Genomic DNA, 461,373 nt, shown 5'->3' with positions numbered 1-461,373 from the left:
TTTTCTCTCTATCATCTATCAGGGCCTTGCCGAAACAGTTTTATTTGCTGAAAAAAGTGGAATTAAAATAGAAGACATGTTAGAAATAATCAATGAAAGTGCCTGTGGAAGTGGAGCCACTAAAGTAAAAACTCCACTCCTATTACAGCAAGATTATGCACCCGCCTTTGCTTTGGACTTCATGTTAAAAGATCTAAACCTTGCAAAAAAAGAAGGTGTTAACACCCCAATGAATACAGTGCTACTGGAAACGTATCAAAAAGCACATGATGCAGGATTAGGAAAACAGGATGTTATCAGTATTATTAAGTATTTAAAACAGATTCAGTAATACACGTTATGAAAAACCAAATATCTGTAGAAGCTCAAATGTTAATTAGAAAACCTGTTGAACAGGTGTTTCAATCATTTATAGATCCTGCGATTACTGTCCATTTTTGGTTTACCAAAAGCTCCGGAAAACTAGAAATTGGAAAAACAGTTATTTGGGAATGGGAAATGTATGGTGTAAAAAGTACTGCTAAAGTACAGGATATCATCGTCAATGAAAAAATTACAGTACTATGGGGACCACCCGAAACTTTAGTAGAGTTCAATTTTAAATCACTGTCTCCAGATCGTACGTATGTCACAATCCATCAAAGAGGCTTCCAGCAATCAGGAGATGAATTATTGCAAGTATTAATAGATTCTACCGGAGGATTTACAACGGTACTCGATGGTTGCAAAGCATACCTTGAACACGGTATAAATCTAAATTTAATTGCAGACAAATTCCCCAAAGAAGCGCTGTTATAAACTACTAAAATTACCAATATGAAAATTCTAAAGAAAATAGTTATTGTATTGCTTCTCATAGTGGCAGTACTTTTAATAACAGCTCTATTTCTTAAAAAAGATTATGCTGTTAAAAGAGAAATTACCATTAACAAACCAAAACAAGAAGTATTTGATTATATCAAATACCTACGCAATCAAAATAACTTCAGTAAATGGGCAATGATGGATCCTTTAATGACAAAAACATATCAAGGTACAGATGGAACTGTTGGATTTATTTAAGCTTGGGACAGTAAAGCAGATAGTGTAGGAAAAGGGGAGCAGGAAATTGTTAAAATCGAAGAAGGCAAAAGAATTGATTTTGAAATTCGATTTATTAAACCATTTGAATCCAAAGATAAGGCGTACATGATCACAGATTCAATATCTCCAACTGCAACAAGAGTAATCTGGGGATTTGATGGACACATGAGCTACCCGATGAATCTCATGCTGCTCTGTATGGATTTTGATAAAATTTTAGGCGGCGATTTAGCGACAGGCTTAGAAAGGTTAAAAACAAAACTAGAAACGGAGTAAATAAAAATACCATGACAACAATCAATCCTTATTTAACATTTGAAGGCAACTGCGAGGAGGCATTTAACTTCTATAAAAATGTTTTCAAGAAAGAATTCCAGTACATAGGTAAATTTGGTGAGATGCCTACAGCTGAGGGACAAACACCGCTATCACCAGAACAGAAAGATAAAATCATGCATGTTTCATTACCCATACACGGAGATAGTATTTTAATGGGTAGCGATAGTATTGATGGTAATTGTGGAAATTATATAAAAGGAACGAATATTACACTATCAATTAACAGTACAGATAAAGAAGAAGCAGATAGGCTCTATGATGTACTTTCAGTCAATGGAATACAGTCTATGAAAATGACTCAAACATTCTGGGGAGCATATTTTGGCATGTTAACAGATCAATTTGGCATTAATTGGATGATCAATGTTGATAATAATACCCCGGAATAGAAAATTATTATATTAATTTTAGAAAGCTGAATGATCAATTCAGCTTTCTAAATACGTTAATATGGCAAAAGAACATCAATACAAGCAAAAAGTAATCTGGACGGGAAATACTGGAAAAGATACCGCTTCCTATAAAGACTATAAACGTGATTTTGAAATCAGCATACCGCACAAAGCAGTAATTGCAGGATCTTCAGATCCTGCTTTTTTAGGTGATCCAACAAAACATAACCCAGAAGATTTATTCCTAAGTTCACTATCAACGTGTCATATGCTTTGGTATTTACACTTTTGTGCCGAATCGGGTATACAAGTAGTACGATATGAAGATCAACCGATAGGTATTCTAACAGAAGAGAAATCTGGGGCTGGTCAATTTACAAAAGTTACACTCCAACCAACCGTCTGGATCAGAAATCCAGAATTGATGACACTTGCCACAGAATTACATACTAAGGCCAATGCATATTGTTTTATTGCAAAATCAATTCGGATTCCTGTTCATCATGAACCCATTATACTCATAGTTCTGTAGCATCTTATAAACTGATATAAATAAAGAGGACTATTTATAACATATTCCTAATTTAAAATTTCTATTTTTGGATATGACCGCAGCATATTACGAAGGAGAAAAAATAACTTTCATCGATTATAAAAAAAATAACTTTGAACAAGCTGAATACGATAATTGCCGTTTCGAAAACTGCGACTTTTCAAACAATAAATTAAACAATAGCATTTTTGCAGATTGTACATTTATAGATTGTAATTTCTCATTAGCCGAATTATCCGGAACAACATTCCAACAAGTCCTATTTAAAAACTGTAAACTATTAGGCTTACAATTTCAGCAATGCAACCGCTTCGGTTTATCTTTTACTTTTGAAAACTGCAATATCGATCATGCTTCATTTTATCAATTGAAGCTAAAAAAAACAACCTTTAGAAGTTGCCAATTACGGGAAGTAGATTTTTCTGAAGCAGATCTAACAGGGTCATCTTTCCAAAATTGTGATCTAAATCAAGCAATATTTGATCAGACCAATTTGGAGCAGGTCGATTTTCGAGATGCACAAAATCTGATGCTGTCACCGAATAAAAACAAATTAAAAAAAGCAAAGTTTTCACTCCTAAGTCTGCCTGGCCTACTTAGCGAATATGATATCAAAATCGAGTCGTAATTTTAAACTTTTCTAGTGTTCTTTTGTTTTCTCTATATATAGAAAGGAGAATTTAAAATGTCTAAAAAGAAAATCGCGAATGAAGATGAAGTTCAAAATTCAAACGCCGACCAATTAGCTTACGATCCAGATAAACAATCATTTTCATTAGATGTGGAAGATAGCGACCCTGATTACGATCACCCAAGTGATTATAATACTGTCGCCGAAGGGGCTGCAGATGACGATTCTACTTACGACAATTCAAACCCCTACGTTGGAGATGAATATGCAGATTTAGACGAACTCATCGAAGACGATCTCGAAGAAGGTGGAATGCGGATTGAAGGAGAAGTAAAATTGAAGCCAATAGATAAGAAACTAGCCGAAACACCGGAAGATTTACGCGATGATTTAGATGAGGAAGGCTATCCCATTAATTATGATTAATGGACCTAGCGTAAATTTCTAGAAACATATACAAATGAATATACCACAGATTCATTTTAGAAATGGATATCGTTAAATATTCTCTATAATACGATATCCAAATCTTAAATTCTTAAACCTTTTTAATCAAATATTTCTTTCTCCATAAATTAGTATCATTACCCTTTCAAATTTTATATCTTTAGCTCAGAATAATTTATTTTATGGATGTGAGCAAACCAATTATCCGAATTTCAAATCTTAGAAAATCATACGGATCAAAAGAAATATTAAAGGGCATAAATCTTGATATTTATCCCGGTCAAGTAATCGGTTATATTGGCCCCAATGGTGCCGGTAAATCGACTACAGTTAAAATACTTACGGGTTTGATAAATGATTTTGAAGGAGAGGTTTTTATTAATGATATAGATATTAAAGAAGATCCGCTTACCGTAAAAAGTCAAATCGGTTATGTACCAGAAAATGCAGAACTATATGAGGTATTGACGCCTATGGAATACCTTGATTTTGTAGGTAAACTGTATGTTATGGAAGATACATTAATTCAACAAAGGGCACAACAATTACTTAAAGCATTTGGTCTTGAAGAAAATTTAAATAACAGGATGGATACATTTTCTAAAGGTATGCGCCAAAAAGTATTATTAATTTCAGGTATAATACATAATCCCCAAATTATAATTTTAGATGAACCATTATCCGGATTAGATGCTAATGCTGTTATTATTGTAAAAGAATTGATTTCCCTTTTGGCTAAAGAAGGCAAAACAATATTTTACTGCTCGCACATGATGGACGTTGTCGAAAAAGTATCCGATCGCATTATGTTAATCTCAGAAGGTAATATTATAGCTGATGGAAGTTTCGAGCAATTAAAAACGAACCAATCTGATACGTTGGAACAAATTTTCTCAAAACTCACAGGAAAAGAAGATGGAAACATAGATGCATCACATATTATTTCAGCAATTCGATAAAATAATATGCAGAAATTAACATTAAAATTCATTTTGCTTTTCAGCAAATTATGGACAAGCATAGGTATCGATGTTGCCCAATTAAGGATAATAATTGAAACAAAATTAACAATAGATGATCGTCGTCCTTTAGCCTCGTTCACGAAGAATCAAAATAAGAAACCAGCTAAAAATTCAACCTGGTTTCAATTTTTTATTTTCTCCCTTATGGGGCTCATGTTCTTATCATTTGTTATTATCATCCCCGATAAATTCTTAGCAACATCATTATTCTTAACGTTTATATTATCCATATTATCATTATCGCTGATAACAGACTTCTCAACAATTCTTCTTGATAACAAGGACCAATATATCATTTTACCAAGACCAGTGAATGATAAAACAGTTGCTTTTTCAAGGATATTATACATGTTAATAAAGATTTCTACGCAATTACTGCCCATAACATTACCAGCATTAATCTATGTATTTGTCAGTTGGAATATTTTTGCAGCATCGATATTTCTTGTTCAAATTATAATCGCAGCTTTAATAGCGGTTTTCTTTGTCAATATTTTCTATTCCTTATGTCTACGTTTTCTGTCTATTCAAAAATTTAAAGATACAATCAGTTACATCCAGATATTCTTTTCCATTTTTATTTTTCTAGGTTATCAAATTGGCCCTAGAGTAATGCAAAGTTTTACAGAAGGAGAAAACAGTATTTATCATCTTAAATTACTATGGATTTCTCCAGGAACATGGATCGCATCTTTTCAAGCTATGCTAGTTAAAGATTTCAGTGGTTTGACACTTATTTTTGCTTCTCTCAGCATCATTTTACTTATTGTGGCCATTTTAGGGTCATCACAATTATTTTCGAAAGATTTTAATAATAAAATAGCACAGTTAGCTATCGGAGACAGCCCAGTTAAAAAAGAAGAACTATCACAAGAGGGGAAAATTTCGTTTTATAAAAAAATAGAAAAAATATTCACAAATACACCATTGGAAAAAGCGGGATTTTCAATCATTTGGTTAATAACTTCACGGTCTAGAGAGTTTAAAATGCAACTGTATCCCACAATGGCTTACTTACCGATTTACTTCATTTTTCTATTTCTGCAGGGGAAAAATAATACATTGGCTGAACAAATTGACCGTGTGAATACATCAGGACTTTATATTATGATTTTCTATCTATCGCTTTTTACAGTATTAACTGTTTTCCAGCTAATCACTAAAAGTGAAAAATACAAAGCGGCATGGATCTATTACGCAGCCCCTATTCAACAAACAGGAGAATTAATGTCAGGAGTTTTAAAATCAGCATTCTTAAAATATTTCGTACCCTTCAATTTAATTTTTCTAATCATTTGTGTCCCCCTTTTTGGCGCACATGTGACCAATGACATTCTGCTAGCAACAGCCATAGGAGGTATTGAAAGTGTTCTTGTTATGTTATTCCTAGTCAAATCTTTTCCCTTTTCACAATCTATAGAAAACGGGAAAAGTAGAACAATCATTAACCTGTTTATATTAGGACTTTTAGCATTAGTAGGTTACTTACATATCGTTATTCATGAATACGAAATTATAATTTGGGTGATTACCATTATAGCGTGGATTATATTTTTAATCATGATTAAATATCTGAAAAAAGAAAATTGGAAAAGTCTAGCTTTTGATGATAATTAACAGGAAATTTCAACCTGATAAAAATATTAATTACCTTTATACTAATTCCTTATAAATTACAAATTATGTCAACAATTACAGTCAGTGCCGATATAAATGCCCCCTTAGAATATGTCTGGAAACTATTTAGCAAACCAGAGCATATTATTCACTGGAATGCTGCAAGCGATGATTGGGAAACAACAAGCGCAACCAATGATTTGCGAAATGGAGGTCGATTCAGTTTTCACATGGCCGCAAAGGATAAAAGTTTTGATTTTAATTTTGAAGGACAATATGATGAAGTGAGGCCCCTTAGGCATATAGCATATACGCTTGGAGACAACCGAAAGGTAAGTACTACATTTTTTGAAAACAAAAACGTGGTAACAATCGTTCAGAGTTTTGATAGCGAAACCTCACATTCCGAAGAACAACAACACTCGGGGTGGCAGGCCATCCTCAATAATTTTAAAAAATACGTTGAAACACAATTTCAGCAAAAAGATGCTTAACCCTAATTAAGCATAAAAGAATTACGGGGGCTATGGCCCCCGTAATTCTTTTATTATTCAAAACATCCTATCTTGGATCCTGATTAACTTCAACAAATAACCACGTAGCTCAAATCTATAGATCCTGAATAACATTACTCTATTCTTTCACTCCTTATTAAGGATACTCATGTGTACTAATCTTAATTAACCATCATCTTTTCTATTTTGATAAAGAAAAAATAAAGATGATCATCAATAAAAAACTATTAATACCTTAATTTTATTAAGTTTAAAAAATTAAAACAGGTTATTTTCAACTTTTCAAACTTTTTAATAAAATGTTTGGAAAATTGAATTTGTATTTATAACTTTAGTCTAAGCAATATGAGTAAGAAAGAAGAAGTAAAGAAAAAAATTGGTAAATCAGCAATGGAATGTTTTGCGAAATTCGGTTTGGACAAAACAACCCTTGAAGACATTGCCAAAGCTGTTGGTCTCAATAAAACATCATTATACTATTACTATAAAAGCAAAGAAGATATATTCATTGAGGTAGCACTAGAAGAAGGCGAAAACTATATTCATTCGCTACAAAGTGCTACGGTTGAGAAAGAAGGAATTGAAAATAGAACAGCATTTTATCTCGAATCACGATTCAATTATTATAAAAATGTATTGAACATGAATCGTGTTTCGGTAGAATCAATGGGTAAGTTACTTCCGCGATTCTTCGAGCTATATGATGCCTTGATGATTCGAGAAAAAGCATTCCTCACACAGCTATTGGAAGAAGCAGTTAAAGAGGAAGAATTGGAATTAAAAGATCCAAAAAATACAGCTTCCGTATTGATCAATTTTTCCAATGCACTAAAACACAGTGTGGAACAACAGGCTATACTAAAACAAGAGCCTGAAATTGATTATTCGCAAAGTCTGCAAGATACCAAATTTTTAGTGTCTTTGATTTTTAAAGGAATTAAAAAGTAGCCGCAATGTAGTATTCGATAGAAACTAGAGAAAGGGTAAAAGCTATTTTTGATATTTTTTAATGTTGTTGCTAAAACTAACCAATTATAAATATGAAAAAGGTCCTTTTACTCAATCTGATCCTTTATCTCTGTATGCCCGGCACAGTCCTCGCGCAGAGCTTTATTAAAGGAAGCATTAAAAACAGTACCACCAATGAAGCCGCATACGCAATCTCGATTCGCGTTAAAAATGGCACCGATGGCACCTATAGTGACGATCGGGGTAGGTTTCAATTGAAAACCTCTAAATCACTTCCGATTACATTATTGATTTCCTCAATAGGTTATGAACCTCAAGAATTCATCGTAGAAAGTTTTTCAACTCCATTAGAACTACTTTTAAAACCAGCTCAGATTCTTGGTCAAGAAGTCGTCGTCTCGGCAAGCAGAACAGTACAAAATAAACTGTCGTCTCCAGTTACCATCGAACAGATCAGTGCCAAAGATGTCGTTAACTCCCCGCAAATCAATTACATGGATATGATGCAAGGACTAAAAGGAGTAGATGTAACTGTCTCTAGTCTGGGATTTACCAGTGTAACAACTAGAGGTTTCAATACAAGCGGTAATACTAATTTCACCCAAATCGTAGATGGTATGGACAACCAGGCACCTGGGTTAAATTTCCCGCTCGGCTCCGCAATTGGTCTAACTCAGCTCGATGTGGATAATATTGAACTTCTTTCAGGAGCATCCTCTGCATTATATGGTTCAAGGGGATTAAATGGAACCATGGTTATGACAGGTAAAGATCCATTCAAATACCAAGGAGTTAGCGTATTAATCACACAAGGTGTCAATCACATCAATAACAAGAAAAAAAATGACCCTGTATCACCTTCCCCCTATTACGATTGGACAATTCGCTTCGCCAAAAAAATAAATGATAAAATCGCCTTCAAAATAAATACACAATATACTCAGGCTAAAGATTGGGTCGCCAATGATGCTAGCAATAAAAATGGACCAGGAACCAGCCTAACTGATCCCAACTACAATGGCGTAAATTTTTACGGAGGCTCTACCTCCACCGATATTTCGCCCTTTCTACAGGCAGCACTTGCCGGAAATCCGGATCTAGCCCCTATTATAGAACCACTACTGAGTAAACCCAACTATGTTGCTCGTACCGGATATCCAGAATATGGATACTTAGACAATACCGCCAAACTTTTTAAAATAAATGGAGAATTACGTTATAAGATAAGCCCTAAAATAGAAGCCATAGCATCAGGAACTTTCGGCACTGGAAATATCGTTTACACCAATGATACCCGATATCAACTAAAAGGTTTCAAAGTAGGACAGTACAGACTGGAATTAAAAAGCGACAACTGGTTTGTCCGAACCTATACTACCCAAGAAAATTCTGGCCGTACATTAGTAGCAGGACCTACAGCGCAATACATTAATGAGTCTTGGAAAACAAGCTATGATGGAGAAGCTGGTGGTTGGTATCCTGAGTATACATACCAACTGATCAATTCACTTGCCGGAGGAGCAGCACTCAATGATGCACACTTAGCTGCGCGAGCATTTGCAGATCAGGGACGAGCAGAGTTAGGCACTCCGCTATTCAATCGACTTAGAGATAGTATCACAAGTACACCTATTTCAGAAGGGGGTACACTCTTTCTTGATCGTAGTAAATTATACAATACCGAAGCCCAATACAACTTCAGTAATCAAATCAAATTTATGACTGTTATTGCCGGAGTCAATTGGCGTTTATATAATTTAAACAGTAAAAACACCCTATTTCCTGATAAAGATAAACCCATAAATGTAAATGAATATAGTGCATACGTGCAAATGGCGAAAAAAGTAGCTGAAGAACGATTGAACATAGCAGCTTCATTTAGATATGATAAAAACACGCTGTTCTCCTCACCAAAAGTTACATCGCGGGCGTCCCTGGTTTTCGAAGCAATGAACCAAAATTTCATTCGCTTCTCCTACCAAAATGCCTATAGCTTTCCTTCGAATATACAAGCCTTGCAAAATACTTTAAATGGATACAACAGCTATTCATCTGGAGGTTCATCACGCTTACTAAACGATAATTATCAATTTGACAAGTACCCACCATATGTCTATGAAAGTGTACTCAAGTTTCAAGAAACAGGTGATCCAGGTGTACTTGAAAAATTTCAATATGACGATATCAAACCGCAATCAGTAAATGCTTTTGAATTGGGTTATGCCGCCTTATTGGGCAATAGATTTATGATTGATATCCTAGGATATTTCTCCACTTGGAAGAATTTCATTGGCTATGCCAATGTAGCAAACACACCAGGGACTGATGATGTTAACGCCTTAAAAGATCACAGCACTTACATACAGTATAACATTGCTTTTAATGGAGGTGAGACAGTAAATACCTATGGTTATGCCGCCAGTTTAAGTGTTGACATGGGATATAACTTTTTGGGTAAAATTAATTACTATTCCGACTACCTGAAAAATAAAAATGATAGTCAGATCAATAATTTTAATACACCAAATTATCATATCAATATGGAATTTGGAAACAGTGGCTTTGGTAAAAAACAAGTTTGGTCATTCAATACCAGTTTACGGTACAAACCCGGATATCATTATGTCGTATCGGGAGGATTAGCTTCGGGAGAAGTACCAAGTTCTGCAGTAATAGATGCACAAATTAGTTATAAGTTGATCAAAGCACGCTCAGGAATTCGTCTCGGTGCAACTAACATAACCAATAAATACTATTCAACTGGAATCGCAAATCCCAGAATTGGAGCAGTATATTATGTCACCTATGCTTATAATATATTATAACCAACCCTAACCTTTAAACTTATAAACCATAACCATTATGAAACAATCATTTTATCTAAAGCTTACTTTACTATTTATGATAGTAGGAATGATAAGCTCCTGTAAAGGAACAAAAGAACAGCAGGACAACTATGCTAATATCTTGACTTTTAAACCTGGCGAAGAAGCAAAGATTGAAGAAGCATTCTTATCAATAAAAGACAGTACAAGTATTTTACTTCAGGCAGGTAATTACAAATTTGACAATTTAAGTATCGTACAGGTCAAACATATTTTAATTCATGGAGAAGGCCATGATAAAACGGTCCTCAATTTTTCCAGTCAAACGCAAGGCGGAGAAGGTATCCGAGTTACCGATGTCAAAGGATTTACTATCGAGAACATGACCATTCGTGACTCTAAAGGTGATTTGTTAAAAATCAGCAATAGTAGTGATGTGAAAGTTGCAAATTTACATGCGCTATGGAGTCAGGCAGATTCGACAAGTGGAGGCTATGCGATTTATCCTGTGCTCTGCAAAAATGTCCTTGTTGAAAATTGTTATACAGAAGGTTCTTCAGATGCAGGAATCTATGTAGGCCAAACAGACGGAGCAATTGTTCGCAATTGTAAAGCAGCCAAAAATGTGGCCGGATGTGAAATTGAAAATACGTCAAATGCAGAAGTATATAATAATGAATTTTATAACAATACAGCAGGATTTCTAATTTTTGATTTGCCAGACTTATCGAAAAGGGGTGGTAAAGTAAAAGTTTATAACAACAACATTTATGACAACAATTTTAGAAATTTTGCTAAAAGCGGAAGTTTTGGTACCTCTTGGGGAGTAGGAAATGCTTCGCCCGGAAGTGGTATTATCATCCTGGCAGCTTCAGATATTGAAATCTACGACAATAAAATTACTGGAAACAATACCGCAGCAATTACAATTGCATCAGGCTTTGCAACAGATGACAAAGCTGCAGAAAAAATTAATGCCAACTATTCTCCTATTTCCAAAAACATTAAAATACACAGCAATAAACTTGAAATGGGACCAGAATTTCCAAAACCCGCATTCGAACATCGAATTGGACAAGTATTAGTTGCAACTCAAGAACAACTAAATAAATTGGACCCTAATCGCAAATTTAAAAGAATTCCATTAATCGTATATGACGGTTTCAGTAGTAATGTATTAACAAAAGGAACAGCATTAAATCCAGATTCTATCTGTATCCATCAACCTGAAGAAAATCTATTTGTAAACGCTGACTTCCAAAATGTTGCAAAGCCGGAAAACTGGAAGCCAAATACGGATAGTGCACCATTTCAATGTAAATGATCATGCAAAAGTTTTACCTTTTAACCATAAGCATCTTGCTCAGCACATTCTTAATTTTGCTCATGCATCAAGGATGTAATAACACTAATAAAGCAAAATCCGATAATAGTACTGAAGGATTTACATTTAAGGAAAAACTTTCAGATTACGGATTTTTTAAAGGAAACCTTAAAAATTTAGAACCAGTAAAAGGCGTTATCAGATATGATTTAAGTACACCCTTATTTACAGATTATGCTATAAAAGATCGATTTATTGTGCTTCCGCACGGAAAGCAGATCAACTATAGGGCTAGTGGACCCTTAGAATTTCCAGATTCGAGCATTATCATCAAAAATTTTGCTTATACTAATGAGGCGCACCAAAAGATCATGATTGAAACCCGGTTATTAGTGAAAGATCCCAAAAATAAAAAATGGATAGTCATGAATTACCTTTGGAATAAAGAACAGACCGATGCGATTAGACATATTACAGGAGCTAAAGTACCGATTACTTTACTTGATGAAAATGGAAATAAACATGTCACTAATTATATGGTTCCAAATACAAATGATTGCAAAAGGTGTCGTACTGACAACGATACACTAACACCAATCGGTCCAAAAGCAAGAAATCTGAACTTTATTCTTAAAGATCAAATGAACAACCAGCTAACAAAATGGACTTTAGAGGGGATACTCGTTGGCTTGCCCGAAATTTCAAAAGTAGCACAGTTACCGGTATGGACAGATAGTAAACATTACAGTTTAGAGAAGCGGGCACGTGCATATTTAGATATTAATTGTGCACATTGCCATACAAAAGGTGGCGACGCATTTAATACTGGTCTATTTTTGGATTATGAAGAAAATAATCCAAATCATTTAGGCATAAAAAAAGCACCCGTTTCAGCTGGTGGAGGAGCTGGAGGATTAGATTTTGATATCATTCCGGGAAATCCAACGCAGTCTATTCTACTACATCGCATGAATAGTGTAGAACCTGGAACAGCAATGCCAGAACTCGCGCGTACCATCATTCATAAAGAAGGTGTTGCATTGATCCGAGAATGGATACAGCAATTGCCACAATAAAAATAACTTTTGAAGCATAGCTTATAAACATACTTGACTAATGACAGATCATATCCAAACCATTTTTGAACTTCAGCAAAAAAACAAAGCTGTACTCCAATGGAGTACAGCACAACAACGTATATTAAAATTACGTCGATTAAAAACTGCAATTGAAGAATTTGAAGAACAGATCTACGATGCATTACAGACTGATCTAAGAAAAAGTAAATTTGAGTCCGCCCTTACGGAAGTATTTTTCGCACTCAGTGAAATTGATTTTGCCATCAAGAATTTAAAACAATGGATGAAGCCAAAAAGGGCCCGCAGGACATTGACAAGTATATTGGCAACAAATCGCATATATCAGCAACCAAGGGGCGTATGTCTAATCATTGCACCTTGGAACTATCCATTTCAACTGATTATGAGTCCATTAATATCTGCTATTGCAGCTGGAAACTGCATCATATTAAAACCTTCAGAAATCAGCTCTGCAACGAGTAATGTCATCACGCAATTAATTAAGAATACTTTTCAAGAAGAGGACATAGCTTGCTTCGAAGGAGATCGTTCTATTTCAGAATTCCTACTTCAGCTTCCTTTTGATCACATATTCTTTACAGGAAGTACTACGGTAGGAAAAGCTGTTATGCAGGCAGCTTCCAAAAATCTAAGTACCGTTACACTCGAATTAGGAGGAAAATCACCAGTCATCATTGACGAAACCGCCGATATAAAAGATGCTGCTTCAAAAATTGCTTGGGGCAAGCTCATCAATGCAGGTCAGACCTGCATTGCACCTGATCATGTATTTATACAAAGATCCAAACTTGAAGAGTTTATACAGCAGTACAAAGAAGCTGTTAGCCGTCAGTTTTTTAATGACCAACAGCAACTGGATATGGCACAATATAGTAAGATCATCAATCGACAACATGCCGAAAGATTAGTGGGATTGATCACTGATGCTGTAGACAATGGGGCCTCCATAGCTTGGGGAGGAGAAGTACTGTGGCCCGAATTGACCATTTATCCTACCCTCCTATCTCATGTATCGCTAGACAGCAAAATTATGCAGGAAGAAATCTTTGGCCCAATACTCCCCGTTATTCCCTATGACGATCTAGAGATGCCATTAAATATCATCAATAGCAAGAGTAAACCTTTGGCCCTATACATTTTCAGTAAAAATAAACTTACCGTAAAACGCTTGTTAAAAAGCACGAGTTCAGGTGGCGCGTGTATAAATGATGTTGTCATCCATGTTTCTAACCCAAACCTTCCTTTTGGAGGCGTAAATGGTAGCGGAATGGGAAGTTGTCATGGCATTTTCGGCTTTAAAACATTTTCACATGAAAGGTCAGTAGCTTTTCAATCAGCATTCAACATGTCGCAACTTATCTATCCTCCTTATACAAAAAAAGAATGGGTGATGAAATTACTTCGAAAATTTATGTAAGGATAAGAATATTCACTTATTTTTTTACGAGCTGATTATACACTATCTTTAACAGTCAAAATTAGCTTTGATTCCTGTATGTTAAACTTCTTAAAATCAAAAATTACAAGGGTACCCGCAAAGTACCATAAATCAATTCATGTCCTTTTCCATTTCATTTTACTTATCGGCTGCTTATCATGCACAGCCTCGCTTGCTCAAGAAATAGATAAAAATCAACTTGAACGTCATTATGAATCTGCTACAAAACAGTTCAGTACTTATGAGCAAAAACATCGCAGGACTACAGAAACTATAAATGTAAATTTATCCTATCTCCAATGGGGCGACAATCAAAATAAAACTAAAGTACTAATATGGCTCCATGGCAGTCTAAGTAATGCTTACGAATTTGCTCCTTTTGCATTACACCTTGTCAAAATTGGTTACCGTATCATTTCAATAGATCAATATAATGCAGGAAAAACTCCTCTGCCACCATTTGATGCTTCATTCGATGATCTCTGTATTGACATCAAATCATTAATGGACACTTTAGAAATTCAACATGCTGTTATAGGAGGATTTTCCCGTGGAGGCTACCTAGCGACAAATTTTTATAAACTGTTTCCTACATATGTCGCAGGTTTAATACTGGAGGATGGCGGATCAGTAGCCTTTAATACCAGCTACTTCAAGTTGAATCAAAGAGAATTAGAACAAAAATTACAAGAAGTCAATCTCCCCGCTGAAATAGAAGAAAAGTATTTCGGCTTTTATGATAACCACTTTGATGCTTACAAAAGCCTTTATGATGACAGTAATAAATCAGATCAATTTGAAATCTTAAGTTTTTTGAAACCGCTAGATCAAAAATGGATCACCTACCGCGGACAACAAGAATACTATCATATGCGAGACAGTCTACAGATGTCAGAAGCAATATTTGGCAACCCTAATGTCAGTAACTATGCATCGTCCATAATTAAAGTAGCTCCATTTGAAATATTTAAACACGTAAATATTCCGGTACTTATACTAGATGCCATTTCAGTTCACGATCCTATGCCTGTTTATGCAGAAAACAAAATGCTTGCTGAAAAGCATTCCAACTTCATCAAACATATTGCTTTTGAAAATGTGGATCACAATATTCATTTCGCATATCCTGAGCAATTTCTAAAAGTTATTACTAAATTCTTAAACGAAGTAAAATTAACTAAAGACTGAACTAACGGTGGTAAAGAGCATGAAACTAGAATAGGATCCGGAAATATACTATTACCGCTTGCAAGATCATTGTACAAATGATACTCCTAGCTATAGTGCACCGCCAGTCATTCCCACGTTAAACTGTTTTGATATAATAGTATTTTTTTAAGAACAATAAAGAAGTAGACATCGTATCACCAAATTTAGGCATAAAAAAAGGAGACAACTAATATAGTGTCTCCTTTAAGTAGCGGGGAGCAGGATCGAACTGCCGACCTCAGGGTTATGAATCCTGCGCTCTAACCATCTGAGCTACCCCGCCGTTTTTCGGTATGCAAATATAGCAATAACCCTTCAAATAAAAAGCTTTTTTTTATTTTTTTTCACTGTTTTAGCGCCTTGGCGCACAAAAAAAACGCAATTACTTTATAATGAAACAAATAGTAATCATAAAAAAAACAAATGTGAGAACATAAAATATCAGCAGCTTAAGCATGCAATATTTTTAATTTTTAAAATCGAAAAGTTTTTTGTAAAATAATTGCAAAGACAAAATAAATATGTATTATTACAATAATATATATAAGTATAACCAATGCACAGTTAGAAAGTATGTTAGAGTTTTGTAGCGGGGAGCAGAATCGAACTGCCGACCTCAGGGTTATGAATCCTGCGCTCTAACCATCTGAGCTACCCCGCCGTTTTTGGGAATGCAAATATAGATTTTTTTAAGTAAATAAAAAATAAATATTCATATAATATGGCTGAAAAAATAAAATTGAACTTAGAATATATAGTAAATTCTTCACCTAGAATTTTATTCCCCTATTTACAGGAGCCAAATGCCTTATCACAATGGTTTGCCGATGATGTTAATTACCGCGAATCTATTTATGAATTTATTTGGGATGATGAAGGTCAAAAAGCCAAAATTGTAAATGTTAAAGAAAACAAACTAATCCGCTATAAATGGCTTGAGGACGAGCCTTATTACTTTGAACTAGAAATTGATCAGGACGAATTAACAAATGATGTAGCACTCCGCATTACTGATTTTGCAAAAGAAGAAGATGTAGAAAATCGCAAAATGATCTGGAATAATTCAATTGAGTATCTCCAAAGTGTAATTGGAGGATAAAAAAGTATATCTTTGCATCTTAATAAGGTCTATTAAATAGATCTCTAAAGCTTCAAAAATATCATAGCTTTAGAAAGGAACATATGATCGGATGAAAAAGATTTATTTACTTATTCTTAAATCCTTTATAAAGCCATTTTTCGTCACTTTTTGTATTGTGATGTTTGTGCTTTTAATGCTTTTCTTATTTAAATACATAGATGATTTAATAGGTAAAGGTTTTGAATGGTATGTCATACTGAAACTAATCGGCTATCAATGTGCGGTTCAGATCTCTATGGCTATGCCACTTTCTATGCTATTGTCATCCATTATGACTTTTGGTAATCTTGGAGAGAGTTACGAACTAGTTGCCATCAAAGCAGCAGGAGTTTCACTCAGAAGAGCCATGACTCCTTTATTCATTTTAGTAGGTTTTTTCAGTTTAAGCTCTTTTCTCTTTTCGGATTACATTTTACCTATCGTAAATTTAAAGATGGGGTCATTATTATATGATGTCCGTAATAAAAAAGCTGATTTTTTAATAAAACCTGGTATTTTCAATAATACTATTCCAGGTTATTCAATACGAGCAAAAGGTAAAAATGAAAATGGTACAATCCTGTACGATTTGATGATTTACGATAATCAAGGTGGAAATGCTGGCAATACGGTTTTAATCGCTAAAGAAGGATTTATTTATAATTCTCCTGATAATAGCTATATGATCTTAAAACTTAAAGACGGTATTCGCTATGAAGATGCACGCGTAAAAAGTTCTAAAAGCTACGATCCCCGTCAGCAGTTCACGAGATTTAAATTTAAAGAAACTGAGCAAAAATTTGATATGGAATGGAATAAGATGCAGCGAACAGATGAAAATTTGTTTAAGAGCCATCATGCCATGTTAAACTTAAAACAGTTAAAAGTGTATACCGATTCTAATAAAATGAAATTAGACAGTCTTAAGCACTCTCTCTCGCTTACTGTAGATAATCGTTTTAATCTATATTCTCCATATTTTAATACCCAAGAAGGAGGCAAAAAGATAAAACCTGCTTCGGTAAAACCTTTTAATAATTTATTAGAAGATCTTGTTCTTCCCGAACAGCGTGCACAAATTACAGGAAATGCGTTGAGTCAGTTAAACTACATGAAAGATGATTTGAGTAACAAATTACCTGATTACAAAGATTTAAATGGCAAAGACATCCGGTACCGCATTGAGTTTCATCGGAAATTTACATTAGCTGTCTCATGTCTTTTATTATTTGCTATTGGTGCGCCTTTAGGAGCTATTATTCGTAAAGGTGGGCTTGGTCTACCTGTTATCATGGCTATTATATTCTTTCTTATTTACCACATTATTTCCACCGTAGCAGAGAAATCAGCAAAGGACGGTGCAATTTCACCTATTTTAGGGATGTGGATGGCCATTATCATATTATCGCCATTAGCTGGATTTTTAACGTATAAATCAACCACTGACTCGGCCTTATTTGATATTGATCAGTATAAAATAAAAGCTGAAGCTGGATTGAATTGGATTAAAAGTAAGATTGGTAAAAAGAAGGCAAAATTGCAATAATAAGCTCATTTTGACTTGCTCATTATAATTAAAAGAGAATACTACACTACCTTTGTATAAATACATTTAAGATATCAATGGATTTCAAATTAAACACGATTGAAGAAGCAATCGAAGATATAAAAGCTGGCAAAGTGATCATCGTAGTGGATGATGAAGACCGCGAAAATGAAGGTGATTTTGTTACAGCAGCCAGAAATGCAACACCGGAAGTGATCAACTTCATGGCAACTCACGGAAGAGGATTAGTCTGTGCACCTTTAACAAAAGAGCGTTGTGATGAATTGAATTTAGAATTAATGGTAGGTAAAAATACCGCTGTTTATGAGACTAACTTCACTGTTTCAGTTGACTTACAAGGTTACGGTTGTACAACAGGAATTTCTGCATCAGATCGTTCAAAAACGATCAAAGCACTTATTGATCCTAATATTGACCCTGTTGAGCTTGGCCGTCCAGGACATATTTTTCCACTAATTGCAAAAGATGGTGGTGTTTTACGTCGTACAGGACACACAGAAGCTACTGTAGATCTAGCTCGCCTTGCTGGTTTCGAACCTGCAGGTGTATTGGTCGAAATTTTAAAAGAAGATGGTGAAATGGCTAGACTTCCGGAATTAATGGAAGTAGCAAAGCGCTTTGATTTAAAAATTGTAAGTATTGAAGACCTAATCGAATATCGTCTTAAACATGATTCACTTATCGTCGAAGAAGTTCAAGTGGATATGCCAACAGCATTTGGTGATTTCAAATTGAAAGCTTACACCCAAAAAGATACAGGAGAACATCATCTCGCGCTTTATAAAGGGGAATGGACAGAAGATGAACCAATTCTAGTACGCGTACATAGCTCTTGTCTTACAGGTGACATCTTTGGCTCATGCCGTTGTGACTGTGGTCCACAGTTACACAAAGCAATGGAAATGATCCAAAAAGAAGGTAAAGGGGTTATTGTGTATATGAATCAAGAAGGTCGTGGAATAGGCCTTGTTAATAAATTACAAGCCTATAAACTGCAAGAAAATGGAGTTGATACTGTTGATGCCAATACACAATTAGGTTTCAAAGCCGATTTACGCGATTATGGAATCGGAGCACAAATCTTACGCAATCTAGGAGTAACAAAGATGCGTTTAATGTCTAACAATCCTGCAAAAAGAGCTGGATTAGTCGGTTATGGATTAGAAATCGTGGATAATGTTGCTATAGAAATCAAATCAAATCCTTATAACGAGCAATATTTAAAAACTAAAAGAGATCGAATGGGACATACCATTATGAAGAATCTTTAATCATACTTGTAAAAGGGAGTTCGGAAGTTCTCCCTTTTTATTTATAATTTCAATTGATGAAAGCAGAAATTAAACAGCTTATTTTATTTGACGGGGTCTGCAATTTCTGCAACAATACAGTCAATTTTATCATCAAGAAAGACAAAAAAGATCAGTTTAGATTTGCTTCCCTGCAGTCGAAAATTGCACAGGATTTTATCAGCGGTCTGCCGTCAAATACGGACTCCATTGTATACGTTAGAAATCAAAAGGTTTTAGTAAAAAGTACTGCGGCATTATTTATCGCAATGGATTTAGGATATCCCTTTAAAATTCTTGCTATTTTCAAGTTGATACCAACTTCCTGGCGAGACAGTTGTTATGATTATATCGCGAAAAATAGGTATCGCTGGTTTGGTAAAATAGATCAATGCGAAATACCAACAGAACACAACCGCAAAAAATTCATCTCATAAATATAAAAGCTATGAAAAATCCCTTATTGCTTAATCAAGCATATATAAATGGAAAATTCATTTCCCACACAAAGACATTCGATGTTATCAATCCTGCCACAGGAAATATTATAGACACCGTTCCAGATTTAGAAGTCGCTTCATGTAAAAAAGCAATTACCGCAGCAGAAAAAGCTTGGGTGACCTGGCGTAAAACAGCTGCAGTGGACCGATGCAACCTTGTTAGAAAATGGTACGAATTAATCCTAAAAAATAAAGTCGATCTAGCTGAAATTATAACGCTAGAAAGTGGAAAACCGCTAAAGGAATCCTTAACTGAAGTTGACTATGGTAATTCTTTTGTCGAATGGTTTGCCGAAGAAGGAAAACGTGCTTATGGAGAAACAATACCAATTGCTCAAAATGGAAATCGAATGATGACCATAAAGCAAGGCATAGGTGTTGTAGCTGCCATTACACCCTGGAATTTTCCTTTAGCGATGGTAACACGTAAAGTAGCACCGGCGCTAGCGGCAGGATGTACTATTATTTTAAAGCCCGCTTCACAAACCCCATTCTCAGCAATTGCATTGGCAAAATTAGCCGAAGAAGCAGGTATTCCTAAAGGTGTATTTAATGTGGTAACAAGTAAAGACAGTGCTGGTTTTGGCAAAGAACTAGCGACCAACACGACCATACGGAAACTCTCATTTACAGGTTCAACCGAAGTAGGAAAAACATTAACAATTCAAGCCGCCTCTAATATCAAAAAAGTATCTATGGAGTTAGGGGGCAATGCGCCATTCATTGTTTTTGATGATGCAGATATAGATGCCGCAGTAAAAGGCGCAATTGCAGGTAAGTTTCGTAATTCAGGTCAGACCTGTGTATCCATTAATAGATTCTATATTCAGGAAACAGTATATCATGCTTTTGCTGAAAAACTTACAGCGGCAGTGAAGGAATTGAAAGTAGGTAATGGACTGGAGAACAACGTACAAGTCGGCCCACTAATTAATGAAAAAGGTTTAGAAAAAGTAAAACAGCACATTTCAGATGCCCTAAAACATGGCGCAAAAATAACAACAGGAGGCAACCCCTTAACAGGTCTTTTCTTTGAACCTACTGTACTTACAGATTTACCTCATGATGCACTTATAGCACAGGAAGAAACCTTTGGCCCAATATGCGCCCTGTTTAAATTCACCACAGAAGAGTCCGTTATTCAATTAGCCAATGACACACCATTTGGTCTAGCCTCATACTTCTACAGTCAAAACATCAGCCGCTGTTTTCGTGTTTCCGAACAATTAGAAGCAGGAATGGTCGGTATTAATACTGGATTAATTTCAAATGCCGCGGCGCCATTTGGAGGAGTTAAAGAATCAGGAGTCGGTAGAGAAGGATCCAAACATGGATTGGATGAATACATGGAAATAAAATATCTTTGCATCGCTGAATAATAAGAAATACATTACCAGGCGAATAAATTATAAAAGAAAAGCACGAGTCAAAATGACCCGTGCTTTTCTTTTATAATTCAGTAGACCTGATATACTATTTAGCGTAGCTAGCTTGCACATATGGTGCCGCTAAAAGATAATCGATACTTTCTTTCAAGCCTTTTTCCAGATCAACAGAAACCTCTTCAAGTTCAACAAATATATGCTTCACTCCTGCAGTTTTAGCATTCTTAAAGATTGCATCAAATCCAACCATACCACTTTGACCAATTTCACGGCGATCTTTGATATGAAGAGCAGTAAATCTTCCTGGATATTTATTAAAATAATCTACAGGGCTAGATCTACCAATCACTGTCCAATACACATCCATTTCAAAAAATACATCTTGCGGATTTGTATGTTCAATCATATAGTCCAACATGATAACTTTATCTTCCACTTTCTGAAACTCATGAGCATGATTGTGATAGCCATACTTAAGACCATTTTGACGACACAATTTACCAACCTCATTTAGATATTTACATTGCGTGTCAAGATCTTTAATTGTTTTTGGAACTTCCATCCATGGAGTAACAATATATTGCATACCAGCCGCCTTATGTGCCTCTATCGCTTCACCCCACCATTCCAATGCTTTTGAAAAATCTCCAGAAGCTAATTCTTCATTGGAAAGATTTCTAGTAGCATGGGATGAGACAACTTTCATTCCAGCCTTCTCAACTTTACTCTTAAAATCCTGAGGAGAGTTATTATAAAATTTCCCGTCGCTAAATCCTGCGGCTTCAACTGCCGTATATCCCATCGCCGACAATTTTTTCAATACAGGAAAGTAATCTGCATCATTTTTAATCAAACTTCGAACAGAATACAATTGCAAGCCAATATCTTTCTTTTTCAATGTTTGAGCAACACTGTCGAATCCAGTAAGGCTAGATCCTGCCATCAAAAGGACAGCTACTAAAAATTTTAATTTCTTCATAATTTATTTTTCTAAAAACCTTCCTTAAAAACATTATAGAACTTTATTAAATAATAATAATGTTTATTCATTGTAAATAGTATTAAAGACTATCGGAAGATTAAATGTAATATTATACATTATTTCAAAAAAATACAACAACAACATTTAAAATTTAGATAACAATTCAGGTACAATCATGATAAATAATATCGCACGATTACTAATCACATCTATAGGTAGAAATAAACCTTAATACATCAATTCCTCAGATACAATAAAGTAAGGACTTCATAAAGACCAATTTGAAGAGCTTATTGATCGTATTGAAAACATTGATGGATGAAATTTCATTGAAAAATCATACTTTAGAAAAATGTTATATCCCTAAATCCAGTTGGATACAATAAAACAAGCATAATAAAATCTAATCCATTAATAATTATAAATGAAAATTTACCTTACTGTTGTACTAAGAACAAAAGAAGCATATCGCGACCAAGTAAAAAAGACACTGCAGGAAATGGTTCGTTTAACACGACTTGAACCAGCTGTCGAACTGTATAATTTACATCAAGGCATAGAAGACCCGAATATATTCACATTTTATGAAATTTGGAAAGATCAAGCAGGTCTTGATGCCCATAATGCCCAACCCTATATCAAAGACTTTGGACAAAAATATGGCGCATTTTTACAAGAAGAACCAACACTGATTAAGACAGTTTTGATTTAAATAAGAAAAAAATATTATCAATAGCATGCTCATCTATAATCTATCATCTTTCCATAAAATTCACCTATAATCATGCTAAACATATTATTTATTTGCAGCCGCAACCGCTGGAGGAGCTTAACAGCAGAAACAATTTATAAAAAACATAAAACTGTTCGTGTTAAATCTGCTGGCACAGAAAATAATGCAAGAATTAAAGTGAATGCCAAACATCTAAACTGGGCAGATATCGTATTTGTCATGGAAAATCATCACAAAGAGAAAATAATGCAGCAATTTCCAAATGAATGTAGTAATATAGAAATCGTAATACTAGAAATACCTGATGAATATAAGTACATGGATAAAGAACTCATTGAAGAAATACAAGATCCCGTTTCATGTTATATTTCCGATAAAGCATAAGTAACCTTGATTATCAAAAAAACAGATTTAATCTATGCTAGCCTTTTTTCCGAGCATTTTTCACTCCATAAAAACATATTGTTACCTAATAACAATATTATTCACTTTAAGTTGCCAGCCTAGTGCGGTCAATTTTCCTGCTAAACATTATCGGGCAGTTTCAAAAAGAGATACAGCATACCTTCAGCTTACTAAAAATGAAAACCATTTTTACGGACACTATACGATCCAATATGGTAATAGCGGTAAAGACTCCGGAGAAATTAGAGGAAATATAAAGGGAGACACATTAATTGGAGACTATTTTTATATGCCACATAGTGGAGGAGTAAAAAAAAGAACACCATTTGCACTACTGCAGGATGGAAAAACGCTACGATTAGGAAATGGAGCGATAGTAAGATTCCTGGATATTCCCAGTTACTCTCCAGATGTTGCAATCAACTATGATAGTGTCAAGTTTGTCTTCATAGAAATTGCACATTAAACAAATAGCCCGCTAAAAAAGCGGGCTAATAAATTAAATTAATAACCGTGCAGATTTACTTCATCTGTTGGTTTAATATCGACCTTTTTGCCCATTTTCCTCTGAATAACAGAAAAATGATGCAACTCCTCATCTGTTAATAAGGTAATAGCAGTTCCTAAATTATTTGCACGACCAGTTCTTCCTATACGATGAACATAATCTAACGGAGAACGAGGTAATTCAAAATTAATAACGACTGGTAGAGAATCGATATGAATACCACGGCCGATCAGATCTGTAGCTACCAAAACCTGTGCATCTCCTTTTTTAAAATAATTGAGATGATCCTTTCTATTACTTTGCGATTTCTGACCGTGGATAGAAATTGCTCTAATTTTATTTTTCAATAATTTCTCCACCAATTTATCTGCCGTACGTGTAGAAGATACAAATACAAGTACTTGGTTCATCTTTTGCTCTTTGATAAGATAACGCAAAAATGGACCTTTAGTCTCCGCAGTTACATGGTAAGCGATCTGTTCTATCTGATCAATATTGGCTTCTTCACTTTCAATCTCTACAACAACAGGCTTGATTGAAAGAAGATTATTTATTTCAGTTATTTTATCATTTAATGTTGCAGAAAACAAGGTAATTTGTTTCTTCTTAGGCATTAAAGCCAAAAGTTCTCTGAGCTCATCTTCAAAACCCATTTGAAATAACTTATCAGCCTCATCAATAACCAAATGTTGAATATGACTAATGCGCAGCGCCTTGTTCTTAATTAAGTCCAATAAGCGGCCTGGAGTTGCTGTTAAAACTTCTACCCCAAGCATACCTTTCATTTGTGGATTAATAGATACACCACCATATACCGCCATAGTTTTTATCTCTCGCTTTAGATTACCAGTAAAGGCTCTAAAAACTTCATCAATCTGAATGGCTAATTCTCGGGTAGGAACAAGTACAAGTACTTCAATATTTCGATCTCTTTTAACAACATCAATTTGTAACTTCTCTAATATAGGCATCACAAAACATGCAGTTTTCCCAGAGCCTGTTTGCGCAATACCCATCAGATCTTTGCCCAATAAGATAACTGGAATAGCTTGTTCTTGAATAGGAAAAGGTTTCAGATAACCTAATTGCTTGACAGAACTGATAATATTGTGTGATAAACCTAAAGACTCAAATGACATAAAATGTTTTATTTACTGCAAATGTACACTATTATTTATTCTCAATAGTTATCCAGTAAAGATCAGATCAACATCTGCTAGTCTAAATAACCGAATTTAATAGTAATAATTAGTTTGGAATGATTCCGATTTTTTAGAAATTAAAAAATCATTATTTGCCTTCTCTTGAAGTTCTATATTTTTTATAAGCTTTGATCAATATCATTAATACAATCGCCAGTGATAGCAGACCGACAACGCCATAGATCCAGTTCAATGCAGATTTTAAAACAACGGTAAAAACAATGGAAAACAACAGTACAGTAGATACTTCATTCCACATTCTAAGTTTTGAGGAACTAAGCGTTGATTTTTCATCTCTAAGATTAAACATCATCCGTTGACTGATAAAATGGTAAGCAATCATAGCTGCCACAAATAGCAACTTGACATGCATCCACCCCATTTGTAATAATGATGGATTAACATACAGCATTACTAAAGCCGAGAAAACTGTAATGTACATAGCAGGAGTAGTTATTACCCACCACAATCGATTCTCCATGATTGAAAACTGCTTATGTAAAACGGTATATGCCTCTTTAGATTGATCTTTTGCCTCTGTATGATAGATGAATAGTCGGGGCATATAAAATAATCCCGCCATCCAACAAATGACAAATATGATATGTATCGCTTTAGCGTAAAGATAAATCATAATCCTAAAAGTATGAATACAAAGATAATTGAATATTGAGTTATTGAGTTATTGAGAAGAACTTATTTACTACAAACAAAACAAGGAACAAATATTTGTTCCTTGTTTTGTTTGTTAAACTGATACTTGTTAATATTTAAATTCTTTAACAACTTCAATTGCGTATTTCACATTATCAAAAGGGATATCAGGCATAATACCATGACCTAAGTTGAAAATAAATCCATTTTCACCACGCATACGTTCAAATAATTGAAGGATCTTTTCTTTGATTACTTTTTTATCAGCATACAATACAAATGGATCCAAATTACCTTGAACAGCAATTCCCGCAGGTAACGATTGTTTGATATTTTTTAAATCTGCATTCCAATCGACAGATATCACATCCGGTTTTGCTTCTGCCATTATTGGGGCAAACACAGAAGATCCTTTACAGAAAGAAATTACGGGAACATCTTTTCGATTCAAACGAGAGATGATTTGATTATTATAATAATGAGCAAACTCTTTATAATCATTCCAAGATAAAGCTAAAGCCCAGCTATCAAATAACTGAACAGCATTAACACCAGCAGCAATTTGCATGTTTAAATACTCGACAGTTACATCAGCTATCTTTTGAAGAATAGTGTGAGCCAATTTTGGTTCATTATTCAACATCAATTTGGTCAACTTAAAATCTTTTGAAGAAGCCCCTTCAACTAAATAACTTAAAATTGTAAATGGTGCACCTGCAAAACCAATTAAAGGAATACTACCATTCAAACGCTGTTGAATTACTTTAATAGCATCAGCTACATATTCCAATTTAGGCAAACAATCTGTAGCTAATTTATCAGCATCAGCAAAAGAACGCACTGGATTAGCGAAACGCGGACCTACTCCTTGTTCAAAACTTAAATCTCCACCCATTGCTTCTGCTGTAACCAAAATGTCAGAAAACAAAATTGCGGCATCTATACCTAGTAAATCAACTGGCAACATGGTAACATCTGCAGCAATCTCCGGAGTTTTGCACATTTCCAAAAAGGAATATTTATTTTTTATTGCCCAGTACTCAGGCATAAATCTTCCAGCTTGACGCATCATCCATACAGGCGGGCGTTCAGTTTGCTGCGAAAGTGCAGCTCTAATCAATAAATCGTTTTGTAAAGTAGTAATCACTATATATGTTTTGAAATTTCGTTTTGTATTTTGCCAATTATACTGGCTTGACGTTCTGTTAAATTCAATTTCTTCGCAACATCAATATAAGCTTGAGCACGCTCATACTCTTCTTTTCTTAAACTGATATTCGATAAATTGATTAAGACCATCCCTTTTTCATTATCTTTTTTCCACGGTAATCTTGATGCTAATTGGAAATGGTATTCAGCTTCATCAATGCGATCCTCATGAAGTGAAATAGTACCCATCATATATTCATAAATATTACGACGTCCTTTCCTCAAGCGATCAGGATTTTTCACTTCAGCCAGTAAAACTTTTGCCTTAGCATAGTCCTGCTTATGAAATGAATCACTAGCCATAGCTACTGAGCTCTCGCGCAAATGACTCCACACCAGATAACAAACACCACCTGCAATCAGGATCGAAGTTTGATAATGTCCAGCATAAACGCCATATCCAATTAACAATAATGCAATGATAATAACAGCTACACGAGCCTTAAATGTCATCATAAAACGTTATGCATTATTATCCGTGAATTTATATCCAACACCACGAATAGAATGGAAATAAATGGGGTGTTTTTGATCAGGTTCAAAATATTTACGGAAAGTCAAGATGAAATTATCAATCGTACGAGTTGAAGGATAAACATCATAATTCCATACTGTTTCCAATATTTGTTCGCGAGAAACAGCTTCATTTCGGCGTTCAATCAATAGCTTCAACAACATGGTTTCTTTCTTTGTTAAAGAAGTAATAGTACCATCTGCATGATGCAATTCATATGAATTAAAATAAATTGTTTTATCACCAATTTGATAAGAGTTTAATTCTTTCAGATCATCAGGTTTTAAACTTCTTCGCACCAAATTACCTACCCTAAGGATAAGTTCTTCCAAATTGAAAGGTTTGATTAAATAATCATCTGCACCTTTTTTAAGACCAGTGATACGATCTTCACTACTGTTTTTAGCAGTTAAAAACATAATAGGAACTTCCGTATTTTGTAGTCGAATAGTTTCGGCAACCTGGAATCCATCAATCTCAGGAATCATGACATCCAGAATGATCAAATTAAAACGTTCTTCCTTGAATATTTTCAAAGCCTTTTTACCGTCTGTAGCTGTTGTTACACGGTAACCTTCTAACTCCAAATTTAACTTGATAGCCTCTAACAAGTGTTCTTCATCTTCTACGAGCAGTATGCGTTGTTTACTTTGCATTTTTATCAAATGTTACTTCAAAAATACTCCCCGAAGGAGTGTTATCTTTTACCTTAATAGACGCGTTATGCTTTTGCAAGACCGTCTTCACTATATACAACCCCAAACCGGTACCTTTAGTTTTACGTGTCGCTTCACTTCCTACACGATAAAATTTATTAAAGATAAGTTTTTTCTCCACATCACTGATACCAATTCCATGATCAGCAACAGAAAAAATTATTCCATGCTCTTCATTTGTTAATTTAACCACAACATTTGCACATGGTGGAGAGTATTTTATTGCATTCTCGATCAAATTAGTCACGACATTACTTATTGCAAACTTATCAGCGTAGATCATAACATCCGAATCCAAATTAGGTTTCAACACTTGCGTTCTACAAGCATTCTTTTGAAGGCGGTCCACAATTTGTTCTACTAATTCGGTGAGATTAAACTTTTCCTTGGGAAGATTATAATTGCGGCTTTCAAGCTTAGTAGTGATTAATACATTTTCAACCAAATCATCCAATCGCTCAATATCCTTCAAAGAATTCCTTAAAAAAACTTGTTGCTGTTCCTTATCCAAATCTCTTTTCAAAATTGTTTGAATATATAATTTGACCGAAGCTAGCGGAGATTTTAATTCATGAGTTATGGCCAATAAAAAGTTTTGTTGCTGTTGTTGTAATTTTTGTTCACGAACAAAAAGCTTTTTTAAACGTAAAGCGCCCCAAAGAAAGATCAGTAAAAAAAATATACCTTCACCGATAATCATCGATTTCCTTTGTGGTTGAAACCGAGCAAGCATAACACCCCACCAGATCAATTGGGAGGTGGCATAAAAAACAAGAAAATAAAATAAAACAAGTGCTTTTTTCATACGATATATTGCAACAGAACAAAAATAACGATAAACAGAGGTATAAAAAAATGTGTTAGACTTTATGACACTAAGAGGAAAATCGAACAGCCCCTATTTCTTTCATTAGTCCATATTACGCTATATTTGTACTATGTTTCAACAAGACAAAAAAGATATATTCTTCGATTTAGATCATACCATTTGGGATTTTGATAAAAATGCAGAAGAGACATTGGACGAACTATTTTATCATTACAAATTTGATCAGCTATTTCAGCAAGAAAGCTCTGCCCAATTTATCCAAACCTATACGGTCAATAATCATCGCGTATGGAATCTGTATCATCATGGTAAAATTGATAAAACGGAATTACGCCGTGCCCGCTTTGCAGACACATTTACACAACTTGGTGTAGATCCGTCCCTATTTCCCACTAGTTTTGAAATAGAGTATTTACGCATGTGCCCACAGAAAACCAATTTATTCCCACATGCACATGAAACGCTTCAATATCTGTATAAAAATTACAACTTACATTTAATTTCAAATGGATTCAAAGAAGCTTGCGAAGTAAAGCTTGATAAAAGTGATCTCAATAAATATTTTAAAAATATCTTCATTTCCGAAGTGGTTGGGGTCAACAAACCTGATCCCAGAATATTCAATTTCGCATTAGATAAAGCCGATGCAAAAATTGACAATTCCATCATGATCGGTGATAATATTGATGCAGATGTTCGAGGAGCAATGAATGTAGGTATGGATGCCATATTCTTTAATCCTAATCAAGGTGAAAAACCAGAAGATGTAATACATATGATCAGTAATTTAAAAGAATTACAGTCCATTCTATAAAATAAAGGAAGGAAATAACAGAATCATAAAGCATAAAAAAAGCGAGCTTGAAAATCAAGCTCGCTTTTTTTATGCTTTATGGTAATTACAATTTTTTTACAGTAATATTTTTGAACCATACGTCATCACCATGATCCTGAAATCCGATAACGCCTGATTTAGTTTTGCCACCGACATTCTTCAATAATTCGTAAGCTAAAGGCCATTTTTCTTCACTAAATTTACTTTTTTGTAATAGATCAATCCATGATTGATCCCATAATGTATACTCAACAACTTTGACGTCATTCTGCCACTGTTCAACTTTACCCTTATTAACAACGATTTTCACTTTATTCCATTCACCATAAGGCTTAGCATTTTGAGGCTTCGCAGGGATCATATCATATAACGACGTTGATTTACGATTTCCATCAACCCCCATCTTCGCGTCAGGATGATTTTCATTATCCAACACTTGACATTCTGGACTGGAAATATAAATTGGTTGTCCTTCAATTTCCTTTGCTAAAAAGAAAATACCAGAGTTCGCTCCTTTTGCCACTTTCCATTCCAGTTCCAATTCAAAGTTTTTGAAATCATGAGCAAAAATTAAATCTCCACCTTCATTATTTCCAACATTTGCCTTGCTGTCAAATTTTATAGCACCACCATCAATGATCCATTTTTTAGGCAATACAGCTTTATCATAACCACGCCATCCTGTTAAAGAAGTACCATCAAAAATCACATATGCACCTTGTTTATTTTTTTTAAAATTTTTCAAATCTACCTTAGGTAGATCCAAAACCTTATATGCAGGGACTTCTTTCTTCTGTTGAGCGACAGCAGTACCAACACTTGCAGTACCCGCGAGCATAGTAGCTGCTAAAACGATTGTTCTTAATTTCATATCTAGTATTTATATGGATTAAATTTAAAAAAAAATCATCGGAATCAAGAATATATCTTAATATTCTTCTCCGGATATTTCATTTGTATTAGTCTCCCTTTTCTTAGACTTTGTTAAATCCTGACCTCCGAATCGATACGAAACTGACAAAGTAACCATTCTTTTCATCCAACGTCTTTCAAAATTAGAAATCAACTGCTGTGTTTCCGTATACCCTTCCATTTTTCTAGAATTGAATACGTCACGTACATTCAACATAACAGAAGCTTTCTTATTAAAGACATCTTTTTTCAAAGCTACATCTATACCTTTCATCGCATTCATCTTTCCTTGAGCCATTACTCGAGAAGAATTATATTCACCCCTAACCTGTGCAGAAAATGTTGGTGTCATCCTATAGTTCATGGTTAAATTAGAATTATATGCAAATCCATTTGAGCTTTTAAGTTGATAAGCTTCATTCGCTTTAAAATTGATATTAATCAAGTTCAGATTGAATGTAAAATCAAAATCTTTTGTTGCATTGACTTTGGCAATAAATTCTAAACCAGATAAACTACGGCTTGTTAAATTCTCCCATTTACTATAAGTTACGCTATTTGTTGTATCGACAAAGAAGACATAAGGTTGGATTACTTCACTGGTATGGTTAAAATATGCTGAACTGACCAAATTTACTTTACCATAAGTTTTCGCATAACTCAACTCAAAAGCATGCACATCTTCTGGTTTTAGATTTGGGTTACCCTGACGTCGGTTCATATCATCAGTCACATCTGGAAATGGATTGATTTGCCATCCGCGAGCACGTTGCACTCTTCGGGAATAACTCAACTGTAACTTATCACCACTATCATCTAAATCATACGTTAAGAATACAGTGGGATATAGACGAAAGAAATTTTGATTTGCAGGAGTTTCTAATGGCGCTTCGGGATCTTTTGAAAAGTAAGTTGATTTTAATTCAAATTGCTCGCCACGTAACCCCAATTGATAGCCAATTTTTTTACTTAATTTATTTTGATAATTAACATATAGAGCATGAACCGAACTCGTAAAGTCAAAATCATTACTGATGTTATAATCTGGCAAATAATCCCCGCTGCTTACAACTAATGTATCTGAAAATTGTGTATCAAAAGATTTTCTGATCTGCGTCCGGTATCCAGCTTCAAACTTACTCGTCTCAGAAAATGGCAATACATAATCAGCTTGTAGATTAATCACCTTTCCGTTTTCAGAAGTCACATTTTTACGACCACTTCCGAGATTTGGATCACTAAACTTCTGTACGAAATCATTTGTTCCATCTTCCTTATCATTTCCATAACTTGCATTCGCAGTCAGCTCTTCTCCAGATCGCTTAAATTGATGTCTAAAATCAAAATTTAAATCATAAGCAAAGTCATCTTCAAATTGACGTGAATTACGATTACTAGTCCCCGAAAGTTTAGGATGATTAGAATATTGGTAATTCAAATCTTCAGAACGATCACTATTACGGATACTCATATTACCAGAAAGCCCCAAAGTAGTACGATCCGTTATATTATAGTCAACTCCTGCCTTAATATTATGTCCCTTTCCTTTACGGGAAGACTCAGATTCATTATAGATACGGCTGTTATTATCTAAAAAAGTGTTATCAACCTTCCCGCTTCCCACCATATTACGGCGATTAAAATTATAACTACCAAAATAGTTGAACTTCTTATCTCTGTAATTAAGCGTCAATCCAGCCATATAGTTATCATAAGAACCTGCGGATGTATTAACAGCACCATTCAATCCCGTACGGATATTTTTTTTCAGAACAATGTTCACAATTCCAGTCTGCCCTTCAGCGTCATATTTGGAAGAAGGATTGGTTATAATTTCAACTTTATCAATTGAATTAGCTGGTAAACTCTGTAATAAGGCCGTCACATCATTACCTGCCATTGCAGATTCTTTACCATCAATCAAAATCTTAACATTAGATCCCCTTAAACTAACCGTCCCATCCTGATCGACTTGTAAAGTTGGTACATTTGCTAATAAATCGGTGGCTGTACCACCTGCACTCACCAAACTTTCCCCTACATTAAAAATCTTACGATCGATTCCAATCTGCATCGCCGGTGCTCTTCCTTCAATTACAACTTCACTAAGCAATTCACCAGAAGGTTTTAAAACTAATTTACCGAGATTAAGATTGGAAGAATTTGATACGACAATATTTGTTTTCACGAAGTCGGAATAGCCAACATAAGTAACACGCAATGTAAAAGTACCATTTGGAACATCTTGAAAAATGACTACGCCATTCTCATCAGATTGGGCACCCTTTAAATAAGCTTGAGCACTACCTGTCAATAAAGATGCACTAGCAATATTGACAGGAGATCCGGTTTTTTCATCAATAAGAGTAGCTGATATTTTACCAGATTGAGCGAAAGCAATTATCGGAAAGAATAAAAACGTAATAAGAAAAATAAAGAAATGGGTCTGATTTTTAGAGAACATAATAAAGTTATAAGCTGTAATACTACAAAAATGTATTTTTTTGTTGAACTAAAACGACTCGTAACCACTTTATTACTCAATAAAATGACCTATATCGGAAAAAAAAATCTACTCGACAGATACAGTAAGACCTTCTGCTTTTAGAATTTTTCTATAGACCTCCATCTCCGTCAAAGATCCCTCCAAGACTGCACATTTACCATCATTATGCACTTTAAAAGCAATTCTTTCAGACTCAGGTTCCGAATATTGCAAATGATGCATCATACAAAAAATAACATGGTCAAAAGTATTGATATCGTCATTCCACAAAATCAGTCGGTTGGAATCTTTAACTGAAGCTAAAATTTCGGATAAGGAATAGGTTTCTTGTGCAGTTTCTGTACTCATACTACAAAAGTACTTTAATTTTCAAAAATTACGTAATTTTACTTAATTTGAACTTAACATAAATACGATCATATGTTTCAATCCAAAATTGCAGGTATAGGATACTACGTACCAAAAAATGTTTACACCAATCAAGACTTAACCCGTTTCATGGATACAAGCGATGAATGGATTCAGGAAAGAACAGGTATTAAAGAACGTCGTTATGCGGATAGAATTGGTGAAACAACTACCACTATGGCTGTTGAAGCATCAAAAATAGCGATTGAACGCGCTAATACAACAGCTGAAGAAATTGATTTTATTATTTTTGCAACGCTTTCGCCTGATTACTATTTCCCTGGTTGCGGCGTACTTCTACAGCGGGAAATGGGTATGAAAGAAGTAGGTGCTTTAGATATCAGAAACCAATGTTCAGGTTTTATTTATGCATTATCTGTCGCTGACCAATTTATCAAAACGGGGATGTATAAAAATATTCTTGTCGTTGGCTCTGAAAAACATTCTTTTGCCCTAGATTACTCAACACGCGGAAGAAGTGTCTCCGTTATCTTTGGAGATGGCGCCGGAGCAGTTGTTCTTCAACCTACAACTGAAGCAGATAAAGGTATTCTAAGTACACATTTACATTCTGACGGTGCGGATGCTGAAAAGTTAGCGATGTATTACCCTGGTGCATCTGGTGGCATATGGTTAGATGAAAAACCAAAATGGCCTGAACAAGAGCTTGGCGGAATGTTAATGACAGCAGAAATGCTAGAAGATGGAACAGCATTTCCAGTCATGGACGGTCAGGCTGTATTTAAAAAAGCAGTGGTAAAATTTCCAGAAGTAATAGGAGAAGCATTAGCCAAAAATAATTTAACAACACAAGATATTACCCTCTTAGTACCCCACCAAGCAAATCTTAGAATTTCGCAATTCATCCAGAAGACATTGAAGCTAAATGACGATCAAGTATTTAATAACATTCAAAAATATGGAAATACAACCGCGGCATCAGTTCCAATTGCATTATGTGAAGCATGGGAAGCTGGAAAAATTAAAGAAGGAGACCTTATTTGTTTAGCTGCTTTTGGCGCAGGATTTACATGGGGATCAGCCCTCATCCGTTGGTAGAAAACACACCGTAATTTTTTAAAAAATTAAAATTTACTGCTAGCCCTCCGAATTAAAACTGTGTTTTCCACATGAGTTATTAACATTATGTTAATAACTCATGTGGAAAACATGATATAGAGTATCAGATTCCGAAGCCTCTCCCACCTTCAATCTTTTTCAGATCCATTCTATTACAGAAAATTACCACAATTTTTCGTTAGATTTAGTAATGGAAAAACTAAATCGTGAAGACATATCGATTGCAAGTAAGCATAGTAATCTTTCAAGAGAGCAGATAGAAAATCTTTTAGAAGAAAATGTCTATGTAAATACCAAAGACTGGAAGCGATTCTTAGATTTATTCTTACTTGTATTAGGAATTGGATTTGTTGTATCTGGCATTATATTTTTCTTTGCATTCAATTGGGCAGATTTAAACAAATTCATTAAAATCGGAATTATACTTCTTCTATTGGTTGCAACTGTACTTTGTGCACTTATATTAAAAATAAATGAAGTATATAGAAATACATTGTTGACCGCTGCTTCCATGTTAGTCGGTGTATTATTTGCGGTATTTGGACAAATATACCAAACAGGAGCTAATGCCTATGACTTTTTTCTTGCCTGGACGATATTTATCACGATTTGGGTAATCGCAACACGATTTTATCCACTTTTCCTTCTCCATATAATTCTTATTAACACAACCATTTTCCTATTCAACGATCAAGTTCTAAATAGTTTTGACCCCGTTAGTATGTCCACGCTACTATTCTTTATCAACGGTAGTGCGTTAACGGCCTTATTATCTCTAAATCATTATCGGAAAATACAGATACCATTATGGTTTAGAAATACGTTTACTCTTATTGTAACCTCAATTGCAACAATCGGTTTGTGTTACCTCATATTTGACTCAAGACTCCTAAACGGATTATTATTAATTTTTGGTCCGCTAGCATGCTACTCTTACTACATCTATTATGCCTTACAGACAAAAAGTACATTTTTCATTGGAACCATAGCTTTCAGTATTTTAATTATCACTAATTGTCTGCTTATTAGAATCTTTGAAGATGAATTTGTCTTGATCATCATCAGTCTCTTTGTAATAATAATGGTGACAGCCATTATTAAATTATTGTTAAATCTTCAAAGAAAATGGACCAATGAAAAATAAACAAGAAATACTAAACAAAATAGAACTATTGAGCAAAGGCAACGAGCCCAATTTTCAGATCAATATAAATGATACACTAACGGCGTATCAACATTTGGAGGAAAACAGATCAAATCTGACTATAAAAATACTATCCATACTTGGAGTTATATTAAGTGTTTTAAGTTTTTTAGGAGCCTTATTTTTACTAAACATCTTAAACGACAAGTTGAATTTAATCATTTGTGGATCCATCTTTCTTGTTCTTTCTCTATATTGCATTAAAAAATACAATGCCATTATCATTGATACCGCAAGTATTGCATTTTATATTGCGGGAGGATGGATGCTCATATATGGTTTCGATATCCATGATTTAAATTACATATTTATACTCTGTTTTATCATCAGCTTATGTACATTATTAATTGTACAACGCCACCTGTTATCCCTGTTAAATATACTTGGCATTATTTATTCCATAATAGCTTTAATCAATCACAATTATCAAAATATATTATTCATTACACTGATCAATGCTATTCTCATAATTACATTGATCTATTTTTTATCACATGAAGCAGCTGTACTATCCAAACGAAATTTAATCAGTACAATCTATAATCCATTGCGCTTAGGGCTTATTCTTGCAACAGTAGCCACGACAGCATTCATTATACTATCCCATTATGAGACTTACAATGAGCAAGTAAATAACAACTCATTCGCATTATATATATTATCGGTACTATATGCATTTGCTATTTTATGGGTGGTTTATAAAATCACAAGTAAATTTGAGATCACAACATCCAAAGTACTTTTTCCTACATATGCACTTCTCATACTGATGCTAGGTTCAACAGTTATTAATCCTGGTATCGCATGTTCAATACTACTCATCTTAACTTGTTTTAATTATCAATATAGGATGGGTCTATCAATTGGTCTTATTTCCCTACTCCTTTCCTTATGGCATTTTTACTATAATCTAACCTTTTCATTATTGATAAAGTCATTGATTTTAGTTATTTCCGGACTGTTATTTTTAGCCATTTACTTTGTTATAAATTCAAACAAAATAAACAATGAAAAAATATAAAAACTGGATCATTGCAGTGAACTTATTGGCCATCATTGCTTATTTCGCTTTTACGATCCTGCAGAAGGAAAAAATTCTAAAAGAGGGTAAACTGATTCTTTTAGAGTTAGCACCTGTCGATCCGAGATCACTTATGCAAGGCGATTACATGCGCTTAAGATATAGTATAGCAGACAGTATAACGCCTTCTGAAGTGCCTCCACGTGGATACGTTGTTGTCAAATTAAATACTAAAGGTATAGCAAGTGGGGTTCGCTTGCAAAACAATACGACACCGCTAAAGAAAGACGAACTCTTAATCAAATACACGATGTCTAATAGACATAGTTTAAATATTGGTGCCGAATCCTTCTTTTTTCAAGAAGGGCATGCCACAAAATATGAACAAGCAAAGTTCGGAGGGATCAGAGTGGATAATAAAGGAAATAGTTTATTAGTCGGGCTTTATGACGAGCGGGAAAAAATGATCAGGTAAAGCATAAAAAAGGCGATGAAAATAAATTCATCGCCTTTTTCTATATTGATATTACTCTTAATTATCCGTTTGATAATGCCGCTGCACCAGAAACAATCTCTGTTAATTCTGTTGTAATAGCAGCTTGACGTGCTTGGTTGTATGAAAGCTTCAATGCTTTTAACAAATCTCCAGCATTATCAGTTGCTTTGTCCATTGCAGTCATACGGGCACCATGCTCAGAAGCATGAGAATCCAAAATAGCCTTATACAATTGAATTTTAATAGCTTTAGGAATTAATTCCTCAATGATCTTCTCTTTCGAAGGTTCGATAATATAATCAACCTCAGCAGTTTTTTCCTTAGTCGAAAGGGTATCTTCCGTAGGAAGTAATGGTAAAATTTGTTCCGAAGTCAAGATTTGTACCGCTGCATTTCTGAATTGGTTATACACCACTTCTACACGGTCAAAGTTACCTTCTTTGAATTGTTCCATTACAAATTCAGTGATTTTTGAAGTATTCTCAAAATTTAAAGCACCGAATAAATCACTATGATTGGCAATAATATTATAAGCAGGCTTTTTAGCATAGAAATCATATCCTTTCTTACCTACAGTAATGATACTTACATCACCTTTACGTAATTGATCAGCATACTTTTCAGCAACTAAATTATTTGCAGTTTTGATTGCATTCGCATTAAAAGCACCAGCCAAACCTCTATTAGAAGAAACAACAATAATCAACACTTTATTTGGTTCACGATCTACCGTATAAGGAGAATTACTTCCTTCTACACTTGCAGATACATCTGCCAAAATTTCACGAAGTTTATTCGCATACGGACGCAATTGAACAATTGCATTAGTAGCGCGTTTTAGTTTCGCTGCAGATACCATTTTCATCGCTTTAGTAATCTGCTGTGTTGATGTTACCGATGCGATACGGATTCTTACTTCTTTTAAATTTGCCATATTTAATTTGAGATTTGAGTATTGAGTACTGTGTATTGAGTATAACTCGCTATACTCAATACTCTATACTCATATCTAATTAATATTTTGATGCTAAATCTTTAGCTACTGTTTCTAATACTGAAGTTAACTCATCTGAGAATTTACCTGCTTTAAAAGCATTTAAAACTTCTGGATGACGTTGCTCTAACAACGTTAAGTATTCTTCTTCAAATTCTCTCACTTTATTTACTGGAACTGAACGGAATAAACCTTTAGTACCTGCATAAATAATTGCTACTTGTTTTTCAACAGAAACCGGAGAGTATTGAGCTTGCTTCAAAATCTCAACGTTACGGATACCTTTGTCTAAAACTCCTTTAGTTGCTGCATCTAAATCAGAACCAAATTTCGCGAAAGCTTCTAGCTCACGGTATTGTGCCTGATCTAATTTCAATGTACCAGCTACCTTCTTCATCGGCTTAATCTGAGCATTACCTCCTACACGAGATACAGAAATACCTACGTTGATCGCTGGACGGATACCTGCGTTAAACAAGTTAGACTCCAAGAAAATCTGACCATCAGTAATTGAAATTACGTTTGTAGGAATATAAGCAGAAACGTCACCCGCTTGAGTCTCAATAATTGGAAGAGCAGTCAATGAACCACCACCTTTTACCAAGTGTTTGATAGACTCAGGAAGATCATTCATATTTCTAGCAATCTCATCAGAAGCATTGATTTTCGCAGCTCTTTCTAATAAACGGCTATGTAAGTAGAAAACGTCACCTGGGTATGCTTCACGTCCCGGAGGTCTTTTCAATAATAAAGAAACCTCACGGTAAGCTACCGCTTGTTTTGATAAATCATCATATACGATCAATGCTGGACGACCTGTATCACGGAAGAATTCTCCGATAGCAGCACCCGCCATTGGCGCGTAAAACTGTAATGGAGCTGGATCAGCAGCAGAAGCCGCAACAACAACTGTATAAGCCATAGCACCACGTTCCTCTAAAGTACGAACGATATTCGCAACTGTAGAGTTCTTTTGACCAATAGCAACATAAATACAGAATACTGGTTGACCAGCATCATAAAATTCCTTTTGGTTTAAGATTGTATCGATACATACTGCAGTCTTACCTGTCTGACGGTCACCGATTACTAGCTCACGCTGTCCACGACCTACTGGAATCATTGCATCGATCGCTTTGATACCTGTTTGTAATGGCTCCGTTACTGGCTGACGGAACAATACACCTGGAGCTTTACGCTCGATTGGCATTTCGTATGTCTCACCTGTAATAGGTCCTTTACCATCGATTGGCTGACCTAATGTATTTACAACACGTCCGCACATACCTTCACCTACTTTAATAGATGCAATACGATTAGTACGTTTAATAGTATCACCTTCTTTCACGATGTCTGAAGGACCTAAAAGTACAACACCAACGTTGTCTTCTTCTAAGTTTAATACGATACCTTGTAATCCGTTATCAAATTCAACCAATTCACCGGACTGAACTTTAGTTAAGCCGTAAATACGAGCAATACCGTCACCAATACTAAGTACGGTACCAACTTCCTCTAGTTCGGCTTCTGATTTAAAGCCCGACAATTGTTCTCTTAAAACTGCCGAAACCTCATCTGGTCTTACCTCTATCATTGTTATTATTATAAGGGGTTCTTGATTTTGTTAAATGCTAAAATCAACACTAAACGCGTTGACCTTCAAAATATCTTTCTAATCTATTTAATTTACCTGCAATACTTGCATCATATTGTTTGTCACCAATAGTGATTACAAACCCACCGATCAAAGATTGATCAACTTTATTTGTAATCAAAACCTGCGCATTAACTTGATTTGCAATTGTTGCTTTTAATTCTGATAAATTAGTATCAGAAAGTGGTGCTGCAGATATCACTGTAGCTTTTACAATTCCTTTTACTTCATTGTATTCGCGAACAAATTCATGAGCAGCAGCCTCGATCACTTCAGCACGACCTTTTTCAATCATGATCTTGAAGAATGATAAAATAGCAGGATTGATTTTATCTTTAAATAATGCCTCTAAGATATTTACTTTCTTGTCCAATTTAATAATTGGATTAGACAATACTGCACGTAGCTCAGAATTAGCTTTCAAAACCTCGATGAATTGATCCATATCTGTTTTGATAGCGTCCAAACTACCTTGTTCTTTTGCCAAATCAATTAATGATTTCGCATATCTTGATGCTACTTTAAATACTGACATACTTCTTTAATGATAAAATTTGAATGACCGATTAGTTTACTTTCACGTCTTTAAGCAAATCTGCAATTAACGTTTCTTGCTTATTTTGGTCTTCAAATTCTTTGCTTAATACTTTACGAGCAATATCCAATGCCAAAGTAGAAACTTGATTCTTTACTTCTGCCATTGCTTTGTTTTTTTGCTCATTGATTTCAATTGATGCTTGAGCTATCATCTTAGCACCTTCAGTATGGGCTACATTTTTTGCTTCAGCAACAATCTTATCTTTCATTTCTTTAGCCTCTTTCAAGATTAGATCACGTTCTACACGAGCTTCCTTTAGTAAGGATTCGTTTTCATTGGTTAAGCGCGCCATCTCTAATTTAGCTTTTTCAGCAGATTCCAAAGCATCAGAAATACCTTGTTCACGTTCTGCTAAAGCAGCGATGATAGGTTTCCAAGCAAATTTACCTAATAAAAAGATAATGATTAATAAGATGATGACTTGCCAGAAAAACAAACCAAATGAAAACTGTTCTATTAATTTTTCCATTGATGTATGATAATATTTTTTGTATTTCGTCTAATTGAAAGTATTATTTATGACCAACCGTCATAAATAATACTTTTAAATTCATTGGGTGATTATTTACCTAATAATAACGCACCGAAAGCTAAACCTTCTAATAAGGCTCCGATAATGATCATCGCAGTTTGGATTTTAGATGCTGCTTCTGGTTGACGTGCGATAGCTTCCATTGCTGAACCACCGATTTTACCTAGACCTAATCCTGCTCCGATAACGATTAAACCCGCTCCAATTAAATTGTACATAATAAATGATTTAAATATAATTAAACAAAAAATTTCTTAGTGATGTGCTTCGTTGTGCTCTTCAACAGCCATTCCAATAAATAGCGATGACAACATCGTGAAGATAAACGCTTGTAAAAATGCTACTAATATTTCAATTACCATCAGGAAAGTTGTCAATAGCATAGACACCCCGATACTACCTCCCAATGTTAATTGTTGTTGCAATACATAAACAATTGCAATCAATCCCATAATAACAGTGTGTCCAGCTGTAATATTGGCAAACAAACGAACCATTAGAGAGAATGGTTTTGTAAACATTCCTAATACTTCAATTGGTGCCAAAACAAATTTAAAAGGAACTGGTACTCCTGGCATCCAGAAAATATGCTTCCAGTAGTCCTTATTTGCTTTAATATTCACAAATAAAAATGTAAAGATTGCTAAACATATCGTTACTGAAATATTACCTGTAACATTGAATCCCAGCGGTGTTAAACCTAATAGGTTTAAAACTAGAATTAAGAAGAAAACAGACAATAAGTACGGCATAAATTCTCTATAACGATGTCCAATATTTGGAACCGCCATCTCGTCACGTACATATAAAACTAAAGGTTCTAACACGCGACCTGCACCCTTAGGTAAATTATTCGCTCCCTTTTTGTATGTTTTTGCTAGGCCAATAAATCCCCAGAATAACAAAACAGTTGCTAAAATTAAACCCACAACATTTTTAGTAATTGATAGATCTAATGCCTTAGCATTTGTCGGGTGATGGTGTTCATCATAATTAAGTGTACCGGTAGCATCTGTTTTGTAGATTTTACCATGGTATAATTTATAAAACTGTCCATCTTTTTCAACGGTATTTTTACCAAAATCAAATTCTGAGGACATAAAAATTTTAACACCCCCGTCAATGATAATCACTGGCAAAGGAAATCCATAAGTCTTACCTTCTTTTTTATCTGTATACAAAGAGAAATAATGATCGTCTTGTAAGTGGTGATCAATATACTCATCTATTTCCTCCCGCTGAGTTTTTGGCTCTTCTGCGTGAGTTGAAATCTCAGCTGTATGAGACTCAGATGCCTTTACTAAAAATGGACTAACAGCAAATAAAATTACTGCAAAAAAAAGAAATGCTTTCTTAACGCTCCCCATGTTCTGTTTTTTATTTTTGCGCAAAAATACAATATTATTTGTCATTTTTTGCGATTAATTTGAACTTTTTATTAAAACTACTTATTGACTGATTCCACTTCTTTATTAATGACCTTAAAAGCAACTAATACGTCAAAAAACAAGTATAGAAAAAATACGATTAAAAAATTATATTCGAATATATCATCGGACGAATGATTCAATCCTCCTCTAAAAAAAACATAACTTAATGCTGCTTTTAACGTAATTAGGCCCAAAAAAATGAAACCTATACTTTTAGGCATTACGGAATCGGAGATCAGGATAACAATTAATACAACTAATGAAGCAACAGATTCAAATGCGTATAAACTATACAATTCAAAACCAGTTAAACTTTTAAAATCAGCAATCCCAAAAGAGGGTAGTGCAAAGTAGTGCGCCCCAAAGAGGACTGCAGTAAAAATTAGAAGTATTGCAATAAATTTAATGTAATTATTCATCCCTGTTCAATCGATTAGCTTCTCGTATAAAATGATAAAGTGAGGCGAAAATACCTATAAATGTGCATATTTTCATGGCAAGACCATTAGAAAAATGGTATTTCTCATCTAGCCAGGTGCCTAACATATACATCAAATAAATTGTGACTCCCATTTGCAGAGGCAATGAGATAAAAACCATCCACTTATTTGGGTTTTTATTAGACTTTCCCATGGCTATTTATAGCTAACTTTTACAAACATACACATATTTTGAAACATCTTAATCATGAACTGGATTTTCTAAAACTTTTTGTCCGATTTTAATATGCGGATAGTCTATACTCGCTCCCAGCATCATCTTTAATTCTGACGAAGATTTATCTGGATGTGCTTTTATGGTATTAATGATGAGATCCAGCTTATCCTGTTCAATCAATTCTGTGGCCTCCACTTCTGTCCCAACAAAATGAATAAGATGTCCATAAATTGTTCCCGCTACCATACCTCTTTTCACCGCGATCTCTTCTATACTAGCACCATCCTTGTAGAGTTCAAGAGTTACCTGCTTTGTATCCAACTTTTTAGAGCTCTCCCCCTCTTCACTTTGCACGACTAAATCTTCTTTTTCTTTTGTCTTTGACTGCTCCTGCACCTGTTCCAAAGCTTCCTGAAAATTATCTTTTTTAGATAATGCATCTGCGATAATCAAACACTGCTGAAGTTGCTCACGCTTACGCTTAAAATCCAACAACAGTTCTTTAGCCTCATCAATGTATTTTTTAGTTCGTTTCTTAATCTGCCATTCCTTAATATGCTGTTCCAACGCACCAACGAGATCATGATCCATCTTAGGTAAGAACCAATTGACCGCTGAAGTCGTACGGTCACAGATCAAAGCGTAGTCTACATGTTGATCTGTTTTTTTTAAAAGCTCATATAATTGTGTAATGAATTTATGTGCTACTTTTTCTTGTGTGAGCAGATTTGACTGTATGGTAGACCAAAAAGCCTCCGCCTCCACTTTATTATCGATATTACGATCAGCTAATGCAATAACTTGCTCTTGACATGAAGTAGTTAGATAATCCCAGCGAAAACATTGAATTAGGTTTTGTGCCAAATAAGACCTCTGACACTGTTCCAATATTTCTTTAATATCGGTTTGAAAAGAAGAGCGCAATGCAAAATCAACAACCTGACTATCTGTTCTAATTGCGTAGGTCGGTATAATGGATTTCAGGACCAACCCTTTTAAACTCGTCAATCTACTTAATGCAACATAAACCTGTCCTGCAGCAAATGAAGTACCCGCATCTATAATTGCTTTATCAAATGTCAGTCCCTGGCTCTTGTGAATAGTAATCGCCCAAGCTAACCGCAACGGAAACTGTGAAAATGTCCCCAGTACTTCTTCTTTGATCTGATCCTGCCCTTTATCATAGTTGTATTTGATATTTTCCCAAGTTTCTCGCTTAGCCGTCACATCCTCACTTCCATCGGGGAATTTAACAACCACAGTTCCAGCTTGCAAATTTATATCTTTCACAGTACCGATCTTACCATTATAATATTTCCGATCCTCACCCGTATCATTACGTATAAACATCACCTGGGCACCAATTTTCAAAGAAAGAATCTCTTCTGCGGGATAAGATCCTTGAGAAAAATCATCTTTAACAACAGCTTTTAAATTCAGCATCTTACCAGACAGATTAGCCAATGCTTTTCCATTAATTTCATCAGCATTTCGATTATGTGAAGTAAGCGTAATAAACTGCTCTCCTTCCTTTGGCTCAAAATCTGGCTTATAGTAGGTATTCAATTCTTTCAACATTTCGCTATCACAGTTATTATTTCGAATTGCATTTAATATGGAAATAAAACCTTCATCCTGCTGTCTATAAATCTTATCTAACTCTAATAAAATCGGTGGATTGTCACGAAGAACCTTAGCATTAAAAAAGAATACAGAGCTGTAGTGATTTCGCAAAACCTGCCACTCATGATCACGCACTACGGGTGGTAATTGATAAAGATCGCCGATAAAAAGTAATTGTAAACCTCCAAATGGTCGCATATCACGACGCACAGATTGCAGAATAACATTAATAGCATCTAATGTATCAGCCCGAACCATCGATACCTCATCAATCACCAATAATTCCAATTCTTGAAGAATCGTCCGACGTTGTTTAGTTAGTTTAATAGTACTGAATAAGCGGCTTTTATTATAAATATGTCCATCTTGTTCATCCCATTTCAGCTCGTGATCTTCTATAAAAGTTCCGAAAGGCAACCAAAAAAGTGAATGAAGGGTTGTTCCTCCCGCATTCATAGCAGCAACACCAGTTGGCGCGGTGATCGCCATTTTTTTATAACTATGATCACGTATATATTTCAGAAATGTCGTTTTTCCGGTCCCTGCTTTTCCTGTAAGAAAAACATGTTGATTTGTCTGATTAACAAAAGCAACAGCTTGCATAAAAGACGTATTTTCACGATCTATTTTAATTTCTGACATACTGATAATTTTAATATAGGATTACAAAACTAATCAAATATTTTGAGAGGATATAATCATAGCACACTTCAAATAGGACGTATGCAACTTCTAATAAATATCCGATTCAGATGAAACCAAACGTAACTAGAAATAAAAACAATAGCTAAATTGTAAACAAAAAAAATATCGCTAAAACGTTTATGCACTTTTTATTTAAAAGATTTTATTTATATTTAGCACTAAAATAACCGTACATTCTTACTAAGACACATATTTATGGTAACTGATAAATCAACGCTATTTGAGGAATTAGATAAAGCGTTAAAAGAAAAAGGATTTGAAATTGATAAATCAGATCAGACAAGACCCTGGGGAGGTTTCTTTGTAATCAACGAAGATCAAGCACAAAAATTTGCCGATGAGTATTTCGACGGATTAGATGTAAAAGATCTAAAAATTTCTGGCAAATTAAGTCCAAAAATTCTCGTTGTAGCTCCCGAAAAAAGATTATCATGGCAGTATCACCACCGTCGTGCCGAAATTTGGAAAGTAATTCACGGAACTGTGGGCGTTATGGTATCGGATACAGATGACGAATCAGTTGTACAAACGCTAACAGCAGGTAGTGTCATCAAACTTCGTCAAGGTCAGCGCCACCGATTAATCGGATTAGATGGTTACGGTATATTAGCTGAAATATGGCAACATACCGATATCGAAAATCCTTCAAACGAAGACGATATTGTTCGTGTTCAAGATGATTTTGGTAGATAAAATAATCGTTTCAAATTATTATTTCTTATCATCACGAAAACTCGGAAATTAGCTTTCCGAGTTTTTTTTATCCCAAACTCAATAGATTGATTTATATCCCTCCTAGCCTATCCCTTATCATTAAATAGATTACAATTAAATTTCGGATTACCCGACAGAGCAATCGTGATATAAAATAAATGTTTTAAAAATGTAGTAATATGAATCAAGATTACCATTTTTTATTATTTTTACTAGACTTAACTAACAAAAATTATGACTGATCAAGGAAACAATAAAAGCTATAGTATATTGGATAGTCTTAAAAAGCTAATTTTTACAGATCAGGAAGAGACTCAGCTCAAAACCCCGTCTCCCGATATCCAAAAAAATCCACCCGCTACAGAAATAAAAGATTATTCAACAGCCCCCGAAATAAAAACAGTTTCAAACCAGCAGCCTCCAGCCATACCCATTACAGCCAATGACGGATCCACCGATATTAAACAAATGAAACTGAAGGTGCTCGGAATACTGGAAAGACTCAATGAACAAGGATTAGACTTTTTTGAGGTATGGAATGCTGCGGCTGCAATGGGAAAAGTAGACGAAACAACACTGAAAGCAGCCTATACTTCGCTTAAGTTTGTTGATAATACTTTAACAAAGGACAAGCTGAAAACAACTGGCACTAATTATGCTAACAAACTGAAAGAAACCATAGCCAAAGAAACACAGCAAAAAGAATCGGAAAAGCATAAAGCAGAACAAGACCGTGAATTTGAAAAGACAACCTTAAATAATGAAATAAAAACATTGACCGATAGCATTGCAAAGCTTCAGGATGATTTGAAAAAGAAACAAATTACCCTAGCCCAGATTAATGATAAATATGAGCCAAAACTAAAAGAGATAGAGCAAAAGATATCAATTGGAAACGCCGCTGTCAATGAAGTCGTCAATGATATACAAACAACCTTAGCAATTATAGAAAGGTCAATCTCATAAGATATAAACCAATGGAAAAGAAAGAACAGTACATTAATATTCCAGCTGAAATAAAATCACAGCTACCAATTTTTCAAGTATTAGGAGACCATCTGCCTGCTCAGATGCAAACACCAGAAGCCAAAAAGACAATCTCCAGTATATTCTTCTGGGCATTGGTTATTGGCGGAGCAATTGCTTTTTTCAAGTTTTTACCCGTCATGCTTGAATATGCCGCTAAAAGTATTTTGTTCGTAATATTCAGTATTTTATTAATAACCTTATTACTATTAGCGCCAAAAATTATTCAGCTATTACATCGCTTTGGCACTGTCCTTTTATTTAAAGGCGAAAAAGCCATTATTCGTAATAATCCAATAGAGACCTTACAGCTTTTATCAAAAGACGCAAAAGATACCTTAAAAAGAGTAAAAGAAAAAATAAGTAATGTAGATGGCGTTCGTATCGATATGATTCAAAGCGGTGAAACCGCACAAAAAACAGCAGAAGAAAAATACATTTATGCAAAACGTTTCACTGCAGAAGCGGCAAGTCAAGATGAAAATGCCCAAAATGAATCGAAAAATAACAATACGGAGAAAGCGAATGCTTATATGCGAAATGCAAAAGAAACACGGACAAAAGCATTTCTCTTAGGAAAAGAAGGAGAGTCTGAAGAGCAAAATGCGAGAAGCTATGTACAGTATGCTAATCAATTTGCGAAGGTACTAGAAGTACTAAAAGATAATGAAAGTGCTGCTCGAATTTATGTAAGTACCCTAGACAGCAGTATTTCGATTATCTCAAAAAAACTAGAAGCTACTCAAAAGATGAAAAATGCTACAGAAGGGCTTGCCGATGTCTTTAATATAAAAGACGGTTGGGCTTTCCAAGAAGCCATGAATGCCGCAACAGGAGCCATCAGCCAAAATATTGCTTCGATCAGATCAAACCTTGACTTTTTAGATCAAAACAATAACATAACAGTAGGAGGAGCTCCTACCCAAGTAGAATTAGAAGAATTTATCCGTAAAGTAGATGAACGAAATTTGAAAGTACTGAATGTAAGCCAGATGGCAGACGCAAGTTATGAACTCAAACCGGAAGAAAAAATAGATAAGGGATTTACATTATTAGATTAATCAATTTAAAAAAAATACACTATAATTATGGAAGAAAAATCAACATGGGCTAGATTACGTTGGCCAATTAAAGCAATAATTATTGCAATCCCATTACTGGCTCTGGGCTATTGGGCTTTCGATTCTGGTAAATTTGATGGACAGTCAACGAGCACCTCCGATACCACAGCTATTAATATATCGTCCAATCCATCGAAACAATCAACTGACGATAAAAGAACATTTAACTATCAACCTGAAAAACCTGTAAATGGTGAATATAAAGGAGTAATCGAAGTCGGAGCCTCAGGTTTCAATTCTTTTGTCGTAAATATCGATAAGCAGAATCACTGGGAAATCATTTCCAAAGATTTTGGCAAATCATTTGTCTATGAAGGTCTAGCCAGTACAGAAGATATTCGGAAAGGACTTAAAGACTACATTGGAACTATGTTTGACAAAGGTGTTAAATCAAAAAACATACACTTTGTCATCAGCTCCGGCGCACAAAAAGAACCTAAGACAGCAGTTATTGTTTCCGAACTAAAGAAAATGGGATTTGTTGTTAATTTAGTAACAGCAGAACAAGAAGGTAAATTAGCACTAAAATGCGTACTTCCTCCTTCTTATCAGGACAATTCCTTTGTCGTAGATATTGGCTCAGGTAATACTAAAATTTCATGGGTTGCTGGTGAAACAAAATCACTTGAAGCACCAGGTGCGAAATACTACGAAAAGAACTTAAAAGATGAAGATGTTTATACTGAAGTAAAAACGTTAACAGCAAAAATTCCTGCAGCCAACAGAGAAATCTGTTTTATCATAGGGGGAGTGCCATTTGAATTGGCCCAACAAACACGTACTGGCGAAGAACGTTTCACAGTATTAAATAATCCAGAAACCTATAATACCGATAAAGTAAAAATCAAAAGTGGGGTAAATATCTATAAAGCAATTAAAGATGCTACGAACTGCGATACCTTTGTATTTGACTGGGATGCCAACTTTACAATAGGCTTCTTACTTTCTTTAAACAAATAAAGCTATCGATCATATCATAAAAAATGGTCTTATTGTATTTTCAATAAGACCATTTTTTATTTATAAGAAGATTATCCCATTTGGCTTAACAAAACAACTAGAATTATTACAAACAATATCAAGAGCGCAATCTTCCAAAAGCTATATGGTCGTTGTCCATAAACCTTACCGTTAAATGCGTTAACCATAATCTGATAACTTTTACCCTTATATCGATAAGCCGACAGCCAAACCGGAAGTAAGATATACTTTAACCTGATATCCTTATAAACAGAATCAATATCGTCAATCCTTTGCGTATCTCCGCCGATATCCGATCTGACGGTATCAGCGATCTCATCATCCATAATTTTTTTGGCGGCATGAGCACCAGCCACATGATCAATACTAAAGGTTTCTGCGATAAATCCGCTAAGATATTGATCATTGAAAGGCTTCAGATATTCCATATTCCAAGGACCTATTTTTGAAGCAAAATTATTAGGTAATGACGTTGAAGCACTAACTATAACATCTTTAAATCGATTAAAAACACGTCCAGAAGCATAATACCATCTGGTCTGTTGCTCCTCATAGGTCTCTGTTTTGCCATCAGCAGTTCTTCTAGTTCTAGTGACATAATAATATTCACCTCGTTGCCCCTCATAAGAAGAACTCACTTCGGCATCATAACTCCAAAAAGGAATATAAACACCTTTCAACCTATTATTTTGCGCACTAAAAATTCGCTTAAAATCATTGGGAGCAAACCATAAACCTCCAGCCCATTTTTTAAAAAGCGGAAATGCCTTATTCTCCTCAATAAAAAACGGAATCACCCCATGTGGTTTTACAATACGTTTTTCTTGATGGTCAATCACCAAAGGAGAAGCGCAAAAAGCACATAAATCTGCTGTAACATGCGGATCTAATGTAGAATTGGCTCCACAGTTTTGACAATGCACCACCTCAGCAGCAACCGTAAACCGAGCGTCATGAATATCTTGCATTGCTGCTGTAAATTCTTCATAATCAACCGGACTGATAACTTGGTTCGTTAACTCACTTTCCTTAATCTGATTTTCAGTACCACAGTAAGCACATTTTAGATATGACGTTCCTGGTTGGTAAGCTAAAATCGCCCCACAACCCTGACACTTTAAATCCTGACTAACTTCCGTTGTCTTTTCCTCAAAACTCATAAACAGAATCTATGCCCCCGGAATTGGCGGAGGGCCAGCATTAAACAAGCTTGTCAATTCGTCAATTTCACGCGCTTCAATCCAATTTTCCAGCCCAGCTTTCCAAACGAGTGTAGAAGAAACAAGTTTGCCGCTTCTTACCTCGTCTTTCAACTGATCAATCAAAAAAGGTCCTTCTTGAACACCATTAATCGCTAGAAAATACTGAACCGCTTGCGGTATCGCCGGTGGTGCCACCGATGGAGAGGCACCCGTCGGATTATTGCCTTCAAATTTATTCTGTTGAAATATACCTGACATCTGGCCAGCCATTCCGGCACCTAATCCAACACCCATTCCTGCGCCCATAAGACCACCGCCATTGGGGTTTTCAGCAGCTTTTTCCATGGAATTAGCTGCTTGAAATTGAGCATAAGCACCTAAATTTCCAACAATACCCATACTGCTTCTTTTATCCAGTACCTTTTCAACTTCTTCGGGCAATGAAATATTCTCAATTAGAAATTTATTTAGATTCAAACCGATCTCTTCAAATTCAGGACGTATTTTCTCTTGTATAAAGTTGGATACCTCATCATAATGAGAAGCTAGGTCTAAGACAGCAATTTTTGACTCTGCAATTGCATCCATCCCTCTGGTTACAGCGATATTTCGAAGTTGCTCATTAATACTTTCAACCGTAAAAGTTGGATTAGTCGACGCAATTTGCTTTAAGAAGACAGCAGCATCTTTAACCTGAAAAGCGTAAGATCCAAAAGCCCGAAGCCGTATAGGACCAAACTCAGCATCCCGTAACATAATAGGATTTTTAGTACCCCATTTTTGATTAGTAAACTGACGCAAACTTATGAAAAACACATCTGCTTTAAATGGACTATTGAATCCATATTTCCACCCTTGGAGGGTCGTCATGATAGGCATATTCTGAGTTGTCAACACATGTCTACCCGCAGTAAAGACATCCGCAATCACCCCCTCATTCATAAAAACAGCAACTTGTCCTTCTCGTACTGTTAACTGCGAATTCATTTTTATTTCATTCTGATACCGTGGAAATTTCCAGACTATAGTATCAGGACTATCATCTACCCATTCAATGATATCGATAAACTCATTCCGTATTTTATCAAATAAGCCCATAATTTCTATTTATAATGTTTCCTAAATTTAAGTAAATAATAGGGAATGCAATATAAATATTTATACAATTTATTGGAGAACAATTACACAAACGCTCCTCTAGAGAAATCTTCCATTCTAAATAAATGTTTTCAGATCGTGACTGCACTTATTTAATCTTTATTTTGCTATTTTTGCTACACACCGAAGAATAATTAAAAAACATGAGTACTTATAACGAAGATAGTATACGTTCCCTCGATTGGAAAGAACATATTCGCTTACGTCCCGGTATGTATATTGGGAAATTAGGAGATGGTTCTGCTTACGACGATGGTATTTATGTCTTATTAAAAGAAGTAGTCGACAACTCTATTGATGAGTTTGTGATGGGAGCTGGAAAAACGATCGATATTACGGTCAACGACAATAAAGTCGCTGTTCGGGATTACGGACGTGGAATTCCCATTGGTTCTGTCGTAGATGTAGTATCCAAAATCAATACCGGAGGTAAATACGATAGCAAAGCCTTTCAAAAGTCTGTAGGTCTTAATGGTGTCGGTACTAAAGCTGTCAATGCTTTGTCTGGACAGTTCACGGTACAATCATACCGCGAAAAAGTAACCCGTATCGCACAGTTTAGTAAAGGTGAGTTACTATCAGATGAAGAAAAAGAAACAACACAGCGTAATGGCACCGCAGTTATATTTTACCCGGATGAGACCATCTTTAGAAATTACAAATATCGTTTAGAGTTTGTGGAAAACATGATCTGGAATTATGTTTTTTTAAATTCTGGATTAACTATCAATTTCAATGGACAGAAATTCATCTCTGAAAATGGTCTAAAAGATTTATTAGAGCGGAATATTGACACCGAATCCATGCGTTATCCTATCATTCACCTAAAGGGTGAGGATATTGAAATCGCGATTACCCACGGACAGCAATACGGTGAAGAATACTACTCTTTTGTCAATGGACAACATACAACGCAAGGAGGAACACACCAAGCAGCGTTTCGCGAAGCCTTAGTGAAGACAATCCGTGAGTTCTATAAAAAAGAATTTGAAGCATCAGACGTACGGTCATCTATCATTGGCGCGATCGCAATCAAAGTGCAAGAGCCGGTCTTTGAATCACAGACCAAGACAAAACTTGGTTCCCAAAGCATCGGTCCTGATGGTCCAACTGTAAGAACATTTATCAATGACTTTCTAAAAAAAGCATTGGACGATTACCTGCATAAAAATTCAGATACAGCAGACGCTCTGTTAAAACGTATCTTACAATCGGAAAGAGAACGTAAAGATATTGCCGGTATCAAAAAACTTGCAAATGAACGTGCCAAGAAAGCTTCGTTACACAACCGTAAATTACGCGACTGTAAGGTCCATTTCTCCGATAAAAACGAACGTAATCAGGAAACAACCTTATTTATCACCGAGGGGGATTCAGCTTCAGGTTCAATTACTAAATCTAGAGATGTACAGACACAAGCTGTTTTTAGTTTAAAAGGAAAACCTTTAAACTCTTACGGCATGTCTAAAAAAATTGTCTATGAAAATGAAGAGTTCAATTTACTGCAACATGCTTTAAATATTGAAGACGGTTTAGATGGCTTACGTTATAACAACATTGTATTTGCTACAGATGCCGATGTAGATGGTATGCACATCCGCTTACTTCTCTTGACATTTTTCCTTCAGTTTTTTCCTGATTTAGTAAAGGCTGGTCACGTGTCTATCTTACAGACACCCTTGTTCCGTGTACGGAATAAAAAAGAAACCATATATTGCTATTCCGATGAAGAAAGACAACGCGCAATTGCAAAATTAGGAAATAAGCCCGAAATTACCCGATTTAAAGGACTTGGAGAGATTTCTCCTTCCGAATTTGGTTTATTTATCGGAAAAGATATGCGCTTAGACCCTGTCTTCTTATCTAAAGACAATAAAATACAGCAACTTTTAGAATACTATATGGGTAAAAACACTCCCGATAGACAAAAACATATCGTCAATAATCTTCGTGTAGAACTAGATCTAGAAGAAGAATTAGCCAAACTGGCGAAATTAGAAAAACAAGCGGGTTAAGACCGCTTGTTTTTCTTTCATATTATCCATACAGCCATTTTAGAAATCCCATTCGTTCACCTGCTGTAAAACTGTACTACAACTAAAGGTGTAAAAGAATCATAACTATTACATGAGATCGGGCAGAAGATTCTTTAGGTATATAATAAAAGTGACGCATATCATTTTTTAAACACACAGACATTACTTTTTCATATCCTTTTTATTCGGTATTTCGTATTGAAATAAAACTGATATGACGCATTCATTCCATATTCCCGTTTTGGGTCTAGCATTTTCAATAGATTCCCCTTTAAAAGTCGCTCGATTTGGTATTTCATCTGTGATATCCATTGTAGATGATGAATTAATTGAGCGTATTCGAGCATACTATTGTACCCTAAACAAAAAAGAATACCATCCGATAACAAAAAAAGAACCTGACTACAGAGCTCATCGTATTTCCAGTTATTTAAATCTGGTTTCCAACATTGTTCAAGAACAAATTGAGCATATGCGTATAGAGTTTTTTGAAAAAGGATCAGAGATCGATCGCTACTTCCAGCTCATCCCCGAATCCCACCCCGCAAAAAATATCTATTATGCGATGCTTTCAGAAACAGATATCTTAGAAAAGGCTAAAAAAAAGCAAATCCTTAGATCCTTTATCAAAGCTGGAGATATCGATGTCAATATCATGTCTAAAGTCGACAAAATTAATTATGATAAAGATGGAATTGCATTAGATGATACTTACTCAGACGCGCTAGCTGCCTTACGAGGTTTTGCACAATCAGACCTGCAGTCGTCTGTCATCTTATCAGCAGGTATGAATCCAAGACTATACGCCTATTTAGCAGAGTTGCCTGCTTTCTGCCAGCAAGAAGATGGAACTTTTCAGAAAAAAATAACACTAAAAGTTAGCGACTACAGATCGGCATTGATTCAAGCAAAGTTTTTAGCGAAAAAAGGAATCTGGGTTTCAGAATTTCGTGTAGAGTCTGGGCTAAATTGTGGCGGACATGCCTTTGCAACAGAAGGATTTTTATTAGGTCCTATCCTATCCGAATTTAAAAATAAAAAACACGAATTACAGGAAGAACTATTCAGCATTTATCAGAATTATTGGTTACAAAAAGGTTGCAACTTCCAAGCTGCTCCGCCGATTAAATACACTGTTCAAGGAGGTGTGGGCACATCAAGTGAACATCAATTCCTACTGAAACATTATGAATTTGATGCTGTAGGATGGGGATCACCATTTTTATTGGTCCCTGAAGCAACCACAGTCGATGATGAAACATTATTAGCACTGACCACATCGGAAGAAGAAGACTTTTATATCAGTGGAGCTTCTCCTCTCGGAGTACCTTTTAATAATTTCAGAAAAAGCTCTGCAGAACGCCTTCGCTTAAAAAGAATAAAAGAAGGAAGACCCGGAAGTCCATGTAAAAAGAAATATCTCGTATCAAACTTAGATTTCAGTAATGAACCGCTATGTACAGCTTCACGTGCATATCAAGATAAAAAAATAAAAGAATTACAGGGAAAATCATTAGATCAAAAAACCTATAATATGGAATATGATCTTATTACAGAAAAGACATGTTTATGTGATGGACTAGCTGCCCCGGCATATTTAAAATATAACATCCTGAAACATAAAGAACAAGATGCTGTATCCATTTGTCCAGGTCCAAATACTGTTTGGTTTAAAAATAAGTTCTCCCTTGATCAGATGATTAATCATATTTATGGCAAAGACGATTTGATCAAAAATGATAAAAGGCCATTTTTATTTATTAGTGAACTATACTTATATGTAGCACACATCAAAAAATATGTAGAAATGAATGCCGACACGGTCAATGACAAAAAAATAAAATATGTTGAAAAGTTCAAAAATCAACTTATAGAAGGAATAGCTTATTACAGCAGATTAAAAAATGAGCTAAAGGGGTTTTCAGATCAAATTGTAGAATGTATACCGGAGCAACTCAAAAGTGCAGAAAGAGAACTCGCAGAAATAAAATTTTAATAAGTTCCAACAATACAATATACTGAATTAAAGAGAAACTTATTAATAGTAAAAGGATAGCCAATCGGCTATCCTTTTATTAATTTATATTTTGTTATCGTATCTATTTAGCAACTTTTCTGAACTTACCAAAAACACCCAAAGGTAATTTTGGTCCCGCAGTAGCTTGCAAATATAACTCTCCGACTTCTAGATTTTCTACTTTTGGAAACGCAGTACGAATTAAGTTCTCCACAATAACAGAAGAGAAACCTAACGAATAAGTATTTAAAATCAAGAAATGTTCTTTAGGATCTAATAATTGCACCACATCATGCATCATTTCCATGATATGATCTTCCAGTTTCCACTTCTCCCCTTTAGGACCATGACCATAAGCCGGAGGATCTAAAATAATACCATTATATTTATTTCCTCTTTTTACCTCACGCTTTACAAACTTCAATGCATCTTCTACTACCCAACGAATATTATCAATTTCCGACAACTCTTGGTTTTCATTAGCCCAGCTAACTACTTGTTTAATAGAGTCCACGTGAGTTGTATCTGCTCCAGCGGCACGCGCAATCAATGATGCACCACCTGTATAAGCAAATAAATTTAAGACCTTAGGATTTTCAGTTTCAAAAGCACGCACTGACTGTGAAATATAATCCCAGTTAACCGCTTGCTCAGGAAAAATACCAACATGCTTAAATGAAGTTAATCCCAGACGGAATTTAATCGCAACATCATCATTTTTATATTGAATATGCCAACGATCCTGCGCTTTAGGATTTTTTTTCAACCATTCTCCCGAAGTAGCAGAGCGACCTTTAAATTTAATATCATGGCGTTTATTCCATTCCGCTGCAGATAGCGTTTTTGGCCATACAGCCTGCGGTTCTGGACGAATCAAAACTAAATTGCCAAAGCGTTCTAATTTCTCGAAATCACCACAATCGATTAACTCGTAATCTTTCCAATGTTGTGGTGTTAATAATTGTATATCTGTAGTAGTCAAAATCAATAATTTGGCGCAAAGATACGTAAATCTAAAAACAAATACGCAATGATGAATAGATTACATGGTTTCTTTTGCTCGCTTCATCAGTGGGCTTGCAAATACAAAATTATTTAATTCTTCTACATCAGACCGCATCATATCTTGATTTGAACCTTCCCAAAACTTTTGCCCTTTGTAGAGATATAGAATATATTCTCCAATACCCATTACCGAGTTCATATCATGCGTAACCACAATTGTTGTCGCATTATACTCTTCTGTTAGCTCTAGGATTAGCTCATCAATCAAAATCGAAGTTTCTGGATCCAAACCCGAATTTGGTTCATCACAGAAAAGATACTTTGGACTCATGGCTATTGCACGAGCAATTCCAACTCGTTTTTTCATCCCACCGGATAACTCTGAAGGATAAAGTTTATTCCTTCCTTTTAAATTAACCCGTTCCAAACAAAAATTAGCACGGTCCAATTTTTCAGATTTAGACATCTCCGTAAACATATCCAATGAAAAAATAATATTTTGCTCCACAGTCATGGAATCGAATAATGCGGAATTCTGAAATAACATGCCTATTTCCTTTCGAATTGGGATACGGTCTTCAAAACTAAGTTTTGAAAAATCCTTACCATCAAAGAGAACACGACCTTTGTCCGGCTCATGTAGCCCCACCATACATTTTAGCAAGGTACTTTTTCCAGAGCCCGATCCTCCAATAATTAAACTTACTTTACCTGGTGCAAAAGTGGCATCAATACCTTTCAATACCTCGTTACTTCCGAAGGATTTATAAATCTGCTCTATTTTTATCATAATTATTTTAAAAGAAATTAAAGCATGAGTGCCGTTATTAAATAATCAGCTGCCAATATTGTAATACAGCCAATAACAACTGCTTTAGTACTCGCTTGACCGACTTCTAAAGCCCCACCTCGAACCGTAAAACCTTTGTATGCAGATATGGAAGTGATGATAAACCCAAAAACAAATGCTTTCACAATTGCAACAGTAACAGTAAACCCATTAAAACCTTCTTGAATTCCCATAATATAATCTGATGGTGTTACTGCTCCAGAAAGAGCTCCTCCCATAAGTCCTCCCAAAATAGCACAAAAAATTGCTAAGATAACCAATACAGGAACCATGGTAATTCCAGCCAATATTTTAGGTAATATAAGGTAACCTGGTGCATTAATACCCATAATCTCTAAGGCATCGATTTGCTCAGTCACACGCATGGAGCCGATTTGTGATGAAATAGAAGACCCAACACTTCCCATAAGCACCAAAGCAGAAATCGTAGGTCCCAGTTCCAAAATATTGGAATCTCGGTTAATGGAACCAATTATTGAATTTGGAATCAAATCAGAAACCAACTGAAAGGCAATTTGCATCGTCATAACTGCCCCGATAAACGTAGAAATTATAAGAATGAGACCTAAAGACCCTATACCAATTTCGTTCATGGCATGCATCGTTTCCTTCCAATAAATCTTTCCTTTTTCTGGTTTCTTAAAAACCGACCGCAGCAATAACAAATAAGAACCAATATGGTGAAATATCATATATAAATAGTATTTTTCTTCTTTAACGTCTAATATACTATTATAACACCATATATTACAAATTGGTTTGCCATAACATTACGATAGCGATACAAGATTCATAAGAATACCATAAACTCAAAACAACTAAAAATAGATCGTCCCCAAGAAATACAATCACTCAATTACCGATGAAATCATATATTTTACCGAGATTAGTACATGAATAACCTAATTCATAAAATCAAAAATTTATTTTAGATTACATTTGTATTGTAGTTTTAAAAACAAACGAACAAATAATTTTATTATGGACGCAAAAAGAATCACCACAGGCATTATATTTTTATTCATCGGAGTAATCTTACTCTTAAGTAAAATGGATATTATTGAGTTTAATTGGTTCGAAGTTTTTCGCTATTGGCCATTATTAATCATTTTGGTGGGCGTAAATATTCTTGTTCCAAAGAAAGACATTGGATATATGATATCTATCGGAACCACATGCGTCATTTTAGCAATATTCACCTTTATAGGCATCACAACACCTAACCAAAGTTTCTTATCCCGAATCATGGAAAACAGAGATCTGGATATTGATTCCGAAAATGAAGAAGATTTCATCGGAACCTCAAACGCTGTCTCTGCCAAAAAAAATATAAATACCAGCCATGCGACTGCCAATATTGACTTAGGAGCGACCAAGCTGGTATTAAAAGATACAACCGTAGCAAATCTCTTTGAAGCAGCCAATACATCTGACAAGTATTTTCTGTCCTTAAATACTGATGTTAAAAACGACGGGGCTGCGACACTTAATTTAAGTGGAAAAACAAAAAAAGGAATAGATTCAAAAGGAAATTCCACCATTATCAAACTAAACAAAAATATCATCTGGGATTTAAACTTTGACGTAGGTGCTGCAGATATGCAAGGTGACTTATCAAATTTTAAGATTAAAAATCTTACAGTTGATGCTGGCGCGAGTAATCTAGATCTTAAACTCGGAAATCCACAAATGATTTCTAATATTAATATTGACGCCGGTGCCTCTTCCATAAAAATAGCATTACCAAGAGAAGTCGCATGCCAGATAATTACAGAAATGGCACTGTCAACTGTAGATGCTGATGACAGTTTTATAAAAGGTGGAGACAAAGGAATACTGACAAGTCCTAATTTTGAAAATTCCAAAAATAAATTCAAAATTTCAATTGATGGTGGTATAACCTCAGTAACAGTTAGCCGCTACTAAAAAGACCCTAGAGAAGTGCAGTAGAATGCATAACTTTGCATTAGATATGGACACAAGTAAACTTTTGACATTACCTGGTATTTATTGCAACTCGCAAACCACCTATTCAAGGTGGAAGACAAGAGAAGTACAAATTGGAGATGTACCCATGGGTGGAGACAATCCGATACGTATTCAAAGTATGACAACAATCGACACCATGGATACCATGGGTTCTGTGGAACAAACCATCAGAATGGTCGATGCTGGTTGCGAATATGTACGAATAACAGCTCCTTCGATAAAAGAGGCTAATAATCTGGCTAATATTAAGCAAGAATTACGCGCTCGAGGATATCATGTTCCTCTAGTAGCAGACATTCACTTTACCCCCAATGCGGCAGAAGTTGCAGCAAGAATTGTTGAAAAAGTACGTGTAAATCCGGGTAACTATGCCGATAAGAAGAAGTTCGACCAACTGAGCTATACAGACAGTGAGTATCAAGCTGAATTAGACCGTATTTATAAAAAATTCAAACCCTTAGTCAATATTTGTAAAGAATATGGCACTGCTATGCGCATAGGAACCAATCATGGTTCCCTTTCGGACAGAATCATGAGTCACTATGGTGATACTCCAGAAGGAATGGTTGAATCGGCTATGGAATTCATCAGAATTTGTGAAGACTTAAATTATTACAATTTATGTATCTCCATGAAATCAAGCAATCCGCAAGTGATGGTTCGTGCCTATAGACTGCTGGTCGAGAAGATGATTAGTGAGAACATGAACTATCCATTACATCTAGGTGTAACGGAAGCTGGTGATGGAGAAGATGGACGCGTCAAATCAGCTGTTGGAATAGGAACTTTATTAGAAGATGGTTTAGGTGATACAGTACGTGTTTCGCTGACTGAAGAGCCAGAAAAAGAAGCTCCAGTTGCTATTGCTTTAGTTAATCGATATACAAAAAGGCAGCACGATTTCAATACGTCTGTGATTCCTCCAATCTTAAAATTAACAGACAATAACAGCCCTACTCCTTATATCTCAAAAGAAGTCAATACTTTTATTGGAGGATCATTGGTCCCACGTGTGGTAGTTGACATCTCCAGACAAAATCTAAAAGATGCCGGTTTCTTGTCGCAAGCAGGCTATCGCTACGATATGCTGTTAGACAAATATCACATGGGAGAGCAGTCGGTTGATTTTGTTTATCTAGGCGATCAATTGCCATCTTTTAACATGCCGGCAAATTTAAAACAACTGTATAATTACAACACGTGGAAAAGTATTCAAAATAAAGCCAATATACACCCTTTATTTACGCTGGAAGAATTCAATCAAGCTAATGAGAAGGATGCTTCTTTAAATATAGTAAAAATTAAAAACGAAGATTTAGTAACAAGTTTATTTGAAACGCTACCACTTGATAAAACTATTGTGTTTCTTTTAGAGACAACAGCAGTTCATGGCATGGCAGAACAAAGACAATTCTTCAAAAATCTTCAAGAAATTGGCTTAGATAACCCGGTTATCATTAAAAGAACTTACGAAGCCGTGGCATTTTCTGGACCAATAGGTGATTTCATGAATCCGGAAGAACCAATTTCGAAACTTCAGTTATACGCAGCGACCGATTTAGGAGCACTTTTAATTGATGGCTTTGGATCCGGAGTTTGGATTGATTCGCCAGCAACACCTTTGGACAAAATAGTATCCTTATCATTTGGAATCCTACAAGCAACAAGATCTAGAATTTCTAAGACAGAATATATATCATGCCCAAGCTGTGGACGTACATTATTCGATCTGCAAGAGACCACGCAGATGATTAGAAATAGAACAAATCATTTAAAAGGATTAAAAATAGGCATTATGGGCTGTATTGTTAACGGTCCAGGTGAAATGGCTGATGCCGATTATGGCTATGTAGGAGCCGGGCCTGATAAGATTACACTTTATCGCGGACAAGAAGTTGTTAAGAAAAATGTAAGTTCAGCACATGCTTTAGACGAGCTCATCAACATCATTAAATCGGATGGCTTGTGGATAGAAGAAAGTGAAATTCCTAATTAACGAAAAAGGCTTAAATGATATCATTTAAGCCTTTTATATTTTTTATCGTTCTAATTTCTATTTACGCACAGAAAATCTCTTTACAACAGTTTCTGAGCCAGAAACAACACGGATAAAGTAAAATCCTGAATTAAGTTTACCAGTTGGATCAAAAGAAAGATTTTGATTACCAGCATCTAAACTTCCATTCATTAACTGAACGACTTCATTTCCAAGTGCGTCCATCACTTTAATCGCAACTGAACTTTGTTTCCCTAATTTAAATGATAAACTTATTTGTTCTGAAATCGGGTTATAAAAAACTTTAACATTATTAATCAGCTTATCTACTTCCTTCGTATTATCAGAATTAGCGGTTAATCCCATAGAATAAGCCAGATGATCAGCCTTATCCAAATAAGATAGTCCATCGTTATTGGCCGTTTCAGTAGAATTCGAAGTATGCAATACAGATGCATAGCCTAAACTTCCTGTCAGCGTAATCACACAGAGCAGGCCTAAATAAGCTATTTTTTTAATAATAATTTTCATTTGTATATAGGACTTCTTAGATCGGTTATAGTTTAAATCAAATATAATATTTCCCAATCAATTTATCAACAACAAAAGTAGGTTATTTGTTTAGATATTATTAACTTATATTGAATAAAAATTTGCCATTTAACAATTTTTAACAAGATTTGCCGTTGTCAAACTAATTGCTAAAATTTGGCACGAGTTTTTCTATTGCAACGAACCTTCATATTCGTGTTAAAATGAAGGTTTTTTTACTTAAATCAAATAAAAAAATGACGACTAGTCATCAAAGTACCGCACAAAAAGTAAGTCTTGCTGGTCTACTAATTAGTTTAGGGATCATATTTGGAGATATTGGTACCTCTCCACTTTACGTTTTCAAAGCCATTATGAACAAAGGTGTCATTGACAAAGACCTTGTTCTGGGTGGATTATCATGTGTCTTCTGGACAGTTACCTTACAAACAACTGTTAAGTATGTCCTGATTACCCTTCAGGCAGACAACAAAGGTGAAGGAGGAATTCTCTCTCTTTTTTCATTGGTACGTAAAAGAGCACCTTGGTTGATTTTTCCAGCAATGATCGGTGCAGCTACTCTCCTTGCAGATGGTATGATTACACCTGCCATCACCATCTCTTCGGCGATTGAAGGTTTAGACATTAAGTATCCGGGTCTACCCACAATTCCAATTGTGGTAACAATTATTACCTTATTATTTGCTATCCAACGCTTTGGAACATCGGTAGTTGGTAAAATCTTTGGTCCACTGATGTTCGTTTGGTTTTCCACCATCGGAGTATTAGGAATTAGTAATATTCATCTTGAATATGAAGTATTAAAGGCGCTTAATCCTTATTATGCTATTAAACTACTCATAGCATATCCGAATGCCCTTTTCATCATTGGTGCTGTATTCCTATGTACAACAGGAGCAGAAGCTCTCTATTCAGATATGGGACATTGTGGTAAAGGAAACATCCGCATCAGCTGGATTTTCGTAAAACTAACACTCGTATTGAACTACTTTGGTCAAGGAGCCTGGTTATTGACACAAGAAGGCAAAGTACTAGGAGAAAATAATCCTTTTTATGCCATCATGCCACATTGGTTTCTTGGTTACGGAATTGCGATTGCAACCATGGCTGCAGTAATCGCCAGTCAAGCCATGATCTCAGGGTCATATACCCTAATTTCGGAAGCTGTACGCTTAAATATATGGCCGAAGGTTGCTATTCGCTATCCAAGTGATCATAAAGGCCAATTATATGTTCCTTCCATCAATCTAATTTTGTGGGCTGGATGTATGCTGATCATTAAAATTTTTGGAGAATCAAGTAATATGGAAGCCGCCTATGGTTTGGCCATCAACTTGACATTCTTAACGACAACAATTTTGATGACTTTCTTTCTTGCGGCTAAAAAAGTTAATAAATATTTCATTGCATTATTTACAGGCTTCTATTTAATATTAGAATTGATGTTTCTAGTCGGAAATGGTGTAAAAATTGCGCATGGAGGATGGCTCACATTATTATTAGCATCGCTCCTATTTCTCATTATGTACGCTTGGTGGAGTGCCAGACGTATTAAAAACAGATTTGTTAACTTCATCAATATCGATAAGTATTATCCGATCATTTCAGAATTGAGCGAAGACAAGTCTGTACCTCCATATGCTTCACATTTAGTGTATCTAACAAGTGCAAACTTCAAATCAGAAATTGAATCCAAAATAATTTATTCGATATTAAATAAAAAACCAAAACGTGCCGACGTGTACTGGTTGGTTCACGTTGATGTTATGGATCATCCCCACACACGTGAGTATACAATCGATCAATTAATTCCTGGAAAACTAATTCGTATAGATTTCAAACTAGGCTTTAGGGAGGAGCAACGTATCAGTTTGCTATTCCGCAAAGTAGTGGAAGATATGGTGCAAAAAGGTGAAATTGATATTACCAGCCAGTACGACACTTTAAAGAAACACAAAATCCCTGGCGATTTTAAATTTGTTGTATTAGAAAAAGTACTCTCAAAAGGAAATCAATTAAGTTGGTCCGAACGTATTATCATGGAGATATATGGTTATCTTAAAAAATTAAGTCTATCCGAAGAAAAAGGATTTGGTTTAGATGCTAGTTTTGTAACTATAGAACGCGTACCACTAAGTTTACCGCAAACAACAACCATAGATTTAAAGCGCAAAAACAACTGATAGTATCCTGTTTATACCATAAGCCTCCAAGAAATTAAACACAGCTTGGAGGCTTTTTTATTGAACATTTACCACCAGCTATTTTTTATTTCAGCGATCTCTTAAAATAAAAGCTTATTTTTGCATCAAATACAACATTATGGCAGGAACAGCAACAACTCCCACAAAAAAACTTCACCCTAGAAATAAACATCTTGATGCATACGATTTTGCGAAATTAATCAAAGTCGTTCCTGAACTCAAACCATTCATTTTTCTTAACGATTACCGAACAAAAACAATAGATTTTACAAATCCAGAAGCAGTAAGACATTTAAATAAAGCATTGCTTCAGCAATACTATAACATTCAATATTGGGATATTCCTAAAGAGAACCTTTGTCCTCCTATTCCAGGGCGGGCAGACTACCTTCATTACGTTGCTGACATATTAGCGAAAGGCAACAACAATGAAATTCCAAAAGGAAAACAAGTTAAAATCCTTGATATCGGAGTTGGCGCAAATTGTATCTACCCAATTGTCGGTCATCACGAATACGGTTGGTCATTTGTAGGTTCAGAAATTGTAAAGAAAGCGTACAAAAATGCCATTGAAATCGTTCGGTTAAATCCAGAACTTAAAAACAATGTGCAGATTAGATTACAGAATAACCCCAAAGCTATCTTCAAGGATATCATTCTCGAAGATGAAAAATATGATATGGTGATCTGTAACCCACCATTCTTTTCCTCTCAATTAGAAGCATTGGCACAAGCAGACCGCAAAATAAAAAGTTTAAAGCCCGCTGAGCAAGAAAATATCGTTCAAAGTTTTGCAGGTCAAGGAAGCGAACTGTGGTGCGATGGTGGCGAAAAAGCTTTTATCGGACGAATGATTTTTGAAAGCCAATTTTATAAAGATCAAGTAAAATGGTTTTCGACATTGGTAGCTCACCGCGAAGATATCAGAGGTTTACAACACAAGCTTAAAAAGCTGAATGTAACCGAAATGGAAGTCATCCGAATGGAACAGGGAAATAAAGTTGGCAGAATCCTTCTCTGGAGATTCTAGCAGATATAAAAAAAGCTCTAAACAATGTTTAGAGCTTTTTTTATATCTAGTAGCATGATGCACGTTAAGAAATACTTTCTTTATTTAATTTCGAGTGCTTATATCCATAAAGGAAATAAATAACTAATCCACCAATAAGCCAAATAATAAAGATAATCCAGTTACTCGCTCCCAATTCTGTCATTAAATAAAGATTAATCAAAATACCAGTTACCGGCAATAAAGAGAAATTCATTTTAAAACTATAAATGCTAAGTCCTAACCAGGTTAACCAAAAAATAATGATCAACACCTTATGTTCGATTATCTCCATAAAAGTCAGGTTCTTCCATTCTAATAGGATTGCCTGTCCATAAATCCACATCAAAACAATAGCACCCAGTAAGCCTAGACCAACTAAATATTTACCATTTACATAAGGAACTCTAAATTTTGATTTTTCAGATAATCCAGAATAATCCATATAAAGAACACCCGCACATACCATAATAAAGGCAAAGAAAGTACCTACACTTGTTAAATCGACAAAAAAATCCATCTTAAAAAACAATGATGGAACTCCCACAACGATACCTGTTACTATAGTTGCATAAGAAGGGGTTCTATATTTAGGATGTATACGTGCAAAGCGTTTAGACATTAGCCCATCCCGGCTCATCGTCATCCAGATTCTCGGTTGCGCCAATTGGTACACCAATAATGCACTTGTAATCGCAATTACGGAAGTAACCGATATAACACCAGCCATATAATCAAACCCAACATACTTAAACACAAAAGCTAAAGGATCTTTTACATTCAACTCCGTGTAATTAACCATACCAGTTAATACGAGGGTTATAGCGACATATAAGACCGTACAGATTACCAAACACCAGATCATAGCCTTAGGTAAATCACGTTGCGGGTTCTTACATTCCTCTGCAGTCGTTGAAATCGAATCAAAACCAATAAAAGCAAAAAACACAGCCGCAACACTTCCCATAACACCGTGCATTCCGTTTGGAGCAAAAGGTGTCCAGTTTTCCGGTTTCACATAAAAGATACCCCCAAAAATTACAGCCAATATAATCCCGACTTTGATCATAACCATGATCGCACTAGCACGTTGTGATTCTTTAATCCCAATATAGACTAAAGCAGTAACTAGTACAGTAATAATACCTGCAGGGAGATCAAAGATGATTGGTACTCCTCCGATTCGCGGAGCGCTTAAATAAGCTTCTAATCCCTGCTTATCTGCTGCCGTCAATGCATTTGCACCGTGCTCAGCAAGCTTTTGTGATGCGTCCAATGCATAACCAGGAGCCATCGATAACCAAGCGGGTATATGTATCCCAAACCCTTCCAGCATCGAAGCAAAATACTGAGACCAGGAAATTGCAATTACGGTGTTAGAAACGGCATATTCCAAAACTAAAGCCCATCCGATAATCCAAGCAAATAATTCCCCAAAGGCAACATATGCGTAAGTATAAGCACTTCCCGAAACTGGAACTGTACTGGCAAACTGAGCATAAGACAAAGCCGTAAAAACACAGGCAAAAGCTGTAAAAATAAACAGAAGTGAAACCGCAGGTCCCCCTTCATAGCTTGCTAGGCCGATTGTGCTGAAAATTCCTGCACCGACAATAGCCGCAATACCTAGTGAAACCAAATCTCTTACACCGAGTACCTTTGCAAGTCCTGAACCCTCACCATGTTGCGAGTCGTAGATAATCTGATCAACACTTTTCTTACGAAAAAGTCTTTTAAACATGTAGTTTATGTTAATATGTTAAGTAATTTGCTACGAAAATAAAAAAAAATAATACGGATAATAGTAATGCATCACAAATACTATTCAAAATCTATCATTTCATAATGAATATATTGATAGATGTCATGAAAATCCTTCATATTTTCTTTTACATAAAGGCTTAATTTACTGCTTACCGATAAAACTTGATCTTCATGAACATCAAAAGACCATAAACGTTTACAAATCTGAAATAACGCACGGGTAACCTGTGCCAGATCCGTATATTCATAAATGTACTGAGAGGCAATAAATCTATCAAAAAAAGTATCAAACTTCGCGACATCCTTTAGTTCACTAGTAACTAGAAAAGATCTTAAAGAGTTACGGTCTACCCGCTCAAGGGCGGTATAAAACTTAGCAATAGAAACAGCTTTATGTTCAATTAAAAGATGATCTAATAACAGTTCTAGTGCGATATGCGCAAAAAAAGAAGGCCTAATCGGAAGTCCGATCAATTCATTCTTGACAGATTCTTTGATCTCATGTGTATGGTGGAAAAAGTAATCCGAATTATGGAACAGACGGTCAACTTCAATATGCCCATTCCACCCTTTAAGCAATTCCGATTGTAACGGTTTGGCTCCTATCTGATCTTCAAAATTATTGGGTTTGAGGATAAAGGCCTTATCGGCATTTTTCAATAGATCAGGTAATAAGCTACCAACAACTCTTTCAGGAGTCGTCGCAAAACGTTCAAAATAAAAGTGTGATAAAAAATTCATAACAGCATTTTTATACCTACCGTAGTCATTTAACGAGAAATATTCACTCAATATACAGCTTAATCTCTTATATTTGTGGCTTATATTAAAAATTTTTAACCCATTTTACACAATGAGCTTTGTAGAAGAATTACGCTGGAGAGGCATGCTTCAAGACATTATGCCCGGAACTGAGGACTTACTAAATAAAGAAAAGGTATCTGGTTATATTGGTTTTGATCCAACAGGAGACTCTTTACACGTAGGTCACTTGACACAAATCATGACGTTGATACACTTCCAAAATGCAGGACACAAGCCTGTTGCTTTGGTTGGTGGTGCGACAGGAATGATTGGAGACCCTTCATTCAAATCTGCAGAACGTAACTTATTGGACGAACACACATTAAATCACAATGTGAATTGTTTGAAAACTCAGTTAGGTAAATTCCTTGCATTTGGAGAAGGTGAAAATGATGCCAAAATGGTTAACAATTACGATTGGTTTAAAGATTTCAAATTTTTAGATTTTATTCGTGATGTTGGTAAATTAATTACTGTTAACTATATGATGTCTAAAGATTCTGTAAAAAAACGTTTGGAAGGTGAAAACGGCCTTTCGTTTACAGAATTTTCGTACCAATTGATTCAAGGATATGACTTCTATTATCTATGGAAACATCACAACTGTAAAGTACAAATGGGGGGTTCCGATCAGTGGGGAAATATCGTAACGGGTACAGAATTTATCCGTCGCCAAGATCAAGGGACTGCTTTTGCTATCACAACACAGTTAATTAAAAAAGCTGATGGCCAAAAATTTGGTAAAACTGAATCCGGAGCGGTATGGTTAGATCCTAAGAAAACATCACCATACAAATATTACCAGTTCTGGTTAAATACTTCGGACGATGATGCTAAAAATTGGATTAAGATCTTTACTTTAAAATCTAAAGAAGAACTTGATAACATCATTGCCGAGCACGATGCAGCTCCACATACAAGAGCAGTACAAAAAGCCTTAGCAAAAGACATTACTATCCGTACACACTCCGAAGAAGCATATGAAACAGCAATCAAAACTTCTGATTTCTTATTCGGCAATGGTACGCTTGAATTCTTAAATGGATTAGATCATGAAGCTATTTTAGATGTATTCGAAGGTATTCCGCAATTCAATGTTTCACCAGAAACTTTGAGCAGTGGTATTAACATATTAGATCTACTAGCAGTCAACACACAGGTATTCCCTTCTAAAGGTGAAGCGCGTAAAATGCTACAAGGTGGTGGTGTGTCAATCAACCGCGAAAAAGCGACAGATATTGAACAAGTAATCAATGCTTCTCACTTGATTAATGATAAATATATCATTGCACAAAGAGGAAAGAAAAACTACTATTTAATTATTGCTGAATAAACTTTTTTAATTTCATAAAATAAAAATGACCGACTTGATCGGTCATTTTTATTTTATGAACTTTTACTATCTTTACACTTTAAAAAAATTACATATTCAAACAGACATTAAGTTAGATGAGAAAAATCGCATTAATTAGCCTGCTGCATCTTATAACGTGTACTTTTAGTTATGCACAAGTAAACATTCAAACACTTTATACAAAAAATAACGAAGTAACAAAAGAGTTAGATAAAGCATATTATGTACGTCTTGTCAGCATTCCAGATCAAAATACAAAAGATACCTTAGTTGAAGAATTTTATCTTTCTAATAATGCACTCAAATTGCAAGGAAAAGTAACCAATATCTCCGGAACAAAATTCAAAGCTAAGAAATACGAAATGTTTGAAAATGGGAATCTCAAATCTGAGCAGATGTATTCAAATTATTCAGAACAGATCGATACGGCATTCTACTATCATCAAAATGGTAAAATAAAATCTATTCTATATTATCCCTTTGCGATCGATAAAAAAGGTAAATATAAAATTGAAGAACCACTTTATTTAGTCTACGCAGATTCAATAGGAAAGATCCTGCTAAAAGATGGCAATGGTTTCGCCGTATCAGATAACTCCTATAGTTACGAAGAAGGTAACTATGTCAATCACAAAAAACAAGGTGATTGGAAGGGGCACTTTAATGGAAAGCGATATACCTTTACAGAAACTTTCATAGAAGGGAAACTGATTTCAGGCATTACCACAGATTCAATAGGCAATAAAACACCATATGATTCAATTACAGGCTGGAAAGAACCTACTTATCCAGGAGGTATTAGAGCACTGATGAGCTTCATCGGTCAAAATTATAATTATCCTACGCAAGCACTGCGTGCTGGTGTACACGGTGTAGTAGAGATCGAATTCGTTATCGATAAAAGTGGAGAACCCCGCGATTTTAAACTTAAAAGAGATATAGGCTATGGAGCCGGTGAAGCTGGAATCAGAGTCGCTAAAAAGATGAAAAAATGGGAACCAGGGCGACAAAGAGGTATACCGGTCAATGTCAAATATTTACTTCCCATTCGTTTAAATTCAGCAAGATAAATAAAAAGCCTGTTCTTTTCAGAACAGGCTTAGTTATTATAATCAACCACAATTATAACCAGATCTTCTACTTATTTATGCTTAACGATTTGGAAGCTATATTTTTTATTGGCATCGCTACTTGACTTCAAACCTGCGGCATAAATGGTATAAACTTCCTTATCTTCAGGTTTAAAATCTCCCAACAGTTCAGTCATACCAACACCATTTATTTTCAGTTTATATACATCAGCAATTTTAATATTCTTAAAAGGGGCCAATTCTTTATAAGCTTTATCTTTAACAGCTAAACTATCAACATCATTTAATGTAAGCGTCAACTTAGATGCTTCAGGACTCAAATTCATAAATCTAAATTTTGCATATCCTGTTTTCAAAGTTCCAAAATCATCTTCAGTAGCCAATACATCAACTTTATCTTTACCGATCACATAGAGGCTGTAAAATTTGCCTGGAGTAAAATCTACTTTTTTACTCACTAGTGCTGTATCACCAGGAGTTGATTTCGGATCAAATACCCGCACGAGTCTACTACCAGGATACGCATTTTTATAACTCAAAACGCGATTAAAGGAGAAAACACCCTCCCAGTTATTATTCAATTTATTCTGGTCGAGACCAATATCTAATCCTTCAGATCCAGGTACAGCATTCACAGCAGACACAGCCGAGATTTCCACATAAGCGTAATCATCATCCAGCTTATTACATGAATTTAATGTCAGCATAAAAACCATTATACTGATTCCAAAAAATAATGCTTTTTTCATTTTCATTTTTTATTTACAACAAAATTCAACGATCGTCTCATTAAAAAACGTATGTTAGAAACAAAATGCTACAAGAAAAAATAAAAGGTTTAGTAAGCCAATTAAATTTCCTCCTAAATACTTAAGTTTGTATGAAGGATAACTGTGAAAATTCATGTCAAATAAAGGAAATACATTTAGACCATCTAGCGCTAATACAACATTTAAAAGGAGTCAGAAAAAAGAAGCTCCCAATAATAAGAAAGTAGAAAATAAAGAAGAAGCTCCCGCTAGAGACTTATCAGAACTGCAACAAAAATTAATTAAAATTTTAGGGGCTTTCCTGATACTATGTGCGATATTATTGGGGATAGCTTTTGTTTCATATTTATTCACCTGGTCTGAAGATCAAAGCTATATTGCAACCAATAATGGTGGTTGGGGCGTAGTGATGAATACAGCGGAAGAAATTGACAATCCCGATATCGAACTACCTGTAGTACAAAATAGATTGGGAAAATATGGTGCATTGTTTGCAAATCAATTTATTTACAATTGGTTCGGCATTGCGTCCTTTCTCTTTGTACTGGTCTTCTTTGTAATCGGGTATAAATTATTGTACAAAAAATCAATATTACCAGTTTATCGTACCATTATATACTCTTTTATCGCAATCGTATTTATATCTGTTACACTAGGTTTCTTGCATAGCTTCATTACAAAAGTGCCTCACATTTTAGAAGGTAAGTTTGGTTTCTGGACTAATAAATTATTAGAAGCTCAAATTGGAACAGTTGGTGTTGCCGGAATCTTAATCTTTGCCTATTTGACGACATTGATACTGGTATACAACCTAGATCTAAAATTTAGTATTTTCGACTCGCGTAAAAAACAAGAGGAGGAAGATGAAAATTTTGATACGGAAGAAGAAGAAACAAACTACACAAACTCCATCCGTACAGCAGAACCATCAGTATCTGAACCATTAATCAATAGAAGGGAAACCTATACACCTGCACCTAGTCTGAATGACAAATTTCAATCGAGTAGAAATGCTGATATTCAATTAAATGAAGAATTCACTCCTCCTCATAAAGAAATCATTTTACCTGTTTCGGAAATTAAACCAGAGAACAAAGTGCTCATCCCATTCGAAATCGAAGAACCAACTCCAACTGAAGAAGATACGAATATAATTAATGAAAATACCGTTTCATTTACGGTAGACGAACCTCTTCAAATAGATCCTATTGTAGAAGAAAAGCCGGTACAAAGTCATGAATTAGAAGTAGAATCACCTAAAGAAGAAAAAACGATTACGGCTAATGATCTAGTTGCACAATTCGGTCAGTATGATCCTAAATTAGATTTATCAGGATATCAGCATCCAACCTTAGACCTATTAAAAGATTATGGAACTGGAAAAATCACGATCAACCAGCAAGAGCTGGAGGCCAACAAAAACAGAATTGTTGATACCTTACGTAATTACAATATTGAGATTGAACATATTAAGGCTACAATCGGTCCTACGGTAACATTATATGAAATCATTCCTAAACCTGGAGTACGTATTTCAAAAATAAAAAATCTAGAAGACGATATTGCACTGAGTTTAGCGGCTTTAGGTATCCGTATTATTGCTCCGATGCCGGGAAAAGGAACTATTGGTATCGAGGTCCCTAATAGCAATCCTGAAATGGTTTCCATGAAATCAATTATTGCAACAGAAAAATTCCAAAAGACGGATATGGACTTGCCAATCGCCTTAGGGAAGACAATTTCGAATGAAGTTTATATTGCCGATTTAGCGAAAATGCCCCACTTACTGGTTGCCGGTGCTACAGGACAAGGTAAATCCGTAGGTATCAATGCGATCTTAACATCGCTACTGTACAAGAAACATCCTGCAGAATTAAAGTTTGTATTGGTCGATCCAAAAAAAGTAGAGCTTTCTTTATTCAAAAAAATAGAGCGACACTTTCTCGCGAAATTACCAGGAGAAGAAGATGCTATTATCACAGATACAAAGAAGGTTATCAACACATTAAACTCCCTTTGTATTGAAATGGATCAACGTTATGACTTGCTAAAAAATGGACAAGTACGTAATTTGAAAGAGTATAATGCAAAATTTGTCAATCGCAGATTAAACCCTGAGGAGGGTCATCGATTCTTACCCTTTATAGTTCTTATTGTAGATGAGTTTGCCGATCTGATGATGACAGCTGGTAAAGAAGTTGAAACACCGATTGCACGTTTAGCACAATTAGCACGTGCGGTAGGTATTCACTTGGTAATTGCCACCCAACGTCCTTCGGTCAATATCATTACAGGTACGATTAAAGCCAATTTCCCGGCACGTTTGGCATTCCGCGTATTATCTAAAGTAGATTCACGTACTATTTTAGATTCAGGAGGTGCAGATCAATTAATTGGTCGTGGAGATATGCTTTTATCAACAGGTAGTGACTTGATTCGTATTCAATGTGCATTTGTAGATACTCCAGAAGTCGAAATGATTTCTGACTTTATCGGAGGTCAACGTGGATATCCATCCGCATTTATGCTACCTGAATATGTTGATGAAAGTGGCGATGGTTCAGGTTCTACAGATTTTGATTTCTCAGATAGAGATCAATTATTTGAAGAAGCGGCACGCCTAATTGTTATGCATCAACAGGGGTCAACCTCACTCATCCAGCGTAAATTAAAGCTGGGGTACAATAGAGCTGGGAGAATAATTGATCAGTTAGAGTCTGCAGGAATCGTTGGTCCTTTTGAAGGAAGCAAGGCCCGTGAAGTACTCTATCCCGATGAATATTCTTTAGAACAGTTTTTAGAAACATTAAGGAAGGATTAAAAGATGAAAAAAACAATGGGCATCATGCTAGGTTTCATAACCTTAGCAGTCGCAACTCCAGCACTGGCACAACAAGATGCTGCTGCAAAAAAAATATTGACAGAAGTCAGTAAAAAGTATGATAGTTATCAAACGGTACAAGCAAACTTTTCATTTTCAGCAATTCAGGGTTCAAATAAATCTGCCTACACCGACGCAGGGACACTCTATTTAGATAAGAAAAACAATAGATATCATATTACGATGAATAGTCAAGAAATGATATCAGATGCAAAGAGCTTATATACTATTTTGAAAGAAGAAAAAGAAGTTCAGATTGCAGCAATAGAGAATAGCACAGATGCAATAGATCCCAGTAATATTTTTAGCTTTTATAAAACCGGATTTAAATATAACTTGGTTGCAAATGAAAAATCTGGAAACACACTTTTAAATGTCGTTCATTTAACACCAACTGATAGTAAAAAGAACTATTCTAAGATAAAACTCCGCATCAATAGAGCAACAAAACTGATATATGATGCGACTATCTATGATAAAAACGGTGGTCAATACAGTTACACGATTAAGAGTCAGGTTCCCAATAAGAATTTGGATAACAGCTTATTTAGCTTTAACAAAAGCAAATATAGCGGGTATGAAATTGTAGACCTACGATAGGTAGAACAGACACTAGAAAAAAAGGCTTGAATTATATAATTCAAGCCTTTTTTTTATAACATATTCTCATTTGGATCTTTCTGATCCGTTCGGTTCGCATATCGCGTATAACCATGTTTTTCAGGATTCTCAATAATTTCTTTCATCGAAATCAATTTATAGACATAAGAACCAGTTTCATTATTCAATTTCAAATTGTAATAACTATCCTCTTTCTGACGTCTAATAGAACCCTTTAAACTTCCTCCACCTACATTATAAGCAGCAGCTACAAGAGTCCAGTTTCCAAACTGCTTATAAAGTGATTTAATGTACTTAGCGGCGGCATGAGTAGACTTCGTCAAATCTCGTCTCTCATCAACATTTCCATTCACTTTCAATCCATAAAGTCTAGCAGTTGCAGGCATAAACTGCCAGTAGCCACCAGCCCCTTTAGAAGAAACGACTCCTCGATCCAATCCACTTTCTACCAATGGAACGTACTTAAAGTCTTCAGGAATACCGTAGGATGCTAAAATCTTCTCAATCTGTGGCAGATAGGCCTCTGCTTTTTTATGTAGACTGTAAGAGCCTCTCTTTTTGAAAGAGAAGTTTTTAAAATATCGCAACAACTTGCTTTCAACATGTGGCCGATTTATCGGCAACGTATCATTGGCAAATGTCAACGAACTCAAATAATGATCATTATTATTATCATTATTTTCATTTTTCTCCTTTTCATCTTCCCCATTAGAAAGATTACTTGTCGCTTTCACAGTAATGATCTTATCATCACCTGCAGCAATTGTGTTTGGGTTTGAGTACAATTTTGACAACACTAACGCCGACAAAATCAGACTACAACATAATACTTTTTTTCTAAACATTCACTCCCTTAATGCTACTCTATCCACGATAAAATCGATCAAAAAATAGCTTGGTACAAATTCAAGGCTACAAAGATAAAGACTATTTACTTAAAAAACAAACACTTAACCTTTTCAAGGTTTAAACATGTTTCAAGCTTGATTTTTTTGTAACTTTTCATCCCTCCAAAAAAAAATTAATTTTATTTCTAGAAAAAAAGAAAATTATGGGTAACTTTGCCGTTCACATTATTTTATAGTAATAAGATGCCATTCAGCAATAAAAGGAACAGTCGTGATGACAAGTCCAAAAACTCAAGAAGTACCTCAGAAAACTTCAAACCAAGAGGCGATCGTTCAAAGGATGATAGATCCTCTAATTTCAAAGAAAACAAAAGACCGAGAAGTTCATCATTCGGCAATAAAGATAACACAGACAGACCATATAATAACGACAAAAAATCTTTTGGAGGTGATAGACCTTTCAAAAAATTTGATGGCGAAAACTCCGATAGAAAAAGAAGCTTTGACAAACCCTTCAATAAAGAAGGTAAATCTTTTGGAGGTGACAGACCTTTCAGAAAAGAGGGTGATAGCTCCGACAGAAAAAGAAGCTTTGACAAACCTTTTAACAAAGAAGGTAGATCTTTTGGTGGTGATAGACCTTTTAGAAAAGAGGGTGATAGCTCCGACAGAAAAAGAAGCTTTGACAAACCTTTCAACAAAGAAGGCAGATCTTTTGGTGGTGATAGACCTTTCAGAAAAGAGGGTGATAGCTCCGACAGAAAAAGAAGCTTTGACAAACCTTTCAACAAAGAAGGCAGATCTTTTGGTGGTGATAGACCGTTCAGAAAAGAAGGTGAAAGTTCCGACAGAAAAAGAACTTTTGACAAACCTTTCAACAAAGAAGGTAGATCTTTTGGCGGTGAGAGACCTTTCAGAAAAGAAGGTGATAGCTCCGACAGAAAAAGAACTTTTGACAAACCTTTTAACAAAGAAGGCAAATCTTTTCAAAAATCTGATGGTGATCAAACTGACTTTAAACGTCCAGCTAGAGACAAATCAGATAGACAATATAAATCTTCTTATAAAAAATTCAATAATGACGAAGATCGTAAAGAGGGTTCTACTGAAAGAAGATCAACAGAAAGACCTCAACGTTCAAAATCTTCTCAAAATGACGGCCTAATTCGTTTAAATCGTTATATCGCTAATTCTGGAGTATGTTCTAGAAGAAAAGCAGATGAATTAATCGCAGCTGGCGTTGTTAGTGTTAATGGTGAAGCCGTTACTGAATTAGGTGCTAAAGTAGATCCAGCTAAAGACGACGTTAAATATAATGGTGAGCGTTTGAAACGTGAAAAAATGGTTTATGTCCTATTAAATAAACCTAAAGATTACATTACTACTACCGAAGATCCTCAGGAGCGTCACACAGTAATGGAATTAGTTTCAAAAGCTACTAAAGAACGTATCTATCCAGTAGGTCGTTTAGATAGAAATACAACTGGTTTATTATTAATGACAAACGATGGTAATTTAGCTGAAAAACTTTCGCACCCTCGAAATAACATCAGTAAAATCTACAACGTAGAATTGAATAAAAGCTTAACACAAGGTGATTTTAATAAAATTGTTTTCGGTCTTGAACTGGAAGATGGTTTTGTAAAACCTGATGATTTAAGCTACGTAACTGGCGGAAGTAAAAGAGAAGTTGGTGTTCAGATCCATAGTGGTAAAAATCGCATCGTAAGACGTATTTTTGAATCGTTAGGATATGAAGTAGTAAAACTAGACCGTGTTGTATATGCTAACTTGACTAAAAAGGATTTACCAAGAGGTCGTTGGAGATACATTGAAGAGCGCGAGCTAGTTCAATTGAAACATTTAATTTAATATTTACTCCTTTATATAGAAAGCAGCTTCACAGCTGCTTTTTTTATTTGACTCAATTTTTAAATTAGATTATATTGCATAATTTAGCAAAAATAAAATATAACATGACTGATCCAAAAACATTAACATCCGTAGCCGAATTTCATAAAGTTTTCCAGCATCCGATATTAGAAAAACCAACAATCCCAAGTGAAAAACGCAGTGCATTACGTGTATCTCTAATTGCTGAAGAATTAAAAGAGTTGGAAGAAGCTATCCAAAACAATGATCTTGTAGAAGTAGCAGATGCATTATGTGATATACAGTATGTGTTAGCAGGTGCTGTACTTGAATTTGGTTTAAAAGACAAATTTAATGAGCTATTCGAAGAAGTGCAACGTTCCAACATGAGTAAAGCCTGTCAATCCATTGAAGAAGCTGAAGCAACAATAGCACATTACAAAAATTCCAAAGATGTCGATAGTTACTATAAAGAAGTAGATGGTCTATTCTTAGTATTCAGAACAGAAGATAACAAAACATTAAAATCGATCAATTACTCTCCGGCCGATTTAAAATCAATCATAGAAAAATAAAAAAAAGGTTGCTATAATGATAGCAACCTTTTTTTATCCTATATATTTCGAGCCTTGTATGGCCTCTTTACGTTCCAAAGCCTTATCTATGTACGTTTGAATAGCTGATTTCTTCATTCCCCAATTTGGAGCAATCAGTAAATCTTGATCTGCCAACCCAAATAAACGTTGAATAACAATATCCGGTCGCAATAGCGGAATAAATTCTGCTAGAAAGTCACTATATTCATCAATGGAGAAAACATGAAAAGGTTCACGCTTGTACTGAACGCCCATGATCGATCCTTCAACAATATGCAGATGATGCAACTTCACAAATTTAATCTGCGGGTGCTTATTTATTTCATCAGCATATCTTAACATCATTTCATGCGATTCCCAAGGAAAACCAAAAATAGTATGTACACAAATTTCCAATGGACTATTTTCAACTAATTTTAGTGCTTTTTGCAATTCATCATGAGAACAGCCACGGTTAATTCTATTCAAAGTTTCATCATAAATTGACTCCATCCCCATTTCCAGATCAACATCATAACGATCACAATAACTTTCTAACAAAGCTACCTTTTCAAAATCAATACAATCAGGTCTTGTTCCAACAGAAAGACCAATAGTATCTTCAGGACAAACAGCTAAAGCTTCGTCATACATAGCCTTTAAAAAATGTGCAGGAGCATAAGTATTTGTATTGGGTTGAAAATAGATAATGAATTTATCAGCCCTGTACCCTTCTCGCGCTCTTTTAATGCCTTCTTCCACCTGTTCACGAATTGTTGGTAATTTTCGTGCAGATTCGGGAGTAAATGAATCTACATTACAATATGAACAACCACCATACCCCTTACTTCCATCACGATTAGGACAAGTAAAATTCCCATCCACAATGACTTTATATACGCGTTGACCATTATATTTCTTTTTCAAGTAAGATCCATAATGATTATATGGCTTTTGTCCTATATCTAATAATGTACTCATAAATACAAAGATAGAAAGATTTCATAGGATTTAATTATTGGAAACACATTATGTCCCTTACAATGATCGAATCTTTACACAATTTAGTATCTTTATAAGTTATATTAGGAAATTATGAAAAGATTAACTCTTAAAGATATCGCAAAAGCGCTAAACTTATCAGCTCCCACCATTTCCAAAGCCTTATCCGATAGTTACGAAATAAATAAAGAAACAAAAGAGAAGATCATTGCTTATGCCCATGAACATAATTACCAGTATAATGCATTAGCTAGAAGTTTAAAAACCGGTAAAACCAATATTATAGGAGTTATTGTTTCGACTATCAGTAATTCATTCTTTTCACAAATTTTGGAAGGAATAGAAGAGTCCTCGCTTTTTCAGAAATACAATATCATTATTATGCAAAGTCGAGAAAGCCCTGCAGTAGAAAAAAAATGTATTGACATCCTATATTCAAAAGGCGTTGATGGTATATTAATTTCACCTGTATCAGATAGTGCTAACTTAAGTTATCTACAACAACTCCATAATGGCAATTGTCCTATTGTTATCTTCGATCGTATCAATAATAATCTACAAACCTTCAAAATAGGAATTGATAATAAAAAAGCAGCACAAAAAGCAACGCAAGAACTTATTGATAGAAACTACAGCAAGATACTGCACATTACAGGAGTTGCTAATGGTGTTACAAATGAAAGACTTCTAGGTTTCCAGGAGGCTTTAAAACAAAATAACATCGCATTTGATGACAAAAAACTACTGAGATGCGATCTATCACAAATTCAAATCGTTGAAGAACAAATCCTAAATAAATTAGAAGAATTAAAAAATGACAATAAAAGTCCTGATGCCATTTTTACTGCTACAGACTTATTGACAAATCGTACAATAGGTTTATTAGCACAACAAAAAATTAAAATTCCATCGGAAATTGCCCTTATTGGATTTTCAAATACGAATTATGCCTTTTCTTTTAATCCACCATTGACCTGCATTTCTCAACCAGCTACAAGAATAGGAAAATTAGCTTTTGAAAAAATGATTCATATTCTAGAATTTCGATTAAAAAAGAGAGAAATTGTCTACGAAACGATAGAACTAGATGCCGCGATTACCATTAGAGAATCTATCTAAACAATCAGAAATGATCATTATATCATAACATAATAAGGGGATATATAATCCCCTTATTATGTTAATGTCCTCCTCTATTTCTTCCATTACCTTTATGGTGCTTGTTATGCCCCTTTTTGTAATGTTTATTATGTCCTTTCTTATGGTGACCGTGATGATGCCCCCGTTGAGGTCTATGACCATGATCATGATAATATCCTACACAAGAACTAACAGACAGCAATAACATTAACCCTCCCAAAAAAATTGCAAATTTTGCTTTCATAAATAACCTATTCTTTTCAGAAAATAGCCAAATACTATACCAAAAGAGTCCATCGATAAAAATTACAGCTGTTTCATCTCATAACATCCTGTTTATAAAGTAGTTTATGCAACAAATAAATCTGACATAATAAATTACAACTAAATAGGAGATCAGATTAAGCTTAATAATTGGATGAACTCATCAACCAGCAAAAGCCATATGCTGTCATCGTTATAATCTTGGCAAAATAAATCCGATATAGGAATTCTAAAAGTACCATATATATACCTAAAAAGTCAATACAAGTACAAAAAAAGGTAGATGTTTTATTTACTCATTATCTCTGCAGCAAGATCATCCTTGTATTCTTTAATTGATATTGCCAGATCCTTTTTTAATGCAATTAATAGTTCGCTATTTTCAAACTCACTATAAATATTATTCAATTCTTGAGGATCTTTCTCAAGATCGTAAAGTTCCCAAAAATCTTGTTCTCCATAAAAACGAATCAACTTAAACTTTGCAGTTCTGATACCAAAATGTGGCATCACACGATGAGGTTGTGGATATTCATAATAATGATAATAAATTCGATCGCGCCAAGATACTTCATCATTTTTTAAAAGATCAAAAAAAGATTTTCCTTGAATTTCTTTTGAAGCAGGAGCATCTGCCATCGCTAACAATGTGGGAGCCCAATCAATATTCAAAACAGGCTGTTCAATGACTGTACCCGCTTTGATAACCCTAGGATAGCGGATCATAAAAGGAGTTCTCAAAGATTCTTCATATATGAAGCGCTTATCAAACCATCCATGTTCGCCTAAATAAAACCCTTGGTCCGAACCATAAATAACAATCGTATTTTCAGCCAAACCATTGTCATCCAAGAAATTCAAAATCTTTCCGATATTACGATCCAGCGCCTTAGCTGTAGAGAAGTAATCGCGCATGTAACGTTGAAATTTCCACTCTGCGAGCTTCTTACCGGTTAGTTTTCTATCATTGAATTCTTTACTTATCCGATCACCGTAATAAGCACGGTAAGCATTACGTTGTTTGCTATCCAATCGGCTATAAATCCAGTCGGTTTCATAATCAACATTTACTTTCAGATCAAAGCCCAGTTTCATTGTTCCTGAAATACTCATATCCTGATGAGCTGCAGCTTTCCTATTCTCATAAGTATCGTAGAAAGTTGACGGAACTGGAAAAGTAACATCATCATATGCTCCGAGATCTTCTAATGCAGGCAGCCACTCGCGATGTGTGGCTTTCTCACCGATTACAAGAAAAAATGGTTTATCCTTATCTCTTTTTTCTATCCAGTCCTTTGAAAGGTCTGTAATAATATCTGTGACATAACCTTTATGATTAACCGTATCATTCGCCTGTGTAATAAAATCTGGATTAAAATAATGACCTTGATCAGGAAGAATAGTCCAATAACTGAATGCGTCCTGAGGTAATGTTTCCAGATGCCATTTTCCTATCCATGCAGTTTGATATCCAGATTCAGCTAAAGATCTGGAGAAAATAAACTGATTAATATTAAATTTTTTGTCATTTGAAATAAAACCATTCACATGACTATACTTACCCGTTAATAGCGCTGCTCGACTGGGACCACAAATAGAATTGGTTACAAAAAAATTATTAAATAAAGCACCTTCATTAGCGATCCGGTCAATATTAGGAGTTTTTGCTAATTTATTGCCATATACACCGATTGCTTTATTCGTATGATCATCTGACAAGATAAAAATAATATTCGGCTTCTTATGTTTCACATCCTGAGCTGGACTAGCATATGAAAACCATATGGGTATAAATAATGCGAAGAGTTTATAAAAAGTAGGTTGTGACATATTGATCAAAATTATTCTTAAAGATAAGATAATCTTGATAAAAAAGGTATAAACACAAAAAAGCCTCTGCTGTATAGCAAAGGCGTCTGTATAAAAAAAGGCACCGACCTACTCTCCCACCTGTTACGGCAATACCATCGGCTCTGGCGGGCTTGACTTCTCTGTTCGGAATGGGAAGAGGTAGACACCGCCGATATAGGCACCTAAAATGTTTTTATGAGATATATGCTTTATAAAAAGCATTATCTATAGACAATTGAAAGAAAAACTAAAAGAGGAAGACAACAGTGTCTGCGTTGCTTGAGAAAGCTTCGGGTGATTAGTATTGCTCAGCTATGGTATTTCTACCTTTACACCTGCAACCTATCAACGTAGTAGTCTACTACGGCCCTATAAGGAAGTCTCATCTCGTGGCTAGTTTCGCACTTAGATGCTTTCAGCGCTTATCTATTCCCGACGTAGCTACCCAGCCGTACACCTGGCGGCATAACTGGTTTACCAGCGGTCAGTCCATCCCGGTCCTCTCGTACTAAGGACAGATCCACTCAAACTTCCAACGCCCACAACAGATAGGGACCGAACTGTCTCGCGACGTTCTGAACCCAGCTCGCGTGCCACTTTAATGGGCGAACAGCCCAACCCTTGGGACCTTCTCCAGCCCCAGGATGTGACGAGCCGACATCGAGGTGCCAAACCTCCCCGTCGATATGAGCTCTTGGGGGAGATCAGCCTGTTATCCCCAGCGTACCTTTTATCCTTTGAGCGATGGCCCTTCCATACAGAACCACCGGATCACTATGTCCGTCTTTCGACCCTGTTCGACTTGTTGGTCTCACAGTCAAGCAAGCTTATGCCATTGCACTCCCCGTACGGTTACCAAGCGTACTGAGCTTACCTTTGAAAGCCTCCGTTACCTTTTTGGAGGCGACCACCCCAGTCAAACTACCCACCAAACAATGTCCTCGACATGATCGAGTTAGAAACCGAATACAGAAAGGGCGGTATTTCAAGGTTGATTCCATGACTCCTGGCGAAGCCACTTCAACATCTCCCGCCTATCCTACACATCCTGTACCCAATTTCAATGTTAAGCTATAGTGAAGGTGCATGGGGTCTTTCCGTCCCGTTGCGGGTAATCGGCGTCTTCACCGATACCACAATTTCACCGAGCTCATGGCTGAGACAGCGCCCAGATCGTTACACCATTCGTGCAGGTCGGAACTTACCCGACAAGGAATTTCGCTACCTTAGGACCGTTATAGTTACGGCCGCCGTTTACTGGGGCTTCGATTCAATGCTTCTCTTGCGATGACATCCCCTCTTAACCTTCCAGCACCGGGCAGGTGTCAGGCCTTATACTTCATCTTTCGATTTTGCAAAGCCATATGTTTTTGTTAAACAGTCGCCTGGGCCTTTTCACTGCGGCTTCTCCATCGCTGGAGGAAGCGCCCCTTCTCCCGAAGTTACAGGGCCATTTTGCCGAGTTCCTTAGCCATGATTCACTCGAGCACCTTAGGATTCTCTCCTCGACTACCTGTGTCGGTTTACGGTACGGGTTTTTATAACCTGAAGCTTAGCGGGTTTTCTTGGAAGTCTGTTTACCTGCTCTATCAGCGCCGCCGAAGCTTTGCTGTACTATTGGGTTTCAGCAGGGTCGGCGGATTTGCCTACCGTCCCTATACCTACGCCTTTTAACGAACTATTCCGTCAGTCCGCGGCAGTGTCACTACTCCGTCACCACATCGCAGTTATAAAAAGTACTGGAATATTAACCAGTTGTCCATCGGCTTACTCCCTTCGGATGCGCCTTAGGCCCCGACTAACCCTGATCCGATTAGCGTTGATCAGGAAACCTTAGTCTTTCGGTGGGCGGGTTTCTCACCCGCCTTATCGTTACTTATGCCTACATTTGCTTTTCTATCAACTCCACGGCCCATTACCAGACCGCTTCTCCGTAAATAGAATGCTCCCCTACCAGACATGCACAAAATGCATGAATCCATAGCTTCGGTAATACACTTGATGCCCGTTTATTATCCACGCCCGACCGCTCGACTAGTGAGCTGTTACGCACTCTTTAAATGAATGGCTGCTTCCAAGCCAACATCCTAGCTGTCTGTGCAGTCAGACCTCGTTAGTTCAACTTAGCGTATATTTAGGGACCTTAGCTGATGGTCTGGGTTCTTTCCCTCTCGGCCTTGGACCTTAGCACCCAAAGCCTCACTGCCGGCCATATCTTATAGCATTCGGAGTTCGTCTGGATTTGGTAGGATTTGACTCCCCCGCACCCAATCGGTAGCTCTACCTCTATAAGACTCCATGCCGACGCTGTTCCTAAAAACATTTCGGGGAGTACGAGCTATTTCCCAGTTTGATTAGCCTTTCACCCCTACCCTCAGGTCATCCGGAAACTTTTCAACGTTTATCGGTTCGGTCCTCCATTACATGTTACTGCAACTTCAACCTGCCCAAGGGTAGATCACAAGGTTTCGCGTCTACCTCATCTGACTATGCGCCCTATTAAGACTCGCTTTCGCTTCGGCTGCGTGGCTGAACCACTTAACCTTGCCAGACAAGAGTAACTCGTAGGCTCATTATGCAAAAGGCACGCCGTCACTGCACCTGGCAGCTCCGACCGCTTGTAAGCACACGGTTTCAGGTTCTTTTCACTCCTCTGTTCGAGGTTCTTTTCACCTTTCCCTCACGGTACTAGTTCACTATCGGTCTCTCAGGAGTATTTAGCCTTATCAGATGGTGCTGACAGATTCCCACAGGGCGTCTCCGACCCCGCGGTACTCAGGGTACTGCTAGGCTAGCATTCTATACGTGTACAGGGCTATCACCGTGTATCGCTGGGCTTCCCATCCCATTCCACTTCTGTTTGCTAATGCCACATCGCAGCCCTACAACCCCAAAAATGCCGTAACATTATTGGTTTGGGCTCTTTCCCGTTCGCTCGCCACTACTTGGGAAATCATTATTATTTTCTTCTCCTACGCCTACTTAGATGTTTCAGTTCAGCGCGTTCGCGTATTTTACAACATACCTTCAGTATGCTAGGTTGCCCCATTCGGAAATCTTCGGATCAAACTCACATTTGCTAATCCCCGAAGCTTATCGCAGCTTATCACGTCCTTCATCGCCTCTGAGAGCCTAGGCATCCCCCGTGCGCCCTTATTTACTTTCTTCACCTCATAGCCCTTTTGCTACTATGGGTTGCTTTTTGATATATAACCGTGATGCTACGCATTAATCCGTTCGGCCTTGACCGAGGGTCTTCATAATACATCAAGCACATCACAGTATTGTCTCTACTGTTGTCTTCTCTTGTAATTTTTTTTCTTTCAATATGTCAAAGAACTCTTTGTAGCCTTATCGTGAACACAATATCTTAGTGTCCGGGCATACGTGTGGAGAATATCGGAGTCGAACCGATGACCCCCTGCGTGCAAGGCAGGTGCTCTAGCCAGCTGAGCTAATTCCCCGTCTTATTTATGGTAGTCCCGAGCAGATTTGAACTGCTGACCCCTACATTATCAGTGTAGTGCTCTAACCAACTGAGCTACGGGACTAGCTTATCATTCTATCTCTCTGGACCATCCATTTTCAGGGATGGGCACATTTCTTCAAATGTTTCTTATTTGTTTCTTATATAAATCATGTGTATCCGTAACGAGCTTCAATTCCGAATGCTCTAGAAAGGAGGTATTCCAGCCGCACCTTCCGGTACGGCTACCTTGTTACGACTTAGCCCCAATTATCGGTTTTACCCTAACACGCTCCTTGCGGTTACATGCTTTAGGTACCCCCAACTTTCATGGCTTGACGGGCGGTGTGTACAAGGCCCGGGAACGTATTCACCGCGTCATTGCTGATACGCGATTACTAGCGAATCCAACTTCATGAGGTCGAGTTGCAGACCTCAATCCGAACTGTGAACGGCTTTTAGAGATTAGCATCATATTGCTATGTAGCTGCCCGCTGTACCGTCCATTGTAGCACGTGTGTAGCCCCGGACGTAAGGGCCATGATGACTTGACGTCGTCCCCACCTTCCTCACAGCTTACGCTGGCAGTCTGTTTAGAGTCCCCACCATTATGTGCTGGCAACTAAACATAGGGGTTGCGCTCGTTGCGGGACTTAACCCAACACCTCACGGCACGAGCTGACGACAGCCATGCAGCACCTAGTTTCGTGTCCCGAAGGACTGATCCGTCTCTGGATCATTCACTAACTTTCAAGCCCGGGTAAGGTTCCTCGCGTATCATCGAATTAAACCACATGCTCCTCCGCTTGTGCGGGCCCCCGTCAATTCCTTTGAGTTTCAATCTTGCGACCGTACTCCCCAGGTGGATAACTTAACGCTTTCGCTTGGACGCTTACTGTGTATCGCAAACATCGAGTTATCATCGTTTAGGGCGTGGACTACCAGGGTATCTAATCCTGTTTGATCCCCACGCTTTCGTGCATCAGCGTCAATACTAACTTAGTGAGCTGCCTTCGCAATCGGAGTTCTAAGACATATCTATGCATTTCACCGCTACTTGTCTTATTCCGCCCACTTCAAATAGATTCAAGTCCTACAGTATCAAAGGCACTGCGACAGTTAAGCTGCCGTCTTTCACCACTGACTTATAGGACCGCCTACGCACCCTTTAAACCCAATAAATCCGGATAACGCTTGGATCCTCCGTATTACCGCGGCTGCTGGCACGGAGTTAGCCGATCCTTATTCTTCAGGTACATTCAGCTTTCTACACGTAGAAAGGTTTATTCCCTGACAAAAGCAGTTTACAACCCATAGGGCAGTCATCCTGCACGCGGCATGGCTGGTTCAGAGTTGCCTCCATTGACCAATATTCCTTACTGCTGCCTCCCGTAGGAGTCTGGTCCGTGTCTCAGTACCAGTGTGGGGGATTCTCCTCTCAGAGCCCCTAGACATCGTAGCCTTGGTGAGCCGTTACCTCTCCAACTAGCTAATGTCACGCGAGCCCATCCATATCCTATAAATATTTGATCACAAACCGATGCCGGTTAATGATGTTATGCGGTGTTAATCTCTCTTTCGAGAGGCTATCCCCCTGATATGGGTAGGTTGCTCACGCGTTACGCACCCGTGCGCCACTCTCATCAGTTCGTAGCAAGCTACTCCCTGAATCCCGTCCGACTTGCATGTATTAGGCCTGCCGCTAGCGTTCATCCTGAGCCAGGATCAAACTCTCCATTGTAAAATGAAGTGTAAGATCAAGACTATTTATAATAAATAGAATTGTCTTGTATTTTAATTTCTAATTCTAAAATTGAACAGGTTGATTTTTTTAACTTTCGTTGTTTCTCAACACTACTCGTTACGTTACATGATTATATTTTTAAAGAACTCTCATCGCTTCCGCATCTCGCTTCGGCTTTTATGATGTCGGCATTGCGCCGTTATCGATCTTATTCTGTTTCCCTTCGTTTCCGTTGGGACTGCAAAGGTAGAAATCTTTTTGGTTTCTCCAAAATAAATGTGAAAATTTATTTTTTTGTTTTCCTGCTGTTTCTGCGTTTAACCTGAATTAAACCCTTCTTTTTTCAGTGCCCATCCTTTCGGATCAGCCGTTCCTCCCTTGCGGAGTGGTGCAAAGATAGCACCTTTTTATAATCACTTCCTAATCTTTTCCGGAAATAGTTTGCCGTGAACCGGTAAACAGCTTATAACCTGACCGATAAATTTACCTATGACCTATTACAGAGGCTGAAAAACGGACAATCCTGGCTTTAAACTATAAAAAGGGGTAGCGGGGGAACTGTTCGTCCTGAACCGTCTTTTATGGATGCAGTATGCTTTTACGGAATAGCCAAGTGGAAATGATATCTTTTTCGGTACAGCGGCATCATCGACACTATTACTATTACTATTACTATTACTATTACTCTCCGTACAGATACTCCAGAATAAGGCATATTATAACCTGATCAGGAACTGAAAGGGACCTGATTATTACTTAAGCTAGAATTTATAGAGAGATTACTGGGATTTTGTAGGGGGTTAATAGGGCTTGACCCCTACTAACCCTCTATAAACCCCCTCTTATCCCCCTGTTATACCTCTACTATATTCGAACAAGATCCCTACTTGCTTATAACATGGTATCAACTCGCTAACAATAGTAGGTTTCTTTTTATTTACTTAAGTACAGTGTGATTTATGACGTTACTAATTACTTTAACGTCGTGCTATCATCTTATCAAAACAATGCTGCTCCATGAAGCAATCACACCTTGAAATCTCTTTAAATAAATGAAAGCTATAGCGTCCTTACGATGAGCATCGTAATATTAAGGAAAAATAAAATTGAAGTAAAAATCAAAATATACGCAAAGAAGCTCTGATTCATTTTATTAAGGAAAAGGCCGAAAAATAAAAAAGTCATCTCCGTTGAGATGACCTTAATAATCTTATTCCATAAATATTTCAAAAGCCGATTTCTACTTTTTAAAAACCCAAAATCGCTGAAGTGTATAATTAAATCCCAAGGAAACAATAATCTCCACTATTACTTTGGAGACTAATGGATGTAAGTGCCATATATCATCCAATAAATAAATACCACCCGACTTTAATAAAATACTTCCTGCAACTACAACTACAAATTTACCGAGCTGCTGGCCCAACGGGGCGGCAGTATTATTGAAAGACCAATAACGGTTAATAACGAAATTAACAATGGCTCCTAAAGAGCCACTGATTACATTTGAAAATGCTGGAGAAAAACTCAGCACTTTATAACAAAAAGTATAAATACCAAAATCGGAAAGACCACCTACAAAAGCAGATAACTGCGCCTTAAAGAACTCTTTGATTTTTGGGTTCATATCTTATAAATTTTCTGACTCTTTAGTTTTCTTCTCTTCAGCATCTCTGATATCGCCTAAATCTAATAACTTTTTAGTATCAATAGAATTGATAACAAAAAGAATAGCACAGATACCCATCACTAAGTAATGAATTGCACCTACAAAAAACACTTCTATAAGTAAAACAAGACATATAATGACCCTGATTTCTGTAGGCCCAACAATTCCAGCATCTATTGTATACTTATCTGTTACCTTATAACGCAACAAAGAAAGAATCATGGCCCAGCCATACAAAGCTACCAATACAAAACCTGTTAATTCAAAATTACCTTTTGCATAAAATACATACCCCAGACCAATCAGTACCGTACTGATCCAATCCATTACAATATCCAGTGAAAATCCATACCATTTACGCGATTTATTTCTATAAAAAGCAATACGGCCATCAAGAGAGTCCCCGAACCATTGAATAAAAAAGCCTAGAATACCTAGCAGTAGATAATTAATGTCACAATATTGGGCCAAGATAAAACTTGCCATAATCATGACGGATCCAAATAGACCGATCGCTGTCAAACCATCGGACGAAATCCAATTTGGAATACGTGGAACTAAATATGAAATAAATTTCTGTTCCGGATTACTCAATATATTTGTTCTTTTTCTATCTTGAAAAAGTTTTTTATTTATTTTTTGACCACTCATCTCTCTTTTTATTATAACCAATTATGATCACGGTACCACTGAATTGTAACCTTCAGTCCAGCATCCAAATCATAACGCGGTCTATATTGAATATTTTCTTTTGACGAACTGATGTCACATGCCCAACTGGCTGCTGTCAATTCATTTAATCTTTCCGGATACAATACCGGTATGGTGCTGGAATTTTTATAAGCCCGCTCCATAACCTGAGCAACACCTTTCACAAGACTAAATGGAAGATGAAATCTATATAATGATTTTGAAGTGTATTTCTTGAAAATTGTCGCCATTTCATAACGACCATAAACTTGACCGTCTGTAATATTGTAAGATTTTTTATTTCCATTATCGAGAAAACAAGCATTTAAAATAGCATCTGTCAGATCTTTCACAAAGACAAACGTTAATTTTTGTGGCGATTTCCCGATATAGGCATCAAATCCAGCATTTAATGTTTTAAATAAAACAAAAAGATCTTTCTCTTTGGGACCATACACCGCGGTGGGGCGAATAATCGAAAGCTTATTAGCTACATATTTTTCAAGCATGCGTTCTGCTAACACCTTACTTCGACCATAAGCAGTCACAGGATGATACTCATTTTGTTCATTGATAGCTGGTGCATCATAGGCCACCGGGCCAATAGCTGCCAAACTACTGATAAAAACAAAACGTTCAAGAGGAATATTAGCCTGAAATACCGCATCCGCTAAAACTTCAGTATAACCGACATTAACATCAACAAGATCCTGCTCATTCTTCGCTCTAGTCATAGCTGCTCCATGAACAATATAGGCATATTGCTCTTGCTCCAGCAGTTTCAATAATGAATCCTTATCTTTAAAATCAGGATAAACAAATTGATCAACAAAAGACTTTATTTCACTGACATCACTGGTTTTCCGAACAGCTGCATGCACCTCCAAACCTGCCTCACGGGCAGCTTGAACGAGATGATAACCGACAAAACCACTTGCGCCTGTGATTAGGATTTTTTTTCTCATAGCGCTTGCTCATACAAACGATAGCGTTTGTATAATTCTCCATTGATTTGCTCGATGGCGTGATTCATCATATAATTAGTATCAAGCATCCACGAGCATTCTGCTCCTTTGACGGTAAAGCCATCGCCAGAGTTTTTAATTATCCTACCATAAAGGCAGGCTTCTATTCCTAATTTACGATACTCATCCAATACGCCAAGCATCAAAACTCGAATTAGGTTTACCTTTTTCAATCCAAAGAGCAATTTAAAAATCCCAGTCGGCAATAGTCTACCACGTTTGATTTTAATTAGAATCTGATTGATATCCGGAATTCCTAAAGCGAATCCAATGACCTTCCCATCCTTTTCAGCCAATAAAGCATATCGAGGATCAACGATCATTTTCATTTCCTTTGCAGCGTAGTTAAATTCATCTTCCGTAAAAGGCACAAAACCTAAGTTTTTATCCCAAGCTTTATTATAAATCTCCCTAATTCGCTCGGTTTCATTTTTAAAATCCTTCAAGTTCATTTGACGAATCTTAATTCCCGAACGGTTTAATCGTTCTTCCAGTTTCTCCAACAACAGCACAGATCGTTTACTTGCTTTATTTTCCATCACTAGGTAGGCACGCAAATCAACTTTTTTTTGAAAACCTGCTTGAGTAACTAATTCTGGATAATAAGGAAAATTATAAGGCATCATCGCTACAGGTGGGCTATCAAATCCTTCGATCAATAAACCACAAGTATCATTAGTCGTTAAATTAATTGGACCAACAATATTAGTTCCACCTTTAGCTTTCACCCAATCCTTTGCTGCTTGAAACAAAGCATTTGCAACCTCTTGATCGTTAATACAATCAAAAAATCCCCATTGCCCTTCCTGCACTTGATTGAATGCATTATGATTAACATTCCAAATTGCGGCGATACGACCGACCAGTTTTTGATCTTTGTATGCTAAAAATAATTGTGTGGAGGAATGTTTGTAGAAAGGATGCTTACCAGGAGTAAGCAAATCATACTGAGCAAGATATAGCTCTGGTACATAATAAGGATTTTCCGCATATAAACTATGCGGAAAATCTATATATAACCGTTTGTGTTTCTTTGTTTCAACGGGAATAACCTGTATCATAATAGACACTTAGATTAAAGATTCAACATCTGCTAATTTGAAGACTTTTACCATCTTCTCAATAGCTTCATCAATTTGATCAAAGCTATGTGTTGCCATTAAAGAGAAACGAATCAATGATTCTTCTGCAGGAACAGCAGGTGAAACTACTGGATTAACAAAAACCCCATCGTCTTGAAGCATTTTGGTTACCCAGAATGTTTTCTCGTTATTTCTAATAAAGATCGGTAATATAGGGCTTTCTGTAGCACCTAAATCAAATCCACTTTCTAAAAGTAATTTTTTAGCATAATTTGTATTTGACCATAATTTCTCAATATGCTGAGGTTCGGTTTGTATAATCTCCAAAGCTTTCAATGTCGAAGCGACAGAAGCTGGTGTCATACTTGCACTGAACATAACTGAACGCGCAGAGTGTTTCAAGTAATCGATAACATCAGCATCGCCTGATACAAAGCCACCTAGAGAGGCAAATGATTTACTGAAAGTACCCATAATTAAGTCGGCACTGTCAGTTAATCCAAAGTGAGAGGCAGTACCTGCACCTTTTTCTCCGATTACACCTAAACTATGTGCATCATCAACCATAACAGTTGCATCAAATTCATCTGCAATCTTTATCAATTCAGGCAAATTAACAATATCTCCCTCCATACTGAAGATACCATCCGTTGCAATCAATTTACCACTTTCTTCTGGTAATCTAGCAATTTTTGCACGCAGATCATTCATATCATTGTGTGCATACTTGATTACTTTAGAAAAAGATAATCTACTTCCATCAATGATAGAAGCATGATCACGTTCATCCAATAAGATATAATCATTGCGACCAGTAAGACATGATAATGGGCCCAAGTTTGATTGAAAACCTGTACTGAATAAAATAGTAGACTCTTTCCCCACATAAGCCGACAATTTCTCTTCAAGCTCCACATGAATATCTAAAGTACCATTTAAAAAACGAGATCCAGCACAACCGGTTCCATATTTTGCTAATGCGTCTTGAGAAGCTTTGATAATACGTTCATCCGTCGTTAACCCTAAATAAGAATTAGAACCAAACATCAAAACACGCTTGCCATCAATTTTCACTTCGGTATCCTGTCTCGACTGAATCGGTCTAAAATAAGCGTATAAGCCCTTAGCTTTTAATTCATTAACGATTTTAAATTGCGATATTCTCTCGCCTAATTTTCCTTTACTCATGCGATTAAAAGGTATTTCTTAAATTTTATAATTGTTTTTGATTGTAATGATTACCAAAATAATAGCTTCATCATCAACACTTTCAATTCCTACTTCCAAATAGATTAACACAAAATGACTTCATAATACTGCACGAAAAACAGTATTAAATCAAAAACGATGCAAACATACGAAAACAAAAGCTGACTTTCACTTAATGTTAGTCATATTTTTCACATATAAATATCGTAAAAATAATTTTAATTTAACACTTAAATTAAAATCCAAAAATAACAATGCTAAAAAAACACCATTATAATATTTATATTTGCTTTCCTATGTGATTACATTTAACAAACTTAATCTGGTTTGTATTGGAAATGGAATAGGAATAAATATATTAAGAAATTATGGCAATATCATCAGATATCAATATAAAAAATAAAAGAGCTTCATTTGAATACAACCTTCTGGACAGGTATGTTGCAGGAATACGTTTACTAGGCACTGAAATTAAATCAATTAGGGAAGGGAAAGCAAATATCAACGACAGTTTCTGCAACTTTTTCCATGATGGACTTTATTTGCGGAACATGCATATTGCCGAGTATTCGCATGGATCTTTTTACAATCATGAAGCAAAACGAGATCGCCAGTTGCTTTTAACAAAAAAAGAATTAAAAAAATTACGCGTGAAAGGTGAAGAGAAAGGCTTTACAATCGTTCCTTTACGTATTTTCATCAGTGCCAGAGGATTTGCAAAAGTCGAAATTGCCTTAGCACAAGGTAAAAAAGACTTTGACAAGCGTGATACAATCAAGGAAAGAGAAGGCAAAAGAGAGCTTGATAGGATGATGAAAAAATAAAATTTTATTCTCCTATTATATAAGCACCGGGTGTCACTCCCACCCTGCTTTTAAAGAGACGGACGAAGTAGTTTACATCATTAAATCCCAAACTAAAGCACGTCTCTTTAACACTTCTTGTTTTCCGTAATAAGCTCTTTGCCTGTTGCATACGCGTTCGTATGATATATTCGATAGGCGTTATTCCCAACTCATTCTTAAAAAGGCGAAATAGACTTGATTTACTCATATTTGCCTGCTTTTCCAAAATTTCCACAGTAATGGATTCTGAAAGGTTGGCATGTATATAGTTCCGAATATGCTGTAATACCGTGTTTGTTTTTGTCTTGGCAATATCAAGTGATAATAGTGACTGCGTCTGTAGAAGACGAATAACTAATTCATTAAATGCTAAATCTGCTAATGCATCTTTCAACACATTATCTCCCGTAATGGTCTGAAATAATTTATTAATTAAATCTGTCAATTCGGGTGTATTATAGAGATGGAATAAATTCATATCTAATTTCCAATCTGCTAAATGTTGTTCTTTGGGATAGCACTCATTTAAACGGCTGATCACACCGTCTATCTTACTTTTACTTATGGTCAGCGCCGTACATTGCGTAGGGTCGGTAAAAGTCGCTTCGGGAAAATCGATCTGCATCTTACTATAGGCTGGCAAAACCATGGTCTGACCCGGTAAATAATCAAAGGAATCCACCTGTTGCAAATGCATCACTTTTTTACCCTGAATCATATTGATCATTACCAGATCATCAAACTGTAACGCTACTTTTTCTGACGCCTTATATGTTTCAAAGACATTAAGCTCCAAATTTTCTAACGTAAAAGCTCTCCTATTTTCTACCAAAGTAGAAAGTTCATGACGCGACGAAAATGGTAATGTATTTACAAGCCTGTTATTTATCATATCCCTATCTTTTATTATAATTGGCTGGTAATCAAACTTAGACAAATTGTCTTAAATATCCAATAGTGTTAACTTGATTAATAGAAATATTTGCTGACAGTGTTGCACCTATAGTGCTATCGTTTGAAACTATAATGCTATACGAGAACAATCGTTTTCGTTAAATTTGGTATTCAACAATTTGTATAACATTATAAAAATAAATATTATGGCAGCAATTCAAAGACCATCGTTTAAAGAACGTTATGGAAATTACATTGGTGGAGAATTTGTTCCACCTACATTAGGTAAATATTTTGACAATATTTCTCCCTTAGATGGAAAAGTATTTACACAAGTCGCACATTCTACAAAAGAAGATTTAGAACTAGCTGTTGATACTGCCGCGAAAGCATTTGAAACTTGGGGAAAGACTTCAGCAACCGAAAGAAGCATCATTTTAAATAAAATAGCAGACCGCATCGAACAAAATTTAGAATATATTGCCACAGTGGAAACTGTTGACAACGGAAAAGCTGTTCGCGAAACATTAAATGCCGATATTCCTTTAGCCATTGATCACTTCCGTTATTTTGCAAGTGTTATCCGTGCTGAAGAAGGTTCACTAAGTGAATTGGATCAAAATACGGTGTCTCTTATTGTGCATGAACCTATTGGTGTGATCGCGCAGATTATCCCTTGGAACTTCCCTATTCTGATGGCTGTATGGAAATTAGCTCCTGCATTAGCTGCAGGTAACTGTGTGGTTCTAAAACCTGCGGAAAGTACCCCAACATCAATTCTTGTTTTAATGGAAATAATCGGTGATTTACTTCCTGCTGGTGTTGTTAACATCGTGAATGGTTTTGGTGGTGAATTAGGTCGCGCATTAGTAACAAACCCTAAAGTTTCTAAAGCTGCATTTACAGGTTCTACCGCAACAGGTCGTATGGTAATGCAGTATGCAACTGAAAATATCATTCCTGTAACATTGGAATTGGGCGGTAAATCTCCAAATGTTTTCTTCAGTTCTGTCATGGACCACGACGATGCATTTTTAGACAAAGCAATTGAGGGAGCTGTTCTGTTTGCATTAAATCAAGGTGAAATTTGCACTTGTCCATCGCGTTTATTGATTCAGGAGGATATTTACGAACGCTTTATTGCTAAAGTAATAGACCGTGTGAATCAAATTAAAGTTGGTGATCCTTTGGATCCTGAGACTATGATGGGTGCACAGGCTTCAAAAATCCAAAAGGATAAAATCATGTCCTATATTAAATTGGGTAAAGAAGAGGGGGCAGAAGTATTAACTGGTGGCGATGAGAACCATTTGGGTGATGGCTTAGAAGATGGTTATTATATCAAACCAACTTTATTTAAGGGTCATAACAAAATGCGTATTTTCCAAGAGGAAATATTCGGCCCGGTATTAGCAGTAACTACATTTAAAGATGAAAAAGAGGCTTTAGAAATTGCTAATGATACCATTTATGGGCTGGGAGCTGGTGTATGGACACGAGATGCTCATCAACTATACCAAATCCCGCGCGCTATCCAGGCTGGACGTGTATGGGTCAACCAATATCACTCTTATCCTGCAGGCGCTCCTTTTGGTGGTTATAAGCAATCGGGTATCGGACGTGAGAATCATAAAATGATGCTCGACCATTACCGTCAAACAAAAAATATGCTGATTTCTTATAGCAAAGAGAAACTTGGATTTTTCTAATCAGCAAAACACAATATTAAAAAATGGGGTTATCGATATAATCCCATTTTTTAATTTCTTATGATACTGATATAAAAGCAATATATGATGACAGAGCGTTTAGCAGTTACTGAAAAAGCCAAAGAACTAATTCGTGAATTAGTAGCTCAACACGGAGATCTGATGTTCTATCAGGCCGGAGGATGTTGCGAGGGCACACAGCCTCAATGTTTTGAAAAAGGGGGATACTATCCCAGAATGAATGATGCTATGATCGGGCTTGCTGAAGGTTATGAATTTTGGATCGATCGGGATTTATTTGAATATTGGAAATTTTCACATTTCACACTTGATGTACTTGATGGGTTTGGCCCGGGGGGATTTTCTTTAGAGTCTTCTTTGGGGAAAACTTTCAAAGTACACTATAGGCTATTTACTGAGGAAGAGTTAAACGACCTATCTCCTATAAAACGTATGGAATAACACGACCTGTTATTCCATACGCAATTTAGGATATCCGATATACTAATCTTCGATTTCCAGTCCCTGTAAAACTGGTATCGGCTTTTTATTATCATCTAAGGCAACAAATGAGAAAACACCCTTCACCGCTAATTCTCTTCCATCTTTGTACATATCTTCTAAGAAGATTTCCACTTTTACCTTTAAGCTAGTCCTTCCTACATGTATTACTTCCGCAATAGCTTCAATCATACTTCCAGCAGGGATTGCTTTTTCAAAATCAATCTTATCTGAGGAAACAGTTACGAGTGCTTTTCTACAGAACCGTGTTGCACACATAAAAGTTACCTCGTCCATGATCGCCATGGCTTTACCACCAAATAATGTTGCGTGGTGATTTGTTGTAAACGGAAAAACAGTTATAAAATGATGTGTTCTCGACTGTTCAATTCTTTCTTGTAATGTCATTTTTGTTTAATTTCTTCCTTGTTCTACGTCGACTCCAATACCTTTTAACAACATTGAAGCATTAAATATTTTACACTCTCCTATTTTCAGTTTATAATCGAATAGCATTTCTCCTTGGATCACCTGTATATCAAAGTGGTAATTCTTTACAACCTGTGGATATTCGTCGGCTAACGTTGATAATTGCAGATCATGCGTTGCAACCATTCCCTTTCCTTTTTCTGTAATCAATTTTTTGATAATAGCTCTAGAGCCTAAGTATTTATCAACAGAATTAGTTCCCCTTAACATCTCATCGATTAAAAAGAAACTATCGTTGCGTTCCGCTACAGTTTCTAAAATAAATTTCATCCGGTCCAATTCTGCTTTAAAAGTTGACGTACTTTCATTCAGATTATCCTTAATGCGCATATAAGATATCAAATGAAACATCGGAATTTTGAAAGATCTTGCTGGCACTACTGCTCCCGCATAAGCCAAAACAGCATTTATACCGACAGTACGCAGAAATGTACTCTTTCCAGCCATATTAGATCCTGTCACCAAAGCGATTTCATGATCAGCATTGATATAGGTATTGGCAATAGATTTATCAGATGCAATCAAGGGATGCGCCAAATCGACAGCTTCTATGGGTGTCTCCAGATGGTCAAGAATAATTGGGGTAGTCCATTCAGCATGATTACGCTTCCAAGTACCTAAACTCACCAAAGCCTCTACTTCAGCTAAAGTATCAAAAGCTTCCAAAATATTAGCTTGATACTTAGCTTTCCAGTCTACAATGGCCAATACCTGCTTAAAATCCCATAAAAATATCAGATTTAAAACTGTCCCGACCATCATGTTGTTTCGGGCATCCAGATTACTGATCAGCTTACCCAATTTCTTGAACGCATGGGAAACCGAATCTGATGACCCCTCTATTTTTAATTTTTCCTGTAATTCCTGGTTACGGTTCGCTGTCCAAGCCCTATTTTCGACCAGTTCCATACTTGCGGCATATGAATCCAGCAGATTTCCTACTTTATCGATCCGACTGGAAAAAAAAGAAATTTTGCCACCATTGAACATTGACCAAAGGATATGGATCAATCCTATGATGACTGGGAGGTATGCCACAGATGGAACAAAAACGGCTAAAACGACCGATCCTATAAATATAAAAGAGGCAAGCTTAACATAGATCCGCATAATTGCGCTTCCGAATGTAAAATCTCCGGACTCAAAATAGGTTGCTAAAAAAGACTTTACATCTAGCTTCTGATTCAGATTTGATAAAAGCTTTGCTTGAAAATCCTGACTCCAACGCATATCACTAGCTATTTCAGCTGCAGCTTCCTGACGTTTCACAATCTCGCCACGCTTTGCATCATTAAGTAACCAACTACCTAATACCGCTATACTCAGTTTTGTAGTTGAGCGGTTTAATAACTCAAATAGCGAATGATTTCCTACAATGTCCAGATCGGAGCTGTAAGGATGCTTACCATCTTCCAGATGCATACCGTTATCGTAGATATTGACTCCTGTATTTGCTAGCGTTAGCTCATTGACATTGACCGCTAATAACGCTTTCTGGTAATCACTTATTTTTTCTAATTTACTTTGTCTATTAACCAAAAAAGCAAAAAGAAATATCAGTGCAAAAAATAAAATCAATACAAGAACAAGATTTTCAAGCTGAAATGAATAGAATAGCGCTGCCCCACCAAAAATAATAACACCGAGGCGATAAAAACTATTCTTATTGATCACTCTGTCGAGCTTTTTCACTTCCTGTTCAATCTGTTCCTTATTGCTAAGATATAAATCCATCATTTTATCTTTCATTGAAGTATAATTTGTTGTTTAACGGTAATGAAGCGAGCATATGTACTCCTCCCCAAAAGCAGTACATATGCTCATGCTCGCTTCCATCTATATATAATTATTTATGAGTATCCATTTTCAACGGCATTATAGGCACGTTACACTCATTTTGTTTACTTTTTATTAATTATTTAAGGCATTCACATCTTCTTTACTAGCAGTTTGATGTATCATTAGTTATTAGATGTACGCAGTAAAACTTCCTCACTAATTTGATGCATTTAGATCACAGTGCTATTCTTTATCATCAGCCCTATATTCGTCATTTCTCTGAACATTTAATAGTAAGAAGGGATCATAATCCAAATCGCTAAAAAAAAGCCTGGTTATTACCAAGCTTGATCCCCAACCAAAGGGACAAATCTAAATGTATCTAATTCAATTCTATCAAAATCATTCTCACCAACCCGAATGATTGTGACCATTTTTTGTTCTTTCTCATCACCTACCGGTATTACAAATATACCCCCTATTTTTAACTGCTTCAGCATAATCTCGGGTACAAATGGAGCACCCGCAGTTACGATAATCTTATCATATGGTGCATGCTGTTCAATTCCTTTAGAACCGTCCCCACAGAAAAAATGGGGTTTATATCCCATATATGGCAATACCTGTATTGTTCTATTATATAAATTTTCTTGTCGTTCTATGGTATAAACCTGAGCGCCCAGCTCCAGCAGTATACAAGTTTGATATCCCGAACCTGTTCCTATTTCTAAAACCTTATCTCCTTTTTTAACATGCAGCAGTTCCGATTGATAAGCAACAGTATACGGTTGAGATATCGTTTGTCCATCGCCGATTGGAAATGCGATATCTTTATATGCTTGATTCCAAAAGGTTTCATCAAAGAAAAAATGACGTGGTACTTTAGCAATGGCATTCAGCACATTCTGGTCACTAATACCTCTTGTCTTCAGCAGCTGCACCAATTGCTTACGAGCACCTTTTTCTCTATAATTATCTACAAATTTATACGCCATTATGACTCAAAAATACTATTGTTATTTAACAATTACCACTACAAGAACTTTTTCATAACTAATCAATTAGCCTGCAAGCCATTTCATTTGAAAAGAATAATTTTTGGCTAATTTCATCTACCGATTCCTCTAATAAGGATCTACATCGATCACAATGCGTGAACCCGTGTTTGCTTTATCTGCAATAAAATCATTCTTCACCATCTTAATCAGATCTTTTACTTTAACAATACTGATGTTATTGCGTTCAATTTTCAATGTGATCGTCTGAATAAAATAATTACGTACTCTTCCTACTAAAGGGGTTTCTGGTCCAAGAACCCGTGAACCTAATTGCTGGCGCAGACCTGACGCAAATTTTTTAGCTCCGTCATAACATTTCTGGATATCCATATGCTTAATATCGATTCTGATCACACGGTAGAACGGCGGATATGCAAAATTTTTACGTTCAATGATCTCTGTATCAAACATGGCTTGATAATCATGCGCAACAACCTGTTCTAACACACGGTGTTTTGGTGTGTAAGTCTGAATGATAACCTGTCCTCCTGCCTCTCTTCTTCCTGCACGTCCTGCGACCTGCAAGAAAAGTGAAAAAGCTCTTTCATAGGCTCTAAAATCAGGAAAATTAATCATGGTATCTGCATTGATGATACCGATTAAGCTGACCTTTCCAAAATCCAGTCCTTTTGCAACCATTTGTGTACCGATCAGAATATCAAATTCATGTTCATCAAAAGCACCTATAATTTTATCAAAACCATTTTTCCCTTTTGTAGAATCTAGATCCAAACGTCCTATTCGGACATTAGGCATCAGTAATTCCAGTTCTTCCTCTACACGCTCGGTTCCAAAACCTTTACTTTCGATATGTGGCATACCACATGCGGGGCAGATTTTAATTGGAGGTTCCACGTGGCCACAGTAATGGCAATGCATCATGTTTGAACTCTTATGGTAAGTCATACTGACATCACAGTTCACACATTTAGCTACAAAACCACAGGTGTTACATTGAATTATGGTGGTATGTCCACGTCGATTCTGAAATAGAATCACTTGTTCCTTACGTTCCAATGCTCCTTCTATAGCTTTTAATAAAGTACCCGAGAAGTATGAAAACATATTTTCCTTTCTTCCTTCTTGCGGTATATCGACAATATGGATTTCTGGCAATTGTGCTTGACCAAAACGTTCTAAAAGCTGTACAAAACCATATTTCTTGGATTTTGCATTATAGAAACTTTCAATAGATGGTGTTGCAGAACCTAGTAAGACTTTAGTCTGATGAATATACCCCAAATATATCGCTGTATCACGGGCATGATAGCGCGGTGCGGGATCATATTGTTTGTAAGAACTCTCATGCTCTTCATCGACAATAATAATCCCCAGATCTTGAAAAGGTAAAAACACGGAAGAACGGGCACCTACGATAACCTTAAATTCGTTTTTCATTACCTTATGCCATACCTCAGCACGTTCGTTATCATTAAATTTCGAATGATATACACCAAGTTTATCGCCAAAATGCAATTTGAGACGTGCGGTAATCTGTGATGTTAAAGCTATTTCAGGCAGTAAATATAGGGCTGAATGACCTCTTGCCAATGCTTCCTCAATCAATCTGATATAGAGTTGTGTTTTCCCCGATGCTGTCACACCATGCAATAAGGTGACATCTTTAGTTTCAAAGCACTGATGAATTTCGTCAAAAACACGTTTTTGATTATTATTAAATTCAAAATTGGCCTCCAATTCGAGATCTTCTCCTTGAAAACGGCTGACGACTTTCTCTTTAACCTGAAATACGCCTTTATCAACTAATGCTGTAATGGCGCCCGAACCACATCCCGATGCTTCCATTATCATCTGTCGGGTAACATCCACTCCTTTTTTCAACAATTGCATGAAACCCAATACGGCATCCTGCTGTTTTGGAGCTCGATTTAAGGCATCTAATAAGTTCCGTTTACCATCTTCATCCCGAAATTCCAGAGCAAAAGAGAAAAAAACTTTAGTCTTTGGTTTATATCGTTCAGTAATCTCTTCAGAAATCAATATTATTCCCTTATCAAACATCGCTTTCAATATGGGGAAAACAGACTTTTGACTCAATAGCTTAACGATATCATTTACTTTTAGTTCACCGGCCACCTCAAGTGCTTCAATGATCAGATACTCTTTATCAGTCAAAGTCGAACGGTCGAAATCTTCTGGAATAGCCGAGGCGATCTTAGTTTCACTTGCCAATTTCAAAGCAGAGGGTAAAGCAGCTTGCATAACCTCTCCCAATGAACACATATAATAATCAGATATCCAGTCCCACAACTGTAGTTGTGCACCATCTACGATAGGTTTTTCATCAATGATGTCTAAAATATACTTTGCTTCATAATGCTTTGGCGCCTCTTTCGTTATTTGTTTTACAATAGCAGAATAGATTTTATTCTTTCCAAATTGCACCATAACACGAACACCGACCTGGATCTTATCATTCCATTCAACTGGAATTCGGTAAGTATAGGTATTCGCTAATGCTAAAGGCAAAATAACATCAACAAAAACAGTTGCTCGGTCTGTAAAAAATAAGTTTTGAGGCTCTGGCATATTCATTTCAAGTATCATGTAAAATTACTAAAAAATAAGCCCTCGAAAAAACGTTAATTTCTCCGAGGGCTCATCTTACGGTAATAAAACCGTTAAATTATGACTTATTCTTTAATGCAGCAACGAAAAGTGCTGCCCAACCTACTATAAAGGCGACCCCACCCAGCGGTGTTATTGGGCCAAGAATAGCTGGATTTCCAAAACCTGTAATTTCGCGCACACTTAACAGATATAAAGAACCTGAAAAGAAAAGCAATCCAATTATAAAGGCTATAAATGAGACACGGATAGATGCAGTTTTTGCCCGCGAAAAAGTGGACAGAAACAACAAAGCCAAAGTATGGTAAAAATGGTACTGATTGGCAGTTTTCCAAGTTTCGATATGTTGTTCACTAATCTTACCTTCTAAACCATGCGCACCGAAAGCGCCTAAAATAACAGCTAGTGCACCAAAAAATGCAGCCACTAGGATGATTCTCTTATTCATTAATCGAAAATTACGTCTATATTTTATTAATGCTGGATAAATGTATCAAATCTTCCTCAGAAAAGGAGAATATTTGTTAAATTTATTGTTACAAAGGAGTACTTACATTTGTGACAACTCAGGTTCCAGATATTTTTTAGTACGTTTGTTATTAGATATGAGAAATACGATTATTGTTACTGTCCTACTTTTTATAGCCGTAGTTGCGGCTTCCATCTACTACTTCTCCGACAGCAGCAGCAAGCAAGAAACTGCGACAAAAACACTCCAGTATTTACCTGCTGATACCTACTTTATTGCAGCTTTCAGAAATAACGAAACAACGGATACAATTTTCCAGAATTTCGAACTGTTTGAAGCAATTCAGGGAAAACAAGATTTTGACAATCTCAAAACAATTAAGCAGGATTTCTTAAGTGCGGCATCGATTAAAGGGAAAGTGCAGGATGTGGAAGTCATTCTTTCCTATCACCCTACAAAATCGGGTATTGCATCATTATATACGGTCGGTCTAAATGAAAAAATAAACGATAAGACCTTAGAAGCTTTATTTCAAGGTGTAGATAAAAAATACAAGAAAAATCAAACTGACACGCTAGGTCACCGCATTTACAGTTTTGATAAGGGTATTAAAGATTCTGTGCTGTTCTGTACACTTCATGAAAATATTCTTTTTGCTGGTTATAATCCTTCAATAATCCATCAGGTCATTGATAAATCGGTTAAAAAATTAGATCATAAGCAAATTGAATTCTTCATCAGTCAAAACAGTAAGAATACTCCGTTAAGTCTTTATTTTAGTAATAATCAAATTGCAGCTCTAGCAAAAAAAATCATGCGCAGTAAGTTTGGCATGTATCTTAATCAAATTGATTCATTACAAGGATCTACAGCCTGGAATCTAAACTTCAAAGATGATGCATTAATTTTTAAAGGAGAAACGCAGCTTAACCTGAATCAGCATAACTATCTGCAACTTTTTGCTCATCAATCACCACAAGTGCAAACTTTAGCTAATTTTTTACCAAAAAACACCTCTTCCTACATTAACTATAGCCTTTCTGATATCAATAGCTTTCATCGCTCACTTAGCGATTTATTTACCTATCGAAAGGAAGCTGATAAAATTAAGAGCCATCAAAAGCTCATTGAGAATGAAGGAAAAGTAATCTTTCAAACTGATATTTTACCTTTATGGAATGATGAATTTGCAATTGCGGAATTGGATAATGAGAATATTCTAGGTCTTGTTAGTTTAGCTGATAGCAGTAAATTTATAGAAACTTCAAAAAAAATAAGCAGCAATCAAGGAGATGATATCTACCAATTTGATTATTCCAACATTCTTTATTCAAGTTTCGGAGATCCCTTCAAAAGTTTTCAGCGTCCATACTTTACAAGAATCGGAAAAGTACTTGTTGTGGCAAATCAGACCGGTGTTCTACGAAAGTACCGTCAGGCTTATTTCGATAACCAGATGATGTCTGGAACAGCCATCTTCAAGAATCATAGTGCCATTCAGAGCAACAGAGCGAATGTTACGTTTTATATCGAACCTGAAACAGCGAAGAATACAATCATTAATAACTTAAAGTCGGAGTATGCTAAAAACTTCAGAGATAAGGAACTTTTTGGTTATCAAAATTTTTACTCGACTTCTTTGCAAGTAAGTGGAAATGCTGGTGGATTTATTTCAGGTTTTTATGCCTTATACAAATCTAAAAATCGTTTTGGAGGGACTGCAGCATGGACATTTCAAATGAACTCAAAATTAATCAATAATCCTTGGGTATTTAATCAGACTGAAAACAGCAAATTTATTTTAGTACAAGAGCAGGATCATACGGTCTATGCACTCAGCCCTTCTGGTAAAGAATTATGGAAAACACTCTTTCAGGGAGAAATTTTAGGGCAACCGATTCAATTGCAGGACCGTAGTATACTGTTGAATACCAGAAGTCGTCTGTATCGTTTTTCTCCTGATGGAAAGTTAATACCTGGTTTTTCTGTGGGTTTACCGAGCAATGCCTCTGCAGGTCTTACACTGACAAATTTCAACAATGAAAAAAGAATCTATATTCCGTGCTCAAACCAGATAGCTGTATACGATCTGACGGGAAAAAAGATCGAAGATTGGAAAAATCCAAGCTTGGACAGCAAGATTCTATTTGATTTAAAAGCCGCTACAATTGCTAATCAAAATTTTATCATTGCAGGAACCAGCCAAGGGTCAGTTTACTTTTTTAATGAAGCAGGTACTCTTATCCGTAAAGAAGAGCTTAATGTCAATGGGCAAACGTTAAAGAACCCCATTGGTTTAATAACAACTTCAGACATGAAGAATTCCTTTGTTATTGTACCGAAAGATAAAGGAGAAGTAATTAAAGTTCCTTTCGAGGGTGATCCTATTAAATTGAAAATTGGTGATTGGGGAACAAACTTCACTTTCAATTTTGAAGATATAAGTGGCAGTGCAGATAAAGATTATGTTGTTCTTAGTGACAACAATCTATCTGTGTATAACCAGAAAGATAGCACGAAATATTTTGCATACAAATTTGTGGACGAAGTTAGCAATAGACCTTTATTCTTTAAAGTGACAAACAATAACGATCTTGTTGCTGTAGGTACAGATAACCGTATGATTTATATCTTCAATGAAGATGGTCTTGTCAGAAATGGCTTTCCTGTTGAAGGTATGTCAAAATTCTATTTTGGCTCTATCGATTTTGGAAATAATTCGTCGTATTTAATTAGCTCTAAACGAGATCACAAAATTTATGTTTATAAATTTTAACAAATTGTATTTCAAAAATTTAAAAACAAAAATCAAAAATCAAAAACGTCTCAAATGTTTATAAAAAAATGCTATAAATATTTTTTTTTATAGTAGGTTTGCAGACTTAATACGAATATGCTGACATCAGAACAACTAAAAACACTTTTATCAGAACCTAAAAGAATTGTAATCACAACGCACTTCAAGCCGGATGGCGATGCGCTTGGTTCTTCGTTAGGTCTATTTTATTGGCTAAAGGCCCATAAACATGATGTAAGCCTTATCGTTCCATCCGATTTCCCTTCCTTTTTAGACTGGTTACCGGGTTTAGAACATGTGCGCATTTACACCAAAGAAGTACAAGAAAATCAAAAATTAATTGCCGACGCTGAAATCATTTTCTGCCTTGATTTCAATGGACTGTCCCGTATCCACGATATGGCTGTTCCTGTTGAGAATGCTACAGGTATAAAATGTATGATTGACCATCATCTTGAACCTCAAGGTTTCCATGATTACGAGTATTGGGACCCTAAAGCAGCAGCCACTGCACAGCTAATTTTTAGATTTATAACAGAAGAGATGCAAGATGCTGAGCATATCTCTGCTGATATGGCAACCTGTCTGTATACAGGGATAATGACCGACACAGGTTCATTCCGTTTCCGCTCAACTACTTCCGAAATCCACCGCATAATCGCTAGCTTGATTGATTGTGGTGCGCAGAACTGGGCTATCCACGAGCTGATCTACAACAGCTCTTCGGAAGAGAGATTAAAATTCTTAGGGTACTGTCTACTCAATCGTTTAGAGGTATTCCCGGAATATAATACAGCCATGATTTATGTCACTCAAGAAGATTTGAAAAAGTTCGAAGTGATTACCGGAGATACCGAAGGACTTGTCAATTATGCGTTATCAATTAAAGGAATTCGATTAGCTGCATTAATTATTGACAGAAAAGAACAAATTAAATTATCTTTGCGCTCGATTGGTGATGTTCCATGCAATGAAATATGCAAAACATATTTTAATGGCGGTGGTCATCTCAATGCATCTGGAGGAAATTCACATGATGATCTACAAACGGTTATCAATACATTTAAATCCGCTTTACCGAATTATAAAGAAATATTAACAAAATAAGATAGCAATAAAACTGAAATGAAGAAATCAATTCTATTATTCGCGGCATCAGGACTATTATTAACTGCTTGCCAAAATTTTAAAAAGGCTGAAGGTGGCCTAGAATACAAAATCGCTAAAGATGCTGGTGCTGAAAAAGCTGTATCTGGTGATTTATTGTCGGTAGACATGGTTGTTAAAACAGATAGAGATTCATTATTAAATAGTACTTTTGATGCTGGAATTCCACAAATCGTACAATTATATCCAGATAGTATCATCAAACAAAACCCAGGAGATCCAACAGGTTTATTTAAACTTGTAGGTGAAGGTGATAGTTTGGTATTTAAAATCGATTTAGATTCTGTAGCTGCCAAAACACAACAACCAAAACCAGCATTTGCTGATAAATATATTATCTATACGATTAAAGTTCAAAAACACTTCAAAAAAGGTAAGTTAACTGATCAACAATTAGGTGAGCAAGTTACGAAGTATTTTGAAGCAGAGACTGCAAAATTAAAAGGCGCTGAAGCTGGAAAAGTTGAAGCTTTCTTGAAAAACAACAAATTAGCACCTAAGAAAACTGCTTCTGGTTTACAATATGTTGTTACTAAGGCTGGATCAGGTAAAAATGCGGCTGTTGGTGACACTGTAGTTGTTAACTACATCGGTAGATTGACAAACGATAAAGTATTTGATACTAACCAAGCTGATCTAGCTAAAAAACATAACAAATTTAATCCACAAAGACCTTACGAGCCTTTACGTTTACATTTAGGTGTTGATGGCGTTATTACAGGTTGGACTGAAGCTTTCCAATTATTGAACAAAGGTTCAAAAGCTACTTTGGTTATTCCTTCGGTTTTAGCTTATGGCGAACGTCCTGCTGGAGAAATTCCTCCATATTCACCTTTAATTTTCGATGTGGAAGTTCTTGACATTATCCCTGGAAAAGCACCTGCTGCAGCTCCAACGACAATTCCTGCAACAACGACACCGGCTACGCCTGTAAAGAAATAAGTACAGAAATTATCAAAATGAAAAGCACTTATCGGATCACCGATAAGTGCTTTTTTTTGGGGCGGACCTAAATTTAAAATTTATATTATATTTTCACAAGAATCACCTTTCCTTTATATCCAAATTAGGGTTAATAAAAATTCAAATCGCATGATTTTCTTTAAAAATTTTTAATGTTTTCTTTTGCCTTCCATGATAATTTAAAATCCATGTTTAAGCAGTATCATAGCTATTTTTCATATCCATGTTTACATTTTTTTACGTAAAAATTACTGCCAGAACTGAACAAATTAAATTATCTTTGATCTGAGATGTTTCCTTCCATAGAATAGGAAGACTATTTAAAAGGAACAGAATCTCAATACGACTAAAGTCGTATGACCAGATTATAAGAATTAATAAAAAAAATAAGAAAGCAATTAAACTTAAATGAAAAAATCAATTTTACTATTCGCGGCATCAGGGCTTTTATTAACTGCTTGCCAAAACTTTAAAAAGGCTGAGGGTGGCCTAGAATACAAAATCGTGAAGGATGCTGGTGCAGAAAAGGCAGTTGCAGGTGATTTATTGTCGGTAGATATTATTCAAAAATCTGATAGAGATTCTGTCATGTCGAGTACTTACGATGCAGGAGTTCCACAAATCCTACAATTATATCCGGATAGTATCATCAAACAAAACCCAGGAGATCCAACTGGTTTATTCAAATTTGTAGGTGAAGGTGATAGTTTGGTATTTAAGATTAATTTAGATTCTATAACGGCTAAAACAAAGCAGCCAAAACCTGATTTTGCTGACAAATACATCATCTATACGATTAAAGTTCAAAAACACTTCAAAAAAGGTAAACTTACCGATCAGCAATTAAGCGAGCAGGTTACGAAATATTTTGAAGAACAGAACGCTAAGTTAAAAGGGGCTGAAGCTGGGAAAGTTGAAGCGTTCTTAAAGAATAATAAATTAGCAACTCAGAAAACAGCTTCCGGTTTACAATATGTAATTACAAAACCAGGATCAGGTAAAAATGCCGCTGTTGGTGATACAGTAGTTGTTAATTACGTTGGGAAATTAGCAAACGATAAAGTATTTGATACCAATCAAGCTGATCTTGCTAAAAAATATAAAAAATTCAATGCACAAAGACCTTATGAACCTCTTCGTCTACATTTAGGTGTAGATGGTGTTATAACAGGCTGGACGGAGGCTTTCCAGTTATTAAACAAAGGCTCAAAAGCAACATTGGTTATCCCTTCTAATTTAGCTTATGGCGAACGTCAGGCTGGAGAGATTCCTCCATATTCGCCGTTAATTTTTGACGTAGAAGTTATTGACATTATTCCTGGAAAAGCTCCTGCAGCTGCTCCAACAACAATTCCTGCAACAAAATTGACACCTGCTACACCAGCAAAAAAATAAGGACATAAATATTCAAGAAAAAAGGGCTTATTGGTAATTCAATAAGCCCTTTTTCATTGGTCTTCTATTTCCAAATGTTGATAAACCCTTCAAAGCGATAAGGATCAATAATTAGCTTGGGCATTACGCAAAATTGGCTTGTTTAAGTCCATAATTATCAGAATTTTATTATCTGTAAAACTTTTAGCAATTTGCTTGAAATGGTGACCTGACAAAGTGTACTTAAACAAATAAAGAGGAAATAAGAATAAGTAAGCGTTTGATTTTTATATCAAATAAATGGATGGATGAGTGACTGCATCTTTTTCTAATTGACGGATAGATGAGTGCTATAAATCCCATAGTAAAAGGAAGGAATATGCATTATTTAGGTGATTTAGCTACAATATTCTTAAATACAGGAATTTTATCCTGTTCTAAATAATAAAACAGTTAAAATTTTGATCAAATATTTCTCATTTTTAACAAAAAATCAAAAAAAAAGCTGTGCAGTTTTATATTCGTAATAAAACAGCTATATGAGTTTCTAATTTTCAAAGCATTGGCGCTATATCCATCACCGTGATAATGACTAAGTTTCATCAAATTAGGTCGTTTCATCGTAAACATTTATTTTTACCGTCGCTATAACTATAATCCATGTTACTAACAGATACCCATACCCATATATACTACCACACCGAAAACGATTCATTAGCAGAACAAATGCAACGTTGCTTTGATAAAGATATTCATCGCCTTTTTCTTCCAAATGTCAATAGTGCATCGATAGCTGCAGTCATGAAAACTGTTGATGCATACCCAAACAACTGTTTTCCGATGCTCGGTTTACACCCCTGTGATGTAAAAGAAAACTATCAAGAAGAACTAACAAAAATCTATGCGGCACTGCAGCAACACAAAGTGTATGCTATCGGAGAAATTGGCCTAGACCTGTATTGGGACAAATCTACTTTGGAGATTCAAAAAGATGCTTTTCGTCAGCAGGTACAATGGGCTAAAGATCTTAATTTACCAATAGATATTCATTGTCGTGAGGCTTTTGACGAATTATTTGAATTATTAGAAGAACTAAAAGATGAAAAACTTTTTGGGGTACTACATTGCTTTACAGGAAACATTGAACAAGCGCAACATGCTATCGATCTGGGTTTCGCACTGGGTATTGGCGGAGTTGTCACTTTTAAAAAAGCGGGGCTTGACGAAGTGGTTAAACAGATAGACCTACAACATATTGTACTGGAAACTGATGCGCCTTATCTTGCTCCGATGCCGTTTCGAGGCAAACAAAATGAAAGTAGTTATCTATACTATATAGCACAAAAAATAGCTGACATTAAAGAATTACCAATAGAACAAGTAGCGGCAATAACAACTGAAAACTCAAAAAGAATATTTGGAATCTAACTCACATCATGCATAACATATTTATCATATACACAGGTGGCACCATAGGAATGGTCAAAGACGAAACGGGAACTTTCGTTCCCTTTGACTTTGAATTAATCAAGCGCAATCTTCCAGATCTAAGTCGATTAAATTATAAATTAACCGTACATTCCTTTAATCCCATTATTGATTCTTCCAATATGAAGCCTGAAATATGGATTGAAATGGCACAGATCATTAAGGATAATTACGATGAATATGATGGTTTTGTCATCTTACATGGATCGGATACCATGTCATTTTCGGCTTCGGTTTTAAGCTTTATGCTGGAAGGGTTACAAAAACCCGTCATTTTATCAGGTTCTCAATTACCGATCGGAGAAATTCGCACCGATGCAAGAGAAAATATGATGACTGCCTTAGAAATTGCGTCTACAAAGCATTTTGGGGTCTCCATGATTCAAGAAGTATGTATTCTATTTGACAATAAATTATTTAGAGGTAACCGATCTTTCAAATATAATTCGGCAAAATTTGAAGCTTTCCGTTCCCCCAATTATCCGGTTCTTGTAGAGGCAGGTATTCATCTCCAATACAATCAAGATGCTTTATTAAACAACAGTGGTAAAGAGTTTATTTTGCATACCAAACTTGACGATCGCGTGGGTGTTCTGAAATTGTTTCCAGGTATAAGTCCTAGCACAATCAGAGCAGTATTAAATTCGGATGTCCGTTCTATTGTTATGGAAACATTTGGCTCCGGAAATACCACTACCGATCAATGGTTTTTAGATTTGCTGAAAGAAGCCATTGATAACGGTAAGAATATTTTAAATATATCACAATGTAAGGTTGGTTCTGTTGAACTGGGGCGTTATGAGACGAGCACTGGACTAAAAGCGATTGGAGTACTCAATGGTTACGATATGACTTTTGAAGCTGCTGTAACAAAGCTCATGTACCTACAGGGTGAATGCGAAGATCAAAAAGATGTTGCCTATTGGATCGAAAAGGATATCAGAGGTGAATTGACTATCAACGATTAATTTCTTCATAAACTGAATTGAATTTGGATAAATTTTACATAGAATAAAATTCCCAGCACTTGAAGAAAATTCGAAAATTGGGTAATTACTTAACTACAATCTTGTGGCATAAAAAAGAGCGAGCAGATCTAAAGATCTGCTCGCTCTTTTTTTTTGCTTTACTTTACAATAGCTGTCTTATCAGGCAGCACATTAGTTTATAGCGGCAAGCACTTCTGATACCACAAAGTTACTTCCTCCTATAAAAATTAAATCTCCGTTCTGATACTGTTTTTTTGCTGCTTCAAAAGCTTTTACGACAGGGCCATATGCATTTCCTTTTAGTCCCAATAGATGTGCTTCAGCTGCAAGTTCTTCTGAAGGCATCGCTCTAGGCATATCAGGGTTACTAAAATAATAGATCGCATCTGTAGGTAACAATGGGAGCATATGTCCTAAATCTTTATCCTTCATAGCTCCTATTACAAAATGCAATTGCCGATAGTTTGTATTGGCTAAATTTTTCAGAACTTCCCTAATTCCATCCTCATTATGTCCAGTATCGCAAATGATAAAAGGTTTTTTGGAAAGTGTCTGCCATCGACCTTGAAGGCCAGTAAAAGACTGTACTTTTCGCAAACCATTTTTTACATCGTCCTGTGACAGATCATAACCTCGTGTCCGCATATGATCAACAATCCGCAAGACACCTAATATATTTTTTGATTGATACGTTCCTTTTAGATCTAATTCGTATTGCTCGATATGACCTTCCTTATCCTTGACTTCAATCTGTAAATGATCTTCATTAATGGCTTTAATTTCTGATTGCAATTTGTCGGATGCAAACTCAAGCGCTGCATTTTCAAGCTTAGCTTTTTCTAGAAATACAGGCGCAGTATCTTTATGATATTCCGATACGACAACAGGAGTATCTTTTTTTATAATACCTGCTTTTTCAGATGCTATAGCTGGAAGCGTATCACCCAACATATTCATATGGTCAAAACCGATATTAGTGATTAAGGATGCCAGTGGCATGATGACATTTGTAGAATCAAGACGACCACCTAAACCAACTTCAATGATGGCAATATCAACGTGCTGTTTTGCAAAGTAATCAAATGCCATAGCCACCGTAACCTCAAAAAATGAGGGTTGAATCTCTTCAATCAGTGCATGCAGATTATTCACAAAATCAATAACAAATTGCTCATCGACCATCTGTCCATTGATACGAATACGTTCCCTAAAATCTAATAAATGTGGTGAAGTATACAGGGCTGTTTTATATCCTGCCTCTGCAAAGATAGAAGCCAACATGTGAGAGGATGAACCTTTCCCATTCGTACCGGCAATATGAATAGATTTGAATTTATCTTGTGGATTTCCTAACGCATGAAGTAATGCTAAGGTATTATCTAAATCCTTTTTATAGGCGGATGCCCCGTCACGGGTAAACATAGGTAATCGAGCATATAAATACTCGATTACCTCATTATAATTATGCATTGACAATAAATTTTATCTTAGTTTAAAATTGAATACAATTCTGCCTGTCTGAGAGTCAGGCGCATTTGGCAATTGATTCAATCGAGCTCCACGAACAGCTCTTTCACATTTTTCCAATAAGCTTGGATCCGTGATGGTTGTACCTTTCACTCCGGCACGTGCATAAATGATCACTCCCGATTGGTTTACGCGGAACTCAACAGCTACTTTACCAGCCTGCTGTCCATTATCATCAATCTGAGGTCTCTGCGTAAAACTTCTGTTTTCAATTGAAAGCATCATATTACCGTTTCCAGAACCACCTTCACCATAATTACTGGCTAAAGGATCACCTAATTTACTACCTTGATTGCCAGGTACCGTTCCTGTACCATCACCAGAACCTGTGCCGTTATTCTTTTTGCCTTTATAAAGGGCATTCGAATTTACTGCAGGTTTACTGTCCTTCACTTCTTTTGTTGTTTCAGGCGCAACTGTTTTTACGGGCTTTGAAGCCTTCGTAACAACGGGAGCATCTTCAACATCTTGTGTCACGACTGCTTTGTCAGCGACCTGCTGTGAAGGTGTAGGTGTCGGTATTTCTTCTGGAACGACGCGATCTGGTTTTACATTATTAGCATTGGGATCTACAGAAGGTTCTTCAACACTCATGTAATCATCGCCCATGCCTTCTTCTGCTGTACCATAATTCACAACCATACCGCCCATACCGTATTCATCGGGCATTTTAGTTCCAAAAATGACAAAGAAACTTATCAATACCAAAATTCCCATTATAGCAGTAGAAATCCCTAATGCTTTGGGGAAGTTATTTTCCTCATGTTGAAGATGGTAAGCCATGTATTTATCTCCTATTCTTTAAAATTAGAACTTAAACCTTAAAAAAGGTTTAAAACTCTTTAATCTTTCTTTGGTTCTGTCGCCAAAACAACTTTTATTTTCAAGCGGTTGGCAATATCCATTACTGAAATCACATTCTGAATAGGGACTGAATTATCAACATACATCATGATCGTCAATTCTTCTCCTGTTCTCATTTGCGATTGGATTGCTGCTTCTAATGCATCATAAGGTACAACTGCCTTTTCAACATGGTAAGCTAAATCCGAGGTAATCGAAACCGTCAATGTTTTTTTGGATACAGACTGCTCTCCAGCACTGGATTTTGGAAGTAATAACTTCACAACCTGCGGATTGGAAACAGCAGATGCCAACAAAAAGAATAACATCAGAAAGAACATGATGTCGTTCAATGCTGAAGTATGTACTTCAGCTGCTGGTTTATTTTTTCTACTTCTTAGATTCATTATTCTAAATTTTAATTGATTAATTAGCTATACGACCCTGCGATTATGCGCCAGGTTCATCTAATAAATCAATAAATTCAACTGCATCTGTCTCCATACGTAAGATCAAACGCTCAACCATCATATTTAGGATATGGTAACCAATATATGCTAAGATACCAACTGTTAAGCCAGATGCCGAAGCTACCATCTTCACATAAAGACCTCCGGATACTGAACCAATATCAATACCACCAGCCATCTCTACTTCATGGAAAATTGTAATTACTCCAAAAATTGTTCCTACGAAACCAAGCATCGGCGCAATACCTGCAATAATACCTAGAATATTAATGTTCTTTTCCAATTTAGCAACCTCAAGTTTACCTACATTCTCAATAGCACCTTCAATATCTTTGATTGGACGTCCTACACGTAGTAATCCCTTTTGCAACATACGTCCTAATGCTGAGTGACTCGAACGGCAAACTGCTAAAGCAGCGTCCAATTTACCAGAAAGCACACTTGCTTTTACTTGTGACATTAGTGAAACATCATACTTTGCAGCTTTACGAATAGTCAGAAAACGCTCAAAAAAGATGATCAAACCAATAAACAACAATAATAAAATGGGAACCATAATCCATCCCCCCTTCATCATCATTTGAATTAAGCTCAAATTTTCGTCTCTTACTACAGGTACTGCTTGCTGTGCAGCTTGATTAACGGTGTCCAAAAGATTGCTGTCGCTTTGAATCAATGACATAATAATTTATAATTTTAAAATTGTTTATATTAGACTATTTTGCTATTTTCTCTACCCATGCTCCTGAAAAAGTATTCGCGACAGTTGCCTGGTCCCGATCTGCTTCTTCTTTTGTCATGTAGGTATCCCAAATCACACGTTTTTTATTTCTTTTAAATTTGCTATCAACTGCCCGCACAGTGTGATATCCTTTTTTACGCAACCTATGCACTTCCTCTTCTGCCAATTTCATTGTTGGTGGCGTGGCAATAACCAATTGATAATTGGGCTGTGCTACAGGTACTGATTCTTTTACGACTACCGTTTCCTTTAGTGTTGTTTGAAGTGCAGCTGTATCCACTTTTAAAGAATCAACTATTGCAGTTGAATCTTGCTTCAATTGTGTACTATCGATTTTAGGTAGTGTATCCACTGGTGCGGGAACGACGACCGGTGCTGTTGCTTGTTTCTTTCCAAACAATTGATCCTTCAATGAGGGATTAAGCAGGAAAGCAACAATAACAGATACCACAATAATGATCGCTGCTGAAATATAATACCAAACTGTATTTGATTTAGTACTTCTTTCCTGATAAAATATCGCTGGATCAGTTTCTACTCTTTCGTCAATCGTTTCGGATACAGGTTCATGTATTATCGGCGCTACAGGTGTTTCAACTGGTGAAGGTGCTACCACTACCGTTTCAGGTACGATTTCCTCTTCTACTTGCTCTGTATCTGCCGGTTCATCCTCGATAATATCTTCCACGGGTTCCTCTCGTTCAGTCGGAGAAAATGGAATATTTTCTTCCAATTCACGATCGGGAATAACAGTCTCTATTTCTGGAGCAATAACATGTCTGATCGGTTCAAAATTAAAACCTGAGAGATCTAATGGTTTAAAAACTAAACTTGAACCATAGCTCACAATGTGTCCTAAGTCTTCAAGTTTAGCCTGTCCATTTTGGATCAATTGATCCTTTAAATCAGCAACAGCATCCTGCAACACCTGAGTTGCGGCATCAAGATTCAGGTTTTGCTGTTGTTGTATGTAATGAATAAAATTAAAACCGCTTTCGGCTGTCGAATCAAATTCCAAATAAGAAATAGGTGGTAAAAACAGGTTGCGCTGCTTATCGAACTGAGCTGCGGAATGCTTTCTTTTGAACACCCCCAAGCCCTTAACGTAAACTTCAGCGTAACGCTTTAATAGATTATTGATGTTTTTACCTAAATTCATTCTTGTTCCTTATTTGCTAACGCAAAGTTATAATCTTCTTGTATTAAAAAGAAAAGTTTATACCACCAATTATATTAAAACCTAAACGTGGGTAGTATTGATAGCGCTCGTACTCTTTTCCAAAGATATTATTAGCCTTTACAAAAACACCCAATTGCTTTTTGATACGGTACTCTGCTCCTGCATTAAAATCTGCAAAAGAAGGGATGGTTACTTTACTTGGATTCTCAGATCTTACTGTTGCACTTGTATACGTATAAGCTAAAGCGGAAGTCTGCCCTTGAGTTGATAATTCAGCATCTACAAAGAATTTATCCGAAATATTGAATCTTGCATTGGCTAAGAAACGGAATTTCGGCAATGACCATGCCTCTTCATTATCTTTCACTTTGTAATCATCGATATTAAGTTTACCGCTTAAATTAACCAATTGTGAAACACGCACATTCATCTCACCCTCTATACCAAAATGAGTTGCTTTACTTGAATATCCATCATAAATGACATCAAATTTGTAAGGAACAAAACCGCCTCCTAATTCTTCTCTACTATTCACATACAAAGGAAGTCCTTCGATCTGCTTGTAAAATGCTTTTACTTTATAGCCAAAATTTGCTCCTGCATTCCCCTTTAATCCTGCATATACATTTAGTTTTTCAAGAGTATTGCGTACATCAATATTGCTATTTAAGTAAGGATTTTCTTTTGCAAAACCACGTAATGATCCTTGTTTAACACCTCCATTTGCACCTGCAAATAAGTATACATACTGCGGTACAACTGCAAAATCAGCTTCCACTGTTGGAAAAACATTAAAACGGCTGGTATCTCCAAACTCAGAAACGAGATTGGCACCCAAAGTAACATTATAATTATCACCTTTAAATTTAATGTATGGATTGATCGATGCTACATGATTTTTTGTTGCCACCTTAACATCTTCAACTGAGTTAAAGCTAGCACTTAGATTAGCCCCCACATTAAATGTGTTGACTTTTTTATTCACATAACCGGATATGGCGAATGAATTTTCTTTAGCATCATATTTATCTTTAAAAAGATAAGCATCTGCTTTCGCAGAATAGCTTACCGCCCCAGCCTTATCCACATCTGCATTACTTGTCAGTTCACCGTTGAAATAGATATCATTAAAAGCTTGTGCCTCTGGCGTTGTATTGATTAAATTAGAACTGTTATCAAACACCTGTCCGTAGAAGTTTGTCGAATAACGATTATATCCTAAAGTTCCATTTACTGTAAAAGGTTCGTAAACACGACGGCCAAAAATACCGACATCCTGTGTAGCGAACTTCTGACCTTCAATACTACCTTTTTGGTTTAAGTGCTTGGCAAATAATCCGAATCGTGTATTTTCAAATTTATCGACGGCCAAATATGCTTCTCCTAAGATGGTATTGTAGTTTCCTACACCAAATTTAACATAGTTACTTGTTTGATCAGCAAGTTGTGAGAAAGGCAATTCTTTCACATTTAACTCACGCAATCCAGTATTGATATCGAGTTTCTTATCTGAAATATTATTATAGCTCAACTTAGGCTGATACTCCCTTTTATTGGTCATATCAGGACTACGACGGATTTTTACCGCATCTGCAAGAATAGGTTTATAATCACGTACGACATCAAAAGAATCAATTGTCACTGGTGTAGCAGGATCGACTTTTTTTGGTGTTTCTTGTGCAAAGGAGTGCATTCCAGCTCCCAATAACAAGGTTGCTAATGTATATTTCTTCACTGTTGTATTGTGCAACTTCTTCATTATTTCCTATTTCTTTTTGTTCAATTTTTCTAGACGAGCTTTTGCTGTTGGCAAAATATCATCCTTACCGTCATAATTCTCAATCACACTTTCTAAAGTAGATTTCGCCTGGAAGTTATCTCCTTTTCCTACGTAAGCATCTGCCATTAGGATAAAACTTTTTGCAACCCAGTAATCATAAGATGAAAACGAATCTGAAACATCAAAAGCAGACTTAATAGCGGCTTCGTATTCTTTATTTTCATACTGCATCAAAGCAACATTATAACGTGCTTCGGCACCAATAACTGTACGGCTCTTCAATGCCGCTAAATTAAATTCCTTCAGCGCTTCTGCACGCTTACTTTGTTTCAAATATGCTTTACCAGCATAAAGTGATGCATTTGCGATCTCTTCCTCAGATGATTTTTCGTAATTTCTTACTGCATTGGAATAATTCAGAGTTTCTTTATAGTCACCGATCTCGAAATAGCTGACCATTAAATTGTTGATCGCATAGCTGTAATTAGATTTATACTCAGAAGTCAATTCTAATTTTTTCAACAGTTGTGTTGCTTCATTATATTTCTTCTGTTTCAAATATAAGCGTGATACACTCACCAAAGTACGTTCTGTATAAGCGCTTGTCCAGTCATTCAAGATAATGTTATAGTCATGTAAGGCCTCATCAGTATGACCTAAAGCAGCATTACTTTCAGCGCGGATAAAACGTGCATATTTCTCTTGAATAGGCTTAGGGAATTTATCAAAATAAGCATTCACGGCTTCAACTGCACCTTGGAAGTTTGATCTTGAGAATAGCGTTGTTGCTGTCGAAAATGTACGGCTATCCTGCTCAGATGTTGTTAAATTTCCAATATTGGTACCAGTAGCATATTTGATATAACCAGTAGCATCACTATTGTCTAAATAGATATTTTCAATAGAACGCATTGCTTGCTTAGCTTCATCCGTTGTTGCATATTGATCCACTACGCGTTGGAAAGTCTTTAAAGCAGCTTCGTTATTATCTTGATTATATTGTACTAAACCGATTGTTACCAAAGCACGAGGTACATAACTGCTACGTGGATATTTCTCCACCATCGTTTGCAGACCTGAAATAGCTTGGTCGGACTGTCCCATTAAGAAATAAGTGTATGGGATCTCAAAAGAAACGTCATCGGCATAATTTGATGTCGGATATTTAGCAATTACAGACTTCAGCGTAGCAATTTTACCTTCATTATTTCCCTGTAGCCCCTGAATGATACCACGTTGGAATAATGCGTAATCTTGACTTGCTGCTTTTCCATTAATCAATCGATCATACTGTTCCATTGCTTTACCGTAGTTCTTTGCTGAGAAATAGGAGTCTCCTAAACGAGCAATAGCATCGTTACGGGTATTCAACTCGATTCCTTTTGAACCACCTGTCGCTAAAAAGCGTTCAAAATAATTTGCAGATGTATTGTAGTTTCCATTTCTAAATGCAGCATATGCTAAAGCATAATTGGCATAGTTGTAAACATCAGTTTTAGCTGCTGCCGGTAGACGTAAAAATTTATTAAAATTGGTTACGGCTTCTCCATATTTACGAACTTCATACATCGCCTCTGCTTTCCAGTAGGTAGCTAACGCATAGATTTCTTCATCATAACGATTTGCTTCAGAACGCATGAATAATGAAATTGCATTTTCAAATGCACGTTCGTTATAATATTCTAAACCTCTATAGTAAGTTACTTTTTGATAAGCGACATTTGCTTCTCTACCTCTTTTCTGAATGGTCTCTAAGATATCAACAGCTTCGCGGTAGTTCTTTGTACTCAATAAAACTTCAGCTAATAAAGTTTTCGCTTCTTCCTGACGTTTTGATTTTGGATAAGTTTTCAGATATTCCTGAGTGGAAGCTAATGCTACTTGATGGAATTCCAATTCGTAAGAAAGCTTAGCATAGTTAAATAATCCTTCTTCTTGCAGATCTTTATCAAAATCTAATTTTGAGGCTTTGAAGAATGCGTTACGTGCTGCTTGCTTATTTCCTTTTTTCAAGAATGAATCTCCCAATGTAATCATCGCACTTTGATAATATGCATCAGGTTCTGTCATTTTTTCCAATTCTGTTATTGCCTTATCATAATCTTTCAATTTGTAAGCGATATAACCGATTTGGTAGCTATCTTGATTATTCTGTGTTTTTCCTTGATCTTGTGCCTGGAACTTATCGTAGTAACTTTTGGATGATTTTAAATCTCCTTTGATAAAGTAGGTCGCCGCCACAATACGGAACAATTCGGTTTCATTCTCCTGTTTCGTGCGTTGCATGATAGGCAAAGCATAATCCAAAACGTCATCGTAACGTTTGTCCAAGAAATACAAAGCTGTAATGTAATAAGGATAACTTGTTTCAAATGTTTTTGAACCATTCAAACGTTCAAACTCATTTAATGCAGTTTTATACTCCGCATCTAAATAACATAAATAAGCGTAGTAATATATTGATGCTTCCTGGTATTCAGACTTTTGATCTTTTAATGTTTCAAAAAGTGGTTTGGCAGCAGTATAATTCTTTGTTGTAAAGTAAGAATATCCTAATTTAAAACGATATTCTAAACTTTCATTACCTGCCAGATTTTTACTATCGATTTTGGTAAACCACTCAATAGCTTTTACATAATCTTTCTTAGCATAGTAAGATTTTCCAATTTGAAAATATGCTGCTTTTGCGTTAGCACTACTTGGATAGTCTTTGATATATTTCAAAAACTGTGCTTCGGCATCTGTTTCCCCCAATTCTAAAGCGCATACAGCTTGATAATAGCGTACATTTTCTTTTAACAGCGTGAGTTCTTCTGTTTCATCCAATTGCAGAGAGGATTTTGTCCGTAACGCTTCTACACGATTAAATTGTTCTGAAGCAGAAGTAAATTTGCCTCTTTCAAACAACTCCATCCCGGACTTGTATGCTTTGTTGATTTGTTGCCATTCTGTTTGCTGTGCTAAAGCTGGTGTCGCCATCAAACTTAGCGCAAACCCTACCTGGTAAATCTTTTTATACATAATATGTGAAATATTTTATATGTTTTTATTTTGTATTGCAAGTACTTAGCTCAAAAAAGCGAAGTAAAATTCATAGTAATATTCAAAGTACTAAATTAAGCCTAAAATAAGGAGTTTTCCTCAAAAGTTATTCACAATTGTTAACATTATCCAAAGTATAACGTATTTAATACAAAAAAAATATGCCTGATTTAAAAATAAAAAATCAGGCATATTGATCTATATCGACAATTAATGCTATCCGCGCTGTCCTGCCAATAGGTAAAGTACAGCCATACGTACTGCTACGCCATTTTCTACTTGATCTAAAATAATAGAGTGCGCGCTATCTGCAACGTCCGAAGTAATCTCTACCCCTCTATTAATAGGTCCTGGATGCATAATTGTTATTTCTTTATCCAATGAATCCAATAGTGTTTTATTCAATCCATACAACATGGTATATTCTCTTAGGGATGGAAAGTAAGCGATATCTTGTCTTTCCAGCTGGATGCGTAACATATTGGCTACGTCACACCAGTTCAAAGCTTTCATTAAGTCATGCTCCACTTTTACTCCTAATGAAGTAATGTATTTAGGAATCAATGTTGTTGGTCCGCACACCATCACTTCAGCTCCCTGTTTTTGTAAACATAGAATATTGGATAGTGCTACACGTGAATGGGTGATATCACCTATTATGGCAACTTTACGTCCTGCGACATCTCCAAAGCGCTCACGAATCGAGAAAGAATCTAACAAAGCTTGAGTCGGGTGTTCATGTGCTCCGTCGCCGGCATTAACAATTTGTGCGTTAACATGCTTACTTAAAAACACACCTGCTCCGGCATAAGGATGACGCATAACAATCATATCAACCTTCATCGCTAAGATATTATTGACGGTATCGATCAATGTCTCACCTTTACTTACAGAAGAAGAGGAGGCCGCAAAATTAACGATATCTGCAGAGAGTCTTTTTTCAGCTAGCTCAAATGATAAACGTGTACGTGTAGAATTTTCAAAGAAGACATTTGCGATTGTAATATCACGAAGTGAAGGAACTTTTTTAATCGGTCTGTTTAAAACTTCTTTAAAGTTACTCGCTGTATTTAAAATTAATTGAATATCAGATTCATTTAAATCTTTTATTCCTAACAAATGACGTGTACTTAATTGTTCAGCTGTTGATGACATTTTTAATGTATTCAGATTTTCTTTATTCTATTTCTTTTCTGTTACCAAGATGATACTATCTTGATTATCCAACTCTTTCCAATTCACAATGACTTTCTGAGAATCAATAGAATCCACTTGGATTCCAATGTAATCGGGCTGGATCGGAATCTGTCTCGAAAAACGGCGATCAACCAGAACCAATAGTTCGATACGTTCAGCGCGACCAAATGCTTGGATTGCATCCATTGCAGAACGAATGGTTCGACCAGTCCAAAGGACGTCATCCATTAAAATGACTTTCTTACCTTCTACAATAAAATTAATGTTTGTGCTGTTAGCTAAAATGGGACCATCGTTTCCTTTTCTACGAAAATCATCACGATAAAATGTAATATCCAAATCACCACTTAAAATTGAAGTACCTAACATCTTCTCTAATTCCTTGACAATGCATTTGGCTAAGAAAGTTCCGCGAGGTTGTATACCAATTATAACTGTATTTGAAAAATCTCCATGATTCTCAATCAATTGACGACAAAGTCTTTGAATGGTAATCTGAAATTTTGGTCCATCTAATAAAATCGACTGTTTCATTAAGGGAATGTTTAAGCAAACGTACCACTTTTTTTGAAAAAATCCGAATAAAAGATGAATTTAATATATCCAACGTCCCCTAATCTTTATTCAATCGGAGATGCTTTCTTTTTATTGATCAACCAATATACAGGAAGTCCTAAAATAATAAGAATAAATCCTGGCCAGGTATACTGTGGTTTATACAGGATGAGCAAAATACAGAAAGTGGCGCCAATAACAAGATAAATAACCGGAACAATGGGATAACCCGCAGTTTTATAAGGGCGATCCAATGTTGGTGCTTTAAATCTTAACCAAATAACGGCAAACACCGTGATCATGTAGAAAAGCACAATAACAAAGGATATCATATCGAGCAAATCGCCATACTGACCACTTAAACATAGCAAGGATGCCCATATACCTTGCAACCATAAAGAGCGCTCGGGAACTTCATACTTATTATTGGGGATTGCTTGTTTCAAGAACAGTCCATCTTTAGCCATACGCTGAAATACTCTTGCACCGGATAACACAATACCGTTGACACAACCAAATGTGGATATCATGACTAAAATGGCCATAATTATCGTACCTGTTTCCCCTAAAATTTTATGTGCTGTTGCTACTGCAACCCGATCATTGACTGCAAATGCAATTTCATCTCTACTTAAAGCAGCAAGATAAACATAGTTACATAGCAGATACAACACCATAACTAAAGAAGTTCCAATCACCATTGCACGTACGACGTTGCGTTTTGGATTTTCAATTTCTCCCGCTATAAACGTTACATTTTCCCAGGCTACACTGCTAAAAACCGATCCAACCATTGCCGCCGCTATACCTCCTAAAAGGATACCACCACTGATATCCGTCCAACCAAGGCCTTTTAAATTTTGATAGGAACTTAATCCATAACTTAGATTTTCTGAAAAATGATTCTCCTTAATCATAAATATACCACCTATGATCAACAGAATTAATGCAATTATTTTTGATGATGTAAAAAAAGACTGAATCATTTTACCACTTCGCACTCCCTTCGTATTAATAAAGGTGAGGACTAAAATAATGAACATGGCTAATACCTGAATCCAGGTGATCTTAAATGATCCATTTTCATATAAGGGAGGGGCATTATTAAGTTCAGGAATGAGATAGGCTGTAAATTTACCGAATGCCACAGCAACCGCTGCAATAGTTCCTGTCTGAATAACGGTAAAGAGACTCCAACCATATAGGAAGCCCGTCATTTTTCCAAAAACTTCTGTTAAATAGGTATATTGACCTCCTGCTTTTGGAAATAAAGCAGATAACTCACCGTAACAGATTGCCGCCGATACAGTCATTATTGCAGTAATAATCCAAACAATAATCACCCACCATCCGGACCCCAATTGCCGCATCATGTCCGATGAAACAATAAAAATACCGCTTCCAATCATTGATCCCATTACAATCATAATGGCATCCCAAAGTTTGAGTTGTCGATTCATATATTTTAGGTTGGTTACCTGACAACAAACTTACAAATATTCCTGAAAAACAACAGGTTGTCGAAAAATAAAAATGCCTTCATTTCTAACTAAAATAGAAATGAAGGCAAAACAGTTTTGCGTATATTTGAACGCTTTATTAAACTGAATTTTAGTCCTATCCAAAAAACTTAGATGGATCAAAACCATGTTCTTTCAAAACATCGTCGGGCACACCTGTCCACACTCCTGGTGTGTTTCCTTTAAAACCGATAGCCTTTACACCGATTTCACTAGTATAAAATCCAGAAGACGTTAGGTTACGCATCAGCGAGAAAAAAGCAACTCCTTGTTGCATTTCAGGTCTTGCTAATTCGGGATATGCAATATCATCTACAATCGCCAATTGCTCCTGTTGTTTACAGTTTACAAACGCTTGTCCATATCTCTTTTGACTGTGCACATCCAGCCATTTCAATCCGCCACGCATTGGAATTTTATTATCTGGTAAATCTTTTACGATAAACTCGATAAAATCCGGTACTCCAGCATCTGTAGCACTTCCTGAAGATGCATCCTTCGGTATGATGATATCTGCTAAAACAGTTATTGTTGCAAACTCATGTTCATTAAAGAATTTTTCTTCTTGTAATGCTTTAGTACGTTCATATTCAAAATCCTGAATTCCGGGAATTCTGTCTGCTGCATCTGCAACAGCAGTTTTACTATTATCGGTTTTACAGGAGCCTGCCAATAGACCAGTCCCAGCAGCGATCAGCCCTAATGCTTTTAGTGATTCTCTTCTATTCATGAGTTCTAGCTATTTAAATTCTTCTTTTCCTGTAAAATATATTCTGCTGTACGCATTGACAGGGCCAGGATAGTCCAAGTCAAATTTTTATCACCCTGTTGTACAAATGGCCCGGCATCTACAACAAACAGATTTTTACAATCATGTGCTTGCCCCCATTTGTTCAGAGCTGAAGTTTTAGGATCATTTCCCATACGTGTGGTACCACCTTCGTGGATAATTTTTCCTGGTGCTTCTAAACCATATAAGGTATCCGCTCCCGGAATCTTTGAGGTTATCACAGCTCCCATTTCGTGCATAACTGACTGAAATGTTTCTTGCATATGCTTTGCCTGTGCAATCTCCTCGTTTGCCCATTTATAATGGAAGCGCAATACAGGTATTCCAAATTTATCGACTTTATTGGGGTCTATTTCACAATAATTATCTATTCTGGCTAATGCCGTTCCTCTTCCTGCCATACCTACATTAGCGCCGTAAAAACTGTTATAATCCTGTTTTAAAGATTCTCCATATCCACCCAATGGCTTTTGCTTACCATCAGGACCTTTTGCATTGTTATTTACATTGGGCACCCAGTTTAAAAAACCATAAGAAGGCATGTGTAAACCTCCTCCATACTCAATATGATAGCCACGAGGAAAATTAAGCTTCTTATTATCTTCCCACCATGGTGAGTAGATATGTACGCTTCCAACTCCATCTTCATTATAACGTTTACGGTCTAACAATTGTGGTAAAAAACCGGAGAGACTTGCTCCCGTTGAATCATGAAGATATTTCCCCACAACACCACTGCTGTTCCCTACACCTCCTGGATGTGCTTTAGATTTCGAGTTAAGCATAATGCGCGCACTCTCACATGCACTAGCTCCTAATATGACTGTCTTTCCTTTCACCGCATATTCCTGCAAATCTTTTGTGTCAACATATGAAACCCCGATAGCAATCCCTTCATCATTGGTCAATACTTCACGAACCATTGCATTATCGATTACTTTTAGATTTCCGGTCTTTATTGCTGGTATCACTAAACAGGAAGATGAAGAAAAATCGCCATATACTTTACAGGCACGTCCACACTGCCCGCAATAAAAACATGTACCTCTACCTTTGATTTCTTTGGATACTTCCGTTAATACTGCTCCACGCCCAGGAATAACAGGTACCCCTGCTTTCTTTGCGCCCTTGGCTATATATAGTTCATTCAATCGTGGTTTTGGTGGTTTCATAAAGATACCATCAGGTTCGTTATGTATGCCTTCTACTGTACCATATACACCGATCATACGATCTACACGATCATAAAAAGGTTTAACTTCGTCATAGGTAATTGGCCATGCATCAGTAACACCATCTTTAGGTTTGAAATCATCGGGCCCCATGCGCAATGATATTCTGCCCCAGTGGTTGGTACGTCCGCCTAACATGCGTGCACGAAACCATTCAAATTCAGTACCTGCTACTTTACTATAGGGCTCTCCTTCAAGTTGCCATCCTCCGTATGCGGCATCAAAGTCGCCAAAAGGACGGGTCGTCGAGGCACCGCGTCGGGGAGATTCCCAAGGCCAGCGTAGCTGTTGAGAATCTTTTGCCGGGTCATAAAAAGGACCAGCTTCCAACATCAGCACTTTAAGGCCTGCATTGGCAAGTATATAACCCGCCATACCACCACCGGCTCCCGAACCGACGACAATAGCATCATAGACTTCTGTACTTTCCTTTATTTGATAATTTACCATAATCAATTTTTAATTTTCTTAGAAGCCGTTTATCTTACGATTGAAAAAAATAAAACAACATGCACTTCAAATCTGTTTGGTTATAATTAATTGTATAGATGAAAGGACAAATTAGGTAAAATTACTCAAAATCACAAAACCGTTTTATCGTTTTAGCGCTTTGTAAACAAGCCTTTACAATTACCCTCCCATCATCCCCTTTTTATAACCATAAACCATATCAAGACTAAAATAAAGTTAGTATAAAGGTGCAGTTAAGAAAATGAGTTTTTTAAATGTCAGTATTAATGCTTGTTCATTCAAATATTTTTAATGTTATAAAAAAATACCTCCATGGTTGATCACTTTTTCTAGTAGCTGTCTGCTAACAAAAATAATAGACAAAAAAGAGGGGCTTACAAAACTGCAAGCCCCTCTTTTTTGTCTATTAATCTACTATATTCCAAACTGCTTTTTATAATTTTCTTCAAGCTGTTGTATTTCTTGTAGTAATTTCGTCTCTTTTGTCTGAGATAAAATACTCTTATAAACACCCAGTGTTCTTAAAGCAGTTTCAATATTTGAATATTCCAATTCTGGTTTTGTCTGCGCAATAGCACTATAATAAGACATATTTTGAGTTAAGAACTGCAAATTACGCTTAACAATGTCGTTTGCTTTTTGAGTTTCACCGACACTGTATAAAACATTAATGATCGGTGTATAGTTTAAAACATCGCGCATCAAGAAAACACGTTTCGGCATTTTGTCGTACACTAACAAAGCTATTTCTTTCGCTTCTTTCTCTTTTCCTTGTTCCAAGAGCTGTGTTGCAGTACTTCCCGTTATTGAGTTGACAATTAAACCAATCATACGGTACGATTCTGGATCCAAGTAAGGTGATGTTGCCATATTTCCCCAAGCATACTTCTTGGTAATATCAGTATAAGCGGCTTCAGTATTGACAAGCGCTCCTGCATTTTCTTTTGCAACCTGAATAGGCATTAAACGATATGCAAAACCTTCCTGCACTAGGTACTTGTCTAGACCTAAGTAATTATCATTTGGAACTGTAGCTGCAAAGTAAATAGGTCTTTTCCAATTGTTATCAGCTAAAATAGATAAGATAGACAGTTCGGCTCTGGTCACATAATTCTTATTATAAGTCCATGCTAAAGTATCTGGAATCGTATTTTCCCATTCCTTTGGTACTGTTTTATTTTGGATAACCGCATTTCTATCTACCGCTAAAGCAAGATTTTTAGTTGGCAAGAAGTTCTCAAATTCACCAGAATTCAGCTGTGCTTTATTTTTAGCATCATCCGAAAGCATAAACTGTAAAACTAAATTCAAATCAGCATGTCCTGGAATTTGAACATCTTGGAAGTACATCACATCACGCACTCCTTTTTTAAACTTCTCTTTATCAATATTGATCGGTAACGCATCGGCATCATTTGCCTTTTTCTGCATTTGAGCCATATACCAATCTGCACTTAATAAGCTTAAGTTTACCACACGTACATCTGTGCGGATACCTTCCACTTCCTGTGCATACCACAATGGATACGTATCGTTATCCCCGTAAGTGAATAAAATAGCGTTAGGAGCACAAGATTCTAAATAATCTTTTGCCAGATCACGTGCCGTTAATTTATGTGAACGATCGTGATCATCCCAGTTTTCTTTTGCTAATAAAACAGGTGCTGCAAGTAAGCATACAACTGTTGTAAGCCCTGCTGCTGTTTTAGGATTCATTTTCTTTCCTAAGAAATCTGCTATTGCAAAGACTCCCAATCCAATCCATATGGCAAATGCGTAAAATGACCCTGCATAAGCATAATCACGTTCACGTGGCTGTAAAGGACTTTGATTTAAGTACAATACAATCGCTAAGCCTGTAAAGAAAAATAACAATCCAACAACACCAGCATCTTTTTGTCTTTTACCGAAGTGCCAAAAAGCACCGATCAATCCTATAATTAGCGGTAAAAAGAAATACTTATTATTAGATGGATCTGTATTCAAAGAGTCAGGAAGTGCATCTTGCCCACCTACTAACATCTGATCGATTGGTTTAATTCCAGAGATCCAGTTTCCTTCTGTAAAAGTACCGTGTCCTTGCTGATCATTTTGACGACCTGCAAAATTCCAAAGGAAATAACGTCCATACATATGACCTATCTGATAATTAAAGAAGAATTTTAAGTTATCACCAAATGTTGGAGACTGCCCTTCACCCAATCTTAAATAGTCCTGATAATAGCCCGGATGACCATCTCTATTGCTATATACACGTGGGAATAGAACTTCTTTATCGTATTGGTAAGTAGATCCTGTCTGGATTTTTGTATACTTATCTTTATCTTTTCTGTAAGAATAGGTAGGTTCTACTCCTGTAACTTTAGAATCAAAGTTAGGGCCTTTAAATAAAGGCTCACTTGCATATTGCTCACGTCCTAGATAACTTAAGAAAGTAAAAGCATTTTCTGGATCACTATTATTTAATGTTGGATTTGCTTTTGCACGGATCATAATCATGGCAAATGAGCTGTATCCGAAAATAATAAAAGAAGCACTGATCATTACGATATTTAAGATCGGTTTTACTTTTTTGATCGAATACCAAATACCATAAGCTAATAATGCAACCAATAACACAACAAAAAATGTGAATCCTGATCCAAATCCCAATCCTAATGTATTGACGAAGAATAAATCAAAATAAGCGGCGAATTTAACCGAGTATTGAATGATACCCCATAAGATCACCGCTAAAACCACTACCCCTAAAAGAAATGACTGGATAGCTCCTTTGCTTGTAATTGTCTTTGCTCTCTTAAAGTAAATAACAACTGCAATAGCAGGGATAACAAGTAAGTTTAATAAGTGAACGCCTATGGAAAGTCCCATTACGTAAGCGATAAAAATCAACCAACGGTCAGCACCAGGTTCATCTGCATGGTTTTCCCATTTTAGAATACCCCAAAATACGACAGCTGTACATAAAGAAGACATGGCATATACTTCGGATTCTACTGCTGAGAACCAGAATGTATCTGAGAATGCATATGCTAAAGCTCCTACCAATCCTGATCCGAAGATCTTGATCAAATCTGCACTTGAATATGTTCCATCTACAGATTTTGTGACCACTTTTCGAGCTAATGCTGTAATGGTCCAGAATAAAAACAAAATGGTAATACCACTGCATACTCCAGATCCCACATTCATCCAAAAAGCAATTCTTGTAACATCTCCCCCTGCAAGGTTCGAGAATATATTTTGAATCATCAAAAATAACGGAGCACCTGGTTGGTGAACCACCTGCATTTTATATGCTGAGGCGATAAACTCACCGCAGTCCCACCAACTCGTTGACCTTTCTGCGGTTAACATATAAGTGACGGTAGCAATAATTGCGCAGGCCCACCCTAAAACATTGTTAATTTTAGTATAGTTCATATAATTATACTGTATAAAGATTATAATACGTTCCGAAAATAAGGATATTTAATAAGAAACGAATAAATTATATTTTTTTATACGCTTAAACTCAAATTTGTTACTGCCAGATAGGCTCTATACTAGGCAAAGAACTGGTCTTTCAGAATAAATTAAAAAATTATTAGCCTGAGAATCAATTAAAAGGCATTTACCGTTCATTTTTTATTTGCAGAAATGAAAAAGCGCCGTATATTTGCATCATCAAAAGTGACCAACACGCTTCCATAGTGTTACACTTTTGAGAATGTTTGCCCGATAGTATAAGGGTAGTACGACAGTTTTTGGTACTGTTTGTCTTGGTTCGAATCCAGGTCGGGCAACATTAAAAAAGGCTTACTTCGGTAAGCCTTTTTTGTTTTCAACCATTTTCAAAATTTCATAATACGTTAATCCTATTCATCATCATGGAACACCAAATTAATTTATTCCAAAGTATAGTGAATCCGAAAAAAGATATTGTTTAATACTATACTTTCTTCAAAGTATGATATTAACACGGTAAGTACGAAGCCTTAAATCGACACTTCCGAACTGGCTGTTTCTACTTGTGAGCTTAGAGATATGATCATGACATATAACAATACACGTTTTATAGTAAAAAGTGGCATAAGAAAACCATTCCTATTGTATCTGCAAAATAAGAAGTCATATGATACTTTCCACTTTTTCCAGCTCATAATGAGGCATTATTTAAATTTTTACATTTTTTTTTCGATTGAAATTTTGAAATTAAAAACATTTATCTAACTTTGCACCATCGAAAGGATAAAGGTTGACATGTCAATCGAATCAATGAGATAGATTGCTCGATAGTATAAGGGTAGTACGACAGTTTTTGGTACTGTTTGTCTTGGTTCGAATCCAGGTCGAGCAACTTTAAAAAGAAAAAAATGGATTGTTATAAAAACAATCCTTTTTTTTTAAGTCATTAGAAAGTAATTGGCAACATACAAACAGAAAATTCTATTCTAATCCACTATATCAAAAATAAAAAACCATGCCTTTGCAATTCAACACGGTTAAGTTATTCGCCGGTTCTGGCACTACAGAATTAGCAGAAAAAATCGCTACCTCCTACGGGAAACCTCTTGGAGATAAAACGTTATCTCGTTTTAGCGATGGAGAAATCCAACCTTTTTACAATGAATCAGTTCGTGGAAGCGATGTATTTATTGTTCAATCAACAAATCAACCAACAGACAATTTATTTGAATTATTGTTGATGATTGATGCAGCAAAGCGTGCTTCGGCTCATTACATTACTGCTGTAGTTCCTTATTTCGGTTTTGCACGTCAGGATCGTAAAGATAAGCCACGTGTAGCTATTGGTGCTAAAATGATTGCGAATTTAATTACCGCAGCAGGCGCACACCGCATCATGACAATGGATCTACACGCTGCTCAAATCCAAGGTTTTTTCGACATTCCTGTTGATCACTTAGACGGTTCGATTATCTTCGTTCCTTACATCAAATCATTAAATCTTCCTAACTTGACGATTGCATCTCCTGACATGGGTGGTTCTTACCGCGCACGTACATTTGCAAAATTCTTCAATGCAGAAGTGATCATATGTGATAAACGTCGTAAACGTGCCAACGAAATCGAATCAATGTCTATCATTGGTGATGTTACTGGTCAAGACGTTGTTTTGATTGATGATATCTGTGATACTGCAGGTACATTATCAAAAGCTGCAGCATTGATCATGGAAAGCGGTGCTAAATCTGTAAGAGCAGTATGTACACATGCTGTATTATCAGGTAAAGCTTACGAAACAATTGAGAACTCTGTATTGTCTGAAATGATTGTTACAGATACCATTCAATTGGATCCTGAAAAAATGAAACAGTCTACTAAAATTAGAGTGTTGTCTACTGCAGAATTATTTGGAAAAGCAATTAAGAATGTTAACCAACACGGTTCTATCTCCGATTTATTCGAAGTTGAATAAGTTAACCACTTAGAATTCAAAACATATAAAAACCTTTCTCTTTATGGAGGAAGGTTTTTTTTGTTATAATATTAGCAATTACAGTAACATTATAACAAAAAAAACATATCTTTGCACCTTAAATTTTAATCAAATTAAAGATGAAATCAATTGCTATTAGCGGTTCTGTAAGACAGAGCGTAGGGAAAAGAGATGCGAAAGAATTGCGTTACGAAGGTAATATTCCTGCAGTTCTTTATGGTGGTTCTACACAAACTCACCTTTCTGTATCCGCAGCTGATTTGAAAGCAGTACTTTACACTCCAGAGGTTATCTTCATTGAATTAAACCTTGATGGAAAAACTGTAAAGGCTATCGTTCAAGACGCTCAATTCCACCCATTAACTGACTTAGTTACTCACGTTGACTTTTTAGAGTTGAATGATGAGAAAGAAGTTACTTTAAATATCCCTGTAACATTAACTGGTACTTCTCCAGGTGTTAAATTAGGAGGTAAATTAGTTCAAAAATTACGTAAATTACGTGTTAAAGCTTTACCTGGAAACTTACCTCAAGAAATTGCAGTTCCTATGGAATCTTTAGAAGTTGGTAAATCATTCCGCGTAGCTCAAGTAGTTTTAGAAAACGCTAAAGTTTTAAACAACTCTGACGATACGATCGTATCTGTTATCATGTCACGTGCTTTACGTCAAGCAGAAACAGAAGCTGCGAAAGCAACTAAAGGTGGTAAAAAATAATCTTTCGGGATTTATTAAACAGCTTATTAAAAGGCATCGAATTATCGATGCCTTTTTTTGTTAAGAAAAGTTTAGGGAATTAATTCTTAACACCATCTTAACATTGAATTTATCACGAATTAACAGTGTATCATTACTTTTGAGATCATCTTCAGGTCTCGACTTGTTTTATAAAAGTAATGAAAAAACACATTTTTGGATATCCTCAGATATTCCTGTTCTCCATCCTTATTTTGATTCAAAGTTGTGCTGATTCCGATCATGCGATCAAAATGAAAGGTTCAGACACCGAAGTGAACTTAGCTGTTAATCTTGCAGAAGAGTTCTCTAAGGAAAACGCTGATTTCAGTATAGCTATCTCCGGTGGAGGTTCAGGTCTAGGTATCACTGCTCTCCTCAATGGGCAGGCTGATATTGCAAATTCCTCACGTCCACTTACAGAGGACGAGATTGATCTCTTCAAAGAAAAAAATATTCCTTTAAGAACAGTTGTGTTTGCGGAAGATGCTACGGCATTTGTGGTGAATAAAGACAATCCTATTGACTCCATCAACCTAAAAGATCTAGCAGAAATTTTAGATGGTACACAGGATTCCTGGTCTAAATTGTCAAATAGCAATTTACCGATCACCATCTACGGAAGACAGAGTAGTTCTGGAACTTATTCTTTTGTCAAGAAAAAATTAAAAATCAAATTCAGTCAAGCAGCGAAGGAGATGACTGGTAATTCGCAGATTTTAGAAAGTGTAAAACTGGATAAATCTGGCATTGGGTATGTTGGTGCAGGTTATATATCTCAAAATACCAATGTTCAGCAAGGAATAAAAGTTTTAAAAATCATTGATAAAACGAATACAGCTGTATCGCCATTAGACCAAGAGGCCATCCGTCAAAATCGATACTACTTCCAGCGTCCGTTATTCCAATTTATTCCGGAATCATCATGGGAAAAAGTAGAACCGTTCATTTCATTTGAAAAAAATGCGAAAGGAAAAGCTTTAATCGAATCGTCGGGGTATTACGTTATTCATTAATAAAGGTTATGAAGTATAAAAATAGAATTTTAATTGATCGTGTCGCCCAGCACACTTTCAAATTGACAGGATATCTTGTGTTAGCACTTTTAGGTGGTATCTTCGGAATGTTACTCTACAATGCTATTTCTTTCTTTTTAGAAGTAAAACCATTGGATTTCCTAACGGGACGTGAATGGAACCCTACAGCTGCAATTCCTACCTATGGTATTTTACCATTGATCGTGAGTACAACAATTGTTGCATTTGGCGCTATGGTAATTGCGATCCCTTTGGGAATTGGTACAGCAGCTTACATTTCGGAATATGCAAGTCCTAAAGTTAAAAATATATTGAAACCCTTAATCGAAATGCTTGCTGCTATTCCTTCTGTTGTCATTGGTTTCTTAGGAATTGTATTGGTAGGACCCAAAATAGCATCGCTTACAGATCTTCCAAATGGACTAAATGCTTTAAACGGTTCTCTTTTACTTGCTATTATGGCATTACCAACCATCATCACAATTTCTGAAGATGCCATCCATGCTATTCCAAAAACATATCGCGAAGGTAGCTATGCACTTGGCGCAAGTAAGTGGCAAACGTTGATCAAAATTACTATTCCAGCAGCAGCTCCCGGAATCATTGCAGCCGTTATGCTCGGACTTGGAAGAGCCATCGGTGAAACCATGACGGTATTAATGGCGACTGGCAATGCCGCACTTTTTCCTGAGGATTTCTTTGATTCGGTCAAAACCATTACAGCAACAATTGCTATAGAAATGGGGGAAGTGCCTTTTCAGACAACACATTACTTTGCTTTATTTGCCATCGCAATTGTATTGTTCTTCATGACTTTAATAGCCAATCTGGTTGGTGAATATTTTATTAATCGTTTTAGAAAATATCATGCGGCTTAATTTTAAAAAAATAACTCCCATTATTGAATGGGGTTCATTATTACTTTCTACTGGATTAGTCTGTTTTTTCCTTATTGTCATCCTTTACGAAATTTTTTCAAAAGGATGGTCTGCGATCTCGTGGTCTTTCATCACTGAATTACCAACCGATGGTATGACTAAAGGTGGCGTGCTTTCGCCAATAATCGGAACAGTTATCTTGACATTGATAACGGCGCTATTTGCAATTCCTTTTGGTGTCTGCTGTGCGATCTACTTAAATGAATATGCCAAAAACACATGGCTAACACGTACCATCAGAGCTTCTATACGTAACTTATCAGGTGTACCATCGATCATCTATGGTTTATTCGGATTAGCATTATTTGTGCAGGGCCTACATTTTGGAACTTCACTTTTATCTGCTGGTTTGACATTGGGGCTTTTATCCTTGCCCTATATCATAACGACAACGGAAGAGGCGTTACTACGTATTCCTGCGAGTATGCGTGAAGCGGCACTTGCTGTAGGGGCTACAAAATTTGAATCGATTAAAGATGTTGTGCTTCCGGCTTCATTGCCCGGTATCCTAACGGGTGTTGTTTTGACATTATCGCGGGCGGCAGGTGAAACAGCTCCAATTTTGTTTACTGGTGTTGCATTCTACATCACAGATGTGTCTGTTAACACTAGTCAGGAATTTATGGCTTTGCCTTATCACCTTTACATGCTGTCGACACAGCATCAATCTATAGAAGAAGTGCGTCCATTGGCTTATGGAACTGCACTCGTACTTATTATCGTGGTTTTCTTAATGAATTTAACCGCATTTTACATTCGTTATAAATACAGAAAAAATGACCAATAATTTATATACCAAAGATCTGAATATCTGGTTTGGCTCTAAACATGTTTTAAAGGGAATTGATATTGAGTTTCCTGAGAAAAAAGTAACGGCATTGATCGGTCCTTCCGGATGTGGGAAAAGTACTTTACTTCGCTCCTTTAACCGCATGCATGACCTCGTTCCTGATGCTAGAATTGAAGGAACTGTCAGTATCGACGGTCAAAATATTTATGAAAAAGGTATCTCGGTTACGGATATACGCAAGAGAATCGGCATGGTTTTCCAAAAAGCGAACCCATTTCCAAAAAGTATCCAGGAAAATATCGCTTACGGTCTGAAGCTGAACAATCTAGATGCAAGTCCTGCTGTTATTCAAAAAGCTCTTGAAGAGGTGTATCTGTGGGATGAGGTGAAAGATGATCTTAAAAAACCGGCAACCCGTTTATCTGGTGGACAGCAACAACGTCTGTGTATTGCCCGTGCAGTTGCACTTCGTCCTGATGTTATTTTAATGGACGAACCTTGTTCGGCTTTGGATCCGGTTAGTACCCTAAAAATAGAGGAACTGATCCATCAGTTAAAAGAACAGTATACGATTGTTATTGTGACACATAATATGCAACAGGCACAACGTGTGGCTGATAAAACGATCTTCATGTATCTGGGTGAAGTGAAGGAAGAGGGTGCTACTTATGATATCTTTAACAATCCGCAACATGAAATTACGAAAAACTATATTAGCGGACACTTTGGATAAGAACTGAGTGTGCTATTTTGTTTGTTAAAGCATGGAAGAACTATTGTATATGAAAAGGTTTCCTTACTTTTGCAGGCTAAGTATTAAACAATGAATTATCTTATCGTAGGATTGGGCAATATCGGAAGGGAATATGCCGACACACGTCATAATATCGGTTTTATGGTCGCAGATCAACTTGTTAAGGAAGCTAACGCTTCTTTTTCAACGTTAAAACTTGCGTCATATGCGGAGTATAAGCAACGGGGCCATAATGTATATGTAATTAAACCGACTACTTATATGAACTTAAGCGGTAAGGCTATGAATTATTACATGCAACTGCTGAAAGTTCCTATCGAAAATACGCTGGTTATTGTGGATGATCTTGCTATTCCTTTTGGATCTTTACGTATCAAGCCTAAGGGCTCTGCTGCCGGACATAATGGTTTAAAGTCTATTGAAGCACTATGTGGCGGGCAGGCATACCCGCGTCTGCGTTTTGGAATTGGTGATAATTATACCAAAGGCAGACAGGTGGATTATGTGCTTGGGCCATTTGATCCTGAAGAGCAAAAAGAACTGCCACAGCTTATCGATCATGCTGTAAAGATGATCAATAGCTTTGTCAATATCGGTATTGAACTGACCATGACCAATCTGAACACAAAATAAAACAAAGCCGTTAACCTGTTAACGGCTTTGTTTCTTTTATAAAGCGATGCTCAAAAAAGCGCAAACGTTTGATATTCGAAAGCCTGGTTTTAATTTAAAATGATTTTCTACCTTTAAGCAGACTTAAATCAATATAAAACCGACTAAAGCATGTTTTATTTCCAAAAAACAAAGCAGAAATGTCTTACTGTATTAGCCATTTTATTGCTTTCTCATCAGGTAGAGGCCCAGGATTCGCGTTATTCTATTATACCGAAACCAAGTGAGCTAACTGCTCAAAATGGAGCGTTTTCTTTAACCTCCAATACCAAGATATTCATCAATAAGGAAAATCGATCTGAAATACAGGAACTGGCAGGTTTAATAAAAATCGCTACAGGTTTTGATCTTAAAATAGAACCGGAAAATACCCGTAAAAAAGGGATACACTTTGTTTTGGACAAGGGCTTAAAAAACAGCTCGGCAGAAGGATATACCTTGGATATTAAATCGGATAATATCATTGTGAAAGCAAAAACTGCTACGGGTTTGTATTATGCGTCTCAAACACTCAGACAGTTATTACCAAGTACGATTGAAAGCCAATCGGTAGTTAATAATGTTCAGTGGTCTATTCCCAACGTGTCGATAAGTGATATCCCGAGGTACAACTGGCGCGGCTATATGCAAGATGTAAGCCGGACATTTTATAGCGTGGATGTGATCAAAAAATATCTGGATGTAATGGCACTCTATAAACTGAATACTTTTCACTGGCATCTAACTGACGATCAGGGTTGGCGTATAGAGATCAAAAAATATCCTAAACTAACATCTGAAAAAGCAACAATTTTCCACCATACAACTCACCAACCTGCTGAAAGGAGTGGTTTCTACACTCAGGAGCAGATTAACGATGTTGTGGCTTATGCCAAAGCAAGACATATCACGATTGTTCCTGAGATCGATGTTCCGGGACACTCTTGGCCAACAATTTTGGTATATCCGGAACTCGGCGTTAATAATAACAGTTACCCCAATCATGTATTTCCTTTTGTTTCTTCATGGGGATACTGGGGAAATCAATTTACACCGAATACTTTAGACCCAACAAAAGAAGCTGTTTATCAATTTCTTGATGATGTATTTACTGAAGTTACCGCATTATTTCCAGGCCAATACATACATTTCGGTGGTGATGAGGTACGACACGACCTATGGGAAAAGGAACAACACGTGATCGACTTCATGAAAAAGAATAATATTAAAACGGTTACTGAATTACAGAGTTACTTTGTGACCCGCGTCTCTAAAATTATCACGAGTAAAGGTAGAAAACCATTGGGATGGAATGATATCTTGACAGATGTTAAAAATCTACCTAAAGAAACAGCTATTATGAGCTGGCTCGGAGCTGATGCGATCAAAAAGGCTGTAGAAAATGGATTTGAAAGTGTAGCAACGCCAACTGATCCTTTGTATTTTGATATTACACAAGCAGATCGAAATGACGGTACTATGAGTGATCTAGCCTACGGTAATATCAATACGCTTGAAAAAGTATACGAGTATGATCCGAGTAAAGGATTAACTAAAGATGAGGAAAAACTGGTGTTAGGTGTACAGGCTAATCAATGGACTGCATTAACACAAGAACTAAAGGATATGAATATCCATAACTTCCCGCGCTTACTGGCACTAGCTGAGACGGGATGGACAGTGAAGAATAAAAAAGATTTTGCAGATTTTACAGACCGATTGGAAAAACATTATGATCGATTGGACGAACTGAAAGTCGACTACTATAAAAAGGACGGTTTTACGGTAGCTAAATGGAGTCCTGCAACAGTTACTGAAGAGTTTAAAGAAATGACAATTGACGTGACTAAAAAGGTGTATACTACAGGTCGTGTGCAGGCGGGCTTCCTCTTTACAGCAGGTAAAGACTTTTTGGAAATAGATGGTGTCGAACTTTTGGAAAATGGTCAGGTGATCAGTGCAGACAAACATCACGCATTAGCAGATAAATTTAGAGGGACAAATAAGATCAAACCATTCTTCTTCAATTTTGAAGTGAAACAGTACAATCCCAAAGCGAAATACACCGTCAGAGCGCAAGTTAGAAGTGTAGGCGGTACTGATTCAAATGGCAACTTTACTTTTAATCTAAGTCCTTATCAGCCGTTCACAGTAGCTGAACCGAGATAAAAGTTCTTTCACAAAAAATCCTCAAAATTTATGGATTTTGAGGATTTTAATCATTTTATCTAGCTCTTGATTGCATTCTATCGTGTTTAGCTTTACTTATTGCCATAACTAGCCCGTCAGTACCTACATGTTCAAGTTCTTTACCATCCACTTTTATTTTTGACACTTTTTGATTTGGATTAACAATTGAATAGGAATGTATACTATTTTCAGGAATAGATGTGAAATAATTCAAAGAAACCTCCTGATTATCTACCATGTAGGTATATTTTTTAGAAAAATCAATTTCGGACTTCTTTATTTTTCCAGACCCTAGAACCATAACTTCATTAGTTTTAGACTCTTCAGATACCTGATTATTTTTACTTCCAGCCTTGGTGACAATCAAAATTACGCCATTAGCACCTCTAGCACCATAAAGAGCTTGAGCAGAAGCATCTTTTAATACAGTTATACTTTCTATATTATCGGGCTTTATTGTATTGATATCGCCCTCATAGATTTTACCATCAAGTACATATAATGGTGGAAGCTTATTCGATTTACCAAATATAATGCGTACTGAAGTATCTCTTAAAGCTTTTGTTCTAGATCTATCTCTAAGTTCAACAACGCCATTTTTACCTTTTTCGCCATATTGTTGAATTGCATAATCACCAGTACTAAGTGCCTTTATACTTAATTTATTTTCTGGAACTTTATTCACCTCATCCATCGTCACTTCTTTACCATCCAAAAGGATCAATCCAATTTTATCTCCTTTTGTATTAAAAAATCCGGTTTTTGTTTGTTTATAGTCATTCGAAATGGAAGATGCACTCTTTTTTCCCTTAGTTACGATTTCAATAGCACCCTTCTTCCCCCTTTCTCCATATTTTAATAATACAGCTTTATCCTTAAGAATAGTCATCGCTTCAATATTATTTTTGTCTAAGCTTTTAAATGCGTCTGAATCAACTTCCTTCCCATCCACAAAATACAATAAATCTGTAGGTTTAATGTCGAGGCTTGTACCAATATTAGTCTTTGCTCCATGAGCAGTAAACTTTGAGGTATCTGTCTTAATTCCAATAATTGAAACGGCTTCCTCTTTTACATTTATACCGATTACTTTTCCTTTTAACGTATCTTGAACTAAACCCGCTTCTTCAATGGTATTTTTCGCGGACTGAAAAGTGGATACTGCAGGCTCTAGATCAATCTCTTTCGCGGCATCTGTCGCTTGCGTGATCTTAGCCTCTGCTTTATTTAACGTAAAAGCTCCAGCTGTCAATACAAAAATAGGCAACATAAATGCGTACTTTCCGAGCTGTATTTTTGCGGATCGTTTTTTATTCATCATCATTATCCTTCGCTTTAGTGTCTTAAAACTAAACTGATTTCCTAATGTCGCCGACCCGCCACCAGTATTGACACGGAGCAAGCTATACTGGTAGGTCTGTCTATCTACGCCGTTATTGAGTACCTGCTGATCTGTTAGAAATTCCAAATTTTCACGGATTGCCTTTCGCATGAGCCATACAAAAGGATTGAACCAGCTGCTGATTAAAGTAAACTCACTGATCAGGATATCAATAGAATGCAAACCCTTCACATGAATATCTTCATGTTTAAAAATATCCATGAGCTCCGGTTCTGGGTGATGATCTTTGTTAACGTATATTTTATTTAAAAACGAAAAAGGTACAATGGGTATAAAAACATTTCTAAAAAGATAAGATTGCCACTGTGCAGGTTCAGAATAAATATGAATCCGCAATAGGCTGATCATCTGAATTAAGAACCGAATTGATAAAATCGTTACCCCTATGAAAAGTAAAAGGATCAATACATTATTTAAGGTAAAGACCGATTTGTCCACCTCTTGTCCGAGATCCATTGACCAATCCATCGCGATCTCCCCTACGGATGGAATTGGTTTTCTAAACCAAGATTGAATATCTAAGAACGGATAGGTAAATGAAAATAAAATACCTGTAATAAAATACATGCGGTTAAGCAGGTAAAATGTCAGGTTCTTTAATAACAATACATATCCTAAGTATACCACACTTAGTAATACATTAATCTGGATCGCATAATTTAGGATATTTTCCATGATTACTAGCTTTTATTTTCCTTGATCATTTGCATGATTTCTTCCAATTCGGATGCAGACAGCTTTTCTTCTTTCACAAAAAATGTAACCATCTCCTTATATGAATTCTTAAAATAGTCTCCTACGAAAGAGTGCATAAATGTCTCTTTATAATCTTCTTCAGAAATCAACGGTTCGTATCGATTTGCATTTGCATACTTAACTGACTTTACGAATCCCTTTTTTTCTAGATTTTTAACTGTAGAGGCCAATGTCGTATAAGGCATCTTCTCGCCTTTGATATTGTCCAAAATCTCTTTCACAAAACATGCCTTAAGATTCCAAATGGCCTGCATCGCCTGTTCTTCTTGTGCTGTTAACTTTTCCATACCTGATTATTAAACTACTAATTATACACAAGTCTACGAAATAATCGTAATAATTCAAATTAATAATTCTTTTTTTTTATTCTCTGGATTTTCAAATACTATTTCTCCATTGAAAAAAATGAAACACGAAATGCCAAAGCTGTCCTTGCTTATAGTTCAAGAGCATTATTATCAGAATTCAATATTGTGATCAAGTTCAAGATATCCACCTTGTCTAGTAATTCCCGATAAAAGTAAACTGTCAATAGATCTATGGCTGATAAACATGCTTTGACTGGGCCTGAATTAATATTCTAAATCCAAACCATATTCTATCATGCTATTCAAATCTTCAATAAATTTGAAAACAACTTACATTTATAATTGTGACAATTTTGTTAATAGCTAAAAACGCATTCAATTTTTTTTAGATTTGGTTCTATACATTTCATTACGATAAGGGTATTTCATTTATGGATTTCGATTTTAGGTTAAAAGTTTTTTACGTTGCGGCCAATACGCTCAACTTCACAAAAGCGGCATCAGAGCTTTTTATCTCACAGCCAGCTGTAAGTAAAAATATACAGGAGATTGAAAACTCCATTGGTACACCGTTATTTGAACGATTAGGCAACCGGCTTGCCCTTACTCCTGCTGGAAAGATTCTTTATAAACATGCGCAGGTCATTTTGGAACAATACAATCAGGCGACTTATGAAATCAACGAAATAACAGGAAAGCAAAATGGAAATCTCTTCCTGGGAATCAGCACAACGATTTCTCAATATGTAATTCCTAAAATGTTAGTGGAGTTTAACCTCCATTTTCCACAAAATGAAATAAAAGTCACGCAGGCTAATTCAAAACGGGTTGAGCAACTTCTCATCAAGAACGAAATTCATCTGGGGATTACAGAGGGATTGCCAGATAATAGATCATTAAAATTCACACCCTATATCAAAGATGAAATTGTTTTGGTCACCCGCAATACTAATCCTTTATGTAAAGAAGAGAGATTTGTCTTAAATGACATCTATAAATTAGCACTCGTATTCCGGGAACCTGGATCTGGAACTCGTGATATCATCGATTGCAAATTGAAAGAAGCTGGAATTTCGTTACAGCATCTCCATACAGAAATTATTTTATCATCCTCCGAAAGTATTAAAAGGTATCTTAAATACAGTAATACCGCAGCATTTCTTTCGATCCATGCGATACAAGAAGAGCTTAAAAACGGTGATTTAAAAATTATTGAGTTAGAAGATTTTAGCATAGAGCGTTATTTCTACATCACCCATTTGGTTGGAGGACTTGCTGGCCTTCCACTAAAATTCATGAACTTTATTCAACAGCATAAGGGTAAAATCTACTCATAACATTTCGTTATAACAGATAATAATTATGAATTATAACAGCATTCTGTAATAGGGTACATTTGTTTAAAACCTAGTATGAATGGAAGAGGATATTAAAAAAATTAGGAGGAGCAGCAATACCATTATTATCGTGACGAGCATATTATTATGCTTCATTGTTTTATCTGCTTATATGACAAATGCTTTAGCGCATAAATCTCCTGATAAAGAGTCTGAACAGAGCGAAATAATTAACCATGTTGATCAATTAAAACTGACACCTTATGCTGACAATGCCGAAGATAAAATGGCAAGCTATGGTGAAAAACTGATAAGGGAGACTTACAACTATTTTTATGAAAAAGATGGAAGTAAAATTGGTAATCATCTGGCCTGCACCAATTGCCACCTCAATGGCGGAACAAAATCATTTGCGGCTCCCTATGTTGGGCTTACAGGTGTTTTCCCGATTTACATTGGCAGAGAAGATAAAGTGGAATCACTAGAAGAGCGTATCAACGGTTGTTTTGAACGTAGCATGAACGGAAAAGCTATTGATGTGAACAGTACCGAAATGAGGGCAATTGTTACCTATATTAAACATATCAGTAAAGATACGCCAATTGGAAAGCGAATTACTGGGCAGGGATTTGTCAAAGTGACCATTCCGGAAAGAGCTGCCGATCAAAAGAATGGAGCTACTGTCTTTCAACAGCATTGCCAAAGTTGCCATGGTACAAATGGAAAAGGCCAAAAACTTGCTGGAACTAAAGGATATCAATATCCACCTCTATGGGGAAATGATTCCTACAATGATGGTGCAGGAATGGCACGTATGTTAACTGCAATGAAATTTATCAAAGCAAATATGCCTTTAGGTGCTACTCACGACAGTCCAATTTTAACAGATGAACAGGCATTTGATGTGGCTGCTTATATCAATTCTTTTTCTAGACCAATCAAAGCAAATAAGGAAAATGACTATCCTAACTTAGCAAAAAAACCAAAAGACTCACCTTATCCACCTTATAACGACGAGATAAGTGCAATACAACATAAATTCGGTCCTTTTAATTTTTAAAAAATGAATAAAACAATTATGATTATGATCCTTGCTATCTGTAGCATGGGTAAATTAGCGGCACAAACGCAAGAGGAAGCATTGGTGAAAAATGCGTCATTTCAAGGAGCTGTTGCTGAAAAAAAATCGTATCATGCGATCTACCAATTGGATAGCAATGATCCAAAAACAATTGAGAAAGCAATTCGCAACATCAACAATGTGTTGGACGATCCACGATTAAAAGGAAAATTAACGCTTGAACTGATTGCTTTTTCTGGTGGTACTGAGGCATTTTTAAAAAGTACTTCTAAATATGAAGAACAGTTCAAAAAACTAATCGCAAGAGGGGTCCAAGTAGCACAATGTACCAACTCGTTAAAAGAACGTAATCTGACCAAGGAACAACTGTTTGATTTCATCGGTTATGTTCCCAGCGGTAATGGTGAATTGGTGATCAGAGCTCATCAAGGCTGGACAATTGTTAAACCATAATTTGAAAACAAGACATGCAAAAACTCACTAAAACTATACTTGCTTTGTTACTTGGAACTTCATGTTCCTATGCACAAGATCATCAATTTCATCCTCCTTGGAATACCCCTCCTGAATCTGCTGTTAATTTTACGATCCCTGGAATTGACAACATCCCTGATCTTTATGGTGAAATTGAAAATCCACAATTGGTTATTTTCTTTGCCGGAAACCAGTTTATGGTTATCGATGATCTTATCAAAACTTTCAAGAAAGAACATCCACAGTACGAGCGCATATTTGTCGAAACATTACCTCCGGGAATACTGGCAAAACAAATTCAAGGTGGATCACTAACAATCGGTAATTTGAAGATTACGCACACGCCAGATATTTACACTGCGGGTCAAAGACGGATCACAGAGATGGCTGACTATTTTGATCAGACTATTGCTTATGCAACCAACAAACTTACCTTAATGGTTCCAAAGGGTAATCCGAAAAACATCAAATCCTTGAAGGATTTAAAACGTAAGGATGTTCGTATCAGCATGCCGAATCCAGCTTGGGAAGGTGTTGGCGAGCAGATAAAAACCGCTTATCGCAAAGTTGGTGGAGAAGAACTCGTACATACCATTATGGAAGACAAGGTTGCAGATAAATCTACTTATCTCACTAAAATACATCATCGAGAGAGTCCACTTCGAATATTAGAAGGTCAAGCCGATGTTGCTCCAGTATGGTACTCAGAGGCATTTTTTCAAAAAATGATCAATCATCCGGTAGAAAGTATTACCATTCCGGATAATGAAAACATTACGGCGAAATATATGGCTGGTAAATTGAAAAAATCTAAAAATAAACAAGCTGCTAGTGATTTTATGGCTTACCTCCAATCAGATTCTGCAAAAAACATTTATAAAAAATATGGTTTTCAGGTAGATTAAGCTTTAGCATTGCCTAAATTTTGTTTCAGATTTCTGCGTGGAAGAATCAAAAAAGTCTTTCCTTTTATACTCATCGAAGAGGCAAATTGGAAGGGCTTTTTTCGTATTATGTGCATAAGCAACATTATGCTTAAAAAATTAGATTTTTTCCTTATCAGCCAATTGAAAACTTTTGGATAAACAAATGGCGCGTATCAGTAATAACTCAGATTTTTAATTAAAAATAATGTCAAAAATGCTTAGATTATGGCATTATTATTACGAAAACCTAGTATATTAGCCCTCAATTTTATTACATTTGCATAAACACATGATAACATAAGAAGCTTATGTCTGAAACAGCATCTATTATTTTAAATGGTTCGTCATACGAATTTCCAGTTATTACTGGTACAGAAAACGAAAAAGCAGTTGACATCTCAAAATTGAGAGATCAATCTGGATATATTACATTAGATCCAGGTTTTAAAAACACTGGTGCAGCAAAAAGTGCTGTCACTTTCCTTGATGGTGAGACAGGTATTTTAAGATACCGTGGCTACCCTATCGAACAATTAGCTGAAAAATCAACTTTCTTGGAAGTTGCTTATTTATTGATATACGGAGACCTTCCAACAAAAGCAGTTTTAGAACAATTCAGAACGGACATCAAATCACAGATGATGATTCATGAAGACATGAAAAACTTCTTTGCAGGCTTTCCTTCAAAATCCCATCCAATGGGACAATTATCTTGTCTAGTTGGAGCTTTATCAGCATTTTACCCTGAATCTTTAGATCCAAATCCAACACCTGAAGAAGAAGACAAAACAATTATCAATTTATTGGCTAAAATGCCTACGATTGTTTCTTGGATTCAAAAGAAATCTTTAGGTCATCCAGTTGTATATCCTAAAACTAATTTAGGTTATATCGACAACTTCTTAAATATGATCTTTGGTGAAGTCAATCAGGATAAAACTTTTGATCCTGTTGTGATTGATGCAATGCATAAATTATTGATTTTGCATGCTGACCACGAACAGAACTGTTCGACTTCTACAGTACGTATTGTAGGTTCATCAAACGCAAATTTATATGCTTCTATTTCTGCTGGTATCAATGCCCTTTGGGGACCGTTACATGGTGGAGCAAACCAAGCTGTAATTGAAATGCTTGAAGCGATCAAAAATGATGGCGGAGATGCTGAAAAATATTTAGCGAAAGCAAAAGATAAAAATGATCCTTTCCGTTTGATGGGATTCGGTCACCGTGTCTATAAAAACTTCGATCCTCGTGCTAAAATCATTAAAAAAGCATGTGATGATATCTTAGAAAAATTAGGTGTTAATGATCCTGTTTTAGATATCGCTAAAAAATTAGAAGAAGCGGCATTAAATGATCAATACTTCATCGATAGAAAATTATATCCAAATGTTGATTTCTACTCAGGTATTATTTACCGTGCATTAGGATTCAACTCGGAAATGTTTACCGTATTATTTGCTTTAGGTCGTCTTCCGGGATGGATTGCACAATGGAAAGAAATGCGTGAAAACAAAGAACCTATCGGTCGTCCAAGACAAGTATATACTGGTCCGACGGAACGTGATTATGTTGAAATAACACAACGTTAATTCTTAAAATATTTTAATAAAAAAGCATCTTTCGAGATGCTTTTTTTATTTCCATAAACAAATGTCTATTAAACCAGTATATAATTTGTTTTTCCTTCTCTTAATTCATACCTTTTCATTAAATTTGCCTACTAGAATTTCACTTATTAATAATCATTACAAATAAGAATTGTTAGATTTATTCATCCATATCCTTGTTCCTGTTGCTATATTCATGTTTATAGCAGTTTTTACGTTGTTTGCGGTATATGCGGAACGTAAAATTGCAGGCTTTGTTCAAGATAGACTTGGTCCTATGGAAACGGGAAAATATGGATCTCTCCAGACCATAGCAGATATTTTAAAGCTCCTACAAAAGGAATTGATTACTCCGCTACTAGCGGATAAAATTTTATTCCGCATGGCTCCTATTGTTATTTTCGTAGCTGTTTTCACGGGGTTTTCTGTTATGCCATGGTCTAAGGATTTTATCCCAGTCAATACACATACTGGCTTATTCCTAATTATGGCTATAGTCTCCATAGATGCTATTGGTATCTTAATGGCCGGTTGGGGTTCTAACAATAAATTTTCATTGCTTGGTTCTATGCGTGCAATTGCACAAATGGTTTCTTATGAAATTCCTGTAGGATTATCCTTGATCGCAGCCGTAATGCTTACGCAGACGCTAAATCTGAATGATATTGCGACGAATCAAGGTGTATTATCAACAGAAGAAATCAAGTTTTTAGGTATTTGGTCTGTTAAAAATGTCGGTGGTATATTTGCTTGGAATATTTTTCAAGCCCCCCATATGATCGTCACCTATATTATATTTTTTATAGCGACTTTAGCAGAGTGTAACCGTGCTCCTTTTGATATTCCGGAAGCAGAATCAGAACTTGTTGGTGGCTTTCATACCGAATATGGGGGGATACAGTTTGCATTTTTATTTCTAGCTGAATATGCTATGATGTTTCTGGTATCCATGTTGGGTGTAGTTTTATTCTTAGGCGCTTGGAATACACCTCTTCCGAATATTGGCCCATTAAAACTGGCCGACTGGACAACAGGCTTTGGCTGGGGAATATTTTGGACTTTTTCCAAATCCCTCTTTTTAGTTGGGGTTCAGATGTGGATCAGATGGACTTTACCGCGTTTACGTGCAGATCAACTGATGAATTTATGCTGGAAGGTTTTAACACCTCTCGCGTTTTTATGTATGGCTATATCAGCGATATGGAGAATTTTAGTAATTGTTTAATTTGGTTAATTCGATATGATATTCAAAACGGCTTTTCATGCATTAACAACTGCTTTCAAGGGACTATCTTTAACAGTAAAGCATCTGTTTGGTGCTCGAAAGGCACGTCAAGAACTGGATATTACAAAAGATAATTATTTTGATAAACAGGATGGTATTGCAACAGTACAGTATCCGAAAGTCAAAATGCCCATTCCTGAGGTTGCGCGATACCAGCTTGAAGTTGAGATCGACGACTGCATTGTCTGTGATTTATGTGCTAAGGCTTGTCCTGTCGATTGTATCGCTATTGAAGCGATCAAATCTCCGGAAGCAATCGGAAAAACTTCAGATGGTAGTGTTAAACGTCTTTACCCGGCTCAGTTTGATATTGACATGGCAAAGTGTATGTACTGTGGATTATGTACGGTTGTATGTCCAACAGAATGCATCACTATGACGAATCAATATGACCGCAGTTCAACGAAATTAACGGATCTGATTTATGGATTTTCGGATATGACCGACGATCAAGTTGCGCAAAGAAAATCTGAATGGACCAAATTTCAAGCTGAAAAGGAGGCAGCAAAATCAAAATAATGACTTTAGAGCTTTTTTTATTTTATGCTTTTGCACTTTTAGCTGTAGGTTCTGCCCTATTAGTAGTAAGCTTAAAAAATATAGCACGCGCGCTATTTTTATTTTTCGTTGTTTTATTTGCTATGGCCGGACTTTACTTATTTGCTTTAGCAGACTTTGTGGCTATTACGCAAATCATGGTATATGTCGGCGGTGTATTAATCTTACTGCTTTTTGCATTTATGCTTTCTAACAAAGAGCTGTTGCAAGACTTACAGCAAACAACAGGTTCTTTATTCTCCCTACCGACATGGAAGGTGCTACCTGTTGCTCTCGCCTTTTTTGGAGTCATGATTTTTGGCATTCTGGAATGGCAAGAATCTTTCCCAGCTTGGATGGCAACAGCTATCCAAAATAATACGGTTATCAAAAGTACAGACAATAATATTCATCAGTTAGGTATTAAGTTTATGACCCAGTATGTGCTTCCATTTGAAGTTATTTCCATCTTTTTGATGATGGCTTTGATCGGAGCATCACATCTTTCACGAAAGGATTTACAAAAATGATCACCTTAACACACTTTCTAGTTGTCTCGGCCTGTATTTTTTGTATTGGTCTATATGCCGTTCTCGCAAAGAAGAACGCCATTATGATTTTAGTTGGCATTGAATTGATGATCAATGCGGCTATTCTCAATTTTGTAGCTTTCGGAAAATATGATAAAATTAATTATGGGGGTCAAATATTTGCACTGTTTGCAATCGTACTTGCTGCGGCTGCGGTTGCAGTTGGATTGGCCATCATTTTAAATGTATACCGACAATACAGAAGCATTAATCCGGATCAAATTCGTGAATTAAAAGACTAGCATTGAACTATTTATTTGACATATCACCCATTAATACAGCATTGTTTGCTTTGGCAATGCCTTTGCTGGCTTTTCTATATCAGGCTGTTGTTGGTAAAAAAGATCAATCTGGCCTTGTTGGTACAGCGGCGATTATTTTAAGCTTCATCTTTAGTTTAATTACCTTTCTGGATGTCTGGAACGCGATGCCTTTATCATCTGAGATCAGATGGTTTACAATAGGAAATACCACTTTTACAGTTGGTCTATTGCTGAATAACCTCAGCTCTTTGATGCTACTGTTAGTTTCGACAATAGCGGTTCCGGTGCATATTTATTCTAAATCATATATGCACGATGATACCGGCATACATCGTTATTGGATGTATCTCAGTCTATTTTGCTTCGCAATGCTCGGGCTTGTCATCATGAACAATTTACTGCTTATGTATGTGTTCTGGGAACTTGTCGGGTTTGCATCTTATCTATTAATTGGATTCTGGTATACGAAGGATGCTGCCGTGCAAGCAAATAAGAAGGCTTTTTTAGTCAACCGAATCGGTGATTTGGGCTTCTTGATCGGCATAGCGATTGTCTACGCTCAATTTGGATCCCTCAATCTGGTCAATCTATTTGGAAATGATGAACTTATCGCTAATACTAGTATTGAAAACGGCCTATGGATATCTCCACACAATAGTATGGATGCGATCTGGTTGACGATTACTGGCCTTGCATTTTTCTTAGGGGCGATGGCAAAATCAGCCCAATTTCCATTACATGTCTGGTTGCCTGATGCTATGGAGGGGCCTACATCTGTTTCATCTTTAATACATGCTGCGACCATGGTGGCTGCCGGTGTATTTTTAATGAGTACTTTATTTCCTTTATTTAACGAAACAGTGCTTTTGACTATTGCTATCATCGGTACCATCACAGCTACTACTGCTGCATATTTTGCTTTGGGACAATATGACATCAAAAAAATACTTGCTTTTTCGACAATTTCCCAATTGGGTTATATGATGGTTGGAATAGGTATCGGCACTTGGGATGCAGCTATGTTTCATTTATTGACACATGCTTTTTTCAAGTGTTTATTGTTCTTATGTGCTGGGGCTGTTATCCATGAGATGGCACATCTGAAAGCGCATAGCAAGCATGATTTCGACCCACAGGATCTGCGCAATATGGGTGGACTTCGTCACTATATGCCACAAACATTTGTACTGATGACAATAGCTTCCTTGGCACTTGCGGGTTTTCCGTTGACTTCGGGCTATTTATCAAAAGATAGTATCATTATTTCTGCATTCGAATGGGCATCAACAAAAGGAGCTTTGTTTCAGATCGTGCCAGTGACATTGATTATCGTCAGTATTATGACTTCATTTTATATTGGACGTCTAATTTTTAAGGCCTTCTTTTCGGAACTGCGTATCAAAAATCTATTGGGATCATCTATCCATTTGAGTGAATCGCCTAAGCTCATGCTTTGGCCAATGTATTTCCTGGGTATGTGCTGTTTCTTTCCTCTATTTTCGATCAATCCAATTTCCTATCATGACTCCTGGATAATGGATGGATTACTGGTCGATTATCCTTACGAGGCAAATCATCTTGCCCATCTGGTTATTCCTATATTATTAACAGTCGGTGCATTATCGGTGTGGATATTAGGATGGAAATGGTATGCAAAAGGTCAATATCCACTGAATGAAAATAGTCTTGCAAACCGGTTATCCTTGCATCAGGGATATCTGAATTCATTTAATGAAACAATTATTGTCAACAGTATTTTGAAATTAAGTGCTCTTTCCTATTGGTTAGATCGAAATATTGTTGATGGTTTTATACACAGCTTAACAAAATTGATCCAGCAGCTCGCGCATTTGAGTCATTGGCTTGATAAACATATTGTTGATGGTTTAGTTAATGCTATTGGGAAAATCGCCCTTCTATTAGGAAATTTTGTGCGTTCACCCCAAAATGGGAGACTACAGACTTATTTATATTCTGTATTCTTACTTGTTATAGTTGGTTTAATTTATCTTTTATTACGTTAGAAAATGCCTACACTATCCTTATTAATCTTTTTACCTCTACTAGCGACAGCGATTATATTAGCACTTCCTAGTCGATTCAAGGATGCTTATAAATATATTGCCCTTGCTATAACTGCTATTCAGTTTCTACTGGCAGGAATGGCCTACTTTTCGTTTAATCCAACGGCAACAGGTATCAATACACTTGAAGGATATCAATTGGTAGAGCAACTGCCGTGGATCCGCCTAGATCTTGGAACTATTGGTAAACTGGAGATTGACTACCTGCTCGGGGTAGACGGGATTTCTATGCCTTTACTGGTTTTAAGCGCATTTGTGATGTTGATGGCAATTGGTGCTTCCTGGAATATCCAAAAAAGTATGAAAGGATATTTTGCCTTACTTATGCTTCTGAATATGGCAGTCATTGGCATATTCTGTGCTTTAGACTTCTTCTTATTCTATTTATTTTATGAGGTGATGTTACTTCCATTATACTTCCTCATCGGAATCTGGGGTGGCGAGCGAAGAGAATATGCTGCCATGAAGTTTTTTATTTATACCTTGTTCGGTTCTGTTTTCATGCTCTTGGTCATAGTAGGTCTTTACTTCTCGGTGATCAATCCTGTTACAGGTGCTCATACCTTTAGCATGATCCATATGATGAATCCGGACAATTATGTACAAGGTTCTATTTTTGCACTGGATGGTTATCAGGAGATTTTTGGTATATCAGCCCGTCTGATTGGATTTATCGTACTTTTCTTTGCTTTTGCTATTAAAGTTCCTATTGTCCCGCTACATACCTGGTTGCCTGATGCGCACGTGGAAGCTCCGACACCCGTTTCTATTATCCTAGCGGGTATCTTATTAAAGATTGGTGGATATGGTATCATCCGCGTTTGTTTCAGCATCTTCCCTGATGCTGCAGCTACTAGTAATTGGTGGCTGGGTCTTATCGGGGTGATTTCGATCTTATATGGTGCCTTTAATGCATTAGCACAAAAAGATTTGAAAAGAATGATTGCTTATTCTTCTGTATCCCATATGGGATTTGTCCTCTTGGGCTTAGCTTCTTTTACTGCAGAGGGTATTTCGGGAGCAATGTTTCAGATGATTAGTCATGGTTTTCTATCTGCGGCCTTATTTTTCTTGGTCGGTGTTATCTACGACCGTGTACATGACCGTTACATTCCACATTTTAGAGGATTGGCCAGTATTATGCCTAAATATACTGCTTATATAGCTATTGCATTTTTTGCTTCTTTAGGTTTACCTGGTTTCTCTGCATTTATTGCAGAGGCGTTTGTGATTATCGGAACATTTAATTCAGCAAGTTTAGGTACTGGTCTCCCAAGATGGATGGCTATAGCTGGATCTATTGGAATCCTAATGAGTGCGGCCTATCTACTATGGACATTACAAAGAATGTTTTTTGGAGAAACAAGATTAAAAGGTGGAGATTCTTGGCAACAGGCCCTAGTCGATCTTTCCGTTAGGGAACAACTGATCTTGTTCCCGACTTTAGCACTTGCTCTACTTTTAGGAATATGTCCCTTTATTATATTCGACCAAATGAATGCTTCTGTCATCAATTTGGTTTCCTTTATTCAACAGTATAACTAAAAACATGGCCGCATTTGCTTCATCAATTTCGTCAATTTTAGACCATATCATAGTAAGTATCCCTTTATTCAAGCCGGAACTTGCACTCATGATTGCTTTTGTATGCAGTATATTTTGCAGTTTATTTATAGACCGAATTTGGAAACAGAGTTCATTTGCTATTACCATAATCGGTTTATTACTTAGTTTATATTTACTTTTTGATCAGAATAGCCTACTTACTGGTGAATCTGGATTTTTTGAGATGATCAAAATTGATAAATTATCTATTTTATCCCGAATCATCTTATCGCTATCAACTATACTTATAGCTGTATTCATCCAGCAACGTTTTTCAAATCAGATCCGTCCTATTGGTGATCTTTATGCAGTATTTCTCACAGCTACACTAGGACTGCACTTATTAACGATAAGCAGCAACTGGTTGCTGATTTTTATCGCGATTGAAACTTTATCGATCAGCTCGTACGTCATGGTCGGATATTTCTCTAAAACGAAATTTGAGGCTGAAGCGGCAATGAAATATGTTTTATTTGGTTCCATCTGTGCGGCGGTCATGCTGTATGGTCTATCACTTATTTACGGTTTCACGGGAAACTTAAATTTTGATAGCCAGCAACATATCCAGGGACTTATTGAAGCTCCAAAAGTCATGACCTGTATTGCATTTCTGTTTTTACTAACCGGAATTGGTTTTAAATTAAGCTTTGCCCCTTTTCATGTGTGGAGTCCTGATGTTTATCAAGGTGCTCCGACCCCAATAACTGCCTATTTATCAACAGTACCAAAAATTGGAGCACTGGTTCTGTTATCGCGTTTACTGGCGAGCTGGACTGCTAGCCCTTTCTTCTACTCAGAGTTCTTAATCTCCGTTATCATCATCATTGCAATCGCTACAATGCTTATAGGAAATCTAGCCGCATTAAAGCAAAAAGATATTAAAAGAATGATGGCCTATTCTTCGATTGGTCATACTGGTATACTCTTGATGGTGGCTCTTGTTTATATTGACAACGATCCTGATGTTCTATTATTTTATCTGGCAATCTATGCTTTGATGAATATCGCAGTCTTTTTATTTATTGATCAACTGGAACAAGGTCTTGAAAGTACCACTATTGAATCTTATAAAGGTTTGGGTAAAAAATACCCGGTGATATTTGTGAGCTTCTCTATTCTGTTGATCTCACTAATCGGACTTCCTCCTACTGCGGGATTTATCGGAAAACTTCTGGTATTTTCTAAGGTATTTGAACAGTACCAGACGTTAAATGAAATACCTTTATTATTCCTACTTATTGTAGGAGCCTTAACTTCTGTGATCTCGTTATTCTTTTATTTTAAAATTCCACTACTTGCATTTTTAAGAGATAATGACACGGCTATAGCGTTACCTAAGTTCAACAGATTTTTAGTTCTTATAGCTGTTTCGATCAGTATTTTGGTTGTACTCCTCGGAATATATCCAAGTCTGCTTTTAGATTTATTAAAATAGGCATCCCAATTTTCTTTCATCAATTAAGAAGTTCTTTTCGGGTCTAGCGGCTAATACCCTAAAAGCATTTCCTAAAACAGATTCTGGCAAATAAATTTGTTTTAGATATGACGCAATTAAGATTGTAAATAAAACAAATTTATCTAAGTTTGTACTATGATAAGTGCATTAGCTAACACTATTTTTCAACGTGCAATCGCAGATTATCACGTTGAAAACGAAATTGATCAAGTTATTCAAAACCCTTTTGAGTCGTCATCATTGGAACATTTACTGTATATGAAATGTTGGATTGATACCGTACAATGGCATATGGAAGATGTGGTCAGAAATCCTGAAATCGATCCTAAGGTAGGTTTATACTGGAAAAGAAGAATCGATGAATCCAATCAGCATCGTACAGATACTGTGGAATATATAGACAGCTACTATCTATTGAAATTTCAAGATGTTACTCCAAACGAAGATGCTAAAATCAACACAGAAAGTCCTGCTTGGGCAATTGACAGATTGTCGATACTAGCTTTAAAAATCTATCATATGGAGCAAGAGACTTTACGTAATGATGTAGCACCGAGCCATATCGATGCTTGTCAAATTAAATTGAATATTCTTTTAGAACAACGTGTTGATCTCTCTCAGAGTATTGATGAATTGCTTTCTGATATCCAAGCTGGAAAAAAATACATGAAAGTCTATAAACAGATGAAGATGTATAACGATCCAAGTTTAAATCCTGTATTGTATCAAGCATCAAAATAATGTCTTTACCATCCAAAATAATTGTTACGCGCTTCTCTGCCATGGGAGATGTTGCCATGGTTGCTTCAGTCTTGAAGGAATTTGTGCAACAGTACCCTGCTGTAACGATTATTATGGTAACCCGTCCACCTTTTAAGGCTTTTTTTGAAGGTATTCCGAATGTACAATTCCATCCTTTTAATCCCAAAGAACAACATAAGGGTTTAAAAGGTATTGTCAATCTAAAAAGAGAATTAACTTCTTATGGTGCCGATGCAGTTGCTGATCTACATTTTAATTTAAGATCTCGAATTTTAGCAGTTCTTTTTAAAGTATCGGGACTTGTGGTCAAGCAATTGGACAAAGGCCGAAAAGAAAAAAAAGCACTTACCCGATTTCAAAATAAGGTTTTGAAACCGTTAAAACCGACTGTTGAACGTTATGCCGATGTATTTCGTGATCTTGGTTTTAAATTTATATTGCAGAATAAATTAGAGCCTACTAAGTTGGCATTACCCAACTTAGCACATGCTTTATTTTCGGATGATGAAAGCAGAAAAATTGGGATCGCCCCATTTGCACAACACTCCTATAAAGTCTTTCCTCTTCCAAAAATGCAGGAAATAATTGCTTTCTTATCTCAGAACAACTTTGACACATTCATATTTGGCGGAGGGAAATTGGAACAAGCACAAGCTGAAAAATGGCAAGCACTATATCCCAGTGTCCACAGTACAATTGGTCGTTTCAATCTTAAAGAAGAACTTGTTATTATTTCTAATTTAGACTTAATGATCAGTATGGATTCTTCAGGTATGCATATGGCTTCTTTAATGGGTGTTCGTTGCTTGTCCGTGTGGGGTGCTACCCACCCTTTTGCGGGATTTCTTGGTTATGGACAATCCATAGAAGATTGTGTTCAGGTAGAACATCCTAATAGACCAAATTCAATATATGGGAATAAGCCCTGTGATTGTGATGGTAAGGAAGCAATTGATTTAGTCTCTTCGGAAATGATTATTAACAAAATAAAACAAATTATCTAAATTTGAATTTACAGATAATCGAATAATACTTTTACCCACTTTAAGTAACATCTAAAATAAGACAATATACAAGTAATAAAATGTTAAGAATAGGATTTGATGCAAAGCGATTTTTTAATAATCACACAGGGCTAGGGAACTACAGCCGTGATTTAATTCGCATATTACGTGCTAATAATCCTGAGATAGAATACCTCCTTTACACACCACAAACTGGAAAATATCACTATAATAGTCTAGTTCCAGATCATATTATTAAACGTCCCTCTGGCTTTATAAATCGTACCTTACCAAGTAATTGGCGTTCTAACCGTATTGTTAAGGATTTAGAACATGATCAGATTGATATTTATCACGGTCTTTCCGGAGAGATCCCAATAGGTCTAGATAAAACATCCATTAAATCTGTCGTGACAATTCATGATTTGATTTTTATTCGCTATCCTGAACTATATAAAAAGATTGACCGTGCGCTTTACCATAAGAAATTTAAATATGCATGCGAGCATGCAGATCAAATTGTAGCGATAAGTGAACAAACCAAATTAGATATTGTTGATTTTTTTCACATTTCTAAAGACAAGATCAAAGTCATCTACCAAGGATGTCATGAATCATTTAAATCTGTTAAATCGGAAGAAGAAAAGCAAAACTTAATTAAGAAGTTGGGTCTTCCCAACGAATTCATATTGAATGTAGGTACAATCGAGCCTCGTAAAAATGCTTTTTCAATTGTCCAGGCAATTAAAGATAAAGATATTCCTTTAGTTATAGTTGGTAAACAGACTGCTTATGCTAAGGAAATAAGATCGTACGTTGCGGCTCATAATATGGAAAATCGCATAATCTTTTTACAAGGATTGACAATGAATGAATTATCGGTCCTCTATAGCATTGCTAAAATATTTGTTTATCCTTCCATTTTTGAAGGATTTGGAATACCTATCATTGAAGCATTATATAGTGGAACGCCTGTCATCACAACAAATTCCGGCGTTTTTCCTGAAGCTGGAGGACCATTCTCCCACTATATTGATCCGAATGATATAAATCAACTTTCCTTAAGTATAGATAGTATTTTGAATTCACCGGAACGACAGGAGATCATGAGTCAAAAAGGATTAGCGTATGCACAACAGTTCAATGACGAAATATTGGCTGCTCAATGGATGAATCTTTACAAAAAAATTAGTAAATGAGAATAGGTTTTTTTAATTCGATAGAGACGTGGGGCGGAGGTGAGAAATGGCATTTTGAATCTGCAGTACATTTTGCGAAGCTTGGTCATGATGTTTATTTTTTTGGTTCAAAGAACAGTAAATTAGAAACAAAGCTACTTGAATTCCCTGCAATCACATATATTGAAGTCCATTTAACTAATCTTAGTTTTCTAAATCCGGTAAAGAGGTGCTATTTGACTTCGACATTTGAAAAGTTACAGATTGAAGTCGTATTAATCAATAATCCGAGAGATTTAAAAATTGCCGCTTACGCCGCTCATAGTGCAGGAGTTCCTCGTATTATATACCGAAGAGGATCTGCTATTCCTATCAAAAATACATTTCTAAATCAACGTATTTTTGGCAACTATATCACTGATGTGCTAGCAAATTCCTATGCAACTCGAGAAACGATATTAGCAAATAATCCTCAACTGTTTCCAAAAGAAAAAATTAGAGTAATTTACAACCCTATCGATTTTCAAAAATTTGATCAATTAGTTTATAAAAAAATAGTTCCCGATCGCAAAGATGATTCATTAATTATAGGAAATCTAGCAAGACTTGCTCCACAAAAGAATCAGAAGTTTTTAATCGATCTCTCTGTAGAATTAACCAGACTACAGATTAAACATCAGATTTACATTACAGGTAAAGGTGAGCTGGAAAGCGAATTAAAAACTTATAATATAGAAAAGGGTACAGATAAGAATGTTCATTTTCTAGGATTCACAGATTCCCCGAGGAGCTTTTTAGTTGATATTGATATTTTTATATTAAGTTCACTATGGGAGGGTTTTGGATATGTACTAGCAGAGGCTTCTCTAGCAGAAAAGCCCATTATAGCTTTTAACAATAGTAGCAATCCTGAATTAGTAAAGGATAACATCTCTGGCTTTTTAACGGAAGTAAATAGTATTCCACAAATGGTGGAGAAAATCAAAAAACTTCAAGACATTAAGCTTCGAAAAGAAATGGGTATATCAGGCCGGAAATTTATCCTAGAGTCTTTTGATAAAAATATAATCTACAAGAACCTCGAAGATTATATTTTAAAGGGTACGCGCACCCTAAATTAGAAAATTTCGACCGTAGACAATCATTTTTCGGTTGAAAATAGATTTTACATTAATTAACACTATTTTTGTAACATAAAGAAGACATACCTCGTTATATATATAAAAATGAGGTAATAATGCACATAGTATGGATATACGTATCAGTTTAATAATTTCAACCTATAATTGGCCTCAGGCTTTACACCTTTGTCTATCTAGTGCTTTAAATCTTTTAACGAAACCGTTTGAAATTATAATTGCAGATGATGGATCTAGTGCAGAAACAGAGGAAGTAATTCGTAATTTTATTGCCAAAAATAAGATTCAAATTAAACATGTCTGGCATGAAGACAATGGTTTTAGACTCTCCCAAATTCGCAATAAAGCAATTTCTAAAGCGGAAGGTAATTATATCGTGCAAATAGATGGAGATATTATCATGCACCCGCATTTTATAACAGATCATCTTTATCTCGCTAAGAAAAACCATTTTGTTACAGGTAGTCGCGCTTTAATTACTGAAGTAAACTCAAAAAAAATATTATCTTCATCTATAGTTCCTCCGGTTAAAGAACTAAATAAAATATCTACAGCATCTCTCAACAGAACTAGAAATCACTTTTTAATGCGTTTTCTATCTAGTCGTTATAAAGTAAGAGGTAAATACAGGTCATATACAAAAGGATGTAATATGGCCTTTTGGAAAGATGATTTTATTAAAGTGAACGGATACAATGAGAGAATTAGTGGCTGGGGAAGAGAAGATGAGGAATTAGTAATTCGTTTTTTAAAAATGAATCTTAGAAAACAGTTTATAAAATTCGGAGGAATCACTTACCATATCTGGCATCCTTTTGCTAGTCGAGATAAACTTTTAGAAAATGACATTATAATGCAAGAAACACTTAGCTCAAATTCTTTTTCATGTCAAATGGGTATCAGTCAATATTTACATGATCTAAGGTCAGTTGAGAATGCTTAAAAGCTAGGTATAGTAGGAATAAGTGATTTACAATCATGTTAATTTTCAAGTATATTTTTAATCCAATTATCAAAACTATACTTGGAAATTATTTCTTCGTCAATATCAAAATATGGAGATTTTATAAAGTCACTTATTGTACGGTTCTCTTCCCCCAGAATATAAATATTATCAGGATGATAAAAGTCATAACTTTTAACGTCAGAATTATTGGTTATTAGTTTCCTTCTATAACCAATTGCTTCAAAAATTCTAAACGATAGACCTGCATGTACCTTAGTCAAGAAATCTACTAAAATATGATGTTCTAATGTTAACTTAATAGTATCTTCATAACTTATAGGAGTTGTTATAAAAGATATACCTTCAAAACTATTATTATTTATGATTGTGTTATCATTAGTATATAGAATAAAATTTGGTATTCCTAAATTTTGAAGTATTAAGTTGGAGGTGGCCTGTATTTCGTCCCACCTGCATTTTATAAAACTCCCAACGAAAAAAAAAGTATTGAGTTTAGGACTAACCCTTTTATCATCAAGATGATTAAAATAAAAATTTGTGGTTTCTAAATAATTTCCTTGAATTAAATTAGCATCCTTCTTATCAAAGATATAAAAACGATCGAATAAATCTATTAAGTCTTTAATTGCAGGAAATCTATCTACCCCATCCCATTGATAGGCAATAGTTTTATTTGACTTCAATAAGATCTCTTTTATAACATTTCTTGGATAAATATCAGCCCGAATTAATAAGCAATAGTCAGCTTTACCATCTATATGTTTCAATTTATTTAATATGGAGGAGCCTAAGGATTCGAATCTTAATTTACTTTTATAACCCTTATCATTTAAGATTATCTTCCGAACAAGATTAATAAAACGATCCCATAAATTTTTATACTTAAAAAAATCGTTATCGTAGCTTATATCAATTACATCATAACCTAATTGTTCCAACCTATCAATAATAACCTTGTAAGTACTGAAAGTTCTAGGCATTCCCAGAATAAGCTTTTTTTTACGGATACTCATCACACCAATAATTCACTTTTTTAATCTAACCAAAAATAAACAATTTAATTTTGTTTCTTATTTACATTTTGAAGTATTACACATGATAACAGTATAAATTTCTAATCAAAATTAATATTTACATTAATTAACATTAATATTGTAACATAAAAAAGATACTGCTCGTTATGATATAATATATCATACGAGACTTTATATTTTAATCCAAAAATATTCAAGTAAAATAAACTTCATGGGACTTAAAAAAAGCGTAAAATACTGGATCAACAAACAATATTACATTAAAGAACTTAAAAAAGATCAAAGATTTACAACTGAAATTCCCTCAAAACCTGTTTTTAAAGAGATTGTTTTTCCTATTTATGATAAACCGATCGTCACCATTATTATTCCATACTATAATCAGCAGAACTACACCTGGGAATGTTTGAAATCAATTTTTCAAAACTTACCTGATATAAGTTTTGAAATTATTCTTGTTAATGATAATAGTAGTGAAAAATTCGATTTCTCTTTTATTAAAAATATACATATCGTAAATAATACTGAAAATATTGGTTTCTTAAATAGTGTCAACAAAGCTATCAACCTAGCAAATGGCGAGTATATCTATTTACTTAATAATGATACAATTGTTTCTAAGGGTTTTTTAGATGAATTATATTACGTATTTACAACATACGACAACGTTGGAGCAGTGGGATCAAAATTGTTAAATCAAGACGGTAGTTTACAGGAAGCGGGTTGTGTTTTCACGAAAGATTGCACCATCAGCCAAATTGTTAAGAAAGAACACTATTATCCGGAAGTAAACTATATATACCAAGTAGATTATTGCTCTGGGTGTAGTATTTTGTTTAAAAAGCATAAAGACAATAATGAACTTAATAGGTTTGATATACAGTTTGCTCCAGCTTATTTTGAAGAAACAGATCTTTGCTTCGATCTTAAATATCGTCAAGGAAAAGATATTTATTATACTCCTTTTTCACAAATTGTACATTTTAATGGAGTAAGTTACAATGCAAAAAAAGAAGAGACCCTGACAAAAAAACAAGAACTTTTTGCAAAAAATTTAAAGTTATTTAAACAAAAGTGGGGAATAGAAATAAATAAAATTCAAGCAGAAACTACTGATCAGAGATTAATAGAACTATGTGGAAACAAAAGTATAATTTTCTTTTATAACAAACTTCCCGCGTATGACAATAACTCAGGAGAATTAAGACTTACAGAAATTATAAAGGCATATAAAAACCTTAATTATCATGTTACATTGATCGCTCCAAAAAATCGAATTACTAATTCTTACTTAGAATATTTTCAGAAACTGGGTGTGTGTACTTTTTACGAATACTTGCCGAATAGAGATCTTATAAAATTTCTTAGAAAATTTTCAGAAAACACTGCAATTAGCTGGTTTTATACAGCAGATGTTTTCACTAAATACTATAAAAAGATTTCTAGTATTTTAAAACCAAAAATACTCATCTACGACATGGTAGACATTAGTCATCTACGTTTTCAAAGAGCAATGCAAAACAATGAGAAAAACAGCTCATTAAAAAAAGCATATAAAAATGCATTAAAAAATGAAACTATAGCGTCAAGAACCGCAGATGTAGTCATACCAATTTCTAAAGAGGAAGGTAAGTACATGGAAAAATTCTGTTCGAATGAAAAAATGGTCATTATTTCAAATATTCATTACCCAAAAGTAAATACCGAAAATATTCCCATATTTGACGACAGAAGTGGACTGCTCTTTATTGGTTCACATCACCATCCCAATATAGATTCGGTACAATTTATGATTGATGAGATTATGCCACTAGTTTGGCAAACACATCCAGAAATATTACTCAATATCGTTGGTGATGTAAATTTAAAAATTACCAGATCTCATCCAAAAGTTATTTTTCATGGGTATGTTCCAGATGTTACTTCACAATTCTTAAATAATAGAATTATGATCGCACCACTTCGCTACGGTGCGGGAGTAAAAGGTAAAATAGGACAAGCTTTTGAATACTACCTCCCTGTAGTCACAAGTAAAATTGGAGCTGAAGGGATGGAGCTTATTGACAACAAGAACGTCTTGCTAGCAGAAGATGCAAAAGAATTTGCTGAGAAGATTATTCAACTATATACAAATAAAAATCTATGGAAAAAATTACAAAGTAATTCTGAAGATAGTCTAAAACCATTTTCAAAAGACGAGTTATTTAATAAAATTAAAGAAATAGAAGGAAAATTTTAATGGACACAAGAATAAAAATAGGATATCTCTTATCGTATGACTATAGATATATAATAACTTCTCTTAAGGAGGTATATGAACATGCAGATATAATTGTGATTAGCTACGATAAAGATCTAAAGACATGGACTGGCAATCGTTTTGAACTACCAGAAGAAATATTTGTCGAAATTAAATTATTAGATGTCAACAATAAAATCCAATTTTATAGTGATAACTTCTATGTTCCAAACCATCCTCCATTAGAATCTGAAACGAGACAACGTAACATGTTAGCTAAATATCTTGGCACAGGAGGCTGGCATATACAAGTTGACAGTGATGAGTATCTTTATAATTTCTCAAAATTATCAACTTTTTTACGAAAAAATAATCATCTTTTAAAAAATCCTTCGAGAACGCCAATTACATTTAGAGTCAAATTAATTGTATTATTTAAGAAAACATCAGAAGGATTTTATGTTATTAATCCCTACAATGAGCTCTGTAATTTGATTACTAATAGTCCAAATTATTCAAAGGCACGTGCGACTTTTAATCAAAACGTGTATACCTTAGACTATTATGTCATTCATCAGTCTTGGGCAAGAGATTCCGTAGAAATTCAACAAAAAATAGGAAATTGGGGGCATGTTAATGATTTCGATACGAAGCTTTTTTATGAAAGTTGGAGTAATTTAAATTCAGAAAACTACAAGGAATACTTAGATTTTCATCCCTTACCAGACTGTAGTTGGTTAAAACTTGATTATATCAAAGCAAAAAATATCGATGAATTTATCTTGTCAATGAACCATACCGTTCCACAACCGACATTAAAGTTGCCGATCAGTTTATTTAAGAGAAGTAAACTTTACTTAAAAAGTTTGACATAAGAAATATCTTAATCTTTACAGATGGTTAAACAGATATTTGAGTCTATTTACAAAAATGAGATAACTAAAAATTATAGTTTAACTAAAAATGGAAAATAAAATTGAAGTAACCGTTTTAATGACAGCCTATAATGCTTCAAAGTACATTTCAGAATCAATAAAAAGTGTATTAAACCAAACTTTTAAAAACTTTGAACTCTTAATTATAAATGACGGTTCTACAGACAATACGAGTCTTATCGCACATTCATTTAATGATGAAAGGATCCGTATCATTGAAAATGATAGAAATAGAGGACTTATTTATAGTAGAAACATAGCATTAAAAGAAGCTAATGGTAACTATATTGCAATTTTGGATAGTGACGACCTCGCTCTTCCCAATCGTCTAATGACTCAATTTAAAGCCTTTCAAAATAATTCGGCATTAGCCGTTGTTGGAAGCAGGGCATTAATTATTAATGAGAAAGGCATACGTACTGGAGAAAAATTAGATGTTTTCTCTGAAATAAATAAAATTCGAGTGACCTTGTTTTTTGAAAATACTATAGTACATTCTTCAGCAATGATAAGGACCAAAGTATTTAGAGAGGTAAATGGGTATCAAGGAGACTCTTTAATAGAAGATTATGACCTTTTTTTTAGAATATCTACGCTATATCCAATTGAAAATCTTACAGAGTATCTTGTAGAATACCGGATACATGACACGAATATTTCTATAAAAAAACGTAAAGAACTTGATGAAGCACTTCTGAAATTAAAAAGAAAGCAACTCCTTGAACTCGGAGTTCAGTCAAATGATGAAGATATTCATATGATTTTGAATAATTTTAAAGATGCTACATTGACACTTGACAAGTGTTTTAAATTGCTTTGCACTTTAAAAAATAGTAACAATCAGTTTTTAATTTATGATAAAACTAGCTTCAATATAGCTCTTTTCGAAAGATGGTATAACTTAGTTTTACAAAAAGGTCATGTTAAATCGATACTTTTTTTATTTCGTTTACCTCTTTTTGAATGGCGAATTGTAACAGCTAAACAAATTCGAAAAACATTTAAAAGATCTTTAAAATCAATTTTGGCAACATCAAAGATTAAATCATGAAAATCGTCAAATTTCTAGGAGGGCTAGGAAATCAAATGTTTCAATATGCATTCTATCTGAACTTACAACAGCATTTTAAAACTGTAAAAGCAGATCTAAAAGATTTTGAGACCTACTCTTTACATAATGGTTTTGAATTGGAAGATATTTTTCCAATCAAGTTAGAAATGGCGACTTCTTCCCAACTCAACTTATACCAACCTTATATTAGAAAATGGATTTGGAGAAAATTAAAAAGGCTTAATGGTTCAAAAAATGCTTACCTTGAAGAAACTACCTTTTTTTCTTACCAACCCATTCTTTTCAAAGAAAATAAAAAACGATATTTTTGGGGCTACTGGCAACATATCAACTATATAAAACCCGTTGAAGATCAGTTAAGCAAAGATTTTCAATTTCCCCCAATAATAGAAAATAATAACATTAAGCTAGTGGAAAACCTTAAAAATCAAAATACGGTTTCTATTCATATCCGCAGAGGCGATTACCTTAATGAGCCATCATTTGTTGGAATATGTGATTTAGTCTACTACCAAAAAGCAATCAAATTTATGCAAGAAAATTTACAAGATCCTCTATTTGTATTTTTCTCGAATGATATAAAGTGGTGTAGAGATAATTTTAGTGGATTAAATACAAAATTTGTAGATTGGAATACAGGTAAAGATAGTTTTAGAGATATGCAACTCATGAGCTTATGCCAACACAATATAATCGCCAATAGTAGTTTTAGCTGGTGGGCTTCTTGGCTAAATAAAAATCCAAATAAAATAATAATAAGTCCAGAAAAATGGATTAACGATACTGATTTGAAAACTGATGGTTTAATTCTTCCAACTTTTGTGACATTTTAATATCCATATTATATTTTTAAATAGAATTTGAAATACAATTAAAGTAAAAACACCGATTATTAATAAGATATAATAAGGGACAGAAATTGGACAATTTCTTCCTTAAATGATTTCGCGATACAAATACCAATATTTTACAAAGAATTGTTAAAGCAAAACCACCATTAATTTAATGTTAAACTTTTAGATCTATTGAAATAAATGAATTGATTTTAGTTATATTTATATGGATAACTTCAGAATATGTCTAAAAATCTCTATATCGTCCGTCATGCCAAGGCTGAACAGTCATTTTCTAAGAAAGATTTTGACCGTATATTATTAGACAAAGGCATAGAAAGAGCACAACGTGTTTCTTATCAGCTGGCCCTACAGATGCAAGCGGATTCTGCTACGCTCTGTATCTCATCATCTGCAATCAGAGCATATCAAACCGCAGAAATATTTATTAAAGCAATTAAATACCCTCAAATCGCTTTAATTAAAGAAGATCAGCTGTATGAGGCCACTTATCTGGATATTCTAAAATTAATTAATCAGGTTCCACCTCACATACATACCCTGTTTATATTTGGTCACAACCCTGGTTTATCAGATTTTATTGAATATGTGAGTAATGAATCTGTCCCTTTATCAACATCGCAAGTTGTACAACTTGTTCTTGATGAAGGTTTTGATTTTAATAGTCTAACATCCAATACTGCTACGCTTTTAAATACCTTAGTATAATATTTGGCTTCACTTATAACGATCTTACGACAGACTTCCTCCACACGGGTACCAGTCTCAGACTGTTTCATTACAAAGGCTATTTGAAGTTCGGTGAATATGGATTAACTCATAATTTTTCTTCCTGTTAAAAATTATTATTTCAATCCCCAAGTCTCTATTTTTAAATATTCTAGATTTTTGTAATTAGGCAAAGTAACTTTCCATATTCTTAACCAGTAGCTCTTTAATATAATATTATAAAAAATAGAATCATTAGTGTAAAAAAATTAATTAAAAACTTTAGTAAATACAAAATTATAATAACTTTGTGAAATAAAAAAATTCCTTAAACATATATTAATTAAGCACAACCTAAAATCACGAGTAAAAAACATACAAAACCATAAAAAAACAACCTATTACCTTACTACACAACAATCGATTACAAAAGAAATTACTAACGGTTAACTTTAATAAGTTGACAAAATTATATCATAGAATGACAAAAAAAAGAAGAGGAGCTTGCATAATGTTAGCTTTCATTACTGTTCTAAGCAGCTGTAAAAAAAATGAAAAATTGGATAACTTAACCGACACAAACCTTAAAGCCAATACCCTAGCTTCTGGGGGCGATGGAAAGTGGGATCTATTGGGTTATGGTCTAGATGTTACTGGCGATTTATATGATGCTAACAGTATATCTGATGCTTCAATAATTGATGTGGAAAAATTTGCGAAAGACTATGTTAGTAGAGTAGATGTTAATAGAACAGGTTCCGGAAAAGACAATTATTATGGCGGAGTTTCAGCATTTGATTACTTAAAGGAGGTAAATAAATCGAAATCATTTGATGCAAATGGAAATGCAAAAATTAAAGGATCGAGTGATAAAGATTTAAATTTTACAGGAAGTATTAAAAAAAACAGCTCAGATTCTACTATAAAAACATACTCAAGTAAATACTCATATGCCACCTTTGAAGTTTATCGAATAGTGAAAAGGCTTTATTTTACGCAGGATGCCACACCGGAATTATTAATTAATTACCTAACTCCAGAATTTAAAAATAATATAGCAAATCAAAGCGCAGATGAATTGGTAAAAAGATATGGAACACATGTCATGCTAGATATCGGTATTGGTGGAAGTTTAATGGTGAATTATAGTGGCTTTAATGCTATTAATAGTGATTATGAAAAAAACACAAAAAATGTAAAAGTCGCCTTAGGTTTTAGCGTTCTAAACATGATGGGTTTAAATATATCTAAAGAATACTCCACTGAAGAAATAACCAAAATTACAAATGAAACGCGCGAAAAAGAATACTCTACGAAGTTCTACGGCGGAACTAATTCTGGTAAAAGTATATCTATTGATAAAGACGGCTACACTAGCGAAGCAGTAAATATTGCCAGTTGGGAACAAAGTATTAATGATACAAACGCGGCTTTAATTTCAGTCGAAAAAACAGTTTTTTTATATGATTTAATAACTAATCCATCAAAAAAGGCTTTAGTTAAAAGTGCCGTTGAAAAGTATATTAAGGCTAGTCAATTAACATTAGCACCAACAATAATCCATGAATTCTATAATACTAAAAATGGTAAACATGCTTATGCTTTAGATGCTAATATGCATCTAAGATGGCCTGGAAGCGGCTGGCAGCCAAACGCTCAACCATTCAAAGGTTTCCCTTATTCATATAATAATGCTGTGCCAGTGTATCAATTTATTAATGAAAAATATGATGATAGAATCTTAACAACCAACCGGAATTTCAATCTATCTGGCTATAAATATGATGGAATTACCTTTTATGGTTATTCTTCACAAATTTCAGGAACAGTACCGATCCATCAGTTTTCTTTCATAAATGGAAGCTCAGATCATTTTTATCATCCAAATGCTAATGCAGCAGCGCCACATCCAGGATGGAAAAGAGATGGAATCGCTTTTTGGGCATTTCCAAATTAAGCTTATTTCAAAAATTCTTTATAAAATAAAAATAGATGAGACCAGAAAAATTCTGGTCTCATCTATTTTTAAGTATACAATTTTTAAATTAAGGTCAAATCTTTTTTAACAAAAATTAGCCCGCCAATTATTTCGTTAAGTTAATTCATGTTGTAGAAGTTTGATTTAGAGCTATCGATTAAAGTTCGATTAACATTGCCAATAATACTTTTATATATAAGACTCTTCAGGATACCCGAGATTTATATTTGAAAACAAATATTGAATATGTCAGCAATGAATCTGTACCCCTATCAACATCGCAAGTTGTACACCTTGTTCTTGATGAAGGTTTTGATTTTAATAGCTTGACATCTAATACTGCCTCGCTTTTAAATACCATAGTATAATTCATTTTTGTATCTTCGGGTTATGGCAAATCAATTGCAATTTGAAAATTCTCCATATCTGAAACAACATGCGCACAATCCGGTTCACTGGATGCCATGGGGGGAAGAAGCATTAAAGAAAGCACAGGAAGAAAATAAATTGATCATCATCAGTATCGGCTACTCTGCCTGTCACTGGTGTCATGTGATGGAACGCGAAAGCTTTGAAAATGATGTGATCGCACAGACCATGAACAAGTTTTATGTTCCGATCAAAATAGACAGAGAAGAGCGTCCAGATATTGATCAGGTCTATATGACTGCAGTACAGTTGATGACAAATGCTGGTGGATGGCCATTAAACTGCATCTGTTTACCTGACGGTAGACCCATATACGGTGGTACTTATTTCAAAGCTCATGATTGGCAGAATATTTTAATTCAGATTGCCCGCATGTGGGAAGAACAACCTGCTGTAGCAATGGAATATGCTGACAAATTGACAAAAGGCATTCAACAGAGTGAGCGATTACCTATAAATGCAATACCGGAGCAATATAAGTTTGAAGATTTAGAAGATATTATAAAACCTTGGAAAGAATTATTTGATCCAAGGGACGGTGGTTATCATCGCAGTCCAAAATTTCCGCTTCCTAACAACTGGTTATTCTTATTGCGTTACGCGGTTTTGGCACAGGATACTGAAACACTAAGCCATGTTCATTTTACGCTCCAAAAAATTGCTTCTGGAGGTATCTATGACCACATAGGAGGCGGCTTTGCGCGCTATTCAGTCGATAGTGAATGGCATGTCCCACATTTTGAAAAAATGCTGTACGACAATGGCCAACTCATTTCCCTGTATGCAGAAGCTTATCAACAGCAACCCCATCCTTTATATAAACGTGTCGTTGAAGAGACAATTGCTTGGGCGCAACGCGAAATGTTAGCTCCGAACAATGGCTTTTATGCAGCTTTAGATGCCGATAGTGAAGGCGTCGAAGGAAAATTCTACACATTTGACATCACCGAAATTAAAACGGTGTTAGGTGAAGATGCTGATTTATTTATCGCTTATTACAACATTACTGTTGAAGGTAACTGGGAAGAAGAAAAAACTAATATATTGATTTGTGACATTGATGCTGATGAAATGGCTAAGGAAGCTGGCTACAATACAGAAGAATGGGAAATTTATCTACAGTCAATAAAGAAGAAACTATTTGACTACAGAAAAAATCGTATTCATCCTGGACTTGACCACAAACAATTAGCAACATGGAACGCGTTACTACTAAAGGGGCTGATTGATGCATACCGCATCTTTGATAAAAAGGAATACTTAGAGCTGGCTTTACTGAATGCTGAATTTCTGAAGAGTGAATTGATTGCCGGCGATTTCAGTATGTTACATCAGCCACAAGATTCAAATCGCAGTATCCCCGGTTTTTTAGATGATTACGCTTTTACGATCACTGCATTTACAGCACTTTACGAAGCTACTTTTGAAGAAAAATGGTTACAAATAGCAACCTCTTTAATCGATAAAACAATCGAATTATTTTACGATAGCAACGAAAAAACGTTTTACTACAGTGCATCGAGCGCAGAAAAATTAATTGCACGAAAAAGTGAAGTCATGGATAATGTCATTCCGTCATCTACATCAGCAATTTGTCATCAATTAAAAAAAATAGGACTACTGACTGATAATGAGGAGTATATAGCAATTTCAGATCAGTTATTTGCCAATGTATCCCCACAAATCAAGACATATGGTTCTGCATATTCAAATTGGGCAATATTATTGTTAGAAGAATTGTATGGTTGCAATGAGATTGCGCTAACTGGAGAAGATGCACATGCATTTCGTAAGGAGCTAGATCATTATTACATTCCGAATAAAATTGTATTGGGTGGAACAAAAAGCAGTCTGCCATTGTTATTAAATAGACAGGGTTTAAATTCAAAAGCATACCTTTGTCGAAATAAAACATGCAGTCTGCCACAGAATACAATTGCAGAACTTATAAAAATAATAGAATAATAACGGGGGATATCCCAAAAATCAAAACAAATGGCAATAGTAACTAATGACGTAGTAGCGTTAACTTACAAACTTCACACAATCGAAAACGGCGAAAAAGTATTCGTAGAAGAAACAACAACAGAAAATCCTTTAGACTTCTTGTATGGTGTAGGCATGATGCTTCCTAAATTTGAAGAAAACATCGCTGGCTTAAATGTTGGTGACACTACTGCATTTGAATTATCTGCAGAAGATGCTTATGGCGAAAAAGACGAGCGTGCTGTTGCCCAATTGCCAGCAGATATGTTTAAAGAAACTGGTTTACCTCCAGTAGGTGAAGTTATCCCTTTACAAGATAACCAAGGTAACCAATTCCGTGCAGTAGTTGTAGAAGTAACTCCAGAGGTTGTAGTTGCTGACTTAAACCACCCAATGGCTGGTAAATCCTTACATTTCGAAATCGAAATTTTAAATGTACGTCCTGCAACTGAAGAAGAGTTATCTCATGGTCACTCTCACGGTGTAGATGGTACTCAAGGTCACTAATTCTGACCAAAATATTTATAAGAGACGGATGTTGGTTCAAACCAGCATCCGTTTTTATTTTTAGTAATTATAACGTGTTGTCTAATTTCAGAAAGGAGCTAACAGTTCTGACTGTTGGTTAATAACTTCAGCGAGAAGAGAAAGGGCAATTTTTCATCGATTTCGCACTATGGCGGTCTCATTTCGTCGCCAGTATATGACATTTCCGCACGTGGCGGAATCGTATTGACCACTGTATGTTTCATTTTCCCACGTGGCAGAATCGTTTTGTCCTATGACTGCATCATTTCACAGGTTATAGAATTTTGTAGTAGGTTGCATGCATCATTTCCCCACGTGACAAAATCCTGTCGTCGCCTATCCCTGCCATTTCCTTACGTGGCAAACTCGTTTCGCCACCTGTCTGTTTCATTTACCCCTGTGGCGGAATCGTTTTTTCCTTTGTTGAAAGCCTTCCGCCATAATGCGAAACCACGCTCTTATTTTGCAATAACTCTAAAATGAAGCGTAACTCATAGCCTCCATAGCGTGTTCTCTAGTATAACTACCGCAAATACTACATATCCTTCTTATTCATTTCAAAGTAGTCTGACTCTTAATTGTCTCCAAACCATAAAATGGTCATGACAGTTACTTGGTCCATATTCTTGACTTGAAATGATCGAGACCCCAAGGACAAAATGAAAGAAGAATACGGAAAACATCTTCCTATCTGTGGCGTAACTGCACCGAATCGCCCAACTCACAAACCTATAACTTTTGAGCTTAAAAAACTTTAGCTAAATCCTATTTTTTAAGAATTGTCTTTATAATCATATTGTTGTAACTTTCATATTCACAACCTACTATTATGAATCATTGCCTTAAACCTTTGTCGCCCGTAACATCTCTCTCTTCCCTGGTGCTCCCGGTGCTTTTTCGATCGTAAATCCTAGTGCTTTCATGCTTCTTTTGAGATTGCCGGTAATAGCATAGGTAACAAATACACCTCCTGGTTTTACAAATTTTGCAACATGGGCCAAAGCCTCATCTGACCACATTTCGGGTTGATGAATAGCAGCAAAGGCATCAAAGTATACCAAATCAAAAGTTTTATCTGAACCAAAATCCATCAATAAGGTATGATCGATATATAAATTCGTATTTGAATCAATTTGCGTAGTTTCATTTAGAGCTTGTTTATATCCTGATATATAATTATTCCAGTTTTCTTCAGAAACGAATGCATCATAACCAATTTGCTGAATAACCTCCAGTGACAATGGATAGCCTTCTATACCTACATAATCTACCGAAATTTCTTTACCAGATGTATAAGCGAGCGTTTGCGTAAAGTTTAAGCCTGTTCCAAAACCTACTTCCAAAATAGTGATATCCTTTAAGGAGTGTTTCTGAATGTAATAATCAAGTCCTGTCTGAATAAAAACATGTTTACTTTCTTGAACTGCACCATGTTTGGAGTGGTAGCACTCTCCTATTTGTTCATTAAACAATGTTTTTGAACCATCTCCTGTTGTTACAAATTCCATTTCATGCATATATAACAAAAATAGAATAAAAAGAACTTAATTGCTATGGATATCCATATAATCAGTCTTTATATTTCATTGAGATTATTAAAAGTAAAAAAAATACCTCATAAAATTGTTTGTTCTTATCAAGAAAATTTAAAAACCTTTCATTAAAAATGAATAATTATTTATATATTAACATCTTGTAAACAAAATGATTATGAAAAATTACATCCAACAGTCACTAAGTTATATGAGCATATGCTTATTGTTTGGGTCTACACAATGCAGTGTGGCTCAACAGAAATATTTTAATGATGTGACGTTAACAAATATTCCACAAGATGCAAAAGCGCATGCTTTGGATGTAATCCTGATCGATGTTGATGCTGATGGAGATCTTGATCTTGTACTGGCTCTAGAATCTGAACCCAACAGATTATACCTTAACGATGGAAGTGGTAAGTTTTCTTGGAAGAAAGGTGTTTTTGCTGAAAAACCGCATGATACAGAGCATGTAAGGGCGGCAGATTTTAATAAAGATGGTTTTATAGACTTTATTTTTGTGGCTGAGGATGATCAGAACCATGAGTATTATTTAGGTAAAGGTGATGGCACATTTATCGATGTATCCGATCGAATATTAGGCAAAAGCGAAGCTAACGGCCTAGACATAGCAGATGTCAACGGAGATGGTCTTATGGATATTGTTATCGGTAATTCGGGTAAATCACCACAAAATTTTTTATGGATAAATGATGCTAAACGACCTGGTTATTTTTTAGACCATACTTCAATTTCACTTCCACAGGTTGAAGATCAAACTCAATCCATCAAATTTGCAGATTTGGATGCTGATGGTCACATGGATATGATTATTGGTAACGAAACTCCGCCAAATCGCTTATTATTTAATGATGGGAAAGGAAATTTCATAGAACATACCGCAGGATTACCGCTCATGGTCCCCTTACACACCCGCGAGGTGATTGTATTTGATGCAAATGGCGATGGGAAACCCGATATACTTTTCGCCAATCTAACAAGTAATGGTGGCGCAAAAGATAAAGATCCCAGAGCCCGATTGTTTATAAATCAGGGCGACCGTCGTTTTGTAGATGAAACAGAATCTAGAATGCCAGAACAAACATTTTCTACGTATGCTGCTACTGCAATTGATTTTGATCATGACGGACACTTAGACATTATACTGAGTGCGATCAAGATTCCTCCTTTTGAAGAGATGCAAGTGCAAGCTTTAAGAAACGATGGAAAGGGTCACTTTTCTTTTGTTACTGACAAAACAATCCCTGAGATTACACGTGGTAGAAGCTGGGGTATTGCAGTTGGCGATGTCAACGCTGATGGGATAGCTGATATGGTGATCGGCGGATGGGGCTCTCAGGTTCGTCTGTTATTGGGTCAAAAATAAATTTTAACAAATAGGCTGGGAAAGTCCCAGCCTAAACATTCATTTATAAAACAATAGTACTTTATTGTGCTAATATCTTATTCTTCTTTACATCATCATAAATGACGCTCGTCTTATTTCCTTCAATAAGTAATCCACGACTTTTGCCTCCTAATCTATTTGCTTCATTACTCACATTTACGGCAACAACGCGACCTTTATAAAAAGAGGTAACTTCTGGAAAAATTGTATGTCCAAGATATATTCTTTTTGCACTGTAAATCTGCAGTATTTTTTCTAAATCTGTTTCGTTTAAAGGCTCATACTTTTCTTCTTGACGAACCATGCCGCGATACCACAAAGGTCCTTCACTACCAAATAGAAAAGTACCTGCACGCGACTTATGTCTCTCTTCTTTGGTTTGAAACAAATAGAAACGAACAGAATCATTTACTGCAGGTATTGTCCATTGTGGATCTAACATGGTATGACTAAGTCCTGCATGTACAAAAAGATGATCTCCTATCTTCTCCATCGTATTTTTACTTTGTAGCCATTTTCCTAATTCAGTATCTAATGACCAGAAATCACGATAATCTTTTCCAATAGCGTCAGCAAGTACCTTATACTTATCTTGGGCATATTTATAATTACCCCGTAAGATCATTTCTTCATGATTACCCAAAAGAAAATGCACCTTACCGCCAGCTTTTTCGGCTTCATTTTCCAATTTATAGATTAACCAAAAGATGGGTAATACGTCTTTACCGCGATCAAATACATCTCCGATAATGACAAGGTTATTTTTTCCAAAAGTCCATTGATAATTACTTCCTATTACTTTCTGCGCTTTTAGAATAGCATAAAAAGATTGAAAATCGCCGTGAGGGTCTGACAAAACAAGGATCTTACTACTTTTTGGAGAATTCCAGCTAGGTGTCTTAACCGGGTGTCGCTTTATTTCAAACTGATGTTCACCATCTTCTGTCACTACTTTAAATGATGATTTAACCGGTACTTCACTTCGAATCTCACCATTCTCGACACGCACTAGCTTCGTTCCTCCATTTTCATAAAAGAAATAGGGACCATCGTTATTTCCCAATGTTGTTTGACTATGTGTATCGGCAATCTGAAAAAGAACAAATACAGCTGTCAAAGCACAAGTTATACTGATCCTAGAAGGACCAGTATAATTGACTTTAAGATATTGTTGAATGCAGTTATACATCATAATATAGTTTAATATCCGTCGTTTTGAACGATGTTTTTATTCGCATCAATCTCAATTCGTGGAATAGCCATCAATGTTTTGAAAAAAGTACGATCAAAAGATTTAGTTTCAGGTCTTAAAGATGGCGAAACATGAGCACTACCTTTACGCTCTATACGCATATTGTTGCGTAATGCATCAAATAGTCGATGTCCCTCACCTACAAGTTCACGACGGCGCTCTTCCATAACTCGTTGTAAAGTCACAACACCAGTAACAGATTTTGCAGGATTTGCACGCGAAACTATTGCATTTAGGTATTTCAACGCATTACTATTGTCGTTTAGTTTAACGGCAGCTTCAGCTGCAATTAAATATCCCTCCGAAAGACGAAGGACAGGAACATCTGCAAATTCAGGATTTTCACCATCAGAAGTATTTCCAGGATATTTGTTCAAATAATAATAGTCAACCTGTTTACTGGTATATTTTGTAATGACCTTATGACGGACATCATTGGAGTCATCTTTGATTAACTTCATATAATCGTCCGATAAAATAATGTCATTATATCCATTTCTCCACAATAGGTACCCTATTCCTTCTTTTCCAGGACCGTTTTCAGTCTTTACAATAGATAGCTGAAACAAAACTTCATTTGTAAAATCCTTTGACCAAACAGAAGCGTATTCACTATTTGTCCATAACAGATATTGACCTTTAGTCGAGCTCTGGGTTGTTTCCGCTTCTTTGATCAATTGCATCGCGACAGTTAAAGCATTGGAATTTTCGCCCATATAAAGATAAGCTCTTGCTAATAGTTGCTGTGCACCAAATTTATTAAGTTTGCCATTTTTTTTCGCAGTACTCAATAATATTACAGCATTTTCCAAATCATCTACAATCTGTGTATAGACTTCTTTTACTGAATTACGTGCAGGTTTATTAGTTGAATTATGTTTTTCTATTTCAATCGGTACCCCTAGTGAGGCCCCGTTGTTTTTTGTATAAGGATCTCCAAACACTTTAACCAGATCAAAATGTGCCAACGCGCGAAGTGTTAATGCCTGTCCTTTTATGTCATTGAGTTCATCGGTCAATTGTTCTTTCTCAACTCCATTAACGAAGGCCAAAACACCATTCGCATTTCTTAAAACACGATAAGGCTGATACCACAGTGATGAAGGAGTATTGTCCTTGTTAAAATCAAAAAGATAATATTTTGCAGCACGTTTTGTGTCACCGTTCGACAACATATCTTCTCCAGTTACATCGCCATAATAAGTCATACGAGCTCCATAATATTCATAACCACGTAGAATATCGTAAATGCCATTTAAAGCATATTGAGCTTCTCGGGGAGATTTAATTGCTTCAGAACTTTCTGTAGAAGTACTTGGCTGGGATTTCTCCAGCCATTGGTCCCCACATCCAACTAACAAAGTACAAGATATCAGAACCGTTGATAATATAAGTTTCATAGTCTTTTTTTAGAATTTAATATCCAAACCAAAAGTAACCGTCTTCAGTTTTGGGGATTCAAAATATACTGTACCATTTACAGGTACCTCAGGATCATAATTATTATAAGCTGCAAAAGTCAAAAGATTGACTCCTGAACAATATGCTCTGATATTACTCACTTTAAGACGACGTGCAATGTGTTGCGGAAGAGATACTCCGAAAGTCAAGTTTTTCAATCGGATATGATCTGTTGAATGAACACGACGTGTATTGGCTACACTGCTCATATCGTAAGTATTTCCAACCATAAACATCTCGATATCGGTATCATCACCTGGCTTTTGCCATCTGCGTTCATAATATTGCGGAATATTATCATAACCCGTTTTTCCAGCAAGCTCTGTTTTACTCGCACCGCTATCGTATGAATAACCACCCAGAGAATATGTCCATGTAAAGTTTAGATCAAAAATCTTATAACGAAGGGTATTAGTAAAACCACCGATCAACTTAGGATCAACACTTTTATAAAGAATTCTGTTTGCTTTGGTATAATCTTCTGTGATATCTCTTGAATCTAGATTAGCTGGATCATTGATGTAATATTGCGGAACACCCGTTTCCTTACTTATCCCCGCAAATTCGATCAGATAATAGCTATACCATGGTTGGCCGACACGGTGAATCAATGTACCGTCCCTTAACTCAGAACTTCCATCAGCTAATGATACAGTCTTATTTCTGTTCATTCCAAAATTTAGATTTGAAGTCCATTTAAATTCAGAATCTCTTAAAATATCTGCATTCAAATCAACTTCTATTCCTGAGTTACGAAGTGCTCCAATATTAGTTAGATAAGCAGAAAAACCTGTTGTATAGGACGTAGGCATATCGTTCAATAGATCTGACGACTGGCGTCTGTACCATTCGAAGGTAGCTCCCAAACGATCAAAAAGACGAAGATCTAATCCAATATTTAGATTATTTTGTTTCTCCCATTGTAAAGCCGGGTTTCCAATCTGAGTTTCTCTTATACCAGGATTATTAAGATAAGGAAAACCAAAACCGGTCAAATCCATATAAGTATAATACGTATTGGGTAGAGTACCATTAGTACCATATGACACCCGAATCTTACCGTCAGTTACAACGTCACCTAATGATTCCATAAAGTTTTCTTTTGAAAACTTCCATGCTCCTGATAAGGACCAGAATTTCCCCCAACGGCTATCACGATGAATACGAGAGCTACCATCCATACGAACGCTACCACCAAAGAAATATTTATCATCATAATTATAGTTTGCTCTGGAAAGGTAAGACAACAAACGCCATTCTGAATTGGAACCAGAAAGATCTGTAATTACAGATCCATTTGAAAGAACAACTTTATCTACTGAAGGAAAATTATCTTTTGCACCATCAATTCCATCTTTGCGAAATTTATTAACCTCATATCCGCCCAATATATCCAAATGATGTTTGTTAGCAAAAGTCTTATTATAAGTTAAACTATTCCGCCATACGATCTGATTATAATCTGTAAAACTTGTAGTTAAAGAACCATTTGTTTTCTCACCGTCTGATGTACGTGGATCTGACCAAGAATTATATTTGGTATTGGTATGGTCTAAACTAAAAGTTGTATTAAAGACTAAACCATCAAAGAACTTATAATTGGCAAATACGGTATTAAAAGAACGATCACCCTGTTCTCTTCGGTAATTATACAAGGAAGTTGCTTTAGGATTACGCGGTCCATTAGAAAAGAAATCTGTGAAAAATGAACCATCTTCATTGTACACCGGCTCCGAAGCTGTAATCTTATGACGAGTTGAATAGATCGGTGAAGTATAAGCTCCTCCTTCTGAATTCACATCTTGAGCAATGTTTGAGTATAGAATATTAGCTCCAAGTTCTATTTTATCGCTCATTTTATATTTAACATTCAAACGGCCAGTTATACGCTCAAAACCAGATTGATAAGACAAACCTGTTTGATTGACATACCCCATCGATGTGTAGTAAGAGAGCTTACCATCACCTCCTGAAGCAGAAAGATCTGCATTTCTAAATGGAGAATTTTGGCGAAACAATTCTTTCTTCCAATCTGTCCAACCACTCCAAGGTTTAGGTGCATACTTATCGATGTTCGCTTGTGCATATTCTTCTATTAAGTTATCATCGATCACCTTATCAATATAACGAGCGCGGTTTCGAAGTCCTTCCAAAAGCATCTCGCGTCGTTGGGGACCATCCATGACCTCACGGAAATCTGTTGCTTGACTTGAAAGACCATAAGCACCCTTAAATGAGAATACTGGCTTTCCAGCTTTTCCAGACTTTGTGGTAATCAAAATTACTCCACCAGCAGCACGTGATCCATAAAGTGAAGCTGCTGCGGCATCTTTAATTACTGTAATCTGCTCAATATCGGCATTACTCAAAGTAGACATGACATCCAATCCAGCATTATTTGAACTACTTGATGAAATATCATTAGACATTACGGGAACACCGTCGATGACAAATAAAGGTTTGCTAGAAGCATTAATAGATCCCATTCCTCTAATACGGATATCAGTAGCACCACCTGGCTGACCGGAAAGTGAATTAACTTGCACCCCAGGCGCATTTCCCTGAAGCATTGTCGAAAAATCGACAGCAGGCACGTCGGACATGCGCTCAGTACGGATTGTTGAAGCAGATCCAGTATAATCTGATTTCTTAAACGTACCATACCCCGTTACAACAACCTCTTCTAAATTTGCTTGACTAAACTGCAGGCTCACATTTACGGTCTCAGAAACAACTTCTACTTCTTTTCTTTCATAACCTAAAAAGTTAAACTGTAAGATAGATCCTCGTGATGCTACAATCGAATAATTGCCATTTTGGTCGGTTCCTACAGTATTTTTTGTTCCTTTAATCGAAACACTGACACCAGAAAGCACCTGTCCACTTTGGTCTGTTACTTGTCCATGTACCGATTTTTGTTCACTTAAGATTGTGATTTTGGAATTCTTAATAGTTTGTTGGTTATCAAAATCAGGTTTACCCGATTTAACGACGATAGACTTTCCATCTTTAATATAAGTCAGTCCACGTGGAGTTAGCAACTCGGAAAGGGCACGGTCTAACGTTACATTATCAAAATCTACACTTACAGAAGGCGTATTGTTGATAATTTCCGATTTACAAAGAACTGTATATCCAGTCTGCTTTTTTATTTCACGGAATACGTCAACAATAGCACTATTCTTCTTCTTAATACGTACCGTTTGAGCAAAACTTCCTGCATGAAGCTGTCCCACGGTAAACAAAAGAAGCATAATAATCATTTTCATAATAATGAGGTATTTATACTTTTTCATTACATTTGGTTGGTTTTGTTAGTTTAATAAATAGTTAGCAAGTATTTTTTAATTTTCGAACCAATTGCTGGGGAAGTACCACCTTCCTCAGCTACTTAAGATTACGAAATATTAGATTCTGAGTGTAATCATTATTTCATAAGCTTTACCCTCCTCCCTTCGATTTGAATTTTAATTTTATCGTCAGTCATTTTTATAATTTTTAACACTTTATCAAAAGTATCAAGTCGGGAAACGGATCCCCATAGCGTAATTTTTGAAAGACTAGGGTCTATATCGATATCTATATCATACCATCTTGCGACCTGTGTCAGCACTGTACCTAGAGGTTCATTATTAAACATAAACTCATCATTTGTCCAAGAGATACTTTCATCTATAGAGACTTGTTGCACACGAAGGTTTTCTCCATTGACCACTGCCTGTTCGCCTGGTGCAAGTACTTTCTCTTCTCCAGTGGGAACAGAAACTTTAACTTTACCTTCTTTTAAAGAAACTTTGGATTCTTTCTCATTTGGATAAGAATAGACATTGAAATGAGTTCCTAACACTTCTATTTTTTCCTTTGCAGTAATAACAATAAATGGTCTACCTTGCGATTTCGCTACTTCAAAGAAGGCTTCACCGTCTAATTCCACTAAACGTTGCTGTTCTGTAAATTTATCTGGGTATTTTAGACTTGTAGATGCATTTAGCCATACTTTTGTACCATCCGACAACTGAATCTCATATTGCCCTCCCCGCGGAGTTGATAAGGTCATCATCTGTCTTTTATCCGTCGAGCTACCTAAGGCTACGGAACCATCATTATAGGTGATACTACTGCCTATAACTATTCCATTATGGCTTTGATCTAATCCTAAACTGCTCCCGTCAGAAAAATGAAGTGTTGCTTTGTTTCCACCAGGGTGCAGGTTTTCTGCTAATTTTGTAACATCAATATTGTTATTGTGATCTTTACTTTTGATGGTCCAAATACCAAATATTGCTAATCCAATGAAACAAGCAGCAACTGTATACCATAGTGGTAACTTTTTATAACTTGTCGTTTTCTTTAAAGATGGTTTCTCAATTTTTGTCATGATATTAGAGAGTACTCGAGATTCTCTTTTTTCGATATCTTTGACGTGCACACGATAGTATTCTAGTTCTTGACGCAAATGATCAGCATTTTCCAACTTTTCTACCATGATTCGTAAATCTGGATATTGCTGAAAAAGCATCCGAAGCTCTCTATCTGTAGTTGGATGAATATTGCCTTTCAAATATTCTTGCAATAGGATTAAGGTGTTGTCTATATGATGCTTCGTGTTTGCCATTATTCATTTTGATAATAGAAACACGAGTTACTTAACAATCTTACAGCACATTTGAGGAAAACACCTAAATATCTAATAATGAATTAAATAAAATATATATTTACTTTTGACCAACAAAGGATAAAAAAGCAAAAAGTGCTAATGTATTTTTTGCCTTTAACAGGTGTCTAATTGTGTTAATTGCACGAGAACGGTTAGTGTATACGGCGGCAGGACTCATTGCCAGTTCTTCTGCAATTTCCTCAACGGTCTTATCTTCTAGGAAGGTTAAATTAAAAACTTCTTTTTGTTTTTCAGGTAATTTTTCTACTTCTGTAAAAATAGCATGAACAAGTTCGGCATGTATCAAATTCGAAAAGGCATCCTTGTCATCAACTAAAAGATCTTCATAGTCTGATAAAGATTCATGAATACCTTTGGAACGTTTTGCCCGAATCGTGTTAAGACTTGCATTTTTAGCTGAAATATAAATAAACGCCCGTAGGTTTTCCATAGTGGGAAAATCCATCCGACGATCCCACACCTTAACAAATACGTCAGCTACGATCTCTTCCGCAACATCTGCTTCTTTGATATACTTCAGTATAAAAAAGAATAATTGCTTATAAAATCGATGATAGATGATAACAAATCCCGTTTGATCGTCTCCTTTCAAACTGTCTATCAATTGTGAATCTGTCATAAGGCAGTGTGAAATTAGACTATTTTTTCAAAAAAACGAAAAGGCATCTATTTAAAGTGATACATAGGTTAGAGTCACTATTTTGGACTAAAATAGAAAAGACTTTTTAGAATATCAAGTTGTTAACAATTATTTAAAACACTCATATCATACCGTTAACTGTTCAAATGCATTAAAACACCGATAAGTTGTATAAACCTCTTTACCATTTAGTCAATATTAAAATTGAAAACTGTTGATTTACTACTTACCAAAAGCTAAATCTAATTACTAGATATTCAAAATCAAACTAGTATAAATTGAAAATTTTGAATTTTAAGTTCCGTTCACTATATATTAAATGATATATAAATAAAAAAAACTAAATTAGTATCCACAATGACATACACAACCAATATATTTCTCCAAAATTATGGAAGCATCATCCTACTTATTGTAGGTATCCTTGCAGGGAGTATCTTAGGAATATATTTACCTACTATAGTTCCATATATCAAGCCTATAGGTGATATTTTCCTGAACTTGTTATTTGTTGCTGTCATTCCTCTAGTTTTTTTTGCTATCTCATCATCTGTAGCTAATATTGAAGGAACAAACCAACTCGGCAAGATCATCGGGGCAATGACCGGTGTTTTTTTAATGGGTGTACTCATCTCTGCCTGTGCTACGATTGCCGTCCTTTATTTCTTTCCTCTTGACGCTCCCATGGTACCAACTGGCTCAGAACTTCTGGACAATAATCCTGATGACACATGGAGTGATAAGATGGTTCGCTTTTTAACCGTTTCAGAGTTTGGTAAACTACTATCACGAGAGAATATGCTTGCTCTTGTAATTTTCTCATTTTTAGTGGGTATCGCTACGCGAAAATCAAGTGCTGTTGCACAGCCATTCCTATCTTTCTTAAATGCTGGAAATGAAGTGATGAAAAATCTGTTGATTTTGATCATGAAAATTTCACCGATCGGTTTAGGTGCTTATTTTGCTTATCAAGTCAGTAGTTTAGGACCACAACTTTTTGGTTTCTATGCCAAACCTTTAGGGCTTTATTATTTATTTGGAACCTGTTATTTTTTTGTGGGTTTCACTGTCTTTGCATTTATTGCGAATGGCAAATATGGAATTACCTCTTATTGGAAAAATAATATTGTTCCCACGCTGACTGCATTAGGTTCTTGCAGTAGTTTGGCAACAATGCCTGCTAACTTACTGGCTGCAAAAAAAATTGGAGTTCCAGATACAATCGCTAATGTGGTCATTCCTTTGGGAACAACGCTACATAAACAAGGATCCAGTATATCTTCTATTTTTAAAATATACGTTGCATTTTTGTTAATAGGAAAAGATTTTTTTGATCCGATGACGCTCGTTATGTCACTCGGAATTACTGTTCTAGTTAGTGTGGTAGCAGGAGGAATTCCTAATGGTGGATATATTGGAGAAATGTTAATGATCTCTGTTTTAGATCTTCCAATCGAAGCCGTCCCTGCTGTAATGATTATCGGAACGCTCGTTGATCCATTAGCGACCATATTAAATTCTACCGGAGACACTGTAGCAAGTATGCTCGTGACAAAATTTACCGGAAATAAATATCAGGTTGTTACAGCGGAGGTTTTAAAATCGTAATCCATAAAACAAGGATCCATATTGATGCGTACCATAAAGCATTTCTTTCGCTTCTCGTGATTGAAAGACATAGGATAATCCTAGGGTTGATCGACCACTTGCCAGCATAAATCCAACTTTATGGCTAGGCATGAATTTCTCAATCGTATATTGATCTCTGAATGTTTTATCATGTCCAATCCCGCCTTGAATAGTGGAGTTATATCCGTGATAATATAAGGATGGTATATAATAGAAAAATAATTCTCGATCGGTCTCCGTACTCTGAACATGTCCCTTAGTAAATGCAGAATGATAAAATGACCGTAAGCGCCCCCATCTGATAGGCAAACCAATATTTGCATTTACATGGTTCATTCCTAATGTTCCTGAACTTACACCCGAAATTTCGAAACTTCTGCCAGATGATCTATAGAACAGCCTTTGATACTTTAATCCTAGATCAACACCAAATGCATTTGGGATCTGTCCTTCCCAACCAGATACTTCATAAATATTGAATACCTGATGGATAATTTTTTGCACCTCCTTTCCTTTTGCAAGTGGTCCAACCTGCCCGAATTCAACTTTTAAACTTAATACCTGTTCCTGTCTATAATACTGATTCAATTCACCCGATAGGTATAGATAGGCTGCAAACGGTCTATCCCATTGTGATGATCTATTATTATACAAATTAACCCCATTGTACATCTTTTGTCCAAGCTCAATATCCAACACACGATTTTTAACTTTCGAAGTATCTGATTTTAAACCTAATCTATAGTTTATATTGATTCCATTTGTATAATAACGGTCCTGAGATGTTAATAAATAAACGTCATTATCATTTTGGAGAGCAATTTCACTTTTTAAAATTTTGCTTTGCGATAAAGCAAGTTGTAAAGGCAATATCCCTACGAGCAAACACACAATACGCAACACGATTATTTTCATTCGATCCAAATGATTGTAAAAATTAAGATATAAACTAAATTAAAGATATTTAATAAGATTAAATGTATGTTGTATAGAATGATTTAAACCTATTTTCAACGCATTATAAATTTATTTAGAAAGGTTATAAATAAACGATCCCGGTTGCAAATTTAGTTACTTCGCCAATCTATTCGTAATTTTGTATTCGATAAAGTGTTAATTTTTTTTAAAAATGAAACCATCATGAGCTTAAATCAGCTCATTAATAAAATGAATAACTGCTCATGATAGCTTCATGGCCTTTAAAACCGAGTGTTAGCGAGCTCAATAATACAAATAGAAAGCTGGCGCTCATTTATTAAACAAATTATTCTAATGAAAAAAAGTTCCATTATTCTAATCGCCCTTATTGCTGTTGCAATTGCGATGATTCTTGTAATTTACACAGATTCAAGCACCTATTCAACTTTTACTGAAGCGAAAGAGAAAAAAACAGAACTCTATGTTGTAGGCGTACTTAATAAGGAAAAAGCATTGCATTATGATCCAAAAACTAATGCAAATCACTTTTCATTTTACATGTATGACAATGATAGTACAGAATGTCAAATTGTATTCAATGGTTCAAAACCTCAGGATATCGAACGATCTGAACAAATCGTATTAACAGGTAAAATGGATGGCAATGTATTTCATGCGTCAAAAATATTGATGAAATGTCCTTCGAAATATAACCAAGATAAATTCGAGGTTACAGAAACTAACGCTACAGCATTTAATAACTAAAATTCATAATCACCAAATAAATGGACGTAAACTACGTAGGCGAGAATCTATTGCCTGGAAAAATAGGTCAGTTTTTTATTGTTCTCTCATTCGGAGCAGCATTACTATCTTTCATTAGTTATTATTTTGCTACTACAAATAAAGAAGAGAAATCTTGGTTAAAAATTGCCCGGATTGCTTTTTGGACGAATGCCGCTTCAATCATTGCGATTGCTGCAACGCTTTTTTTCATTATTCATACTCATTTATTTGAATATCATTATGCTTACGCGCATAGTTCTAAATCATTGCCTACACATTACATCATCTCCAGTTTTTGGGAAGGTCAAGAGGGTAGTTTTTTACTCTGGATGTTCTGGCAAAGTGTATTAGGATCAGTTTTACTTTTTAAAGCTAAAGATTGGGAAGGCCCAGTTATGACATTCATTATGCTATGTCAAGTTTTTCTAGCCTCTATGATTATTGGAGTTCAAATCTTCGGGTTTCACCTCGGCAGTTCTCCATTTATTTTATTAAGAGAGGCAATGGATTGGCCAATTCTAAAACAAGGTGATTATTTATCATTAATTCCTGATGGTCGTGGATTAAACCCATTATTACAAAACTATTGGATGGTTATTCACCCCCCAACGCTATTTTTAGGTTTTGCTTCTATGGTTGTTCCCTTTGCTTATGCGGCGGCTGCTTTATGGACTAAACGTTATAAAGAGTGGATAACACCAGGATTACCATGGGCACTTTTTGCTGTCATGATATTGGGTGTAGGTATAATTATGGGATCATTTTGGGCATATGAGGCACTTAACTTTGGTGGTTTTTGGGCTTGGGATCCTGTAGAAAATGCATCTATTATTCCTTGGTTTACTTTAATTGCTGCTGTTCACGTAATGATTGCTTATAAAAACTCTGGGCATTCTTACTTTACAGCTACATTCTTGGCTTTAATCAGTTTCGTTCTTGTCATCTATGCTTCCTATTTAACAAGAAGTGGGATTCTAGGAGAAACATCTGTGCACTCATTTACTGATTTGGGGTTAAATGTTCAACTTATAGCCTTTAATGCGACCTTCTTTATAATTATGGTTGTGGCGTTGGTTGTCCGTAAAAAACAAATGCCGACGACTCAAAAAGAGGAGGATATCTATTCAAGAGAATTTTGGTTGTTCATAGGCGCTTTGGTTCTAACTGTTGCCTGCGTTCAAATGATCTCTTCAACTTCAATTCCAGTCTTCAATGCTATTTTTGGAACCAAGGTTGCTCCACCTTTAGATCCGATCCAACATTATAACAAATGGCAGTCGGGATTTGCGGTCATTATTATGATTTTAACTTCAATCACCCAATTCTTGAAGTATAAAAAAACAGATCCTAGAAAATTTTTCGCGTCAACCATCGCTTCTTTAATCGTAGCTATTGTATTAACTGCTGCAGTTTCTTACATCACGAAAACATACACAAATTTAATTTTCATCTTAATAACCTTCTCTTCCCTATTCTGTATTCTCGCGAATATTCGCGTATTAGCAGATGCCGTAAAAGGTAAGTGGAAATTAGCGGGGTCAGCTATTGCGCACATTGGATTTGGATTATTATTAATTGGAGCCATGATAGCAGCATCTACCAATGAAGTGATTTCAATCAATAATACGGGTTATATTGCTGTATCTGGATTTGACAAGGTTGAAAAACCTGGTGACAACCTGTTCTTAACAGAGGGTGAACCGGTGCAGATGGGTGAATACCGCATCACTTATATTGGTGATAGTGTAGCACAACCCAATGTGTTTTATAAGATAAAATATGAAGCAATCGATGAGGAAAGTGGAAAAGTAAAAAATTCGTTTGTACTTATGCCGTTTGCTCAGAATAATGAGAAAATGGGAGGCTTGATCGGTACTCCTGCGACAAAGCACTACTTCACACATGATATTTACACCCTAATAACTGCGGCAGCTTCGGACTTACAGGCGAAAAATGCAAATATCCCTGCCGATCAGAAAACAGGCTTTGAGGATTATGAAGAACCGGCAACTTATGAGGTCAATGTTGGTGACACCCTTCGTTATAGAAATGGTTTCTTTGTCATTGAAGGTATTAACAGAAATGCTCATTTAGAAAACATCCCTAAGGGAGAGAAAGATGTCATTGTAGGATTAAAAATCAAAGTTATCGCTTCTGATAAAAAAGAATACAACGTTGAACCGGTGTTTTTAATCAAAGATGGTACTTCATATGATTTTAATAAAGATGTAAATGAAGAAGGACTACGTTTCCGTTTTTCAAATATCTTGCCTAAAAAAGATAAATTAGAAGTTATGGTTTACCAAAAACCACTTCCAGAGAAAAAATGGATTGTATTTAAAGCGATTAAATTTCCATATATTAATTTCTTCTGGTGTGGAACTATTGTCATGACAATCGGATTTTTCATGTCTATTTTTAGAAGAAATAGTGAGGCAAAAAGATTAGATAAAAAACAAAGCTAATGAATATTGTCATCTTAGGAAGTGGAAATGTTGCAACACACTTTGCACATAACTTCCATAACAAAGGTCACAAAATCTTGCAAATATTCAGTCAACAGAAGGTCAATGCTCAAGCATTGGCCTTTGCTGTAAATGCAGAGGCTATTTCTAAGGTATCAGAAATAAATAAAGAAGCTGATCTCTATATGATCGCAATTCCGGATCATGCTATTCCATCACTTATTGAAACCATATCTACAGCTATCTCCGGCATTGTTGTGCACTGTTCTGGAGCTACAGATATACAAGTTTTAAGTAAATTTCAGCATTATGGTGTGATATATCCTCCGCAGTCCATTTCTAAAAATGATCAATCCGACTTCAGTCTTATTCCGTTTTGTATTGAAGGAAATGACTCCATAACATTTAATATTCTGATGAAGCTTATGGCTACTATAGCACCAAAATCTATCGCTTGTAGCTCAAGTCAAAGATTAGCTATTCATATAGCCTCAGTATTTGCGAATAACTTCACAAACGCACTCTTTCAAATCAGTTATGACCTCTTACAGCAGCACGATTTACCGTTTGATATAATTAGGCCAATTATTCTTGAAACTGCACAAAAGGTACAATCTAAGCTACCTAGTCAAGTTCAGACCGGACCAGCTGTTAGAAATGACGAAATCACGATAAAAAAGCATTTAAATTTTATCAGCGAACATGATGATTGGAAACAAATCTATCAACTATTATCACAAGAGATTGTAAAAAGAAAAAGCTAAATATCATTTCTTTACCAAGATTTTAAAACTTCTTCATAACGGCCATTAATTTTCTTTTACAACAAGTAACTTAGTACTTTTGCTTTGTATAAAATGAACATTGGTTCAATATTTGAAAGCATAGTAAACATTAAAATTGTAACAGATCAATCGATTACATTTGATTGATATTTGATCAAATTTTTATTAAAGTAAGAGTCTAAATACTATTTAAATTATGACCGTTAGAAAATTAATTCTTGGCACCATGACTGTAATCAATTTGATTATAATCTCTTTTGGGCTTATTTTTACACCACAGTGGTTTTGGTTGTTAGTCATACCGATGCCTCTTTTATTTGTGGCGATATATCACAGTTTCCAACATAAACATGCTATTTTAAGAAACTATCCTTTAGTTGGATATTTCCGTTATTTCTTTGAATCCATTCGTCCAGAATTACGTCAATACTTTTGGGAGTCTGATACTGATGGACGTCCTTTTAATAGAAGACAACGTTCTATCGTTTATCAACGCGCTAAAAACCAACGGGAAACTGTTGCTTTCGGTATGCAGACAGATCCACAAACAGTCGGTAATGAATGGGCAGCTCACTCTGTCTTTCCTTGTCACATTGATAATCATGACTTACGTACTACTGTAGGGAATGCAGCTTGTAAACATCCTTATAGTTTAAGTGTATTTAACATTTCTGCAATGAGTTATGGCGCATTGAGTAAAACAGCTATTACCGCATTAAATAAAGGTGCTCAATTACAAAATTTTGCACACAACACTGGAGAAGGTGGTATCAGTGACTATCATAACAGTGGTGGCGATTTGATCTGGCAGGTAGGTACGGGTTATTTTGGCTGTCGTACGCATGACGGTAAATTTGATGGTGAACTTTTTAGAGAAAAAACTTCACGTCCTAACATCAAGATGATTGAACTGAAAATATCACAAGGTGCTAAACCTGGCCATGGAGGTATACTACCTGCAGCCAAAAACACACCCGAAGTTGCGGCAATTCGCCACGTCATCCCAGGTACAGATGTCATGTCACCTCCTGCACACAGTGCATTCTCAAATCCAATTGAAATGATGGAATTCATTCATAGATTGAAAGAATTAAGTGACTTCAAACCTGTAGGTTTTAAAATGTGTATTGGTGATAAACAAGAGTTTATTGAAATCTGTCGTGCAATGCAAACAACACAGATATTTCCGGATTTTATTGCTATTGATGGTTCCGAGGGTGGAACAGGTGCTGCACCACTCGAATTTACAGATAATCTAGGAATGCCATTATATGATGCTTTAGCTTTTGTTACAAAAACTCTAATTGCTTTTGGTCTTAAAAGACATATCAAGCTCTTAGTTTCGAGTAGAATCGTCACTGGTTTTGATTTGTTAAAAGTAATTGCTCTCGGAGCAGATGCATGCTATAGTGCCAGAGGAATGATGTTTGCATTAGGCTGCATTCAAGCTTTGAAATGTAACGAAGATACTTGTCCTGTAGGAGTTGCAACACAACAGCCCCACTTGTATAAAGGATTAGATGTTAACGATAAATATGTACGTGTCGCACAATTCCATCGTAACACTTTACGTGCTACTGTAGAGATTATGGAAGCTTGTGGATTTAAAACTTTATCCGATGTCAGTGCCGATAAATTTTTCAGAAAAGTTGATGCTGTTAACACATTAAGTTTTCAAGACATCTATTTTGGAAGAGAAGGTCGTCTAATCGAAAGTCATACTGATTTTGAGGCAAAAATATTTTAATAATAAAGAAGGGCTTTTCATAAAACAAAAGCCCTTCTTTATTATTTTCTCAAATTGCAGATAACTTGTTGAAGCGTTACTTGCGCCATATCAATTGTATCTGGAGATACCCCATCCAATGCTTCAGCAATAGTCTTATTAGCTTGTTGCATACCCATCTCTTTTAACTTACGGGCAGACTTAGTTAAATAAATCAAATTTGATCTACGATCATCTTTATCATTTACTCGGATAACTAAATTTAATTTCTCCAAATTATTAATTAAACGCGTAATACTTGGTTTATCTCTAAAGGTTCTAATGGCCAACTCTTGTTGTGTAAGTCCCTCCTCTTGCCATAAATTGTACAAAATACTCCATTGCTCAGCCGTAATATTGATTCCCACATCTTTTAAATTACGCTGCATTCTACGCGATATGGCTGTAGTCGCTTTTCCAGTTAGAAAATCATAGAACTCTATCTTTCCAATTAAATCTTCATTAAGCATAATAATCAAAGTCTTTTTAGGTTATACTATATCGTACTTTTTAGCCAACGGATCTTTATTTTCAAAAAAGATAAAATTAACTATAACTCGTTGGCCAAATAGGTTTATATTATAAATATAATGCTTTACATGGTATAACAAAAATTAAATTGTTTTTTTTTGTTATCTTCATGCTATGGAAAAGTTGGTCCCCCTATTAATTGCATTAGCAATCTTTGGTTTTAAGTCATATCAGAACTATATGAAAGAGCAAGATGCTGCGCTAAAAAGAAGAAAGGCAAATGCCCCTATTCCTAGCAAAAACAAAACAGAACCACCTGCATATCAGCCCTCTCAGAAAGAAAAGAATGTGGTTACCCCACCACCTTTTTACTCAGAAAAAATAAAAGATACAAACGAAATTCAGCGATTTAAAAAAGAAAGAGAAGAGCACCGCTTAGCTTTGAATAAAAAAAATAAATTACCACAATCTTTACAAAAAGAACCAATGGTAACAGAAGACTTTGATTTAAGAAAGGCAGTCATAATGTCTATCATTCTTGATAGACCCTACAAATAATGACATTAATCTATTGTGAAGCTATCTGCATCCTGTAAAAATGGAAAAGATTTTCTTGCTTCATGAAGATCTTTGGGATGAATAGTAAATGTATACAGATCTTCATCTTCAGGTTTATAATAAACCACATCTCCTACAGGAGAAATACACATAGAACCACCTGAATAATAAATATCATTACCATCGTGACCTACACGATTAACACCAATAACAAAAGCTTGATTTTCTATAGCACGTGCTGGAATTAAGGTTCTCCAATGAGCAGAACGTTTATCTGGCCAGTTTGCAGTATATATCAATAAATCATAAGCGCCACCAATATTTCTTGACCATACCGGAAAGCGTATATCATAACAAATCATAGGACATATATTCCAACCTCTGATGTTTACAATAATACGTTCTCGTCCAGCTGTAAAATAGAGGTCTTCTTTTGCCATTGCAAACAAATGTCTTTTGTCATATTTTACGTAGGTTCCATCTGGAGACATCCAGACAAAACGATTAAAGTATTTCCCGTCTTCTGTTATAATCAATGAACCTGCTATCACACAATTTAAACTTTGGGACATGTGGAACAGCCACTGCATGGTTTTACCATCACTTGGTTCTGCACACTTCTCTACATTATTTGTAAATCCGGTATTGAACATTTCAGGCAAAATAATAAGATCCGTTTTTTCTCTTAAATTCGAGAGTTTAAGCGCGAGATTACTCAAGTTCTTATCGACATTTTCCCAAAAGATATATGCTTGAAAGATTGTTACTTTTAACGGTTCCATTGTAGTTGTTTCGTAAATTATGATGACCTAAGTCTACAAATTAAGAATTTTTTAAATAAATAAAGATTAAATAGACAATTAATAGCTATTACTATTGTTCCCTGATGAGGAGTTGAGTCGATAATGTTATTAACGTCTCTTTCTTGTGATTTGGTATATTAATCGCCGATAATCTTTCAAATGCACGTTGTGTATATGCATCTTTTAATTTGTCTGCATATTCTTTAATATTATAGTTTTGGTATAGTGATAACATATCATGCAATTTGTTTGGATTATCCTGTATTGTTGCGTTTAATAAATTCTGAAGTTTTGTAAGATCCTCTTCCTTTATGATTTCCATTAATTTGACCAACAGATAGGTCTTTTTATTAATTAGAATATCTCCTCCAATCTGTTTACCAAAAGTTTCAGGGTTGCCATAAGCATCTAGTACATCATCTTGAAGCTGGAAAGCTATTCCTATATATTCTCCAAATTCATAAATTAATTTTTGATCACTAAGATTTGCTTCGGCCAATATTGCCCCCATCTGTAGTGCACCTCCTAACAGTACTGAAGTTTTAAGCCTAATCATCTCAATATATTGATCCATACTAATTTTATCAGTATGTTCATAATCCATATCCAGTTGTTGGCCTTCACAGACTTGCATAGCAACTCTATTAAAAGTTTTAAGGAGATCTGCTATATAAAGCGGATTGCTATTAGCCAATTCATCATAAGCTTTTACCAATAATCCATCTCCTGAAAGGATAGCGACATTCAAATCCCATTTCTCATGAACGGTTGCTTTTCCTCTTCGTAGAGGTGCTTTATCCATAACGTCATCATGAACTAAAGAAAAGTTATGAAAATATTCGATTGATTTTGCAGCAGGTAAAGCATCATTAATTTCTTTAATATCAAACATTTCAGCGGCAACCAATGTCAAGGCTGGTCTAATACGTTTACCACCTAAACTTAAAAAATAGCGAATTGGGTCGTAAAGATTATTCGGTTGATTCGGAAATTGACTGTTTTGAATCGAGTCAGAGATTAGTTTTTGTAAATGCTGCATAGTATCTAGTCATCTTCTCCTAATGATACGCGAAGATAACAATTATAAAAACAAACTTTTACTAAGTACCGTTGAAAACAGTTTAATTCATTTCAAATAGTTTTTATCTCCTACACCTACTTTCTTAGTGAGAAAAAGATAAAATATTTAAAGTTAATGAATCGTGAGCAGATAGATACCTTACCTAGGATCGATTATATTTGTTGTTACTGCACTGGAATTAAAATTGCACATAAAACAAATTTATCTAAGTTTGTAAAAAAGCAAGCATATATGCGTATTCTAATCATCCATACTTTTTATCAAGGGCCAGGAGGTGAAGACACCGTTTTCAAACAGGAAAGTGAATTACTCGCTATAGATCATGATGTGGAGACGTTTACCTTTCAAAATAAAAAAGGATGGAAAGGCGCTTTGCAAACACTTTTTTCTTTTTGGAATATTGCTGCGGCTTATCGCGTAAGAAAGTGCATTAATAATTTTAAACCTCAGGTTGTCCATATTCATAATACACATTATGCAAGTGGTCCTATCATTTTAAGGACAATTCACAAATTGGGCGTTCCACTCATCATGACCTTGCACAATTTTCGTATTCTTTGTCCCTCTGCTATATTATATCATGAGCATCAGCTATTTCTTTCCAGTTTAAAAGAAAATTTTCCATGGACAGCCATTAAAAAGAAAGTACTAGACGGATCTACTGTCAAGACTTTTGTACTTGCATTGAACTATTGGTTTCATAGACGAATTGGAACATGGAATATGGTAGATCGATATATAGCTTTATCAAGTTTTGCGAAAAAACTTTTTATAGATTCAACCTTACATGTTCCTGCACAAAAATTTACAATCAAACCAAACTTTACCTTTCCTATTAAAGATACAATCGATGCTCAGGAAGACTTTTTTATATATATCGGAAGACTTACAGAAGAAAAAGGTATCGTAAATCTTTTGAAAGCATTTTCAAAAACAGATAGCAAGATCATCATTATAGGTGACGGACCTTTAAAACAAACAGTAGTCGATACTGCAAATCGTCATGCCAATATAAAATATATGGGTTTTAGAACCCGTGATGAAATACTGCCATTAGTTGAAAAAGCCGAAGCATTGCTCATGCCCTCAGTATGGTTTGAGGGGATGCCAATGACGATCTTAGAGGCTTTCTCAGTCGGAACCCCAGTGATCGGCAGTGATATCGGAGCTTTAAGTGAATTAATTATCCCAGATAAGACAGGATTACTATTTAACCCACAAAGTGTGGATAATATGTTAAAAACTGTACAGCAATGGAAAAATTACAGTATTAAAGAAAAATATAACATTAGACAAACAACAAAAGAGTTCTATTTTAGTAATTTTACTCCAGAAGAGAATAAAAAGAAATTGCTTGAAATATATAATGAAGCAATTGAAGATAACATAAAACGATCTTAAAATGAGTATTATAATTTTAGATAAGTTAAATATTGCGCCAGCTATCCAGGAAGCATTAGAAACTGTTTATGATCCAGAATTAAAACCGGCAAATATTGTCGATTTAGGATTGGTATATGAAATCATAACCAAAGAAAATGGAACCGCTAAGATAGTGATGACATTAACTGCGCCAGGATGTCCAGTTGCTGGTCAGATCATGGATGAGGTACAAAGTAAGGTTGCTGCTGTACCTGGTGTTACAGAAGCTCTAGTTGAGCTTACATTCGATCCACCGTGGACAAGGGATATGATGAGCGAAGAAGCAAAATTAGAATTAGGCTTCTTGTAATAGTAAAAAAGGGAATCTATAATAGATTCCCTTTTTTTTATAATGTTTGACCAGACTCCAGATCACTTAGTCTTTTAACTGTTTTTGGTTTAATTTCATCCTTACCGAATAATTTTGTCCATAGATTACGGGATTCTTTTGTTAACAGCGGTGATACAATTGACAGAATCAACACATACACAACGACAAACGACTGGATAACAGGCAATAACCCTCCTGCCTTACCAATATTGGCCATGATAATGGAAAACTCACCTCGAGCAGATAATGTAAATCCGATATCAAAAGCTGTTTTATTCTTCATTCCTGAGAACCTTGCCGCAAAATATCCTGAAGCCAAATTACCGAGGATAGTAACCAGAGCAGCAATTGAGGCCCATAATACCGCACCACCCAAGGATAGTATATCTATTGATAAACCAAAGCTAAAAAAGAACATTGCTCCAAAAAAATCTTTGTAGGGCAATACCATCGCTTCAATCTTCTTGATATATTGCGAATCTGCTAAAACTAATCCTGCCATTAATGCTCCAATGGCTTCCGCAACGTGAATAGTTTCAGAAAATCCAGCTGTTATAAATAGTAGTGCAAAGATAACAAGGACAAATAGCTCAGAAGATTTAACCTGCAATAGCTTATCAATTGCAGGAACTAGCTTTCTTCCCAGAATTAGAAATGTTAAAATAAATCCCAATGCTAGCAATGAAGTTCCGGCAACAGTCCAAAAGGAACTACTTCCCGTTAGAATCAATCCCGAAAGGAAAGAAATATGCATGGCAATAAATAAATCATCAAACATAATCATTCCCATAATCACCTCTGTTTCAGGATTTGCAGTCCGTTTCAAATCTGTCAATACCTTTGCTACAATGGCTGTGGAAGAACTTGTCATAATACCACAAAGTACCATCATCTCCTTAAATGGCAGATCCATCATCCATCCAATGAGTAACCCAGACACAAAATTGAGTAAAACATACACTGTTCCACCTGTCACGATTGATTTTCCGGACTTAATTAATCGGCCAACCGAGAATTCCAGTCCGAGATAAAACAAAAGAAAAAGTACGCCTAAGCGCCCCATAAAATCAATAAACGGTTTACTTTCCGTAAATGTCAGGTCTATATGACCAATTTGGGGAGCATGCTGGCCCAACACCATACCTATCAATATAAAAAATGGAATAACTGAAAACTTTAACTTATTGGCGATTAAACCAACAAATGCGACAAGGCCTACTGCGATTCCAATTTCTAAAATAAGTGTGTGTGATGGCATATATATTTATTTAGTTTACAATGTTTACAATAATATCTCTTTCAATAATTTAATATTATTCTTTTTTCCGGCAATAACTAAGGTAGTCCCTGGACTAATCATATAATCAGGTCCTGGATTAATAACCGTATTATCACCTAGTATTCCTGCTATAATAGATGCTCCTGTACGTTGACGAACTTCCAATTCGCCAATCGTTTTATTGGCTCCTTCAAATTTGCCTTCAACTTTATACCATTCAATTCTTAAATCATCTAAAGCGACTTCAATTGTTTCTAAAGCTTTAGGCTTATAGGACAATCCTCCGATAATACCGGCAACCTGTCTTGATTCCTCATCGCTTAAGGTCATGACACAGCGAGACTCACTCTCTTCCTCATCATAACGATATAATTCTCTTCGACCATCGTCATGAATAACCACGACCATATTGTCTCCAGCTTCAGTTTCAATTTGATACTTTTTTCCAATACCAATAAGATCCGACTCTCTTACAATAGACATATTTTTTTGCTTTATTATAAAACTTAATTTTTCAATAGCTGAAGTAAAAAGGCATACTATACAGCTTTATACAAACTTAACCAAAAATCCAGTCATAATAGAATTTATATGACGTGACCATCGGATTAATTCAAATACAGATACAATGAAGTCCTTGTACACAGGTCTTCCTTAAGTTAAGAAAAGATGCGGTATTTTTTATCTTTTCTTGATTTTTATTTTGCTTCAATCACTGTAAAACTTCCATCAAACTGCATGGTAGGCTTTCCTATTGCTATACTTGTGGCATGATAAAAAAGATAAATCCAATCGTTTGGAGCTCCATTTTCCCAGTACTCCTGACGTAACTTTCTTGACAAATGTCCATCATAGTCATATTTTGCGCTCTGATTTTGAAAGATCATCTCTGGTTCCGGAAGGACGTCTCCTCCAAAAAAATAATGATCTTTTCCATTATTAATGTGGAAGGTCTGATGATGTTGGGTATGCCCGCCACTTAAACAATATTCAACTTCTTCATTAACTTTACCATCTCCTTCAACAAGATTCAGATTTCCGCTTCTTTGCACAACATCAAAAATTTCAGTACGGTAAGAGCTATTAATTCCGGAATAAGCATCTTCCCATTCACCTCGTTGCACTATATACTCTGCTTCGGGAAATGCAATCCTTCCGACCTGATCAGTGAAACTCACCATACCACCAGCATGATCTTTATGCAAATGTGACATCAATACATATTTCACATCTTTGGGGGAATAACCTAATTTTTCAATATTTTCATAGAGAAGTAGTTTCCCATCACTGTTTGTTAATCCAAGTCCAGTATCACATAAAACCAATCCATTTGCGGTCTCGATTAGAAACGGATGCACTTGAATAAACATAGAAGCTGGACGATCATTTTTACTATCAACAGCAGGGTCAAAGGGAATAAATTTTTTAGAAACATCGACCGAAAATGAGCCTTCGAATAAGGAATATACTTGTAACATCTTTAATTTATTGGAAACTTGCGTGTTAGACACAACGCTATGATTACCCTAGTGTATAATTAGGTTAGTCAATAGACAAAACGTATATTTACACATAATTACGATGCAAAGATATGCAAAAAAGGTGGGTACTAAAATCTAAAAGTGAGGTCAAAAAAGTTAATCAATTAGGCAATGAACTTGGTATTAATCCAGTATTAGCAGAATTGTTAGTCAGTAGAAATATTGAGACTTTTGATACTTCAAAACAGTTTTTTAGACCTTCTCTAGACCAACTGCACAATCCATTCTTAATGCAAGATATGGAAAAAGCCATTGCGCGAATTACGACCGCAATCGGCCAGAATGAAAAGATCTTAATTTATGGAGATTATGATGTAGATGGCACTACTGCTGTAGCTGTTGTGTATAGTTTTTTTCGAGAGTTTCACTCGCGCATTGAATTCTATATTCCTGATCGTTATGCTGAAGGATATGGTATCTCTACACAGGGTATAGATTATGCTGCAGAAAACGGTTTCTCATTGATCATTGCTCTTGATTGTGGTATAAAAGCAAACGATAAAGTTGACTATGCCAATTCTAAGAATATCGACTTCATTATTGGTGATCACCATTTACCTGGAGATGAACTTCCAAAAGCATTTGCTGTACTTGATCCAAAAAGAAAAGACTGTGCTTATCCATACAAAGAATTATCGGGTTGCGGTATAGGATTTAAACTTATCCAAGCCTTTATCATGAAAAATGATATGTCTTTGGATATTTGCTATCAATTTTTAGATCTTGTTGCGGTAAGTATTGCATCGGATATTGTACCTATCACTGGAGAAAATAGAATTCTGACACATTTCGGACTCATTAAATTAAATACTAATCCTTGCTGCGGCCTTCAAGCGCTTGTTGATTTATCCACCAATAAAACAAAGACATTCACAGTAAATGATATTGTTTTTCAAATAGGTCCGCGGATCAATGCTTCTGGTCGTATTGATCATGCAAAAGATGCGGTAAAATTATTGATATCAAAATCACTGCAAGAAGCAAAAGATTTTAGTATCAATATTGATGATCAAAATAATGTTCGTAAAGATTTTGACCTTAGAATAACCGAAGAAGCTCTAGCGATTATAGATCAAAATGACTCGCTAAAAACACGAAAATCAACTGTGCTCTATAAATCAGATTGGCATAAAGGTGTTATCGGCATTGTGGCATCAAGGTTGACTGAAAAATATTATAGACCAACGATTATTCTGACCGAAACCAATGGTCATATCGCAGGTTCCTGTAGATCTGTAATCGGGTTTGATTTATATGAAGCCTTAAGTGAATGTAGCGATCTATTAGATCAATTTGGAGGGCATAAATATGCAGCAGGGTTGACGATGCAAATCGGAAATATCAAATTATTTCAGGATCGTTTCGAAGAGGTTGTTTCTAAACTCATTACTCCTCAGATGTTAATACAAGAGATCTTGATTGATACTAAACTAAACCTGCAAGATATTGATGCCAAATTTCACCGCATTCTAAGTCAATTTGAACCATTCGGGCCTCAAAACGAAAGCCCTATTTTCCTTAGTCAAAAAGTTAGTTTAATCGGACCGGCCTATTTAGTAGGATCGAATCACTTAAAAATGACCATCAAACAAGAAAACTCTCCTTCTTTTGATTGCATTGGTTTTGGATTATCTGAACATATACAGGCTATTAATAGTGGTAAGCCATTTGACATCTGTTATAGCATAGAAGAAAATGTATGGCGAGGCAAAAAGAATTTGCAATTAAATATAAAAGGAATCCGATATTAAATATATTTGTAATTATCAGATTGTTTTTTTGAGTTAAAACACGAATCAAATGATACTAAGAGCAGAACATCTAATCAAAAAATATAAGCAACGCACTGTTGTAAACGATGTTTCTTTCCAGGTAGAGCAAGGAGAAATTGTTGGTCTTCTAGGACCTAACGGAGCAGGAAAGACGACTTCTTTTTATATGATTGTTGGATTAATAAAACCTAATGAGGGTCATGTTTATTTGGACGATCAAGAAATCACACAGGATGCCATGTACCAACGCGCTCAAAAAGGAATCGGTTATCTTGCCCAAGAAGCTTCCATCTTTAGAAAACTATCGGTTGAGCACAACATATTATCTGTACTGGAGATCCATTATCCAAATAAAAAGGAACGCTTAGAAAAACTGGAAGAACTTTTAACCGAATTTAGCTTGCACCGTGTTCGTAAAAATAGAGGTGATCTTCTCTCCGGAGGAGAAAGACGTCGTACAGAGATCGCACGGGCATTAGCGGCAAACCCATCTTTTATCTTGTTAGATGAACCTTTTGCGGGTGTCGATCCAATCGCTGTAGAGGAAATTCAAACAATTGTCGCAAAGCTAAAAACACGTAATATCGGAATTTTAATTACCGATCATAACGTACAAGAAACGTTATCCATTACAGATAGGGCTTACTTATTGACAGAAGGTAAAATTATGCTTGCTGGAACTCCAGAAGAAATTGCCAGTAATGAAATGGCCCGTACATTCTATTTAGGCCAACATTTTGAACTCCGTCGCAAAAAGATAATTATTTAACGTTAATTCTACCTTTATATGGCAATATTAGACTCCCTACTTACTTGGTTCATGAAAAAACGGATTCATCAGATTGAATTATTCATGAAATATCCACATGATGTACAAGAAGAATGGTTTCAAAGTTTAATATCATCAGCCGAAGCAACAGAATGGGGGAAAAAATACGATTACAACAGTATTTTAACGCCTGAGGAATTTAAAAACAGAGTTCCAATTCAAGATTACAATTCATTGAAGCCTTATATCGATCGGATGATCAAAGGAGAGCAAAATATACTATGGCCATCTGACATCAAGTGGTTCGCCAAATCTTCGGGAACTACCTCAGACCGTAGCAAATTTATCCCAGTCAGTGAAGAGTCTTTAACAGAATGTCACTTTCAGGGTGGGAAAGATATGTTGACAATTTACTTCAACAATAAACCCGAAAGCCAGATTTTCTGTGGAAAATCGGTCGTATTAGGAGGGAGTTCTCAGATTAACAGTTTTAGTTCAGACTCTTATTATGGTGATTTATCTTCTATTCTATTGCGGAATCTCCCTTTTTGGGCCGAATTTAAGCGTACTCCAAATTTAGAAGTAACTTTACTTCCTGATTTTGAGGAAAAAATAGAAAAGGTGGCCAATATCACCATCCATGAGAATGTCACCAATCTGGCTGGTGTTCCAACATGGAATATTGTTCTAGCAAAAAAGATATTGGAAATCACAGGTAAGAATAATTTGCTTGAAGTCTGGCCTAATCTGGAATTTTATACCCATGGTGGCGTAAGTTTCAAACCTTATCGCGAACAGTTTAAAAAACTGATTCCTTCTGATAATATGTATTATTTAGAAAATTATAATGCATCCGAAGGATACTTTGCTCTTCAAGATCTGCCCGACTCAGAAGAATTATTATTAATGCTTGACTATGGCATTTATTACGAATTCTTACCGATCGAAAATTTATATGATGAGAATCCGCAAACATTAGGATTACATCAAGTAGAATTAAATAAAAATTATGCTTTGATCATTTCGACCAATGCTGGTTTATGGCGGTACATGATCGGTGATACGATTAAATTTGTAACGCTATCTCCATACCGTATTCAAATAACAGGACGGACAAAACAATTCATCAATACCTTTGGCGAAGAACTTATCGTCGATAATGCAGAGGATGCTATAAAGAAGGCTAGTGAAAGTACACGTGCAATTGTAAAAGATTATACTGCTGGACCGATTTACTTTAAAGAGGGTGAAGCTGGAGCTCATGAATGGATTATTGAATTTGAACAACAACCTGATAATTTTGAAACGTTTTGTAAGATATTGGATCAAACATTGAGAGAGATCAATTCGGATTATGATGCTAAACGTTATAAAAATATGGCATTACAATTTCCGGTTATTCACAATGCCCCTGCATACACATTCTTTCAATGGATGAAATCAAAGGGTAAGCTTGGTGGGCAAAATAAAGTACCGCGACTGTCGAATAATCGTGATTACCTTGAGCCTATATTGGACATAATAAAGAAGTAATGTACCTTAAAAGTTTATAGGGAAAGATTTTAATAAAAAATGAGATTGATCAGTTTATGAGCAATCTCATTTCAATTTTTTAGTACCTGCTAAATTTGAAAAATAATAAAATACCCTAGGGTTTGATAGCCGTTTTATAAAGAAAAACAAAAAAGCCTAAAATAAAATTTAGTGAAAATCCTTTTTTCTCCACAGCTGTGTTTTGATCAAATTCTAATTCATCATTTTCCAATGCATTGTTTTTACTGTTTAATCGGTGCATGGTTTTTAATCGTTTAGTTTGTTTTTTATTAGTGAATATCTGTTTAGAAGTGTTAGCCCTTTTTAAAACCTACCATTTTTGATGATAGATTAGTGTTTCCGTTAATCCAAATAACATGCCACTTTACAATTACTGTGTTAATTCATCTAAAATTAACACAGAATAAAGGAAAAGGTAACAAAACAGCTAAAAAAGCCTAAAAAATGATAATCTCTAGTAATTCAAATGATAATCTGTCCATAAAATAAAACGTAAAATCCTAAAAAATAGACAAATTTACTGTGTAATAATAAAATTTTCTCACTCAGAATAATATTTGATAAACAAGAGGTTTATCATTCAAATTCGTGGTTTTTTTCATACTTTAGCATTTGTAATTAAAATACAATGAGCGCGACAGAAAATTATTCAATTCGCGTAGAGCCCACACAACAATCGAGACTCTCGCAAGTAGATTTTAACAATCTAAAATTTGGAAAAATATTATCCGACCATATGTTGGTCGCTACCTATGAAGATGGAGCATGGACTGATGTCAGTATTGTGCCTTATGGTGATATTAATGTAAGCCCTTCTATGTCGGCTTTACATTATGGCCAAGCAATCTTTGAAGGTATTAAAGCATACAAATTTCAAGATGGAACTATTAGTATTTTCCGTCCTGACAAGAACTGGGAAAGATTCAATACTTCTGCAGCTCGTCTGGAGATGCCAGAAGTTCCTGAAGAAATCTTTTTAGGTGGATTAAAAAAACTATTAGCCACCGATAATAAATGGATTCCAAATGCTCCAGGCACATCTTTATATATCCGTCCATTTATGTTCGGTACTGAAGCGGCTTTAGGAGTACACCCTTCTAATTCCTACAAATTTATAATTATCACTAGCCCTGTAGGTGCTTACTATAGCAATCCTTTAAAATTAAAGGTAGAAACACATTATACCCGCGCAGCAGAAGGCGGAGTAGGTTTCTCAAAAAATGCAGGTAACTATGCATTGTCACTATACCCTACTCGTTTGGCAAATGATGAAGGTTTTGATCAATTGATGTGGACTGATGCTTCGGAACATAAATATATTGAAGAGGCTGGAACAGCCAACCTAATATTCCGTATCGGTGACAGTATTATTACTCCTCACGGTGATACGATCCTACATGGTGTAACAAGACGTACAATTATGGAACTGGCGGCAAGCTGGGGATATAAAACGGAGCAACGCAGAGTATCTGTCAAAGAACTTATTGATGGAATCAAAGCAGGAATTGTAACAGATGCATTTGCTGCTGGTACAGCTGCAACATTAACACCAATTGCCACTATTGGTTATGAAGGTGAATTGTTTCAATTACCTCCTGTAGAAGGTCGCGATTTCTCTAAAAAAGTATTAACCTATTTAGATGATCTTCGATATGGCAGAATTGCTGACGAATTTGGATGGAATTTGATCGTGGAATAATTATATTTCATTTCGTAGAAAAAAGGGCTTGATTACCATTGTAATCAAGCCCTTTTTATGTTATCAACAGAGTTATTAACATAATGTGGATAACTCTGTTGATATCGTATAAAATTATGATTGAATATAATCTATAATCTGGTTTTTGTCCTTAGGATCAAACCAAACTGTACTGATATCTTTCTTAAACCAAGTGAGTTGCCTTTTAGCATACCGTCGCGAGTTTTGCTTAATTTTATCTATTGCTTCTTCCCAAGATATTTTCTCATCTAAGAAATCGAACAGCTCAGAATAACCGACAGTCATTAAAGCAGGCTTATGTTTAAAAGATATTAATGACTTTACTTCATCCAATAAACCATCTTTCACCATCAAATCGACACGCATATTAATGCGTTCGTATAAAGTTGTTCGGTCCATTGTAAGTCCAACTGTAATGATCTTAAAGGGTCTCACTGCTTTTGTCTTTTGAAGAAAATTAGAAAATGGTAATCCAGTAGTTTCAAATACTTCCAGGGCTCGAATTACCCGTTGAACATTTGAAATATCTACCTGATCATAATAAACAGGATCGACTTCTTTTAAATAAGCTTGAAGTGGCACAATTCCCTCGTTATCAAACCTGTTATTTAACCGTTCTCTTGTTTCTGGAAGGGCCTTTGGTAAATTATCCAAACCTTCACATACTGCTCTCACAAATAAACCAGATCCGCCTACCATAATGACTATATCCTTTTTTTTGAACAGCGAGCTTATTGTTTCTAATGCCTCTTTTTCAAAATCACCGGCAGAATAATCCTCTTCTATAGAATGTGAATTAATAAAATGATGAGGCGCCTGACCTAATTCAGATGCAGTAGGTTTGGCCGTACCAATACTCATTTCACGGTAAAACTGTCTTGAATCGGCTGAAATAATCTCCGTATCAAAATATTGAGCAAGCTCAATTGCCATAGCAGTCTTACCTACTGCAGTAGGCCCTACTATAGCAATTAAAGTTTTATTATGTTGATCTGTGGTGCCTAACATTAATATTCGTCAAACGAACCACTACTTTCCTCTTCAGACTTTTCTCCACTTTCTTCTTCATCATCCCCGTCAAACAAATCGAATTCTTCGTCATCATCAACGCCATATTGCGTTTCATCTACCAAAACTTCATCTTCTTCATCGTCATCCAAAGGATCTGCAACAGGAAAATTCGCTGCTGCTAAAGATTTTGGTGCTTGACCCACCGTTTTAAAAACAGTAGGATAAGTTTTGCCTTCCTCTTCTTTTAAAATTTTGATCAATTCCACATGAAATTCATAAGGTCTATCAAAATTATAGATGTAATAAAACTTTTGGTGGGGATCGTCAATAAACTTGCTTAAACGAATATTTTCCATTAGTAAAACACCATCTGAAATTTTACGAGCAGTTGGTAAAAGAGCAATTTCAGTTCCTTTTTTCCATTGATCGTTACTAACATAAAAGGAAGATGAACGGTCAGCTTCATAAGCAGTTGTCTTATGAATAGCCTCATGTAATTCTAAGAAAGTTTGTTTCGAAAGCATATCGATTTCTCTATACACATCCTCATAATCTTCAAAAGTGATTCTGAATCTATAAATAGCCATTTCTAATATTCGTTTTGTTTGTTAACAAGATGAGCTTCAATAAGAATTGAAGCGATTAAAGATACTTTTTTTATTTAACTGTTGTATTCAAATCCCATGCCTTTCTAATAGTCAAGCCCAAATCTTGAGCTTTGTTGACCATAAAATGATATGCGTCCATCTTAGCATTAGGAATCTCTCCTTCTAAGATCGCTTCTCGGATTGCATTTTTTATTTTCCCAACTTCACGACCTGGCCCAATACCAAAAACTTCCATAATATCTTCTCCAGAAATTGGAGGTTGCCAATTTCGGATCTGATCACGTTCTTCAACATCTTTTAGTTTTTGCTTGACCAATTCGAAATTCTGACGATATTTCTTCTTTTTATATTCATTTTTTGTTGTTACGTCGGCATGGCATAATTGCATCAAAGCATCAATATCATCACCGGCCTCAAATAACAAACGACGTACAGCAGAATCAGTAACAATATCTTGAGCCAGTACAATTGGTCTTAGATGTAATAAAACTAGTTTCTGAACAAACTTCATTTTTTCATTCAATGGAAGTTTTAACTCAGCAAATAATTTAGGAACCATTCGTGCCCCTTTATCTTCATGACCATGAAAGGTCCATCCTAGCTTTTTATCAAATCTTTTTGTGGGAGGTTTTGCAATATCGTGCATAATAGCAGCCCATCTTAACCACAGATCATCGGTTGTTTCACAGACATTATCCAAAACTTCCAGCGTATGGTAAAAATTATCTTTATGTCCTTTTCCATCGATGATTTCTACACCGTATAAGTTTTGCATTGCAGGAAAAACCAAAGCCAATAACCCTGTATCAAATAAGTATTTAAATCCAATAGAAGGTTTTTCTGACAAGATAATCTTATTAATTTCGTCAGTGATGCGCTCTTTTGATATAATACGAATACGATCTTTAGTATCTGTGATCGCTTGAATCGCCTTTGTATCAATCTTAAAGTTCAATTGTGTAGCGAAACGAATAGCACGCATCATACGCAAAGGATCATCGGAAAATGTCACGATTGGATCTAATGGTGTACGTATAGTACGTAATTCAATATCCCTTACTCCATCAAATGGATCAAGCAACTCACCATAATTATCCTTATTCAGTGAATATGCCATAGCATTGATGGTAAAATCACGTCGATTTTGATCATCAACTAAAGTTCCATCTTCAACAATTGGTTTTCGGGAATTAGCACGGTAAGATTCTTTACGAGCTCCTACAAATTCCACATTTAATCCTTCAAAAACTAACATTGCTGTTCCAAAACTTTTGTAAACAGCAACTTTAGTTTTCAATTTATTTCCTAAAGCTGTAGCAAACTCAATTCCACTTCCAACAACAACAATATCCACATCATTTTTAAAAGGCCGGCCCATAATATGATCGCGTACATAACCGCCAATGACGTAGCACTCCGTATTTGTTGTTTCGGCTAACTCTTTAATGATTGGGAAAATAGGATGTTGTAAATTATCACTCATAGCATGAATCTAGGTCCTTAAAAAAACACTAGGATGCAAAAGTAAGGAATTTATTATAAAATAGATATTAGTCTTGCGATATAAGCGCACAAGACTAATAATATTACGTCTTTATATTTAATCGCGATCGCGAGAAAGCTTGCGGAAAGCTAGTGGATTTTGAGATAGCTCTGCCTGTTCACGACGACGCTTTACAATGTGAACTGCCTGAAATATAGCTTCCATGAAAGACTCATGAGCAGCAACATTTTGTCCAGCAATATCATAACCCGTTCCATGATCTGGAGAAGTACGAACAATCGGCAAACCTGCAGTAAAATTTACACCATTACGATTTGCAATATGTTTAAAAGGAATCAATCCTTGATCATGGTACATAGCTAATACCGCATCAAATTTTTCGTAAGCATGATTAGCAAAAAAACCATCTGCAGGATAGGGTCCAAAACACAATATTCCTTTTTCTTTTGCTTTTTCTATCGTTGGTCGGATAATCATATCATCTTCAACACCAATAACACCATTATCTCCTGCATGTGGATTTAATCCGAGTACAGCAATTTTAGGTTTCTGAATCCAGAAGTCCTTTTTAAGACTCTCATTCATTAGCTCCAATTTATTTAAAATTGCTGCTTCTGTAATATGATCGGAAACATCTTTTACAGGTATATGGCCTGTAACAACACCCACCCGCAACTCATCACAGATCATAAACATCAATACATCATCCGCATTTGTTTTTTCTTGCAAATACTCCGTATGTCCTGGAAAATGAAATCCTTCCTGCTGGATATTATGTTTATTAATAGGGGCAGTGACCAAAGCATCAATCTTTCCTGCATTTAGATCTTCAACCGCTTTTTCTAATGAAATAAAAGCATATTTACCACCGATCTCATTTTCTTCGCCTAAAGTTATCTTGACATCCTCCTGCCAGCAATTAATCATGTTAGCCCGTTTAGGATTTGCCTGCTCAGGATCATTGATGACATTAAAACTAAAATCACTGACACCTAATGCTTTTCTATGAAATGACGCAACTTTTGTATTACCGTAAACAATCGGAGTGAAAAATTCTAAAACACGATTGTCCAATAATGATTTTATAATTACTTCCAATCCGATACCATTGATATCGCCTACTGTAATACCTATTTTTAATTTGTCAGCCATAGTAAAAAATGAAATTATTGACTCAAAAGTAATTAAAATTATATGAAATAGTCAAGCATCACTTTAATTTCCAATTCATATAAACCACCTTCAAGAGAAACAGATGATAAATTGCCACTCATTTACCTTACCTGTTTATTATCCTCCACAAGTTAACTATATTTGTACCAAATTCGAGCATATATGAGTACAGTAAGAGCCAAGAAACATTTAGGACAACATTTTTTGAATGATAAAAATGCGGCAAAAAAAATAGTTGATGCTTTGGATCCAAAATTAGGATTCACGCAGGTGCTTGAGGTCGGTCCTGGAATGGGTGTTCTTTCCGATTTTCTTCTACAAAATGATGCTTACGAAACATGGATGATCGATGTGGATGATGAATCTATTGAATTTTTAGCAGATAAATATCCTCAGTTGGAACACCGTCTGATTCATGGTGACTTTTTAAACTTGGATTTTTCACAACATTTTGGCGAAAAGATGGCCGTAATCGGTAATTTCCCTTATAATATTTCTTCTCAGATTTTATTTAAAATATTGGATGAACGCAACCGTGTTGTGCAGATGACCGGTATGTTTCAAAAGGAAGTTGCAGAGCGCTGTACAGCAAAGGCAGGTAGTAAAGAATATGGTATTTTAAGTGTGTTCTTACAGGCTTACTATCATGTAGAATATTTATTCACCGTAAAGGCTGGTGCATTTAATCCACCACCAAAGGTACTTTCTGGTGTCATTCGAATGACGAGAAATGATCGCACAGCACTTGCGTGTGATGAGAAATTATTCTGGAGAGTTGTAAAATCTGGTTTCAACCAAAGACGTAAGACCTTAAGAAACTCGCTGTCGGCGGTAGTTACAAAAGATAAAATGTCGGACAATCCATTATATGAATTACGCGCTGAGCGATTAACGGTTAATGATTTTATCGTTCTAACAAACGAAATTGCGAATGCCTAAGATCTAGCTCCATGAAACGCTTTACCATTATCGGAGGTGGTGTTGCTGGTTTGACTGCAGCCATTGGCCTTAACAAAATTGGTATACAAGCCACTATCTATGAAAGTGCTAAGGCATTAAAAGGTATTGGAGCTGGTTTTGGTTTAGCGGCCAATGCCATTCAGGCATTAGAATACTTGGAACTTAAAGCAGGTGTCATCCCCCTAGGACATTATTTAGAAAACTATAATATTCTGGATAAGCAGGGAAGGATTCTTGCAGCTCCCGAAACCAAAACCATTAGTGACAAGTATGAACAGGATAATTTTGCTATACACCGTGCAGATTTACATCAGTTTCTACTCGCACAAATTGAATATGAAAACTTACATCTTGGAAAAAGAGCTCTTAAAATAGAATACCGAGAAGGAGAAATTGACATCTTTTTTGAAGATGGGACCATACATCAAACGGACTATCTGATTATTGCTGACGGTGTTAATTCTCGATTAAGACAACAATTGATTCCTGGTTCAGCACCACGCTATGCAGGTTATACCTGTTGGCGTGCAACCATTGATAATGCTAATATAAACCTCAGCACTGGTTCAGAAACATGGGGGAACAAAGGACGCTTTGGCATGACTCCTCTTGTTGGAAACAAGATTTATTGGTATGCTTGTATAAATTCTCCCGCTCATAACAAAGTATTCAGTCGTTACACAATCAAGGATCTGCAACAAAACTTTGCGTCTTATCATGATCCGATTACAAGCGTCCTTGCTGAAACAAATGACCAGCAATTGATCTGGAATGATATCATTGATATTAAACCTCTAAAAAATCTAGCTTTCGGTAATACCTTATTTATTGGCGATGCAGGACATGCAACAACCCCCAATATGGGTCAGGGTGCGTGTCAGGCAATTGAAGATGTAGCCGTATTGATAGACGAATTAAAGAAAACGACAGATGTTGCTCTTGCTTTTCAAATATTTGAAAAAAGAAGGTTAAAAAGAACACGTTATATTACCGAAACATCATGGTCTATCGGAAAGGTCGCACAATGGGAGAATCCGATAAGTATTATCATCCGAGATACATTGATGCGTATACTACCTGAAGAAGTTAAGCAGTATAAGCTTAAAAAACTGCTAAGTGTTGATTTTATGAAATTGTAATTATATTGAATTGAACAAGTCAGCATGCATATCTGACTTATGATCAATTCATTGCTATTTAATTATAATTTGTTTTAATGTAAATAAATAATCATTATGAAAACAAAAGTATTAATCGTTGATGACGCGCATGCAGTGCTTACTCAAAAATTGGATCAAGCTGGAATTGCCTACGATTACAAACCTGAGTTCGATCGCGCAGATGCTGAAAAATACATTTCTGATTATACGGGATTAATCATAAGATCTAAATTTCAAGTCGATCAGCACTTTATAGATTTAGCAAATAATCTCCAATTTATAGCACGTTGCGGAGCTGGTATGGATAATATTGATGAGGCTTATGCACAATCAAAAGGAATTGAACTCATAAGTGCAAATGAAGGAAACTGTGATGCCGTTGGTGAACATATGATCGGTATGTTGCTTTCTCTTATGAATCATCTTAACAGAACCAATCAGGAAATTAAGACCGGTTTATGGCGTCGTGAGGCCAACCGTGGCTATGAATTACAAGGTCGAACTGTTGCCATTATTGGTTATGGTCACAATGGCCAGGCTATGGCAAAGAAACTCTCCGGCTTTGGTGTAAAAGTTATTGCATATGACAAGTACAAAACTGGCTTTTCAGATCAATTCGCAAAGGAAGTCTCCATGGAAGAAGTTGTCAAACATGCAGATGTACTTAGTTTTCACATTCCACTAACCAAAGAGACAAAAGGATTGATCAACGAAGAATATTTATATCATTTTCGCAAACCCATATTTTTCCTTTTAGGAGCTCGTGGTGGTATTGTTCAAATTCCTGCTGTATTAAAGGCAATGGATGAAGGAAAAATCATAGGAGCTGCTTTTGATGTCCTTCCCGTAGAGAATTTTCCTGGTCTTAAAGAGCAATCTTGGTTTTCAGATCTAACAAGTAGAGACAATGTAATTTTAAGTCCTCATGTTGCAGGATGGACATTTGAAAGTTACTATAAATTATCTGATGTAGTTGCGGATAAGATTATCTCTTTTTTGAACAAGTAATCGTTTTAAGATAAAATCAAACAAAATTTTTAATAAACACAATGATTAAAAATTGGAGCACGAGACTTACATCTAGTAAGTAAGCATAATGATAGTGTTCATTTGTTCTGAAAACAAGAAATCTCAAAATGAGGTAAATAATTGTGTTCGTAACAAGAAGACCAACTTTTATAATCAATAAATAAGGAGCACATACAATCAAGAGACTATGTATGCACAGTAAGATGTAACATAGGCTCTTTGCTCTCCCCTCTCCGAGCATATTGGGCAATGTTCGGAGATGATAATAAGAATCCTGCTTGATATCACGAATGTCAAATGGCAACGTACAGATAATCAAGAAAACGAACTTTAAACAAGCGAGGTAATACAATAAATGCAGGTTTACTGACATAGCATTACTGTAAAGCTCTATATAGGGAAGAAAAACACTGCTTAATACCCATACCAATGCAATATGAAAAATTTTCATTGCCGGAATCTGTCTTAATCCCCCCCATCGATCTTTTAAAGGAATAATAGGAAGACTATACAATACGCTGACCAATCCAATAACACCTAAGAAAAAGATAGAGTAAACGTGGATATGAAAAAGACACCATAGGCAAATACCTGTTGCTATAAATGTGTTGATCCATAAAATACGTTCATATTTAAAAACCCACCTTGTACGGGCATAAATTGATTTCTCCGGATGTTGTGGTTTAGATAAAATCAAGCTAAAATTGTAAAGCGCAAGTGTAGCCGCTCCCTCAATTAATGCGATATAACCATTAATCTCCTGATCAAGTATAATGTACGTCAATACACACTGCGAAGCTGCCGCCAATGCAATTAATATATTGCTAAAAATTAAAAAATAGTACATTTTTTTTAATACATCCATATAGATCAATCTATTATATCATGAGCAATATAACAATAGTGTTATAAAAAAGTTAAATTTCAAATTATAAATTTTATAAATTGGCAATTGTCTCAAAAAAAACTAAATTAGCTGATTCCAAATGAACTTGTTTAATCAACCAAATAAGTTTTAAGGGATTGAATTTAATAAAACCAAAATATGAGTCTACAAATCAAATCATTTGAAGAATATCAAGACGTTTATAAAAAAAGTGTAGAAAGTCCGGAAACTTTCTGGGGAGAGATAGCGGAAAACTTTTTTTGGAAAAGAAAATGGACAAATGTTCTGAATTGGAATTTTACAGAGCCTAATGTAAAATGGTTCGAAGGTGGAAAATTAAATATTACAGAAAATTGCCTTGACCGCCATATCTATAATTTAGGGGATAAACCTGCGATTATTTGGGAGCCAAATGATCCAAATGAATCGCATCGCATTTTATCTTACAAACAACTTTTACAGAAAGTTGAGCAATTTGCCAACGTTCTAAAAAATAACAATATCCGCAAAGGAGACCGTGTATGTATTTATTTACCAATGGTTCCCGAATTGGTTATTGCGACTTTAGCCTGTGCACGTATCGGTGCTATTCACAACGTAGTCTTCGGAGGTTTTTCGGCTCAATCTATCGCTGACCGTATCAATGATGCGGCCTGTAAAGTAGTTGTGACTTCTGATGGTAGCTACCGTGGTCCAAAAGTATTAGAATTAAAGAGCATTGTTGATGATGCATTAATGCAATGTGACTCTGTTGAAAAAGTCATTGTATTAACAAGAACACGTACACCAGTCTCCATGATTAAAGGTCGTGATGTATGGTGGGAAGATGAAATTAAGAAAGTAGAAACACAAGGAAATCCAGCTTGTCCCGCAGAAGAAATGGATTCAGAAGACACATTATTTATCTTGTATACTTCAGGTTCTACAGGCAAACCAAAGGGTGTTGTCCATACCACTGGTGGCTATATGGTTTATACTGGTTATACTTTTGCAAACGTATTTCAATATCAGCAAGGTGAAGTATACTTCTGTACTGCAGATATTGGCTGGATTACAGGTCACTCCTACATTGTTTACGGACCTCTTTCACAGGGAGCTACTTCATTAATGTTTGAAGGTACACCAACCTATCCTGACGCTGGCCGTTTATGGGATATCGTTGATAAATATAAAGTCAATATTTTATATACAGCACCAACAGCTATCCGTTCACTGATGGCTTTTGGAGACTCATTTATTGATGGAAAGGATTTGAGCAGTATCCGTAAACTGGGATCAGTTGGTGAGCCTATCAATGAGGAAGCTTGGCATTGGTATAACAATAAAGTCGGTAAAGGAAAAGCTCCTATTGTTGATACCTGGTGGCAAACTGAAAATGGCGGTATCTTAATCGCTCCTATGGCTGGTATTTCACCAACTATACCAGGATATGCGATGTTACCATTACCAGGGGTTCAGCCTGCACTTATGGACGAGAATGGAAAAGAAATTGAAGGAAATGATGTTTCCGGAAATTTATGTATCAAATTCCCGTGGCCAGGTATGTTACGTACCACTTGGGGAGATCATGAGCGTTGCCGTCAGACCTATTTTGCAACTTACGAAAATATGTATTTCACAGGTGATGGCTGTTATAGAAACCCTGAGGGTTATTACAAAATCACAGGTCGTGTGGATGATGTATTAAACGTATCTGGACACCGCATCGGAACTGCTGAAGTAGAAAATGCAATCAATATGCACTCTGATGTTGTAGAATCAGCTATTGTTGGTTACCCGCACCCCGTAAAAGGACAAGGTATCTATGCTTACGTTATTGCCAATCATCATATTGATGAAGAAAGTACACGTAAAGATATCATGCAGACGATTACAAGATTGATTGGTGCTATCGCAAAACCTGATATCATCCAATTTGTATCAGATCTTCCTAAGACACGTTCTGGAAAAATCATGCGTCGCATTCTTAGAAAAATTGCAGAGGGTGAAAGATCCAACTTGGGAGATACTTCCACTCTTCAAGATCCAGCTGTCGTTGAAGCAATCATTGAAGGTGCAGAAAAAATGAATAAGTAATTATATTATATTTCTAACTAAAGAAGCCTGCGCGTGCGCAGGCTTTTTTAGTTAGATCTTTTATCTATATTTTTCAAGAAAAAAAATAATATAGAAATGAGAGCTTGATAAAATCAAGTAAAATAGACCTTTGAATCGAAATCCTCACCTTAATCATAAGAGATATCTGCGCATACAAAAGTGAGAACTATTTAAAACAAATATCCAAATTAGTTAACGCTGTTTTTAGTTTAGCTATATTCTGTATTGAAAAAGTGACTTTCTTCTTATTCTCAAAACAGAAAGTAACAATATAATTTGAACTAAAAATGTAAGACCAACGTACTTCTTGCTATATCTTATTCCCCAGCCACCAAAATATCCTAAAGCAGATATGCTATCAAATTTGCAACTGTCAATTTTTTTTAAATCATACTTTCTATTAAAAAAATAAAAAAATGAATTTGTTAGAATAACATCATCGTTCAAAATTAACTTAGATCTGCAAATAAACAACAAAATACCTATAATTATAGCTGGAATGTGGTAGTACAACGACATCACATCCATTTTTAAATAATATATTGTTAATACCACATATTGAATAATATATATAATCAGAATAAACTTAGGAAGTCTATGTTTTTCCTCAAAAATGATCATAATAAAAATACCAAAAAACAAAGTGTATGGAAAAATATCATGCCTTTCTATTCTGTTTGAGATAAACAAAGCGTCAATTTACTTCTGCAGATTTGTTACAACCAATTTATAGCTTTATTATTCCAAAAACTAATTGGTCATTATATCACTGTCAAATCTTGATTTTTTAATTTTTTATCGATATTAAGGTAATTAATTGCTGTAAACAAAATAATAAACACATAATAGATGAGTGGGATTGTAAAAAGAACATATGCATTCAATATCTTATCCAGAAATGCGGGCATAGTAATATTTAAAAGACCTGTCAGGAAAAGATATGAAATAGAAATACTTAAAAAAAATAAAGCCAACGCGTGTGCTGTTATCATTTTTCTTAATTCCTTTTTATAAAAGTCGCTTTTGTTTTGTTTAGTCGAACCAATTATTGCTGGCACTAAAAGTCCTAAGAGTGGATTCACAAATAATAGCAATGATGATAAGTAAAGTCCTTTAATACTTCCCGTTTGATCCTTGTCTATACTTATTTGGTTTACATTTGGCATGATTAATTGCTCTAAAGGTATTTCTAATACCTGACTAATTTGTTTTAAACTAAATCCACTAATTTCTTCTGTTCCCTTCTCAACTCGTTGTATCGTCCTTAAGGAGACACCAGCCACCTCTGCCAGATCCTGTTGTGTCAGTCCCCTCTGCTTTCGCATGAATTTTATCTGTTCTTGAATATTTTGTCTTTCCATAAGACGAAAGTGTAAAATGTTATTTATATAATGAATTATAACATGTGCCAAAAATATGTCAAAAACATGCAAATGCATTTAAATGCATTTAAAGGGGATTATTGTATTAGAATACCTTTGGAGATAAATATTTTAACATTTGATAATTATTGATATTCAACTTTTCTATTCCATAAAATGTCGTAATCGTCTATCCAAAACTTGTTTTATGTTAGATGGAAAGGAATTATAGACTTTGATATACCTTTCAAAATCCTGCTTACTATTTACTTGAAAATTATATATCTGAATAATAACATCGCTAGATATGTGTTTCTTCATAAATAGAATTTCTTGAGTAATCAATTCATTTTTCACAAGATCTAGCCAAGGTTCATGTAACGTTGCGCTAACTATCTTGGCTTCATCGTACATTTTATGCTCAATATAATAATTCTCTACCTGTTGCAAGCTATCTTTCTGATGTCGGTTTTTATGCTTAAATCCATCTAATAAATCAAGGTATTGACAATACAGCTTATTATTTAATCCATTAGATTTTACCCACATGTGAGTAGGTTCGTCCGCCACTTGATTAAATAATATCTCTTCCAACTCGTCCTGATTATAAACTTTATCGAACGATAAGTTGTATTCATTGGCCTCTTCATTGTCTAACCAAAAAGTCGTTGATAAAAAATATTTTGGGACTCCTAACTCAGGCTGTCGTGAAAATCGTTCAATATCTTGAGGTCTAAGTAAGTCCCTTTTCCATGAAAACACCGCTTGATAAATCCCTTTTGGAAGATTCTTTATAGATATGTTAAAATCATTACTATTGAGACTATCCGAAAATACCTTTCCTCCACTATTTAAGTGATAAAAATCGATATAAAATGGTGGACTAACATTGAGATTGCCTGAAAAATAATTACTATTTGAGACGTTACAACTGACTAAATAAAAAATTCCAAAATAAATAAAAGAATATCTCTTAAAAATAGTCCTTTTAAAACACCAAATGATATCTTTAAACATTATTGCACTGTAATAATTTAAGAAACATTGGATTGAGAATTGAAAAAAGTTATAGCAAGCCAAAGCAGTAACTTTTTTTATAATTTCAAATCTACCCAACAAATTCCTATAACATATTAAATTAAGTATAGTATTGCTATGTAAATACGTCCACAAAATCAATCATTAATTATATTGTGGACGTATTTATAAAATTCACCCTTCAATTAATAAACAAAAGAAAAATAATAATTAGGATCTTCTACACTAGTAAATTGAATACCCGGACCAAAATTTTCATCTTTTATAAATGACAATTTAAAATCGTGATTTATCATCTTTTTGAAGAATGTTTGGTTCATGTATGGCACCATTATTCCTCCATTATTTGTAGTATTTTTGACAGAAAGGAAACGTATTGTACCATTCTCAAGGTCGATTGAATAATTCATTACATATCCACCTATAAACCTTGTATTATCTTGATAAATATACCCATCCATTGTAATCAATTTTTTAGCATCATTGAAGTTATAAAAAGATTCACCAACGGTTAAGTTATACCCTCCTGTTTTTGAAAGCCGTACATATTCATTCCAATCAACAGAATAACTGGTAGACCATGTTTTTAGCGGAAGATAAGAACTATAATTATAGACACCTGGTTGGTACATATCTGTAATTGCAGTTCCTAGTTTATATTGAGGAGGTAGCAAATATTCTTCGGACTTATTAATAGTGAATGACTTGCCAGATACAGAATGTAATTTATAAACACCATTTTCCTCAGTAACATTAGTAAATTTTTCACCATCAAAAGAGACATCACCTAGTAAAATCAGGTTTTTATTAAGGCTGTAAAAATATGGAATTTGAACACTTTCTACCTTACCATCAATCATTGCCATAAGATTTATCTGCTTGGCAGCAATATTTAAAGTAAATTCACAATTTGCCTTATTTAAAGAAACTACATTAATTCCTTCTTCAAAATAAGTATTTACATCTTCAATACTAGTCAATAACTTTTTAGTTAAAAAAGCATTTTCCTCAGCAGCCGTAGCTTTAACCAATATAAGAGGCTGAACAAATTTACGCCCCTGAAAAAATAGTGTATCTCCATGAGTCTTAACATAATCATACTCATTATCGCTACCCAACCCCTTACCTGGTGCACCTCCGTACACGTCAGGATTAGGATCTTGTAGCTTGGTTATATAATTATATGTATCGAAAGACAAAGTTGCATACATGATTTGGCGTATACGATAGGTAGACTCTTTTATTTCAGAAGCACTCGTTTCGTCCAAATCAGCAACCATTTTCAGCCTGTCATTTTCACCAAATTTCATATAAAATCCATATCCTCCATTGCTAATAGAGGTAGTTGTGTAGGCTTTCCATCCATTCGCTGCAGCTACCAAAGTATTTTTCACATAAGCTAATGTATCCGCAATGCGTTGCGTGGGATCCCCAAAAATGGGATCGATCTCTTTTGGTTTACTACAGCTAATAGTTAATAAAACCAAAAACATTAAATAAAATATATTTTTCATAACTTAATATTTTCTCAAATTAACTTTCCCCATAAATTTCACGCTCGGATCCTCGATATTTTTCAATACAAAATATTGTAAATAATCAGTTGGATTAACGGTTAAATCGACGCTCTTCCATTCGGCAGAAAAGCTGGTACTACCCAGATAATCTATCAAGGGTTGTACATCTTGCAGAATCAAACTTCTATTACCGTTATTATAAATTGCGCCCGTTCCTTGTACTGCTGATTTAGAGATCTTAAACGTATTATCATCATTCTTAACAATATCAAAATCATAAGCGGCATTATAAGTACTATTATCATCTCCGTATCCAATATTTAGTGTTGCTTTTGTTTCAGAAACGAATTGAAACACCATTGTTTTAGTTCTATACCCTTCTAATCCGTCAAGAATATTCATAAAAAGATCTCGTTGTTTATTAGAAATTGCATTTTCTAAACCCCAAGTACTCCTGATATCCCAATCCAATGAACCTAGATAATTACTATTAAGTGCCGTTGCAGCAGAGTATCTTGTTGATTTATATGTTTCGCTCATTATACGCTGAAATTCAATTTGCAATTGCGTAACATCAATATTAAAGTTTTGCATCATATAGTCCCGAACAATTGACTCCTTCTGTTTAAATTTAGGATAGGCATCTTTTCCACTATTATACGCAAAATCATCATAATACAATTGCCCAGCTACTATCAAGTGAGATAACACTTCCGCAAAATCTTCACCTATGGACTTACGGGCATAGGGAGTAATGAAGCCAAGAGAACGTGCCAATGCTGTAGTATTCTCTTGTGCAGTCCAATTCGAATAATAATCTCCCACACTTACCCTTCCATATTCGCCAGGAATAAATCTATTTTGATTCAGGATATGGGTAAACTCATGATGGATTACCTGTAAATTCCCAAGAACAGAATTGGCGTTCTCAGTACTAAAGTTATTTATGCCATACAATGTAATCCTTCTTCCTCCATCTGCGGTACCACCTTTTACAGAACCATCTACATCATAATCACCTGATCCAAATAAGGCAAATTGTTTGGGTGTATAAGTTTTAATAAAAGGAATACCCCCGATCTTTTTGTAAACATCCAAAAAACCCTTAATAACAACGTCCATTTGTGGAATGACTTTAGCTTCATCTGCTGGAGCTATATTTTTATTGATATCATGCATATTACGCTGATACCGGTAAACCACCTCAATATTATAGGGATCTGTTAAATTAGTTGTAATCCATTTATCAATTTCCCCGGGTACGAATGTATCGTAATTTTCAATTTTCACATTGAGTTTTTCCTCCTTTGTACAAGAGTATAAGCCAGTTATTAAACTAACTAGTATAAATATTTTTACTGTCGTTTTCATAATTTACCTTGGATTTTGTTCAACACCGGACAGTTTCGCTTCTTCCGGAATTTGGAAAACGCGTCTTGGATCCTCTGGTTTCAATTCTATATAAGACTCACTTTCATCATTTGCTATGACAAGGTGCTTTACCGTAATTCCCTTACGAATAATATCCAACCACCTTAATCCCATAGACATAAAACCGACTTGTTTAAATTGTAACACCGTTTGAATAAGGGCTTCCTTATCATCCTGTACACCAAAAAACAATTTGGATTTTTCTGTAGTTACGGCATGGTTTGCCGGATTGTAATTCTCAATTCGGTTGCTTGCCATTAAATTCATATCGGCTATACCAGCTCCAGTATTTCCGAGCTCTAAATATGCTTCTGCTCTATTCATCAAAGCTTCATCCGTAATTAAAACTGGAACCATTAACATGGGGAAACCCGTATTGGCAGTTGTATTGGTGACATACCAATATTCTTTCCATATATACGTAGTATAATGAGGGGCACCATAAGAAACTCCAAAATTATAAAATTTACCACCGGCTGCTGTATTGCCATTATATATGTCTTGAAATACGTTTATACCCATAGCATAACGATTATTCCACCACCTCTGATAGCCACTATAGGTTTCATTTATTAATAAATTATAGGGCTGCTCGGCTTTTGCGAAAACCGTGTGCACCTCTTCAAATGTCATTTTTTTAAATGTTGAATTATAAGGGATCAGCTTGCCCGCAAAATTGCCACCTGCAAAAATCTTATTTGCATTGTCAATGACTTTCTGCCATTCGCCAGTAAACAAATAAAATCTCGTAGCGAAAGCATGGGCCGCAGCGGGCGTGAAATGGTATTTAGGTACTGTCCACTCAGCAGGGTTAGCATCTAAAAGGGCTAGTCCTTCTTCTAAATCCTTCCGGATATTTTCATAAACAGACTGAACTGTCCCACGATCATACTTTTCTATAACTTTTGTTTCTGGTTTTGTTACATAAGGGATTCCTGGAGACGTATTACTTTCTGGTTTTTTATGATCATATACTTTTGCAAAAAAGTTGACAAGCATAAAATGTGCATATGCACGTGCTACTAATGCTTCTCCTTTATATGCCAAAACCTCGTCTCCAAAGTTATTTGATTCAATTGCATCCAAAGCATGATTTGCTGCAGCAATAGCTTCATAACATTTATTCCAATAACCAGTAGGTGTATCAGAACCGCTATCTTTAACATCTTGCCAACGGTACAATGCTGGAACCGGTTGATATAAATCTCCTACACCTTTGTCTTCCACATTGTCTGAATAAGTCTCAGCCATAGCAAGATAATTATTAAAAGGATAGGCAGAAGTAATGAGTCTCTTAACTTTATCGACTGTATTAATTTCTGCACGCATATCCGGTTGTTGATCCAGATATTTACTACAACTGCCTAATAACAATGTCGATGAGATTATTAAATATTTAAAATTTGAAAGTTTCATAGTTTAGTCTTTTAGAATCCTAATTTTACAGATAATGTCACTTGTTTCGGAACTGGAAGAGCTACGCCTCCATTGCTATAAAACTCAGGGTCGACACCGTTTAACTTTTTGTCCGAATGCAGCAACCAAAGGTTATTACCAACCAAATTGAACTGAGCGGTTCTAAATTTAATCTTAGAAACTAATTCTTTTGGAACATTATAACCTACGGAAATCTGTGATAAACGAATATAATCACCCTTAGCTACACGTTCGCTAGAATAGTTGTAAGCGTTATAAGTATAATTTGATGCGTTACGATCGCCATTGGAATTCTTAATATCAAATTCGGAAGTTAATCCATCTAATGTAGAAGGGATGACTGTTAGGAACTCATCACCTTTAAAAATAAAGCGGTTAACTAAATCTCTTGATACATTATACATATCCAAATAAGTTGCTGAATATGTTGGCTGCAAACGTACTTTACTTCCAAATGCAAATTTTAACAAAAACGACAAATTGAAATTTTTATATTCTAGACGGTTATAATATCCTCCAGCAACGGTTGGATCAACTGGACCTTCATATTTTAAGAAATTTGTTTCATTATCCTGCAACCAAAAGTAAGTCTCACCAGGAGTTCCATCCGTTCCAATATAAGTGGGATATCCTCCATTTGTTGCCAATTTATCAAAATCTATTGAGTATAATCCGCGATGAGGTCGTCCAAGCATAGCGCCACCTTCAGCAGAAACAAGATTCCAGATATTACGTGTTACATCAAGTTTTGTAATTTCAGTTTTATTAAAACCTAAGGTAAATTGTGTCCGCCAAGTGAAACCTTCTGGATTTTTGAAAGGATAACCGCCTAATTGAATATCTATACCTTGGCTTTTCATATCGGCATAATTGGCTAATTTCTCAAATTTCCCTCCGATACCCGATGTGCGTATTGGGCCAATTAGATCAAAGATATTACGCTTATAGTAATCAAAATTTAGATCAATTCGATTGTTCAAAAATGATAAATCCGTACCAATATTCAATTCGTACATCTTTTCCCATGTCAATTCTGAATTTTCTAAATCATCGAGGCTGATTTTTCCTTCTTTTTCTCCCTCAAAAGGTCTATACGTAGTAGCATTATAGAATACTGCTGAAGAATTGGATGCATTCCCCATGTTAGCAACTAAGCCATAGGTTCCACGTAATCGCGCACCAGAAAGAATACCATTGTCCTTATTAAAGAAGTTTTCTTGATCAATATCCCAAGCTCCAGACAGATTCCAAGTAGGTAACCACCTTGCCACATTTGTCCGTCCCATTTTATTGGATCCATCATAACGTGTGGTAAAGTTAAATGAATACTTATTCATATAGTTGTATGCACCTCGAATAGCATAAGCAATCTTACGATCATAAGTATAATTCATCGCGAACGGTTTATCGCCTGATTCTATCAATTTTTTATAATAGCGAGAACTAGGTAATACCAAATTACCATTACCATATTCTATACCTGGCCCGTTAAAATCATGACTTTGCTTATCTCCAAACTGAAGTTCGTATGTACCAAATAGATTTAAAGAATGGTCATTCCAGGTTTGATTATATTCCAAATTATGGCGCATATAATAACTGATCATATTATTATTTGCCAAATTGAAAAATCCACCATTTGGAAGGATAACATATTTATCTGTATTTGGAAAATCAGGATCTGCATATAAAAACCTATTTCCACTGTTTACAGTTTGATCTTGGTTCGCCCGATATGCTTTTGATAAATTAGCATTCTCTGTAATCATATGCTGCCTTTCCGAATTGTAATAACGATACATACCGTTTGCAGAATAAGTTAAGGAAGGTAAAATTTTGTAGGTAATCCCCGCCTGAACTTTGATATCCATTAATTTGAGTTTGATATAGTTATTATCTAACTCATTTAGAATATTGAACGGTGCATAATCCCGAGTAAAAAACTCACGATCACCATTTTCATCAAAAGCCGTAATTATCCGACTGGTATTTAAGGAATAAGAATATGGATTGATATCAAAATCACGCGAATAGCTTCCATACACGGCATCAGAGTTACGGTTCAGCGTACCTGGAGCCCGTTGATCTCTAATATTTCCCTGAAAGATAAACTCTGTACTTAGTTTATCACTGATTTTATAATTATTTCGAATATTAGCAGTAAAACGTCTCGCTTGATTACCAAGCGTGTAACCTGGATCATTCATAAAACTAGTAGAAGCATAGGTTTGTGCTTTACTTGTACCTGAACTCATACTCAAAGAATGGTCATGTGCTATATTACTTTTAAACAGCTCATCAAACCAGTCCGTATTTGTATTAGCGTAACGTTGCAAAAACTCATAGCGGGAAGGGGCGTCATTACGTAACGCATATGAATCCGTTTTCGGATCATAATCATACATTAAATTATACATTTTATTAAATACTCCTCCTGTAGGGGCTCTTGAAACTTGTGAATGATTCAGATACCCTTTATTCTCCATATCAATAATCAATTGCATCTGCTCTGCAGAATTCATGATATCAAATTGATTATAATTAGGTTTAATGTAAGTTGTAAAATTACCTGAATAATTAAAATTAACTGCACCGTCTGTATTGCGCCCTCTCTTTGTATTTACTACTACAACTCCATTCATCGCTGCTGCACCATACATTGCTGTAGCGGCAGCATCTTTTAAAACTGTAATAGATTCAATATCATCTGGATTTAAACCGGCTACGGAAGATCCTAATAATGTGTTGGCATCACCTGTTGAAAGTGCTTCATTCGAAATATTAACAGCTTCGTCCAAGATAACACCATCAATAACCCAAAGGGGTTTATTATCTCCCGTAAGAGAAGTTGCTCCACGGACACGAATCTTAGGTGCAGCCCCAAATGTTCCGGATACATTTTGTACTGAAACACCAGCAACCTGTCCTTCTAACATTCTCGATATATCTGGCACTCCTGCGCGCTCTGCCTCTTTAGCATCAATTTTTGATGATGCCCCTGTAAACAGCTTGCGATCCAAATTTTGATAACCTGTTGCTACTACATTAACAATGTCCAATTGTTGTTCTGTACGATTCAATGTTATTGAAATAACATTTCTTTCATTAATAGCCGTTTCAATTTGAGTAAAACCTACATATCGAATAATTAAGGTAGCATTGGCAGGAGCATTTATTTTAAAATTACCACTATTATCTGTTTGTGTTGAAACGCTTGTTCCTTTAACAGTTATACTCGCTCCTGTCAAAGGTCGCCCTTCCTTATCTTTGACTGTTCCACTAACGGTATTTTGCAATACAACCTCTGAGGTTTTATTACTACTTTTTTCAATATTATTGATAGTAATCGTATTGGCAATGACTTTATAGGTATAGTTATTATCACTTAAAACTTCTTCAAGTGCATCTTCAAGACTTGCGTCTTTTAAATTTAGACTTATTCTCTTCGCACCTCTAGTGACATCGTCACTGTAAAGGAAACGATGCTTTGTCTGTTTGCCAATAGCTGATAACGCATCTTCGACCCTAACATTTTTGAGTTTAAGGTTGACCTTTTGCGCAATCCCTTCAGCCTGGACACCAGTAACGAAAGCAAACATTAAAAAGGTACTAATTTTCATAATACGTAAAGGTTTGCAAAATAACGAGTCTTGAGAATCCCAAGGTCGTTTTTTGCCAAATGGTAAGTTATTCATACATTTACATTTGGTTAATGAGTTAATTTTTCGGTTAGCTTCTTAATTAAGAATAGATACAGGGATGCTGCAACATCTCTGTATTTTTTGTTTAATAATTAGGTTTAGTATTTATTCTCCATATCGTGTTATTTATTTTTAATAATTAATTGATCTCCATCTATCTTAAACCGCAAATCACTTACATATTCTAACATCTCTAATACCTGCGAAAGTGGAACATTGCGATCAACTGATCCGGTGATTGCTTTATTTCTATTGACCCCTTGGTCAAATTTAGCTTCTACATCATACCAATTAGATAACTGATCGACAATGGATTGAACATTATCTTTATTAAAATAAAATTCATTATTATGCCATGCCAGGTCCTTTGCCAAATCTGCATAACCTTTATTGAGTCTTCCATCAACAGATTCTGCAAACTCTCCTGGCTGTAATATGATAGCAAGATCAGCATTGGACACTTCAACTTTTCCTTCTTCCAAAGTTGTTCTTACTTTTTTACTATAAGCGTCAACATTAAAATGTGTACCTAAAACTTTAACGTCAGTACCATTCGCTTGGACTATAAAAGGACGATCAACATCTTTAGATACTTCAAAATAAGCTTCGCCATCCAATTGTACCTTACGCTCTCCTGATCCAAAAGACTCAGGGAACTTCAATCTGGACATCGCATTAATCCAGACCTTAGTACCATCTGATAGTTCGAGCTTATAATAACCGCCTTTCGGAACAACTAAAGTGTTATACCTGAGTTCTGCACCTCCATAATGACCTTTTACATACTCCAGCTGATCATTGCTAAGCTTAATGTTATTGGCTATTTGCCCGTTATTACGATTACTGAGATCAAAAGTTTCACCATTATCCAATATTAACAAGGCATCATTTGAAGCTGGCTTTATATCATTTTTATGTTTGGTAGATTGGATGGCAATTATCTTTGAATTCTTAGGTGATTTATTTTGATATAAAAAGAGGAAACACAAGACTAAACATGAGGCAATAAGTGGAATCCAAATTTTAAGATTAAAATTATTTTCAACTTTTTGCGTGCTATTTTGCTTTTTTTCTAAATTATTCCAAGCTTGCTCAACATCAATTGATCTTAAAAACTTTAAATCTTCTTCAACTTTATGGGATTGCTTAAAACTAGCGTACAATTTTTTGTTTTCATCCGTTAAATTTATCCAATTTTCAAGCACAGTTTTTTCTTCAATAGACAGTTCCCCGACTAAAGATTTTTTGATGATTTCAGCAATAATAAAAGGTTTACTCTTCATAATATATAATAAAGAAACTTTGCTCGCCCGAATGGGTGACAACAATTTTTAAAAAAAGTAAATTTCTTGAAAGAATAAAGTGAAACAGGCTTATAGAGATTATATAACACCATTAACATAAATATATAACAGTGATTCATAAAAGATATGAACCTAAAAAAATAACCTGCTTTTGACTAATAAAATACTGGTAAGAGAAAAATCAATTTGAGTTTGATCTATATAGAATGCGGGAAGCATCTATCGAAACATGTTATAGAAAATCAACGCTAGGGGCAACAATTCAGGATTCATTTTCTTCATAATTGTTTTTAACCCACGTTGCTTTTGAGTTTTCACAGTATTAACACTAATATTTAGCTCTTTAGAGATATCCTGATTACTTAATCCTTCAAAGTATCCCATTTTAAATACGATACGACAGCCTTCAGGCATGCTTTGCATAATTTTATGAACCTCTGCGATAACTTCCGAATGAATAATATCTAATTCTAAAGAATCGTTGCTGCACTCATTAAATGGAGAATTTAACCAATACTTCTCAACAACCCTTTCTTTCCGCTTGCTATTTAAAAATGCATACCTCACAGAAGTATAAAGGTAATTCTTTATAGCACCCTGATGTGTAGAAATATGATCTTCATGGTTATAATAAGAAATGAATGCATCCTGTGCCAGATCTTCAGCTTCTGTAGCGTCCCCACATAGCTTCCATGCAAAATGACATAGGCTTCTATAATGTTCTTCAAATAATTGTTTATGGACGTTACTGTTCATTTAAAACATAAATTTGGTCAAGTACAAATTATTAATTAGGTAGTTTTTAAACGGTTTAGCATGTTAGTTCAAAACGAAGTTAATGTTAAATTTTGTTAAATGCTATAGTCATTCGAAATTAATTTCTCTTAAAATTACACCTCCAATTCAGAAATAACCGTCAATTTTTCTTATATTGTAGCCTTTCACAAATATTAAAAACAAAGACTAAATGCTATTTACCGTTCTAATAGGACTAATAACATCGAGCCTTATTGTTCCATTTGGCAAATTCGTAAAAACTAAATGGGGAATTATTCTCGCATTCATACCGCTACTTTTATTTCTTTATTATCTCCAATATCTACCATTAATAAATTGGGATAAATCATATGTGCAGCATATTGATTGGATACCCTCACTAGGTATAAATTTTGATTTTAGACTAGATGGATTATCACTCCTATTTTCTTTATTAATCACCGGAATCGGAACCTGTATATTTTTTTATGCTAAATCATATTTAAAAGATGATCCGTATGTTGATCGCTTTTTCGGATACTTATGTATGTTCATGTCGGCCATGCTCGGCCTTGTACTGTCTGACAACATCTTTCTATTATTTACCTTCTGGGAACTGACCAGCATCAGCTCGTTTTTCTTGATTGGTTTTAATAATGAAAAAATAGAATCTAGAAAAAGTGCCCTGACAGCATTAAGCGTAACTGGACTAGGAGGCTTCTTTTTATTGGCAGGTCTTGTTCTAATCGGTAATATTGCCAATACCTATTCCATCTCCGAGCTCGTAAGTAAGGCTCAACTAATTCAGGAACATCAGCTATTTCCTTATATATTAGGTCTTATCATCTTAGGTGCTATGACCAAATCTGCACAATTTCCATTTCATTTTTGGTTACCTGGTGCTATGAAAGCGCCTACCCCAGTATCTGCTTACCTGCACTCAGCAACTATGGTAAAAGCTGGTATCTACCTACTTGCACGTTTTTATCCCATTTTAGGCAATAATACAGCGTGGACGTATAGCCTCATGATTATTGGTGGAATCACAATGCTATATGGAGCTTTTCATTCTCTTTTTAGAACTGATATGAAGGGCGTACTCGCTTATTCAACCATATCGGCATTAGGTATTTTAGTTTTTTTGTTAGGTCTTGGCACCCAAGATGCCATCATCGCTGCCTCTGTTTTTATTGTTGTGCATGCACTATATAAAGCAACATTATTTTTAATTACAGGTATTATTGATCACGCCACCCACACTCGGGACCTATCTGTACTGCAAGGATTGAGAAAGGTTTTATTACCTGTTGCAATTGCTGGTTTTTTAGCCGCTATATCCAGTGCCGGAGTACCTTTAACATTTGGATTTATTGGAAAAGATTTAATATATGAAGCGACATTACATAGTGAAAAACATTTAGCTATTTACCTGACTGTTGCAGCAGTAATAACAAATATTCTATTGGTATCTGCGGGTTTCATGGCTGGTATCAAACCATTTTTTGGGAAACTTCCTGAAAATTTTGAGAAAATAAAACTTCCTGCAAAATCGCTTTGGATACCTCCGTTTATACTTGCACTCTTAGGAGTCGTTTTTGGTTGTTTCCCAACTTTTATTGGCGATCTGATCGCACAACCCACCGTAAATAGTATCATGTCCGTTAAAAGTGATTTTCAACTTAAAATATGGCATGGATTTAATACTATTTTGCTATTAAGTGCCATAACTATAGTACTGGGCACAGTTATCTATTTTATCAATAAGCCAAGTGAACATAAATTAAAATGGATTGAACAATTAAATTTCATAGCGCCGATTACCATTTTTCAAAAATGTTATCGGACCATTTACAATTTCTCGACAAGTTATTCGCATTATTTCCATAACGGATATCTTCGCTCTTACCTATTGAAGATCATCATATTTGCAGAGGTTCTTTTAGCTTATCAACTTTACCTTGGTGGCCCACTACATATCAACTGGGAACTACTATCAGCAGTAAGCGTATACGAAGTGGTTACTATTCTGATCGTATTTGGAGCTGTCGCTCTCACCTTGAGCACTTCTTCAAGGCTAACCGCTGTAGTTTCAACTAGTGTCATTGGATACGGTATCTGTTTACTTTTCGTATTCTACAGTGCTCCGGATTTGGCTATGACACAATTTACAATAGACACGCTAACAGTAGTTCTATTTGTTCTTGTTCTCTTTAAATTACCTCCATTTCTAAATCTTGCCAATAAAAGAGTACTGATAAGGGATGCGGTGGTTGCCATCATATTTGGGATAATCTTAGCTTTGGTGGCCATTCGCGTACTACATGTTCCTACGAATATTGCGATAAGTGACTTCTATGGTAAAAATGCATATCTATTAGCGAAAGGTAGAAATGTCGTAAATGTACTGCTTGTTGACTTCAGGGGGTTTGATACCATGTTTGAAGTTGTTGTATTATCGATCGCTGCATTAGGTGTGTACAGCTTATTAAAATTACGTTTAAAATCATCGGAGAAAGAATAATATGAAAAGTACTATTTTACAAACAGCTTCAAAATATTTGTTGCCTATACTTCTTTTATTTTCCTTTTTTCTATTATTAAGAGGACATTACTACCCAGGCGGTGGTTTTGTCGGAGGTTTGGTTGCATCCATTGCTTTTGTCTTACACAGTTTCGCTCATGGTACTGAAGAAACAATGAAGATATTGCGTTATAAACCCCTATCCTTACTTCCTATCGGATTAGGAATATCTGCATTCAGTATGTTTATGCCAGCACTTTTCGGACTGCCTGTAATGACTGGATTATGGCTGGAACATCCGATCCCAGTTATTGGTATGATTGGTACAGCACTACTCTTCGATCTTGGTATTTACCTCGTGGTCATCGGAGTTGTTTTAACCATTTTATTCACCATTTCACTCAGTTCAGATTAACATTGCAATGGAAATACTACTTATTTTACTCATAGGCGTATTATATGCGACAGGCATATATCTTATTTTAAGAAGAAGTATGGTTAAACTACTTCTAGGAATTATGCTACTTGGAAACGGCACCAATATTTTGATATTTCTCTTGGGTAATATCACCAAAGGAAAACCGCCGATCATTAGAGATGGATTGAAAGTCTTTCAAGATATATATGCAGATCCAATACCTCAAGCATTAATTTTAACCGCAATTGTCATTAGCTTCGGCTTAACTTCCTTTGCTATTGTACTATTAAAACGTGTTTATGCACTAATTAACACGGACGATCTAGACAACTTAAACACACCCGAAGACGAAGATATATGATTGATAATCAAATTATAGCAACAGTACTTGTACATTTATTTACTGCAATCATACAGTTAGGTTTTTGGAGAAAAACAGGTCCACAACGTATCCTCAGCATTGGCGGCAGTTTCATAAGTTTAATTTTTGCCATCAAATTATTTGCTAAAGTATTTAATGGAGACATACTCATTATGCATGCGGCCAATTGGGAGGCTCCTTTCGGAATTGTATTTGTAGCAGATTTACTAAGCTCCACCTTAGTTCTGCTCACAGCGATAGCGACTTTAGCAGTATCTATTTTCTCTGCAACAGGTATCGGCCGGCAACGTATACTCTACGGTTACTTCCCTATCTTCCACTTTTTAGTGATGGGATTAAATGGTGCATTTTTAACCGGAGATATTTTCAATCTTTACGTGTTTTTTGAAGTTATTATTATTTCATCCTTTGTATTAATGACCCTGGGAGGTCGGAAAGCACAATTAGAGGGCGCTGTAAAGTATATGGCGATGAATATACTCGCTTCTACTTTCTTCTTAACTGGAATCGGTATTCTTTATGGTATATCGGGGTCTTTAAATATGGCCGATCTAGCACTCATCGTTCCCAAGATTGAAAACCGTGCAATAGTTGATATTACTGCTACTTTCTTTTTAATTGGATTTGGCATCAAGTCTGCGATTTTCCCTCTTTACTTCTGGTTGCCATCATCCTATCACACACCTCCTTCTGCTGTAGCAGCTATATTTGGTGGGCTACTCACTAAGGTAGGTATATATGCCTTATTCCGGGTCTTTACCTTAATTTTCATTCCTAATGAATTTATTCGGAATCTGTTGGTCATATTGGCAATTTTGACCATTTTAACAGGAGCATTCGGTGTATTGATCAAGACCAATATAAGACGGCTATTTTCTTACCTCATCGTATGCCATATCGGATTTATGATAGGGGGATTAGGTATTTATAGCAAGTTGGCAATTCTCGGTGCCGTATTTTATTTAATTCATGATATCATGGTTAAAACGAACATCTTCTTAATCGCCGGATTGATCCGTCAAATGAGAGGATCTATGGATATGAAAAAACTGGGTGGATTGTATGCTGAATATCCAAAAATTTCATTGCTGATTGCCATAGTACTGTTTTCACTGGCTGGTATACCACCATTATCCGGATTTTGGCCAAAAATATATTTATTGCAGGGTGCCTTTCAAACAGGACATTACTTTTATGCAGGAGCACTTATACTAGGTAGCTTCATGACTTTATTTGTACTCGCAAAATTTTGGTCGGAAGTATTTTGGAAAAAACCACAAGACCCCGATGCAATTGAGGACAAATTTAAAGACCTGATAGGTATTCGAAAGGTCGCATTGATTTTACCGATCTGTATACTTGCAGCTAGTTCTTTATATATCGGACTCAATGCAGAAAGTATCATTCAGGTAGCGGACCGCATATCATCAGAAATGTTAAACACCAAACCTTATATTCAAGCAGTATTAGGCAAATAAAGTAAAATATGATCAAACAGTTTTTAATGAACCTGCTGCTTTCTTTTATTTGGGTAGCATTAACAGGTTCAATGTATTATACGAATTTTCTTTTTGGCTTCTTACTTGGTTTCTTCATTCTATGGGTCATGAACCGAAATGAAGTTGATCAGCGTTATTTTTACCGTGTCCCGAAAACGATTAGCTTTCTCTTTTTCTTCTTGTATCAAATGATTATAGCTAATCTACAGGTTGCTTACGACGTGATCACACCTAAGTATTTTTTTAAACCTGGAATTGTGAAATACAAGATGGATGCTAAGTCTGATTTTGAGATCAACTTACTTTCTACCTTTATCTCACTAACACCGGGAACATTAATTCTGGATATCAGCGAAGACAAAAAGATTTTATATATCCATGTCATGTACCTACATGATAAACAAAAATTCATGACAGAGTTGAAAAACAATGTTGAACGCAAACTTTTAGAAATTTTGAGATGAGCTTAACTGAATATTTAGATTATGTGATTCTGCCCATATTAATTTTGTCAACAGTAATTACATTTATACGTCTTTTCAAAGGACCGGATGTGGCCGATAGGGTTATTGCTCTAGATCTAATCATTACCACAGGTATTGGGATTATTACTGTCTATAGTATCACGACATCTCAAGAAATTTTTCTTGACGTGGCCATGATACTTGCCCTAATTGCCTTTTTAGGAACAATTGCCTTTGCCTATTATTTAGAAAAACAAGACTATAATGACTGATATTATTATTGCAGTGCTGAGTACCATCGGCGCCTTAGCGATTCTCTTCGCTTCCATTGGCATCCTTAGAATGCCTGACTTTTATTTACGCCTTTCTGTTACGGTTAAAGCTGCAACTCTAGGTGTTGGTTTGCTTTTGCTTTGTGCCGCAATTGTCTTTCCTGACGTCTCCGTCACAACAAAAACAATCGCAATCGCGTTCTTTCTAGTACTAACAGCTCCGGTTGCGGCGCATATGATTGGAAGGGTTGCCTATATAACGGGCATTAAATTGTGGAAAGGGACAATCACAGATGAATTAGAGGGTATGTATGATGAAGAGACACATGAATTAAAAAGTAATTCTGACGACTCTTCATCAACAGATGATAGCACTAAAAAATAATACAAACTGGAGCAGGAACACGAAGTGGTTTTCCAGTCTCTTTTAGAAGTCCTGTTTTTTCATCCCTGCTAAAAGTGATAATTTCGTTACTCGTTTGATTGGCTACCAATAGGAATTTACCGTCAGGGCTAAAATTAAAATTGCGCGGTCCTTTTCCAGATGTACTCTGATTTGCTACTTTGGTCAATTTTCCGTCTTTAGCAATAGCGAAAATTCCAATGGTATTAGCATCACCTCTGTTTGATGCATACAGAAATTTTCCGTCCGGAGATACTTTGATATCAGCGGCACCATTTTTCCCTGTAAACCCATCAGGATTAATATTAACAGATTGATCAAATAACCAATCTTGTCCATCCCGTTTGTATACAGCAATGTCTGCTGTCATTTCGAGTACGACATACATATGCTTTTCTTTCTTATCAAAGGCAATATGTCGAGGACCACCACCTGCTGAAGAGAATACTTCCGCAGGATCTGTACCCAATTTAACATCCTTTGATTTTGGATCAATTAATTTATAAATCGAAATTTGATCTAGACCTAAATCTTGTACAAAAAGTTCATTTCCTTTTTTTGAGAAAAACGCAGAATGTACATGAGGGCCTTCTTGTCTAGCTTTGTCAACGCCTTTACCTTCATGTTGAACAAAATCTTTTAGATTACCGATAACACCATTGGGTTCTAATCCGTAAAGTACAAAAGAGCCACCACTATAATTAGAAGCTGTGATCAGGTTTTTATAAGGACTTACAGAAACATGACAGGGTGCATCTCCTTTTGTAGGAACTGTATTTAAGATTGTAAATTTACCTTTGTTATAAGAATATGCAGTTAAACTTCCTTTATTATTTCCCTGCTCACTAACAGCATATAAAATATTATCCTTTCGAGCTAGAAAAGAGGGATCCACTAATGGAGTGGTCGATACTAGCGCTATTTCACCCGTTTTTACATTAAAATCAAATGCATAGATTCCTTTACTTTCGGTGTTAGAGGTATAAGTACCTACAAACATGGAAATATTTTGCGACCAACCAAAAAAAGGAAAACAGGTCAAAATAAAAAGTATAATTTTTTTCATGATTTCAAAATTAAAATTTTGTGGGAAAATGTAGTGTTAAATTTGGTTAAAACTACTTTTACTACCTTGTAAATACTTATTTTAGCTGTTCCAGAGCCGTTCAATATGTTATTATTCATAATAAGCATATAAACGGGATAAGACCTCGGAAATAATATTCAAATAAAATTAAGAATAATTAATATATTCTAATAATTTTGTGCAAGCTTTCAGAACTTTAAGTTTGAACAGTTATATTTTTAAAAAGCATTTAAATTACATTCCACGAATGAAACCATCATGGGCTTATAATAGCTTACAAACCGCGAGTAGTAACCAGCTCATGATAGCTTCATCACCATTAAAAGACATATTATTCTAATGAAAAAAAACTTATATACGTTGCTATTATTGGTATTTGTGACAGCACAAACAGTATTTGCTCAAAAACAAGTAATCGATCGAGTAGTTGCGACAGTAGGATCTGGTATTATTTTACAATCAGATGTTGATATGCAGTATGCACAATATCTTTCAGGGGGTAATAAACCAAATGCAGATTTCAAATGTGAAATGCTACAACAGTTGTTAACACAGAAATTACTTTCTCAACAGGCGGTAATTGACTCCATCGAAGTGGGCGAAACTGAAGTTGATGATAACCTAAACAGCCGACTACGCTATATGTCTCAACAAGCAGGTGGTCAAGAAAGATTAGAAAAATTCTTAAACAGATCTCTGTTGCAATACAAAGAAGATATGCGTCCTAGTATATATGAGCAATTGAAAGCAAATAAAATGCGTCAGAATATTGTTCAAAAAGTGGACGTTACACCTATTGAGGTAAAACGCTATTTTGAAGGACTAAATACCGATAGTCTACCTTATTTTAATACAGAAGTAGAAATTGGTGAAATTGTTATGTTCCCTAAACTAACTGTTGAAGAGAAAGCTGAGTTTAAAGCAAAAGCAGAGGGACTTCGAAAACAGGTTACAGATGGTTCTGATTTTGGTACAGTTGCACGTTTATATTCTGAAGATGGATCTGCTCCTTACGGTGGTGATTTAGGTTTTAATACACGTGATAACTGGGTTAAGGAATTTGCTGCAATGGCTTTTAAATTAAAAGCGGGTGATGTTTCTCCTGTTTTTGAAACAAAGTATGGTTTCCACTTTTTACAAGTATTAGAAAGACGTGGAGAAGAAGTGCATGTTAGGCATATTTTGATTAAATTTAAACCAACAGCTGCTAGTATTGAGCGTACCCAAGCAAAGATGGATAGTATCTACAACTTAGTGACAACAGGGAAATTGGATTTTTATCATGCAGCAACAACTAACTCTGACAGTGAAGAATCTAAATTCAATGGAGGAATGGTCCTTAACCAAGAAGGGGAAAGCCGTTCAACATTAATACCTGTAGATAAATTAGAAGCTTCTGTATTTCAAGCTATAGATCCATTAAAACCTGGAGAATATTCTAAACCGGCACAATTTACAGATCGTACAGGTGAAATTGGTCTACGATTCAATTATCTAAAATCACGTATTGCTCCTCATAAAGCAAACTTAGATGAGGATTTTGTAAAAATCAAAGAAGCTGCACGTCAAGATAAAGTAAACCGCAAATTGAATACCTGGTTTGAATCTAAGAGAGAGAACACATATATCAATATTGCCGATGACTTTAAAGACTGTAATGAACTTAAAGTTTGGATCTCCAAAAAGTAAATAGATCTCTTACTAAGATAAAATAGAAAGGGCTTCAAAATTAATTTTGAAGCCCTTTCTATTTTATAAATAATGTACAGAATATTATCTTTCGAACATCATTTCAACAAGTATATTCCAATTTGCTTTAGATACATCGTCCTTCGCGAGTTCACTCAACTTCCAAATACGGATATAATTGTATTTAACAACCTTATCCTTAATATTAACAGTTGCAGTACCGAATGAATATGCATATTCACCGCTATATGCTCTCCCTACTTTTTCAGGAGTAGTTAGAATATTAATCCGGGATTTCTTTAAGTATGCTAATATTTCTTTTTTACCCTCTATCGGTTGGATCCAAGGAAAAAGAAATCTTGCATCTTCATTCAAAAACTCTTTATAGCCCGCTTGATTATCCGCTTTAAGAACTGTCGACAAAAGCTTATCGGTTTCAAAAACAATCTCTTTACGTTGATCTAAACGTACCTGAGAACGATGTTTCAAATACCAAGCTTCACTAGGTTCATAAAACTCCAGTTCAGAATTTTCCTTATTGCCAAAATTTTCGACTTCAGCACGAATATCCACCAGCCATTTACCTTTTTTATTTCTTTTCCAGACCGTTAAGTACTGTCCAAAACGTTTTCTCGCTCCTACTTTCTGAAATTCCATCGGACCAGTAGTAACGCCAAATTCTTGACTTTTTGAAACCATCGCTAGCGCTGGTTCCCAAGTTAGTACATCGGGTATATTCGGCCTATTATTAAGATAATCTAAAGCATTGACCTCGGAAGGAACAAAAAATTTAGACTCTTTATCGACAATCGACAGAAAAGCCTGATGCGGAGTAGTTGTCTTAGAAATCAACGCAGCCTCTTTGTCGGCATTGATTAAACTACCTACTTTATCGGGAACCTGTGCATACACTTGTGCTGAAAAGGCACTCATGAAAACTATTGCCGACATTTTATTCCATATATTCATGTAATGTCTTTATTTTAATTGGACACTAACTATCAAATCTTATTCCAAAGCGTTCCATCTTTGCTATCTTTTAATTGAATACCGATAGCATTAAGTTCCTCACGAATACGATCAGATGTAGCAAAATCTTTATTTTGCTTAGCTCCATCACGTAATTTGATCACAATAGCCATGATTTCATCCACATTATCAGTGCTCGATAATTGATCATCTTGCAAGCCTAGAATATCAAAAATAAAATGTTGTACAAATGCTCTTAACTCTTCTAGATCAGCAGCACTGATAGCTGCTTTTCCATCGTAAATAGAATTAATCGAACGAACGACTTCAAACAATTCTGCAATTAAGATAGGGCTATTGAAATCATCATCCATGGCAGCATAACATTTCGCACGTAAATCAGCTACATCAACAGCAGACTTACCTTTTGAAGGTTTCAGCTTATCCAATAGATTTACCGCTGTCATAAGACGCTTGAACCCTTTATCTGCAGCATCAAGTGCCTCATTTGAGAAATCCAATGTGCTTCTATAATGCGCTTGTAACATAAAGAAACGAACAGCCATAGGTGAATATCCACGTTCCAACAAAGGATGATCACCGGTAAACAACTGATGAGGTAAAAAGCCATTTCCTGAAGATTTAGACATACGTGCTCCATTTACCGTTAACATATTGGTATGCATCCAATATTTGGCAGGTGCAGTATGATTACATGCTTCAGACTGAGCTATTTCGTTTGTATGATGCGTTGCTGCCAGATCCATACCTCCACCATGAATATCAAACTGATCGCCTAAATATTTACGGCTCATCGCCGAACATTCAATATGCCAACCCGGAAATCCAACACTCCAAGGTGAAGGCCAGCGCATAATATGTTCTGGCTTAGCTTTGATCCATAATGCAAAATCCAGACGGCCATGTTTTTCATCTTGGCCACCAAGCTCACGTGTATTATTCAACATATCTTCCAGCTTACGATTAGTCAGAATAGTATAATCGTAATCTTTCACATATTTCTCTACATCAAAATATACAGTCCCATCTACTTCATAAGCATAGCCATTAGCAATGATCTTTTGGACCATTTCAATCTGCTCAGAAATATGTCCTGTAGCGGTCGGTTCTATACTTGGAGGTAAAGTATTAAAAAGACGAAGCACATCGTGGAAACCAAGAGTATATTTTTGAACAATCTCCATCGGTTCCAATTGCTCCAATTTTGCCTTTTTAGCAAACTTATCATCACCTTCATCATTATCCCCTTCCAAATGGCCTGCATCGGTAATATTACGTACATAACGAACTTTAAATCCGAGATGTTTTAAATAACGAAATATCAAATCAAATGACACAAAAGTCCGACAATTTCCTAAGTGAACATCACTGTATACAGTAGGCCCACAAACATACATCCCTACTAAAGAGGGATGTAATGGTTGGAATTTTTCTTTCTTACGTGTTAACGTATTGTATAAATGAAGATTGTTTTCCATGTCTAGAAAATAGCTGTTTCTATTTTTGTCTAAAATATATTTGAATTGGAACACCTTCAAAATCGAAGTGCTCACGTAATTTATTTTCGATATAACGTTTGTACGGATCTTTTACATACTGTGGTAAGTTACAGAAGAATGCAAACATAGGTGTACGTCCTGGTAATTGCGTTACGTATTTTACCTTGATATATTTACCCTTTAAAGCTGGTGGAGGATAATTCTCAATCACCTGCAACATCACTTCGTTCAATTTTGAAGTAGGTATTTTTTTCGTTTTATTCTCATAAACTTTTGCTGCTACTTCTAGCGCTTTGAAAATACGTTGTTTTTCAGTGACCGAAGTAAAGACAATCGGTATATCTGTAAAAGGAGCGATTTTCTCTTTAATTCGAGCTTCAAACTCTTTCATCGTTTTATTGTCTTTTTCAATGGTATCCCATTTATTGACAATAATTACAATACCTTTTCTATTTTTTTCTGCCAAATGAAAAATATTGATATCCTGTGCTTCAATACCATCATTTGCATCTAACATTAAAAGGACAACATCAGAATCCTCTAATGCCTTGATTGTACGCATCACAGAGTAAAACTCAATATCTTCGTTTACCTTAGATTTACGTCTCAAACCTGCTGTATCAATCAATAAGAACTCATGTCCAAATTGCTTATAATGAATACGAATCGAATCGCGTGTCGTACCTGCAACAGGTGTTACAATATTACGATCAACACCTAATAAAGCATTTGTTAAAGAAGATTTACCTACGTTCGGACGACCTACGATTGTATATTTCGCTAATGTGGTATCATCTTCTTCTTCGTCTTCAAAAGTTGAAACTACAGCATCTAATAATTCCCCTGTCCCCGATCCTGTAGCGGAAGAAACATTATAAATTTCACCTAAACCAAAAGCATAAAACTCTGCAGAGTCATGGTGTAATTTAGCGTGGTCAACTTTATTTGCAGCAACATATACCGGTTTAGAACTTCTTCTCAAAAGATCTGCGATCTCATCATCTAAATCCGTAATACCTGTTGTTACATCAACCATAAAAATGATCGCTGATGCTTCTTCTATTGCGATATGAACCTGGTCACGAATTGCTTCTTCAAAAACATCATCCGATCCATGTACAAACCCACCAGTATCAATTACTGTAAACTTTTTCCCAATCCATTCTGCCGTTTCATAGTGACGGTCGCGCGTCACTCCACTAAAGTCATCAACAATAGCTTTTCTACTCTCCGTCAGACGATTAAAAAGCGTGGATTTCCCAACATTTGGACGACCTACAATTGCAACAATATTTGCCATATTTTTACTATATATTATTCTCGTTACCTCACGGCAACTTATTTAAATACAATTTAACTCAGTGGGCAAAGTTACATAATATACCTGGTATTTTTGAAAATCAATCTAATCTTATCGTAAACAATAAGATTTTTATTATCATATTTTACAACTGAGCTAAGACTATCAAACAAACTTGCTATCAGTCCGTAAGTATTCTTTTAATTGAAATTCAATTAAAAGAATATAAGCTTACCAAAAAGTATCCTAAAAGGGATTCAATAAAAAAAGTCCCAAATAGCTGGGGTGTTCTAAAACACTAAATTTCATTTATTCTAATTCATAAAATCGTTTTCGCGAAAATTCTAGCAATCATAATTATTAAACATAAAAAATGGCTTTGCAAAATTGCAAAGCCATTACTTTATTCATCAAAATCTAAACTTAAACTATTGAGTTGGATTTTGTGTTAATACACCAGGGTAAGAATTAATCGCAGACTGTGGTATAAAGTATACTACACGAAAGTCTGTCGGAGCAATAACCTCTGACTGATTGTGCGGTCCCGGATATTGACGCGTCAAGGCTTCACCGTTACGAAATACATCATAGCTACGTTCTGCTTGAAATGCTAATTCCAATTCACGCTCTTTATCAATTAATTTACTTGCATTTGAAGCATTTAAAGATGAATAAGCACCATTCGTAATTGAGCGGGTTCTTATTTTATTTAAATCCGCTAAAGCTGCACTGTAATTACCTAGTTTTGCTTGTGCTTCTGCTCTATTGAGATAAACCTCTCCTAACCTGCTGATGACAGGTGAATGTAATTGCGAATTTTCACCTTCTTTAGAACATTTGGTGATGTAAAACTGAGGATATACACGGTTCAAGGAAATATAGTAATCCAGTACACCTTTGTAGGTTTTACCATCTTTATATATCAAGCTATAAGTTCCCTGACCTGCATCAATTACAGTTAATGCATATGATATTCTTTTCTCCTTCTCCGTTTTCGTTTCTGGGATTACTTCTACAGCATTGATTGCATTTCCAACTCGTTCAATAACAAATTGAGCATAGTTTAACGTACTCACTCCATCTTCTTTTACAAAACGAAACACTTCAGAATACTTACCTGTTTTTTCATCTTTTGCATAAGTAGGTTCTATAAAAGATGCTCGAGCATCAACGATGCGATAATTATCTGGACGCCAATCGTTACGACCGGTTTCATTCAATAAATCAATGTATTTAGCACTTGCATACATCTCACCCCAGCCCATACCTCCAATATTGGAATACATACCACCAATACCATAATAATGATCATCACCCGAAAATTCAGATGCTACTCTTTTAACTGCGAAAATAGTCTCGTTATTATTTTCTGGTGTGAACGTATTATATTTCATAAATCGCTCTCTTTCCAACAATGAATAAGATCCAGAGTTGATTACCTTATCCGCATACTCAACAGACAATCTTGCATATTCTGCATTGGGTGATTGATATGTACCACTCATATATAGATAAACACGGGATAACATCGCTTGAGCTGCTCCCTTAGAAGCATAAATATTACCTTTATTAATTGTCAACAAAGACTCCGCTTTCTTCAGATCGCTTATCGCTTGCGCATAAGTTTCTTTAACAGTTGAACGGTCTGGTAAATGTAAATTATCAAATACATCATCCGGTGTACCATTTACAATAGGCAAACCTAGATTTGTTTCTGGATTTTGATAATAAGGACGTCCATATGCACGAACCAAATAGAAATACATCATCCCGCGGATATAGTAACATTCTCCTAATTGATTGTCTTTTTCAGCACTTTCTCCCTCTTTTATAATTTTCATCACATTGGAAGATTGAGCAATTGCCTTATAACCTGCATTCCAAAATTCAGACAAACGTCCGTTATTCGGAGTACGTGCATAAGAAATAAACTCATAAAATGCATCCGTTGAGGCACCCCTAATCATCATATTATCTCCTGCATATTCCCCTGCGCGATGCATCGGGTCTGACCATGCTTTTAATTGTGCATAAGCACCATTGATCATCGCGTCTGGATTATTCGCAATAACATCCGAATCCATTAAGTTATGGGGTAACCTATCTATATTACATGACGTAAAGCTAGCAGCTGCTAATAATACAAATAATATCTTTTTCATAAAATTTTTTCCTCTTTTAACTAAAATGTCACATTAAGACCAAACATAAATTTACGTGTAGCAGGATAAATAGCAGGTCCTGCAGAACCCAATATAGCACCTGAATCATTCACAGACATTTCAGGATCTACACCTGAGTAATTTGTAATGGTAAACAAGTTCTCCCCCGTAAAGAACAAACGAACATTTTTCAATTTATACTGTTCCAATTTCAAATTATATCCTAAGGTTAAAGAACGCAACCTTAAAAAATCACCATCTTCTAAATAACGAGTTGAAGTAGAATTTCCTTTATCGTTATTATTGTATTTCGCAATAGGATGTGTTGCTATATCTCCCGGTTTTTCCCAACGGTTCCAGCCATCTTGCAATTTCATTTGATTTCTATCTGTATATGTTCCATCCGAATCGTATTCTTGACGAGAATAGTTATAGATTTTTCCACCAATTGAATAGCCAAACGAAGCATTTAAATCAAATTGCTTATAAGTTATTCCAGTATTGAATCCTCCAAATAGATCTGGCGATGCTTTTCCTGCTTTCTGTAATGTTGCTGCAGAATAATTAGAGGTCTTTACTTGAGTTTGATTACCATCTTGATCGGTTTCAACTTTATACCATTCGGGAGCACCTGTCTCTACATTCACTCCAGCCCATATCGGCATATAATAGGTATCAACAGGTAAACCAGGTTCTAAAACACGATTAGCAGAACCAGCGATGCCTAAACCATCACCAATGATAAGTGGTCTAACAACGTCATTTCCACTAGCATCCTTACTCTTAATCAATTGTGTCAGTTTATTTTTATTGTGACCAATATTGATATCCAGACTCCACGTAAAGTCATTTTTTCGAATGATATCTCCACCTAAAGTAAGCTCAATACCTCTATTTTGCATCTTACCGATATTCTTATACACAGAAGTAACTCCAGTTAATCCACTAATTGGCACATTATATAAGATATTATCGGTTTTTTTATCATAGTAGTCAAAACTTACACGAGCACGATTACTGAACATCGATGCATCAAATCCTGCCCCTGTAGTAAACGTACGCTCCCACGTCAGATTCTTGTTTCCAATCCGATAAATCAAAGCGCCCGAAGTCTCATTATATCCGGATGATGATGATACAGAATATAAGCTATATTGTGGATACAACTCACTAGGGCGGTTACCGACAGAACCATAAGAAGCACGAACTTTTAAATTATCAACCCATGAGGCATTGAACCAATTCTCGCGATTGATATTCCATCCTCCACTCACAGAGAAGAAATTTCCGTATTTCGCATTGTCACCAAAGTTAGAAGCGCCATCACGACGGAAAGACAATTGTCCTAAATATTTACCATCGTAAGCATAGTTTGCATTAGACAAGAAAGATTGAACAGCCCATTCATTGATCGCTCCTTTAGTTCTTTCTGGTCGAGAAACAACATCAAGCACTTCAAATCCTGGAATAAATCCAGTTCCATATACATCTAATGTCTTAGACCAATAATCATTGAATTCATATGCTGCTAATGCGTTCACAGCATGCTTGCCCCAAGATTTATTGAATTTTAATATTTGGCTGGTGTAACGTCGTGCATATTCCGAACGATAATCGGTTAAACGTCCTTTTACACTTTCTCCACCATTAGAGCGTGGATCAGTATAACCAGCAGCACTATACGTGTTATAGCGGTAGTTATTAACAGACGAAAATGTTAGCCAATTCGTGAACTTGATATCAAAGTCCATATTACCACTGAATTCATAATTTGTGTTGGCGCTATGATCCCATTGTAAATCGTAAAGGTAGTTTGTACTCGCACTATTTACCCAGCTACTTGAACGGTGACCAACCAAGTTACCATTAGCATCATATGGACTGTCCCAAGGGAAATTTGAATACATAGCAGTTGTAGAATACTGTCTATCTTCAACTCCACGACGTGCCCCCACCAATGTTGGTTTAACAGTCAACCATGTGGTAGGCTTATAAACTGTATTCATACGGAAGTTATAACGATCGTATTCATAACCTTTTACAGCACCTACTTCATTATAATAACCTAATGACAAGTAAGACTGCAACTTCTCCGTACCACTTTGAATCGAAACATTATGATTTTGCGTAAATCCTTGCTGAGTAGCTACTTTCCACCAGTCAAAATTGCTATCTCTTAAATCTGCATTCCAACGTGGAAATTTGATTGCACTTTGGTTAGCAAAAGAAGCATAGTAATCATACAATTCTGCACCGTTCATCATTTTCATATTACCATTGGTAAGCTGATTGAATCCCATTTTTGTAGAAAAACTGATTGAAGTGCCGCTTGCAGATGGGTTCTTAGTCGTTACGACAACTACACCATTTGCGCCTTGAGAACCATAAATAGCAGTGGAAGCTGCGTCTTTCAAAATTGTTAATGTTGCGATATCATCTGGATTTAAATCTCCAGCACTAGATCCAAGAATTACACCATCTACGACCCAGAGCGGACTAGTTGTACCACTTAAAGTAGCTTGACCACGAATCACGACTCCTCCTTTTGCACCTGGCTGACCCGATCCGGGGGCAACATAAACACCAGCAGCTTTTCCATTTAACATATTCTCCACATTCGGAGAAGTTGTACCTCTCAATTGATCACCCTTTACAACTTGTAGCGCTCCTGTTAGACTCTCTTTCTTTTGAGTGCCATAACCTACAACTACAACTTCTTCAAGTGCTTGATTGGACTCTTGTAACTGCACATTTAAAAATGCACCTTCCACTAGTTTTTCAGTTTTGTTAAATCCAATGGCTGAAAAAATCAAAGTTTGACCAACTTCAACTTGAAGAGAATAGCGACCATTAGCATCAGTTGAAGTCGCAAGAGTAGGTTTTTCTTTCACAGAAATAGTCACTCCGCTTAATGGGCCCGTACTTGATGTAACAGTACCAGAAACTTTCTGTTGCATACTATTACTTGTTACGCTAATCAAATTACCATAATCATTTGCCATCACCATATTTGGAGCTACAAGAGCAAACATTAAGGCAGATGTAATCGGGTAAAATTTAGTCGTAAAAAAAGGTTTTGTAAATCTTTTATTCATAAACTTAATTTCAAGATAATCAGTATATTAGTTAATTATCATAATTTATACAGTGCAAAATAGCGTAAAGATTACTTAATATAAATTTAATATGTAACGAAATCGATTGCATAAATTCACGCAAACGATTGTTATGAAAACTAAAATATAGTTATCTCAGAAACTACCCAATCATAGCGCTTATACAAACTTCTTCATAATGAAATAACTGCTCGGCTATTATATCACAATAAACAATAAAAGCAGGTATTTATAGAGATACCTGCTTTTATTAATCGGGTTAAAATAAATTAATAACCTGTGTTCTGTTTCAAAACTCCATAAGATAAATCAATTTGGCTTTGCGGAACAGGCATTAGATATAATCTATCATTCCAAACTCGCTCTTGAGCTAGCCCATTTTTTACATCGTAAATATTTTTCATTACATCAGGAGCGGTTTTCCAACGACGAATATCATAATAGCGCACGCCTTCTAACACCAATTCAACAGCTCTCTCATTACGAATTAATTCCCTTAACTTACCTTGACTTCCATATGCTCCGCGATCGACTTTAGGCAAACCTGCACGAACACGAAGTTGGTCCAAAGCATCAAAAACTGTTGCATCTGGTCCAGATTTTTCATTTTGAGCTTCTGCGTAGTTAAGTAAAACTTCAGCATAACGAATTAGGATAACATTAGCATAAGAATCAATCTGATCTCTATTAGATGTTGGATCTACTAATTTCCTAAAATTATATCCTGTTATTGACATATTAGATTTACCACTGCTCCAAGTAAACTTATATCCTCCTTCTTTTGTTAAAGCATTCCAAGGCGCTGTCTCAAATAATATAGAGGCATAAAAACGTGGATCACGATTTTTAAACTCCTTCACAAAATCAGCCTTATCCGCTTTTGCATAATTAGCAGCTCTTACTTCAGCACTCACAGGCTTGATGGATTCTCCCGTCTTAAAATTAACATAAAGATCAACTAAATTCTGTGTTGGTGTTAAAGAACTCCAGCCGCCCACAGCACCTTCTCCTAGTAAGGTATTATTCAATTGAGATTGAGCGACACGAATATATTGTCTATCCAAAATCACTTCACTGTTACCTTCATTTTCAACCTGAAAGATACCTTCATAACTTCTAAGCCCTAATCGAAACTTTTTCTCATCATCAGCATTTTCAAAATCAACAAATTGCGCATAATTATCTTTTTTATTTAATTCTGATTCAGCACCAGCATGAAACAATCCATATCCTAAGCCCATTACTTCCTTGGCTGTACGTGCAGCCTCCTCCCAATTATTCTCCATCAAATATAATCGCGATTGTAAAGCTAAAGCGGCACCTTTCGTAATCCTTCCCTTTTCAGAAGAGTATGACGCAGGCAATTTTGCTGAAACTTCTTGTAATTCCTTAAACAAGAAATCAAGTACTTCCTTCTTCGCAACGCGAGGAACATTAGATTCTTCCTTAGTCAAGACCTTAGTCACCAAAGGAATATCTCCAAATTTCTCTACCATAGGGATATATAGATAAGCACGAATAAAACGAACTTCAGCTTTATAACGCTCTTTAAGCGTTTCATCCATGACAGCTTTATCTACATTTTCTAAAAAATAATTACATGTTCGGATTGGAATATAACTCCAGCCTGCATCGATGTCTGCACCTAGCGAGCCAGATGATATTGCCGTTGAAGCACTTTCCCATGGGTATTGAGCATGAACCAAATCTGAAGCTCCATCATCATACATACCATCAGATAGTTTTCCATAAATAGCGTTTACCGCTAATTTCACATCATTTTCAGTTCTCCAAAATTCTTCCTCCGGAACCTTGTTAACAGGTGTACGGTCTAAAAAATCTTTTGAACAGGCTCCAAATAACAGTGTTGTTGCTAATAAGGGATATAATATATGTCTTTTCATTGCTTTTCTATTAAAAATTAAAATTTAGCGGTTAAACCAACAGAAATTGTTTTCACACCCGGATAACTTGCTCTTCCCGAACCAGTTTCCGGATCAAAATCGCCAAGACGCTTATCCGCCATAATAGTAAATGGATTATTAGATGAAGCAAAGAAGCGTAATTGAGACATTTTGATATTACTCAACATTTCTTTAGGAAATGTGTATCCGACCGTAATGGCACGAATTCTGAAATAGTTACCACTAAACAACCAAAAATCTGATGTTTTATAATTATGAGGAGCATCACCTGTCAATGTGATTCTCGGAAATGGAGCATCCGATACATTATTTTCTTCGGACCAACCGTTTGACCAGCTCTTCTTAATGTTAGCACCATTGAAGAAAGGAAAGGAAGCCTCATTATCCAAATAAGTTTTAACTCCACCAACTCCATAAGTCAACACATCAATATCAAAATTTTTATAGGCAGCTCTGAAATTAAACCCATAATTGAACCAAGGAACATCATTACCTAAGATTGTACGATCCTCTGCATCAATTTTATGATCACCATTGATATCTACATATCGGATATCTCCTAATTTTGGTGTACCTCCCATTGCTTCATAATTGACATTCTTTAGCTCTTCCGCATTGGTAAACAATCCATCAGATTTATAACCATAATAGTCACCAACAGATCCGCCTACACGATTGATGTAGTAACCGTCGGTGATTTCATTTACATCACCTAAAGAAAGTATGGTATTTTTAATCTTCGAGATATTTCCCGATACCGAATATGTAAATTCATCACCTACTTTACCATTGTAAGTCAATGCAATCTCAATTCCTTTATTTTGCGTAGTCCCTTGATTATAATATGGTGTGTGATCTTTATCAAAGCCCGATGTAGACAAAGTTGCGGGTCTTAATAGTACATCCTCCGATTTTTTAACAAAATAATCAGCTACTAAATTAAACTTACCCCCTAAAAAAGTAGCGTCCAATCCAATATTCGACATCGTAACTTTTTCCCAGAGCGCAAGTCTATTAGCTCCATATTGCTGCTCTAATCCATCAACTGCTAATCCATCAAAGCTGTAAGCAGAATAACGATCCAAAAGATTATAATAATTACCTATCGCAACTGCATCTTGATTGCCCAATGTACCATAAGATCCTCTTAACTTTAATAAATCAATCCACTCCACATCCTGCATAAAAGATTCCTTATTGATATTCCAACCGGCAGAGAAAGATGGGAAAATTGCTCTACGAACTTCCGGAGCAAATCGAGAGGAGTAATCCATTCTCATGTTTGCTTCAAAGAGATACTTATCTTGGTACGAATAATTAAATCGGCCAAAAAAAGAACGCAATGCCCACTCATCTTGAGTAGTGCGGTTAGCAAGACCTTTATCATCTTTACTAATTTCGCCCGAACTACCGTTAATAATCGTAGAAGCATCGTTGTTAACAAAATTTTGTCTACCTAAAAATGCTTCCCTGTATACATTTGACTCCTCAGAAGCACCAACAGTCGCTTTCGCATAGTGATCTCCAAATCGACGCTCATAATTAATTGTTCCTTGCAACATTAACTCCTGACGTTTACCCCAAAATTCCTTTAGCTCATTGATTGCATTTACAGTAGAGGCCATGGGTTGTTTTGTAATGAAATTTATAACAGGATCTGTACGATTTATAAAATCAAAAGAATTTGTATTGGTATATTTCAAAGATATAGCCCCATCAATTGATAAACCTTTAAGCGGAGTTAAAGATGCGTTGGCAGCCATTTGTAAATAATTATCTCTATTATTACCCCTTCCACCTTCAGTAATGGCGCGCAATTGATTGTTTTTTGCAATTGTCGCGTTAGCAGCTCCATTTGAGATTGACCCCCATGAACCATCTGATTGACGTATTGAGGTAAAAGGAAGCGCTCTACCCATCTCAACCCAGCTTATAGCACTACCATTACGATCATAATCTTGCTTTAAAAAAGAAACATTTGTGTTAAATGTTAACAAATCCTTGATAACGGTCGTATTGGTATTCAATTTCATATTAATACGATCCTGTTTTCGTCCTGGTACTAAAGATTCTTGATCAAAATAGTTTAAGCCAAGATAGTAGTTTGTAATTTTTCCAGGAGCATTTACATTCAATCCAAAATCACGCTGAGGAGCGGAACCTCTCAAGACCTCTTTATACCAATCATTATTAGGATAATAATCAGGATCGGTTTGATTTTTAAATTTATCGATCACATCTTGCTTAAATGTAGGAGCTTTTCCCGCATTTACCATCGCCTTATTATGCAGTTCGGCATAACCTACAGCATCAGCATATTCTGGTAAATAAGTTGCACTTTGAAACCCGTAGTTTGCATTAAAACCTACGACAGCTCGGTCACCGCCACCACGCTTAGTCGTTACTAAAATAACACCATTAGCAGCTCGAGAACCATACAATGATGCAGAAGCAGCATCTTTTAGAACGGACATACTATTGATATCATTTGGACTCAATGCCGAAAATTCTGCACTAGTTGCTGGAATTCCATCAATAATAAACATCGGCGAAGGTGAACCTAAATTAGTTCTACCACGTACAGTTATTCCTCCAGAATTACTTGACGCGCCCGTACTAGAAGATTTTCCTACCTCACCTGGTCTACTCAAGACTGTCACGCCTGGTGATATACCTTGTAAAGCATTCTGCAATGAAGTTACAGGTCTATCTGCCAATTGCTTAGGGGTAATTGTTGCTACAGAACCTGTTAAATTTGCTTTCTTTTGGGTACCAAAAGCTACGATAACAACTTCATCTAATGCTGTATTTGAAGATGTTAATGAAATATTCAGATTTCCACCGGTATAAACCACCTCCTTGGGCTCGTATCCCACAATATTAAAAATAAGTATTTTACCTGTTTCTGCATTTAATTCAAATCCTCCTGCAGCATTAGTTGCCGTAGCATTACTTGTACCTTTCTCAGTAATAGTTACACCCGACAACTGATTTCCCTTGTCATCTGTAACATTACCCTTAACTTTAATTTTTTGTGCAAAAGTTGCACTCATAACTAAAGACAAAGCACAAGAAAGTATGGTAGCTCTTCTTTTCATAGGTTAATTTAATAATTGTAAATAATGATTTTGTATTGTATTTAAGTCAGTTGTTTACTATTTGTAAACACAATATTAAATCTATATTATTGAAAAAAAAAGAGCAAAAATCGAACAATCGATTGCATATATTGCCTAGACAACTTTATTAAAAAAATAATAAGTACTACATATAAATTGGTTGATAATCAGTAAAACACTAATTATCAAACTCTTTAGATTGAAAATAATATTCAAATAAAGAAAAATGAATCCCATTCATTAAAAAAGAATCTTTGTAACAATTAGAGGATTAAATCATAGGTATTGGGAAGGAGGTGGAAAAAATAAAAGACAAAAATAAACCCTTTAGCTTTTGACTAAAGGGTTACCAAGTAGCGGGAATCAGACTCGAACTGATGACCTTCGGGTTATGAGCCCGACGAGCTACCAACTGCTCCATCCCGCAATGTATTTTTAATGTCTTGGAGTCTGTGTCTTTCAACAGACTCTTTTAGTAGCGGGAATCAGACTCGAACTGATGACCTTCGGGTTATGAGCCCGACGAGCTACCAACTGCTCCATCCCGCAATGTATTTTCAATGTCTTGGAGTCTGTGTCTTTCAACAGACTCTTTTTAGTAGCGGGAATCAGACTCGAACTGATGACCTTCGGGTTATGAGCCCGACGAGCTACCAACTGCTCCATCCCGCAATGTATTTTTAATGTCTTGGAGTCTGTGTCTTTCAACAGACTCTTTTAGTAGCGGGAATCAGACTCGAACTGATGACCTTCGGGTTATGAGCCCGACGAGCTACCAACTGCTCCATCCCGCAATGTATTTTTAATGTCTTGGAGTCTGTGTCTTTCAACAGACTCTTTTAGTAGCGGGAATCAGACTCGAACTGATGACCTTCGGGTTATGAGCCCGACGAGCTACCAACTGCTCCATCCCGCAATATATTTTTAGTTCAATCGTCCTTTTTGTGTTAAAAAGCAAGATATCTTTACCTCCGAATTGGAGCACAAAGATATATTTTGTTTCTTTGTAATCCTAATTAAATTAAAAAAAATGTCGCATAAAGCAGGATTCGTAAGCATCATCGGTAAACCTAATGCAGGTAAGTCTACGCTAATGAACGCTTTAGTGGGTGAAAAGATGTCTATCATCACTCCTAAAGCTCAAACAACAAGACACCGCATTATTGGAATAGTCAATGATGAGGAGCACCAAATTGTCTTTTCAGACACACCTGGTATCATCAAACCAAACTATTCGTTACAAGAATCAATGATGAATTTTGTCCAAGGATCGCTGATCGATGCGGACATTATTTTACTTGTTACAGATATCAATGAAAAATATGATGAAAATGATGTTATTGAGAAATTAAAAAAAACAAGTTCTCCAGTAGCTGTTCTTATCAATAAAATTGATAAGTCTAACGAAGCTGAAGTGATGGCTAAAGTAGAGTTCTGGAAAGAAACGATCAACCCAGAAGTTATTTTTGCGGTATCAGCACTTCTTAATCATAATATCACTGGAGTAATGGACTATATCAAGGAAAAACTTCCTGTACATGCTCCTTACTATGAAAAAGATGAATTAACAGACAAATCAATGCGTTTCTTTGTTTCGGAAATGATTCGCGAAAAAATATTCAAACTGTATGACAAGGAAATTCCTTACAGTACTGAAGTCGTTGTTACATCTTATAAAGAAGAACCGAAGATCACTCGTATCGCTGCAGAAATCATTGTGGAGCGTGATTCACAAAAGAATATCATCATCGGTACCGGTGGATCAATGATTAAAAAAGTCGGCACGTACGCTCGCCAGGATATTGAGGCATTTATTGACAAAAAAGTCTTTCTTGAGGTTTTCGTAAAAGTAATTCCAGATTGGAGAAGTAAGAAAAATTACTTAAAAAGATTTGGTTATGACGACTAATGCTAGAAAATAGTTTTTAGTACAAATGTTAACCAGCATACAAAAGCCCCATTAGTGATCAACTTATTGGGGCTTTTCTCTTAATAAAAAATGCAAGACAAACGCGCTTAATTTCGCTTAAAATGTGCTAAAAGTGCCTGTAGCTGTTTTAAGTTCAACACTTTTCTCAACTCTTCTTCTGGAGCCTCTTTAATCTTCTTAACAGATTTAAAGGTAGTCAGTAATTTCTCTACCGTAGTCTTACCTATGCCAGGAATATCTTCGAGTTCAGATACAAAAGTTTTTCGGCTACGTTGATTTCTGTGAAAAGTAATTCCGAACCGATGGGCTTCATCCCGCAAGTGTTGAATGATTTTAAGAGTTTCCGATTTTTTATCCAAATAGAGAGGATATTGATCACCCGGATAATACAGCTCCTCCAGCCGCTTAGCAATACCAATTACTGTAACCTGTTTCTCTATCCCTAATAATCGCAAGCTTTTCAAAGCGGCCCCTAACTGCCCCTTACCGCCATCAATAATAATCAACTGAGGCAAATCACCATCTTCTTCCAAAACCCGCTTATATCGCCTATATACAGCCTCCTCCATCGTGGCAAAATCATTTGGACCTACTACTGTTTTAACATTGAAGTGTCGGTAATCCTTTTTTGATGGCTTACCATCTTTAAAGACTACAATAGCAGATACAGGATAACTACCTTGAATATTAGAGTTATCAAAACATTCAATATGCTGAGGCAAGACATTTAACCGCAAATCTTTCTTCATCTGCGTTAAAATACGATCTACACGTACATCTGGATTCAATTTCTCATAATGTAGCAATCGTTCTTTTTTAAAGAACGCTACATTCTTCAACGATAGATCCAATAGTTTTCTCTTTTCCCCTAGTTTTGGAACCGTAAATTTGATCTGATCATTTTCCTGAATATCCAGTTCAAATGGAACGATAATTTCTCGTGATAAGCTTTTAAACCGATCCCGGATCTCAGGAATCGCTAAAGCAAGAAGTTCTTGTTCAGTCTCATCCAGTCGCCGCTTCATTTCAACAGTCTGTGTTTGAATGATTACCCCGTTCATCACTTTTAAATAATTAACAAAAGCATAACTTTCATCCGATGCAATACTGAAAACATCAACATTCGTGATAGATGAATTAACAACCGTAGACTTACTCTGATACAGATCCAGTTTATCTAATTTCATCTTAAAGGAATGCGCCTTTTCGAAATTCATTTCCGATACTGCAGCAGACATCTGCTCTTTAATCCTATTCGTGACAACAGAAATTTTACCATTTAAAATATCTTTAATATCACTCAGATTCTGATCATAATCTTCTTCAGATTGATAACCTTCACATGGACCTTTACAGTTGCCAATCTGATATTCAAGGCAAATTTTGAATTTACCCCTAGCAATATTCTCCTGAGTCAGTGTCAAATTACAGGTCCTTAGCGGAAAAAGATCCCGGATTACGTCCAATACAATGTGCATCATCCCTACAGAGGCATAAGGACCATAATACCGAGAGCCATCTTTAATATATTTACGTGTCCAAAAAACTCGGGGAAAGCGTTCATTTTTAATGACAATCCAAGGATAAGTTTTATCATCTTTTAATAATACATTATACTTGGGCTTATGTTTCTTAATCAATGAATTTTCCAGCAACCATGCATCAATCTCCGTATCTACAATTGTAAAAGAAATACGGTTGATCTGACGAACTAATACACGCGTCTTACCGTTATGTTGCGTTTCATTCACAAAATAAGAACCAACCCGATTCCTGAGATCTTTAGCTTTACCGATATAAATCAGGACATCCTGTTTATCAAAATACTGATAAACCCCAGGCTTATGTGGAATTCTTTTAAGCTCCTCTTTATAATCAAACACGCTCATATATAACAAATAAGCCAGATAACAAATTTCGAAAAACTCAATTATCTGGCTTTATATCTTTATTTAATAAAATTTAAAAACCTAATCGATCATCATTTAAGTTTGATTCCGAACCCGTGCTGTCTGCTCCGGAGCTTCCGCCCCCTCCCCAGTACTTAGAACAGTCGACTACTCGCGTTAGCCCACCTTCAGGAAGTTCAAAATCGCCCTTCGTATAATTGAGGTTTTTATCTGCATACACCTTCTGCATATAAAGTGCAAATACAGGCATTGCTGCTGCAGCTCCCTGCCCGTCTTGCATATTCGCAAAACTAATACTACGATCTTCAGCTCCTGTCCAGACACCCGACACCAGTTCAGGAGTGATCCCGATAAACCAAGCATCAGCATTATCATTGGTTGTACCCGTCTTTCCTCCGATTGGATTCGTCAGATGATATTTCCATTGAATTCGTCTTCCTGTACCTTTCGAGACAACCGATTTTAACATGTCTACAATAATATAAGCAGACTCACTGTTCAAAGCCTTAACAACTTTAGGTGCCTTTTCATAAATAGGAGTTCCATTCTTATCTTCGATCCTCAAGATCGCATTAGGTTCAATCCAGGTACCATGATTTACAAATGCCGAATAAGCACCAACCATATCAAATACAGAAGCTTCATATGCTCCAAGTGAAATGGATGGATAGTTCGGGACATCACTGGTAATACCCATACGTTTCGTCAATGCAGCAACTGCCTCCGGTGTAACTTGATTCACCAAATATGCAGTCGCATAATTCTGAGACAAGGCCAATGCATTAGCTAAAGTAATCGGATTCCCACCTTCAGCTGTACCCCTTGGTGTCCAATTTCCATAAGTCTGTTGATAATTTGGAATACTGTAACATGGAGAGTAGCCATTATCAACTGCGACAGCATAAGTAAATGGCTTGGCAGTTGAACCGACCTGTCTCGTCCCCATTTTTACTTGATCATACTTGAAATGCTCAAAATTTATTCCACCGACCCAAGCCTTGATATGTCCAGTTTTTGGTTCCATCGACATCATTGCATTACGTAACATCAATTTATTGTATTTGATAGAATCAATCGGAGCCATAACAGTATCCACAGAACCCTTCCAAGTGAAAATAGACATCGGAACTTTTACCTGAAATGCTTTCTTGATTTCATCTTCAGAAAGTCCATTTTCCTTCAAAACACGGTAGCGTTCAGAACGTCGCATACCTGTCGTCAGTAACTTGGCTTTATCTCCTTTAAAAGGATCCTTATTTTTCCATTGTACAGCAAACTTACCCTGTAAAGATTTCATCCATTCTTTCTGGGCATCTTCAGCATATTGCTGCATGGACATATTAATTGTTGTATAAATTTTCAACCCATCACGATCCAGATCATAAGGTGTACCATCCGATTTGGTAATCGATAATTTTGAAAATTCTTTCTTGATTTCTTCTTTTAATACCGCACGAAAATAAGGTGCTAAACCTTCCCCATAATTGGCGATTTTCAATTGTAATCCCAATGGTTTAGCTTGTGCACTAGCCTCTTCCTCTGTAGAAATGAAATTTGCTTTATTCATATTGTCCAAGACTGTATTTCTACGCGCTAATGCGTTTTGCGGATACCTGACAGGAGAATAAACGCCCGGACCTTTCAGCATACCCACTAATAAAGCAGCTTGGTCTGCAGTAAGTTTATCAGGAGTTGTATTGAAATAAGTACGTGCGGCTGATTTAATACCATAGGTATTATATGCTCCAAAGTCCACTGTATTGAAATACATGGTGATAATCTCTTCTTTGGTATAATTACGCTCTAAACGAACAGCAGTTATCCATTCCTGAAACTTTTGAATGATACGCTTAGGAGCACTTTTAGCACGACCGTCTGAAAATAAATTAAGAGCTAATTGCTGTGTAATCGTACTCCCTCCTTGTTTATTTCCAGTTAAAGTGTGGAAAATGACCGTAAAAGTACGTGTATAATCAATACCGGAGTGATCGTAAAAACGCTTATCCTCTGTTGAGATCAAGGCATGTATCAAGTAAGGTGACAACTCACTATACTTCACATTTGACCTATTTTGAATATAATAAGTACCTAAAACCTTATTATCTTCCGTTATAACTTCCGAAGCTAAATTACTCTTAGGATTTTCTAAATCACTAAAAGACGGTAACTTTCCAAATAACCCCAGGCGAACACTAAATATAAATAGAAACCCAAAAGCTATTATTCCAATAATAAATTTCCAGAAATTACGTGTGTACCGCTTAATATCTTCTGGTTGCAGTTGGTTTTTTTTTGATTCTCTCTTCATTGAACCTTATTCTTTCTCGATTTGATCATTATAAAATATGATGACATATGCCTCCGCTACAATATCAGATAATGTGCCAAAGATTATGTGCATGACAACAAAGATATTACAAATATTTTGAGGAATCTTCATTCGATACAACATCCGTTAAAAAAACACTGAAAAAGAATCAATTACTACAAAAAAGAAACTTTAAACCAATCGCACATTTCAGTCTTTAAAACCATTTTCTAAATAAAACAGATCGCCTTTGATTGGTTCAAAAACAATCCTTAGGGTATGATCCTAATTTTTCAATATCGCTAAAGCTTGGTATTTCAGAAATTTAGTTTAGATTTAAAAACAAATCAATTGTCTGTCATTCGTGACAGGCAAAAACATATAGATTATTAAAATAAATGATAAAGCTATAGGCCAGTAAATCGTTTAAAAGCCTATCTAAAAAATAAAAAACAGTAAAATATGCAAGTCAACACTTCAAAAAGTCTATTTTTCATTTTTTTAACCGTACTAATTGACGTCATTGGTTTAGGTATTATTATACCTGTAATGCCTAAATTAATTGAAGAATTGATTGGCGGCACATTAAGTGATGCATCGCGATATGGTGGTTTGCTCATGTTTTGTTATGCATTAACTCAATTCTTCTTTGCATCCGTGTTAGGTAATCTCAGTGACCGATTTGGTAGAAGACCCATCCTTTTAATATCACTCTTAGGCTTTTCTATCAACTATTTACTCATGGGGTTAGCTCCAACCATCCTGTGGTTATTCATCGGTAGGTTTATAGCAGGTATTACAGGAGCCAGCTACACAGTAGCTGCTGCATTTATAGCAGATATCAGTTCGCACGAGAAAAAAGCTCAGAATTTCGGATTATTGGGAGCTGCATTTGGCTTAGGTTTTATAGTAGGTCCATTGCTAGGAGGGTTATTGGGGCATTATGGTGCCAGAATACCGTTTTTCGCAGCAGCATTATTAAGTTTTTTGAATTTCTTATATGGTTATTTTTTTATTCCAGAATCATTAAAAAAAGAAAACAGAAGACCTTTCAGATGGAAAAATGCAAATCCGGTAGGTGCCTTCAAGCAACTTGCTAAATACCCGCATCTAAAACAATTATTTTTTTGCATCTTTCTGATAAACATCTCTTCTCATGCCGTACAAAGTACTTGGTCATATTACACCATGGAAAGATATCAATGGGATGAAAGAATGGTTGGTATCTCTTTGGGTTTTATAGGTATGTTGTTGGCTATAGTTCAAGCCGGACTGATTCGAATTATTATTCCAAAATTGGGATTAGAAAAAAGTATTTTAATTGGATCTGGACTCTACGTGATATCGATGCCCTTAATGGGGATGGCATACGCTCCATGGTTAATTTTCCTAGCCGTAATACCCTATGTATTTGCGGGAATCGCAGGCCCAGCTATCCAGAGCCTTGTATCCAACGAAACGCCATCGAATGAGCAGGGACAGATACAAGGTGGATTAACAAGTATTATTAGCTTAACAGCCATTATAGGCCCTCCCGTCATGAGCTGGTTGTTTGCTCACTTTACAGATAAAAAAGAAGCCCTTTATTTACCAGGAGCTCCTTTCTATCTAGGATTCGTACTTACAGCAATCAGTTTTATTGTTGCCTGCTTCTTTTTTAAAAAGAAACAGAAAGTTTAAGCTTTTTCGATCAAACAAACAGCATATGCTACTACCCCCTCTTGTCTTCCGACAAATCCCATAGATTCATTCGTCGTTGCTTTGATCGAAATATCATCAACGTCCAAACCTGAGGCCTCCGATATTTTAGCCTTCATCTGTCCGATATACGGTTTAATTTTAGGAGCCTCCAGGCATAGCATAGCATCAATGTTCCCTATGGTATACCCCTTATCTCCAATTAGCTTAACACAATGTTTCAGTAAAACAAGACTGCTAATACCTCTCCATTGCTCATCTGTATTTGGGAAATGATAACCAATATCCTCTAAATTTGCGGCCCCCAGGAGCGCATCACAAATGGCATGAGCCAAAACATCCGCATCCGAATGGCCGAATGCACCAGCATGATGATCCAATTCTACTCCACCTACTATAAATGGATGCCCCTCTTCTAATTGATGGACATCAAAGCCAAATCCAACTTTAATTTTCATAATAAAGCTAAGGTAACATTTTAAATTATCATCCTTGCCATTAAATCAAACGCAAAACTTATTTGTTAACAATCAGATTTTAATCTAATATATAAGAGATCCTTCACTGATGATATTTCACAAAAAAATAGCGTCTAATTTCTTAGACGCTATTTAAATACGTTTAATTTCTATTTTAAACCGTTGTTTCTTCTTCTACAGGAGCAAATTGATCAAAAAGATCATTGAAAGCTTCATAATCTTCATCACCATTAGGTTCAAAGACCTGAATTCCTTTTTCTTTTGCATATGCTAGAATTTCTGGATTAACACCCTCCTCAGCTACAACCGCTACATCGGTGAAGTCCAAAGCACCTTTATAGATGTTGACATAACTACCGTCACCATAACTAGCAACATCATCTTTTGTCAATGCACCTTCAGGGGCAATTTCTCTGTATTTATCGCCTAAAGTTCCGGAGAACTCTTCGTTATACAACGAATACATAACTTTGGCACCTTTAAAAGTAGGATCATCTTTATATGTCGTCTTTAAATAAGCCGGCACTAATGCTGAAAACCAACCGTGGCAATGTACCACATCTGGTGACCAACCTAACTTCTTAACCGTTTCCAGTGCTCCTTTACAAAAGAACACAGAACGCTCATTGTTATCATTAAAAAATTCTCCATTCTCGTCACGAAAAACTTTTTTCCGCTGAAAATAGTCTTCATTATCCAAAAAGTAAACCTGCATACGTGCCGCAGGCAATGAAGCTACCTTAATGATTAGCGGATTGTCATTGTTATCCACCACAATGTTTAAGCCTGACAGACGAATTACCTCATGCAATCTATTTCTACGCTCATTAATATTACCAAAACGAGGCATAAGAATACGGATTTCAAATCCTTTCTCTTGCATAGCCTGTGGCAATTGACGCGTGATTTCAGAAATTTTAGTTAATTCGAGGAAAGGCGACATCTCGTGGGTTATAAACAATATCTTCGTTTTTGCCATCTCCAGTTTTTATTTATTTTATTTTTATTAGAACAGTAAAATCGGTCTACAAAGATACAAAAAATATCCCGACAATACAATTCCTTACAAATCATCGTTTTATATTCACAAATATATTCCCCACTTTTGCCCTGTATTAAAATTTCTAAAAGTGAGAATTTTCGAGACTAAAAAAGAGCTCCAAGATTACCTGGAAACAGCACGAATCAACAAACAAAAAATAGCTCTTATCCCAACAATGGGTGCACTACATGAAGGACATATCTCTTTACTGAATTATGCAAAACCTTTATCAGATGTCACCGTTTGCAGTATTTTTGTCAACCCAACACAATTTAACGACCCAAAAGATTTAGAAAAGTATCCAAGACCCATTGAGCATGATATCGCATTATTAGAAGCTGCTCATTGTGATGTCTTATTCTTACCGACCGTAGAGGAGATGTACCCTGATCCAAATGAAAAATGGCACATTGATCTAAACGGATTAGATACTATATGGGAAGGGAAAATGAGACCGGGGCACTTTCAAGGTGTAACGCAAGTCGTTTACAAATTATTCGCCTTAGTGCAACCAGATATTGCATGCTTTGGTCAAAAAGACTTCCAACAGGTCATGGTTATTGAACATATGATCAAGGTAAAGCAATTACCGATCACCATTGCATTATGCCCAATCATCCGAGATGAAAATGGTCTTGCTTTAAGTTCAAGAAACATGCGCCTCTCATCAAATGGTAAAATACAAGCGTTAGCTTTGTCCAAAACACTTCTGTATATCAAAAGTAACTTTGGAAAGATACCTTTACTTCAATTAAATAAACAGGCAACAGAACTATTGAACTCCAGCGAAGGTATTACCTTAGAATATCTCGCTATTTGCGAAACAACGACATTGAAAGAAATCAAAACAATTGAACAAGATAAACAATATGTAGCACTTGTCACTGCGCGGGTCGAAGATGTACGGCTTATTGATAACATGATTTTGAATTAAATGTCACATTATACTTATTAACTTTACATTTTTACAAGAAAAATCTAACTTTGCCACATGTTTATAGAGGTAATGAAATCTAAAATCCACCGTGTTCGGGTTACACAGGCCGAGCTTAATTACGTTGGTAGTATCACAATTGATGAGGATTTAATGGATGCAGCAAATATTATTGCAAACGAAAAAGTTCAAATCGTTAACAATAACAATGGCGCTCGTTTAGAAACATATGTTATTCCTGGAAAAAGAGCTTCCGGTACCATCTGCTTAAATGGCGCTGCAGCAAGATTAGTTCAAGTGGGTGATATTGTGATCATCATATCGTATGCACAAATGGAAATGGAGCAAGCTAAAAAGCATATTCCTAGCTTGGTTTTCCCAGATGACAACAATCAACTTATAAAATAATATTTAAATAATACACTTTCAATAGAAAGCTACGTTTATTTTCAATAATTTAGCACTCGTATTAAGCGGGTGCTTTTTTATTACCTACATGTCAAAGAATATATATATCAGAAAGATCTTAGCATCAATGCAATTGACATTGATCAGCTTGATCATTATTTCTGGTGTTATTTTCATGCACAAAGAAGTAAAATCAAACGGAGAGATTGTCATGCACAATCACCCCTACGATTTTACAAACGATCAGCCCAGACCGCAAGAATCCGACGATCAAATTGATTTCCTCAATGTCGTCTACAATCAGAACTTTGTTCAAAGTGAATTTATCGTTTTTGAACAACCCATTCGAACTGTCGTTCATATCTACAGTTATCAAGTCTACACACCGGTTGTCACCAATCGTGTCGTCGATCACGCTTTCTCAAGGGGTCCTCCAGATTTTGCTTAAAATAAAATTAGTTATTGCATTCATCCTTATTATCAAGACGAATGCTATTCGCCGTGCGATAGCACGACGCATTGCGTCGTGCTGTAATTTATTAATTATTTTAAGTAAATAATGTAACCATAGTGGACATAGCTGGTATGAAAATATACATGGAGCAGGCATTCGCATTGCTTCGTACCGATATTTCACACCTCCCATGATAGGTTCATTACTATTAAAAGGACAAATACACTCCAATGAGAAATATCAACCTATTGATCATCATCATGATGATCAGTATGCATACATATGCACAACATACATTAAAAGGTAAAATCAGTAACAATGACGGTAAAGGTATAGTTGGAGCAACTATCAACATCGAAAATGGTCTTCACTCGACCGTTTCTGATACCGCAGGCTATTTTGAATTTCAAAAACTAACTAAACAAAAACAAAATATACAGATAACCGCTGTTGGCTATCAAACCATCAAACAGCTGATATTGCTAACAGATTCCACCGTACACTTTAAATTAAATACAGACAACCTGCATTTGAATGAAGTCGTTGTAAGCGCAACCCGATATGGTGTCAGTAAAAAGGAAGCACCAGTTATTGTGCAGGTATTAGGCCCTAAACTTTTTCAGGCTACACAATCTGTAGCTATGTCCGAAACACTAAACTATCAACCAGGAGTTAGGGTAGAGAACAACTGTCAAAACTGCGGTTTTTCACAAGTCCGTCTAAACGGATTAGAAGGCGCCTATTCACAGATCTTGATCAACAGCAGATCCGTATTCAGCGCATTAAACAGTGTATATGGTTTAGACCAACTTCCAACCAGTATGATCGACCGCATTGAAGTCGTTCGAAGTGGTGGTTCTGCCCTATTTGGAGCAAATGCAATTGCCGGTACCATTAATATCATTACTAAAGATCCTGTCGAAAATGATTGGCAGATTAAATCTACCAACTCATTAATCGGCGGTAGCAGTTGGGATAATACGGTAGACTTCAACACCTCCTACGTAGATGAAGACCTTACAACAGGAGTTACCTTTTATGGTATGCACCGGAATCGTCAACCATTTGATAAAAATAAGGACGGATTTTCGGAGATAACAGAACTTAACAATACCACATTCGGAACAAAAGCATTTTTCAAACCTTCCGATGTCAATAAAATAACAGTAGATTTCAGTACCATACAGGAATTTAGAAGAGGAGGAGACCAATTTAACAAATCACCCCATTTTACAGCCATCACAGAACAACTGGAAACCAATTCACTGATTGGTGGTATCACTTACGATCATTATTTAGCAGACTATAAACAAAAAATCTCCGTGTATGCTTCCGGCCAAAAAACAAAACGTAAAAGTTTTTACGGGGGACTGGGCGAAGCGCCCACTGCAACAGATAGTTTAAGAGCCGCAAATTCTTATGGAGACACAGATGATTTGTCTTTTGTTACAGGAACACAATACACAAACAATTTTGAGGATGATGTCTTTACCGGCGGTATTGAGTTCAACTACAACAAAACAAATGATCAGATTCCCGGATATCAACGTATCATCGATCAAAAAACAAAAGGAATAGGAACTTATGCCCAATACGAATGGAAGCCAATATCCTCTTTCAAAGCATTAATAGGAATGCGATACGACTACATCTTCGTCGATGGAAATTATCAGCTCCAACAAGTGGAACGCAGCAGTCAGAAGAATTTTGGATCTTGGAATCCGCGATTAACCATCTTGTACGATATCAATAGTAATATTCAATTTCGTGGCGGGTATGCGCGCGGGTTCCGTGCCCCACAAGCCTTCAATGAAGATATGCATGTGACCTCAATCGGAGGAAAACAGGTTTTTGTATTAATTGGAGAAGACCTAAAAACAGAATATTCAAATGCTTATACCGGATCGTTCAATTTCAGCAGAAATTATGGTAATACGCAAACAAGTCTTTTAGTGGAGGGCTTCTATACACAGTTGAATAATCCATTTACGACAGTCTTGAAATCAGAATCCAATGACATTATGATTGAAGAAATGCGAAACGGTACAGATGCCTATGTATACGGAACAAACCTAGAACTTAATGTAGCCCCTTCAAGTATATTTAGTCTACAAGCTGGTGGTACGATACAACGCTCGCGATACCAATCGGCACAACTGATAGCTGAAGCTAAAACAGGTCAAGAAGCCATTTTGTCCCAAGATTTCTTACGTACGCCAAATGTCTATGGGTACTTAAATGCCAATTGGAAAGCAACTAAGAAATTCGCAGTTGACCTAACAGGAGTTTACACCGGAAAAATGAAGATCTCGCATATACAAGAAGAAATCATGAGCCTCAAAAATACGAGGGATTTTATGGAGCTGAATGCACGGTTAGGATATACTTTTGCTGTTCACAAAGATTTTAACCTTGAATTATTTGCAGGTGTACAAAATATGTTCAACGCATTCCAAAAAGATTTCGATAAAGGCGCTAATCGAGATTCAAACTACATTTACGGTCCGACAAAACCACGTACAATAACCTTTGGAGTAAAAATTGGCCATTTTCACTAATCCCATTTATTAAAGAAAGATGAAGCATATGCACAAATTTGTTTTATTAATAACGATTATCCTTTATCCGCTCAGCCATTATGGTCAAGAGCGGATAATTTATACCTCTTTTCAACAATTAGACTCTTTATTAAGCATAGCACCAAAAGAAACAATCATCTTCATTCATACCGACTGGTGCAGTTACTGCAGAAAAATGGAAAAAGAAGTCTTTTCAAAAAAAGAAATCTATGACCGATTAAACAAAGATTATTATCTAGTTGAATTAGATGCGGAGACGGTTGAGTACATCACTTTCGATCAGCAATTATGGAAATCAAAAACTCCCAAAAAAAATACCGGACAATATCATCCCTTAGCCTTACTCTTGTTAACCAGCCAAAAGATGGTTTTCCCGAGTCTCCTGCGTTATGATCAAACATTTAAATTAAAAAGTATTAAGCAAAAATATCTAAGCCCAAAAGAGTTAGCGAATTTTTTAAGATAATTTAACATCTCGCTGTAGCGAAACCGAAAAACATAACGTTTTAGTGGTAATATAAGATACAATTTAAAAAATTATGAAAAAATTTACGAAATTTTTAATGGCATTTTTATGCATGGGGATAGTTTTTGCTTCCTGTAACAAAAATGATTTTGATTATGAGAAAGCTGAAAGAGAGCAAATTGAAAAAGCAAGATTAGAAAAAGTACGCAGAGATTCATTAAAAAGAATACAAGCTCCTTTATTAGAGCAATATGCAAAAACCAAATGGGGAGATAATGCTAAATACTCTGATTCAACTGGAATCTGGTATAAAGTAGATTTAGCGGCTGGAAATGAAACTCCTTACGTATATAAAGGAACTGTTAATGGTATTGGACAAGCAGGGTTAAATGTTTGGGCAGCAACTGTAAATTTTAAGGGTGAACTGATGAATGGAACTGTATTTGATAAAAATACAGATGGAGTTCCTAAAAATTACACAGATATTCGTCAAGCAACTACAGTATACGGAGCTGCTTGGGTTCAAGCATTTGTACCAACAATCATTAATATCCAAGGTAAAGATGTAAGATTCGAGGGATTACTACCAAAAGGTCTCCAAAAAAATGATAAAATTAGTTTTATTTCACCATCTTATTATACTTTTGACCAAGTAGAATATACAAAAGGTAGCGAAAAAGTAACTGTTCCTAAAAATACTCCAGTTGTTTACACAATCGAAGTGAAAACTGTTGGAGATGTTACTGGTTCGTAATTAATACAAAATCAATAAAAGCATATAAAAGGTCCTTTACATCGTGATGTAAAGGACCTTTTATATATATATAATTTTCACAAGAAAACTATTGTTAACGAACAAAAAGACAGCACATTGCCCAATAAAAAATTATCCTACACTTTACTTGCTTTAAAATTCTTTCGTACCTTGTAGCACATCTAAACAATTGAACGTTTTAACCGGTATAATAACAGTAATAAGTAAAGAAATTTATGAAAAATTTTACAAAAATCTTTTTTGGAATGTTGGCAATGATTATTGCTTTGGCATCTTGTAGTAAATCAGACGACTTTTCAAAATTAGCTGAAGAACAAAGAATTAAAGATTCTATCGAAAATGCGAGAATCCAAAATTTACTAAAAGAACAGGCTCCTCAGTTGAAATCATTTGCCATCAAAAATTTCACGAATCCTAAATTAGATACAGCAACTGGTATTTGGTATGATCTGATAGCTGAAGGTGACGATGCTTCATACGCTTATCAAATCAGCTCCGGTGGTTACCTGATGTATCCTACCGCTGTAGTAAATTATAAAGTTAATTTACTGAACGGCGCAGATAAAGGAACTCTTGTTGATGAATCTAAAGAGGGTAGCCCAGCAACATTTACGATAAATAGAGACCGTATTATCTTATTCTGGCAGTTCGCTTTTTTTCCAAAAAAATTATCTTTTCAAGGTAAGGAAGTAAATATCGGTGGATTAACTGTAAAAGGACTTAAAAAAGGAAGTAAAATAAAAGCTGTAGCACCATCTCCATTCGGTTATGATCAAGTTGCAAAAGATAAAGTTCCAGCAAACTCTCCACTATATTCTGAAATTGAAGTTGTTTCAATTAGCAATTAAATGGCGTTTGGGAGATTTATTTCTTCTAAAATTTTAAACGAATACACGATGCAGGATCTTTACTTACGTAAAGATCCTGTTTGTTTTTAATTCACTATCAAAAACTAAAATAAAAAAACAATAGTATCAAAAAGTAGTCTAAAAAACTTCTTATCTTGCTCTTCATATCAGTATACCATTCAAAACAAAGACGCAAAAATGAAAATAGCTTTAGCCCAGTTAAATTATCATATCGGCAACTTCAGTTCCAACACAGCAAAAATTATTACTGCTATTGAAAATGCAAGAGCACAACAAACTGAAATTATTGTTTTTTCTGAATTAGCAATTGGCGGCTACCCAGCAAAGGATCTTTTGCAAAATGCAACATTCTTAAAACAGTGTAGTGAATCTATTACCACCATTGCATCACATTGCCAAGATATTTTATGCATTATCGGAGCGCCTGTCCCCAATACAGATCCAGAAGGTAAAGCGCTATACAATGCTGCAGTTTGTTTAGAAAATGGAAAGATTACACACATTAGTAAAAAAGGACTACTTCCTAACTATGATGTTTTTGACGAATATCGTTACTTTGAACCTAGCAGAAAATTCGCATGTCTCACCTATAAAAAAACAAAAATAGCATTGACCATTTGTGAAGATTTATGGGATGACGATCAAGGAAATAATTCTTATGTTGGCGATCCCATGAGCGAATTACTTCAAGAAAACCCAGATTTGCTGATCAATATTGCAGCATCGCCTTTTTCTTATGTCCATTACGAAGATCGTGTTGCTGTTTTGAAAGCACAAGTGGCAAAAGCAAAACGTCCGTTAATCTATGTTAACCAAGTAGGTGCTCATATGGATATAATTTTTGATGGAAGATCATTAGCTATTGATGAAAATGGAGCAATTTGTTGCGAATTAAAAAAATTCGAAGAAGATGTACAGATTATAGAATATAGAGATCAAACCATAAAAGCAACAACAGCATTTACGGTACCCCAAGATCAGGAAATAGCACTGATTCACGATGCCCTGCTTTTAGGTTTACGTGATTATTTTCACAAATCTGGTTTCAAAAAAGCTGTCTTAGGCCTTTCCGGTGGATTAGATTCAGCACTAGTTGCCGCATTAGCCTGTGAAGCATTAGGTTCAGAAAATGTACTTGCAATATTGCTTCCTTCTATTTATTCATCCGACCATTCCATTCAAGATGCATTAGATCTCGTAAAAAACACCAATTGCGCACATCATATCATTCCAGTAAAAGATATTACACAGGCCTACGAAACAACATTAGCTCCCTTTTTTGAAGGGCAACAAGCGGGTGTTGCCGAAGAAAATATCCAGGCACGTACCAGAGGTACGTTATTAATGGCAATTTCCAACAAATTTGGTCATATCGTTTTAAACACTTCAAATAAAAGTGAAGCAGCGGTAGGTTATGGCACCTTATATGGAGATATGGCAGGATCGATTTCAGTAATAGGAGACGTATATAAATCAAAGGCCTATGATCTCGCCCGATACATTAACCGAAATAAGGAAATTATCCCATCTAATACAATTGAAAAAGCACCTTCTGCAGAATTAAGACCCGATCAAAAGGATTCAGATTCCTTACCACCATATGATTTACTGGATGAAATATTATTCCTATATATCGAAAAACAAAAATCAAAAGAGGAAATTTTAGCTCAAGGTTATGATCTTAATATTGTTGAAAAAATTATAAAACTAGTTAATAATGCCGAATTTAAAAGATTTCAGGCTCCTCCAATACTGCGCATTAGTCCAAAAGCTTTTGGTCCAGGCCGTTCGATGCCATTAGTTGCCTTTTATCAATAATTTTTTTTACTGATATAATTAAACTTTTAACATTTACATTTGTCTAACACTAAGAAAATAATATAAATCCTATTGGTCATGAAAAAAATAATTTATTTCCTATTTGCAAGTCTAATTCTTGCATCTTGTGCCTCATATCAATATAATACGATGCGCGACGAAAAAGTAGATTTTTCGCAATATCGTACTTATGGCTGGTTACCACCTGTTGATTCGTTATCAAAATCATACTTTGATAATGATATTGCAAGAACAAATATATTAGACGCGAGCAACAGCGAATTACAAGCAAGAGGCTTATCTTACAGTAAGGATAATCCAGATTTGTTATTCCGTTATATAACAATTGTCAATAACAAAAGCCGTTTAGTATATGGATCCTCATACGCTTATGGAGGTCCATGGGGTTGGTACAGACCGTGGTTTTCTCCTTATTATGGTTATGCAACATATCCTGTAGCCAAAGAACGCTACCGCTACGCTCACTTAATCATAGAAGCTGTAGACCGTAAAACAAATAAAGTTGTTTGGCAAGCACGTGGATCTGGTGAAGTTAATAGTCCAGAGAAAGCTGCAACTAATGTTGCTAAAGTTGTTCAAGGAGTATTTAAACAATACCCTTTAACCATAAAAAAATAATACTGTAATCGTGATCAAAAGTATAAAAGCCATGAGTTTTCTCATGGCTTTTTTTATAGTCTAAGAAATTCCTTTATATAGAAGCTCGAATCTTAATATTAAATGGAACTTCTAGCCTCTCTTTAGAGTTATTTTTAATCAGATTTGCCGCCATCCGTCCCATTGTTTCAAAATCAGTTGATATGGTTGTAATTCCATTCAAAATAAATTTCTTTAAAGGTGTTTCATTATAGGAAATAACACCAATATCTTTACCTATCAAAAGCTTTTTCTGCTGGATCTTGTTCAGTAGCTTTACGAGATCATCTTCAATAATATTAATATAACAAGTACCCACTACCACTTTTTCTTTATTTAATTCAGACACCAGCTCATGATCAAAAGCGTATTGCTGACAAAATTTATAAAAACCTTTGATAATTGCTTTTGGGAAATCACTATGATCTGGAAAAACCAATTTTATCATTTTATATTTACTTAAAACTTCATTAGCTTGTTCCAATGCTAAATAAATATCCTGTTCATAATTCTCATAAACCGCTGGAAAATCACCAGGTACATCATCAATAAATCGTCCTAATAACATTAGCTTATCGATTGGTATTCTACGAATAATATCTGGCGCTTTATCTCGTCCCTCTTTAAAATGTGGAAACAGCACGTAATAGTCATAAGTTTTGGTCAGATTCGCTAATAAATTCTTGAGATAAGAAAGGTCTGAATTATAGACAAATAAATCGAGATCAGCATAATCCCCCAACTCCTTCGCAAATGAATCATAGACTATTTTTTTGTGAACACTCAATTTATTCAGAAACAGTGCAATTTTACATTTGGATTGAATATCTGTTTTATTGACATAGTATCCCTTACCTGGATTTGATGCAATAATTTCATGCTTTTTTAAATAGCGATAAGCCTTTTCAACCGTATCTCTAGATATTTCAAGATAAGTACTGGATTCATTAATTGAAGGAAGCATTTCACTCTTCTTAAGCCTTTCATTTTTTACCGCATCAATGATGGTATTCGCCAATTGGAGATATTTAGGAGTTGCTGAAAAATCACTGATCTCCAGTGTCATTAAAAACTGAGCAGTTGAATTGGTCATTTTAAAATTTAGATTAATCACTAAAATAACAATTAATTAGCATAAAATTTTAAAAAAGTTAAACTCCAAGACCATTCATATTTTTCATATTTCAACTTTTTTAGGTGTTTACTACTAGGTACCATAACAGCACAAGATGGAAACTATTGTCAATAGCCGTAAACTTGTTCTGGTAAAAAATCTATTTACGCCATTCATGATTAGACAAACACCTTAAAGGTTGTTTGTCTAATGATTCCTAAAAAACAATTGGTTTTTTAAAGACTTTCACGCTCTCTATTTAGAAACCTTTTGTATTGAAGAAAAGGATCAAGTGATTACACTCGACCCTTTTCTTATTCATAGTTCTGATCTATAACAATTTAAATTTCATTTATTTCTAAAGTACCGCAATGCAATAAGGTCATTCGGTATTGCCAGCTCATTCCAATGGTCATGAATGACAAGAGCTGCGCCCAATGCTGTTGCCTGAGCCATTGAAGCGCCAAAAACTTCGACTTCAGGAAATTCTTTTGCCAGAAGACTCATATAAATATGGTTCTTACTAAACCCACCGTCTACAAATATTCTAGAGATCTTATTCGCATCTAAAACTAGTTTTGTTGATTCCACCTGTACTTTGATGAGGTGTAAAATTAAACTATGGTAAGCTTCTTCATAATTACGGTATCGATCAAGCTCAACTTTTGAAAATGCTTTTAAATCCACAATTACAGGCTCTTTCATTAATTTTTCTAAAATCCTTAGATTAAGCTGAAGATTACGAAACTTCGCTGTCGTAACATGAAAGAAATCAGCAATTCGTTTAGATTGCAGTTCATGTTCATAACCTGCAAATAACCGCGAAGCCTTAACCGGGTTTCCTAAATAAGATTGATAAAACAAACAGTCCTTTTTTAGTTCGCAAGAAGTTAGAGCACTATTATTAAATGGATTAAATGAGATACACCAAGTGCCCGTGGATATTAGAACAAATGGTTCACTAAAATTGAATAAATAAGGAATTAAAGCCGAAGAACTATCATGAAGCCCCGCTCCTACTCTAAAAGGGCTACCAGGAAATGCACCATCAAAAACTTCATCTCCTTTAACAATTGGAGCTAACACCTTGGTAATACCCTCATCTTGTACCCATTGATGATACTCACCCTTTTCAAAATCCCATAGAGCAGTATGACAACCGATGCTGGTCATATCTGAGTAGAACTTTCCAGAAACCAGAAAACTTAAATATTGGGGCAAATGCAGAGCAAAGTTGACCTGTTTATAAATTTCTGGTTGCTTCTTTTTTAATCGAAGAATCTGGAAACCCGAATTTAAACTACCTAATGTTGGCGATGAAGTTGTTAAAGAAAAATGTTCCTCTCCTCCATACTTATTATGCAGTTCTTGTTGAATAGTAACAGGAAATTCTTTTAGATAATTATATAATGGAGTTAAGGGTCTACCATTTTCATCAAGATATACAAAGCTAGCCCCGTATGATGTAAAATTAATCGCTTTAATTTCAAATTCATTCTTTCTAAAGACCTCATGAAGTGAATCAAAAACCGATAATCTAAGACTTTCAAGATTTTCACAAGGATCCCCGTCCTCATCCTTTGTTTCTAAAAATCTGGCCGAACGTTCAAACACGATCTGATAATTAGAATCAAATAGAAACAGCTTTTTGTTGGTTTTACCAACATCGAAAATAGCAACTACAGGAATTTTATCATTATTCATCCTAAAAACTTTATAATCCAGTTGCAATAGTTTGTAAACCTCTCTCTTCTATTAGCTTATCACGTAATTTTTCCTCCTCAAATAATAATACAGGATTTAAAGCTGCACCACTCCTCAACCTAGATTCAGCAACCAATGGTCTTACATCCGTACGAAATGCATCTTGAAGAATTTCTTGTGCTTTTACAATATTATTCGCTTGTTGAGCGGCCTTGAGTGCAACACGATCGATAAGTAATGCTTGCGCATAAGCAATTTTAATGGCTTCAACAGATTGCAGCAAGTCCACTAAAGGATCTTTAAGATTATGTGAAGCATCAATCATCCAACCTAAACCAGTAGCGTGATCCATTCCCTTCACATCCATCCCATCAATTAATTCATTAAAAATCAGAAAAAGTTGATAGGGTTTAATACTTCCTGCTGTTAAATCGTCATCAGCATATTTACTATCATTAAAATGAAAACCGCCAAGCTTCCCCTCCATTAATAACAATGATACGATCTGTTCAATATTAGCATTTGGTAAATGGTGCCCTAAATCCACTAATGTGTAAGCTTTAGGGCCCAGCTTATTTGCCAAAAGTAGAGACTGCCCCCAATCTCCAATGGTCATCGAATAGAAATAAGGTTCGAAAGCTTTATACTCGATAAACAATTTCCAATCCTCGGGTAAGTGTTTATAGATTTCCTGCAAACTGGATAACGTATTCTGAAAAGCCTCACGGAAATTCAATTGGCCAGGAAAAGATGAACCATCAGCTAACCAAACAGTCAAAGCCTTCGAACCGAGAGCTTTCCCATAATTGATAACCTCAATATTATGGTCGATAGCCTGCTTGCGAACCTCAGGATCAACATGATGCAAAGATCCATACTTATAACTATATTCCTGCTGTGGTTGATCTTGAAAAGTATTGGAATTAACAGCATCGAACGTGATATTTAAAGAACGTGCCAATTCCTTCACTTTTACGGCGTCTTTTGGGATATCCCAAGGTATATGTAAGGAAATAGCTCCACTAGATTTATTAAGAGCATGTAGTAAACCAACATCTTCAAACTTTTGCTCCAAACTCCCTGGCTCGCCAGGGCCAGAAAAGCGTCCGAAACGTGTACCACCTGTCCCTAGTGCCCAACTCGGTATCCCGATCTGAAATTTCTGAAGTTTAGCAATAAGCTCTTCAACTTCATCAATATCCTGGGAAATAAATTCAAATGCTCGATTATGTTTCTTTTCTAATTTATTATTGTGCTTTTTTATTAATTGTTGATCTAAAATCATATTAAAAATGGTTATTGGTTAAAATTTACTTAGATACAGCATGTACTTTCTTTTCATTCCTTAAAAACTAAGATATAAAACCTACCGTAAAAAAGCCATTGCCACTCCCCCGTCAACGTTTAATATATTACCTGTAGATTTATTCAGTAAACCACCAACATGTGCAAAACACGCATTTGCAATGTCTTCTGGCAGAATAATCTCATTTAACAAAGTACGCTTTGCATAATATGCAGGTAACTCCTCGATTTTTACACCATATGCCTTAGCACGACCTGCGGCCCATCCACCTGCCCAAATATTACTATCGGAAATTACGGCATCCGGGTTCACTACATTCACTCGAATCTTTGCTGCCCCTAATTCAGCTGCACTCAAACGGCTCATGTGTAATTGAGCACCCTTTGCACTACCATAACCAATATTATTCGGACCACTCACTAAAGCATTTTTACTTACAATATTGACAATATCACCACCAATATTTTGTGCTTTTAATATAGCTGTTGCAGCCTGAGTTACCAGAAACTGACCTTTAACCAAAACGTCATATAAAAGATCCCAGTCATCTTGTGTATGTTCCTCGATCGTTTTAGAAATTGATAAACCCGCATTATTAACGACAATGTCAATCCCACCAAAAGCTAGTACAGCATCATTGAGTGCATGTTTTATCTGGGCCTCATTTGTTACATCAAGTAGAGTCGTAATAACCGCATCTCTACCAAACTCTGCTACGAATTCTACCTCGCATGATGCAAGCCGATCAGCATTGATATCATTCAACACGACAACAGCACCTTCCTGTGCCATCTTTCTTGCAATCGCCTTTCCAATCCCACCACCACTACCTGTCACGAGTACAATCTTACCTGATAATGCTTTTGATTTTGGCATACGTTGTAATTTTGCCTCTTCCAACAGCCAGTATTCAATATCAAAAGCTTCCTGACGTGGCAATGCAGTATATTCGCTTACCGCTTCAGCACCTTTCATTACATTAATGGCATTAATATAAAATTCAGCAGCTACACGAGCAGTTTGTTTATCCTTTGCAAACGAAAAAAGTCCAACTCCGGGATATAAAACAATAACGGGATTTTTATCACGTATAGCGGGGCTATTTTCATGTTTGCAGCTATCATAATACTGTTCATACATCTCTCGATATCCAGCAAACAAAGGCTCCAGTTTCTTTTTAATCTCCGCTATATTATCTAAACACTCCGATTTATCTAAATTTAGCACCAAAGGCTGGATTTTAGTTCTTAAAAAATGATCCGGACAACTTGTCCCTAATGGTGCTAATCGGTCCAAATCATTGGAATTGATGAATTCTAAAACGCGTTCATCATCTGTAAAATGTCCGATCATATGGCGCTCGCTTGAACAAAATCCCCGCAAAACAGGAGCTAATTTTGCCACCTGTGCATTTCTTTCTTCTTTACTAAGACTTACTATCTTTTGGTTGCCAAATACGTTATTCTTCTTGCTATAACTTTGTTCAAGGTATGTAGCACAAGTCTCAATAACATCTAAGGAATTAATATAACAATCGTAAGCAGTGTCTCCCCAGGTAAACAAACCATGAGATCCCAACATAATACCCTTGATACCAGGATTTGCTTCTAAACATTCTTGTAATTGTAAACCTAAATCAAATCCAGGACGTTGCCAATCAACCCAACCGATCGATCCATTGAACAATTCAGCAGTTATTCTTTTCCCATCTTTGGATGCTGCAATTGCAATTCCGGCATCTGGATGTAAATGGTCAATATGCTTAAATGGTAAAAATCCGTGCAAGGGCGTATCAATAGAAGGTGCCTTAGAGCTTAAATCAAAAATACAATGATTAAATAGTGCGACCATTTCATCCTCATATTCTATTCCTCTATACACATTTTCAAGATTACGTAAGCGCTGAAGATATAATGCTGCAAGCCCTGACTTCTTCAGCGTGCCGATATCTCCTCCAGACCCCTTTATCCACATGACTTCAACACTTTCATCAGTAAGCGGATCTTTCTCCAAAACTTTACAAGAGGTATTTCCTCCTCCATAATTAGTAATTCTTAGATCGGCGCCTAGAATATTTGAACGATATAATAATAAAGCAACTTCATCACCTTGCAATGATTGCGCTATTTTATCGTCCCACAAATAATTTACATGTTTGTATGTTTTCACTGCTATATATATTAAATTAATTTTCTAAAGTTCTTGCAAACCCTACGACACAAATAGAAATTATGATTGTCGCTATTCCTGCAATTATAGATCGATATGCCATTCTATTCACGCCCTTCCACTCATTTAATATAATTCCCCAAGCATTTGAAATTAAAATAATGAACGCCATGTGAAGAATCCAAGAACTGGCACCATTACCCAATCGACTCTCACCCATACCATAAAAAAAGAACTGTAAATACCACATTGTACCTGCCAAAGCACAAAAAAGTAAATTCTTTCCTTTTGGTACATTGGATTTAGTATAGTCTGAAAAAGTTCTATTTTTAATTAGGAGATAGACGCACCATATAAAATTTGTAGTAAAACCTCCCCAAAGGATAATGATATAAGTCACATTATTTTGATAAAGAAATTCTCCACTGTTCGAATTACTATTTTTCCATATGGAATTTGCAACATTAGCAAGCGGCTTACCTGCTTCAATACCAAAATTGAAACAAGCACTAAGTACACCAGAAATGATCGCAACGATAATACCCAGAGTAAAATTGTAATCAGACCTTGCGGCCTTAGAAAGAGTCGAAAGACTTTTCTCCTTTGAAACACCTGCCCGACCGCACAGTACAACACCCATTAGACATATTAATAAACCTATCAATATGCAAGTTCCTGATTGAGTCATAAAAAAATAGTTGACTCCATGTTTACCCACTGTGGGGTAAAAAAAATAATAAAGACTTGGCATCAGCGAACCAAAGACCATACTTAAGCCCAAAATAATACTGCTACCTAAGGAAACACCAAGATAACGTATCCCTAGACCATAGGTAAGTCCACCTATACCCCATAACAATCCAAATAAAAAAGTATAGTATAAAGTAGCTGCCTGGGCATTGCTGATAATCTCCCAAAAATTAGGAATAGTTACCCATGCTGCAAATGGTGGTACAATAATCCAAGAAAATAGACCACCTAGGATCCACATGGATTCCCATGACCATCCTTCAACTTTCTTATAAGGCACATAAAAACTTCCTGACGCAAAACCGCCAATGAAATGAAATAAAACTCCGAAAACAGCATTCATATTTATCTTTTTAGGTATTGTACATAAACTAAATTACAAGATTAAAATAGGTAAACTGTTATGGACTGTTATGCATAAATACAGAGATTATAGCCAACAGATATTTCATGATTTAGAAGCAAAAGGTCAATTTTCAATGTGTGGAAAATTGACCTTTTGCATATTATTATTATTAAAGTAATAAAACTAGATTATTTATATCCTAAATTTTGTTTAAGTCCTTCCCCTTCTTTGTTATTTAATTGAATTTCACTCAAGGGGATTGGAAGTAAAATATTATAATCTTGGAAACCACTGGTTATTTTATTTGCCGGTCCTTGATCACCATTTAAAGCAATACGTTCTTTGAGTTTATTTGTTCTCACCAAAGTCATTCTACGATTTTCTTCTGAAATCAACTCACGGGCACGTTCATCAAGAATAAAATCGATCGTCATATTTGATGCGAGAACCTTTCCTAAAGCGGTGTTTCCAGATTGAATACGCGTATCTTTAAAAGAACGATCTCTCAACTTATTGATATCCTCAGCTGCTCCGCCTAGATTATTTTGTCTAAGACGTGCCTCTGCCCTTAATAGATACGTTTCTCCAAACCGCATGACTGGCCAATCTTTGACCAATGCATAGCCAAAATCATCTATCGGATCATAACCACCCCACTTTGTTGGGAAAGGATACCATACTTCCAAACTGTCTGTACGAAAAGGAATCACTTTATCACCAGTTTTTATCGTCACATTTCTAACCCCTGCACCTTTAGCAACACGATAACCATCGGCATCCACACCGATTTCTGTACTCCATGGTGTTACCACAGCATTGTTGACGGTCATATTAGGTCGGTTATAATTTGTGGTACGACGGATATTATAATTGCTATTCCGAATATCACCTTGAAGTCCTTTCCAGACCGTATACTTCATAAAATTGCTTAATCTCAAACGTCCATTACCCCTTCCTCCAAGAGAATCAGCGTTTACCATTCCATCCCACTTGTGATAGGAAGGTTGCCATACACGACGATGCTGCGGATTATCGATGGTTCCACCATTCACTTCGCGATTAAATTCAACTTCAAAAGTCCATATGGCTTCGGTATTTCCTTGAGCGCGGCGCATATTGCCCTGTCTAAACATATCTCGAAAAGCATCGCCACCCTCATTTAAGTATTTACCGTAACGACTGTCAATTAATTTATAACTGCCGCTTTCAATGATGGCTGTTGCCATGGCTTCTGCTTTAGCAAAATAAGCAGGATCTCTCATGCCCATTCGAAGATAAACTTCAGCAGCCAATTGTCTTGCCATATCTTTATTGATCCGGCTTGGAGCAGCAGCTTGTCCAACATTAGCCAATTCCTTAGCCGCATATTCCAGATCTTCAACAATCACTTTGTCCACTTCTACAGTAGAATTTCGTACATAATTGAACGTTGGAACTTTAATAGAAGTAGTCAACAAAGGCACATCGCCCCATAGCGTGACCAACATATGATAAGCATAAGCTCTAAAGAATCTTGCTTCTGCTGCTGCCTTTGGATTAGTATCCCCTACAGCTTCAATAATGCTATTTGCATTGTTAATAAACTCGTAACAGCGTTGCCATAAGTAGCTTACTCCACCATTTTCTGGATTGAGATCAGCATATTGAAAAAAAGGATTTTCCACACCTTCCGTAGAACCAGCATTTGCGATATCAGTACCGATCTGCCAACACGACAAAAATCCTTGACGCCCACTATAACCCCACAATTGACCAAAAGTCGCATGCAAACCTAAAACTCTATTTTCTATTGTTGATGGATCACTATTTCCAGCTTCGTAATTAGAATAGGGTTTCTCTTCCAGAAAATTCTTACTACAAGATGCAGAACCTAACAAAAAGATCGCAAAGACAGGTAATAACTTATTTTGAATATTCATTGTTTTTTTCATCAGTATATATTATTTTTTATCGATGATGAAGCTATCATGAGCAGTATATCTTTCTTTGTGCACATTTACTCATGATGGTTTCATGATTTCATTAAAAGGTTAAATTAACTCCAAGTACATAGGTGCGAACCATTGGATAATTTAGATGAGCATTATCAGATCCACGAGTGATATCTCGAGCTTCGGGATCCCAGCCAATCCAATTGGTCCATGTATATAGGTTTCGGCCACTGACATAAACCGTAGCCCCATTGATACCCAATTTATTCAAGGTATTTTGTGGCATATTGTAACTTAAGGTCACATCTTTCAACCGTGTAAAACTTGCATTTGATGGAAACCCATAACCATATACATTGGAACGATTACTCAATGAACGCCATTCGTTACTTTTATTTTCAGGAGTCCAATAGCCCAATTCTGCTGGCGTACTTTTACGTCCCATTTCATCTGCAGCCGAACCGATCTGCGGATTATTGCGTAGTGCTCCTTGCACCGTATTGATGAAAATATTTAATGAAAATGCTTTATAGCTAAATGTATTGGTAAGTCCAGCGGTCCATTTCGGGGCAGTTTGTCCCAATACAGATCGGTCGTCCTCATTAATTAGACCATCACCATTTAGATCCGCTAATTTTACACTTCCTGCTTCTGCTTGTTCATCCCATCCTTTATTAGCTCCCGCTTTTATTTCCTCTTCCTGCCAGATCCCCACTTTGGTAAAATCATAGATGATACCCAGCGGATGTCCGATCAACCACCTATTGCCCAGATCTTCTTTTCCATCACCATAAACTTCTACAATCTTATTTTTATTGCGGGAGAATACAACCGTACTGGACCAAGTAAAATCATTCTTCACAATATTTTTGGTATTCAGCGTCAGGTCTATACCTGTATTAGCAACCTTTCCAATATTAAAATACACATCTTCAAAACCCGTAAGTCTTGGAAGGCGCTGTTTTAAAAGTATATCATAAGAATTGGTTTTATACACATCGATGCTTCCACTTATTCTGCTTTTAAATAATCCGAAGTCAATCCCTGTATTGAATCCCTTTGTTTTTTCCCATTCCAAATCATCATTTCCCATTCTTTTACGAATATTCAATGCCGTATTGGATAAGCCTTTCATCGCAATAGTACTGGCATCCATTAACGAAAGCGTTTCATAGATGCCAATAGCCTCATTTCCAGAAATACCGTAAGATATTCTCCATTTTAAATTGTCCACCACATCTTTAGTGCTATTCATGAACCATTCATTATGTATATTCCATGCGACAGCGGCAGATGGAAACATTCCGTATTTATTATTTCTACCAAAGATAGAGGCCCCATCTCGACGTGCAGTTACTGTAAATAAATAACGGCTATCGTAAGAGTAATTTAATCTACCCATTTGGGAAATAGAGCGGTACAAGTCGGCTTGAGAAGACACTTTCTGTGTGGCGGCAGCACCTAGATTACCCCATTCCAAGGCATCATTAGGGAATACCTCTCCTGTAGCAATAGCCTGTTGCCAATATTTACTTTTTGAGGCATATAATCCTGTGAAATCAAGATGATGCTTACCAAAATCCTTGTTATAGGTTAATATATTCTCTACTGTATATGACTGAGATTCACTGTTGGTGATACGACCCATCCCGGCAAAATTATAAACACTCTCCCCTTCATATTCGTTGGTACGACCAGGGACATAAATATATCCTGCATTGAGTTTATATTTTAAACCTTCCAGCGGTTTGTAAAGCTCCCCAAAATTAAGATCTGCATAACCGTTGAGGGAGATATTAAATTGACGACGCTCTGGATTTAATGTCGTTGGCAAAAGTGGATTGGTCCAAAGCTGTTCCGAATACATGGGATGCTGTGTTAAAGTGCCGTCATCGTTATACATTTTGGCATAAGGGCTCATTGCAGCAGCCTGTAGAAGACTCGCGCGTCCACCATCTCTATTATGCGCTATGATATAAGATGATGTACCTACCGATAAATATTTAGTTGGTTTAAAATCTGTATTCGTTCTAAATGAATATCTTTTATAGTTGTATCCTAATAAAACGCCTTTTTGATCCAGATAATCTCCAGAGACATAGTATTTGGCATTCTCACTTCCACCTGATAAACTGACATTGTGATTCTGGATCACACCTGTCTGCATCACCGCATCCAACCAATCGATGGTCACACCATTGGTGTAATTATCAAGCTCATTCCGATTGCGAACCGGACCACCATTATATAGCGGACTATTATTAATGCGGGAATATTCAGCATAACGCTTTAAAAGCTCTTCTCCCGAAACGGGCTTAAGAATATGTGCAACATTTTCTACACCGCCATAACCACTGTAACGAATACGCGGGGTTCCGGATGTACCGCGCTTTGTGGTGATCAAAATAACACCATTAGAACCATTCACACCATAAATCGCAACAGCTGATGGATCTTTTAAGATCTCGACCGACTCAATATCATTGGGATTGATATCATTAATAGAACCATCTGTACGCGATAGCGGAATTCCATCAACGACAATATACGGTTCTGAAGATGCATTGATCGAGTTCTTACCTCGAACTTGAACATTTGGAGCATCTCCAGGTATAGAGGATGCTTGCGAAACCGAAACATTGGATACGGCACCTTGGATAGCTTGCATCACATTCGTAACCGGAATTTTTGACAATCGATCCTTTGGTACTGATGCCACAGACCCCGTAACATCCGATCTCTTTTGTATTCCATATCCGACCACAACTAATTCGTCAAGTACATTTTCAGATGGAACAAGCGTAACATCAACAATTCCCCCCTGAGGTACAATAACCTCCTTTTCCTGATATCCGACCGAGGAAATGATCAAAGTATTTCCGTGATTAGCTTGAATGGTAAAGCTACCGACGGTATTTGTTTGTGTACTGACCGAACTTCCTTTTACTTTAACGGTAATGTTGCTTATGGTTTTTCCTGTAGAAGCGTCTCGAATAGTTCCCTTTATGGAAGTTGCTTGACCATAAGTAGTCATTGCTATTAAAAATAAACTGTTTAATAGCAATGTGCTTTTTGCGTATTTATTGCAATAGTGGGTTAACATAATTTACAATTGGTTTTTAGATTAGAATTACTATTTTATTCCATTTATTATAGGACCATACCTTTATCCTATAATCCCCCTAAAGGTTGATTTCAACTTGATCCCATCATCGTATAGTTTATATTTTTGTTTATAATTGGTACTTAGCAAACTCAAGAAGATCGTTCGCTAAAATTCCATTGGTTAGGAAGAGAAGCACTCTTGTTGCGCTATTTTCCAATTCCCTCTAGGTCAAAATTATAGCGGATTCGCTTATAAACGGTTTGAAATCGATTCAATAAGGTTGAAAATCTATTCAGGAGTCATAATAATTCACTAAAACTCAATAAAAAGCAAAAACCATTTTATTTAAGAGATGCCTTGGGGACATTTTAAATAAAATGGTTTTAAAAATTTTGTTGCGATATATACTAGCTCTTGCGCAGTAGCATTATCTCTTTTCTCTAAATACTTAAAATAGATTCTTAACCATAACGACCTTTGATATAGATCATATTCGCCATTACACTTTTCACTTGCAAAATATTGATCAAAGGTTATTATTGTTGATCCGTGGATATCAAATTCAAGACTTGATAACGACCATTTTTCCTACTAATTCCTACTTGATTCAGCTTTTGGTTCAATTTTTTTATTGGGAATAATTCATCATTAGTCCATTTTTCGCCCGATTTTTTCCATAACATAAGTGTCGCAAACAATTGCTTTTGATTTGCACTTGTGTTTGCTTTTAAATTCAGGACTTTACTCGTTTCAGAAACTGGGTTTAAACCTGCTGCACTTACTATCTCCACCTCTTCCCAGCCCTCAACAGGAATAACAGCTAACTGATACTGCCCATTGTCAATAATACTTGCTGTCCATTTTTTATATTTAATTTGATGCTCAACAATTGCTCTATCTTCATATTGTGGCAATGCGTAGTGTCCCAACCGTAGCGCAATAGATTTTTGGCTATACACCTGATCTATACGCAAGATTCCGTTAGGAAGTATAATATCTGCAAGTTGCAAGCTGATGGTAGAATCCGAAGCTAATACAGCGTCCCTGTAATAAATATCATCCTGATAGCCTTTGAATTTATAACGGCGAAGTGATTCCCATTTCTTCCCACCAATTTGAAACATATAGTTCATTGATACTTCACCATTCTTTCCATCCGCTTGCCAAGGAAATGCGCTATTATAAGCCAGTTTATTATAATTCTCAGTTCCCTGATAATAGCCGATAGTTTTACTATCACACCAAGCCCTGATCTCTGATGCGCCAATTCCAGCATAATCAGTAATCAAAATTTCAGCACCAGGAGCAAGCTTATTCAACACCTTCGCTTTTGGTATCTCGCTCTCCCAAGCACCTAAATTTTCATTTGCTGTCCAAAATATATTATCATCAGGAATGAGCAATCCTAAAAATATTTTACCCAACCAAAAAGCACTTCCCCTACAGCTGTATTCCTGCACGGCAGGTTCAAATGCACCATAAAAACCAAGTGTAGGAATACCTTCAGATAAAAAATCAGGCTGTTTGAGAAATTGTAGCAGTGTTCCTGATGCAATTCTTCGCATCCATCCATAATTGATGCTTTTGTCCTCTAGAAAACCCATCAGAGGAAAGGGAACAGCAGCTCCCATGCGATAGGCAATACTTCTCCCCCACATAATCATTTCCCCGTCCTTACTGAACATATAAGGATAATGACCGACCATTTCTCTTAAATGAGTCCTGAACTTCTTCGCATAATCTGGATACATCTGATCGCCATAATAGGTAGCCCATAAAGTTCCGTACATCTGATACCCCCACATACTATAATAATCATAATAAGGCTGGTCATTATACCAACCATTCCCCTTATAATCAGATAAACATTTCTCCAACAATTCCTTTAAATAATCTTCACGTATCGAGTAACCTTTACTCTTAAAAAAGCTTAAAATCATGACATTAAAAAAACGCCAATTCATATCAATAGTAGGTCCGTTACCATAACTTAAGAGTGTATGCGCTAAAGTATCTTTTTTCTCCTGTGATAGCGGATCCCATAAAATTTCGGGAGCGGCCATCAGCGATACGGCCAAACCACCAAATTCAACAAGCTTTTGACTTGGTCCTCCTTTTTTGGGTAAAGGTGGAATGAAACTCGTCGAATTTGGATTCACTAATTGCGTAATCTGATGCCGGTAATAATCGGCAATCTTTAGACCACCAATTTCATAGTCGGGATTTCCCTTCATCAAAGGCAAAGCAATAAACAGAGTCCTACAAAGTCCTTCCAACCGTTCTGTTTCCGTATGAACGCCGTCTCTAGGATAACTACGTCCTGGTTGTTTAGGAAACTCCATCGGGCTATCCAGATTACTGACGTAACTAAAGGCACCCTTTAAAAGATATTCGGCTGCATCTAACCAATGTTGACGGTTCATACCGGTATAGGGACTGAGATTCAGATCTGGATTTTTGACGTTAAAAACAGCATCTCTTGTCCCTTGTCCGAACATATCCATGGGATAGGATACAATGAATATGAAGCAGGACATAAACCCAAACATGTATTTTTTCATAATTAATGTTTGATTATATTTTGTATTGCCTCGAGACTAGGCGCCCATTCAATAACCCTGACCTTACTTGGACCAGATTCTAAAAGTCCTTCTCCATCCTTTTGATCAGTAGCTTGAACAAATAGTGATAATCGCCCCTTGTTTCGCCACATCTCAGTATCATAACTGGGTTCCCATGCTCCTAATGATTCGTTATTCAAATCAAATAGTTGATAATCATTATCCGTCACCTTATTTAAGTTCAAGACAGAAGCTCGACCTAATCTTTCCTTATCCCGGAACAAGAGCATGACAGCAACCCTATCTCCTTTCCCTTTAACCATTAATTGTGGTCTCGCTATAGGTATTTCTTTTGTCCCATGTCCACTCAAACTGAAAGACATTTTTCTAAAATCAAAAGAACGGACTTCCCAAGCACCTTTCCTATAATAAATAATTTTATATTGAGGAATTGTAGAACCTGCAGCCCGCCAGTAAGTCGCAATAAATGGATTCCCATCATCATCTGCAGCCATCGATGTTTGATTGATCAATTCACTGTTTTGAGGAATACGCACCGCATATTCCGCTGTTGATTCCTGTATAGGTAATGTATATTGAGCTCCAGTAGTAGACTCCCAAGTGAGCCCTCCATCCTTAGAACAAGCATATGCTATATCATGATTACTGGCTACATCGGGACTTTCTCGCCATACCCAAGACAAATGTATCGTTCCTTGGTTGTCGACATATGCCTGCCAATAAGCATTTCGTTTCCCTTCTCCATCGATTAAATTACGATGCAGTCTAGTCCATTTTTTATTCTTGGGATCATAATTATTCATAACAAGATTTCCTGATCCAGAACCGCCATCACGATAAAGAAATAATAATGAACCATCAGGCATTTTAAAAAATTCAGGATAAGTCACATACTGTTCATCTTCCCCGATCATAGACTGCTCAGGTCCTAAGTCCAGTGTATGCGGCTGCTTTGTTCGAGCATATCGCAACTGACCATTATGATGATCCCAACAAACATGTAAATATCCCTCTCCATCAATCATGATACTGATAATATTATGTGCATCCTTAGCTCTGCCCGTATATTCGGTAACCTGTAGCTGCCAGCTCTTCTCGTTCAACTTTCTTTTTCCTAATACAACTTTTCCCTTCTCGTTGTAGTAGGCTATGTATTGAAACTTCGCATCACTAACGAGAGAATTTTTTCGAAAAACAGCTGTATTGACCGTATTCTTAGCCCAACCGTCTCCAACTTCCATGACCTGAAGCTGCTTGCTTTGCGAAAAACAGAAATTTAAGGAAAGGATAAGATAAAAATAAATTACTCCAACTGTACAAAATGTTATTAATCTCATGACTCTTATCTATTATTGAATGACCTTACTTTGATCTTTTTTCCAATCCTGTCCAGACCAAATACGCTTCGAACTCCATTCTTCTTCTTTGGAAGTCCAAAAACTATCCGTTTCAGAAAGTCCAAGAGGTAAAAAAATAGTACTGCATAAATATGGACTCCCCTGATTGTTATAAAAATCCCCTAATCCGGGCTGATCTCCATATAAACCAATCGTTAACCAGTTTTGATGGTAAGTTGATGGGCTTTCAAATGTTTTCTTCATAACGGCAGATAAAGCGGCGCGAACTTGTCCTTCCGTTAACTCTTTGGGTAATCTCTTTTTCAATGCCATGTCTGCCAGGTGATGAAATGCTGCTCCACGATAAATTACTGACCGGCCCGATGGTGGAAAAGTCCCATCTGTATTAATCAACCTTTCCAATATAGTGGCATATCGTTGGTTTCGTAATTTAATTTTTGCAAACATGCTATCATAATTTTTAGTCTTTTGCTCGATGACATCCATAATTCCGGATAAAAAAGGATGAATGACATAACTATTATAATAATCATATGCGTAATGAGGACCATCCATATACATCCCATCTCCAACATACCATTGTTCCAGTTGTTGCAAAGCATAATCCACTCGCATAACATCCCAACCTGTACTGTACTGGGCTAAAAAAGCTTCATTCATAGCAGAAAAAAGTAACCAATTGGAAAACACCGGTCTGAATTGACGTGTCGTTTTGATAGCCTCAATCAAATGACCTTGGGTTACAGGATCCAGATGATCCCATAACCAAGGACAACGCAAAAAAGCAACTGAAATAAATGAGGCATCCACTAATTGCTGCCCACCTAGATCAAAACGCATAAAATCATTTGCATTACTATCTAAGGCATTTTTTAAGGCTTGAATAGTCCAATTGCGATATTGTTTTCTCAATGCTTGCTCTTCTTCCGAACCATCATTCAAAGCCAACCAAGGCGATATTCCGCTTAAAACTCGACCTAATACCTCTACATATTGTACTTGAATGCGATGTTCTTTATTGTCAACTGCAACAGAAGTAATTTGAGGCATATTGATCTTTAAACTGTCATGAGCCAGACTACGCATAACCGGTCTTGCCATACGATCCATCTCCTTTAGCCAAAAGGCTCTTGAAGTTTCTTTCCATGCAATAGGATTTCTCTTCTGCCCATATGTCACAGCGGCGAAGCATATGAATATCCATAATGTCCATACATTTTTCATCATTACTCGCTTAAATATCTATACATTTCAACACCTGCCAATAAAAATGCTCCGACACCGAATGGCGATGTTGAATGGGCATCAACCACTTGACCCGGTATGGCCTTTTCTCCTATAGGCTGAATATAACCTACTTTTCCATCACGCTGTAAAGCAACAGTACTTAAATAATGCCATCCTTTTTTTGCAGCACCCTCAAATTCGTTTTTGTTCAGAATACCATTATTAATGCCCCAAAGAAGTCCATAAGTAAAGAATGCCGTTCCACTGGATTCTTTACCGGGTGCATGTTCTGGATCCAGCATACTTCTCGTCCAGAAACCCTCCTTCTGTTGACACGCTACAATAGCATCGGCCATATCTTGAAAACGTTTTACATAATGTTTATAATGAGCATTGTCTTTGGGTAGATCTTGTAGCACTTTTGCTAATCCCGCGAATACCCAACCATCACCTCTTGCCCAAAAGTCTTTTTTTCCATGGGCAGTCTTATGTTTTGGATAAACGTATTTTGCATCCCTATAATACAATTTTTCATCCTTATCATACATGATACCATCTGCATAATCCAAATATTCATGAAGTTTTTCTAAATAGAGCGGGTTTTTAGTTAAATTGTACATCTTAGTCATTACAGGCATAACCATATATAGTCCATCAGCCCACCACCAGTAATCATAATGTTTGGAATGAATTTGGTAATTCATCACTTCTTGCGCTCGAGCTATCTTGTAAGCTTTAGGGGCGATATGATAAAGATCAATATACGTTTGAAAACAGATCTGCCAATCGCCAAATAACACATAGTCATCGGTCTCCCCATAGCTATATTTCCAATTCGCTTTATCAGTTGATTTTGCACCCTTCCATTCATTAAAATCTGCCCAATCTTCTGTATATTTTAAGAAGTTTTTATTTTTAAACTCTTTATAAAACTCCATATTACCACTGTGATAAGCGGCTTGATCCCAAAATGCCCAAACTTGAGGCTTATGATTGGTCTGCCAATATTGATTAGCAACATTCAATTGGGCCAAAACATCACTCTTTTTAAAGTCTTGTCCAAAGACAGAATAAGTAATCAGAAGAAAATAAACAAGAACGTATTTGTGCATATCTTAAAATTTTAAGGTTTAAAAAATCCAATCAACAGGGTTTAGCAGATGTAAATATGATTGAAGATTGGTTATTCAAATCTAGATAAAATCTATACGGTCGATGTTTAATTTTAGTTTATTCAACATACAAAATGGGATCATTTTATGATTATAGCCATTGATTACATGTTTCTTTTGACTAAAAACGCATTTTTACGGAGCTTTTGATAAAAAAGAGACACAAACAAGAAAGTAATCAATTTTTAAAATAAATGTTTATATTACATTTATTTTAAATAACATTCTATATCTTTAAAGAAGATACCAATTTGAATCTGACTTTTTGAAACATTTAGATGCTCAAGTAAGACGGAAAAAATGAGCTATTTAAAGCTAACCATTATTGATTAAGGAATTAAATTAAGTTTCCCTTTTTTCTTGTGTTATTTAATTCATTGGCTCTTTAGACAAAGTTGATGCAAAGAGATATAAGTGAAGAACAAATTGTCGATCTGATTAGATTAAACCAATTGATTATGAAAAATACATATCAAACCTTCTTCTTCATTATATATTTACTTTTCTATATCCAAGTTAATGGTCAACAAATGGGATTGAATCCCATTACCAAAAATAATGAATTACCCTCATTGACAATCAATCAAACTTGTCAGGATAAGGATGGGTATATCTGGTTTGCTTCTACACAGGGATTAAGCAGATATGACGCCTATAATATTTTAAATTTCAAATTGAAGACCAATGATGGTAAAACGGCTACCAACCAGAACATTAAAACACTAGTAGAATATCATAATTACCTCATTCTAGGTACAGAAAAAGGATTATATACATTAGAAAAAGAAAGCTATGTGATCAAACCCTTCAAAAATAACCTCCAATCTGCAACACGTATTACAACATTACTGATTGATAAAAAAAACAGATTATGGGTAGGATCAGACAATGGTATTGTGGTATATAACAAAGACTTATCCATTATCCAAAACTATCAAGATGATCATAATTCCATTTATAAAATACCACCGGGGACTGTTAATACCATATTTGAAGATAAAAATGGCAATATTTGGGTAGCCATTTGGGAACAAGGGTTATTTAAATTAGATATACAAACAAATCAATTCGTTGCGTACCCAAAACTTGGAACACGTAACAATCCTTTTAAATTATTTGAAGATCATAATAAACAACTCTGGGTATGTACCTGGGGGGATGGAATTTATTTATTTAATCCAGACAATAGAAAGAATTTATATCAAGAAATAGAAATCAAAAACAAGCGTCGAAATATTGGAAAGGAAGATTTATTCTATAACATCGTTCAAGATCGGCATCGCAATTATATTTGGATACTTTCATTTTCTGGTATCTCTACTTTTCAATATATAGATGGTGCACTTCAAGAAGTAAATATGGCTCCCCATTTTGATCATACAACCAATATCTTCAATGATATTTATCAAGATAGATCAGGAACATTATGGTTGTCTATCGGTGGGAAAGGAATATCTACGATTAGTTTTGATAAACCTCTCATTCAAAATTACACCTTTAAAGAAATTAAAAGTCGATATAGCATTGCTCCCAATGTAAATATGTTATATCGAGATAAAAAGGGTATCTTTTGGTTTAATCTAGAGCGTTTTGGTTTTGGAAGTTTAAATCCTAAAGATGGTTTATTAAATACCTATAGTAACGCCAATCTACGCGAATTAATCTCCATTAGAGCTGCTAGCTGCGCCATTGATGTACAGCATGAACTGTGGGTCGGTTCTTCTTATGAAGCAACTATAAACGTTTTCAAAAAAAAGCATAACAATATCAAGTTAGACTATAAGATTGATCTAAAACGTGAAGCCAATCACTCCGGGGTCCCCATCTTCTTTTTTCAAGATAATCAATCGAGAACTTGGATAGCGACAAACCAAGGTGTATTATATAGTGATCCAAAAAGCAAAAAAATAAAGCTCATCACAAAAATAAAAGATCAAGCGGTTAGCATAGCTGAAGATAAAAAATCAAATATCTGGATTGCCACCAAAGGAAGCGGCATTTATTACATCAATAAAAATAATCCTGATCAGGTACTCCAACATATTGGTCAATCAACAGCAGTTCTCAAAACGAATCAAATTGAATCCTTAGATGTTGATAAAAATGATAATCTATGGATTGGAACCAAAGATAATCGCTTACTCTATTATCAAACAGGTTTAAAGAAAATGGAGGAATTGGCAAATTCGGCTTTATTTGGAAAGAACCAACTTTTGGATATCGTTTGCCTAAATAATACCGTATGGCTTTCCAGCACCAGAAATATATTTAAAATAAATGCACTCAATAAAGACATTTTGGAATTTACATCGACTGACAGCCTGCAAGTCAATATGTTTTCCAAAAGAGCATTTACGATTGATAAGAAATCAAACTCGGTCTACTTTGGAGGATATAACGGAATGGTTAGATTGGATGATAATAGCAATATCCCAAATTATAAAGCTAAAGTGCAAGTAACAGATATCAAGATTAATAATAAGTCCATTGTCCTTGAATCCAATCAGAAAAAATTTAATTTCAATCAACAGATATTAACATTAGAACCCGAAGACCAAAATATAGAATTTTCCTTTTCATCCCTTGGCTATACCCAGGATAATAAACTTCGATATGCCTACAAGTTAGAAGGTATTGATCAGGATTGGATCAATGCATCCCGAGATCGAATTTTTGCAGCATATAATAATTTAGGAAAAGGATCTTATCGTTTTTTAATAAAATCGACTGATTTAAATAATAAATGGAATACGACGATTACTGAAATTAATATTTACAAAAAGGCTGCATTTTATGAGAGTAACTTAGCCTATTTCTTATATGCGTGTCTACTGATTGGTATATTTTACTATTTCATAAATTTTACTTTACACCGTTTAAAATTAAGAAATGATCTAAAAATAGCCCAAATAGAAAAAGAAAATGCACATGCACTGGCACAGTCCAAACTCAGCTATTTTACAAGTATTTCTCACGACTTGTTAACACCACTAACCATTATTTCTTGTTTAGTAGATGATGTTCAAATGACCACAAAGCATCATTTAAGTCAGTTTGAAAAAATGAGATTGAATCTAGATCGCCTAAAACGCTTATTGCAACAAATTTTGGATTTCCGCAGAATAGAAAATAATTTGATGGAATTGAAAGTTAGTCAAGAATATCTGCCCACATTTATAAATCAATTGAGCCATGTGTTTTTTAACCCATTAGCCATTCGAAAAAATATTGAATTTGAAATCAATCATGGAGAGTGTACAACAGATATCTACTATGACGCGGATAAAATGGATAAGATTCTTTTCAATTTACTCTCGAATGCCTTTAAATATACACCTAGAGGTGGTAAAATCACCCTGTCATATTATATTAAAGAAGATAAAAAACAAAAACTGCTCTATCTTTTTGTACGTGATAATGGCATTGGAATCGATAAAAATGAGTTAGATAAAATATTTAAACCATTTTATAACAATAAGTCATTTGTAAATCAAGAAAGCAATGGGATTGGTCTCTCAGTAACAAAGGAGTTAGTTGATATTCATTTTGGTAAAATTACTGTTGAAAGTGTTCCTGATCAAGGAACCTGCTTCCAAATCATATTACCAGTTGATCAGGAATTTTATGTCAAAAATGGTATTCAGATATGGAACGAATCTTTTGCTAAAAAAGACGAAATTACTTACGAAGCAGATAAATTCACAACAGCTATCATTGAAGATACGAATGAAAATTCAAAACAACTACATATTCTATTAGTAGAAGACAATGAAGATCTTCAACAAACCATGTTTAGCATTTTATCAAAAAAATATCATGTTCACGTTGCCTCTGACGGTAAGCAAGGACTCGATCTTTTAAATAAAAATGAAATTGATATCATTGTTAGTGATATCATGATGCCTGAAATGGATGGGCTTTCTCTGTGCAGAGCTGTCAAACAAAATATGGAAATCAATCATATTCCAATATTGTTGCTAACTGCCAAAAATAGTATGGAAGATCGTATAGAATGCTATCAAGCTGGAGCTGAAGGTTACATCAGTAAACCTTTTGACATTCAAGTTTTAGAAGCCAAAATACAGAGTTTTATCATCAATAAACGGACGAAGCAAATCAACTTCAACAACAACACACAAATTAATATCGCTACTTTGGATTATACGCCTGTTGATGAACAGTTTTTACAACTGATGATCAAAGTTGTTGAAGAAAATTTAAGTGATGATCAATTTGATATTATCAAGCTCGGTGAGATTCTGGCACTATCCAAATCAACTTTGTATCGTAAAACCAAAGTTTTGCTAGATTTATCTCCAAGTGAATTTATAAAGAATATTCGCCTTAAGCATGCATGTCAAATGATGGAAAAAGATAAATCAATTACAGTTAGTGAAGTGGCATTCGCGACAGGTTTCTCTGACCCAAGATACTTTGCAACTTGCTTCAAGGCATCATTTGGGATAACTCCTACTGAGTTTCAAAAAAATACAACTGCACAACATATTTGATCAAACTGTCTTTTTCATCTTTTAACTATCCATATCATCGATAATTTACTTATTTTTAATAATAAATAGAAAAATACTTTTTGAAAAAATACATATTATTTCTTGATACAGAAACCTCAGGGTTACCCGAAAAATGGGATAAAAAATATAACAATACACAAAATTGGCCCCGTGTACTTCAAGTTGCATGGATAATATATGATTCAGATTTTAATGAAATTACACGCACAAACAAATATATTTATGAACCCTTTATTTTTATCAACCGAGAATCTGAGAAAATTCATGGTATAACACCACAGTTTTTAAGAGAAAATGGTGTCAACAAAAAAGATGTATTACGTAAATTAGCTTATGATTTAAAAAAATACAATCCCTTAATTGTTGGACACTTTTTATCATTCGATTTACAAGTCCTTGCTGCTGAATTTGTCAGAACTAAACTCAACATGCCATTTAACCATTTAATTTATTTCTGCACACTATGGCATAGTAAAAAGTATGTCAGAAATCCCCATAGAGTTCACCTGAATCTTTCACTGCTCCATGAGATGTTATTCTCGACCATACCTCAGTCTTTACATAATGCAGTAACGGACGCCGAAATAACTGCAAAATGTTATTTTGAGATGGCTAACAGAAATGAACTGACGTCCGAAGATATTGAAAATCAACAGGCCCGTTTCTTTAATTTATTTCAAATCTAATTTTGAACCTATGCATAATTCTGAAATTATTTTATCCCTATTAAAAACTACAGCCCCTTTCCATGTACTGCAAGAATCTGTACAAAAAAGTTTAGTGGATCTGATGACAAAATGCACATTTTCAAAGGAAGAACTTATTTACCGACAAGGAATAACAGATATAGATGGAGTAGATCTCATTTACAAGGGACAGTACGAAACATTCTTTCTCGATAACATGGAGAATAAACGATCAATCGAAATCCACGAAAATCCTTATTGTTTTGGCGGAATTTCAGTGCTTTTAAATCGGAAAAAAGCATTAAAATCAGTAATGGTAAAAAAGGGGACAATCATATATCGATTGCCTCGTAAAGATTTTTTTGAACTTTGCAACGCCAATGAGGAGTTCTTTCATTTCTTCACAAATGCTTTTGGCCGTAAAATGCTGGAAGAAGAATTTTCACATTTTGTAAAATCCCCTGCATCATTTGAAGAAAGTTATTACGCAGCAGATCAACTCTACTCCCGTAAGATTGATAATATCATTTATAAAGATATCGTCTCAACAGATTACAATACGCCCATTTATGAAGCTGCAAAAATAATGTCATCCAATAAAGTGAGTTGCATTTTTATTATGCAGAAAGATAAAATTGTTGGGTATGCAACAGATATAACACTCCGAGATAACGTTATTGCAAAACAAATCCAGGCTGATAAAGCTATTGGAACCGTTATGGATAATCCTATCGTTAGTATTTCTAACCAGGCAATTCTATACGAAGCGGTATTGATGATGTTTAGAACAAAAACGAAGTATTTATTAGTTGAAAAAGATGGAGAGTACGTTGGCTTCTTGAGCCGTAACCGCTTATTAAGCGAACAGGGACAATCACCTTTAGTTTTTATACAATCCGTAAAGCTCGCGGAGTCATTAACCGAACTTAAGGATAAGTGGGATAATGTACCGAAAATCATCAACCAATTACTCGGCCGAGGTGTCAATGCCGCTGTTGCAAACCAGGTTATTACAATGATTGCTGATACCATTGCCATAAAAGTGATTGAGAAAACGATTCACAATATGGGACCTCCCCCAGCTAAGTTCGTATTTATGGTAACAGGAAGTGAGGGCAGAAAAGAGCAGACCTTAAAAACCGATCAGGACAACGCCATTATTTATGAAGATAAAGCCAATGAGCAACGTGAGTACGTGAGAGACTACTTCCTCAAATTCGCCAACCAAGTTTCAGATGACTTAAATAAAATTGGATTTGTCTACTGTACAGGAGGATATATGGCCAGTAATCCCGCATGGACACATTCATTATCACACTGGAAAAATAATTACAAAAGTTGGATCGAAGATACCATACCAGAAAATGCTATTAAATTTTCCACCTTCTTTGATTGTAGAAGACTGTATGGTGACAAGGGAATCATTGATGAACTTAAATCTTTTCTCAACCACGAATTACAAAAACCCAACGAACGTTTTTTTTCTTTTATAGCGAAAAATGCTTTGCAATATGAACCACCGCTAACCTTCTTCAATGCCATCAAAACACAGACTATTGGTACTTCAGAATTTCTAAATATCAAAAAAGCAATGAATCCGATTGTAGATCTCGTACGGGTATATGCATTAAAAAACCTAATCTATGAAGAAAATACCGGAGTTAGACTTAAGAAGTTAGTAGAAATAGGAGTTTTCACACAATCCCAATATGAAGAACTTAGTCAATCCTATTATTATTTAATGGCTCTTAGATTAAAAAATCAAGCAAATCAAATTATAACAATAAAATCAAATCCCGATAATTACATCCGAATTGACAGTCTAACGAAAATAGAAAAAGCAACATTAAAAGAAATTTTTAAAACTATTAGTAATTTTCAATTAGGTATAAAATTTAAATTCACAAACAACCTTTTAGGATAATTCCGATCGCATTAGACTAAAAGATCTCTTTAATTTATTATAAACAGACCACATGAATATGCAATTTATAATAAATTTAAAATTTAAAGCCTCAAATCTTAACTTTTTAGTATATATTAGAAGCAATCATTACTTTTGTAAAAATCTGTAACATCAATTTATATATGCATATTTTAAAATCATTAATTATCACTGTATCTCTTCTATGTGCGCAACAGCAATTCGCATCGGCTCAAGCTCCAGTAGCTCAACCAACAACAGCGAGTGCTAATAAGTTTGGCCCAGAAGGTTTGAGTAAAGGTAGTCTTGCAAATCAGTTTGACCATTTGAACTACATATCAAAAAATAATTATGATTTCAAGATGGTGCGCAAAACAAATCTTGAAATTATCAAAAAAAATGTAGTTGATACTGTAAGTAAACTTCAGAAAGAAATTAACACCTTAAAGTCTGCTAGTTCTAATTATGGATCAACAACAAAAGGTTTACAAGATAGTGTTCAAATTTTAAAAGATCAATTAGCGCAAGAGCAAGAAAAAGTAGATAGTTTTTCATTTTTAGGTATTAATACGACAAAGTCAGCTTATAGCAGTATCGTGTGGATAATTATTGCTGTACTTTTAATCAGCACCGTTACATTTTTATTTTCTTACCGCAAGGCTAAGGTGAATACTGATGAATATCAAAAAACAGCAGATCAAGCACAAGAAGAGCTTGCATTATTCCGTAAAAAAGCGCTTGAAAAAGAACAAGCTTTAAAACGTCAACTTCAAGACGAGTTAAATAAGAAATCATAAGATTCTAAGATAGATAATTAGGGGCAATCCACATGATGTGAATTACCCCTATTTTATTGGATGATAGATCAAAACGATTATAGAAATAAAAAATACAAGGAGGTTTTTTCTCCCAATCATCAACTTTCGAAAATTAAAATCACCTGATTAACAATAATTATGATCATATCAGCTATCATGAATTGTTAAAAATAAAGATTTCTTGATCTCCTCAGGCTGTATAGCTAAAAATAAAAGATCCAGAAAAAATGCCATTAAGAAGCATAGGCACGTATTATGGAGCCAAAGATGATTTTTTCAGCGAACCCAGTCAATTAGAATGAATAACAAATTGACATATTTAAATAAAAAAGAATTTAATTGAAATTTCTATTTGTTTTTCAGCGACAATAAGCTTATTTTTGCTGACCAAAAAGAGGCGGTTTTTATTGCCTTTATAAAATTGATTAATAAATATTTAGTCCCTATAATATGCCCAATATTGGTAAAATAGCGCAGATTATCGGCCCAGTGGTTGACGTCAACTTCGCCGACAATGAAAATCTACCTAGAATTTACGATGCCTTGATTATCGAAAGAGAAAATGGTCAGCGTGTCGTTTTAGAGGTTCAACAACACTTAGGTGAGGAACGTGTTCGTACAATTTCTATGGATGCAACCGAAGGTTTGGTTCGTGGAATGAAAGTTGTCGACACAGGTGCTCCAATCAAAATGCCTATTGGTGAAGAAATTAAAGGTCGTGTATTCAACGTTGTGGGTGATGCCATTGACGGGATCAAAAATTTAGATAAAACAAATGGTCGTTCGATCCATAATGTTCCACCTAAATTTGAAGATTTATCGACTGAAACTGAAGTACTTTTTACAGGTATTAAAGTAATCGATTTATTAGAGCCTTATTCTAAAGGTGGTAAAATTGGATTGTTTGGTGGTGCCGGTGTAGGTAAAACTGTATTAATCCAAGAATTAATCAACAATATTGCAAAAGGACACGGTGGTTTATCTGTATTTGCTGGTGTTGGAGAGCGTACACGTGAGGGTAATGACTTATTACGTGAGATGTTGGAATCAGGCATTATCAAATACGGTGAGCATTTCATGGAAGAGATGGAAAAAGGTCAATGGCCTTTAGATGCTATCGATACTGAATTAATGAAAGAATCAAAATGTACTTTCGTATTCGGTCAAATGAATGAGCCTCCAGGTGCGCGTGCACGTGTTGCTTTATCAGGTTTAACAATCGCTGAATATTTCCGTGATGGTGAAGAAGATGGTAAAGGTAAAGACGTATTATTCTTTATTGATAATATCTTCCGTTTTACACAAGCTGGTTCTGAAGTATCTGCTTTATTAGGCCGTATGCCTTCTGCAGTAGGTTACCAACCAACTTTGGCAACAGAGATGGGTTTAATGCAAGAGCGTATCACATCTACTAAAAATGGATCAATTACATCCGTTCAAGCGGTATATGTACCTGCCGATGATTTAACTGACCCTGCACCAGCGACAACATTCGCTCACTTAGATGCAACAACAGTATTGTCTCGTAAGATTGCTGAGTTAGGTATTTACCCTGCGGTGGATCCATTAGATTCAACTTCTCGTATCTTAAGCCCTGCAATTTTAGGTAATGAGCACTACGATACAGCACAACGTGTTAAAGAAATCTTACAACGTTACAAAGAATTACAAGATATCATCGCTATCTTAGGTATGGATGAGCTGTCTGAAGAAGATAAATTAACAGTACAACGCGCACGTCGTGTTCAACGTTTCTTATCTCAACCTTTCCACGTTGCGGAGCAATTTACAGGTTTAAAAGGTGTATTAGTAGATATCAAAGATACAATCAAAGGATTCAATATGATCCTTCAAGGTGAAGTTGATGAATATCCTGAAGCAGCTTTCAACTTAGTAGGTAGCATCGAAGAAGCAATCGAAAAAGGTAAAAAATTATTAGCTGAAGCAGTTTAATTAGATATTAGACATTAGATATGAGGTAATGGAGACGCTATTATCTCATATCTATTTGAAGACCTCAAGTTCTCAAATTTCAAATCTCAAATCTTATATCTAAAAATAATGAAATTATCTATAATCACTCCAGACAAAATAGTATTTGAAGGTGATGCAACTGCAGTAACTGTTCCAGGAACTTCAGGATCTTTTCAAATATTGAAAGATCACGCGGCTATCATTTCGACTTTGGAAGACGGAAAAGTAATTGTTCAGCAAGGTAAAGACGAGCAGATCTTAAACATCAAAGGTGGTGTTGTAGAAGCTAAGAATAATGTCGTTACCATTTTGGCCGAAGGAATTATTGAAGCATAATCATCTTACGATGATCTCAAAAGCCTCTTATTAAAAAATAAGAGGCTTTTATTTTTTCAACACATTATAAACAAATTGTTGAAAAACTATTATAAATCCGAAAATGATTTCCCTCTTAACATGTCAATAGAAAAGTGGCATATCCTCCAACCTAAAATAAACATCATTTGTCCACAATGTGGATAAGTTGACAAAATAGTGCATTATGCATCAAGATTAGTTTTTCTCCTTATACTAAGACAAGAAAATCATCTTAAACAAACACTTTAGAAGACTCTTAAATTCCACCATAATAAAAACGTTCTGACCCATTCTTGACATTTCTCCATACACAGATCCACAAGACACATCCAATCTAACACCCAGCAATCTGAAAGCTATCAACAATTTGTTTAAAGCAATGCAACTTGTCGGTTTCCAAGTCCCCAGTTTTCACAACCTATCCCCCCATCATCCCATTTAAAATTTTTTCCACATATTGTTCATAAACTGTAGTCTCATGAATCAAAAAAAACGGAGTATCGCTTCAAAGAAATAACACTCAAAAAAATAAAAAGAATAAGGAATTATCAATTTTTAAGAAGAATTTGAGGTTAAAATGAAAAAAAATATTTTTGACCCAAGTAGACCGATTTTAAATACGGTCTACTTACTGCATTCTAAAATATCACTAATATTAAAAATATAAAAATTTAATTTTGCAAAAAACAAATAATCAAAATTATATACTTAATCAAAAAAGTTAGATAAGGCTATTGCCAATTATTTTTATTCGGAGTAACTTAAAGAAATAATTTCAGCAGTAAAGTTTACGCTTAAATTACATTTACCCAAGGGAAACAAAAACAGGTCATTTTCTAATTATTACTAATAGGGAGGGTAGATAACAAGGTTATGAAATATTACGACGAGAACACATTAATTTACTTAGACGGATCTTACGTCAAAGCTTTTGCTACGGGTCTTGACCTGTATACTCAAGCTTTGCATTATGGATATGGTGCGTTTGAGGGTCTTAGGGCATATAACACCCACAATGGACCTCGTATTTTTAAGGCACTGGAACACTTTGAGCGTCTAGAGAAGTCATGTGAGGCAATCAACATACCATATACGTGGGATAATAGGGAGTTGATTGACCGTGCTTATGAATTATTATCCATCAACAATCTACGTTCAGCCTACATTCGTCCATTGGTATTCTCTGGATCCAACATGCATCTCACTTCATCAACAGAAGCTCGGATCATGATGGCGGCATGGGAATGGGGACCTTATTTAGGACAAAATTTATTAAAGGTTGAAATATCGGATATTCAGCGACCAAGTTCAAAGGCATTTCCGATTTCATCAAAAATATCAGGCCAATACATCAACTCCATTTTAGCAAGTAGTAAAGCAATAAAAAATGGATATGACGAAGCACTGTTGTTAGATCAGGATGGTTATGTTGCACAAGCGTCAAGTGAAAACTTATTTATTGAAAAAGATTTCAAACTGTATACACCGCCTATTCAGAATATTTTTCCTGGCATAACCCGAAAACAAGTCATGCTGATCTGTAAAAAATTAGGAATTGAACTAATTGAGAAAAGGTTGACAGTGCAAGATATCCACGAAGCAGATTCAGCTTTTCTATCAGGAACGGCAGCAGAAATAATAGGAATCAAACAAGTCGATCACATTATTTATAAAGAAGATTGGGAGCATACAATAGGTGCTTCTATACAAAGAAGATATAAAAATTTAGTATTAGAGAACGAGAACTATGAAGTCATCATCTGATAAAGAACAAATATTGAATAAATACAGCCGTACATTCACACAAGACGAAACACAACCCGCAGCAAAAGCAATGCTTTATGGTATTGGTCTTACGGATGCGGACATGGAAAAAGCACAAGTAGGTATTGCAAGTATGGGTTATGATGGGAACACCTGTAACATGCATTTAAATGATCTAGCACAAGTCGTTAAAAAAGGTGTCTGGGCAAGTGATTTAGTCGGATTAACATTTGGTACAATCGGTGTCAGCGATGGTATGAGTAATGGTACTGCGGGTATGCGTTATTCATTAGTAAGCAGGGATGTCATTGCTGATAGCATTGAGACAATCTGTGGTGGCCAATATTATGATGGATTGATTGCGATCCCAGGATGTGATAAGAACATGCCAGGTGCAGTTATCGCTATGGGCCGTTTAGATCGTCCTGCGATTATGGTATATGGTGGAACAATTGCACCCGGTCATTATAAAGGCGAAGATTTAAATATTGTCTCCGCATTTGAAGCTTTAGGGCAAAAAATATGTGGTAATATTTCCGACGAAGATTACGATGGTGTCATCCGTAATACATGTCCAGGAGCAGGTGCCTGTGGTGGAATGTATACCGCAAATACAATGGCTGCTGCCATCGAAGCATTAGGAATGAGTTTACCTTACTCATCATCCAATCCTGCTGTATCACAAGATAAAAAAGATGAATGTTTAGAAGCAGGTAAATATATCCGTATCTTATTAGAAAAAGATATCAAACCTTCCGATATCATGACACGTAAAGCATTTGAAAATGCCATCCGTGCGATCATCATACTAGGAGGAAGTACAAATGCCGTATTGCACTTTATAGCAATTGGCAAATCCGTTGGAGTAAATATCACACAAGATGATTTCCAACGTATGTCGGATGAAACCCCGGTTTTAGCTGATTTTAAACCATCAGGTAAATACTTAATGCAAGATTTACATCAGTACGGTGGAATCCCTGCAGTTTTAAAATATTTATTAAATGAGGGATTGCTACATGGGGACTGTTTGACTGTAACAGGAAAAACATTGGCTGAGAATTTAGCAGATGTTAAATCCGTAATAGATTATGATCAAAAGATCATTCATAAACTAGCCGATCCTATTAAAGCAAATGGACACTTACAGATCCTATATGGAAACTTAGCCGAGAAAGGTTCGGTAGCAAAAATTTCAGGAAAAGAAGGAGAAAAATTTGTCGGACCCGCACGTGTATTTGATGGAGAACAAGATCTTATCGCAGGTATCTCTTCAGGACGTGTCAAAAAAGGAGATGTAGTGGTTATCAAAAATGAAGGACCGGTTGGAGCACCTGGAATGCCAGAAATGCTAAAACCTACTTCAGCTATTATTGGTGCAGGATTAGGTAAATCCGTAGCATTAATCACAGACGGAAGATTCTCTGGAGGTACGCATGGTTTTGTCGTGGGACACATTACCCCTGAAGCGTATAAAGGAGGTTTGATCGGATTAGTAGAAGATGAAGATATCATTGAAATTGATACCATCAACAATACACTAAATCTAAAAGTAGATGAAGCAACAATTGCTGCTCGACGTGCAAAATGGATACAACCAGCACTAAAAGTAACAAAAGGAGTACTTTACAAATATGCTAAAACTGTTGCTGACGCATCAGAAGGCTGTGTAACAGATCTATAAAGAAGAAGACCGAATAATCAACAAAACAAAGAATTAAAAATCGAATAAATTAAAAATAATGAGTACGCTGGAAAAAACTGAAAGCAAGGAATGTGCGAAGCAACCTCAACCTATTAGTCAACTAAAAGGTTCGCAGGCGGTATTAGAAGCCTTATTGTGTGAAGGTGTTGATACCGTATTTGGATATCCTGGAGGGGCTATTATGCCCATCTATGATGCATTATATGATTACAATGAAAAATTGACTCATATTCTAGTCCGCCACGAACAAGGTGGTATTCATGCAGCACAAGGCTATGCAAGAACCTCAGGTCGTACCGGTGTTGTATTTGCAACTTCTGGTCCCGGAGCAACAAATTTGGTTACTGGTTTAGCCGATGCTATGATTGATAGTAACCCTATAGTCTGTATCACTGGACAAGTATTTGCTAGTCTATTGGGTACCGATGCCTTTCAAGAAACAGACGTCATTAATATTACTGCTCCTGTCACCAAATGGAGTTATCAGGTGACAGAAGCATCAGAAATTCCTACAGCTATAGCAAAAGCTTTTCATATTGCCAGTACTGGCCGTCCAGGTCCCGTATTGATTGATATTACCAAAAATGCACAAATGGAATTATTCGATTATTTAGGTTATGAAAAATGTACGCACATCCGTTCGTACCGTCCATCTCCTATTGTAAGAAAAGAATATGTACAGGAAGCGGCAGCTTTAATCAATAGTGCACAAAAACCATTTATACTATTTGGTCAAGGTATTATCTTAGGTAAAGCTGAGCAGGAGTTTAAAGATTTCTTAGAAAAATCAGGAATACCTGCCGCAGCCACAGTAATGGGGCTTAGCGCACTCGAAACAGATCATCCACAACATGTTGGAATGCTTGGTATGCATGGTAACTATGCACCTAATGTGATGACTAACGAGTGTGATGTTTTAATCGCTATAGGTATGCGTTTTGATGACCGTGTTACGGGACGTCTTGACAAATATGCTAAACAGGCAAAAGTAGTTCATTTGGATATTGACCCTGCCGAAATTGATAAAAATGTTCAAACAACAGTTGCAGTTTGGGGAGATTGTAAAGAAACTTTGCCGCAACTGACCGAGTTAATTGACAAAAAAGAACATACCGATTGGTTAGAACAATTCAGAACCTTAGAAAAAGAAGAAATTAAAGAGGTCATCCAAAATGAGCTTCACCCTACAGGTGATGTGCTAACAATGGGTGAAGTTGTTCATTTATTAAATGAATTGACTGGCGGAGATGCAATTATCACGACCGATGTCGGTCAACATCAAATGGTTGCCTGCCGTTATGCAAAATTCAATCAAACCAAATCCAATGTTACTTCAGGAGGATTAGGAACCATGGGATTTGGTCTACCTGCGGCAATAGGTGCCTGGTATGGCGCTCCACATCGCGATGTTATTGCTATTATTGGCGATGGAGGATTCCAGATGACACTCCAAGAGTTGGGAACTATTATGCAATTTGGTGCTAAAGTAAAAATCTTGATCCTAAACAATCAATTCTTAGGAATGGTTCGCCAATGGCAACAGCTTTTCAATGAAAAACGCTATTCTTTCGTGAATATTACCAGTCCAGATTTTGTTGCCTTAGCAAAATCATACTACATAGAAGGGCAAAAAGTTTCAGAAAGAGATCAGTTGAAAACAGCTTTAAAAACGATGTTGGATCATGATGGAGCTTACCTTCTCGAAGTAATGGTTGGCAAGGAAAACAATGTATTTCCAATGGTTGCCCAAGGGACAAGTGTTTCAGAAATTAGATTGAAATAAAATGGAAAAACAAGAATATACAATCACAATATATACAGAAAATTCTATCGGTATGATCGGTAGAATATCAACCATATTCTCAAGAAGAAAAATAAATATCGAAAGTTTAAACACTTCTCCTTCCGAAGTAGAAGGGATTCATCGCTTTACGATTTTAATTACTGAAATAGAAGAAGTAGTACGCAAATTATGCCGTCAAATCGAAAAACAGGTAGAGGTACTCAAAGCATACTACAATACTAATGATGAAGTAATCTGGCAAGAACAAGCTTTATACAAAGTTCCAACAGAAGTCATTACAGAAAAAGTGTATGTAGAAAGACTATTACGTCAATATGGCGCATCTGCAGTTGTTATCCGCAAAGACTACACCGTCTTCGAAACCGCAGGTCATCGTGAGGAAATTGATAAGTTAACAGAAGAGTTGACCAAGTATAATTTAATAGAATTTGTACGTGGTGCACGTATCGCTATCATTAAAGAAAGTGCTGGATTTCATGCTAAATTAAAAGAATTTGAACGCAGAGAACCTTCTGAAGATGTCGTTGAAAACGAATATCTCGAAAAAGGAGATGATGTTTTCACCATGTAATGGCAACATTTCTTAACTTTCAAAAAATGAGGCAATGTCCTATAAAAATCATTGCCTCATTGAAAATTTCGATTAAAAAAGTAAAAAATGACACAACACATATTTGAATTTATTATCAGTAGCCGTAAAGGATTTATAAGATTGCTAGATGATTTGACATTAGACGAATTAAATCTTATACCAGAAGGATTCAATAATAACATCTTCTGGAATTTTGCGCATATCGTCGTTTCAACACAAACGTTGAGTTATGTTCGCACCGGTATCTTAGCAGATACGTTATCAGTAAAGTACAATGAAGACTATAAAAAAGATACTAAACCGACACGTAACGTGACACAGGAAGAAGTAGATGAATTGAAAGCATTAGCACTAACAACCGTCGATCAGATTCAAAGCGACTATGAGAAAGGTATTTTTACGACTATCACTCCTTACGCTACAGCAACCTATGGTGCTGAGATGAAAACAATCGAAGAAGTACTAATCGCAACCCTATCGCACGACAATTTGCATTGGGGATATGCCTTAGCACAACGCAAAGCAATTAGAAACAGTAAATAAAATAATCAACAAACCATCAATAAAGAAATTAACAACAACAATGGCAAATTATTTCAACACACTACCACTTAGAGATCAATTACATCAATTAGGTCAAGCAGATTTTATGGACAACAGTCAATTCGCTGACGGTGTAGATGCTTTAAAGGGTAAAAAAATCGTAATCGTAGGCTGTGGTGCACAAGGTTTAAACCAAGGTCTAAATTTGAGAGATAGTGGTTTAGACGTATCATATACTTTACGTAAAGAAGCTATTGAGCAAAAAAGAGATTCTTGGAAAAATGCTACAGATAACAATTTTACAGTAGGAACTTATGAAGAATTAATTCCTACTGCAGATCTAGTAATTAACTTAACACCAGATAAGCAACATACTGCTGTGATCAATGCTGTAATGCCTTTAATGAAAGAAGGTGCTACTTTGTCCTATTCACACGGTTTCAACATCGTAGAAGAAGGTATGCAAATCCGTAAAGACATTACTGTTATTATGGTAGCACCTAAATGTCCAGGATCTGAAGTACGTGCTGAATATGTACGTGGTTTTGGTGTTCCTACTTTAATTGCTGTTCACCCAGAAAACGATCCACAAGGAAAAGGATGGGCTGAAGCAAAAGCATATTGTGTAGGTACAGGTGGTCACAGAGCTGGAGTATTGAAATCATCATTTGTTGCTGAAGTAAAATCTGATTTAATGGGCGAGCAAACCATCCTATGTGGTTTATTGCAAACAGGTTCTATTTTATCGTTCGATAAAATGGTTGAACAAGGAATTGACGCTGGATATGCATCCAAACTAGTTCAATATGGTGTGGAAGTTATTACTGAAGCATTAAAGCACGGTGGTGTAAGTGGTATGATGGATCGTTTAAGCAATCCTGCTAAAATCAAAGCTTTTGAATTATCAGAAGAATTGAAAGATATCATGCGTCCGCTATTCCAAAAACACCAAGATGACATTATCTCTGGCGAATTCAGTAAAACAATGATGGAAGACTGGGCTAACGGTGATGCGAATCTATTAAAATGGAGAGCTGAAACTGGTGAGACAGCATTTGAAAAAACTCCTGCAGGTGATGTGAAAATTGCAGAGCAAGAGTACTTTGACAACTATACTTTGATGGTTGCTTTCATCAGAGCTGGTGTTGAATTAGCTTTCGAAACTATGGTTGAAGCAGGAATTAAACCAGAATCAGCTTACTACGAATCATTGCACGAAACTCCTTTAATCGCGAATACAATCGCTCGTAAAAAATTATTTGAAATGAACCGTGTTATTTCAGATACAGCAGAATATGGCTGTTATTTATTTGATCAAGCTTGTAAACCATTATTAGCTGATTTCATGAAAACAGTAAAAACTGATTTAGTCGGTAAAAACTATAATGCTGGTAAAGACGCATCAGTAGATAACGCTCAGTTAGTGGAAATTAATGATATTTTACGTAATCATGAAGTCGAAATTGTAGGTCGTAAATTACGTCAAGCAATGACTGCAATGAAAGCTATAAAAACTGTTTAAATTTTCGTAATTTAGACTGCAAAAATTCGGTTGTTTTTAGGAAGTTCCAAAAAAACAACCGAATTAAATTGAAAAATTAACATTAGAGAAGAAAATGTCAAAAACATTAGTAGAAAAAATTTGGGATGCGCATGTCGTCAAACGTGAAGAAGGATTTCCAGATATTATTTATATAGACACCCACCTTATCCATGAGGTAACTTCCCCACAAGCATTCGATGGTCTGCGCAAAAGAGGTTTACCGGTATTTCGTCCCAACCAAACTGTTGCCACGGCAGATCATAATGTCCCCACTTTAAATCAGCACCTTCCCATCAAAGAAGAATTATCACGCTACCAAGTTGATATGTTGACTAAAAACTGTGCTGAATTCGGTATTAACCTATATGGTTTAGGTCACCCCTACCAAGGTATTGTACACGTGATTGGGCCAGAATTAGGGATTACATTACCAGGTAAAACTATGGTATGTGGAGATAGTCATACCTCAACACACGGTGCATTTGGTGCTATTGCTTTTGGAATAGGCACTTCTCAAGTGGAACAAGTTTTTGCAACACAATGCTTACTGCAACAAAAACCAAAAACGATGAAAATCGAAGTAAATGGTGATTTGCAAAAAGGAGTAGGCGCGAAAGATATTATCTTATACATCATTGCAAAAATCTCTGCAGCAGGTGGTACAGGCTATTTTATTGAATATGCTGGTTCGGCAATCCGTTCATTAAGTATGGAAGCTAGAATGACCATTTGTAATATGAGTATTGAAATGGGAGCTCGTGGAGGCTTAATTGCTCCCGATCAAACTACTTTCGATTATGTAAAAGGACGTGAATTCGCTCCTAAAGGAGACGAATGGGATAAAGCATTAGCATATTGGAAAACATTATATTCTGATGATGACGCACAATTTGATGCTGTATTAGAATTTGATGCAGCAGATATCGCACCGATGATCACCTATGGTACTAATCCAGGAATGGGCATGGGCATTACAGAAAGCATTCCAGCTACACAGTCACAACCTGAATCAGAACAACCATCTTATCAAAAAGCACTCAACTATATGGGCTTTGCTGATGATGCTCCAATTTTAGGAAAACCAGTAGATTATGTCTTTATTGGAAGCTGTACAAACTCCCGTATCGAAGATTTACGTGAAGTTGCTGCATTTGTTCAAGGAAAACAAAAAGCAGAACAAGTAGAAGTTTGGATCGTTCCTGGCTCAAAACAAGTTGAAAAACAGGCAATCGAAGAAGGATTAGATAAAATTTTCGAAGCGGCAGGATTTCAATTACGTGAACCAGGCTGTTCAGCATGTCTAGGCATGAATGAAGATAAAATTCCTGCAGGAAAATACTGTGTTTCGACATCAAATAGAAATTTTGAAGGACGTCAAGGACCTGATGCCCGCACGATGCTGGTATCACCTTTAACTGCTGCAGCGGCAGCTGTAACAGGTAAAATTACCGATGTTAGGGAGTTGATATAATCTAATTGCTAATAGTAGCTGTTCTTAAATAACTTTTACAAATGTGCCAAATTTGTCAGACAGTCGCAGTCACCGAAAATAAAGTGATTCAACGTGAAGAGCAAAGTGCAAACGCAATCTTTAATCAAAGAACGTTGGAAAAAGATTATCATACATTGAAATCTGCTTTAAAACCAGGATTAAGAGTTTTGGATATCGGTTGTGGAACAGGTGCGATCACAAAAGATATCGCAGCCATAGTCGGCCCATCAGGTGCTATTGTTGGAATTGATAATACAGAGTCTTTTATTACGGAAGGAAAAAATCTATTTGGTAGTATCCAGAATCTAGAATTGATTCATTGTGATTTACTAGATTTTGACAGCATCGAAAAATTTGACCTGATCGTTTCAGCACGTACTTTTCAATGGATTTCAACACTTGATAAAGCGATTGATAAATTGAAAACGTTATTAAAACCCAATGGGCAAGTATCGATATTAGATTATAATCATGAAGCCATCGATTGGACTCCAAAAATACCCAGAAGTATGGAACATTATTATCACATGTTTTTGATGTGGCGAAATGACGCTGGTATGAACAATAGAATCGGATACGATCTGGATGACATTTTTGAAGAACATGGTTTTGGTCAAATTGAAGTCTTTAACGCCGATGAACATTATGAGCGCAACAACCCATTACACCTAGACAAATTAAAAATATGGTCGCAGGTAGCCAACTCAAAACAAATGGTAGAAGAAGGGTATGTGAGCGATCAAGAACGTTTAGATGCTATTAAAGATTACAACAATTGGGCTGATAATTTAGCCGTCAGCATGACTATGAAGCTTAGAGAAGTTAGAGCAGTTTTAAAATAAAACATTGCACTGACAGCAACATAACACGGAAAATATCAAGAGCTTAAAACAGCTCACATATAAAGTGAAACGAGTTGTTCATTGATACAGTTAAAGACAGATACTCGTAAATAAATAATGAAGTGGAGGAAACCATCATGAGCAGAAAGTGGCTCAAAAAGGAGATAAATACTCTTCTCATGATAGCTTCATCAACATAAAATAACATACCGAGTGAAACGAGTTCATTGATACAATGAAGAACAGACACTCGTAAATAATTATTTAGATGAAACCATCATGAGGCAAAAGTGGCTCAAAAAGGAGATAATTCTCTTCTCATGATAGCTTCATCACCATTAAATAACAAATTATTTAGATGAAAAAATTTGAAACAATAACAACAACGGTAGTTCCTTTACCGATTGAAAATATAGATACCGATCAGATTATCCCAGCACGCTTTTTAAAAGCGACTACACGGGATGGATTTGGTGACAATTTATTCCGCGACTGGCGTTATGATAGCGAAAATCAACCCAAGTCTGATTTTGTAATGAACAACCCTACTTACACAGGAAAAGTTCTTGTAGCAGGTAAAAACTTTGGTTGTGGTTCTAGTCGTGAGCATGCTGCTTGGGCTATCCAGGATTATGGATTTGATGTTGTGATCAGTAGTTTCTTCGCAGATATCTTCAAAGGCAATGCCTTGAATAATGGCGTATTGCCGATTCAGGTAACAGACGAGTTTTTAGAAACTATTTTTGATACCGTATTTAAAAACCCGAACACAGAAATTATCGTGGATCTAGAAAATCAAACCGTTACATTATCTGAAACAGGTGCACAACAATCTTTTGAAATTAATCCTTACAAAAAATCATGTCTTATTAACGGATATGATGATATTGATTTCATCCTAAACAACAAAAGTGCAATCGAAACTTTCGAACAAACAAGATAATGATAGAACCTGTCGTCCATATTGCCAATTTAACTGTCCAGCACCAATATCACGTGGTACTGCAGGACTTGAATTGGCAAATTGAACCAGGTCAGCACTGGTTAATCGGTGGTAGAAGCGGTACGGGAAAGACTACTTTGGCACAAGCAATTGCAGGCCATATTCCATACAGTGGACTTTTAAATATCAACTTTAACAGCAACTCCCCTCTTCCTGCAGAAGTTTTATATGTTTCCAATTGGTATCAATTCACCAATTTAGAAGGCGATAAAAACTTCTATTACCAGCAACGTTACAACAAACATCAAACCAACGATACGTTAACAGTACAGGCCGAATTTCTACATTTTGCAAAAGAAAAACATTTGCAATTTGAAGAGGTAAAACCATACTTCCAAACTTTTGGGTTTGAAGATGTTCAAAACACACAGCTTATAGAATTATCCAGTGGTGAACATAAAAAACTGCAGTTAATTAAAGCGTTATGGCTAAAGCCACAAGTATTGATTATTGACCAACCCTATACAGGTCTGGATCGTCAATCTCGCCAAGAACTTAATCAAGCGTTCGATGATTTAGCACACGCTGGAGTGACTTTGATATTAATCAGTAATGATCAAACAGTGCCAACCTGTATCAATCATTTTGCAGAAATACAGGAAGGTCAGTTGCATGAGGTTTCTTCACAAGCAGCATTCTCACGAGAAAAAGAGCGCGCAAGAAAACCGCTTCCACATTTTTTACAGAAATCTCCACGTATTACTTCCCGAATCATGGTAAAAATGTCCAATGTGGATGTAAGGTATGGTGAAAAAGAGGTACTAAAAACAATTAATTGGGAAGTAAAAGCAGGTGAAAAATGGTTATTGCAGGGGCATAATGGATCTGGAAAGTCTACGTTATTAAGTTTAATCAATGGAGATCACCCTCAGGCCTATACCAATGATATTGTTCTTTTCGGTAAACAAAGAGGATCTGGAGAAAGTATATGGGACATCAAAGCTCATTTAGGAATTATTTCACCTGAAATGCATTGGTACTTTGATCAGTCAGCGAAAGTTTGGCAAAGTGTTGCTTCAGGTTTTTTTGATTCCGTTGGACTATTCCGTAATCTCAGCTTTGAAAACCAACAATTCCTCGATCAAGTATTGGATTTCTTTGATTTGAAAGAAGATAAAAATAAATTATTAAATACACTACCCTTAGGCAAACAACGTTTAGCTTTGCTAGCAAGAACAGTGATTAAGAATCCTGAATTATTAATTTTGGACGAACCCTGCCAGGGTCTTGATTACGAACAAACACAACATTTCAATGCAGTTGTAGATGAACTATGCACCTATGGAAAAACATTAATTTATGTTGGCCATTTTGAGACACAGCTACCGGCATGCCTTGAAAAGAAAATCATATTAGAAAAAGGAATGGTTAAAACCATTGAAGATATTTTACAGTACGCATAACAGGAAACTATCATGCCCACGCTACTCCCAACATACAGTATATATGCGCATGATAGTTTCATCATAAAAAATAAAAACGAGTGAAATGGAGTCGATTATCCAATTGAAAACATACACTCAAAATAATTAATCTGATGAAAAAAAATATACTCGTTATTCCTGGTGACGGAATAGGACAAGAAGTAACTATTTGGGGTAAAAAAGTTCTAGAAAAAATCGGACAAAAATATGGTCATGAATTCAGTTTTGATGAAGCGATCATGGGTCACGTTGCTATTGAAGCTACCGGAAACCCATTGCCAGATGAAACCTTAGAAAAAGCAAAATCAAGTGATGCAATCCTATTCGGTGCCATTGGACATGCTAAATACGATAATGATCCATCTGCTAAAGTACGTCCGGAACAAGGATTATTAAAAATCCGTAAAGAATTAGGTCTTTATGCAAACTTACGTCCCATCTTGTTATTTGATGAACTATTAGACGCATCTAGCTTGAAACCAGAAGTATTAAAAGGAACAGATATCCTTTTCTTCCGCGAGTTAACAGGAGACGTATACTTCGGTGAGAAAAATCGTTCTGAAGATAATAATTTCGCTTCAGATCTAATGAATTATAACCGCTATGAAGTAGAACGTATAGCACGTAAAGCTTATGAAGCTGCCCGTACACGTTCTAAGAAATTATGTTCGGTAGATAAAGCAAACGTATTAGAAACATCCCGTCTTTGGAGAGAAGTCGTGCAAGAGATTGCAACAGAATATCCAGATGTCGAAACTGAACATATGTTTATTGACAATGCTGCGATGCAATTGGTGAAAAATCCAAAGAAATTTGATGTGGTACTAACCGCCAACTTATTTGGTGACATTTTAACAGACGAAGCTTCACAGATTGCTGGTTCTATGGGCATGCTAGCTTCTGCATCTATTGGTGACGGTACAGGGTTTTTTGAACCTATCCATGGTTCAGCGCACGATATTGCAGGACAGAATAAAGCCAATCCATTGGCATCGATTTTATCTGTTGCATTAATGTTAGATATTAGTTTTGGTTTACAAGCAGAAGCTAAAGAAGTAACAGAAGCAGTTGCAGCAACTTTAAAAGCTGGCTGGAGAACAGGTGATATTGCAAATGTAAATACACCTGCAGACAAAATATTAGGCACACAAGAAATGGGTGCTAAAGTATTAGAATTTATTAAATAGACTGAACAGAGTTTCTAAATTATAAACATAAAGCTATGTTACACGATCCAAATCATCTATACATCTTCGATACCACTCTTCGCGATGGCGAACAGGTACCAGGATGTCAATTAACTACTCCTGAAAAAATCGACATTGCAAAAGATTTGGAGAAACTGGGTGTCGATGTTATTGAGGCTGGTTTCCCAGTTTCTAGTCCCGGAGATTTTCAATCGGTTGTTGAATTATCCAAGGCCGTAAATGATGTTATTATCTGTGCTTTGACACGTGCCAATGAAAATGATATTAAAGTTGCTGCAGAAGCCTTAAAATATGCAAAAAGACCACGTATACATACGGGTATCGGAGCTTCTGATATGCATATCAAGTATAAATTCAACTCCACACGCGAAGAAATATTAGATCGCGCTGTTGCGGCAGTAAAATATGCAAAATCACATGTTGAAGATGTAGAGTTTTACGCAGAAGATGCCGGCCGCGCTGATTTAGTTTACTTAGCGCAAATGGTCGAAGCAGTTATTGCCGCAGGTGCTACTGTTGTCAACATTCCAGATACGAACGGTTACTGTTTACCTGATCAATATGGCGCTAAAATAAAGTTTTTGAAAGAAAATGTTAAAAACATTGATCAAGCGATTATTTCTGCACATTGCCATAATGATTTAGGATTAGCAACAGCCAATTCCATTGCTGCAATCCAAAATGGTGCGCGTCAGGTAGAATGTACCATCAATGGTATCGGCGAACGTGCTGGAAATACCTCTTTGGAAGAAGTGGCTATGATTCTAAAAGTTCATAATCAGTCTTTCGGTAACCTAACTTCAAATATTGACAGCAAGATGTTCACTTACCTTTCACGTAAAGTAAGTGAAATGATGAATATGCCAGTACAACCTAATAAAGCAATTGTTGGGCGTAATGCCTTCGCTCACAGCTCCGGTATTCATCAAGATGGTTTCTTAAAACACCGTGAGACTTATGAAATTATTCGCCCCGAAGATGTGGGATTAGAAGAAGCAGGTATTATCTTAACCGCTCGTTCCGGTCGTCATGCTTTAAAGCATCACTTAGAACGTCTCGGTTACACCTTAGAAAAAGAAGCCCTTGCAGAAACATATGAGCGCTTCCTAATTCTAGCAGATGCCAAAAAAGATATTTGCGACGATGATCTCAGAAGTTTATTCGCAGAAAGCGTTTAATAACACAAAAACTTATTAAAACGTCATTTTGACAAAGAATAAATTTGCAAGTAAAAAGTCAAAAAACTTATTTACTTTTATTCTAAGTCGAAATGACGTTTTTTTATTTGAATAAAAAAAAACAATCACCTAATCATAATAGAACAAAATGAGTTTAGATTTTTCTAATTTACAAATCGACTCAGAAAGCACTTACCATCGTATCAAGGACGTCGTCAATCGCACAGCTTTGCAATACAACACTTATCTTTCTGAGAAATATGGCGCAGATGTCTATCTGAAACGAGAAGACCTGCAAATCGTTAGATCATACAAATTAAGAGGAGCATATAATAAAATAATTTCGCTGAGCCAAGAAGAGCAAAAGCGTGGTGTGGTGTGTGCAAGTGCAGGCAATCATGCACAGGGAGTTGCCTTCTCTTGTAAAAAGCTCGATATTAAAGGTGTTATTTTTATGCCCGGCCCAACACCAAAACAAAAAATAACACAAACAGAAATGTGGGGCAATGGCAATATCGAAATTATATTGACCGGAGATACTTTTGATGACTGTCAGAAAGCGGCTCGCATTTATACTGAAGAAAATAACATGACCTTCATTCCTCCTTTTGATGATCCAAAGGTTATTGAAGGACAGGGAACAGTAGCCGTAGAAATCTTACAAGACTTACCAGATGTTAATGCTGTTTTTATTCCAATCGGTGGCGGTGGACTTTCTGCAGGAACGAGTTACTATTTAAAAAACAAAAATCCCAATATCAAATGCTATGGTGTAGAGCCACAAGGAGCAGCTTCTATGCAGGCGGCATTTACAGCGGGAAAACCTGTCGAACTCGAGAAGATCAATAAATTTGTCGATGGTGCTGCTGTTCAAAAAGTTGGAGACCTTACATTCGAGATCAGCCGCGAATATTTAGATGATATCCGATCGATCCCAGAAGGAAAAATCTGTACCTGCATATTAGAGCTATATAATAAAGATGCAATCGTCGTAGAACCTGCGGGAGCGCTTTCGGTAGCGGCATTAGAGTTTCATAAAGATGAAATAAAAGGAAAAAAAGTTGTCTGTATTATTTCAGGAGGCAATAATGATATTAACCGTATGAGTGAAATCCAAGAATTATCACTCTTATATGAAGGATATAAACATTACTTTATTGTACGTTTCCCAAATCGCCCAGGAGCTTTAAAACTATTCGTATCCGAGGTATTAAGCCCCAAAGATGATATTACCCGTTTCGAATTTATCAAAAAAACCGAACGCGAGCGTGGTCCAGCCTTGATTGGTATCGAACTAAACAACCCGGCAGATTACCAATCGTTGTTACAAAGAATGACGGAAAACAAATTTGAATATATCGAATTAAATAAAGATCAAACCTTATTTGAATACCTTGTTTAAGTGCTTAATGAGAAAAAATAAAAGGGGAATATGCAAAACACATATTCCCCTTTTTGTATTAAAATTTATTTCTAGCCTTCTCCAAGTACAACTATTCCTCATTTACACCAAAACTTTACCATACGATCTACCTATGTATCAACAAAACTAAAATTGTGGCATCGATATCTCTAAATACAAGAAATTACTTTAAAAAGCTTACTATCAATTTTTTACTTTAAATTTTTATGTATATTTAATTAAAAAATATTATGAAAACAACAGCTATCTTATTTATGTTAACGATCATTTGTACCACTGTATTTGGACAAACTGATAAAACCAAGAGACCAAGCCCACCTGATAGTGTTAAAGTCACTACTAGTGATGGTGTAACCATTGATGTAAACTACAGCCGTCCATCTTTAAAAGGTAGACAAATTGGTGTTGATATTGTCAAAGTTGGAGAAATATGGCGTACGGGTGCAAATGAAGCAACAACTGTAGCATTTGATAAAGATGTACTTATTGAAGGTAAAAAATTAACAAAAGGAAAATATAGCTTATATACTATTCCCGGTGAACAAGAGACAATTGTTATTTTCAATAAAACATGGAATCAATGGGGAACAAAATATGATCAAGCACAAGATGCATTACGTGTAAATGTTAGAAATTCAACAAGCACTACACCACAGGAACAATTTAAAATTGATGTGGATAAGTCTGGTAAAATTGCATTAATATGGGGCGATCATTTACTACCAGTCCAAGTCAAAGCTGCGCTATAATTAAGAATTTCAAAAGAGATCAAACTGTAAAATAACATTTGACATGCGTTAAAAACGCATATGTATTAAAAAAGCCAGATAATTTTTATCTGGCTTTTTACTAAGGGTTATTTGTTTTTTAAATATTTTTCTAAAAACTTATCCTGTTCCCACAATAGGTGGAAAATATTTTCCTTTGCAACATAACCATGTGCCTCACGCGGTAAAATAACCATACGAACAGGAGCTCCAAGATTTTTCAATGCTTGGAAATAACGCTCTGTCTGTAATGTAAAGGTACCCGGATTATTATCTGCCCCCCCATGTACAAGTAATAAAGGAGTTTTCATCTTATCAGCACTTACAAATGGAGACATGGTCATATACAGTTGTGGGTCATCCCAAAAGTTACGTTGTTCACTTTGAAATCCAAAAGGAGTTAACGTACGATTATAAGCACCAGATCTTGATATTCCAGCAGCAAATAAATTTGAATTAGATAAAAGATGTGCGGTCATAAAAGCACCGTAAGAATGTCCTCCAACAGCCACTTTCTTTCTATCAATATAGCCTAAACTATCGACCGCATCGATTGCCGCTGCACCATTCGCAACAAGCTGTTCAATAAAAGTATCATTTGGTTCCTGAGTACCCTCGCCAACAATTGGGAATGCGGCATTATCCAATACGGCATACCCCTTAGACACCCAATAAATAAATGATCCATAACTCGGATAGGTAAATTCTTTCGGGTTTGCAGTACTTTGGCCAGCTGTATTTTTATCTTTATATTCTCTTGGATAAGCCCAGATCAACAAAGGAAGTTTTTCCTTATTCTTAAAATCGTAACCTGCAGGCAGGTATAAAGTACCTGAAAGATCAACACCATCTTTACGTTTATAATTCAAGATCTCCTTGTGTACTTTTTCTAAATTCGTAAATGGATTTTTCAACTGTGTCAATGCCTTTTGTTTTCCTGTTTTAATATTCTTTGTAAAATAATTGGGAAATACCGAAGCAGATTGCAGAGAAACCATCATGTCTCCCGTTTTCGGATCAATAAGCTGAATAATACGTTCTTGAAGATCTGATTTTTTAGCTGTGTAAAGTCTTTTTTTCTTTAAACTCCTTAGATCCAGCTCATCCACAAAAGGAAATTCCCCTTCCTTTGTAAATCCCTTCCCTATTAAAAACACTTTATCATTTTGAATTGACATCGGATACGTTCCAAAGTTATTACGTGCCTTAAACACATCCCCAGGATCATTGTAGATATCTTGGCTATTGCGGTCATTAATCAATTTTGACGCTCCAGAACTTGGGTTAATCAAAAATGTTTTCACATTACGGGTATCATACCATTGCGAACTGACCATTGCATATTCATCATTTCCCCAGATGACACCAGCAAAGCGATCTTTGGTTTTGGTGATCAATTTAGGTGATGAGGTAAAAGGAAAGTCCAATGTATATAAAGCATCACGAAATTCAACATTCTTCCCGGGATCACCGCCGTCCAAAGCCTCAACATAGGCTAAAGTTGCTGGTTTATCATCTCTCCAATGCAAATTCCGACGACCTGTACGTGAAGCAGAAAAACCCTTAGGCATAACTTCTATCAAAGGAACATCATTTACCTTGGTAATTAATTTGCCTGTCAGATCGTAAATAGCTGTTTCCTGGGGAAATCTAGAATAAGGTACAATATAAGAATAAGGCTTTTTAATGGTATTCACTAAAATATATTCGCCATTTGGAGAAAAAGAGGTCCCGGCAAAAATTGCTTTATCACTAAACTTTTGAACTGCACCTTCTAGATCTACAATTTGTAATTCAGACTGAACCAACGTTTCAAAATTAGTCTCATCCTGTGGATTTTTCAGCAAATCCTGATATGTTCTCAATTGCGACACCTGTCCATCACTTGTCGAAACAACTGGCCCGGTCGGCAAATCTTTTGTTTGGTCAATTAATTTTATTCTATTTACTGGTAGTGTTGAAATCAACAAACGTTCAGAATTACGGAACCATTTATAAGGTGCATCTAATAACGTATTCAACACATATGATGTCAATTGTTTAACCTGCAATGATTTTAAATCTAATATAAATAAAGCCGTACCGGTAGTATTTGTATTGGTAAAAGCTAATTTCGCATTATCTGGTGAAAACGTTAAATTTGCCAATGAAGGATTAGCAGGCATGCCTCTAAAATCTGTAATCTCCTTATCATCAGCAATTTTCTTTAAAGAAAATTTACTAAAGAAGGTTTCTGCACTTTCAACATTTGTTGCCGGATTGATACGAAGACCGGCCAGCTTCATCTCTTCCTGCCCCAATTCTGCCAAAGACTTATAAGTAGGTCGATATAAAAATAAGATCCAATTATGATCATTAGACATTCGTATCTGTGGAGGGCGTATAAAATCAGCTAAGGCTAAAATTTCAGAAGAAGGTTTTTGGAAAGTGACATTCTCTTGAGCGGAGGCTTCCAGAGATAATAAAAATAGTAAACCGCAAAGTAATTTTTTCATATATATATTTTAATATAATAAGCTGTCAAAATATAGTAAATAATTAGATTAAACCAAGAAAGTGTAGTCACTTTATGACATAAATATTAGACTAAAAAAACATTCTTAAAATACAGATATTTTCTATCTTCTAAAGTTATCAACATTAAATTAATATTGATAACCAAGCGAATACAAATATTCCGCATGCGCAAAGCCCTATATCGATCATTTTTTTCCACCAATGTGGAAAAGTCAAATTACAGCTTCAAATTAAATTTATGATATTTGTTAGAGTTGGGAAATTAGGCTTCTCAAACTTGTTAAAATCATTCAACTCAACTCGCCTTCTTTTAGGAAGCGCGATTTTTAAATTTAAGTATAATCATGGCAAGAATCATCAAATTCGAGAAAAACGATTGTGCACCTTGTGCGCAAGTATCTGCATATCTAGATCAAAAAGGTATCAAATATGAGTCTATCAACCCATTTGACCAACCAGATTTAGCTGCAAAATTTAAAGTTCGCACAGTTCCGACCGTAATCGTTTTGGAAAATGACGAAATTCAACACCGTATCATTGGATTTAAGCCTGAAGAATTAGGAGCGATCGCATTATAATAATAATCTGGTATCAAATTTTTATAATCCATGATACATATTTATTACGATAGCAAAACTGGAAATGTGCAACGTTTTATGGACAAGCTTACCCAAATCACAGGCTGGCATGCTCATAAAATAACCGCAGATCTTATTGCTGAAGAATCGGGGCATCTCGTAACGTTCACAACTAATTTCGGACAAATGCCCGAAACGACACGCATATTTATGACAGCAAACGCGTCTAAAATATATTCGGTCACTTCGAGCGGGAACCGCAACTGGGGACAGAACTTTGGACTTGCCGCTGATAAAATTTCAGCTGACTTTGACATCCCATTGGCTTTCAAATTTGAATTGTCTGGTACAATGGAGGATATTAACCAATTTATTGACATCATAAAGAACAACTGCGATGGTAGCAAACGAGGTAGCAAAAAACTGGATATTGCTTAACAACGAAATCATGATTAAACATGATGACGAGTTTAGCTTACATAAAGATAAAGAGGCCGTACGTGCCTATTTTTTAGAGTATGTGAATAAGAACACGGTGTTCTTTTATACTTTAAAAGAAAAAATCGATTACTTAATTGAGCAAAATTACTATATCAATTTCTACGAATGGTTTACATACGAAGAAATGGAAACGGTCTATAATTTTGTTTTCGCAAAAAAATTCCGCTTTGCCTCTTTCATGGCTGCGTTTAAATTTTTCCAGAGCTATGCGTTAAGAGACGATTCTGGAGAAAAGTTCTTAGAACGTTATGAAGACCGTGTCGTAGCAGTAGCTTTATTTTTAGCGCGTCACGAAGGTGTAGAAAAAGCAATTGCTTATGCCGAATTATTCATCAATCAAGAATATCAACCAGCAACACCAACATTCTTAAATGCAGGTAAAAAACGTTCTGGAGAATTGGTTTCTTGTTTCTTAGATGAAATTGGTGACAATTTAAATGGTATCGGCTATGCGGTTGATTCAGCAATGAAATTATCTTCCATCGGAGGCGGAGTTTCATTCAATATATCGAAAATTCGTGCTCGTGGCGAAGCCATCAAAGGAGTTGAAGGTCGCGCTGGAGGTGTTCTTCCAATCATGAAAATCATGGAAGATACTTTCTCATATGCCAACCAACTGGGTCAGCGTCCTGGTGCTGGAGCTGTATACTTAAACATTTTTCATGCTGACATTGAAGAGTTCTTAGACTGTAAAAAAATCAATGTGGATGAGAAAGTACGTATCAAATCCCTTTCTATAGGTATCATTATTCCTGATAAATTCATGGAATTGGCTGAAAAAGATGAAGCCTGTTACTTAATATATCCACATACTGTGATGCTGGAATACGGCATTCCATTGGATGAAATGGATATGGACAAAATGTACGAAGAGTTAATTACCAATCCGAATATCAAGAAAAAGAAAATCAACGCCCGTCACATGTTAGTAAAGGTTGCACAGACACAAAAAGAGTCCGGCTATCCTTATATCTTCTACAAAGAAAACACCAACCGTGCTCATGCATTGAATGGCATTGGTAAAGTAAAATTCTCAAACTTATGTACGGAGATCATGCAGGTGTCTGAAGTTTCAGAAATAAATATCTACGGAGAAGAAGATCAAATCAAATATGGTATCTCATGTAACTTAGGTTCCTTGAATATTGCTACCGTAATGGATAATAAGCGTGTTAAAGAATCTGTTAAATTAGCAATGCGTGCTTTAACAATGGTATCTGATGTAACAGATATCAAAATGGTTCCTTCTATCGCCAAAGCAAATAAAGAATTACATTCAGTAGGACTTGGAGCTATGAATCTACATGGTTATTTAGCGAAAAGCTTTATTATGTACGAATCGGAGGAAGCATTAGACTTTGCCAATGCATTCTTTATGATGATGAACTTCTACTCTTTGGAAGCATCGATGGAAATCGCACGTGACCGTCAAAGAACATTTGTAGGATTTGAAAAGTCAGCTTATGCAGATGGATCATATTTCAACACATATACAGAACGCGATTATTTGCCAAAAACAGATAAGGTTAAAGAATTATTTGAAGGAGTACATATTCCAACAATTGAAGATTGGGAAAAATTGAAAGCAGAAGTTCAAGAGTACGGTATTTATCATGCATATCGTCTGGCTATTGCACCGAACCAATCTACATCTTATATCATGAACGCAACCGCCTCTGTTATGCCGATTGTGGATATCATCGAAGTTCGCGAATATGGAGATAGTACAACCTATTACCCAATGCCTTATTTGACAAATGATAATTACTTCTACTTCAAATCGGCATACGACATGGATCAATTCAAGGTACTTAAATTAGTATCTGTAATCCAACGTCACATTGATCAAGGAGTAAGTACTATTTTACATACAAATTCTAAAGATAATACACGTGATCTATCTAGATACTACATTTATGCACATAAATTAGGGTTAAAATCATTGTATTATACGCGTACACGTAAGTCATCTATTGAAGATTGTGTTTCTTGTTCAGCATAAACTTCATTTAAAATAAAACCCATAAGCAATTCAAAAGTTATTAAAACTTTTGAATTGCGCTATTAACATATACATTCAATAATTCTCGCTGTAAAATAATGAGTAAACAATATACTGCTGTAAACTGGAATACGCCAGATAATGATTATGCCTTGATGTTTTGGGAGCAAAATATTAGACAATTCTGGATTGATACCGAATATATCCCTTCAAAAGATATTGATAGTTGGAAAGGATTAAGCTGGGAAATGAAAGAATGCTACAAAAAAGCATTGGGCGGATTGACTTTGTTAGATACTTTACAGAGCCATACAGGAATGCCAAAAATCATCGAACATACAGAATCGTTACAAAATAAGGCTGTATTATCGTATATGTGTATGATGGAGGCGATCCACGCAAAATCATATTCGACTATTTTTACAACGGTATCTACTACAAACGAAATCAATGATATTTTTGGTTGGGTTGAACAAAATAAATTTTTGCAATTCAAAGCATCCACCATTGACTCTTATTACCATGTATTAGACAAAAAGAATCCAACAAATGAAGAATTATTTATGACACTGGCAGCTTCAGTGCTTCTTGAGTCATTTCTATTTTATTCAGGTTTCTTCTTACCATTGTGGTTATGTGGTCAAGGACAAATGGTTGCTTCAGCAGATATCATCAAAAAAATTATTGCGGATGAGTCTATCCACGGTGTTTTCGTTGGATTAATGGCACAAGAAGTCTTCAAAAAACTAAAAAATCAAGAAGAAGTGAAACAAAAATTCATCAATTTATTGAACGAATTGTTCGATAACGAGATGAAATATACAGAAGAAATCTATACCGAAGTTGGTTTAACAGCAGAGGTAAAAGAATATGTTCGTTACAACGGTAATAAGGCATTAATGAATCTTGGATTTGATCCGATCTTTGAAGTGAAGCAGGTGAACCCAATTGTTTTAAATGGCCTAAATACAGAAACAACGCAACATGACTTCTTCTCGAAGAAATCAACAAACTACGAAAAATCAATGGAAATCGTACACCTGAAAGATGACGATTTTAAAATGGATGCTACGGTCAACGTATAACTATCTAAATTCCATTATAGCGATTCCCTTTACAGATTATGTAAAGGGAATTTTTATTTTAAACTAATTGAATCCGTCGTAGTCATACAGGTAGATAACCTAAACCTGACGATTATGACCACATTGCAAAAACAGCCTTCAGGCACACTTGTATTTCTAAGCTTTTTAATTATATACTTATGTTGCACCCATCTGTGCCAAGCCCAATTAAAAAAAATTATTCTGCTTGATGCCACAACATCAAACCCCATACCCAAAGCAAGTATATTTTTAGAAGAGGAAAATAATGGAACCGTTTCGGATGAAAATGGAATTGCACGTCTAGGAAATACACAAAGTAAAAATATACGAATATCGCATCTCAATTATAACATGCTCACTATAAAAACCAGCGATCTTACTCACGAGATAACAACTTTAAAATTAATCCCAAGGCCCGCCAATCAACTGGAAGAAGTCATTGTTTCAGCAGGATTTGATAAACTTTTAGTCGGTAAATGGAAACTTCTTGAAATCACTAACATTCGGATTCTATCCGATGGGACAGAACACAGTACCAAGAGAAAAACTTCTTTTGGCAATATAAAAGAATATAACGCAGATCGATCCTTCATAATTACCAGTTCAAATGGATCCAAACAATTATCAGGTAGATTTACAGCATTAAATAATCAGATATATGAAGACATCGATTATTCATATGATAAATCACTGCAAGGGATAACCAATATCTTATTTTATTCCAAAACAGAAGAAGACCACCAGATAAGAGTGAAATATCAACTTTCAAACTCCGTGTGGGTAACCGAAGAAATATGGAAAAAATTATAAATAGTAAAACCTATATTACACAATCGTTTGTCTTAAATGAAGGTTATAAATAAAGCTATCTTTTGGATTATATTTGAAATTACCTTCAAACCAATTCAATAACGATGAATAAACTATTTACTTTTTTATTGATAACTGTAATAACTGTACAGTCTTACGCTCAGCAACAGTATAGCCAAGTATTTGCAAAAGACGATTACAGTCAATTAAAAAAGAATGCCAGAGATCAGGACATTGAAAATATCAATAATTTGATATTAAAGCAGACTGCTAGACAATTAAAAGAGGGATCTTACCCCATTCAAAAACGTTTACGCGCTTATACAAATTATCAATCTCCCAATAGCCTAAGCAAGCGACTTAAAACAAGCCCTTACTCCCAATATGAAAATCCTACTGGTATTTACTTCACAGCAGGAGATGAAGCTATTGTATGGGTTGGAAAGACCAATGGAAGCCCTATTGCGCTACGCGTAACAAACTGGGATGATAAAAACTTCAAACAAAAAGACTACAATCTAAAAGAAGGCTATAATGCTTTGAAAATTGAAAATAAAGGAAATGCTTACATTCAATATTTCACAGAAGACAAAGTATCTTCAAAAAAGATCAACATTCACATACTAGGTGGAAAAGTGAATGATGTATTTGAACGAGGTAAGCATACCAATAAAGATTGGGATCGTATGCTAGCAAATGCTTCTGGACCCATCTTAGATATTGTAGGAAAACAAGTACAACTTGCATATTCGGTCAAATCATTACAAGAAAATGCACCCCATCAAGGCGTAGAACTGATCCAACTTTATGATTCAATTATTGGTATCCAGCACCAAATCATGGGGTTGACACAAACAAAAAGAATTCCGAAGAACAGAATGTTTGGCCGTGTTATCTGGCAAGGATTTATGCATGCAGATGGTATCGGCGCCGCATTTCACGATAATACCATGAAAGATGTCGCAAATGTGGCTAATCTTAGGAAAAATTCTTGGGGAGTAGCGCATGAGTTTGGTCATGTCAACCAAGTAAGGCCTAATATGAAATGGGTAGGTACAACAGAGGTAACCAATAACATCTATTCCGTATGGACACAATATACGTATAACAGCCATAGTCCCAAATTAGAACGAGAACGCTTAAAAGACTATGATGAACCTAAAATTGGAGGCCGTATCACTGCTTATATGGAATCTGCATTTGTACACCGTCAACCCTGGTTAACACAAGCAGGCCCAGACAGGTGGGATCGCCAACGTCCACGTGATTGGGGCGGAGATCACTTCGTAAAACTAGTTCCACTTTGGCAATTACAGCTGTACTTCAATGTCGCAGGAAAAGGAAATTCATGGGAGAACAAAAACTTTTATGGTGATATCTTCACGAAAGCAATTAATGCTCCAGCAACAGCAACTAAACAAGACGCATACTACCAGCTCGAGTTTATCAAAAACGCATGTGATGCATCAAAATTAGATCTCACAGATTTCTTTGAACAGTCTGGAATGCTTATCCCTATTGACCTTTGGGTAGATGATTATACCTGCGCACAGATGACCATCACAGCAGCTGATATTGCAGCCGTAAAACAGTATGCATCTAAGTATAAGAAACCTTCCACACCGGTATTACATTATATTACTGCAAACAGCACTTCAATTTATAAAAATAGACTGCCCTTAAACGGGATCGAAGGTTCTGGTTTCGAGAAAAGAGAAGATAAAATCATTGTTCAAAACAGCGCTTGGAAAAATGCTGTAGCATTTGAAACCTATGCAGGTGATAAACTTGTAAAAATTGCATTTGTAGGAGCTGGGTCTAATGACGTCTCCAGCACAACCGTTCATACTCCAAAAGGTACAACACAGGTCAAGGCTGTGGGATGGGATGGAAAAAGAATCAATGTATTATAATTTAATAAAAAAATAGGCTGATATAATCAGCCTATTTTTTTATTAGTATCCAAGTTTTGCCAGTCGCGCATACATCTCTACAAATGCACACTGATCTAGCAACCCTTTCGTTTCCTTCCTATCTTTAAGTGTCCAGTCCGTATAGAACAAACCTTTTTCATCCCGCATATAGTTCCAGGCATATTGCAGATTATGAGCAAAAACTGCCAAATACTTAGGATTATGATCTTGTTCAAATAGACTGATAAATCCCCGCATCATCACAGCATGAAACCATAGATTGCTGTTTTTTAACAATTTAAATTCTTGTCCTGTGACATCTTGAAAAAAATAAGAATAACAGGCTTCTCCGAGCTTTTGAGCATCCATCAAATATTGCTTCTCCTGAGTCAACCGGTACAATAAAGCCGCTGCTTGCAACATCTGACCCGAATTATAAGAGTATTTTGCTTTATCTATATGTCCATTTAAACTCATATTATCCCAAAAAAGGCCATCATTAGGATCTTCTAATTTTTCTTTGGTCCAATGGTAAAGTCTCCTGCCCTCTTCCAAATAATGGTTATCGTTCGTTGCTTCATACATCTTAAGCGCAAATACACTCGCAGGAGCATTAGAACATGCATTTTTAGATTCTTTTTTTTGTTCACACCAGTAGATACCACCACCAAGTAGGTCGTCTTCACCGCTCATCACAAACGCCCACACTTCCTTCGCTTTAGTAAGATACGCTTGTTTTTTCGTCAACAAATAACTATCCGTAAAATCAATACCTAGCCAGATATTATCATCATAAAAGCGATCGGAAACAGGAGCGTTATTTAAGTATGATGCATATCCCACAGGAAGACGTTTTTGATCACGATACCCCGCAAGGCCGACCAATACTTTTTGATCGAGTATATTCTGATATTCCCTTTTTTTCTTCGGCAACTCCATCAAAGCATTAACAGCTGAAAAACTACCCGAAAAAGGCCATAGATAAGCATATTTCTTTTGCTGCGATGCTTGTTCGGTGTTATTCAAATAATCGGCTTTAAAACCCTCATCAAAAGGAAACCTTTCCAATAGAAGCTGGTTTTCAACATTTCCAAATAAATGATAAATCTGTTTCATAGTCTGCGCGGCTGCAACATCAAAGTGTACTTTTTCCTGTGCCTGTAAACCATTCGCCAAAAGTGTAATACTAAAAAGTAGGTAAAAACTAAATATTCTCATAATTAGATCCTTAAAAAAGGCTGTCCAATTTGATTGGACAGCCTCATTATGCTATTTATAACCTTCGTTTTGCGTTAGTTTATTATTTCTTTGAATTTCATCCGGTGATATAGGCCACAAAAGATCAGACTCTTTAAATACTGCACCTGATGCATTTTTAGCACCAATAAGGGGTACAAAATCTATTTTACCAGCATCAGTAGTTGAGATAACAGGAAACATCTTCGTCCTTACAATATCATCCCACATCTTGAACTCTAATGGAAATTCTCTCAAGCGTTCAATCCAACATTCTTTCACAAAAAGATCAACAGATAAACCTTGTAAATCAGAAGTAAATTGAGCAACAGTTTTACCTTCTGTATTTGCACGAGCTTTAACCTGCGCTAAGTAGCCCGCTGCTTCAGCAGTCACACTACCACTTTTAGCAATTGCTTCAGCGGCAATCAACAAAGCTTCAGGGTAGCGATAAAAGTTCCAATCTTTTGTTGCTTTACCAGTAGTTAATAACGCTTGTTCATCAAAATAATACCAAATACCTGCATCAGTAGATTCCCAAACTTTACCATTAATTGGATTTGTATATTTCCAGTGAAAAAATTGATTGGGTTGAATACGAAGATCTTTTGTATCATACACATTCAAAAATTGTTTTGTTGGTCCAAAAACACGTTCAAAGATCGAATATTTATCAAATACCGATACAGCAGAAGAATTAAAAGCATAAGTTGGCCACCAGCTACCACTACTGATATTAGCATCATATTCTTGTGCGTAAATCACTTCATCCAAATCATCTGTAGTACGTAAGCGATTATAAGCACTACTCATGCCTAGATCAGTATTTACAGTCATGCTATGGCCTGAATTAACAACAATTTTAGCTGCTGTAGCAGCATCTGCAAATTTTCCTTGCTGTAAATATACATTCGCCAAAGTCATTGCTGCAACATACTTAGTGATTCTATGACCATTTTGAGCAAATTTAGCTGCAGGTAATGCCTCAATTGCTTCTTTAAGATCAGCTTCAATTAGTTCGTATACCTTTGCAGCAGGTGTTCGATCTAAATATAGATTATCATTCAAAGTTTCAATAGGAGTCGTAGATAAAGGTATTGCTCCAAATGTTTTCACTAAATAGAAATAATTATAAGCTCTAAAAAACTTAGTTTCTCCAATTAGACGATTTTTAGCGGCTTCGGCCATATTGATATTAGGAATATATTTTAAACCCGCATTAGCAATATTAATAGCTGTATAACTTTCATCCCAAATGGTATTCATAGTACCTGAAATCAAGTTTGTATTATTTTGACGCGTCAATTCCCTCGAAAATAAACAAATTCGTTCTTGTCCTTCATAGCTATTGGTAAAATATCCAGTTAGCATCGTACTCACTGAGGCCGTAGGACCAATGTAAGCACTACTTGCATAAGATGTCCGCAGTTGAGCGCCGCGACGATAAAGAGAATTTACTGTACCTTCAGCTTGTCCAGCATTTTGATAATAATATTCTAACGATAAATTTGATTTTGGATCTTCTTCCAAAAATTTATTACAGGAAGTTGTCAGTGTCACTCCGGCCAATAACAACATTACTAATTTATTTTTCATTTTGATAAGTTCTACGATTTAAAAAGTTACATTCACACCTAAAGAGAAAGTCTTCGCTCTTGGATAAGCAAAAAATGTCATGTTTTGACCAAAATTCCCGGTCCCTTGAGAAGTACTTTCTGGGTCATATCCTTTGAAATCACTGGATGTGAATAAGAATGGATTATTAGCATTTGCATATATCCTTAAATTAGACATCCCTACACGTTTCAATACATCCGGATTAAAGGTATATCCCAGTTGAATTAGATTAACTCTGATATACGATCCATCCGCTACCCACGAATCGTCGACATTCGTATCCTGACCAGCATGTCCCCCATTGGTTAAGTAAATCGCTTGCTGCATGGTATTAGGATTTGTACCATTGTAAGCATCCGTCAAAATTTCTTTTAAGCCATTCGTGATTCCAAAACGATCATAAGTAGAGTGGTAAAATTGTTGCATTACTTCTACACCTTTCACAAACTGAAGATCTAACGTAAAATCAAAGTTTTTATACTTTAAATTATTGATAAAGCTACCTGTCCAATCTGGTATTCCCTTTCCAATAATTTCTTTCTCAGTTGTACGTTTAGCTCTACCAACTTGGCTTAATGTAGCATTACCAGCATCCACATCTTCTTGTGTATAAACACCCAATCTACGGTAACCATAAAAACTATTTAAATTTTCTCCAACACGAATTACACTATTAGCACCACCGACCCAATTATTCATTAAAATATCGGCATTATTTTCACCTAATTTTAACACCTTATTTTTATTATAATTCATATTTACAGATGATTTCCAGCTAAAATTATCATTATCAACTAGAGTTCCGGTGATCATCATATCTAAACCTTGATTTTGTACAGATCCAATATTTTTCATCACTGTACTAAAACCTGTAGCTGTTGGCACGGGAGCAGCCAATAATAAATCAGTTGTTTTCTTATGATAGAAGGATACATCAAAATTTAAACGATTTTGAAATAATCCCAACTCTACTCCAACGTCATACTGCGCTGTTCTTTCCCATTTTAAATCAGGATTGGCAATTGCCCTAACATAAGAAGAAGGAGCTCTATTTCCGTTCAATAAAACTGTTCCAGCCTCAACAATAGCTAAAGATCCGTAAGGATCTATCTCAGAATTACCTGTTAAACCATAACTTGTATGAAATTTCAAGTTACTAATAGACTCGTTGCCTTTCAAGAAATCTTCATTGGATACGTTCCAGGCTAAACCAGCTGATGGGAAAAAAGCATATTTATTATTTTTTCCAAATTTAGATGATCCATCATAACGGCTTGTAATAGTCGCAGAATAACGATTATCGTAAGAATAGGAGGCTCTTAAAAAATAAGAGTTCATCGCCCATTTATTTGAATTTGATCCCGGAGGAGCCGGTAAAATTCCGATCCCCATATTATTTGACTCATAAAAATCATCAAAGAAACCTTCCGTTCTTGAGTTATCAAAATCATAGGTACGTTCTTGCCATGACAATCCAGCCATCGCATTAATACGATGCTTATCAAACTGCTTATTATAAGTCAAATACGTTTCCTCTTGCCAATATAAGGTATTGGTATGATCTCTCTCAGCCCAACCATTTGGTCTGGAAATATTATTTAATGTTATAGATGAGTAACCTTTATATCTCTTTTGATGATTATCAATACCAAATTGTGTTTTCAAATCTAGTCCATCGGCTAGGTGAAATGTCAAAGCAGCATTACCGAAAATCTGTGTATTATAGCGCTCCCGCTTTTGCAATTCTAAAATAGAAACGGGATTAGCCATACCTTCAAAACCCAAAACATCAGAAATTTTAGAAGAAGCAGAATTCGTGTATACACCAAGCTTATCTCGTACAGGATACCATGGCAACATTTCAATCATGGTACGGCGAGCATCTTGACCACCACCATCTTCAGGCGTATATTGTCCCCAAGTATGATTCACACTTAAATTAACGGCAGTGGACAACCAAGAAGTCGGTTTAGAATCATACGCTAACTTTCCGTTCAAACGTTTACTATAGGTACTATTGACGATACCTTGTTGATCAGTATAATTTAGAAAAGCTCCTACTGAAGATTTATCATCCCCCTGTTGCAAATTCAACTGATGATTTTGCGATATAGCTGTACGTGTTGCTTCTTTTTGCCAATCGGTATCATATAATGGTTTACCTGTAGCGTCAAAGTAATCCGGATCATTAAACCATTTTGAACGATCCAAATCCCAGGTTTTTCCTTGATATTTATTTTCATTTTCTAAACCTATCATAAATGCATCTGTCCATTCCTGCGCATTTAAAAGATCCATATAACGCTGTGGAGTACTTATTCCTACCGATCCCTGGTAACTGATCGTACGTCGGCCATCTTTATTACCGCGCTTAGTACTTACTAGGATTACCCCATTGGCACCACGGGCACCATAAATTGCGGCAGAAGACGCATCCTTCAATACTTCAATACTTTCAATATCATTGGGATTCAATAATTGAAAATCTTCCATCACCACACCATCTACTACGTATAGTGGATTTGATGAAGAATTAATCGTAGCCATACCACGTATGATCACTTTATTACCGTAGGCACCAGGTTGACTGGAATTGGAGAAAATATTCACTCCCGATGCTTTCCCTCTTAAATTGTCCAATGGACTAAAGTTTTGATCTTTGATCATATCAGCACCTTTTACCATCGCAATAGATCCCGTAACATCCGATTTACGCATAGTACCATAACCGACTACCACGACTTCATCCAGCACATCTGCGGCAGATTCCAATCGAATGGTTAGACCTGAGGTACTACTTACCCTTGTCTCCGCGGTCTTAAATCCAACTGAAGATATGACCAGCATATCCCCTACTTTCGCATTAATACTAAAGCTACCGGTCTCAGAAGTCTGGGTACCTACAGAAGTTCCTTTAACAGAAACCGTTACACCCGAAACTGGGTTTCCGCTACTGTCCACAATTTTACCACTAACCTGTCCTTGCTTAGCAACAAGTTCTTTTGCTTTTGATACATGCGCATACCCCGACAAAGTAGCGGACGAGGCATTTACCTGTTGCATAGATCCAGCAATAACAGCTAAAGAAAAAAACAATTTAGAATTTTTCTTCAACTGCAAAAATGTTCTTGCGTCAAATTTGTTCATAATTTTTAAAGTGATTTTAGATTTATTTATTTGTTTCAACCGTTTAAAAGAAGAAACATGTTTGCTTATTGGTTTTTAATTATACAACGTATATAGCCAGTACATCTAAAATTTCAAGCATAGGTATCCTTAGCTTGATAATAGTTTAATCGTTTTAGCTATTTAGAGTAAAAATTATTGTACTAGAATTCCCTTTCAAAGACACTCAGACAAAATTATTACTTCAGTTTGTTAATTATAATGGATAAAAGGGTATTCAGTTTTTCATTTTAGTTTCGAACATAAATTGGTCATCATATCATAATTTGTTTAATCGTTTTAGCAAATAAATTGTAAATATCATTCCTTAAGCCGTATCATAAACCGGATGTGAAGATATTTGGTTTGGTTTATCTTAATTTGTGATAATTAAGATTGGTTTAAATTAGTGCTTTAATTTTAAAGATTAAGTTTTTTTTTCAAAAAACTTAATCTTTAAAATTTTTTATATATTTCCTTTTTTCATCTCATTTACAGCATAATCCACTGCACGGGCCGAAAAAGCCATATATGTCAGAGAAGGATTTTGTGTAGAAGTTGAAGTCATCGCTGCACCGTCTGTAACAAATACATTGGGTACAGAATGAACTTGATTCCATTTATTCAGCATTGATGTTTTAGGATCCAATCCCATTCGTGCTCCACCCATCTCATGAATATCAAGACCTGGAGCCTGGTTACCGTCATCACGTCGGATATTTGTAAACCCAGCAGTCTGGAACATATCCTCCATTGTATCGAGATAATCCTTCTTCATCTTTGCATCGTTATCATCGTAATCGACAGCAATATGGAGTAGAGGAATTCCCCAATCATCCATTTTCTTTGTATCCAAGGTTACCTGTCCAGACTCTTTTGGTATAGTTTCGCCCATCATGTGAGAGCCAACCTGCCAATTTCCAAGCTTTGGATTCAGTAAGTTATTTTTTAACGATTCACCTGCTCCGCTTCGGTCACTGTCTTTACCCCGATATGCACCAAAACCTGCGGCATATCCGCGGAGATAATCTGTTTCCTGCTTATGCAAGTTTCTAAACCGTGGAATATAACCACCGCCCGCAGGATTTCGTCCTTCCGTTGTATAGTCCTGCAATCCTTCATACTCCGCATAAATCCGGGCACTATAATTATGGAAAGCAACATATTTGCCCAATACACCGGAGTCATTACCCAATCCATTCGGGAAACGATTTGATTTAGAATTCAATAAAATCAAATTTGTATTAATTGCCGCCGCATTAACAAAAATAACGCGCGCATAAAAATCGATTTCTTCCTTCGTATTGGTGTCTATAACACGAACGCCAACAGCTTTCCCTTTTTGCTCATCATATAAAATCGAATGTACCACTGAAAAAGGACGCAAGGTCATATTACCCGTTTTTGCTGCCCATGGCAATGTCACCGCATTGGAGCTGAAGTAGCCTCCAAAAGGACAGCCACGCTGACATAATGTACGGTTTTGGCACTGCACACGTCCCTGATCAAAATGAATCTGATTAGGCTTCGAAAGATGTGCACAACGTGCCGAAATTACCTTCCGTTCAGGATATTTGGCTGCAATAGATTGTTTGAAATATTTTTCAACCATATTAAGTGGATAGCCCGGTAAAAATTCGCCATCAGGCAATTCCGGCAAACCATCCTTATCCCCTGCAATCCCAGCAAATTTTTCAACGTAATCGTACCATGGCTTTAAATCGGCATATCGAATCGGCCAATCAACAGCAAAACCATCGCGGGCTGGGCCTTCAAAATCAAAGTCCGACCAACGCTGTGTCTGTCTTGCCCATAACAACGATTTGCCACCTACCTGGTAACCACGAATCCAATCAAAAGGTTTGTCTTGCACATAAGGATGCTCTTTATCTTTTACAAAAAAATGAGCAGCATCTTCATGAAAAGCATAACATTTACTAACGATCGGATTCTCCTGTTTGATCGCATAAGGCATCTCATTACGATGTTCAAATTCCCAGGGATTCATATTGGTTGTCGGATAATCTTTGATATGCTTGACATCACGGCCACGCTCCAATACCAAAGTTTTTAATCCCTTTTCACACAATTCTTTCGCAGACCAACCACCGCTAATCCCCGATCCAATCACAATTGCATCGTAGGTTCTATCTTTTTGACTGTCTATATTAATATTTGCCATTTACGCTTTCAATTTTACCGCAGCTTGATAAGGCCCAGGAATCAATTTGTATATCAACTTGTTTTTCATCACGTATTCAGAATTTAAATATCCTTGAATAGCCCGATTTTTGAATATCTTAAAAAAAGCAACTTCATCTCCCTCCTTTTGACCTTCCAAAGTTGTTATCGAGGTTAAAAGATCCTCTGAAGTCTGCGATTCGGAATTGTCCTTTAATGCCTGCATGCCCTTTACAAATACCTGTTGGTTTTCTGGACTTTCACAATCATCAACCATTTTCATTACAAACAGATGTAAGTTCAGCTCTAATCCACCAGGAGAGTCTGTCTTAGGGATCAGTATTTCAGCTAATTTTGCTAAGAAATCTTCATCTGTTGCAGATAACTTAATATTTTGGAGCACAATAGATGCCCCTCCTTGTTCACGAAGGCAAGATGGCAATAGAGCAATTCCTCCCGCAATAATAAACAATTGCTTAACAAGGGTTCTTCGATTCATCATAATAAGGTGTTCTTACTGCTGTAATATTAAAGATAATATTAAAAATAACAAAGCTAAAACGATTAATTTTTTGTAACAAAAATGCAAAAAACTACCTCAGGATAGCATTAACCTCTTTTAAGTCTGAAAAAAGATAGGTTGCAAAATCCAGACGATCACGCTCAGCTTTTTGTTTGGTGACAGCAATGCACTTCAATCCGGCATCGATTGCCGCTCTCGCGCCTGTTGCAGTATCTTCTATAGCAACGACCTCTTCCCTATTAAAGCCCGATAACTGTAATGCTTTTTCATAACAAGATGGATTAGGCTTTGGATTAACAACATCTTCACGTGTTACAAACCAGGAAAAATGCTCATGTAAATCATAATGTGTCAACATGCGATCTACAGTTGGCCTAAAATTAGAAGTCACTAATCCGATCTGAATATCCTGTTCAACCAAAAAATGAATCAATTCTCTTGCATGGGGCATTAGGGGTATACTCAGCATATCTTGTTGTGCATAATTTTCCCTGGTGGTTCTCCACATAAATTCTTCTTTTACCTCTACGTCCCAGAGCTCTTTCATCGTCAATAGATTACGCGCTAAAGTATGTCCTGCAAAATGTTGAATCCAAGTCTCAAAATCTAAATCAATTGAAAAATGATACTTAAGAATTGGCTTCCATGCTTCAAAATAAAAACGTTCAGAATCCACCAATGTCCCATCAAAATCAAAAAATACGGCTTTTAAATCTTTCATGCTTTAAAAATAGACAAACCAAAGAGCAATTCCTACTCAACTATGCCACAATACACCGAATCGGAATTTAAATCAAGGTACGAATCCCATATTACAAAATATACGTGAATGGGAGTTTTCTCGTCAAAAGATCCAATTAATGGTACTGTACAAGAGCCTTAATTAACCTCAGCGACACCGATGTCAAGTTGCATAAATTCTTTTGTGTTAAATAATGCGAAGCTCATTTTGTACATTTTATCCTTATAATCGGCATTAACGATCCATTTCATATGCAACATTTTGCCATGCCTTTCAACAGAACAACCTGTCGGAGGAGAAAGCAGACCTCTAAATACAAAAACTTTTTCAACATTAACATAATATTGGCAATCAGCATCCAGCTCCATCGTGTCCTTTAAGATATGTTGTTGCGCTGTCTGAAATGGTCCAATTATACTTCCCTTTGGAGCTTGATGACGATAGCCATACTGCATTAAAGCTTTTACAGATACAATAAAATTATTCGCAACCTTCATCTTCTGCTGATTCATTAACATAGCTTCGGTTGGAGGCTTTCTATTTTTATTTCGAGCACCTCTAATAATATTTTGACCATTGAGCTTATAGCCATATACTGAACCTACTTTACCTTTAAAAGGTCCATTAGGACCGTTCTCTTGAATTGCCATTGGTTTAAATAGTTATTTGGTTTTCAAATCCTCTTACACTCCTCAATACCAAATATATACAAAATTATACATTAATTTAGGTATAAAATATTGTTTAGTCAGTTTTAATAGGGAGTTAGTAGGGCTATACCCCTATTATCCCCCTATTAACTCCCTATTAAATTATAACACTTTCCCAATTTGATCCGAATCAATTTGAATTACTTTCTACATTTGCTAAGTTTGTATATTCCGCACCATCAACGCATATATCCAGGTGCTTTACTTTAAGAAAGATCAAGATGAAAGTCATTGCTATAGGCCGTAACTATGTCGACCACGCTAAAGAACTGAACAACCCTATCCCACAAGAGCCTGTTGTATTCATGAAACCCGACACCGCTTTATTGAAGGATAACAAAGACTTTTATTATCCAGAGTTTTCTAACGACATTCACTACGAAGCGGAAATCGTATTACGCATCTGTAAAGAAGGAAAACATGTAAGCCAAAAATTCGCAAACACATATTTTGATGCCATCGGACTCGGTATTGACTTCACAGCGCGAGACATACAACAAAAACACAAAGAGAAGGGTCTTCCCTGGGAGTTAGCAAAATCTTTTGATGGCTCAGCTGTCATCAGCCCGTTGATTCCAAAGGAAGAGATTGATGATCTTAAAAATCTTGATTTCTCCTTGCTAAAGAACAAAGAAACCGTGCAGCAGGGAAATACAAAGTATCTGATTTTTTCATATGACGATTTGATAGTTTATATCTCCAAGTTCATTACTTTACGAAAGGGAGATCTTATTTACACAGGTACTCCTGCAGGAGTTGGTCCCGTTGTAATCGGTGATACTTTAGTTGGTTTTATTGGTGAGAAACAAATGTTTAGTTGCACCATAAAGTAAGGTCTATGAAAAAATTAACCGCAATAATCGGGATGTTTGCACTTGTTTCCAACACACTCCATGCACAGGATATCATCAAACATCGTCAATACCCTCAAAATTATTTTAGACCGCCTATGGATATTGCTCCGCAAGCCTCGGGTTCATTCGGAGAATTGAGAGCAACACATTTCCATGGCGGTGATGACTATCGGACGCAACAAAAAATAAATATACCAGTATATGCCGTTGCAGACGGTTTTGTTTCGCGTATCCGTGTACAGATCGGGGGTGGAGGGAATTCCGTTTACCTCGATCATCCCAATGGCTATACTTCTGTATACCTACATTTAGAAAGCTTCAATAATGAGCTCAATGCTTTTATAAAAGCAGAGCAGTATAAACAAAAACGTTTTGACGTCGACCTATTTCTAAAACCTGGTCAGTTCAAATTGAAGAAAGGACAACTTCTGGCAAACTCAGGAAATACAGGAGGATCTGCAGGTCCACATCTTCATTTTGAAATTCGCGATACAAAACAGCAGCTTCCTTTCAACACACAACTTTTTGGACTTACATTTCCAGATGGTATTAAGCCTATCATACGAGGTGTAACACTATATGATCTGGACAATCCAATTTTCGATGAAAATACACCCCGAAGGCATCAGACTGTAAAAGCATTGGCCAATGGAAATTATAGTCTTGCCGGTAGCTCACCGATTCCTGTTAATGGTAAATTTGGTTTAGGGATCAACACCGTAGATAGGCGTAAAGGAATCTCCTTTACTTACGGTGTATATTCAATAGAATTATTTTTAGATAATAAAAATATCAGTACTGTACTTTTCGAAGCTATTCCTTTTGATAAGACCCGTGCTATCCATTCCTATATCGATTATCCTTATTGGAAAAAATCAAATGTACGTGTACAAAAGAGTTTTAAGCAACCGGGAAATCCAATCGATATCTATGCACAATTGGACAACAGCGGTGTTATGGAACTTAAAGATGATAAAGTACATCAGGTTCGTTATGTTGTCAAAGATGTTCAGGGCAATGCCACAGAAATAAATTTCGAAGTGCAACGAAATGCAAACTATGTAGTCAAAAACAATCCGTCAAACGCTGGTAAATACTTCAACTTCCTACTGGACAACATTTACCAAGCAGACAATTTTAAAGTAACCATACCCAAAAATACGCTATATGACAATTTAAACTTTACTTATAGTGAAGGTCAAAAACCAGCCAACGGTTATTCTCAATTACATCGCGTCCATAATAAATTTACGCCTGTATTTGGTTCTTACACATTAAGTATTAGGCCAACTGCCGACCTGACGAAAGAACTGTACAGTAAAGCTCTTCTCGTTTCAACAGATGGTGGTGCACAGGGTGGAAAATATGAAAATGGTTTAGTAACAGCGTTGGTACGCAGTTTTGGCGACTTCTATGTAGCAGTTGATACGATAGCTCCAACCATCATAGTCCGTAATCTCATTAACAATAAAAATGTCAGTGCACAAAAGCAAATTGACTTTACCATTTCTGATAATCTATCCGGGATACAGTCATTCAATGCTTACATTGATGGCGAATGGGTGCTGATGAAATATGACCCAAAAAATCGTCATATCTGGCATAACTTCGAATCCACTTTAGGATCCGGAAAACATAGCTTTAAGCTGGAGGTCAAAGACTGGAAAGATAATGTCAGAGTTTATGAAGCAAGTTTCACCAGATAATCAGTATCTTGTTCATTAGATTAATTAATAACACATATGGCTACATTAGAAATAGGACAGAAAGCGCCTGCAATAACGGCTAAGAACCAAAATGGAGAAAGTATTTCTTTGTCAGATTTTATTGGAACGAAGGTGATTTTATATTTCTACCCAAAAGATAATACACCAGGTTGCACAACAGAGGCTTGCAATTTTAGAGATAATTATCAGTCTTTAAAGAAAGATGGATTTGAAATTATCGGCGTAAGTATCGATGGAGAAGCTTCTCATCAAAAGTTCATCAACAAACATGAACTTCCCTTTCAATTACTGGTTGATGAAGATCAGAAAATTGTCAATGATTATGGTGTTTGGGTAGAAAAAAACATGTACGGTAAAAAGTATATGGGAACTGCACGCACAACATTTGTTATTGATGAACAAGGAAATATTGCTCACATCATTAAAAAGGTGGACAATAAGAATGCATCTCAACAAATTCGCGATCTTATAAAATAATATTTGACAGTACTAGAATCATGATAAAACAGCAACCGACCATGCATTTATATACATGGCCTGCATACGATTATCATTATCTAAGTACGACTATCTAAAATCTAAATACTAATATTTATATTTGCTACTTATGAGCAAACAAACAGACGACTTCTTTAAAAGTATAGTATCCCACTCTAAGGAATATGGTTTTGTATTCCAATCAAGTGAAATATATGATGGCTTAAGTGCTGTCTATGATTATGGTCAATTAGGTTCTGAATTAAAAAATAATTTAAAGACCTATTGGTGGAAATCCATGGTGCAATTGCATGAAAACATTGTCGGTATCGATGCTGCTATCTTTATGCACCCAACGACCTGGAAAGCTTCAGGCCACGTGGACGGGTTTAATGATCCAATGATCGACAACAAAGATTCTAAGAAACGTTACCGTGCAGATCAATTGATCGAAGATAAAATAGCGCGTTACGAAGCTGATGGTAAAACTGAAAAAGCGGCTGCGCTATTAGAAGCATTGAACGTTGCCTTGAATGCTGATGATCTTGCTGGTTTAAAAACTATTATTGAAGATCACAATATCGTTTGTCCTGTTTCTGGAACTAAAAACTGGACTGATGTACGTCAGTTCAACTTGATGTTTGCTACCCAAATGGGTGCTATGGCAGATGGTGCTGAACAAGTATACTTACGTCCCGAAACTGCTCAAGGTATTTTTGTTAACTTCTTAAATGTTCAAAAAACTGGCCGCATGAAAATTCCTTTCGGAATTGCTCAAATTGGTAAAGCATTCCGTAACGAAGTTATTGCTCGTCAATTCATTATGCGTATGCGTGAATTTGAACAAATGGAATTACAATTTTTTGTTCGCCCAGGTACAGAAATGGAATGGTACAATAAATGGAAAGAAACCCGTCTTAAATGGCATTTAGCTTTAGGTTTCAACCCTGATAACTACCGTTACCACAATCACGATAAATTAGCTCATTATGCGAATGCGGCAGTAGATATTGAATTCAATTTCCCATTTGGATTTAAAGAGGTTGAAGGTATCCACTCCAGAACTGATTTTGATTTAAAACAACACCAAGAATTTTCTGGTAAAAAAATGCAATATTTTGATACAGAGATCAATCAGAACTATATCCCTTACGTAGTCGAAACTTCTATCGGTTTAGATCGTCTGTTCTTAACAGTTCTATGTAATTCATTGGTTCAAGAAGATCTTTCAACACCTGAAAAGCAAGATTCACGTGTCGTATTGAAATTCCCTCCTGCAATTGCACCTGTTAAAGCGGCCATCTTACCTTTAACAAAAAAAGATGGTCTTCCAGAAAAAGCACGTGAGATTATGGCTGTATTAAAATTGGATTACAATGTACAGTATGATGAAAAAGATTCAATTGGTAAACGATACCGTCGTCAAGATGCAATCGGTACGCCAATCTGTATCACAGTAGACCATCAGTCATTAGAAGACAATATGGTTACGATCCGTCACCGTGACTCCATGCAACAGGAACGTGTAGCAATTGCAGACTTAGAGAAATTTGTTGCTGATCTAGTTGGTTGGAACACACTTTTGAAAAAAGTATTGTAATCTCTTAAATAAACAAAAAAAGAGCTTGCTGTTCACCAGCAAGCTCTTTTTTTGTTTCAAAATTTAATTAAATAACGTAGGGTGTCGATGTTTAACTTTAAAAATAAACATCGACGTTTCCATCCCATTTTTCATTCTTCCGTATTATAAATCCTTGTCCAGGATTGATTTCTTCTAATAATAAGCCCTTAAAAAGAACCTGCATATTATTCTTAACTTCACTTTTTAATTCAAATGATCGAATAACAGATCCCTTTTCGTAAACGGTGAGTTCATACCTGATCGTTTTATTTGTATCATGAAACCCCATAAATTGATTAAAAAAGAAACTTTTATTATTCTCTGTAAAATTGGGTTCGATCTTCAAGAAAGTCGCATCCAACTGACTGTTGCTGCTGTTACTAAAGGGATAATAATAAAAGCCGGGATGCTTTTGCTGTATTCGGATACTATCAATATGACTTAAATCAACTATATCGGTAAACTCTACTTTCACCTCACTGTATAAACGTTTTAATAGCAATGTCCTTTCTATAGACTGTTTAACCTCAAAGGTATCTCGAACGGCATAAATCTCGGCTTCCTTCTCCATAAATGAATTACTGATATAAAATCCATTGCGATTGGTACTATTAGCAAACACGATAGGACTATTGGAATTTTTTGTCAGTACACTCAAATAATATGTCCCCAATGGCAGATCAACCGCAAAAGTTTCCGCTGCTGAGATACCGCCCTGTTTGACCAGTTCATTACCTGAAGCATTATAAATATGATAATATAATTTGTTTTGTAATGCTGTATCGTTCACAACTCCAGTAATCAAAACATTATCAAGTTTAAATGTACTGCTGGTCGGATTATAAATGCTTCCAGGCGGGCGTTTACCGGAATACAAACGTATACGTATCCAAACGGCATCTTTACCCATAACCGGTATCGCATTCAGAGATTGAGAGATTGGGAGCTTTGATATACCGGTGCTTGTTAAATCCAGTGGATAGTGAATCGTATCCGACAATTTCGAAAAGTTTGAACCCTTATCGGTCGAATAATCGATCAATAAGGCACGTGGACCTGTCCCCGAACTATTCACATCTAGACTCAGATTACTGAGCAATTCGATCTGCTGTGCGGGAAGTTTAAAAAGGATTGACTCCACCCCTCTAAAACTAATTGATTTGCCTGTAGTAGGCCATCCTGCGGTAAAACCGTAATCAACTTTCCCATTATTATAATCAATAACAGGTAACGGATTAAATGCAATAATAGGATCTGCATTTCCTAGATCGAAGTCCCATTTAAATAAAGTTTCTTCCTGAGAATTAACAGAGGCTTTTGAGGAAACTAATTTCCTAGCGCCATTTGCCCTTTGAAGCGGCGATACAATACTTTCAAAATCTTTAATTTTGAACTTTACTGAGAACACATTTTCGTCTAATTCATCTGAAATTTTCTTGTTCTTTTGACATGATGAAGCAACGGCTAATAAAAAGATGAATACCAAAGAAAATATGTTAAAATTAAATTTAACATTCTTTTTCATAAAATATCTATGGTTTATAATATATAAATAACCTTAAAGATACCTACTTAAGTAGAGTATTAAAACTTTGAAATTAAAATCTCCAACTTTTCACTACGGCACGTTGTTGTTTTATTAACTTTTATCACATATATTTTTGAATTTGAATTCGATTTATTTAACAGTAATTCATTGTTATTTCCTTTTGGAGAAACATATTCGCCATTAAACTCATCCCATTCATATAATAATGTACCATTTTCGTTACACCATAAGTAATTGTAACGATCATCAATCTTTTCGCTCAAAGTAACACGTATTTTATTCAACTTCTTATCGAATCGTACTTTCGCACCTTTTGGTTTTTCAACTTTATCAAAAACTTTAACTAATATTCTCTTTTTTTCAGATTTTTTGCCCTGCCACATACTTTCCACGAAATAAACAGTAGATTCATGGATATTATTGACACTCACATTCGATCCAGTAGCGAAAGGAACTGTTAATTGATGTTCGCTATACCAATTGTAAGTCAATCCACGACTTGCATGTTTTATGGATAGTACCTGTCCGCCATTATAACAGGTCTCGAGCGTATCGCCCCAGTTTGAAAGTGGCATTGCGAGTGCGCAGTCCATTTTATTGTTAATAGACCATACTGTTTCATAAACATGCTGTTGATGAGAATGGATACGAACTAATGAAGTTGTATCTTTCACAATCGCTTTTAATTGGTTTACACCCACTTCAAGCATACCCATATTCAAATAAATAGAGTCAATATTTTGATCAATTAACCGATTATTAAGATACCATTTCACTTCAAGTGTATTGGGGGATGGTTTTAACAATTTTAAAGAGAAAACAGACATGCTATCTGCATCTACAGGTTTACTCGCGACTGGCAGGGTAGCTAGAATTGGATTTGTTTTCTGATGTATGGTCTCTACAAAAACTTCTTGACAAACAGCACAAAAAGGAGCCACTAAGTATTGCATTTTACAAAATTCATGCGGTCTAAACCAAGTCGACTTTGATCCTGATCCTCCGTAAGAATATACACCAACACCTTGTGTCCCGACCCAATTCTTCCAAGGAACCTTTGTCGGATCAGACTCCTGACTACGATTAGGACCTTCAATTGCATATTGATTACCTGCCCAATATTCGTCGGCTAAAATAGAAAAAGAATGACCGATCTCATGAACAGCAATATCATTACTCATAAAGTTAACGGTTGCTGTCGCATACTTACCACCAGAACCTCCGTAAAAGGGAGAGTTTACCAAAATCACAACTTGTGTATAATTGGGAATATGCTCCTTTAATACCTGCTCGATAACCTGATACTTTTGTGGTACCACCAGCCGGTGCAGTCCTCCGTTATCGAAACTGCTTCCAAAGATGGTATTAGGTGATGCAATAGGAACTGGATATTTTTTTGTAAACTTATTAAAGCGGGCTGGATATTGACTCAAATCCGTATTGCCGTGTACACAGTCACTGGCAGTACAAGCATGTACAGCTCCAGATTCTAAAGACGGTGTTTTAATCGCGAATACATTAAAGTAATTACTGTACTGACGAAAGGGTTCCGTTTGAAAGAAATAATCTGTGAAACGTTTGGCATCTTCTTCAAAATCCATCAACTGCGCCTGTGTATAACCATCGCCCAAGATCACTAGGTTGACAACCTTTTGATCAGTACCTTGATATTGTAACGTATCGATCGCATAACGCTGTGCAAAACAATTGGGAAACAGGAGAAATAAAAATATAAAACTAAAAAGGAAATGCTGTAATCTGATATTCATTACGATAGGTATTGATTAGGTATTAGTTCATGTCTTTAATTTTGTGCTGCATCAGGTATTCACTGGGAGATACCTTCGTGATTTTTTTAAATACACGATTAAAATTCACCACATTATTAAAGCCGGTTTTAAAAGCGATATCCGATACATTCTCAGAAAGACCATGTATCAGCATTTTACAAGCTTGCTCAATGCGAATTTCATTGAGGAAAGTAATATAAGTTTTTCGGGTGTGTTTTTTAAAGTATTTACAGAAGGCATGCGGTGTCATATGGGCAATTGCCGCGATATCTTCCAAGGCTATCTTTTTCTCAAAATGCTTAAATGTATACTGAAAAATATCATTAATGCGAATCCCTTCTGCGTCAGAATACTTTTTTTGAGGAATTCCTGTATAAAGTGAAGTCCATAGATCTACTTTTTCAGCTAAATAATCGACAAGCCCCATAAATGCCGTTAAACGATCTAACCCATCCGTCTCATTAATCTGTAAAAACTTACGTTTGATCCCTGGATTTGAAGCGGCGTCCAGTTTTTTACTTACATTGATATTTTCTAGAAATGAACGGACTTCTGTCAATTCCGGCAATTGTAAGAAATCTTTAAACCGGGCGTAATCAAAGAATATATGAATCGCATGGATCTGCTCTTTTAAATCAGGATCAGGAACTAGCTCAGATCGTTGAAACATATGCGGTTCATCGGCATCTACAATATAAATTTCATCTTGTTTGAATTGATGTGTAAAATTGCCAATCAAAAAAGTACCTTCCCCCTTTAGAATGTATGTCAGTTGGATTTCTTTATGTCGATGATAGTTGCTGTAAAATTCAACCAACAGATCTTCTTGTACACAAACGGAACCTTGATTGGGGACAGGAACGGTAAACTGAACAATTTTCATTCTTACAAATAGCTACAAAAAAACAGATATTGTTTAATTATTCAAATTTAAACATTATAGCGGACAATAAACGTAAATTGTATTATAATTTATTCTTGACATTTTTAATAAAATCTGGTAACGTTGGATCTGCACCTGCCAGTTCAATAACAGTTCTTGATTTTGGATCCAGCCATAAGTATCGTGGGGTTCCAATAACATTATAGCTATTTTCGATAAAATCACGATCAGTCACGTTTAACAAATAACTGTTCATTCCTAATCCGATTTGTCGATTGCTTGCCCTCCAACGTTCATAATCTTCATCATCGGTCAAATACACAACTTCAACACCCATTTTTTTCAATTCGGCTTCTTTGCGTACTAAAACCGGTAAATCCATTTTTGAATTTTTGCCTTTACTTGACCAAACCGCAACAATTATCATTTTCTTATCTACTAGCTGGTCAAACTTCAAAGAATCACCTTTTAGATTACGAGGAGTAATAGCCGGAAAAACAGGCATATTAGCATAATAATTCTTGACATCATCTACTTTTGCAACAGCTGCTTTAACAAGTGGGTGTTTCTGAATAGCAGGATCTAAATGTGCTAAAATTTGATCATAATCTTTATAATTCTCCTTATTCAGGCTGATGTACTTAAAGGAATAGGGAATCAGAAATGATGCTTTTTGTTTGCTATTCAAAACATATTCTTCGTAAAATCTTTTATCATCTTTTCTAGCCCGAATTTCATTCGACTGTTTTGTTATTTCTTCAAGTCTATCTATAGTTTGATTATAGACAGACTCTTGTCCTCTGCTAAAGTTCATGAGCTTAGCATTCAAAGCAGCAGTTTCGTCGCTGTATTTGGCAAGCTGTTCATCTAATTCGTGCTGTACTTTTTCTTTGTTTTTATTGAATGCTATCAGTTCATTTGTCGTCAATGAATTTGTTTTTACCTCAATACTAAAATGATCGCCTTTTTCCTTGATAGCAACATCATAATCAGCATCAGCTTCCACATAAAGGGGCGTGCTATAATTAAAGGATTTCACAGCTCCCGAATCGGACCTGATGATCAGATCATAAAATGCATCAATGACCAACTCGCCTTCTAAAACGAACTTGCCTTGTTCTACTTTAGCTCGACGAAACTGCTGCATGGAATTATCGTGATCTTGCAAATAAACGGTACCATTTACTTCGGGATTTAAAGACCCCGTAATTTTATAGACAATTGGTGTTCCTTTTTTCTCCTGCTTTTTTTCTGGATTGGACTGACATGAACTTATAAAAAAGACGAAACATATCAGACAATAGTAAAGTGGTTGGTTCATAAAAAAATTGGTTGTAAACTCATCATGAATTTACAACCAATTTACAGAATTTTATTTATAAATTATTTTATTTTATAATTTTCGTATGTCGATCCATTTAATACTTTAACAACAGTTTTATTTGGTCCCGTTATTTTATAATTGGTGATCTGTCCATTCTTCCAAGTCATATCAACCGTATAATTTCCTCTAGCTTTCAATCCTTTTACGGCGCCATCTTTCCATGCTTTTGGCAATGCCGGCAGTAGGTGAATAAATCCGGAATGGCTTTGGAGAAGCATTTCTCCAATTCCGGCAGAACCTCCAAAATTACCATCTATCTGAAACGGCGGATGTGCACAGAACAGATTAGGGTAAGTACCTGCTCCGACTCCTTGATAGGTCGTTTCATTAACAAAAGCTGGTTTGAGCAATTGTCTTAAAATTTCTAAAGAATGGTCACCATCTTGCAACCTTGCCCAGAAAAGAATCTTCCATGCGCGAGACCAGCCTGTCCCCTCATCTCCTCTTACTTCTAATGTTTTACGAGCGGCCTCTGCCCACTCTTTATTTTGTTGTGGTGAAATGAAATGAGCCGGATATAATCCATATAAATGTGAAACGTGTCTATGTTTTGGTTCTATTTCAGTATAATCTTCCAACCATTCTTGCACACGGCCGCTTTTACTTACCACTACTGCTGGTGGAATCTGTGTCAACTTATCTTTTAACTTTTGAATAAAAGGATCGTTTAATTGCAAAAGACTATCCGCCTGAATCAAGTTCCCATAAAGTTCTCTAACAATTTGGTTATCAATCGTAGGTCCCATCACTACTGATGCGACTTCACCATTTGGAAGACGAAATCCATTTTCTGGAGAAACTGAAGGTGAAGTAACCAACCAGCCTGTCTTAGGATCCTTAACTAAAATATAATCATAAAACTCTGCTGCTCCTTTTAATACAGGATAAACTTCTTTTAAATAGGCTTTATCCTGAGTAAATTGATAATGCTCCCACAGGTGATTACATAACCATCCTGAAGCTGTACTCGACCCCCAAGATGCATTTTCTCCGGGTGCTGAGAAACCCCAAACATTTGTCATCATATAAACGACCCATCCTGGCGCATTGTAATAAGCTTTAGCCGTTTTTTCACCTGTCTTTGCAATACGCTTGATCAGGGCAATAAAAGGGGTATGGTATTCAGATAGATTACTTACTTCCACTCCCCAGTGATTCATTTGTGCATTGATGTTTAAGTGATAATCCCCATTCCAAGGTGTTTGAATCCGATGTGCCCATAATCCCTGCAAATTTGGAGGTAATGCATTCTTGTGTTCGGGAGCTGTGCTTGAAATACTCAAGTAGCGGCCAAATTGAAAATATAATGCGGCCAATCCATTATCTAAGGCTGGATTTTCAAAAAATTGCTGTAAACGTTTTCCAGTCGGAATATTCACCTTAGTCTGATCATCTGCGATGGTTAAAGCAACACGATCAAATTTCTTTGCAAATGCTTTTTTATGATTGCTATAGAGCTTTTCTTGTGCTATTTTTTCAGCAGTAGCGATATCCTGGCTGATCACCTGTTGTGGATCAGTTCCATAGTAATTCGTACTCGCTGCAAAAAGAACAGTAGCTTCGTCGGCACCTGTCAAGATCAATTGCTTACCATCATCCGTTAGTTTTCCGCCCTTAAATCTAATCTTCACTTTACTCGCAAACTGTAAGTTTTTGCCGCCTTTACCATCTGGCAAAGAACCCTGCAAAATAATCTCCCCATTTTTAACTTGATAAGAATCAATATTTTCAGCTCTTTCTAAGGCAATAGCAAAACTGATATTTTTTTTCTTTGAAGCAGTTAAGTGTACAACACCTACATTTTGATCAAAAGAAGTATAATAAGTCCTCTTATAATCCACTCCTCCTACAGTAAAGGAAGTCTGCGCGGTTGCATTGCCAATATTTAAGGATCTTTCATAATTTGAAACACCTTCAGCACTTAGTTTAAAATTGAATTTTAGAAATCCAAAATTCTGATAACAACCAAAAGGTGCATTGGCTCCGGTTCCGAAAGCAGATCCTTGGCCATTACAGACAAAATTCTTATTGACCAGTTCTTCTGCTTCTTTGTTCTTTCCAGCTATCAATAACTTCTGAATTTCACTGACACTCTTATATGCGTTATAATTATTAGGGTCTTCGGCAGAACCCGACCACATGGAAATTTCATTTAATACCAATGATTCAGACTGAATACCCCCATCAGGCATCATTCCGATTAACCCATTGCCTAAAGGAAGCGTTTCTTCCCAGCGGTTGGCAGGTTTGTCATACCACATGGTTAAAGCGTCTCTTTTTTGCGCTTGCGCCTGCAAGCAAGTCATGGCTGCCAGCGCAAATAATGTTGATTTTGTTATACCTTTCATTTCTTACTTAGAATATAATTCAAAGGATGCTACTGTGAATACATTTTTGGTTAACGTTTCCGTTGGAACAAATTTGATGTATTTTACTTTTACAACATCGTCAAAAATGATTTGCTGTAAAATCGGATTTGCTTTGATATTTGAAAATTCACCTTCCTTCAAAAGTTCCCATTGCTGTTTATTTTGACTGCTGTAAATTTTGTACTTCGTAGCTGTACCGATTGTTTTACCATCTTGACGAGGTAAGTATCCAAACCCGTTAATCGCTTCTTTCAATTCAAAAACAAATCCTTTCTCATAAGCAGTGACTGTTGCAAAAGTTTCCGCATTATTATCTATTGCTTTTGCCGATTCCGTAAAAGCTGCTGCCGTAAACTGCCTTGCACTTAATTTTTTGAATCCAGTATCCTCAAATTCAAAAGATTCATCAAATTCTTTAAATAAACCAAAATCACTTACTGTAATCGCTACAGGTGCAAATAATTGAATTCGTAGTTCATCCGTTGTAATGGGCTTCGTCAGTTTCATTAATCGATTTGCTCCGATACTGGTAGCTTTAGTGAGCAAGGTCCATTGCCCATTCACTTTCTGCTCAACTAAAACACTATCCAGACGTTGTCCTAATTTAATATTTTCTCTGATCTGGATAATATCAAATGTTTGCGCTGATTTCAATTTAATTTCCAGAGCAGCTTGATGCTCATCATCATTGGTTGCCCAATAGCTATAGCGATCATTATCGATAATATATTTCGTCCCGTATTCTCCAGTTTCATGATCGCGAGTAGTTGTTGCCGTAATCTGCGCATCTTTTGCTAAATTATTTTCAAACGTTTTTTTCACCTTTCTTCCGAAAGCTTCAAGTGATTTCACATCATTTTCATGCAGTTGTCCTGATGGCATCGGTGCCAATCCAAGATTCATATTTGCACCACGGCCTACAGATTTCAGATAGATCTCAAACAGTTCAGTTGGTGTTTTTACTTTCGCATTCTGCTCGGCATGATAAAACCACCCTGGTCGTTGTGGTACATCACATTCCGCAGGAATCCAGTATTTCCCATTTCTTACTCCTGAAGTCAGTGTTTTTTCATTTACCAATCCAGGAACTGCTTTTTTCCCATCAAGGCCTTCCGGCGTAAATGTAGCCCATGAGGTTTCTCCCGCAAATCCACTTTCATTTCCTACCCAACGCATATCTGGACCAACATCACTAAAAATCATGGCCATCGGTTGCAGTTTACGAACGATTGGCCAAGTTTTCTCCTCCCACGCATAATAGGTGTTGCGGTCAATCGTCCTTTTCTCTTTTAAACCTCCATAATAACCATCTCCACCATTGGCGCCATCATGCCAAGAGGTAAACAATTCACCATAATTAGACATTAACTCAGTCAATTGCGCCCGGTATGCATCAGCATAAGCGGCTGTTCCATATCTGGTATCATTTCGATCCCAAGCAGAAAGATAAACACCAAATTTCATGTTGTTTGCATGCGTCGCAGTCATAAAATCTTTAACCATATCCCCTTTTCCTTGTTTCCAGGGAGATGACGCTACACTATAAGTTGTCGTGGCTGTTGGCCATAAACAAAAGCCATCATGATGTTTTGCAACAGAGATGAGCCCTTTAAAGCCCCCAGAAGCCGCTGCCTTAGCAATTTGATTAGCATCAAAATTTGTAGGATTAAAGATAGCAGGATCTGCGTCACCATATCCCCACTCCTTATTTTGGAAGGTAGTTGGTGTATAATGTATTAAACAATACATATCCATTTCATGCCATTTCAACTGCCGTTCGGAAGGAAGTGCTCCATAAGGTTTTGGTGGATTTACCGGTTCAGATAGCAAAAAACTACCATTTACCCAGAGAAGACTAGAGAATAGAAAAGTAAACATATAATTAGATAAAGGTTTTAAGGTTTAAATATAGTTTAATTTTAGGGTATTAAAAATCTAACAAAATCATTTTCCTCAAGCAATCGATTGATTATATTTATATTACATATACAAAATAGTCATCACTAATCTTGATAAGGCATCAAGATTATCAATAAGATAAGCTCATTCATTTCATTTAAATTTGTTGTAGAACAATAGGGGAAAACTCATAAATTTTTTAAAAATGGAAGACAATAGAAACAAAAAAATTACAACAGCATCGGGCGCTCCTGTTGTAAACTACGAAGACACGATGACAATTGGCCCAAGAGGTCCGGTGCTATTACAAGATTATTTCCTCCATGAAAAACTGGCTCATTTCAACCGAGAACGTATTCCGGAACGTATTGTACATGCTAAGGGTTCTGGTGCCTATGGTACCTTCACGGTAACCAATGATATTTCGAAATACACAAGAGCAAAACTCTTTAATGGTATTGGAAAGCAAACAAAATTATTCATTCGCTTTTCAACTGTCGGAGGAGAAAGAGGTTCGGCAGATTCCGAACGTGATCCACGCGGATTTGCTGTTAAATTTTATACCGAAGATGGAAACTACGACTTGGTCGGTAATAACACGCCAGTCTTCTTTATCAAGGATGCTAAAAAATTTCCTGATTTTATTCACACTCAAAAGAGAGATCCTCATACTAACTGTAAATCGGCAACCATGGTCTGGGACTTCTGGTCACTCAATCCCGAATCATTGCACCAAGTAACGACTTTGATGTCCGATCGTGGAACGCCATTTGGATTCAGACATATGCACGGTTATGGAAGTCATACGTACTCTATGATCAACGCGCAAAATGAACGTGTCTATATCAAATACCACTTCAGAACACAACAAGGAATAAAAAATTTGACAGGTGCAGAAGCTGATGAAATGCGCGCTAAAGATATGGATTATGCACAACGTGATTTACATACAGCTATTGCGAAGGGTGATTTTCCGAAATGGAAGCTTTATATCCAAGTCATGACAGAATCGGAGACTAAAACGTTCCGTTGGAATCCATTTGACTTAACAAAAGTATGGTCACAGAAAGAATATCCTCTCATCGAGGTTGGTGAAATGGAATTAAATCAAAACCCAGATAATTACTTCGCTCATGTAGAACAAGTGGCTTTTGCTCCGGCACATATTGTAGATGGAATTGGATTCTCACCAGATAAAATGCTACAGGGACGTATATTATCTTACCCTGATGCTCAACGTTATCGTCTAGGGGGAAATTATGAACAGATTCCTGTGAACAGATGTCCTTTTATGACTAATAATTATCAACGTGATGGTCAGATGACTGTCAATGGGAATCAAGGGGCAGCTCCAAATTATTATCCAAATAGTTTTGATGGTCATTACGAAGACCAATCCTACAAGGAACCTGCATTGCAAGTAGATAGCCTAGTGGCTGATAATTATGACCGCAACGCTCCTGGTGAGGATGATCATTATACCCAGCCAGGTGATTTATACCGTTTATTGGATGCTGGACAGAAAGAACATCTCATTCAAAATATAGTAGGTGCTATGTCCGGAATTGAAGGACCAAAACGAGATGAAATTGTTATGCGACAACTGTGCCATTGGTTTAGAGCCGACATGAATTTAGGACTAGGAGTTGCTAAAGGATTAGGATTCTCTATGGATGAAATGGCGAAACATATGCCTCAAAAATAAAAAATCATTCGGCAATAATAAAAAGAGCGGAAATGTACCCATACACTTCCGCTCTTTTTATACCTTCGCAATACATCATAAACTATGATAATTATCAAAATTTAAAGCTTCACATCTACCTATACCACACTTATCCTAGCTTTTTAATAGTACTTATTCAGAATCGAATCAATATTGACAAAACTAAATGAATCGCATTACAATCGATTTAACTGTATGATAGGCTGTTATTTGAGATTGGAATCTTATAAATTTACAAAACCTAAGTTGTTCTACTGATTATTTTTTACGCAAAATTATTTGATAAAATATAAAAAATAAAATTTACAACTTGTACCTTTACCTCATCATGAACAAAGATCAATCTAAAATCATCCGCGAACAAGCCGATCGTTCTGCAACACGTGAGCATTCGGTGCCCCTATATCTTACTTCTAGTTTTATCTTTGATAGCGCAGAACAGGGAAGAGCTATTTTTGCTGATGAAGAGCAAGGAATGATATACTCCCGCTATGCCAATCCAAATACTTCAGAGCTTATTAACAAAGTTTGTATCCTAGAGGAAGCAGAAGCTGGGCTGTCCTTCTCTTCGGGTATGGCAGCAGTCTTTGCCTCTTTTGCAGGTATTGTTGAAAGTGGTGACCATATTGTTTCGTCACGCGCTATTTTTGGTTCAACTCACCAACTATTTACGCAACTATTCCCTCGTTGGGGAGTAACAACAACGTATGTTGATGCGGTCGATCCCGAAGAATGGGAAAAAGCCATTCAGCCGAATACAAAAATTATTTTCCTGGAATCACCTTCTAACCCTGGTCTGGAATTAGTAGATCTGGAATGGTTAGGTTCTTTAAAGAAAAAATATCCTAATATTATTTTAGCCATTGACAACTGCTTTGCAACACCTTATCTTCAAAAACCATTAAAGTATGGTTTTGATTTGTCAATTCATTCTGCTACAAAATATATGGACGGTCAGGGTCGTGTCCTTGGTGGATTAGTTGTAGGTAAACAGGAATTGATCGACAAATTAATGTTTTTCATTCGCCATACTGGTCCTTCCTTATCTCCTTTTAATGCTTGGGTCATCTCTAAAAGCTTAGATACACTGGGCTTACGTATGGATAGACATTGCAGCAACGCATTAGCATTAGCAACAGTTTTGGAAACAAACGAAGAAATTGAAGATGTTAAATATCCATTTCTTCCTTCCCATCCGCAATATGAGCTTGCAAAAAAACAGATGAAGGCCGGTGGTGGTATTGTCACTTTTGTTGTTAAAGGTGGAAAAGAGCGAGCTTTCCGTTTCTTAGACGAATTAAATATGATTTTATATACTTCTAATTTAGGGGATGCAAGATCAATCGCTACCCATCCTGCTTCTACAACGCATTCGAAATTAACAGAAGATGAACGTCTAAACCTTGGTATTCAACCGGGTAGTGTGCGTCTATCGGTTGGTTTAGAAGATCAGGAAGATATTATCCAGGATATCTTACAGGCATTGGAAAAAACTAAATAAAAAAAATAGAGCCATCTCCAAGAAGATGGCTCTATTCTTTATTTATGATCTGCTTATTTCAAAGATGCCAATGCAGCTTCGTAATTTGGCTCTTCTGTCACTTCCGCAACTTGCTCTTCATATAAAACTTTACCGTTTTCATCCAATGTAATGACTACACGGCTCAATAAACCCGCTAAAGGGCCATCGGAAAAACGCAATTGATATGCATCTGAAAAATTACTGTCTTTATATTCCGACAATGTAACCACATTATTCAAACCTTCCGCTGCACAAAAACGTCCTTGAGCAAATGGTAAATCTTTGGAAATACATAACACCACTGTATTTTCTAATCCTGACGCTGCTTTATTGAAAGCACGAACAGATGCTGCACAGGTACCTGTATCTACACTTGGGAAAATATTTAAAACTACTTTCTTTCCTTTATAATCTGCTAATGATTTATCAGATAAATCACCTGCTGTCAATTTAAAATCTGGAGCTTGATTTCCTACTGCTGGTAAATTTCCAACCGTATTAACTGCTCCACCTTTGAATGCTACTGTTGCCATAATTATTTTTTTTAGCAATTTAATGATTTCCTGTTAATCTTACTACAAAAATCACATTTATTAATACACATTCTTTCAAAATAAATATTTATCAATTTTCGCCAAAATAATATCGAAAAGCCACAAAAATTTACTATGTTAGCATTGTAATTCAAACACAAACGATAAACCAAATTTGATGTATATGAAGAAGTTACTAATTACCTTGCTTTGTGTATCGCCGTCTTTACTTTTAGCACAGGGATCTCAAGTCAATCTTCAGAGTCCAAAATCTGTCGGTATGGGTGGTGCAGGTTCTGCCTACTTTATAGATGAATCTTCCATCTTTTATAGCCCAGGAGCACTTTCAAAAATGAGCCACAATGCGGTTTCTGTAAACGGAAATGGTGTTATGTTTAAATCTGCTTTTCAAGCAACAGGAAGTTCTGTGGTGGATCATACTAAAAATCAGATAACGCCACCTTTTTCTGTTTTTGCCACAGTAGGACCTAAAAATACGTGGTGGAAAGCGGGTATAGGAATATATACACCTTATGGAGGTGCAGTAGACTGGGGCACTGAATGGACAGGTAAATACAGTTTAGTTAGTTTGTCGTTACGCGCCATATACATCCAACCTACCGTCAGTGTCAAATTAACGGACAACTTCAGCATCGGTGGGGGTTTTGTGTATAACATTGGTTCTGTGGATTTACAAAGTGCTGTTCCCGTTTATTTCCAAGATGGGTCATCAGGGTTGGCTGAATTAAAAGGAACCGGTACTGGAACAGGATATAATGTCGGTGTTCACTACAACTTAAATGAAGAATTTGCCATTTCTATGAGCTACCGATCTAAAGTTGTTACGAAATTAAAAGATGGAGATGCTAAATTCACAGTACCTGAAGCGGCGCAAGGAACATTTCCACCAAATAGTAAATTTAGCGCCGAACTTCCACTCCCATCTACTTTTGCTGTTGGTGTAACATTCCCGATCAGTGACAAAGTGAAAATGGCTGTGGATGGAACGGTGATCAATTACGATATTTATAAAGAACTAAACTTTGATTATAGTGGTGCAAATACTCCTGACACGCATTCCCCTAAGAATTATACAAAAGCAGGTTCTATTAAAGCGGGTATCGAATACTTGCCATCAGAGAAATTGCAACTCCGTATCGGTGGCGGTTATATCGCAACACCTGTGAGTAAAGATTATGTCTATCCAGAAACTCCAGATAACAACCGTGTACTGATTGCTGGCGGTTTCACATACAAAATGAATCAGAAGTTTGATCTAACAGGCTCTTTTGCATACCAGAGAATATTACCTCGCGAAGCAAATAATGTAGACAGCCATTTATCAGGAACGTATACGACGAATATTTACGCACCAGGTATTGGATTGACGTACAAATTTTAAGCATTTATATTAAAAATGTTATTATCATGAACAGAAGAAATTTATATATAGGAGTTGCATTGGCGATACTGAGTATCACAGCATGTAAACCATCTCTCGACGAATTCACACCTTCAGCAGGAACAAAAGCTGACTTTAGTAAATATATTGCCATTGGAAATTCTCTTTCTGCAGGATTCGCTGATGGGGGACTATATCTTGATGGCCAAAAAGTAGCTTTTCCATTGCTCATCTCAGAACAACTTCAAAAAGTAGGCGGAGGCGAGTTCAAATCTCCATTTTTTAGCGAGGAGCAGTCCAATGGATCGGGCTATATTCGTCTTAAAGCATTGGTCAATGGCCAACCAGTAACAGAACAGGTTACAGACAAATTAGCTTACCGCTCCGCTAGTCCAAAATTATTAACGAAATTTACTGATCCGATCAATAATTTAGGGGTACCGGGTATGCGTATGGATATGGCTTTTGCACCTGGCATAGGAACAGCAGCTGGAAATATGTACTTCGAACGTCTATTACCAGAAGGCACTCCACCAACAATGAATTATTTCACTTATTCTACGTCACAAAATCATACGTTCTTTACATTTTCATTGGGAAATAATGATGTATTGGGGTATGCAACCAATGGAGCTGTTAATGAAGGTCCAACGACAACATTAACCTCTACAGCACTGTTCAATACCCTATTGAATAATTATGTAACAACATTAACAGCAAAAGGGCAAAAAGGTGTGTTAGCAACGATCCCTGATGTAACATCCGTGCCTTATTTTACAACAGTAACACGTCAAGCGCTTCTAGCGGCAGTAAATGCCGCAAGTACAACCAAAGTGACTGATATTTACATCGCAACTAAGACGGGCCCGCGAGCTGCTACGGATCAGGATTTCTTTGTCCTCCCTTTTTCATCGGCAGGTTTATTGGGTGTTCCAAATGTAAACAAAATACCTTACGGATTACACCCGCTCAATCCTGTTGAGGACAAATATGTTTTAGATACAAAAGAAGCTGCAGAAGTGGTAGTGCGTGTCAATGATTTCAATAAATCAATTAAATCGATCGCCGCGTCTAAAGGCTTAGCTGTCGCAGACGTCAATGCATTTTTAACAGCTGTTAAAAATGGCATCCGCATCGATGGTCTATCGGTAAGTGCGAAATATATCACTGGAAATGGGTTTTCATTGGACGGAATACATTTGACGCCTATTGGAAATGCATTAATGGCAAATGTATTTATTGAAGCCATCAATAAAACGTACGGTGCTCAAGTTCCGAGATTAAATATATCTGATTATAGAGGTGTGAAACTTCCATAAAAATATTAATAAATGGTTTGGTAAAAGGGTGTATCATAATTATGATCACCCTTTTTATATTTATCCTCAATTAGATGTGTTTAGGGTAATAAGTATATCTTATTATGTATATAACCGCTTTGTAAGAAAAAAGTAATAACAAGTCATGTTATTTACGTGTCAGCGCAATTATATTGTTAATGAAAGCAAATTTCATTAAATTTGTATATACAAGGAGATTCAATCATGAAAGTAACACTAAATCGTCAAAATAAAGCAGTTCACTTTGAAGCAGCAAGTGAACTATCCAATGTAAAAGTAAATATTGATGGTTCAGAAGCTATTGGTGGTGAAGGTAAGGGAGTTCGCCCTATGGAATTAGTCTTAATGGCACTAGGCTCATGTAGTGTATTTGATCTTTCTTCTATTTTGACGAAACAGCGTCAGGAAATTGAAGATATACAAGTTGAGGTTGAGGGAAAACGCCGCGAGGAAATTCCAAATATCTTTACAGATATCCACATTAGCTTTTATCTAAAAGGTGCTATTGATGAAATTAAAGCTCAAAAGGCAGCAGAATTGGCGGTCAAAAAATACTGTTCGGTACATGATATGCTTGCCGCAGGTGGTATCAATATCACCTATTCACTCAAAATCAATTAATAATAGTGGAATGCTTAGCTCATAATCTGAACTTAGACATTGTAAAATAAAAACATACAAAAACCAGATAACTATTGATATCTGGTTTTTTTGTACTTGGGGAGATTCCCCTTTTTTTAATAAAGGGCGCTTTATACTTAAATCTTATAATCTTCCCTGCTCTTCCGTCTTTTTAGGCATACTGGAATTATTCTTTATCTTCTGATTGCCAAAATGATAGCGTAATGTTATATTGACTTTGCGTGTATCTCGATAATCGTTATAGTAATTATTTTGGTCCGCATATTTTGAAGATACCCTTTGTCTTTCCGATTTAAAAATATCCATAAAAGAAAGATTGACTTCAAACCGTTTACCAAAAAACTTACGGCTCGTGATCAGATAGGTACTAGAATAACCTGTGATCTTAAAAGGTCCCTGTATGGTAGGCGACTCAAAGGTTTTTCCAAGCTCAAGGTTCCAGTCGCTTTCTTTATTCAGCACGAAAATTGAACTAAAATTTCCATTGGCCATCCACACTCGATTACGATACAATTGCATATCGCTACCTTGATAATTATTGACATTGTACATCCCTTCCAGTTGTGCGTTTAAACTCCAATTTTTCAATAATTGAAAACTTTTACCCAAATCTACACCTGCTCCCTGCCCGTTTCGAATATTCGTGTAATGAAAGATCAATTGATGATTTATATTATCTTGAATAGCAATCTCCATGGACGGCCATTGCTCATATCGATAAAACAAATCTACATTCCATTCTTTTTTCGTTAACGTAATATTGAGATTATGAATAATTGTAGCCTTCAACCGCGGATCTCCCTGAAAATAAGAAAAAAGATTATAATAGGACTTCGCCGGGTTTAACCACGAATAAGCAGGTCTGCTGATACGCTTACCGTAAGAAAACCCCCATTGGTATTCCTGATCTGTTTGGTACTGAGCATAGAAGGTTGGAAAGAGTACCCAATAATTTTGATTATTCCGGTCTTCCGGTTCTGAGACGACTCCTTCCAATGCCGTATTTTCAAGACGCAAACCTCCTTTCCAGCTCCATTTTCGCCATTTATATGCTATTGATCCATATACAGCTGCCTGTTGTTCATCGTAATCAAAAATATTACTCTTATCTGATCGAGGCTCAAAACTTCCTGAAGCATCATCTGAAAACATTAAGGTACTTTTCGTTTTCACAGCACTAAACTTACCTCCAAACTCAATGGCAATATTATTCATATTTACAGAAAGATCGAGCTGTGTTGTGAATAATTGGTTCTGTGTAGCATTGTCACTCAGAAAGCGCGTACTTTTAGGATCTTGATTCTTAAATTGTAGATCTGTCCATACATCCTGTAGATTAGATTTACGATTTGTTGTAAAATAGGAAGACCAATTTGCATTCCAGTTGGAATTTATTTTTTTATTAACCTGCAAGTAATAGTTATTGGTTTTACGCGATTCGATATGATCGTTCTGTGTTAAATAAGAAGACTCCAGTAACCTATCCTTATTATAGATGGAAGTCGGTACTTGATATAATCCTGTTGATTTTGGTCCATAATATCCGTTTAGACCGACGGCAATATTCCAGATACTATCCGGCGTGTAGTCGAGCGAAAACACGTAACTGTTTTGGCTATTATTTTTATCGATACGGGTCATAACACTTTCCCAGGAAGTTTGATCATTCGGATAGTAGACAAAATCGGTTCCATAGCGCGCATATGTCCCTCTTCCAAAATTATAAGTGGCGCGAACATTAACTTTTTCATTTTTATAGTATTGGGTCAGTCCAAATAGTTGCTTACCATAATTACTTTGCTCTGCCAATGCCAGTAGCGTACCTCTGTACCCAAATAGTTGCGATTTATTGAGTTTTATATTAATAATAGTACTTCCCTCCGCTTCATATTTTGCAGGTGGACTTGTAATGACCTCAATAGATTGAACATCCGATCCTGCTGTATTTTCGAGTAACGTTTTTAGTTCTTCCCCGCTCATCATCAGTTTTCTTTCATTAATCATGACAACTACTTTTTTGTCTCCACGTACAGCTATACTACTTCCACTTACCATAACCATAGGTGTCCGTTTCAAAATATCCCAACTGTTCAATCCGGATAGATTACTTCCTTGCACATTAAACTCTAAACGATCAATTTTTCGAGTAACCCTTGGTCTTTTACCGGTTACTTGCGCTTCTTCCAGTTTCGACTCATTAGGACTTAACTTTATTAATAATGGAACTTGTAAGGTATCTGATCGAAAATTCAATTCTCGGCTCTGATAATTTAAATGGGATATTGCCATACGGTATAGCTGGTTGTCTTCTATTACAAAATCAAACCTACCGGCAGTGTCGAGACTTAATGTGTGGATGGGTTTACTTATACTGTCCAATAAAATGACAGTTGCTCCTTTCAAAGGAATTTCGTTTTGATCGCACACACTACCGGATAAACGTTTCCCTTGAGCCTGTCCAAGAAAAGGTAATAATAATAGAATAATTAGATACTTCATACTTGATTAAATTGCTGCTACAAAGTTGCCTCAAGTAGTGGAGAGCGATGGTTAATAAAGAGTTAATGGTAGGTTAAGATTCTATTTATTCAAAATCGCAACCTATATTTGTATATGGAACTTAAGTCTAAAAACTATATTTATTTTTTCACGATCCTCTTTGTTATCCTTATTGGCATTCAATCCTATTTGCTCTTGAATTCTTTTCAATTGAAGAAAAGGGAGATATATTCGCTAACAAAAGAGAAACTAGGAAAAATAGATGAGACTGACGCTCTATTCGACAATGATCTCCTTAATAATCAAGACGCAACTTCTTACTACATACAACTAGCTCAGAAAAAAATTACGCTTGCAACGCTGGAAAGCAGTTATGCTGATAAAGTAAATAAAACTGAGAAAGCGTTGACACATTATGTAGATAGTCTTTTTTCCCCATTAGGTTTTCAGGTAAGATTACAAAAAGAGATTCTGCAAATCACCTTTCAAAACGCTCAAGAAAAACTGATCAAAAAACCAATAATTGTCTATAAAACAAGTGGTGAAATGACGCATCCATTGGAGTTATCTTCTGGAACCTGGTCTACTGAAAAAACTGTTAAACAGTTAACGAAAGAACAGTCAACAATCACTGCTGAGCAGGAAGATAAACAGTACAGTTTTCTTGTTCTTCGAAGATCAACGTTTGAGGTGGTCAATATCAACTGGATTGTTTTTAAGGAGTTAGCATTCCTACTCTTCAATTCAACATTGATTCTATTGGCTTTATTATTCTTATTTTATCGAACATATCAGAATTTAAAACAGCAACAGAGAAAGATTAGTCAGTTGCATGATGCCGTTGACAATATTTCGCATGAACTAAAAACGCCCATTGCAACGCTTAAAGTAGCTTTAAAAACAATTCAAAAACAACCTGATCCTACCATTCTAGCCGTTATGGAACGTCAAGTGGAACGTCTGGAAAACACTTTACAACCTTTGCATGAAAGTGACAAAACAGATGCAGACATCCCCATTACCTTTGATCAAGTGAAGATGATACTTGCTGATTTTAAACTTGCTCATCCTCATATAAAATTTGATATAAATGAGTTTTCAACAATCGAAATACCAATTAACGAATCCGATTTTACGACCATTATTGTCAATCTTATGAATAACAGCATCAAGTATGGTGCTTCTCATCTGAGTGTATCAATTTCCACGAACAAGAATTTATTTGAAATCCAAGTACGTGATAATGGGATAGGAATGGCTTTAAAAGAAATTCCTCATATCTTTGAGAAATTCTACCGCATACAAAAAAATAATATCCATGATAGCAAGGGTTTAGGACTAGGATTATATCTTGTCAATACGATTGTAGGGCGTCATCAAGGCAAAATAGACGTTACTAGCAAAATCAATATAGGAACTACTTTTAATATTATAATTCCCCATGAATAAACTTTTGTTAATTGAAGACGATGCTGATTTCGGATTTATGTTGCAGCATTATTTACAGCTTTCCGGATATGATGTGCACTGGATGCAAAGCCCAGCGGAATTACTGCTTGCTGAAAATATACTTCCTTACGATCTATTAATTTTGGATGTAATGTTACCCGTTAAAAGCGGTTTCACATTAGCGCAGGAGATCAAAGAATACTATCCTGAAGTCCCTTTTATTTTCCTAACCGCCAAAGAACAAAAAATAGATAAAATAACAGGTTTAAAAATTGGCGCTGACGATTACCTAACAAAACCCTGTGATCCAGAGGAATTAGTATTACGAATCCAAAATATCCTAAAGCGTAATAAAAAAACTGATCAGATCACATCAATTACCCTTGGTAGTTATCAATTTTTCCCTCAGCGATTACTCCTCACTCATCCACTGGAACAATTTAAACTAACAGAAAGAGAAGCGAAGCTCTTACAGTTTCTATGTCAACGCAATGGTTCTCTTGTGACAAGGGAAGAAATCTTACAGCAAGTCTGGGGTAACAGTGACTTTTTTAATGGCCGCAGCATGGATGTTTTCATTACGAGATTACGCAAGTACCTCAAACATGATTTAAATCTACACATTACTTCTTCAAGAGGTGTAGGCTTTAACATTTCCTTTTAAGTATGCGCGCTTGGTACTTATATCGTGATATTAGGTATCTAAACTATCTTCTCTTTTTTGCCATAATTTTTCTGCCCAACGACCAACAAACCAGAATGATACTGCCAAAATAAGAAAAAAGATTGCACGATTGATATTATCCCAAAGGTATTCTACATATCTTGTGTAGACATTCAATACAAAAAATACAAAACCAATTTCTCTTGTTGTATTGTCTTTCATCTTCAGTCCATAGATAACGAGACCTGCGGCTACTGCTGTCGACAACAGACCCCAATAAAAGATGTGGTACTGTCTTACTAAAGTCCATTCATAGAAATCTGAATAATTACCAAAAATAGAAAGAGACCACAATGAAATCATTAAGTATAGTAAGCCAATGAGGTAGCTTAGCGGTTGAAATTCTATCAGTTTTTTGAACCGTGGCTGCACATAAACAGCAATTAATGTCAGCATTAGTCCAAAAATAGTAAAACGTAGTGGGTAATTCATTCCCCAGAACTTAAATCCCCAATCACTATGATATGCTGTTTCGGTCGCAAACCAGATTCCTAATGCAACAAGCATAAATACCCATATGAGCTTAGATTTTAAGCGGTTCGCGAGATATCCGTATATGAGGACTGATAATAGAAATAGTAAAGAATAGTGCATACTATTCTTATCCAATACCTTTCCTAAAAATCCGATGCATGCTGCTGTCGAAAAAACACCTATCAACATCATGGTTTCAATAGAAAGATTTTTATTAGGAAATTTTGTTTTGTAACGAAAGCCGAGGGTATAAAACAATACAGCTAAAGCACCAAAAAAGAGACAGAATAAAATATTGGGCGCTTCGTACAGTGTATCTACAAATTTGAGAAATGCAGTATCAGTCATTAAAGAAAAAACTGCAAATACCAAAGATGCTAAGGCAACCCAAAATGCATACCGTGCTAGGCGCTTCCAATCAAAGCTTTTGACATCAATGCTATCGACCATAGCTTTTGCTGTCGATGCATCAATTACATTTTCCTTTTCCCAAAATTGTATTGCTTCTTCTAAGGATTCTTTTTCTTGTTTAGTAACGTCTAATTTCTTCATATAACTTTTGTGGTTGCAAAATACAAATTATACCTTTCACTTAGGGTATAGATTTGCAATAGCGTGACAATAATAAAGAGGTGAGCACTCTTAAAGTTCATTAAAAATAAGTAATTTTGCATGTTTGCAGAAATTCATCTGCGTTTGGAAGAAAACAGCGGTTACATGACAAAGAAAATCACACCTGATTTAGGTGAACAAAGTGAAGTTCAAGTATTTGGAGCACGTGTACATAACCTCAAAAATATTGACATTTCATTTCCTCGAAACGAATTGGTTGTTATTACAGGATTAAGTGGCAGTGGTAAATCGTCATTAGCTTTTGACACCATATACGCGGAAGGCCAAAGACGTTACATGGAAACATTTAGCGCTTATAGCCGTCAGTTTTTAGGTGGTATGGAACGACCGGATGTAGATAAAATTTCTGGTTTGAGTCCTGTGATTTCTATTGAACAAAAAACAACAAGCAAAAATCCGCGTTCTACTGTCGGCACCATCACTGAGGTGTATGATTTTATGCGTTTGCTATTTGCTCGCGCAAGTGAAGCATTTTCTTATGTTACAGGCAATCGCATGCAACGCATGTCTGACGACCAGATTGTTGATCGTATTTTAACCGATTTTGATGGACAGGCTTTGAATATTTTAGCTCCCGTGATCAAAGGGCGTAAAGGTCATTACCGTGAGTTGTTTGAGCAAATCCGTAAACAGGGTTATGTTAAAGTCCGTGTAGATGGAGAAATCGTAGATTTAACGCCTAAAATGCAGGTAGACCGCTATAAAATACACGATATTGAAATTGTGATCGACCGCTTAAAGGTTACTGCCGACGATAAAAAAAGGTTGCAAACATCTGTTATGCAAGCGATGAAGACAGCAAAAGGAATTATTAAGGTAGCCAATCAAGAAAATGTCGAGCAATTTTTCAGCCGCTATCTCATGGATGCCGAATCAGGTATTTCTTACGATGAACCGCAGCCTAATACGTTTTCATTTAACTCCCCATACGGTGCCTGTCCAAAATGTGATGGCCTAGGATATATTTTTGAAATTGACAAAAACACAGTTATCCCTGATGGAAAATTAAGCATTCAAAAAGGAGGCTTAGCTCCCTTAGGACCTGCAAAGGATACCTGGAACTTCCAAGTGTTGAAAGCTGTGGCTAAAAAACTTGATTTTTCTTTGACAACACCGCTAGAGAAGTTGACAGAAGAGCAAATCGACACGTTACTATTTGGTGCTGAGGAGCCTATTTCAGTTGCTGTTTCCTACGGCAGTTACGATGTACGTGATTACCGCATTGAGTTTTCTGGTATTTTCAAAATGCTAGAGGAGCAGTCTGGTAAATCTAGTGATGATATGTCTTCTTTAGATGATTTCAGATCAAAGATTGTATGTCCAACTTGTGAAGGTGCCAGGCTTAAAAAGGAATCACTTCATTTTAAATTTGCCGGTAAAAACATTTATGAACTGGCACATATGGATATTAAATCGCTATATGAATGGTTCTCAAATGTAAACGCTTCTTTAGATGAACGTCAACAGATCATTGCTACCGAAATATTAAAAGAAATACAATCGCGTTTAGGTTTCCTACTGGATGTAGGCTTAAATTACCTGACTATAGATCGTTCTTCTAAATCGCTATCTGGTGGTGAAGCGCAACGTATCCGACTTGCGACACAAATAGGTTCCCAACTTGTCAATGTTCTATACATCTTGGATGAGCCGAGCATCGGTCTCCACCAGAGAGATAATGAGCGTCTGATCAATTCTTTAAAAAATTTACGTGATATCGGCAATTCGGTGCTGGTTGTTGAGCATGATAAAGACATGATCTTAAATGCAGACTATGTTATTGATATGGGACCCGCTGCTGGTGTCAATGGAGGTCAAGTGGTTGCCGAAGGGAAACCGAAAGATATCCTGAAATCAAAATCACTAACTGCAGCTTATTTAAATGGGAAAAAAGAGGTTGCGATTCCTTCAGAACGAAGAGCTGGAAACGGAAAAACATTATCTTTAAAAGGTGCAACAGGAAATAACTTAAAAAATGTTTCTGTCGATTTTCCACTTGGAAAATTAATTCTTGTCTCGGGCGTTTCGGGTTCTGGTAAATCAAGTTTGATTACCGGTACGTTATATCCGATTCTAAATAAACATTTTTTCCGTGCAAAAGGTATTCCACTTCCTTACAAAAGTATCGAAGGTCTGGAGCATGTCGATAAGGTCATTGAAATAGACCAAAGTCCGATCGGTCGTACTCCAAGATCAAACCCTTCTACTTATACGGGTGTATTTTCAGATATCAGAACTTTATTTGTCCAACTTCCTGAAGCGAAAATAAGGGGTTATAAACCGGGACGTTTTTCATTTAATGTGAAAGGCGGACGTTGTGAAACTTGTCAAGGTGGTGGAATGAAGGTTGTGGAAATGAATTTCCTTCCTGATGTCCAGGTTCCTTGTGAAACATGTCATGGAAAACGTTATAACAGAGAAACTTTGGAGGTTCGCTTCAGAAGTAAATCCATCTCAGATATCCTGGATATGAGTGTTGATGAGGCAGTCGTTTTCTTTGAAAATATTCCTTCCATCTATCGTAAGATTAAAACATTACAGGATGTTGGCTTGGGTTATATTACATTGGGACAGTCTTCAACAACATTATCGGGCGGGGAAGCACAACGGATTAAATTGGCGACAGAGCTTTCCAAGAAAGACACCGGAAATACATTTTATATCTTAGATGAGCCGACAACGGGTTTACATTTTGAGGATGTAAATGTATTGATGGGCGTAATCAACCGATTAGTTGACCGTGGTAACACGATCTTAATCATCGAACATAACCTCGATGTTATTAAATGTGCTGATTGGGTGATTGACATTGGTCCTGAAGGTGGTAAAGAAGGCGGTAATGTCTTATTTGCAGGTGTACCTGAAGAGTTAATCAAAAATAAAAAGAGCGAAACGGCTCGATTCCTTAAACTGGAAATGCAATAACGAACAGTTAGATTTGATACGTAAGTATTACGTATCAAATCTAATTCATGAAAGTTAATAAGTAATGTAATTTATACGACAACTTTCTAACGGAATTAAAAGCATTCCTCATTAATTTCGTAACTTCGCGTCATATGTCGGATATTATTCAATTATTACCAGATAATGTTGCCAATCAAATTGCAGCGGGTGAAGTCGTACAAAGACCTGCCGCGGCGATCAAAGAATTGATTGAAAATGCTATTGATGCTGGGGCTGACAAGATACAATTGATCATCAAAGATGCTGGAAAATCATTAATTCAAGTGATTGATAATGGTTGTGGAATGAGCGTGACGGATGCACGTCTTTGTTTTGAACGACATGCTACTTCCAAAATTCGTAAAGCAGAAGATTTGTTTGCCATTCGTACAATGGGATTTCGAGGTGAAGCAATGGCTTCCATCGCTGCCATTGCACATGTGACCTTAAAAACACGTCGTTTTGAGGATGAATTGGGTACTGTCGTAGAGATAGAGGGCTCTAAAATCATCAATCAAGCACCAGAAGCTGTCGCTGCTGGCACCAATATTTCCATTAAAAATCTATTTTACAATATACCTGCACGCCGAAACTTTTTAAAAAGCAATTCGGTCGAGATGCGTCATATTATTGAAGAGTTCCAACGGATAGCATTAGCTAATCCTGAAATCTTTTTGACGTTACATAGTGATGGTAATGAAATGTTTCATTTACCTGCGGAAACATTGAAACAACGTATTGTTCATCTATTTGGCAACACGTATAATCAGCGATTAGTACCTGTAGAAGAGGATACCACGATCATAAAAGTAAATGGTTTTGTAGGAAAGCCTCAGTTTGCTAAAAAAACAAGAGGGGAACAATTCTTCTTTGTTAATAAGCGATTTATCAGAGACCATTACTTGAATCATGCTGTGATGAATGCTTTTGAAGAAATTCTGCCAGCAGAAACATTTCCTTTATATGTGCTTTTCATTGACATCGATCCTTCAAAGATTGATATCAATGTACACCCAACGAAAACGGAAATTAAATACGAAGATGAAAAGGCAATTTACGCAATCATCCGATCTGCTGTTAAAAGGTCTTTGGGACGATATAATATCGCGCCTTCTTTGGATTTTGAGCAAGAAACAGGTTTCTCAAACATGATCACGCCAAAACCTTTGGACGAGATCATTGTACCTACGGTGAATTTTAATCCTGATTTTAATCCGTTTGAACCTGATCAGATTACAAAGACGACATTTTCGCGATCAGATAATTATCTCGCAGGTTTTGAAAAGAAAACGGCCATTCCTCAAAATTGGGATACTTTATATCAAATTACTGAACAGGATGAATCGATGCAACTGCCTTTAGAGCACGAACAACAAGACCGTCCAATTCATCAGATACAAGGTATAAAAAGTCAAGCGACAACGAAACAATTTTTTCAGATCCATAATCGATTCATTGTTTCACAAATTCATTCTGGTGTGATGCTGATCGATCAACAAGCTGCTCATGAACGCATCTTATTTGAACAGTTCAAATCACAGCTTGATCAACATAAAGGTTTGAGCCAACAGAGTCTGTTTCCTCAAAGTATTGATTTAAATCCTTCGGATAATGAATTGATGCAAGATTTATTGGAAGATATTCAAAGTTTAGGGTTTCAAATTCGTTCATTTGGAAAAAACAGCTATATCATTGACGGAATACCTGCAGATTTAGGTACCGGAATTGACGAACGTAAAATTATTGAACAGATCTTAGAAGATTATAAGAACAATCTTAATGATTTCAAAATTGAGAAACGTGAGAATTTAGCAAAAAGCTTAGCGCGCAATGCGGCAATAAAACCAGGTACTTTTCTGGATAATAATGCGATATCAGAACTTATTGATCAGCTTTTCGCTTGTGAGTCTCCAAATATCTCTATTTTTGGGAAACCAATCGTTATTACCATTACCTTACAGGAACTATTAGAAAAGTTTAGTAAAAATTAGAAAATAAAAATTATGTTTCCACAATTAACACCTGTTGTCAAGAACTTATTAATAGTCAATATTGTATTTTTTATTGGTTCTAATCTAAGTCCAATGGCGTACAATTATCTTCCAGTATTTTATCCAGATTCACCATTTTTCAAAATTTGGCAGGTCATCACCCATATGTTTATGCATGCGGATCTATCACATATCTTTTTTAATATGTTTTCACTTGTGATGTTTGGCTCCCTTATTGAACAGGTTTTAGGACCTAAACGTTTTCTAAATTTATATTTACTTTCGGGTTTGGGTGCTTGGTTATTACAATCGGGTGTGCAGGGCATTGAACTGTACAATGCTACGGGTTCATTTTTACCTCTGCATCATAGTTTAGATCTTTCTAATTTAGCTTCTAGCAATCCAAACCTTGTTAAAGAAATATACACGACTAGAATGTTAGGTGCTTCAGGTGCTGTTTACGGAATACTTTTATCATTTGCTTATCTATTTCCGAACTTACCATTGCAATTCTTATTTATACCAGTACCCGTTAAAGCCAAATACATGATAGGGGGATTTATTCTTCTCGAAATTTATATGAGTATATCTAGACCGGGCGATTCTGTTGCACACTTAGCTCATGTCGGTGGAGCTTTATTTGGTTATATACTATTAAAGGTCTGGGGTATAAAAAAAGGATTATATTAATTAACTTTATAAGATGAGGGAAAACTCGTTCAAAAACTTTATCAGGACAACCTTCGGTTCAGGCTCTCCCATCCCATTTATTATTGGTGGACAGGTTTTCCTATTTATTCTGATTTATTTTTTTGATCTCCTTTTTGAGCTGAAGATTATTTCTTTCCCTCTTTTTCAATGGAGCGTAGATAAACTAAGTTTACCAACAAATTTTCAGGCATTCATCCAGCAACCGTGGTCTCTACTTACGTATAACTTTCTATATACGGGCCTTTTCAATGTTGCTTTTGATTGTTTGTGGCTGTATTGGTTAGGTACTATTTTCTTTAATTTTTTAAATAGGAAACAGTTTCTTTTCATTTACATTGTCTCCGCTATCATGTCCGGACTGATCTTTTTAGTCTTCTCACACCTTGCTCTTTTCTCCAATACGATTAATCCTCCATTGAGCACTGGAGCATTTGGATTAGCGTCAATTTTAGCAGCTACAGCTACCTTAGTTCCAAAATATGAACTTAGACTATTGCTGTTTGGGAATGTTAAATTAAAGACTATCGCTATCATTTATTTTGCAATCCAGTTTTTGTTCTTCATACTTACGAATAGACCTGCGGCCATCAGTTATTTTTGTTCCATTCTCTTTGGAATGGGATTTATTTATGCACTGCAATCGGGCATGGACTGGTCTAAAGTATTTAAAAGAAAACAGAAAAGGTCCACAAAAATGAAAGTTGTCGTAGGTAATGGTGCACAACAATCAAAGCATCATCGTTATGATTTACCCAATCAGGATCAGATCGATCAAATTTTGGATAAGATATCCTTAACAGGGTATGATAGTCTAAGTTCACACGAAAAAGAAATTCTTTTCAAAGCAAGCAATAATAATAATAAGATCGATGGTTAAGCGTGTATTGTTAAAAAAAAAATTGGGCTATTTAAGCAGGACCGTTTTCATTTTTAACATTCTTGCTATTGTTGCTTTATTGATTAGCTATTCTGCTTCTTTCATCAATCCTAAGACATTTTGGCCTATTGCATTTTTTGGTTTAGGTTATTTACCGATATTACTTGTCAATATTGGTTTTATTGCTTATTGGTTGTTAAGAAAACCTAAAATGATTGTATTTTCTTTAGCAACGATCTTACTTGGCTGGCCATTGCTAACAAAACACTGGAATTTACGTTCGAGCTCTCCAATAACTCAAAAAGCATCTGATCAGATCCGCGTACTTAGCTTCAATGCCCATCTTTTTAAAGATATCAACGACTCAAAGAAAAATTTCAAAAATGATGCGATAAAGATATTGGACAGTATTAAACCTGACATTGTCTGTTTCCAAGAATATTACAGTAAAATAAAAGGGAAATATGTCATCTCTAATGAGTTTAAGAGCAAACTAGGCTATGACTATCATTATTTTGCAGAAAGTGCCAAAAATGATTATGAGGCTTATGGAATGACCATTTTCTCCAAATATCCGATTATAAATTCTGGTAATATCTTAGATAATGACTATGGTATCAACCGCATTTCGTACGCAGATATTGAAAAAAATGATAGTACTATCCGCGTCTACAATGTTCATCTCAGATCTTTTGCTCTTCAAAATGATGAAAAGGAATTTTTTCAAAATCCATCATCCAAAAAGGAGACTGATAATGCTGCTACACGTCGCATTGGACGAAAGCTTAAAAATGCTTTTGAATTTAGAAGTGAGCAGGCTAGTTCTTTAAAAAAACATATGGACGCTTGTCCTTTCCCTTTTATCGTAATGGGTGACTTTAATGATACTCCTATGAGCTATTCAGTAAATCGGGTGAGTAAGGGTCTCCACAATGCATTTAAAGAAAAAGGATCGGGTTGGGGAGTGACGCATTATGAATTATTGCCGATCTTTCAAATTGATTATATTTTTGCCAGTTCCAATTTTGATATCTTAAATTATCATGTGGTTAAAAGAAAATTATCAGACCACTACCCTATCTGGAGCGATTTGAAATTGAAACACCTTTAGTGCATCTGAATTCCCAATGCACGAAATGCTCCTGCAACAAAATGATCTTTTCTATTTTTTATCTTAAAGTAAGCTTCTCTACCAAAATAATAACGTCCTACTAGTGCCTCAATATCTGACTGAATAATTTGATGCAGACGATCTGCTTCAAGTTTGTTCACAGCTATTCCTTTTTTTAATAAAAAGGAAATGAAATCATTAAACTCGGAGTCAGGCAAATTGTAACCACTCAAGAAATTTTCTATGGAATAAGCTGGCAATTTTTTTGTAAACCTATCATAAACAAATTCTTGTATACTATTGGAATGATATATTTCTCTATATTTAGCACTGATTTCATTGGAATCTATTGGAATGAGAACGTCGGGCTGAATTCCACCTCCCCCAAATAGCATTTTCCCCTTACTGGTGGTATATAAATCATGAGGATTAAATTCGGTATCCAACGTCCATAGGTCAAATGTGGTCATATACTTAGACTGATCGTAATTTGCGCGCGTATATTTGCGCTGAATACATCTGCCCAAAGGCGTGTAATAACGTGCTACTGTCAGGTTAACGGCAGAGCCATCGGCAAAATCAAATTGTTCTTGAACTAATCCTTTGCCATAGGAACGACGACCGACTACTGTACCTCTGTCTAAATCCTGTAGCGCACCTGTCACGATCTCGCTTGCGGAAGCTGAATCTTCATTAATAAGTATTACGATGCGACCTTCACTAAAATCACCGGTTTCTTTTGAGAAATAATCCCTTCTCAATTCATTGGCTCCTTCGGTATACATCAGTAAACGCTTATCTTTAAAAAACATACTGGCTATTTCAATAGCTGTATGTACATAACCGCCGCCATTACCTCTCAAATCTAAAATTAAATCTTGCGCTCCACTTTTTCGAAGATCGCGCAATTTGATTTTAAAATCTTCAGAAGTCTGATGCCCAAAACGTCTTATTTTTACGTAAGCTACTTTAGGAGCTATCATGTAGGATGCATCCAATGTACTCACAGATACTTGATCGCGAACAACTTTGAGCGGAGTTGTCAAGATTTCGTTATTTCGTTTCACAATGATGTCTACTGTAGATCCTTTTTTACCTCGAATCAACTTGTCTACTTCATTTTCTGTCACACGTACGCCAGCTATATTTCGATTCGCAATTTTGACCAATCGATCTCCAATCTTCATTCCAGACTTTTCTGCAGGACCTGCTGAGATCATTCCGACAACAAGCAAGGTATCGTTAAGATTAAAATACTCAACACCAATACCATCAAAAGTTCCTTCCAGAGCCTCTGCTTGTGCTAAACGTTCATTGGGTTTTAAATAGGTTGAAAAAGGATCTAATCGGGTAATGATATGCTGAATGGCTTCATCCTGAATCGTATCCAAACTTACTTTATCAACGTAATTGTCCGATATTAAATTAACTAGATATTGAACTTTTTCAGAATTACCGGTCAGTCCTCCTGCTAGAATAGAAGTTGACTGTTTATTACCTTGTTCATCGGCATATTTTTGCCCAAGCAATAGCCCCACGAGTAAAACTCCTGCGTATGTTGCTGCCACAAAAATATTCCGTTTTATACTTCCTTGCATATGAAAAGATGCTTCAAAAATACTAAGTTTTATCCATTAAAACCACAATATATGCGTTGATTTTTGGATTAAAACAAAAGTCGTTAAAAGTGGTTAATATGTGAAAGTTTTCTCAACTTTGTGTTTGTAACAATCAAATAATCTGCCAAAATGCACGAAATTGAACCTTTTTACAATTGGAGACATGATTATATCGCATCGGAAGATGAACAGTCTCCTTTTTACGGAACGATATATAATGAATTTGAATACGACAAACAGATTTATAATTTCCTTTTACACCCCCAGTGGGACGACTTTGGTTCACATACTTTATATTTGAAAGCCCTATTTGTAGACTATGACAAGCAATTTTGCATCATCGAACTGATCGGCGAATGGAATGATGCCATTGATAATGACATTATGATCCTGAAGCGTGAAGTGATTGATCTGATGATCGCTTCGGGTATTAATCATTTTATATTAATTGGTGAAAATATTCTTAATTTTCATGCTTCAGATGATACGTATTATGAAGAATGGTTTCAGGATATTGATGATGGTTGGATAGCTGCTGTTAATTTTAGGACACATGTCATCACAGAATTTATGCAAAATAATATTGATTATTATATCAATTTTGGAGGAAACCTCAATGATCTTTCTTGGCGTACCTTAAAACCAATTCAAGTTTTCCATCATATCAATGAACAATTAACCAAACGATTGAATGGTTAACAACATTTGAAGATACTATGACATTCAAATTTTACTAAGATGAAGTGTTTGAATGCCTGTTCTCTATATTTTTACTTAACTTTGTTATATTAAAAAAATCAAACGCTATGTCATTTAGAATAGAAAAAGATACCATGGGTGAAGTTCAAGTACCTGCAGATAAATACTGGGGTGCTCAAACAGAACGTTCACGCAATAATTTCAAAATTGGTCCTGCTGCATCTATGCCACATGAAATTATCGAAGGTTTTGCTTACTTGAAAAAAGCTGCTGCTTATGCTAATGCTGAATTAGGTGTATTACCTATTGAGAAACGTGATGCTATTGCTGCAGTTTGTGATGAGATCTTAGCTGGTAAATTGGACGATCAATTTCCATTGGTAATCTGGCAAACAGGTTCGGGAACTCAATCTAACATGAATTTAAATGAAGTAATTGCAAACCGTGCTCAGGTATTAGCTGGTTTCAAAATTGGAGAAGGTGAGCCTGTGTTAAAAGCGAATGATGATGTGAACAAATCACAATCTTCTAATGACACCTACCCTACTGGAATGCACATAGCGGCCTATAAAGCAGTTGTTGAAGTAACAATTCCTGGTGTTGAAAAACTACGTGATACATTAGCAAAAAAATCTGCTGAATTCATGAATGTTGTTAAAATTGGCCGTACTCACTTAATGGATGCAACTCCTTTAACATTGGGTCAAGAATTATCAGGCTATGTAGCACAGTTGAATTATGGTATCAAAGCTGTTAAAAATACTTTAGCGCATTTGGCAGAAGTAGCATTAGGTGGTACTGCAGTTGGTACGGGATTAAATACACCTGCTGGATATGATGTTCTGGTAGCAAAATATATCGCTGAATTTACTGGTCATCCTTTCATTACTGCTGAGAATAAATTCGAAGCTTTAGCTGCGCATGATGCCATTGTTGAATCACACGGATCATTAAAACAATTAGCAGTTTCGTTAAATAAAATTGCTAACGATATCCGCATGTTGGCTTCTGGTCCTCGCTCTGGTATTGGTGAAATTATTATTCCTGAAAATGAACCTGGTTCTTCGATCATGCCTGGAAAAGTTAACCCTACTCAATGTGAGGCTTTAACAATGGTTGCTGCTCAGGTAATGGGTAATGATGTAGCTATTACTATCGGTGGTACTCAAGGTCACTATGAATTGAATGTATTCAAACCTTTAATGGCGTCTAACTTTTTACAATCAGCTCGATTAATCGGAGATGCTTGTGTATCATTTGAAGAGCACTGTGCAAGTGGTATTGAACCAAATTATGCTCGTATTAAAGAATTAGTTGATAACTCTTTGATGTTGGTAACGGCTTTGAATACTAAAATAGGCTACTACAAATCGGCAGAAATTGCACAGACAGCACATAAAAATAACTCGACATTAAAAGAAACGGCTATTGCATTAGGATATGTAACTGCTGCAGAATTTGACGAGTGGGTAAAACCTGAAGAAATGGTAGGTAGCTTAAAATAAGGCTATGATTCCATTTTTAAATAAATTAAAAAATATCAAAGCATACCTATTTTTAGCAATGGGTATGCTTTTGCTATTTGGAAGTTGCAAATTCAATTCGGAAATGCAATCTGAGGGTGCTAGTTATTTGCAAGGGGAATGGAAACAAGACAGTATTGCCGACCAAGATCAAATGTTGCAATATACGCTCACAGATTTCCGTTTTACCTGTGACTCCATTTATGCACGCATGTATGTCCATGCTAAAACAAAGCAGATATCAGATAGCTGTTATAATAATGGGTCTTGGATCGAATATGCTAAAGGTATTTATGTTGTACGTGGTGACAGTGTCATTGTCGATGGTATATACGTCAAAGAAAATGGCAAACAAAAAGTATCTGGCTGCTATCGCCAAGGTCAATATTTACCAAGGTTTAAAGTTGCTTTCCACTCTAAAGATTCTCTAGTATTAGAAAATAAATATGATCAGCGTCCTATCATATTACGTAAAACAAAGGATGTAATTTGTGTCCCGCAGAAACGCTGGCAATAAAAAAGAATAAACGTGTAGCCATTTAATTTTTTAAATGGCTTTTTCTATCATTAACGACACGCTCGTCACTATCTGAGCAAAAAAATATGAATAAAGGAATTATTGCATTGGCATTTGGAGGTCTCGCTATAGGAATGACAGAATTTTCTATGATGGGAATCTTACCAGACATCGCAAAAGACTTAAATATCGATATTCCAACAGCTGCCCATTTAATAGCACTTTATGCTATCGGTGTTGTTGTTGGTGCCCCTACATTAGTACTATTATCTGGAAAATACCCTCCTAAAAACGTTTTACTTTTTTTAATGGTTCTATTTTTCATTTTCAATGGATTATTTGCTATATCTCCTACCCATTTTACCATGCAACTTTCCAGATTTATGTCCGGTTTGCCACATGGAGCTTTCTTTGGTGTAGGTTCTGTTGTTGCAGCTAGATTAGCTCCTAAAGGTAAAGAGGCGCAGGCAATATCGATTATGTTTACAGGTATGACGATTGCTAATTTAGCAGGTGTGCCTTTAGGAACATATATCGGACATCATTACTCTTGGCGCATTACCTATGGTGTCATCAGTGTACTAGGCCTCCTGACATTTTTAATGATTTATCTTTGGTTACCAAAAATTGAATCTTCTAAACAAAACAATATTATAGCACAGGTAAGTTTTTTCAAAAAGCAAGAAGCATGGCTACTGATGGCAATTATTGCAATCGGAACTGGAGGTCTTTTTGCCTGGATCAGCTATATTGCTCCATTGGTTACAAATGTATCTGGACTTGACCCTAATCGTGTGCCTATTATTATGATTTTAATCGGTATAGGTATGTTTTTTGGAAATTTATTGGGTGGAAAAATGGCTGATACCATCTCTCCGACAAAAGCGGCTATTGCTAGTTTTAGTGCTATGGCGATATGTTTAGTCTTTGTTTATTTTGTTTCACCATTTCAATGGTCAGCATACATTATGGCCTTTATTACGGGTTTGGTTTCTTTTACAATAGGTCCACCTACACAGATGATGTTGATCCGGACTGCTAAAGGTGCTGAAACTTTGGCTGCAGCGGGTGGTCAGGCAGCATTCAACTTGGGTAATACTTTAGGAGCCTATTTAGGAGGTATACCCATTACATATGGCTTAATGTATAATACTCCTTCTTTAGTAGGTGTTGGTATGGCCACTATAGGCGCTTTACTTGCTTGTGTATTCTTGGTTCAATTTGTACAAAAGAACAGAATCCCAAGTGCAGATTAACAGATAATATGACCGAAAAACTCAGCTATATCAGTGTCCTTCGAATTATTGCTACCATTGCAGTCATCGCGATACACGCATCTTCTGGTTACTTAAATAGTACTGATATAGCTGGGTTTGACTGGAAATATGCAAATCTGATAAATAGTTTCACTCGATTCTCTGTCCCCATATTTGTGATGCTTTCTGGGGCTCTCCTGCTGACGAAAGAAGAACATACAGGACAGTTTTATAAAAAAAGACTCCTTAAGATTTTTTATCCCTTTCTTTTTTGGACTATTATTTACTTTTTTTATAACACGAATGTGCTGGAATTAAATATAGACCAATTGATCTCTACATTGGTCTATAGACTCAAAAACGGTGCGAACGCACATCTTTGGTATCTCTATATGATCATGGGTCTATACCTTGCTATTCCTTTTCTTCAAAAGATCGTAAAGCATTCATCTATGAGAGAACTGGAGATTTTTTTAGTTTTATGGTTTATAACGCTGTTTATATTCAACAAAAACTTTTCAACCTATCTACCAAAATTCGATCTTACATTTTTTTCGAGTTATACAGGGTACTTGATCTTAGGTTATTATTTGAAGGTAAAAGATTTTAGTGGGATAAAATGGTGGTGTTTGTTTTTATTTATCATGGCTGCATTGGGAACAGCTTATTTTACTTATGAAATGAGTTTAAGCGCACATGAATTTCGTCCACTTTTATACGGTTATTTGTCACCGAATACAGTCCTGATTGCTACCGGTATATTTATATTCATCAAAACAATATCGCGTGATCTAAAACTTCCCCAGTGGGCATTATGGATCGATCAATATAGTTTTGGAATATATCTCTGCCATATCCTGATTTTAAATTATGTACATCCGATATTACCCGTGGGCACATTTTTAAAGATTCCTTTAGTAACTTTTGTTACACTTGCCATCAGTATTATGCTTATATACGGTATTCGCAAAATTCCTTTTGGCAAATACATTTCTGGTTAATAAAAAAGCTTCAATAAGCGCAGGGCTAATTGAAGCTTTTTTATATTTGAGATTCGCGTAAGACTAGAAAGGTAAATCGTCGTCGTCATTTGATCCTGATAAATCAACTGGAGCTGGCATTTCAGCATAACCTGGAGCAGGAGCTGAAGCAGCAGTATTTGCTAATTTAGTAACTCTCCAAGCAACTAATGAATTGAAGTATGTTGTTACACCTTCTTTATTTGTCCAAGGACGACCACGTAAATTGAAAGAAACTTCAATTTCTTCACCTACAGTCAAACCATCAAAAATTGATGTTCTGTCTTGAGTAGCTTCAAAGCGAATATATTCAACAAACTGCGGATTTTCAGCGTAAGCCACGATTATATCACGCTTCTTAAATGACTCTGTTACTTGTTGCGTAGCACCTATTTCGTGTACTTTTCCTCTAATTTCCATAATCAAAAATATTAAACCGTAAAAATAAGCATTTTTTGAGTAAGAGATTAACTAACTTTGTACAAATATTATGGAAGTTTTCAACACCCCCAATAAAATCATCATCACTTGCAATAAGCGACTTTCTCCTTATTTGCAACAAGAAGTCGAAGAACTTGGCTTCGAGATCAAACGTTCTTTCTCTACTGGTGTAGAATTATTTAACACCTTGAATGAAACGATTAAGTTAAATTTGAATTTGCGCACTGCTTCTCAGATTCTTTATTCGATAAAAGAATTTAAAGCGTCCAACCCTCAGGAACTATACGATGAACTGAAAGACATCGCATGGGAAGAGCTTATTGCTTTTGACGGCTATTTTTCTGTGACTTCAAATGTCGATAACGAAACAATCACGACACCTTTATTTGCGAATTTGAAAGTTAAGGATGCCATAGTTGATCGTATCAAAGAAAAAAAGGACATTCGCCCAAATTCGGGTTCTGATGCAAACAAAGCTGTTATACATCTGTATTGGAAAGATGATCGCGCAGAAGTTTTTATCGATTCTTCCGGTGAGACGCTAGCAAAACACGGTTATCGTAAACACCCTGGAAAGGCACCAATGTTAGAAGCGCTTGCTGCTGGTACTATTCTTGCAACGAAATGGGATGGTCTATCATCTTTTGTCAACCCAATGTGCGGTTCTGGTACTTTAGCTATTGAAGCAGCATTGATCGCGACTAACCGTCGTCCTGGCCTTTACCGCATGAACTATTCGTTTATGCATTTCATTGGTTACGATGAAGAAGTCTTTTTTCAAGAAAGAAGAAATCTTAAAGAACAGGTCAATAAGAAAGCAAATCCGAAGATAATTGCTTCAGATCTTTCGCAACAGGCGGTAGATATTGCGATCATGAATGCCAAGACTGCTGGTGTAGATCAGCTTATTGATTTTCAAGTTTGTGATTTTGCTGACACAACTGTACCACAAGAAGAAAAAGGAATTGCTATATTTAACCCGGAATATGGTGAACGCCTTGGTAATCATAGTCAATTGGAATTAACATATAAACGTGTAGGTGACTTTCTAAAACAAAACTGCAAGGGTTATAAAGGTTACATTTTTACTGGAAATCCGGATCTTGCCAAAAAGATAGGCTTACGGGCTTCTAGAAAAGTTGAATTTTATAACGGTAAATTAGATTGTCGTTTATTAGAATACGAATTATACGAGGGAACTCGCGAAAAACCAAAAGTAATTTATGAATAAGATTATTGAAAGTACGGTTGCATTTGTACAGGACAGATTAAAATTTGCTGAATCTGGTCATGATTGGTCTCATATCCAACGTGTATGGAACAACACAAAATTAATTCTTCAAACGGAAGAGGCGGATTACCAAACTTGCGAACTAGCCGCTTTATTACATGATATTGCTGATAGCAAATTTCACGATGGAGATGAAACGATAGGCCCTCGTGTTGCTGGTGAATTTTTAACCTCTATAGGCGTTGATAAAGACGTAATTGAACATGTTGAAAAAATTATTTTAAACATGTCTTTTAAGGCAAGTCTTGGCGAAATCGTTTTTCATTCTAAGGAACTTGAGATTGTTCAGGATGCTGATCGTTTGGATGCAATAGGTGCAATTGGTGTTGCTCGAGCATTCAACTATGGCGGTCATAAAAACAGAGAAATGTATAATCCGAATGTCCCTGTTCAAGAATATCAGGACAAGGAAAGCTACAAACATTCTGAAGCACCGACAATTAATCATTTTCACGAAAAGCTTTTATTGCTTAAAGATAAAATGAATACCAATGCCGCTCAAGCTATCGCTGAAAAAAGACATGAATTTATGCTTTCTTTTTTAGATGAATTTTATGCTGAGTGGGAAGGTAAACGATAACAATAATAAAACTTAATATTTCCTTAACTCGGAAATTACACAAAAATGGTACTTTCGATAATTATCGAGGTACCATTTTTTTTGTTTAAATTTAGTCTGTAAAACTAAGCCCGTAATAAATTGCAATCTATGCGAACAGGTTATGATCGCTTATTTTTTATATTTAAAACAAAAAGAGCTCGTAGACTCCTAAGTAAAACAAAGTATTCGTCTATACCAGAAAACATGAATACTACTTTATATTTATATCCGATGAAAAAAACAGTTTTTGTAATCCTTGCCACTATGGCCGTTATGGGAATCACTGAATTAAATGCTCAAACCAAAATCATTGCTCACCGTGGAGCTTTTAAAAACACGAAAGTTCCGGAAAATTCAATTGCTTCGTTAAAAGCCGCTAAGGATTTAAATCTTTGGGGTTCGGAATATGATGTACATCTTACAAAGGATAATGTACTTGTTGTCAATCATGATAATGATTTTTACGGAATAGATATTGCGACCGCTACTTACCAGGAGTTATTGGCCAAAAGCCATCCAAATGGTGAGAAAATTCCTACTTTAGAGGAATATATCAAAGCAGGGTTAAAGCTTAAAGGTTTAAAATTAATTCTTGAATTGAAGACTAATAAACTAGGACTGGAACGTACCTTGGAGGCTACTGAAAAAGCTGTCGCTTTAGTAAAAGAATTAAAAGCTGGAAAAGTAACTGAATATATTGCTTTCAGTTATGATGCTTGTAAAAAGATCCATGAACTTGATCCTAAAGCTAAGGTCGCCTATTTAAATGGCGATATTGCTCCTGATCAAATTAAAAAAGATGGTTTAACGGGTATTGATTATCATCTTAGTGTTTTCACGAAAAACCCAACCTGGTTACAAGAATCAAAAGCATTAAAGCTGACGACAAATGCTTGGACAGTTAATAAAGAAGATGATATGAAATCTCTGATCAGTCAAAAGATTGATTACATTACAACGAATGAACCTGAGCTTTTAAAGACTTTACTCAAAAAATAATTAACCTTGTATAGCAGTTCATAGATATGAACAACACATTTATAAAAAAATAAGTTAATGAAAAAAATTATTCTTGCTTTCTCTATTTTACTTGTGGGTTTAGGAAGTGCTCTTGCACAGCAAATGCGAGTGGCCACCTACAATATAAGACAGAAAAATGATCATGATATTGGTAATATGTGGAATGAACGCAGAGATGCTGTAGCCAATTTGATTAAATTCCATAATTTCGAAATTTTCGGTATACAGGAAGCATTTATTGACCAAGTGAAAGATCTTCAAGAACGTCTTCCTGATTTTAAATCGATAGGTGTTGGTCGAGACGATGGTGCAGAAAAAGGAGAACATTCTTCAATTTTTTATAACAAGAACCGTTTTGACGCTATTAAAAGCGGAACTTTCTGGTTGTCTGCGACAGATACAAAACAACCCAATAAAGGCTGGGATGCTGCACTGCCACGAATCTGCACATGGGCAGTTTTAAAGGATAAAAAAAGTGGAAAATCATTTATTTTTATGAATACGCACTTTGACCATGTTGGTGTTGAAGCGAGAAAAGAAAGTGCTAAATTGATCTTAACTAAGGCAAAGGAATTAGCCGGTAATCTTCCTTTAATCTTAACAGGTGATTTCAATGTTGATGAACATAATGAAGCATATTTTACTTTAGCAAATAGCAAAACTGTGGTCGATAGTTATACCATTAGTCCTCGAATCTATGAACCAAGCTCTTCTTTTAATGGCTGGGGTAAAAGTATTAAACAAAAAGAAAGGATAGATCATATTTTTGTTGTTCCTAAAACAAAAGTAAGTAACTATGCAATATTGACTGATACGTATCAGGGAAAATTTCCGTCAGATCATTTTCCTGTTATTGTAGATTTATCGCTATAAAACAGAATTCTATTGTGCCGGTCTAAAACCGGCGCAATTAAACTGCCTTTTCCCTTGATTTATCAAGAGTTAGACGATCATTTGGGTATCCGCCCATCCTTCTAAATATGGTAAATATTCGTACTCTTCGTTAAACTTTAGATTCCTTTTGCGTTCTAATTTGTAGTTTTACAAAAAAAAAGACATGAAAAGTATCTTATCATACGCTCTTATTGCATCAGGATTATTCTTTGCAACTCAATCTCAAGCTCAGTCCAAAGGGCTTTCTAAGTTAAAGGATATCTTAAATTCTACATCTGCTCAAAATAAAACAAATAGCGATACTACTACGAGTAAAGTTGTTCCCTCTAATCAGGCTGTCGTAAAAAATATTACAAAGAAAGAAGCTACTTCAGGTATAAAAGAAGCTTTAGCTAAAGGATTGACTAACAGTGTTAATATTCTTTCTGTAAAAGATGGATTTTTAGGAGATGCTGCAGTCAAAATTTTAATGCCTGCTGAAGCTCAAAAAGTAGAAAAAGCACTTCGCGCAGTAGGTATGGGTTCTTTGTGTGATCAGTTTATCAGCAGTATGAATAGAGCTGCGGAAACAGCTGTTAGTGAAGCAGGGACTGTTTTTGTCAACTCTTTATCCAAAATGACGATTACAGATGCTTACAATATTTTATTAAGTGGTAATCAAAATGCCGCAACGACTTTCTTTAAAACAAATACTTCGACCGAACTGACTTCAAAATTTTCTCCTGTTATAGACAAGGCAATGGGGGCTAATAATGTATCGGGTTACTGGAATCAATTAACAACTGCTTATAACAATTTACCATTTTCAAAAAAGGTAGAAACCAATTTAACAGGTTACGTTACGCAAAAAGCTATCGATGGATTATTTGTAAAAGTAGCAGATCAAGAGTTAAAGATCAGAGAAAATATTGGTGGATCACGAAACACGGATTTACTATCAAAAGTATTCGGCTGGGCTGATAATCAAAAATAAGGTATTGGACAGAATTTTTAATTCTGTCTACACCTTTACGTTTCTTTTGTTAATATGGCTAAAATATAGCCTGGACCAATTTTTATACTGGTATATAGTAGCAAGTCCGACCAATAATAAGATAGACTTCACAAATAAATTTACTCCAAAATAAGGTGTGATCTGCACATGTTTCCCCATTAGTATTAAAGCGAAAAACATATAATATAATCCACAAATAATTAGATAAATTTGAAATGCTTTTCTTAAGATTCGTTGATTCTTTGTCTTGATTAAAATCCAAAACGGAATTAGAAGGTATATAAATTGACTAATATAGATCAATTGTCTAATAGAATTATCCATACTAAAAAGTAAAAATAACTGAGCGATAAAAAGAAGGAGAAACATTGCTTTTAATAAACGCAACATACTGGAAATCAAATTTTAAGTTTTTTAAATTTACAAAAAAAATATTGTTTTACAAATAATAAACTATAAAAGTCAAAATTCGCTAATGCTCACATTTTTTGTAATTTTGCAGGGCATAATCACATTAATGATATAAAAAGTATGAGTAAGTTCGAGATCAATAACATCAGTGATTTTTCAGTTTCTGAAAGATTCCAACGTTATGTACAGATAGATACACAGTCGGATGCAAGTTCGCCTACTTGTCCTTCGACAGAAAAGCAAAAAAATTTAGGTAATCTTCTTGTGGAGGAATTACTGGCATTGGGAATTTCTGATGCAGCCATGGATGAAAATGGCTATGTATATGCAACTATCCCTTCCAATAGTACTAAAAAAGTACCTACTATTTGTTTCTGTTCGCATATGGACACGTCACCTGACTCCTCAGGTAAAGATGTTAAACCTTTGGTTCATCATGATTATCAAGGTCAGGATCTGGTATTACCGGATGATAACAGTATTATCATCAAATATTCGGAACATCCTGATCTGGCAAATCAAATCGGTCATAATATTATTACAGCGAGCGGTACAACACTATTGGGCGCCGATGATAAGGCGGGAATTGCAGAAATAATGGATGCAGCTCGTTTATTAATGAAACATCCTGAGATCAAGCATGGGGATATAAAAATCTTATTTACGCCAGATGAAGAAATTGGAAGAGGGGTTGACAAAGCTGATCTTAAACGCCTAGCTGCTGATTATGCATACACGATGGATGGTGAAAAAGCGGGCACGATAGAAGATGAAACTTTTTCTGCAGATGGTGCAACATTAACCATACATGGTGTTTCCGTTCATCCTGGATTTGCTAAAGGAAAAATGCAAAGTGCTATCAAAATTGCTAGTGCAATTATAGAGGCTTTACCCCAGGACCGCCTGTCGCCAGAAAGTACAAATAAAAAAGATGGTTTTGTTCATCCGACAAATATCTCGGGCACAGTGGAAAAAGCAGAAATCCATTTTATTATCCGTGATCACCTTACAGCTAATTTAGTAAAGCATGAATCTGAGCTGGAAGCTATTGCAAAATCTATAGTCGCTCAATACCCTAACTGCAGTTATACGTTCGAAGTAAAGGAACAGTACCGCAACATGAAGGAAATTCTAGATCAATATCCTCAAATCATGGAAATTGGAATTGAAGCAATTACACGGGCTGGCATGAAGGCTGAACGCAGAAGTATTCGCGGTGGTACTGATGGTTCGCGTTTATCTTTTATGGGATTACCTTGTCCTAATATTTTTGCTGGTGGACACGCCTTCCATGGAAAACAGGAATGGATATCTGAACAAGATATGCAAAAAGCTGTTTTAACAATTTTGCATGTAGCCTCTCTTTGGGAAGAAAAATAATCATTAACTTCATACATATTCAACGCGTTTAAGGAAATAACATATATGCAATCTAACGAAGTTTTAAAAGCAATACAGAGCCGAAGATCAGTTTTTCAAGCTAATTTTACGGATCAAGATGTTAATAAAGAAGATATCTTAACGATTTTAGAAGCGGCGAATGCTGCTCCTACTCATAAAAGAACGCAACCTTGGCGTTTTACTATTTTCAAAGGCGAAGGTCTTTTACGTCTAGGCACTGAACTTTCGCGTATTTATAAAGCGGTCACTCCTCCAGAAAAATACTTTGAAAAAACAGAAATCACTATGGGTGAAAAGGCTACGCAATCCAAAGTTGCAATAGCTTTAATTGTCAATTATACTGGTGACGTTCCTGAGTGGGAAGAACTGGCGGCAACATCTTGTGCGATTGAAAATATGTGGTTAGCGGCACATTCTTTAGGATTGGGAGGTTATTGGGCTACTCCAGGATTAATCAATCACTTAAGCAATTTCTTAAATTTAGAAGAGAATCAAAAGTGCATTGGGTTGTTCTATTTAGGACACCATGAAACAGAAGCTAGAGAACCTGTTCGATCTCCTATTGCGGACAAAATCCGTTGGGAGGAATAAAAATATTCTTTAATTAATAAAAAAGGTCGACCCAATAGTCGACCTTTTTTATTGCAGTTTATTATTAAACTTCTTAATCTCAAATTTTTAAAAATTTATTTTCACAGTCTACGATATATTCGTAAATTAAACCAAAATTGGCCTATGAAAATAATCATATCCTTCTTATTATACATAATCTTTACATTCTCTCCAAGTTTCGCCCAAAGCGTGATTAAAGGTGTTGTATTGGATAGGGAGACTAAGCAACCTATTCACGGAGCTACTGTTTATATCAATAATTCATCTTCTGCAACCAGTACTGCAAAGGATGGTAGTTTCCAACTGCACCAAAAAATTATCCAGAATCAAGAACTGGTCATTTCAAATATTGGATATGAGGCCGCATTTGAAACAATTACTACTAATAATTATGAAAAGGTAAAGATTTATTTAACACGTAAGATTACTACTTTAGAAGAAGTTAGTGTTATCCCGTTTGAAAAAGATGGTTGGGCAAAGTGGGGTAAATATTTTACGGAAAGCTTTATCGGAACAAGTAAATTTGCCCAAAAAACGAAAATATTAAATCCAGATATACTGCGATTCCGATATAATAAATCATCAAAAATATTAACTGTAATAGCGAACGAACCAATACAAATAGACAATAAAGAACTGGGTTATATGATCTCATACGATCTCATTAGTTTTCGATCAAACTTTTCTGAAAATACAATTCAATTTGAAGGTTTTAGCTATTTTAAAGATTATAAGCGGATTACAAAGAGTATATTGACGCAAAGAAGAGTGGCCTACCAGCTTTCCATGATGCGCTTTATACGAAGTTTATATGAACATAAATGGCAGGAGGATGGTTATGTAGTCCGCGAGCTTACTAAAAAAGAAAATCTAGAAAGAAAAGATGCCCAGGAAAAACTGAAAACAATAACGTCACTGGTCAATACGAAATATGAAGGTAAATGGAACTCATTTTATATACTGCAATCAGAAATCATCAAAGATAGTGTGACTAAATATCAAAATATCATGCGGCAACCTGCGTTCTATGACGTCTTAGGAAAACAGTTAACTGAATCTGATCTTGAAAAAGGAAGCTTGGGAAATCAATTAAAGGAAATTCACCATCAAAATTACATTCATATCTTAAATAGGACCCAAAAAATAGACCTCGATTATTTCAATTCTAACAATGCTTATGATGAATCATCTCGTTTAAAAATAGATGACGATTCATCCATTGTCATAAATTATCAAGGAAACTATACGCCTGCTATACAATGGTCAATGGAAGGTTTTTTTGCCTGGTATTCTAAAGTTGGCAATATGCTCCCCTTGGATTATACTGTACAGGAAAATAATAAATAGTCTTTCTTAATTACTTTTTTCTACAATTCCAAAACAATGTGTCGGCTTGAAAGCTTGGGTAGGATTTTCTATAGGAAAGCTAATAATTAATTTACCTTTTTTTCCATGCCACTTGGGTCCCTTGTCTATTAATCTTAATATCTCCTTTTTTAGAACTTCATTGGGTGCGTCTTCAAAATTAACATTTTTTAATTTTCCATTTTTATCAACTTCAAAATTCAGGATAATTTTACCTCCTACATCCCGCACCTGTACATTTCTTTGCAGATATTGCTCGAATGCATTCCATCCTTCTATCGGTGAGGCATCTCCACCAGTTAAGATGGGTTCAATCCCAATCTTATTTTCAGGGGAACTCAGCTCGACTTCTGTCGTTCTACTTTTATTTGTATTAAAATTCTTAAAATAAATAAAGGCGATAAGCACGACAAAAATGACTGCTGCTGCTGATCCAACTGCCAATCGTTGCCAAGTATAAAACTGGGCATTACGGGTAGATATCGTTTGCTCCACGCGGCGGTTTAAACGCTGTTGCAACAAACTCAATTGTCGTACATCCACTCCTTTTTGCAAACGATAACCTTCAATTGCATCCTGCAAAAAAGGATCTTCCAATGCTTCTTTCTCTAGTTGAAACATTTCCTCTTTATTCATCAGACCACTGATGTAGTTATGAATTCTGGATAATTGATAATTATTTTCCATTTTACTTACTCTCCATACAAATTTTAAGATTTCGCTTGCCATTTTGAATATAGCTTTTCACTTTATTCATTTCTATTCCGGTAAGGACTACGATATCTTTATAACACTTTTGCTCTAAATAAAATAACCTGATACAACGCTCCTGCTCAGGTTTTAGCGTCAACATGCACATTTCTAATTTTTCAAATTGACTTTCGCTCCATTCTTTGGGATCAGATTCATCTAAATAATCATGACCAACCGCAACTTGTTCATCAATATCAACATACTGCGTTCCCTTTTCTTTCCTCAGCTGCATGAGGCAAAAATTTTTAGAAAATGTGTAAAGCCAGCTTTTAAAATTATCGACCTCGTGGATGCGCAATTTCCGAATCAATTCTTCAAAAATTTGCATGACGGCATCCTGACTCTTTTCGGCATCGTGCAAATATTTAAAACATACACCATAAAGCAATGACATATAGGGAGCATACAATTTACCCAAAAGATCCAGATCTCCTGTACTTCGATATTGTATTAATAATTCCTTTTCTGTCATGCTCGGGATATTACTTTGCTTAATTGATGCTTTAAGATACATAATTCCATAAAACAATCAAGCAAAGATTAATATTATGTTTCACTTTTATATCGAGTTATTGAAATTCTATCGCTTCAAATTGATTGTAGTATCTTCGTACAATCAAAACTTGATAGTCTTTATCAATTATTTGATGACATTTTAAAGAATAATAGATGCTTATGAATGAATATGAATTAATAGCTATTGGCTTATATATGGCCTTAATGATTGGAATTGGAATTTACTCTTGGAGGAAGTCAAACAGTAATTCCGATGATTTTTTGATCGGTGGGCGTAAGATGGGCGCGGCTGTGACTGCTTTATCGGCAGGTGCAGCAGACATGAGCGGCTGGTTACTCATGGGACTTCCCGGTGCGATGTATCTTTCAGGATTATCCAGTGCATGGATTGCAATTGGTCTGACTATTGGCGCATACTTCAATTATGTTATTGTAGCCCCTCGACTTCGGGTATATACAGAAGTTGCCCAAAATGCAATTACACTCCCTGTATTTTTTGAGAATCGTTTTAAAGATAAAACCCAGCTCTTAAAAATTGTCTCTTCAATTTTCATTTTAGTGTTTTTCACTTTATATACTTCTGCAGGTATGGTTTCGGGTGGAAGATTGTTTGAATCGGCTTTTGGTATTGATTACTATACTGGATTGTATGCTACAACTTTTGTTGTTGTACTTTATACTTTCCTAGGTGGATTTTTAGCTGTTAGCTTAACAGATTTTGTGCAGGGAACAATTATGGTCACCGCGCTTGTCATCATTCCAATTGTACTGATTTTCCAACTTGATGGACTGGGTAATACATTGGATATCATACATAATAAAGGTGCTAATTATTTAGATTTACTAAAGGGTACCACCACGGTATCGATCGTATCCTTACTCGCTTGGGGATTAGGTTACTTTGGGCAACCTCATATTTTAGTGCGATTTATGGCTATTGGCGATGTTAAAGATATCCCTAAAGCTAAAAGAATCGGCATTAGCTGGATGATTCTTACTGTTGGTGGAGCATTACTTTTGGGATTATTTGGAATAGCTTATTTATATAAGTTTGATCAAACTACTATGTTGCAATTTGATCAATCAAAGGAATTGTCAGAAACTATTTTTATCCATCTTTCGAGAGCATTATTTCATCCCTTAATTGGCGGTTTTCTTTTATCCGCAATTTTAGCAGCTGTCATGAGTACCATATCTTCTCAATTATTAGTGACCTCTAGCTCAATGACAGAAGATATTTATAAAGCTTTTTTTAATAAAACAGCTTCTCCTAAACGTATGTTACTTGTAAGTCGACTTTCTGTGCTTATTGTAGCGATAATTGCCTTACTGCTCTCCCTAAACCCTAAAGACAGCATATTAAATCTTGTGGGAAATGCCTGGGCCGGTTTTGGCGCTGCCTTTGGTCCCCTTATCATCTTGTCGTTGCTTTGGAAAAAAACAACCGCCACTGCAGGATTATTGGGAATGTTGGTGGGTGGTGCTACTGTACTTTTATGGGTGTATATTCCTCACGATTACAAATCTGTGTATGAAATCATACCTGGTTTCATTTTGAGTTTCTTAACGATTGTTATTGTTTCGTTTTTCAGCAAACCTGTTGCCCCTGTCATTGTGGAGGAATTTGATCAGGTTACGAAAATTCTGAAATAATAAAAAAGGATAACCAGATTTAGGTTATCCTTTTTTATTATTTGAAATGTTGATATTGACGATATATTATCGGTCTTTCTTATCCATCATTGTATTCCTAAGTCTACTGAAATAACAAGAGTGCAATAATTAAGGTCACAATAATATTAAATGTTTGTGCAATTAAAAAGGCATACAATGGCTTTTTATTATCCTGTTGAAACAGGTCTTTAAAATTAGTTTCCAATCCGATTGAGGTAAAGGCCAGGGTAAACCAAAGTCCCTGAATAAATTTCAAACTTCCTTTAACCGCAACATTTGTTTCTGGTGAAATAAAAAATGAGAAAAGTAAAGATGCAAATATAAAACCCAGGACAAACTTTGGAAATCTTTCCCAAATAATTTTCAAAGTTGGTTTCTCTTTCTTTGTTTCATCATCAACTGACTTTGAATAGCTCCAATAAATACTAATTGCAAATGCTGCAATTCCTAATAATACATTTTGTGAAAATTTTACAATTGTACTGATTTTTAAGGCTTCTTCTCCAACTAAACTACCTGAAGCGGCTACAGCACCCGATGTATCTATTGAACCTCCTAGCCATGCTCCTGTTACTTCTTGAGACAGTCCCATTTTATCCGCCAAATAAGGCATAAAAATCATCATCGGAATTGCCGTGATCAATACAAGTGAAATAATGTAAGATAACTTTTTACTATCTCCTTTAATTGCTCCAGATGTTGCAATTGCTGCTGATACCCCACAGATAGATACTGCGCTTGACAGCATCAAAGCCATTTCTTTATCAATCTTTAATTTTTTACAAACCCAAAAAGCAAAATACCATACTGAAATGACCACTACTAATGCTTGGATAAGTCCCAGTGAACCAGCTTTGAGTATATCTCCAAAAATAACTGTTGTTCCTAAAAGAATCAATCCAATTTTGACATACAACTCTGTACTTAATGCACTTTTAAACCAATCAGGAAGATTGAAAAAATTACTGATGACCAAGCCGATCGCCAAACTGAAAATAACAGCTTCTAGATTATAGTCTTTTACGAGTGAATTTCCAGCAAAGATGAGCGCGAGCATGGTTAACACATAGACAGACGGAAAAACTATTAATAAGCTTTTAACCGACTTACCTAATAAGGAGGCTCCGATAATGGCGACAATAAAGACTAGACCAAATTGGGTCGCTATTGCCTGCAGGTTATGAATGGAAAATACTTGGTTTCCTAATTCTGAAAAATTGCTCCAGCTGAAACTTGGTTGAGGAACAATGACCCCAAAAATTGCTAAAAAGACAATTCCTAATCCTAAGATAACAACTACCCAATCCTCAGCTAAGGAGAATGATTTCGAAGATGACATGTAAACAGGTTTTAATTTAGAAACCCCAAATTTAGAAATATTATCCATGCCGGCAACTAGTAAACGAAAAAGTTACCAAATAATAAAGCCGAGATGTTTTCATCTCGGCTTCTAAACCTATAATCACTTTTTAAAACCTAAAAACAATATTTATTGGCATCAATCAACTTCTTAGCAATTCGTTGACGCGCATCTTTCACATTAAATGGTTCTGATTTTGTAAAGCGACGTAAACCCACTAACATCATTTTCAACTCATCACCTTCAGCAAAAGAATTTAGGGCTTCTTTTCCTGCAACATTTACTTTATCAATGGTTGAATATAGATAAATTTTAGCCATATCTGTTGCATCAGCACTTGCTTCTACTCCTTTTGTATGATATAATTTCTCCGCACGAAGTAACGCTGACTCAGCGATGTATACATAACCAATGATATCGGCAATATTCATCAAAATCTCCTGCTCCTTAGATAAAGACATCATCAATTTTTGAACTGCGGCGCCAGCAATTAATAAGCCTGCCTTTTTCAAATTAGCGATAATTTTCTTTTCTGCTGCAAATGGTGTTTCATCTTCTTCTCCAAAATCAGGAATAGCTAATAGTTCTGATGCAACTGCAATAGCAGGTCCCATCAAATCAATCTCTCCCTTCATGGCACGTTTCAAAAGCATATCTACGACCAACAGTCTATTTACTTCATTAGTACCTTCAAAAATACGATTGATACGTGAGTCTCGATAAGCGCGTTCCATTGGTGCTTCTGCTGAATATCCCATGCCTCCATAAATCTGTACGCCTTCATCCACAACATAATCTAACATTTCCGAACACCATACTTTAATGATCGCACACTCGATAGCATATTGTTCTACAGATTTCAGTTTTGCTTTAGCTTCATCCATCCCCCCTGCAACTAATGATTCGTACGTGTCATCAATATTCTGACCGGCACGATATGCTGCTGATTCGGTCGCAAATAATCGCGTTGCCATTTCAGCTAATTTGTAACGGATGGCTCCAAATTTGGAAATCGGTAAATTGAACTGCACGCGCTCATTGGCATATTTAATCGCTTGTGTAATCACCATGCGTGATGAACCGATAGTAGCAGCGCCTAATTTTATACGACCAATGTTTAGGATATTAACCGCTATTTTAAATCCATTTTCACGTTCAGAAAGCATATTTTCAACAGGAACTTCACAATCGTTGAAAAATACCTGTCGGGTTGAAGATCCTTTGATTCCCAGTTTATGCTCTTCTGGGTTCATACTGATTCCTCCAAAATCTTTCTCAACAATAAAAGCGGTAAGATTCTTATCATCATCAATTTTTGCAAAAACAATAAAGATATCAGCAAAACCACCATTTGTAATCCACATCTTCTGTCCATTAATGACATAGTGTGTACCTGCGGCATTTAATTTTGCTGCAGTACGACCAGAGTTGGCATCTGATCCTGAATTAGGTTCTGTTAAACAATAAGAAGCTTTCCATTCCCCAGTAGCTAATTTTGGAATGTATTTTGTTTTTTGAGCTGCGTTTCCATAGTATAAAATAGGCAAAGTACCTATGCCTGTATGTGCCGATAATGCCACAGCAAAGGAGAATCCTCCCCCAACCGCATCTGCAACTAACATGGATGTATTGAAGTTTTTACCAAATCCCCCATATTCTTCTGGTATGGACACACTCAACATTCCTAGTTCTCCAGCTTTATCCATAAGACTTGGCATCAAACCTTCTTCCTGGGAGTCAATACGATCCAATTTGTTTAGAACTTCCGTATCTAGAAAGTCAATACAGGTCTGACGAATCATCTTTGCTTCTTCATCAAATTCTTCAGGAATAAAAATATCTGTATAAGATGTCTCTTTAATTACAAATTCTCCGCCTTTAATTGTGTTGCTCATAATTTTTCTGATTAAAGTGCAAAGGATAAAGACTAAAACCTTATTTCTTTGCTTCTATTGTTAAATATTATTCTATTTTTTAAAACAAATACATCTCGATAAGTCACCTAACTGATCTTTAAGATTAAAAACCAGTTTAGATGGTCCGATTTGAAAAACATGTGGATGAAAAGCTGAAGTCATCCTCAAAATGTGCAATTTGATTTCGATAAAGAACATCTCATATGCCCTGTCGAAGTTTTAAAATTTGCGCTATCTATAGTAATTCAAAAATACCTGCTGCTCCCTGTCCTGTTCCGACACACATTGTTACCATGCCGTATTTTTTATTTCTACGCTTCAGTTCATTTAATATTTGAACAGTCAATTTGGCTCCAGTACAACCCAATGGATGGCCTAAAGCAATAGCACCGCCATTGACATTAACTTTTTCTTCATCAAGACCCAATTCGCGAATAACGGCTAAAGATTGTGATGCAAAAGCTTCATTCAATTCGAATAAATCGATATCTTCTTTTTTTAATCCTGCCATTTTCAAAGCTTTTGGTATTGCTACAATAGGACCAATCCCCATGATACGTGGCGGAACACCTGCCACGGCATAACTGACAAGACGTGCTATCGGTTTTAGGTTCAATTCCTTCATTTTTTCTTCTGAAACAATCAAAACAAAGGCTGCTCCATCTGAAGTTTGTGATGAGTTACCTGCAGTAACTACACCGTCAGCTGCAAAAACTGGACGCAACTTCGCAAGCGCCTCAAGCGATGAATCTGCTCTCGGTCCTTCGTCTGTATCAACGACATATTCTCTTGTTTCTAATTTTTTGCCATCCTTTAAGTAGTTTTCCTTTACTGTAATCGGAACAATGCCATCTTTTAAATGACCATTTTTAATAGCCTCAACAGCTTTTTGATGTGATTTTAAAGAGAATGCATCTTGGTCTTCTCGAGATACGCCGTATTCTTTTGCAACAGCTTCGGCTGTAAGTCCCATTCCCCAATACCAATCTGGGTTTTCTTTTGCTACTTCAGGGTTTGGAACAATTTTCCATCCTCCAAAAGGCATTCCTGACATGACCTCGACTCCGCCAGCAATAATACAATCTGCCATTCCGGCTTTTATTTTTGCTACAGCTGTGGCTATTGTCTCCAACCCAGAGGCACAGTAACGGTTTACAGTGACTCCTGGTACTTTATCCGTTTGCAAGCCCATCAAAGAAATTAAACGTCCTACATTCAATCCTTGCTCTGCTTCTGGCATCGCATTACCGACGATTACATCGTCAATTTCTTCTTTATTTAAGTTGGGTACTGATGCCACCAAATGCTTGATCACATCAGCGGCCAAATCATCCGCACGCATAAAACGAAATCCTCCACGAGGTGCTTTCCCTACTGCTGTACGATATCCTGCTACAATGTATGCTTCCATAATTTTTAGATATGAGATGTGAGATTTAAGATATCAGATCGTTAAAATTCACATATTATTTATTATCATTTTTTAATTTATTCAAAAATCCAAAAATCATTTTTTGAATTTCTATAATTTGAGAACACAGCTGTTCGGCTTGCTCAACCTTTAACAGCTTTAGATTTTGTGCTATAATAATTTGTGTCTGCAATTCGAAAGATGATCCATTTGCAATTCCAAGAAAATGAATAAATTCATTTCCTGAATTTCTACCTGCTCCTTCTGCTATATTTGACGCAATCGATATAACCGATCGTTTAATCTGAGATGATAATCCAAATTTTTCTTCTGAAGGAAAAAGAGATACTACTTCATATACTTTTGTAGCTAATTCAATTGATTTACTCCAAATCTTTAATTCTTTCAGATTATGCATATCTCAAATCTAATGTCTCAAATCTCTAATCTAATTTATACTCTAATTTCTTAACGGTTTTCCTTTTGTTAACATAAATTGGATACGTTCCAAAGTTTTTCGTTCTGCACATAGCTCAAGAAAAGCTTTACGTTCTAGATCCAATAAATACTGTTCAGAGACTTCTGTTGGTGCCGATAACTCACCGCCACATAAAACATTTCCTAATTTTTCAGAAATCTTTTTATCATGGTCAGAGATATAATTTCCAGCACGCATTGAACTTGCTCCTACATAGACAATTCCTAATCCTTGTTTTCCCAATACCTTAATATCAGTCCTTTGAACGGGCTGTATATAACCTGCATTAGCTAATTCTAAAGCCTTTTCTTTTGCATCAGCAATAAGTCGAGCTTTATTCATAGTAATCGCATACTTACCTTGCTGCAGGTATCCAAGCTCATAGGCCTCTATAGCTGAGGTTGACACTTTTGCTGTTCCTATGGTCAAAAAACGATCTTTTAAAGTATTTTGAACAATTTGATCTTCTTTATATTCATCTGAAGCACGTAAAGCAAATTCTTTAGTACCTCCGCCACCTGGAATTACACCAACTCCAAATTCAACTAAGCCCATATATGTCTCAGCATGTGCCTGCACAAAATCGGCATGCATTGAAAATTCACAGCCTCCTCCTAATGTCATTTGAAATGGTGCTACTACTACTGGAATGGACGAATAGCGAATCCGCATAGAAGTATTCTGGAAAGCACGAACCGCCATATTTAATTCATCGTAGTCTTGCTCAGCGGCCATCATGAATATCATACCTATATTAGCTCCTGCGGAGAAATTTTTTCCTTCGTTAGAAATTACTAATCCACGATATTCTTTTTCAGCTAAATCAATTGCTTTATTCACGCCTTGAATTACATCTCCACCGATCGTATTCATTTTGGTATGGAATTCACAATTGATAATTCCATCTCCAAGATCAATAATGGAAACTCCGGAATTTTTCCAAATTGTTTTGCTTTCACGGATGTGATCTAAAACAATAAGATCTTCTGTTCCTGGAATAGGTTTGTATGATTTTGATGCAATATCATAATATTGACGAACGCCATTTTCGATTTTATAGAAAGACTCACAACCTGCGTCTAACATATCATGAACCCATTGTGAAACTTCACCACGTTGACCTGGGAGACGTTTCTCTTCGTTCTTAATTTTTTCTATTGTCTCTCGAACACCTAAAGCATCCCAAACCTCGAAAGGACCTATCTCCCAACCGAAGCCAGCACGCATCGCATCATCGATACGGAAAAAATCGTCAGTAATTTCAGGTACACGATTAGATACGTATTCAAACAAAGGATAATGCATGGCACGGAACAATTCTCCTGCTTTATCTTTCCCTTGTTCATATACTTTCATTCGTTTGCGAATATCTTCCACCAATTTTGTAGCTTCCAGGGTAGCAGATTTCACCTTTCCTTGAGGTCCAAATGTTAAAGTTTTCAGATTTAAAGATTGAATTTCTGAATTTCCAGAAGCATCTTTTACTTTTTCGTAAAATCCTTTTTTGGTTTTTTCACCTAGCCACTTATTTTCAACCATTTTAGTTATAAAGGAAGGCAATTGAAATACCCCTTTAGCTTCATCATTGGGTGCATTCTGGGCGAGGCCATTAGCAACGTTTACCAAAGTATCTAAACCAACAACATCAGCTGTTCGGAAAGTTGCCGATTTCGGATGCCCCATCGCTGGACCGGTATACTTATCAACTTCTTCCACAGTCAAACCTAGCGGTTCTACGAGATGGGTTAAAGCAAGCATTGAATAAACACCGATTCTATTGCCAATAAATGCTGGTGTATCCTTGCATAAAACAACAGTTTTACCTAAAAACTTGTCACCAAATTCTAACAGAAAATCAACAACTTCTTTTATTGTATGGGGGGTAGGAATAATTTCCAACAATTGTAAATAACGTGGCGGATTAAAGAAGTGTGTACCACAAAAATGATCTTTAAAATCTTCGGATCTACCTTCCGTCATAAGATGTATCGGAATACCCGAAGTATTTGAAGTAATCAAAGTGCCTGGTTTTCGGTATTGTTCAACGCGTTCAAACACAGATTTTTTGATATCCAATCGTTCAACGACAACTTCAATGATCCAATCGCATGATGCGATATCAGACATATTATCATCAAAATTTCCTGTTGAAATCCTTTTCACAAAAGATTTACTATAAATAGGAGATGGATTAGATTTTACAGCCGTTTCTAAAGACTGGTTGACAATGCGATTGCGAACGAACTTACTATCCAAAGTAAGTCCTTTTGCTGTTTCAGCTGGCAATAGCTCTTTTGGAACGATGTCCAAAAGTAATACTTCCATACCGATGTTAGCAAAATGGCAAGCGATCCTAGAGCCCATTACTCCAGAACCTAATACTGCTACTTTTCTAATGTTTCTACTCATTTATCTAATTGTTTATTATCAATAATTGCTAAGCTTATTATTGATCGATGGTACTATTTTCTTCTTGATATGAAGTCGCCAATTCATTTAATTTGGCTAAAGATTTCATCAATTGATTACGCTCTTTCTCTGATAAATTTTCCTCGAGATAATGATTAAAATTACGAACGACGTTTTTTGCCATTTCTCTTTTTTCTTTACCCAGCTCTGTTAAATACACTTTAACCGACCGCTTATCAGATGCACTCGCTTCTCTATAAATAAATCCCAACTTCTCTAAATTATTTAACACCCGAGACAAACTAGTTGTTTTCACACCTGTTAAATTGGCGATCTGTGACACGGGGGTCCCCTCTTTATGGATATTAATTAAAATATAACCAGCAGCCTGAGTAAAACCATACTGCGTCGCAATCTGGTTATACTTATTAGCGATAGTCTGCCAACCTGTTTTTAAAAAATAATCAATTGTTTTATTTTGACTCATAATTTGCTTTATTATTTACTATGCAAGCATAACAAATCTAATTTATTTTTTTTGGATTTCAAATAGTTAATATTAAATTTTTAATAAATATTTGACGGAAATGAATAGTCCCTTACTAAGGTATTAAAATACCGATTATAATCAACAATATGCCATATTATCAAAATGTGGAAAACTTTTAACAACTACAAACCAACAACTTAAGCAAAACACCCCTACAGTTATTCACATTTGTGTTTTTATATTCAAAATTAAATCGGTTACCTTTGTAAAAACAAACATAAACGTATGGCTTTAGTTAATATACCGAGACTTGACTTGTTAAACTTTACTGAGGGGAATTCAGAACAGCGCGGTCAATTTATCCAAGACATTGGAAAAGCTTTTAACGAAACTGGTTTCGTTACTATTGCTAATCATGGTCTATCAAAAGAACTAATAGACGAATTGTATCAAATCGTACCCGCATTCTTCTCATTACCGACAGAAACAAAATTGAAATATGAGTTTCCTGAACTTGCCGGACAAAGAGGGTATACAACAAAAGGTCGCGAAAAAGCAAAAGATTCCACAACTCCAGATTTGAAAGAATTTTGGCAAAGAGGACAAACAATCGTTGGTGAAGAATATAGTAAAACTGATTTTCCTGATAATCCTGAAGTTGCCGAATTACCCCGATTCAGTGAAATCACCGCCGAAGTATATAAAAAACTAGAAGATACTGGTCGTGAATTATTAAAAGCAATTGCAACTTATTTGGAGCTAGAAGAAGATTATTTCGAAAAATTCGTTATCAACGGTAACTCTATTTTACGTGCAATCCATTACTTTCCGATCCAAAATCCTGATGAATTAGCACCTGATGCTGTTCGCGCCGGAGCACACGAAGATATCAATTTGATTACTTTATTAATTGGAGCGAGTGCTGACGGTCTTGAGGTTATGACAAAAGACGGTGAATGGTTTCCTATTAAAGCTAAAGGTGAAGATATCGTTATCAATGTTGGTGACATGTTGCAGCGCTTAACAAATAATAAATTAAAATCAACTACACACCGTGTCGTTAATCCACCGCGTGAATTAATGGGTAATTCTCGTTTTTCTATTCCTTTCTTCTTACACCCTAAAGCATCAATGAGCTTAGCTTGTTTAGATTCTTGCATTAGCGAAACCTATCCAAAAGCTTATCCTGATTATACTGCAGGTGAATATTTAGATGAACGTTTGAGAGAGATCGGTTTGAAGATGTAAGTATTTTTTATAAAAAAGAAGACCAACCTTTCAAACAAACTGTTTATTAGAAAACAAAAATGGCCTGTTAAAAATTTAACAGGCCATTTTTAATTTTTAACATCATTAAAATCTTGATTTCCCTTTTGACAATGATCAATCAGGAAATCCATATTAATCTGTTTAAAAAGAATAACCAAAACCTACGTTGAGGTAAATATTATGCATACTGAAATCGATAGAATTGAAATCTTTTTCTAAAATATTATTGAAGCCATATGTAAGGTCTGTCAATAATTTAAAATGTTTATTCATTTTCCATTCTGCTCCAAGTTGAGTACCCCATTGAAATTTCCGAACATTGTCCGAGAAATCATATGCAGCTTGACTTCCGTCTTCAAACGATATTTTTGTTCCTGTTGGTGTATTTTGCCTTAAATAGCCATCCGATACATATCCATCAAATGTATTGTCAATCAATCTTGAAAAATAGAGACCTCCATATAAATTCCATTTATCCGAAAGTTTATAAACAGCCAAAACAGGTATAGTAAAATATGTATTACTCACATTTGTCTGTACTTTTCCTGTATAGTAACCTCTAACTTTTGAATTATCCTTAACCACTTCTGTTAGATAGTTCTTGACGCGGGCATTGGTCTTCATTCCTTTTTCTTCAAAACGAAGCCCTAATCGCACTCCCCATTTTCCATTTTCATGTATCCATTTAGTAGCGTTTGCTTCTAAACCAAAACTAAACCCGGGATTAAAACTTTCAATCTTTCTTATTTCACGAGGCATACCTAATGGACTACTGCCCCCTATACTAAATTGCGCTTGCACTGCGTAATCAATATTTGTATTAAAAAAATTTGTGTTACTGTTAACTGTACTGTCTTGCGCCTGGGCATATTGGGTAACTATTAAACAAATAGCTACAACATATAGTATTCTGTTCATTACAATAGTTTTATTATTTATATTCATCATTATTTTTTTTGACCTGTAACAAGCTCTACCTCATCAATAAATAAAGTACTTCCTACAGCACCATTAAAAATATCTCCTTCTTTACTTGAACTCAATACTATGGTATACATATATTCTTTAGCTGGATCAAAAGATTTACCATTCACAAAAGAAAAAGGAACATTAAATGCTGTCCATTTATCAGTTTCAATTTGTTCTTTTGTTCCAATTCTAGCAACACTAACGATCCGAGAATCTTTAAAGGCATGTGTACCTGTTAAGAAATTTTTATTTAAATCAGCTGATTTTTCAAATAAAATTGCATATCCATCCCACGTATCTTTAGTGAGCTGTGATGGTTTTGTATTATCTACAAATTTTTCACCGGCTTTATATTTAAAGAAACCTTTTAATGCTACCGGAGCAGTATCATTGTTGTACGAGATACCAAATCGAGTAGAATTAACAGTAGGAAAAGTAAGCCTGAACTCCCCAACAAACAGATTACCCGCAGCCAATGGCGAACCGAACATCCCGCCTAATGGACCGGTATCTTTCGTCATTAATTTAGCAGCATTACCAAGATAACCGTCTGTTACTTGCGAAGTTGGATAGAAAGATGGTATTAAATCTTTATCCTCTCCCACTAATGTACCAGCAAGAATATTATATCCCTCATTTGCTGTTTCCCAAATAATATTTTTCTGACCGCCTGCTGTTAATTCAAAAAACTGATGGTAATGACCTACAGGATTATCTGTATCAACAACTTGTGCATTTTCAAATGCACCATAAAAATTAGCGCCTTCGTCAACTACAAATGAGACTGTATAAGTCTTTGACCATGCACCATCTTGAGAAGTTACCGTATATTTTTGAGGTTGTGAAAAATCAAGTTCGGTACCACTTTTTGGCAAGATAGTCGCTCCTGGTGTCAACACAAACTCAGGCGTATGTACGTAACTACCAGAAAAGCGTTTTAGTTTAAAAATAATCGTATTATTACCTATAGAAGGTGCTGTACTAAGTGCTAAATCTCCATTCAGAATACTCGCCTGTTCAATATCAGCTTCTGTATTCAATGCCTCTTCTTTAATACAGCCATTTAATCCAAAAAACAGCATAATACAAATCATAAACGATAGAATTCGTTTTTGTTCCATAATAAATTAATATTTAATGTAAAATATCGTTAATTGTGAGAATTATTAACGTGGCGCAAAGTTAAGATTGTTGGGGTAACAACTTAAATTTCGTGGAGAAAAAAGACCTTTGTCTCTAAAACTTGACAATTAAAGGAAATTCAACTGTTATTAAAGATTTTCTTTTATTTTTTTAGGCAATGATGCAAACACAAGATCATAACTATGATCAATTAATTCCAATAACTTTTGGTCTGTTAATTCACGATTTGCATGAACTGTATTCCAATGTTTCTTATTCATATGATAACCTGGAAAAACTGTCTGCAGAAATTCCTGTCTCAAACTAATAGCATACTCTGGATCACACTTAACATTAAAAGATAGTCCCTCCAATTGATCTAACCCAACTAATAGAAAAACTTTAGAAGCAACTTTAAAAACCAGTGTATCAGGACCAAATGGAAGTTCTTCTGTTACTGCATTTTTTGCTATGCAATAATCGCGTAATTCTTCGATATTCATGTTTGGATTTTTTCTGAAAGTTAAGAAATAATTATTATTTTACCCAATGTACAGCCTGCTGATAAAGATTATAAAAAAACAAAAAATGTTAATTATTGTAAATAATGCTCTGTTTTTATAACATTCTGATTACACAAATATTAAGAACCGGTTAATATTCTATATTTGACACATAACTTCACCTAAATAGCATTATGAACAGGATATTTTTCCTCCTATTATTTTTTTGCACATCATTAAGTTACGCACAAACTTCTATTAAGGGTAAGGTTATAGATCGAGGCGAAAACAAGCCCCTTTTCAATGCTTCAGTAATCTTACTTACGGCACAAGATTCTATTTTGAAAGTATTTACACGCACAAACGAGGAAGGTAGTTTCAATATTCAACCCCCAGAAAAAGGTGCTTATCGCGTACTTGTGACTTATCCAAAATTTGAACTATACAGTGACATTATAAATGTAGAAGATAGCAAGATTGATTTACATGATATTAAGATAAGTTCACGAGCCAATGTTCTTGAAGAGGTTGTTATTACGCAAAAACTACCAATAAAAATTAAAGGTGACACAATAGAATATAATGCCGGTAGTTTTGAAACTGAAAAAAATGCAAAATTGGAAGACCTTCTCCGAAGGTTACCCGGTATGACTGTATCTTCGGACGGAACTATTACTGCTCAGGGGAAAACAGTTTCAAAGGTATTGATAGATGGTGAAGAATTTTTTGGTTATGATCCTAAAATTGCGATTCGCAATGTTAGAGCAGATGCTATTGACAAAGTACAGGTATACGAGAAAAAATCTGATGAAGCTGAATTAACGGGAGTGGATGACGGCGTACGTATCAAAACGGTTAATGTGGTGCTTAAAGAAGAAGCTAGAAAAGGTATTTTCGGAAATGCGAATGCTACAATTGGTACTAAACATTTATTTGACGCGGGTTTATTTGCCGCTAAATTCAATCGTTCTGAACGTATAGGACTAACCGGAAACTGGAACAATATGGGAGGGGGAAATGATTCAAGGATCCGTTCCAATGCCAGCATTCAAGGTAAACCTGAATATAAAAATATTGGCGTAAATTATGATAATGTATTTCTAAAGAAAAGATTATCATTAAATTCCAGTTATAATTTCAACAACAACAGCGCTACTAATGAACGAACTTCTAACGTTAAGGAATTATTTGAAGACAAAACACAAGAAACAATAGGAAGTAACAGCTCCGATAACGATACAAAAAATAACAATGTCAGAACACAGGTACGATTCAAAATCGATTCTATCCAAAATCTAGACGTTCAATTGAATGCAGGCAAATCAGACACCTATACTAAAAGTACGTCGAACCGTAGGATCACCATTAATGACACTACACTAACGAACACTTTTGATGAAAATAACAGCTCAAAGGGAAATAATGATAATGCCGATTTCCGTATTAATTATAGAAGAAGATTAAACAATAATGGACGGTCTATTAATGTTCAGTTTAATACGCAATTATCACAAAGTGAATCTATTGGTCAAACAAAATCGATTACAAACTATTATAAAAACAACGCGCTTAACAGAGCTGATACTATAGATCAAAAACGTGTAAACGAAGCGAAGAACAATCGAATCGGTGCTTCTCTAAATTTAAATGAGAAATTACTTCAAGACTTGTACCTAACTGTAGGATATACGATGAACAGTAGCGTTTCAAAAAGTCTAAATAGATCATTAAATGCCAATGGACTGGGTGAATATACGTTGTTAGATTCATTATATTCTAAAAATGAAGAAAACAAAAATTTCAATCAGGGTGCAAATATTCAGTTAAACTACAACATTAAAGACAAACTCAATATTAACCTATCAAATACGATGAGCTATAGGAATCAAAAATTAATTGACACCTATCGTGATATTAATCTCAATCGCAACTTTTGGGATAATAACCTGAATATGAATGTTAATTACAAATTGTCTTTAAACAAAAATTTGATGCTTAGCTACGGTACATCGAACAGAATTCCGACGTTCGGACAATTGATAGCCTTACAACCACAGACAAATCCATTATTTGTACAATTAGGAAACCCCGATTTAAAGAAATCAACTGAAAACTCTTATAATTTAAATTTTAATACCTTTAGCATTTTAAGAAGTTCGAGCTTCAATATCAATGCGGGTATTACAACAACACATAATCCGATTGCAAATAAGAGAATCCTTGATTCTGAAGGGGTGACAACCAGTAATTATGAAAACATACGAGATAAAATAAACTGGTCCGCTAGAGTATACTCTGGTTATAGTAAACCTTTATTTAATAATTTACTTCAGTTCAATCCAAATGCGAATTTAAGTTATGGAAATAGTTACGACTTTCTGAATGGTGTATTGAACAATTCCAAGAACTACAATGCAAGTGCAGGTTTTGGATTAAATAAACAAAATTCTAAGGTTATTGACTTCAACTTCTTTACGAATATAGGTGTTGATCGTGTGGAGACTCTTTTACAACCTGATTTAAACAGTAATAGTCTGAGAGCAAATATCAATACGGATATCAAATACTTCCTACCCTTTAAATTTGATCTGGTGCAGGTTATTAATTACGGATATACGGGTAAGAACAAAGTATACACTAAAGCTATCAATCAATTTTATATGAATATGGAATTAAATAAGAAATTGATGAGCAATAACCTACAATTAAGCTTAAAAGCATTTGATATTTTTAAAACATTCAATACTACCAATCGCTCATTTGACAGCAGTAAATTTTCGGAATCACAACAACAGATGCTTACTCAATATTTCATGCTTGGATTGAAATGGGATTTTAACAAAAAATTAGGAAAGAAAAATGACTAAATTATTAATAGGTTTCATTCTTTTGCTATTTGGCACAGATGCATTTGCGCAACATGCTTACTTTGCAACAAAGGGAACCATCAATTTTGAAAAAGTGGTGTATACGAAAGCGAGAATGCGAGAATTGATGGCTAAGCATGGTGGAAACGGTAATAGAGGTATGATGTACATGGGAAACATCGATGAAATGCCAGAAAGTTCTACATCCAATTTTGTTCTGAAGTTTGATGAGAACCAGACATTGATGGAGTCCAATGCAGAAGAAACGCCAACAAAACCCAATACCTCACCAGCAAATACAAGAGTTGGAAGAAGTTCAGGAGGAGGACGAGGGAATGCAGGAGCCAATCAACGAACAGGCACAAATGGAGGTGGCGGTATGCGTGGCATGGGCAGAGGAAACAACAGAATGGGCGATAAAACTTATTTTCAGAACCTTAAAGCTAAGCTTTCTGAAGTACAGCTTCAAATTGACGAAAAAATTATTATAAAAGATAGTCTTCAGGATGTTACATGGCGATTCACAGATGAGTTTAGAACAATTTCAGGGTATGAATGTAGACGTGTAAATGGGGCGACGAAAGATTCACTTTATCTAATCGCTTTTTATACAGAAGAGATTCCTGTTTCAGGAGGGCCGGTATTAACAGGAGGATTGCCGGGAATGATCTTGGGACTTGTTATTCCTGAAATGCATATCAATTATTGGGCGACTGAGGTAAAATTCACCACTGATCAGGTTTCAAGTTCGTGGAAAGATAAAAAAGCAAAAGAGATGTCATCCAACGAATTTTTTAAATTGCTTTCAGGCAGTATGTTTAGGGGAAGAGGTAACAGTGATGCACAACAAAGAAGACAAATATTAGAGCAGATTCTTTATTAAAGAATCTGCTCTAATCAGTTATCGACTAAGTATGTCAACTAATTCCTCCTGTATGGCAACTCCTTTATCTTGATTATACCATTTTTGAATCTCTTCTTTAATGTCATTAAATTCAGCTCCTTTACCTTTCATCATAACAAATAGATCTGTACAGCCCTGAGGGCGCGGTCCCCATACAGCCAAGTCATCACCTTGCTCATTACGAATCACTAATTTAGGAATAGACTTTCCGCCATTGGTCAAATATTGGTTAATTGTATAAGGTTCCGAATCACGTAACTGTATATCCACAACAAGCAATGGATTACTCTTCACCATCTGGTAAATCATGGGGACAGAATGAGCGGCATCACCGCACCATGGTTCTGTTATTAAGATCCAATGTTGCTTGGTTGCAATCCCGTTCATAAATGAAGCTGTTTCAGCATTGGGTTCAAATTTTTTCAACCAGCGATTCATCCTCGACCAATTTAATTTGGTGTAATTAAAGATTTCTTCGTCTTGATAACCTTCATAATTCTCGGGATTTTCTACGATAGCTTTAAAATAGGATACGTATTCTTCGAACTGCATATATTAGCTTTTATATTTTGGGATACAATATGACAAAATTTTGCCATTTGCACAATTCAGACGAAATAAAGAAACATAAAAATGACAGTTTGTCACCAATTCTGACGTTTACTTGTCAATTTTATTCATTTTCATGAAAACAAAATGATTGGCACAAGGGTTGATTAGGTAGGTATACAACAAACAGATTAGTAAAAAATAAATATATATAATATGTCTAAAATAATAGGAATCGACTTAGGTACGACCAATTCATGTGTTGCTGTAATGGAAGGTAACGAACCGGTAGTTATTGCTAACAATGAGGGTAAACGTACAACCCCTTCTATCGTTGCTTTTGTTGAAGGTGGCGAGCGTAAGGTAGGTGATCCAGCAAAACGTCAAGCGATCACAAACCCGACTAAAACTATTTACTCTATTAAACGCTTTATGGGTTTATCTTATGATGAGTCTGTAAATGAAGCGCAACATGTACCTTATAATGTAGTAAAAGGCGACAACAATACACCACGTGTAGAAATTGACGACCGTAAATATACACCTCAAGAAATTTCAGCTATGATTCTTCAAAAAATGAAGAAAACTGCAGAAGATTTCTTAGGTCAAGAAGTAACTGAAGCTGTAATTACAGTTCCTGCATACTTCAATGATGCACAACGTCAAGCAACTAAAGAAGCTGGTGAAATCGCTGGTTTAACAGTTAAACGTATTATCAACGAGCCAACAGCTGCTGCTTTAGCTTATGGTTTAGATAAAGCACACAAAGACATGAAAATTGTTGTTTTTGACTGTGGTGGTGGTACACATGACGTTTCAGTATTGGAATTAGGTGATGGTGTATTTGAAGTTAAATCTACTGACGGTGATACACACTTAGGTGGTGATGACTTTGATAATGTAATCATCAACTGGTTAAATGACGAGTTTAAAAACGAAAACAATGGCTTTGACTTGAAAAAAGATCCAATGGCATTGCAACGTTTGAAAGAAGCTGCTGAGAAAGCTAAAATTGAATTATCAAGCACAACTTCTACTGAAATCAATTTGCCATACATCACTGCTGATGCAACAGGCCCGAAACACTTAGTTCGTCCTTTATCACGTGCTAAATTTGAAAGCTTAGCTGCTGATTTGATCAAACGTACAATTGATCCTTGTCGTTCTGCATTGAAAAATGCTGGATTCAGTACAGGTGATATCGATGAGATCATCTTAGTTGGTGGCTCTACACGTATCCCTGCAATCGTTGATGCAGTAAAAGCATTCTTCGGAAAAGAGCCTTCTAAAGGTGTTAACCCTGATGAAGTTGTAGCATTAGGTGCTGCTATCCAAGGTGGTGTATTAACTGGTGAAGTGAAAGACGTATTATTATTAGACGTTACTCCTTTATCATTAGGTATCGAAACAATGGGTGGTGTGATGACTAAATTAATTGAAGCAAATACAACTATTCCTACTAAAAAGTCTGAAACGTTCTCAACTGCTTCTGATAATCAACCATCTGTTGAAATCCACATCTTACAAGGAGAGCGTCCAATGGCTGCTCAAAACCGTACGATTGGCCGTTTCCACTTAAATGATATTCCTTCTGCTCCTCGTGGTGTTCCTCAAATTGAAGTAACATTCGACATCGATGCAAATGGTATCATTAAAGTTTCTGCTAAAGATAAAGCAACTGGAAAAGAGCAAAATATCCGTATTGAAGCTTCATCTGGTTTATCTGACGAAGAAATCAAAAAAATGAAAGAAGAAGCTGAAGCAAATGCTGAAGCGGATCAAAAAATGAAAGAAGAAGCTGATAAAATCAATGGTGCAGATGCTTTGATTTTCTCAACTGAAAAACAATTAAAAGAATACGGAGATAAAATTTCAGCAGATAAAAAAGCGGCTATCGAAGCTGGTTTAGTAAAATTGAAAGCTGCTTTTGAAGCAAGAAGTTTTGCTGATATCGATTCAGCTTCTGCAGAAGTAAACAATGCTTGGAATGCTGCTTCTGAAGAGATGTATGCTGCTTCACAAGGTGGTTCACAACCTCAAGGTGATGCTGGTCAAGCAAACAATGGTGGTAACCAAGGTGGTGATGACGTAACTGACGTAGAATACGAAGAAGTCAAATAATTACACTCCTTTTAAATAATAAAAAGCTCGAAGATGAATCTTCGAGCTTTTTTATTATTAGACCAAGTCTGAATCTTCCAATTGGAATAATTCTTCTATACTTTTATCCAATACTCTTGATAACTTAAGTGCCAATACAGTTGAAGGAACATATTTCGCAGCTTCCAAGGCATTGATTGTCTGTCTACTTACTCCGACTTTATTTGCTAACTGTTCTTGTGAATAATCTTTCATCAGTCGATTGATTTTAATATTATTCTTCATGCGCTAACCTCCTATTCATTTTAAAAACCTGGAACCGAAAAATAATAATATAAAGCAATAATATAATATTTGGACTTAAAAATGCCAGGCTTATATACCAACTAGCATAAACAAATGCAATTAATAATACATTGAAAATAGCAAAAGAAATAATAGACCAGGACCAAGAATAAAGACGAATAGAATTAATCATTTCATCCTCATACTTATACTTCGTAAATGCAATAAAACTCAACCCTAAAAAGATCGATAAAAGCTGTAATGTTAGTGACATTTCTGTATTAATAATTTCAAAAGGGCCATCATTTCCTCCCAAAACTGCAAAAGTAGAAAAAGATAATTCGAAAGGCATAATCTCTACCCCTTTTATTCTTGGATAATTAGTAATTAAAATACTATTTTCTTTTAGCATATATAATGCCGTTGGGATTAAAAACATGAGGACTAATCCTAATCCAATCCACCGGAAGTACCGGGGTAATAAAGGAATTTTTTTCATAATGATTTTAAGTTTTATATTGTTAGTACGACAAATGTAAAACTAATCATACATATTGACAAGTGTTTTTTACAAAATGTAAAAAATACTTGTCAATCTATTATGTCTTTTATTGTGATGAATACTGGAGTGCTATTTTTTGTAATGGCTTAATATTCCTTTATCTAATGTTGCCCATATACCCGCTGGCATATTCGCCTTTTTAAGAGCCTCGTTCGTCCAAGTATTGCATGAGTAAAACATGCTGTAAGATCCTTTGGCTTCATAAAAAGCATCCGAATCACCATACTGTGCATTAGTATTAATTACAATTGGCTTATTTTCAGCATCATATTCCAACGATGATTTCACAAAATCAATAAGGATTTGATATTGTACTGTATCAATCATATACTTGTAACAGAGCTCATTCTCCTCCACTGATTTATGATAGGTAATATGTAGTGCCGTTTCACCAATGCCAGTTGCTGCTACAAATGCTGTCGAAGCTTTTAGATCTTTCCATTCTGGGGTATTTAAATAAAAGCCCTTATCTCCCCATCCTATTCCCATGTAAGTATATGTGGTATCTTTTCCCTTATTATTACTTAATGGAAATAGATGTGTCCAATCCATCAGATTATTTTTAACGGGGAATACTAGATCTGTATGCACACCATTTGACATAATATACAACGTTATATCTTTCGGTAGAGCAGAATTTTCTCTATGTGCACTTATTCGCGATAAGACACGTTCTGACAACCAATAAATAAATACAATTAGAATGAGTGTGATAAGAATATATAATAGCACTTTTAATATTTTTTTCATGTTTATAATGGACTTGATCTTAGAATGATAATACCTTCTAATACTCAAACATAAAAAAAACCCGCAACAAATATTGCGGGTTTAGAAAATACTACGATAATATTTTAAAATATTTTTTCTGGATATGCACCATCTGCAATCAATTTTAGGATTGATGCCTGCACAATTTCCTTATCTTCTTTATAGGTAACACCGAACCATTTTGATGAGGTCGGGATAACTTTAAAATCTGCTTGCTTTGTTTGCACGAAATAATCTGCTACAGAAGGAATGAAGAATTCAGATTTAGGATCTTCCGAATTTTTCTCAACAAAATCTCTAAACATGCCTTCAGCCACTTCAAATACTTTTGGAGTAAAGCCCCAGAAATTCATAGATACACGACTTTCCGGATCCAACTCTGTTATTACATCACCTTCTTCGAAAACTATTTTTTTCTCGCCTTCAATTTCTTTATAGTATATCTTAGTACGTTCCGTAACACTTTCCATATGTCCTGAAGGACTTACTACACATACCCCTCTAGATACATAACCATAATCGGATAACGTATTACCAACTTGAAATCCCATCAAAGCCATTTGGTCATCTGATACTTCAGTTGTTAAGAACTTAGCCATTTTTTCGTAAGAATCCGTACCGTAAAAATCATCTGCATTAATCACACAGAAAGGTCCATCAACGTGATTTTTTGCACTCATTACAGCGTGTGCAGTACCCCAAGGTTTAGCACGCTCTATTTCACGGTCAATACCATACTTCTTTAAATCAAAATCTTGGAAAGCGTAATCTACTTCGATTTTTCCTTTTAACTTTTCGTCAAAGACTTCTTTCATTTTATCTAAAAATTCTTCACGAATTATAAATACTACTTTGCCAAATCCAGCATTAATAGCATCATAGATAGAATAATCAATAATAGTTTCGCCGTGAGGCCCAAAAGCATCAATCTGTTTCAATGATCCGTAACGGCTAGCCATACCTGCTGCCAAAATTAATAAAGTTGGTTTACTCATATCCAATTTCTAGGTCGTTTCTAGTTTAAATTTGTGCAAATATATAAATATTAGATTACTTTTTCTTAAAGAATGCTGTTAACAAACCACTTGCCAGTTTCCCCAACAACTTTACCCCTTCTCTTGCAAGTGTGGTCGTCGCTGTTTTCTGAGCGGCTTCTAGTGGTGTTTGTCTTCTCGAACTGCTCTTAGCAAGCTTAGCCTCTTCTTTTTCTCGATCTTGCTGTATCTGCTGATCATTTGCCACTTTCATTCTTTCATCAACAATCTCAGCTGCAGAGCGATTTTCCTCACGTTGTTGATATTTCAAATACAAATCAGATTGTTTGACAAGCTGATCGTAAGTTGTTGCATCTGCAGGTCCCATGACAGCTCTTGCTGGTACCAGATGTGTGGAAACAACTTCTGTAGGAATTCCTTTATCATTCAGCACTGTAATGAGTGCCTGCCCTGTTCCTAAGGATGTTAATATTTGATCGATTGCATAAAAATCTGATTTAGGATATGTTTTGACAGTTTTTCTTAAATTCTCAGCATCATTCGGAGTAAAAGCACGTAAAGCATGCTGTACGCGATTCCCCAACTGTGCCAACACAGACTCGGGAATATCTGTTGGTGACTGAGTACAAAAGAATACGCCTATACCTTTTGATCGAATCAATCTAACGATCTGCTCTACCTGCGTCAGAAATGCTTTAGAAGCATCTTTAAATAGTAGATGAGCTTCATCAAAGAAAAATACCAACTTTGGTTTATCCAAATCGCCTACTTCAGGTAAATTTTTAAACAACTGGGCTAATATACTTAATAGAAATGTTGAAAATAACACGGGTTGATCCTGAACATCCGAAATATTCAATAAACTAATGACACCTCTGCCATGTACTTTTTGAAATAAATCTTCGATATCAAATTCCTTCTCTCCAAATATATGAGCAACACCCTGTTGTTCTATAGCAACTATCTTACGTAAAATAGTTCCGGAACTCGATGTACTTATTTTACCATAATCATCTTTAATCTCCTCACTTCCTGGACCATCGGCGAGGTAACTCAGTAACTTTTTAACATCATTAAAATCAACCAAAGGCATATTATGATCTTGTGCATATTTAAAGATTGCAGCTAACACTCCAGTTTGTGTATCATTCAGTTCTAAAATACGGGACAAAAGAATTGGACCAACATCAGACACTTTTATCCGCATTGTTGTTCCTTTATTACCTGTCAAAGAAAATAATTCGATGGGAAAACTCGCAGGTACAAACTGAACACCCACAGCATCTCCACGATCTATAAGCGCTTGATTGGTTTGTCCTTCAACAGCTAAGCCCGATAAATCACCTTTAACATCTAACATAAACACAGGAACTCCTGCATCAGACAACTGTTCAGCAATTAATTGCAAAGTACGTGTTTTTCCAGTTCCGGTTGCTCCTGTAATTAAGCCATGTCGATTCATCATTTTTAAAGCCAGGTTAACTTTAGCCTCTGATAAAATATTACCGTCCAAAATACCTGCACCTAAATATATATAGGCTCCCTTTGGATTGTATGATGCTTTTACTTTTTCAATAAATAGTGTTTGATCTTCCATTACTTAATTTGCTAATTTTTAAAACCCAAACAGTTAACGCTTGAGAAATCTCTTCACTTTTTACATGTTATATTTCCTCTATTAAAGATAGAACGAAATATTGAGTCTTTGTAATTTTTTTGTCAGCATGGATTTTTTTTAAAAAATTTCACAATTTTTTAACATGAAAAATGTATTTTTACATACTCTAAATAGGGGACAGATACAGTTTTGAAGAAAGATGTTTAATAAAAAAATTAGAAATATAGCCGCTTTATTATGTGCTTTAATCTTTTTCACAAAGATGAGCATATCAATAACACCTATATTTTCATCTTTATTAGATCAAAATACCATTCTTCAAATTGTGCTTCAATTAGAAATTGAGAACAACAATGGAGCACATAGTGATCATAATGAGTCCGGATCAAAGTTTTTTAATGCCAAAACTGAAGAATCTTACTTTCTAGCGATCATAACTGATAACCACGGAAAACAAAAGCACTACTTGAAAAATGAAAAAAGTATTCGTGCATTCCACCCATCTGTTCCTACGCCGCCTCCTAACTGCTAGGCTTCCTGTACATGCTTTGGCATGACCTCAACTTTGGTCAGATCTGACTAAAGGAAAATCTTATATAAAAAAAACAGGTAAAATTTTAGACAAAAACTAATGTTTGGAACTCGTATGTCTGCTTTTCTGAAACTATCGAAAAGAGACTTAAAATATGATGTACCCGCTAGTGTTGTGGTGTTTTTAGTAGCACTTCCACTATGTTTGGGTATTGCAATGGCTTCTGGTGCGCCATTGTTTGCAGGATTGTTAACTGGAGTAATTGGCGGTGTAGTCGTTTCTTCTATCAGTAAATCACCTTTAAGCGTCAGTGGTCCTGCAGCTGGTCTTACAGTTATCGTTTTAGGAGCCATTCAGAGTCTTGGAGCTTATGAAACGTTTTTATTAGCCGTAGTTATTGCTGGAATACTTCAGTTGATTCTAGGTATTGTAAAGGCGGGAATGATTGGTAATTATTTCCCATCCTCGGTTATTGTTGGAATGCTTGCTGCCATTGGGATTACCATTATATTAAAGCAAATTCCTTTGGCACTTGGTATGTTGGAAACACATGCTTTTGAGCTTGATAACGGCCATGGAATTGGCGCATTTACAGACACTTTGGTATCTTCAATTGGCCCTGGGGCTTTGATTATCTGCATCTTATCACTGATTGTTTTAATTTATTGGCCAAGCATACCGAAATTGAAAAGCATTCCTGCTCCACTAATCGTAGTGGCTTTAGGTATCGGATTATCATTTGCCTTTAATGGAACAGCATTTCAATTAGCAGAGTCACAGTTTGTACTTGTACCGATTGTTAATTCCTTTGCAGAATTTACAGGGCTGTTTACGCTTCCCGATTTTACACAGATCATCAATAAAGAAGTTTGGATTGTCGCTTTCACCATTGCGATCATTGCCAGTTTAGAAACACTATTGAGTATTGAAGCGGTCGATAAAATTGATCCATTTAAAAGAAATACGCCGACCAATCGGGAACTGATTGCACAAGGAGTTGGTAACATAACAAGTGGTCTATTGGGTGGTTTACCAATGACGTCAGTTATTGTACGTTCATCAGCGAATGTAAATGCTGGAGGAAGAACAAGACAATCTGCCTTACTTCATGGTATGTGGTTATTACTAGCGATTCTGATCATACCTAACGTATTAAATTTTATCCCACTATCTTGTTTAGCTGCTATTTTATTGCAAACTGGCTATAAGCTAGCGAAACCAGCTTTATTTACATCTATGTATAAAAAAGGACTTGACCAGTTTATTCCTTTCTTTGCAACAATTGTGGCAATTGTATTTACAGACTTATTAATGGGTGTAGGTATTGGTCTTGTGGTAGCCACTTTTTATATTTTAAAAGCTAATATGCAGAATGCTTTCAAATTTGATATCGTCAAACAAAATGATTACGACAAAGCTGTAATCACTTTAGCGGAAGAAGTATCTTTTTTAAACAAAGCTCCTATTCAACAAAAGCTTTATAGTCTTCCAAAATCTGTTGGCCTTATTGTTATTAACGGTACAGGTAGTAAATTCATTGATAAAGATGTTATCGAGGTCATTAAAGATTTTGAACAGAATGCCCTGACCAAAGGAAAGCGCATTGAATTGACAGATATTGAATACAAGAAAAAATAATAAAATAAAAACAATTAATTAACGAGATTTGTATCCTATAAGGGATAAAACATACAGCACATGACTGAATGAACTGTATTAATATATATATAAAATGGAAAAAGATTTAGAAATAGGATTTAAAAAAATTTTACAAGGAAATCGTGAGTGGATGGACTTTGTTAAGAATGATACGACTGGTCGTTTTCAACAATTAGCAAAAGGTCAAAATCCAGAAATTTTATGGATTGGTTGCGCTGATAGTCGTGTTCCTGCAAATGAAATCACAGGTACTAAACCTGGAGAAGTATTTGTACACCGTAATATCGCAAACATGTGTGTGCATTCGGACATGAGCATGTTATCAGTACTCGATTATGCTGTAAATGTATTGAAAGTAAAGCAGATTATTATTGCTGGTCACTATGGCTGTGGTGGTGTAGCGGCATCATTAAGCCGTAATCAATTTGGAATTATTGATAACTGGTTATGTCACATCAAAGATGTTTATCGTTTACATGCAGCAGAAATAGATGCAATTGATGAACATGATAAAAAAGTTGATCGTTTAATTGAGTTAAATGTGCAAGAACAGGTATTTAACTTATGTACAACTTCTATTATCCAAAATGCTTGGAAAGACAGAAACGATCTAGCTGTTCATGGAATGGTCATCAACATTGGAACAGGTGAATTAACAGATCTTGATTGTACGTTCACGAGTAACGAAGATCTTGGAGATGTATTCTCTTATAGATAGCATATAAAAGGATCGGGCAACCGATCCTTTTACTATTAAAAACAGTTCTTTACAGCATCTCTTCTCTCCGTTACAACTCACTCATTTTTCTTTCGAAACAACTTACTTTAAAATGTAAGAACTACTACGGATAATTCGAAGTAATACTTAACTTTGTATTATGATAAACGAGGAGAAATCATTAAATTTTATTGAAGAAATTATCGAAGCAGATCTTCGTAATGGGACCCATGATGGGCGTGTATTGACACGTTTCCCTCCCGAGCCTAACGGCTATCTTCACATCGGTCATGCAAAATCTATTTGCCTAAACTTCGGTTTAGGGCAAAAATACAATGGCCAGACCAACTTACGTTTTGACGATACTAACCCCGTGACAGAAGATACGGAGTACGTTGAAAGTATTAAAAACGACATTCAATGGCTTGGCTTCAACTGGGCACAGGAATTATATACTTCTGATTATTTTGACACCCTTTATCAATATGCTGTAGACCTCATCAAAAAAGATTTGGCTTATGTAGATGATAGTACTGCCGAAGAAATTGCAGCAGCCAAAGGTACGCCAACTGAACCTGGAGTTCCAACTCCTAATCGCAGTCGTAGCATTGAAGAGAATTTGGTTCTTTTTCAAGAAATGAAAGATGGTAAATACCAAGATGGTGAAAAAGTGTTACGTGCTAAGATAGATCTTGCAAATCCAAATATGCACTTACGTGATCCGTTGTTATACCGCATCAAACACGCGCATCACCACCGAACTGGAAATAAATGGTGTATTTATCCCATGTACGATTTTGCACATGGACAATCCGATTCTATCGAAAAAATCACACATTCTATCTGTACGTTAGAATTTATTCCACATCGTGCATTGTACGACTGGTGTATTGAAAAACTAGAAATCTATCCTTCAAAGCAATATGAATTTGCACGTTTAAACATGACCTACACCGTTATGAGTAAGCGTAAGCTTTTACAATTGGTAAATGATAAATTTGTAGAAAGTTGGGATGATCCACGTATGCCTACTATTTCAGGTTTACGCAGAAGAGGTTATACTCCAGCAAGTATCCGTACTTTCTGTGATAAGATCGGCGTCGCTAAACGCGAAAATATGATTGATGTGAGTCTGTTGGAATTCTGTATTCGTGAGGATCTGAATAAAACAGCATGGAGAAGAATGGCTGTGCTAGACCCTATTAAATTAGTGATCACAAACCTTCCTTCTGACCACATTGAAGAACTACATGGTGAAAACAACCCAGAAGTTGAGGGTGGTGAAGGTTCTCGTATGATTCCTTTTTCAAATGAATTATGGATTGAACGTGATGACTTTATGGAAGATGCTCCAAAGAAATTTTTCCGTTTAGGTCCTGGCCTTTCTGTGCGTCTAAAAAATGCATATATAGTAACCTGTCATGATTTCGTTAAAGATGCAAATGGTCAAGTAACAGAAGTACACTGTACTTATGTGCCCAATTCAAAATCTGGCGAAGATACTTCAGGAATGAAAGTTAAAGGAACTATTCACTGGGTTTCTGTGCCACATGCTAAAGAAACAGAAATCAGATTGTACGATCGTTTATTTAACGACGAGAATCCTGCTGCTTCAGAAAACTTCAAAGAATCGATTAATCCAGATAGTTTAAAAATCAGCAAAGCATTTATTGAACCTGATTTGTTAAATGCAATCCCTGGAAAAGGTTATCAGTTTATCCGTTTAGGGTATTTCACTTTAGATACATCTTCTAAACCAGATCACTTGGTTTTCAACCGTACGGTCGGACTAAAAGACTCTTGGGCCAAGGAAGTTAAAAAAGGATAATATTAATATTAACAAAAAAGGGAAGCAGCTGCTTCCCTTTTTTTAATATATCATTCTGATAGATACATCTTTTTATATTTATTGCTCAGCTCAGCAATATATGCATATCGGTCCTTTTCTTTTGTATTAGAAAGTATACGTTCATATAGATCGACCGAGTCAAGAGCCATCCTTATATTTTGAACTTCCAACCCGTTTTCAGGTTTGTCAATAGCTAGTTGTTGATAATAATCCATATGCTCTGTTAAAAATTTCATATTACGATCAACCAGCTGGTTTGCAAATTTTATTTCTCCAGTTTTATAAAGCGTATCAATAACATCCCCATAACTCGTCACATCAGACATGCTATATAGTCTTTGGGGTAATTCATTAAATGCTTTTACTGCCACTTGTCTTGCTTTTTCGGTCTCCCCTTTTGCCAATAGGGTTCGCGCTGCTTTCCCGAAAATCTCCTCTGCATACATACCTGCAAAACGGAAGGAATCCGTATCAAGGTAAGTTGCTTGATGTATGTTTCCCCAAGCGTATTTATCAACAATATTTTTATATAATTTATCGACATTAATTAGAGACTCCCCTTTTTCAAGCTTTGCTTCTATAGGCATCAACCGTTTGGCAAACCCTTCATTTACCATGTATTTATCCAATCCCATCAAACTTTCAGCGGGTACCATTCCTGAAAAATAAATTGGTCTTTTCCAATTATTATTCACAAGAACAGACATCAAGCCTAGATCTGCGCGGGTGACGTAATCATTACCAAAAGTCCACTCCATTTGTTTTGGGATCTCACTTTCCCATTCTTGAGGTACGACTTTATTTCTAATGACATCTTCCTTATTCACGGCAAGCTTCAAGCTTTTTGTTGGCAGAAAGTTTTCATATTGTCCGTCTCTCATTTGAAGTTTGTTATCATTACTATCTGATAATAAAAAATCCAACAACAAGTTTATATCTGTAGATCCTGCTAAATTCAGATCATGGTAAGGCAAAGATTCTCGAAGGCCTTTTGCCACCTTTTCATTCGGTATCGTGATCGGCAATCCTGCGGCCTGATAGGTACCATTTTTCACCTGGCGGAAATACCAGTCAGAAGTCAAATAACTGATCACCACTATTCTAACATCCCGCCGAACACCTTCTACTTCTTGTAAATACCATAGCGGAAAAGTATCATGATCACCGTAAGTAAACAGGATCGCATTGGGAGCACAGGTTTCTAAATAATTTTTCGCCATATCCCGAGCTAACGATTTCTCCGATCGATTATGATCATCCCAATTTTGACTAATAAGAATCAATGGGCCAGCTATGAGACATAATGATGTAGCAAGCAGATTTGCATTTCTTTCATTAATATATTTTTTAAAAAATTCAGAAATAGCAAATACACCTAATCCAATCCAGATTGCGAAAGCATAAAATGATCCTGCATAAGCATAATCACGTTCACGTGGTTGCAAAGGAGATTGATTTAAATAGATAACGATGGCCAATCCTGTAAACATAAATAAGAGACTAACAACAGTTGCATCTTTCTTGTTACGTTTAAAATGCCATAGTGCACCTGCGAATCCAATTATTAGCGGAAGGAAAAAATAGGTATTCCGAGATGGATTATGGATCATTTCATCCGATAATTTAGATTGTCCACCTACATGTAAATTGTCGATAGCCTTAATCCCTGATAACCAATTTCCTTCTGTTAAAGAACCGTGTCCCTGCTGATCATTTTGCCTTCCAACAAAGTTCCACAGGAAATAACGTGCATACATATGCCCCACTTGATAGTTAAAGAAGAATTTCAAGTTGTCAGCAAAATTTGCTTTTCTTCCTTCTTCAATACCTAAATAACCTTTATAAAAATATTGATGATAGGGTTTTTGACTGTAAATCCTTGGGAAAATGGTTTCTCTATCAAATTGATAACTTGCGGCTCTTTTTATTGAAGTATACTGGTGGTTGTCTTTTCTATAATCAATACGTTCATTGATACCTATGGGATTTGCATCAAAATATTGCCCTTTTATGAGTGGCTCTGATTCATACTGTTCTCTACTTAAATAACCCAAGAAAGAAAATACGTTTTCAGGATCATTATTATTTAAGGAAGGGTTAGCATTAGCCCTTAGCAATACCATAGTGAAAGAGCTATATCCTAATAAAATAAAACAAGTTGCCAAAATCGCTGTATTCAAAATAACTTTTCCTTTTCTTATGGAGTAATATATGCCATAAACTAATGCCGATAAGATCATTATGATAAAAACGAATATGCCCGAGCCAAATCCTAATCCAAGTGTATTGACAAAAAACAAATCAAACTTGGCAGCAAATTTAATAAGGTACTGGATTATTCCCCACAGAATAATGGCCAATATTCCTAGTCCAATAAACAATGCTTTACTAATTCCCCAAAACGTTGTACGATCAGTTTTCTTAAAATAAATAATAAGTGCTATCGCTGGAATAACTAATAGATTCAATAAATGAACTCCTATTGAAAGTCCAATAATATAAGCGATGACAATAAGCCAACGATCTGCATGCGGTTTATTTGCACGGGCTTCCCATTTTAGAATTGCCCAGAATACGACTGCTGTACATAAGGATGACATCGCATAAACTTCAGATTCTACTGCTGAATACCAGAATGTATCGGAGAAACTGTAAGCTAAAGCTCCCACCATGCCTGCTCCCATTATTTTAATCAGGTGATTTTTATCATTGGATTGATGATCAGATTGGATAATTTTTCTTGCTAATGCTGTTATGGTCCAAAACAAAAACATAACTGTCAAACCACTGCATATAGCAGAACCCACATTCATCCAAAATGCAATCTGAGCTAAATTTCCTAAAGCAAAATTTGAAAATATATTCTGCAACATTAGAAACAAAGGTGCTCCAGGCTGATGAACAATCTGAAGTTTATATGCTGATGCAATAAATTCACCAGTATCCCACCAGCTTGTTGTTCGCTCTGCTGTGATAATGAAAACGGATGTTGCTATGATGGCACATAGCCAACCTAACACGTTGTTTACTTTCTTATAATCCATGAATGATTCAGGTTTAATTGATTATTTGATAAATCAAATTAATTTTCAATTAAATATAATAAAAAGAGATTTCATTTGAGGGTGATTAACTTTTTTTAACAAAAATCGAAACGCATAAAAAAGCCTGCTATAATGTGATAGCAGGCTTTTTTATACGATATAAGTCTTAGAATAACTTTTCTACAATACTTTTAGTCGGTCCAGGATTACTCATGGTATAAAAATGTAAAACTGGCGCACCAAAGTCAATTAATTCTTTACATTGTTGTACCAACCACTCTTCTCCGACTTGTCTCACGTCTGCATTATTTTTACATCCGGATACTGCTTCACTCAATTCCTCTGGAATATCCAAATGAAAAATTTTCGGAAGCGTAATCAGTTGTTTTTTTGTTGTCAATGGTTTTAAACCTGGTATAATTGGAATATGAATATCATTTTCCCTGCACTTATTGACAAACTCTTTATATTTTTCAACATTAAAGAACATTTGTGTAACAATAAACTCAGCCCCCATCTCAACCTTCTTTTTTAACCATTTAAAATCGGTATTAAAATTTGGCGCTTCGAAGTGTTTTTCAGGATATCCTGCAACGCCAATACAAAAGTTGGTCTTTTCTGAAATCGCAATATCCTCATGTAAGTACTGTCCTTGGTTCATATCGGCAACCTGCTGTAAAAGATCTGTTGCAAATGCATGACCACCTTCTGTTGGTATGAAATCAGGATCGCCTTTTCTTGCATCACCTCTCAATACGAGCACATTGTCAATACCCAAGAAGTTCAAATCTATCAAAGCATTTTCAGTTTCCTCTTTTGTGAAACCACCACAGATAAGATGTGGTACAGCATCCACTTTATACTTATTCATAATAGCGGCACAAATTGCAACAGTCCCTGGACGTTTACGATAAGCCACACGTTCTAATAAACCGCTCTCGTGCTTCTTATACATGTAGTCTTCTCTATGATAAGTCACATCGATAAAGGGAGGCTTGAATTCCATAAGTGCATCCATTGTTTTAAAAATACTTTGGATACCTTGCCCCTTAGCTGGTGGCAACAGTTCAAAAGAAAACAAAGTTTTTCCTTTGGCATTACTGATATGATCAACGATTTTCATTAATATTTTTTAAAGTGATTTTGGTTGGCTTACATCGAAATGCACAAGTGGACTTGTTTCAACTTATCTTTCCCAGCTCTGAGTTGGGGTAGAATGTAGCACCTTATAAAATAACAGGTTGCTAAGGCTTCATTGGGTCTATTCCCTCGGCCTTTCTCTATAAGCATCGGCTAATATCGGCAATAGAAATTTATAATCAAAATAATATTAAGGTCATGCCTAAAAAAATGCCCCAATAAAACGTTTATTAAAATGGATTTCTTTAAATAAAAAAGAGTTACTGCATATAACTACAGTAACTCCTTTTTATTAATCTGTATATCGTGAAGACTTTAAATCTCCTTATATAGCTCAACCAATCCATCTGGTAAATCAACCTCTAAAACTTTATCCTCTGAATCAATTCCTAGCATAAGATCGTCATTTAATGGGAACATCAATTCTTTTCCATTAAAGTCTACTGTTGCTATAAATTGCTGAGGCATTTCCTGTACATGTTTAATCTCTCCTAATTCTCCATGAACTTCATCAATCACCAAGTATCCAATTAAATCCGTATATCTAAAATCATCAGGATCACGCTCTGGCATTTTATCATTTGGAAGGTATATTTTCTTACGCACTAAAGGTTGTGCTTTATCAATATGATCGACGTCTTCTAAATTTAAATAGGCTGTACTATTTGATTGGTATTTGATATTGTCGACAAAGTAAGGCACTAATTTTTTATTCACTTCAGCAAATAAAACATCAAAGTCTAAATCTTGATAATCTTCAAATTCAAAAAAAAGCTGAAGCTCACCTTTTAATCCACGTGTTTTGCTAATATAACCGATGTAAAAACTTTCTTCTATGGTCATGTTCTAATTTGAAAGTGCAAATTTAAAAATATAAATATATAAATACAGTACTTCGTAGGTATAGCAACTACATTCTTAAAAAAAAGCCGGATCAAAATTGAACCGGCTTTCTTGATACTGTATGAAAGAAAAATTAACCTTCAGTTTCTTCTGCAGCAGGAGCTTCAGTTTCTTCAGCAGGAGTTTCTTCTACAACTGGCGCATTTTTAGCGGCAATAGCAGCAGCTTTTTCTTCTTTTTTCTTAGCTTCAGCAGCTAATGCAATTTTCTTAGCTTCAGCTTTAGTAGTTGCTAAACCGTCTTTTTTACCAGCAGTTCTTGCATCATTAGCTTCAGTCCAAGCTACAAATTTAGCTTCAGCAGCTGCTTCATCAAATGCACCTTTTTTAACACCGCCTAATAAGTGTTTTTTGTATAAAACACCTTTATCCGAAAGGATAGTACGAGCTGTGTCAGTAGGTTGTGCACCATTATTCATCCAATCCAAAGCTTTGTCAAAATCCAAAACGATAGTCGCTGGATTTGTGTTCGGGTTGTAAGAACCAATACGTTCGATGAATTTACCATCACGTGGAGCACGTGCATCTGCTACTACTAGGTGGTAAAAAGGACGTCCTTTTTTACCATGTCTTTGCAATCTGATTTTAGTTGCCATGTTTTTGTGTTATTTATGTATTCAACATATCCCCCGTGCTACATGCAAGAGGGGACGCAAAGATACAAAGGATTATTGGAAGTTAAAAACTAAAAATAGAAGTCAACTTCCACAGAATAAGAAAGATGACAAATAAGCGTCATTATATACCATTATGGCCAAATTATTTCATGCACACCGTCTTAGTCTTACAACGAAACAAATCATAGATGCCATCTGGATGATACAAATTTATATAGGGAATTAATTTGTAATTTTGCCTTATTTCTAAAGGTTCCGTACGCATTAGCAATTTTGTCTATTCAAATTAATAAGCGTATTTTCATCCTTCCAAATCAAATTGAATTCATGTCATCGATAGCGCCATTAAAAATATTAAAAGCCTCAGCTGGTTCAGGCAAAACATTCAGCTTAACTGTCCATTACCTGACTTTATTACTTTCAAAAGAAAACAGTTATCGTGAAATATTGGCCGTCACTTTTACTAATAAGGCGACCGCTGAGATGAAGGAAAGGATCTTATCTGTTCTAAAAGGATTAGCACAAGGTGACAAAAGCCGAAAAATCGATGATTATAGACGTTTATTGTTGACCCAATTTCCATATTGGAGTACGACTTCAATTCAAGAAAAAGCACATCGTGTTTATCGTAAAATCTTACATGATTATAGCCATTTTACCATCAGTACCATTGATGGTTTTTCGCAAAAAGTGATTCGAAGCTTTACTTACGAACTCAATTTAGATGCTGCTTACAAGATTGAAATGAATACAAGTAAGGTGCGGCAGGACCTTACTGTCATGTTAAATCAACTTCTGGATCAACGCCCTGATTTATTGGAATGGATTATTGAATATGCGGAAAAGAAAATTTTAAATAATGAAAACTGGAACTATCGTCGTGAATTAACCAATCTAGCGAATGAGATATTTTCTGAAAACTTTAAAGAGTTTGACAAACACCTCCTATCGCAAGATTCGGATAAAGTGTTCAATACCTTAAATAAAGAAATTGAAAACTTTACAAAAATATTCCTAGAAGCAGTTCATGAGGAAATAAAAAGTTTTGCAAATACTTTTAAGGCATTAAATATGGATTCTGCTGACTTAAAAGGAAAAAGTAGAAATCCGATTTACTCGCTTTCTAATTCAAAGAACAACGTATTCAAACAAAGTACTTCTAAACTACAGGAGATCATTGGTAAATATGTAGAGCTCCTAGATAAGGAAGATGCATTTTTAGATGGCAAAAAAGAAGTTAATTACGGACTACAGCAGGCACTTTTACCTATCTTAAAAAATTTCAAAATATTACAGGATAAATTAAGTACTTATATCACATATGAGGCATTCCAAAAGAATTTCTACTACCTCCGTCTTTTAAAAGAAATGAGTGATTTGTTAGCGCAATGGCGAAAGGAAAATAATGCACAATTAATTTCCGATGCGCAGATCCAATTGAATAAGCTTGGGCTAGATCAACATGGAGATCCTACTTTTATTTGGGAAAAGATTGGGAATCGCTATCAGTATTTCTTGTTCGATGAGTTTCAGGACACTTCCCGCATTCAGTGGAAAAATTACAGTCCTTTATTGATTAATGCCCTTGGGAATGCATCGGGAGAATTATCCGAGCATTTAATCGTTGGTGATGTTAAACAAAGTATCTACCGTTGGAGAAATGGAGATTGGCGAATACTATTGGAACAGGCTGAAAAACAAGTAGCAGATGCCTTTCATATTTCAAACGAGCAGGAATTACAGGAACTTGTTGAGAATGGCTCGCTGGATGTAAACTATAGAAGTCTTCCAAATATTATTCATTTCAATAATTACCTATTTGAGACAGTACCTGATCATATCCAACAGTTACTTAATGAACATATTGCTACTAATCTTACTACGGAAGGACAAACATGGTGGCAGGAAATGGGATATGACCACATGATTAATAAAGCCTACGATGGTGCGTCACAAAAGGTTCCAGAAGCAAAGGTCTTAGATGAATCACAAAAGGGTTCTATTACCATCAAATATTTTGATGTAGAAAATAACGTGAGAAGAAACTCACAAGTTGAAAATCTTACTGTATCTTCCTTATGTGAACAGATTGAAGAATGGATTACTTCGGGCAGATACCAAGCTAATCAAATCGGAATCCTTGTACGATCGAATAAACAGGCGCGATTGATTATCCACGAATTAATGAATTATAGAAATGAAAAACAGTTACATTTTGAAGTTATCTCTGGAGACGCACTGGCATTAGAGGCTAACGAAGGTATTCAGCTGTTGATCGAAACATTAAAAGCATTTGTTTTTAATACGGATAAGCACATTTTATATAAAGCTAAAATCACACATCTTTATCATATTATTCAAAAAGAGCAAAATTTCAATGCCGAAGTCTGGTTGAAATTTAAGGAAAATGATGTTCTTAATTTAAATGAGGACCTCCCTAAGGATCTGATTGAAAATTGGGAAAATTGGCAAAAATTACCCTTAGTTCACCTCGTTGAAAAACTTATAGAAGTTTATAGTTTAACCTCATTACACAACCCACATTTGCCTTATATTCTTGCATTCAAAGATATGATCGCTAATTTTTCTGCAAATGGGGAACGCGGAATTAACCAGTTCTTAACCTTTTGGGATGAAGATGGGGTGAAGGCGGTACTTCCTTCTTCGGGCAAAGTGGATGCCATTGAGGTAACCACTGTACATAAATCTAAAGGTTTAGCTTACGATGTCGTTATGATTCCTTTCTGCAGTTGGACACTAGATGGTATGACCAACGGAAACTTCTGGATAGATACGGAAGGTACAGCTCTTGAAATTATTGGAAAGGCGCCCATAAAATATACCTCTTCTTTAGGGCAATCAACACTCTATCAAAAATATTATGAAGAGATGGTTTTCAATTATATGGATGCCCTGAATACATTTTATGTGGCGACAACCCGAGCAATAGAACATCTTTATATATCGGCTCCTGCTTTTAAGCAAATCGTTGACAAAAAAACGGGAGAGATAATGGGAATGGATGTAAAAAATGATTTAATCAGTGATATTGTTTATCAAGTGCTTGACAGCAATAATGGAGCCTTTACACTTACCGACAACGAATTGCATATCGACCATGTTATTCGTAGAGAAAAAAGCACTAAGATTGAAGTTGGCAAAATTGCCTTACAGCAATACCCGATTTCAAAAGAATTGGATAAAGCCTTTGATAAATCATCACAACGCACTATCACCAGTATCCTGCTATTGGATAAAGCGTCCCAATATGGTGTAATGGCTCACGAAATTATGTCGATCATAACTTCTGAAGACGAAATTGATGGTATTATAAATCAATATATTTCTGAAGGAATATTTACACCTTCAGAAAAGTCAGCGATTTTACATGAAGTCAACCAAATTTGGCAACACCAACAGATTAATAAATGGTTAACTGGGAATTTCAAAATTTGGAATGAATCGGCTATTATTACTGCTAAAGGAGAAACATTACGTCCTGATAAAGTTTTCACAAGTGAAGAAGAGACAATCGTATTAGACTTTAAATTTACACAGAGCGAAGCGCTGTCACATCAGAAGCAAGTCAAACAATATGTCAAAACTTTGGAAGAATTGGGGTATAAAAATGTGAAAGGATTTTTATTTTACGCCAAGTCAAATGATTTAGTAGAGGTTATCATACAAGCAAAAAACTAAGAAATGAATCCATTTTTAAAAGACGTCGCTATCGATTTGAAAAATCGTTTTGGAGAAGATCTACACGAAACTGCTATAATATTCAATAATAAGAGACCGATTACGTACCTCAAACAACATCTAGCTGAGGTATATGGTCAAGCAATTTGGTCACCACAATTTTTTACCATTCAAGAATTTTTTCGTCTGTCCACTAACTTGTCTGAGGCTACACCTATTGCACAATTTTTTATTCTCTATCATTTACACAATGAACTCCTCGCCAAGGAAGGTCATGAAGCGGAGACCTTAGAAGAGTTTTACCCAATAGCAGAAACCATATTGAGTGATTTTTCACAGCTGGATTATGATCTTGTTGACATAGACGAAATCTTTATGGAATTGTTTGACAATACCCAAATTGATTTACAGTTTCAACATTTCACTGCAGAACAGCAGGATTTTATCCGTCAATTTTGGCAATCATTTTCCATAGCAGGTCATACTGCTGTACAAGAACGATTTTTAAAGTTATGGCGACGTCTTCCGGTGCTATATCGGTCGTTTAAAGAAGAATTAAAAGTTAAAAAAATGACAAATATGCCGACCATCTACCGTGATATTGTGGATGGAAAAGCAAAAAACCAAACATTCCACCAACAGTATAAACAAATCATTTTTGTCGGATTCAATGCTTTGAGCAAAGCAGAAGCTACTTTATTCAAAAAGTGGCAAGATGCAGGTTTGGCATTATTCTATTTTGATGCAGATGCTTACTATTTAGATGACAAACAACAAGAGGCAGGATTATTTATTCGTCGTAACATATTTGAAAGCGGATTGAAAAATGCATTAGGTGAAAGTTCAAATGTTATTGGCAATCGCTATTCAGATGTAAACCTTTATTCCGCAACCGGAAATGTATCGCAAACCAAATTATTGCATGATATTTTAGTAAATAATGAAAAGGAAGGCAAATCTTCTGCTATCTTATTGGCAGATGAATCTTTACTAGTATCGCTATTACAAAGTCTTCCAGATGTGAAACCTAATATTACCACCGGTTTTCCTTTGACTCAATCTCCCATCTACGGCATTATAGAATTGTGGATGGAGGTACAACACCTCATCACACATCAGAAAAAAAATAAAATTCCATACACACTGATTGAGACATTTATCAATCACCCATTGACCAATGTGTCTAAAGAGGAAAAGTTGGACATTCAAAAGCTTATATCAGATAAACAACTTTTCGAAGTAGAAATCAAAGAGCTTTCCTTCAAAAGTTCAAGTTTAGCACACTTCTTCCACCCCATTGTAAGGATAGAGGAAGCAATTGCTATATTGATTCATATCATTGATAATCTACTGCAAAATCTAGCACAGGAAGATCGAATAAAACAGATTGACAGCAACTTATTGATTGAAGTAAGAAAGACTTTAAACCAGCTTAATTTAGGCCTAGAATCGCTTCAACCGCTAAGCCTACCATTTCAATTTGGACTAATCAGTAAAGCAATTGCAAATATCAATTCGGCAATCGAGGGTAATCCACTTGAAGGACTGCAGATCATGGGGCTTTTAGAAAGTCGTTGTCTCAATTTTGACCACGTTTATGTTTTAGGTGCAAATGAGGGTATATTGCCTAAAACATCTAGCTCTCCAACATTCATCCCCAATTCACTAAGACAGGCTTATGGATTACCAATTCTGGAGAACCAGGACGCGCTTTCCGCATATTTGTTCTATCGTCATTTTCAATACAGTACCGAGATCCATCTGCTCTATAATGGTATTGTTAGCGACAGTTCATCTGGAGAGGAAAGCCGCTTTATCAAACAGCTGGAGTTTGAAAGCAAGTTCAATTTTTTAAAACATAATCAACAGCAAAATATTACCTTTTTACCTGATCAAGATGAAGTTATCATTGACAAAAAAGGAAAAATTTGGGATAAATTGCGCTCGGATTTCATTACTAATAAGAAAAAAATTTCTGCAACCGCGCTCACGACTTATTTACAATCTCCCCTACAATTTTTCTTGAAATATGTAGCTGAGATTAAAGAACCTCCCAGTATCTCGCAAGAATTTGAAATGAACAATTTGGGTACTGTTATTCACAACGTGATGGAAAAAGTCTATCTACCATTCAAAGGTGCAGCAAAATTTGTACCTATAGGAAAATTAGAGCAATCATTACAGACAGTAGATGCTTTAATTATTGCCGAAATAATTGAATTATATCAATTGGAAGGCACGGGACTAAATTCGCTAAATAGTCTTCAGCGGATCATGCATAAGATTTCTTCTGAATATGTCAGATTACTGGTTCAACATGACATCGATCACTTTATTGGCATCAAAATCATTGAATTGGAAAATGATGAAGACTATATCATGGATTTACCTATCGAGGTTGAAGGGAAAGAGGAAAATGTACGTATATACGGTATTATTGACCGCGTGGACGAAGTGCTATTAAAAGATAAAACAGTCAAAATACGTATTGTTGATTATAAAACAGGCGCGGACGAAGTCAATTTTAAGTCATTGGATAAAGTGTTTATCAAAAACACGGAGAATAAAGCATTGGTGCAAACTTTATTTTATACGTATGTCTATGAGCAGGTAACAGGACGTATCGGAATAGAACCTAATCTGTATGTTGCTCGAAAAATGAGGGAAGAAGGAACTTTATTTTACGCCAAATCAGAAGTGTTAGAAACAGTATATCTTGCAGAAGTGAAAAAAGAATTTATTTCCTTTCTAAAAGCTACTTTGGAAGAGATCTTCAATCCAGAAATTCCTTTTAGACATGATCCAAAAGCAAAAATATACGATTCGGATCCTTATACTTTATTTTACAAAAACGCTATCGACGAAGAAGACGAAGAATAAATGCAATATCATAAAAAGAGCTCCACCCTTTTGTGTCGGATGGAGCTCTTTTTATCAATTAAAATATACTATTTTAATTTTTTAATCGCTTTTTGCGCTCGTTTTATTGCCATTTCTATCTTATAATCCAACCATTTCTTTTTAAAGATCCTACGCATAGCATCATCAAAATAACGGGTGATGAACAAATTGCGGGCACCAATTAATTTTTCAGAGAATGTATTTGCTAAAGCCCGAACTGAGATGGAATAACCTTCCGTATCATATTGGATATAATGCCACCACCCTGCCGGCATATATAACGTATCTCCAGGATTTATAACCGCTTCATAGCCTTTTATAAATTGTAATCCAGGATATTCAGCTTCAGTACTGTATTTAGGATTGGCTATACTATGAAAATTATAGGGTAATTTGTACAATAAATCAGATTGATCATTTGGAAATAACCAGATCCGCTTAGATCCTTGAAACTGGGAAATAAACACATGTGACATATCAATATCAAAGTGATTTCTTGTTGACGACCCTTCTCCACCAAAAAATAAGTAAGGTAACCATTGAATCACTTTACCACCGGTCACATCGTTATAAATAACATCCTTTTTTAGTTCTGGTCTAATCTTCAGCAGATTAAAAAGGAACAACCGTAGCTCGGTAGGTTCTGCACTTATTTTATCTAAGTATTCTGCCAAAGTCATTTTCCCAACAGGAGGACTTGCAGCATGATTTTGAGAATTTTCTTCACGCCCATACACATCTACTTGCTCTTGACCTGCAATTTCCTTGAAATAATCGTAACTCCATTTATCCCAACATGCACTATCCTTACTTATAAAGTCTTTAATAATTACAGGCTGACCTTTTTTTAAGTAATCTTTTACAAATTCTTTTGGAGTTATTCCTGAGATACTATCAACTGGTTTTAATTTCACAAGCTATCTGTTTTTACAACTACTACAAACTTAAAAAAAATATTTCTACTTAAACTTATGCCATGATTAAAAACAATCACTCCTGCTAAAGTACTAATTTAGCTCACAAGTTAGTAGAAATATTCTAAATAACTAAATGACACTTGTCATTTAATTTTATATTATCATCTTAATATTACTGAATAAAAACATATAGAGAATTACAAATAACTTTTCAGTATTCAATCAAACTTCGTCTTAAGCCTTATTTCGATCATCATCTCAAATTGAGATAATGATATTTTTATTTATTTACCATTTTTATATATTCCTCAACCGCCATTGTCATACTAGGTGCCTTAGGTGTTGGTGCAGGAATATCTAAAACTAAGCCATGCTCAAGTAATGCTTGTTGTGTGCTTCCACCAAATGCAGCAATTCTGGTTTGATTTTGTTTAAAATCTGGAAAATTCTCATACAGAGATTGCACACTAGAAGGACTAAAGAATACGATGACATCATAAAAAACATCCTTCAGATCAGATAAATCACTTACCACTGTTTTAAAAAGAACAGCAGGTGTAAATTTATAGCCATTTTCTTTCAACCACTTACTTGTCTCTTCATTTGCGACATCTGAACAAGGAAATAAGAAATTTTCGTCTTTATGCTTCTTAAGAACGTCTTCTAAATCTTTAGCTGTTTGCTTTCCAAAGAAAATTTTACGCTTACGATACTGAATATACTTTTGAAGGTACAAAGCTATCGTTTCAGAAATACAGAAATATTTCAACTCAGAAGACACTTCAAAACGCATTTCTTCACAGACTCTAAAGAAATGATCTACAGCATTTCTGCTTGTAAAAATAACAGCCGTAAAATCAGCAAGATTAACTTTATCTTTTCTTACATCACGTGCTGGAACACCCTCTACGTGGATGAAACCTCTAAAATCAAGTTTTAAATTATACTTCAGTGCTAATGCAGCATATGGTGACTTATCATTTTCAGGCTTTGGCAAGGTTACCAATATACTTTTTACCTTTTTCGCTCTTTCTACGTCGGAAGTTTGCATATTATCATTTAATTAGCTTAGTAGTCGCACCAATATTAAAATAGGTGCTATTTCTAGGCAACAAAGATACAAAATTAAATAAAAAACTGAAAACTGCTGTTGAGAGACAACATTTAGCGCTGTCCGTAAAAAACGATAAGAAAACAGCAGTATACCGATGATTACCGTGAAACTGAAGATATAAGACAGATATTCTAAAGGTACAAGACTTACTACAAGCACTACTGGCAGTAAAAATAACAATGAATTAAAGTAAATTAAATATAAGATTGTAACATATTCTTTCACTAATCGCTGTATTTCAAAAACAAACGCTATAAACCTTATAAATCCTATTTTTAAAGCAAATATTATTGCTATGATCGCTGATATTTTTAAATAATTGGTAAAAGATAAGAAGTTAAATCGTTGTAGGATGTATGCATAAAATATACAGACAAATAAGCTTAGTGCTAAAGAAAACAGTAGGTATAAAAAGATAAACGGCCAAGAGGTTAATATGGTATCTTCTTTACTTACTTGTACAATAATTCGTTCATTAAAATATGCAGATACAATTAATTTTACATCTGAAGAGAAGAAAAACCGAACTATTGCAAATGCTAAAAAAAGAAATAGACTTGTAAATAATACCCACCTTTTCCGTTCATATTTTAATATGCCAACATGTACTTTATCTTTACCTTTTAGATCACTTGTTTTAAAATATTGTGTAACAGCATATGAGTTCAAATTATGAAGAATAATTTCATCGCCAACAATTTCTACGATATGATAGGGCCGTATTAAAGATGGATGGAGCAATTCCTGTCCTTTTGGAACTTGTTTCACAGCCAAAGTATCTGAGATCGTTACAGAATCAATGGAAATCTTGCTTATCGAATCAACAGTCTCCTGTCCTTTTGCATTATGGGCAAAAGATAAAAAAATGAAAAAAATAAACTGAATAATGTAGCTTAACTTCACCTGCATCGCTTTGAAACTCTTTAGAGTTGTAAAGTTATGATAAAAATTGGCTTAGAAAAAAAACATTACAAACGCTTTTCTTAACTTCAACCAAAATTAAAAACGAACAGATGTCAACAACAAGATGTTTATGGTGCGGGAACGACCCGCTGTATATGGAGTATCATGATTTGGAATGGGGTAAACAGGTTAAGGATGACAAAACCCTTTTTGAATTTATGATTTTGGAATCTGCGCAAGCTGGATTAAGCTGGATTACCATATTGAAAAGAAGGCCCCAATACAAGGAGGCATTCGCAGATTTTGATGTACAAGCTGTGGCAAAGTTCACTCCTGAAGATGTAGAGCACATTTTAACAAATACGGGAGTTGTCCGCCATCGTCGGAAAATTGAAACATCAATAACAAACGCCCAAATTTTTATCAAAATTCAAGAGGAGTTTGGTAGCTTCTATGAATATCTCTATCAATTTATGCCCAATCGGGAGCGGATTGAAAACAACATCCTAACACAAAAGGACACCGCAGTTACGTCCTTAGAATCTGATTTAATTTCTAAAGATCTAAAAAAAAGAGGTGTTAAGTTTTTTGGATCTACCATTTGCTATGCCTATATGCAAGCTGTAGGGATGGTCAACGATCACCTTAATTCTTGTACTTTCAGAAACTAAATAACAATATTTTTATAAATATGTGGGATATTTCGTCCCAAACCATTGTAATCCATACCGTAGCCAACAACAAACTCTTTTTCAATCTCAAAGCCTACATACTGAATGTTTTCAAAATCATTTTGTAAACATTCAGGCTTTAACAATAGCGTACATACCACTACACTGGATGGTGACTGCTTTTCGATGGAGGCTATGGTATGCTTTAATGAATTACCTGACTCTACTATATCCTCTACAATAATAACATCCCTTCCTTTAAGATCTATACCCAAACCTATAAGCTCACTCATTTCCCCCTGGTTGGTACCCTGATAAGAAGATAGTTTTACAAAAGACATTTCACAAGGAATTACAACCTGCTTCAAAAGGTCGCTCATAAACATGAAACAGCCATTTAAGACACCAATAAATACTGGATTTTTATCTTCATAACGATGATTAATATCAACGCCAATCAAACGTATCCGTTTTTGAATCTGATTTTCATCAATCATCAATTCAAAGTGCAATTCATCTATCTGTATCTGTTTCATTTATTTTTCTTCTTTATTTCGCCCTAATAATTTATCAAAAAGAGATCGCTTGTGGGCTTCCGTTGTCTCATCTAAGTTTAGAAAATTATCTTCTCCCTCTTCTAGATCCAATGTATCTGTTTGTACTGAATCAAAAAATGCAGGTCTTGCCGATCGAAGATGTGGCACCAACTCGACTTGATAAAAACCATAATTAGACACCGTAGAGTCTACTCCAATCTGCTTTGTCTTAACCATGATGTTGCCATAGGTATTAAAATAGCGGATCATATTTGACTTCAGATGGCCTGTCCAGTCAAAAGAATATAAACCCGTCTTAGGTCGAGGTACAATACTAGACAAAAAGATACTTTCACCTAAATTTAAATCTGCAGGTTTTTTACCAAAGTAATAACGAGATGCTTCTGTAATACCATAAACATTATTCCCCCACTCTATGACATTCAAATACACTTCATAAAGTCGTTTCTTACTGACTTGTTTAGAAGACTCCATCAACCAGACTAAAATAATCTCTTCTACCTTTCTTACTACCGTTTTATTACGGTTCAAAAACACGTTTTTCACAAGTTGCATCGAAATTGTGCTTGCTCCACGTTTAAATTTTTTCTCCTTTAAATTTGTAGCAATTGATAAACGAAAAGCCTCTTCTTGAAAACCGTTATGAGAAAAAAAGAATGGATCTTCCGTATTGATTAAGGATATCTGCATATACCTTGAAATCTGATCTAAAGGTGTAAAATCTTTATTCTGAGGGCCAAGTACTATCGTTCTCATGGGCTCTCCTTTCTCATAGGCAATGTAGGTAAATGCTGTATTTAATTCTTGAATATTAGCATTACCCCATTTTTCTATTTTTAAATCTTTATCATCCATTTTAGATGTAAAGATCACTTCATTCGGTTTCTTAAAGTTCAATGCAAAATTTAAATCATATTGCATATGTCCGGAAACACGTATACCTTCTAAAGAATGAAATAACCCTTGAGGTATGGCATCAAAAAACTTTTGAGCCTCAATTCGATCGGTATGAATGGCCAGTTCTAATTGTTTATCAGGTTTATGCACATATTTTACATAAGGACTAAATTCAAACTCTTTAACCTTAACCTTACTTTCCTTATCAATTTCAACAGATGTTTTTCCAATATTAAGAATACCACTCATTAAACCTTCAGGAAAAAGAACATCTTTATCTGAAATACGCCAATGATTCAATTTCAAATTCTCAAACCCCCATTCACCAGATAGCGACAATAACTCTTTATTTTTACGATCGACCTTATTTAAACGAAATGTCAACGCATCAAAACTTGCTCTTAAACCAAATTTTCGTCGTAACAATGGTAGCTCTACATCTTTTGCATCAGAAAACAACCGGAGATACATTTCCTTCCCATCAGGATTGACTGTGCCCTCTAGATTCCAGACAGCTTCATGATCATTCAACAGGAATTTTGTTTTAAGATCTCCACCTGAGATTTCTGCCTCAGGAATTGAGATACGCTGTGAAGTGCTATCATCCTGATAGGATATTTCGAAATTCTGTAAATCCATATCCTTTGGAATTTTAAAGAATACGCTCTTTAGCATACGATCGGCCAGTTCTGCAAAATTAGTTTCAGCTTTATCATTAGCTGTGCTATCTCTATTTTTTTTCTTGAATAGGAAATCGTAATTACTTGTCGAATCTTTCTTAATCAAAGTGACCGCACTATTGTTCATTAAGATCTGACCTAATTTGACATCACCGAATAGTAATGGAAATATTCGAATAGATACAGTCAGATCCTGAATATGGGCCAATTGCTCTTTACCTTTAGGTTGCAAAATAATATTCTGAAACTGAACAGCTGATAGGCCTTTAAAAGAATAATATTGGATTTTAAGGTCCAAGTCATACTTGGTCGCAAGTTTTTCTTTTGCCTTGTTGATTGCAGACAACAAGATACCGTCTCTTTTTTGATATGCGAATACACCTCCTGCTACTATAAATATAGAAATAACTCCTAATACAATGTACAAGATTCGCATTTTCTTGGAGCGAAGAAGGGTCTTAAGATTATTGGACATATTATAACAACGTATCACACTCGATTTTGAATACTCAAATGTAAAAATTAAATCTTAATATCATTAAAAACATCTTTATGACAAGTTTTAATTTATCATTCAGTAAATTTGTAGTTTAATATACATGCATCCATATATCAGATGATAACCAAAGAACAAGTACTAGAAGCATTATCATATGTCGAAGAGCCAGATTTGAAAAAAGATTTGGTTACGCTCAATATGATTCAGAATATTGTGATTGAAGATCAAAAAGTATCTTTCGAAGTTGTTTTAACAACTCCAGCATGCCCACTTAAGGATCATATAGAACATGCTTGTCGCAATGCTATTGCGCATTTTATTGACAAGAATATTGCAGTAGATGTTCACATGACCTCACGTGTATTAGGTAAAGAAGGAAATCAACTTTTAGGAATTAAAAACATCATCCTTGTTTCTTCGGGAAAAGGTGGTGTGGGTAAATCGACTGTTGCTGCAAACCTAGCCTTATCATTACATGCTAAAGGTGCAAAAACAGGACTTTTAGATGCCGATATCTATGGCCCTTCCCTTCCAATTATGTTTGGCTTAGAAGGTGAAAAACCTCAATCTGTACAACATGAAGATGGTACTGTTAAAATACAGCCTATAGAAAAGTTTGGTATCAAATTGTTATCGATCGGATTTTTCACAGATCCAAATCAGCCTATTCCATGGAGAGGTCCAATGGCAACATCGGCTATCAAACAATTATTGAATGACACTGATTGGGGTGATTTAGATTATTTAGTGATCGATATGCCACCAGGAACCGGAGATATCCATATCACTGTTGCCCAAAACTATCCTATTGCAGGTGCAGTCATTGTAACGACACCACAGCATGTAGCACTAGCTGATGCTATTAAAGGTATGGGAATGTTTCTAATGGACTCTATCAATATCCCATTGCTGGGTATCGTGGAGAACATGGCGTACTTCACACCAGCAGAATTACCTGAAAACAAATATTACATATTTGGTAAAGGTGGAGGAACAAGGCTAGCAGAAGAATACAAAATACCTTTCTTAGGGGAGATTCCTTTATTAAAGGGGATTTCTGATGCCGGAGATAACGGTTTTCCAATCGCTATTGATGAAGAAGATCCAACAACCAAAGCATTTATAGCAATCGCTGAAAAAGTAGCACAACAGTTGTCTATTATACAAGCTGTTAGATAGCAACTTATATCGTATAAAAAGAAAAGGCCCTAATAAAGAATTAGGGCCTTTTCTTTTGTGTTGTAAATGACGATAAACTTATTCCATCATTAAATATGGAAGCTACTGCTTCGACATAGTATTATTTTAAGTTAAGGACAACTGGACAGTGATCAGAATGTACCGCCTGATTTAATATTGTAGCCGATTCGATTCGATCTGCTAAAGCATTTGATACCATATTATAGTCAATACGCCAACCTAAATTTCTAGCACGTGCTCCTGCACGATAACTCCACCAGCTGTAGTGATGCGGATCTGGATTTAAGTGACGGAAAGAGTCAATATACCCTGAGTTTATAAAATTTTCCATCCACTCCCTTTCCTCTGGTAAAAAACCTGAAGAGTTAGCATTTGATTTCGGATTGTGAATATCAATCGGACGGTGACAGATATTATAATCACCACATACAATTAAATTAGGCTTTTCCTGTAGTAACTGATTCGAATAATCCTGAAAATCTGCAAGAAACCGATACTTAAAATCTTGTCGGATATCTCCCGTGGTGCCTGAAGGAAAATAAGTACTCATGATGGACAAATCATCAAAATCTGCACGAATAATTCGTCCCTCAAAGTCATAATCCTCATGTCCACATCCATACTCAACATGTTTTGGTGTTATTCTAGTAAATATAGCGGTACCACTATATCCTTTTTTCTGAGCAGGATACCAATAATGTTCATAACCGAGCTGTTCCAGCAATGCTATTTCAGGAATTTGATCGGGAGTCGCTTTTATCTCCTGCAAACATATAACATCTGCATTTACTTCCTTTACCCAACCTAACCAATCTTTTTTTATGGCCGCTCGTAAACCATTGACGTTATAAGTAACTATTTTCACAGTAATCTTTTTTGAAGCTTAATAATTTTGAGAAGAAAATAAATCTGCAATCTTTGTAAAGAAACCGTTCTGAGGTTTTAAACCCTTTAATTCACGTTCCAAATTAATTGCTTCTCTTTTCGTTAATAATTTAACATACATACGCTCATCTGTTAAAGGACGATCATTTTTATCCGTTTTTACAGCGGCAATCGCGTCGATAACTTCCGTTCCATTGACCAGCTCTCCGAATACCGTATAATTTCCATCCAAATGCGGAGTACCACCCACGGTTGTATAAGTTGTGCGTTGTGCTTCAGTAAATTTTACGCCTTTCATTCGTAAAGTTTCTAAACTATCCAGACCTGCATTCGTAAATTTCTTGCCCTGTACGATGTAAAACTGTGACGCAGAGGAAGCTTTTGCCGGATTATCGTCACGTGCGGCACCAAGAGCACCTTTTTTATGAAATAATCCCGATTGTATTTCTGAAGGAATTGTATAACTTGGACCACCATCACCTAACAGTTGTCCTGATTTGGCATTTTTTGAATCAGGATCTCCACCTTGAATCATAAAATTCTGTATAACACGATGAAACAATAAACTGTCGAAATAGTTTTCTTTCACCAATTTGATAAAATTATCCCGATGCTTAGGTGTTTCATTATACAATTTTAAAACAACTACTCCTTTATCTGTTTGAATACGTACATATTTAAACGCAGGCTTTGCAGCAAATACTACGATCGATAAAGCACAAAAAAATAAACTTAAAACAATTCTTTTCATTACGTTTTATTAAATTACATTTAGCTCTTGAAAATAATCAATGATCAATGATTTTATGATCAACTCTTGTTCAAGCAATGTATAATTAGGAATAGGCTTAATCAATTCCCAATGTGGCCATCCTTGTTCGTCCAACCCCTTAAGCTCATAAAAGCCCATTGCACTAAAAAGGCGGCAATTAGCTATATGCATCAACTCTTCTTTTTCTCTTTTTGAAAAAGTCTGCGGTCCTTTCCCTAATTCCTGGACACCTATCAGAAATAAAAACACTTTTAAATCTGGTAGATCCATATCAAATGACTGTGCAATCTCATGTTGCAAAATCACCCATTTCTTATTTACTTCTGATGCATTCATATAAAGACAATCTTAGATATAAAGACAAACTTAGATAAATTGTAATTTATATACTAATATATAAATGTGAATATGAAACATAGTACATTCAGATTATCAATTTTACCTCAAGTAGATCTCAGCGCGAGATTAGCAAGATGTACCTATCTCCTGAAAATATGGGGTTCTAGACATTTCATATTATTACTTCCACGCTTTGATTAATTCTTTACAACGAGCTTCGATCATCTTATAAACAGGTTCAAATAAGCTTTCATCAAAATAGGGATCGGGAACAATATCATTAACTAAAAATAAAGCAACTTTATCTTTTTCTTCTTTTGTTGATGCCTGTGCAACGACATCCTTATAATTTTGGTGATCCATTACCAAAATATGATCATAGATTTCAAATAAACTAGGATTAAAATGCATTGCCTTTTGTTGTGAAATATCTACTGCATATTTTTTAGCCACAGCGATAGATCTACGGTCTGGGCTTTGACCAATATGCCAGTCTCCTGTTCCAGCAGATTCAATTGTCCAATCTAAACCTTCTTCCTTTGCCATATGGCTCAGAATACCATGTGCCAATGGTGAGCGACAAATATTTCCTAAACAAACCATTAAAATTTTCATGCCTTAAAAATAATGATAATATTGCTATTATAAGTGGTATATATAAACTAAAAAAAGGTGATTTCGATTCCGAAACCACCTTTCCATAACCAACCTAAAATCTAATTAATATTCAATAGGAACATTAATAATAACAGTACTTCCACGCTCAGGAACTCCTTTTAAGCTTACAATATTACGTTTTGTTTTACCTAATGCCGCTTCAATTTCATCAACATTATTAACTGGAACCCCATTCACCTCTGTTATCACTAATCCTCTTTCTACTCCAAAGTATTCAAATACACCACCTTTATTTATTTGCGTCACTACAACACCTGAGTTAATTCCTAATTCTTTTTTCTTCTCACTAGAAGCAGGCATGAAGCTAGCACCTAACTTATTATAAATTTCGGTAGCACTTTTACTTGATTTATCACCAGCTGCAGCTTTATTAATTTCTTCGCCTTTTAAAGTTACCGTCACCTCTTTCTCTTTTCCATCGCGCTTAAACGTTAATTTAACTTTATCTCCAGGACGTAATCTACCGATTGTTTCTTGTAGAACTGGCGAAGAAGTAATCACTTTACCATTAATTTTCGTAATCAAATCTGCTTTCTGAATTCCTGCAGCTTCAGCAGCTCCACCTTTAACGATATCTTGAACATACAGACCATTCACATCTGTAAATCCTTTTTCTTTCGCTAACTCTGGTGTAATTTCAGTAAAGGTAATACCAATGTATCCACGCTTAACATTTCCAAACTCAATAAAATCGTCAACAATTTTTTTAACTAAATTAACTGGTATTGCAAAACCATATCCAGCATAAACCCCTGTTGGTGATGCTATTGCTGAATTAATACCGATTAACTCACCCTGTGCATTAACCAATGCTCCCCCGCTATTACCTCTATTAATAACGGCATCTGTCTGGATAAAAGACTCAATTGAAGAATTCACAGGAGGTTGGTCCTGATTTCCATATCCTCTTGGTTGTTGTTGACTTTCACCTAAGATCCCAATCTGACGACCTTTAGCACTCACTATACCTGCAGTTACTGTAGACTGTAATCCCAGTGGATATCCTACCGCTAAAACCCATTCTCCGATATTGACATTATCCGAATTCCCTAGCTTCACGACAGGCAAACCTTTACCCGTCACTTTAAGAAGGGCCAAATCCGTATTTGGATCGCGACCTATTACTTTTGCTTCAAAGGAACGTTTATCTGTCAAGACAACCTCAATCTTATCGGCGTCCTCCACAACGTGATTATTTGTTACAATATAACCATCCTCTGTTATTATTACTCCAGAACCTGACGCTTGGACAGGTTGTGCCTGTCTCTGTTGACGACCACGGCCCTGCGGTGTTCCAAAAAACTCTTCAAACATGTCGAAAGGAGAACCCGATCCACCACCTTGAGGCGCTTGTCTCGTATATGTTGTTTTAATATGAACTACCCCCGGAGACACAATAGCAGCAGCTTGTGTAAAATCAGGATTTCCTGTTGAGGACATCACTCCAGTTGGATTGTTCGCAAAATATACTTTCTGTTTGTCCTCGATAGACATTCCTTCAAACTTTTTATTTTCAAAAAGCTTATAACCCCCAAGGGCTACGGCTCCACCGAAGACTGCTGTTAATAAAGTTAAACTTACTTTGTTCATAAACTATAGCTTCTAAATTTTTTATTAAATATGATATACTTCAAATTGATATTTATCCCGAAAATTTATTCTACATAAATATAACAGATACTTTTCAAATCTAGTACCATTTCAATATTCTCTGCAAATTAGACACGTTAAAAAATGTTAATTAAAGCCTATGAAAGACTATTTTAACAAAACTTAACTTTCCCTATGTTATCTGTAACAGAAAAGTTAATTTTGCTAGATACAATCACTCAAATGGAATCAAAAATTAAATTTTCAAAATACCAAGGCGCCGGCAATGATTTTATTCTAATTGATAATAGAAAGCTTCATTTCGACAGTAAGAATGAGGGTTTGATACAAAAGCTTTGTGACCGAAGATTTGGTATCGGTGCAGATGGCCTGATGTTATTGCAAGAAAAAGAAAACTTTGATTTTGAGATGATTTATTACAATTCGGATGGACGAGAAGGAACTATGTGTGGCAATGGGGGCCGGTGTATTGTTGCATTTGCTAGAGATCTCAAATTAATATCTGACAAAACTGACTTTTTGGCAGTAGACGGAAGTCATCATGCCAATTTAGAAAATAATTTGATTGACCTGCAGATGATTGATGTTCAAGAAATAAGCCGTGATGGAGAGGCATACGTGATCAATACAGGCTCCCCTCACTATATTAAGTTTATGCATAATCTGGTTGATTTAGATGTTTTCAAGGCAGGTTATGAGATTCGAAACAATGAGATCTACAAAACAGAGGGTATCAACGTCAATTTTATCGAAAAAGAAGGCGACTCCGGATATTTCTTACGTACATTTGAACGAGGTGTTGAAGATGAAACATTTGCTTGTGGCACCGGAGCAACTGCAGCAGCGATGACTATAGCTCTTCACGAAAATCTAAATGGACAAATAACAATACCTATCCGTGTATTAGGAGGTCAATTGTATATTTCCTTTCTTAAAGACGGAACTTCCTTTACAGAAGTTTACCTGAAGGGCCCTGCCACATTTGTTTTCGAAGGAATGATTTAATTCCCCATCTTTGACTGACCAAAAAATTTATTAAAAAGTCAAATATTACTTGATGAACATAAACAAAATCCACGTTTATGTTCATTGAGCATAAATTTATTAACAAATTTTAGCCACATCATATAGATTAATCTGTATATTAGAAACCTTTTTAGAGGTACGAATATATTAATGCAACAAACAAAGTTATCTTCATCACACCGAATTGTTTATTCAATCTGCGAACATCCTTACTTGGGCTATTTAATAGAACCACATGTGGTTAAGTTAAATCCAAATGGGACATATTCACTTCGATATCAACGCGTATTTAGCAATACAGTCAATGAATATGCGCAAGCGGTCGATGAATTGGATTATAAATTAATCCGATTATTAGATGAAATTGAGCAAACAAGCCTTATTAAAAAGTTCCATAAAAAAGCAATAAGACCCGTAGACTTTTTTTCAAAAGTATTTGATAAAAATCTGTATGAATTATTAAGAACAAAAATTGATCAGGTATTGTTACAATTCTTTGCCCTTGTTGGAGAGAAGCCTATATTCCTCATGAGCAAAGATGGTTATCCTGCAGATCAAAAACTATTGATCGCTCCTCAACCCGCTTCCGTACTTTTCCATTTTAGAAGAAATGAAGAGGAAACCCGCTATTTTCCAACGATTAAATATGAAGACCATCGTATGGAATTCATGTTTAAGAACGCACAAGTCATTGTCAATGAACAAGCTTGGCTACTTTTAAACAATACCCTATTCCACTTCGACCAACAATTAGAGGGGAAAAAACTCAGCCCTTTTTTAAATAAAAGATTCATATCTGTATCCAGAAGTACCGAGAAAAAATATTTTGAAACTTTTGTTTGTAGCTTAATAGAGAAATATAATGTATATGCTGAAGGCTTTGAGATCAAAACCCATCAACATAATGCCAACCCAATATTAAAATTAATCTATCATGAGGAAGGTGATTCGCATGTTGAATTGCAGTTTCAATATGGGCCTTATATCTTTTCGTCTGGAAAAGACAATAAGGTCAATGTACGTATGGAATATGATGAGGAAAATGATCTGTATACTTTCCATCGTATAAAAAGATCGATTATTTGGGAAGAAAATCAGGCAAAGATCATTACTGAGCTTGGTTTAGAAAAACTATATCCCCACTCTAATGATTTACTGCCAAAAGAAATACTTGGAAAACGGCCTTCTATTTTTGATTGGATAAGTCAAAATGATTTGGTATTGCGGGAAAAAGGATTTGAAATCATTCAGGATGTAGCCGAAAAGAAATTCTTCATCGGCCAAACTTCCATTGATATATCCATCAATGAGGATAACGACTGGTTTGATATCAAAGCGATCGCAAAATTTGGTCCTTTTGAAATTCCTTTTATTCAATTGCGCCATCATATCCTTCATAACATTAAAGAATTTACTTTACCCAATGGAGAGATTGCGATGATACCTGAAGAGTGGTTTGCACAATACAATCACTTATTTCAATTCTCTAGGGATAAGAATGAATTAAAATTAAATAAAATTCATCTGGGTTTGCTGTATGAAATCAGTGAACATACAGAACTTACCTTTAGTCGAAAATTAAAAAAATTAGCTGATTTCGAAGAAATCGCTGATGCACCATTACCTAAAAATTTTCATGGTCAACTCCGACCTTATCAAAGGGCTGGCTACAATTGGTTCAATTTCTTACAGCAATATAAATTTGGAGGATGCTTGGCAGATGATATGGGTCTTGGTAAGACTATTCAAACATTAGCCCTACTGCAACATCAAAAAGAAATATTAATAGCAGACCATGCTGTCAGAACATCTTTACTAATATTGCCAACCTCATTAATTTACAATTGGCAAAATGAGGCTACTAAATTTGCTCCTGATCTTAAGATTTATCTGCATACGGGAAATAATAGATTAAAAGACCCACAGTTGCTTTCTCCGTATGATCTGGTCATTACTACATATGGTATCACTCGTATTGATGAGGAATTTTTAAATCAGTTTTACTTCAACTATATCATCCTAGATGAAAGTCAAAACATTAAAAATCCAACATCAAAATCATTTAAAGCGATCAAAAGTCTAAAAAGTCAACATAAATTAGCATTAAGCGGAACACCCGTAGAAAATTCAGTTTCTGATTTATGGACACAGATGCATTTTACAAATCCAGGCCTCTTGGGTAGTTATACTTATTTTCAAAAAGAATTTGTTCAACCAATCGAAAAGAAAAAGGATGAAGAAAAAGCAAAAAGACTTCAAACTATAGTTAAACCGTTCATTTTACGTAGAACTAAAGATCAAGTAGCAACGGAATTACCTCCAAAAACGGAACAGGTCCTTTACTGCGAAATGTCAGAGAAACAGCATGAACTGTATGAAAAGGTTAAATCGGAATATCGTAATGCCATTTTAGACAATCAGCTCGCAGGAAAAGCAAAATCAAATCAGATCGCATTATTACAAGGATTGATTAAATTGAGACAACTTGCCAACCACCCGAAAATGGTTGATCAGGAATACACAGGCAATTCGGGTAAATTCGATACTGTCATAGAAACACTTGAAAAAGTACTTCAAAATGGTAATAAAGTATTGATTTTCTCTCAATTCGTCAAGCAGTTGAATATTTTCAGAAGCTATTTTGACAAAAAAAGTATTAATTATGCCTACTTGGATGGAAGCACAAAAAATAGGGACGAAGCTGTTAGTCAATTTAGAGAAGATAAAGACACCAAGCTGTTTTTAATATCCATCAAAGCCGGCGGTGTAGGCCTAAACCTTATTGAAGCGGACTACGTATTTATTTTAGATCCATGGTGGAATCCTGCTGTGGAGCAACAAGCTGTTGATAGATCCCACCGTATTGGACAAACAAAAAATGTCTTTATATACAAATTCATCTCAAAAGATACTGTCGAAGAGAAAATACTTGCAATGCAAAACAGGAAGCGTTCCATTGCTCAAAGTTTAATTACCACTGAAGAAAGTTTTATCAAATCACTCTCTTCAGAAGATATTCAAGAGCTACTGGGTTAGTTGCTCAAAAAAAGCCCCCATACAACGCATGGGGGGCTTATCATATATATCAGTGCTCTTATTCAGCTGTAAAAGCTACTAAAGCTTTATTAACACGAGCTATTACTTCTTCTTGTCCTAATAATGAAACGATTTGGAACACATCTGGACCAAATTTACCTCCCACTAACATAATACGGAAAGGCATCATCAATTCACCCATTTTCATGCCTGACTCCTGAATAGCACCTTTAAAGTACGCTTCCAATGCTGAAGCATCCCAAGACTCAAATTTACCAAATTCGCTATTAACTTTCTGAAAGAAATCCGTTTTCTCAGCAGACCATTTAGGTTTAACAGCAGCTAGGTCATAATTTTCTGGTTGTACAAAGAAGAATGATGCTTGTTCCCAAAAATCCGAAACAAAAGTCAAACGCTCTTTCACTGCACTTAAAACTTCAGTAACAAAATGATCGTCTACCTTTTGCACGTTATGCAATGTTAACAGGGCTTTAATCTGTGGCAATAAATCCTCGTTAGACGATTTTTTGATCCACTCATGGTTGAACCATTTCGCCTTTTCAAAATCAAATTTTGCTCCAGCTTTACTAATACGCTCTACCGAGAATTTTGCGATCAATTCATCTAAAGAAAACAATTCTTGTTCTGTGCCATCATTCCATCCCAGTACACCTAACATATTGACAAATGCTTCCGGCAAAAATCCCATTTCACGGAATCCCTGCGTTACAGTCTCTGATTGCGCATCTTTCCAATTCATAGCATACACAGGAAAACCTAATCGGTCACCATCACGCTTACTCAATTTACCATTACCATCGGGCTTCAATATTAATGGTAAATGTGCCCATTTTGGCATTTCATCATTCCATCCTAAATATTCCCATAATAAAACATGTACAGGAGCAGAAGGTAACCATTCTTCCCCTCGGAAAACGTGAGAAATCTCCATTGCTTTGTCATCGACGACAACAGCTAAGTGATAAGTAGGCATTCCATCAGCTTTTAACAAAACCTTATCATCAATAAGATTAGTATCAAAACTTACTTGTCCACGAATCATATCATTAAAAGAAACGGTTTCATCTGTTGGTACTTTGATACGAACCGTATGGGGTGTACCTGCGGCTAATAGTTCTGCTGTTTCTTCTTGTGATAAACTTAATGAATTTCTAAGTTTCAATCTATTTTCATGGCTGTAACGGAAATTCGGTTGTTCTTTTCGTTGTTCATCCAATTCAGCCGAAGTATCAAATGCATAATAAGCATATCCCTTTTCTATCAATTGTTCCGCAAATTGGCGATAAGAAGGTTTTCGTTCACTTTGACGATAGGGTCCAAAATCGCCACCTTTAAGAGGACTTTCATCTGGTGTTAAGCCACACCAAGCTAAACATTCATTAATATATTCTTCTGCACCAGCAACAAATCGTGTCTGATCAGTATCTTCAACACGCAAAATAAAATCTCCTTGATGTTTACGCGCGTACAAATAATTAAATAAAGCTGTACGAACTCCTCCAAGGTGCAATCCACCTGTAGGACTTGGTGCAAAACGCACTCTTACTTTTCTTTCAGAACTCATGACACAAAATTACCACAAAATTTTCATTTCAATGAAACTATAGCACTGATAACCACAATAAAATAATAAAACAGGGAGTTTATGAATAGATAAATGTTGCCGATAAAGGTAAATTTCATTTAATTACTTAATTTGCGGCAACAAGATTCCTGATCACTTATATGAATCCGTATCAATACAACCAACAACGTTGGAAATTTTTCTTGCTTATTTTCGCGGCCATCATCGCGGCGGCTTCGCTTTTGTACACAAATTACCTTGTTCGAAATTTATCAAAGGTAGAGCGAACAAAAGCAGAAGTATGGGCAATGAGTACAAAAAGTATTATGACCATGCCAGATGTTGACGATGAATTTATAACGTTCGTCTACTCGGTAAGAGATAGTCTAGCAGTTCCTGCAATCATTACCGATGAAAAGGATAATATTGTATTCTGGAGGGATTTAGATTCGACCAAAACCAACATTAAAACAACAGCAAAAGATAGCTCGAACCATCATTTGGATTACGATCCACATTACTTTGAGAAGCAACTCAATTTCATGAAGAAAAGCCATGCTCCTATTATTTTAAATTTAGACAATGGAGCAAAATGGATGGTATATTACAAAGACTCCTGGTTTCTACAACAACTTCGTGTGTTTCCTTATATTCAGTTATCATTAATCGCTATCTTTCTAATTATTGGATATACCGTCTTTAATTCTATTCGAAAATCAGAACAGAATTTAGTCTGGGTAGGTTTGACTAAGGAAGCTGCTCATCAGCTCGGTACACCGATTTCTTCATTAATGGGCTGGGTTGAGCTTATTAAATTAAAGTTCGATGCAGAAGATGACGAAACTTTAAATGAGATGGAAAATGACATTAAACGTTTAGAAATCGTCGCCGATCGCTTTTCCAAAATTGGTTCAACACCTGTTCTTCACAATGCGAATGTTTATGAGGTGATAGCCGCTTACATTCGTTACTTCAAAGTAAGAACAAGTGACAAGATTCTCTTCGAGCTCACGGGTGACAAACATGTTGAAGCGAAACTAAACATTCCCTTATTTGATTGGATTATTGAGAATCTTCTGAAAAACGCCGTTAACGCAATTGCATCAGAAGGAAAGATAACTGTTAAAATATCTGAAAATATTGCGAAAGAGGAAATTTTTATAGACATTAGTGATACAGGTAAAGGAATTCCCAGATCAAATTTTGAAACGGTATTTCAACCAGGTTTCACCACGCGCAAACGAGGGTGGGGATTGGGACTGAGTTTAACCAAAAGAATGGTACATTATCATCAAGGCCACATTTTTGTCAAAGACTCGGAAATAGGAAAAGGAACAACATTTAGAATAATATTAAAAAGTAATCTAACATATGAACCCACTGAAATCTGATGAATACCCAGCGGTGTATTCCACGTACATTGAGACCGTTGTCGGCGATGTCATGGAAGTACTGGAAGAACAAATTTTATCCTTTCCAGCGTTCCTAGATACCATACCTGAAGAAAAAGGCGATTACCGTTATGCTGAAGATAAATGGTCTATTAAAGAGGTTATAGGGCATATTTTGGATAATGAACGTATTATGGCTTACCGTGCCCTGCGCTTCTCTCGAAATGATATGAAAGAACTTTTGGGGTATGATCAAGAATACTTTATCCAAAACTCAAGATATAGCGAACGCACATTAGCCTCTCTAAGTAAAGAATTTGTACATCTTAGAAAAGCAAATATGTTTCTTTTCGAAAACTTCAATGAGGCAGAATTGGAGAGAAAAGGAATGGCGTCAGAAAGACTTACAAGTGTAAAAGCTTTATTATATGTGATTGCCGGACACCTAAATCATCACCGCATAATTATTCAAGAGCGTTATTTCAACTCAAACAATGTCCATGATTTGGTTTCAGAATTACAGCATTAAGCAGATAAACGGTATCCTCTCTCAATATATGACCGGTCTGCTCGAAATTAAAGCGACGGCAATCGATAGTCATTCCATTACTGCAACGATGCCCGTGAATGACAAAACAAGACAGCCATTTGGAATCCTGCATGGCGGAGCATCTGTTGTACTAGCCGAATCAATAGGAAGTATCGCATCCAATCTGATTATTGATCCAGATATTTATAAAGGCGTGGGATTGGAGATTAATGCTAATCATTTAAGACCAGTTGCTACAGGATTAGTAACCGCAGTTTGTACAGCCGTACACATTGGCAAACAAACTCATATTTGGGATGTACGAATTGCAGATGAATCGGGTAACTTAAATTGTATTTCCAGATTGACAGTCGCTATTATACCAAAATAAAATTATTTTAAAACATTTATTCTTATTACTTGTCTTAAATATAAATGAAGCCAACTGGATTGGTTTACAAATACGGTTTTTACAAGAAAGGAGTATTATACTAGGTATAATGCTCCTTTTTTCTAATGAAAATATTACTAAATAATCTCAAAAACCACTTCTTTTTATTTCCTATATTGAATTTATTTAATTAGTCTTGTAATGGAAAGCATGATTTTTTATTATAAACCAATATCAATCGATTGTGTAAGCACATCTTGAATAGAGACACTATAAAAATCATTATTTTCTAATTTTATAATCTAAAAAACAATTAATTGATACTAAAAAAATGAATTCTCAACCAAATTCAGGAAAAACAGCATTTCGCCCCATGGCTATGTGTTGTGCCTTATTCTTCATTTTAGGATTTGTCACTTGGGCAAATGGAACACTTATCCCATTCTTAAAGATTGCCTGTAATTTAGAAACAGATTTACAAGCCTTTTTTGTAACATTTGCTTCTTACATCGCTTACTTCTTTTTAGCAATCCCAAGTTCTTGGATTTTGAAAAAAATTGGTTTTAAAAATGGATTAGTTCTCAGCTTAATTTTACTTGGAGTTGGTTCTTTAATTTTCATTCCTGCTGCAGATGGTAGAAGCTATATTCTTTTCTTAACAGGAATTTTTGTTCAAGGTTCTGCAATGGCATTACTACAAACTGCTGTTAACCCATATTTAAGTATCATTGGCCCTATTGACAGTGCTGCACAAAGAATATCTATTGCTGGCTTTTTCAATAAATCTGCAGGTATTATTGTTCCATTAATATTTGGTACATTATTCTTAAAAGATTCTTCTGCTATAACAGCTAAATTGGATGCCGCGGTAGATATGGAAGCTAAAAATGCCATTCTAGATTCTTTATTACAACGCGTACATACACCATACATTACGTTAGCTGTTATCTTCGTTTTATTTGCGATCGTTATTAAAATAACACATTTACCTGAGGTGGATGTAAATGCAGAAGAAGAACATACTGATGAGAATGGGGCAGTTATTCTTAAAGAGAAAAAAACAAGTGTATTCCAATTCCCACACCTATTCTTAGGCTCTTTAGCTATCTTTTTCTGTGTTGCTGTAGAAGTAATGGCTGGAGATATTATTGGTGTTTATGCAAGAGAATTAAATATCCATGGTGCATTAGTTACCTATGCGACAACATTCACATTAGGATGTATGCTTTTAGGTTACATTGTTGGTATTATTGCAATACCAAAATTTGTTTCTCAACAATTAGCATTACGAGTTTGTACTATTGTTGGTATTTTATTCACTGTTATTTCTGTATTTACAACTGGAATCACTTCATTCATTTTCGTTGCCCTTTTAGGTATTGCCAATTCTTTAATGTGGCCTGCTATTTTCCCACTAGGTATTAAAGGTCTAGGCCGTTTTACTAAAACAGGATCAGCCATCATGATTATGGGTATTGCCGGAGGAGCTATTTGGCCTCTAATTTATGGTTACTTAAAAGATAATTTACATGTTGACTTTCAACATGCATTTCTTTATGCTATGGTTCCTGCTTATCTGTATATCTTATACTTCGCAACAAAGGGCCACAGAGTCGGACAGAAATAAAAAATACTAATTACAATCAAATAGCGATTATTTTTAAGAAATAATCGCTATTTTCTTATCCACCTAAATATGAAAAAATCGTTTTATTGTTTACTATTTGGTCTATTCGTTTATACACAACAGGGCTATTCCCAGAGAATAAATGAACTGAAAGATCCAAAAGCCCCTCAAACAACTGAAAAATGGAACAGTCTAAAAGAGAATAATAATTTTTCTTTTAGCACAGCTGATTATAGTTATTCCAAAAGAAACCCACCCACCCTAGAAACACTAAGTAAATCATGGATTACAAAAGCTTGGAGAGGTGAGAAAGTACATACACAATTAGTCTTTTGGAGTAACCAAAATCACGATAAAATTGAAGTGAGTTCTTCACCGTTAAAAAATAGCAAAGGGCAGGAAATCGGAACAAAAGATATTACTACTGGGTATATTTCTTATGTAATGACAGACCTTCCTGGAGATTTAAAAAATGGTTGCGGTATCAGTAAAATACTAGATTCCGCTTTAGTTGCAGACCGTATCACTAATCAATCAAGTTTTGAATATGATAAAAATACCACGAGACCCCTCTGGTTAAGTATTCAAGTTCCTCGTGATGCAGCTCCTGGAATCTATAAAGGATCACTTACACTAAAAGGTACAAATTATAACACCACTATTCCTTATACAGTAGAGGTATTATCACATATACTTCCTGAAGCAAAAGATTGGGCTTATCATTTAGATCTATGGCAAAACCCTTACTCTATTGCTCGGCATCATAACGTCGAGCTATGGTCTCCTGCACACTTCAGTGTCATGAAACCATATTATGAAAGGTTACGCGATGCTGGTCAGAAAAATATCACTGCAAGTATCATCAACGATCCTTGGAATGGTCAAACGTATGATAAATACCAAGCTATGATCAAATGGACTAAAAAGAAGGACGGTTCTTGGTCATATGATTACAGTATTTTTGATAAATGGGTAAGTTTCATGCGTGAAATTGGAATTTCAGAATATATCAATTGTTATAGCATGATTCCATGGAATATGAATTTCCAATATTTTGATGAAAACACCGGAAAATATGAAATTTTAAAAATAAAAACTGATGATCCAAAATATAGAGCACATTGGTTACCTCTTTTAAAAGATTTCGCAAAACACCTTAAACAAAAAGGATACTTCGAATGGACAACCATTGCCATGGATGAAAGACCCCAGGAAGATATGAAACGTGCTATTGCTATTATCAAAGAAGCTGATCCCCAATTCAAATCATCTCTTGCCGGTGGATATCATCCACAAATTTCGAATGAATTTGCAGATTATAGTATTACTCTAGGAGAAGATATGGCTCCAGATGTATTAAAAGCCCGTCAGGAAAAAGGTTACAAAACCACTGTTTACACTTGCTGTTCAGAAATATTCCCGAACACTTTTACTAATTCTGGATATCAAGAAGCAACGTGGTTAGCGTGGCACAGTGTTCAAAGAGGTTTTGATGGTTATTTAAGATGGGCATTTGACTGCTGGAATTCAAATCCTAATCAAGATACACGTTATGGAACGTGGTTAGGTGGCGACACCTATTTTGTTTATCCTGATAATATGACTTCTATTCGTTTCGAAAAATTAATTGAAGGGATTCAGGATGCTGAAAAAATAAGAATCTTGAAAAAAGAGTTAAAAGCATCTCAATTACAGAAATTGAATGATGCCATTGCTGGATTCACAAATAAAAATATCAATCAAAAAGCAATACCAAACCAAGTGAAAGAAGCACAAAAAATATTAAACAGTTTATAAAAATATAGAATATAAGAGCCGATAAAGATGATTTACCGGCTCTTATTATTAATAATCAAAATTCTTTATTCTGATTTTTTACGAGTAAATTAGGAAAAATTAAACGTTTCCAAAATGAAAAAATCTATTTTAACACTGTGCGCCGCGACGGTACTCACATTTAGTATCTCTACAACTTCTTTTGCTCAAGTAAAATTGCCGCAAGCAAGTAGTACGACTTCGATTACTCAAGGTTTAGGAATTAAAAACATAGCGCTTACATACCAAAGACCGAACATAAACGGTCGTGTTATCTTTGGTAATTTGGTTCCTTACAATGAAGTTTGGAGAACAGGTGCTAATAACCTTCCTATTATTAAATTTGAAGAAGAAGTTACAATAGAAGGAAATAAGGTTCCTGCAGGAACATATGGTATTTTAACTATCCCAACTAAAGGTGACTGGACAATCATATTAACAAAAAACAGTAATCAGTGGGGAGCCTATACCTACGATAAGAAAGATGATTTAGTTCGTTTTAATGTAAAATCCACAAAGCTTTCTAATAAGGTAGAAACTTTTACCATGCAATTTGAAAATGTAACAACTAATTCGGCTACACTATCATTAGCTTGGGAAAACACATACACGAAATTTACAATTAAAACCGATCAAACGAAGGAGATTTTAGCTAATATTGATCAAGCAATGAAAGGTGATAAAAAACCTTATCTACAAGCTGCACAATTTTACCTAAGTAATAATTTAGATCTTAATAAAGCATTAGCTTGGGCAAATGAGGCTGAAAAAGAAAATCCTGATGCACCATATGTTCGTTATTGGAAAGCTAAAATTCAATTAAAATCTGGCGATAAAAAAGGTGCAATTGCAACAGCTCAAAAAGGAGTAGAAATTGCACAAAAAGGGAATAATGCTGAGTACGTTAAATTAAATAACCAGGTGATCCAAGAAGCTGGTAAATAATAATATTATGCTATAAAAAACGCCACTTCGAAAAAAGTGGCGTTTTTTTATAATTCTTCTTTCAGCAATTCTGCGAGTTCCTCATGTGTAATATTCATATTGACATTGCCATCTTTTGCAAAAGATATTTCACCCGTTTCCTCTGATACAATAACAGCGACAGCATCAGATACCTCTGTCACCCCAATCGCGGCACGATGTCGTAAGCCAAATTGCAAAGGCAGATCTTCGCTATCTGATAAAGGTAAAATACAAGAAGCTGACATAATTTTAAAATCAACAACAACTACAGCTCCATCATGTAAAGGGCTATTCTTATTGAAAATACTTTCTATTAGGCGCTTAGAGATATGTGCATCAATATACTCACCACTGCTTTGATAGTATTCTTCATCAAAATATTTAGAAAAAACCAATAGCGCACCCGTACGGGATTTTGACATGCTACGACATGCCTCAATAATAGGTCTCATGTGTTCAGAATTATCTTTTGCAACAGTACGTTTGCTAACCAAAAAGGACCATAAGATCTTCTTTCGCTTCATCGAAATGTTTTTCCCTATATGTAACAGGAAACGCCGGATCTCCTGTTGAAATACAACAATCAAGGCAATAGAACCAACAGAGATAAAGCCCCCAAATATTTCCGTCAGCAAGCGCATATGCATCTGCTTAACAATTATATATATTCCGTAGAATAATGCGACACCTATTAATATATTAACAGCAATGGTCCCGCGTATCAAACTATACACATAGTAAATAATAATCGCTACTAAAATAATATCGATAACATCGAGCAAGCGGAAACCTCTAAAAAGGCTGTAATCAAATCCTTCCATATAGATGCAAGTTAAAAAAAATCAATTTAAGAATCTGTTCTTTATCAAGCAAATTGTTGCTAATATGAGTAAGCATGCAAATTGTTTTGTATTTTTACTTTAAAGATTGAAATCAACATGACTGCATTATCTGTAAACATCAATAAAATTGCTACCCTACGTAATTCTCGTGGCGGAAATAATCCAAATGTATTAGCAGCTGCTCTAGCCTGTGAACGTTTTGGTGCAAATGGAATTACTGTACATCCAAGACCTGACGAACGCCACATCCGTTATGCAGATGTTTTTGACTTAAAAGCCAATATTCAAACAGAATTAAATATTGAAGGTAATTGTCAGGAACAAAAATTTATAGATCTTGTTTTGGCGAACAAACCTGCTCAGGTAACATTAGTTCCTGATGCGGAGGGACAGATTACTTCGAATCATGGTTGGGATACTATTAAAAATAAGGCATATCTGACTGATATGTGCAAACTATTTAAAGATCAAGGTATTCGAGTTTCTATTTTTGTGGATCCAGATGAAGATATGGTTGAGGCAGCAGCAGAAACGGGTACTGACCGAATTGAGCTTTATACAGAGTCATATGCTCAAGCATTCTTAGATGAAAGAGATGAAGCGATCAAACCTTATTTTCATGCCGCATTAAAAGCGAGAGAGGTAGGATTAGGCATTAATGCTGGTCATGATTTAGATTTAAATAACCTAACTTACTTTAACGAACATATTCCCGGATTGTTAGAAGTAAGCATAGGACATGCTCTAATTGCTGATGCCCTGTACTTAGGCTTAGAAGAAACGATAAAAAGATACTTAAACGCACTTAAATAAAACAAAAGAGGCTTTACAAATGTTAAGCCTCTTTTGTTGTTATGTTTATTCTATTCCTTTGAATATTCTATTCCATCTTATTTTCGATAGTCCCGATCCCAATTCATCAAGACTTAACCAGGTAAATAATGCTTTACCCACTATATGATCTTCCGGCACGAAACCCCATCCTCTAGAATCTAATGAATTGTGTCTATTATCACCCATCATCCAGTAATAATTCATTTTGAAAGTATAAGAATTAGCTTTTACACCATTAATATAAATACCATCAGACTTATTTTCTAATTTATTACCTTCATAAACAGTGATTGCACGTTCATATAGTGGCATTGTTGCACTATCTAATTGAACTGTCCATCCTTTACTCGGAACTTTAATAGGACCAAAATTGTCAAAATTCCAGTTCAGAGATGCAACATGAGGAAAAGTTCCATCTTCATTTTCTCCAGCTTTACGAATATTGGGAACAACTTCCTTTACATTTATCCAACCTTTGACCATTGCAGCCTCATCTGCTGTCATAAAAACTTGATAAATGTTAGGTTGTCCGGTATCAGACATTTCTAATCGTTTTTCTTTCATCACACGCAGATCCAAACCAGATTGATCCGTTACTACAATATAATCTAATTGTCCTTCTGGCGGATTAAAACCAGGCTTACCATTTACAAAAAATACTGCATTTGCCATTGAAACTTCATCTCCAGGCATCCCTACACAACGCTTGATGTAGTTTTCACGTTTATCAACGGGTCTGTTGTAAGGAGCATCGGCTTCCATAGGATAATTGAATACTACGACATCATTTCTTTTGATATCCTGAAAACCAGGTAAACGTTTATAAGGAAGTTCGATCAGTTCGGAATAAGCTTTTCCGCCTGTTAGCGGCATCGTATGATGAGCAAAAGGAAATGCCAAAGGTGTCATTGGAATACGAGGCCCATAATTCAACTTACTAACGAACAAGAAATCACCGACTAACAATGTTCGCTCCATGGATCCAGTTGGAATCATATACGCTTCAATCAAAAAACCACGAATTAAGGATGCTGCAACTGTTGCAAAAACAATCGCATCTGCCCATTCGCGGGCCATTGATTTTTTATAAAAATATTTCTTTTTAAATTCCTCTGAATTTGGATTTCCTAAATACTTTACTAGAGGATCGTTACCCCAAAGAGGCAATACAATAAAAGGAGCTAAAACTGCTGCCGTATTTTCCCAGAATCTTCTTTTCCCAAATGCCTTTATAAGGTCCAAATACAATCCATAGAAAATAAAAATATTTACGATTGGAACTAGCAAAAGAACAACAATCCATTTTGCACGACCTGTCAATTGAGCCATCACATATTCCCGATAAAAAGGAACTAATGCTTCCCATCCCGGTCTTCCTGCCTTAACAAATAATTTCCAAAGCCCGTAATGAGCAACTACTGTTAAGACCGCAAAAATAATATACCACATAAGCTTCTTAAAATTTTATTGTTTAATAATCTAATATTTCAATTAGTATAATAGACTATGGATTCGTTACAGAATCCTTATTTTTTAATGCAAAATCGGCAACTTAGTTACCGATTAAAATCAAACATTTCTGTCACCTGATAGAATCCTTGCTTTCCAAATAACCATTCAGCAGCAATTACTGAACCTAAAGCAAAACCATCACGACTGTGTGCTGTATGCTTAAATTCAATTTGATCCACTTCAGAACTATATACAACAGTATGAGTTCCTGGAACTTCTTCAATACGATGACTCTCTATTAGCAATTGATCTGCTTTCGGAATAACCTCCTCTTCTCCATCGCCAACGACAGAATTAACCCAGGAAGTTTTAGTGTCGCTATTGTTCAGGATACCCTCCGCTATTGTAATAGCAGTTCCACTTGGTGCGTCCAATTTGTGGATATGATGAATTTCCTCAACCTGTACATCGTAAGCTTTATAAGGCTGAATTGCTCTCGCCAACATCTTATTGATATGAAAAAAGATATTTACACCGATCGAAAAATTAGAACCATATAAGATAGACCCATCCACAGAGAGACATTTCTCCTTGATCGTATCAAGATGTTCATACCAGCCTGTTGTACCCATTACAATCGGAAGATTTGCTTCTAAGCAAAGTTCCATATTAGCTATCGCTGCCTGTGGAACACCAAAGTCAATTGCAACATCTGCACCAACCAGTTCATCCACTGTAATGAGATTACGATTTTCGCTATTGACGATCAAATGAATTTCATGCCCCCTCTTTTGAGCAAATTTTTCTATGATTTGGCCCATTTTTCCGTAGCCGAATAATACTATTTTCATATCTATTTCAGATCATATTTAAATAAAGAAGACCAAATAAATCTATGCGACAGCGCACAAATACAGCTTTAAGTTATATAATTTTTATTTTATTTTCATGGATAATTTCAGTCCCATAGTTGGAACGGCATTAAATGCAAAACTATTTGATGGGCCCTGAAGTACAGTTGGCCTAATGGAAAATGCGACCTTTTCAGAACTTACACTCCATCGATTCTTTAGCATTGAGTCCACATAGGCTTCAACCACATTCAACCCGTATAACCCCACAGTTAAAAGCACCATTAAATCTCGATTACGCCGTGCATAATCTTTTGCACTGATAAGACCTTGATCTGAAGCGTTAAAATACAACGGATTTTTCTTCTGATTAAATTCAAAACGATAATCAAGTTCATCAAGAAGTTCTTTATAAAAACGGTTGTTAAAGTCAAAGACAAGTACCGTGGTTGCAAATCCTCCATAAATTACAGGAACCTTGATCCACCATAATCCCTTATTGGTATATTGACCCCATCCTGGCAAAACTAAAGATCGCTTCCATGCGGTAACGGTTTTGGCTTCAATAGCAAGACGTGTTGAATCTTTAAAGATTTTGGGTGTTTTTGCTTCTTCTTCAGCCTTCTCTCTTTTTTTTCGTTCCCTACGGCTCTCTTTTTTTGTTGTATCCTGCACTGCCGATACTTTTTTCGTTGAATCTGTTGCTGTAACTGTTTTTAAAGCAACTTTATCCTTTGTATCAACTTTCTGTGCCTGCGCAGCAAAAAAGATAAATATAGAACAGAATAAACTGATTATTTTATACATCTTACCAGTCTAATAATTCCAGAATACGGCTCAGATCATCTTCAGACTCAAAAGGAATTTCGATCGCACCTTTTCCTTTTGCACTTTTCAAATTTAACTTAACCTGAGATGAAAATTTAGATGCCAGATCATCTTCAATCTTTTGAAACTGAAATGATTTAGGTACATTCTTATCTTTTTGTGCTTTCTTTTTATTGCCATTTTGAATCTCCCGCACCAATTCTTCTGCCTTGCGAACAGACAATCCTAAGTCAACGATCAATTTAAAGATATACAATTGCTTATCTACCTCTCCCACATTAATTAGCGCACGTGCATGTCCCATCGTTAACTCTCCATCACGGATCGCTGCTTGAATAACAGGAGGCAATTTCAATAAGCGTAAATAATTGGTTACGGTAGAACGGTTTTTACTTACACGTTCTCCCAATTCTTCTTGCTTCAAATTACACTCTTCAATCATCCGTTGAAAACTTAATGCTACTTCAATCGCATTTAGATTTTCACGTTGAATGTTTTCAATCAGTGCCATTTCCAACATCTGTTGGTCATTCGCTGTCCGGATATATGCCGGAATTTCGGTAATACCAGCTAATTTTGATGCACGGTATCTGCGTTCTCCAGAAATCAACTGGTAGGCATTCTCACCAATTTTTCTAACAGTAATAGGTTGAATTAAACCTTGCAATAAGATCGATTCAGACAGTTCCTGTAGCGCTTGTGGATCAAAATCAGTACGGGGTTGAAATGGATTCATTTCTATCGTATCCACATTAACTGTACTAATATTGCCAGATTCTTTTGATTTTGTAGCAGATTCTACCCGGGATGTTTCTACCTCCGAATTTCTTTCAGGGATATCGGCACTATCGTTTAATAAGGCACCTAATCCTCTTCCTAGACCTGTTTTTCGCTGTTGTGCTGCCATATTATATTGTAACTGTTGAATCTAATTCTTTTAGATGTCCGTTCTTATGTAAAATTTCTCTGGCCAAATTTAAATAGTTGATTGCACCTTTACAGGATGCATCGTGCATAATCACAGAAATACCAAAACTTGGCGCCTCACTTAATCGCGTATTTCGCTGGATAATCGTTTCAAATACCAAATCAGTAAAATGTGTCTTAACTTCCTCTACAACTTGATTAGACAAACGTAATCGCACATCGTACATGGTCAATAAAATACCTTCTATTTCCAAACTAGTATTTAAACGTGTCTGAACAATTTTAATTGTATTCAACAACTTGCCTAGCCCTTCTAATGCAAAATATTCACATTGAACAGGAATTACAACTGAATTTGAAGCCGATAAAGCATTAATCGTAATTAAACCTAGTGAAGGAGAGCAGTCAATAATGATAAAATCATAATCATCCTTTACCTGATCTAAGATTTTTTTCATCTTATACTCACGTTCGTGCATATTAATCATTTCGATCTCAGCACCTACCAGGTCAATATGAGCAGGTAATAAGTCTAAATTAGGAGTTTCAGTAGCTTGAATAGCATCACGTGGATCTAGATCATTTACCAGACACTCATAGATACTTTCTTTAATGGTTCTTGGATCAAATCCAATTCCAGAAGTAGAGTTTGCTTGTGGATCAGCGTCAACCAATAAGGTTTTATATTCTAAAACAGCTAAACTAGCTGCCAGATTGATTGATGTTGTCGTCTTACCAACACCACCCTTTTGATTTGCAATTGATATAATTTTACCCATTTCGAATGAAATTCTTTCTTTATAAAATGTCATTTTGTTCCCCTAAAGTCACAAAAAAGGATTATTCTGTTCATTCATAAATTCTTCCACGCAAAAAAACACTTAAATCATGCATATTTCTTACTTTTGAAAGCATCTAAAGGAATAGATCCTCAAGATGCTAAGATACAAAAAATCAGGATATACATCCACTTTGTTCCTTGGGTTTTTATAAGTTACAACTAGACAATGATTTTAATAATTTCGGGGACGAATCGACCCAAAAGTAAGACGCTAAAAGTTGCACAATACTATCAAGATTACATACAAAAAAGCGGTGAAAGCTGTCAAATACTACCTTTAACAAATCTACCTGCAGATATTATAGTCTCAGATTTATATGGTCAACGAAGTGACCAGTTTAAAAAGATACAACAGTTGGTATCTGAAGCCGATAAATTTATTTTTATCACACCAGAGTATAATGGCAGTATACCAGGCGTACTCAAGGTCTTCATTGACGCCTGTACTTTCCCAATTAGCTTCTGCCATAAAAAAGCGGCTCTTGTTGGTATTTCATCGGGACGCTATGGTAATTTAAGAGGGATAGATCATCTAACCGGAATATGTAATTACTTACGTATGCATGTTTTACCATTAAAAATTTTTTTACCTCATATTCAAAATGAAATAAGCGAAGAAAATACATTTGTGCATATTGAAACAAGGAATGCCATTCATGAACAAATAGATGAACTTATTCATTTTTAAAAATTTACAAAACACAAGAGCCAATGCTTACACGCATTGGCTCTTGTGTTTTAATTCAATAAAAGCGCAAATATTTGTATTTTGCCCAAAACTTAATCATATGAAATTAAAAATTACATACCTCCTATTATCCATTGGCTTACTATGGTCTTGCAAACAAACTACAGAACATAATACGCTAAGTGCAATCGAAAAAGAAGAGGGTTGGCAACTTCTCTTTAACGGAAAAGATATTAACAATTGGCATATTTACAACCAAGGGAATCAACCCTCTAAATGGGTGGTAAAAGATGATGCTATACTTTGCGACCCCACTGTTAAAACTGGTGTATTTGGAGATTTAGTTTCGAATGAAACTTTTCAAGACTTTGACTTAAAATTTGATTGGAAAGTTGCCAAAGGTGGCAATAGCGGCGTATTTATAGATGTTCAAGAGGATCCAAAATATGACGCTACATTTGTTACAGGACTTGAAATGCAACTTTTAGATAATGCCAATGCGGAACCGCGGCATCAAACAGATTCAACACATTGGGCTGGATCGTTGTACGCAATAAAGGGCATAGGATCCAATTCAAAACCTAATCCCTACAACGAATGGAATCAATCTAGAATTGTACAGAACAAGGGAAAAGTAAGCTTTTGGTTAAATGGGAAGTTAACATTCGAAAACGAAACCAACACCCAGGAATGGAAAGATCTTGTCGCTGGTACCAATATGAAGAACTATCCAGATTTCGGTAAATTCCAAAAAGGAAAAATTGCCTTACAAAACCATACTGATGAAGTTTCTTTTCGTAACATCAAAATTAAGGTATTATAAAAAAATAAGAGCAGGTAATCCTGCTCTTATTTTTTAAATCAGATTAATATCCGAACAACTCTTGCAATGTTAATTTCTTAACTTCTCCAAGTTTTTGCAGATCCTCCATTTTTATATTTTCATCTTTTGCAACAATACAATAAACATAAGGTTTACGACTCATTTCTTTATTATGAAAAGCTTTTAGGTCTGTAAAACTTAATTTTGGTGCTTGTTCATAAACATCTTT

Annotated in this window: 371 protein-coding genes, 10 tRNA genes, 3 rRNA genes and 1 riboswitch (2 of these 385 cut by a window edge); of the genes, 205 read left to right on the top strand and 179 right to left on the bottom strand. The window is 35.7% G+C overall.

Annotated features, from left to right (window positions below; translation table 11 throughout):
- The 17 genes from M2265_RS20535 to M2265_RS20455 all read left to right on the top strand — a co-directional run.
- Positions 1-331 carry the final stretch of an NAD(P)-dependent oxidoreductase gene (locus tag M2265_RS20535; protein WP_132770964.1) on the top strand. 524 nt of this gene lie to the left of the window's left edge, so only the last 331 of its 855 coding nucleotides appear in the window; its start codon lies off the left edge, out of view; the stop codon is at positions 329-331.
- Between the two features lie 8 nt (positions 332-339).
- A complete protein-coding gene (locus tag M2265_RS20530; RefSeq protein WP_132770965.1) occupies positions 340-798 on the top strand; it encodes an SRPBCC family protein in 459 nt (152 codons plus the stop codon).
- 18 nt (positions 799-816) lie between these two features.
- Entirely contained in the window at positions 817-1,062 is a 246-nt protein-coding gene (locus M2265_RS20525) for a hypothetical protein (RefSeq protein ID WP_243655435.1), read from the top strand.
- Positions 1,063-1,188: 126 nt separating this feature from the next.
- A complete protein-coding gene (locus M2265_RS20520) occupies positions 1,189-1,359 on the top strand; it encodes a hypothetical protein (protein WP_243655436.1) in 171 nt (56 codons plus the stop codon).
- Positions 1,360-1,370: 11 nt separating this feature from the next.
- Positions 1,371-1,811 (top strand): VOC family protein, encoded by a 441-nt coding sequence (locus M2265_RS20515; protein ID WP_132770966.1) that lies wholly within the window; start codon positions 1,371-1,373, stop codon positions 1,809-1,811.
- Between the two features lie 61 nt (positions 1,812-1,872).
- Positions 1,873-2,346: an OsmC family protein gene (locus M2265_RS20510; RefSeq protein ID WP_132770967.1), complete on the top strand. Its 474-nt coding sequence runs from the start codon at positions 1,873-1,875 to the stop codon at positions 2,344-2,346.
- A gap of 73 nt (positions 2,347-2,419) precedes the next feature.
- Positions 2,420-2,995, top strand: a complete 576-nt coding sequence (locus M2265_RS20505) for a pentapeptide repeat-containing protein (RefSeq protein WP_021188564.1) — start codon at positions 2,420-2,422, stop codon at positions 2,993-2,995.
- A 57-nt stretch (positions 2,996-3,052) separates the two neighbouring features.
- Positions 3,053-3,424, top strand: a complete 372-nt coding sequence (locus tag M2265_RS20500; protein WP_132770968.1) for a hypothetical protein — start codon at positions 3,053-3,055, stop codon at positions 3,422-3,424.
- Positions 3,425-3,627: 203 nt separating this feature from the next.
- Positions 3,628-4,404 carry an ABC transporter ATP-binding protein gene (locus M2265_RS20495; RefSeq protein ID WP_132770969.1) on the top strand — a complete coding sequence of 259 codons (777 nt, stop codon included), beginning with the start codon at positions 3,628-3,630 and terminating at the stop codon, positions 4,402-4,404.
- A 6-nt stretch (positions 4,405-4,410) separates the two neighbouring features.
- The gene (locus tag M2265_RS20490; RefSeq protein WP_132770970.1) at positions 4,411-6,084 is read left to right on the top strand and encodes a hypothetical protein; all 1,674 of its coding nucleotides are present in this window, start codon (positions 4,411-4,413) and stop codon (positions 6,082-6,084) included.
- A 65-nt stretch (positions 6,085-6,149) separates the two neighbouring features.
- A complete protein-coding gene (locus tag M2265_RS20485; RefSeq protein WP_132770971.1) occupies positions 6,150-6,578 on the top strand; it encodes an SRPBCC domain-containing protein in 429 nt (142 codons plus the stop codon).
- Positions 6,579-6,944: 366 nt separating this feature from the next.
- Positions 6,945-7,547, top strand: coding sequence for a TetR/AcrR family transcriptional regulator (locus tag M2265_RS20480; protein WP_132770972.1), 603 nt, complete (start codon positions 6,945-6,947; stop codon positions 7,545-7,547).
- Positions 7,548-7,639: 92 nt separating this feature from the next.
- The gene (locus tag M2265_RS20475) at positions 7,640-10,393 is read left to right on the top strand and encodes a TonB-dependent receptor (RefSeq protein WP_132770973.1); all 2,754 of its coding nucleotides are present in this window, start codon (positions 7,640-7,642) and stop codon (positions 10,391-10,393) included.
- 37 nt (positions 10,394-10,430) lie between these two features.
- The gene (locus M2265_RS20470) at positions 10,431-11,717 is read left to right on the top strand and encodes a parallel beta-helix domain-containing protein (protein WP_132770974.1); all 1,287 of its coding nucleotides are present in this window, start codon (positions 10,431-10,433) and stop codon (positions 11,715-11,717) included.
- A 2-nt stretch (positions 11,718-11,719) separates the two neighbouring features.
- Complete coding sequence (locus tag M2265_RS20465; protein WP_165905922.1) at positions 11,720-12,793, top strand: SO2930 family diheme c-type cytochrome; 1,074 nt, start codon at positions 11,720-11,722, stop codon at positions 12,791-12,793.
- 40 nt (positions 12,794-12,833) lie between these two features.
- The gene (locus tag M2265_RS20460; RefSeq protein ID WP_132770976.1) at positions 12,834-14,234 is read left to right on the top strand and encodes an aldehyde dehydrogenase family protein; all 1,401 of its coding nucleotides are present in this window, start codon (positions 12,834-12,836) and stop codon (positions 14,232-14,234) included.
- 78 nt (positions 14,235-14,312) lie between these two features.
- Positions 14,313-15,443, top strand: coding sequence for an alpha/beta fold hydrolase (locus M2265_RS20455; RefSeq protein WP_132770977.1), 1,131 nt, complete (start codon positions 14,313-14,315; stop codon positions 15,441-15,443).
- A gap of 230 nt (positions 15,444-15,673) precedes the next feature.
- Here the strand turns inward: M2265_RS20455 and M2265_RS20450 are convergent.
- Positions 15,674-15,747, bottom strand: a tRNA-Met gene (locus M2265_RS20450).
- Positions 15,748-16,051: 304 nt separating this feature from the next.
- Positions 16,052-16,125: transfer RNA gene (locus M2265_RS20445), tRNA-Met, on the bottom strand.
- A 60-nt stretch (positions 16,126-16,185) separates the two neighbouring features.
- Here M2265_RS20445 and M2265_RS20440 point away from each other — a divergent pair.
- The 5 genes from M2265_RS20440 to M2265_RS20420 all read left to right on the top strand — a co-directional run bounded on the left by M2265_RS20440 (position 16,186) and on the right by M2265_RS20420 (position 21,319).
- The gene (locus M2265_RS20440) at positions 16,186-16,563 is read left to right on the top strand and encodes an START-like domain-containing protein (protein WP_021192118.1); all 378 of its coding nucleotides are present in this window, start codon (positions 16,186-16,188) and stop codon (positions 16,561-16,563) included.
- A 91-nt stretch (positions 16,564-16,654) separates the two neighbouring features.
- The gene (locus M2265_RS20435; RefSeq protein WP_031289548.1) at positions 16,655-18,130 is read left to right on the top strand and encodes an LptF/LptG family permease; all 1,476 of its coding nucleotides are present in this window, start codon (positions 16,655-16,657) and stop codon (positions 18,128-18,130) included.
- A 77-nt stretch (positions 18,131-18,207) separates the two neighbouring features.
- Positions 18,208-19,422 carry a bifunctional 3,4-dihydroxy-2-butanone-4-phosphate synthase/GTP cyclohydrolase II gene (locus M2265_RS20430; protein WP_021192116.1) on the top strand — a complete coding sequence of 405 codons (1,215 nt, stop codon included), beginning with the start codon at positions 18,208-18,210 and terminating at the stop codon, positions 19,420-19,422.
- A 56-nt stretch (positions 19,423-19,478) separates the two neighbouring features.
- On the top strand, positions 19,479-19,877 hold the full coding sequence (locus M2265_RS20425; RefSeq protein ID WP_132770978.1) for a thiol-disulfide oxidoreductase DCC family protein: 399 nt from the start codon (positions 19,479-19,481) through the stop codon (positions 19,875-19,877).
- 11 nt (positions 19,878-19,888) lie between these two features.
- Positions 19,889-21,319: an NAD-dependent succinate-semialdehyde dehydrogenase gene (locus M2265_RS20420; protein ID WP_132770979.1), complete on the top strand. Its 1,431-nt coding sequence runs from the start codon at positions 19,889-19,891 to the stop codon at positions 21,317-21,319.
- 94 nt (positions 21,320-21,413) lie between these two features.
- On the opposite strand, the gene M2265_RS20415 is transcribed toward M2265_RS20420, so the two are convergent.
- Positions 21,414-22,304 carry a sugar phosphate isomerase/epimerase family protein gene (locus M2265_RS20415; RefSeq protein ID WP_132770980.1) on the bottom strand — a complete coding sequence of 297 codons (891 nt, stop codon included), beginning with the start codon at positions 22,302-22,304 and terminating at the stop codon, positions 21,414-21,416.
- Between the two features lie 427 nt (positions 22,305-22,731).
- On the opposite strand from M2265_RS20415, the gene M2265_RS20410 reads away from it, so the two are divergent.
- From M2265_RS20410 to M2265_RS20400, 3 genes are all read left to right on the top strand, one after another.
- Positions 22,732-23,019 (top strand): putative quinol monooxygenase, encoded by a 288-nt coding sequence (locus tag M2265_RS20410; RefSeq protein WP_132770981.1) that lies wholly within the window; start codon positions 22,732-22,734, stop codon positions 23,017-23,019.
- Positions 23,020-23,091: 72 nt separating this feature from the next.
- The gene (locus M2265_RS20405) at positions 23,092-23,424 is read left to right on the top strand and encodes a low molecular weight protein tyrosine phosphatase family protein (RefSeq protein ID WP_132770982.1); all 333 of its coding nucleotides are present in this window, start codon (positions 23,092-23,094) and stop codon (positions 23,422-23,424) included.
- Positions 23,425-23,458: 34 nt separating this feature from the next.
- Positions 23,459-23,911, top strand: a complete 453-nt coding sequence (locus tag M2265_RS20400) for a hypothetical protein (RefSeq protein ID WP_132770983.1) — start codon at positions 23,459-23,461, stop codon at positions 23,909-23,911.
- 38 nt (positions 23,912-23,949) lie between these two features.
- Here the strand turns inward: M2265_RS20400 and M2265_RS20395 are convergent, their stop codons facing one another.
- The 6 genes from M2265_RS20395 to M2265_RS20370 all read right to left on the bottom strand — a co-directional run bounded on the left by M2265_RS20395 (position 23,950) and on the right by M2265_RS20370 (position 29,053).
- Positions 23,950-25,092: a DEAD/DEAH box helicase gene (locus M2265_RS20395; RefSeq protein ID WP_132770984.1), complete on the bottom strand. Its 1,143-nt coding sequence runs from the start codon at positions 25,090-25,092 to the stop codon at positions 23,950-23,952.
- A gap of 151 nt (positions 25,093-25,243) precedes the next feature.
- The gene (locus M2265_RS20390; RefSeq protein ID WP_132770985.1) at positions 25,244-25,789 is read right to left on the bottom strand and encodes a CopD family protein; all 546 of its coding nucleotides are present in this window, start codon (positions 25,787-25,789) and stop codon (positions 25,244-25,246) included.
- Between the two features lie 129 nt (positions 25,790-25,918).
- The gene (gene hemE / locus M2265_RS20385) at positions 25,919-26,956 is read right to left on the bottom strand and encodes a uroporphyrinogen decarboxylase (protein ID WP_021189966.1); all 1,038 of its coding nucleotides are present in this window, start codon (positions 26,954-26,956) and stop codon (positions 25,919-25,921) included.
- Positions 26,956-27,474: a hypothetical protein gene (locus M2265_RS20380; protein WP_231577776.1), complete on the bottom strand. Its 519-nt coding sequence runs from the start codon at positions 27,472-27,474 to the stop codon at positions 26,956-26,958. Before M2265_RS20380 ends, hemE begins: the two co-directional genes overlap by 1 nt.
- 6 nt (positions 27,475-27,480) lie before the next feature.
- Positions 27,481-28,188, bottom strand: coding sequence for a response regulator transcription factor (locus M2265_RS20375; protein ID WP_021189964.1), 708 nt, complete (start codon positions 28,186-28,188; stop codon positions 27,481-27,483).
- Positions 28,178-29,053 (bottom strand): sensor histidine kinase, encoded by an 876-nt coding sequence (locus M2265_RS20370; protein ID WP_132770986.1) that lies wholly within the window; start codon positions 29,051-29,053, stop codon positions 28,178-28,180. Before M2265_RS20370 ends, M2265_RS20375 begins: the two co-directional genes overlap by 11 nt.
- 133 nt (positions 29,054-29,186) lie before the next feature.
- Between M2265_RS20370 and M2265_RS20365 the strand changes: the two genes are divergently transcribed.
- The gene (locus M2265_RS20365; protein ID WP_132770987.1) at positions 29,187-29,891 is read left to right on the top strand and encodes a YjjG family noncanonical pyrimidine nucleotidase; all 705 of its coding nucleotides are present in this window, start codon (positions 29,187-29,189) and stop codon (positions 29,889-29,891) included.
- An 85-nt stretch (positions 29,892-29,976) separates the two neighbouring features.
- Here the strand turns inward: M2265_RS20365 and M2265_RS20360 are convergent, their stop codons facing one another.
- The 3 genes from M2265_RS20360 to M2265_RS20350 form a co-directional block, all read right to left on the bottom strand.
- Positions 29,977-30,783 (bottom strand): DUF1080 domain-containing protein, encoded by an 807-nt coding sequence (locus M2265_RS20360; RefSeq protein WP_132770988.1) that lies wholly within the window; start codon positions 30,781-30,783, stop codon positions 29,977-29,979.
- Between the two features lie 57 nt (positions 30,784-30,840).
- Positions 30,841-33,288, bottom strand: a complete 2,448-nt coding sequence (locus M2265_RS20355; protein WP_132770989.1) for an outer membrane beta-barrel family protein — start codon at positions 33,286-33,288, stop codon at positions 30,841-30,843.
- Positions 33,289-33,396: 108 nt separating this feature from the next.
- Positions 33,397-33,678: an ATP-dependent Clp protease adaptor ClpS gene (locus M2265_RS20350; protein WP_132770990.1), complete on the bottom strand. Its 282-nt coding sequence runs from the start codon at positions 33,676-33,678 to the stop codon at positions 33,397-33,399.
- Positions 33,679-33,750: 72 nt separating this feature from the next.
- Here M2265_RS20350 and M2265_RS20345 point away from each other — a divergent pair, with 72 nt between their 5' ends.
- The 4 genes from M2265_RS20345 (at position 33,751) to M2265_RS20330 (ending at position 37,518) form a co-directional block, all read left to right on the top strand.
- Positions 33,751-34,797, top strand: coding sequence for a 3-oxoacyl-ACP synthase III family protein (locus tag M2265_RS20345; protein WP_132770991.1), 1,047 nt, complete (start codon positions 33,751-33,753; stop codon positions 34,795-34,797).
- Positions 34,798-35,008: 211 nt separating this feature from the next.
- Positions 35,009-35,962: a DUF2157 domain-containing protein gene (locus tag M2265_RS20340; protein ID WP_132770992.1), complete on the top strand. Its 954-nt coding sequence runs from the start codon at positions 35,009-35,011 to the stop codon at positions 35,960-35,962.
- Complete coding sequence (locus tag M2265_RS20335; protein WP_132770993.1) at positions 35,952-37,043, top strand: DUF4401 domain-containing protein; 1,092 nt, start codon at positions 35,952-35,954, stop codon at positions 37,041-37,043. The genes M2265_RS20340 and M2265_RS20335 overlap by 11 nt, the downstream gene beginning before the upstream one ends.
- Positions 37,030-37,518 carry a GDYXXLXY domain-containing protein gene (locus M2265_RS20330; protein WP_132770994.1) on the top strand — a complete coding sequence of 163 codons (489 nt, stop codon included), beginning with the start codon at positions 37,030-37,032 and terminating at the stop codon, positions 37,516-37,518. The genes M2265_RS20335 and M2265_RS20330 overlap by 14 nt, the downstream gene beginning before the upstream one ends.
- A gap of 61 nt (positions 37,519-37,579) precedes the next feature.
- Here the strand turns inward: M2265_RS20330 and atpG are convergent, their stop codons facing one another.
- The 9 genes from atpG to M2265_RS20285 all read right to left on the bottom strand — a co-directional run bounded on the left by atpG (position 37,580) and on the right by M2265_RS20285 (position 45,669).
- Positions 37,580-38,473, bottom strand: a complete 894-nt coding sequence (atpG, locus tag M2265_RS20325) for an ATP synthase F1 subunit gamma (RefSeq protein ID WP_021188670.1) — start codon at positions 38,471-38,473, stop codon at positions 37,580-37,582.
- A gap of 79 nt (positions 38,474-38,552) precedes the next feature.
- Positions 38,553-40,127: a F0F1 ATP synthase subunit alpha gene (atpA, locus tag M2265_RS20320; RefSeq protein ID WP_021188669.1), complete on the bottom strand. Its 1,575-nt coding sequence runs from the start codon at positions 40,125-40,127 to the stop codon at positions 38,553-38,555.
- Between the two features lie 49 nt (positions 40,128-40,176).
- Positions 40,177-40,722 carry a F0F1 ATP synthase subunit delta gene (locus M2265_RS20315; RefSeq protein WP_132770995.1) on the bottom strand — a complete coding sequence of 182 codons (546 nt, stop codon included), beginning with the start codon at positions 40,720-40,722 and terminating at the stop codon, positions 40,177-40,179.
- 31 nt (positions 40,723-40,753) lie between these two features.
- Positions 40,754-41,254 carry a F0F1 ATP synthase subunit B gene (locus M2265_RS20310; protein WP_021188667.1) on the bottom strand — a complete coding sequence of 167 codons (501 nt, stop codon included), beginning with the start codon at positions 41,252-41,254 and terminating at the stop codon, positions 40,754-40,756.
- A gap of 92 nt (positions 41,255-41,346) precedes the next feature.
- Complete coding sequence (gene atpE / locus M2265_RS20305) at positions 41,347-41,535, bottom strand: ATP synthase F0 subunit C (RefSeq protein WP_021188666.1); 189 nt, start codon at positions 41,533-41,535, stop codon at positions 41,347-41,349.
- A 36-nt stretch (positions 41,536-41,571) separates the two neighbouring features.
- Entirely contained in the window at positions 41,572-42,729 is a 1,158-nt protein-coding gene (gene atpB, locus M2265_RS20300) for a F0F1 ATP synthase subunit A (protein WP_232789408.1), read from the bottom strand.
- Between the two features lie 32 nt (positions 42,730-42,761).
- Positions 42,762-43,166 (bottom strand): hypothetical protein, encoded by a 405-nt coding sequence (locus tag M2265_RS20295; protein WP_132770996.1) that lies wholly within the window; start codon positions 43,164-43,166, stop codon positions 42,762-42,764.
- Positions 43,159-43,347, bottom strand: a complete 189-nt coding sequence (locus M2265_RS20290; protein ID WP_259194211.1) for an AtpZ/AtpI family protein — start codon at positions 43,345-43,347, stop codon at positions 43,159-43,161. Before M2265_RS20290 ends, M2265_RS20295 begins: the two co-directional genes overlap by 8 nt.
- Before the next feature lie 81 nt (positions 43,348-43,428).
- Positions 43,429-45,669, bottom strand: a complete 2,241-nt coding sequence (locus M2265_RS20285) for a helix-turn-helix domain-containing protein (protein ID WP_132770997.1) — start codon at positions 45,667-45,669, stop codon at positions 43,429-43,431.
- Between the two features lie 258 nt (positions 45,670-45,927).
- On the opposite strand from M2265_RS20285, the gene M2265_RS20280 reads away from it, so the two are divergent.
- The 4 genes from M2265_RS20280 (at position 45,928) to M2265_RS20265 (ending at position 49,553) form a co-directional block, all read left to right on the top strand.
- The gene (locus M2265_RS20280) at positions 45,928-46,425 is read left to right on the top strand and encodes a phosphomannose isomerase (protein ID WP_021188662.1); all 498 of its coding nucleotides are present in this window, start codon (positions 45,928-45,930) and stop codon (positions 46,423-46,425) included.
- Between the two features lie 255 nt (positions 46,426-46,680).
- The gene (locus tag M2265_RS20275; protein ID WP_132770998.1) at positions 46,681-47,412 is read left to right on the top strand and encodes a hypothetical protein; all 732 of its coding nucleotides are present in this window, start codon (positions 46,681-46,683) and stop codon (positions 47,410-47,412) included.
- An 11-nt stretch (positions 47,413-47,423) separates the two neighbouring features.
- Positions 47,424-48,533: a hypothetical protein gene (locus M2265_RS20270; RefSeq protein ID WP_021188659.1), complete on the top strand. Its 1,110-nt coding sequence runs from the start codon at positions 47,424-47,426 to the stop codon at positions 48,531-48,533.
- A gap of 27 nt (positions 48,534-48,560) precedes the next feature.
- The gene (locus M2265_RS20265) at positions 48,561-49,553 is read left to right on the top strand and encodes a hypothetical protein (protein ID WP_132770999.1); all 993 of its coding nucleotides are present in this window, start codon (positions 48,561-48,563) and stop codon (positions 49,551-49,553) included.
- 71 nt (positions 49,554-49,624) lie between these two features.
- On the opposite strand, the gene M2265_RS20260 is transcribed toward M2265_RS20265, so the two are convergent.
- Together M2265_RS20260 and M2265_RS20255 are read right to left on the bottom strand one after the other, a co-directional pair.
- Entirely contained in the window at positions 49,625-50,734 is a 1,110-nt protein-coding gene (locus tag M2265_RS20260; protein WP_132771000.1) for a zinc finger domain-containing protein, read from the bottom strand.
- Between the two features lie 9 nt (positions 50,735-50,743).
- Positions 50,744-51,874 carry an SPFH domain-containing protein gene (locus M2265_RS20255; protein WP_132771001.1) on the bottom strand — a complete coding sequence of 377 codons (1,131 nt, stop codon included), beginning with the start codon at positions 51,872-51,874 and terminating at the stop codon, positions 50,744-50,746.
- A gap of 203 nt (positions 51,875-52,077) precedes the next feature.
- Here M2265_RS20255 and M2265_RS20250 point away from each other — a divergent pair, with 203 nt between their 5' ends.
- Both M2265_RS20250 and M2265_RS20245 read left to right on the top strand, forming a co-directional pair.
- Positions 52,078-53,949: a DNA topoisomerase IV subunit B gene (locus M2265_RS20250; RefSeq protein ID WP_021188656.1), complete on the top strand. Its 1,872-nt coding sequence runs from the start codon at positions 52,078-52,080 to the stop codon at positions 53,947-53,949.
- A gap of 235 nt (positions 53,950-54,184) precedes the next feature.
- Complete coding sequence (locus M2265_RS20245) at positions 54,185-55,966, top strand: hypothetical protein (RefSeq protein ID WP_132771002.1); 1,782 nt, start codon at positions 54,185-54,187, stop codon at positions 55,964-55,966.
- Between the two features lie 103 nt (positions 55,967-56,069).
- Here the strand turns inward: M2265_RS20245 and M2265_RS20240 are convergent, their stop codons facing one another.
- From M2265_RS20240 to M2265_RS20230, 3 genes are read right to left on the bottom strand one after another with little or no spacing between them, the layout of a single operon-like run.
- Complete coding sequence (locus M2265_RS20240; RefSeq protein WP_132771003.1) at positions 56,070-56,975, bottom strand: class I SAM-dependent methyltransferase; 906 nt, start codon at positions 56,973-56,975, stop codon at positions 56,070-56,072.
- Positions 56,976-57,029: 54 nt separating this feature from the next.
- Positions 57,030-57,782 (bottom strand): ABC transporter ATP-binding protein, encoded by a 753-nt coding sequence (locus M2265_RS20235; RefSeq protein ID WP_132771004.1) that lies wholly within the window; start codon positions 57,780-57,782, stop codon positions 57,030-57,032.
- Between the two features lie 17 nt (positions 57,783-57,799).
- Positions 57,800-58,534, bottom strand: a complete 735-nt coding sequence (locus M2265_RS20230; protein WP_021188651.1) for an MlaE family ABC transporter permease — start codon at positions 58,532-58,534, stop codon at positions 57,800-57,802.
- A 289-nt stretch (positions 58,535-58,823) separates the two neighbouring features.
- On the opposite strand from M2265_RS20230, the gene M2265_RS20225 reads away from it, so the two are divergent.
- Both M2265_RS20225 and ispG read left to right on the top strand, forming a co-directional pair.
- Positions 58,824-59,768 carry a LiaI-LiaF-like domain-containing protein gene (locus M2265_RS20225; protein WP_132771005.1) on the top strand — a complete coding sequence of 315 codons (945 nt, stop codon included), beginning with the start codon at positions 58,824-58,826 and terminating at the stop codon, positions 59,766-59,768.
- 46 nt (positions 59,769-59,814) lie between these two features.
- Positions 59,815-61,827, top strand: a complete 2,013-nt coding sequence (gene ispG / locus M2265_RS20220; RefSeq protein ID WP_207902445.1) for a (E)-4-hydroxy-3-methylbut-2-enyl-diphosphate synthase — start codon at positions 59,815-59,817, stop codon at positions 61,825-61,827.
- A gap of 57 nt (positions 61,828-61,884) precedes the next feature.
- Here ispG and M2265_RS20215 read toward each other — a convergent pair whose 3' ends face one another.
- Positions 61,885-62,358 (bottom strand): T9SS type A sorting domain-containing protein, encoded by a 474-nt coding sequence (locus M2265_RS20215; RefSeq protein WP_052764493.1) that lies wholly within the window; start codon positions 62,356-62,358, stop codon positions 61,885-61,887.
- A gap of 257 nt (positions 62,359-62,615) precedes the next feature.
- Between M2265_RS20215 and M2265_RS20210 the strand changes: the two genes are divergently transcribed.
- Both M2265_RS20210 and rlmF read left to right on the top strand, forming a co-directional pair.
- On the top strand, positions 62,616-64,562 hold the full coding sequence (locus M2265_RS20210) for a KUP/HAK/KT family potassium transporter (protein WP_132771007.1): 1,947 nt from the start codon (positions 62,616-62,618) through the stop codon (positions 64,560-64,562).
- A 139-nt stretch (positions 64,563-64,701) separates the two neighbouring features.
- Complete coding sequence (rlmF, locus tag M2265_RS20205) at positions 64,702-65,613, top strand: 23S rRNA (adenine(1618)-N(6))-methyltransferase RlmF (protein WP_132771008.1); 912 nt, start codon at positions 64,702-64,704, stop codon at positions 65,611-65,613.
- Positions 65,614-65,677: 64 nt separating this feature from the next.
- Here rlmF and M2265_RS20200 read toward each other — a convergent pair whose 3' ends face one another.
- Positions 65,678-67,372, bottom strand: coding sequence for an amino acid permease (locus tag M2265_RS20200; protein WP_132771009.1), 1,695 nt, complete (start codon positions 67,370-67,372; stop codon positions 65,678-65,680).
- A gap of 80 nt (positions 67,373-67,452) precedes the next feature.
- A complete protein-coding gene (locus tag M2265_RS20195) occupies positions 67,453-68,136 on the bottom strand; it encodes a hypothetical protein (protein ID WP_132771010.1) in 684 nt (227 codons plus the stop codon).
- A gap of 112 nt (positions 68,137-68,248) precedes the next feature.
- Here M2265_RS20195 and tyrS point away from each other — a divergent pair, with 112 nt between their 5' ends.
- Both tyrS and M2265_RS20185 read left to right on the top strand, forming a co-directional pair.
- Positions 68,249-69,532: a tyrosine--tRNA ligase gene (tyrS, locus tag M2265_RS20190; RefSeq protein ID WP_132771011.1), complete on the top strand. Its 1,284-nt coding sequence runs from the start codon at positions 68,249-68,251 to the stop codon at positions 69,530-69,532.
- Between the two features lie 116 nt (positions 69,533-69,648).
- Positions 69,649-70,623: an energy transducer TonB gene (locus M2265_RS20185; RefSeq protein ID WP_132771012.1), complete on the top strand. Its 975-nt coding sequence runs from the start codon at positions 69,649-69,651 to the stop codon at positions 70,621-70,623.
- A gap of 71 nt (positions 70,624-70,694) precedes the next feature.
- Here the strand turns inward: M2265_RS20185 and M2265_RS20180 are convergent, their stop codons facing one another.
- Positions 70,695-71,393, bottom strand: coding sequence for a DUF4397 domain-containing protein (locus M2265_RS20180; RefSeq protein ID WP_165902431.1), 699 nt, complete (start codon positions 71,391-71,393; stop codon positions 70,695-70,697).
- A gap of 154 nt (positions 71,394-71,547) precedes the next feature.
- On the opposite strand from M2265_RS20180, the gene M2265_RS20175 reads away from it, so the two are divergent.
- Positions 71,548-74,235 (top strand): FtsK/SpoIIIE family DNA translocase, encoded by a 2,688-nt coding sequence (locus M2265_RS20175; RefSeq protein ID WP_132771014.1) that lies wholly within the window; start codon positions 71,548-71,550, stop codon positions 74,233-74,235.
- A 3-nt stretch (positions 74,236-74,238) separates the two neighbouring features.
- Positions 74,239-74,895 (top strand): LolA family protein, encoded by a 657-nt coding sequence (locus M2265_RS20170; RefSeq protein WP_132771015.1) that lies wholly within the window; start codon positions 74,239-74,241, stop codon positions 74,893-74,895.
- Positions 74,896-74,948: 53 nt separating this feature from the next.
- Here the strand turns inward: M2265_RS20170 and M2265_RS20165 are convergent, their stop codons facing one another.
- Entirely contained in the window at positions 74,949-75,761 is an 813-nt protein-coding gene (locus M2265_RS20165; RefSeq protein WP_132771016.1) for a lytic transglycosylase domain-containing protein, read from the bottom strand.
- A 246-nt stretch (positions 75,762-76,007) separates the two neighbouring features.
- Here M2265_RS20165 and M2265_RS20160 point away from each other — a divergent pair, with 246 nt between their 5' ends.
- Positions 76,008-77,636, top strand: coding sequence for a pseudouridine synthase (locus M2265_RS20160; protein WP_132771017.1), 1,629 nt, complete (start codon positions 76,008-76,010; stop codon positions 77,634-77,636).
- A gap of 104 nt (positions 77,637-77,740) precedes the next feature.
- Positions 77,741-78,211, top strand: a complete 471-nt coding sequence (locus M2265_RS20155) for a nucleoside triphosphate pyrophosphohydrolase family protein (RefSeq protein ID WP_132771018.1) — start codon at positions 77,741-77,743, stop codon at positions 78,209-78,211.
- 33 nt (positions 78,212-78,244) lie between these two features.
- Here M2265_RS20155 and M2265_RS20150 read toward each other — a convergent pair whose 3' ends face one another.
- The gene (locus tag M2265_RS20150; RefSeq protein ID WP_132771019.1) at positions 78,245-79,192 is read right to left on the bottom strand and encodes a TIGR01212 family radical SAM protein; all 948 of its coding nucleotides are present in this window, start codon (positions 79,190-79,192) and stop codon (positions 78,245-78,247) included.
- 114 nt (positions 79,193-79,306) lie between these two features.
- Here M2265_RS20150 and M2265_RS20145 point away from each other — a divergent pair, with 114 nt between their 5' ends.
- Positions 79,307-80,332 (top strand): LacI family DNA-binding transcriptional regulator, encoded by a 1,026-nt coding sequence (locus tag M2265_RS20145; protein WP_132771020.1) that lies wholly within the window; start codon positions 79,307-79,309, stop codon positions 80,330-80,332.
- 61 nt (positions 80,333-80,393) lie between these two features.
- On the opposite strand, the gene M2265_RS20140 is transcribed toward M2265_RS20145, so the two are convergent.
- The 12 genes from M2265_RS20140 to spt form a co-directional block, all read right to left on the bottom strand.
- Entirely contained in the window at positions 80,394-80,597 is a 204-nt protein-coding gene (locus tag M2265_RS20140; protein WP_132771021.1) for a hypothetical protein, read from the bottom strand.
- Between the two features lie 308 nt (positions 80,598-80,905).
- Entirely contained in the window at positions 80,906-82,447 is a 1,542-nt protein-coding gene (locus tag M2265_RS20135) for a sulfatase (RefSeq protein ID WP_132771022.1), read from the bottom strand.
- A gap of 95 nt (positions 82,448-82,542) precedes the next feature.
- Positions 82,543-82,654, bottom strand: a 5S ribosomal RNA gene (rrf, locus tag M2265_RS20130).
- Positions 82,655-82,747: 93 nt separating this feature from the next.
- Positions 82,748-85,635, bottom strand: a 23S ribosomal RNA gene (locus tag M2265_RS20125).
- 223 nt (positions 85,636-85,858) lie between these two features.
- A tRNA-Ala gene (locus tag M2265_RS20120) sits at positions 85,859-85,932 on the bottom strand.
- A 10-nt stretch (positions 85,933-85,942) separates the two neighbouring features.
- Positions 85,943-86,019: transfer RNA gene (locus M2265_RS20115), tRNA-Ile, on the bottom strand.
- Between the two features lie 126 nt (positions 86,020-86,145).
- Positions 86,146-87,675 (bottom strand): 16S ribosomal RNA (locus M2265_RS20110).
- The 16S, 23S and 5S rRNA genes sit together here with 2 tRNA genes alongside, the layout of an rRNA operon.
- 1,243 nt (positions 87,676-88,918) lie before the next feature.
- Entirely contained in the window at positions 88,919-89,305 is a 387-nt protein-coding gene (locus M2265_RS20105) for a GtrA family protein (protein WP_021190541.1), read from the bottom strand.
- Positions 89,306-89,308: 3 nt separating this feature from the next.
- Positions 89,309-89,998 carry a CDP-alcohol phosphatidyltransferase family protein gene (locus M2265_RS20100; RefSeq protein ID WP_132768988.1) on the bottom strand — a complete coding sequence of 230 codons (690 nt, stop codon included), beginning with the start codon at positions 89,996-89,998 and terminating at the stop codon, positions 89,309-89,311.
- Between the two features lie 11 nt (positions 89,999-90,009).
- Positions 90,010-91,002 carry an NAD-dependent epimerase/dehydratase family protein gene (locus tag M2265_RS20095; protein ID WP_132768990.1) on the bottom strand — a complete coding sequence of 331 codons (993 nt, stop codon included), beginning with the start codon at positions 91,000-91,002 and terminating at the stop codon, positions 90,010-90,012.
- A complete protein-coding gene (locus M2265_RS20090) occupies positions 90,999-92,123 on the bottom strand; it encodes a hypothetical protein (RefSeq protein ID WP_132768992.1) in 1,125 nt (374 codons plus the stop codon). The genes M2265_RS20095 and M2265_RS20090 overlap by 4 nt, the downstream gene beginning before the upstream one ends.
- Before the next feature lie 9 nt (positions 92,124-92,132).
- Complete coding sequence (gene spt, locus M2265_RS20085) at positions 92,133-93,332, bottom strand: serine palmitoyltransferase (protein WP_021190543.1); 1,200 nt, start codon at positions 93,330-93,332, stop codon at positions 92,133-92,135.
- A gap of 389 nt (positions 93,333-93,721) precedes the next feature.
- Between spt and smpB the strand changes: the two genes are divergently transcribed.
- Entirely contained in the window at positions 93,722-94,177 is a 456-nt protein-coding gene (gene smpB / locus M2265_RS20080; RefSeq protein ID WP_132768994.1) for an SsrA-binding protein SmpB, read from the top strand.
- A 4-nt stretch (positions 94,178-94,181) separates the two neighbouring features.
- On the opposite strand, the gene M2265_RS20075 is transcribed toward smpB, so the two are convergent.
- A complete protein-coding gene (locus M2265_RS20075; RefSeq protein ID WP_132768996.1) occupies positions 94,182-95,090 on the bottom strand; it encodes a helix-turn-helix domain-containing protein in 909 nt (302 codons plus the stop codon).
- Positions 95,091-95,298: 208 nt separating this feature from the next.
- On the opposite strand from M2265_RS20075, the gene M2265_RS20070 reads away from it, so the two are divergent.
- Positions 95,299-96,801 (top strand): aldehyde dehydrogenase family protein, encoded by a 1,503-nt coding sequence (locus tag M2265_RS20070; RefSeq protein WP_132768998.1) that lies wholly within the window; start codon positions 95,299-95,301, stop codon positions 96,799-96,801.
- Positions 96,802-96,885: 84 nt separating this feature from the next.
- Complete coding sequence (locus tag M2265_RS20065; RefSeq protein ID WP_021190548.1) at positions 96,886-97,263, top strand: DUF779 domain-containing protein; 378 nt, start codon at positions 96,886-96,888, stop codon at positions 97,261-97,263.
- 42 nt (positions 97,264-97,305) lie between these two features.
- On the opposite strand, the gene M2265_RS20060 is transcribed toward M2265_RS20065, so the two are convergent.
- The 5 genes from M2265_RS20060 to M2265_RS20040 all read right to left on the bottom strand — a co-directional run bounded on the left by M2265_RS20060 (position 97,306) and on the right by M2265_RS20040 (position 103,665).
- Positions 97,306-97,710, bottom strand: coding sequence for an acyl-CoA thioesterase (locus M2265_RS20060; RefSeq protein WP_132769000.1), 405 nt, complete (start codon positions 97,708-97,710; stop codon positions 97,306-97,308).
- Positions 97,711-97,716: 6 nt separating this feature from the next.
- On the bottom strand, positions 97,717-99,540 hold the full coding sequence (locus M2265_RS20055) for a MutS-related protein (RefSeq protein ID WP_132769002.1): 1,824 nt from the start codon (positions 99,538-99,540) through the stop codon (positions 97,717-97,719).
- Between the two features lie 368 nt (positions 99,541-99,908).
- Positions 99,909-100,565, bottom strand: a complete 657-nt coding sequence (locus M2265_RS20050) for a protein-L-isoaspartate(D-aspartate) O-methyltransferase (protein WP_021190551.1) — start codon at positions 100,563-100,565, stop codon at positions 99,909-99,911.
- 129 nt (positions 100,566-100,694) lie between these two features.
- A complete protein-coding gene (priA, locus tag M2265_RS20045) occupies positions 100,695-103,196 on the bottom strand; it encodes a primosomal protein N' (RefSeq protein ID WP_243655393.1) in 2,502 nt (833 codons plus the stop codon).
- Between the two features lie 79 nt (positions 103,197-103,275).
- Positions 103,276-103,665: a DUF423 domain-containing protein gene (locus M2265_RS20040; protein WP_021190553.1), complete on the bottom strand. Its 390-nt coding sequence runs from the start codon at positions 103,663-103,665 to the stop codon at positions 103,276-103,278.
- A 157-nt stretch (positions 103,666-103,822) separates the two neighbouring features.
- Between M2265_RS20040 and M2265_RS20035 the strand changes: the two genes are divergently transcribed.
- The 6 genes from M2265_RS20035 (at position 103,823) to M2265_RS20010 (ending at position 112,443) form a co-directional block, all read left to right on the top strand.
- Entirely contained in the window at positions 103,823-106,462 is a 2,640-nt protein-coding gene (locus M2265_RS20035; RefSeq protein WP_165905853.1) for a PQQ-binding-like beta-propeller repeat protein, read from the top strand.
- A gap of 117 nt (positions 106,463-106,579) precedes the next feature.
- Positions 106,580-107,590: a DHH family phosphoesterase gene (locus M2265_RS20030; protein WP_132769006.1), complete on the top strand. Its 1,011-nt coding sequence runs from the start codon at positions 106,580-106,582 to the stop codon at positions 107,588-107,590.
- An 18-nt stretch (positions 107,591-107,608) separates the two neighbouring features.
- Positions 107,609-108,592: an FKBP-type peptidyl-prolyl cis-trans isomerase gene (locus M2265_RS20025; protein WP_132769008.1), complete on the top strand. Its 984-nt coding sequence runs from the start codon at positions 107,609-107,611 to the stop codon at positions 108,590-108,592.
- A gap of 429 nt (positions 108,593-109,021) precedes the next feature.
- Positions 109,022-110,008: an FKBP-type peptidyl-prolyl cis-trans isomerase gene (locus M2265_RS20020; RefSeq protein WP_132769010.1), complete on the top strand. Its 987-nt coding sequence runs from the start codon at positions 109,022-109,024 to the stop codon at positions 110,006-110,008.
- A gap of 639 nt (positions 110,009-110,647) precedes the next feature.
- Positions 110,648-111,415, top strand: a complete 768-nt coding sequence (locus tag M2265_RS20015; RefSeq protein ID WP_021188736.1) for a TatD family hydrolase — start codon at positions 110,648-110,650, stop codon at positions 111,413-111,415.
- 8 nt (positions 111,416-111,423) lie between these two features.
- Positions 111,424-112,443 (top strand): asparaginase, encoded by a 1,020-nt coding sequence (locus M2265_RS20010; RefSeq protein WP_021188735.1) that lies wholly within the window; start codon positions 111,424-111,426, stop codon positions 112,441-112,443.
- 192 nt (positions 112,444-112,635) lie between these two features.
- On the opposite strand, the gene M2265_RS20005 is transcribed toward M2265_RS20010, so the two are convergent.
- From M2265_RS20005 to M2265_RS19945, 13 genes are all read right to left on the bottom strand, one after another.
- Complete coding sequence (locus M2265_RS20005; RefSeq protein WP_132769012.1) at positions 112,636-113,934, bottom strand: bifunctional folylpolyglutamate synthase/dihydrofolate synthase; 1,299 nt, start codon at positions 113,932-113,934, stop codon at positions 112,636-112,638.
- Positions 113,935-113,946: 12 nt separating this feature from the next.
- The gene (locus tag M2265_RS20000; RefSeq protein WP_132769014.1) at positions 113,947-114,774 is read right to left on the bottom strand and encodes an energy transducer TonB; all 828 of its coding nucleotides are present in this window, start codon (positions 114,772-114,774) and stop codon (positions 113,947-113,949) included.
- A 59-nt stretch (positions 114,775-114,833) separates the two neighbouring features.
- Positions 114,834-115,241: an ExbD/TolR family protein gene (locus M2265_RS19995; protein WP_132769016.1), complete on the bottom strand. Its 408-nt coding sequence runs from the start codon at positions 115,239-115,241 to the stop codon at positions 114,834-114,836.
- A gap of 43 nt (positions 115,242-115,284) precedes the next feature.
- Positions 115,285-115,986 (bottom strand): MotA/TolQ/ExbB proton channel family protein, encoded by a 702-nt coding sequence (locus tag M2265_RS19990; RefSeq protein WP_132769018.1) that lies wholly within the window; start codon positions 115,984-115,986, stop codon positions 115,285-115,287.
- 34 nt (positions 115,987-116,020) lie between these two features.
- Complete coding sequence (locus M2265_RS19985; protein WP_132769020.1) at positions 116,021-117,205, bottom strand: SPOR domain-containing protein; 1,185 nt, start codon at positions 117,203-117,205, stop codon at positions 116,021-116,023.
- Between the two features lie 43 nt (positions 117,206-117,248).
- Positions 117,249-118,985 (bottom strand): TonB-dependent receptor, encoded by a 1,737-nt coding sequence (locus tag M2265_RS19980; protein ID WP_132769022.1) that lies wholly within the window; start codon positions 118,983-118,985, stop codon positions 117,249-117,251.
- Between the two features lie 6 nt (positions 118,986-118,991).
- Entirely contained in the window at positions 118,992-122,027 is a 3,036-nt protein-coding gene (locus tag M2265_RS19975; RefSeq protein WP_132769024.1) for a tetratricopeptide repeat protein, read from the bottom strand.
- 237 nt (positions 122,028-122,264) lie between these two features.
- Positions 122,265-123,203 (bottom strand): aspartate carbamoyltransferase catalytic subunit, encoded by a 939-nt coding sequence (locus M2265_RS19970; RefSeq protein WP_021188731.1) that lies wholly within the window; start codon positions 123,201-123,203, stop codon positions 122,265-122,267.
- 27 nt (positions 123,204-123,230) lie between these two features.
- Positions 123,231-123,779 (bottom strand): bifunctional pyr operon transcriptional regulator/uracil phosphoribosyltransferase PyrR, encoded by a 549-nt coding sequence (pyrR, locus tag M2265_RS19965; RefSeq protein WP_132769026.1) that lies wholly within the window; start codon positions 123,777-123,779, stop codon positions 123,231-123,233.
- 86 nt (positions 123,780-123,865) lie between these two features.
- On the bottom strand, positions 123,866-125,260 hold the full coding sequence (locus M2265_RS19960) for an APC family permease (RefSeq protein WP_132769028.1): 1,395 nt from the start codon (positions 125,258-125,260) through the stop codon (positions 123,866-123,868).
- Between the two features lie 157 nt (positions 125,261-125,417).
- Positions 125,418-126,050 carry a gluconate 2-dehydrogenase subunit 3 family protein gene (locus M2265_RS19955; protein ID WP_132769030.1) on the bottom strand — a complete coding sequence of 211 codons (633 nt, stop codon included), beginning with the start codon at positions 126,048-126,050 and terminating at the stop codon, positions 125,418-125,420.
- A gap of 5 nt (positions 126,051-126,055) precedes the next feature.
- Positions 126,056-127,792, bottom strand: coding sequence for a GMC oxidoreductase (locus M2265_RS19950; protein WP_132769032.1), 1,737 nt, complete (start codon positions 127,790-127,792; stop codon positions 126,056-126,058).
- A 435-nt stretch (positions 127,793-128,227) separates the two neighbouring features.
- Positions 128,228-131,236, bottom strand: coding sequence for a DUF2723 domain-containing protein (locus M2265_RS19945; RefSeq protein ID WP_132769034.1), 3,009 nt, complete (start codon positions 131,234-131,236; stop codon positions 128,228-128,230).
- A gap of 291 nt (positions 131,237-131,527) precedes the next feature.
- Here M2265_RS19945 and M2265_RS19940 point away from each other — a divergent pair.
- The 9 genes from M2265_RS19940 (at position 131,528) to M2265_RS19900 (ending at position 140,326) form a co-directional block, all read left to right on the top strand.
- A tRNA-Gln gene (locus M2265_RS19940) sits at positions 131,528-131,598 on the top strand.
- A gap of 677 nt (positions 131,599-132,275) precedes the next feature.
- The gene (locus tag M2265_RS19935; RefSeq protein ID WP_021188717.1) at positions 132,276-133,232 is read left to right on the top strand and encodes a ribose-phosphate pyrophosphokinase; all 957 of its coding nucleotides are present in this window, start codon (positions 132,276-132,278) and stop codon (positions 133,230-133,232) included.
- 140 nt (positions 133,233-133,372) lie between these two features.
- Positions 133,373-133,969, top strand: a complete 597-nt coding sequence (locus M2265_RS19930; protein ID WP_021188716.1) for a 50S ribosomal protein L25/general stress protein Ctc — start codon at positions 133,373-133,375, stop codon at positions 133,967-133,969.
- A gap of 179 nt (positions 133,970-134,148) precedes the next feature.
- Positions 134,149-135,003, top strand: a complete 855-nt coding sequence (locus M2265_RS19925) for a substrate-binding domain-containing protein (protein WP_132769036.1) — start codon at positions 134,149-134,151, stop codon at positions 135,001-135,003.
- Positions 135,004-135,011: 8 nt separating this feature from the next.
- A complete protein-coding gene (pstC, locus tag M2265_RS19920) occupies positions 135,012-135,902 on the top strand; it encodes a phosphate ABC transporter permease subunit PstC (RefSeq protein WP_021188714.1) in 891 nt (296 codons plus the stop codon).
- Entirely contained in the window at positions 135,892-136,749 is an 858-nt protein-coding gene (gene pstA / locus M2265_RS19915; protein WP_132769038.1) for a phosphate ABC transporter permease PstA, read from the top strand. Before pstC ends, pstA begins: the two co-directional genes overlap by 11 nt.
- Positions 136,739-137,485 (top strand): phosphate ABC transporter ATP-binding protein PstB, encoded by a 747-nt coding sequence (gene pstB, locus M2265_RS19910; RefSeq protein WP_132769040.1) that lies wholly within the window; start codon positions 136,739-136,741, stop codon positions 137,483-137,485. The genes pstA and pstB overlap by 11 nt, the downstream gene beginning before the upstream one ends.
- Positions 137,486-137,575: 90 nt before the next feature.
- Positions 137,576-138,139: an aminoacyl-tRNA hydrolase gene (gene pth / locus M2265_RS19905; RefSeq protein ID WP_021188711.1), complete on the top strand. Its 564-nt coding sequence runs from the start codon at positions 137,576-137,578 to the stop codon at positions 138,137-138,139.
- A 150-nt stretch (positions 138,140-138,289) separates the two neighbouring features.
- Entirely contained in the window at positions 138,290-140,326 is a 2,037-nt protein-coding gene (locus tag M2265_RS19900; protein ID WP_132769042.1) for a beta-N-acetylhexosaminidase, read from the top strand.
- A gap of 55 nt (positions 140,327-140,381) precedes the next feature.
- Here M2265_RS19900 and M2265_RS19895 read toward each other — a convergent pair whose 3' ends face one another.
- Both M2265_RS19895 and M2265_RS19890 read right to left on the bottom strand, forming a co-directional pair.
- The gene (locus tag M2265_RS19895; protein ID WP_132769044.1) at positions 140,382-142,424 is read right to left on the bottom strand and encodes a M56 family metallopeptidase; all 2,043 of its coding nucleotides are present in this window, start codon (positions 142,422-142,424) and stop codon (positions 140,382-140,384) included.
- A gap of 5 nt (positions 142,425-142,429) precedes the next feature.
- Positions 142,430-142,792 carry a BlaI/MecI/CopY family transcriptional regulator gene (locus M2265_RS19890; RefSeq protein WP_021188707.1) on the bottom strand — a complete coding sequence of 121 codons (363 nt, stop codon included), beginning with the start codon at positions 142,790-142,792 and terminating at the stop codon, positions 142,430-142,432.
- A gap of 452 nt (positions 142,793-143,244) precedes the next feature.
- Here M2265_RS19890 and M2265_RS19885 point away from each other — a divergent pair, with 452 nt between their 5' ends.
- The 17 genes from M2265_RS19885 (at position 143,245) to M2265_RS19805 (ending at position 161,090) form a co-directional block, all read left to right on the top strand.
- The gene (locus M2265_RS19885) at positions 143,245-144,150 is read left to right on the top strand and encodes a LysR family transcriptional regulator (protein ID WP_132769046.1); all 906 of its coding nucleotides are present in this window, start codon (positions 143,245-143,247) and stop codon (positions 144,148-144,150) included.
- A 79-nt stretch (positions 144,151-144,229) separates the two neighbouring features.
- A complete protein-coding gene (locus M2265_RS19880) occupies positions 144,230-145,210 on the top strand; it encodes a c-type cytochrome (RefSeq protein WP_132769048.1) in 981 nt (326 codons plus the stop codon).
- A gap of 3 nt (positions 145,211-145,213) precedes the next feature.
- Positions 145,214-145,684: a DsrE family protein gene (locus M2265_RS19875; protein ID WP_021188704.1), complete on the top strand. Its 471-nt coding sequence runs from the start codon at positions 145,214-145,216 to the stop codon at positions 145,682-145,684.
- Between the two features lie 14 nt (positions 145,685-145,698).
- Positions 145,699-146,610, top strand: a complete 912-nt coding sequence (locus tag M2265_RS19870; RefSeq protein WP_132769049.1) for a molybdate ABC transporter substrate-binding protein — start codon at positions 145,699-145,701, stop codon at positions 146,608-146,610.
- A gap of 329 nt (positions 146,611-146,939) precedes the next feature.
- Positions 146,940-148,226 (top strand): citrate synthase, encoded by a 1,287-nt coding sequence (locus tag M2265_RS19865; RefSeq protein ID WP_132769051.1) that lies wholly within the window; start codon positions 146,940-146,942, stop codon positions 148,224-148,226.
- Positions 148,227-148,395: 169 nt separating this feature from the next.
- Positions 148,396-149,469 (top strand): complex I subunit 1/NuoH family protein, encoded by a 1,074-nt coding sequence (locus tag M2265_RS19860; RefSeq protein ID WP_132769053.1) that lies wholly within the window; start codon positions 148,396-148,398, stop codon positions 149,467-149,469.
- Between the two features lie 15 nt (positions 149,470-149,484).
- Positions 149,485-150,048, top strand: coding sequence for a 4Fe-4S binding protein (locus M2265_RS19855; protein WP_132769054.1), 564 nt, complete (start codon positions 149,485-149,487; stop codon positions 150,046-150,048).
- On the top strand, positions 150,048-150,596 hold the full coding sequence (locus tag M2265_RS19850) for an NADH-quinone oxidoreductase subunit J (protein ID WP_132769056.1): 549 nt from the start codon (positions 150,048-150,050) through the stop codon (positions 150,594-150,596). Before M2265_RS19855 ends, M2265_RS19850 begins: the two co-directional genes overlap by 1 nt.
- Complete coding sequence (gene nuoK, locus M2265_RS19845) at positions 150,593-150,898, top strand: NADH-quinone oxidoreductase subunit NuoK (protein ID WP_132769058.1); 306 nt, start codon at positions 150,593-150,595, stop codon at positions 150,896-150,898. Before M2265_RS19850 ends, nuoK begins: the two co-directional genes overlap by 4 nt.
- Positions 150,899-150,900: 2 nt before the next feature.
- Positions 150,901-152,943, top strand: coding sequence for an NADH-quinone oxidoreductase subunit L (locus M2265_RS19840; protein WP_132769060.1), 2,043 nt, complete (start codon positions 150,901-150,903; stop codon positions 152,941-152,943).
- A gap of 3 nt (positions 152,944-152,946) precedes the next feature.
- On the top strand, positions 152,947-154,548 hold the full coding sequence (locus M2265_RS19835; protein WP_132769062.1) for a complex I subunit 4 family protein: 1,602 nt from the start codon (positions 152,947-152,949) through the stop codon (positions 154,546-154,548).
- A 4-nt stretch (positions 154,549-154,552) separates the two neighbouring features.
- On the top strand, positions 154,553-156,043 hold the full coding sequence (locus M2265_RS19830) for an NADH-quinone oxidoreductase subunit N (protein ID WP_132769064.1): 1,491 nt from the start codon (positions 154,553-154,555) through the stop codon (positions 156,041-156,043).
- A gap of 156 nt (positions 156,044-156,199) precedes the next feature.
- On the top strand, positions 156,200-156,805 hold the full coding sequence (locus M2265_RS19825; RefSeq protein ID WP_132769066.1) for a DUF4254 domain-containing protein: 606 nt from the start codon (positions 156,200-156,202) through the stop codon (positions 156,803-156,805).
- Positions 156,805-157,830, top strand: coding sequence for a glycosyltransferase family 9 protein (locus M2265_RS19820; RefSeq protein WP_165905854.1), 1,026 nt, complete (start codon positions 156,805-156,807; stop codon positions 157,828-157,830). Before M2265_RS19825 ends, M2265_RS19820 begins: the two co-directional genes overlap by 1 nt.
- An 80-nt stretch (positions 157,831-157,910) precedes the next feature.
- On the top strand, positions 157,911-159,029 hold the full coding sequence (locus M2265_RS19815) for a glycosyltransferase family 4 protein (protein ID WP_132769069.1): 1,119 nt from the start codon (positions 157,911-157,913) through the stop codon (positions 159,027-159,029).
- Positions 159,026-160,129: a glycosyltransferase gene (locus M2265_RS19810; protein WP_132769070.1), complete on the top strand. Its 1,104-nt coding sequence runs from the start codon at positions 159,026-159,028 to the stop codon at positions 160,127-160,129. Before M2265_RS19815 ends, M2265_RS19810 begins: the two co-directional genes overlap by 4 nt.
- 127 nt (positions 160,130-160,256) lie before the next feature.
- Positions 160,257-161,090, top strand: coding sequence for a glycosyltransferase family 2 protein (locus tag M2265_RS19805; protein ID WP_132769071.1), 834 nt, complete (start codon positions 160,257-160,259; stop codon positions 161,088-161,090).
- A gap of 38 nt (positions 161,091-161,128) precedes the next feature.
- Here M2265_RS19805 and M2265_RS19800 read toward each other — a convergent pair whose 3' ends face one another.
- The gene (locus M2265_RS19800) at positions 161,129-162,127 is read right to left on the bottom strand and encodes a hypothetical protein (protein WP_132769072.1); all 999 of its coding nucleotides are present in this window, start codon (positions 162,125-162,127) and stop codon (positions 161,129-161,131) included.
- A 232-nt stretch (positions 162,128-162,359) separates the two neighbouring features.
- Here M2265_RS19800 and M2265_RS19795 point away from each other — a divergent pair, with 232 nt between their 5' ends.
- The 8 genes from M2265_RS19795 (at position 162,360) to M2265_RS19760 (ending at position 172,856) form a co-directional block, all read left to right on the top strand.
- On the top strand, positions 162,360-164,387 hold the full coding sequence (locus M2265_RS19795; protein WP_132769073.1) for a glycosyltransferase: 2,028 nt from the start codon (positions 162,360-162,362) through the stop codon (positions 164,385-164,387).
- Positions 164,387-165,262, top strand: a complete 876-nt coding sequence (locus tag M2265_RS19790) for a hypothetical protein (protein WP_132769075.1) — start codon at positions 164,387-164,389, stop codon at positions 165,260-165,262. Before M2265_RS19795 ends, M2265_RS19790 begins: the two co-directional genes overlap by 1 nt.
- Positions 165,263-165,350: 88 nt before the next feature.
- Complete coding sequence (locus tag M2265_RS19785; RefSeq protein ID WP_132769077.1) at positions 165,351-166,373, top strand: glycosyltransferase family 2 protein; 1,023 nt, start codon at positions 165,351-165,353, stop codon at positions 166,371-166,373.
- Positions 166,370-167,227: an alpha-1,2-fucosyltransferase gene (locus M2265_RS19780; protein ID WP_132769079.1), complete on the top strand. Its 858-nt coding sequence runs from the start codon at positions 166,370-166,372 to the stop codon at positions 167,225-167,227. Before M2265_RS19785 ends, M2265_RS19780 begins: the two co-directional genes overlap by 4 nt.
- Positions 167,228-167,470: 243 nt before the next feature.
- Entirely contained in the window at positions 167,471-167,956 is a 486-nt protein-coding gene (locus M2265_RS19775) for a SixA phosphatase family protein (protein WP_132769081.1), read from the top strand.
- Between the two features lie 481 nt (positions 167,957-168,437).
- Positions 168,438-169,913, top strand: a complete 1,476-nt coding sequence (locus M2265_RS19770) for an MAC/perforin domain-containing protein (RefSeq protein WP_132769083.1) — start codon at positions 168,438-168,440, stop codon at positions 169,911-169,913.
- A gap of 411 nt (positions 169,914-170,324) precedes the next feature.
- Positions 170,325-172,328: a thioredoxin domain-containing protein gene (locus M2265_RS19765; protein WP_132769085.1), complete on the top strand. Its 2,004-nt coding sequence runs from the start codon at positions 170,325-170,327 to the stop codon at positions 172,326-172,328.
- A gap of 30 nt (positions 172,329-172,358) precedes the next feature.
- Entirely contained in the window at positions 172,359-172,856 is a 498-nt protein-coding gene (locus M2265_RS19760) for an FKBP-type peptidyl-prolyl cis-trans isomerase (protein ID WP_021190473.1), read from the top strand.
- Positions 172,857-173,719: 863 nt separating this feature from the next.
- On the opposite strand, the gene mnmD is transcribed toward M2265_RS19760, so the two are convergent.
- A complete protein-coding gene (gene mnmD / locus M2265_RS19755; protein WP_132769087.1) occupies positions 173,720-174,385 on the bottom strand; it encodes a tRNA (5-methylaminomethyl-2-thiouridine)(34)-methyltransferase MnmD in 666 nt (221 codons plus the stop codon).
- Positions 174,386-174,587: 202 nt separating this feature from the next.
- Between mnmD and M2265_RS19750 the strand changes: the two genes are divergently transcribed.
- On the top strand, positions 174,588-175,799 hold the full coding sequence (locus tag M2265_RS19750; RefSeq protein ID WP_165905855.1) for an FG-GAP repeat domain-containing protein: 1,212 nt from the start codon (positions 174,588-174,590) through the stop codon (positions 175,797-175,799).
- Positions 175,800-175,860: 61 nt separating this feature from the next.
- Here M2265_RS19750 and M2265_RS19745 read toward each other — a convergent pair whose 3' ends face one another.
- The 5 genes from M2265_RS19745 to M2265_RS19725 form a co-directional block, all read right to left on the bottom strand.
- Positions 175,861-177,012: a metallophosphoesterase gene (locus tag M2265_RS19745; protein WP_132769090.1), complete on the bottom strand. Its 1,152-nt coding sequence runs from the start codon at positions 177,010-177,012 to the stop codon at positions 175,861-175,863.
- A gap of 8 nt (positions 177,013-177,020) precedes the next feature.
- Positions 177,021-178,472 (bottom strand): RagB/SusD family nutrient uptake outer membrane protein, encoded by a 1,452-nt coding sequence (locus M2265_RS19740; protein WP_132769092.1) that lies wholly within the window; start codon positions 178,470-178,472, stop codon positions 177,021-177,023.
- Between the two features lie 9 nt (positions 178,473-178,481).
- A complete protein-coding gene (locus tag M2265_RS19735) occupies positions 178,482-181,802 on the bottom strand; it encodes a TonB-dependent receptor (protein WP_264599363.1) in 3,321 nt (1,106 codons plus the stop codon).
- 158 nt (positions 181,803-181,960) lie between these two features.
- Positions 181,961-183,148: a FecR family protein gene (locus M2265_RS19730; RefSeq protein ID WP_132769096.1), complete on the bottom strand. Its 1,188-nt coding sequence runs from the start codon at positions 183,146-183,148 to the stop codon at positions 181,961-181,963.
- Between the two features lie 100 nt (positions 183,149-183,248).
- Positions 183,249-183,830 (bottom strand): RNA polymerase sigma factor, encoded by a 582-nt coding sequence (locus tag M2265_RS19725; protein ID WP_132769098.1) that lies wholly within the window; start codon positions 183,828-183,830, stop codon positions 183,249-183,251.
- A 378-nt stretch (positions 183,831-184,208) separates the two neighbouring features.
- Here M2265_RS19725 and M2265_RS19720 point away from each other — a divergent pair, with 378 nt between their 5' ends.
- The gene (locus M2265_RS19720; RefSeq protein WP_132769100.1) at positions 184,209-185,459 is read left to right on the top strand and encodes a dicarboxylate/amino acid:cation symporter; all 1,251 of its coding nucleotides are present in this window, start codon (positions 184,209-184,211) and stop codon (positions 185,457-185,459) included.
- On the opposite strand, the gene M2265_RS19715 is transcribed toward M2265_RS19720, so the two are convergent.
- A complete protein-coding gene (locus tag M2265_RS19715) occupies positions 185,448-186,395 on the bottom strand; it encodes a lipid A deacylase LpxR family protein (protein WP_132769101.1) in 948 nt (315 codons plus the stop codon). The two genes, M2265_RS19720 and M2265_RS19715, sit on opposite strands and share 12 nt — an antisense overlap.
- A 357-nt stretch (positions 186,396-186,752) precedes the next feature.
- Between M2265_RS19715 and M2265_RS19710 the strand changes: the two genes are divergently transcribed.
- The 4 genes from M2265_RS19710 to M2265_RS19695 all read left to right on the top strand — a co-directional run bounded on the left by M2265_RS19710 (position 186,753) and on the right by M2265_RS19695 (position 192,181).
- Positions 186,753-187,163 carry a cytochrome c maturation protein CcmE gene (locus M2265_RS19710; RefSeq protein ID WP_132769103.1) on the top strand — a complete coding sequence of 137 codons (411 nt, stop codon included), beginning with the start codon at positions 186,753-186,755 and terminating at the stop codon, positions 187,161-187,163.
- Between the two features lie 20 nt (positions 187,164-187,183).
- Positions 187,184-189,649, top strand: coding sequence for a heme lyase CcmF/NrfE family subunit (locus M2265_RS19705; RefSeq protein WP_132769105.1), 2,466 nt, complete (start codon positions 187,184-187,186; stop codon positions 189,647-189,649).
- Positions 189,649-190,413, top strand: a complete 765-nt coding sequence (locus M2265_RS19700) for a Rossmann-like and DUF2520 domain-containing protein (RefSeq protein ID WP_021190464.1) — start codon at positions 189,649-189,651, stop codon at positions 190,411-190,413. The genes M2265_RS19705 and M2265_RS19700 overlap by 1 nt, the downstream gene beginning before the upstream one ends.
- A 217-nt stretch (positions 190,414-190,630) precedes the next feature.
- Positions 190,631-192,181: an FMN-binding glutamate synthase family protein gene (locus tag M2265_RS19695; RefSeq protein WP_021190463.1), complete on the top strand. Its 1,551-nt coding sequence runs from the start codon at positions 190,631-190,633 to the stop codon at positions 192,179-192,181.
- A 41-nt stretch (positions 192,182-192,222) separates the two neighbouring features.
- Here the strand turns inward: M2265_RS19695 and M2265_RS19690 are convergent, their stop codons facing one another.
- Positions 192,223-192,669 carry a MarR family winged helix-turn-helix transcriptional regulator gene (locus M2265_RS19690; RefSeq protein WP_021190462.1) on the bottom strand — a complete coding sequence of 149 codons (447 nt, stop codon included), beginning with the start codon at positions 192,667-192,669 and terminating at the stop codon, positions 192,223-192,225.
- 241 nt (positions 192,670-192,910) lie between these two features.
- On the opposite strand from M2265_RS19690, the gene M2265_RS19685 reads away from it, so the two are divergent.
- Complete coding sequence (locus M2265_RS19685; RefSeq protein ID WP_132769107.1) at positions 192,911-193,228, top strand: hypothetical protein; 318 nt, start codon at positions 192,911-192,913, stop codon at positions 193,226-193,228.
- A 5-nt stretch (positions 193,229-193,233) separates the two neighbouring features.
- On the opposite strand, the gene M2265_RS19680 is transcribed toward M2265_RS19685, so the two are convergent.
- Both M2265_RS19680 and M2265_RS19675 read right to left on the bottom strand, forming a co-directional pair.
- Positions 193,234-194,010 carry an amidohydrolase gene (locus M2265_RS19680; protein ID WP_021190460.1) on the bottom strand — a complete coding sequence of 259 codons (777 nt, stop codon included), beginning with the start codon at positions 194,008-194,010 and terminating at the stop codon, positions 193,234-193,236.
- Between the two features lie 91 nt (positions 194,011-194,101).
- Positions 194,102-195,070 (bottom strand): polyprenyl synthetase family protein, encoded by a 969-nt coding sequence (locus M2265_RS19675; RefSeq protein ID WP_132769108.1) that lies wholly within the window; start codon positions 195,068-195,070, stop codon positions 194,102-194,104.
- 273 nt (positions 195,071-195,343) lie between these two features.
- Here M2265_RS19675 and M2265_RS19670 point away from each other — a divergent pair, with 273 nt between their 5' ends.
- Complete coding sequence (locus tag M2265_RS19670; protein WP_165905856.1) at positions 195,344-196,513, top strand: glycosyltransferase family 4 protein; 1,170 nt, start codon at positions 195,344-195,346, stop codon at positions 196,511-196,513.
- A 1-nt stretch (position 196,514) separates the two neighbouring features.
- On the top strand, positions 196,515-196,844 hold the full coding sequence (locus M2265_RS19665) for a metal-sulfur cluster assembly factor (protein WP_021190454.1): 330 nt from the start codon (positions 196,515-196,517) through the stop codon (positions 196,842-196,844).
- Between the two features lie 37 nt (positions 196,845-196,881).
- Here the strand turns inward: M2265_RS19665 and M2265_RS19660 are convergent, their stop codons facing one another.
- The 3 genes from M2265_RS19660 to M2265_RS19650 all read right to left on the bottom strand — a co-directional run bounded on the left by M2265_RS19660 (position 196,882) and on the right by M2265_RS19650 (position 199,622).
- Complete coding sequence (locus tag M2265_RS19660; protein WP_021190453.1) at positions 196,882-198,123, bottom strand: cation:proton antiporter; 1,242 nt, start codon at positions 198,121-198,123, stop codon at positions 196,882-196,884.
- Positions 198,124-198,147: 24 nt separating this feature from the next.
- Positions 198,148-198,627: a cation:proton antiporter regulatory subunit gene (locus tag M2265_RS19655; protein WP_021190452.1), complete on the bottom strand. Its 480-nt coding sequence runs from the start codon at positions 198,625-198,627 to the stop codon at positions 198,148-198,150.
- Positions 198,628-198,842: 215 nt separating this feature from the next.
- Positions 198,843-199,622, bottom strand: a complete 780-nt coding sequence (locus tag M2265_RS19650) for an MBL fold metallo-hydrolase (protein WP_132769112.1) — start codon at positions 199,620-199,622, stop codon at positions 198,843-198,845.
- A gap of 113 nt (positions 199,623-199,735) precedes the next feature.
- On the opposite strand from M2265_RS19650, the gene recJ reads away from it, so the two are divergent.
- From recJ to M2265_RS19635, 3 genes are read left to right on the top strand one after another with little or no spacing between them, the layout of a single operon-like run.
- Positions 199,736-201,436: a single-stranded-DNA-specific exonuclease RecJ gene (gene recJ, locus M2265_RS19645; RefSeq protein ID WP_021190450.1), complete on the top strand. Its 1,701-nt coding sequence runs from the start codon at positions 199,736-199,738 to the stop codon at positions 201,434-201,436.
- Between the two features lie 49 nt (positions 201,437-201,485).
- Positions 201,486-202,226 carry an LPS export ABC transporter ATP-binding protein gene (gene lptB, locus M2265_RS19640; protein ID WP_021190449.1) on the top strand — a complete coding sequence of 247 codons (741 nt, stop codon included), beginning with the start codon at positions 201,486-201,488 and terminating at the stop codon, positions 202,224-202,226.
- An 18-nt stretch (positions 202,227-202,244) separates the two neighbouring features.
- Positions 202,245-203,759 carry a GH3 auxin-responsive promoter family protein gene (locus M2265_RS19635; RefSeq protein ID WP_132769114.1) on the top strand — a complete coding sequence of 505 codons (1,515 nt, stop codon included), beginning with the start codon at positions 202,245-202,247 and terminating at the stop codon, positions 203,757-203,759.
- A gap of 115 nt (positions 203,760-203,874) precedes the next feature.
- Here M2265_RS19635 and M2265_RS19630 read toward each other — a convergent pair whose 3' ends face one another.
- A complete protein-coding gene (locus tag M2265_RS19630) occupies positions 203,875-204,021 on the bottom strand; it encodes a hypothetical protein (RefSeq protein ID WP_021190448.1) in 147 nt (48 codons plus the stop codon).
- A gap of 387 nt (positions 204,022-204,408) precedes the next feature.
- On the opposite strand from M2265_RS19630, the gene M2265_RS19625 reads away from it, so the two are divergent.
- Entirely contained in the window at positions 204,409-205,479 is a 1,071-nt protein-coding gene (locus tag M2265_RS19625) for a branched-chain amino acid aminotransferase (protein ID WP_021190447.1), read from the top strand.
- Positions 205,480-205,593: 114 nt separating this feature from the next.
- Here M2265_RS19625 and miaA read toward each other — a convergent pair whose 3' ends face one another.
- From miaA to pdxA, 4 genes are all read right to left on the bottom strand, one after another.
- Complete coding sequence (gene miaA, locus M2265_RS19620; RefSeq protein WP_132769116.1) at positions 205,594-206,508, bottom strand: tRNA (adenosine(37)-N6)-dimethylallyltransferase MiaA; 915 nt, start codon at positions 206,506-206,508, stop codon at positions 205,594-205,596.
- Positions 206,508-207,098: an IS1096 element passenger TnpR family protein gene (locus M2265_RS19615; protein ID WP_021190443.1), complete on the bottom strand. Its 591-nt coding sequence runs from the start codon at positions 207,096-207,098 to the stop codon at positions 206,508-206,510. Before M2265_RS19615 ends, miaA begins: the two co-directional genes overlap by 1 nt.
- Before the next feature lie 70 nt (positions 207,099-207,168).
- Complete coding sequence (locus M2265_RS19610) at positions 207,169-208,602, bottom strand: CCA tRNA nucleotidyltransferase (RefSeq protein WP_021190442.1); 1,434 nt, start codon at positions 208,600-208,602, stop codon at positions 207,169-207,171.
- A 117-nt stretch (positions 208,603-208,719) separates the two neighbouring features.
- Positions 208,720-209,775, bottom strand: a complete 1,056-nt coding sequence (pdxA, locus tag M2265_RS19605) for a 4-hydroxythreonine-4-phosphate dehydrogenase PdxA (protein ID WP_132769118.1) — start codon at positions 209,773-209,775, stop codon at positions 208,720-208,722.
- 183 nt (positions 209,776-209,958) lie between these two features.
- Here pdxA and rsmA point away from each other — a divergent pair, with 183 nt between their 5' ends.
- The 3 genes from rsmA to M2265_RS19590 all read left to right on the top strand — a co-directional run bounded on the left by rsmA (position 209,959) and on the right by M2265_RS19590 (position 212,924).
- Positions 209,959-210,735: a 16S rRNA (adenine(1518)-N(6)/adenine(1519)-N(6))-dimethyltransferase RsmA gene (gene rsmA / locus M2265_RS19600; protein WP_132769120.1), complete on the top strand. Its 777-nt coding sequence runs from the start codon at positions 209,959-209,961 to the stop codon at positions 210,733-210,735.
- Positions 210,736-210,746: 11 nt separating this feature from the next.
- The gene (locus tag M2265_RS19595; RefSeq protein ID WP_132769122.1) at positions 210,747-211,895 is read left to right on the top strand and encodes an FAD-dependent monooxygenase; all 1,149 of its coding nucleotides are present in this window, start codon (positions 210,747-210,749) and stop codon (positions 211,893-211,895) included.
- Positions 211,896-211,991: 96 nt separating this feature from the next.
- Positions 211,992-212,924, top strand: coding sequence for an NAD(P)-dependent oxidoreductase (locus M2265_RS19590; protein WP_132769124.1), 933 nt, complete (start codon positions 211,992-211,994; stop codon positions 212,922-212,924).
- A gap of 16 nt (positions 212,925-212,940) precedes the next feature.
- Here the strand turns inward: M2265_RS19590 and M2265_RS19585 are convergent, their stop codons facing one another.
- Positions 212,941-213,810: a hypothetical protein gene (locus tag M2265_RS19585; RefSeq protein WP_132769126.1), complete on the bottom strand. Its 870-nt coding sequence runs from the start codon at positions 213,808-213,810 to the stop codon at positions 212,941-212,943.
- A 180-nt stretch (positions 213,811-213,990) separates the two neighbouring features.
- On the opposite strand from M2265_RS19585, the gene acs reads away from it, so the two are divergent.
- Positions 213,991-215,907 carry an acetate--CoA ligase gene (gene acs, locus M2265_RS19580; RefSeq protein ID WP_132769128.1) on the top strand — a complete coding sequence of 639 codons (1,917 nt, stop codon included), beginning with the start codon at positions 213,991-213,993 and terminating at the stop codon, positions 215,905-215,907.
- A gap of 782 nt (positions 215,908-216,689) precedes the next feature.
- Here the strand turns inward: acs and M2265_RS19575 are convergent.
- From M2265_RS19575 to M2265_RS19540, 8 genes are all read right to left on the bottom strand, one after another.
- Entirely contained in the window at positions 216,690-217,289 is a 600-nt protein-coding gene (locus M2265_RS19575) for a helix-turn-helix domain-containing protein (protein ID WP_165905857.1), read from the bottom strand.
- Positions 217,290-217,454: 165 nt separating this feature from the next.
- Positions 217,455-218,306 (bottom strand): hypothetical protein, encoded by an 852-nt coding sequence (locus tag M2265_RS19570; protein WP_132769132.1) that lies wholly within the window; start codon positions 218,304-218,306, stop codon positions 217,455-217,457.
- Positions 218,307-218,512: 206 nt separating this feature from the next.
- On the bottom strand, positions 218,513-219,841 hold the full coding sequence (locus M2265_RS19565; RefSeq protein ID WP_132769134.1) for a DUF4302 domain-containing protein: 1,329 nt from the start codon (positions 219,839-219,841) through the stop codon (positions 218,513-218,515).
- A 3-nt stretch (positions 219,842-219,844) separates the two neighbouring features.
- On the bottom strand, positions 219,845-221,215 hold the full coding sequence (locus M2265_RS19560) for a substrate import-associated zinc metallohydrolase lipoprotein (RefSeq protein ID WP_132769136.1): 1,371 nt from the start codon (positions 221,213-221,215) through the stop codon (positions 219,845-219,847).
- Positions 221,216-221,218: 3 nt separating this feature from the next.
- Complete coding sequence (locus M2265_RS19555) at positions 221,219-222,691, bottom strand: RagB/SusD family nutrient uptake outer membrane protein (RefSeq protein WP_132769138.1); 1,473 nt, start codon at positions 222,689-222,691, stop codon at positions 221,219-221,221.
- A gap of 11 nt (positions 222,692-222,702) precedes the next feature.
- Positions 222,703-226,332, bottom strand: coding sequence for a SusC/RagA family TonB-linked outer membrane protein (locus M2265_RS19550; RefSeq protein ID WP_264599362.1), 3,630 nt, complete (start codon positions 226,330-226,332; stop codon positions 222,703-222,705).
- 203 nt (positions 226,333-226,535) lie between these two features.
- Positions 226,536-227,696: a FecR family protein gene (locus M2265_RS19545; RefSeq protein WP_132769142.1), complete on the bottom strand. Its 1,161-nt coding sequence runs from the start codon at positions 227,694-227,696 to the stop codon at positions 226,536-226,538.
- A 240-nt stretch (positions 227,697-227,936) separates the two neighbouring features.
- Positions 227,937-228,473 (bottom strand): RNA polymerase sigma factor, encoded by a 537-nt coding sequence (locus M2265_RS19540; protein WP_021190428.1) that lies wholly within the window; start codon positions 228,471-228,473, stop codon positions 227,937-227,939.
- A 211-nt stretch (positions 228,474-228,684) separates the two neighbouring features.
- Between M2265_RS19540 and mbhE the strand changes: the two genes are divergently transcribed.
- Genes mbhE through mnhG form a run of 7 tightly spaced genes read left to right on the top strand, consistent with a single transcriptional unit; the run spans position 228,685 to position 234,414 of the window.
- Positions 228,685-230,994: a hydrogen gas-evolving membrane-bound hydrogenase subunit E gene (gene mbhE / locus M2265_RS19535; protein WP_132769144.1), complete on the top strand. Its 2,310-nt coding sequence runs from the start codon at positions 228,685-228,687 to the stop codon at positions 230,992-230,994.
- 1 nt (position 230,995) lies between these two features.
- A complete protein-coding gene (locus M2265_RS19530; protein ID WP_021190427.1) occupies positions 230,996-231,409 on the top strand; it encodes a Na+/H+ antiporter subunit B in 414 nt (137 codons plus the stop codon).
- A 7-nt stretch (positions 231,410-231,416) separates the two neighbouring features.
- Positions 231,417-231,773, top strand: coding sequence for a Na+/H+ antiporter subunit C (locus M2265_RS19525; protein ID WP_021190426.1), 357 nt, complete (start codon positions 231,417-231,419; stop codon positions 231,771-231,773).
- The gene (locus M2265_RS19520; RefSeq protein ID WP_132769146.1) at positions 231,770-233,272 is read left to right on the top strand and encodes a proton-conducting transporter membrane subunit; all 1,503 of its coding nucleotides are present in this window, start codon (positions 231,770-231,772) and stop codon (positions 233,270-233,272) included. Before M2265_RS19525 ends, M2265_RS19520 begins: the two co-directional genes overlap by 4 nt.
- A gap of 8 nt (positions 233,273-233,280) precedes the next feature.
- Positions 233,281-233,757, top strand: coding sequence for a Na+/H+ antiporter subunit E (locus tag M2265_RS19515; protein WP_021191306.1), 477 nt, complete (start codon positions 233,281-233,283; stop codon positions 233,755-233,757).
- Entirely contained in the window at positions 233,754-234,029 is a 276-nt protein-coding gene (locus tag M2265_RS19510) for a cation:proton antiporter (RefSeq protein WP_021191305.1), read from the top strand. Before M2265_RS19515 ends, M2265_RS19510 begins: the two co-directional genes overlap by 4 nt.
- On the top strand, positions 234,022-234,414 hold the full coding sequence (mnhG, locus tag M2265_RS19505; protein ID WP_132769148.1) for a monovalent cation/H(+) antiporter subunit G: 393 nt from the start codon (positions 234,022-234,024) through the stop codon (positions 234,412-234,414). The genes M2265_RS19510 and mnhG overlap by 8 nt, the downstream gene beginning before the upstream one ends.
- Here mnhG and M2265_RS19500 read toward each other — a convergent pair.
- Positions 234,404-235,498 (bottom strand): lactonase family protein, encoded by a 1,095-nt coding sequence (locus tag M2265_RS19500; protein WP_021191303.1) that lies wholly within the window; start codon positions 235,496-235,498, stop codon positions 234,404-234,406. The genes mnhG and M2265_RS19500 overlap by 11 nt on opposite strands.
- Positions 235,499-235,858: 360 nt before the next feature.
- On the opposite strand from M2265_RS19500, the gene M2265_RS19495 reads away from it, so the two are divergent.
- The gene (locus M2265_RS19495) at positions 235,859-237,208 is read left to right on the top strand and encodes a peptidylprolyl isomerase (protein ID WP_132769150.1); all 1,350 of its coding nucleotides are present in this window, start codon (positions 235,859-235,861) and stop codon (positions 237,206-237,208) included.
- A gap of 84 nt (positions 237,209-237,292) precedes the next feature.
- Here M2265_RS19495 and M2265_RS19490 read toward each other — a convergent pair whose 3' ends face one another.
- The 12 genes from M2265_RS19490 to M2265_RS19435 form a co-directional block, all read right to left on the bottom strand.
- A complete protein-coding gene (locus M2265_RS19490) occupies positions 237,293-238,177 on the bottom strand; it encodes a DUF4440 domain-containing protein (RefSeq protein WP_132769152.1) in 885 nt (294 codons plus the stop codon).
- 32 nt (positions 238,178-238,209) lie between these two features.
- Positions 238,210-239,676, bottom strand: coding sequence for a cysteine--tRNA ligase (cysS, locus tag M2265_RS19485; protein ID WP_132769153.1), 1,467 nt, complete (start codon positions 239,674-239,676; stop codon positions 238,210-238,212).
- Between the two features lie 19 nt (positions 239,677-239,695).
- A complete protein-coding gene (gene der, locus M2265_RS19480) occupies positions 239,696-240,997 on the bottom strand; it encodes a ribosome biogenesis GTPase Der (protein ID WP_021188677.1) in 1,302 nt (433 codons plus the stop codon).
- A gap of 428 nt (positions 240,998-241,425) precedes the next feature.
- Positions 241,426-243,159, bottom strand: a complete 1,734-nt coding sequence (locus tag M2265_RS19475; RefSeq protein WP_132769155.1) for a RagB/SusD family nutrient uptake outer membrane protein — start codon at positions 243,157-243,159, stop codon at positions 241,426-241,428.
- A 20-nt stretch (positions 243,160-243,179) separates the two neighbouring features.
- Positions 243,180-246,254 carry a SusC/RagA family TonB-linked outer membrane protein gene (locus tag M2265_RS19470; protein ID WP_165905858.1) on the bottom strand — a complete coding sequence of 1,025 codons (3,075 nt, stop codon included), beginning with the start codon at positions 246,252-246,254 and terminating at the stop codon, positions 243,180-243,182.
- Positions 246,255-246,544: 290 nt separating this feature from the next.
- Positions 246,545-248,179, bottom strand: coding sequence for a RagB/SusD family nutrient uptake outer membrane protein (locus M2265_RS19465; protein WP_132769157.1), 1,635 nt, complete (start codon positions 248,177-248,179; stop codon positions 246,545-246,547).
- A gap of 17 nt (positions 248,180-248,196) precedes the next feature.
- The gene (locus M2265_RS19460) at positions 248,197-251,298 is read right to left on the bottom strand and encodes a SusC/RagA family TonB-linked outer membrane protein (RefSeq protein WP_132769159.1); all 3,102 of its coding nucleotides are present in this window, start codon (positions 251,296-251,298) and stop codon (positions 248,197-248,199) included.
- 375 nt (positions 251,299-251,673) lie between these two features.
- Positions 251,674-251,746 (bottom strand) — tRNA-Met (locus M2265_RS19455).
- A 49-nt stretch (positions 251,747-251,795) separates the two neighbouring features.
- Positions 251,796-251,868: transfer RNA gene (locus tag M2265_RS19450), tRNA-Met, on the bottom strand.
- A gap of 50 nt (positions 251,869-251,918) precedes the next feature.
- Positions 251,919-251,991: transfer RNA gene (locus tag M2265_RS19445), tRNA-Met, on the bottom strand.
- 49 nt (positions 251,992-252,040) lie between these two features.
- Positions 252,041-252,113: transfer RNA gene (locus tag M2265_RS19440), tRNA-Met, on the bottom strand.
- A 49-nt stretch (positions 252,114-252,162) separates the two neighbouring features.
- Positions 252,163-252,235, bottom strand: a tRNA-Met gene (locus M2265_RS19435).
- A gap of 114 nt (positions 252,236-252,349) precedes the next feature.
- Between M2265_RS19435 and era the strand changes: the two genes are divergently transcribed.
- Positions 252,350-253,228: a GTPase Era gene (era, locus tag M2265_RS19430; protein WP_132769161.1), complete on the top strand. Its 879-nt coding sequence runs from the start codon at positions 252,350-252,352 to the stop codon at positions 253,226-253,228.
- Positions 253,229-253,335: 107 nt separating this feature from the next.
- Here era and uvrC read toward each other — a convergent pair whose 3' ends face one another.
- Both uvrC and M2265_RS19420 read right to left on the bottom strand, forming a co-directional pair.
- Entirely contained in the window at positions 253,336-255,138 is a 1,803-nt protein-coding gene (gene uvrC, locus M2265_RS19425) for an excinuclease ABC subunit UvrC (protein WP_132769162.1), read from the bottom strand.
- 73 nt (positions 255,139-255,211) lie between these two features.
- Positions 255,212-257,467, bottom strand: coding sequence for a transglycosylase domain-containing protein (locus M2265_RS19420; RefSeq protein WP_132769164.1), 2,256 nt, complete (start codon positions 257,465-257,467; stop codon positions 255,212-255,214).
- A 462-nt stretch (positions 257,468-257,929) separates the two neighbouring features.
- Here M2265_RS19420 and M2265_RS19415 point away from each other — a divergent pair, with 462 nt between their 5' ends.
- Positions 257,930-259,147: a TCR/Tet family MFS transporter gene (locus M2265_RS19415; protein ID WP_132769166.1), complete on the top strand. Its 1,218-nt coding sequence runs from the start codon at positions 257,930-257,932 to the stop codon at positions 259,145-259,147.
- Here the strand turns inward: M2265_RS19415 and ispF are convergent.
- A complete protein-coding gene (gene ispF / locus M2265_RS19410; protein WP_021190240.1) occupies positions 259,144-259,623 on the bottom strand; it encodes a 2-C-methyl-D-erythritol 2,4-cyclodiphosphate synthase in 480 nt (159 codons plus the stop codon). The genes M2265_RS19415 and ispF overlap by 4 nt on opposite strands.
- Positions 259,624-259,798: 175 nt before the next feature.
- Positions 259,799-260,623 (bottom strand): glycogen/starch synthase, encoded by an 825-nt coding sequence (locus M2265_RS19405; RefSeq protein ID WP_031288421.1) that lies wholly within the window; start codon positions 260,621-260,623, stop codon positions 259,799-259,801.
- A gap of 151 nt (positions 260,624-260,774) precedes the next feature.
- Between M2265_RS19405 and panC the strand changes: the two genes are divergently transcribed.
- The 9 genes from panC to M2265_RS19360 all read left to right on the top strand — a co-directional run bounded on the left by panC (position 260,775) and on the right by M2265_RS19360 (position 269,628).
- Entirely contained in the window at positions 260,775-261,620 is an 846-nt protein-coding gene (gene panC, locus M2265_RS19400; protein WP_021190242.1) for a pantoate--beta-alanine ligase, read from the top strand.
- Between the two features lie 57 nt (positions 261,621-261,677).
- The gene (gene panD, locus M2265_RS19395; RefSeq protein WP_031288422.1) at positions 261,678-262,028 is read left to right on the top strand and encodes an aspartate 1-decarboxylase; all 351 of its coding nucleotides are present in this window, start codon (positions 261,678-261,680) and stop codon (positions 262,026-262,028) included.
- Between the two features lie 88 nt (positions 262,029-262,116).
- Positions 262,117-262,476 carry a hypothetical protein gene (locus M2265_RS19390; protein WP_237682821.1) on the top strand — a complete coding sequence of 120 codons (360 nt, stop codon included), beginning with the start codon at positions 262,117-262,119 and terminating at the stop codon, positions 262,474-262,476.
- A gap of 236 nt (positions 262,477-262,712) precedes the next feature.
- Positions 262,713-265,040 (top strand): TonB-dependent receptor domain-containing protein, encoded by a 2,328-nt coding sequence (locus M2265_RS19385; protein WP_132769168.1) that lies wholly within the window; start codon positions 262,713-262,715, stop codon positions 265,038-265,040.
- Between the two features lie 28 nt (positions 265,041-265,068).
- Positions 265,069-265,527, top strand: a complete 459-nt coding sequence (locus M2265_RS19380; protein WP_165905859.1) for a thioredoxin family protein — start codon at positions 265,069-265,071, stop codon at positions 265,525-265,527.
- 73 nt (positions 265,528-265,600) lie between these two features.
- The gene (locus M2265_RS19375; protein ID WP_132769172.1) at positions 265,601-266,281 is read left to right on the top strand and encodes a hypothetical protein; all 681 of its coding nucleotides are present in this window, start codon (positions 265,601-265,603) and stop codon (positions 266,279-266,281) included.
- A 236-nt stretch (positions 266,282-266,517) separates the two neighbouring features.
- Positions 266,518-267,150 (top strand): FKBP-type peptidyl-prolyl cis-trans isomerase, encoded by a 633-nt coding sequence (locus M2265_RS19370; RefSeq protein WP_132769174.1) that lies wholly within the window; start codon positions 266,518-266,520, stop codon positions 267,148-267,150.
- Between the two features lie 198 nt (positions 267,151-267,348).
- Positions 267,349-268,989, top strand: a complete 1,641-nt coding sequence (locus tag M2265_RS19365) for an NAD+ synthase (protein WP_132769176.1) — start codon at positions 267,349-267,351, stop codon at positions 268,987-268,989.
- A gap of 78 nt (positions 268,990-269,067) precedes the next feature.
- A complete protein-coding gene (locus M2265_RS19360) occupies positions 269,068-269,628 on the top strand; it encodes a DUF4136 domain-containing protein (RefSeq protein ID WP_132769178.1) in 561 nt (186 codons plus the stop codon).
- A gap of 73 nt (positions 269,629-269,701) precedes the next feature.
- Here M2265_RS19360 and M2265_RS19355 read toward each other — a convergent pair whose 3' ends face one another.
- From M2265_RS19355 to M2265_RS19305, 11 genes are all read right to left on the bottom strand, one after another.
- Positions 269,702-270,739: a substrate-binding domain-containing protein gene (locus M2265_RS19355; protein ID WP_206368523.1), complete on the bottom strand. Its 1,038-nt coding sequence runs from the start codon at positions 270,737-270,739 to the stop codon at positions 269,702-269,704.
- A 369-nt stretch (positions 270,740-271,108) separates the two neighbouring features.
- Complete coding sequence (locus M2265_RS19350) at positions 271,109-272,464, bottom strand: FGGY-family carbohydrate kinase (RefSeq protein WP_132769180.1); 1,356 nt, start codon at positions 272,462-272,464, stop codon at positions 271,109-271,111.
- 10 nt (positions 272,465-272,474) lie between these two features.
- Positions 272,475-273,749 (bottom strand): TIM barrel protein, encoded by a 1,275-nt coding sequence (locus tag M2265_RS19345; RefSeq protein ID WP_132769182.1) that lies wholly within the window; start codon positions 273,747-273,749, stop codon positions 272,475-272,477.
- Between the two features lie 81 nt (positions 273,750-273,830).
- The gene (locus tag M2265_RS19340; protein WP_132769184.1) at positions 273,831-275,939 is read right to left on the bottom strand and encodes a bifunctional aldolase/short-chain dehydrogenase; all 2,109 of its coding nucleotides are present in this window, start codon (positions 275,937-275,939) and stop codon (positions 273,831-273,833) included.
- Positions 275,940-275,955: 16 nt separating this feature from the next.
- Positions 275,956-277,032 (bottom strand): L-rhamnose/proton symporter RhaT, encoded by a 1,077-nt coding sequence (gene rhaT, locus M2265_RS19335; RefSeq protein ID WP_132769186.1) that lies wholly within the window; start codon positions 277,030-277,032, stop codon positions 275,956-275,958.
- Between the two features lie 191 nt (positions 277,033-277,223).
- Positions 277,224-278,966, bottom strand: coding sequence for a RagB/SusD family nutrient uptake outer membrane protein (locus tag M2265_RS19330; protein WP_207902390.1), 1,743 nt, complete (start codon positions 278,964-278,966; stop codon positions 277,224-277,226).
- A gap of 91 nt (positions 278,967-279,057) precedes the next feature.
- Positions 279,058-282,069 carry a SusC/RagA family TonB-linked outer membrane protein gene (locus tag M2265_RS19325; protein ID WP_207902392.1) on the bottom strand — a complete coding sequence of 1,004 codons (3,012 nt, stop codon included), beginning with the start codon at positions 282,067-282,069 and terminating at the stop codon, positions 279,058-279,060.
- A gap of 539 nt (positions 282,070-282,608) precedes the next feature.
- Entirely contained in the window at positions 282,609-284,633 is a 2,025-nt protein-coding gene (locus M2265_RS19320; RefSeq protein WP_132769188.1) for a DUF2264 domain-containing protein, read from the bottom strand.
- Between the two features lie 2 nt (positions 284,634-284,635).
- Positions 284,636-285,991, bottom strand: a complete 1,356-nt coding sequence (locus tag M2265_RS19315) for a BNR repeat-containing protein (RefSeq protein WP_132769190.1) — start codon at positions 285,989-285,991, stop codon at positions 284,636-284,638.
- Between the two features lie 12 nt (positions 285,992-286,003).
- The gene (locus tag M2265_RS19310; protein WP_207902393.1) at positions 286,004-287,239 is read right to left on the bottom strand and encodes a DUF2264 domain-containing protein; all 1,236 of its coding nucleotides are present in this window, start codon (positions 287,237-287,239) and stop codon (positions 286,004-286,006) included.
- Positions 287,239-288,351: a glycoside hydrolase family 88 protein gene (locus M2265_RS19305; RefSeq protein ID WP_132769192.1), complete on the bottom strand. Its 1,113-nt coding sequence runs from the start codon at positions 288,349-288,351 to the stop codon at positions 287,239-287,241. Before M2265_RS19305 ends, M2265_RS19310 begins: the two co-directional genes overlap by 1 nt.
- A gap of 518 nt (positions 288,352-288,869) precedes the next feature.
- Between M2265_RS19305 and M2265_RS19300 the strand changes: the two genes are divergently transcribed.
- From M2265_RS19300 to M2265_RS19205, 20 genes are all read left to right on the top strand, one after another.
- Positions 288,870-292,922, top strand: a complete 4,053-nt coding sequence (locus tag M2265_RS19300; RefSeq protein WP_165905860.1) for a two-component regulator propeller domain-containing protein — start codon at positions 288,870-288,872, stop codon at positions 292,920-292,922.
- An 80-nt stretch (positions 292,923-293,002) separates the two neighbouring features.
- Complete coding sequence (locus tag M2265_RS19295; protein ID WP_021191833.1) at positions 293,003-293,629, top strand: 3'-5' exonuclease; 627 nt, start codon at positions 293,003-293,005, stop codon at positions 293,627-293,629.
- Positions 293,630-293,639: 10 nt separating this feature from the next.
- Positions 293,640-295,553, top strand: a complete 1,914-nt coding sequence (locus tag M2265_RS19290; RefSeq protein ID WP_132769196.1) for a DUF294 nucleotidyltransferase-like domain-containing protein — start codon at positions 293,640-293,642, stop codon at positions 295,551-295,553.
- A 164-nt stretch (positions 295,554-295,717) separates the two neighbouring features.
- Positions 295,718-296,350 (top strand): hypothetical protein, encoded by a 633-nt coding sequence (locus tag M2265_RS19285; RefSeq protein WP_021191834.1) that lies wholly within the window; start codon positions 295,718-295,720, stop codon positions 296,348-296,350.
- A gap of 471 nt (positions 296,351-296,821) precedes the next feature.
- Positions 296,822-298,324 carry a F0F1 ATP synthase subunit beta gene (atpD, locus tag M2265_RS19280; protein WP_132769198.1) on the top strand — a complete coding sequence of 501 codons (1,503 nt, stop codon included), beginning with the start codon at positions 296,822-296,824 and terminating at the stop codon, positions 298,322-298,324.
- Positions 298,325-298,432: 108 nt separating this feature from the next.
- Positions 298,433-298,681: an ATP synthase F1 subunit epsilon gene (gene atpC, locus M2265_RS19275; protein WP_132769200.1), complete on the top strand. Its 249-nt coding sequence runs from the start codon at positions 298,433-298,435 to the stop codon at positions 298,679-298,681.
- An 894-nt stretch (positions 298,682-299,575) separates the two neighbouring features.
- Positions 299,576-300,466 carry a branched-chain-amino-acid transaminase gene (gene ilvE / locus M2265_RS19270; protein ID WP_021191836.1) on the top strand — a complete coding sequence of 297 codons (891 nt, stop codon included), beginning with the start codon at positions 299,576-299,578 and terminating at the stop codon, positions 300,464-300,466.
- On the top strand, positions 300,450-302,150 hold the full coding sequence (gene ilvD / locus M2265_RS19265; protein ID WP_021191837.1) for a dihydroxy-acid dehydratase: 1,701 nt from the start codon (positions 300,450-300,452) through the stop codon (positions 302,148-302,150). The genes ilvE and ilvD overlap by 17 nt, the downstream gene beginning before the upstream one ends.
- Before the next feature lie 58 nt (positions 302,151-302,208).
- The gene (gene ilvB, locus M2265_RS19260; protein ID WP_132769202.1) at positions 302,209-303,954 is read left to right on the top strand and encodes a biosynthetic-type acetolactate synthase large subunit; all 1,746 of its coding nucleotides are present in this window, start codon (positions 302,209-302,211) and stop codon (positions 303,952-303,954) included.
- Position 303,955: 1 nt separating this feature from the next.
- Positions 303,956-304,546, top strand: coding sequence for an acetolactate synthase small subunit (gene ilvN, locus M2265_RS19255; RefSeq protein ID WP_021191838.1), 591 nt, complete (start codon positions 303,956-303,958; stop codon positions 304,544-304,546).
- A gap of 87 nt (positions 304,547-304,633) precedes the next feature.
- On the top strand, positions 304,634-305,110 hold the full coding sequence (locus M2265_RS19250; protein ID WP_132769204.1) for a DinB family protein: 477 nt from the start codon (positions 304,634-304,636) through the stop codon (positions 305,108-305,110).
- A gap of 40 nt (positions 305,111-305,150) precedes the next feature.
- Positions 305,151-306,632, top strand: a complete 1,482-nt coding sequence (gene ilvC / locus M2265_RS19245) for a ketol-acid reductoisomerase (RefSeq protein WP_132769206.1) — start codon at positions 305,151-305,153, stop codon at positions 306,630-306,632.
- Between the two features lie 94 nt (positions 306,633-306,726).
- The gene (gene leuC, locus M2265_RS19240; protein ID WP_132769208.1) at positions 306,727-308,124 is read left to right on the top strand and encodes a 3-isopropylmalate dehydratase large subunit; all 1,398 of its coding nucleotides are present in this window, start codon (positions 306,727-306,729) and stop codon (positions 308,122-308,124) included.
- 41 nt (positions 308,125-308,165) lie between these two features.
- Positions 308,166-308,987, top strand: a complete 822-nt coding sequence (locus M2265_RS19235; RefSeq protein WP_132769210.1) for a methyltransferase domain-containing protein — start codon at positions 308,166-308,168, stop codon at positions 308,985-308,987.
- Positions 308,988-309,345: 358 nt separating this feature from the next.
- On the top strand, positions 309,346-309,930 hold the full coding sequence (gene leuD, locus M2265_RS19230) for a 3-isopropylmalate dehydratase small subunit (RefSeq protein WP_132769212.1): 585 nt from the start codon (positions 309,346-309,348) through the stop codon (positions 309,928-309,930).
- Complete coding sequence (locus M2265_RS19225; RefSeq protein ID WP_207902394.1) at positions 309,930-311,393, top strand: ATP-binding cassette domain-containing protein; 1,464 nt, start codon at positions 309,930-309,932, stop codon at positions 311,391-311,393. The genes leuD and M2265_RS19225 overlap by 1 nt, the downstream gene beginning before the upstream one ends.
- Before the next feature lie 134 nt (positions 311,394-311,527).
- Positions 311,528-312,601 carry a 3-isopropylmalate dehydrogenase gene (gene leuB / locus M2265_RS19220; RefSeq protein WP_132769216.1) on the top strand — a complete coding sequence of 358 codons (1,074 nt, stop codon included), beginning with the start codon at positions 311,528-311,530 and terminating at the stop codon, positions 312,599-312,601.
- A 35-nt stretch (positions 312,602-312,636) separates the two neighbouring features.
- Positions 312,637-313,800, top strand: coding sequence for a 2-isopropylmalate synthase (locus tag M2265_RS19215; protein WP_021191844.1), 1,164 nt, complete (start codon positions 312,637-312,639; stop codon positions 313,798-313,800).
- A gap of 148 nt (positions 313,801-313,948) precedes the next feature.
- Entirely contained in the window at positions 313,949-315,202 is a 1,254-nt protein-coding gene (gene ilvA, locus M2265_RS19210) for a threonine ammonia-lyase IlvA (RefSeq protein ID WP_021191845.1), read from the top strand.
- 251 nt (positions 315,203-315,453) lie between these two features.
- A complete protein-coding gene (locus M2265_RS19205) occupies positions 315,454-315,972 on the top strand; it encodes a DUF2911 domain-containing protein (RefSeq protein WP_132769218.1) in 519 nt (172 codons plus the stop codon).
- A 107-nt stretch (positions 315,973-316,079) separates the two neighbouring features.
- Here M2265_RS19205 and M2265_RS19200 read toward each other — a convergent pair whose 3' ends face one another.
- Positions 316,080-318,485 (bottom strand): prolyl oligopeptidase family serine peptidase, encoded by a 2,406-nt coding sequence (locus M2265_RS19200; protein ID WP_132769220.1) that lies wholly within the window; start codon positions 318,483-318,485, stop codon positions 316,080-316,082.
- A 366-nt stretch (positions 318,486-318,851) separates the two neighbouring features.
- Here M2265_RS19200 and M2265_RS19195 point away from each other — a divergent pair, with 366 nt between their 5' ends.
- The 6 genes from M2265_RS19195 to M2265_RS19170 all read left to right on the top strand — a co-directional run bounded on the left by M2265_RS19195 (position 318,852) and on the right by M2265_RS19170 (position 325,417).
- Positions 318,852-319,085, top strand: a complete 234-nt coding sequence (locus tag M2265_RS19195) for a thioredoxin family protein (RefSeq protein WP_021191847.1) — start codon at positions 318,852-318,854, stop codon at positions 319,083-319,085.
- Between the two features lie 30 nt (positions 319,086-319,115).
- Positions 319,116-319,523, top strand: a complete 408-nt coding sequence (gene nrdI / locus M2265_RS19190) for a class Ib ribonucleoside-diphosphate reductase assembly flavoprotein NrdI (protein WP_132769222.1) — start codon at positions 319,116-319,118, stop codon at positions 319,521-319,523.
- Between the two features lie 10 nt (positions 319,524-319,533).
- Positions 319,534-321,588, top strand: coding sequence for a class 1b ribonucleoside-diphosphate reductase subunit alpha (nrdE, locus tag M2265_RS19185; RefSeq protein WP_264599361.1), 2,055 nt, complete (start codon positions 319,534-319,536; stop codon positions 321,586-321,588).
- 98 nt (positions 321,589-321,686) lie between these two features.
- A complete protein-coding gene (gene nrdF, locus M2265_RS19180) occupies positions 321,687-322,673 on the top strand; it encodes a class 1b ribonucleoside-diphosphate reductase subunit beta (RefSeq protein ID WP_021191849.1) in 987 nt (328 codons plus the stop codon).
- Between the two features lie 114 nt (positions 322,674-322,787).
- The gene (locus M2265_RS19175) at positions 322,788-323,504 is read left to right on the top strand and encodes a carboxypeptidase-like regulatory domain-containing protein (RefSeq protein WP_132769226.1); all 717 of its coding nucleotides are present in this window, start codon (positions 322,788-322,790) and stop codon (positions 323,502-323,504) included.
- Positions 323,505-323,608: 104 nt separating this feature from the next.
- The gene (locus tag M2265_RS19170) at positions 323,609-325,417 is read left to right on the top strand and encodes a M60 family metallopeptidase (protein WP_132769228.1); all 1,809 of its coding nucleotides are present in this window, start codon (positions 323,609-323,611) and stop codon (positions 325,415-325,417) included.
- A gap of 42 nt (positions 325,418-325,459) precedes the next feature.
- Here the strand turns inward: M2265_RS19170 and M2265_RS19165 are convergent, their stop codons facing one another.
- The 7 genes from M2265_RS19165 to M2265_RS19135 all read right to left on the bottom strand — a co-directional run bounded on the left by M2265_RS19165 (position 325,460) and on the right by M2265_RS19135 (position 335,531).
- Positions 325,460-326,635: a glycoside hydrolase family 76 protein gene (locus tag M2265_RS19165; protein ID WP_132769229.1), complete on the bottom strand. Its 1,176-nt coding sequence runs from the start codon at positions 326,633-326,635 to the stop codon at positions 325,460-325,462.
- Positions 326,636-326,686: 51 nt separating this feature from the next.
- Positions 326,687-328,249, bottom strand: coding sequence for a RagB/SusD family nutrient uptake outer membrane protein (locus M2265_RS19160; protein WP_132769231.1), 1,563 nt, complete (start codon positions 328,247-328,249; stop codon positions 326,687-326,689).
- 18 nt (positions 328,250-328,267) lie between these two features.
- A complete protein-coding gene (locus M2265_RS19155) occupies positions 328,268-331,417 on the bottom strand; it encodes a SusC/RagA family TonB-linked outer membrane protein (protein ID WP_207902395.1) in 3,150 nt (1,049 codons plus the stop codon).
- Between the two features lie 484 nt (positions 331,418-331,901).
- Positions 331,902-333,617: a GMC oxidoreductase gene (locus tag M2265_RS19150; protein WP_132769233.1), complete on the bottom strand. Its 1,716-nt coding sequence runs from the start codon at positions 333,615-333,617 to the stop codon at positions 331,902-331,904.
- Positions 333,618-334,118 (bottom strand): gluconate 2-dehydrogenase subunit 3 family protein, encoded by a 501-nt coding sequence (locus tag M2265_RS19145; protein ID WP_243655394.1) that lies wholly within the window; start codon positions 334,116-334,118, stop codon positions 333,618-333,620.
- 91 nt (positions 334,119-334,209) lie between these two features.
- Positions 334,210-334,860 (bottom strand): HAD family hydrolase, encoded by a 651-nt coding sequence (locus M2265_RS19140; RefSeq protein ID WP_021191854.1) that lies wholly within the window; start codon positions 334,858-334,860, stop codon positions 334,210-334,212.
- A 158-nt stretch (positions 334,861-335,018) separates the two neighbouring features.
- Positions 335,019-335,531 carry a DUF6266 family protein gene (locus M2265_RS19135; RefSeq protein ID WP_132769235.1) on the bottom strand — a complete coding sequence of 171 codons (513 nt, stop codon included), beginning with the start codon at positions 335,529-335,531 and terminating at the stop codon, positions 335,019-335,021.
- A gap of 281 nt (positions 335,532-335,812) precedes the next feature.
- Here M2265_RS19135 and M2265_RS19130 point away from each other — a divergent pair, with 281 nt between their 5' ends.
- From M2265_RS19130 to M2265_RS19115, 4 genes are all read left to right on the top strand, one after another.
- Positions 335,813-336,424: a fumarylacetoacetate hydrolase family protein gene (locus M2265_RS19130; protein ID WP_132769237.1), complete on the top strand. Its 612-nt coding sequence runs from the start codon at positions 335,813-335,815 to the stop codon at positions 336,422-336,424.
- Positions 336,425-336,429: 5 nt separating this feature from the next.
- Positions 336,430-338,151: a M23 family metallopeptidase gene (locus M2265_RS19125; RefSeq protein ID WP_132769239.1), complete on the top strand. Its 1,722-nt coding sequence runs from the start codon at positions 336,430-336,432 to the stop codon at positions 338,149-338,151.
- Between the two features lie 36 nt (positions 338,152-338,187).
- Positions 338,188-338,649, top strand: a complete 462-nt coding sequence (gene bcp / locus M2265_RS19120; RefSeq protein WP_021191329.1) for a thioredoxin-dependent thiol peroxidase — start codon at positions 338,188-338,190, stop codon at positions 338,647-338,649.
- Between the two features lie 130 nt (positions 338,650-338,779).
- On the top strand, positions 338,780-340,249 hold the full coding sequence (locus tag M2265_RS19115) for a glycine--tRNA ligase (protein WP_132769241.1): 1,470 nt from the start codon (positions 338,780-338,782) through the stop codon (positions 340,247-340,249).
- A gap of 97 nt (positions 340,250-340,346) precedes the next feature.
- Here the strand turns inward: M2265_RS19115 and M2265_RS19110 are convergent, their stop codons facing one another.
- The 6 genes from M2265_RS19110 to M2265_RS19085 all read right to left on the bottom strand — a co-directional run bounded on the left by M2265_RS19110 (position 340,347) and on the right by M2265_RS19085 (position 350,123).
- On the bottom strand, positions 340,347-341,795 hold the full coding sequence (locus M2265_RS19110; protein ID WP_132769243.1) for a hypothetical protein: 1,449 nt from the start codon (positions 341,793-341,795) through the stop codon (positions 340,347-340,349).
- A gap of 59 nt (positions 341,796-341,854) precedes the next feature.
- Positions 341,855-343,588 (bottom strand): M64 family metallopeptidase, encoded by a 1,734-nt coding sequence (locus tag M2265_RS19105; RefSeq protein ID WP_132769245.1) that lies wholly within the window; start codon positions 343,586-343,588, stop codon positions 341,855-341,857.
- Between the two features lie 22 nt (positions 343,589-343,610).
- The gene (locus M2265_RS19100) at positions 343,611-344,492 is read right to left on the bottom strand and encodes an AraC family transcriptional regulator (RefSeq protein ID WP_132769247.1); all 882 of its coding nucleotides are present in this window, start codon (positions 344,490-344,492) and stop codon (positions 343,611-343,613) included.
- 82 nt (positions 344,493-344,574) lie between these two features.
- Positions 344,575-345,813, bottom strand: a complete 1,239-nt coding sequence (locus tag M2265_RS19095) for a hypothetical protein (protein ID WP_132769249.1) — start codon at positions 345,811-345,813, stop codon at positions 344,575-344,577.
- A gap of 62 nt (positions 345,814-345,875) precedes the next feature.
- On the bottom strand, positions 345,876-348,224 hold the full coding sequence (locus M2265_RS19090; RefSeq protein WP_132769251.1) for a glycosyl hydrolase family 95 catalytic domain-containing protein: 2,349 nt from the start codon (positions 348,222-348,224) through the stop codon (positions 345,876-345,878).
- A 3-nt stretch (positions 348,225-348,227) separates the two neighbouring features.
- Positions 348,228-350,123 (bottom strand): alpha-L-fucosidase, encoded by a 1,896-nt coding sequence (locus tag M2265_RS19085; protein WP_132769253.1) that lies wholly within the window; start codon positions 350,121-350,123, stop codon positions 348,228-348,230.
- A gap of 226 nt (positions 350,124-350,349) precedes the next feature.
- Between M2265_RS19085 and M2265_RS19080 the strand changes: the two genes are divergently transcribed.
- A complete protein-coding gene (locus M2265_RS19080) occupies positions 350,350-351,849 on the top strand; it encodes a catalase (RefSeq protein ID WP_132769255.1) in 1,500 nt (499 codons plus the stop codon).
- 349 nt (positions 351,850-352,198) lie between these two features.
- The gene (locus M2265_RS19075; RefSeq protein ID WP_021188037.1) at positions 352,199-353,371 is read left to right on the top strand and encodes a trans-sulfuration enzyme family protein; all 1,173 of its coding nucleotides are present in this window, start codon (positions 352,199-352,201) and stop codon (positions 353,369-353,371) included.
- A 53-nt stretch (positions 353,372-353,424) separates the two neighbouring features.
- Here the strand turns inward: M2265_RS19075 and tpx are convergent, their stop codons facing one another.
- A complete protein-coding gene (gene tpx / locus M2265_RS19070) occupies positions 353,425-353,925 on the bottom strand; it encodes a thiol peroxidase (RefSeq protein WP_132769257.1) in 501 nt (166 codons plus the stop codon).
- A gap of 184 nt (positions 353,926-354,109) precedes the next feature.
- Between tpx and M2265_RS19065 the strand changes: the two genes are divergently transcribed.
- The 3 genes from M2265_RS19065 (at position 354,110) to M2265_RS19055 (ending at position 357,288) form a co-directional block, all read left to right on the top strand.
- Positions 354,110-355,327 carry an OmpP1/FadL family transporter gene (locus M2265_RS19065; protein WP_132769258.1) on the top strand — a complete coding sequence of 406 codons (1,218 nt, stop codon included), beginning with the start codon at positions 354,110-354,112 and terminating at the stop codon, positions 355,325-355,327.
- Between the two features lie 26 nt (positions 355,328-355,353).
- Complete coding sequence (locus tag M2265_RS19060) at positions 355,354-356,646, top strand: G-D-S-L family lipolytic protein (RefSeq protein WP_132769260.1); 1,293 nt, start codon at positions 355,354-355,356, stop codon at positions 356,644-356,646.
- A 225-nt stretch (positions 356,647-356,871) separates the two neighbouring features.
- Complete coding sequence (locus M2265_RS19055) at positions 356,872-357,288, top strand: OsmC family protein (protein ID WP_031287012.1); 417 nt, start codon at positions 356,872-356,874, stop codon at positions 357,286-357,288.
- Positions 357,289-357,432: 144 nt separating this feature from the next.
- Here the strand turns inward: M2265_RS19055 and M2265_RS19050 are convergent, their stop codons facing one another.
- Positions 357,433-359,808, bottom strand: coding sequence for an outer membrane beta-barrel family protein (locus M2265_RS19050; RefSeq protein WP_132769261.1), 2,376 nt, complete (start codon positions 359,806-359,808; stop codon positions 357,433-357,435).
- Positions 359,809-359,922: 114 nt separating this feature from the next.
- On the opposite strand from M2265_RS19050, the gene M2265_RS19045 reads away from it, so the two are divergent.
- Positions 359,923-361,257 carry a sensor histidine kinase gene (locus tag M2265_RS19045; protein ID WP_132769263.1) on the top strand — a complete coding sequence of 445 codons (1,335 nt, stop codon included), beginning with the start codon at positions 359,923-359,925 and terminating at the stop codon, positions 361,255-361,257.
- Positions 361,250-361,921 (top strand): response regulator transcription factor, encoded by a 672-nt coding sequence (locus M2265_RS19040; RefSeq protein WP_132769265.1) that lies wholly within the window; start codon positions 361,250-361,252, stop codon positions 361,919-361,921. The genes M2265_RS19045 and M2265_RS19040 overlap by 8 nt, the downstream gene beginning before the upstream one ends.
- A 30-nt stretch (positions 361,922-361,951) precedes the next feature.
- Here M2265_RS19040 and M2265_RS19035 read toward each other — a convergent pair whose 3' ends face one another.
- On the bottom strand, positions 361,952-363,007 hold the full coding sequence (locus M2265_RS19035; protein WP_132769267.1) for a DUF2157 domain-containing protein: 1,056 nt from the start codon (positions 363,005-363,007) through the stop codon (positions 361,952-361,954).
- Between the two features lie 165 nt (positions 363,008-363,172).
- Between M2265_RS19035 and uvrA the strand changes: the two genes are divergently transcribed.
- From uvrA to M2265_RS19010, 5 genes are all read left to right on the top strand, one after another.
- Positions 363,173-366,013, top strand: coding sequence for an excinuclease ABC subunit UvrA (gene uvrA, locus M2265_RS19030; protein ID WP_132770052.1), 2,841 nt, complete (start codon positions 363,173-363,175; stop codon positions 366,011-366,013).
- A gap of 134 nt (positions 366,014-366,147) precedes the next feature.
- Positions 366,148-368,025, top strand: a complete 1,878-nt coding sequence (gene mutL / locus M2265_RS19025) for a DNA mismatch repair endonuclease MutL (protein ID WP_132769269.1) — start codon at positions 366,148-366,150, stop codon at positions 368,023-368,025.
- Positions 368,026-368,037: 12 nt separating this feature from the next.
- Positions 368,038-368,715 (top strand): rhomboid family intramembrane serine protease, encoded by a 678-nt coding sequence (locus tag M2265_RS19020; protein WP_132769270.1) that lies wholly within the window; start codon positions 368,038-368,040, stop codon positions 368,713-368,715.
- A 13-nt stretch (positions 368,716-368,728) separates the two neighbouring features.
- Positions 368,729-369,613, top strand: coding sequence for a rhomboid family intramembrane serine protease (locus M2265_RS19015; protein ID WP_132769272.1), 885 nt, complete (start codon positions 368,729-368,731; stop codon positions 369,611-369,613).
- Positions 369,606-370,724, top strand: a complete 1,119-nt coding sequence (locus M2265_RS19010) for an endonuclease/exonuclease/phosphatase family protein (RefSeq protein WP_132769273.1) — start codon at positions 369,606-369,608, stop codon at positions 370,722-370,724. Before M2265_RS19015 ends, M2265_RS19010 begins: the two co-directional genes overlap by 8 nt.
- On the opposite strand, the gene M2265_RS19005 is transcribed toward M2265_RS19010, so the two are convergent.
- On the bottom strand, positions 370,721-372,292 hold the full coding sequence (locus tag M2265_RS19005) for a S41 family peptidase (protein WP_243655395.1): 1,572 nt from the start codon (positions 372,290-372,292) through the stop codon (positions 370,721-370,723). The two genes, M2265_RS19010 and M2265_RS19005, sit on opposite strands and share 4 nt — an antisense overlap.
- Before the next feature lie 180 nt (positions 372,293-372,472).
- Here M2265_RS19005 and M2265_RS19000 point away from each other — a divergent pair, with 180 nt between their 5' ends.
- From M2265_RS19000 to M2265_RS18980, 5 genes are all read left to right on the top strand, one after another.
- On the top strand, positions 372,473-373,042 hold the full coding sequence (locus M2265_RS19000) for a hypothetical protein (RefSeq protein ID WP_021188025.1): 570 nt from the start codon (positions 372,473-372,475) through the stop codon (positions 373,040-373,042).
- Between the two features lie 107 nt (positions 373,043-373,149).
- The gene (fumC, locus tag M2265_RS18995) at positions 373,150-374,547 is read left to right on the top strand and encodes a class II fumarate hydratase (protein ID WP_021188024.1); all 1,398 of its coding nucleotides are present in this window, start codon (positions 373,150-373,152) and stop codon (positions 374,545-374,547) included.
- A 4-nt stretch (positions 374,548-374,551) separates the two neighbouring features.
- Positions 374,552-375,082 (top strand): fumarate hydratase, encoded by a 531-nt coding sequence (locus M2265_RS18990; RefSeq protein WP_132769277.1) that lies wholly within the window; start codon positions 374,552-374,554, stop codon positions 375,080-375,082.
- Between the two features lie 86 nt (positions 375,083-375,168).
- Positions 375,169-376,338 carry an MFS transporter gene (locus M2265_RS18985; RefSeq protein ID WP_132769279.1) on the top strand — a complete coding sequence of 390 codons (1,170 nt, stop codon included), beginning with the start codon at positions 375,169-375,171 and terminating at the stop codon, positions 376,336-376,338.
- 8 nt (positions 376,339-376,346) lie between these two features.
- Positions 376,347-377,339 carry an acyltransferase gene (locus tag M2265_RS18980; protein WP_132769281.1) on the top strand — a complete coding sequence of 331 codons (993 nt, stop codon included), beginning with the start codon at positions 376,347-376,349 and terminating at the stop codon, positions 377,337-377,339.
- A gap of 63 nt (positions 377,340-377,402) precedes the next feature.
- Here M2265_RS18980 and M2265_RS18975 read toward each other — a convergent pair whose 3' ends face one another.
- Positions 377,403-377,777, bottom strand: a complete 375-nt coding sequence (locus M2265_RS18975; RefSeq protein WP_021187916.1) for a DUF3127 domain-containing protein — start codon at positions 377,775-377,777, stop codon at positions 377,403-377,405.
- A gap of 70 nt (positions 377,778-377,847) precedes the next feature.
- On the opposite strand from M2265_RS18975, the gene M2265_RS18970 reads away from it, so the two are divergent.
- From M2265_RS18970 to M2265_RS18935, 8 genes are all read left to right on the top strand, one after another.
- Positions 377,848-379,029 (top strand): THUMP domain-containing class I SAM-dependent RNA methyltransferase, encoded by a 1,182-nt coding sequence (locus M2265_RS18970; RefSeq protein ID WP_021187917.1) that lies wholly within the window; start codon positions 377,848-377,850, stop codon positions 379,027-379,029.
- Complete coding sequence (locus M2265_RS18965; RefSeq protein ID WP_021187918.1) at positions 379,022-379,669, top strand: HD domain-containing protein; 648 nt, start codon at positions 379,022-379,024, stop codon at positions 379,667-379,669. Before M2265_RS18970 ends, M2265_RS18965 begins: the two co-directional genes overlap by 8 nt.
- 252 nt (positions 379,670-379,921) lie before the next feature.
- Positions 379,922-380,689 carry a glycerophosphodiester phosphodiesterase gene (locus M2265_RS18960; protein WP_031286917.1) on the top strand — a complete coding sequence of 256 codons (768 nt, stop codon included), beginning with the start codon at positions 379,922-379,924 and terminating at the stop codon, positions 380,687-380,689.
- Positions 380,690-380,746: 57 nt separating this feature from the next.
- Complete coding sequence (locus M2265_RS18955) at positions 380,747-381,583, top strand: endonuclease/exonuclease/phosphatase family protein (RefSeq protein WP_132769283.1); 837 nt, start codon at positions 380,747-380,749, stop codon at positions 381,581-381,583.
- Positions 381,584-381,767: 184 nt separating this feature from the next.
- On the top strand, positions 381,768-382,577 hold the full coding sequence (locus M2265_RS18950) for a DUF4197 domain-containing protein (RefSeq protein WP_021187920.1): 810 nt from the start codon (positions 381,768-381,770) through the stop codon (positions 382,575-382,577).
- Between the two features lie 552 nt (positions 382,578-383,129).
- Positions 383,130-384,389, top strand: coding sequence for a peptidase T (gene pepT / locus M2265_RS18945; RefSeq protein WP_132769285.1), 1,260 nt, complete (start codon positions 383,130-383,132; stop codon positions 384,387-384,389).
- A gap of 45 nt (positions 384,390-384,434) precedes the next feature.
- Positions 384,435-385,001 carry a nitroreductase gene (locus M2265_RS18940; RefSeq protein ID WP_132769287.1) on the top strand — a complete coding sequence of 189 codons (567 nt, stop codon included), beginning with the start codon at positions 384,435-384,437 and terminating at the stop codon, positions 384,999-385,001.
- A 144-nt stretch (positions 385,002-385,145) separates the two neighbouring features.
- Positions 385,146-386,369 (top strand): carboxypeptidase-like regulatory domain-containing protein, encoded by a 1,224-nt coding sequence (locus M2265_RS18935; RefSeq protein WP_132769289.1) that lies wholly within the window; start codon positions 385,146-385,148, stop codon positions 386,367-386,369.
- Between the two features lie 6 nt (positions 386,370-386,375).
- Here the strand turns inward: M2265_RS18935 and M2265_RS18930 are convergent, their stop codons facing one another.
- Positions 386,376-387,116, bottom strand: coding sequence for a hypothetical protein (locus M2265_RS18930; protein WP_206368539.1), 741 nt, complete (start codon positions 387,114-387,116; stop codon positions 386,376-386,378).
- On the bottom strand, positions 387,076-387,612 hold the full coding sequence (locus M2265_RS18925) for an RNA polymerase sigma factor (protein ID WP_031286924.1): 537 nt from the start codon (positions 387,610-387,612) through the stop codon (positions 387,076-387,078). The genes M2265_RS18930 and M2265_RS18925 overlap by 41 nt, the downstream gene beginning before the upstream one ends.
- A 203-nt stretch (positions 387,613-387,815) precedes the next feature.
- Between M2265_RS18925 and putP the strand changes: the two genes are divergently transcribed.
- Positions 387,816-389,309 carry a sodium/proline symporter PutP gene (gene putP / locus M2265_RS18920; protein WP_132769291.1) on the top strand — a complete coding sequence of 498 codons (1,494 nt, stop codon included), beginning with the start codon at positions 387,816-387,818 and terminating at the stop codon, positions 389,307-389,309.
- 103 nt (positions 389,310-389,412) lie between these two features.
- Here putP and M2265_RS18915 read toward each other — a convergent pair whose 3' ends face one another.
- From M2265_RS18915 to M2265_RS18890, 6 genes are all read right to left on the bottom strand, one after another.
- Entirely contained in the window at positions 389,413-390,669 is a 1,257-nt protein-coding gene (locus M2265_RS18915; protein ID WP_031286926.1) for a YeiH family protein, read from the bottom strand.
- Positions 390,670-390,806: 137 nt separating this feature from the next.
- The gene (locus M2265_RS18910) at positions 390,807-392,585 is read right to left on the bottom strand and encodes an acyl-CoA dehydrogenase family protein (protein WP_132769293.1); all 1,779 of its coding nucleotides are present in this window, start codon (positions 392,583-392,585) and stop codon (positions 390,807-390,809) included.
- A gap of 256 nt (positions 392,586-392,841) precedes the next feature.
- Positions 392,842-394,017: an acetyl-CoA C-acyltransferase gene (locus M2265_RS18905; RefSeq protein ID WP_132769295.1), complete on the bottom strand. Its 1,176-nt coding sequence runs from the start codon at positions 394,015-394,017 to the stop codon at positions 392,842-392,844.
- Between the two features lie 55 nt (positions 394,018-394,072).
- Complete coding sequence (locus M2265_RS18900; protein WP_132769297.1) at positions 394,073-394,435, bottom strand: four helix bundle protein; 363 nt, start codon at positions 394,433-394,435, stop codon at positions 394,073-394,075.
- 42 nt (positions 394,436-394,477) lie between these two features.
- Positions 394,478-396,904, bottom strand: coding sequence for a 3-hydroxyacyl-CoA dehydrogenase/enoyl-CoA hydratase family protein (locus M2265_RS18895; protein WP_132769299.1), 2,427 nt, complete (start codon positions 396,902-396,904; stop codon positions 394,478-394,480).
- Between the two features lie 37 nt (positions 396,905-396,941).
- Positions 396,942-397,391 carry a MarR family winged helix-turn-helix transcriptional regulator gene (locus M2265_RS18890; protein WP_021187929.1) on the bottom strand — a complete coding sequence of 150 codons (450 nt, stop codon included), beginning with the start codon at positions 397,389-397,391 and terminating at the stop codon, positions 396,942-396,944.
- A 288-nt stretch (positions 397,392-397,679) separates the two neighbouring features.
- Here M2265_RS18890 and M2265_RS18885 point away from each other — a divergent pair, with 288 nt between their 5' ends.
- The gene (locus M2265_RS18885) at positions 397,680-398,642 is read left to right on the top strand and encodes an isopenicillin N synthase family dioxygenase (protein ID WP_045752411.1); all 963 of its coding nucleotides are present in this window, start codon (positions 397,680-397,682) and stop codon (positions 398,640-398,642) included.
- Positions 398,643-398,804: 162 nt separating this feature from the next.
- Here M2265_RS18885 and M2265_RS18880 read toward each other — a convergent pair whose 3' ends face one another.
- The 3 genes from M2265_RS18880 to M2265_RS18870 form a co-directional block, all read right to left on the bottom strand.
- The gene (locus M2265_RS18880; RefSeq protein WP_132769301.1) at positions 398,805-399,581 is read right to left on the bottom strand and encodes a porin family protein; all 777 of its coding nucleotides are present in this window, start codon (positions 399,579-399,581) and stop codon (positions 398,805-398,807) included.
- Positions 399,582-399,610: 29 nt separating this feature from the next.
- Positions 399,611-400,753 carry a PCMD domain-containing protein gene (locus M2265_RS18875; RefSeq protein WP_132769303.1) on the bottom strand — a complete coding sequence of 381 codons (1,143 nt, stop codon included), beginning with the start codon at positions 400,751-400,753 and terminating at the stop codon, positions 399,611-399,613.
- A gap of 150 nt (positions 400,754-400,903) precedes the next feature.
- Positions 400,904-401,257 (bottom strand): MmcQ/YjbR family DNA-binding protein, encoded by a 354-nt coding sequence (locus tag M2265_RS18870; protein ID WP_021190148.1) that lies wholly within the window; start codon positions 401,255-401,257, stop codon positions 400,904-400,906.
- Between the two features lie 194 nt (positions 401,258-401,451).
- On the opposite strand from M2265_RS18870, the gene M2265_RS18865 reads away from it, so the two are divergent.
- Complete coding sequence (locus M2265_RS18865) at positions 401,452-404,124, top strand: TonB-dependent receptor domain-containing protein (protein WP_021190149.1); 2,673 nt, start codon at positions 401,452-401,454, stop codon at positions 404,122-404,124.
- The gene (locus M2265_RS18860; RefSeq protein WP_132769305.1) at positions 404,117-405,007 is read left to right on the top strand and encodes a GLPGLI family protein; all 891 of its coding nucleotides are present in this window, start codon (positions 404,117-404,119) and stop codon (positions 405,005-405,007) included. The genes M2265_RS18865 and M2265_RS18860 overlap by 8 nt, the downstream gene beginning before the upstream one ends.
- Positions 405,008-405,025: 18 nt before the next feature.
- Here the strand turns inward: M2265_RS18860 and M2265_RS18855 are convergent, their stop codons facing one another.
- Positions 405,026-405,580, bottom strand: a complete 555-nt coding sequence (locus M2265_RS18855) for a thioredoxin family protein (RefSeq protein ID WP_132769307.1) — start codon at positions 405,578-405,580, stop codon at positions 405,026-405,028.
- Between the two features lie 213 nt (positions 405,581-405,793).
- Here M2265_RS18855 and dnaK point away from each other — a divergent pair, with 213 nt between their 5' ends.
- Positions 405,794-407,698: a molecular chaperone DnaK gene (gene dnaK, locus M2265_RS18850; RefSeq protein ID WP_132769309.1), complete on the top strand. Its 1,905-nt coding sequence runs from the start codon at positions 405,794-405,796 to the stop codon at positions 407,696-407,698.
- A gap of 57 nt (positions 407,699-407,755) precedes the next feature.
- On the opposite strand, the gene M2265_RS18845 is transcribed toward dnaK, so the two are convergent.
- The 5 genes from M2265_RS18845 to M2265_RS18825 all read right to left on the bottom strand — a co-directional run bounded on the left by M2265_RS18845 (position 407,756) and on the right by M2265_RS18825 (position 411,887).
- Positions 407,756-407,962 carry a helix-turn-helix transcriptional regulator gene (locus M2265_RS18845; RefSeq protein WP_021190153.1) on the bottom strand — a complete coding sequence of 69 codons (207 nt, stop codon included), beginning with the start codon at positions 407,960-407,962 and terminating at the stop codon, positions 407,756-407,758.
- Positions 407,952-408,461, bottom strand: a complete 510-nt coding sequence (locus tag M2265_RS18840) for a hypothetical protein (RefSeq protein WP_021190154.1) — start codon at positions 408,459-408,461, stop codon at positions 407,952-407,954. Before M2265_RS18840 ends, M2265_RS18845 begins: the two co-directional genes overlap by 11 nt.
- Positions 408,462-408,593: 132 nt before the next feature.
- The gene (locus M2265_RS18835) at positions 408,594-409,274 is read right to left on the bottom strand and encodes a TIGR02117 family protein (RefSeq protein ID WP_206368541.1); all 681 of its coding nucleotides are present in this window, start codon (positions 409,272-409,274) and stop codon (positions 408,594-408,596) included.
- Between the two features lie 104 nt (positions 409,275-409,378).
- On the bottom strand, positions 409,379-410,290 hold the full coding sequence (locus tag M2265_RS18830; protein ID WP_132769311.1) for a nucleotidyltransferase family protein: 912 nt from the start codon (positions 410,288-410,290) through the stop codon (positions 409,379-409,381).
- A 55-nt stretch (positions 410,291-410,345) separates the two neighbouring features.
- Entirely contained in the window at positions 410,346-411,887 is a 1,542-nt protein-coding gene (locus M2265_RS18825; RefSeq protein WP_132769313.1) for a helicase HerA-like domain-containing protein, read from the bottom strand.
- 283 nt (positions 411,888-412,170) lie between these two features.
- On the opposite strand from M2265_RS18825, the gene M2265_RS18820 reads away from it, so the two are divergent.
- The 4 genes from M2265_RS18820 (at position 412,171) to M2265_RS18805 (ending at position 416,645) form a co-directional block, all read left to right on the top strand.
- On the top strand, positions 412,171-412,440 hold the full coding sequence (locus M2265_RS18820) for a hypothetical protein (RefSeq protein ID WP_031288376.1): 270 nt from the start codon (positions 412,171-412,173) through the stop codon (positions 412,438-412,440).
- Positions 412,441-412,539: 99 nt separating this feature from the next.
- A complete protein-coding gene (locus M2265_RS18815; protein ID WP_031288378.1) occupies positions 412,540-414,078 on the top strand; it encodes a SulP family inorganic anion transporter in 1,539 nt (512 codons plus the stop codon).
- A gap of 94 nt (positions 414,079-414,172) precedes the next feature.
- Positions 414,173-414,817, top strand: a complete 645-nt coding sequence (locus M2265_RS18810; protein ID WP_021190157.1) for a carbonic anhydrase — start codon at positions 414,173-414,175, stop codon at positions 414,815-414,817.
- 160 nt (positions 414,818-414,977) lie between these two features.
- Positions 414,978-416,645, top strand: coding sequence for a glutamine--tRNA ligase/YqeY domain fusion protein (locus M2265_RS18805; protein ID WP_132769315.1), 1,668 nt, complete (start codon positions 414,978-414,980; stop codon positions 416,643-416,645).
- 50 nt (positions 416,646-416,695) lie between these two features.
- On the opposite strand, the gene M2265_RS18800 is transcribed toward M2265_RS18805, so the two are convergent.
- The 4 genes from M2265_RS18800 to M2265_RS18785 form a co-directional block, all read right to left on the bottom strand.
- Positions 416,696-419,710: a protein O-mannosyl-transferase family gene (locus M2265_RS18800; RefSeq protein WP_132769317.1), complete on the bottom strand. Its 3,015-nt coding sequence runs from the start codon at positions 419,708-419,710 to the stop codon at positions 416,696-416,698.
- 166 nt (positions 419,711-419,876) lie between these two features.
- Positions 419,877-420,833 (bottom strand): methylenetetrahydrofolate reductase [NAD(P)H], encoded by a 957-nt coding sequence (gene metF / locus M2265_RS18795; protein WP_132769319.1) that lies wholly within the window; start codon positions 420,831-420,833, stop codon positions 419,877-419,879.
- A gap of 60 nt (positions 420,834-420,893) precedes the next feature.
- Positions 420,894-420,999: riboswitch (SAM riboswitch) on the bottom strand.
- A gap of 166 nt (positions 421,000-421,165) precedes the next feature.
- Positions 421,166-421,693 (bottom strand): ribosome maturation factor RimM, encoded by a 528-nt coding sequence (gene rimM / locus M2265_RS18790; RefSeq protein WP_132769321.1) that lies wholly within the window; start codon positions 421,691-421,693, stop codon positions 421,166-421,168.
- A gap of 133 nt (positions 421,694-421,826) precedes the next feature.
- A complete protein-coding gene (locus M2265_RS18785) occupies positions 421,827-422,348 on the bottom strand; it encodes a 30S ribosomal protein S16 (protein WP_021189406.1) in 522 nt (173 codons plus the stop codon).
- 348 nt (positions 422,349-422,696) lie between these two features.
- Between M2265_RS18785 and M2265_RS18780 the strand changes: the two genes are divergently transcribed.
- Both M2265_RS18780 and M2265_RS18775 read left to right on the top strand, forming a co-directional pair.
- A complete protein-coding gene (locus tag M2265_RS18780) occupies positions 422,697-426,068 on the top strand; it encodes a UvrD-helicase domain-containing protein (RefSeq protein ID WP_132769323.1) in 3,372 nt (1,123 codons plus the stop codon).
- Positions 426,069-426,071: 3 nt separating this feature from the next.
- Positions 426,072-428,948 carry a PD-(D/E)XK nuclease family protein gene (locus M2265_RS18775; RefSeq protein WP_132769325.1) on the top strand — a complete coding sequence of 959 codons (2,877 nt, stop codon included), beginning with the start codon at positions 426,072-426,074 and terminating at the stop codon, positions 428,946-428,948.
- A 68-nt stretch (positions 428,949-429,016) separates the two neighbouring features.
- On the opposite strand, the gene M2265_RS18770 is transcribed toward M2265_RS18775, so the two are convergent.
- The 3 genes from M2265_RS18770 to M2265_RS18760 form a co-directional block, all read right to left on the bottom strand.
- Entirely contained in the window at positions 429,017-429,883 is an 867-nt protein-coding gene (locus tag M2265_RS18770; protein WP_132769327.1) for a cupin-like domain-containing protein, read from the bottom strand.
- A gap of 283 nt (positions 429,884-430,166) precedes the next feature.
- Entirely contained in the window at positions 430,167-430,937 is a 771-nt protein-coding gene (locus tag M2265_RS18765; protein ID WP_021189409.1) for a uroporphyrinogen-III synthase, read from the bottom strand.
- Positions 430,938-430,949: 12 nt separating this feature from the next.
- Positions 430,950-431,903, bottom strand: coding sequence for a DUF4271 domain-containing protein (locus M2265_RS18760; RefSeq protein ID WP_165905861.1), 954 nt, complete (start codon positions 431,901-431,903; stop codon positions 430,950-430,952).
- A 110-nt stretch (positions 431,904-432,013) separates the two neighbouring features.
- Between M2265_RS18760 and M2265_RS18755 the strand changes: the two genes are divergently transcribed.
- Complete coding sequence (locus M2265_RS18755; protein ID WP_132769331.1) at positions 432,014-432,574, top strand: DNA-3-methyladenine glycosylase I; 561 nt, start codon at positions 432,014-432,016, stop codon at positions 432,572-432,574.
- Here the strand turns inward: M2265_RS18755 and hpt are convergent.
- The gene (hpt, locus tag M2265_RS18750; protein ID WP_021189412.1) at positions 432,571-433,110 is read right to left on the bottom strand and encodes a hypoxanthine phosphoribosyltransferase; all 540 of its coding nucleotides are present in this window, start codon (positions 433,108-433,110) and stop codon (positions 432,571-432,573) included. The genes M2265_RS18755 and hpt overlap by 4 nt on opposite strands.
- Positions 433,111-435,144, bottom strand: a complete 2,034-nt coding sequence (locus M2265_RS18745; RefSeq protein WP_264599360.1) for a transglycosylase domain-containing protein — start codon at positions 435,142-435,144, stop codon at positions 433,111-433,113.
- A 180-nt stretch (positions 435,145-435,324) separates the two neighbouring features.
- Here M2265_RS18745 and M2265_RS18740 point away from each other — a divergent pair, with 180 nt between their 5' ends.
- Positions 435,325-436,386, top strand: a complete 1,062-nt coding sequence (locus M2265_RS18740; protein ID WP_021189414.1) for an Mrp/NBP35 family ATP-binding protein — start codon at positions 435,325-435,327, stop codon at positions 436,384-436,386.
- 121 nt (positions 436,387-436,507) lie between these two features.
- On the opposite strand, the gene M2265_RS18735 is transcribed toward M2265_RS18740, so the two are convergent.
- The 5 genes from M2265_RS18735 to M2265_RS18715 form a co-directional block, all read right to left on the bottom strand.
- Positions 436,508-437,272: an exodeoxyribonuclease III gene (locus M2265_RS18735; RefSeq protein ID WP_132769335.1), complete on the bottom strand. Its 765-nt coding sequence runs from the start codon at positions 437,270-437,272 to the stop codon at positions 436,508-436,510.
- 18 nt (positions 437,273-437,290) lie between these two features.
- Positions 437,291-438,043 carry a peptidylprolyl isomerase gene (locus tag M2265_RS18730; protein WP_132769337.1) on the bottom strand — a complete coding sequence of 251 codons (753 nt, stop codon included), beginning with the start codon at positions 438,041-438,043 and terminating at the stop codon, positions 437,291-437,293.
- A gap of 9 nt (positions 438,044-438,052) precedes the next feature.
- Complete coding sequence (locus tag M2265_RS18725) at positions 438,053-438,400, bottom strand: hypothetical protein (protein WP_021188004.1); 348 nt, start codon at positions 438,398-438,400, stop codon at positions 438,053-438,055.
- 183 nt (positions 438,401-438,583) lie between these two features.
- Entirely contained in the window at positions 438,584-439,018 is a 435-nt protein-coding gene (locus M2265_RS18720) for a low molecular weight protein-tyrosine-phosphatase (RefSeq protein WP_132769339.1), read from the bottom strand.
- A 105-nt stretch (positions 439,019-439,123) separates the two neighbouring features.
- A complete protein-coding gene (locus M2265_RS18715) occupies positions 439,124-440,671 on the bottom strand; it encodes a Do family serine endopeptidase (protein WP_132769341.1) in 1,548 nt (515 codons plus the stop codon).
- A gap of 243 nt (positions 440,672-440,914) precedes the next feature.
- Here M2265_RS18715 and dapF point away from each other — a divergent pair, with 243 nt between their 5' ends.
- Both dapF and M2265_RS18705 read left to right on the top strand, forming a co-directional pair.
- On the top strand, positions 440,915-441,697 hold the full coding sequence (gene dapF, locus M2265_RS18710; RefSeq protein ID WP_132769343.1) for a diaminopimelate epimerase: 783 nt from the start codon (positions 440,915-440,917) through the stop codon (positions 441,695-441,697).
- 171 nt (positions 441,698-441,868) lie between these two features.
- Positions 441,869-444,754 carry a DEAD/DEAH box helicase gene (locus M2265_RS18705; protein ID WP_021188008.1) on the top strand — a complete coding sequence of 962 codons (2,886 nt, stop codon included), beginning with the start codon at positions 441,869-441,871 and terminating at the stop codon, positions 444,752-444,754.
- 58 nt (positions 444,755-444,812) lie between these two features.
- Here the strand turns inward: M2265_RS18705 and gltX are convergent, their stop codons facing one another.
- The gene (gene gltX, locus M2265_RS18700; protein ID WP_132769345.1) at positions 444,813-446,339 is read right to left on the bottom strand and encodes a glutamate--tRNA ligase; all 1,527 of its coding nucleotides are present in this window, start codon (positions 446,337-446,339) and stop codon (positions 444,813-444,815) included.
- A gap of 161 nt (positions 446,340-446,500) precedes the next feature.
- Here gltX and M2265_RS18695 point away from each other — a divergent pair, with 161 nt between their 5' ends.
- From M2265_RS18695 to M2265_RS18670, 6 genes are all read left to right on the top strand, one after another.
- Positions 446,501-447,730, top strand: a complete 1,230-nt coding sequence (locus tag M2265_RS18695) for a sensor histidine kinase (protein ID WP_132769347.1) — start codon at positions 446,501-446,503, stop codon at positions 447,728-447,730.
- The gene (locus M2265_RS18690) at positions 447,711-448,259 is read left to right on the top strand and encodes a DinB family protein (protein WP_132769349.1); all 549 of its coding nucleotides are present in this window, start codon (positions 447,711-447,713) and stop codon (positions 448,257-448,259) included. Before M2265_RS18695 ends, M2265_RS18690 begins: the two co-directional genes overlap by 20 nt.
- Positions 448,231-448,650, top strand: a complete 420-nt coding sequence (locus tag M2265_RS18685; RefSeq protein ID WP_132769351.1) for a hotdog fold thioesterase — start codon at positions 448,231-448,233, stop codon at positions 448,648-448,650. Before M2265_RS18690 ends, M2265_RS18685 begins: the two co-directional genes overlap by 29 nt.
- 331 nt (positions 448,651-448,981) lie before the next feature.
- A complete protein-coding gene (locus M2265_RS18680) occupies positions 448,982-450,277 on the top strand; it encodes a sugar MFS transporter (RefSeq protein WP_021188012.1) in 1,296 nt (431 codons plus the stop codon).
- A gap of 69 nt (positions 450,278-450,346) precedes the next feature.
- Positions 450,347-452,074, top strand: a complete 1,728-nt coding sequence (locus M2265_RS18675) for a DUF4091 domain-containing protein (protein WP_132769353.1) — start codon at positions 450,347-450,349, stop codon at positions 452,072-452,074.
- Positions 452,075-452,188: 114 nt separating this feature from the next.
- Positions 452,189-453,037: a DUF2911 domain-containing protein gene (locus tag M2265_RS18670; protein WP_132769355.1), complete on the top strand. Its 849-nt coding sequence runs from the start codon at positions 452,189-452,191 to the stop codon at positions 453,035-453,037.
- A 47-nt stretch (positions 453,038-453,084) separates the two neighbouring features.
- On the opposite strand, the gene cdaA is transcribed toward M2265_RS18670, so the two are convergent.
- Positions 453,085-453,879, bottom strand: a complete 795-nt coding sequence (gene cdaA / locus M2265_RS18665; RefSeq protein WP_021188015.1) for a diadenylate cyclase CdaA — start codon at positions 453,877-453,879, stop codon at positions 453,085-453,087.
- Positions 453,880-453,996: 117 nt separating this feature from the next.
- On the opposite strand from cdaA, the gene M2265_RS18660 reads away from it, so the two are divergent.
- On the top strand, positions 453,997-454,713 hold the full coding sequence (locus M2265_RS18660; RefSeq protein WP_021188016.1) for a pyridoxine 5'-phosphate synthase: 717 nt from the start codon (positions 453,997-453,999) through the stop codon (positions 454,711-454,713).
- A 45-nt stretch (positions 454,714-454,758) separates the two neighbouring features.
- Here M2265_RS18660 and lepB read toward each other — a convergent pair whose 3' ends face one another.
- From lepB to M2265_RS18635, 5 genes are all read right to left on the bottom strand, one after another.
- On the bottom strand, positions 454,759-456,183 hold the full coding sequence (gene lepB / locus M2265_RS18655; protein ID WP_132769357.1) for a signal peptidase I: 1,425 nt from the start codon (positions 456,181-456,183) through the stop codon (positions 454,759-454,761).
- Between the two features lie 107 nt (positions 456,184-456,290).
- Positions 456,291-457,037 carry a 4-hydroxy-tetrahydrodipicolinate reductase gene (gene dapB, locus M2265_RS18650; protein ID WP_132769359.1) on the bottom strand — a complete coding sequence of 249 codons (747 nt, stop codon included), beginning with the start codon at positions 457,035-457,037 and terminating at the stop codon, positions 456,291-456,293.
- An 84-nt stretch (positions 457,038-457,121) separates the two neighbouring features.
- Positions 457,122-457,844 (bottom strand): DUF5683 domain-containing protein, encoded by a 723-nt coding sequence (locus M2265_RS18645; protein WP_132769361.1) that lies wholly within the window; start codon positions 457,842-457,844, stop codon positions 457,122-457,124.
- Between the two features lies 1 nt (position 457,845).
- Positions 457,846-458,772, bottom strand: a complete 927-nt coding sequence (locus M2265_RS18640; protein ID WP_021188018.1) for a ParB/RepB/Spo0J family partition protein — start codon at positions 458,770-458,772, stop codon at positions 457,846-457,848.
- Between the two features lies 1 nt (position 458,773).
- Positions 458,774-459,571 carry a ParA family protein gene (locus tag M2265_RS18635; protein WP_132769363.1) on the bottom strand — a complete coding sequence of 266 codons (798 nt, stop codon included), beginning with the start codon at positions 459,569-459,571 and terminating at the stop codon, positions 458,774-458,776.
- A 228-nt stretch (positions 459,572-459,799) separates the two neighbouring features.
- Here M2265_RS18635 and M2265_RS18630 point away from each other — a divergent pair, with 228 nt between their 5' ends.
- Positions 459,800-460,321: an NADPH-dependent FMN reductase gene (locus M2265_RS18630; RefSeq protein WP_132769364.1), complete on the top strand. Its 522-nt coding sequence runs from the start codon at positions 459,800-459,802 to the stop codon at positions 460,319-460,321.
- 100 nt (positions 460,322-460,421) lie between these two features.
- Positions 460,422-461,144, top strand: coding sequence for a DUF1080 domain-containing protein (locus tag M2265_RS18625; RefSeq protein ID WP_165905862.1), 723 nt, complete (start codon positions 460,422-460,424; stop codon positions 461,142-461,144).
- Positions 461,145-461,187: 43 nt separating this feature from the next.
- Here M2265_RS18625 and M2265_RS18620 read toward each other — a convergent pair whose 3' ends face one another.
- Positions 461,188-461,373: the 3' portion of a M16 family metallopeptidase gene (locus tag M2265_RS18620; RefSeq protein ID WP_132769368.1), read on the bottom strand. 2,748 nt of this gene lie beyond the right edge of the window; 186 of the gene's 2,934 nt are visible here — the last part of the coding sequence; the start codon falls outside the window, past its right edge; its stop codon occupies positions 461,188-461,190.

Origin of the sequence: Sphingobacterium kitahiroshimense (assembly GCF_025961315.1) — a bacterium.
Taxonomy (GTDB): Bacteria; Bacteroidota; Bacteroidia; order Sphingobacteriales; family Sphingobacteriaceae; genus Sphingobacterium; species Sphingobacterium anhuiense.
The sequence above is the reverse complement of the archived record's forward strand: the minus strand, read 5'-3'. Positions and strand labels throughout refer to the sequence as shown.

Excerpts from the sequence above, each read along its gene's own strand:
- M2265_RS20530 (WP_132770965.1), top strand. The coding sequence starts at position 340 with ATGAAAAACCAAATATCTGTAGAAGCTCAAATGTTAATTAGAAAACCT.
- M2265_RS20525 (WP_243655435.1), top strand. The coding sequence starts at position 817 with ATGAAAATTCTAAAGAAAATAGTTATTGTATTGCTTCTCATAGTGGCA.
- M2265_RS20520 (WP_243655436.1), top strand. The coding sequence starts at position 1,189 with ATGATCACAGATTCAATATCTCCAACTGCAACAAGAGTAATCTGGGGA.
- M2265_RS20515 (WP_132770966.1), top strand. The coding sequence starts at position 1,371 with ATGACAACAATCAATCCTTATTTAACATTTGAAGGCAACTGCGAGGAG.
- M2265_RS20510 (WP_132770967.1), top strand. The coding sequence starts at position 1,873 with ATGGCAAAAGAACATCAATACAAGCAAAAAGTAATCTGGACGGGAAAT.
- M2265_RS20505 (WP_021188564.1), top strand. The coding sequence starts at position 2,420 with ATGACCGCAGCATATTACGAAGGAGAAAAAATAACTTTCATCGATTAT.
- M2265_RS20500 (WP_132770968.1), top strand. The coding sequence starts at position 3,053 with ATGTCTAAAAAGAAAATCGCGAATGAAGATGAAGTTCAAAATTCAAAC.
- M2265_RS20495 (WP_132770969.1), top strand. The coding sequence starts at position 3,628 with ATGGATGTGAGCAAACCAATTATCCGAATTTCAAATCTTAGAAAATCA.
- M2265_RS20490 (WP_132770970.1), top strand. The coding sequence starts at position 4,411 with ATGCAGAAATTAACATTAAAATTCATTTTGCTTTTCAGCAAATTATGG.
- M2265_RS20485 (WP_132770971.1), top strand. The coding sequence starts at position 6,150 with ATGTCAACAATTACAGTCAGTGCCGATATAAATGCCCCCTTAGAATAT.
- M2265_RS20480 (WP_132770972.1), top strand. The coding sequence starts at position 6,945 with ATGAGTAAGAAAGAAGAAGTAAAGAAAAAAATTGGTAAATCAGCAATG.
- M2265_RS20475 (WP_132770973.1), top strand. The coding sequence starts at position 7,640 with ATGAAAAAGGTCCTTTTACTCAATCTGATCCTTTATCTCTGTATGCCC.
- M2265_RS20470 (WP_132770974.1), top strand. The coding sequence starts at position 10,431 with ATGAAACAATCATTTTATCTAAAGCTTACTTTACTATTTATGATAGTA.
- M2265_RS20465 (WP_165905922.1), top strand. The coding sequence starts at position 11,720 with ATGCAAAAGTTTTACCTTTTAACCATAAGCATCTTGCTCAGCACATTC.
- M2265_RS20460 (WP_132770976.1), top strand. The coding sequence starts at position 12,834 with ATGACAGATCATATCCAAACCATTTTTGAACTTCAGCAAAAAAACAAA.
- M2265_RS20455 (WP_132770977.1), top strand. The coding sequence starts at position 14,313 with ATGTTAAACTTCTTAAAATCAAAAATTACAAGGGTACCCGCAAAGTAC.
- M2265_RS20440 (WP_021192118.1), top strand. The coding sequence starts at position 16,186 with ATGGCTGAAAAAATAAAATTGAACTTAGAATATATAGTAAATTCTTCA.
- M2265_RS20435 (WP_031289548.1), top strand. The coding sequence starts at position 16,655 with ATGAAAAAGATTTATTTACTTATTCTTAAATCCTTTATAAAGCCATTT.
- M2265_RS20430 (WP_021192116.1), top strand. The coding sequence starts at position 18,208 with ATGGATTTCAAATTAAACACGATTGAAGAAGCAATCGAAGATATAAAA.
- M2265_RS20425 (WP_132770978.1), top strand. The coding sequence starts at position 19,479 with ATGAAAGCAGAAATTAAACAGCTTATTTTATTTGACGGGGTCTGCAAT.
- M2265_RS20420 (WP_132770979.1), top strand. The coding sequence starts at position 19,889 with ATGAAAAATCCCTTATTGCTTAATCAAGCATATATAAATGGAAAATTC.
- M2265_RS20415 (WP_132770980.1), bottom strand. The coding sequence starts at position 22,304 with ATGAAGAAATTAAAATTTTTAGTAGCTGTCCTTTTGATGGCAGGATCT.
- M2265_RS20410 (WP_132770981.1), top strand. The coding sequence starts at position 22,732 with ATGAAAATTTACCTTACTGTTGTACTAAGAACAAAAGAAGCATATCGC.
- M2265_RS20405 (WP_132770982.1), top strand. The coding sequence starts at position 23,092 with ATGCTAAACATATTATTTATTTGCAGCCGCAACCGCTGGAGGAGCTTA.
- M2265_RS20400 (WP_132770983.1), top strand. The coding sequence starts at position 23,459 with ATGCTAGCCTTTTTTCCGAGCATTTTTCACTCCATAAAAACATATTGT.
- M2265_RS20395 (WP_132770984.1), bottom strand. The coding sequence starts at position 25,092 with ATGTCATTTGAGTCTTTAGGTTTATCACACAATATTATCAGTTCTGTC.
- M2265_RS20390 (WP_132770985.1), bottom strand. The coding sequence starts at position 25,789 with ATGATTTATCTTTACGCTAAAGCGATACATATCATATTTGTCATTTGT.
- M2265_RS20380 (WP_231577776.1), bottom strand. The coding sequence starts at position 27,474 with ATGATGACATTTAAGGCTCGTGTAGCTGTTATTATCATTGCATTATTG.
- M2265_RS20375 (WP_021189964.1), bottom strand. The coding sequence starts at position 28,188 with ATGCAAAGTAAACAACGCATACTGCTCGTAGAAGATGAAGAACACTTG.
- M2265_RS20370 (WP_132770986.1), bottom strand. The coding sequence starts at position 29,053 with ATGAAAAAAGCACTTGTTTTATTTTATTTTCTTGTTTTTTATGCCACC.
- M2265_RS20365 (WP_132770987.1), top strand. The coding sequence starts at position 29,187 with ATGTTTCAACAAGACAAAAAAGATATATTCTTCGATTTAGATCATACC.
- M2265_RS20360 (WP_132770988.1), bottom strand. The coding sequence starts at position 30,783 with ATGAAATTAAGAACAATCGTTTTAGCAGCTACTATGCTCGCGGGTACT.
- M2265_RS20355 (WP_132770989.1), bottom strand. The coding sequence starts at position 33,288 with ATGTTCTCTAAAAATCAGACCCATTTCTTTATTTTTCTTATTACGTTT.
- M2265_RS20350 (WP_132770990.1), bottom strand. The coding sequence starts at position 33,678 with ATGAGTACAGAAACTGCACAAGAAACCTATTCCTTATCCGAAATTTTA.
- M2265_RS20345 (WP_132770991.1), top strand. The coding sequence starts at position 33,751 with ATGTTTCAATCCAAAATTGCAGGTATAGGATACTACGTACCAAAAAAT.
- M2265_RS20340 (WP_132770992.1), top strand. The coding sequence starts at position 35,009 with ATGGAAAAACTAAATCGTGAAGACATATCGATTGCAAGTAAGCATAGT.
- M2265_RS20335 (WP_132770993.1), top strand. The coding sequence starts at position 35,952 with ATGAAAAATAAACAAGAAATACTAAACAAAATAGAACTATTGAGCAAA.
- M2265_RS20330 (WP_132770994.1), top strand. The coding sequence starts at position 37,030 with ATGAAAAAATATAAAAACTGGATCATTGCAGTGAACTTATTGGCCATC.
- atpG (WP_021188670.1), bottom strand. The coding sequence starts at position 38,473 with ATGGCAAATTTAAAAGAAGTAAGAATCCGTATCGCATCGGTAACATCA.
- atpA (WP_021188669.1), bottom strand. The coding sequence starts at position 40,127 with ATGATAGAGGTAAGACCAGATGAGGTTTCGGCAGTTTTAAGAGAACAA.
- M2265_RS20315 (WP_132770995.1), bottom strand. The coding sequence starts at position 40,722 with ATGTCAGTATTTAAAGTAGCATCAAGATATGCGAAATCATTAATTGAT.
- M2265_RS20310 (WP_021188667.1), bottom strand. The coding sequence starts at position 41,254 with ATGGAAAAATTAATAGAACAGTTTTCATTTGGTTTGTTTTTCTGGCAA.
- atpE (WP_021188666.1), bottom strand. The coding sequence starts at position 41,535 with ATGTACAATTTAATTGGAGCGGGTTTAATCGTTATCGGAGCAGGATTA.
- atpB (WP_232789408.1), bottom strand. The coding sequence starts at position 42,729 with ATGACAAATAATATTGTATTTTTGCGCAAAAATAAAAAACAGAACATG.
- M2265_RS20295 (WP_132770996.1), bottom strand. The coding sequence starts at position 43,166 with ATGAATAATTACATTAAATTTATTGCAATACTTCTAATTTTTACTGCA.
- M2265_RS20290 (WP_259194211.1), bottom strand. The coding sequence starts at position 43,347 with ATGGTTTTTATCTCATTGCCTCTGCAAATGGGAGTCACAATTTATTTG.
- M2265_RS20285 (WP_132770997.1), bottom strand. The coding sequence starts at position 45,669 with ATGTCAGAAATTAAAATAGATCGTGAAAATACGTCTTTTATGCAAGCT.
- M2265_RS20280 (WP_021188662.1), top strand. The coding sequence starts at position 45,928 with ATGGTAACTGATAAATCAACGCTATTTGAGGAATTAGATAAAGCGTTA.
- M2265_RS20275 (WP_132770998.1), top strand. The coding sequence starts at position 46,681 with ATGACTGATCAAGGAAACAATAAAAGCTATAGTATATTGGATAGTCTT.
- M2265_RS20270 (WP_021188659.1), top strand. The coding sequence starts at position 47,424 with ATGGAAAAGAAAGAACAGTACATTAATATTCCAGCTGAAATAAAATCA.
- M2265_RS20265 (WP_132770999.1), top strand. The coding sequence starts at position 48,561 with ATGGAAGAAAAATCAACATGGGCTAGATTACGTTGGCCAATTAAAGCA.
- M2265_RS20260 (WP_132771000.1), bottom strand. The coding sequence starts at position 50,734 with ATGAGTTTTGAGGAAAAGACAACGGAAGTTAGTCAGGATTTAAAGTGT.
- M2265_RS20255 (WP_132771001.1), bottom strand. The coding sequence starts at position 51,874 with ATGGGCTTATTTGATAAAATACGGAATGAGTTTATCGATATCATTGAA.
- M2265_RS20250 (WP_021188656.1), top strand. The coding sequence starts at position 52,078 with ATGAGTACTTATAACGAAGATAGTATACGTTCCCTCGATTGGAAAGAA.
- M2265_RS20245 (WP_132771002.1), top strand. The coding sequence starts at position 54,185 with ATGACGCATTCATTCCATATTCCCGTTTTGGGTCTAGCATTTTCAATA.
- M2265_RS20235 (WP_132771004.1), bottom strand. The coding sequence starts at position 57,782 with ATGATAAAAATAGAGCAGATTTATAAATCCTTCGGAAGTAACGAGGTA.
- M2265_RS20230 (WP_021188651.1), bottom strand. The coding sequence starts at position 58,534 with ATGATATTTCACCATATTGGTTCTTATTTGTTATTGCTGCGGTCGGTT.
- M2265_RS20225 (WP_132771005.1), top strand. The coding sequence starts at position 58,824 with ATGGACGCAAAAAGAATCACCACAGGCATTATATTTTTATTCATCGGA.
- ispG (WP_207902445.1), top strand. The coding sequence starts at position 59,815 with ATGGACACAAGTAAACTTTTGACATTACCTGGTATTTATTGCAACTCG.
- M2265_RS20215 (WP_052764493.1), bottom strand. The coding sequence starts at position 62,358 with ATGAAAATTATTATTAAAAAAATAGCTTATTTAGGCCTGCTCTGTGTG.
- M2265_RS20210 (WP_132771007.1), top strand. The coding sequence starts at position 62,616 with ATGACGACTAGTCATCAAAGTACCGCACAAAAAGTAAGTCTTGCTGGT.
- rlmF (WP_132771008.1), top strand. The coding sequence starts at position 64,702 with ATGGCAGGAACAGCAACAACTCCCACAAAAAAACTTCACCCTAGAAAT.
- M2265_RS20200 (WP_132771009.1), bottom strand. The coding sequence starts at position 67,372 with ATGTTTAAAAGACTTTTTCGTAAGAAAAGTGTTGATCAGATTATCTAC.
- M2265_RS20195 (WP_132771010.1), bottom strand. The coding sequence starts at position 68,136 with ATGAATTTTTTATCACACTTTTATTTTGAACGTTTTGCGACGACTCCT.
- tyrS (WP_132771011.1), top strand. The coding sequence starts at position 68,249 with ATGAGCTTTGTAGAAGAATTACGCTGGAGAGGCATGCTTCAAGACATT.
- M2265_RS20185 (WP_132771012.1), top strand. The coding sequence starts at position 69,649 with ATGAGAAAAATCGCATTAATTAGCCTGCTGCATCTTATAACGTGTACT.
- M2265_RS20180 (WP_165902431.1), bottom strand. The coding sequence starts at position 71,393 with ATGAAAAAAGCATTATTTTTTGGAATCAGTATAATGGTTTTTATGCTG.
- M2265_RS20175 (WP_132771014.1), top strand. The coding sequence starts at position 71,548 with ATGTCAAATAAAGGAAATACATTTAGACCATCTAGCGCTAATACAACA.
- M2265_RS20170 (WP_132771015.1), top strand. The coding sequence starts at position 74,239 with ATGAAAAAAACAATGGGCATCATGCTAGGTTTCATAACCTTAGCAGTC.
- M2265_RS20165 (WP_132771016.1), bottom strand. The coding sequence starts at position 75,761 with ATGTTTAGAAAAAAAGTATTATGTTGTAGTCTGATTTTGTCGGCGTTA.
- M2265_RS20160 (WP_132771017.1), top strand. The coding sequence starts at position 76,008 with ATGCCATTCAGCAATAAAAGGAACAGTCGTGATGACAAGTCCAAAAAC.
- M2265_RS20155 (WP_132771018.1), top strand. The coding sequence starts at position 77,741 with ATGACTGATCCAAAAACATTAACATCCGTAGCCGAATTTCATAAAGTT.
- M2265_RS20150 (WP_132771019.1), bottom strand. The coding sequence starts at position 79,192 with ATGAGTACATTATTAGATATAGGACAAAAGCCATATAATCATTATGGA.
- M2265_RS20145 (WP_132771020.1), top strand. The coding sequence starts at position 79,307 with ATGAAAAGATTAACTCTTAAAGATATCGCAAAAGCGCTAAACTTATCA.
- M2265_RS20140 (WP_132771021.1), bottom strand. The coding sequence starts at position 80,597 with ATGAAAGCAAAATTTGCAATTTTTTTGGGAGGGTTAATGTTATTGCTG.
- M2265_RS20135 (WP_132771022.1), bottom strand. The coding sequence starts at position 82,447 with ATGTCACAACCTACTTTTTATAAACTCTTCGCATTATTTATACCCATA.
- M2265_RS20105 (WP_021190541.1), bottom strand. The coding sequence starts at position 89,305 with ATGAACCCAAAAATCAAAGAGTTCTTTAAGGCGCAGTTATCTGCTTTT.
- M2265_RS20100 (WP_132768988.1), bottom strand. The coding sequence starts at position 89,998 with ATGAGTGGTCAAAAAATAAATAAAAAACTTTTTCAAGATAGAAAAAGA.
- M2265_RS20095 (WP_132768990.1), bottom strand. The coding sequence starts at position 91,002 with ATGAGAAAAAAAATCCTAATCACAGGCGCAAGTGGTTTTGTCGGTTAT.
- M2265_RS20090 (WP_132768992.1), bottom strand. The coding sequence starts at position 92,123 with ATGATACAGGTTATTCCCGTTGAAACAAAGAAACACAAACGGTTATAT.
- spt (WP_021190543.1), bottom strand. The coding sequence starts at position 93,332 with ATGAGTAAAGGAAAATTAGGCGAGAGAATATCGCAATTTAAAATCGTT.
- smpB (WP_132768994.1), top strand. The coding sequence starts at position 93,722 with ATGGCAATATCATCAGATATCAATATAAAAAATAAAAGAGCTTCATTT.
- M2265_RS20075 (WP_132768996.1), bottom strand. The coding sequence starts at position 95,090 with ATGATAAATAACAGGCTTGTAAATACATTACCATTTTCGTCGCGTCAT.
- M2265_RS20070 (WP_132768998.1), top strand. The coding sequence starts at position 95,299 with ATGGCAGCAATTCAAAGACCATCGTTTAAAGAACGTTATGGAAATTAC.
- M2265_RS20065 (WP_021190548.1), top strand. The coding sequence starts at position 96,886 with ATGATGACAGAGCGTTTAGCAGTTACTGAAAAAGCCAAAGAACTAATT.
- M2265_RS20060 (WP_132769000.1), bottom strand. The coding sequence starts at position 97,710 with ATGACATTACAAGAAAGAATTGAACAGTCGAGAACACATCATTTTATA.
- M2265_RS20055 (WP_132769002.1), bottom strand. The coding sequence starts at position 99,540 with ATGAAAGATAAAATGATGGATTTATATCTTAGCAATAAGGAACAGATT.
- M2265_RS20050 (WP_021190551.1), bottom strand. The coding sequence starts at position 100,565 with ATGGCGTATAAATTTGTAGATAATTATAGAGAAAAAGGTGCTCGTAAG.
- priA (WP_243655393.1), bottom strand. The coding sequence starts at position 103,196 with ATGATACTTGAAATGAATATGCCAGAGCCTCAAAACTTATTTTTTACA.
- M2265_RS20040 (WP_021190553.1), bottom strand. The coding sequence starts at position 103,665 with ATGAATAAGAGAATCATCCTAGTGGCTGCATTTTTTGGTGCACTAGCT.
- M2265_RS20035 (WP_165905853.1), top strand. The coding sequence starts at position 103,823 with ATGAGAAATACGATTATTGTTACTGTCCTACTTTTTATAGCCGTAGTT.
- M2265_RS20030 (WP_132769006.1), top strand. The coding sequence starts at position 106,580 with ATGCTGACATCAGAACAACTAAAAACACTTTTATCAGAACCTAAAAGA.
- M2265_RS20025 (WP_132769008.1), top strand. The coding sequence starts at position 107,609 with ATGAAGAAATCAATTCTATTATTCGCGGCATCAGGACTATTATTAACT.
- M2265_RS20020 (WP_132769010.1), top strand. The coding sequence starts at position 109,022 with ATGAAAAAATCAATTTTACTATTCGCGGCATCAGGGCTTTTATTAACT.
- M2265_RS20015 (WP_021188736.1), top strand. The coding sequence starts at position 110,648 with ATGTTACTAACAGATACCCATACCCATATATACTACCACACCGAAAAC.
- M2265_RS20010 (WP_021188735.1), top strand. The coding sequence starts at position 111,424 with ATGCATAACATATTTATCATATACACAGGTGGCACCATAGGAATGGTC.
- M2265_RS20005 (WP_132769012.1), bottom strand. The coding sequence starts at position 113,934 with ATGCATAATTATAATGAGGTAATCGAGTATTTATATGCTCGATTACCT.
- M2265_RS20000 (WP_132769014.1), bottom strand. The coding sequence starts at position 114,774 with ATGGCTTACCATCTTCAACATGAGGAAAATAACTTCCCCAAAGCATTA.
- M2265_RS19995 (WP_132769016.1), bottom strand. The coding sequence starts at position 115,241 with ATGAATCTAAGAAGTAGAAAAAATAAACCAGCAGCTGAAGTACATACT.
- M2265_RS19990 (WP_132769018.1), bottom strand. The coding sequence starts at position 115,986 with ATGTCATTGATTCAAAGCGACAGCAATCTTTTGGACACCGTTAATCAA.
- M2265_RS19985 (WP_132769020.1), bottom strand. The coding sequence starts at position 117,205 with ATGAATTTAGGTAAAAACATCAATAATCTATTAAAGCGTTACGCTGAA.
- M2265_RS19980 (WP_132769022.1), bottom strand. The coding sequence starts at position 118,985 with ATGAAGAAGTTGCACAATACAACAGTGAAGAAATATACATTAGCAACC.
- M2265_RS19975 (WP_132769024.1), bottom strand. The coding sequence starts at position 122,027 with ATGTATAAAAAGATTTACCAGGTAGGGTTTGCGCTAAGTTTGATGGCG.
- M2265_RS19970 (WP_021188731.1), bottom strand. The coding sequence starts at position 123,203 with ATGTCATCAACAGCTGAACAATTAAGTACACGTCATTTGTTAGGAATA.
- pyrR (WP_132769026.1), bottom strand. The coding sequence starts at position 123,779 with ATGAAACAGTCGATTTTATTAGATGGACCAAAATTTCAGATTACCATT.
- M2265_RS19960 (WP_132769028.1), bottom strand. The coding sequence starts at position 125,260 with ATGAATCGACAACTCAAACTTTGGGATGCCATTATGATTGTAATGGGA.
- M2265_RS19955 (WP_132769030.1), bottom strand. The coding sequence starts at position 126,050 with ATGAATAGAAGAGAATCACTAAAAGCATTAGGGCTGATCGCTGCTGGG.
- M2265_RS19950 (WP_132769032.1), bottom strand. The coding sequence starts at position 127,792 with ATGGTAAATTATCAAATAAAGGAAAGTACAGAAGTCTATGATGCTATT.
- M2265_RS19945 (WP_132769034.1), bottom strand. The coding sequence starts at position 131,236 with ATGAACTATACTAAAATTAACAATGTTTTAGGGTGGGCCTGCGCAATT.
- M2265_RS19935 (WP_021188717.1), top strand. The coding sequence starts at position 132,276 with ATGCCTTTGCAATTCAACACGGTTAAGTTATTCGCCGGTTCTGGCACT.
- M2265_RS19930 (WP_021188716.1), top strand. The coding sequence starts at position 133,373 with ATGAAATCAATTGCTATTAGCGGTTCTGTAAGACAGAGCGTAGGGAAA.
- M2265_RS19925 (WP_132769036.1), top strand. The coding sequence starts at position 134,149 with ATGAAAAAACACATTTTTGGATATCCTCAGATATTCCTGTTCTCCATC.
- pstC (WP_021188714.1), top strand. The coding sequence starts at position 135,012 with ATGAAGTATAAAAATAGAATTTTAATTGATCGTGTCGCCCAGCACACT.
- pstA (WP_132769038.1), top strand. The coding sequence starts at position 135,892 with ATGCGGCTTAATTTTAAAAAAATAACTCCCATTATTGAATGGGGTTCA.
- pstB (WP_132769040.1), top strand. The coding sequence starts at position 136,739 with ATGACCAATAATTTATATACCAAAGATCTGAATATCTGGTTTGGCTCT.
- pth (WP_021188711.1), top strand. The coding sequence starts at position 137,576 with ATGAATTATCTTATCGTAGGATTGGGCAATATCGGAAGGGAATATGCC.
- M2265_RS19900 (WP_132769042.1), top strand. The coding sequence starts at position 138,290 with ATGTTTTATTTCCAAAAAACAAAGCAGAAATGTCTTACTGTATTAGCC.
- M2265_RS19895 (WP_132769044.1), bottom strand. The coding sequence starts at position 142,424 with ATGGAAAATATCCTAAATTATGCGATCCAGATTAATGTATTACTAAGT.
- M2265_RS19890 (WP_021188707.1), bottom strand. The coding sequence starts at position 142,792 with ATGGAAAAGTTAACAGCACAAGAAGAACAGGCGATGCAGGCCATTTGG.
- M2265_RS19885 (WP_132769046.1), top strand. The coding sequence starts at position 143,245 with ATGGATTTCGATTTTAGGTTAAAAGTTTTTTACGTTGCGGCCAATACG.
- M2265_RS19880 (WP_132769048.1), top strand. The coding sequence starts at position 144,230 with ATGGAAGAGGATATTAAAAAAATTAGGAGGAGCAGCAATACCATTATT.
- M2265_RS19875 (WP_021188704.1), top strand. The coding sequence starts at position 145,214 with ATGAATAAAACAATTATGATTATGATCCTTGCTATCTGTAGCATGGGT.
- M2265_RS19870 (WP_132769049.1), top strand. The coding sequence starts at position 145,699 with ATGCAAAAACTCACTAAAACTATACTTGCTTTGTTACTTGGAACTTCA.
- M2265_RS19865 (WP_132769051.1), top strand. The coding sequence starts at position 146,940 with ATGTCTGAAACAGCATCTATTATTTTAAATGGTTCGTCATACGAATTT.
- M2265_RS19855 (WP_132769054.1), top strand. The coding sequence starts at position 149,485 with ATGATATTCAAAACGGCTTTTCATGCATTAACAACTGCTTTCAAGGGA.
- M2265_RS19850 (WP_132769056.1), top strand. The coding sequence starts at position 150,048 with ATGACTTTAGAGCTTTTTTTATTTTATGCTTTTGCACTTTTAGCTGTA.
- nuoK (WP_132769058.1), top strand. The coding sequence starts at position 150,593 with ATGATCACCTTAACACACTTTCTAGTTGTCTCGGCCTGTATTTTTTGT.
- M2265_RS19835 (WP_132769062.1), top strand. The coding sequence starts at position 152,947 with ATGCCTACACTATCCTTATTAATCTTTTTACCTCTACTAGCGACAGCG.
- M2265_RS19830 (WP_132769064.1), top strand. The coding sequence starts at position 154,553 with ATGGCCGCATTTGCTTCATCAATTTCGTCAATTTTAGACCATATCATA.
- M2265_RS19825 (WP_132769066.1), top strand. The coding sequence starts at position 156,200 with ATGATAAGTGCATTAGCTAACACTATTTTTCAACGTGCAATCGCAGAT.
- M2265_RS19820 (WP_165905854.1), top strand. The coding sequence starts at position 156,805 with ATGTCTTTACCATCCAAAATAATTGTTACGCGCTTCTCTGCCATGGGA.
- M2265_RS19815 (WP_132769069.1), top strand. The coding sequence starts at position 157,911 with ATGTTAAGAATAGGATTTGATGCAAAGCGATTTTTTAATAATCACACA.
- M2265_RS19810 (WP_132769070.1), top strand. The coding sequence starts at position 159,026 with ATGAGAATAGGTTTTTTTAATTCGATAGAGACGTGGGGCGGAGGTGAG.
- M2265_RS19805 (WP_132769071.1), top strand. The coding sequence starts at position 160,257 with ATGGATATACGTATCAGTTTAATAATTTCAACCTATAATTGGCCTCAG.
- M2265_RS19800 (WP_132769072.1), bottom strand. The coding sequence starts at position 162,127 with ATGAGTATCCGTAAAAAAAAGCTTATTCTGGGAATGCCTAGAACTTTC.
- M2265_RS19795 (WP_132769073.1), top strand. The coding sequence starts at position 162,360 with ATGGGACTTAAAAAAAGCGTAAAATACTGGATCAACAAACAATATTAC.
- M2265_RS19790 (WP_132769075.1), top strand. The coding sequence starts at position 164,387 with ATGGACACAAGAATAAAAATAGGATATCTCTTATCGTATGACTATAGA.
- M2265_RS19785 (WP_132769077.1), top strand. The coding sequence starts at position 165,351 with ATGGAAAATAAAATTGAAGTAACCGTTTTAATGACAGCCTATAATGCT.
- M2265_RS19780 (WP_132769079.1), top strand. The coding sequence starts at position 166,370 with ATGAAAATCGTCAAATTTCTAGGAGGGCTAGGAAATCAAATGTTTCAA.
- M2265_RS19775 (WP_132769081.1), top strand. The coding sequence starts at position 167,471 with ATGTCTAAAAATCTCTATATCGTCCGTCATGCCAAGGCTGAACAGTCA.
- M2265_RS19770 (WP_132769083.1), top strand. The coding sequence starts at position 168,438 with ATGACAAAAAAAAGAAGAGGAGCTTGCATAATGTTAGCTTTCATTACT.
- M2265_RS19765 (WP_132769085.1), top strand. The coding sequence starts at position 170,325 with ATGGCAAATCAATTGCAATTTGAAAATTCTCCATATCTGAAACAACAT.
- M2265_RS19760 (WP_021190473.1), top strand. The coding sequence starts at position 172,359 with ATGGCAATAGTAACTAATGACGTAGTAGCGTTAACTTACAAACTTCAC.
- mnmD (WP_132769087.1), bottom strand. The coding sequence starts at position 174,385 with ATGGAATTTGTAACAACAGGAGATGGTTCAAAAACATTGTTTAATGAA.
- M2265_RS19750 (WP_165905855.1), top strand. The coding sequence starts at position 174,588 with ATGAAAAATTACATCCAACAGTCACTAAGTTATATGAGCATATGCTTA.
- M2265_RS19745 (WP_132769090.1), bottom strand. The coding sequence starts at position 177,012 with ATGATGTATAACTGCATTCAACAATATCTTAAAGTCAATTATACTGGT.
- M2265_RS19740 (WP_132769092.1), bottom strand. The coding sequence starts at position 178,472 with ATGAAACTTATATTATCAACGGTTCTGATATCTTGTACTTTGTTAGTT.
- M2265_RS19735 (WP_264599363.1), bottom strand. The coding sequence starts at position 181,802 with ATGAAAATGATTATTATGCTTCTTTTGTTTACCGTGGGACAGCTTCAT.
- M2265_RS19730 (WP_132769096.1), bottom strand. The coding sequence starts at position 183,148 with ATGGCAAACACGAAGCATCATATAGACAACACCTTAATCCTATTGCAA.
- M2265_RS19725 (WP_132769098.1), bottom strand. The coding sequence starts at position 183,830 with ATGACAGATTCACAATTGATAGACAGTTTGAAAGGAGACGATCAAACG.
- M2265_RS19720 (WP_132769100.1), top strand. The coding sequence starts at position 184,209 with ATGACATACACAACCAATATATTTCTCCAAAATTATGGAAGCATCATC.
- M2265_RS19715 (WP_132769101.1), bottom strand. The coding sequence starts at position 186,395 with ATGAAAATAATCGTGTTGCGTATTGTGTGTTTGCTCGTAGGGATATTG.
- M2265_RS19710 (WP_132769103.1), top strand. The coding sequence starts at position 186,753 with ATGAAAAAAAGTTCCATTATTCTAATCGCCCTTATTGCTGTTGCAATT.
- M2265_RS19705 (WP_132769105.1), top strand. The coding sequence starts at position 187,184 with ATGGACGTAAACTACGTAGGCGAGAATCTATTGCCTGGAAAAATAGGT.
- M2265_RS19700 (WP_021190464.1), top strand. The coding sequence starts at position 189,649 with ATGAATATTGTCATCTTAGGAAGTGGAAATGTTGCAACACACTTTGCA.
- M2265_RS19695 (WP_021190463.1), top strand. The coding sequence starts at position 190,631 with ATGACCGTTAGAAAATTAATTCTTGGCACCATGACTGTAATCAATTTG.
- M2265_RS19690 (WP_021190462.1), bottom strand. The coding sequence starts at position 192,669 with ATGCTTAATGAAGATTTAATTGGAAAGATAGAGTTCTATGATTTTCTA.
- M2265_RS19685 (WP_132769107.1), top strand. The coding sequence starts at position 192,911 with ATGAAAGAGCAAGATGCTGCGCTAAAAAGAAGAAAGGCAAATGCCCCT.
- M2265_RS19680 (WP_021190460.1), bottom strand. The coding sequence starts at position 194,010 with ATGGAACCGTTAAAAGTAACAATCTTTCAAGCATATATCTTTTGGGAA.
- M2265_RS19675 (WP_132769108.1), bottom strand. The coding sequence starts at position 195,070 with ATGCAGCATTTACAAAAACTAATCTCTGACTCGATTCAAAACAGTCAA.
- M2265_RS19670 (WP_165905856.1), top strand. The coding sequence starts at position 195,344 with ATGCGTATTCTAATCATCCATACTTTTTATCAAGGGCCAGGAGGTGAA.
- M2265_RS19665 (WP_021190454.1), top strand. The coding sequence starts at position 196,515 with ATGAGTATTATAATTTTAGATAAGTTAAATATTGCGCCAGCTATCCAG.
- M2265_RS19660 (WP_021190453.1), bottom strand. The coding sequence starts at position 198,123 with ATGCCATCACACACACTTATTTTAGAAATTGGAATCGCAGTAGGCCTT.
- M2265_RS19655 (WP_021190452.1), bottom strand. The coding sequence starts at position 198,627 with ATGTCTATTGTAAGAGAGTCGGATCTTATTGGTATTGGAAAAAAGTAT.
- M2265_RS19650 (WP_132769112.1), bottom strand. The coding sequence starts at position 199,622 with ATGTTACAAGTATATTCCTTATTCGAAGGCTCATTTTCGGTCGATGTT.
- recJ (WP_021190450.1), top strand. The coding sequence starts at position 199,736 with ATGCAAAAAAGGTGGGTACTAAAATCTAAAAGTGAGGTCAAAAAAGTT.
- lptB (WP_021190449.1), top strand. The coding sequence starts at position 201,486 with ATGATACTAAGAGCAGAACATCTAATCAAAAAATATAAGCAACGCACT.
- M2265_RS19635 (WP_132769114.1), top strand. The coding sequence starts at position 202,245 with ATGGCAATATTAGACTCCCTACTTACTTGGTTCATGAAAAAACGGATT.
- M2265_RS19630 (WP_021190448.1), bottom strand. The coding sequence starts at position 204,021 with ATGCACCGATTAAACAGTAAAAACAATGCATTGGAAAATGATGAATTA.
- M2265_RS19625 (WP_021190447.1), top strand. The coding sequence starts at position 204,409 with ATGAGCGCGACAGAAAATTATTCAATTCGCGTAGAGCCCACACAACAA.
- miaA (WP_132769116.1), bottom strand. The coding sequence starts at position 206,508 with ATGTTAGGCACCACAGATCAACATAATAAAACTTTAATTGCTATAGTA.
- M2265_RS19615 (WP_021190443.1), bottom strand. The coding sequence starts at position 207,098 with ATGGCTATTTATAGATTCAGAATCACTTTTGAAGATTATGAGGATGTG.
- M2265_RS19610 (WP_021190442.1), bottom strand. The coding sequence starts at position 208,602 with ATGAGTGATAATTTACAACATCCTATTTTCCCAATCATTAAAGAGTTA.
- pdxA (WP_132769118.1), bottom strand. The coding sequence starts at position 209,775 with ATGGCTGACAAATTAAAAATAGGTATTACAGTAGGCGATATCAATGGT.
- rsmA (WP_132769120.1), top strand. The coding sequence starts at position 209,959 with ATGAGTACAGTAAGAGCCAAGAAACATTTAGGACAACATTTTTTGAAT.
- M2265_RS19595 (WP_132769122.1), top strand. The coding sequence starts at position 210,747 with ATGAAACGCTTTACCATTATCGGAGGTGGTGTTGCTGGTTTGACTGCA.
- M2265_RS19590 (WP_132769124.1), top strand. The coding sequence starts at position 211,992 with ATGAAAACAAAAGTATTAATCGTTGATGACGCGCATGCAGTGCTTACT.
- M2265_RS19585 (WP_132769126.1), bottom strand. The coding sequence starts at position 213,810 with ATGGATGTATTAAAAAAAATGTACTATTTTTTAATTTTTAGCAATATA.
- acs (WP_132769128.1), top strand. The coding sequence starts at position 213,991 with ATGAGTCTACAAATCAAATCATTTGAAGAATATCAAGACGTTTATAAA.
- M2265_RS19575 (WP_165905857.1), bottom strand. The coding sequence starts at position 217,289 with ATGGAAAGACAAAATATTCAAGAACAGATAAAATTCATGCGAAAGCAG.
- M2265_RS19570 (WP_132769132.1), bottom strand. The coding sequence starts at position 218,306 with ATGTTTAAAGATATCATTTGGTGTTTTAAAAGGACTATTTTTAAGAGA.
- M2265_RS19565 (WP_132769134.1), bottom strand. The coding sequence starts at position 219,841 with ATGAAAAATATATTTTATTTAATGTTTTTGGTTTTATTAACTATTAGC.
- M2265_RS19560 (WP_132769136.1), bottom strand. The coding sequence starts at position 221,215 with ATGAAAACGACAGTAAAAATATTTATACTAGTTAGTTTAATAACTGGC.
- M2265_RS19555 (WP_132769138.1), bottom strand. The coding sequence starts at position 222,691 with ATGAAACTTTCAAATTTTAAATATTTAATAATCTCATCGACATTGTTA.
- M2265_RS19550 (WP_264599362.1), bottom strand. The coding sequence starts at position 226,332 with ATGAAAATTAGTACCTTTTTAATGTTTGCTTTCGTTACTGGTGTCCAG.
- M2265_RS19545 (WP_132769142.1), bottom strand. The coding sequence starts at position 227,696 with ATGAAGAGTAAACCTTTTATTATTGCTGAAATCATCAAAAAATCTTTA.
- M2265_RS19540 (WP_021190428.1), bottom strand. The coding sequence starts at position 228,473 with ATGAACAGTAACGTCCATAAACAATTATTTGAAGAACATTATAGAAGC.
- mbhE (WP_132769144.1), top strand. The coding sequence starts at position 228,685 with ATGCTATTTACCGTTCTAATAGGACTAATAACATCGAGCCTTATTGTT.
- M2265_RS19530 (WP_021190427.1), top strand. The coding sequence starts at position 230,996 with ATGAAAAGTACTATTTTACAAACAGCTTCAAAATATTTGTTGCCTATA.
- M2265_RS19525 (WP_021190426.1), top strand. The coding sequence starts at position 231,417 with ATGGAAATACTACTTATTTTACTCATAGGCGTATTATATGCGACAGGC.
- M2265_RS19520 (WP_132769146.1), top strand. The coding sequence starts at position 231,770 with ATGATTGATAATCAAATTATAGCAACAGTACTTGTACATTTATTTACT.
- M2265_RS19515 (WP_021191306.1), top strand. The coding sequence starts at position 233,281 with ATGATCAAACAGTTTTTAATGAACCTGCTGCTTTCTTTTATTTGGGTA.
- M2265_RS19510 (WP_021191305.1), top strand. The coding sequence starts at position 233,754 with ATGAGCTTAACTGAATATTTAGATTATGTGATTCTGCCCATATTAATT.
- mnhG (WP_132769148.1), top strand. The coding sequence starts at position 234,022 with ATGACTGATATTATTATTGCAGTGCTGAGTACCATCGGCGCCTTAGCG.
- M2265_RS19500 (WP_021191303.1), bottom strand. The coding sequence starts at position 235,498 with ATGAAAAAAATTATACTTTTTATTTTGACCTGTTTTCCTTTTTTTGGT.
- M2265_RS19495 (WP_132769150.1), top strand. The coding sequence starts at position 235,859 with ATGAAAAAAAACTTATATACGTTGCTATTATTGGTATTTGTGACAGCA.
- M2265_RS19490 (WP_132769152.1), bottom strand. The coding sequence starts at position 238,177 with ATGAATATATGGAATAAAATGTCGGCAATAGTTTTCATGAGTGCCTTT.
- cysS (WP_132769153.1), bottom strand. The coding sequence starts at position 239,676 with ATGGAAAACAATCTTCATTTATACAATACGTTAACACGTAAGAAAGAA.
- der (WP_021188677.1), bottom strand. The coding sequence starts at position 240,997 with ATGGCAAATATTGTTGCAATTGTAGGTCGTCCAAATGTTGGGAAATCC.
- M2265_RS19475 (WP_132769155.1), bottom strand. The coding sequence starts at position 243,159 with ATGAAAAAGATATTATTTGTATTATTAGCAGCTGCTAGCTTTACGTCA.
- M2265_RS19470 (WP_165905858.1), bottom strand. The coding sequence starts at position 246,254 with ATGAATAAAAGATTTACAAAACCTTTTTTTACGACTAAATTTTACCCG.
- M2265_RS19465 (WP_132769157.1), bottom strand. The coding sequence starts at position 248,179 with ATGAAAAGACATATATTATATCCCTTATTAGCAACAACACTGTTATTT.
- M2265_RS19460 (WP_132769159.1), bottom strand. The coding sequence starts at position 251,298 with ATGAAAAGAAGAGCTACCATACTTTCTTGTGCTTTGTCTTTAGTTATG.
- era (WP_132769161.1), top strand. The coding sequence starts at position 252,350 with ATGTCGCATAAAGCAGGATTCGTAAGCATCATCGGTAAACCTAATGCA.
- uvrC (WP_132769162.1), bottom strand. The coding sequence starts at position 255,138 with ATGAGCGTGTTTGATTATAAAGAGGAGCTTAAAAGAATTCCACATAAG.
- M2265_RS19420 (WP_132769164.1), bottom strand. The coding sequence starts at position 257,467 with ATGAAGAGAGAATCAAAAAAAAACCAACTGCAACCAGAAGATATTAAG.
- M2265_RS19415 (WP_132769166.1), top strand. The coding sequence starts at position 257,930 with ATGCAAGTCAACACTTCAAAAAGTCTATTTTTCATTTTTTTAACCGTA.
- ispF (WP_021190240.1), bottom strand. The coding sequence starts at position 259,623 with ATGAAAATTAAAGTTGGATTTGGCTTTGATGTCCATCAATTAGAAGAG.
- M2265_RS19405 (WP_031288421.1), bottom strand. The coding sequence starts at position 260,623 with ATGGCAAAAACGAAGATATTGTTTATAACCCACGAGATGTCGCCTTTC.
- panD (WP_031288422.1), top strand. The coding sequence starts at position 261,678 with ATGTTTATAGAGGTAATGAAATCTAAAATCCACCGTGTTCGGGTTACA.
- M2265_RS19390 (WP_237682821.1), top strand. The coding sequence starts at position 262,117 with ATGTCAAAGAATATATATATCAGAAAGATCTTAGCATCAATGCAATTG.
- M2265_RS19385 (WP_132769168.1), top strand. The coding sequence starts at position 262,713 with ATGAGAAATATCAACCTATTGATCATCATCATGATGATCAGTATGCAT.
- M2265_RS19380 (WP_165905859.1), top strand. The coding sequence starts at position 265,069 with ATGCACAAATTTGTTTTATTAATAACGATTATCCTTTATCCGCTCAGC.
- M2265_RS19375 (WP_132769172.1), top strand. The coding sequence starts at position 265,601 with ATGAAAAAATTTACGAAATTTTTAATGGCATTTTTATGCATGGGGATA.
- M2265_RS19370 (WP_132769174.1), top strand. The coding sequence starts at position 266,518 with ATGAAAAATTTTACAAAAATCTTTTTTGGAATGTTGGCAATGATTATT.
- M2265_RS19365 (WP_132769176.1), top strand. The coding sequence starts at position 267,349 with ATGAAAATAGCTTTAGCCCAGTTAAATTATCATATCGGCAACTTCAGT.
- M2265_RS19360 (WP_132769178.1), top strand. The coding sequence starts at position 269,068 with ATGAAAAAAATAATTTATTTCCTATTTGCAAGTCTAATTCTTGCATCT.
- M2265_RS19355 (WP_206368523.1), bottom strand. The coding sequence starts at position 270,739 with ATGACCAATTCAACTGCTCAGTTTTTAATGACACTGGAGATCAGTGAT.
- M2265_RS19350 (WP_132769180.1), bottom strand. The coding sequence starts at position 272,464 with ATGAATAATGATAAAATTCCTGTAGTTGCTATTTTCGATGTTGGTAAA.
- M2265_RS19345 (WP_132769182.1), bottom strand. The coding sequence starts at position 273,749 with ATGATTTTAGATCAACAATTAATAAAAAAGCACAATAATAAATTAGAA.
- rhaT (WP_132769186.1), bottom strand. The coding sequence starts at position 277,032 with ATGAATGCTGTTTTCGGAGTTTTATTTCATTTCATTGGCGGTTTTGCG.
- M2265_RS19330 (WP_207902390.1), bottom strand. The coding sequence starts at position 278,966 with ATGAAAAAAACAATGAATATTCAAAATAAGTTATTACCTGTCTTTGCG.
- M2265_RS19325 (WP_207902392.1), bottom strand. The coding sequence starts at position 282,069 with ATGTTAACCCACTATTGCAATAAATACGCAAAAAGCACATTGCTATTA.
- M2265_RS19320 (WP_132769188.1), bottom strand. The coding sequence starts at position 284,633 with ATGAAAAAATACATGTTTGGGTTTATGTCCTGCTTCATATTCATTGTA.
- M2265_RS19315 (WP_132769190.1), bottom strand. The coding sequence starts at position 285,991 with ATGAGATTAATAACATTTTGTACAGTTGGAGTAATTTATTTTTATCTT.
- M2265_RS19310 (WP_207902393.1), bottom strand. The coding sequence starts at position 287,239 with ATGATGAAAAATGTATGGACATTATGGATATTCATATGCTTCGCCGCT.
- M2265_RS19305 (WP_132769192.1), bottom strand. The coding sequence starts at position 288,351 with ATGCACAAATACGTTCTTGTTTATTTTCTTCTGATTACTTATTCTGTC.
- M2265_RS19300 (WP_165905860.1), top strand. The coding sequence starts at position 288,870 with ATGAAAAATACATATCAAACCTTCTTCTTCATTATATATTTACTTTTC.
- M2265_RS19290 (WP_132769196.1), top strand. The coding sequence starts at position 293,640 with ATGCATAATTCTGAAATTATTTTATCCCTATTAAAAACTACAGCCCCT.
- M2265_RS19285 (WP_021191834.1), top strand. The coding sequence starts at position 295,718 with ATGCATATTTTAAAATCATTAATTATCACTGTATCTCTTCTATGTGCG.
- atpD (WP_132769198.1), top strand. The coding sequence starts at position 296,822 with ATGCCCAATATTGGTAAAATAGCGCAGATTATCGGCCCAGTGGTTGAC.
- atpC (WP_132769200.1), top strand. The coding sequence starts at position 298,433 with ATGAAATTATCTATAATCACTCCAGACAAAATAGTATTTGAAGGTGAT.
- ilvE (WP_021191836.1), top strand. The coding sequence starts at position 299,576 with ATGAAATATTACGACGAGAACACATTAATTTACTTAGACGGATCTTAC.
- ilvD (WP_021191837.1), top strand. The coding sequence starts at position 300,450 with ATGAAGTCATCATCTGATAAAGAACAAATATTGAATAAATACAGCCGT.
- ilvB (WP_132769202.1), top strand. The coding sequence starts at position 302,209 with ATGAGTACGCTGGAAAAAACTGAAAGCAAGGAATGTGCGAAGCAACCT.
- ilvN (WP_021191838.1), top strand. The coding sequence starts at position 303,956 with ATGGAAAAACAAGAATATACAATCACAATATATACAGAAAATTCTATC.
- M2265_RS19250 (WP_132769204.1), top strand. The coding sequence starts at position 304,634 with ATGACACAACACATATTTGAATTTATTATCAGTAGCCGTAAAGGATTT.
- ilvC (WP_132769206.1), top strand. The coding sequence starts at position 305,151 with ATGGCAAATTATTTCAACACACTACCACTTAGAGATCAATTACATCAA.
- leuC (WP_132769208.1), top strand. The coding sequence starts at position 306,727 with ATGTCAAAAACATTAGTAGAAAAAATTTGGGATGCGCATGTCGTCAAA.
- M2265_RS19235 (WP_132769210.1), top strand. The coding sequence starts at position 308,166 with ATGTGCCAAATTTGTCAGACAGTCGCAGTCACCGAAAATAAAGTGATT.
- leuD (WP_132769212.1), top strand. The coding sequence starts at position 309,346 with ATGAAAAAATTTGAAACAATAACAACAACGGTAGTTCCTTTACCGATT.
- M2265_RS19225 (WP_207902394.1), top strand. The coding sequence starts at position 309,930 with ATGATAGAACCTGTCGTCCATATTGCCAATTTAACTGTCCAGCACCAA.
- leuB (WP_132769216.1), top strand. The coding sequence starts at position 311,528 with ATGAAAAAAAATATACTCGTTATTCCTGGTGACGGAATAGGACAAGAA.
- M2265_RS19215 (WP_021191844.1), top strand. The coding sequence starts at position 312,637 with ATGTTACACGATCCAAATCATCTATACATCTTCGATACCACTCTTCGC.
- ilvA (WP_021191845.1), top strand. The coding sequence starts at position 313,949 with ATGAGTTTAGATTTTTCTAATTTACAAATCGACTCAGAAAGCACTTAC.
- M2265_RS19205 (WP_132769218.1), top strand. The coding sequence starts at position 315,454 with ATGAAAACAACAGCTATCTTATTTATGTTAACGATCATTTGTACCACT.
- M2265_RS19200 (WP_132769220.1), bottom strand. The coding sequence starts at position 318,485 with ATGAAAAAATTACTTTGCGGTTTACTATTTTTATTATCTCTGGAAGCC.
- M2265_RS19195 (WP_021191847.1), top strand. The coding sequence starts at position 318,852 with ATGGCAAGAATCATCAAATTCGAGAAAAACGATTGTGCACCTTGTGCG.
- nrdI (WP_132769222.1), top strand. The coding sequence starts at position 319,116 with ATGATACATATTTATTACGATAGCAAAACTGGAAATGTGCAACGTTTT.
- nrdE (WP_264599361.1), top strand. The coding sequence starts at position 319,534 with ATGATTAAACATGATGACGAGTTTAGCTTACATAAAGATAAAGAGGCC.
- nrdF (WP_021191849.1), top strand. The coding sequence starts at position 321,687 with ATGAGTAAACAATATACTGCTGTAAACTGGAATACGCCAGATAATGAT.
- M2265_RS19175 (WP_132769226.1), top strand. The coding sequence starts at position 322,788 with ATGACCACATTGCAAAAACAGCCTTCAGGCACACTTGTATTTCTAAGC.
- M2265_RS19170 (WP_132769228.1), top strand. The coding sequence starts at position 323,609 with ATGAATAAACTATTTACTTTTTTATTGATAACTGTAATAACTGTACAG.
- M2265_RS19165 (WP_132769229.1), bottom strand. The coding sequence starts at position 326,635 with ATGAGAATATTTAGTTTTTACCTACTTTTTAGTATTACACTTTTGGCG.
- M2265_RS19160 (WP_132769231.1), bottom strand. The coding sequence starts at position 328,249 with ATGAAAAATAAATTAGTAATGTTGTTATTGGCCGGAGTGACACTGACA.
- M2265_RS19155 (WP_207902395.1), bottom strand. The coding sequence starts at position 331,417 with ATGAACAAATTTGACGCAAGAACATTTTTGCAGTTGAAGAAAAATTCT.
- M2265_RS19150 (WP_132769233.1), bottom strand. The coding sequence starts at position 333,617 with ATGGCAAATATTAATATAGACAGTCAAAAAGATAGAACCTACGATGCA.
- M2265_RS19145 (WP_243655394.1), bottom strand. The coding sequence starts at position 334,118 with ATGATGAATCGAAGAACCCTTGTTAAGCAATTGTTTATTATTGCGGGA.
- M2265_RS19140 (WP_021191854.1), bottom strand. The coding sequence starts at position 334,860 with ATGAAAGATTTAAAAGCCGTATTTTTTGATTTTGATGGGACATTGGTG.
- M2265_RS19135 (WP_132769235.1), bottom strand. The coding sequence starts at position 335,531 with ATGGCAATTCAAGAGAACGGTCCTAATGGACCTTTTAAAGGTAAAGTA.
- M2265_RS19130 (WP_132769237.1), top strand. The coding sequence starts at position 335,813 with ATGAAAGTCATTGCTATAGGCCGTAACTATGTCGACCACGCTAAAGAA.
- M2265_RS19125 (WP_132769239.1), top strand. The coding sequence starts at position 336,430 with ATGAAAAAATTAACCGCAATAATCGGGATGTTTGCACTTGTTTCCAAC.
- bcp (WP_021191329.1), top strand. The coding sequence starts at position 338,188 with ATGGCTACATTAGAAATAGGACAGAAAGCGCCTGCAATAACGGCTAAG.
- M2265_RS19115 (WP_132769241.1), top strand. The coding sequence starts at position 338,780 with ATGAGCAAACAAACAGACGACTTCTTTAAAAGTATAGTATCCCACTCT.
- M2265_RS19110 (WP_132769243.1), bottom strand. The coding sequence starts at position 341,795 with ATGAAAAAGAATGTTAAATTTAATTTTAACATATTTTCTTTGGTATTC.
- M2265_RS19105 (WP_132769245.1), bottom strand. The coding sequence starts at position 343,588 with ATGAATATCAGATTACAGCATTTCCTTTTTAGTTTTATATTTTTATTT.
- M2265_RS19100 (WP_132769247.1), bottom strand. The coding sequence starts at position 344,492 with ATGAAAATTGTTCAGTTTACCGTTCCTGTCCCCAATCAAGGTTCCGTT.
- M2265_RS19095 (WP_132769249.1), bottom strand. The coding sequence starts at position 345,813 with ATGAACCAACCACTTTACTATTGTCTGATATGTTTCGTCTTTTTTATA.
- M2265_RS19090 (WP_132769251.1), bottom strand. The coding sequence starts at position 348,224 with ATGAAAGGTATAACAAAATCAACATTATTTGCGCTGGCAGCCATGACT.
- M2265_RS19085 (WP_132769253.1), bottom strand. The coding sequence starts at position 350,123 with ATGTTTACTTTTCTATTCTCTAGTCTTCTCTGGGTAAATGGTAGTTTT.
- M2265_RS19080 (WP_132769255.1), top strand. The coding sequence starts at position 350,350 with ATGGAAGACAATAGAAACAAAAAAATTACAACAGCATCGGGCGCTCCT.
- M2265_RS19075 (WP_021188037.1), top strand. The coding sequence starts at position 352,199 with ATGAACAAAGATCAATCTAAAATCATCCGCGAACAAGCCGATCGTTCT.
- tpx (WP_132769257.1), bottom strand. The coding sequence starts at position 353,925 with ATGGCAACAGTAGCATTCAAAGGTGGAGCAGTTAATACGGTTGGAAAT.
- M2265_RS19065 (WP_132769258.1), top strand. The coding sequence starts at position 354,110 with ATGAAGAAGTTACTAATTACCTTGCTTTGTGTATCGCCGTCTTTACTT.
- M2265_RS19060 (WP_132769260.1), top strand. The coding sequence starts at position 355,354 with ATGAACAGAAGAAATTTATATATAGGAGTTGCATTGGCGATACTGAGT.
- M2265_RS19055 (WP_031287012.1), top strand. The coding sequence starts at position 356,872 with ATGAAAGTAACACTAAATCGTCAAAATAAAGCAGTTCACTTTGAAGCA.
- M2265_RS19050 (WP_132769261.1), bottom strand. The coding sequence starts at position 359,808 with ATGAAGTATCTAATTATTCTATTATTATTACCTTTTCTTGGACAGGCT.
- M2265_RS19045 (WP_132769263.1), top strand. The coding sequence starts at position 359,923 with ATGGAACTTAAGTCTAAAAACTATATTTATTTTTTCACGATCCTCTTT.
- M2265_RS19040 (WP_132769265.1), top strand. The coding sequence starts at position 361,250 with ATGAATAAACTTTTGTTAATTGAAGACGATGCTGATTTCGGATTTATG.
- M2265_RS19035 (WP_132769267.1), bottom strand. The coding sequence starts at position 363,007 with ATGAAGAAATTAGACGTTACTAAACAAGAAAAAGAATCCTTAGAAGAA.
- uvrA (WP_132770052.1), top strand. The coding sequence starts at position 363,173 with ATGACAAAGAAAATCACACCTGATTTAGGTGAACAAAGTGAAGTTCAA.
- mutL (WP_132769269.1), top strand. The coding sequence starts at position 366,148 with ATGTCGGATATTATTCAATTATTACCAGATAATGTTGCCAATCAAATT.
- M2265_RS19020 (WP_132769270.1), top strand. The coding sequence starts at position 368,038 with ATGTTTCCACAATTAACACCTGTTGTCAAGAACTTATTAATAGTCAAT.
- M2265_RS19015 (WP_132769272.1), top strand. The coding sequence starts at position 368,729 with ATGAGGGAAAACTCGTTCAAAAACTTTATCAGGACAACCTTCGGTTCA.
- M2265_RS19010 (WP_132769273.1), top strand. The coding sequence starts at position 369,606 with ATGGTTAAGCGTGTATTGTTAAAAAAAAAATTGGGCTATTTAAGCAGG.
- M2265_RS19000 (WP_021188025.1), top strand. The coding sequence starts at position 372,473 with ATGCACGAAATTGAACCTTTTTACAATTGGAGACATGATTATATCGCA.
- fumC (WP_021188024.1), top strand. The coding sequence starts at position 373,150 with ATGTCATTTAGAATAGAAAAAGATACCATGGGTGAAGTTCAAGTACCT.
- M2265_RS18990 (WP_132769277.1), top strand. The coding sequence starts at position 374,552 with ATGATTCCATTTTTAAATAAATTAAAAAATATCAAAGCATACCTATTT.
- M2265_RS18985 (WP_132769279.1), top strand. The coding sequence starts at position 375,169 with ATGAATAAAGGAATTATTGCATTGGCATTTGGAGGTCTCGCTATAGGA.
- M2265_RS18980 (WP_132769281.1), top strand. The coding sequence starts at position 376,347 with ATGACCGAAAAACTCAGCTATATCAGTGTCCTTCGAATTATTGCTACC.
- M2265_RS18975 (WP_021187916.1), bottom strand. The coding sequence starts at position 377,777 with ATGGAAATTAGAGGAAAAGTACACGAAATAGGTGCTACGCAACAAGTA.
- M2265_RS18970 (WP_021187917.1), top strand. The coding sequence starts at position 377,848 with ATGGAAGTTTTCAACACCCCCAATAAAATCATCATCACTTGCAATAAG.
- M2265_RS18965 (WP_021187918.1), top strand. The coding sequence starts at position 379,022 with ATGAATAAGATTATTGAAAGTACGGTTGCATTTGTACAGGACAGATTA.
- M2265_RS18960 (WP_031286917.1), top strand. The coding sequence starts at position 379,922 with ATGAAAAAAACAGTTTTTGTAATCCTTGCCACTATGGCCGTTATGGGA.
- M2265_RS18955 (WP_132769283.1), top strand. The coding sequence starts at position 380,747 with ATGAAAAAAATTATTCTTGCTTTCTCTATTTTACTTGTGGGTTTAGGA.
- M2265_RS18950 (WP_021187920.1), top strand. The coding sequence starts at position 381,768 with ATGAAAAGTATCTTATCATACGCTCTTATTGCATCAGGATTATTCTTT.
- pepT (WP_132769285.1), top strand. The coding sequence starts at position 383,130 with ATGAGTAAGTTCGAGATCAATAACATCAGTGATTTTTCAGTTTCTGAA.
- M2265_RS18940 (WP_132769287.1), top strand. The coding sequence starts at position 384,435 with ATGCAATCTAACGAAGTTTTAAAAGCAATACAGAGCCGAAGATCAGTT.
- M2265_RS18935 (WP_132769289.1), top strand. The coding sequence starts at position 385,146 with ATGAAAATAATCATATCCTTCTTATTATACATAATCTTTACATTCTCT.
- M2265_RS18930 (WP_206368539.1), bottom strand. The coding sequence starts at position 387,116 with ATGGCAAGCGAAATCTTAAAATTTGTATGGAGAGTAAGTAAAATGGAA.
- M2265_RS18925 (WP_031286924.1), bottom strand. The coding sequence starts at position 387,612 with ATGACAGAAAAGGAATTATTAATACAATATCGAAGTACAGGAGATCTG.
- putP (WP_132769291.1), top strand. The coding sequence starts at position 387,816 with ATGAATGAATATGAATTAATAGCTATTGGCTTATATATGGCCTTAATG.
- M2265_RS18915 (WP_031286926.1), bottom strand. The coding sequence starts at position 390,669 with ATGTCATCTTCGAAATCATTCTCCTTAGCTGAGGATTGGGTAGTTGTT.
- M2265_RS18910 (WP_132769293.1), bottom strand. The coding sequence starts at position 392,585 with ATGAGCAACACAATTAAAGGCGGAGAATTTGTAATTAAAGAGACATCT.
- M2265_RS18905 (WP_132769295.1), bottom strand. The coding sequence starts at position 394,017 with ATGGAAGCATACATTGTAGCAGGATATCGTACAGCAGTAGGGAAAGCA.
- M2265_RS18900 (WP_132769297.1), bottom strand. The coding sequence starts at position 394,435 with ATGCATAATCTGAAAGAATTAAAGATTTGGAGTAAATCAATTGAATTA.
- M2265_RS18895 (WP_132769299.1), bottom strand. The coding sequence starts at position 396,904 with ATGAGTAGAAACATTAGAAAAGTAGCAGTATTAGGTTCTGGAGTAATG.
- M2265_RS18890 (WP_021187929.1), bottom strand. The coding sequence starts at position 397,391 with ATGAGTCAAAATAAAACAATTGATTATTTTTTAAAAACAGGTTGGCAG.
- M2265_RS18885 (WP_045752411.1), top strand. The coding sequence starts at position 397,680 with ATGGCTTTAGTTAATATACCGAGACTTGACTTGTTAAACTTTACTGAG.
- M2265_RS18880 (WP_132769301.1), bottom strand. The coding sequence starts at position 399,581 with ATGAACAGAATACTATATGTTGTAGCTATTTGTTTAATAGTTACCCAA.
- M2265_RS18875 (WP_132769303.1), bottom strand. The coding sequence starts at position 400,753 with ATGGAACAAAAACGAATTCTATCGTTTATGATTTGTATTATGCTGTTT.
- M2265_RS18870 (WP_021190148.1), bottom strand. The coding sequence starts at position 401,257 with ATGAATATCGAAGAATTACGCGATTATTGCATAGCAAAAAATGCAGTA.
- M2265_RS18865 (WP_021190149.1), top strand. The coding sequence starts at position 401,452 with ATGAACAGGATATTTTTCCTCCTATTATTTTTTTGCACATCATTAAGT.
- M2265_RS18860 (WP_132769305.1), top strand. The coding sequence starts at position 404,117 with ATGACTAAATTATTAATAGGTTTCATTCTTTTGCTATTTGGCACAGAT.
- M2265_RS18855 (WP_132769307.1), bottom strand. The coding sequence starts at position 405,580 with ATGCAGTTCGAAGAATACGTATCCTATTTTAAAGCTATCGTAGAAAAT.
- dnaK (WP_132769309.1), top strand. The coding sequence starts at position 405,794 with ATGTCTAAAATAATAGGAATCGACTTAGGTACGACCAATTCATGTGTT.
- M2265_RS18845 (WP_021190153.1), bottom strand. The coding sequence starts at position 407,962 with ATGAAGAATAATATTAAAATCAATCGACTGATGAAAGATTATTCACAA.
- M2265_RS18840 (WP_021190154.1), bottom strand. The coding sequence starts at position 408,461 with ATGAAAAAAATTCCTTTATTACCCCGGTACTTCCGGTGGATTGGATTA.
- M2265_RS18835 (WP_206368541.1), bottom strand. The coding sequence starts at position 409,274 with ATGAAAAAAATATTAAAAGTGCTATTATATATTCTTATCACACTCATT.
- M2265_RS18830 (WP_132769311.1), bottom strand. The coding sequence starts at position 410,290 with ATGAGTAAACCAACTTTATTAATTTTGGCAGCAGGTATGGCTAGCCGT.
- M2265_RS18825 (WP_132769313.1), bottom strand. The coding sequence starts at position 411,887 with ATGGAAGATCAAACACTATTTATTGAAAAAGTAAAAGCATCATACAAT.
- M2265_RS18820 (WP_031288376.1), top strand. The coding sequence starts at position 412,171 with ATGAGCATATCAATAACACCTATATTTTCATCTTTATTAGATCAAAAT.
- M2265_RS18815 (WP_031288378.1), top strand. The coding sequence starts at position 412,540 with ATGTTTGGAACTCGTATGTCTGCTTTTCTGAAACTATCGAAAAGAGAC.
- M2265_RS18810 (WP_021190157.1), top strand. The coding sequence starts at position 414,173 with ATGGAAAAAGATTTAGAAATAGGATTTAAAAAAATTTTACAAGGAAAT.
- M2265_RS18805 (WP_132769315.1), top strand. The coding sequence starts at position 414,978 with ATGATAAACGAGGAGAAATCATTAAATTTTATTGAAGAAATTATCGAA.
- M2265_RS18800 (WP_132769317.1), bottom strand. The coding sequence starts at position 419,710 with ATGGATTATAAGAAAGTAAACAACGTGTTAGGTTGGCTATGTGCCATC.
- metF (WP_132769319.1), bottom strand. The coding sequence starts at position 420,833 with ATGAAAATCGTTGATCATATCAGTAATGCCAAAGGAAAAACTTTGTTT.
- rimM (WP_132769321.1), bottom strand. The coding sequence starts at position 421,693 with ATGACCATAGAAGAAAGTTTTTACATCGGTTATATTAGCAAAACACGT.
- M2265_RS18785 (WP_021189406.1), bottom strand. The coding sequence starts at position 422,348 with ATGGCAACTAAAATCAGATTGCAAAGACATGGTAAAAAAGGACGTCCT.
- M2265_RS18780 (WP_132769323.1), top strand. The coding sequence starts at position 422,697 with ATGTCATCGATAGCGCCATTAAAAATATTAAAAGCCTCAGCTGGTTCA.
- M2265_RS18775 (WP_132769325.1), top strand. The coding sequence starts at position 426,072 with ATGAATCCATTTTTAAAAGACGTCGCTATCGATTTGAAAAATCGTTTT.
- M2265_RS18765 (WP_021189409.1), bottom strand. The coding sequence starts at position 430,937 with ATGCAAACTTCCGACGTAGAAAGAGCGAAAAAGGTAAAAAGTATATTG.
- M2265_RS18755 (WP_132769331.1), top strand. The coding sequence starts at position 432,014 with ATGTCAACAACAAGATGTTTATGGTGCGGGAACGACCCGCTGTATATG.
- hpt (WP_021189412.1), bottom strand. The coding sequence starts at position 433,110 with ATGAAACAGATACAGATAGATGAATTGCACTTTGAATTGATGATTGAT.
- M2265_RS18745 (WP_264599360.1), bottom strand. The coding sequence starts at position 435,144 with ATGCGAATCTTGTACATTGTATTAGGAGTTATTTCTATATTTATAGTA.
- M2265_RS18740 (WP_021189414.1), top strand. The coding sequence starts at position 435,325 with ATGATAACCAAAGAACAAGTACTAGAAGCATTATCATATGTCGAAGAG.
- M2265_RS18730 (WP_132769337.1), bottom strand. The coding sequence starts at position 438,043 with ATGAAAAGAATTGTTTTAAGTTTATTTTTTTGTGCTTTATCGATCGTA.
- M2265_RS18725 (WP_021188004.1), bottom strand. The coding sequence starts at position 438,400 with ATGAATGCATCAGAAGTAAATAAGAAATGGGTGATTTTGCAACATGAG.
- M2265_RS18720 (WP_132769339.1), bottom strand. The coding sequence starts at position 439,018 with ATGAAAATTTTAATGGTTTGTTTAGGAAATATTTGTCGCTCACCATTG.
- M2265_RS18715 (WP_132769341.1), bottom strand. The coding sequence starts at position 440,671 with ATGAACAAAGTAAGTTTAACTTTATTAACAGCAGTCTTCGGTGGAGCC.
- dapF (WP_132769343.1), top strand. The coding sequence starts at position 440,915 with ATGGAATCAAAAATTAAATTTTCAAAATACCAAGGCGCCGGCAATGAT.
- M2265_RS18705 (WP_021188008.1), top strand. The coding sequence starts at position 441,869 with ATGCAACAAACAAAGTTATCTTCATCACACCGAATTGTTTATTCAATC.
- gltX (WP_132769345.1), bottom strand. The coding sequence starts at position 446,339 with ATGAGTTCTGAAAGAAAAGTAAGAGTGCGTTTTGCACCAAGTCCTACA.
- M2265_RS18695 (WP_132769347.1), top strand. The coding sequence starts at position 446,501 with ATGAATCCGTATCAATACAACCAACAACGTTGGAAATTTTTCTTGCTT.
- M2265_RS18690 (WP_132769349.1), top strand. The coding sequence starts at position 447,711 with ATGAACCCACTGAAATCTGATGAATACCCAGCGGTGTATTCCACGTAC.
- M2265_RS18685 (WP_132769351.1), top strand. The coding sequence starts at position 448,231 with ATGATTTGGTTTCAGAATTACAGCATTAAGCAGATAAACGGTATCCTC.
- M2265_RS18680 (WP_021188012.1), top strand. The coding sequence starts at position 448,982 with ATGAATTCTCAACCAAATTCAGGAAAAACAGCATTTCGCCCCATGGCT.
- M2265_RS18675 (WP_132769353.1), top strand. The coding sequence starts at position 450,347 with ATGAAAAAATCGTTTTATTGTTTACTATTTGGTCTATTCGTTTATACA.
- M2265_RS18670 (WP_132769355.1), top strand. The coding sequence starts at position 452,189 with ATGAAAAAATCTATTTTAACACTGTGCGCCGCGACGGTACTCACATTT.
- cdaA (WP_021188015.1), bottom strand. The coding sequence starts at position 453,879 with ATGGAAGGATTTGATTACAGCCTTTTTAGAGGTTTCCGCTTGCTCGAT.
- M2265_RS18660 (WP_021188016.1), top strand. The coding sequence starts at position 453,997 with ATGACTGCATTATCTGTAAACATCAATAAAATTGCTACCCTACGTAAT.
- lepB (WP_132769357.1), bottom strand. The coding sequence starts at position 456,183 with ATGTGGTATATTATTTTTGCGGTCTTAACAGTAGTTGCTCATTACGGG.
- dapB (WP_132769359.1), bottom strand. The coding sequence starts at position 457,037 with ATGAAAATAGTATTATTCGGCTACGGAAAAATGGGCCAAATCATAGAA.
- M2265_RS18645 (WP_132769361.1), bottom strand. The coding sequence starts at position 457,844 with ATGTATAAAATAATCAGTTTATTCTGTTCTATATTTATCTTTTTTGCT.
- M2265_RS18640 (WP_021188018.1), bottom strand. The coding sequence starts at position 458,772 with ATGGCAGCACAACAGCGAAAAACAGGTCTAGGAAGAGGATTAGGTGCC.
- M2265_RS18635 (WP_132769363.1), bottom strand. The coding sequence starts at position 459,571 with ATGGGTAAAATTATATCAATTGCAAATCAAAAGGGTGGTGTTGGTAAG.
- M2265_RS18630 (WP_132769364.1), top strand. The coding sequence starts at position 459,800 with ATGATTTTAATAATTTCGGGGACGAATCGACCCAAAAGTAAGACGCTA.
- M2265_RS18625 (WP_165905862.1), top strand. The coding sequence starts at position 460,422 with ATGAAATTAAAAATTACATACCTCCTATTATCCATTGGCTTACTATGG.